This window comes from Exiguobacterium sp. s50, from assembly GCF_018618175.1.
GTDB classification, from domain to species: Bacteria; Bacillota; Bacilli; order Exiguobacteriales; family Exiguobacteriaceae; genus Exiguobacterium; species Exiguobacterium chiriqhucha.
In genome coordinates this window covers 113,553-441,247 of the sequence record NZ_JACSLP010000001.1, presented here as the reverse complement: position 1 = coordinate 441,247, position 327,695 = coordinate 113,553, and the positions used below count along the sequence as shown (strand labels likewise).

The following is a 327,695-nucleotide window of genomic DNA, read 5'->3' as shown; positions in this document are numbered from 1 at the left end:
TATTGGATGTAGGTGATGTCCGTCACCCACTTCTTATTCGGTCTACTGGCAGTGAAGTCTCGCTTGAGAAGGTCAGGGGCGATGACGATGCTCTCACCCTGAGACTTCCATTTTCGTTTGGGTTTGATCCGACACTGGAGATGGTGCTTCTTCATGATTCTCTGTACGGTGTTCCGGTTTGCTGCCAATTCATAGGTTTGCTCTAACAGGGCCTTTATCTTTCGATGTCCATATCGATAATTTGTAAGCTTACATACTGCGACGATTGTTTGCTCTAGCACCGAAGGGTGCTTCACCGGTTCTCTGGCCCAACGGTAATAGGTTGCCCGTGGCACGTCCAGGACACGTAGGATCGTCGTGATCGTATATTTCCTCTTCAGGAGCTCTACAGTCTTTAGGGCTACTTCTTTCTCAACTCTCTTTCGATCTCCATGAATTTTTTTAAGATTTCGTTCTCCGTCTTCAGGTGAGATAGTTGACGCTCTTTCTTGTCATCCTCGCTGGCGGAATCAGGACCGAGTCCGTAGGTGTATTGCTTCCCGATTGGCTGGTCGAATCGATAGATTTCATTGGACCGATACCATCTCATCCATGTGTGGATTTGGGATTCACTTTTGATTCCGTGTTTCTCCATGATTTCTCTATTCGTCAACTCACCGCTCAGTTTGTCTTTCACCACTGCCCATTTCACTTCACTTGAATATACGTTTTTGCCCACGCAAAAACACCTCCGATGCTAGCACTTTTTTAAAGTGTACCACTGCGAAGGTGTTTTTATATTGTCTCAAAAATTTAGGTTAGCCCAAAGCCAATCCATTATGGGTTGGCTTTTTTTGTATGGGTGAAACGGTTTCAGCCTACTGGCAGATGGGGAAAAGTAAGTATTCTGACAAAAGGAGGGAACCATGGTGTGGAAGAAAGTGTTTGGTGTTTTGCAGCGAATCGGGAAGGCACTCATGCTTCCGGTTGCGATTCTACCGGCAGCCGGTCTATTACTCGCATTTGGTACCGCGTTCCAAAACCCTGATCTCGTTTCGCTCTTACCTTTCTTGGCAAACGATTCACTCGTCCTCGTCTGGCAAGTTATGACAGATGCCGGGGATATCGTGTTTGCCAATCTAGGTCTTCTGTTCGCCGTCGGTGTCGCCATCGGGCTAGCCAACGGGGACGGTGTTGCCGGGTTAGCAGCTATCGTTGGTTATTTGATTATGAACAAGGTTATCAGCACGTGGAACGGTATTACCGCGGAAATAGCTCAAGGAGACCCGGCCTATGCCACGGTACTCGGGATTCCGACGCTCCAAATGGGGGTATTCGGGGGTATCATTGCCGGTTTGATTGCCGCATTCGCGTACAACAAGTACTTCAACATCAAGTTGCCGGATTTCTTAGGGTTCTTTGCAGGGAAACGATTCGTGCCAATCGCGACCGCCGCGTTCAGCTTATTGATCGGGATTGCCCTCGCCTATATTTGGCCGCCAATCGGTTCAGCGATCAACACGTTCTCGAGCACGATCATTGAAGCGAACGTCGCGGTCTCCGCCTTCGTCTTCGGTTTGGTCGAACGTTCACTAATCCCGTTCGGTCTGCATCACATCTGGTACTCTCCGTTTTGGTTCCAGTTCGGGGAATATACGAACCAAGCGGGGGATCTCGTCCAAGGGGACCAACGGATCTTCTTCGCCCAGCTTCGTGACGGGGTCGAATTTACAGCCGGTACGTATATGACCGGCAAATTCCCGTTCATGATGTTCGGATTACCTGCCGCTTGTCTCGCCATGTTCCATACTGTCCCGAAAGAACGTCGCAAAGACGTTGAAGGACTTTACTTCTCAGCAGCCCTCACTTCATTCTTGACGGGAATCACCGAGCCGGTTGAATTCTCGTTCGTCTTCGTTGCACCTCTTCTCTTTGGTATTCATGCCGTCTTCGCTGGACTTTCCTTTATGACCATGCACTTGCTCAATGTTAAAATCGGGATGACATTCTCGGGCGGACTCATCGACTATCTCTTGTTCGGGGTGTTGCCGAACCGGACAGCCTGGTGGCTCGTCATTCCAGTCGGTCTCGTTTTCGCGGTCATCTATTACTTTGGGTTCCGTTTCGCAATCACGAAGTTCGACTTGAAAGTACCGGGACGTGAAACCGTCGCCGAAGGCAAAGGCGCCCGCGCCGTCGTCGGAGATGATTTACCGTATGAGGTGCTCGTTGGACTCGGTGGACCGGATAACATCAAACACCTCGATGCTTGTATCACACGCTTGCGTGTCACTGTGAACGATGTCAAACAAGTCGATAAAGACTTGCTGAAAGATTTGGGAGCGGCCGGAGTGCTCGAGGTCGGGGATAACATTCAAGCCATCTTCGGTCCGAAATCGGATACGCTCAAATCGCAAATCGCGGCCATCATCGAAGGCGGCGAATATAAACCGAAAGAAAAAGCTGTCATCACACCGGAAGCGGCTGAACATGCCGACCATCGATTCCTTGCCCCGATGTCGGGTGTCATCTTATCGCTTGACGATGTGCCGGACCAAGTCTTCTCGGGCCGGATGATGGGTGAAGGATTTGCCATCGAGCCGAGCTCGGGACAAGTCGTTGCGCCGGTCACCGGTCAAATCACCACGTTCTTCCCGACGAAACATGCAATCGGCCTACTAGCGGACGACGGACGAGAGATTCTCATCCACGTCGGACTCGACACGGTCAACCTGAAAGGGGAGGGCTTCGTCGCCAAAGTGAAAGAAGGCGACCGGGTCGAAGCAGGGGACGTCTTGCTCGATGTCGATCTCAACTTGATTCGTGACAAAGTCCCATCGCTCATCACGCCGATCATCTGGACGAACGGAGACGGCAAAATCGTCGTCGTCCCATTCGGAGAGACGGTCGTCGCCGGGGAAGCGCTCGACTTCAGAACGGATGACAAAGGAGCCGAGTAAACAAAAAAGAAGCTCTCGCAACCGCGAGAACTTCTTTTTTTTGTGTTACTTCTTAATATCGAATTTTTCACTGAGGAAGTTCACGACTTCTTCAGCTGTATCCATGTTGAGGACGTCGTTGACGATTGCTTCTGTTTCCGACTTCGTCAAACGCTTCACGAGGCTACGTGCGCGAAGGACGCTTGAAGCCGACATCGAGAATTCGTCAAGACCGAGTCCGAGCAGGATTGGAATCGCAAGCTCTTCTCCAGCCATCTCTCCACACATACCGACCCATTTACCGGCTTTGTGTGCTTCTGTGATGACGTTGTGGAGCAAGTTCAAGATGGCCGGGTTGAACGGTTGGTACAAGTACGAGACTTTCTCGTTCATGCGGTCCGCTGCCATCGTGTATTGAATCAAGTCGTTCGTGCCGACTGAGAAGAAGTCGACTTCTTTCGCGAATTGCTTCGCCATGACGGCAGTCGATGGAATCTCGACCATCATCCCAGTTTCGTAGTTACCGACAGCAATTCCTTCTGTCTTCAACTTCGCTTCTTCTTCAAGCAAGATGGCTTTCGCAGCACGGAACTCTTCAAGCGTCGCGATCATTGGGAACATGATGGCGAGGTCACCGTGCGCTGAGGCACGGAGAAGCGCGCGAAGCTGTGTGCGGAACAAGTCCGTCTCTTCGAGGCAAAGGCGAATCGCACGATAGCCGAGGAACGGGTTCATCTCTTTTGGAAGGTCGAGGTAAGACAATTCTTTATCTCCACCGATATCGAGCGTACGGATGACGACTTGTTTGCCGTCCATACCTTCGATGACTGCTTTATAAGCTGTATACTGCTCTTCTTCCGTCGGGAACGTTTCCGAGTCCATGTAGAGGAACTCAGTCCGGTAAAGACCGATGGCGTCAGCGCCGTTTTTCAATACGCCTTCGAGGTCGTTCGGTGTACCGATGTTCGCTGCAAGTTTGACCTTGTGGCCGTCGGCTGTGATCGACTCTTCGTTGACGAGTTGTTTCAACTCTTCTTTATACGCTTCGAATGCAGCGCGTTTTTCGTTATATTCGTTGACGAGTTCTTCAGACGGGTTGACGAACACGTCGCCCTCTGTCCCGTCGATGACGACGAGATCGCCATTTTTGATTTCTTCAAGTGCTACTTTTGTACCGACGACGGCAGGGATCTCGAGTGAACGAGACATGATTGCCGAGTGAGATGTACGTCCACCGATGTTTGTCGCGAATCCTTTGACGTACTTACGGTTGAGCTGAGCTGTATCAGACGGCGTCAAATCTTCAGCGATGATGATGACTTCTTCTGAGATTGAGGCTGGCGTCATGAACGTGACACCGAGAATGTGCGCCATGACACGTTTCGTGACGTCACGAACGTCTGCTGCGCGCTCACGCATGTACTCGTTATCCATCGATTCAAAGATCATGACCATCATTTGAGCGACTTCATCGAGCGCCTTCGCAGCGTTCATGTGTTCGCTTTCAATTTTGTCGTTCACTTGTGAGACGATCTCAGGATCCTCGACGATGAGCAAGTGAGCCGAGAAAATCTCTGCCTTGTCTTCACCGAGCTCACGAAGCGTGATTTGACGGATTTCTTCGAGTTCTGTTTTTGACTGAGCGATGGCCGCTTGGAAACGGGCTTTCTCAGCTGCTACGTCCTCGATTTTGTTTGTCGGGATGTCGAATGAAGGTGTCTCCATGACGAATGCTTTCGCAACTGCGATTCCTGCAGATGCGCCAATACCTTTAATGTGTGACATAAGCGTAGTCCCTCTCTTCAAAGAAATAGTGGTTTCCAATGTTATCTCGTTAGTTCTTACCCGAAATGAAAAAGGAACTAACGAAAACCTGGAAGATTAAAGTAGCAACGGTCTACTACTAGGGGAAGCCTCGACCGAACAAAATGGCCTCGCCTCAACAGTGAGGGATGCCTGATTGCGTACTTTCTTATCCTATCATAAAATAAATCATCGTCACAACGAGGAGTTAACGCCTGAATTCGAAGAATTCATGACTCTTACGCATACTGTTTCATTATTTCGCCGAAGTTCGTTATGCTAACCATATATAAAGAAGGGAAGTGGCAAACATGTATCAAGTGAAGGATTTAGATTGGAACGGTTCATACGACACGATCGTCGTCGGAATCGGTGCGGCCGACACGATTGACGAAGGCCTCGATACGTTGTTTAACGGGCGCGTCAAGTCGCTCATCCAAGCGTCGGACATCTCGACGAAAACAGGGGAAGTGTCCATCGTCCCGACGTTCGAAGGAACGGTCAAACGCATCCTATTCGTCGGTCTCGGACAACGCAACGAGAATACGCCTGAGAACGTGCGCAATTGGTTCGGTAAAGTCGCGAAACAAATTAAAGCACGCGCCTTCACGAACGTCGCGGTCGCGCTCGACACGTTCGGACCGAACACGGCGAAACTGTTTGCCGAAGCGTATGAAATGGCGACATATGAGCACCCTACATACAAATCTGAACCGAAGCCGGCGAAGTCAGACGTGACGATCACGTTGCTCGGTGCTGGTGTAGAGGAAGAAGCGTTGACGGGTGCCGCTTACGGACGCGGTGTCAATGTCGCACGGACGCTCACGATGATGCCGGCCAATATTTTGACGTCGGAAACACTCGCGGACTATGCGGTCGAATTAGCCGAACGTCATGGATTCAGCCATCGCGTCTTGGAAAAGGAAGAGATGGAGGCGCTCGGGATGGGTGCACTGCTCGCCGTCAATCAAGGGTCGACCATCCCGCCGAAATTGATTGTCCTCGAATACCACGGTGCAGGCGATGCAGCGCCCGTCGCCGTCGTCGGAAAAGGAATCACGTTTGATACGGGTGGTTACTCAATCAAGCCGAAAGACGGCATCGTCGGTATGAAAGGCGACATGGGGGGCGCGGCGACCGTGCTCGGCCTATTCGAGACGCTTGCGACGACGAAACCGAACGTGAACGTCATCGGCGTCATCCCATCGACGGACAACATGATTTCGGGGGACGCGTTCAAACCGGATGATGTCATCACAGCGATGAGCGGGAAGACGATTGAAGTGCTCAATACCGACGCGGAAGGTCGTCTTGTCCTCGCCGACGCTGTCACCTTTGCCAAGACGTATGAACCTCAAGCCATCATCGATGTGGCGACGCTAACGGGCGGTGTGCTCGTCGCGCTCGGCACAGAAGTGACTGGTTGCCTGACGAACGATGCGTCGCTCTACGGCGCCTTAGAAGCTGCGAGCCGAGAGACGAATGAACTCGTCTGGCAAATGCCATACTTCGACGTCTTCATTAAACAAGTCCGGAAATCAGAAGTCGCAGATTTGAACAATTCGCCGGGCCGTTATGGGCATATGATCTTTGGTGGCGCGTTCGTCGGTGAGTTTGTCGGCGACACGCCTTGGCTCCACCTCGATATCGCCGGGACGAGTGAACGTTCGGCGGCAAGCGATCTCGGACCAAAAGGACCGACTGGGGTCATGGTGCGCACGCTCGCATTGATGCTCGAAGAGTGGAAACGTTGAAGTCAGGATTGTTATTGATTGGCTTAGCCGTCGTCTCCGGACTCGGATACACGGCTTGGCCGAGTCAATGGTTGTTAGGAGTCACCGTCTTATGTGCGGTGCTCGGAATATTGTTTTTGATGCAGGAGGGACGACGTGGTCGGAGTAGGAATTGATGGCGCGCGCGGGAGCTGGGTACGAATCACGTACGACAGCATCTCGCTCTGTTTGACCATCTCAGAAAAGTTGGAAGATTTATTGATTGAAGGGGCGGTTCATTTTGTCGACATGCCGAAAGACTTGGCGACGATTGATGCGCCGGACCGGTCGTGTGATGCCTGGATGCGGTCACAACTGAAGCAGCGGAAGTCGTCCATCTTCACGCCGCCGATTCAAGACGTGCTCATGGAGGCGTCCTATGCCGAGGCGAATGCGAAGAGCCGGGAACTGGTCGGAAAAGGGATCAGTAAACAGGCGTGGAACTTGGTACCGCGTATCCGTGAGTTTCAAACGATCACGGATGCGGATGTCTACGAGTCGCATCCTGAGGTGTGTTTTGCCGTCATGACGGGGAACGAGGCGGCCTTCAGCAAGAAGACCGAGGCGGGAGAGCTCGAACGGATCGAGTTGTTGCGCCGTTATTCGAACAGCTCGCCATGGAAATGGAAGATGTCGAACGTGCAAGTCGATGATATCATCGACGCCTGTATTTTGGCCGTTGCCGCCTATGAGGCGGGCACGACCGGGATGGTGACGCATCCGGACCAAACTGAAGGGGCACCGTTCGTGGCGGTACCGAAGACAAAAGAGCGATGACGTGTCATCGCTCTTTTGGTGTCGTCGGCCCGATGACGAACTTCCACATATAGTGGAACACTTGGGCGTTATAGAGGGCTTTGAGCAGGACGGCCAATACCGGCCCTAAAATGAAGCCGAGTACCCCGAACAGCTGGAGCCCGACAAAAATCGAGATGAGGGCGGCGAGCGGGTCGAGGCCGATGTGAGAGCCGACGATTTTCGGTTCGGCCAGATTGCGTTGCACGATAACGACGATATAGAGGACGACGAGCCCGATCGCGAGGAACCATTCGCCCGTGACGGCGGCATAGGCGGCCCACGGCAATAACAGCGTTCCGACACCGAGGTACGGCAACAAGTCAAAGATGGCCGCGAGCAGGGCGAACGAGAACGGATTGTCGACACGAAGGATGAACATGCCGATTAAGACGATTCCGAACGTGATCGAGATGAGCGTCAATTGCGCGCGGACGTAACCGAACAGCGCCGAGCGTAAATTCGTCATGACGAGCTCGAACTCCTTGAAGCCTTTTCGTTCATTCAAGCGAGCGATGGACTTCATATAGTCCGGCCAGTCTTTCGTGATGAAGAACCAGGCGAGCACGATGACGATGAACAAGAGCAAGACGAGCGGCAACGCGCTCAAGATGTCCTGCAACAAGCCGGCGACACCTCGGGACAAGACGCCGATCGCGGCGCCGAGTTGGACACCGATTTCGGTGATACCGCCTTCGAGCGAGTTCGCCTGTTCGGGGTTCAGCCGTTGGATGCTGTCGTACGCATCGTTGACCAACGGGGCGAGTTTTTCATTGAATAGGCGTTGTATGTATTCGGTGAACGTTTCAATCTGGGCAGGCAGTTTTTCGGCGGCAATCGTCAAGTAGCGAATGAGTTGCGTCACGACGATGGCGATGATTCCGCTGACGACGCTCATGACAATCAACAAAGAAACGAGTGTGCCGAGGGCGCGTGGTAACTTGGTCTCACGCTCGAACCAATTGACGAGCGGGACCGTCAACAAGGATAACAAGAGAGCGAACACGAATGGATACGTGTACGTGAAGAGGACACTCAGTCCCCAGATGACGAAGACGAGGCCGATAATGACGAGCAGGAAACGAAGTAATTGCCATAGTCTGGCTGGCGACAAGATGCATAGCCCCTTTCCTAACAATTTGATTGAGCATAGTATACCACGCAGGCGGTAAATAAAGAGGATGGATGGGTGATTAAATATGAAGGAATTACAACGACGAATCGATCAAATGATTATTCATTTAGGTGGCTATTGGCGGCCACTATCGGGGTTGGCCCGACTGCTAGAAGAAGTCGGTGAAGTCGGCGGAGCATTGTATGCGAACGACCAGTCGGCGCTACGGGAAGAACTGATGGACGTGTTCGTCATTTCGACGTGTCTGGCGAACCAGTACGCCATCACGCTTCAGCGTCAAGAGGCTGGAAATGGTCAGGGGGCGCAGGACAAGACGTACTATCGGCTCGTTCGTGAGGCCGGGGAAGTCGGACGGATTTTAAACGCCTATGAAGGGGACAAAAAACTGAAGGCGTCCGCGACGCCGGGTTCGTTGCAGCGACATATCGAGGCTGTCCAACGAGCGGTCCTCGACCTTGCGTCCCAAAACGACTTTGATTTATATGCAGCGATTGGCTCACTCATCGAAGACAAGTCATCCCGGGACTTCGGACGTTTCGACCATACCCCGGACCCGATCACGGAAGCGTCGGTCCGCGTCTATTCGGAACACGTCCAAGGACGGTATTGGGGTGGGGTGGCGGCTAAACCTTTCGAGGAGGCGAGCCGATATAGAGAGCGAGAAGGGCATTTGACGCGATTTTTAAAAATTGCCGAAGTGGAAGGGCTTGATGGATTCGTGATCCGTCAGCCAGAGCCTCCGCTCCAAACAAACGGCTCGTTGACTGCAGCTTTCCAGCTCCCGGACTCTTTCGTGGTCGAGACCGAGCGGCATGGTGCCGATTCGTTCTTGATTGTTCGAAAACAAGGGTAAAAACATTCCCTTTTTTTGTAAAAAGTATTCATCGTTTTTTCAAATATTTACTTTTTTAATAAAAGCAATGTGCTATTATGAAGGTGTTGTCAGTTGCGATGCGCGTAGAAGAAAGGAATATTTTGGATGAATATGAAGCTTTTTAAACTTGCCCTCATCATGATTGTCTTGTTGTTTTCAATCCAAATACCGTCAGCTGAAGCGGCTACTTTGGAAGGAGAAACAACTGTCAATCTGAATGTGCGCGCTACACCGAGCACGAACGGGAAATTGATTCAAACGCTAAAAAAGGGAACAAAAGTAAAATATGTAACTTATAACAAAGAGTGGAGCAAAATATATTTAAACAGTCGTACGTATTATGCTTCAGCACAGTATATCAAGCGAATCGCTACACCATCTTCGACCGTAACGAAGCAAGCGGCCACTTCGACAGGCGTGACCACGGTCAACTTGAATATCCGTGTGTCCGCCCATAGCAAAGCGACTGTCTATCGGACGTTCAAGAAAGGCACGACCGTCCAATATGCGGTCCACAACTCGTCTTGGGCAAAAGTGTATATCGGTGGCAAAACGTATTATGCGGCCAAAGCGTATATTGCGCCGAAAGTCGTCACATCGACGCCGACCGTGACGAAACAAGACGGTTATGCGAACCGGGCGTTGAAGCTGTTCGGTGAACGGAATCAAAAGTCGACAGTATTGAAAGTATTACCGGTCAACTCGAAAGTCGTCTCGAGCAAGTACAATGCGAGCTGGTCAATCGTTTATCTCGGCAGTGAGACGTTCTTCACGCCGACGGCCTGGATTACAGCGGGTGCACCCGCTACTCCTTCGGTGACGACAAAGCCGGCAGTGGTGAAAACGGATGGCTACGCCAACCGGGAGTTGAAATTGTTCGGGCAGCGCAATCAACGTTCGACGGTGTTGAAAGTACTGCCGATCAAGTCGAAGCTCATCTCGAGCAAATACAACACGAGCTGGTCGGTCGTCTATATCGGTAACGAGACGTACTACACGCCGACCGTCGGAATCACGACGGGTGCGCCTCCGGTGGCAAAACCGCCGGTAGCGAAGCCGCCGGTCGTTCAAAAAGCACAGGGCTATGCGAATCGGAATGCGAACCTGTACAAGAAGACGCTTCAGTCGTCACCGGTCGCTCGCGTGTTGCCAAAGTATACGACCGTGACTTACAGCAAACACAATGCGAGCTGGTCGGTCGTCTATATCGGAACGGAGACGTTCTATACACCGACGTCTTGGCTGACAGCTGGTAAGGCCCCGGCCGCTCCTGCGGCCACGCCAAAAGGGAAAGTATATACGAATACGCCGGGAGACGTCTTGAACGTCCGGGCAAGCGCCTCGGCGAGTTCGACAGTCCTCGGTCGGCTCGCACACGGGACCCAAGTCGACCATTACGGTTCAGCGAACGGTTTCTATAAAATTAAGTACAATGGCCGCGACGGCTATATCTCGACGGCTTACGCGATGACGCTCAAACCGAATGCAACGAGCGGTGCCGTCATCGTCCTCGATGCGGGACATGGTGGGCGTGACCCTGGTGCGGTCAACGGCTCGCTCTATGAGAAGACGGTCGTCCTCGACGTGTCGAAGCGGGTCGAGACATATCTTCGTTCGAAATACGGGTATCAAGTCCGGTTGACGCGCTCGACGGACGTCTATTTGACGCTCGATCAACGCGTTCAGACCGCTAAGACGCTTCGCGGCAACTTGTTCGTCAGCCTGCACACGAACGCGGCGACGACGCCAGCGGCCAAGGGTGTTGAAACGTTCTATTCATCCTATTCGGCCCACAGTACCAAGAGCCGAGTGCTCGCGACGAATATCCAGTCCAACTTAATGGGTAAAATGTCAGGGATGACGAACCGTGGCGTCAAGACGGCGAACTATTATGTCATTAGTTATAATACGATGCCATCGGCCCTCGTCGAACTTGGCTTTATCTCATCACCTCAGGACGTCGGGCACTTACGAAGTGACGCTTCACGCCAGCGGATGGCAGAAGGCGTCGCCGAAGGTATTGCCCAGTACGTACGCGCCTATCATTAAGCTTCATCCATGATAAAACTGCCCCGACTCATTGTGAGTCGGGGCAGTTTGTGTTTACAGGTCGTCGAAGCCGTTAGCGTCGGTAACTTTCGCGTATGAGCGTGATTTCTGTTCGAAGAAGTCAGATTTGGTGGCATTCAGAGAGTCGTCTGAATAGGCGCGAATCCAAGGCATGACATCCTCGTTGAACCCTTCATACAGATCGTTCAAGCCGATGACACGGAGACGTTTGTTGGCGAGGTATTTGACGTAGTCGCGCATCTCGCTGACGTCGAGTCCGTCGAGGTCGCGCAATACATACTCACACCACTCGATTTCGAGGTCGACGGCTTCCGCCATCGTATCATAGACGAACTGGCTGAAGCTGCCGTCCGCGTCAATCTCCGGGTTCTCCGTCAAGACGGCCCGGAGCAACTGGCTGACGAAATACGAGTGTTGCATCTCGTCGCGCTGGATGTAACTGATCATCGTCGACGTGCCGACCATCTTCTGATGGCGCGCCAAGTTGTAGAAGTAGGCGAACCCGGAATAGAAGTTGATGCCTTCGAGGATGATCGAGGCGACGAGCGATTTGGCGAACGTCTCGGCCGTTTGATCGGCGCGGAAGTCCTCATATAAGTCCAAGATGAATTGGTTGCGTTTCATGACCATCTCGTCGTCCTTGGCGATATCGAAAATACGATTTTGTTCGCTGAGCGGGACGAGGCTCGAGAGGACGTAGCTATACGATTGGTTATGGACGACTTCTTGCTGGGCGATAACGGCGAGCACGGCGTGGACTGACGAGTCCGATGAGAACATCGACGACTCAAGGATGTAACGCGTCTGCACCGAGTCAAGGATCGACAACAGACCGATGATGCGTTTGAAGGCGTCTTGCTCGCGCTCTGTCAACTGTGGCCATTGCTGCATGTCTTTGGACATCGAGATCTCATCTGGAATCCAGAAGTTCGAGAGCAGTTGCTTATAGATGGTGTAAAACTGTGGATAGGCAATGTCGTTCCAATTCACGATAGAACTCGTCTCGCCTCCGATAATGGCTGTCGCCCGGTTAGGATGTTTGGGCGACAGTAGTTTGATCTTTTGAATGGTCATGGACATATACTCCTTCTTCGGCGTTTCTAGCCAACCGTTCGGCCCAATGACGGACGTTGTACGGTTGATTGCGCGGCGATTGCTCGATTTTCAACGTTTCACCGGCGAGGGGAATCCCGTATTTTGAAAGATGGTACGCCATTTCATCGACCGCACGACAGAAATGGACGAACATCTTGTCGCCGGTCCCGAACACGGCGGCTTGGCGAAGCGGCACGTCGAGCTCCTTCAAGACGAGTCGGAACGTGTCTTTCATCTCGTCCGGCAAGACGCCGTCGGCCCACGTGTACGATCCGAAATAGACGAGATCGTATGTGGCGAGGGAGCGGGCTTCGCGATGGCCGATGCGGTCCGCTTCAAACAAGACGACACGGTCGCCCCGATTGACATGAGACTCTTGAATCAATTCGGCGACCTCTTCAGTATTCCCGCTCATGGAACTATAGACGATGGCGATGTGCATGGTCGTTCCCACCTTTCTGTTACGTGACGTTATGAAGCACACGATTCACATTCGTCGACTTCAACGGTCGTCGAACGTGTGTAGTAGATTGATTTCATGCCAAGCGACCATGCCTCGAGGTGCATCGAGAGAAGCTCGGTCGCTTTGACGTCGTTTTTGACGTACAGGTTGAAGCTGATCGCTTGGTCGATATGACGCTGGCGCGCTGCGTTTTGACGGATGCTCCAGAGCTGATCGACTTCGAACGCTGATTTATAGAACCAATTCGTCTCCGGATTGAGATCAGGCACCGTGACCGGAATCTTATAGTTTTTCTTCTCTTCCGAATAGACCTTCTTGTAGACCGGATCGATTGACGCGGTGCTACCGGCGATGATGGCCGTCGACGAGTTCGGAGCGACCGCCATCATGTAGGCGTTACGGACACCGTTTTGGTGGACCGCTGCGGCAAGACCGTCCCAATCGAGTTCATCGTGTGAACGGTAGTTACGACGTTTGAAGTACTCACCTGTGTGCCATTCTGATCCTTCGAAGACGCCGAACGCACCTTTTTCCTTGGCGAGTTCCATCGATGCTTGAATCGTCAAGTAGGCGATTTTCTCGTACAGCTTCTCCGCATATTGGACGGCATCGACCGATTCCCAACGGATGCCTTCCAGTGCGAGCAAGTGGTGCCAGCCGAACGTACCGAGTCCGACGGCGCGGTATTTCTGGTTCGTGATCATCGCTTGCGGTACTTCGATCGTGTTCAAGTCAATGACGTTGTCGAGCATCCGCATTTGAATCGGGATTAGGCGCTCGAGGACGTCCGCTTTGACGGCCCGGGCAAGGGCAATCGAGCTCAAGTTACAGACGACGAAGTCGCCAGGCGTCTTCGTGATGACGATTTTCCCATCTTCCGTGTACTCTTCATCGATTGTCGTCGGCGACATGTTTTGCGCAATCTCTGAGCAGAGGTTCGAACTGTAAATCATGCCGGCATGCTTGTTTGGATTGGCGCGGTTCACGGCGTCGCGGAAGAACATGTAAGGTGTTCCTGTCTCGAGCTGTGAGCGCATATACCGTTTGACGAGGTCGATGGCCGGTACCGTGACGCGAGTCAGTTCAGGCGTATTGACGCACGCCATGTACTTCTCTGTGAACGAGCCGCCGTTCTCTGTCTCATCGTAGAAGTCTTCGAGGCTGAAGCCCATGACCGTCCGAATCTCGTGCGGGTCGAACAAGTGCCAGTCGCCGCGGGCTTCGACTGTACGCATGAACAAGTCTGGCAAACAGACGCCCGTGAACAAGTCGTGGGTCCGGAGACGCTCGTCCCCGTTATTCAATTTCGCGTCGAGGAACTCGAAGATGTCCTTGTGCCAAATGTCGAGGTAGACGGCGATCGATCCTTGGCGCATGCCGAGCTGGTCGACCGAGACGGCCGTGTTGTTCAACTGCTTCATCCAAGGGAGCGCGCCGCTTGAGACGCCTTTGAATCCTTTGATGTCACTGCCGCGTGAACGGATTTTGCCGAGATAGACACCGATTCCGCCGCCGCCTTTCGAGAGCGTGGCCACGTCCGTGTTCGAGTCGTAGATGCCACGGAGCGAGTCATCGACCGTGTCGATGAAACATGAGCTGAGCTGTCCGTATGATTTCCCGGCGTTTGAGAGCGTCGGAGTGGCCACTGTCATATAGAGGTTCGAGAGGGCCCAGTACGCTTCTTCGACGAGCTTGACGCGCTGGTCGGCGTTCTCTTTTTGCATGAGCGTCATGGCGATGACCATGAACCGCTCTTGCGGTAACTCGTATAGGTTCTTGACATGGTCACGGCCGAGATAACGGTCCGACAACGTCCGGAGACCGATGTAAGTGAACATGCGGTCGCGTGACGGGTCAATCAACGTCTCCAAGTAGGCAATGTCTTCTTTTGAGTACGTATCGAGTAGGGCCGACGTGAAGATGCCTTTTGTCGTGAGCGTCTCAATCATCGGATAGAGCGCACCGTAACGCATCGAGGCGTCATAGCCACGGTTTCGTGCCGCTTCTAAATAGAGGCGGTTTAAGTACATCTCAGTGGCAACGAACGTCCAGTCCGGCTCTTCTGCCTGCAACATGTCGAGGGCGTGCATCGTCAAGAGTTCATATACTACATCTTGTGTCAGTGTCTTTCCTTCGAGCGCCCGAACGGCCCGTTCTTCATATCGTTCAACACTGAGCTGTGGGTAGCGTTGTTTAAGGGATTGGATCAATGTCGAGACGTCAGCGAGCGTTGGCGTCGCAGCCAACAGCGTCTCGTGGTGGATAGGGGATGTCAAAACGATCACTCCTTCTTCGGATGTAGATATTATAAAGGTATAACTCGAAATACCCTATATTGCGTCAATATATAGTTAAAAGCGTTTTTAGCTTTTAACTATATATTGACGTTTTTTTATCTTTTTAATCATAAATCACCTATATTTAGTTTTCAAATCTTGACATTCGGCAAACTGCAGACGCTTGAATTACTTTTACTCAAAAACGGCGCTGTCATCCGATTTGAGATGAGATTTGAGATAGAAAAAAGTTTGAGCGACGGTTAAACGACAGCACATTCATTTTTATGTAAGCGGTCAATCGAGAAGCGAACGACCTCATTCGGCAGTCGCCTTCGTTATTTTTCGAGAAAATCCTGCTTCTTTTCACTGTTGATTCATTACTATATATAGTGGTCGCTTGTTTTTGAAAACGAGGGAAATTCGAACGCTCACTAGCATCGGATTGAAAAGTGAGGTAGATTGAGGGAGTACGATTTGAAATCAAGGTAAAAAGAAGGGTTTAACAAATGAGAGCAGAAGACTTATTATTAGCATGGGACCCACTCGGTTACGGGCTTGGGTCGTATGGACCAGAGTTTGATAATATCGCCTTGGCGCTCATCCACATCGACACGATCGATGAGTTGGATGAAACGATTCGCCGGATTTTGACAGACGCGTTCGGCGACTGTCCGACCGAATCGGAAACACGGGCCATGGCGGCACACTTACTCGCGTCTTCAGAATCTTGTCACTTATAAGGGGGAACCACGATGTTACGTATCGATCCAACACCGAATCCAAATGCAATGAAAATCACACTTCCTGAGAACGTCTTCGGCGCGAAAAGCCAAAGCGTAAAAGCTGGCGAAGAGACGGACCAACCGCTTCTCGCGAAACTCGTCGCCATCGAAGGCGTGGAGAGCGTATTCGCTTATGGCGATTTCGTCACGGTATCAAAAGAGAATGGCGTGAGCTGGGAAACAATCTTGCCACACGTCGAAACTGCTTACCGCGGATGAACCCGCTCGTTTCCATCGTCATCCCGGTCTATTCACGGGAGACAGAACTGACCGAACTGCTGGAAAGCCTGGTCGTCCAGACGTTTCAACAGTTCGAAGTACTTGTAATCAATAATGACGGGCCGCCAAAACAGCATCTTTTGGCGCCTTTTTTGAATCGATTGTCGATTCGTTATATCGAACTTGGCGAGAACCATCACGTCAAAGCCCGCAATCTCGGCGTGCAAGAGGCGAACGGCGAGTATGTCTTGTTGCTCGACGATGACGATCTGCTCATGCCGACACATCTCGAGCAGGCGCTCGAGGACATCCGCGCGGCCGACCTCGTCTTCACGGATGCGGAACTGTTCCGCTTCATATGGGAAGACGGACGCCGACGCGTCACCGACTGGGAGGCGTTCGCCTACGACCTCGATTTGGAACGACTCCGTCAAGACTCGACGTTCATCCCGTCCGGCACGCTGTATCGAAAACAGCTCCACGAGACGATTGGACCGTTCGACGAGGATGTCTATAACTACTGGGACTGGGATTTCATTCTACGTGTCAGCGAAGTCGGGACGATTCGGCATCCCGCGCGCGCGACCGTGCTATACGCGTTCAACGGCACGGACAATCTGTCGGCCAAACAAGATGAGACGCGTCGTCGTTACTTTGATCGGTTCTGTCACAAGCACGGCCTCGTCAATATGGAGATGAAAAACTTCCATATCGTTCAAGCCGAGCGACGGGACTACGTGAGACAGACAGAGAGAACGTTCACAGGGGCGTTCCCCGGTAGAACGGAAGGAGAATAAATTATGTACACATCGAAAGAATTAGAACTGCTCGAGTTGCTCGAAGAGAAAGGCTACCTCGAGACGAAATTGTTGGCGAACTTGCTAGCGACAGACGAGGCGACCGTTGAGGCGATGCTCGAGAAGTTCAAGGCGGACGGAATTTTGCTCGGTTTCCGGGCGATGGTCAACTGGCAAAAAATCAATCGGCACGACGTCACGGCGTTCATCGACGTCAAAGTCACACCGAAACGTGGCCGCGGCTTCGACGAGGTCGCCGAGCGGATTTATCGCTTCCCGGAAGTGACGGCGCTCTATTTAATGTCAGGGGCTTACGATTTGCAAGTCGTCATTCGGGCGAACTCACTCCAAGACGTCGCGTCGTTCGTGTCGGATAAACTGTCACCGCTCGATTCGGTCGTCTCGACGACGACGCACTTCAAACTGAAGACGTATAAACACGATGGTATCTTGTTCACCCCACAAGTCGAAGACAAACGGTTGAACATCACGCCATGAAGTCACTATCTCAACAAGTCGTCTCGATGAAGCCGTCCGGCATCCGCCGCTTCTTCGATTTGGCGCAAACGATGGAAAACGTCGTCTCTCTCGGGGTGGGGGAGCCAGATTTCATCACGCCATGGAATGTGCGCGAGGCGAGCTATGCAGCGCTCGAGCAAGGTTATACGGCTTATAGCGCCAACGCAGGACTCCTCGAGTTGCGACAAGAAATCGCGAGTTACATGACGGACCGGTTCGGGGCGACGTATGATCCGGCGACGGAATTGATTGTCACGACGGGCGCCTCGCAAGCGCTCGATATCGCGTTCCGGGCGCTGCTCAACCCGGGTGACGAGGTCATCGTCGTCGAGCCGGCCTTCGTCTCGTACGGACCGCTCATCGAACTCGCCGGCGGGACGGTCGTTCCTGTCGCCTGTCGTCCGGAGAACGGGTTCCGTTTGAACCGGGACGATGTCGAGGCGGCCATCACCGAACGGACGAAGGCGATGCTCCTCTGTTTCCCATCGAATCCGACTGGGGCCACGATGACGGGCGAAGAGCTCACCGAAATTGCGGAACTCGCGACGAAACACGATCTTTGGGTCGTCAGCGATGAGATTTATGCCGAGCTGTCTTACGATGAGCCGTTCACGAGTTTCGCGACGCTCCACGATATGCGCGAGCGGACGATTGTCGTCAACGGGTTCTCGAAGGCGTTCGCGATGACGGGCTGGCGGCTCGGTTTCACATGCGCGCCGGAAGTCGTGACGCGAGAGATGCTCAAAGTCCATCAGTACGGCATGATGTGTGCCCCGACACTCGTCCAATTCGGCGGTCTCGAGGCGCTCCGTAGCCGCGACCAACATGTACCGAAGATGGTGAAGAGCTATCGGCAGCGCCGTAACTACTTCATCCAGGCCCTCAATGACGCCGGATTACCGACGCACGTGCCGGGAGGCGCATTCTATGCCTTCCCATCGATTCGCCATACCGGATTGACGAGCGAAGAGTTCGCCGAGCGTCTCTTGCTCGAGGAACGGGTCGCGGTCGTACCGGGCAACGCCTTCGGTGCGAGCGGTGAAGGCTTCGTCCGTGCCAGTTACGCGACGTCGGTCGAACAGTTACAAGAAGCGATTCGTCGCATCGATCGGTTTATGAAACAGTTCGAGGTGACGACAACAACAACAACAGACTCTCAGCGATGAGGGTCTGTTTACGTTTTAGCGGTATAATAGGTGGGAAAAGACGAGCGAGGTGAAGCCAATGGAACAAGTGGATTTTGTAGCAATCGGCTGTGGGCCGTACAATCTCGGATTGATGGCGCTCAGTGAAGCGACTTCATTGAAGGGTGTCTGCTTTGAGGAACAGGACGACTTCAAGTGGCACGAAGGCATGCTGCTCGAGTCGGCGACGATGCAGACGCATTACTTATATGATCTCGTGACGCTTGCCGATCCGACGAACCGTCACAGTTATTTGAACTATTTGAAACAGAACGGCCGCTTGCAGACATTCATCGTCCAGGAGAGCCCGACAATTCCCCGGACGGAGTTCAACCGGTATTTACAATCGGTCGCCGCCTCGCTCGACACGATCAAGTTCTCACACCGGGTCACCGATGTCCGTCCGGCGGCGGATAGGTTTCTCGTCACGGTCGAGACACCGGATGGGGAAACGGTGCTGTCGTCACGTCACGTCGTCATTGGTACGGGAGCAGAACCGCTTGTCCCGGACGCCTTCCAAGATGTCGTCCATACGAGTTCGTATCGGATGGAGCGGGAGCGCTTGCTTGAAACCGATCGCATCGTCATCATCGGTAGCGGTCAAAGCGCGGCTGAAGTGTATCTCGACTTATTGACCCGGTCCGATAAAATGCGCCAACGCATCGATTGGGTGACGCGCTCGGATGTGTTCGAATCACTAGAGAGCGGTAAGCTCGGCGAGGAAATTTTCAGCTTGCCGTATGTCGACTATTTCAATCAATTGCCCTATGCGGAGCGGGAGCAGCTCGGGAAAGCGTTCGAGCGGTTCCGGAACGGGGTCAATCCTGAGACGCTTCGGGCGATTTATGGATTTTTGTATCATCGGACGGCGGACGGAAGTGATCAAGCGACGAACCTGTACACTCAGATTGAAATCGAGCACATCGCACACGAAATCGTTTATACTGTCGAAGGGACGCAACAATATACGGGGCAATCGTTTACGGGTGAATATGATGCGGTCGTAGCGGCGACCGGATATCGACCGCGCATCCCGACATGGGTCGAACGGTTCGACATCGAATGGGAGGCGGAGCAGCAGTGGCGTGTCAACAATCGCTATCAGATTGCGACGAAGACGACGTTGGCGGGAAGTTTATTTACCCATACGAATTTAGAACATTCGCACGGTCCGGCAGCGACGAATTTGGGGATGGCAGTGTATCGAAACGCAATCATGTTGAATGAAATGATGGGGGAAACGGTGTTTGATGTGGCCGCGCAGCAACCGTTTACAAGTTTTTGAACAAAAAAAGGGCTAGGCGTTAGCCTAGCGGAATCAGGGGGGAATACTTGAAGTCTTGCTTGATTTGTATTTACCCGACCCGTCGACTTTGAAACACAAAAACAATCCCAAATAATCTTTTTTACTAATTTGTACACTTTATCGAAAAAAGTATGTTATAGTAAGTTGATGAATTTAGCATAGGAGTGTTTGTAATGGCAAAATACGAAAAAGATCAAGTTTTAAAAGGTAAAGTAACAGGAATCCAACCTTTCGGTGCGTTCGTCGCACTCGACGACGAGACTCAAGGTCTTGTCCACATCTCTGAAATCTCACACGACTACGTGAAAGACGTGAACGAGTACGTTCAAGTCGGTCAAGAAGTTGAAGTGAAAATTCTTGATGTTGATGAAGCATCTAAGAAAATCAAGCTTTCAATGAAAGCGACACAAGAAGCTCCAAAACGCGAGAAGTCGGCTAAGCCAGCTCGTCGTGGCGCACCACGCCGCAACGAAGCTTCAAACTTCAAGCAAGAAGAAGCACCAGGCTTCACTGTCCTCAAGGACAAGCTCGAAGACTGGATCAAAAACACGAACTTCAAAAAGTAAGTGATTGAGACGACCTGCCCTGTGCAGGTCGTCTTTTTTTTGTACAGGAAATGTCCCACACGTTCACGAACAGTACAGAAAAGGAGTGAGGACCATGAAAATCGGAATCATCGGTACGGGCGGGATTGCCAAGACCGCCCACATCCCGCAATACATCGCAGCAGGCGCAGACGTCGTCGCCGTCATGAATCGGACACGCGAACGCGGGGAGGCGGTGGCGAAGCAGTTCGGAATCGAACGGGTGTACGAGACGGTCGAGGAGATGCTCGCCGAAGAGACACTCGATGCGGTCAGCATCTGTACACCGAACGCCTTACATAAACAACAAGTCATTGCCGCACTCGAGGCCGGCTGTCACGTCCTCTGCGAGAAACCGCCGGCCATCTCGGCTTACGAGGCGAACGAGATGCTACAGGCGGCCAGACGAGCTGAGCGAACCCTTCATTATGGCTTCCATTACCGGCATCGGTCGGATACCCAACTATTGAAGAGGATGATCGAGGCGGGTGAACTCGGACACATCTATGCCGCGACCGCGCTCGCCCTTCGGCGCCGTGGCATCCCGGGATGGGGCGTGTTCACGAATAAAGAGTTGCAGGGCGGCGGCGCACTGCTCGATATCGGGGTGCATATGCTCGACCTTGCCCTCTATTTGATGGATTATCCGAAGCCGGTCGATGTGGTCGGTCACGCCGGTCAATATCTCGGAACGCGACCTGGTGTCGGGCTGATGGGCGATTGGGACGCGGACGCGTTTTCGGTCGAAGACACGGCGCGGGCGATGGTCACGTTCGATAATGGGGCATCCTTGTTCTTAGACGCGAGTTTCATGGCCAACGTCGACGCGGCGGACACGATGCGGGTCGAACTGCGTGGGACGAACGGTGGCGCGTCGCTGTTCCCACTCGTCATCCATACGGAAGAGCACGGGGCGTTGTTCGATAAGACACCGGCTCACCTCGCGCTCGAAGACCCGTATGCGAGACAGATTCACACGTTTCTCGAGGCGTGTCGTCAGGAGCCGTCGTACCAGCAAGCGGAACAGGCGGTGACGCTCCATACAATCATCGACCGCATCTACGCTCAGGCCTGATTGCTTTTCAATCACAAAAAACAGGGTATATAGTGTAGGTGTTACATATTTTCGAAGGAGGATGAATTATGCACAACTTTGAATACAGAAACCCGACGAAACTTATTTTCGGGACTCATCAAATCGAAAAACTCGCGAGCGAGTTACAGGCGCTTGACGCCAAGAAAGTGATGCTCGTCTATGGAGGCGGGAGCATCAAAAAGAACGGCACGTACGAAGAAGTCGTGGCCGAGTTAAACAATGCTGGGATCGACTACGTCGACTTCTCAGGCGTCGAGCCGAACCCGCGCATCGAGACGGTACGTCGCGCGGTCAAACAAGCACGCGAAGAGAACATCGACGCGTTGCTCGCGGTCGGCGGTGGTTCGGTCATCGATTGTACGAAACTCATCTCGGCGGCCATCCCGTATGAAGGCGACGCTTGGGATATCGTGCTTCGCGACCACATCCCGACAGAAGCGGTCCCGTTCGGTACGGTGCTCACGCTCGCAGCGACTGGCTCTGAAATGAACTCGGGCTCGGTCATCACGAACTGGGAGACGCAAGAGAAGTACGGTTGGGGCCACCCGCTTGTCTATCCGACGTTCTCGATTCTCGATCCGCGTTATACGGTATCGGTACCGAAAGATCAAACGATTTACGGTATCGTCGACATGATGAGTCATTGTTTCGAGCAATACTTCCACCCGAACCATGCGCCGGTCCAAGAGCGTATGACGGAAGGCGTGTTGAAAGCGGTCGTCGAATCGGCACCGAAACTCGTCAATGACTTGGAGAACGTCGACTTGCGCGCCATCATCTTGTTCGCCGGAACGATCGCCTTGAACGGAGTGCTCCAAATGGGCGCCTCGGGCGACTGGGCGTCACACAACATCGAGCATGCGGTCTCGGCTGTCCATGACATCCCACACGCAGGCGGACTCGCAATCTTGTTCCCGCGCTGGATGGAGCATGTGCTTGAAGAAGACAACGCCGCTCGCTTTGCACGCCTCGGGACGGAAGTATTCAACGTTGAACCGGCCGGTAACGATCTTGAGACGGCGAAACGGACGATTGCAGCTGTCCGCGCCTTCTTCGACGAGCTCGGTGCACCAAGCTCACTCCGTGACTATGACATCGATGAATCGACATTTGACGCCATCCTCGACTCGGCGATGAAACGAGGCGCATTCGGTCGCTTCCGTACGCTCGAACGTGAAGACGTCGCAGCGATTCTTGAACTGAGCAAATAAGGCGATTTCATGCCTATTTTGCAATAATGATTGAACGAATCCGACGTTTCCGTTTATGATGGGTCATGTATGGCTCTTCAATGAGCGATTTAAAGGAGGAAATGACATGTCAACAGTACGTTTCGATTATTCAAACGCCCTGTCTTTCGTCGGGGAACATGAAGTCGATCAATTGCAAGAAACCGTGAAAGCAATGCATTCGGTCATTCATGACCGCAGTGGGGCAGGTAGCGATTTCCTTGGGTGGGTCGACCTTCCAACAAACTACGATACGGATGAGTTTGCTCGCATCAAAGCGGCTGCGGAACGAATCCGTGAAAATTCGGACGTCCTCGTCGTCGTCGGAATCGGTGGATCATACCTCGGCGCACGCGCGGCGATCGAGATGCTCCAACATTCATTCTTCAACGTGTTATCTAAGGAAGAACGCAACGCACCACAAGTCTTCTTCGCCGGCCACAACATCTCGTCGACATACTTGACGGAGTTGCTCCAAGTGCTCGAAGGCAAGGACGTCTCAGTCAACGTCATCTCGAAATCGGGAACGACGACTGAACCGGCCATCGCGTTCCGTGTCCTCAAACAGTTCATGGAAGACAAGTATGGTCAAGATGGCGCACGTGAACGTATTTATGCGACGACAGACCGTGCCCGTGGCGCCTTGAAGACGCTCGCGGATGCAGAAGGCTACGAGACGTTCGTGATTCCAGATGACGTAGGAGGTCGCTTCTCGGTGCTCACACCGGTCGGACTCCTTCCAATCGCGGCAGCAGGCATCGACATCGACGCCCTCATGGAAGGTGCACGCGATGCCCAAACGGCTTACTCGTCTCCGAACTTGGCGGACAACGAAGCGTATCAGTACGCGGTCGTCCGTAACGCTTTATATGCGAAAGGCAAGTCGATCGAGTTGCTCGTCAACTACGAACCAGCCTTGCATTACGTATCGGAGTGGTGGAAACAGCTTTATGGCGAGTCAGAAGGGAAAGACAACAAAGGGATTTTCCCGGCGGCAGTCGACTTCTCGACGGATCTCCACTCGATGGGACAATACATTCAGGAAGGTCGTCGTGACTTGTTCGAGACGGTTATCCGTGTCACGAACGTCCGTCACGCGATGAACGTGCCGGAAGATTCACAAGACCTCGATGGCTTGAACTTCCTCGCTGGTGAGACGATTCAATTCGTCAACGACAAGGCAGCTGAAGGAACACTCCTCGCCCACACGGACGGAGAAGTCCCGAACCTCGTCGTCGAATTGCCAGAGATGACGCCGTACCACCTCGGTTACTTGTTCTACTTCTTCGAGAAGGCATGCGCGATGAGCGGATACATCCTCGGAGTGAATCCGTTCAACCAACCAGGCGTTGAAGCGTATAAAGCGAACATGTTCGCGTTGCTTGGAAAACCAGGTTACGAAGAGCAAAAAGCTGAGCTTGAAAAGCGCTTGAACCAATAATTTTGAGTAGGTCCGCTCCGGCGGGCCTATTTTTTTGTTTGAAACTAGTGGAAGACAAGGTAAAGTGAGAGTAGACAGGGGAAAGAAAGGGATGGACTATGTTGACATTCACGGACTACTATCACAATAAAGTCGAGTTGAGCTTTGCGCACTATCCATTTTCGGATACACCGCTCCACGTCTGGGTCGTCGCTCGCTTTGAAAATCAATGGGTGCTGACGAAGCACAAGCAGCGCGGGCTCGAGTTTCCGGGTGGGAAAGTCGAACCCGGCGAACACGAGGATGACGCCGCGATTCGGGAAGTGTATGAAGAGACGGGCGGTGTCGTGAAGACGCTCCATTATCTCGGCCAATATCGCGTGCTTGGGCGTGGCGACACGGTCATTAAAAATATTTATTTCGCCGAAATCGAACGTTTCGACGATCATCCGGCGGTCGACGAGACCGATGGGGCCGTCCTTATGAAGGAATTGCCGACGAATCTGCTCCGGAACAATCGGTACAGCTTCATGATGAAAGACCGGGTGCTCCCGGAAACGATGAAGGTGCTCTATGAAAAACAATTGGTTTGACAAGGTCGAGGTCCTGCCGCCGTACGCCGGTTATCCGGTCCATCGTGGCTGGTATGCGACGCGTGACGGTGAGGACGTCGTCGCCTATACGATCACACCGAAACGGCCGAACGGGCACGTCCTGTTCTATCTGCGCGGCGGAACAGGACGCATCGGGGATGTGCGTTTGCCCCGGTTGATGCAGTTCGCTGCCAAAGGTTTTCACGTCGTGGCGCCCGTTTACCGGGGTAACCATGGCGGGAGCGGGAAAGAGGACTTCGGCGGCGCCGATCTAGAGGACGTCCTGTCTCTCTACGATCGTGTCCGTCGAACGGATACGTTTATTCATGCCCTTGGTTTCTCGCGCGGGGGCATGATGGCGTTGTCGCTCGCCGCGGAACGACCGCTCACGTCCGTCACGTCATGGGCGGGTGTGACCAATCTCGAGTGGACATATGAAGAACAGCGTTCGATGCGGAAGATGTTGCGCCGTATGACCGGTGGCGACCCGGAAGCGGCCCGTGCCGCTTATGTCGAGCGCTCGCCGCTCTACAAGGAATGGGATGCACCGACGTTGTTGATTCACGGCACCGATGATGAACAAGTCCGCCTGCGCCATGCGACGGCGGTAGCGGAACGGATGGGGGAGCGGGCCGAACTTTGGGTCGTCCCGTTCGCCCATCAACTCCCGTTCTGGGAAAAATGGAAGACGACCGATGCGGCGATGGAATGGATGCTCGCCAACTCAAAAAAATGAGACGACTGCCGAATCGGCAATCGTCTCATTTTTCGTTATACGATGATTGGTCCGGCCGCAACGACCGCCTCACTCGCTTTCGTGAATCGTTTGAAATTGTCCTGGAACTTCCGGGCGAGCGCCGTTGCCTCGGCATCGTAGCGTGCTCCGTCTTTCCATGTGTCCCGCGGATTGAGCACGTCGCCTGGCACGCCGTCAATGTGGCGTGGAATCTCGACATTGAAAATGTCGTGGCGCGTCGTCTCGACGTCACGCAATTTGCCGTTGACCGCCGCGTTCACCATCGCCCGTGTATAGGCGAGCTTCATCCGTGATCCTTCTCCGTACGCGCCGCCGGTCCAACCCGTGTTGACGAGATAGACGTCGACGTCGTGCTTCTCAATCAGCGTACCGAGCATGTCCGCATAGCGTTCCGGTGCGAGCGGCAGGAACGGTGACCCGAAGCAGGTCGAGAACGTCGCCTGTGGTTCAGTGACGCCGCGCTCCGTGCCGGCGAGTTTTGACGTATACCCTGACAAGAAGTGGTACATCGCCTGCTCTTTCGTCAATTTGCTGATTGGAGGCAATACCCCGTATGCATCGGCCGTCAAGAAGACGATCGTGTTCGGATGACCGGCCCGTGACGGAAGCATCGCGTTATCGATGAATTGAATCGGATAGGCGGCCCGTGTGTTCTCGGTGAGCGAGATATTCTTATAATCCGGTGCCCGGTTCTCGTCTAAGACGACGTTCTCAATCAATGAGCCGAAACGGATGGCATCGTAGATTTCCGGCTCGTTCTCGCGCGACAAATTGATCGTCTTCGCGTAGCAACCGCCCTCGATATTGAAGACGCCGTCGGGTGACCAACCGTGCTCGTCATCCCCAATCAAATGGCGTTCCGGGTCGGCCGACAGTGTCGTCTTCCCAGTTCCCGATAGACCGAAGAAAAGGGCCGTCTCGCCGGCGTCCGATACGTTCGCCGAGCAGTGCATCGATAACACATGTTGTTCCGGCAACAAGAAGTTCATGACCGAGAAAATCGATTTTTTAATCTCACCGCCGTATTCTGTTCCCCCGATCAGAATGGTCCGCTTGGCGAATGAGACGAGAATGAACGTTTCGGAGTTCGTCCCGTCGATGACTGGATCGGCCTTATAACTCGGTGCATAGATGACCGTGAAGGGCTCGAAGGCACCTTTCGTCGGCCATTCACGCAAGAACAACTGTTTGGCGAACAAATTGTGCCACGCGTATTCCGTGATGGCACGGACCGGGAGCGTATAGTGCTCGTCTGCCCCCGCAGAAGCCTCGAGATAATAGAGCTTGTCTTTCGTTTCGAGGTGCGTCAACACTTTGTCGAGTAGCGCGGTGAACTTCTCTTCCGCGATCGGTTGGTTGACTGGACCCCAGTCTACTAAATGATTGCTGACTTCATCTTGCACGACGAATTTGTCTTTCGGTGACCGTCCTGTGAATTTCCCGGTACTGACCGATAAAGCCCCGTCTTTCGTCAGTACGCCCTCACCGTTGCGAATGGCTTCTTCCACCAGTTCTGGAACCGTCAAGTTCCGCATCATGTCGGCACCTTTAATTAATTCTTCGATTTTCAGGAGCGTTGTCGCCATCCTGAATCCCACCTTTCCCCTAAATAGATGTGGATGAAATCCGCATACTTCCGCGTTTAATCAGTATGACGTTTTTATTATATGTGACATACTAATCAAAAACAAGCATTTTTTACCCTTTAAAGTAAGCGCTTTCTTACATTGTCATTCTAACATATTCTGTACCAGGTCATAGTACAAAAACCAAAACGGACAAAAAAATGTTTGATATTTCACAAACATAACTATTTGACCGTTTGTGAAAAGTTTGACGAATTCGGTCGATACGCTTGACAGAACGGGGTGTCATTTATATGATGGTCTTCGTAACGGATACTCTTATTCTGAGCGGTGGAGGGAACAAGGCCCTACGAAGCCCAGCAACCGTCCGAGTTTTCATTGTTATTCGGAAAAGGTGCTATCCTGAAGCGAAGCGTAAGCTTCGAACGATAAGAGGGTAAGGAAGAACGATTCAACCTTTCCCATTTGAACATGGCGAGAGGTTTTTTTCATTACCGTCCCAAAGCAACGCGTAAGGGGAACGAGTACCGTCCACACATCACCCTTTATTATAGGAGGTTTTTCGAAATGGCAAACTTGAACCGTCGACTTTTCACTTCGGAGTCCGTCACGGAAGGACATCCGGATAAAATTTGTGACCAAATCTCAGATGCGATTTTGGATGCAATTTTAGCTGAAGATCCAAACGCCCGCGTTGCGGCTGAGACGTCTGTCACAACAGGTCTCGTGCTCGTAGCAGGTGAAATCACAACATCAACTTACGTGGATATCCCGAAAGTTGTTCGTGAAACTGTTCGTGAGATCGGCTACACACGTGCGAAATATGGTTTCGATGCAGAGACTTGTGCTGTCCTCACATCGATCGATGAGCAATCGGTAGACATCGCGCAAGGTGTTGACCAAGCGCTCGAAGCTCGTGAAGGACAAATGACTGAAGAAGAAATCGATGCGATCGGTGCTGGTGACCAAGGTCTCATGTTCGGTTACGCAACAAAAGAGACGCCGGAACTCATGCCGCTCCCGATTTCACTCGCTCACAAATTGTCACGTCGTTTGGCAGAAGTTCGTAAGAACGGCACGCTCGCTTACCTTCGCCCAGACGGTAAGACACAAGTGACAGTCGAATACGACGAAGCGAACAACCCAGTTCGCATCGACACAATCGTCATCTCGACACAACACGCGGAAGACATCACGCTCGAGCAAATCCAAGCTGATTTGAAAGAGCACGTCATCGATGCAGTCATCCCGGCTGAACTCATCGACGCGGACACGAAATACTTCATCAACCCGACTGGCCGCTTCGTAATCGGTGGACCACAAGGGGATGCAGGCCTCACAGGACGCAAAATCATCGTCGATACGTACGGTGGATACGCTCGTCACGGCGGCGGCGCGTTCTCAGGTAAAGATCCTACCAAAGTTGACCGTTCAGCAGCGTATGCAGCTCGTTACGTGGCGAAAAACCTCGTTGCAGCGGGACTTGCTGACAAAGCAGAAGTTCAACTTGCTTACGCAATCGGTGTTGCTCACCCGGTATCGATCGCGGTTGATACGTTCGGCACAGGCAAATTGAGCGAGACTGAGCTCGTCGAACTCATTCGTGAGAACTTCGACCTCCGTCCGGCCGGCATCATCAAGATGCTCGACCTTCGTCGCCCAATCTACAAGCAGACAGCAGCTTACGGCCACTTCGGTCGTACAGACGTTGAACTCCCATGGGAGCAAACGGACAAAGCGGCAGTGCTCGAAGAAGGCGCGAAACGTTTCGCATAAGCATAGAAAAACGACCTTTCACTCGAAAGGTCGTTTTTTTTAGGCTTGCGGCTTGTCTTCAGTTGTTGAGTTCTCTTTGCCAAGTGCCGTATCTTTCGCTTCGACGACTTTCTCGCCGATCGATTGTAAATCCGATTTCGCTTCTTGCGCCGTCCCGACGACTTTGTTCACGTCTTGTTTGACCGTGTCGACTTCACCGGCGACTTTTTCATAGACGTTTTGCACGTCGGTCGCGACGTCTTGAATGACCTCGCTCGCTGCTTTCACTTGACCGATGACTTGTGACGCCGTTCCGGCCGGGTCTTGCTTGACCGTATCGACGAGACCGCCGACCGATGACTTCGCGCTCGAGAACGATTGTTTTGTGTTCTCACGGTTTGACGTACTAAGTAAGGCGAGTAGGCCGCCGACGAGGGCGCCGAGGAGCATCCCAGTTACGACTGTGATTTTTGGACCTCCTGTGTTCGTTTGTTCAAACTGACGGTTCGGATGATTGGCTTGCTCGACTTGTGGATCGTGTTGTAGTTTCGGTTCCATGGTAACACTCCTTTTTGTAAGTTGGCATTGATACTCTTATACCCGACACAAGATGGAAAATAACGTTTTCCTTCATTTCGACATCAAAAAGTAATGAACGGGCAGGATATTTTTTTGCCGATGGGGAATGTTACTACTAGATTGGCCAAAAGGGGGATGCCGTTATGAAGATTCGAGAAGCCGTGCCAGAAGATGCCGCCACCATCCGCGACATTGCGCTCGCGACGGTCAGTGAACGAGACGAGGTTCGTTCGAAAGTAATGGAACGCGCCTATCAACAAGAAGAGATCGTCCGCGCCATCAGTTCAAGCGAGGAAGCGAAAGAGCAGTTGTTCATTGTCGGTGAGGCCGAAGGCGACGTCATCGGCTTCTATCACGCCATCGACCGCGGGGACACATGGGAAGTACTCCGTCTCTATCTTCATCCGGCTCATCACCGCCAAGGCCTAGGGACGGCACTGTTGTCGCATCTACGGAAACGGAAAGTCCAACCGATCGAGCTGTACGTCGAAAGCTCGAACGAGCAAGCCATCGCTTTTTTGAGTCATGAGGCGTTCATCGAACTGAATCGAATACAAGAAGAAGTATACGATCAACCGATGGAACTGATTCATTTACGGTACGACCCGCGCTAAGACCCTAGACGGATTTTCAACCAAACATCAGTCTCGGCTGATGTTTTTTGTTAGTATAAAGATATGTGATAACAAAATGAGGTGACAGCATGGCTTATGAAGAAGAATCACGAAAAGGGGTCATCGTGATCGTGTATCCGCTCCAGTTCACGTCGCGTTTGAGTGAGGCGTTTTTAGGACGGTTGCGGGACGAGTATGAAGTCCTCGTCGTGACCGGCCAGACGGTCGGTTTGACGGCGGAAGACCATAAATTGTTAATCAAGAACACGTTACGTGAGGCGAGTCAGTACAAGCTGCCGATTCACGTCATCGCGTTCAGTCTCGGGGCGTTGTTGACGAACCGCTTGCTCCAGGAATATGACGTGCCGCTCGGCAGTCTGACGTACATCTCACCGCTGTTCGACTGGCATCCGTCCCGCCAAATCGGCGGACTGAAACAAGTCGTGGCCAGTGCGGTCGACCGTTTCCGTCCTGACCTTCCGCTCGGCATGATGACGTTCATGGGTGGCGGGGAAGAGTCGTCGCGCTTCGGGGAGATCACGTACGGTCAATACCGTGAAATCGAAGAGGAAATCGTCGAGCATCAAGAAGAGAAGAAACATCTGCCGCGTCTGCCGCTCGCTTGTTTCTACGCACCGGACGATCGCTTCGCCGATGTGAAATTGACACTCAACGTCTGCCGGAAAATCGGCGGCGACCAAGTGTATATCCGCCGGCTTGAAGGGTTCCCGCACTTCGGCTATGAACGACTGAATACGAAGTTCGCGGAGACGCTCATCACGTTTTATGAATTGATTCGAGAATGAAGACAGGCGACTCGCATGAGTCGCCTGTTTTTATTCTCGTTTTTCAATCGCCACGATGAACGGGGGATGATTGATTTGATTGATAAAGCCGTAACGGAGGACGCCGGCCCGTTTTTGATCGAGTGATTCGACATATGCGAGCACCTCATCGCGCTCGACTTTGCCGCTCTCATGGCCGTGATAGATGACGACGACGATGACGCCGCCGACAGCCATGACGTCGAGCAGTTGCTCGAGGGCGTCGATGGTCGTATTGCCGGTCGTCGTGACCGACTTGTCGCTTCCCGGTAAATAGCCGAGATTGAACACGGCCGCTGTGATTGGGCGTGTCTCGTCTGCCACGATGTCCCGGACCGTGTCGTGGCTATCATGAATGACGGTGACACGGTCCGTCAATGTTGCCTCCTCGATACGAGTCCGTGTTGCCTCGACCGCCGCGGCTTGAACGTCGAACGCATAGACATGTCCCGTCGCTTCGACGAGTTCGGCTAAAAACAATGTGTCGTGCCCGTTGCCGGCCGTCATATCGATGGCGACGGCACCTGGCGTCACATGTTCACGAAGTAGGTATTTCGCGAACGGTAAAACTCTCATTAATCCCATGGCTCTCATCCTTCTTTTTTCCTTGGAAAGAATCACGACGCATTAATTCGGCATCGATGGCGTTTAGGACGGCCATCTTGTGCCGACTCCACGTCGGACCGATCAACAGATCGGGTGGACCGTCACCGGTCAGACGATGGATGACCATCTCGGGCGGTAATACTTCCAATTGATCACAGACGAGCGAGACGTAAGTCGTCTCGTCCATGAGCTCGAGCAGTCCTTTTTCGTATTGTCTGGCGAGCGGGGTCTGCTTCAAGACGTGGAGCAAATGGATCTTGATTCCTTGTACGTCCATTTTAGCAACTTCTCGCGCCGTGTCGAGCATCATCTCCGTCGTCTCGCCCGGCAGGCCGTTGATGATATGGACAACGACGCTGATTTGGCGTCGCCGGAGTTTGTCGAGTCCTTCCAAGAACGTCTTGTAGTCGTGACCACGATTGATTTTCCTCGCCGTCGCATCGTGAATCGTCTGCAGGCCGAGTTCGACCGTGAGAGATGTCCGTTCATTCAACTCGGCGAGATAGTCGACGACGTCGTCTGGCAGACAGTCCGGTCGGGTCGCAATCGATAGACCGACGACACCGTCCTCCGCGAGGGCGGGCTCAAACAATTCCCGGAGCCGGGCGACGGGGGCATACGTGTTGCTGAACGCTTGGAAGTAGGCAATGTAACGGGCGTGTTTCCATTTTCGGTGCAGCCGCGCCTTCACTTCGGCGAATTGGACCGAAATCGGATCACAGGCATTGCCTGCGAAGTCGCCACTTCCGTCATCCGAGCAGAACGTACACCCGCCCTTCGAGACGAGCCCGTCCCGGTTCGGACAAGTGAAGCCCCCGTCGAGCGGTACTTTGAACACTTTTCCGCCGAACTCGCGGCGATATGCTTCATTTAATTTGTGATATTTGGCTTCGCCAAACGGGTTTTGCATGAATATCCTCTCCTTCTTTGCTCATGCTATCACAAAGATAAGTCACCGTTATTTCATAATAAGTAATTTTTCTTGACAGTTATGAGGCGTTCCGTTAGCTTGGAGGAGGACTTATTTTTGATTCGGCCGTCGTGCCGAATTTTTATCGTTTAACGGGTAGGAAAGGAGTAACTGGTATGAACAACAAAATGCCGATTTCGGTATGGATTTTGGTCATCGCGATGGCGCTCAATACGACGGCGGCGTCTTTTTTATGGCCATTTAACACACTCTATATAAATGGATATTTAGGCGAGTCAATGACGCTCGCAGGGATGGCGTTGCTCGTTAACTCGGCCCTCGCCATTGCCGGGAACTATATCGGGGGGACGCTGTTTGACCGGATCGGCGGGAAGCGGACGCTCATCCTCTCGGTCGGCCTATTGCTCGTGAGCTCGCTCGGGTTCTTGTTGTTCCATGCCACGTTCCTCGGCTACTTGGGCTGGCTCGGCTTAATCGGGTTCTCCGGCGGTCTCGTCTTCCCGACGGTATACGCCTTTGCCGGCTTGATTTGGCCGGAAGGCGGACGCCGTTCGTTCAACGCGATTTACGTCGCTCAAAACGTCGGGGTCGCCCTCGGGACAGCGATGAGCGGACAGATTGCGCGCATCGATATCGAGTTGATTTTCTACGCCAACTTCTTCTTATCGGTCTTATTCGTCGTCGTCCTCTTATTCGGGCTCCGTTATTTGAAAGACCCGGCACGTCCGGTCGTCCAGTCGCAGCTTGAGGCTGCGGCGACGACGTTATCGAGTGCGACGATGAAATCGATGTGGTTCGTTGCCATCGGTTACGCGGCCCTTTGGTTCGTTTACGTGCAGTGGCAAGGGACAATCGCCGTCCATTCGAAAGACCTTGGCGTGACAATCAGCCAATATTCACTCCTTTGGACGGTGAACGGAGCTTTGATCGTGTTCGCTCAACCGCTCCTCAACCGGGCGCTTCGTTACTTTGAAGATGATTTGAAGAAGCAACTCATCGTCGGCGCCGTCATTTTCCTCGCTGCCTTCGCGGTCGTCCCGTTCGCGGGGGGCTTCACGATGTTCATGGTCGCGATGATCGTCATGACGATCGGGGAGATGTTCATTTGGCCGGCCGTTCCGACGATTGCCGCGAAACTCGCACCGCCGGGGAAAGCAGGTCAGTTCCAAGGACTCGTCAATATCGCAGCCTCGGTCGGTCGGATGATCGGTCCGACCGTGTCGGGTCTCGTCTATGACGTATTCGGCATCGGTGCCGTCTTTACAATGCTATTCTTGCTTACGGCCATCGCGCTCGCGTTCTTCATTTTCATGAAGGACATCCGAGTACCTGAAAAATCAAGTTGACGCTCTAAAACAGATTGGGCTAAAATGAACGAGTGAGATCATACACATGCGTAGAAGAGGAATAGTATCGTGACGTCTGTATTTGTAGAGAGCCGGTGGGTGGTGTGAACCGGTATATGGACCGCGAGAACTCGCCTTGGAGCAGTTCGCCTGAACGAACAGTAGGGTGAACCGGAGTTACGCCTCGTTACCGGCGTCTCAAGTGGCAGAAATGCAACATGGGTGGTACCGCGGAAAGCTTTCAAGCCTTTCGTCCCATTACCGGGGCGGAAGGCTTTTTATTATGCAGAGGAGGATGAATGTTGGACTATTTTAAACATCAAGACATCGAGCCGAAATGGCAAAAGCGTTGGGACGAGAAAGATGCATTCCGGACGACAGAGGACCCGGACAAGGAGTGTTTCTACGTCCTTGACATGTTCCCTTATCCGTCAGGAGCCGGACTTCACGTCGGTCACCCGGAAGGTTACACGGCGACGGACATCATCGCCCGCATGAAACGGATGCAAGGCTTCAACGTCCTCCATCCAATGGGTTGGGACGCGTTCGGTCTTCCGGCCGAGCAATATGCCCTCGACACAGGGAACGACCCGCGCGAGTTCACAGAGCGCAACATCGGCACATTCCGCCGCCAATTGAAAGAGCTCGGTTTCTCGTACGATTGGGATCGTGAAATCAGCACGACCGACCCGAAATACTACAAGTGGACGCAATGGATCTTCACACAACTTCATGACCGCGGACTCGCCTACGTCGACGAAGTCGCCGTCAACTGGTGCCCGGCCCTCGGGACGGTACTCGCCAACGAAGAAGTCATCGACGGGTTGTCGGAGCGGGGAAGCCATCCGGTTTACCGTGTGCCGATGAAACAGTGGGTGCTTCGTATCACGGAATACGCCGAGCGCTTGCTCGATGATTTAGAAGGGCTTGACTGGCCAGACAGCGTCAAAGAGATGCAACGCAACTGGATCGGCAAGTCGGTCGGGGCTGAAGTCGATTTCAAAGTCGACGGTCACGATAAAGTCGTGACGGTGTTCACAACACGTCCGGACACACTTTACGGCGCGACATACGTCACGCTCGCACCGGAGCACCCGTTTGTGAAAGCAATCGCGACACCGGAACAAGTCGTCGCCATCGAAGCGTACGTCGAAGAAGTCTCGAAAAAGACAGACCTCGAACGGACCGATCTCGCCAAAGAGAAGACGGGTGTATTTACCGGCGCTTACGCCATCAACCCGGTCAACGGGGAGAAGCTTCCGATTTGGATCGCTGACTACGTGTTGTCGACATACGGCACGGGCGCGGTCATGGCCGTACCTGGACATGATGAGCGCGACTATGAGTTCGCGAAGACGTTCGACCTTCCGATCCGTGAAGTCGTCACAGGCGGCAACTTGGATGAGGCGGCTTACGTCGAGGACGGCGTCCACGTCAACTCAGGCAGCTTGGACGGCCTCAATAAAGCCGACGCGATCGCCAAAATCATCGAAGAACTCGAACTCGCCGGCACTGGCCGTGCGAAGACGACGTATCGTCTCCGCGATTGGTTGTTCAGCCGTCAACGCTATTGGGGCGAGCCGATTCCAATCATTCATATGGAAGACGGTACGCTCAAGACCGTTGCGATTGAAGAGCTTCCGCTCGAACTCCCGATTATCGATGAAATCAAGCCGTCGGGTACGGGAGAATCACCGCTTGCGAACGCCGACGAGTGGTTGACGTACACGGATCCTGTGACAGGTGAGAAGGGGCGGCGCGAGACGAACACGATGCCACAATGGGCCGGTAGCTGCTGGTACTACATTCGCTTCATCGATCCGCACAATGAAGACATGATCGCGGATCCAGAGAAGTTGAAGCGTTGGCTTCCGGTCGACTTATATATTGGTGGTACGGAGCACGCGGTCCTACACTTGCTCTACGCTCGCTTCTGGCATAAAGTGCTCTATGATATCGGCATCGTTCCAACGAACGAGCCATTCCAAAAGCTCTATAACCAAGGGATGATTCTCGGTGAGAACAACGAGAAGATGTCGAAGTCAAAAGGGAACGTCGTCAACCCGGACGATATCATCAAATCGCACGGTGCTGACACGCTTCGCCTTTACGAGATGTTCATGGGACCGCTCGACGCAGCCATCGCTTGGTCGACGAACGGCCTTGACGGCGCTCGTCGCTTCCTTGACCGCGTCTGGCGCTTGTTCGACCAGACGGAGCTCACGGACGGCGCTCCGACGGCCGACTTCGAACGGACGTACCATCAGACGGTGAAGAAAGTGACAGAAGACTACGAGGCGCTCCGTTTCAACACGGCGATCTCGCAACTCATGGTCTTCATCAACGAGGCGTACAAACAAGACACGCTTCCAAAACAAGAGATGGTCAACTTCATCAAGATGCTCTCCCCAGTCGCGCCACACTTGGCCGAAGAGTTATGGGAACGTCTCGGCATGACAGAAGACTTGACGTACGCGGCATGGCCGACGTTCGATGAGTCGAAACTCGTCAGCGACACGATTGAAGTCGTCATCCAAGTGAACGGGAAGCTTCGTGCGAAGATGCACGTGGCCCGCGACGCTTCGAAAGAAGCGCTCGAGGCCGATGCGCTTGCGAACGAACGCGTTCAAGAGTTCACGGAAGGAAAGACGGTCCGCAAAGTGATTGTCGTTCCAGGGAAACTCGTCAATATCGTCGTAGGATAAGCAAAGGAATGTGTGACATTGTCACACGTTCCTTTCTTTTTCGTCATGTCGTTTTCTTTTCGGGTCGGGTTTGTTACACTAAAGGGCGATACTGCATATAAAGGGGACGAAACGTCCATGAAACGTTCATACGTACTATATACGACGCTATTTGCCGTCGTCGTCGGTGTGATTTTATGCTATGTGTTCGTCTTTTCGGACAAGGACATCCAAAGCCAAATCGCCTCGACGTTTGAGAAAATCGATATTCAAACGAGCCATCAATCGACTTCGGTACCTCCCGTCGAAGCCTCGCCGGACGAGGAGGACATCGATACGACCGATGCCCTTGAACAGATTCAAGAGATTGATGAAGTGTACTATAGTGACACGATCGGATCGTATCTTGTCTTGACGAAAAATAAAGAGTTCTTCGAAGTGAGCGGGAACGCCAATCGCGTGAATTCGTCGCTCATATTGGAGAACGAAGGGCAACCGTATCGGTTCGGCGAGTTCATCGGCATGCGCATGATTTCCGAGGACAAGATATATGCCGTAACGGCGAACGGGGTTCTCGTGACAATCGAGCGGGTAGAAGGCCGTTGGACGGAACAACGACGCAAATTGATTAAAGGAATCGCCTCGACAGACCGGTTGTTCGGCCTCGGTTACGATGAAGAGACGAAACGAATGATTATCATGAGCCGTTTGGAGGACACGCCGGATGTAGAACTGTTGTACGTCCAAGAGCGGACGCTCGAGGAAGAGACGGTCGACGACAGTGAGGCGGAAACGGGTACAGCGACGGAAACCGATTCAGACGACGATTCGACATCGACGACAGATGAAGCGGACTCTGAAGCAGTAGCGGAACCGAAGACGGAATGGGCTGTCGAGTCGAGAAAACCGCTCACGACCGAAGGGATGAGCGCCTCGATTCAACAGAAGTTCGAGAACTTCCGCGGTGTCGGCCTCGTCGAACGCCAAGGGCGCATTTACGTCCTCGATTCGGAAGAACTCGTCCTCTATACGGTCAACCCGGACGAAGGGACGATGAACGGGCAGATGGTGACACCTCGCGTCTACGGCTCGACCGGCATGTTCCTGCAAGACAATGAGATATTCGCCATCGTGCGACCAGATGTGTTCGACCTTGACGATTTCGTCTCGGTCGACTGATAGGAGAGAATGAGATGAGCAAACGTTACTTTTATGAAGAGGTTCGCCAGTTCCACGAGACGTTCGGACACCCGGAGGCGAGTGCACCGCAACCGCTCGGCTTAGACCGTGCTGTCAAACGTTCGGTCTGGACGGCAGAAGAAGCTGTCGTCGAATTTTTACATCAATCGGCACGGAATGAAGACGAGTTCCTTGCTGCCGTCGCCACGTTCCAACAAGGATTCGAACAGGCGGTTCAAAAATCGCTCCAAGACGCACCGCCGACGGACGACGTCGCGCGTCTCGTCGGACAAGGTGATGCGCTCACGGACGCCCTCTATTTCGTGATGGGCAGTTTCGTCGAACTCGGGCTCGACCCGGTTCCGTTGTTTGAAATCGTGCAGCGTGCCAATATGGCGAAGCTCGGACCAGACGGCAAGCCGATTCTCCGGGCGTCAGACAATAAAGTCATGAAGCCGGAAGGCTGGTTGCCACCCGAGCCAGAGCTCGAGGCGGAAGTAAGACGTCAACTTGAAGCAAAACAGTGACACTAAAAAGAGAGCCGATCGCACGTGCGATTGGCTCTCTTTTTTTATACGGTCGTCTGTTTCGCGAACTGCGCCGCGTGTGAACCGGCACAGTGTCCGGTCGTGAAGGCGGCCGTGATGTTATAACCACCCGTATAGCCGTGAATATCGAGCACTTCGCCGGCGAAGAACAAGCCGTCTGCTTTCTTCGACATCATCGTTTGTGGGGCGATTTCTTTGACGGAAACGCCGCCGCCCGTGACGAACGCTTTATCGAAATCGAGCGTCCCGGTGGCGTGCAACTCGAACGTCTTCAATCGGGTCGCGAAATCGATGACCGATTGTTTCTTCAGTTGGCTCGCGTCCTCTTCGCCGAACGCGAGGTCGGCCAACAACAAGTCGAGCATCCGTTCCGGGATGAACCCTTTCCAGACGTTCTTGACGGCCCGCTTCGGTTGGTCTTGCACTTGGTTCCAAAGCTCTTGATACAGCTCGTCACGTGCCATGTCCGGGAACAAGTCGAGCGAGAGGGCGACGACGCGCTCTTTGCTACGTTTGCGTTCTTTAATCGTATATTGACTGCACCGGAGGGCGATCGGACCCGAGATGCCGAAATGCGTGAAAATCATGTCGCCGCGGTGTGTCTTAATCGGCTTGCCTTTCTTGCCGTGTACGGTGAGGGCGACATCACGGAGTGACAGCCCTTGCAGCTGTTTCGTGCCGATGAACGCATCGTTCAACAAAATCGGTACTTCAGTCGGGAACAGCTCGGTGATCGTATGGCCGGCTTTCTCGGCCCATGGATAGCCGTCCCCGGTCGAGCCGGTGTGAGGGACAGATTGTCCACCGACGGCGATGACGCAAGCGCCGGCCTCGATCCGCTCTCCGTCCTCGAGTTCGACCGCTTCGAACTCATTTGCTTCATTAAAATGGAGCGTCTTCACTTTCGCATTTTTGCGAATCTCGACACCGAGTTGGTCGATGGCCCCGAGGAGCGTGTTGACGACGTCTTGCGCTTTATCCGTCACCGGGAACATCCGGCCGTTATCTTCCTCTTTTAACGGGATGCCGAACCCGGTGAACAAGTCGATAATCGACTGGTTGTCGAACTGGGCGAGGGCGCTATATAAGAAGCGTCCGTTCCCCGGGATGAATTGAATCAACTCGTCGACGGGCTTGCGGTTCGTCACGTTACAGCGTCCTCCGCCAGAAATGGCGAGCTTGCGTCCGAGCTTCGAACCTTTATCAATTAGGAGCGTGTTCGCTCCGGCTTTGGCGGCGGCATAGGTCGCCATCAGACCGCTTGGGCCTCCTCCGATGACGATTACATCTTTCATCATGGTATCCCTCGTTTCTCTTTCAAATCAAATTCGTAACTTTATTATCTGCAACAGTAAGAGTATAATGAGAAACGGTCGTTTTGTAAAATTAGGTACATTAGTTGTGAAACAATAGATGGAGGTATCTCATGTCATCAAGCGTCAAACAAGATTCAGGACGAGAGTCCTTCGTCAAAGGCACGCTGCTGCTGTCAGCCGGAAATTTGATTTCACGTGCACTCGGACTGCTCTATACGTTCCCGTTCCAAGCGATGGTCGGGATTGCCGGTGTCACGCTCTATCAGGCGGCGTACACCTATTATGCGCTCATGATCGCCATTTCGACGGCGGGGATTCCCGTGGCCGTATCGAAATTCATCGCCAAGTATAATGCGCTCGGCGAATATGGCACGAGTCAGCGCTTGTTCCGCCAAGGGATGAAGCTGATGCTCGTGACCGGAGTCGTCGCTTTTTTATTACTGTTCTTCTCAGCACCGTGGTTATCGGAACTCATGGTCCGCAACTCGGAGAACAATCAGCAATATATCGACTCGTTGACGCTCGTCACGCGTAGCGTCAGTTTCGCCCTCCTGCTCATCCCAGCGATGAGTATGGTGCGCGGCTATTTCCAAGGACATCAGGACATGGCCCCGACGGCCATCTCCCAGGTCATCGAACAGATTGTCCGCATCATGTTCCTGCTCAGTGGGACGATGCTCGTCTTGTTCGTCTTCTCGGACTCGGCACTCATTCGTCCGCTCGCCGACTCGCTCGGTGGCACCGCTGCCGTGGCGACGACCGAGTTGAACGGTTTGAAAGTGCTCGCCGTCACGATTGCGACGTTCAGTGCCTTTATCGGTGCGATTGGTAGTATCGTCGTGCTCGCCATGTACTGGCGCAAACGGAAAGACATCCATCGTCAAACCGATAATCCGGCCGGCACACCGGTCCGTTCGATGAAATCACTATTGCTCGAGTTGCTCAGCTATTCGATTCCAATCGTCATGGTCGGTCTGTCGACGCCGCTCTATCAGTTCGTCGACCAGTTGACGATGGTCAATACGTTGCTCAACTCTGGGAAGTCGGTCGCCGAAGCGACGTCCGCGTTCGGATTCTTGACGGGGAACGCCCATAAAATCGTGTTGATTCCGGTGTCGATTGCTGCGAGTGTGTCGATGGCGACCATCCCGCTCGTGACAAAATCGTTCACGCACGGCGATATGAACAAAGTTCGCAATCAAGTGAACCATATTTTCCAAGTATCGTTCTTTGTCACCATCCCGGCCGTCATCGGATTGGTCGCGCTCGCGGAGCCGTTGTTCGGGACGTTGTTCCCGGGTGACCGCGAAGGATGGGTCTACCTGCTCCACTACGCACCGAGTGCGTTCTTCCTCGCTTATTACTCGGTGGCGGCGGCCATCCTGCAAGGGATCAACCGTCAATATTTCACGATTTTCGCGACGGCGATGGGGCTCATCACGAAAGCTGTGCTCAACGTACCGTTCGTGTATGCACTCGGCGGGATCGGCGCTGGTTATGCGACGATTGCCGGTTATATCGTCGCGATTATCCTCATGGTTTGGAAAATCCAACGGGCGCTCCAGTTTCCGTATAAGCAACTGTTGCGTCGGACGATGCTCATGTTTGCCATGGGTGGCGCGATGTTTATCGCCGTGTATGGCTCGCTGTTCGTCACGCTCCGGAATGAACCGAGTTGGGGCAATGATATCGTTGCCACGATCGTCGGTTTCGGAATCGGTCTCGTCGTATACGGCTATCTCGGTTGGAGAAGCCACTTGGCCGGAAAACTATTAGGGAAACGATTCCAGTATCGGAGGAAAGCTTAATGCGAATTGATAAATTATTGGCGAACATGGGATACGGTTCGCGCAAAGACGTCAAGATTTTACTGAAACAAGGGGTCGTCCGTGTCGATGACCAGCCTGTCAAAGATGCGAAACGTCAAGTCAACCTTGAAACGGAACGGGTGACCGTGCAAGGCGAGGTCGTCGAGTACAAACCGTTCGTCTACTTGATGATGAACAAGCCGGTAGGTGTCATCAGTGCGACCGAGGACAAGGTCGAATCGACGGTCGTCGATTTGATCGACCCGTCCTACGCCCATTACGAGTTGTTCCCGGTCGGACGTCTCGACAAGGACACGACCGGTCTGTTGCTTCTCACAAACGATGGGGCGTTCAATCATGCGCTCATGTCACCGCGTAAACATGTCGACAAAGTGTATGTCGCCGAAGTTGACGGGGAGATGACGACAGACGATGTCCGTCACTTCGCCGAGGGTGTCGAGCTTGAGGACGGCTATACGACGAAACCGGCCCGACTTGAGCTCATCAGCAAATCCGGACGTCGTTCGACGGTCCGGCTGACGCTCTCGGAAGGGAAGTATCATCAAGTAAAACGGATGATTGCCGCGGTCGGGAAACACGTCGAGCAGCTCGAACGGGTCCAAATCGGCGAGCTCGAGCTCGACCCGACGCTCGAACCCGGGGCGTATCGGGAATTGAGCGAAGAAGAAGTCGACTTGTTCTTCACATGAAATGAAGGCACGTGTCAGCCGACACGTGCCTTTTTGGGCGCAAAAAAAGGGACCCGTTGCCGGAATCCCTCGTAACTTGTTATTTAATTTGCCGTCTTGAGCGAACGTTTTGATGATGTCCACGTTCCGCGACTCGGACTTTCAACCAGATTGTTGTATTCAAGCACGTTCAAATCACGCTGTACGGTGCGTGATGTGATCCCGAACTCCTCTACTAGTTCAGAAGTGGTGACGCATTCCCTTTCGTTAATGAACAAATAAATGGACTTGATGCGGGTTAGCATACGATCTGTTGAACCTTTCATTGGATAACCTCCCAATGCGTAGAATGATGAAAGACAAAACCTACGGACGACAAATGAAATATGAAATTGTTATTTTCTAAAATTACACCTTTAGTATACCGCTCCTGCATAGAATTGCAAGAGAAAAGAACGAACAATCGAAATGTAAAGAAACGATTATGAACGTAAATATCGAATGAAGGATATGTAAAGACGTAGACAAAAGGCTAAAAGACGAACGAAAAAATATTTTCGAAATGAATGTTCGTCTTTCTAACATTTGGATATACTAATAAGGGAGAGAACATTCGCAAAGGGGAGATCCATATGAATTGGAGACAAGAAGTCGACGCACGAAAAGACGCATTTTTAGAAGATTTAACAGGGTTATTGCAAATCCCAAGCGTGCTTGATGAGACGAAGACCGGCCCGAACGAACCGTTTGGACCTGAAGTCCGCCGAGCTCTCGATTACATGTTTGCACTCGGAGAGCGAGACGGGTTCGCTACGAAAGACGTCGCCGGATACGCGGGGCATTTAGAATACGGGTCAGGGGAAGAAATCGTTGGCATCCTCTGTCACTTAGACGTGGTGCCGGCTGGGGAGGGATGGACGTATGGGGCGTTCAATCCTACCATCGCCGACGGGAAAATATTCGCCCGTGGCAGCAATGACGATAAAGGACCGACGATGGCTGCTTATTACGGACTGCGCATCGTGAAGGAACTTGGATTGCCGCTATCGAAACGCGTCCGCCTGATTGCAGGTTGCGACGAGGAGAGCGAATGGCGTTGTGTCCGCGAATACTTCAAACAAGAGGCGATGCCGACATATGGCTTCGCACCGGACGCTGACTTTCCAATTATCAATGCTGAAAAGGGGCTATACGATGGCGTCTTGAAGCAGCTCCCAATTCAACGGGTGCCAGGCTCGAAACATCACTTGGTCTCGTTCGTGAGCGGAGAACGGCCGAACATGGTCCCGGACTTTGCGACAGCGGTACTCGAGACAGAAGACGTTCTCGAAGAAAAGTTTGAAGCGTATCTCGAAAAATATGAAGCGGACGGCACGTGCACATGGGACCAAGGGACGTATACGTTCACGATGAAAGGTGTGGCCGCCCACGCCATGGAACCAGATAACGGAGTCAACGCGGCCTACGTCCTCGCCGGCTTCTTGTTGACGCTCCCGCTCGACATTCAAGGAGAGCGCTACATCGAGTTCATTCGTCACGTGTTCGCCGATTCACGCGGGATTTCACTCGGTATCGAAGCGAGTGATGAGACGGGCGATTTGACGATTAACGGTGGTGTGTTCCGCTATCAAGGGGACGAACGGACGGCGACGGTGAATATCCGTTATCCATACACCGCGAAATTCGAGGAACGGTTGCAAAACTTGAAAGAAATCGCCTTGTCGTTCGGGTTCGAACTGTCGACGCGTCATCATATGCCGCCGCACCATGTGGCCGAAGACCATCCGCTCGTGAAAACGTTGGCAGGCGTCTATGAGCGTCAGACCGGCGAGTCAGCGCACTTGATGGCCATTGGCGGAGGGACGTATGCGCGCTCGCTCGAGGCTGGTGTCGCTTTTGGGGCGCTGTTCCCTGGAGCGAAAGACGTCGCCCACCAAGTCGATGAATACATGGAAATTGAAGATTTACTTCGCGCCGCCGCCATCTATGCGGAAGCGATTTATGAGCTCGCTAAATAATGACCCGTGAGAGCTGACTGATTCGGTCGGCTCTCTGTCTGTTAGGAAGGAAGTTTACTGTGAACCAACAAAAAATATCGTTTCAATCGATTTACGTCGCCATTTTCTTTGCCCAAGGAGCCCTCATTCCTTACATGACGCTTTTCTTCTCGCAGTCACGTTTTGATTTGTCTCCAGGTCAGGTCGGAACAATCGTCGCCATCATGCCGATCCTCTCAATCGGTGTCCAACCGCTATGGGGCATGCTCGCCGACCGAACGGGGCGGGTTCGGGCTTGGTTGATTATTGCGATGCTCGGGGCGGCTGCCTTATCGCTCACGTTCTTGTTCGCGACGTCTTACGTATGGATTATTATATTGATGATCGCCTGGTCCATCTTCCAATGTGCACACATCCCGCTCGTCGATATGATGACACTCGAGTATACGTCACGCGCCAAAATCGACTACGGGGCCATCCGGCTGTTCGGATCGGCCGGATTTGCGATTGCGGTGTTCGTCATGGGTCGCATCTCGGACACGACATGGGGCCTCGCGAGTACGTTTTTACTCAGCGCGGTCATGCTGGCAATCGGTACGCTGTTCGTGCGGAGCGTATCTGAACAGGAACCGAAGCAAGTGCACACGACGGCACCGTTCCAATGGTCGGCCGTCTGGAATGGGCCGTTCATCGCCTTTTTGATTGGGGGCATGCTCGTCTTCGGCCCGATTTACGCGAATAACTATTACTTCGGAATTTATGTGACGAGCATCGGAGGCTCGACGACGCTCGTCGGGACACTGTTCCTTGTCGCGGTATTATGCGAAATTCCATTCATGAAAGTGGCGTACCAAATCGTCTCACGTCTAGGTACGGTCAACGTGCTGGCGGGAGCCGCCTTGATTTCTGCGCTTCGCAACGGCTGGTTAGCACTTGAGCCCCCGATTTGGGTCGTTTGGATTCTTGCCATCGTTCAAGGACTGGTCGTCGGATTATTGATTCCGGTCGCACTTCAATTTGTCCGCAGCCTTGTCAGCCGCAACGTCGTCTCGACGGCGATTGGCGTCTATATGGCCATCACGTCAGGACTAGCGACGGCCGGATTCAACCTCCTCAGTGGATTTATCATTGAATATAACAGCATCATCGGTGTATTTTGGATGTACACGGTGGTCAGCATCATTGGCGCGGTCCTTTTCTTTGGACTGAGACGTTTTCGAGTGAAAGGATGATGGTCATGTCGACACATTACTTTTTGGCGCTACCGATCGAGGACGACACGTTCGAACACGTACAGCAGGACATCTTGCCGTTTTATTCGTATCGTCGGACGTATCGTCCGGAGGAATTTCATTTGACACTTCAGTTTCTCGGTTCATTGGACGATGATGAAGTCGAGGCAGTGAAAGAACTCACACGTGAAGTGACAACGTCGACGGCCCCGTTCGCGCTGACGTTCCAGCAAATCGACCACTTCGGGAGACCGGATCGTCCGCGTGTCTTGACGATCGTCCCGGAACCGTCCGTGGAGTTGACGACACTCACCGGGACGCTTCGACGCAAGTTAGCCGAAGAGATTCCGGCACTCGACCGTAAACCGTTCGTCCCACATGTCACACTCGCAAAAAAGTGGGACACGGGCACACGCATCCCATATATCGCCCCGACGTTCACCATCGAGGAATCGGTTGAAGCGGTCGTCCTTTATCAAATCAACCCGAGTCACACCCCTGCCTATGAGGCAGTCGAAGCATTTCCGTTAAAGCGGTCAGAGGAGGACACATGGCGATCCCGATTAAAATTTTTGACGTAACATCTAAATATGAACGAAACATGCTCGACCAATTCAATCGCTTTCAAGAGTATGTCGAATCCGACGTCGCGCGCATGCGTCGTCTCCACGATTCCAATCGGTTGAATCCGCCCGAAATCATGGAGTTTGTGAACCCGTGGTGGAAATTTTGGCGCCGTACGGAACGCATCGAGCTCGAACCGACGCCGCTCTCGGAGTCACAGTTCCAGACACTGCTCACAAACCGCCGTCATATCCAAAAATTGCAGTACGCCTGTGAAGGGGCGACCGAGGCGGACGTCCCGTTATTGCCATTCTTGCGAGAATACGGATATCGCAAGATGGTATCCGAATGGAACGATCAACATTTCTTCATGTATCGTCCGGTCGTCGAATGGAACGGGGCGACGGTCGAACTGAGCCACCTCATCATCGGACCATCGCATATTTACCTGGTCGAATGGCTCGACGGCGACCGCAGCATCTATCACATATCGAAGCAGAAGACGTGGATTCATCAACCGCTCAAAGGGGAAAATAAACGTGTAGTCAACCCGCTCATCGCGTTGACGCGCACCGAAGAAATCGTTCGACAGTTTCTTCCGTCCTATGACGGGGTCATCCAAAAAGTGACGGTGGCCCCACAAGGCTATTTCGATCATGTGCCTGAAATTCGGTCGACTCAGTTCATCTCACGCGCGGATTATGAACCGTGGATGAAACAAGTGAACACGAGGGCGCCGATCGTCAAAGCCCAACAAATTCGAGATGTGGCGAAACTACTAGATGCGACAGCCCAGATGCCGTTTCGACAATTTTTGGACCAGTAGGTAGGAGAGGATGGAACGTGTATGCATCACACACCAAATCAGCAAACGACGTCTCATGTGACGATTGAACGGGCTTCCTTGCTCTCATTCGAGACGATTCGACTCGAGGTCATTGCCAAATATGAATCCGTACCGGTACAAATCGAACAAAACGGTCGACCGGTCGATTATGTGGTGCTCAATGAATGGACGACAGAGGCGGGTACGATTGAACGAGATATCCAATTGACGCGCCCGGTTACGCTCGAAGCGGTCTATACCGTGTTTCACCCTGGACATAAGACGATTGTCGTCGTGCCCCGCGAAATTGTGCATACGGACGAGTTTGAACGTCGCTATGCCTATGACGGACCGCTCGGCCTTTCATTTTCCGGGCAATCGATTGAGGCATATGTCTGGTCGCCCGTCGCGTTTTCGATTTGGTTCGTCATCCATGATCCCGAAACGCATCGTGAGATTGAACGGTTTCGCATGTCTCGGAGCGGTCGAGGCGTCTGGCATGCCGATGTTCCTAGACTGTACGAAGGCTATTTTTATCGACTGTACGTCAAGACACCTGTCGAAACGAACGAGGTCGTCGATCCTTACGCCAAAGCCGTCAGCCTAAATGGCGAATTTGGCGTATTGATCGATGTTGAGACAGCCGTCGCTGAGCACGTGGAGCCGGCAGAACGCCCGCCTCTCCGCAAAGCGACAGATGCCGTCATCTATGAACTGCATATCCGTGACTTCACGAGCCACCCTGCGTCGACGAGTCGACGGCAAGGGCTGTACGCCAGCATCGTCGAGACCGGGCTTGAAACCCGGGCGGGGAACAGTGCCGGTTTCGATTATTTGAAAGAACTCGGGGTCACGCACCTGCAGTTATTGCCGGTCCATGATTTTGGAAGCGTCGACGAAGCGACCCGGATGCCTTACAACTGGGGTTATGATCCGATCCATTGGTTCGGGTTGGAAGGCAGTTACGCCTCGAAACCTGACGAGCCGCTATCACGCATTCTAGAGTATGCCGAAATGGTCGATGCCTTGCATCGCCATGACATGCGCGTCGTCGTCGATGTCGTCATGAACCATATCTTCATCCGTGAGCAATCGTCGCTCGAAGCACTCGTCCCGTACTATTATTTCCGTTACGAACATGACGGGACGGTCGCGAACGGGACCGGCGTCGGAAACGACACGGCGTCGGAGCGATATATGATGCGGCGGATGATCGTCGATTGTGTGACGTATTTTGCCGAGACGTATCACGTTGACGGCTTCCGATTCGACTTAATGGGCATTCATGACGTCGAGACGATGAATCAAATTCGGGCCTCACTCGATAAAATCGACCGCTCGATTTTGATTTACGGGGAAGGGTGGGACTTAGCAACGCCTCTCAGCCCGTCATTGAAAGCCTCGTCACATAACGCGGCCTTCATGCCCCGAATCGGTCATTTCAATGACATGATGCGAGACGCTTTGAAAGGGTCGACGTTCAACGACCGGGAGCGTGGATTCGTCTCCGGGAACGAATGGCGGGAGTGGGAGCTGCGCGAATGTATCACTGGGGCAGTTCAAATCCCGAATGTCACCGTCGGGCGCTTCCCGAGCCCGCAATACACGATTAACTACGTAGAAGCGCATGACAATTATACGACGTACGATAAATTGCTGTTATCGTGTGAGGATATGGACGAGACGATGCGGTTGCGGATGCAACGGTTCGCCACGGCCATCGTCATCACATCGCAAGGCGTCCCATTCCTCCACGCCGGTCAAGAGTTCGGCCGGACGAAACAAGGGGTCGAGAACAGCTATAATGCGCCGGACCGCATCAATCATTTCGATTGGGACTTGCGTGACGAACGCCAAAGCGAGGTCGAGTTCGTGAAGACGCTCCTTAAACTGCGGCGCCGTCACACATGTTTCCGCTACGACACCCGGCAGAAAGTCATCGAGCAGTTCAAGTTCCTTCCGTCGCCCCCGGGCGTGATTGCCTACGAGCTGACGGCGAGCCATTCTTATGACGCCTGGCAACGCGTTCGCGTCTATTTGAACGGGACATTCCACGATGTGACGTTCCAAGCGGAAGGGGACTGGAACGTGTATGTTCAAGGGGAAACGGCTAGCCTCGTCCCGATTGAACGAAATCCGAGTCAGATTCAAGTCGAGTCGTTGTCAATGACGATTATCGCGTGTTAATATGGTGATTGTATCTTTGTAATTCTTAATGAGATTTGAGCGTGATGAATATGTATTCAGATATAATCGGTGCGCTCGGTGAAGAGTGGACGGTGGCTTCCGCAGGCGGGATTACAGGCGAAGCGTACGTAGCGACGACGCGCCAACAAAAAATCTTTGTCAAACGAAACTCGTCCCCGTTTTTAGCCATTCTTTCCGCCGAAGGCATCGTCCCCAAATTGCTGTGGACGAAACGGATGTTTAACGGTGACGTCCTCAGTGCCCAACAGTTCATCGAAGGTCGTGAGCTCTCGCCAGCCGATATGAAACGGGCTGATGTGGCGGCACAGCTTGGGAAGATTCATCATTCGAAAGAACTATTATTCATGTTGCAGCAGTTGAATCATACACCGGTCACGTCCTCACTGTTGCTCCGGCAATGTGCCGCTTACGAGCAAGACGAGGCAGACGTGACGATTGATGAGGCAATTCGTTGGTTGTCGGTCCATCAGCCGATTGATGACGAACGTGAACTCGTCGTCTGCCATTCAGACTTGAACCATAACAATTGGATTGAGGATGAGACCGGTCTGTTATATTTGACCGACTGGGATGACGCTATCATCGCCGACCGTGCTTTTGATTTGGCCATGGTCGTCTACAGCTACGTCGACGAGGTGGACTGGGAGACGTGGTTCAGTCATTACGGCATCCGTTTCACCTCCGAGTTACACTATCGAATGCACTGGTATGCGATTGCCCAGACGGTTCTGACCTTATATGGTGAACAGAACGGCATCGCCCGTGCAGAAGGATTGACCGTGCTCCAGGAATTGCTCGATGAAGCAGAGGAACGGACACAATGAAAAAAGGGATGGATCACGAGTGTGAGCCATCCCTTTCCATATGCATCAGACATCATCAGGTTTCATAAAATACGCCCATACGAACGTCGCGATGACGGCGCCGAAGAACGTCAACGGAGCCGCGTAAAAAATAAGAAATTGATCTAACGTGCTCATCGATATAACCTCCTTGTGAAGGATGATTCATGTTCATTAAACAATGATTTCGTGTATAATCGCAAGGGGACTGCTCGCGCGAAGCGGCTAGTCAGCTGAAACTTGAACATTTCTTGAACGAAAGGTTGGAAAAACATGCGTTTACGTCACAAGCCTTGGGCTAAAGAATACATGGAAGCTCAAGAACACGTCTTTATCACTCATCCCGAAACGTTAAAAGGGAACTGGAAATCAGAATTTAAGAACGACAATCCGCTCTTCATCGAAGTCGGGTCGGGGAAAGGGCAATTCATTTTAGGGATGGCCCAGCAGTTCCCGGACGTCAACTTCATCGCTATCGAGTTGTTCGAGAGCGTCGCCGTGTCGATCGTGCAAAAGCTCGTCGAAACGCCGATGCCGAACGTCCGCGTCTTGACTGTGGATGCCAAGCAACTCGTCGACTATTTCGAAGCCGGCGAAGTCGACCGCGTCTATTTGAACTTCTCAGATCCATGGCCGAAGACCCGACATGCGAAACGTCGTTTGACGTATAAGACATTCCTCGCCACGTACGAGGCTGTGTTGCCACGCGGAGGCGAGATTCACTTCAAGACGGATAACCGCGCACTGTTCGAATATTCACTCGAAAGCATGAGTCAATACGGCATGTACTTCACAGATATTTCACTTGATCTTCACGCGAACGAACCGGCAGATAACGTCCGTACCGAGTACGAAGAGCGCTTCAGCGCCATGGGACAACCGATTTATCGGATGGAGGCCGCGTTCCGCCCGAAAATTTGACACGCTTTTTTCTTATTTTAATAGCATTTTCTTCACACTTTTTTCTTTCTTCTTGGTACAATAGGAATGACGCTAAACTGGAATTAGAGAAGGGGGAACATGGGGATGTTGAAAAAAGCATGGGCAAGCCTGCTTGCACTAATCTTCATTCTAACAATCGCACCACTTAATACCTCGGCAAATGAGGCGTTCTTGGACGCCCTTGAAGAGGATTTGAAGGCCACGCACTATGATTACAAAGAAGGAACGGCTGAAATCGTAAAAGAAGAGACGCTCCGTCACTCGAATGGCAACGAAGTCATCGCGGCGGTCGTTGAAATTGATACGGTCCGTGACGGCATCTTCATCACACGTAAGACGGAGTTCCATTACTATGATGCGACGGACAACAAAATCCTCGCAACAGCTGACCTTGCAGAAGTCGAAGGCGCGACTGAATTTGCAGACGCAAACATCGACATGCTCGGACAACAAATCGTCTATTGGTTGCCTGTGTTGATCTTGTTACTCTTGATCGCAATCCCGGCTGTCATCTTGTTCGTTGTCGTGCCACGTTTCTACTCGACGACTGAATACATGAACCCGATTTACGAGAAAAACGATAACCCACGTTAAAAAAAAGAGCCGCGAGGCTCTTTTTTTATGCCATTTTTAACTGTTCGACGATTTGAGCAACGTCCATGCCGTTACCGGCTGAAACGGAAGCGACGAAGGCGCTCTCGACGATTGGACCGTCATAAAACTGGATGGTCTTCTCGCCTTCATACATATCGACGGCCAGTTCGGCGTTCATCGTGGCCGAACCGATATCCGATAAGATGAGTGCCTCTTTGTCGACGGCTTCGATGGCCTCAAGGATTCGGGTCACATCAGTCCCGATGCTACCGTCTTCAAGCCCGCTCGCTAAATGAATCGGAACGGATGGGGCCATCTCTTTCATCAAGTCTTGAATCCCTTCAGCGATTTTGGCGCTATGGGATACGATGATGAGCTCTACGATATCACTCAACCTCCTTCATAATCGCTTTTAAGACGATTGAACTCGAGAGTGCCCCCGGGTCGACGGTGCCGCGAGAGTTCTCACCGAAATAAGACGCCCGTCCTTTCGTGGCGACCATATCCTCGGTCGCACCGACGAGTTGATCAAGTTTCGCGTCAAAGTCGTCGGACTCGTTCAAGTCACTCAAGAACGGGTCCCACACATCGACCATCGTCTTTTGGCCAACTTCCGATTTCCCGCGCGCCTTGATCGCTGTCGCTGCTTCGACGAGCGCTTCTTTGACGAGATTGAAATCGGCTTCGGTCGCGTCACCAAACTTAGGCGCTGCCTTGACGAAGGCGGAACCGTAAAGTGGACCGGCTGCGCCACCGACTTTCGACATGAGCGTCATCCCGACTTTTTTACTCAAGTCGCCGAGAGTTGCGTAGTCATCATCGAGGACAGCGACGACCGCTTCAAAGCCACGCGACATATTGATGCCGTGATCTCCGTCGCCGATGGCGCGGTCGAGATCGGTCAATGTATCCTTGTTCGCCTCAATCTCTGATTGGGCGTGCCGTAATGCTTGCTTGAATCCTTCAATCGTCAACATTGCATGAACACCTCATTCGTAGATTAGAGTTTGAAACCGAGTGCCGCCGATGGTGCATCGAGATAGCCCGTCAACTCTTCATCGAGCGGCAAGAGAGTGATCGAGAAGCCGTGCATCTCGAGTGACGTCATATAGTTGCCGACGTATTTTCGTTTCAATGAATAGCCGGCATCTTCCAATTTTTTCGCGACGAAGTGATACGTCACGTACAGTTCAGATAGAGGCGTTCCGCCCATACCGTTGACCATGACGGCGACTTCGCCGGGGCTGACTTCTTTTTTCAAATGATCGAGTAAATCGTCGACGATCGCATCGACGTTCGTCGTCGGTTTCCGTTCGACGCCGCGTTCGCCGTGAATCCCGATTCCAATTTCCATTTCTTCTTCGTTCAAATCGAATCCAGGTTTACCGCTCACCGGCATATAGCAAGGTTCGACGGCCATCCCCATTGAGCGGACATTGGCCGCGACTTTCTCTGCAAGCGCTTTCACTTCGTCGAGTGATTTCCCGCTCGCTGCGGCTGCACCGGCAATCTTGTGGACGAACACGGTACCGGCGACACCGCGACGGTCTTCTTTGTTCGTGATAGCGACATCGTCGGCGACGACGACGTGATCGACTTTAATCCCTTCGGCGTCCGCGAGCTCGGCGGCGAGTTCGAAGTTCATGACGTCACCTGCGTAATTTTTGACGACGAGCAATACGCCATTGCCGCCATCGGCCGCTTTGATGCCTTCGAGCACCATGTCCGGCGTCGGGGACGTGAACACTTCACCGCATACGGCGGCATCGAGCATCCCATCGCCTACATAACCGGCGTGCGCTGGTTCGTGACCGCTCCCTCCACCTGAGACGAGTCCGACTTTCCCGGACTTGGCCCCGTCGGCACGACAGATGACATTGAATCCTTCCACACGACCGTACAGTTCAGGGTGGGCGTGGACCATACCTTCGACCATTTGTGACACGAGCTCGTTTGCTTCACCGATCAGTTTCTTCACGTGGGATCACTCCTTTTTGAGTTTGAAAAGTACCATATTCAATTTTCCACTCTTTTGGGTGAATTAAACAAAAAAAGTCGGCGAAAATATTCGCCGACCTCATCTCATGCATATTCAAGTAGAGCGCCAGTCTCTGAATCGACTGTGAATTGGTACGTCTTCTCTTCGTCGTTCTCGAGAACCGAGATGCCGCCTTTGAAGACGTCGTACTCGCGTCCGTCATACGTATAAATCTCAGGTGATGCCGAGATCCATGCCCCTTGGACGTGACCTTTGGCTGAAAATGCACGCTTCGTGTACTCAAGCGCATCCTCGGCCGATAAGCTTCGTTCATCTAACACTTTTTTCGTCATAAGTGCGGCTGCGATGGCAACCCCGATTCCAACTAACCAATATCTTTTCTTCATATGACTACCTCCCCTTGAACTATGGCTATCATGTACATCGTACCAAAACCTGTACCCCATTGGAACGAAAACCATTCGCATCTGTCGAAAAGTTCTGTATATAATGATACAAGAACGGTTGAAGGGATGGATGGAAATGGAACAAAAAACGAGAGACTTATTCAAGACGTTGACAGAGCTTCCGGGCGCGCCCGGGTTTGAATCAGAGGTCCGCCGGTTTGTTCGTGACCGAATCACACCGCACGTCGATGAAGTCATGACGGATGGCATCGGCTCAATCTTTGGGAAACGGGTCGGGGACGAGGCGGGCCCACGCATCATGGTCGCTGGACATATGGACGAAGTCGCGTTCATGGTCACCCGGATCACAGAAAACGGGATGCTGTACATACAACCGCTCGGCGGATGGTGGAGCCAAGTGCTCATGGCACAACGATTTGACATCGTTACGGCCGATGGATTGATTCCAGGGGTCGTCGCATCGACGCCGCCGCACTTGCTTGGACCGGAGGCGATGAACAAGCCGATGGACATGAAGCAAATGTTTATCGATATCGGGGCCGATACGAAAGAAGAGGCCGAATCGTGGGGCGTACGTCCGGGTCTACCGGCTGTGCCGACGAGCGAGTTCACGCCGCTCAAACATCCGAAAAAAATTATGGCCAAGGCATGGGACAACCGCTACGGCGTCGGGCTCGCCGTCGAGTTGCTCGAAGAGACGACAAAAGCCGATCACCCGAACATCTTGTTCGCCGGGGCGACCGTACAAGAAGAAGTCGGTCTCCGTGGTGCCCAAACAGCAGCCGAAATGATTCGTCCGGATGTCGCGCTCGTCCTCGACGCATCACCAGCCAACGATGCATCAGGCAATAAGACAGAGTTCGGACAGCTCGGGGAAGGGGCACTCATTCGTATCCTCGATCGAGTCATGGTCATGTCTCCTGAGATGCGTGACTTCCTGCTCGATACGGCATCTGATGAAAACATTAAGACCCAGTATTTCGTCTCGCCAGGTGGCACGGATGCGGGTCGCATCCACATGAGCGGGGAAGGGGTGCCGACGGCCGTCATCGGTGTCGCGGCGCGTTATATCCACACGCATGCCTCGATTTTGCATACGGACGACTACGACGCGGCGAAAGCGCTCCTGAAGGCACTCGTCAAACGACTCGATCGCTCGACGATGGAGACGCTCCGGGCTTCACGCTAATTGAACGAAGAACGTCACTCGTGGAGTGGCGTTTTTTTCATATTGAAATTTCACGAGAAACGTTTATACTGATAAAAGTGTGAAGACAGGAACTTTACGACTGACAAGACAGAAATGAGGAATTTCCATGCTTAAGAAAAAAGGGATTACGCTCAGTCCGTCGCTCTATTTCGTGACGGCTCTCAGTTATATGGCACTCGGATTATTCAGTACGCTCATTATCGGCTTGATTATGAAGACGGCCGGAGGACAGTTGCTCGAGACGAACCTGTCTGGATTTGGTTCGACGCTCATCGAAATTGGTGACGTGGCCATCGGCTTGACCGGGCCTGCCATCGGAATCGCCATCGCCTATGCGCTCCAGGCACCACCACTCATCTTGTTCTCGGCACTCGTCGTCGGGGCGTTCGGCTATGAGTTCGGACCAGCCGGCAGTTATGTGGCGACGTTGCTCGCCGTCGAAGTCGCCAAGCTCGTCTCGAAGTCGACGAAACTCGATATTTTGGTCACGCCGTTCACGACGATCGGCATCGGTTATTTGAGTGCGACCTATATCGGTAAATACGTCGGGTTGTTCATGACACAGCTCGGCACATGGATCGAATGGGGAACGGAACAACAACCACTGTTCATGGGAGTCGTCGTCGCGACGTTGATGGGGCTCGCCCTCACGGCTCCGATCTCGAGCGCGGCCATCGCCCTCATGCTCGGTTTGAGCGGGATTGCCGCCGGCGCGGCGACGGTCGGGTGTGCTGCCCAAATGGTCGGGTTTGCCATCACGAGCTATCGGGACAATGGCATCGGAGGCGCCATCGCCCAAGGCATCGGTACATCTATGCTCCAAGTCGGCAATATTGTCAAAAACCCATGGATTCTGTTGCCGCCGACCGTGGCCGGCGCCGTGCTCGCGCCGATTGCGATTCTGTTGTTTGAACTCGAGAGCGTCGCGGCAGGCGCTGGCATGGGAACAAGTGGACTCGTCGGACCGATCGTCATGCTCGAAACGATGGGCTTCAGTTGGTATACGTTCATCGTCGTCTTCGGCTTTTTAATCGTCGGGCCAGCGGTGCTCAGCTACGCCGTCTATCAAGTGTTGGTCCGGATGAACCGGATTCGACCGAACGACATGAAAATCGAATATTGAACATACGAAAGAGAGCGTCCCGGCAAATAAGCGGGACGCTCTCTTTCGTTCACCACCCGAAAAAATTCCGGACGATTTCGACCGTTTCCCGCGGGACGCGGAAGCTCGCGAGGAATAGTACGAGCAGGACGGCATAAACGGGGAGTAAAAAACGTTTTCGAATGATGGGCAGCCTGCGCACAAGACGCTTGACGACGCGTTCAAGTATGTAAATCACGGCGAATCCGACGACGAGCCAAATGAAAATCTCGCCTCGTGATTTGTCCGTATCGATAAACAAATAACCGTAGCGCAGAATCGCCAACATGCCGATGACGCCGACGAGTTGTTCAAGTGGATGCTTCATTTCTGGATTCAACTGTTCGCGTGTCCATTTTGTCATGACTTCACCTTTTTCACGTAGTCTTCACTCCCGACTATCATAAAACACGAGAGCGGAATGTGACAACGGACTTATGCTATCATGAATGAGGAAAAAAGAACAGGAGTGGTGAAGATGAAACAACTGACAACGATGAACGAATATACAGCAGCGAAACAAGGGAAGAGCGTCCTCATGTTTTCAGCAACATGGTGCGGCGATTGCCGTTTCCTCGACCCATTCATGCCGGACGTTGAAGCGAAGTTCTCAGACTGGTCATTTTATTACGTCGATCGTGATGAATGGATGGAGCTTGCGCAAGAACTCGACATTTTCGGAATTCCAAGCTTCGTCGCTTTCAACGGCGGACAAGAAGTCGACCGCTATGTCGGACGCGAACGGAAGACGCCGGAGCAAGTCGAAGCCTTCCTTCATGGGTTAGGGTGATTTAAATGGAGCGGAATGAATTACGTCGTCATCTCGAAAGTAAGTTCACTGACGGATACCGGACCTCGTACGACCGCGAGAATGAGGTGTTGCGCATCGAACGGGCGACCGATCGTTTCGGCGTCAACATCCGTCTCGCCCCGCTCGTAGCGAAAACAAAAGTTCGAGGGGAAATCGCTGTCGATGAGGTCGTAGACTACATCAAGACAGCGCTCACCGCGGACGATGACATCACATTAGCGGGTAATGAGGCCAATCTTTATCCTGTCATCCGTTCTGCTTCGTTCTCGACCGAGACGAAACGGGGCGAGACATTGGCGATGACGCCGCATACAGCTGAGACGGCTGTCTTTTATGCACTCGATTTGGGCAACGGCTATCGCTTGATCGAAGAGCGGCATTTGGACGGGATGCCTTTGACGCGTCTTGACGAATTGGCACGAGACAACGTCAAGAAGTTGCCGACCGATTTAAAAGAAGATACCGTGGCCGGGAATACGTTCTATTTTCTGGCTGCTCGGGACGGGTATGAAGCGTCACGGATTTTAAATGATGAGTTCTTGCGGGTCATGGAGCGCCGTATCGAAGGCGATATGCTCGTCGGGGTACCGCACCAGGACGTGATGATCATCGCGGACATCCGCAACGATCAGGGTTATGATGCGATGCAGCAGCTCATGTTCGACTTTTTCACGAACGGTCGGATTCCGGTGACGGCTCTTTCTTTCCATTATGAGGCTGGCGTACTCGAGCCAATTTTCATTGTCGGAAAAAAGAACCCACCAACCGACGCATAATCTGCTAAACTATTTGTGTCTAGTTTGAAAGAAGGGGCGTTTTTACGTATGCAAATCAATGCTTTTTATAACCGTGAAGGAATCGGCGATGTCCTCATGGTCCTGTTAAGAGAAGGCGATCGCCATCATCAAGTTGTTGAACGGAAAGACGATGTCGCCATCGTTAAGTCGACGACAGGGAAAGTCAATGGCTACAACGTGTTCAACGCGAGCAACTATTTTGATGTCAGCGATTGGCATGGACCGGTCGAATTGACGGCCGAATTGATTGAGACGCTCGGTGTCATCTTGCGCAAACAAAATATCGAAGCCGAGTTGTCGGGCGTGGACTTTACCCCGAAATTCGTCGTCGGCTATGTCAAAGAAGCTGAGAAACACCCGGATGCCGATAAATTGTCGATTTGTCAGGTCGAGACTGACCAAGGTATGGTCCAAATCGTCTGTGGCGCACCGAACGTTGCGGCCGGCCAAAAAGTCGTCGTCGCGAAACCGGGTGCAGTCATGCCATCAGGTTTGATCATTCGCCCGTCTAAATTACGTGGTGAGAGCTCACACGGGATGATTTGTTCGGCGCGTGAATTGAACTTGCCTGATGCACCGCAAGAAAAAGGAATTCTCGTATTAGATGACGAATATGAAGTAGGTAAAGCATTTGAAATCGGTCGCTAAACTCGACCGATTTTTTGCTAAATAGGATTGAGTGAAAAAGCGAGGAATCAAGTATGGATGCATATGAACGTTCATTAAAACAGCAAGCAGACCGAATTCGACGCGAACTATCCCAAGAAGGGAAGAAAGGTGCGCCTGCACCGAAGCCCGAGCCGAAGGATGAATTTGTGCCGTCGGATGTACCGTCTCCGATTTATGGATACGCCCGACCGAAACCGAAAATCATCTTGCCGACTGAACATTCTCCGGAGACGCGAGACGATTCAGCGATGCGCCAAGCGAAGCGAGTGGCCGTCCCAGTTGAGGAAATGTCAGAGGCGGTGCCACCAAGCGTAACGCCTGAGCCTGAGAACGAACCGGTAATTGATTCTGTAGATGAATCGGTGGTCGAATCAGTAGATGAATCGGTGATGGAGTCAGTAGACGAATCCGTTGTTGAATCAGTAGACGAATCGGTGATCGAATCAGTAGATGAACCGGTGATGGAGTCGGTTGATGAATCGGCGCCGGACACGGACGAAGCGATGACACCACAGTCTGACTTTGATGTCACAGCGGACGAAGCGCCAGTAGCGGAGACGCTTGAGGAAATGGTGGCCGAGCAAACAGATTCACCAATCGAAGCGTCAATTATTTCCGCGGAAACATCGCAACCAATTGACGAGAGTCCGACCGTCTTGGAAGATGAGCCGGATGAATCAGATATAAAACCGCTCCTCGGGGAAGTCTCGATTGTAGAGAGCGGATTTGCCTCGGTCTTCATGGGGTCGACCGATTTGAAATCGTCAAAGATTGCCGTTCGTGAAGAAAAACAAGATGTGACCGAACCATCGTTGCCGACTGAAGCATCGGTCGAGACGGTGGCACCGATTGTTGAGGATGTTGCGAAAACATTACAGTCGGACGAACCGGTCGATGTGCCTGATGAAGAAACATTGACGCCCGCCATGGGCGTGTCATACAAAGCGGATGGCCCTCCGCTCAACGTCATGATGACGCCGCAAGACCGGATGGCGATGTACAAGAGTCGCCGATTGGCTAAAAAAAACAATAATCTGTAATAGCATGACTCCGGTAGTTTTGCTATAATGACAAAGGTTTGTCGCATTTTTGAAACAGACCGCAATGAATTAGGGGGGCTATTTACAGATGAACCGTTATCACTTCGTCGGAATTAAAGGAACGGGCATGAGTCCTTTAGCTCAAATTTTAAATGACATGAATAATGAGGTCCGAGGTTCGGACGTTGACAAAGCATTTTTTACTGAAGAAGCATTGAACCGTAAAGGAATTGAAATCCTTCCGTTTGACCCTGAAAACATTACTGAAGGGCAAATCGTCGTCCAAGGTAACGCCTTCACAGACGATCACCCTGAAGTTGTTCGGGCACGCGAACTCGGATTGACGATATACAAGTACTATGAGTTTCTAGGCGAGTTGGCTGACCACTACACGAGTGTCGCCATCACTGGATCTCACGGGAAAACATCGACGACAGGTCTGTTGGCCCACGTCATGCGTGGCATCGAGCCGACATCATTCTTGATTGGCGATGGTACGGGTGAAGGTGTCGAAGACTCGAAAAACTTCGTCTTCGAGGCTTGTGAGTATAAGCGTCACTTCTTATACTATCGTCCGGACTATGCCATCATGACGAACATCGACTTTGATCATTCTGATTACTTCTCAGGACTCGATGACGTCATCGACGCATTCCAAGAGATGGCCAAGCAAGTGAAGAAAGGCATCATCGCTTGCGGGGATGACGAAAATCTTCAACACATTCAAGCGAACGTGCCAATCGTCTATTACGGTTTTGGCGCTCATAACGACTTCCGCGCCGAGAACGTGAACTCGACGGATAACGGGACGACGTTTGACGTGTATTTGCGTGACGACTTCTATGGGACGTTCCGGATTCCAGGATACGGGAACCATAGCGTCTTGAACGCACTTGCCGTCATCGCGACATGTGACTACGAGAACTTACCGAAAGAGTTGGTTAAAGACCGCCTCGAGACGTTCAACGGCGTGAAACGTCGTTTCAGCGAATCGACGCTCGGAAGCCAAGTGTTAGTGGATGATTATGCCCACCATCCACGGGAAATCAGTGCGACAGTGGAAGCGGCGCGTAAAAAATACGTCGGCCGTGAAGTTGTAGCGATCTTCCAACCGCACACGTACACGCGTCTTAAATCATTCATGGATGATTTCGCTGCGGCATTAGCCGAAGCGGATGCCGTTTACTTGTGTGACATCTTCGGTTCGGCTCGCGAACAAGAAGGTACAGTTACGATTGAAGACCTGCAATCGCGCATCGAAGGCGCGAACGTGTTGAAGCGCGGCGGAACGCAAGTGCTCCAGGCACATGACAATGCCGTCCTCCTGTTCATGGGGGCTGGGGACATCCAGACTTATCAACGCGAATATGAGAAACACGTCCAACTTGAAGCGTGAATCGAGAGCGAACGGCTGATGCCGTTCGTTTTTTTTGTGTTTAACATCGAGCTAAGACGGTAATAATACTAGCGACTGAATTTGGAAAAGGAGATGTTAAGGATGGCAAGCCAAGGCGCATTAAACACATTGAACAAAGAGGTAGCCAACTATGGCCTCTTATTCGTCAAACTGCACAACTACCATTGGTACATTAGCGGCCCTCACTTCTTCACGTATCATGAAAAATTAGAGGAACTGTATAATCTCGTCGCCGAACTGTACGATGACGTGGCGGAACGTCTATTGATGAACGATGGCGAACCGTATGCGACGATGAAGGAGTATCTCGAACATTCGACGTTGCAAGAAGGGGACCGCCACGCGGATACCGAGCAGATGATTAAAGATGTCATCAGTGACTTCAAACAGATTCGCCAAGAGATGCAAGACGCGATGGAGAACTTCGAAGACGGGGACGAAGCCATCGAGGACACATTCGTGTCTCATATCGAACGACTCGAAAAAGAGATTTGGATGATGTCGGCTGCGCTCGGTAAAAAGACGAAGCTGTAACGAAAAAACAAGCGTGCCGTCATCGGCACGCTTGTTTTTGTTATTTCAAGTTCTCTGGGTTGAGTGGCAAGAGCGAGTCGACGACGAAACGCCCGTCCTTACGAATCAAGACATCATCGAACCAAATCTCGCCGCCGCCGTAATCAGGGCGTTGGATATTGACGAGGTCCCAATGGATTGACGAGTTGTTGCCGTTATAAGCGTCATCATACGCCTGACCCGGTGTAAAGTGGAAACTGCCGTCGATTTTCTCATCGAACAAGATATCCTTCATCGGATGTTGGATGTACGGGTTGACGCCGATGGCGAACTCGCCGACGAAACGTGCCCCTTCGTCCGTATTGAACACTTCATTGATTCGGTCTGTGTCGTTCGCTGTCGCATCGACAATCTTTCCATCTTTGAACGTCAACGACACGTTCTCGAACGTGAAGCCGTGATACGGTGACGGCGTGTTGTACGTGATGACACCGTTGATCGAATGTTTGACCGGAGCTGTGAACACTTCACCGTCCGGAATGTTCATTTGGCCAGAACACTTGATGGCCGGAATGTCTTTAATTGAGAACGTGAGGTCCGTCCCTGGTCCTTTGATTGTGACACGGTCGGTCTCATTCATGAGGCTGACGAGCGCGTCCATGGCCCGGTCCATCTTACCGTAGTCGAGTGTGCAGACGTTGAAGTAGAAGTCTTCGAACGCCTCAGTCGATTTACCAGCGAGTTGTGCCATCGACGGCGATGGATAACGGAGCACGACCCATCTCGTTCCTTTGACGCGGTCCTCGGTATGCATTTTACCGATAGTGGCCCCGACGAGTTTTTGTTGCTCGGCCGGCACGTCTGACAGTTCGTTGATGTTGTCACCGGCACGAAGGCCGATGTAAGCGTCCATCGCTTGCATCTGTTTGCGTTCGATGTCGGCCATGAGTTCGAGCTGTTCCCGGCTCGCTCCCGTATAAAGTTTGCGCAAGATGCGGCTCTCTTTCAATAAGACGAATGGATGCCCCCCAGCCTCATACGCCTTTTCGACGAGCGCTTCGACAAGCGATTCCTCGACGCCGAAATTTTCAATGAGAACGCGTTCCCCCGGTTTCAATTCGACTGAATAATTGATTAATCCATCAGCGAGTTGCGTGATTCTTGGATCTCTCATACGAACACCCCTTTTAACTTTTTTAAATTTATTTCTATTTTAGTGTAATCGAAAACATAAAAACGGGTAAAGGAATAATCAGACCGGATGGCGAAAACGGTTGTGACAAATCTTTTGAGTCATAATGGTGCTATAATGAAACCACCACATTATCGAATAGGAGGAATGGATGCATGGAAATCACATTAGGAGGCATTGCAGGGCTCGTCGCAGCACTCGCATTTGTCGTACTCGTATTTTTCTTGGCACGTGTCTTGTCGAACGTCAATCGGACACTCGGCAGCGTCGCCAACACAACTGAAAACTTAGAACGTCAATTAGACGGAATCACAATGGAAGTGACGGCGCTCTTACATAAGACGAACCGTCTCGTGGATAACGTCGAGGAGAAAACAGAATTGCTCGCACCGGTGGCACACGCCCTTGATGAGCTCGGCACGTCACTCAACGAAGTGACAGAGTCGGTACGGACGGTTTCTTCTTCTGTTCACGTAGCAGCAGACGAGAATAAAGAGCAGATTGCCCAAGCGGTACGTTGGGGATCGGTCGCTGTAGAATTATTTAAGAAAAACAAAACAGAAACGTCTTCAGACGAACGACCATCACGTCGTCGCGGCCGTCGGGACCGTAAACAAGAACCGACTACGGTTTCACCAGGGTTGATTGCGACAGACGATACAATCAAATCATAACTATCACAAGGAGGAAGTAACGATGACATATGACAAGAACAAGACATATACGAATGAACAGCAATCAAGCGGTGGGTTTTTAGCAGGTGTCGTCCTCGGCGGCGTGATTGGTGCAGCAGTAGCACTCCTCACATCACCGAAGAGCGGACGTGAAGTACGGACATACCTCGACGAGAAAACGGCGACGTCGCGTGAGCGATTGACCGTCAAGTCGAAAGAAGTTCGTGAAAAAGCAGAACCGGTCGTCGGCGAATGGATTAAAGTAGCGAGCGATAAAGCGGCTCCGGTCTTAAACCTCGTCAAAGACAAGGCCCGTGAAGCGGCTGAATTGAAACAACAAGTCGATGAAGACGAATTGTCAATCGAAGAAGCGATGGAGAAAGCTGATCAACTCGTAGCGGAGGCGGAAGCCGAAGTGAAAGAGCAACTCGATAAGGCTTCAGAAGAGCAGTCGAACGAAGCAAAAGATTCGAACGAAGCGAAAGCTTCAAATGAGTCAAACGAGTCGTCGAAGTCAGAAGCGTCGACAGACAAACCGAAACAATCAGACAGTAAGCCGAACGCGAACAAATCGAACGCGACGAAATCGGCTGCAAACAAACAAAACACAACGAGCAGCCGTGACCAGTCGGAAGACTATGAGTCAGACTTCGAGGCACCTGTGAAAGACTTGCTCGACGATGAGTCGAAACAAGAATTGAACAACTTGAAGCAAGACCTTAAAAACGGCAACAAATAAGTGATGACGCGTCCGGGACTAGCCGGGCGCTTTTTTTTGTTGATTTTGTGTCGTCAGCCCATTTCCCTATGACAAAGCGATTAAAGTTCGTTATAATTAGGAATCTGGAAAGAACGGCTTAGAAATGAGAGGGTAATTATGAGTCCACAAGATCAGTTGAATCGATTACGTCGCGAGATGGATGAGTTGAATCGTGAGATGCTCGACTTGTTCAGCCGCCGTGGCACACTCGCTGTTGAGATTGGAAAAGTAAAACGTCTGCAAGGTGTGGAGCGATACGATCCGGTACGTGAACGTGAGATGCTCGACTTCATCGCGGCAGAGAATCCGGGTCCGTTCGAGACGGCTCGCTTGCAACATCTGTTCAAAGAGATGTTTAAAGCTTCGGCCGAACTGCAAGGCGAAGACCGTGACAAGACGCTACTCGTTTCACGGAAACGCCAAGCCGAAGACACGATCGTCACGCTCGATGATGTCAAAATCGGCAATGGACGTCCGCAACTGATTGCGGGACCATGTGCGGTCGAATCGTTTGAGCAAGTGAACGCCGTCGCTGAGAAATTGGCGCTGTCCGGAGTGAAAATCTTGCGGGGCGGGGCGTACAAGCCACGTACTTCACCATACGACTTCCAAGGTCTCGGCTTCGAGGGATTGAAACTGCTGAAGCAAGCGGCAGATCGTCATGACTTACGGGTCATCTCTGAAATCATGACGCCTGGTGCGGTCGAATCGGCACTTCCATACGTGGACATCATCCAAGTCGGTGCGCGCAATATGCAAAACTTCGACTTGCTGAAAGAAGTCGGGAAGACGGATAAACCGGTGCTCTTGAAGCGTGGCTTATCGGCTACGATTGAAGAGTTCATCTATGCGGCCGAGTACATCATGGCGAGCGGCAACAGCCAAGTCATCTTGTGCGAACGCGGTATCCGGACATATGAACGGGCGACACGCAACACGCTCGACATCACCGCGGTCCCGATTTTGAAACAAGAGACGCATTTGCCGGTCATGGTCGACGTGACGCACTCGACAGGACGACGCGACTTGTTACTGCCAGCGGCCAAAGCGGCGCTTGCAGTCGGAGCGGACGGGGTCATGGTGGAAGTACACCCGAACCCGGCCATCGCCTTATCGGATGCCCAGCAACAACTCGATTTCGATCAGTTCGATCAATTCGTGGACGGGCTAACGGCCCAGTTCCCTCAACTTGATTTGGTGAAAAAGTAAGCTTTCCAATTGGAAACGTTTTATATAGCGTGAAGACAGGGTAAAATGATGACAGATACCTGTCTTCCTTTTTTGACACGTTTTTTGAAAATCGTTTGAAAATCATTGCTTGTAGGAGGAGTTTTAATGAATAGTAACAATGTAACCATCTATGATGTCGCACGAGAAGCCGGGGTGTCGATGGCAACCGTCTCACGCGTCGTCAACGGAAACCCGAACGTCAAACCGACGACCCGCAAGAAAGTCCAGGATGCGATTGACCGTCTCGGCTATCGTCCGAACGCTGTCGCACGTGGACTGGCCAGTAAGAAGACGACGACGGTCGGCGTCATCGTCCCAGATATCTCGAACATCTTCTTCGCAGACCTTGCCCGCGGAATCGAGGACGTCGCGACGATGTACAAGTACAACATCATCCTCGGGAACTCGGACTCGAACCGTGACAAAGAGATCCATTTGTTGAACACATTGCTCGGGAAACAAGTCGACGGCATCATTTTCATGGGCGGTCGTCTGCATGAAGACCTCGTCAACGAGTTTAAGAAGTCACCGGTCCCAATCGTCCTCGCGGCGACACTCAACCAAGGGTATGACCTCCCTGCGGTCAACATCGATTATGAGCAAGCGGCATACGACGCGACCGAAATGTTGATTGGCCACGGTCATAAACAAGTCGGCTTCATCACAGGTCCACTCGAGCAACAAATCAATGGCGAGAAGAAATTCTCTGGCTACCGCCGTGCCCTTGACGACGCCGGACTCCCGTTCCGTGAGAGTGACGTCGTCCTTGGGAATTACACGTACGCATCAGGCCTTGAGGCGATGCAGAAGATGCTCGAACGTGACGATTGCCCGAAAGCGATTTTCGCCGGTACGGATGAGATGGCACTCGGTGTCATTCACGCGATTCAAGACGCCGGTTTCTCGGTCCCGAACGATTTTGAAGTCGTCGGCCATGATAACACGCGTCTCGCTACGATGATTCGTCCGAAATTGACGACGGTCGTCCAACCGATGTATGACATCGGTGCCGTTGCCATGCGTCTCTTGACGAAAATCTTGAATGCGGAAGAAGTCGAAGAGAAGAACGTTGTCTTGCCGCACCGCATCGAACGTCGCGATTCGGTACGTCAAGACTGAATAAAAATCCCCTCGCCTGTCGGAGTCACTCCGCGGACGAGGGGATTTTTTTAGACATATATTGATTTGCGATCGTTCGAAATGAACGGCCAGAACGCCCGTTTCGTCACTTCCCAATTTTTCTCCTCAATTTGTTGGCGTCGGGGAATATGTTGGAACGTGTACGGATGGTCATCCCAGCGTGTCGGCAAGGCTAAATCCGCTTTGTCCTGCCACTGCTCGATCCATTCGGACGGAATGTCGCCGCTGTACGGCGCCTCGCGCGTCAGTCCGGCCCACACTTGCGCCCAAGCCCGGGGTACGGTTCGATACCAATCATAGCCGCCGCCGCCGAGGGCGACGAGTCTTCCTTCCGTATACTCGTCGGCAAGTCGAGAGGCGATTTGAGGAATCTGTTCGAACGTCCGAATCGTCGAGGCAAGGTGCGTCAACGGATCAAAGGCATGAGCGTCGGCCCCGTTCTGCGTCACGATGATATCCGGCTTGAACCATTCGCACGCTTCCCGGAACACTGTCTCGTAACAGCGCAAGAACGACTCGTCTTGGGTGAACGCATCGACCGGGACGTTCCAGCTATAGCCGTACCCATTCCCGTTGCCGCGCTCTGTGACGGCTCCTGTCCCCGGGAACAGGTAGCGGCCGGTCTCGTGGATGGATAACGTCATCACATCGTCATCGTCATAAAACAGCCATTGTACGCCGTCTCCGTGGTGGGCGTCAGTATCGACATAGAGGACCCGGCTGCCGTACGCTTTACGGACGTGGGCGATGGCAACCGCTGCGTCGTTATACACGCAAAATCCGGACGCTTTCCGCCTCATCCCGTGATGGAGGCCGCCCCCGACGTGAAAGGCGCGCTCCAGTTTACCGCTCGCGACCAAATCGAGTGCGTGAACGGTGCCCCCGACGAGCCGGGCCGCCCCTTCATGGATGGTTGGGAAAATCGGCGTGTCTTCAGTGCCGAGGCCGAACTTGTTCGCTTTCAATGTCGACAGCTCACCGGCCGCCGCCGCTTGAACCGCTTCGATATAATCAAGGTCATGGACGAGCGCGAGCGACTCGACCGAGGCGAGGGACGGGGCGATGCACTCGGAGGCCTGAAGTTTACCTGAGGCGATGAGCAGGGACGTCGTCAGCTCCAGGCGGACCGGATTGAACGGATGATCCGCATGGAAGCGGTACGAGTTCTCGTTCTCCCCGAATATGTAGGCCGGTCTCATTGGGACATCTCCGGACCGAGCACGTCATAACCTTCGCGTTTCAACCGTTCGATGATGCGGAGCGGATTCATCGTCTGGACGCGGAACGAGATGATGCGTTTATACGGGTCGGGCGTCGGGTGAACGAACACGTTGATGATGTTGACGTTCGTCTTGGCGAGGAGCCGGGTCACTTTCTCGAGCGTCCCCGTCGTGTTCTCGACCAAGAGCTCAATCTGAGAGCTCGGCTCGAGCGCGCCCGTCAATTGGACGAAGTAACGCAATAAGTCTGTCTCGGTCAAGACGCCGACGAGTTTGCCTTGTTCGACAATCGGCAGGCAGGTCAGGCGATACTCATAAAACAGAGCGGCCGCATCTTCGAAGAAGTCGTACGGATGTGCCGTCGTCACATCTTGACGCATGATGCTCGAAACGGGGTTTTTGAAGTCGGCGCTCTCGCTCTCCGGATGGAACACGCTCGTCGCTCCGCTCATCTCGAACTGGCCGACGATTCCGACGACTTGTCGGGCCGGGTTGGTGACGATGAGATGGCGCACTTTATGATCACGCATGAGCTTGGCCGCATGGGCGATCGTGTTGGTCGGTTGAATCGTCACGACATGACGGTTCATCATTTGTTCAATCAACATCCAGGTCCCTCCTTAGTCATACATGAACCGGCGCCGCAGCCGGAGCGAATCGAAATGGTCGATCGTTTCTTGCCGGACGTTCTTGCCAATCCGTGCCATGAGACAGTTGGCCGGATGCGAGGCAATCTCCGGGTCATCGGTCGGGAAGAAGACGAGTCCGCCGTGGTTCATCATCTTTTCCATCACTTTCCGATAGTCCCAGATAGAGAGCCCGCTCCCTTTCAAGTCCCAGTGCCAATAATATTCGGTCGTCAAAATCAAGAAGTCATCCATATGCGAGTCCATCATTGACACTTCGAGCAGTTGCTTGCCGATCCGTTGGCCACGGAAGCGCGGGCTCACTTCGATCGCGCCGAGCTCGAGGATATAGGGGTCGTTCCCTTCACTCCAACGTTCATATGGGTCCGGATATAAATACGTGACATAACCGATGACGAGGTCATCGACGCGGGCCACGATGATGCGGCCTTCTTTCAAGTCAGCGATTTCGACGAGCGCCTTGTGTTGGTCCTCAGGTTCACGAAATGCGGTCAATCCCTCATCGAGCCGATACGTGGCCAACACGTCGCTCTCGATCGGTCCATCGATGATTACGGCTCCGAGTGAGGTTTCCCACACCTTTGAATGATATTGTTTTTCCATGGAGTCACCACCTTTTCCACCTTCTATTATAGCGCTTTCATTTAGCTTGTTTCACACTCTTTTGGAGATTTTGGAAATTCATTGATTTGTCATAATATTAACACTATACTGAAAGTGGTTATACCATTCATTACAGGGGAGGCGAATCTTTAGCGATGGAAAAATTGAAAGCGTTATCAGGGGAACATCAATTGGCGTCGTATGAAGATGCTTGTCAGTCGTTCGAGTGGACACAAGCAGAAGCATTATTTTCTTGGAATTTGACGGGGAACGTCAACATGGCATACGAAGCAATCGACCGTCACGCAGAAGGTGAACTCGCCACGAAGCTGGCGTTGCTCTATTTCGATGGGGAACGAGAAGAGCGCTACACGTATGAGGACATGAAACGAGAAAGCAATCGGGCCGGAAACGTTCTGAAATCGGTTGGAGTGGAGAAAGGCGACCGCGTCTTCATCTTCATGCCACGGAGTCCAGAACTTTATTTTATTTTGCTCGGTACACTCAAGCTCGGGGCGATCGTCGGTCCGTTGTTTGAGGCGTTCATGGAGCAAGCCGTCCACGACCGTCTGCTCGACTCGGAAGCGAAAGTCATCGTCACGACCGAGGCGCTCCTACCGCGTATCCCGGTCGATCAACTCCCGCACTTGGAGACGATTTTAATCGTCGGTGACGAGGTAAAAGAGGCAGGGAAAATCATCGACTACCGCAAATTGGCGGGTGATGCCTCGACCGATCTCGACATCACGTGGGTCGACCGCGAAGACGGCATGATTTTGCATTATACGTCAGGGTCGACCGGGAAACCGAAAGGTGTCTTGCATGTCCATAACGCCATGGTGCAGCATTTGATGACCGGCAAATGGGTGCTCGACTTGCAACCGGACGACATTTACTGGTGCACAGCCGATCCAGGTTGGGTGACGGGTACGAGCTATGGGATTTTCGCACCGTTCTTGAACGGGGCGACGAACGTAATCGTCGGGGGACGATTCAATCCTGAGTTCTGGTATTCGGTCATCGAACGGTTCGGTGTCACGGTCTGGTACAGCGCGCCGACAGCGTTCCGGATGCTCATGGGTGCCGGAGAAGAGGCGTTTGAAAAATATGATTTGTCGTCACTCCGCCATATCCTGTCGGTCGGAGAACCGCTCAATCCGGAAGTCATTCGTTGGGGGAACGAATCGTTCGGATTACGGATTCATGACACGTGGTGGATGACAGAGACCGGCGCGATGATGATTTGTAACTATCCGACGATGGATATCAAACCGGGGTCGATGGGCAAAGCCATCCCGGGTTGTGAAGCGGCCATCTTAGACGACCGCGGTCAACCACTCCCGCCGCACCGGATGGGCAACTTGGCACTCAAGACGCCATGGCCGTCGATGATGCGGAAAATTTGGAAGAATGACGCCAAGTATGAGAGTTACTTCTGGGGAGACTGGTACGTCTCGGGTGACTCGGCGTATATGGACGAGGACGGTTACTTCTGGTTCCAAGGCCGCGTCGATGACGTCATCATGACGGCAGGGGAGCGGGTCGGTCCGTTCGAAGTCGAGAGTCGTCTCGTCGAGCACCCAGCTGTCGCCGAGGCAGGGGTCATCGGGAAACCGGACCCGGTCCGCGGGGAGATCATCAAGGCGTTCATCGCGCTCCGTAAAGGCTATGAGCCGTCGGACGAGTTGAAGGCGGAGATTCAAAAGTTCGTCAAAGAAGGACTCGCGGCTCACGCGGCTCCGCGTGAGATCGAGTTCAAAGACAAATTGCCGAAAACGCGAAGCGGGAAAATCATGCGTCGCGTCTTGAAAGCATGGGAGTTGAACCTCGAGACGGGTGACTTATCGACAATGGAAGATTGAACGACAAAAGGTCGACACGCGATGTGTCGACCTTTCTTGTCGGATTAGGCGCCGTCTGCAGCTTCGGCGTCTTCTTTCTTCTTGTCTTCCTCAGCCTTTTTCTCAGCTTCGGCTTTCTTCTTTGCTTCTTCTTCAGCTTTCTTCTTATCAGCTTCCGCTTTTTTCTTTGCGTCGGCTTCTGCTTTCGCTTTTGCGTCAGCCGCTGCCTTTTCCTTCGCAGCAGCGTCAGCTTCTTGTTTCTCTTCTTCAGCTTCCTGTTTCTGCTCTTCAGCCTCTTGTTTCTTCTCTTCGGCTTCTTGTTTCTTCTTCGCCTCTTCTTCGGCTTTCTTCTTCGCTTCCTCTTCCTTCTTCTTCTCTTCGACTTTTTTCTTCTCAGAGAATGAACCAGAGTCCTTGAAGTCAGCGGCAGAAACACTAGAAGGCTGGGTAAAGCGTGCACCCGCGTTGAAGATTTCAGGATTATCGGCGAATACGCGGTTGGCAGTCTGTGACCAGATACGTTGTGTCCGTTGATAATATTGACCGACTTCATAGCTGTTTTGCATCTCAGCTAATTGTGAGTCAAAACCAGACCACACGGCGAGCGTGACGTTCGGGTTCGAACCGACCAAGTACGAATCGCGTCGTTCGTTCGTCGTACCAGATTTACCCATCCAATCGCCAGGGACATTTAAGAGCGATTTGGCATACGTCGCTGTTCCTGACGTATAGACATCACGCAACATGTCGATGACGAGATAAGACGTACGGTCAGTATAGATGCGTGTCTTTTTCGCTTTTTTCTCGAAGATGGTCTCACCGTTATATTCGATGCGTTCGATGAAGTATGGCTCGACATGTTCGCCGTAGTTTGCGAGCATCGCGTAAGATGCGGCCAAGTTGACCGGGCTGACTTCTCCGACGCCTAGAGCCATCGATGATGCATTTCGGTTCGCTTCCGATACTTCGATGCCCATATCGACGAGTTTTTGCGTATCAGCAGTTTTCTGGTTCCGTTCTTCGTAAATCTTAACGGCAGGGACGTTGAGGGAACGCTTCAATGCCTCGCGGGCCGTCACCGGACCGTTATGCGTTCTGCTCTCATTTAAAACTTCTTTTTTAGGCTGTCCCGGACCGGTAAATTTGTAGAAATACTCTTCGTCTAAAATGACCGTCTCAGGTGTGATCATTCGAGCTTCAATCGCGTTGGCATACACCAAAATTGGCTTGGCCGTCGATCCGATTTGACGCTCCATGCGCATGGCGCGGTTTACTTCATCTGTCTTGCCGTTAATATAACGACCACCGACAAAACCAAGGATGCGCCCTGTTTTGTTTTCAATCATGATTGATGCCGTCTGTTCAGGCAATGTCCGATCTTCTTCTTTGATGTATTGATCTTTATCAAAGTTATTGGCATTTTTAGCCGGTTGTTGCATCGCCTCATGAACTTTTTTGTCAAGCGTCATATGAATCTTGAATCCACCCTGACGCAACATATTGTGTGCACGTTTGGCATATGTTGACCGGATGGTATTTTGTTCTTCCGTTTTTAAATCTGACAAGACGATGCCGTCTTGTTCAAGCAAGTAGTTCGTGACGATTTGTCGGGCTTGTAGTTCAGCTTCTTGCACAACATACGGATAGCGGTCACGCGGCTTCGATTGCGTCTTCATGAAGTCTTTTGTGATGTCGTAGTTGTATGCAGCGTCGTAGTCTTTTTTCGTGATCTTCCCGGCGACGTACATCCGGTTGAGTACCGTCTTCATCCGGTTGATGGCCGGTGCCACGTCCTCTTTAATGACACCGCCTTGGTAATACGGTGTATAAAGGAACGGGTTTTTCGGAATCCCGGCGAGGAAAGCGGCTTGTGGTAACGTCAACTTCTCAGCCGATGTGTTGAAGACACCGCGAGCGGCTGCTTCAATCCCTGAGATGTTGCGTCCCATCGAGTTTCGTCCGAATGAGACGACGTTCAAGTACGCGTTCAAGATCTCATCTTTGTTCATTGCTTTCTCGAGGCGAAGGGCGAGTAAAATCTCTTTCGCTTTTCGTTCGAACGACACTTCGTTCGTCAGCATTTGGTTCTTGATGAGCTGTTGTGTGAGCGTAGAGCCACCGGTCCGATCTTCCGAACCGGTCGCTTCTTGTAAGATGGCACGGAGCGTCGCTTTCGGGACGACACCATCGTGTTCGTAAAACTCGACGTCCTCTGTGGCGAGTAACGCGTCGACGACGAACGGAGAAACTTTGTCGACGGCGACGGGAATCCGTACTTCATCCGTCGTATAGTTTCCGATTCGTTCACCGCTTCCAAAATAAATGTCAGAAGTCGATGAGTACGTGTTGATTTGTGACGTCATCGTCTTATAAGCGGGTGCCGGCATATCCTTGACGAGTGAAGCGAAATAACCCGCTCCGATCCCGGCGCCTAAAAATCCAATGAGAACGACCGATATAATCGTTAGGAGCAGAACGTTCCAGGATACATCGTAAAATACATTGGCATAACGGCGGGCTTTCAAGGACTTTGGTTGGTTCCATGTGTCTCGAATCTTTTGCAGCATGACAGCCTCCTTAATATGGTGTAAAACTATTTTGGACAGTAATATATACGATTATAGCACAAGTCATTGCCGACCTTCCTCCCAATCAACTGTCGGCTGCAAGTTTCCATCTTCCAGTTGACAATTTGGAAATAGAACTTATAAAATGTAAAGCATAGTCCATAAACAAAGATGCTATGAAGAAAGCGAAGTAGTCGACTGACCGCTTGTCCAGAAAGCTAGTGGGTGCTGTGAACTAGCCAATGTCAATCGATGAATTACACTTTTGGAGCGTGCCGTTCGGCCGGGTCGAGACCGTTATCTCTCGCTACAAGTGGCCACAGCTGTGGCAATTAGGGTGGTACCGCGGAATCTCCGTCCCTTCTCATATGAGAAGGGACGTTTTTTTATGTCAATCGAAGGAGTGGAACAGATGGAATTATTGAAGGATTTAGAATTTCGAGGTCTCGTCAACCAAATGACGGACGAAGCAGGATTGAAAGAACAGTTGAACAAACCGACGACGCTTTACACCGGGTTCGACCCGACGGCGGACTCGCTTCATATCGGGCACTTGCTCCCGATTTTAACACTCAAACGTTTCCAAGAGGCGGGACACCACGTCATCGCCCTCGTCGGTGGCGCGACTGGGATGATCGGTGACCCATCAGGTCGTTCGGACGAGCGTTCGCTCAACACGCTCGACACGGTCAAACAGTTCTCGGATCGAATCAAAGACCAATTGAGCCGTTTCCTCCCGCTCGAAGGTGAGAATCCAATCTCTATCCGCAACAACTACGAATGGACGGAAGAGTTATCGATTATCGATTTCTTACGTGATATCGGGAAACACTTCCCGATCAGCTACATGCTCGCCAAAGACTCGGTCGACTCACGTTTGGAGAACGGAATCTCGTACACGGAATTCTCATACATGTTGTTGCAATCGTTCGACTTCTTGAAGTTGTACGAAAACGAGAACTGCCGCCTTCAAGTCGGGGGCAGCGACCAGTGGGGCAACATCACGGCTGGACTCGAACTCATCCGCCGCTTCGGTCACTCAGAGAAGGCGTTCGGGTTGACGGTGCCGCTCGTGACGAAGTCGGACGGTCAAAAATTCGGGAAGACGGCCGGTGGTGCAGTCTGGCTCGACGCCGATAAGACGACGCCGTACGAGTTTTACCAGTTCTGGATTAACGTCGACGACGCTGACGTCATCAAGTTCATCAAATACTTCACGTTCATGTCGCACGAAGACATCTTGGCGCTCGAAGCAGAAGTGGTCGCTGCACCGGAGAAGCGTGTCGCCCAACGTCGTCTCGCTGAAGAGATGACAAAACTCGTCCACGGAGAAGCGGGTCTTGATCAAGCGCAACGCATCACGACTGCCTTCTTTAGTGGCGACTTAAAAACGCTCAAACCAGAAGACATGGATGCCGCATTCAAGGGCATGCCACAGTTCGAGCTCGAAGGCGAGCGCAACCTTGTCGACCTTCTCGTCGAAGCGAAGATTGCACCATCGAAACGTCAAGCCCGTGAAGACGTTCAAAACGGGGCGATTTACTTGAACGGGGAGCGGGAGCAGTCGCTGGATAAGACGGTGACACGCGCCGATACGCTCGGTGAGTTCACCATCATCCGTCGCGGTAAGAAAAAATACTTCGTGATCCGTCACGTCTGATGCATGCGTCCATGTCCGCCAATGTTGCGAACATGGACGTTTTTTTCTGACTCAACATCGATTCGGTCTGCTACGATAGCAAGTATAGACGACAAGGAGGCTTTGTTATGGACATTGAAGAATTTTTTGGCGAGCAGTTCCATCAATGGCGGGAGCGATTCCGGTACTACGAGATGGCGATCACTGAACTCGAGAGCGATCTCGGCATCATCGACCTCGATTGGCAGACGCGGCTCGGCTATTCGCCGATTGAACACGTGAAGACGAGGATGAAGACGTTGCCGTCCATCATTCGGAAGATGAATCAAAAAGGGCTTCCCCTCGAAGTGGAAGCGCTGTGGGACAATATATCTGACGTCGCCGGAGTGCGAATCGTCACGAGTTTTCGTGATGACATCTACGCCATCCTCGATCATTTGAAAAAACGGGACGATTTAGAAATTGATGAGATTAAGGATTACATCCAACATCCGAAACCGAGCGGCTATCGGAGCTTGCATCTCATCGTCCGAACGAAAGTGTATTTGGCGGAACGCGTCATCTGGGTGCCAGCCGAGATTCAAATTCGCACGCTCGCCATGGATTTTTGGGCGGCGACGGAGCATAAACTTCATTATAAATACCAGCACGTCGTCCCGGAGACGTCGAAACTCGAGTTGATTGAAGCGGCGAAGATGGCGGATGCGCTCGATACCCAGATGGGCCGGATTCGTGAACAGATTTTAAAGAAATAAAAAAATCCCCTTTCCTGCCGAGGCAGGGAAGGGGATAAAAGCATTAACGTGAGTAGTACTCAACGATGAGTTGCTCTTTGATTTGGTCGTTCAATTCAGCGCGCTCAGGAAGACGTACGAATGTACCTTCGAGCTTCTCAGCATCGAATGTGACGTAGTCTTTTGTAGCTGGTGCTACTTCGAGAGCTTCAGCGATCGCTTTGAAGTTTTTAGACTTCTCGCGAACTGAAATGACTTGACCTGGTTTTACACGGTAAGACGCGATGTCTACACGTGAACCGTCAACTTGGATGTGACCGTGGTTGACGAGTTGGCGCGCTCCGCGACGTGTGCGAGCGAGACCCATACGGTAAACGAGGTTGTCAAGGCGTGACTCGAGCAAGAACATGAAGTTCTCACCGTGGATACCTTGCATTTTCCCAGCATCGTTGAAGATGCGACGGAATTGCTTCTCGTTGATTCCGTACATGTGACGGAGTGCTTGCTTCGCTTGAAGCTGAAGACCGTATTCAGAGATTTTACGACGACCATTTCCGTGTTGACCTGGTGCGTAAGGACGTTTTGCTAATTCTTTACCCGTTTCGCTAAGCGAGATGCCTAAGCGACGCGAGAGTTTCCAAGCTGGACCTGTGTAACGAGCCATGTTTGGACTCCTCCTTGTTGTTCATGTATTTTGCACAAAAGAACAACGGTGTCAAAGACGGGTGACGCCCCTTTCTAGGTTCAAGCACCTTCACTTGATAGCGAAGCTACGAGATGCTCCTCCGACTCAGTCGAGGCCCGAAAGGTGGATACGTCTGTCAATGACTGCTATCGTCATTTCATGCACAAAAATCAGTATACGACGAAACGATTCGCTTGTCAATCAGATGAAGCGAAGTAATGTCTGGCAAAATTGCTCGAGCCCTTGGCGATCGACATCTGAGAAGCGGTCGAACTCGGGGCTGTCGATATCGAGGACACCGATCGTCTTGCCGTCGCGAACGAGCGGGACGACGATTTCTGAGTTAGAAGCCGCGTCACAAGCGATATGGCCCGGGAATTGATGGACGTCTGCGATGAGTTGCGTCTCTTGCGTCGAGGCCGCCGTGCCGCAAACTCCTTTACCGAACGCGATATGGACACAAGCCGGAAGGCCTTGGAACGGCCCGAGGATGAGGGCGTCTTCTCCCTCTGTTAAATAGAAGCCGACCCAGTTGATGCGGTCGAGGAACTGGTTGAGCAATGCGCTCGCGTTCGATAGGTTGGCGACACGGTTCGTCTCGCCTTCTAGAAGTGCTGCCAGCTGTTTATTGAGCATGTCGTACCCGGCGGCCAAATCGCCGGTGTAAGTCGTTGTTTGAAACATTTGATTCCCTCCTATGAATGAATGCATGATGAATTAGCATTATGGTACACGCATTTTTTCGGTTTGTCTTCTCAAAAGATTCGCGTGGAAAATAACATTCTCTCCCTAAACCGTTGGAAAACCTATGCAAATCATTGGTTCTATAATATGATTAGTATTATCTATACTCATAAAATACTTCATTTATTCATTTAGATACATAAGTCCACGAAAGCGGCTTGGAGGTTGTGACAGAGATGGATTACGGAATCTACGGAATTTTAATTGGAATCATTGTCATCGTATTAGGGGCCATGCTGGGAAGCATGCTCGTGCGAAGGAATTTTTACCAGAAAATTGATGATTTAGACATGCGCAAACAAAGTGTGCTCAGCGCCAGTGTGCCGGCTGAACTGCAGAAGTTCAAACAATGGCCGATGGAAGGCGAGACGAAAGAGAAGTTCGAACGGTGGCATCAGTCGTGGGACGAACTCGTCAGCGTACATACGGGACAAATCGATGAGGCGCTCTATCATGCCGAAGAAGATTTGGACAAATATCGCTTCCTTAAAGTGAAATCCGATTTGAACGCGACGGAACAGTTGATTGAAGAGCTCGAGTCGATGGTACACGCCATGCTCGATGAGATGGATGAGTTCAATCAACACCATTCGTCGCTTCTCGATATCGTCAAAAAAGACGAGAAAGAGTTGTATCAATTCCGGAAGACGCTCGTCGCCCAAAACAGTGCGTTTGGCCCGACATACGAGCTCGTCGAGTCTGAAATCGCGGCAGCGGAAGCGAAGCGGACCGAGATGATCACGTTGAAGCAGGAAGGACAAGTGTCGGAGGCGTATATCGCCGGCCAAGTCTTGTCTGAGAAAGTGACGAAGATTCGTGAACTCGTCGGCGTCATCCCGCAGTTCGTGCGCACGGTGCAAATCGATTTGAAACAACAGCTCAACCAGTTGCGTTCGGGTCATAAAGAGATGCAAATGGACGGCTACGCGCTTGAGCCGCTCGGTTTAATGGAAGAGATCGAGCAAGCGGAAGATCGCCGGGCCGCGCTCATGGACCGGATTGAACAACTCGACTTCGATCATTTCGAGATGGACATGCAACAGCTCAGCTCGGACATCGATCAGCTGTTCGAAGCGTTCCGGACCGAAGTCGATGCACGCCAATACGTGAAAAAAGAATTCGCGACCGTGAAAGAACGTGACCGCCAGACGAGTGAAGTCATGGCTCGTCTCCATCAAGAGATGACCCGCCTCGTCAGCAATTACGAGATTAATGCCCGTGTCGGCGAAGAGTTTGAACAGCTCGAAAGGGAGCGTGCGACGCTCACAGCGAACGTACTCGACATCGAACAGGCGCTCGTCGCCCAGATGATTCCGTTCAGCATGATTAAATCAAAAGTACAAGAAGCGAAACGTTCGCTCGATCAGTTCAGTGCGATGCATGAACGGTTCATCGAGAACACGAACTCCCTTCGCAAAGAAGAACTCGAAGTCCGCAACAAACTCGAGTCATGGAAGCGCGAACTGTCTGCCCATCGCCGTTTGCTCGCGAAGAGCGCCATGCCGGTCGTTCCGACTGATTTGACGAGCGATATGCGCCAGTTGCAAAAAGGCGTGCAATCGTTGGATGAACAGTTCGAGAAAGCACCGTTTAATATGACGTATATCGTCGGCCTCAGCCACGACGTCGAAGAGACGATGGACAACTTCCGGGACCGGGTCAAAGCGCTCTTGCGCCAAGTCACGTACGCCGAACAGCTTCTGCAGTATGCGAACCGCTATCGCCGTCGCGACAACGAGGTGCATATCGCCTTGACGCTCGCCGAGAACAAGTTTTTACATGGTGAGTATGGGACGGCCGTCGAGATTGGCGAGCGTGTCCTCGGACGTTTCGATGAAGGTGCGGCCCGTGAGATTCGCCAACGTGTCGAAAAAGGATTGGAACAGCAAGAGCTATTACGAAAATAATGATGCATGAAGATTGACGTAAACGGGAATTAACGTGTACGTCAATCTTTTTTGAATCGAGGAGGAATTTTGTGATGGGAACGCTATGGGTTAACGGAAAGATTTATACGATGAACAAAGAGCATGAACAAGCTCGTGCCATGTACGTGGAGCACGGCCGGATCTTGAAGATGGGGGAAGAAGGCCACCTTCGTCGTACATACGCCGGAAGAATCAAGCAAATTGTGAATCTTGAAGGGAAGAGCGTCTATCCGGCGTTCACCGACTCACACATCCACTTGATCGGGTACGGGGAAGCGCTCGACCGGATCGATGCGACCGAGACGACGGACTTGCAAGCTCTGCTCGAATCGATGAAGCAAAAGGGTGGAAACGACGATTGGATCGTCGCGGAAGGGTTCAATGACCGTCTGCTTGGCGAAATGCCGACGCGTGAGATGATTGATGCCGTCATTCCGGACCGCCCCGTCGTCTTGAAACGGGTCTGTCGCCACGTTGCCGTCGTCAACTCGAAAGGGTTGGAACGGCTCGGCTTGATTCATCATACCGTCATCGAAGGCGGGAAGCTCGGACGCGATGCGGACGGCAAGTTGAACGGGGTACTGTACGATGCGGCGCTCGACCTGCTCCACAAAGAGCTGGGCGGGAATCGCGAGAAAAATGTCGCCTCGCTCCACCGGGCCATCGACTCTCTGTTCGCCCACGGCATCGTCAATGCCCATACGGAAGACTTGTTCTATCACGGTGACCCGCTCGAGACGATTCAAGCGTATGAAGACGTGTTGGCGGACCTCCCGTTCCACGCGCATCTGCTCGTCCATGAACAAGTCGTCGATACGTTGATTCGTCACGATGCGCTCGCCAAGCGCCCGCGTTTTGATTTCGGGGCGATGAAATTGTTCGTCGACGGATCGTTCGGGGGACGGACGGCACTCTTGTCGGAACCGTACACGGATGATCCGGCACAGCGGGGAATCGAGGTCCATCGTCCGGATCATCTCGAGGCGCTTGTCAAAAAGGCGCGGTCCTACGGGATGAACGTGGCGGCCCACGTGATTGGGGACGCCGCCGCCGAACAGTTCATCACGCTGCTTGAGAAATATCCGGCCAAGCGCGGGACGAGAGACCGAATCATTCACGCTTCACTCTTGAACGACGCGCTCTTGAAACGGATTCAAGCGTTGCCGGTGTTGATTGATGCCCAACCGATTTTCTTGTCGGACGACATGAACTTGTTGTTCGATCGGCTCGGCAACGACCGCGTCGATGACGCCTACCGCTTCAAATCGATGCTCGATACGGGAGCGCTCGTCCTTGGAGGCAGTGACGCCCCGATTTCTACCGTCGATGTACGGAAAGGTTTGTATGCGGCGGTCACCCGTCAGTCATTTGAGGAGTCAGGGGCGCTCAACCCGCCGGAACGCCTATCGATGTATGAGGCGCTCCGTAGCTTCACGTATGCACCACGTGTCGCCACAGGCACACACGGACGCGACGGCTTGTTGATTCAGAGCTATAACGCGACGTTCACAGTGTGGGAAGAGGACTTCTTCGACTTGCGTGGACGCGACATCCTCGACAACCGACTCGTCATGACGGTCGTCGACGGGGCTCCGGTATACGAGGCCGACGTCGTCAACACGTAATAAAAAAAGGCTAGCCATCCACGAGGACGGCTAGCCTTTTGTCGTTTAGAAGAATGAGCGTTGGACTTTGTGCCAGAACGAGTTGTTTTTCAGTTTGACCGTCTTGATGACCTGGTCAGACAGTTCGATATCGATGCGGTCTGTATACTTCAAGCTGAGCGCCTCGTTGTCCATGCCGATAATCGGATAGTCGTTCCCGTCCTCAACGATGCGGAGCGAGAGTTTGCGTGAGTCGTGCACGATGAACGACGAGCCGAGCGTGCGGTAACGATTATTGTTCACCGAGGCGATCTCGCTCACTTGCATACATGGGATGAGCGGGTCGACGATGGCGCCGTCGAGTGATTTGTTGTACGCTGTCGAGCCGGTCGGTGTCGAGACGACCATGCCGTCACCGCGGAACGTCTCGAAATGGAGGTCGTCGATGTACACTTCGATGGCGAGCGATTTGATGATACTCGACTTGATTGAGGCTTCGTTCAAACAAAGCATCGGAGTCGATTCATTGATGGATGCCGACAAGAGCGGGTATTTCCGCACTTCGAGACCGGCTTCGATACGGGCGCTGTTGTCCGAGAACAAGCGATCGACTTCGTCGAGTTTATGTATATCGAAGTCGCAATAAAACTCGTTCAAGCCGCGGCCAAACCCGACGTAGATAGCATCTTGACGGAATCCTGTATAGCGGACGGCCTGCAAGAACGCGCCATCTCCCCCGATGGCGACGATGATGTTGGCGTCTTCAGGACGATTGACGACGTTGAAGCCGTATTTCTCACCGATTTCGATTAATTTCTTTACTTCTTTTGTAAAGTCGTTGACGTTACGATGGTACAAAAAAACGTTGTTTCTCATCCTAGTCATCCCCTTTGTCAATTGAGTCTCTTTCATTATACAGCGTTTTAGACGCTCGATATAGGGAAAATCACAATCAGGCCGTCTGAGGCAGGATGCTTGTCATCGAGACGGCGCCATCGCTATGATGAAGAAGTATAAATCATGCAAAAGGGGATGAAACGATGCCAACATTTAAAGGCAATACCGTTACACTGCAAGGGAACCCGGTCAAAGTCGGAGATACTGCACCGGACTTTACAGCGCTCACGACGGCACTTGAAGAGGTGACGCTCGCGTCATACCCAGGCAAGAAATTGATTAGTGTCGTTCCATCGATCGACACAGGTGTCTGTGACACGCAAACACGCGCATTCAACGAGAAGGCGTCATCGCTCGGCGGTACCGTCTTGACGGTGTCAAACGACTTACCGTTTGCACAGCGTCGCTGGTGTGCGGCGTCAGGACTTGATAATGTCGTCATGTTATCGGATCACCGCGACCAATCGTTCGCGAAATCGTACGGCGTATTGATGGAAGAACTCCGTCTTCTCGCACGTTCGGTATTCGTCATCGACTCGGCCGGTACGGTCCAGTACGTCCAGTACATGGATGAGATGACTGAGGAAGTTGATTTCGATGCGGCGCTCGAGGCGTTTGACGCTGCGAACTGATTCGCTTGGCGAAACGACCACGAATCGCTTACACTAATAGAAGTGAACCGACCGGCTCTCCACAAGAGGGCCGGTTTTGTATGGAAAGGATGATCGAAGATGGAACGATTTGAACAACTGTATCGGGATTGGAAGAAAGAAGCGAAGAAGCTGACGACAGACCTTGACTTATTGCCGCTCGAGGCATTGATTGAAGTGTTTGAGCGAGTCAATGTCGAACAGGAGAAAACGGATGATGTCCGCAAAGCCGTCAGTCTGCTCGTCCTCGAGGAGACGACGACACTCCCGCCGAACCATCAACCGACGCCGGACGCCGTCAGCCTGTTCATCGGGTACTTGGCGACGAAACTCGTCAAGGACGGGGCGAACGTGCTCGAGCTCGGTAGCGGGACGGGGACACTCGTCCACGCCGTGTTGACACAATTGAAAGATGCCACCGCACAGGCGGTCGAAGTCGATGAGACGATGCTGCGTCTGTCTTACGCAATCAGCAACCTGCTCGGGAAGCCGGTATCGTACTTCCATCAAGACGCACTCGCACCGCTGTTCGTCGAGCCGAGCGACTTGGCACTCGTCGATTTGCCGATCGGCTATTATCCGAACGATGACATGGCGTCTGGCTACGCCTTGAAACGGGATGAAGGCCATTCTTACTCGCACTTCTTGTTGATCGAGCAGGCGATGCGTCACTTGAAACCAGGCGGTCACGGGATTTTTGTCATCCCGAACAATTTGTTTGAACAGGATGACGAAGGGAAATTAAAACAGTGGATGGACCGTGAGGCTGTCGTCAAAGGTGTTCTTCAATTACCGACGACGATGTTCAAAGACGAGCGATATGCGAAAAGCCTATTGATGTTACAAAAGCTTGGGGAAGGCGTCAAACGCCCGAAACAAGCACTCCTCGTCGAGTTGCCATCGTTCACGGATGTGCGTGCTGTTGCCAATATTGTGAAACAGATTGACGATTGGTTTAAAACAACATAATTTTTATTGGGCAAAAGACTTGAAAAACATATGCCATATCAAGTATCTTCATTATGATACAGTTATCGGTTTTTAAGAGAACAGATAAAGACTCGTGTTTAAATCGAAAGGTAAGAGGTGTATGACATGACAAAAATTATGGCAGTCAACGCAGGTAGTTCGTCATTAAAGTTCCAACTTCTCGAAATGCCATCTGAGAAGATGCTCGCCGTCGGGCTCGTCGAGCGTGTCGGAAAAGAAGATGCGATCTTCACGATTAAATATGGCGAAGGACAAAAGTTCCATATCGTCACACCGCTTCATTCACATAAAGAAGCGGTCGAGCTCTCGCTCGAAAAATTGATTGACCTTGATATCATTCAGTCGTTCGACGAAATCGCAGGCGTCGGTCACCGTGTCCTTCACGGAAAAGAGTTGTACGCGGATTCGGTCGTTATCGACGATGAAGTCATGAAGAACATCGAATCGTTCGTCGAACTCGGACCGCTCCACATCCCGCCAAACTTGACGGGGATTCGTGCGTTCCAAACGATTTTACCGAACGTACCGCAAGTCGCGGTCTTCGACACGGCGTTCCACCAGTCGATGCCGGAAGAGAACTTCTTGTACAGCCTTCCGTACGAGTACTACACGGAGCACGGCGTCCGGAAGTACGGTTTCCACGGAACGAGCCACAAGTACGTCACGCAACGTGCGGCAGAGCTTCTCGGTCGTCCGCTTGAAGACCTTCGTTTAATCTCATGCCACCTCGGTAGCGGTGCATCAATCGCAGCGGTTGCCGGCGGTCGTTCGATTGACACGACGATGGGCTTCACGCCACTCGAAGGAATCACGATGGGAACGCGCTCGGGATCACTTGACCCGGCCCTCATCCCGTTCTTGATGCAGAAGACTGGCAAGTCGGCTGAAGACGTATTGAACGTCATGAACAAAGAGTCAGGTGTCTACGGTCTCTCGGGTATCTCGAGTGACTTGCGTGACATCGAGCAAGCAGCGGCTGAAGGCAACCACCGTGCCGAAGTCTCGCTCAAAATCTTCTCGAACCGCATCCACGGCTATATCGGTCAATATGCGGCAGAGATGAACGGTGTCGATGCAATCATCTTCACAGCTGGTGTCGGAGAAAACTCTGACGTCATCCGTGAGCGCATCCTTCGTGGCCTTGAGTTCATGGGCGTCTACTGGGATCCATCACTCAACAACGGAGCACGCGGCAAAGAGTTGTTCATCAACTACCCGCACTCACCGGTCAAAGTCATCATCATCCCGACGAACGAAGAATTGGTCATCGCACGCGATACTGTTCGCATCGCCAACCTCGTCGAATCACACGTTTAAGCTGTTACAACGTCCGTTCCGTATTCATACGGGACGGGCTTTTTTTAGTGCTTTTGGCATACGGCATGAGATGGTTTTGTGACGATGGGCCGAATCGAAAGTGCTCGTTTGTAACATTTGACGTAAGAAAACATGGTTTCCGTAACAAAGCAGATATATTAATCCCTTTAATTGGGAATTAATATGACGAAACCTAAAGATTTTTATCAAAGCCGTCATCTTCCCTTAAAAGATGGCGGTTTTGTAATGTAATCGTAACTTAGCTGACACTCAAATGAATTTTAGTTGTAAACGCACGGTCATACGATTCGTCATATAGTTATCTGGACGAAACATTCCGTAATCGATACGACATGTTTCAACTGGAACAGCACCACAGATTCGACAACACGAACTTACAACGAACAAACCGACTAGGAGAGGACAAACCACATGCTCAAAAAAATTGGAACGGTCTTACTACTGACGGTCATGACACTCGCTATGCTCTTACCCCAACAACAAGTTGAGGCGTCTTCAAAAGTTTACGTACAAAGCCAAGTCAACGGATTGAACGTCCGCTCGGCAGGGACGCTCAGCGGTAAAGTGATTGGGAAAATCAATAAAGGACAACAACTTCAACGCACTGGCTCAAAAGGAGCTTGGATTCGCGTCAACTACAAAGGCAAGTCAGGTTGGATCGCTACAAAGTACTTACGCACCGTGAAGAAAACGGTCGCGAAGGCTAGTGTGAAAACATATACGATGAACGCATCGGCTTACACACCGTACTGCAAAGGATGTTCAGGCGTTACGGCATTAGGCTGGAACGTACGGGCACAAAAACGTAACGTCGTCGCTGTCGACCCGCGCGTCATTCCGCTCGGTAAGAAAGTACAAGTGTACGTCGGCGGGAAGTTGATGGGCACATACACAGCGGCTGACACAGGCGGCGCCATCAAAGGTAACAAAATCGACATCTTGATGTACTCACAAAGTGCGGCCCTCAACTTCGGTCGTAAGACGGTTACTGTCAAAGTGTTATAATACGTGAACGAGGGGCCATCGCATTTGCGGTGGCCCTTTTTTAACTAAATTAGGCGAGAATTCTCCCTCCTCTAAGCGTCTCGGGGCACGGCCCAGCGTAGGTAGGAGATGAATCGCCCGTCCCCGACGCCCTTGGCCACCGCTGTGACAGGACGACGAACAAAAGTTCGTGATTCCGTCAGATTTCCTCGCCCCCTCCGCGGGTATCGGAATGGGACAAGCATCATCCTGGTACCGGGCAAAGGAGGGACGGACATGCTGAAGGGCTACCGATATCGGCTCCACCCGACGGCGACGCAGGCCGAGTTCCTGATCAAGACGATCGGCTGCGCCCGCTTCATCTACAACAAGCTGCTCGAGGACCGCATCACCATCCACGAGGAGGCGAAGGCGGCAGGCGGACCGAGGCGGAAACCGCCGACACCGGCCTCTTACAAGCCGCTGTTCCCGTTCCTGTGCGAGGCGGACAGCCTCGCGCTCGCGAACGCGAAGCTGCACCTCGACGCGGCGTTCGCGAAGTTCTTCGCCGGGACGGCCGGCTTCCCGGTGTTCAAGTCGAGACGGAAATCGCGCGCGTCCTACACGACGAACAACCAGCACGGCACGATCCGCATCGAGACGGGAAAAGTCCGTCTGCCGAAGGTCGGGTTCATCCGGTTCACACAGCATCGCGGCTTCGACGGGGAGATCCGCTCGGCGACCGTGTCGATGACGAGGACGGGCACGTTCTTCGTGTCGCTCCTCGTCGAGCAGGATGACGAGCCGTGGGGCCCGGCCGAGCACAACATAGGGATCGACCTCGGGCTGGAACACTTCGCCACCATGACGAACGACGATTTCGTCACGGAGAAGATCGCGAACCCGCGCAACCTGCGACAGGCCGAAGATCGGCTCAAACAAGCGCAGCGCGCCCTCGCCCGCAAGAAGCCCGGCAGCCGGAACCGCGAGAAGGCCCGGCTCCTTTTGGCTAAAAAGCATGAAAAGGTACGGAACCGCCGGCACGACTTCCTCCACAAGCTGTCGCGACGCATCGTCGACGAGAACCAAGTCGTCGTGGTCGAGACGCTGAAGCCGAGGGAGATGATGCAAAACCGCCGCCTGGCGAAATCAATCGGGGACGCCGGGTGGGGCGAGTTCGTCCGACAACTCGAATATAAATGTAAATTCTACGGCCGGACGCTGATCAAGGCCGACCCGTGGTTCGCCTCGACCCAAGTCTGTTCGAGCTGTGGCGAGAACGGCGGCAAGAAAGACTTACAAATTCGGGAGTGGACGTGTGCCGCGTGCGGCGCGCACCACGACCGCGACGTCAACGCGAGCCTCAACCTGTTGCGCCTCGCCAACTGAAACACCTCAGGGCAGGGACTGCCCGACGAGCTTGGCCCATAATCGTGGCTGGTCAAAGCACGGTCTTCCCAAGAAGCTCCCACTTCAATTCGCGAAGCAAATAAGTGGTGAGTAGTTCACACGGTTATACGGATATGACTTCACTCACTTATTAAGAGAGCGGGTGTTTCAGCCGATGGGACTCTCGCGGACGGAATGGGCGACCGATGCGGCACCGAGTTTCGTCAAAGTCATTGACGATCCTGACGAGGAAGCGTCGTATAAGTTGTATCCTTTTGATGATGGAATGGGGTCGAACCTACATACGACTGCGCGAGAATTCGCGGAATGGGGCAATCTTCATCTGAATAACGGACGTCATCGTGGAGTTCAGATTGTGCCGAAAGAAATGATTCGTCTCGCGACATCGATTCAAAGTCCCGCATATCCCAACTCAACGTTCCCGACAAACGGGCTGTTTTGGTATGTCCAAGGCGAGCCGAAAGCGTGGAGCGAACTAGGGGAGGCTGTACCAGCTGGGTCGTATCAAATTCTTGGGAACACCGGGCCATTGCTATTGGTTATTCCTGCTTATCGAACCGTCGTCGTCAGGATGTATAACCAACTCTATAATTATGGTGGCGATCGATACCTCGATTACCTTCGCGAGTTCAGTAATTTGGCGGCTGAGACGGTTCGACCGATTGATAACCTGATGCCATAAGCGACTACACACGAAAGGGCCAACGCATGCGCGTTGGCCCTTGAAACGTTATTGGCGGACGATCAGCACGTCACACTTCGAGTAGCGGACGATGCTTTCAGAGACGCTACCGATGAAGAAGCGTTCGACGGCGTTCAACCCGGTCGCTCCACAGATGATGAGATCAATGTCGTGATTCGGTGCGATTTTTTTAGCGATTGTCACTTTCGGAGAGCCGTACTCGATGACCGTCTCTACTTCTTTGACACCTCGTTCTTTCGCGCGATTGACGTAGTCCTCGAGCAGTTCTTTCGCATACGTCTCGGCACGCTCGGTAATCGTCCGGTCGTACGCTTCAACCGTGGCGAATGTCCGTGTATCGATGACGTGTCCGATATACAGTTTGCCATCGTTTCGAAGTGCGACGTCGATTGCTGTTTCAAATGCACGTTCGGCCTCTTTCGAGCCGTCGACGGCAGATAGAATATGTTTGTAGACAATTGCCATGTAAATCCCAACCTTTCGCTTGAAATGTACGTGCGGCTTACATGTATAGTATACCACTTCTGCTTCAATTCACGCCCGGTTCTTTCAGAAATGTGTGAAATTTTCACAACTTTCTGATGGAACAGGTTGAAGTTTGGAAATGGGCAAGCGGAACGGGTAAGATGATACAGAGGAGGGATGACGATGAAACATGTAGTCATCACGGCCGGTGCGAAAGGGATCGGCCGCATTGTGACGGAACGATTATTGGAGGAAGGTTGGCACGTCAGTGTATTGCAGCGGAAGCCGATCGATTGGCAACATGAACGGTTACATATGGTCGAGGCCCCGTTGACGGACCGCGAAGCTGTCCTGAGTGGCTATGAAGAGGCGGTGGCCAAATTCGGAGAGCCGGACGCGCTCATCTTGAACGCCGGGCCTTACATCTTCGAACGGAAGTGTCTCGTCGATTTGACGGACGAGGAGTGGGACGAGGTCATCAGCGGCAATTTGTCAGCCTCGTTTTGGCTGATGCGCCGGGCTATCCCGAGTATGCGGGCAAAACGATTCGGCCGCATCATCACATATGGCTTCCCGGAGAGTGGGACGGCACCAGGCTGGGTTCATCGGTCGGCTTTCGCGGCCGCCAAAACCGGGCTCGTCAGTTTGACGAAATCGGTCGCACTCGAGGAAGCGGCACACGGCATCACAGCCAATATGATTAACCCGGGCAATATCGTCGGCGCGCAAAAAGAAATGCGAATCGAAGCGGCCGAACCGGACGACCAGACCCCGGTCGGACGACACGGGACGGGCGAAGACATCGCCCGCATGATTCTATTCCTGCTCGCCCGTGATTCCGATATGGTCACAGGTGCCATCATCGATGTGACCGGAGGTGTCAACGTCGTCCATCAATACCGAAAATAAGGAGGAAACCGCATGAAATTGGCCATGTTGACCGATATCCATGGAAACGTCCAAGCGCTCGACGCGGTGCTGGCCGAGCTCGATCGCCAGCAGGTCGACGAGATTTGGAGTTTGGGCGATATGATCGCGATGGGGCCCGACTCGAACGAAGTGATGGCACGTCTGCTCGACCGTGGTGTACACATGATCACCGGCAACCATGATGAGGCTGTCTTGTCGCTCATGGCCGGGACGGGTCACCCTGACAGTTATGCCCATACCCGTCCGCATCACGAGTGGGTGGCGCGCACGCTTAGGCCTGACTATGCGGACGCGCTCTTGAAGTTGCCGCGTACGATTGAACGCGTTGTCGAGGGTACGCGGGTATATGGGATTCATTATCATATCCCGAGCGAGAAGCGGGACGTGCCGATCACCGAGGAGCCGTTCCATGACATCGTCGAGGCGACACTTTCGAACATGCAGTCGTTGTATGGGTCTTATGAAGCGGACGTCATCTGTTTCGGGCATCATCATCCGGAGCATGTGTTCCATGACGACACGAAACATTATTTCAATCCCGGTGCGCTCGGTGTCGCCCGTGACGATTTGGCCCGTTACGGCATCCTCGAGTGGGATGAGACAGGCTTCGCCATCCATCCGCAGTCGGTCCGTTATGACAAGCAGGCATTTCTGGAAGCGATGGAACGGAATGATGTGCCGCAACGTGACGTCATGTTCCGACTCTTTTATTGACCGTGAAAAAGACCAGCCGCGTACGGCTGGTCTTTGTTGTGACTCAATTGATTTCTTGGAGCGTCTTCGGATAACTCGTCAACAAGATCGGACCACTCTCGGTCATGACGATATCGTCTTCGATGCGGACGCCGCCGACGCCAGGGAGATAAATTCCTGGTTCGACGGTGAACGTCATCCCGACTTGGGCCGTCATATCATTGTTGGCCGCCATCGACGGGAATTCGTGCACCTCGATGCCGATTCCGTGTCCGACGCGATGCGTGAAGTATTCGCCGTAGCCGGCCGACGTGATGACTTGGCGAGCCGCGATGTCGATGGATCCGAGCGTCGTCCCGACGTTCGCCATCTCGATGGCGGCTTCTTCGGCCTTAAGGACGGTCTCGTAAATCTCACGTTGCTTCGTGCTCGCTTCGCCGTAGACGACGGTGCGCGTGATATCCGAGGCGTAGCCTTGCCAAATGACACCGAGGTCGAACAAGGCGAAGTCGCCTTTCTTCAAGCGATTGTTACCAGGTACGCCGTGCGGATCGGCACTGTTCTCGCCGAACAAGACGAGCGTGTCGAACGACATCTCGCGGACACCTTGTTTCTTCATCGCATATTCGATCTCGGCGATGACCTCGAGCTCGGTCACGCCTTCACGCAAGGTGCGAATCCCTGCCTCAATCGCCATATCAGCGAGTTCGGCGGCGCGTTTCATCAGGCGGACCTCGTCCGGAGACTTAATCATGCGAAGCGCCTGAAGCTCTTCGGTCAAGTCGATGATTGAGAGACCGGCAAAGCCGGCGCGGAGCTGTTCGACGCGGTTGTAGGTCAAATGCTCGCCTTCAATCCCGATGCGCTCGGGGATAATCTGTTGGTCGAGGAACAGTTTGACGACTTTGTCCCATGGATTTTCGTGGTCCATGTACGTGACGATATCGCCATTCCAGTCGCTCGCCTCGACGATGCCTTTTTCAAGTGCCGGACAGACGAGAGCGGTCGTGCCGTTCTTCAAGACGAGGATGGCGATGAGCCGCTCATGTGCCTCGGCATATACTCCCGAAAAATAAAAGACTGATGCTTTCGACGTGACAAAAGCAGCGTCTAACCCTTTAGTGGCCAAAGATTGTGCAATATGGTTGGTTCGTTGATTCAACTCGTTTCCCTTCCTTCTCGTTCATTGGCGTTCTGTTTCATTATACCGTTTTCCAAAACGGAAAGGAAATGTCACATTTTCAGTAGTACAGTTTGAAGAAGGAAGACTGATACAGTATACTGAGGATGACAGAAAATGTATTGAGGAAAGGGACTCGTGACATGACAACAAAACATGAACAGATCATAGCACATATCGAGTCGCTCGATGTCGGATCTAAAATTTCGGTCCGCCAAATCGCGAAGGAATTGGCAGTATCAGAAGGAACGGCGTATCGGGCCATCAAGGAAGCGGAGAATTTAGGCTTCGTCTCGACGATTGAACGGGTCGGCACCATTCGCATCAAGCGTAAACATAAAGAGAACATTGAGAAGCTGACGTTCGCAGAAGTCGTCAATATCGTCGACGGGCAAGTGCTCGGTGGCCGAGACGGGCTCCATAAAACGCTCTCGAAGTTCGTCATCGGGGCGATGAAGCTTGAGGCGATGATGCGATATATCGACGTCGACTCACTCGTCATCATCGGAAACCGGGAAAAGGCGCATGAACTTGTGCTCCAGTCCGGTGGCGCCGTGTTGATCACGGGGGGATTCGACACGACCGATGAAGTGAAACGGATGGCCGATAAGTATCACATGCCGGTCATCTCGACGTCGTATGACAGTTTCACCGTCGCGACGATGATCAACCGGGCCATCTATGACCGCTTGATTAAAAAAGAGATTCTACTCGTCTCGGATATCGTCATCCCGCTGCACGACACGTTCTATTTGAAAGTGGACGATACGGTCAAACGGTGGCACGAACTGAACGAACGGACGAAACATAACCGCTATCCCGTCATCGACGAGCAGATGAAAGTCGTCGGCGTCATCACGGCGAAAGATTTGCTCGACCGGCCGCATGATACCGAGATCGAGAAAGTGATGACGAAGAGCCCGATCACGGTTGGCGTTCAGACGAGCGTCACCAATGCGGCTCACCAAATGGTTTGGGAAGGCATCGAGATGTTGCCGGTCGTTGATAACTATGGCCGTCTGCTCGGTATCATCAGCCGCCAAGACGTGTTGAAGGCGCTCCAACTCGCCAACCGCCAACCGCAAGTCGGCGAGACGTTCGACAATATGATCACGAACCAGTTGAAAGAAGATCCGGCTTCGAACGGGACGGCGTTCACCGTCGAGGTCGCTCCACAGATGACGAGCCACATGGGGACGGCATCGTCAGGGGTGTTGACGACGTTGCTCGTCGAAGGAGCGACCCGCAGTCTGCGCCATATGAAAAAAGGCGACCTCGTCGTCGAAAATATTACGGTCTACTTTATGAAACCTATTCAAATCGAGAGTCAAATTCGCGTCTCGGCCAACGTGTTCGACCTTGGCCGGAAGTTCGGGAAAGTCGATGTCGAGATGACACAAGGCACCCAACTCGTCGCCAAGGCGCTTGTCACGGCGCAATTGATTGACCGCTAACAAAAAAACGAGCTGATGCCATCATCAGCTCGTTTCTATTTCTCTTATGATTGGTTGATTGGCTCTTCGCTAGCGAGCGGATAGATTTTACGATAGCGAATGAACCCGACGATGGCGTTGCCGACACCCAAGACGAGCATAGCGATGCTGACGATCCAACCGATCGTCGAGCCGAGTCCGAGTCCGCCAACCATTTGGTTGACGGCGAAGAGTGCGAGAAACATGCTCAGCCAGATGAGCGCTTGCGTGTTGAACAGTGCTTTCCGGTACGGTGTCTTCGTCAAATAAGCGCGTCGTTTGGAAACGAAGTAGGCGCCTAGCGAAAACAGAATGAGTCCGATCATAACTAATTGACCCAAGTGAAGAAACCCCTTTCAGACGTGTAATCTGTTATCATCATACCATAGAATAGTGTTCAAGAAAGCGAGGAATGGCAATGGCACATTGGCCAGAGGCAGCAACGATATTGAAATTGATTGAAGCGGCGGACACGATTATGATTCACCGACACGTCCGTCCCGACCCTGACGCACTCGGGAGTCAGCTCGGATTAAAGCGGATTCTTGAAGTCGCCTATCCGGAAAAGCAGGTCTATGTCGTCGGCGGTATCGTCCGTGATTTAGAGTTTTTAGGTAAGATGGAGCATGTCGAACCGGAGATGTATCAAGAGGCGCTCGTCATCGTGCTCGATACGGCTAACCATGAACGAATCGATGGGCCGCACGCCTTGACCGGCAAAACGGTCGTCAAGATTGATCACCACCCTGACGAAGATGCGTATGCGACCCATCAAATCGTCGACACGACGGTCAGTTCCACCTCAGAGATGATTGCTGAACTTGCAGGGATTTGGGGGCTTGAACTTGACGAGGCATCCGCATTCTTGTTGTTCGCCGGAATCGTCGGCGACACGGGACGGTTCCAGTTCCGCAACGCGACGCCACGTACGTTCGAAGTCGCGGCCGAACTGATTAACCATGGTATCGATACGAACCGGTTGTATCGTCAAATGTATAAGACGAATTTGGCGACGTTGCAACTCCAAGGCTATGTCTTACAAAACGTCAATGTGACCGACGCGGGTGTCGGCTACGTCAAAATCGATGCAGACGTCTTGCGCACGTTCCATGCGACACCGGAAGCGGCGTCGCTGCTCGTCAACAGCTTCTCTGGCCTTGAAGGGCTGAAGTGTTGGGTCATGTTCGTCGAGAACAAGGACGAGATTCGTGTCCGGATCCGTTCGAAAGGGCCGGTCATCAATGAAGTGGCGAAACGCTATCGCGGCGGTGGTCATCCGATGGCCGCCGGTGCCACGATCTATAAATGGGAAGAGATGGACGAGGTGATCATGGCGCTCGATGAAGTCGCGGCCCCGTTCACGTTCGAAACTGAAGAGAGCTGACCCGTTGGTCAGCTCTCTTCAGCGTTTATCCTCTTCTTGTGGAATGAACCACGTACCACGGTCGGTCACATCCTCGACGACATCGAGTTGATACTCGGTGATATAACGACGGAGTCGTTCGATAATCTCCGGACTATCGGCGAAGACGGTCTGGCCGTTCTGTAAATTCTCTAGCTTGTCACGTGCGATTTTACCCCGATTAATAATCATACGGTTTATACCCCCTTTTAGGAGAAGTTTTGTCTATAATTATTGTATCAGACAAGTGCCAAAATGAGTTTGACAATTGTGAAAAAAGAAAGGGGGACTCTTGTGATCCACTTGAATGTAAGATCGGCTTATAGCTTGATGCAAAGTACGATTCGGCTCGAACAGTACGTCGCCCAAATGGCCGAGCGGGGGAGCCGAGCGGTCGCCTTGGCCGACGATGCATTATATGGCTTGCCGCAATTCGTCCGGTTATGTGAACGCTATGCGGTTAAACCCGTTATTGGATTACGGACGACGCTACGAATGGATGGATTCGACGTCTCCGTTCTCGTCTATGCGTTGACCGATGAACAAGTGCCCGAACTGTATCGCATCGTCCAGGCCGATGGCTTGACCGAAGCGACCGAACTGGCGGTGCTCATCTTACCGGAGAACTGGAAAGCGAACGACCCGGTTCACCGTCGCCGTCTCTATAACCATTTGCTCGGTTATGTGAATGAAGACAGACTGTGGCTCGGGTTGCCGGCGCCGCAGTCGACGGAACAGACGCTGATGCTCCGGCAATTACGCGAGATGCGTGACGAACTGGGGACACGACTCGTACCGGCCCCGGACACGTGTTACATGAGACCGGAGGATTTCGAGGCGTATCGCGCCATCGTCGCCATCGGTGAAGGCGAGCTCATCTCACAAGAAGATGTGCATCGGAAAGGAAAGTACGTAAGACTGCCGAGCGAAATGAACGATTGGTTCGACCCGATCGAGCTTGAGGCGTTGGACGAGTTCGAATCCCTCATCTCGGTCACACGCTTGCCGGAGGCGACCTCGTCGATTCCAGAGATTGAACATGCGATCGACCGACTGAAGCGTCTCGTCGCCGAACGATTAAAGGCGCTCGACTTGTTCCAAGAGGAATATATCGAACGAGCCCGCTATGAACTCGACGTCATTGCGCGGACCGGTTTCGCCTCGTATTTCCTCATCGTCGAGGACATCGTCCGCTACTCTAGGGAGCAAGGCATTGAAGTCGGTCCGGGGCGTGGGTCCGCGGCCGGATCACTCGTCAGTTTCGCGCTTCACATCACCGAGGTCGACCCGGTCCGGTTCGAGCTGTTATTCGAACGCTTTTTGAACCCGGAACGAATCACGATGCCGGATATCGATTTAGACTTCGAAGACGAGCGGCGCGACGAGGTCGTCCGCTATGTCCTCGATAAATACGGGGCCAACCACGCCGCCCAAATCGGGACGCTCGCGACGTTCGGCGCGAAAGCGGCGCTACGTGATGTCGCGCGGGCGCTCGGGCTGACGCTTGAAGAAGGACAGGCGGCCAGCAAACAAGTGAAAGACGACGGGTTGGCCGGGATTTTGGCCAATCCGACGAAGATGAAATGGTTCGCCGGCAGTCAGAAGCGGTCGCAACTGTTACACATCGCCGCCCAGCTCGAAGGATTGCCCCGTCAAGCCTCGGTCCACGCGGCCGGACTCGTACTCAGTCGTGACGCGCTTGATGACGTCACCCCGTTACAGCCGACAGCAGGGGAGCAAGTGACCCAATATAATATGAAGGATCTCGAAGCGCTCGGCCTGTTGAAAATCGATTTGCTCGGCCTGCGCAACTTGACGAGACTCCGTCAGATGGAGACGCTCATTCGCGAGACGGATGAACTGTTCTCGCTGAAGACGATTCCATTGAATGACGCCAAGACGTTGCGGGTGCTCGCTCGCGGTGACACGGACGGGATTTTTCAGTTCGAATCGGAAGGGATGAAACAAGCGCTCCGGCAAGTGAAGCCGACCACGTTCGAGGATATCGTCGTCACGATGTCGCTCTATCGTCCAGGTCCGATGCAGTTTATCGATACGTATGCGAAGCGAAAGCATGGCATGCCGCATCAGCCGGTCCACCCGGTCGTCGGTGAGATTATGCGTACGACGAACGGCGTGCTCGTCTATCAGGAGCAAGTCATGCGCCTCCTGCGAGAACTTGCCGGCTACTCGTATGCCGAGGCCGATTTGATTCGCCGTGCCATCGCCAAGAAAGATGTAGCGGCCATCGACGTTGAGAAGAGTCGATTCTTGGAACGTTCGTCGGAGCGGTTCGACAGCGACTCGATGCGACAAGTATTCTCGTGGATTGAGAAGTTCGCGGGCTACGGTTTCAACCGTTCGCACGCGGTGGCCTACAGTTTAATCAGTTATCGCTTGGCTTTCGTGAAGGCGCACTTCGAGCGGATTTTTTATCTCGTTACGTACGACAAGACGAACCAACTCGTTCGCATGCTGCGAAAAGGGAAAATTCCCGTCTATCCGCCGGACGTCCTTCATGGCCAAGCCGGGGCCTTTTTAGAAGGGCCAGGGGTCCGTCTCGGGTTGAAGGCGGTCCAAGGCTTGACGAAACGCGACGTCGAACGGTTGATTGAACACCATTCCGAATTCACCGACGTAAAACGTCTGCTCGAACTGATGGAGTGGGGCTCGAAAGACCAGCCGAAGTTGCGGCGCCTGCTCGGAGCCGGTGCCCTCGACCGGATGTATCACGGCGATCGCCACCGTGCGTTCGAGGCCGTTGAACGGCTTCGCGAGGAGACAGAGACGCATCTGCTCCCAGATGAGCTGTCCGCACTCGGTTTGAAGCGCTCGGCACCAATCGAGCCGAATTGGTCCGAAGAAGAACGGGAAGCACTCGGGACGTGGATCGTCCACTCGCCGTTGACGACGGTCGCCCCGCTCTCGATTGAGACGGTGACGATCGATGAAGTGTTGAACGGCGAACGGGGATTCATCGTCGTCTATGTCGATGCGATTCGTACGTTCAAGACGAAAAAGAATGAAGAGATGGGTGTTGTCATGGTCGATGACGGCGTCTCGCAAGACGAGGTCGTGATTTTTCCACGCGTGTTCACCCAATTCTCTCGTTCACTTTACGTCGGGAACGTCCTCTTGCTCGAGGTGCATCCGAATGAACGGGACGGGCGTCGCCAACTCGTCGTCGAACGCGTCCGGCCTCTCCACGGCCAAGCGTTGTTTGTCCGATTGCGTCTGGAGTCGTTCGCCGACCTTGAAGAACTATTGCGAACAGCGCCAGGGGATGTCCCCGTCATTTGCCGATTCTCTGATTCGAAAGAAGTGAAACAACTCGCCTCGACATATGCCGTCAATCCGACAGAAGCATTGTTGCAAGGATTGAGGCAACGGTTCGGCGATACGGATGTCGTGTTGAAACGGGTCGACTCGAAATTGCCCGGCACGGGAACTAGTACCAAGTCATAAAAAGTGGTATAATCTGTTTAATTGGTCTGACCACTTTAGAGATAATGCCATCCAAAAGGGAGTTGAACGGTCAGATGCATGGAAAACACGCATCCTCATTTCACGAAAACATTTCTAAAATCAGAACGTTAATCGTCCAGGCCGCACTCGAGCCGGGCGACCGTCTCCCGTCAGAACGGGAACTCGCTGAAACGCTGTCCATCAGCCGTGCGTCAGTCCGTGAAGCATTACGGGCTCTCAGCTTCCTTGGGATTGTTGAGACGAAACACGGCGGCGGCACGTTTTTGTGTGAACAGGATCGGCACCGTTACATTGAAATCTTGTCAGAGTTCATCGTCACGAAACAGACGAAGGCGTCGGACATCGTCGATATGTTGCGTTTGCTTGAGCGCTTGGCGTTGACGGAGGTCGAACCGACCCCGGAACGCATCGCGTTGCTCGAGTCGAGCGTTGAGACGGACCGCGCCTTCAGGCAAAACCTTATCTTCGGATTAAAGAATGAACTGTTCATTCGAATCTGGAGCGAAGTGAACCGGTTTTATGACGGCACGGACGCAGGCGACCTATATACGGAAGACGAACGTAGACGATTGTTTGAGATGTGGCGTGGGGCGGGGATGCCGGAATGAACGAGGGGGAAGCGATGACTGCTTTTTTCAAGAAACCTAAACGATATATGCCATTGCGTCAACGAGAACCAAAGATTGATGCACCACAAGGCTTGATGACGAAATGTCCATCTTGTAAATATATGCATTACACGAAACAGTTAAACGAGAATCATAAAGTGTGTGATTGCGGCTACCATTTCCCGCTCAGTGCAGATGAGCGGATTCACATGTTGGTCGATGGTCAATCGTTTGAAAAATTTGCGGGACCGCTCGTCAAAGAGAACCCGCTTGATTTTCCAGATTATGAAGATAAATTGAAAAAAGACAGGGAACGAACTGGGATTGAGGAAGCAATCGTTTGCGGTCGTGCCACAATCGATGGGCTCCCGGTCGTCGTCTGCGTCATGGATGCCCGTTTCCGTATGGGGTCGATGGGCGCCTACGTCGGAGAAGCAATCGCCTCGGCGGTCCGGACCGCGACGAAAGACGGATTGCCGGTCGTCTTGTTCACGGCCTCGGGCGGTGCCCGCATGCAAGAAGGCATGGTCAGCTTGATGCAGATGGCCAATACGTCAATCGCCTTGAAAGAACATGACGAGGCGGGTCTTCTGTATGTCGCCTACTTGACGCATCCGACAACAGGTGGCGTGTCGGCGAGTTTCGCGATGCTTGGTGATGTGAACGTCGCCGAACCTGGAGCGTTGATCGGCTTTGCCGGTCGTCGCATCATCGAACAGACGATTCGTGAAAAATTGCCAGACAACTTCCAAACTGCCGAGTTTCTATTAGAAGCGGGTCAATTGGACGCCGTCGTTCATCGTGAACAGATGCGTTCGTTCTTGAAGAAGATGATCGTGTTACACGGCGGGGAGGTCCATCATGTTTGATCCAATCAAAGAAGTAAATGAACAGCTCGGGAAGTTGCGTGAGACGGCGGAGACGAAAGGAATCGATTTATCCCGTGAAATCCGTCACCTTGAAGCGAAGCTTCATCGATTAGAAAAAGACATTTATGGGAATATGAAACCGTGGGATCGCGTGCAGCTGGCGCGAAATCCGAAACGCCCGACGACGCTCGATTATATCGATCGCCTGTTCCCGGATTTCATCGAGTTGCACGGTGACCGTCACGGCTATGATGACGCTGCGATTGTAGCGGGATTGGCCACACTCGACGGCGTCCCGGTGACGATTATCGGTCATCAACGTGGGCGGAACACGAAAGAGAACATGAAACGCAACTTCGGGATGCCACATCCAGAAGGCTATCGCAAAGCGCTTCGTTTCATGAAGCAAGCAGAGAAGTTCAATCGTCCGGTCATCACGTTCATCGATACAAAAGGCGCCTACCCTGGGAAAGCGGCCGAAGAGCGTGGACAAAGCGAAGCGATTGCCCGCAACTTGTTTGAAATGGCGACGTTGAAAGTTCCGATTATCTCGATTGTCATCGGGGAAGGCGGATCGGGCGGTGCGCTCGGGATTGGTGTTTGCGACCGGTTGCTCATGCTTGAAAACAGCACGTACTCGGTCATTTCACCAGAAGGCGCGGCTGCCCTGCTTTGGAAAGACGCGAAGCTTGCGGAACGCGCTGCGGAAACGATGAAGATTACGGCACAAGATTTGTTGAATTTAGGGATTGTCGATGAAGTCGTCACCGAGGTGTTTGGTGGTGCCCATATCGATGTGTCATTACAGTCATCACTCTTAAAGCCTGTATTAGCACAACACATGACTGAGTTGCGAGGACGGACTCAAAACGAGTTGTTGCAAGGGCGCGCTGCCAAATATCATGAAATTGGCACAATTGGCTCGTGAAAACGTTAACAATCGCTTTGCGTTCACGTTAAATCACTCACGAGTTGACTGCTTTTGAGCATACCCCATGCTTTTTTTTCACATACTTGTGTTGTAAAACAAAGGTCAGACATGGTATTTTATTTTCAGATTTCGTTAAAACACATAAGAGGTGAGTGACGTGAATTTAAAACGTATTGCGGTATTGACAAGTGGGGGAGACGCCCCCGGAATGAACGCTGCAGTCCGTGCCGTGACCCGAAAAGCGATTTTCGAAGGTCTAGAAGTGTACGGTGTGTATAACGGCTATCAAGGTCTAATCGAAGGAGATCTCGTTGAATTGAACCTCGGTTCTGTCGGTGACATCATCCAGCGTGGAGGAACATTCTTACGTTCTGCCCGTTGCCCTGAGTTTAGAACGGAAGAGGGCCGTGCCAAAGCGGTCGAGCAGTTGAAGAAATTCAATATCGACGCGCTTGTAGTCATCGGGGGCGACGGTTCTTACCGTGGCGCCCAGAAGTTGACGGAACTTGGATTCCCGACAATCGGGCTTCCAGGAACGATTGACAACGATATCCCAGGAACGGATGCAACAATCGGGTTCGATACGGCGCTCAATACGGCGCTTGACGCGATTGATAAAATCCGTGACACGGCGTCGTCGCATGAGCGGACGTACGTCATCGAAGTAATGGGTCGTGATGCAGGTGACATCGCACTTTATGCCGGTCTTGCCGGTGGTGCCGAGTCAATCCTCGTCCCAGAACGTCCAGAAGATTTGAGTGCCATCGTCGACCGCATCAACCATGGTGTGGCGCGCGGTAAGAAACATTCGATCGTCGTTGTCGCCGAAGGCGCAGGCAGTGCCGAAGAAATCGGAAAAATGATCGCTGAGAAGACAAACTCAGAGACGCGTGTAACGATTCTTGGACATATCCAACGCGGCGGTTCCCCGACTGCTGCTGACCGTGTGCTTGCGAGCCGCATGGGTGCGTATGCCGTTGAGATTTTACTCGAAGGCAAAGCCGGACGTGTTGTCGGTATCCGCGGCGGTAAGATGATGGATCTTGATATCGATGAAGCGCTCGACCATAACAAACATTCGATTGATATGCAGTTGATTGATCTTTCGAACCAACTTTCGATTTAACGAGTAGCAGTGAACTCCACAGAGACGGGATCAGGTCGGTTGACCCCCCGTTTTCTGTGTGTAAATGTAATACATCCCCTAGGAGGTTTTTATTTATGCGTAGAACGAAAATTGTATGTACGATTGGACCAGCTTCAGAGAAACGTCTTCCAGAAATGATTGAAGCCGGAATGAACGTCGCTCGTCTCAACTTCTCACACGGTGACTATGAAGAGCACGGCGCACGTATCCGTGACATTCGCGAAGCATCAAAAGCTGCCGGTAAAGTCGTGACGGTACTTCTTGACACGAAAGGTCCTGAAATTCGTACACATACGTTTGAAGAAGGAAAAGCACTCCTCGAAAAAGGCAAAGAAGTCATCATCGTCTCGACAGAAGAAATCGTCGGAACGAAAGATCGTTTCTCAGTCACGTACGAAGGCTTGTACGAAGACGTTGAAGTCGGTTCACGCATCATGCTCGACGACGGACTCATTGGTCTCCTTGTCGTTGAGAAACTCCCGAACCGTGACCTTCGCTGCGTCATCGAAAACGAAGGCGTCATCAAGACGAAGAAAGGTGTCAACTTGCCTAACGTCAAAGTGAACCTTCCTGCCCTTACAGACAAAGACATCGCCGACATCGAGTTCGGTATTTCTCAAGACATCGATGTCATCGCGGCATCGTTCGTACGCCGTGCGTCTGACGTCGTTGAGATTCGTCAACTTCTCGAGCGCAACAACGCGTCACACATCAAAATCTATCCAAAAATCGAAAACCAAGAAGGTGTCGACAACATCGACGAAATCTTGGCGATTTCTGACGGTTTGATGGTCGCTCGTGGTGACCTCGGAATCGAGATCCCAACAGAAGAAGTCACACCAGTTCAAAAAGAATTGATCAAGAAGTGTAACGACCTCGGGAAACCGGTCATCACGGCTACACAAATGCTTGATTCAATGCAACGCAACCCGCGTCCAACACGTGCGGAAGCATCTGACGTTGCCAACGCCATCCTCGATGGTACGGACGCAGTCATGCTTTCAGGTGAGACGGCAGCAGGGGACTACCCAATCGAGTCAGTTCAAATGCAAGCAGCAATCGCTGTTCGTACTGAGCAAATGCTCGACTACAAAAACTTGCTCAAAGATCGTCAGAAGCGCAGTGAGCACACGGTAACGGATGCGATCTCACAAGCGGTTGCCCACACGGCAATCAACTTGAACGCGAAAGCGATCTTGACACCGACACAATCAGGTTACACGGCTGCTCGTACAGCGAAGTATCGTCCAGAGGCGAACATCATCGCGGTCACAGAGTCAGAGCGTGTGGCACGTCAATTGAACCTCGTTTGGGGCGTGTACCCAATCGTGGCTGACACGATGCCGAACAACACGGATGAGATGTTGGTACAAGCTTCAGAAGCAGCTCGTCACGCTGGATTCGTTACAGACGGTGACCTCGTCGTCATCTCGGCTGGTATCCCGGCTGCGACTGCTGGTACGACAAACATGATGAAAGTTCATATCGTCGGTCACGCCCTCGCAAACGGACGTGGGATCGGTGAGCGTGGTCTCGTCGGTGAAGTCGTCGTTGCGAACAATGCAGACGAAGCGAATGCGAAAGCGAAAGAGGGCATGATCCTCGTCGCACCATTCACAGATAAAGAAATGATGCCAGCGATTGAAAAAGCGGCTGGAATCATCACAGAAGACGGTGGATTGACGAGCCATGCCGGTATCGTTGGACCATCACTCCGCAAGCCGGTTATCGTCGGTGTCGAATCAGCGACATCAACGTTCCGCGACGGACAGATGATTTCAATCGACCCACTTACTGGTAAAATCTACAACGCGTAATCGAATGCCAATCGAACCGACCTTTTCATGAGGTCGGTTCTTTTTCCATTCAGAAAGAGAGTGTGTGATGAGTGCCTATTTATTCTTGCTGTTGCTCGTATTGATTGGGGTTATCTCCCATAACCAGTCGGTCATCATCGCCAGCAGCGTCCTCTTGATTATTAAAGCGGTCGGATTCGGCGACCAATTGTTCCCGACGCTCGCCTCAAAAGGCATCCATTGGGGCGTAACGATTATTACAATTGCCGTCCTCGTGCCGATTGCGACCGGCGATATCGGATTCCGGGAATTGTGGAATAGTATTAAAGGTCCAGTCGGCATCATCGCGTTCGCCTCTGGAATCTTCGTCGCGCTCGCCGCCGGCCAAGGGGTCCAACTGATGCGGGTCGACCCCGTCGTGACGACGGCATTGCTCGCTGGGACTATCCTGGCCGTCGGTTTCATGAAAGGCGTGCCGGTCGGACCGCTCGTCGGAGCCGGCATCGCCGCCTTGATTTTAGGTGGATTTAGCCTGTTACAAAAATGGTTCTGACATTTTTTGACGGCTGGATACGCTTACATTTCTTTTTTTCAGTAAATTGTTTATACTAGATAAAGGACAGGGTGGAGCGAGCTCGAAACGGATTGGGGAGAGTCTTCGACTCCTCGCCCTTATTCCCTACACACAGACTGTATATGCGGTCGATCACTTTTAAAGACTGAGGGGGAGTTATTGATGTCAACGACAAAAGGTTTAGAAGGAATTGTGGCAGCGGCCTCAAAAGTCAGTTCGATTATCGACGGACAATTGACTTACGGAGGATACACGATTGACGATTTGGCAGACCACGCCACATTCGAAGAGGTTGTTTTCCTATTATGGAACGACCGCCTTCCGAAAGAAGATGAATTAACTGAGCTCTCAGCAGCGCTCGTGAAAGAAGCCAAATTGCCAGAAGACGTCATCGCGACGCTCAAACGGGCACCGAAATCGGCCAATGCGATGGCGACGATTCGGACTGCACTTTCACAGCTCGCGCTTTATGATGAAGAGTCTGAAGATATGAGTCCGGAAGCGAACATGCGCAAAGCGATTCGTCTCCAAGCGCAAATCGCCACGATTGTGACGGCATTCGCTCGTCTTCGTAAAGGCGAACAACCGGTTGCACCAAAACAGGGCTTGTCTTATGCGGGCAACTTCTTGTACATGTTGAATGGAGAAGAGCCGAGCGAGGTCGCCGAGAAGACGATTGACAAGGCACTCATCCTTCACGCCGACCATGAATTGAACGCTTCGACGTTCACGGCCCGCGTCTGCGTTGCCACATTGTCGGATATTTATTCTGGTGTGACGGCGGCGATGGGCGCCCTTAAAGGCCCGCTCCACGGAGGTGCGAACGAGGCGGTCATGAAGATGCTTCATGAAATCGGATCGGTCGACAAAGTCGAAGACTACGTCCGCGGCAAGTTCGAACGCCGTGAGAAGATCATGGGCTTCGGTCACCGTGTCTATAAGGACGGCGACCCACGCGCGAAACACTTGAAAGAGATGAGCCGCCAATTGACTGCTCAAATCGGCGAACCGGAATGGTACGAGATGTCTGAGAAAATCGATCATCTCGTCGAGACGGAAAAAGGCTTGAAACCGAACGTCGATTTCTATTCGGCGTCAACATATTACGCGCTCGGCCTCGACGAAGAGTTGTTCACGCCGATCTTTGCTGTCTCACGCATGTCGGGCTGGATTGCCCACATCCTCGAGCAGTACGCGGACAACCGTTTGATCCGTCCTCGCGCTGAATACATCGGCGAGACGAACCGGTCATACGTCCCGGTGAACGAGCGTTAATTGACGCCGAACGAGAAGTTCGAGTCACAATTTAGACATAAACTTTGGTAAACTAACAATTGACGTAGGTCGGCGCTCGCGTCGGCCTACATAAATGTACTTAGGGGGATTCATTATGTTGACACAAAACGAAAAGATTACAGTTGAAAACGGTGTATTAAACGTACCAAACGTACCGACGATTCCATTTATCATCGGCGACGGCACAGGACCTGATATTTGGAACGCATCAGTGCGCGTCTTTGATGCGGCTGTCGAAAAAGCATATGGCGGCGAGAAGAAAATCGAATGGATGGAAGTGTACGCTGGGGAGAAGGCCTACAACCAAAAAGGCGAATGGCTTCCAAACGAGACACTCGATCAAATCCGTGAATATTTGATTGCCATCAAAGGTCCATTGACGACACCGGTCGGCGGCGGAATCCGTTCACTCAACGTAGCACTCCGTCAAGAACTTGACTTGTACACGTGCTTGCGCCCGGTCCGTTACTTCACAGGCGTCCCTTCACCGGTCAAACGCCCAGAGGATACAGACATGGTCATCTTCCGTGAGAACACAGAAGATATCTACGCAGGAATCGAATACGCGTCAGGTAGCGACGAAGTGAAGAAGTTGATCTCATTCTTGAAAGAAGAGATGAACGTCAACAAAATCCGTTTCCCAGAAACGTCTGGAATCGGAATCAAGCCAATCTCGTCTGAAGGAACAAAACGTCTTGTTCGTGCGGCGCTCGAGTACGCCATCGCGAACAACCGTAAATCGCTCACGCTCGTTCATAAAGGAAACATCATGAAGTTCACAGAAGGCGCCTTCAAAAACTGGGGCTATGAGCTTGCAGAAGAAGAGTACGGCGACAAAGTCTTCACATGGGCGCAGTATGACCGTATCAAAGAAGAATCAGGCGAAGCGGCTGCGAATGAAGCGCAATCGAAAGCAGAAGCAGAAGGCAAAATCATCGTAAAAGATTCAATCGCTGATATCTTCTTGCAACAGATTTTGACACGTCCGCGTGAGTTCGATGTCGTGGCCACGATGAACTTGAACGGTGACTACATCTCGGATGCGCTCGCTGCCCAAGTCGGCGGAATCGGGATCGCCCCTGGAGCGAACATCAACTACGTGACGGGCCATGCTATCTTCGAAGCGACACACGGTACGGCACCGAAGTATGCCGGCCTCGACAAGGTCAACCCGTCATCGGTCATCTTGTCTGGTGAAATGATGCTTCGTCATATGAACTGGAACGAAGCGGCTGACCTCATCATCAACTCGATGGAGAAGACGATCGCCTCGAAAGTCGTCACATACGATTTCGCTCGTCTCATGGACGGCGCGACAGAAGTGAAGTGTTCAGAGTTTGCGGATGAATTAATTAAAAACATGTAAGACATCAGCTAAACCAAGGGGGAGAGCACAATGATTCGTCGCAATAAAATCTCGGTTATCGGTAGCGGATTCACGGGGGCCACGACGGCACTGTATTTGGCTCAAAAAGAACTCGGTAACGTCGTCTTGCTCGATATCAAAGAAAACGAGAACCCGACGAAAGGAAAAGCGCTCGATATGCAAGAGACGGCGCCGATTCAAGGGTTTGACTCGTGGATTACAGGGACGTCGGACTATGCCGAAACGGCGGACTCGGATATCGTCGTCATCACAGCGGGAATCGCGCGCAAGCCAGGCATGAGCCGGGACGACCTCGTCTCGACGAACGCCAAAGTGATGCGGGCGGTCACGAAAGAAGTGGCCCGTTACTCGCCGGACGCGATTATCATCGTCTTGACGAACCCGGTCGACGCGATGACGTATGCCGCCTTCAAAGAGTCGGGCTTCCCGAAAGAGCGGGTCATTGGTCAATCCGGTGTGCTTGATACGGCCCGGTTCCGGACGTTCGTCGCTGCGGAGTTGAATATATCCGTGAAGGACGTTTCTGGATTCGTGCTCGGCGGGCACGGGGATGACATGGTCCCGCTCATCCGCTACTCGTATGCGGGAGGAATCCCGCTCGAGAAATTGTTGCCGACCGACCGCATCGAAGCAATCGTCAATCGGACCCGTAAAGGCGGCGGTGAGATCGTCCAACTGCTCGGGAACGGATCGGCCTACTATGCGCCGGCCGCGGCCATCGTCGAGATGGTCGAAGCGATTCTCAAAGATCAACGGCGTATTTTACCGGCCATCGCGTATCTCGACGGCGAATACGGTTTCCACGACTTGTATCTCGGTGTTCCGACGATTCTTGGTGCGAACGGAATCGAACGTGTGCTCGAACTTGAATTGACGGAAGCCGAAACGGCGGCGCTACAGCGTTCAGCCGACTCGGTCCGCTCCGTCCTGAACGTCCTCAACTGAGGGCTTACCTCGTCTGCCATGGCAGACGAGGTTTTTTGTATGCGTGGCGCATGCTACACTGAAAGCAGAACGTGGATTTGTTTTGTTTTTGTAAAGATTTGCTTTGAGGTTGGTCGTAGGTGGCATTGATTTGTAAAATAGGTAGTGTACATGACTGAACAGATAGATTAGAGGAGGAACTAAGCGTGGCTGATAAAGTAATTGTTGTCGATGACGAGGTGTCGATTGCGACGTTATTAAAGTTTAATTTAGAACAAGCCGGATTCGAAGTCGAGACGGCGCACGATGGAAAGACCGGACTTGAACTGGCCGAGAAACAAGATGCCGTTTTGATTGTCCTCGATTTGATGTTGCCTGAGATGGACGGTCTCGAAGTTTGCAAACGGCTCCGCCAACAAAAAGTGAACACACCGATTCTCATGTTGACGGCGAAAGACGATGAGTTCGATAAAGTACTCGGCCTCGAACTCGGTGCCGATGACTATTTGACGAAGCCGTTCAGCCCACGAGAAGTCGTGGCCCGGGTCAAAGCCATCCTGCGCCGTTCGGCCCCACAAGAAGCTCCGGCGACAGACACGGACGTCATCGAGATTGGCGACGTGAAAATCATCGCGTCGAACTATGAAGTGTTCAAAAACGGCGAACGGCTCGAGTTGACACCGAAAGAGTTCGAACTGTTAGCCTACTTAGCCAAGAACAAAGGACGCGTTTTGACGCGCGACCAGCTCTTGTCGGCGATATGGAATTACGATTTCGTCGGAGATACGCGCATCGTGGACGTTCACATCAGCCACCTCCGGGAGAAGATTGAACCGGTGACAAAAAAACCGACCTATATCAAGACGATTCGCGGCCTCGGTTATAAGATGGAAGAGCCGATGCCCGAATGAAGACGTACCGCTCGCGGTTTTTGACGACGCTCATCCTGCTCGTGACGGGCGTCTTATTGACCCTCGGGATCGTGCTCGGTCAATTGTTCAAAGACTTCTATTTAGATTCTGAACGCGACCGCTTGAAAGAAGACGCTGAGTTGGCCGCGCTCTATTTAGACGGAGGCGACCTTGCGGACATCCAAGACTACGTCGGTCAAATCGATGATGAGAGCAGTTTCGATATCTTGCTCCTCAATCGTCGGATGGAAGTCATCGCCGGGACACCGTTTCGGGTCGGTTCCTTTGATTTCCGGATGGATGCCTCGTCGATTCCGGAAGGCGGGACGTTCGGCAACGAGACACGCGAGGACTTGATTCAGTTCACGAAGCCGATCGAACTGTCATCCGGTGACACGGTATATTTGAGTTTTATCCGTTATGTCTCCGATTTGGAAGGGGTGTATGACCGGATTTGGCTGACCATCGCGCTAGCCTTGATTTTCTCGTTCTTCTTAATCCTTTTCGTGTTACACAACCTGACGAACCAATTCATCCGACCGATCGACGAGGCGACCATCGTCTTGCGGGAACTGGCGGACGGGAACTATCGGGCCCGCGTCTACGAGTTGCGAAACGATGAGGAGACGGGCAGCCTGGCCGGGTCGATTAACGTGCTCGCCCGCAACTTGGAGACAATCTCACTCGGGGAATCGGTTCAACGGGCAAGGCTTGAGTCGCTCATCGAGTATATGGGGGCAGGGTTACTTTTGGTCGACGAACGTGGCATCGTGACGCTCGTCAACCGCTCGTATCGCGACATGTTCCAATATGATGAGTTGATGATCGGTCAGTTTTATCATGGAATTTTGCCGAGCCCGGACGTTGAGACGCTGATTGAAGACGTCTATTTGACAGAGGAGCCGCATCGCCGACAACTATCGATTCGGTCCGGTTTCAACCAAAAGACGTATATGGTATCGGCCGCACCGATTTTCAGTGATACAGGCATGTTGCGCGGGACGACGCTTCTCTTTAACGACATCAGCGAGTTGAAGCGACTTGAGAAGATGCGCAAGGATTTCGTCGCGAACGTCAGTCATGAACTGAAGACGCCGCTCACGTCGATTCGTGGTTTCAGCGAGACGCTGCTCGACGGGGCGAAAGAAGTGCCGGAACTACGCGATCAATTCTTGGATATCATTCAAAAGGAAGCGACGCGCATGCAGATGCTCGTCGAGGACTTGCTCGAACTGTCGCGGCTCGAACGGGAAGACTTCCATTTGGAGTTCACCCCGGTCCAACTCAATCAGCTTGTCGAGGAAGTCTGTCTCGTGCTCAGTCAAAAAGCGGAACAGAAATCGATTCACTTGGAGTCGCGTCATGATGGGGAAGTCGTCTTGCAGGCGGACATGAACCGAATCAAACAAGTCATCTTGAATCTCGTCGCCAATGCGATTAACTACTCGCCGGAAGGTAGCCAGGTCGAGATTGCGGTCGAGAAGAGACCGGACGGCTCTTATTTGATCGTCAAAGACAACGGCATCGGCATCGCGCCGAAAGAAGTGGGCCGAATCTTTGAACGGTTCTACCGGGTCGATAAGGCGCGGAGCCGAAACTCCGGCGGGACGGGTCTTGGTCTTGCTATCGTCAAGCATATCGTCGATCTCCATCACGCGACGATTCAAGTCGACAGCATCGAAGGTGAAGGAACGACATTCACCATCAAATTCCCGAGTGCTTAACAAGGAATTCATGGCGAATTCATACCGGCTTTACAAAGCGATGCTACTCTATGGATGAGACCTCTTCATCATCTCGTGTCCCGATTGGTGCTCATCTCCACTCGATCGGGAAGATCGACCCTTTTCTAGTAACTAGAAAAGGGTCTTTTTTTTCGAACGCATGTACCCGTATGATATGATGGAACCAGATAGAATGGAGGTTGTCCAATGAATAAACTACTACTCCTTGACGGAAACTCACTCACGTATCGTGCCTTTTTCGCGTTGCCTCCGATGACGGATGCGAGCGGTCGGAACACGAACGCCGTGTACGGGTTCACGATGATGTTATTGAAGCTGATGGAAGACGAACAGCCGACACATTTCGCGGTCGCGTTCGATGCGTCGAAAAAGACGTTCCGCCACGACACGTATGCCGACTATAAAGGTGGACGGCAAAAGACACCGGGTGAGCTTCGAGAGCAATTCCCGATCGTTCGTGAGATTTGCGAGGCGTTCGGTATCAAAGTGCTCGAACTCGACCAGTACGAGGCCGATGACATCATCGGGACGCTTTCAAAAAATACTGAGTTTGACCAAGTGACGGTCGTCACTGGTGATAAGGATTTACTGCAGTTGATTGACGACCGTGTCACCGTCTATTTGACGAAGCGCGGCATCACTGATGTCGAGACGATGGACGCAGCGGCGTTCAACGAGCGGTATGAGGGACTGAGTCCGCTTCAAATGATTGATTTGAAAGGTCTGATGGGCGATAAATCCGACAACATTCCGGGTATCCCCGGTGTCGGTGAAAAGACGGCCCTCAAATTACTCACAGCTTACGGTTCTGTGGAAGGCCTATATGAACATACGCATGAACTGAAAGGGAAACAAAAAGAGAAGGTCGAGGCGAACGAGCGGGAAGCGCTCATGTCGAAACAATTGGCGACGATTTATACCGACGTGCCGATTGACGTCACCATGGACGAGCTCACGTTCCATCCGTATGACGCTGGAAAAGTGAAGCCGCTGTTCATGAGCCTGCAGTTCAAGTCGCTTCTCGGGAAACTGAGTCTCGACGCGTCGAGCGAGGAAGCCGTGGAAGTGCGTGATGTGAACCATATCGGGATTGACGAGCAAGATTTGACAGAAGCGGTCCTCTTCCTCGAACAACTTCGCGACGATTATTTCGAAGAATCGGTCATTGGCGTAGCCATCGCTTCAAAAGCCGGGGTGACCGTCGGTGACGTGTCGCTCTTAGACGTGCCGGCTGTCCGCGAATGGCTGGCGGATGAAAACCGGGCCACGATTTGTCTCGATGCGAAACAGACAATCATTCAATTGAAACGCCACGGCGTGTCGCTCCGAGGCTACGAGGACTTGCTCGTCGCCGGCTATTTGCTCAACTTGTCGGGCGGGACGACGCTCGACTCGATTGCCGCCCATTTCGAATATGCGTTGCCGGAAGACGAGGCCGTATACGGAAAAGGTGCCAAACTGCACGTGCCGGATCAAAACGTCCTCGACCAGCACCTCGGGGAGAAGGCGATGGCCATCTTGACGTTGTTCGTCAACGTCAGTAACGAACTCGTCAAAAACGAGCAGACATCGCTGTATGAGGATTTGGAACGACCGCTCGCCTCGGTGCTCGCTGAGATGGAGTGGGCCGGGATTCATGTCGATGTGGCGACGTTGAAGGTGATGGAAGACGATCTTCGCGAACGCCTGCTTCAGCTCGAGACCGAAATTCACAGTCTCGCCGGTGAAGCGTTCAATATCAATTCACCGAAGCAACTCGGCGTCATCTTGTTCGAGAAGCTGGCGTTGCCGCCGGTCAAGAAGACAAAGACGGGGTACTCGACGGCGGCGGACGTGCTTGAGAAGCTTGCACCACTCCACCCGATCGTCGAACATATCATGCATTACCGCGAACTTGGGAAGTTGCAGTCGACGTACGTCGAGGGGTTACAGAAAGTCATCAAGGACGACGGGAAAATCCATACCCGTTACACGCAGACGTTGACGCAGACGGGACGATTATCGTCGGTCAACCCGAACTTGCAAAACATCCCGATTCGCTTGGAAGAAGGGCGCCGGATTCGTAAGGCGTTCACGGCGAGCGAATCCGATTGGGTGCTCTATGCGGTCGACTACTCACAAATCGAACTCCGCATCATGGCCCACATGTCGCAGGATGAAAAGATGCTCGAGGCGTTCCTGCATGACGAGGATATCCATACGTCGACGGCAGCCAACGTGTTCCGGGTCGCCAAAGAAGAAGTGACGTCGCTCATGCGACGCCAAGCGAAAGCGGTCAACTTCGGAATCATCTATGGCATTAGTGATTACGGGCTGTCGCAAAACCTCGGCATTAGCCGAAAAGAAGCGCAGACGTTCATCGATACGTACTTCGAGCAGTTCCCAGGAGTGAAACGATTCATGGATGCCGCCATCGAACGGGCCCGGGAACACGGCTACGTCGAGACGATGTTGAAACGCCGCCGCAATATCCCGGACATCCATTCCCGCAACTTCAACTTGCGCGGTTTCGCCGAACGGACGGCCATCAATACGCCGATTCAAGGGACGGCAGCCGATATTATCAAGAAAGCGATGATTGACGTCGATGTGGCGCTCCGCGAATCGGGCTTACGCTCGAAACTATTGCTTCAAGTCCACGATGAACTCATCTTCGAAGGACCGAAAGCAGAGACGGAAGCGCTCGAAAAAATCGTCAAGCAAGCGATGGAGCACACAATCACCTTGGATGTCCCGCTCCGCGCGGACGGTTCGTTTGGTGAGACGTGGTTCGACACGAAATAAGAGCGAGAAAGGAAATCAATATGCCTGAATTACCAGAAGTGGAGACGGTCTGTCGCCGATTGCGACCGTTCGTCTCCGGAAAAACGATTGCAAATGTCGAAGTGCTCGACGCGAAAATCATTCGGGGACACGAACCGGAGATTTGGAAACAACAGTTGCTCGACGAGACGATACAAGACGTCGAGCGACGGGGGAAATTTATTTTGTTCAAATTGACGAACGGATATCTCGTTTCGCATCTCCGAATGGAAGGGAAATTCTTCCCACATGACGAAATGGTCAATCCGGTCAAACATACGCACGTCGTCTTCACGTTCACGGACGGGACGACGCTTCATTACAATGATGTCAGAAAGTTCGGCACGATGGAACTGAAGACGAATGACGAGTTGTATGTGACACCGCCGCTGTCGCTACTCGCACTTGAACCGTTCGATTCGGGAGTGACGGCGGAGACGCTCCACACCCGCTTGAAGCGGATGAATGTCCGTGCCATCAAGACGGCACTCCTCGACCAGTCGATTTTCGTCGGTCTCGGCAACATTTACGTCGATGAGACGTTGTTCCGGGCCGGGGTCCATCCGACGCGCCCGGCGGCCTCGCTCTCGCTTGACGAGGTGCGCTTGGTGCATCAAGAAGCTGTGGCCGTGTTGACTGAAGCGATTGAGCGCGGCGGGAGCACAATCCGAAGCTACACGAATCCGGATGGGGCGAGCGGAACGTATCAAGAGACGCTCTACGTATATGGTCAGACCGGTGAGCCGTGTAAACGATGCGGCCGACCGATTGAAAAGATGAAATTGGGCGGACGGGGCACGCACTACTGTCCGCACTGCCAACAGTAAGAGGTGGACACGATGTTGAAGATTGGTTTGACAGGTGGAATTGCGACAGGGAAGTCGACCGTATCCCGTCTGTTTCGAAAACAAGGAATCCCGATTATCGATGCCGATAAAATGGCGCGGATCGTCATCGAGCCGGGAGGCAAGGCGTTCGCGGCCGTTCGTGAGGCGTTCCCACAATGCTTCTCGGGCGACGCATTGAACCGTCAGGCGCTCGGACGTGAGATTTTCCATGATGATGCCAAACGTCAATTGCTGAATCAACTCATGCATCCGGCCATCCGCGAGGAGATGCTCGAGGAGATGCGTGGCTATGAGGCGGCGGGCGAGAAGGTCGTCATCTTCGACATCCCGCTCTTGTTCGAAGGGACGATGCGGGACCTCGTCGATTATACGGTCGTCGTCTATTGTCGGGAGGAGATTCAGCTGATGCGCCTCATGGAGCGGAACGGCTTGACGAAAGCTGAAGCGCTCGCGCGCATCCATGCCCAAATGCCGATTGAAGAGAAGAAGCAACAGGCTGATTTTTTAATCAACAACAACGGTGCCTTAGGCGATTTGTCGGCCCAAGTGGCCCGCCTCGTCGAACAATTTGAAGACATGAAAAAAGAAGGCGACTGAGCGCCTTCTTTTTTTGTTCAGTTCAATGGGTCTGAGTCCGGTCGGCCTTTCTTCCATGTATCGAAGATGGCTCGGCCGTCACTTGGATGACCGTTCGAATAATAAATCGGATAGAGCGAGAAGAACACGTAATAAAACGAGAAGTACGCGAATTGATACGTATAGAGCGTCGGTTCAATCTCACGCATCAAAATGAAGGCGTTCACGATCAAAATGCTCGATAGGTTGAAGATGGATCCGCCCGCGTAGACGAGACTCCGGGTCAAGCGGTTACTATATTTCAAGTCGCTGAACTGACACCACGCGTCATAGAAGTAGACACGGTTGAATTGCAGGCGCCCGACTTTGAATAATTTCTTACCGGTCCCAATCTCCATATCGAGCGAACCCCCAAATAGTTTCGCGAAGAAGAAATGGCCGAATTGATGGATAATCGTCACTATCGGCAAAATGATGAAAAACGAGATGATAAATTTGTCTAAATCGGTCCAATCGAACATGCTGTCCTAGCTCCTTTCCAAGCTCTTCACCAAATTTCCCTCTTTTTCAAATCTGAAACTGTAAAAAAGTGAAAGAAATGTGACGATTCATAGTGAAAACGCTTCCATTTTTCCGTTATAATGGTGTCGTAACGCAGAAAAAAGGGGGACTTTACATGGGGACGAAAGTTGCAATCAATGGATTTGGTCGAATCGGGAGAATGGTGTTCCGAAAATTGATGCTCGAAGGGCGTCACGACGTGGTCGCCATCAATGCGAGTTATCCGGCGGAGACGCTCGCCCACTTGATTAAGCACGACACGGTCCACGGACCGTTCACACTCACGGTCCGGGCGCATGGGGATGCGCTTGAAGTTGATGGGAAGCGAATCATGCTCGTCTCCGAGCGTGATCCGGAGCGGTTGCCGTGGAATGAGCTCGGGGTTGAAATCGTCATCGAGGCGACTGGTAAATTCAATTCAGATGTCGGGGCGAAAAAACATTTGACGGCCGGTGCGAAGAAAGTTATTTTGACGGCACCAGGAAAAGGGGAGCTGCGGACGATTGTCATGGGGGTAAACGATCGTGATTATTTACCTGAGCACGATCACGTCATTTCGAACGCCTCGTGCACGACGAACTGCCTCGGTCCGGTCGTTAAAGTATTGGACTCGACGTTCGGAATCGAGACGGGGCTCGTCACGACCGTGCATGCCTATACGAATGATCAAAACAATATCGACAATCCGCATAAAGACCTACGGCGCGCTCGCGCTTGTGGTAGTTCCATTATACCGACTTCGACTGGGGCTGCCAAAGCCATCGGACTCGTCTTGCCTGAATTGCAAGGGAAGTTGAACGGGATGGCACTTCGCGTACCGACACCGAACGTCTCACTCGTCGACCTCGTCGTCGAGTTGCACCGTGACGTGACGGTAGATGAAGTGAATCAGGCGTTCGAGCGTGCCGCACATGGAGAGATGACAGGTATTCTCGGTGTCTCGAACGAACCGCTCGTCTCCATCGACTTCAACGGGGATGAACGTTCATCGATTATCGATGCCGATTCGACGATGGTGCTCGGGGGCAATCACGTCAAAGTACTCGCTTGGTACGATAACGAATGGGGCTATTCGTGCCGTGTCGTCGACTTGTTGGACATGGTCGCGAGCTACTTACAAATCGGACAACAAGAAACCCACGTCTGAAAAAATATATTTACACAAAAATATTTTTAAAGAATTGAAACAAATGTCTTGTATCGACGTCCCAAACGCGATACACTCTAACTCGTGAACTTCAATTGGTCTGACAAACGCAACTTAAAGGGTTAGGACCTCTTAGGACTAACTTGCCCCCGTGGTTGTGGGCGATTCAGGCACAAAGTGAGTGATCATCAACTACTTTGAGACCATTGATGTAAAGGGGGATCCACTAATATGGATACTATGGGACGTCACATTATTACAGAACTTTGGGAGTGCAATCCCGACAAATTGAACGATATCGACTACATCGAGCGCTTGTTCGTCGATGCAGCACTTCGTTCGGGCGCTGAAGTCCGCGAAGTCGCTTTCCACAAATTTGCGCCACACGGTGTAAGTGGAGTCGTTATCATCTCAGAATCACACTTAACGATTCACAGTTTCCCAGAGCATGGCTACGCATCAGTCGATGTGTTCACATGTGGGGACCGAATCGATCCGGCCACAGCTTCGCAGTACATCGCGGAAGGCTTGGAAGCAAAAGTTCGTGAGGACGTGAAACTTGATCGCGGAATGGGACCGATTCGTGTTCCGGAAGCGCAAGTTGCAATCAGCAAATAATCAGATTGACCTTTTGAGGCTGGCCGAATTTCGGTCAGCCCTTTTAATTGTTTTGTTAACCGCTTAATTTTGATATGCTTAACCTATATAAATAAGGTGTCGAGGTGGATAATGGGATTATTGGATAAGTTTCAAACACATGTCCAGACGGACGATTCGCATAAAAATGAGGCGCTGCGCACACGTTACGTGGCAGCATCGCCGACCGCCGTGCTCACGTGGCTCCGCGAACGAATTGAGGCACAAGGACAAACGGTTCGCCGTGTCGATACAGACCGGGGCGAAGTGGCGTTTAACGGCGACGGCTGGGACGCGCTGGCGACAGTCATTCAAGTGGATGGCGGACGTACGGCTGTCGACTTCACGTTGAACCGGGATCAGATGCTCGGGCCGGACCTTGGTCAAATCGTCACCACATATTATGAGGCGCTGCAAGTGAAATTCCCGCTCCGCGCCATCGGGAATCAATCTGTCGAACGATAAGGAGGGCTGAGCATGCGTTGTCCTAAATGCGATCATAATGGAACGAGAGTGCTCGACTCCCGACCAGTACAAGATTTCTATTCGATTCGTCGCCGTCGCGAATGCGAGGAGTGCGGCTATCGCTTCACCACGTTTGAAACGGTCGAACAGACCCCGCTCATCATCGTTAAAAAAGACGGGAATCGGGAAGAGTTCAGCCGGGAGAAAGTACTTCGCGGGATTATTCGGGCGTGCGAAAAACGACCGGTCACGCTAGAGCAACTCGAAGGCGTGGTCACGAAAGTCGAACAACAGTTACGCGCGCTCGGTCAGTCCGAGATCCCGAGTGAGCAAGTCGGTGAGCTCGTGATGAATGAATTGGCACGTGTCGATGAAGTGGCCTACGTCCGCTTCGCGTCCGTCTATCGCCAGTTCAAAGATATCTCTGTGTTCTTTAAAGAACTTGAAGATTTAATGAAGCAAGAAAAATCGACCAACTAGAGGGGCGGCCTGCTGGTCGCCTTTTTTCAGGGGAGACCTATCATGGAAAAAGAACGAATCCTGTACGGGACTGACGAACTGTTGATTATGAGCACTGGGCTCATCGATCGCGAGTCGTATCAGTCGTTGTACCACTTATATCAGCCGGTCATCGGTGTGAAGGCGCTTGCGATGTATCAGACGCTTTGGAGCGAGCTGAAGCCCGGGAAGATGAAATCGAATTATATGTCGCACAGCGCGCTCTGTGAAATGCTCGATTACTCGATTAACGAGCTGACGGACTGTCTGTTCCGGCTCGAGGCGATCGGTCTCGTCCGGACGTATAAGACGAAAGATGAGCGTTTGACCCAGTACGTATATCAACTGCGTGTCCCGCTCGCACCCCATACGTTCTTGAACGACGGACTGTTGTCGAGTTTTCTCTTCTATAAAGTCGGGGAAGTTCGCTTTAAACAGTTGCAAGGACGATTCACGATCGATCCATTGCCGGCCGGGATTATCGAGGTGACGAAAGACTTTAATGAAGTGTTCGACGTCAAAGGCGTCAATCATATGGCGTTCACCCAAAAGAACTACGAGAAACCTGACCGCGCCAAAATCGAGATCAACTATACGTTCGATATGGAAATCGTCAAAAAACTGACGAACTTCCCCGTCGGTTTCTTCACGAAGAAGCTCGATGAGACGATTACGAAACTCGCCTATGTCTCCCAAATCGATGAAGAGACGATGGCCGAGATGTTGAAGGAGTATTTCGTCCACGAGGCGTATCTCCCGCTCAGCGAGCAAGAGAAGCGCGACGGCTGCCGCCAGATGGTGCTGCAGTTGAAGAAGAAACAGACACGGCATCGGAAAGTAAAGTCAGATGAAATCGAAAAGGCGGAAATTGGTGATTTGCATGACGTGACGGTCATGGAAGAAGCGCATCCGCATCAATACGTGTCGACGTTACGGAAGACGCCACAACTGTCGAAGAGTGACGAGCAACTCATTATCGATCTCGTCGATACGCTCGGGCTCGCGCCAAGTGTCATCAATGCATTGTTCTATTACTGTATCGAAGTGAAGAAGCAGACGCGGCTCAGTGAGAACTATGTCATGCGGATCGCGACGAGTTGGAAGACGGCGGGCTATTTAAACGCCAAAGACGCGTTGGAACAAGAAGCGACACAAGATGCGCTCATCGAGAAGAAACAGCAGAAACGGGAGAATGTGCAACAGCGGACGACCGTCGGCTCGAGACGCAAAGACAAGACCGAGATGCCAAAATGGCTCGAAGACGAGGCGAAAGAGCAACGGACGTACGATCAAAAACGAAAACAAGAGCTCGAGGCATCGGTCCCAGACGACGCGGAACTCGTTAAGCTGTTGAATGAATTGAAAGAGAAAGGATGAGGGACATGGAACGCATCAATCAAACGCTCGCCCAAATGATGAACCGGAAAGAAGTGCGGGAAGCGTACGAATCGATTCGCCGGCGCACCCTCGAACATCCAGAAGTCGTCGCTTTTTTAAAGGCACATCCGGAGTTAGACGAGACGGCGGTCGAGGTCGGCTTTACGAAGCTCAGTGAATATGCGGAACAGATGGACGGTAAGAAGCTCATCGAGGAGCAAGCCGTCATCCCGGGCCATCAGCCAGTGCTCTATGTCGACCTCGGTCAAATCGCAATCCGTTATGAAGAGACGGTGAAGCATCGTCAAGCACGGCGCCAAAAAGAGATGGACCGGAAGTTCAAGAGCCTATTCTTGCCGGAAGAAGTGCGAGAGGCGAGCTTTGAATCGTTCGACTGGTCCGATGATGCCCGTAAAATCGCACTCCGTGAATCGATGCGGTTCGTCTCAGGCATGAAGACCCGCCAAAAAGTGAACGGTTTATACCTTCACGGCAGCTTCGGCGTCGGGAAGACGTACTTGCTCGCGGCGATCGCTAATGAGCTGAAAGTGGCGGACATCGAGACGATCCTTGTCCACGCCCCGGGATTCGTCTCGGAAGCGAAACGGAAAATCCGGACCGACTCGTTCGATTCGTTTTTGACGTCATTCCAACACGTGCCGGTGTTATTGATTGATGACATCGGGGCCGAGGCGATCAGTCCGTGGGTACGGGATGAACTGTTCGGCATTATTTTGCAGTATCGCATGATGCATCGCTTGCCGACGCTTTACAGCTCGAACTTCAGCGGAGAAGAGCTCGAGACCCATTTCTCGATCGACGGTTCGCCACAGAACAAAATGAAGGCGCAGCGGCTCATGCAACGCATCTCGACGACGACGACGCAAATCGAGTTAAAAGGTGAGAATCGACGGCGGTAAAGGGATTGTATTTCTGGAACGAGTTGACTATACTAATAAGCATATAACCGATGCATTGAAGAGGACATGAGACATCGTAACGGGTTTCAAAGCGAGGGAAGGCTGGTGAGAGCTTCCTAAACACGCCGATCGCCTTACTCCCTCAGAGCACCGTACGGGTCAATCGTGCGGCGATTCACACTCGTTATCGTGTGTTCGAGCCAAGCGGATCGCTTGGGAACGAGGGTGGTACCACGAGAATCAAAGCTCGTCCCTTTCATAGGGATGGGCTTTTTTTATTTTCTTTTAAATGTAGAGAGGGGAAGTTGACACATGATTCAATTGACATTTCCAGATGGGGCCGTCAAAGAGTTTGAGGCCGGCATCACAGCAGAAGAAGTAGCAGGTTCAATCAGTCCAGGACTTCGTAAAAAAGCAATCGCCGCCAAAATCGATGGTGAGATGATCGATTACCGTCGTCCGATTGAACACGACGGTAAAATCGAGCTCGTCATGCCCGACTCAGAAGACGGCATCGATTTGATGCGCCACTCGTCAGCCCACTTGATGGCCCAAGCCATCAAACGGTTGTACGGCGAAGAAGGTAGCATCTACCTCGGCATCGGACCGACAATCGAGAACGGTTTCTATTATGATATCGAGATGGATCGCCGCATCAACGAGGAAGACCTTCCAGAAATCGAGAAGATGATGAAACGAATCGTCGACGAGAACTTGGACATCACACGCGAAGTCGTCTCGCGCGACGAAGCGCTCGAGCGCTACAAACAGCTCGGGGACCCACTCAAAATCGAATTGATTGAAGATATCCCGGCGAGCGAGACGCTCACGATTTACCATCAAGGCGAATTCTTCGACTTGTGCCGCGGACCGCACGTCCCATCGACATCGAAATTGAAAGTGTTCAAGTTGATGAGTGTGGCCGGTGCTTACTGGCGCGGCGACTCGGACAACAAAATGCTTCAGCGGATTTACGGAACGGCGTTCGCGACGAAAGAACAACTCGCGGAGCACCTGCGTCTATTGGAAGAAGCGAAAGAGCGCGATCACCGCAAACTCGGGAAAGAACTCGATCTCTTCTTCGTGTCGCAAGAAGTCGGCCAAGGTTTGCCGATGTGGCTCCCGAAAGGTGCCTCGATCCGTCGTACGGTCGAACGTTATATCGTCGACAAAGAGCTCGAGCTCGGGTATCAGCACGTCTACACACCGGTCCTCGGTTCGGTCGACCTGTATAAGACATCGGGTCACTGGGATCACTATCAAGACGATATGTTCCCGAAAATGGAGATGGACAACGAAGAACTCGTCCTTCGTCCGATGAACTGTCCGCACCACATGACGATCTATAAACATGAGCCGCGCTCATACCGCGAACTCCCGCTTCGCATCGCTGAGCTCGGCGGTATGCACCGTTACGAGATGTCAGGGGCGCTCACAGGCCTCCAACGCGTCCGTTACATGGTGTTGAACGACGGGCATACGTTCGTCACACCGGAGCAGATGAAGCAAGAGTTCAAAGATATCGTCCACTTGATTCAAGAAGTGTACGCCGACTTTGGCATTAAAGATTATCGTTTCCGCTTGTCATACCGTGACCCGGCCGACAAAGAGAAGTACTTCGACAACGATGCGATTTGGGAAACGGCCCAACGTCAATTGAAAGAGACGATGGATGAGCTCGGTCTCCCTTATTTCGAAGCGGAAGGTGAAGCGGCGTTCTACGGACCGAAACTCGACGTCCAAGTCCGCACGGCGCTCGGCAAAGAAGAGACATTGTCGACAGTCCAACTCGACTTCTTGCTCCCTGAGCGGTTCGACTTGACGTACACAGGACCAGACGGCAAAGATCATCGTCCGATTGTCCTTCACCGTGGTGTCGTCTCGACGATGGAGCGTTTCGTCGCTTACTTGATTGAAGAATATAAAGGGGCGTTCCCGACATGGCTCGCACCGGTCCAAGTCAAATTGATCCCTGTCTCGCACGTCCACGACGAATATGTCGCAGAAGTGAAGGCAGAGCTCGTCAAGCGCGGCGTCCGTGTCGAAACGGACCTCCGTGACGAAAAACTCGGCTATAAGATCCGCGAAGCCCAGATGAAGAAAATCCCGATGACACTTGTCCTCGGTGATAAAGAACGAGATGAGCGTGCGGTCAACATCCGTCGCTACGGACAGCAAGAACAAGTATCGGCCACACTCGATGCCTTCTTGTCATCCCTCACAGACGAAATCGCGAACCGTTCACGTTAATCGGTCGACCATCCTTCACCGGAAGGGTGGTCGTTTTTTTCGGTCTCAAGACGGATGCGGAACAAGGGATGGAGACGTAAGGTAGAAGAAAGGAGTGATTCATTTTGAATTATATGAAACCATTAGTGGCGCTCACGATCGGTTCAGTCGTCGCGACAAGCATGATTCCAAAAGTAAACGCAGAAGCCATCGTCGATGATACAATCGTCACACTCGGCGAATCATTATCGGCCAGCCAACGAGACTGGGTGCTCGAACGAGTCGAGGCGCCGGCCGGGATTGAGCCGATTATCACAACCGTGGCCGATGAAGAAAAATATTTAGGGGATGCCGTCCCACAAGCGCAGCGCGGCGGGGGCATGTATTCATCAGCCCGCATCAAACTGACTGACGGGACAGGTCTCGATATTAAAACGGAAAACGTGACATGGGTCACCGAAGATATGTATGCGAACGCACTCGTGACCGCCGGTGTCACCGATGCCGACATTTATATCACGTCACCGATTCGCGTCACCGGGACGTCGGCGCTCACGGGCATTATGAAAGCGTACGATCAGACGGCGGCCGAGACAGGCATTCAATTGTCCGAGGAGCGGAAAGACTTGGCGCAGGAAGAACTGGCCGTCACGTCTGAAATCGGGAAGACGGTCGGTCAAGAAGACGTAGCCGGTCTCATGAACGAGATTAAAGCTGAGATTGCGAACAAGGCACCGGAGACGAACATCGAGATTCGCGATATCGTCATCCAAGTGTTGAATCAAAACAACGTCCAATTGTCCGATACGCAGTTGACGCAATTGACGACGCTGTTCGAGAACATGCAACAAGCGAATCTGGATTGGGGAGCGATTAGCAACGGGCTACAAGGGGCCGGTCAAGACGTCCAGGCGTTCCTCGAGACCGAGGAAGTCCAAGGCTTCTTCGCTCGTTTGTTCGAGGCGCTCAGCAATTTCTTCAAGTCGTTGACGAATTGATTGATGTTGACCACATGACAGATGGTATTAAAAAAGGGCGAGCGCCCTTTTTTAATACCATCGTTTATGGATATAGTCGCGAGCGGACTCATGGTCGTCGACGATCTTCAACGTGATGCGGTTCATTTCTTCTAATAAGTCCGTCAACACCGCTTCAAGCTTGGCATCACTCACCTCATGGTGGCGCATCGTCTCTTGTACGATGTGTTTGATTTGGTCGTGATAGTCATGGTCGTCTTTCACGTGCTTTCTCCAAGACACGGTCCATCCCTCCTTTTTTATTTTATTCCCTCGCAAAAGGTATTGCGAAACAGCGAAATGACTGTTATCATCATAAAAGTGTGAGCTACCAATTATTCATGCGCGAATTCTTGACATCTTAATCCTATTGGTGTTAAGATGACATAGTGATTAAATACAACAAAGCAGAAGCGCCCGCTTCTCACCTCGTCCGAACAGATTCGGTCAGGTCCATCATGTACGTGAAGCAGTCGAGCCTTGGTCTCTGCTGTCTCCGAAATGATGTGTGGGCGGGAAACTGCCGACGCTTTTTTTATTGCCATGTTGTCTTATCAATCTAAAACTCGTGCAACCGCACGATGGAGGTGCTAACCATTAGCAAAGAGCTCTTTATCAACGAAAACATTCGTGCCCGTGAAGTTCGCTTAATTGGAGCGGACGGTGCACAACTCGGTGTGCAATCGCGTAATGAAGCATTACGTTTAGCAGAAGAGGCTGAACTCGATCTCGTCTTGGTCGCCGACAAAGCTAACCCACCGGTCGCTAAAATCATGGACTATGGAAAATACCGTTTCGAACTCCAGAAAAAGGAGAAAGAAGCGCGTAAAAACCAAAAGGTCATCCAATTGAAAGAAGTGCGCCTCAGCCCGACAATCGAGGAAAACGATTTCCAAACGAAATTGCGTAACGCTCGCAAATTCCTTGAAAATGGTAACAAAGTGAAAGCGTCAATCCGTTTCCGCGGACGCGCCATCACACACTCGGAAATCGGCCGACGCGTCATGGAAAAATTGGCGGCGGAATGTGCCGACTTGGCAACAGTTGAGCAAAAGCCGAAGATGGAAGGACGCAGCATGTTCTTAGTGCTGGCTCCGAAGAAAGAAGATTAATCATCGAGTCATAGTGGGGAGGAAATACTCATGCCGAAAATGAAATCGCACCGTGGTGCTTCTAAACGTTTCAAACGTACTGCATCAGGTAAACTCAAGCGTTCACACGCTTACACAAGTCACTTGTTTGGTAACAAATCGACTAAAGCGAAACGTAAGCTCCGTAAAGGTGCTATCGTCTCAGCTGGAGACTTCAAACGCATTCGCAACATGATCGCGAAGTAATACAGAAAGAATTTAGGAGGGAAACCATATGCCACGCGTAAAAGGCGGTTATACGACTCGTCAACGTCGTAAAAAGCAAATCAAGCTTGCCAAAGGTTATTTTGGCTCGAAACACATTCTATTTAAAGTAGCAAAACAACAAGTCATGAAGTCACTCATGTACGCTTACCGTGACCGTCGTCAAAAGAAACGTGATTTCCGTCGTCTTTGGATCACACGTATCAATGCGGCAGCACGCACAAACGGTCTTTCATACAGCCGTATGATGCACGGCCTCAAGCTTGCAGGAATCGACATCAACCGTAAGATGCTTGCTGAGCTTGCTGTGACAGATGCACAGGCATTCGCGTCACTTGCTGATACAGCTAAATCAAAATTGAACGCGTAATCGTTCAATCGACAGCGCCGAGACCTTATCTCGGCGCTTTCTTTTTTCTGATTAATTCCTTAAACTTAAGATAAGGAGGGCGGACTATGAATCCATCTGTTTTGGCCATCGTCGCGTTGGCACTCATCGTCTTGAACGTCTACACCTATTTGCAGGCGAAACGGTACACGCTCGGCGAAGGTGATTTTAACGTCTTATATGCTTATGCCGGCGGTGCGATCGGTGCTCTGTTCGGGCTTCATTTGACGCGGAAAAAGGCGGTTCATGCCCCAAAAAGCGTTCAAATACAAGTATTGATTTTGGCAGTCGGCTGGTCTTTAATGATTTTAGTACTGCTTTGAATGCAGAATAGGAGGAGCAACCGGTGAACTGGACAACATTATTTGATCGGCAGCGTGAATTAGATGAGCGGATCAAAGAAGAACATCAACTATCCGGGAACCAATTTGATGAGCGGCTACTCGCTTTGCTCGTCGAACTCGGTGAACTCGCCAATGAGACCCGTAGCTTTAAATTTTGGTCAACGAAGGGCCCGTCGCCTCAAGACGTGATCTTAGAAGAGTATGTCGACGGCATTCATTTCTTATTGTCGCTCGGTCTTGCCCTCGGGTATGAACGCGATTCGTTCCCAGCAGGTAGCTCGTATCTTGATGCGACTGACGCTTTTTTAGACGTGTTCCGCAAAGTGACGAACTTTGGTTTGTCGAAGACGGAACCGATGTACGAGACGCTGATGGCGGCTTATCTCGAACTTGGCTATACGCTCGGCATCAACGAAGAGTTGATGGTGATGGCGTATATGGCAAAAAATGAAAAGAACCATGAGCGACAAAATCAAGGTTACTAATCGAAACGAAGGAGCGATGTCCCATGAACGAATCATTACATATGCTGAAACGCTTGACGGATGCCACCGGTGTCCCGGGAAATGAAGGAGAAGTCCGCTCATTGATGCGCGAATACTTGGAGCCTCACGTGGAAGCGTTCGAACAAGACGGGTTAGGCAGTCTGTTTGGACGGGTGACGGGCAACGCGGATGGACCGCGTGTCATGATTGCCGGCCATATGGATGAAGTCGGCTTCATGGTGACACGAATCGAAGAAGGGGGCTTCTTACGTTTCCAAGCGCTCGGTGGCTGGTGGAACCAAGTATTGCTCGCGCAACGCATGGACGTCGTCACACGCTCAGGCGAAAAAATCCCTGGAGTCATCGGTGCGAAACCGCCGCACGTGCTTCCGCTCGAGGCGCGCAAGAAACCTGTCGAGATTAAAGACATGTTCCTCGATATCGGTGCGACGTCGAAAGATCAAGTCGCGGAGTGGGGCATTCGCCCGGGCGATACGGTCGTCCCTCACTGTGAGTTCACGGTCATGAAAAATGAAGACTTCTTGATGGCCAAAGCGTGGGATAACCGAATCGGTTGTGCCATCGCCATCGAGGCGGCGAAACGATTGAAAGACGACGAAGTTCCGGGTGTTGTCTTTACTGGAGCGACGGTCCAAGAAGAAGTCGGGTTGCGCGGTGCCGTCACGGCTGCCAACTTGGTCAAACCGGACGTCGCCATCGCCGTCGATACGGGTATTCCTGGAGATACACCAGGGATGACACCAGCAGAAGGATTGTCGAAACTCGGGGAAGGCGTTCAAGTCATCTTCTTCGATGCGACGACCATCACGAACCCGCGCCTCATCGATTTGATCGTCGAAGTGGCGAAAGAGAACGACATCAAGTACCAATTGGATTTGACGCCGGGCGGTGGAACGGACGCAGGCCGCTTCCATTTGGCAGGTGTCGGGATGCCGACCGTCGCACTTACGGTACCGGTCCGTTATTTGCATACGAATGTCTCAATCATTCACAAAGCAGATTATGAAGCAGCCGTCGATTTGGTCGTAGCGCTCACGAAACGACTCGACCACGAAACGGTTCAATGGTTGAAAGAGGGATAATATGACGAAAATCACGTCTACGAAAAGTGAGACGATTAAGCGCTTAAAGCGTTTGATGACGAAAAAAGGCAGACAAGAGTCCGGACAATTTTTGGTCGAAGGCGAGCATTTGGTCGACGAGGCCATCCGTGCCGGACGTCTCGTCCAACTGATTATGGGGGAGTCGTATACCCCGAAAGGATCATGGCGCCTTGATGAGATGCCTGTCCTCGAACTATCCGACCATGTGGCTGACTTATTGTCAGAGACGGAGAAAACGCAAGGTGTGTTCGCTGTCGTCAAGATGGCCCCGGTCGAACGAAAGATGAAACATGTGCTCGTCCTCGATCGAATCCAAGACCCAGGTAATCTCGGAACGATGATTCGAACGGCGGACGCGGCCGGCTTCGACACGGTTTTGCTCGGAAAAGGGACGGTCGACCCGTTCAATGCCAAAGTCGTGCGCGCGACACAAGGTTCCTTGTTCCACGTCAACGTGAGCTCGGTCGATTTGCTTGAGACGTTGCCTGAATTGAAGAGCGAAGGCTTCCATATTTACGGCACGGCTCTCGCGAAAGCGACATCGTACGAGCAAGTCGATTTTAGTGAGAAGGTCGCGCTCGTCATCGGCAACGAGGCACAAGGCGTACATCAAGACGTGCTCGAATTATGTGACACCCGTGTCCATATCCCGGTTCTCGGCGATGCCGAATCGTTGAACGCGGCCGTCGCGGCCGGTATTCTCATGTATCGGATCGCGCTACAATAACCTTGTCAGCACTGACGAATCGTGATAGGTTAATTACATCGAACAAAATAATGAATAGACGTTGAAAGAGCATAGTACGCGAACTACCGAACGAGTACAGGGAGCATGGGCCGAGACTGCGAGCCGATGCCTTGGTCGGCGCTGAATTCACTCTCGAGTCGTGTTGGAGACAACACCGAAGTAGCATCCCGATACCGATGCTCTCAAGTGGGCCGATTTCGGCCAAGTAGGGTGGTACCGCGATTATTCGTCCCTTCAGTCATCGACTGAAGGGACTTTTTTTGTAGAGGAGGAAACAAGAATGAAAGAACAGTTGGAACAATTACAACAAGAGGCGTTGCAAGAGATTCAAGCGGCATCTTCGCAAAAAGAGTTGAACGAAGTCCGCATCAAATATTTAGGGAAGAAGGGGCCGATGACCGAGGTGCTCCGCGGGATGGGGAAACTCTCTCCTGAAGAGCGGCCTGCAGTGGGCGAACTCGTCAACACGGTCCGGACGACAATCCAAGACACGTTAGAGGCACGGATCGAGGAAGTGAAGGCAGTCGAGCTCGAAGCGAAACTGGCGGCGGAAACGATTGATGTCACGCTCCCAGGTCGGACGTCACTGCCAGGTCATACCCATTTGCTCCAACAAATTGTCGATGAGATGGAAGATTTGTTCGTCGGTCTTGGTTATACGATTGCCGAAGGTCCGGAAGTCGAGACGGATTTGTACAATTTCGAGATGCTCAACCTCCCGAAAGACCATCCGGCCCGCGATATGCAGGATTCGTTCTATGTGACAGACGAGACGCTCCTCCGGACGCATACGTCGCCTGTTCAAGCACGGACGATGCTCCAAGCGGAAGGAAAACCGATTCGCATTATCTGCCCGGGTAAAGTGTACCGTCGCGATGAGGATGACGCGACGCACTCGCATCAATTCATGCAAATCGAAGGGCTCGTCATCGATGAGCATATCTCGATGGCCGATTTGAAAGGCACGCTCGAAGTGTTCGTCAAACAGTTGTTCGGTGAGACGCGTGAGATTCGTCTCCGTCCGAGCTTCTTCCCGTTCACAGAGCCGTCGGTCGAAGTCGATATCTCTTGTTTCAAGTGCGGCGGCAAAGGCTGCAACGTCTGTAAGAAGACAGGCTGGATTGAGATTCTCGGAGGCGGAATGGTGCATCCACGCGTGCTTGAAATGGCAGGCTATGATTCGACGAAGATGTCCGGATTTGCATTCGGAATCGGTGTCGAACGGATGGCGATGTTAAAACATGGGGTGGACGATATTCGTCACTTCTATACAAACGACTTACGCTTCATCGAGCAATTCTAAGGGGGATCACACATGTTATTATCAAAAAAATGGTTGAATCAATATATTGACGTATCCGATTTGAGCGGACAAACGCTCGGTGACTTAATCACGAAAAACGGGATTGAAGTCGAGAGCGTCGTCAGCCGGTCGGAAGGCTTGTCGGGACTCGTCGTCGGGCATGTCCTCGCTTGCGAGAAGCATCCGGAGGCCGACAAATTGAACGTGACGGCGGTCGATATCGGTGCGGATAGCCCGGTTCAAATCGTCTGTGGCGCGCCGAACGTCGCCGCTGGTCAACACGTCATCGTGGCGACAGTCGGAGCTCGTCTCCCAGGCCTTAAAATTAAGAAAGCGAAGCTGCGCGGCGTCGAGTCGCAAGGGATGATTTGCTCGCTCGAGGAACTCGGGTTCGAGAAGAAACAAATTCGTGAAGACGAGCAGGATGGCATTCACACGTTCCGCGAACCGGTCGAAGTCGGTGCGGACGTCATCCGTCTGTTAGACCTCGACGATGAAGTAATCGAGCTCGGATTGACACCGAACCGTTCAGATTGCTTAAGCCTTTACGGGATCATTCATGAAGTCGCGGCCATCCTTGAGCGCCCATACACATTACCGACTGCTGACGTGACGACAGATGTCGCGAACACGGTCAGCGTTCGTCTCGAGACAGACAACTGTCCGTACTATGCGACACGCCGTGTCGACGGCGTCGTCATCGGTGACTCGCCACAATGGTTGAAAAATATTTTGATCGCAGAAGGCGTCCGCCCAATCAACAACGTCGTCGATGTGACGAACTACGTCATGCTCGAGCTCGGTCAACCGCTTCATGCGTTCGATACGGCGAAACTCGGAACGACGATTGCTGTTCGCCAAGCGTATGACGGGGAAGAAATCGTCACGCTCGATGACGTGACGCGCACGCTCGATGCCTCGATGATGGTCATCACGGACGGCGAGCAGCCTGTCGCCATCGCCGGCGTCATGGGTGGAGCGAACACCGAAGTCGATGCGACGACGTCGAGTATCATCCTCGAGTCGGCCAACTTCGCACCGGCATCGGTCCGTAAGACGAGCCGTACGCTCGGTTTACGCTCGGATTCGAGTGCCCGCTTTGAAAAAGGGGTCGACCCGGAACGGTTACAATTGGCCCTTGACCGTGCGGCCGAACTCATCGTCGAAGTGAGCGGTGGCACAATTAGCGACATCGTCATCGCTGGGGACAAAGACTCTGCGGCTCGGACGATTGATGTCTCGGTCGCTTATATCAACCATCGACTCGGAATGGACCTCGAGCAAGAGACGATTGTCCGCATCTTGGAACGTCTCGGTCTCGATGTGACCGGGGACGAGACGTTGACGGTCCACGTACCGTCGCGTCGCCCTGACTTGGAGTTGCCGGCTGACATCACGGAAGAAGTGGCACGCCTCTATGGCTATGACAGTCTTCCGTCGAGCCTTCCGGCGTCACACTCGAAAGGGTACCTCCCGAAAGAAAACGTGTTGCGCCGTCGCGTCCGTCGCATCCTCCAAGGCGCAGGATTGTCGCAAGCGATCACGTACTCGCTCACGAGCGTCGGGAACGCCTCACGCTTCAGTGGAGCCGACTTGACGCAAGTGAACTTGGCAATGCCGATGAGCGAAGAGCGTTCGGTACTCCGGACATCGCTCATCCCAGGTCTGTTGGAGGCGGCTCGTTACAATACGTCGCGTCAACAAGCGAACGTGCGATTGTATGAGACAGGACGCGTCTATGTTGAACAAGGCGAGACGTTGCCACGTGAAACGGAGCGCGTCGCCGGCGTATTGACGGGACTTTGGTACGATCACCGTTCACAAGGTACGCGTGTCCCGGTCGACTATTTCGTCGCCAAAGGAGCCGTTGAGACGCTCTTGTCTGCGCTACGTGTCGAAGCGACGTATGAGGCGGCCGTGATTGCCGATATGCACCCAGGTCGTACCGCAAACGTGCTCATCGACGGACGTGTCATCGGTTACGTCGGACAAGTCCATCCAGGCGTGTCGAAAGACGTGTATGGATTGAAAGAAGTGTACGTGTTCGAACTCGACTTGGACGTGTTGCAACAGTCAGCCGAGCTCATCTATGAAGACGTACCACGTTTCCCATCCATCACACGTGATTTGGCGCTCGTGTTGAAACGGGACATCCCGGCCGGTCAAGTCGAAGCGACCATCAAACAGGCGGCAGGACCGCTCTTGATTGACCTCGCCTTGTTCGATGTCTATATCGGGGAGAACGTAGGGGACGATGAGAAATCAATCGCCTTCTCGCTCAAGTATCAAGATCCGACCCGCACCCTTCAAGATGAAGAAGTGACGGCGTCGTATGAAGCGATTCTCACTGCCGTTCAAGCGGCACACGGTGCGGAAGTTCGCGCATAACCTAAAAAGGTGTCCACCACGTGTGAACTGCTCCCCGTCAAGTAGACAGGGCAAATAATGAAAATCAGCCTAGGCGGCTTGAGTCCTGTATTCGACAGGGCTCAAGCCGTTTAGTCGTTTCTGGAAACGATCATGGTTGTAGAACGATATGTAGGCCTCGATGGCTGATGTGAGTTCGCTGTAGGCCTGGAACTCACGCAAATAGTACATCTCGACTTTCAGGGTACCCCAAAAACCCTCGATCGGGGCGTTGTCGAGACAACGTCCGACCCGGGACATGCTGTGGGTCAGCCCCGCGTCTTCCACCATGCGTTTGAACCCTCTCGAGGTATATTGGAACCCTCGATCGCTATGGATCATCGGACTCGCTCCTGAACGGAGCCCCGCGATGGCTGGGATCATCGTCTGGAAGACGAGCGCGTTGTTGTTGGATTTCCCGATGCGATAGGCGACGATCGAGCCGTCATACAGGTCGATGATCGCGCTCAGATACGCCTTCTTCCCGGCACCATATTTGAACTCAGTGACGTCGGTGCACCATTTCTCGTCCGGTCGGGACGCACGGAATTCCCGGTTCATCAGGTTCTCCGCCACATGTTGCGGGGACGACTTCTTGTGCCGCTTTCGTTTCTGGCGGATGACCGAACGGATCTCATGGATGCGCATGAGACGATAGATCCGCTTCTCATTGTATGCCGGCAGGCCATGTTGACGTCGTCTGCGGTTGATTGTCATGGTGAGCCGTCGATAGCCGTAGGTCCCGTTCACCTGGTCATAGAGGAGACGGATGTCCTCCAGTAAGCCCAAGTTCTCCTCCTCGCGTACCGAGACGGTACGCTTCAACCATTTGTAGTAGGCGGCCCGTGAGACCTGCGCGATTTTACACAGGAGCACGACCGGGAACGTGTCGGTCGTCGACATTTCCTCGATCGCCATGTAACGTAATTGTAGCCGGATTTGGCTGATCAACCTCTCCTCTCGATCTCCTCTAACTTTTTTAGGAACAGGTTCTCGGCCCGCAGGCGCTCGTTCTCCCGCTCGATCTGTTGGATGCGACGTTCGAGCTTCTCTTCGTTGGTCAGTTCCTCTTCTTGCTTCGTCCGTCCGCGCCGGTCCTCGAGCCCGTGCACGCCGTCGGCGTCATATTTTTTCGTCCAGCCGTAGACCTGGTGGTACGACACGGCGAATATCTCGGCCGTCTGTTTATAGTTCCGTCCATTGTCCAGGCAATACCTGACGATCTCCATGCGTTCCTCGAATGTGGTCTTTCTCCCTTTTGTCATAGCTCGATCCATCCCTTTTCTCGAATCTGTTAACTCGCTATGACTAGTATACTTCTTGATCCACCGATATAGAACCGAACGACTACTGATTTGATGTCTGGAGAGGACTTCCACCATGGTGACCCCATCGAGATAGTCACGTACGGCCGCTATTTTCTGTTCCTTTGTGTACAGTTTCCATGTCCTCGACTCCTTCAAGGCGTCGATTCCGCCGGTCTCGAATTTCACTTTCCACACCCGGAGGGTATGCTCAGAGACGTCATGGGCCTCCTCGATTTCCTTCCACGTATATGTTTCTTCTTCCATCATCCGTAGTGCACTCAGTTTTTGTTCGATTGAATGCCGACTTCTCGCCATAAAAAACACTCCCCAATCAGATAAACAGATTTGTTATTTCATCTGTCTACCTATTGGGGAGCATATCAGTGTGGACACCTTTTTTGAGTTTACTGGACTTCAAGAGCCAAGTCGCCGAACTTTGTCCAACCGACGAGGCATGTCACTTTATACAAGACGAGCGTGATGATGGCCGGAAGGACAACTCCCGTTCCAACGAAGATGAGGAACGCGTCCATTCCTTGCGCGGCAAGGATGTTGAGCGGCGCAATCAATGAGTTGAGCCCGAGTCCCGCGATTTCATAAGGGACTTCGAGTGAGAAGACGAGCGTCGCAATCGGCGCGCTGATCATCGCCGCGATGAAAGGCGGCATGACGACGCGAGGGTTTTTGACGACGTTCGGAAACTGGACTTTCGGTGTGACGAAGAACGAGGCGACCAAACCGCCTGGATCTGTTTGACGATATGCCATGAGCGTGAAGCCGACGAACTGGGCCGTACATCCGATCAACGCGGCGGCACTGGCGACCGGGTCGAGTTGAAGCGCGATGGCGAGTGCGGCCGACGAAGCAGGTGACATGAGCATGACACTAAATACGAGCGCGATGACGAGCGATGTCGCGATTGGAGACGTATTGACCGAAGCGGTGATGCTGGCGCTGATTGAGTTGATGAGCGGTGTCGTGACGGCTGCTGCGCCGACTCCGACGATGCCGCCTCCAAGGACAGCGGTGACCGGGACGACCATCATATCAAATTTCGTTTTCCCGAGGACACGTTTGCCTAACCAGACCGCAGCTGCTGCTGCAATCAAGGCGCTGATCGGTTGACCGGGCACGAGGACGAGCCCGCTCTCGGTCGCTTGGAGCGCCGCACCACCAACGGTTGCCGCAATCATCGAGCTGAACAAAATGAGCGTATTGCCGCCGAGCTGATAAGCGACACCGGCACCGAGTGCCGGGGCGAGCAATGATTTCGCGACTTGCCCGATCAAGACGAGTGTCTCGATGCCGGCCATCTTCCCAATCGTTTCAATCAAGAGTCCAACCCCGAGCGTGACGAGGACGGCGCTTGCCATTCCTGCTGATATTTTGATCATTCGGTCCATTGCGTACTGTTTCACTTCCATCATCTCCTCTATGTGTGTCAATCCAATAAAAAAACCTATCCGGATGGGATAGGCGCGTCGGTCATACCATGAGCGCCTCGTCCGAAACCATCGAAACAAGGGCCCAAAAATTCGTCTCGGTCATCGAGTCGATTTTCAGTCCCTCAGTCGAATAATAATCAGTAGGCCGTGTTGCGCATGGGTTTTCATCATTGCCAGCTCCTCCGTTTGTTAAGATTTGTCTAAGAGTAACACGATATTTTTCAATAATCAATATTTTCTGAAAATTAATTTGAAAAAAATTGAAAACCGCTCAAAAAGAAAAACGACCCAATGAAGGATCGTCTCGTATTAAGACGTGCTGGCTGCAAGTGAGCCAACTTGTTGATCGATGAATGCCATCGAGATTGAATTGAAATGATCGGGTTGGTCGACATTGACGACATGGCCCGAGTCAGTGACGACTTGGACACGAGCCGTCGGCTGATGTTTCGCAGTCCGTTCGACGGCTTCGAGGAACATGTAGTCCTCGTCACCCATAATATAGAGAATCGGTACGTTCGTCTCGATCGAAGAGAAATGACGAAGCAACGGATTCATATTCTCGGTCATCTTGAACCAGCGGATGAACTCGCGTTGACACAGGTTGGCCGCATCGCGGACGAACATCATGCGTGATTTCTTATGACGCTTCTTCGGTAATAAAATCCACGCGAACAGCTGATATAGCCACATGTACGGCACGAAGCTCTGTACGAGACTACCGAGGCGAATCAACAACGTCGAGCGGACGTTGAACTTGACGATGGCCCCGCCGAGCACGACTGAAGCGATTCGTTCCGGATGGTGCTCGAACATCGCTTGAATGACAATCGTCCCGAGCGATAGGCCGACCATGTGGCCTTTTTCAATCTGTAAGTGGTCCATGACCTCGACGACGTCTTCGACAACGACATCGAGCGTATACGCGTTCAGCGGTTGATTCAACGACTGTTCTGCGTTGTAAGAGCCGCCATGTCCGCGTAGGTCGAGCAGGAGCACGTTATATTTCTTTTTGAACGGCCGAATTTGACGATACCAATGCGACAGACTTCCACCCGCGCCATGGATGAAGATGACCCAAGGATGGTCGTCGCTTAATGTGTACGTTTTATAATGCAACATGAACGCTATCCTCCAAAAATTTTTAAGTTCATTAAACCCTAAAAATAATATACCATATCTACAAATGTAGGACTATCGTTTCAACTCGCTCAACCGGATTGCTTTTTTCGTGTTGGCGAAGTGAACTTTCGCGACCTCGTTCAAACGGGATTGACCATAACGAAGAATCAAATCGGCCGCGACTTGGTCGACTTTGGCGCCGGCGCCTTTCGGTAACGTGACCCCGAGTGTCGCACTTAACTTGTCCATTTCTTTTAAGAACAAGGCGCGAGCGAGAATCGAGGCGGCGGCCACGGCGACATGCAATCCTTCCGCTTTCGTCGAGAAATAGACGTCATCTTTGACGACTGCTTTTTCGGAACGAAGGTGGTTATAGTAGATGTTCTTTTCAGCGAACTGATCGATTAAAATGGCGTCCGGTGTCGCATCGAGCTTCTGCAATAAGGCCGACAAGGCGGCGTTATGGGCGATGGCCGTCATTTTGCCTTGCGTCATCGTCCGTTGCATTTTATTATACGCCGGATTGTGCAACGTCGCCTTCTGATAGGTGATGGTGACGTGCAAGTCTTTGGCGATTCGGACGATTTCTGTGTCCGACAGCAGTTTGGAGTCTTTGACCCCGAGCTCTTTGACGAGAGCGATTTTCTCTTTTGGCACGTAGGCGGCGACGACGACGAGCGGTCCGAAATAATCACCTTTTCCGACTTCGTCGCTCCCGATGACAGACCAGTCCGAAAAGCCTTCCGGCAGAACATTTTTCGGAACGCTAGGTTCTTTTTTAATGCTCGTTCCCCATTTGGCGGCTTCCGTGTCGGCATCACGTCCTTGGAACATGACTTTACCCGAATTGTAGACCGTAATCACACACTGAGGTGTTTTAGCACTGAATCGTGCGTGTGGCGGAGGATTGACTGAATGGGCCCGATAACTCGCGATGAGTTCCTCCTGGGCGGTAGCTGATAATTTAATGACTTGATTGCCCAATGTGAGCACTTCCTTTCTAACGCTAGCAAATCAATCTTACATTTTTTTTAGTTATTTTGAAACCAAAGTTTCGCTCTAAACGTATAGACAAGTGAGTAAAGAAAGAAGCGAGGTGAGTCGGAGATGTGGTGGCGCGATGACACGGATGAAGATGAGGCAGAATCTCTCTATAAACATATTCTCGAGCTAGAAGCTCGGATTGCAAAACTGATCGCCCATCAAGTCAGGGTGCGTCGCTTGCTCATGCAGGAATCGTCGGAAGCGGCGACCGAGCAAATCATTGCGTTACAAGCGGAAGTCGATCACTATTTGTCACTTCTGCGACAAGAACGGATGGAGGCGGTCGACCGCTATGATCGCTTACGTCTCGAGCAGACGTTAGGACGGGTCCGACAGTCGGTCAATCAACCGACCCGACCGTTGGCAGAGTGGGACACGATTGAACAGGCGCTCGCGCTCGAAGTCGAACATTTGCGCCGCGTCCTTTCGTACGAACGACAGCGTCGCGCCGAGGAGGAGTGGTAATGGAATCGTTAGATCAGCTGTATTGGTGGGTACTCATCATCGCGGGTCTCGGTACATTCGTGTACATGATTTTTTCAGATGCGTTCGATGTATTTGATGGTTGGTTCAATCCCGCCGTCATCTTATCCTTTTTAGCGCTCGGTGCGGGAATCGGATTGATTTTAAATGCGCTTGCCCACGTGTCGCCAATGATAGGGCTTGCCGTCGCCCTCGTCGGTTCATTCGCGCTCACGACGCTCCTGTACTTATTTGTCCTCTTGCCGCTATCGAACGCGGAAGAATCGATCGGAATGACCGATGAATCCCTCGTCGGCCTGATTGGTCGATTGACGGTCCCGGTCCCAGAAGGTGGGTTTGGCGAAGTGCTCGTCGAATCGGTAACGGGATCCGTACTAAAAACGGCCAAGAGTGTCGACGGAAAAGCCATCGATACGACACAACGCGTCGTCATCATCGAAGTCGAACGAAACATTGCGGTCGTCATGGAGTATGACGAACCGACAATCCGAAAGGAGTTTTAACGTATGAACACAGCTATTTTAGCCAGTATTATCGTCGGAGTGATTTTGCTCGCCTTAATTTTCGTCTTCGTGTTGAAGTATCGCACGGTCGGACCAGATGAGGCGCTCATCGTTACCGGCAGCTACTTAGGGAAAAAGAACGTCCATAGCGACGCGTCAGGCAACCGCGTGAAGATTATCCGTGGGGGCGGAACGTTCGTCTTGCCGGTGTTCCAGCAGGCAGAACCACTCAGTCTTCTCTCGAGCAAGCTCGAGGTGACGACGCCGGAAGTGTATACCGAGCAAGGTGTACCGGTCATGGCGGACGGGACGGCCATCATCAAAATCGGCGGCTCAATCAGTGAGATTGCCACGGCGGCCGAACAATTCCTCGGCAAACCGAAAATCGAACGCGAGAACGAGGCGAAAGAAGTGCTCGAAGGTCACCTCCGTTCAATCCTCGGTTCAATGACAGTTGAAGAGATTTATAAGAACCGTGATAAGTTCTCGCAAGAAGTGCAACGCGTCGCCTCACAAGACTTGGCCAAGATGGGTCTCGTTATCGTCTCGTTCACCATCAAAGATGTTCGTGACAAGAACGGCTATCTTGAATCGCTCGGGAAGCCACGAATCGCGCAAGTGAAGCGAGATGCCGATATCGCCACGGCCGAAGCGGACAAAGAGACGCGCATCAAACAAGCAGAAGCGATGAAGGACGCGAAGAAAGCGGAACTTGAACGTGCTTCAGAAATCGCGGAAGCCGAGAAAGAGAACCAGCTTCGTATCGCGGCGTATCGCCGTGAACAAGACGTCGCCAAGGCCCGCGCCGACCAAGCGTATGAGCTCGAAGAAGCGAAAGCGAAGCAAGAAGTCACCGAGCAACAGATGCAGGTCCAAATCATCGAACGTCAAAAGCAAATCGAGCTCGAAGAGAAAGAAATCATGCGTCGTGAGAAACAGTACGATTCTGAAGTGAAGAAGAAAGCCGACGCCGACCGCTATGCGATCGAGCAGTCAGCCGAAGCCGACAAGGCACGTCAAATCGCCGCAGCCGACGCTGAGAAGTACCGCATCGAAGCGGAAGCGAAAGCCGACGCCGAACGGGTCCGCCTCGCCGGTGTGGCCGAGGCCGATTCGGAACGGGCCAAAGGGGAAGCCGAAGCTGACATTATCCGCTTGACGGGTCTCGCCGAAGCCGAAGCGAAACAAAAGATTGCCGAAGCGTTCGAGCAGTATGGTCAAGCCGCCATCCTCGACATGGTCGTCAAGATGCTTCCGGATTATGCGAAACAAATCGCAGCACCGCTTGGCAATATCGACAAGATTACGGTCGTCGATACGGGCAGCGGCAAAGACGGCGGAGCCGGCAAAGTCACGGGTTACGCCACCGACTTGATGGCATCGCTGCAACAGACGCTCAAAGCGTCGTCAGGAATCGATATGAAAGATTTACTCGACAACTTTGCTGGAAAAGGCAACGTTCAGCCGAGTGCGAATCGCGAGTTGAGCGAGTCAACGTTCGCCGCGACGGAAGAATAAGTAGGGAGCCACAGACAAGTCATCGTCTGTGGCTTTTTTGTTTTACTCAAATTCCCCTAAATTTGAAACAAAAGGCTTCAAACTCGATCGGTTTCTGACGATAAGTGAGATGTCAGACCATTAGAGAGAGGAAGTAGCGATTATGAAGAAATCACTCATCATCGGCTTGTTGGCCGCATGTGTGACTTGGTTGCCAGGTTGTCAGTCTGTGATTGACCAACCGGAAGCAACCGTTGAAACCCGTCAATCGATGGGCGTCGTCTTGTCTGATGTTGGTCTCGGGGACCAGTCATTCAGCGATGCGGCGATGCGCGGCATGGGACAACTCCGTGAGACGGGGGAATGGTTCGTCGATTACCGTGAGTTGGATGAGACGGAAACGTACAAGGCCGGGTTCGAACAGCTCGTCGCCGACGGACATGACGTCATCATCGGGCTCGGGTTCGCTTGTCAAGAGGACTTGGAAGCGGTAGCGGCCGAACATCCGGAGCAACAGTTCGCGTTGATTGATGCCGTATCGACGTTACCGAACGTCATGTCCGTGACGTTCAAAGAGACGGAAGGCAGTGCGCTAGCCGGGGCAGTCGCGGGGCTCGAGACGGAATCGAACAAAATCGGATTTATCGGGGGCGTCGACAACGAACTGATTCAAAAGTTTGGGACTGGCTTCGAACTCGGAGCGAAAAGTGTCAACGATGACGTGACGATGCTCGTCGACTATGCGAACGATTTTGCATCACCTGAAATCGGGCGCGAATTGGCAGAGAAACAGATTGAAGCCGGAGCGGACGTGTTATACGCCGCTGCAGGACTGACAGGGGTCGGAGTTCTAGAGGCGGCTGAGCGGAACGGTGTGAAGGCCATCGGGGTCGACAGTGATCAATCGATGATTGCACCGGACGCGGTCATCACATCGATGTTGAAACAAGTTGATTTGGCCATCGTTGAAATCGCGAATCGACTCGAGAACGAGGCGTTCAATACCCACGTCGAACTCGGAATCGATCAAAACGGTGTCGGTTTGGCCGCTCTTCGTCGTGTCCAGTGGGATGACGAAGAGACAAAACAGTTTGAGGCGTTTCAGAAACAGTTGATGGAGGGGACGCTGAAATGAGTTTACGGAAACGGTTTATCTTTTCGACCGTGTTCACGGTCTTGTTGATTGTGTTGATGATGAGTTACGTTTTGACGACACTCAATCGTCTGCAGACGTACAATGAACAGTATGGGACGCAAATGATCGAGCTGTCACAGCTCGAGACGTCGCTCTTGCAAGAACAGTCGCTTTGGACATCGCTCGGCGAGCAGATGAGTCAATCGACGCTGACGCAACTCGAGCGCATCCGGGCGACGAACGGAGAAACGTTTGCGATGCTCGAACAGACATATCTGATTCCAGAGTTCGCGACGCACCTTGAACGGGCGACAACGAAGTATGAACGGATTGAAGCTGAAGTGGAGACGGCCGAGGCAGGCGGAATTGCGGCCCGGATTCAAGCCGCCAAACTCGAAGGAGTATTGAACGATGTGAACACGCTCCTCTTGAAAAATGGTACGTTCTATGAAGCGCTACAGGCCGAGGCGGCGAGCGAGACGAAACGTCTCCTGCTCGTATCGGTATTGTTGACGGTCTTCGTCATCGGCGCACTCAGTGTCTATAACTTCTTCTTCGCCCGCTCGATCACCCATCCGCTCGAGCGAAACGTTGAGGCGGCGGAAGCAATCGCGGCCGGCCGGTTAATCACGTTGCCGGATTCGACGCGCCGTGATGAAATCGGACGGTTAGAGCGGGCCATGCAAGAGATGACGATGTCGCTCCAGACGGTCATCGGGTCCATTCGCGTCACGTCGATGAAAGTGAACGATATGACGGAGACAGCGGCCGCCGAGAACGAGGCCGTGGTCAGCACGACGTCGAACATCACGAATGCGGTCGATGAGATGGCGAACGGGGCGCAGTCGATTGCAACGGAACTGCAAGAGACGCTCGAATCGGTCGGCATCATGGCGACCTCGTTCGAGACGAGTTTGAACCAGACGAAGCAGACGACTGAACAGACGACCGAGATGACTCGTGAAGTCGCGGCCGGTATCGAGACGCTGACGGACCAGGAAGCGATTCTAGAGCGCTCGAGCGCGCGCAACGCATCACTCGTCAATCGGATGGATGACTTCGCCCGGAAGACCGAAGAGATTGAGAAAATGGCGAAACTCGTGGAAGACGTCGCCGCCCAGACGAACCTGCTCGCCTTGAACGCCGCCATCGAGGCTGCACGGGCTGGCGAGGCCGGACGAGGGTTTGCAGTCGTCGCCAGCGAAGTCAAGAAGCTGGCTGAAGAAAGTAACGTGGCGACACGTTCGATTTTCGGAGTCGTCCAGACGATTCGCGATGAGGTCGCCCGCTTGACGGATATGGTCGAAGAGTCGAGTCGTGAGCAGACGGCACAGCTCGAGGCGTTCGGATTGACGAAGCAGGCGTTCAGTCGAATCCATGACCGGACCGATCACGTCGCCTCGTTCGTCGGGACGATCGAGCGCGAGATGGTCGCATCGAGCACGGAAGTCACGAACGTCTTGAAACGGGTCGAGGAAGTGAGCGGCGTGACCGAGGAACTCGCGGCGGGCAATGAAGAAGTCGCGGCCTCGATGAAAGAGCAACAAGCGAGCTTCGATCAAATTTTCGCCTTGATGCAGGAGTTAGAAGGGCAGGCCGCCGCACTCGCGAGCCAAGTCCAACATTTTGAAGAGCACTGAGACAAGTTTCGGCTTGTCTCTTTTTTGTCGTCTCGAAGCGGATGCGACACACGCCTATCAGGGTCATAAGCGCATCAGAAACGTCAAAGGCGGAACGGGCGCACCGATGTCTATTTGCTCATACTAGAGGGAAGACTCACGCGAGGAGGAGACGTATGGAAAAGTGGAGACGGTATGTCGTCGTGCTGCTCGTCGGATTATTCATTGGGGTGGGCTATATGTTTTACTCGAAAGAACCGGAGACGCCGATGGTCGAACAGTTCGTGGCGACACCCGAGCCGGAAATCGAGCCGAGCGTCCCGACCGAAATCGTCGTCTATGTGACCGGGGCTGTCGAGGCGCCCGATATGTATACGATGCCGCAAGGGGCCCGTGTTGGGGATGTGTTGTCTCTCGCCGTCTTGACGGCCGAGGCTGATCCCGAACAATTGAATTTGGCCCAATTGCTCGTCGATGGGACGAAAGTGAGCGTCCCGAAAAAAGGGGAGACGGTCGTTGTGCCTGCCGCTGAAGAAGCGGGCGGGGGGACGAACGGGGTCCATGTTAACAGTGCGACGAAGGACGAATTGATGACAGTACCGGGCATCGGTCCGGCCAAAGCCGAGGCGATTCTCAATCATTTGAAACAGCATGGGCCGTTCAAGTCATATGAAGAGATCGGCAACGTCAAAGGGTTCGGGGAGAAGACGTTAGAAAGCATGGAAGGTTATCTCTTGGTTCCATGACATGCCACTATATCCATTGTTGCCAATCAGCCTATTCATTGCCGGGATACACGGATCAGTCGCCCTCTGCCTCCTGTTGTCTGTCGCCATCGCCTTCACTTGGCGTGGTCAATCCGTCTATGCGCACATTGGTGCCGTCCTGCTCGTCCTGTTCGTGTTCGTGCGTCCTGACGCCGAGCCGTTGCCTGTGGACGGACCCTATCTGTTCGCCATCGAGAGCCGGCGGGACAATGGCCAATCGGGGCGGCTGTATGGACAAATCGACGGAAGGGAAGGTGTGTTGACCGGTCGTGACCTCTCGCTCGGTCGTCCCGGAGAGACGTGCCTCGTCACGTTCAAGCAGACCCCGTTCGCACCGTTGCGCAATACGGGTGGGTTCGACGAGGCGGCTTGGGCGTACGGGGCCGGACTTGCGTTTAAAGGGAGTGACGTCGCCATCGAGGCGTGTCGTCCGAGTGACGGCATGAGTGGACGGATGCTCCGTTGGAAGGAACGACAGCTCGCAAGAATCGAGACGACGTATCGGCCGGATGTGGCGCTTTATATGGAGGCGTTATTGTTCGGGGAGAGTCGGTTGCTCGATGAGAATACCTCGTTTTCTTACCGGGTGACCGGTCTGCTCCATCTGCTCGTCATCTCCGGGTCACATATCGCGCTCCTCGTGCTCGGATTGCGTTGGACGACGCGGCCGTTGCCGCTCCGACGAGAGACGAAGACAATGTTGATTCTCGTTGTGGTCACGTTGTTCGGATGGTTGACCGGGTTTTCGCCGCCAGTGGCGCGGGCCGTGCTCGTCGCCGATGTGTTGCTTGTGTTGTCACTGTTCGGTTACCGTGTCCGCGACCCGATTCGGTTGCTCAGTTGGTGCGCGGCGTTCTTGCTCGCCTTGCAACCGTACTTGCTATGGAATTTAGGGTTTCAGTTGACGGTTGCGATGACGTTGTTCTTGCTCGTGACTCGCCCGATTTGGACAGGACCGTTCGGGCTGGCCGTATATGCTCAATGGTTCGGGCTCATCTTGTTATGGCCCGTTCAACCGATTATATCGGTGTTGGCACCCGTGTATAACGTCGTCGGCGCTTTCTTAATTTCCTGGATCGTCATTCCGCTCGCCCTGTTCGCGTATATCGTGCCGACCGCTGAAAAGCTCCTGCATCCGATCCTCGATGGCCTGAATGGGACGTTCGCCCTGCATCACGATTGGCGGCCTTGGCTTCCGCTGCATGAGTTTACGTTTTGGCACGCTCTTGGCCTCGCTGTCGTCCTGTGGGGCGGATTGATGCTCCTTGAGTGGAAACGATGGAGCGGTTGGGGGCTTGCCGTGATTGCGCTCTTGCTCATGCATGGCGTCCTTGAATGGGTCGAAGAGCCGCGCGTCACGTTTTTAGACGTCGGACAAGGCGATGCCGTCGTCGTCGAGTACGGCGAGGTCACGGGAGTCATCGATGTCGGCGGAGTGTTTCAAGACCCGAAAGAATCGAAACGGTCCACCTATGACCCGGGAGCGGACGTCGTCGCCCCGTACATATGGAAGCGAGGGGAGACGCGCCTCGACTTCTTATTGCTTACCCATGCCGATCATGATCACGTCGGCGGACTGTCAGGTTTGCTCTCGTCCATCGAAGTCGATGAGGTGTGGCTCTCGGCGGAAGTAGCGGATCAAGGCAAACGAGACGAGTTACTGGCCGAGCTGGAGACCTATCAAGTCCCGGTCAGGCTCCTGTCGAGCGGGGATAGGCCGTATCCATGGATGTGGGTCGTCGCACCGGGAGAGGCGGGCGAGGACGAGAATGCGAACTCGGTGTCGCTGTTCATGCAGGTCGGGGCGCTCACGTATTTATTGACTGGGGATTTGCCGGACACGCGGGAAGAGATGATTCCGACCGTTGACGTCGATGTGTTCAAATTAGGGCATCATGGGTCGAACACATCGTCGAGTGAGGCGCTGTTGAACCGAATCAATCCGGAATGGGTCATCATCAGTGTCGGAAGGAACAATCGTTACGGACATCCGCATCTTGACACGCTGCAACGTCTCGAGGGAAAGTGGGTATTACGGACGGACGAGGACGGGATGGTCGTCTGTGAACGAAATCGGTGTCGCGGGATTGTGACGAAGGCAGTACCGCCATGAAAAACTATGATAAACTAAAAAAGCGATTGCTCCCCCGGGGCAATCGCTTTCTGACTGACTTATAAGCTCAAGAACTTGATGAGGACACCAATCGCGAAGATGGTGAAGAAAAAGCCGAACGGGACGATGAAGCCGATTGCTGAATCGATGGCATCGTTACGTTTGCACTGTACGTCGTTCTCGAACGGGTTTTCGCTTTGTGGGCGAACAGAGTTAATATGCATAGTGAGTCCCTCCTTGAAATGGTTCCGTCCTAAGTATAGCGAATCAGTGAAGGATAATCTATGTTTAGATAAGAATAAATTGTGAAAGTGGTGTGTGTTTTGAATGAACCGTGGCTGCATAACGGAAAGTTGTCGAACGTGTACGTCCTGTTTGGGACAGAAAAATATTTGCTAGAGACGTGGGAGCGGGCCATCATCAAAGCGGCAAACCCATCTGGTGACCACTTTGATGTCATGCAGCTCGACTTGCACGAGACGTCACTCGACACGGCGCTCGATGAGGCGGAGACGGTACCGTTCTTTAGCGAGTATCGGACCGTCATCGTCAAACAAGCGCAGTTCTTGACGGGGGCAAAAGAGAAGCAAAAGCAAAACGTCGAGCGATTGACCGAATACGCGTTACAACCAGCGCCTTATTCCGTACTCGTCTTTATTATCGAAGCGGAGAAGCTCGACGAACGGAAAAAAGTCGTCAAGCGCTTAAAAGAGCGGGCCATCGTGCTCGAAGCGAAAAAACCGAGCCAGTCGGAGCTGATGCGCTACGTCGGCGACGAGCTGAACCGGCGCGGCCAAAAAATGGAGCGGGCGACCGTCGAACGGCTGTTGTTCCTCTGTCAGGATGATTGGGGCAAACTCGTCCGCGAGCTCGAGAAGTTGCAACTGTACGCGAGTGAAGGGGCAGAGATTCCGATTGATATCGTCAACGATCTCGTCCCGCGGACACTCGAAGACAACGTGTTCCAACTGTCCGAATTCTTAGTGGCCCGTCGTGCGGATGCGGCGCTTCGGCTCGTCCGTGATTTAGAGAAGCAAGGTCAAGAGCTGATCGGTTTGTTAGCACTCCTCGCGCGACAGTACCGGAATATGTATCTCGCGAAACAGCTGACGGAGAAGGGGTATGGCGAGAAGCAAATCGCCTCGAAAATCGGGGCGCATCCGTATACGGTGAAACTGGCCTCGCAAGCGAGCCGGAATTTCTCCGAGGCTCAGCTCGGACGGGCACTGACATTGATTGCCGACGCGGATGAGGCAATGAAGACGGGACGGGGTGACAAGCAGATCGTGTTTGATACGCTCGTCTGCCAATTGACATTACTGTGAGGTGAGGACATGGGGTTACAGGAAGTAGGGTTAGAAGCGGTGATTCCGCTTCGGCATGAAGTGTTGCGGCCCGGTTTGCCGGTGGAGACGTGTTATTTTGAAGGGGATGACGCGGAGACGACGCGTCACTTCGCCTGGGTCGAAGATGGACGTGTCGTGTCCATCGCGACCGTGATGGAAGTGGGGCGTGACTTCGATGGTCAGACGGTGCCGTACCAACTCAGAGGGATGGCGACTGACCCGACATCTACTGGTCAAGGGATTGGCTCGTCGTTTTTACAGGCGTTGCATGAAGCGGTCAATGAGTCGTGGTGGTGCAACGCCCGAGAAGTGGCAGTCCGTTTTTATGAGCGGAACGGGCTAGTCGTCGTGGGCGAACCGTTCGAGATTCCTGAAATCGGGACCCATTACGTCATGCGAACCCAAAAAACAGCCGGCTCCTAATGGAGGCGGCTGTTTCGTTTTAGTCTCTAATTAGAGAGCTGCGATGCGAGCTGCAAGACGTGATTTGTCACGGCCAGCTTTGTTTTGGTGGATAAGACCTTTTGCTGCAGCTTTGTCGATTTTCTTCGTAGCGAGGACGAAAGCTTCTTGAGCAGCTTCTTTGTTTCCTTCGAGTACGAGAGCGTCAACACGTTTCACTGCTGTACGCATTGCTGCTTTCTCTTGCGAGTTCGCGACGCGACGCTTTTCAGAAGTTTTTGCACGTTTGATTGCTGATTTGATGTTTGCCATTGTTTTGTCACCCCCTGAAACAAGAAAGTGTATGTTCTTATTACTTCAAGTAATCATTCAACAGAACAAGCACAATTGTAGCAAACGCTTATTCGAAAAGCAACCACTTGATGATTATTCTGAAAACTATATGTGGTATTGTTGAAGTAGGTCGTACACATTAACTTAGGATTTTGATATAATGACACGGTATGCATGAGAAGGATAGGTGAACCCATATATGAACAAACAAGAATTAGAGAATCGTCAGAAGAAGATTCGGAACTTTTCCATCATCGCTCACATCGATCATGGGAAGTCGACGCTCGCTGACCGGATTCTCGAGAGAACTGGTGCGCTCACGGCGCGTGAAATGAAAGAACAGACGCTCGATGCGATGGATCTCGAACGGGAACGTGGGATTACAATCAAGTTGAACGCCGTTAAATTGAACTATACCGCAAAAGACGGAGAAGAGTACATCCTTCACTTGATCGATACACCGGGACACGTCGACTTCACGTATGAAGTGTCACGTTCACTCGCAGCATGTGAAGGGGCTGTCCTCGTCGTCGATGCGGCGCAAGGCATCGAGGCCCAGACGCTCGCGAACGTTTATCTCGCGCTTGATAACGACCTTGAAATCATCCCGGTCATCAACAAGATCGACTTGCCGTCTGCGGACGTCGAACGCGTCCGTCAAGAGATTGAGGACGTCATCGGTTTGGATGCGAGTGATGCCGTACCGGCTTCGGCCAAAGCGGGAATCGGGATTGAAGAGATTCTCGAACAGATCGTCGAACTCGTCCCAGCACCGACGGGAGATCCGTCAGCGCCACTTCAGGCGTTGATTTTCGACTCGTATTATGACGCTTATCGCGGCGTCGTCGCTTCGATTCGAATCGTTAACGGTTCGGTCAAAGTCGGAGACAAGGTACAAATGATGTCGACGGGCAAATCGTTTGAAGTCACGGACCTCGGCGTCTCGACACCGAAACCGTTATCGGTGAAAGAATTGAATGTCGGCGACGTTGGGACGCTCTCGGCGTCGATTAAAACGGTCGGCGACGTTCGTGTCGGTGATACGATCACACTCGCCAAAAACCCTTCGACGGAACAACTCCCGGGTTACCGGAAGATGAACCCGATGGTATACTGCGGTCTCTATCCGATTGACGCGGCGAAGTACAACGATTTGCGTGAAGCACTTGAACGGCTTCAGTTGTCGGACGCGGCGCTCGAGTTCGAGCCGGAGACGTCACAGGCACTCGGATTCGGATTCCGGAGCGGATTCCTCGGCATGCTCCACATGGAAATCATTCAAGAGCGAATCGAGCGTGAATTCGGCATTGATTTGATTACGACGGCACCGTCGGTTATCTATCACGTCACGACGACAGCAGGGGACGTCATCCACGTCGACAACCCGTCGAAGATGCCAGAACAGCAAAAAGTTGAATTGATTGAAGAGCCATACGTCAAAGCGGCCATCATGACACCGAACGATTATGTCGGTGCCATCATGGAGCTCTGTCAGAAGAAACGCGGTAGCTTCATCGATATGCAGTATATCGACACGACCCGCGTCAAAATCACGTACGACATCCCGCTCAGTGAGATCGTCTACGACTTCTTCGACCAGTTGAAGTCGAGCACGAAAGGCTATGCGTCGCTCGATTACGACTTGATCGGCTATCGTCCGTCGCGACTCGTCAAGATGGATATCCTCCTCAACAACGAGCTCGTCGATGCCTTGAGCTTCATCGTGCACCGTGATTTCGCCTACGAACGTGGGAAGGTCATCGTCGAGAAGCTGAAAGCACTCATCCCGCGGATGCAGTTCGAAGTGCCGATTCAAGCAGCAGTCGGAACGAAGATTGTGGCCCGCTCGACAATCAAGGCACTCCGTAAGAACGTTCTCGCCAAATGTTACGGTGGTGACATCTCGCGGAAACGTAAATTGCTCGAGAAGCAAAAAGAAGGTAAAAAGCGCATGAAGATGGTTGGTTCCGTCGAAGTGCCACAAGAAGCATTCATGTCCGTCTTGTCGATGGACGAAGAATAATCGTTCGCCCTTATCTCCGGATAAGGGCGATTTTTGTCATTTGGCAGGATTCGGCACGTCAGGCACGGAATAGTACGTACTTACAGAGAAATAGAGGAGGAGTGGCGGTGATCTATAATTTTTCAGCCGGGCCGGGCGTCTTGCCGGAACCGGTCTTACGTGAAGTGCAAGCCGAGTTTCTTTCCTATAAACAAGGGGTGTCCATCGTCGAGATGAGTCACCGTTCCGACACGTTCGCCACAATCGTCGAGCAGCTCGAGGCGAGACTGCGGCGATTGATGCAGATTCCTGACGACTATGCCGTCCTGTTTCTACAAGGCGGTGCCAACCTACAATTCTCGATGGTGCCGATGAACCTGCGCGAGTCGGGGCGCTTCGCCTATCTCGACAGCGGGATTTGGTCGAAAAAAGCGATTGCTGATGCGAAACACTACGGTGACGTCGTCGTCGCCGGCAGTTCGGCAGCGGTCAAGTATCGAGACCTTCCCGCATGGCCAGAGACGATTTCAGACGTCGACTATCTTCATGTGACGTTGAACAACACGATTGAAGGGACGCGCTATACGAAACTGCCGGACACGGACGTCCCGATCGTCGCCGACGTCTCGTCGAACATCTTGGCGGAAACGATTGACGTCAAGCGCTATGGGCTATTATATGCCGGTGCCCAAAAAAATATCGGGCCGGCCGGATTGACGCTCGTCATCATCCGTCGCGATTTGATTGTCGACCGTGACTTGCCGTCATACCTCGCGTACAGCAAGCACGTCGATACGCTGCTCAACACTCCATCGACGTTCAGTCTATACGTCGCCGAGCGCGTGCTCGCCTGGGTCGAGGGAGAAGGCGGGGTCGAGGCGATGGAACGTCGCAACGTCGAGAAGAGTGGTCTATTTTACGACGCCTTGGATGCATCGCCAATGTTTCATGCCGTCGTCTTGGGCAAGCAGCGGTCGCTGACGAACATCCCGTTCACGACCGGGGATGCCGAGACGGACCGGGCGTTTCAACGATTCGCCGAGGCACGCGGATTAATCGAGCTCGGGGGTCACCGTTCGGTCGGCGGCCTGCGAGCCAGTCTATACAACGCGATGCCGCTCGAAGGCGTGAAGCGTCTCATCGATGTGATGCATGAGTTTGAACAGGAGGGACAAGATGTTTCATATAAAAACGTATAATCAAATCGCAGAAGACGGGTTACGGCGTTTCGAGCCGAGCGAGTATGCCGTAAATGACGCCGAACAAGCGGACGCCTGGGTCATTCGGAGCCATGACGTCCATCAGGCGGACATCCCGCCTTACTTGCTCGCCATCGCCCGGGCCGGTGCCGGCGTGAACAACATCCCGCTCGACCGGCTCGCCCGTCAAGGGGTCGTCGTGTTCCATACGCCGGGCGCGAATGCGAACGCGGTCAAAGAACTCGTGCTCGCCAGCATGCTGTTATCGGTCCGTCCGATTTTGGAAGGGGCGAACTGGGTCAACGATCACACGTTTGCCGATCAGACATCGCTCGAAGAAGCGATGGAACAACAGAAACGGCGTTTCGTCGGTTCCGAACTGCGAGGCAAGCGCGTCGGCATCGTCGGTCTCGGTGCAATCGGGGCGTCGCTCGCGAACGATTTGCTCCATCTCGGCATCGACGTCATCGGGTACGACCCGCACTTATCGGTCGACGGGGCCTGGAATATCTCACAACAAGTGAAACGGGCGAAGCAGTTGAGCGAGTTGCTCGCCGACGTCGACATCCTGACGATTCATATGCCGCTTACGGATGACACGCGCCACATGATTGATGCGACATGGTTCAAGCAGATGAAACCGGGCGCCACCGTTTTGAATTTCGCGCGGGGTGAACTCGTGAATGACGCCGATTTGTTAGAAGCGCTCGATGACAACGTGGCGACATACATCACCGACTTCCCGAAACAAGTGCTGCTCGGACATCCGCAAGTCGTCGCGTTCCCGCACCTCGGCGCCTCGACCCACGAGTCTGAGGTGAACTGTGCAATCCAAGCCGTCGATACGCTCAAACTGTATCTCGAGACCGGTAGTATCCGAAACTCGGCCAATTTCCCGAACACGGAACTCCCTTACGTCGGCAAGCGGCGTTTGGCCGTGCTCCATTTGAACGTCCCGAACATGGTCGGTCAAATCGCCAGCCGGCTCGCCGAGAACGGAATCAATATAGATAACATGGTCAACCGGAGCCGCAACGACGTGGCCTATACGTTGATCGACATCGACAACCATAAACATGAGACGCTATCTGTGCACGCCCTGTACGACATCGAGGGCGTCATGCGCGTCCGCGAATTTTAAGGAGGAATAATTATGGTCGTATTCAAACCGTTTGCCCCATACATGCCAACCCATCCCGAGAACGTCGCAGCCGACCCGTACGATATCGTCAGCGTCGAACAAGCACGTGAAGACGTCAAACTGCGTCCCGACTCGTTCCTTGCGGTCGATAAACCAGAAGTGTTCACGGCGGACATGCCGCTCGAGGCGTGGGGACAACGAGCCCGTCATGAGCTCGAACGGCTTTACGAGAGCGAGTTGACCGAACGGACCCACGGATTTTATGTTTACCGGCTCACCGATCAAGGGCGTGTCCAGACAGGGCTCGTCGCCACATTCTCGGTGACCGATTATGAGGCCGGTCGCATCAAGATTCATGAGCACACCCGTGCCGCGAAAGAACGCGAACGCGTCGAGCACGTATCGGCGACGAAAGCGCACACTGGCCCGATTTTGATGAGCCACGCGCCGGACGAAGGGTTGCGTCGCATCTTGGACGATGCGACGACAGGAGAGGCGTTGTTCGCCTTCACGGACAGTGAAGGTGTCATCCATGAAGGCTATGCCGTGCCATCCAAGCATCAAGCACGCATCATCATGCTCGGGGCCAGCATTCCGGCCATCTATATCGCCGATGGGCATCACCGGGCCAAAGCCGCAGCCGTCGTCGCACGGAGCCCGATTCATGAAGGGGAATCGAAACAAGAGCGGGACCACTTCCTCGGCGTCTTGTTCCCGAGCGATGAGCTGACGATTTTGCCATATCACCGGATTTTGAATCAAGTGGACACAGAAGAAGTGATGGTGCTGCTCGAAAGTCTGGATTTATCGTATGACCTCGAGTCGGTCCCTGCCTTGTATGTCCCGAACGAGCGGGGCACGTTCGGTTTGTCTTACCGGGGCGAGCATTTCATGCTCAAAAAATTGCAGACGACGACGTCGCTCGACGTCGCGACGCTGCAACGGGATGTGCTCGAACCGTATTTTCACGTCACGGACGTTCGCACCGATCACCGAATCGATTTCATCGGCGGCAAGGACGCACCGAAACGTCTCGCCGACTTGGCTAAACGTGATGACGTCGTCGTATTGACGTGTCATGCCACGGCGATGGAAGAGCTGATGCGCGTCGCCGACGAGAACGGTCAAATGCCGCCAAAATCGACGTGGTTCGAACCGAAACTGAAGAGCGGTCTGTTCATTCATCGGTTCGATTGAACGTGCAGAGTGGCGTCCCGGCGTGAAAAGCGTTATAAATGGAAGAGAAGAAAGGGGTGGCCGCCATGGCTAAAGCCGTATATCTTCACATTCCATTTTGTGAACATATTTGTTATTACTGTGATTTCAACAAGGTGTTCTTAAAGAACCAACCGGTTGATGACTATTTAGATGCACTTGAACGGGAAATCATCCTCTCGCTCGAACAATATCCGACCGATACGATCGAGACGATCTTTATCGGCGGTGGGACACCGACGGCGCTCAATGAGGCGCAGATGAAACGACTCATGGATATGGTCGCGCGTCATCTGCTCCCGCTCGCGTCTCCGAATTTGGAGTATTCGGTCGAGGCGAACCCGAACTTCGTCAGTGCGGAGAAACTCGACACGATGAAGCAAGGAGGGGTCAACCGCGTCAGTTTCGGCGTCCAAACGTTCGACGACGGCGGACTCGAGCGCATCGGACGGACGCATCGGGCCGATGACGTGTTTGCGACCGTGACGGAAGCTGCGAAGCGATTCGATAACATCTCGATTGACTTGATGTTCGGTTTGCCGGAACAGACGCTCGAGCAGATTGAGCGCGACCTCGACTTGGCGTTCGAGCTCCCGATTCAACACGTGTCTTCCTATTCGTTGATTCTCGAGCCGCACACCGTGTTCGCGATTCAAGAGCGAAAAGGGAAGCTGCGCCTTCCGGGCGAGGACATTGAAGTCGCGATGTATTTGAAAGTGATGGAGACGCTCGAACGGCGTGGATTGAAACAATATGAGATTTCAAACTATAGCCTCGAAGGGCGGGAGAGCCGTCATAACCAAGTGTACTGGCGCAATGAAGAGTATTACGGCTTCGGCGCCGGCGCGCATAGTTATTTGAACGGGGAACGTCGGGCGAACATCGCCCCGATTCCGCACTATATCAAAGCGGAAGGGTTACCGGTCCGCAATACGACGACGCTCGAGATATTCGAGAAGATGGAAGAAGAACTGTTCCTCGGACTCCGGATGCGCCAAGGCGTGTCGTTTGCGACGTTCGAGTCGAAGTACGGTGTATCGATGCGTTCGGTGTTCGGGCACGTCTTGACGGAGCTCGAGGCGAAGCGGTTGATTGAGACGACGGACACACACGTCCGCTTGACCGAGTCGGGACTCCCGCTCGCCAATGAGGCGTTCGCGGCCTTCATCGGTGAAGCGCGTGTGAATGACGCTCACGATCAACCTTCATTATCATAAAAATAGGGCGGACCCGACTTGGGTCCGCCCTTGATTGTTTATAAGACTAGGTCTCGATAAATCGGCATGAGCCGGCTGAACGTATCCTCGACGAGCGCCAGGAAGGCGGCTTCGTTTTGAAGGATCGACGCATCGGCCGGAAGTTGGCGGCCGATTAAGAAGTCAGCTTTCTTCACGGTCGCGAAGCGTTCCGTCATCGTCTCAATCGATTCGGTTGACATATCCTCGATTAAAAACGCGTCTTTCTTCATATGGTCCCCGGCGATATGGAAGTCAGGGAAATCCGATTTGAAGTCGAGTGCCATAAGCCGGCGGCCGATTGCTTCCTTGTTCGGCATCTCATAGATGAAGGCGAGCCAGACGAAGACGCGGTCGTCGAATAAGCCGACCTGGAAATGGGGATGTTTCTTATAGCCGCGTTTGTCATGGCAGATCGCCATCCACGTGTCCTTCGGCGGATTGACCGTCCGGCGGGCATGCTTGGCGACATGTAAATAGAGCGGGATGCCGACGTCGGCTTCGAGCTGAGGCCCGACCTCGTCATAAATCCGGTGGAACAGCGGTTGAATCTCTGAGCGGATCCCGGCCATCCGGGCGTCGAGTCCGTCTTGCGTGAATACGTCGAATTGTTGTGTTGTAAACATCTAATCACCTCATTTCGTATCATACCGAATGTTGACGAAACATGCATATCCGAACGCTTGAACGGACTGGAAAAAATGAGCCAAATGAATTGACAAATAAGGAGAACATGATAATATTTGAAGTGTGATTAGCACTCAGTAAATATGAGTGCTAATAAAGCGAGGCCAATCCTTCAGAGAGGAGTGATGTTGTGCTGACAGAGAGACAATTGCTCATTTTACGAGCGATCATCGATGATTATATTCAGACGGCTCAACCGGTCGGGTCGCGGACGTTATCGAAGCGGGATGACTTATCATTCAGTTCGGCGACGATCCGTAACGACATGGCCGATTTAGAAGACATGGGTTTGATTGAAAAGCCGCATACGTCGGCCGGACGAATCCCGTCCGAAATCGGCTATCGGTATTATGTCGACCATCTCGTCGAGACGAAAATCATCGACGAGCGCGAGACGTATCGTCTCGGTGAACGACTGCGCGCTTCGGCCCAAGAGTCGGAAGTGCTCATCCGTCAAGCCGCTGACCTGCTCTCTGATTTGACCAACTATACGACGGTGGCACTCGGTCCGAACAGCCAGATGAATCGCCTGGCCCGAATCGACTTGATGCCGCTCGACGAACGGCGCGGCGTCGTCTTGATCGTGACCGATCAAGGCCACGTCGAACATCGGACGGTCGTATTCGACTCTCCGATGGCGCCTGACTTGGTCGAACAGACGATTCGTTTCTTGAACGATCGTCTCAAAGGGACTCCACTCGGTCAGCTAAAGTTCCGAATCGGGGAAGAAGTGGCCAAACTTCGACTCGCGCACCAGGAACAATTTGAGTTCATGATGCAACTCATTCAATCGACCGTCGAAGTCCAACATCCTGCTTCGCTATATCTAGGGGGGAAGAAGAACATCTTCAACCAACCTGAGTTTCAGACGCTCGACACGTTGCGTCCGTTCCTCGAATGGATCGATGAACAGGAACGGTTGACCGACTGGCTCGAATCGTTGCCAAACCGCGAGATTTATGTGAGCATTGGTAGCGAGAATGGCATCGTCGCGCTTCAAAATTGTAGCGTCATCACGTCCGACTATACGCTCGACGGGAAGACGTTCGGGACAATCGCCATGATTGGACCGACCCGGATGGACTATCGACACGGTGTCCAAATGATGGGACAAATCATTGAGGCGTTAAGGCGAACGAAATTAGAAGAGTGATGGAAAGGAGCCTCATTATGACAACTGACAAACAAAACGGGCCTGAACCAGAAGAAGTGCTCGAAGAAAAAGATTTTGATCCGAAACAGACAGAGGCTGTCGAAGCAGAAGAGGTTTCAAATGTTGAGTTTGTGGAAGAAACTTCTGAAGGGACGGATTTACAAAAAGAAATCGATGCACTCAAAGCGAGCGAGCTCCGCATCCGTGCGGACTTTGATAACTTCCGTCGTCGGACGAACGAAGAGAACGCGAAACGCGTGAAGTTCGCGTCACAGACGGTCGTCGAGAAGTTGATTCCGCTCATCGATAACTTCGAGCGCGCGCTCCAAGTCGAGGCGACTTCGGACGACGCCAAGCAGATTCAAGCGGGCGTCGACATGATTCACCGCCAGTTACTCGACGTCTTGAACGGTGAGAACGTCGAAGTGATTGAAGCGGTTGGCCAACCGTTCGACCCGAACTATCATCAAGCGGTCATGCAAGAGCCGAGCGATGAGTTCGAATCGGGCATCGTGACGATGGAGCTTCAAAAAGGGTACACGATGCACGGACGCGTCATTCGTCCGAGCATGGTAAAAGTCTCAGAATAACATTACTTAATTAGATGGAGGAATAGACAATGGGTAAAATTATCGGAATTGACTTAGGTACAACGAACTCATGTGTGGCAGTTATGGAAGGTGGAGAAGCAGTCGTCATCTCGAACGCAGAAGGGAACCGTACGACACCATCTGTCGTCGCATTCAAAGGCGAAGAGCGTCAAGTCGGAGAAGTAGCGAAACGTCAAGCGATCACGAACCCGAACACGATTCAATCGATTAAGCGTCACATGGGAACGTCGCATACGGTCGAAGTTGACGGCAAGAAATTCACGCCGCAAGAAATCTCGGCAATCATTTTGCAGAAATTGAAAAAAGATGCAGAAGACTACCTCGGTGAAACGGTGACGGAAGCAGTCATCACTGTTCCTGCCTACTTCAACGATGCGGAGCGTCAAGCGACGAAAGATGCAGGGAAAATCGCTGGTCTCGACGTCAAACGAATCATCAACGAGCCGACGGCAGCTGCACTCGCTTACGGTCTCGATAAAGGTGAAGACCACACGATCTTGATTTATGACCTCGGTGGCGGTACGTTCGACGTCTCGATTCTCGAACTTGGCGACGGCGTCTTCGAAGTTGTCGCAACAGCAGGGGACAACCGTCTCGGTGGTGACGACTTTGACCAAAAAGTCATCGACTATCTCGTGGCAGAATTCAAAAAAGAGAACGGCATCGACCTCGCTCAAGACAAGATGGCGCTTCAACGTTTGAAAGATGCAGCCGAGAAAGCGAAGAAAGACCTTTCTGGTGTGACGAGCGCGCACATCAGCCTTCCGTTCATCACGGCCGGAGCAGCTGGTCCGCTTCACCTTGAAACGACACTCACACGTGCGAAATTCGAAGAGTTGACAGCCGACCTCGTCGAGCGCACGATGGAGCCGACACGCCGCGCGTTGAAAGACTCAGGTCTTACACCGTCTGACCTCGACAAGATCATCCTCGTCGGTGGTTCGACACGTATCCCAGCGGTTCAAAAAGCGATTCACGACTTCACGAAGAAAGAGCCGTTCAAAGGCGTGAACCCGGATGAAGTCGTCGCCCTCGGTGCCGCAATCCAAGGTGGCGTCCTTGCCGGTGACGTCAAAGACGTCGTCCTTCTCGACGTGACTCCGCTCTCGCTCGGTATCGAGACGATGGGTGGCGTGATGACGAAGTTGATCGATCGCAACACGACGATCCCGACTTCGAAATCACAAGTCTTCTCGACGGCGGCTGACAGCCAGCCAGCGGTAGACATCCACGTCCTCCAAGGGGAACGTCCGATGGCACCAGACAACAAGACACTCGGTCGCTTCCAGTTGACGGACATTCCGCCGGCACCACGTGGCGTGCCACAAATCGAAGTCAAATTCGACATCGATGCGAACGGAATCGTTCACGTATCGGCGAAAGACCTCGGTACGAACAAAGAACAGTCCATCACGATTCAATCGTCTTCAGGGATCGACGAGGCTGAAATCGAGCGTATGGTAAAAGAAGCGGAAGCGAACGCGGAAGCTGACAAACAACGTAAAGAAGAAGCTGAACTCCGCAACGAGACAGACCAACTCGTCTTCGCAACGGACAAGGCGATCAAAGACCTCGGCGACAAAGTCGACGCTACGGACAAAGAGCGCGCTGAAGCTGCGAAAGAAAAAGCGAAAACGGCACTCGAAGGCACAGACCTCGAAGCCCTCCGTACGGCGAAAGACGAATTGTCGAACGTCGTGCAAGAGTTGACGCAAAAAGTATATGCGAACATGGCTGAACAGCAAGGTGCTGAAGGTGCAGAGACGCAGACGGAAGCGAAAGACGACAACGTCGTTGACGCTGAGTTTGAAGATCTCGACGATCGCAAATAAGGCAACCGATAGAGAGGAGAGCGCCAAAGCAGGTTTCTGCTTTGGCTCTTTCCATGTTAAGGTAGATTCGGTAGAATTTTAGTTTAGACAGTGTAGAGGAGAGAGTAACGTGGCGAAACGAGATTATTATGAAGTGCTTGGCCTAGATAAATCGGCCTCGGCACAAGACATCAAACGTGCTTATCGCAAGCTGGCACGCCAGTATCACCCTGACATCAACCAAGAGCCGGATGCGGCCGACAAGTTCAAAGAGCTCGGTGAAGCATACGAAGTATTGTCAGACGAACAGAAACGGGCCCAATACGACCGTTTCGGTTTTGAAGGGGCCAGCCAATTCGGCGGCGGTGGCGACTTCCAAGGCGGCTTCGGTGACATCTTCGACATGTTCTTCGGTGGCGGTGGGGGACGTCGTCAAGACCCGAACGCTCCACGACGCGGGGAAGACTATCAATACGTCGTCGACCTCGATTTCATGGAGAGTGTGACCGGCAAGGCGGAAATCATCGATCTTGAGATTGAAGTCGAATGCGACACGTGCATGGGCAGCGGCGCCAAACCGGGAACAAAACCGGATACGTGCAGCCGTTGTGGCGGCAGCGGTGTCGAGACGGTCGAACAGAACACGATTCTCGGCCGGATGGTCAATCAACGGACGTGTAGCCAATGTCACGGAAGCGGGAAGACGATTAAAGAAAAATGTGAGACGTGTCACGGCTCTGGCCATGTGAAGAAACAGAAGCAAGTCGAAGTCAAGATTCCAGCTGGAATCGACAACGGCCAACAAATCCGTCTATCAGGCAAAGGCGGTCCTGGCTTTAACGGCGGCCCAGCCGGCGACCTGTATATTGTCGTTCGCGTCCGGGCGCATGAAATCTTTGAACGGGTCGACCAACATATCACGATGGAGATGCCGGTCACGTTCGCCCAGGCCGCACTCGGCGCGGAACTCGAAGTTCCGACCGTCCACGGCAAAGTGAGTTTGAAAGTTCCAGCCGGCACGCAGACCGGTTCGCGATTCCGGTTGCGCGGCAAAGGGATGCCGAGCGTCCGCGGCGGCGGCAATGGCGACCAGTACGTCAATATCGTCATCATGACGCCGACGAATATGACCGACCGTCAAAAAGAATTGCTCCGTGAATTCGAAGAGATTAGCGGAGAAGCAGGCGTCGAAGAACAACACGGCCTGTTCCAAAAGATGAAGAAGTTTTTTAGCCAGTAAAAGGAGCGTGTTCAAACAATGAAATGGTCTGAAATTTGTGTCCACACGACACAGCAGGCAGTCGAAGCCGTATCGAATTTACTACATGAAGTGGGGGCACAAGGGGTCGTCATCGAGGACGTCGAAGATTACGACCAGATGATGGCCGAAGACCATTTCGGCGAGATTTGGGACGTGTCGGGCCGTGAATCGTATCCGACGTCCGGTGTTTATGTGAAAGCATACGTACCGGCCTCAGGTGATTTTCAAGACACGCTCGCTGCGTTCAAAAAAGAAGTGGATGGCTTGCGTCATGTGCTCGATATCGGCACCGGTGACGTGACGGTCGTCGAGATGGACGAAGAGGACTGGGCCCATTCGTGGAAGCAGTACTACAAGCCCGTCAAAATCTCACAACATTTGACGATCGTTCCGCTTTGGGAAGATTATGAGCCACAACCGGAAGAGAACGTCATCTTACTCGATCCGGGTATGGCGTTCGGGACGGGGACGCATCCGACGACGATGCTCTGCATTCAGGCGATCGAGAACTATATCCGACCGGGTGACCGATTGATTGATGTCGGCACGGGTTCAGGTGTCCTCGCCATCGCTGCTGCGAAGCTTGGGGCCGAACGAGTCGAGGCACTCGATTTGGATGCGGTCGCCGTCGAATCGGCGCGTCAAAACGTCGAGACGAACGGTGTCGGCAACGTCATCGACGTGAAGACGGGTGACTTGTTGAAAGGGATGACGGGGGAGTATGACCTCGTCGTCGCCAATATTTTGGCCGACGTCATCATGCTGTTCATCGATGATGCATATGCGCGCGTCAAACCGGGCGGCTACTTCATCACGTCGGGTATTATAGGACAGAAGCGGGCCGAGGTGACAGAGGCGCTCAAGGCGTCCGGATTCGCGATTGAAGAGACACGGGTCATGGAAGACTGGGTCGCCATCATCGCGAAGAAAGGATGAGCCATGCAACGATACTTTTTACCGCGTGAGTCATTTGTTAATGACACGGCCACCTTACCGGCCGACGTCGTCCATCATATCGGGACAGTGCTCCGGGAGACGCCCGGTTATCGCATGGTGCTTTTAGACGGTACCGGCCTCGAATATGAGGCTGAGGTCGTGACGCTCGAGAAGAAGACGGGCACGGCCCGGGTGCTCGAACGCCGTCAAGCGACGACCGAACTTCCCGTCGACGTGACGCTCGCCTATGCGCTTCCGAAAGGCGATAAAGTCGAACTCGTCGCCCAAAAAGGGACTGAGCTCGGCATGCATCACTTCTGGGTGTTCGAATCGAAGCGCTCGGTCGCCAAATGGGACGCCAAAAAGGCACCGAAAAAAGTCGAACGGCTCCAGAAAATCATGCAGGAAGCGGCCGAACAGTCGTACCGCGCCGTCGTTCCGATGTGCCAACACATCACACCACGGGAACTGACGGACCGCATCGATTCGTTCGATGCCGTCGTCATCGCCTATGAAGAACAAGCGAAGCAAGGGGAGCAAGCAGCGTTTGCGACGGTGTTGAAAGCACTTCGACCTGGGGCGAAGCTCCTGCTCATCGTCGGGCCGGAAGGCGGCTTTGACGAAAGTGAAGTGAATGAGTGGACGGAACGCGGGGCACAGGCCTGTGCTTTCGGACCACGCATCTTGCGTTCGGAGACGGCGCCGCTCTATGCGCTCGCCGCTGTCTCTTATGCGCTCGAATTGAATTAACACATCAAACGGCTCTCGCGGATGCGGGAGCCGTTTTTGTACCTAGAAAAAACAGGCTCGCGATTTGGGCGCGAGCCTGTCGAATTATTATTTGACGAGTGTGATCGTCTTCGTCGTCACGTTGCCGGCGAGGTCGGTCGCCTCGAACGTGAACGTGTTCTCACCTGACGTCACAGGAAGCGTGACCGTCTGTGTTTTCGCGAATGAACGCATCTCATACGGTTCTTTCAGCGCTTGGCTGAATTTCAAGTCGCCGTTGACGAGAAGTTTCACTTCGTCGAAGTTGTCTTTCACCGTTACAGAGACGTTGACCGTCGATTGTTTTTTACCGATTTTTTTCGGTAGTTTTCCAAGTTCGATGCTGGCTGGTGTCGTATCCACAAAAATCGCACGTTGGAAGTTGGTCACGTTTCCAGCCGCATCCTCGGCGACGAACCGTAACTTATGGACACCGTCCGCGAACGTCCGCGTCGTGTCGAAGATGTGTTCTTTCTTCGCATCGTCCCATGTGAGCGGAACGTCAACACCGTCGACTTGGAACGACTGGATCGCAGATGCGTCTTGAATCGTTCCAGCGACCGGGACAACCGATGTCGCGTATGGCGTCAAAGCGAGCGGGGCGTTCACGAACACTCCAGGCTTATCCGCGTCTGTCGAGTAAGCGACCGTCTTCGTTGTGCTGTTGCCAGCGTGATCGACGACGCGAACGCTGACTTGATCGGCGTCACTGACGCCTGTGAACGTATAGGCCTTGCCATCAGCTTGCTTGGCGACGGATTTTCCGTTCAAGAAATATTCGACCGAATGGATGCCTGAGAACTCATCTTTCGCTTGGACCGCCAAGCTCTCCCCTTGCCATTTCGTCGTGAACGTCGGGTCCGTGTAATCGACTTTGACTGGGAAGCGAAGCGTCTGGGCTTGTTTTTTCATGTAATCGATGCTTCCTTCGATTTCATAGAAGTATTTGCCGGCCGGGGCTGGTTTGCCATTCAACTGACCATCCCATGTGTAAGCGGCCGAGTAGTAATAAGGTGTGTTGGCACCGCCGTCAAAGTAGTTCTTGCGAAGTTCTTCGTCTTGGAACAACGTCCGGACGACATTGCCGGCCTCGTCGACGATGCGATACTTGACGTCCTTGGCGTTACGGAGCAACGAGAACACCGGTACAGCGACATCTTTTGAGCCATCTTTGTCTGGTGAGAAGGCGATTGCGTCGGCAGAGACCGATTCGTCAAGGTTCGAACCGAGATAGTTCCCTGTTTGATCGACCATACCTGATACTTCGTAGAACGAGCCGTCTTCATAGATGGAGGCATCGAAGATTGGCGCCTTGCCCCAGTCTCCTTCGAAACCGACGAACGGTACGACGAGTGACGGGTTGCCCTCAGGACCGTTGACGTCCGTCAAGCGGACGAATCCATCAACGAAGTAACCGTTCTCGAAGACGTCTTTCGCCGGTACGAGGCCGTCGAGCGTTTTCGGATTGAGCACTTTCGCTTTCGAGACGTCAAGTGCGACTTTGAGTTCTACTTTCGCGTTCGGTTTTACTTTGACCGTACTGACTTTCTTCCCGTTGACGGTCACTTTTGCATTCTCGAGCGCTTGGGCTTCCATCGCGTTCTGAACGAGTCCAGACGTCTGCTCGATAGCGAGATCGGTCTGGAGTGACGAAGACACGTTATACGACACAGCCTTGTCCGACAAGTTCTCGACGACAAGCGTGAACGTCGCCTTGCTGCGGTTCAATTCCTTGAGCGCGACTTTCGCTTCTTTCGTCTTCTTCTCGTACGCGATTGCCGGTGTCGAGACGGCAGCATGCAATTGCATGAGACCAGCTCCACCACGACGCGGCGTGTAAGGGAGGTTTTGTTGTAACTGTTTGTTGAGCGGTCCGATATCCGTGACAGCTTTCGATGTGTTGATGAGCAAGTTCTTCGCCATCGTGACGCGTGCTGTTCCTGTCAAATTGAAGTCGCGGTCGACGCGTTCGAGGACGAGGGCAGCTCCGCCGGCCACGTGTGGGGCAGCCATCGATGTACCACTCATCAAGCCGTACTGGTTATCGTTCAACGTCGAGAAGATCTGTCCGCCCGGTGCTGAAATTTCTGGCTTGAAGTCGAGGTTTGGCGTCATGCCCCACGACGTGAAGTTCGAGAGCTGACCGGCCGCGCCGTTCGTGACACTGAGGCGATCGCCGGCAAAGCCGATTGTCATCTGTTCACCAGCGAGGAGACGTTGTTGCAACGTGTTCCCGTCTTTGATGCTAAGCGAGGCCATCGGGATTTTCGGGTTGGCCAATGCCATGCTCACATAATCGCCGTGACCGACAGCTCCACGGACAATGACGCCAGCTGCGCCGTTCGCTTCGGCTGTCTGTTGAATGTTTGAATAGAAGTAACTGCCGTCGCGAACCGCGAGGACGATTTTTCCTTTAACGTCTTTTCCGACGTATTGGCTCGGTTGGCCGTCGCCGACGTAAACGAGGTCGTAATTGCCTTGCGTGAAGGCAGGACCGTCTTGTTTTTTCCAACCGATTTTGTCAGTGGCGTCACCCGACTTGACTGAGAACGCGTCCAATTGAATTTGATCGTTCTCGAGCGAAGCGACGGATGTCGACGCCGAGCTGACACTCGGGGCACCGACGACGCCCGTGTCCGGATTATCGGCGTACGGAAGGTCGTAACCGTTGCCGAAGTAAGCCGAGTTTCCAGCCGAAATCGACATGAAGACACCGTTATCGACGGCACGTTGGACGGCTTGTTGTTCCGGTGAGTCGGCATCGACGAATCCGGCCGTTGAGCCGAGACTCATGTTGATGACGTCCGCACCGAGTTTGATGGCGTCATCGATGGCTTTAATGTAGATATCGCCGTATGTCGAAGCATAGTTCGGGTCGTTACTGAATACTTTGAGCCCGAGCACTTGTGCCTCAGGAGCGACACCTTTCAAGCCACCGGCCGCTTCATCCCCGTTGGCGGCGACAGTACCCGAGACGTGCATCCCGTGCATCGAGGCGCCAGGTGAATCGTCACGGATATCATCGTTCTCATCATAATAGTTATAAGCGTATGGGACTTTCTCGTTTATGTAAGCTCCAGGCATGCCGAACGTGCTGACGGCCGTCTCGACTTCTGTTTGAGACAACTCGGCTTTTGAATCATCCGTAAGACGGAAGTCACGGTGGTCGGCGTCAACGCCTGTATCGATGACAGCGACGATCGTCCCTTCGCCCGTGAACCCGTAATCGCCCCACGTCTGCTGTGATTGGACCATGCCATTACTCGTGACCATGTCCGGTTTGACTTCTGGACGTTCGTACTCGTTGACGACGTGGACGCTTGCGACTTCAGGCAACGCCTCGACCTTTTTGACGTCGGTCGCTGTGAGCATCGTACTGAAACCGTTGAAGACGGTCGTGAACTCTTCGAGCGTCACGGCCTTGACGCCTTTTTTCGAGATGGCAGCTTTCGCTTTCTTTTGTTCGGCTTTGACGAGCTTTTGAGCGCCGTCTTTCTCCGTTTTCGTCAACTCGTTAAACTTTTTACCCTTTTTCTTTGCTTGTTCGATTGCTGGGGCACCGACAAGTTCGACGACGACGCGCAATTTCTCATGTTTGTCGGTCGAGCTCACGCTTTGTTTGACAGATGGCTTGGCTAGGACAGGTTCTGCGCCGAGGCCGAGTAGGCCGGGCGTCAACGCGAGGCAAGTCGCGAGGGAGACGTTCAAATAAAATTTCGGTTGTGGCAATTTAGTATCCTCCAATCGTTTTTTGAAAAAATAAATCCATTTGTGGAAAAGGATAGCGGATTTCAAACCAAAATTCTTCCTATTTTTTAAACGATAGGGTAATGAATTTGAACAAATTAAAAGATTCTGACAATTACTTTGGACCTATCCACGTTAAAATGTGGATAGGTCTTTTCTCATTTCCTGACTCTTTCATCGGATTAACAATAAATAATTCATCTCTCTCAAACAATATGGGCAATTCGCTTGAGATTTTAATCTAAAGTTGATACAGTCTGTAGTAGATAAATCATATAAAACTTATCGATATAGTCGGAATAAAGATGATGGGGTGACAACATGGGATTACAATTCATGGACATTTTTAAGGAATGGGCGTCAGAATATGACGCGACCGTGACCGGACATGACGAACAGTATCGTGAAGTGTTCGCCGGGTACGAGACGATGCTCAACGAGGTCGTCGACCAATTAGAAGGCCGGGTCATGGAATTCGGAAGCGGGACAGGGAACTTGAGTGCAAAAATCTTGGAGCGCCACGAATTGATTTCGGTCGAACCGTCTCCGGAAATGCGGGCCGTCGCGGCCGAGAAGTTACAGCTCGATATCGTCGACGGTGACTTTCTCAACTATCCGACGGATCAACAGGTCGATACAATCGTGTCATCCTATGCGTTCCATCATTTGACGGATGATGAGAAACGGACGGCGATTCGAAGTTACGTCGAACACCTCGACGCCCCGCGCTTCGTCTTGCTCGATACGATGTTCGCCTCGCAAACAGCGAAACGGGACATCTTGGACTGGGCCGAAGCGAACGGCTATACCGATTTACTCGAGGATTTGAATCGAGAGTTTTATCCATATACCCAGACGATTCAAGCGATGCTCGAAGCAAACGGCTATACGGTTACGCTCACGCAAAAAAATAAATTCGTCTGGCTCGTCGTGGCCACGAAACAATCAGGAGGAACTCAATCATGAAAAGTTATAAAGTCGAAAGCTTTAATTTAGACCATACAAAAGTACAAGCGCCTTACGTCCGTTTAGCTGGAGTGAAGAAAGGGACGGCCGATACGATTTATAAATATGACATTCGCTTCATTCAACCGAACGAAGGGCTTATGCCGATGCGCGCCGTCCATTCGCTCGAGCACTTGATTGCCGAGAACAGCCGCAGCCACTCGAATCAAATCATCGACGTCTCGCCGATGGGTTGCCAGACAGGCTTCTATTGGACGATGTTGAACGATGGGGATTACGAAGCGATGCTCGACCTCGTCGAAGCGACACTCCGCGATGCAGCAAATGCGACAGAACTTCCAGCGCAAAACCCGATTCAATGCGGCAGCGCGAACCATCACGATTTCGAGGGCGCGAAGAAGCTCGCGGCCGACATGCTTGCTAAGCGTGACGAGTGGCACATCATCTTCAAGGACGAAGCGTAAATGATTGTCCAAAGCGTCTATGAATTGATCGGGGAGACGCCTCTTCTCGAATTGCGGACGTTACCGGTTCCTCCGGGTGTCAAAGTGTACGGCAAGCTCGAGATGATGAACCCGGGCGGTAGTGTCAAGGATCGGCTCGGTCTGCAATTGATTGAACGGGCGCTTGAACGTGGACAACTCGCACGCGGGGGAACGGTCGTCGAACCGACGGCCGGGAACACCGGGATCGGGCTCGCACTCGCCTGTCAACGTCACGGCATCAAGTTGATGACCGTCACTCCGGAGAAGTTCAGTCAAGAGAAGCAAGCGCTCATGGCGCTTCTCGGGGCGACCGTTGTCAACACGCCGACGGAGCTCGGGATGAAAGGGGCCATCGCGCGGGCGAAAGAGCTCGCCATCGAACATGACGCCTATGTGCCGGAACAGTTCTCGAATCCGGATAATCCGGACGCATACGTCGACACGCTCGCGCTCGAGCTTCAGGCCGACCTGCCGAACATCGATGTGTTCATCGCCGGGGCCGGCTCAGGGGGGACGTTTACAGGTGTCGCGAGCAAGTTGCGGCCGAACGGGACGAAGACGATCGTCGTCGAGCCGGAAGGGTCGATTTTGAACGGTGGAGCACCAGGGCCGCACAAGACAGAAGGCATCGGCGTCGAGGCGTGGCCGGCGTTCTTGCCGCGCGAGCTCGTCGACGGGATTTACACGATTACGGACGAAGAGGCGTTCTATTATGTCGCCCACCTCGCCAAACAAGAAGGTTTGCTCGTTGGAAGTTCATCCGGAGCGGCCATCGCGGCATGCGTACAAGAAGCGGCTCAGATGACAGAAGGCGTCATCGTGACGATTTTACCGGACAGCGTTGAACGTTATTTAAGTCAAGGAATAGTCAAGGAGGCAGAATATGCGTACAAAAACAGCACTCATTCACGGCGGTAAAACAACGGACCCGTTGACGGGAGCCGTCACACCACCGATTTATCAGACGAGCACGTATAAGCAAGACGGCATCGGCAATCTCCGCGAAGGGTATGAATATTCGCGGACGGCCAACCCGACACGGACGGCACTTGAGACGCTAATCGCCGATATCGAGGGCGGTGCCAGCGGGTTTGCGTTCGGTTCTGGGATGGCAGCCATCTCGACGATTTTAATGTTAATGAAATCAGGGGACCACGTCATCGTCGGTTCTGACGTATATGGGGGAACGTACCGTGTATTCAATCGAGTATTTCAATCACTTGGCTTGGAGGCAACTTTTGTCGATACGGCCGATACGCAAGCGGTCCGTGAAGCGCTCCAGCCGAACACGAAAATGATTTACGTCGAGACACCGACAAACCCGTTGTTGAACGTGACGGACATGCGCCTCATCCGCGCCATCGCCGACGAGGCGGACGTCCTGTTCGTCGTCGACAACACGTTCATGACACCGTACTTCCAAAACCCGATCGAATTGGGGGCGGACTACGTGCTTCATAGCGCCACAAAATATTTAGGCGGCCATAGCGACGTCGTCGCCGGTCTCGTCGTCGCCCGCACGGAAGAGCTTGGAGAGCGTTTGGCGTTCTTGCAAAACTCAGTCGGCGCGGTACTCGGACCACAAGACAGCTTCCTCGTTGTTCGCGGCATCAAGACGCTCGCGGTCCGCATGGAAGCGATTGAAGCGAACGCGCTCGCGCTCGTCGACTACTTGACGAAGCATGAATCCGTCAGCCGTGTCTTGCATCCGAGTGTCGGCAGTGAAGAAGCGAAGCGGGTCCACTTGTCGCAGGCACGTGGTTTCGGTGGAATGATCGCCTTCGATGTCGGTTCAGCCGAAGCGGCCGAACTCGTCGTCGCGAAGACGAAGTACTTCACACTCGCCGAAAGTCTCGGCGCGGTCGAGAGCTTGATTAGCGTCCCAGCTCGGATGACGCATGCATCAATTCCTGCGGAACGCCGTCTCGAACTCGGGATTACGGACGGACTCGTCCGCATCTCGGTCGGCCTCGAAGATGTACAAGATTTGATTGAAGATTTGGAGCAGGCGCTCGCGACCGTGGCGACGATTCCGAACTAAGTTGCATAGCGATACGAGGTGCGCTCGCGAGCGTGCCTCTTTTTGTCGTGTGCAAGGTGAAAGAATTCGCTTGAATGTCCTATTCGCATCGACTACACTGACGATAATTGATTACGAGAGCGGGTGAACAGAGTGAACAAAGGCGTCATGCCAACGGTCGGGGCCTACGTCATGTGGGGCGTCCTACCGATTTATTGGAAGTTTTTGCAGGAAATACCGAGCGGTCAAATCTTGGCCCATCGCATCGTCTGGTCGTTCCTCTTCATCTTACTCGTCTTGAAATGGACGAAACAGTGGACCGAGTTCAACTATGCGCTTCGGCACCGGGCGACAAGGAACGCCTTTATGTTGAACGGATTTATCGTCAGTGCCAACTGGTTCGTCTACATATGGGCGGTCAATCACGGCTATATCATCGAAGCGTCACTCGGCTATTACATCAATCCGCTCGTGAGCATGGTGTTAGGTGTGCTTGTTTTTCGGGAATCATTAAATCGGGTACAATGGCTGGCGGTGACCGTGGCGGCAATCGGCGTGCTCGTCTTGACGTTCGGCTATGGGTCGTTCCCGTGGATCGCGTTCATTTTGGCCAGTACGTTCGGGTTTTACGGGATGGTGAAGAAACGCCGTCCACTTGCCTCGACGGTTAGCCTCGGCATCGAGACGCTCGCGGTCGTTCCGGTCGCTATCATTTTCTTGGGTTGGCAAACGTCTCAGGGAGGATTGACGATGACGACCGAACCGGTCATTTGGGTTGCGTTGGTCGGGACAGGCGTGATGACGGCGCTACCCCTTCTTTTGTTCGGGTACGGGGCGCAACATATCCCGTTCACGCTCGTCGGGTTTCTTCAGTTCATCGCACCGACGCTCAGTCTCGCAATCGGGGTCATTCTCTATAATGAACCGTTCACGGGCTATCACGTTTTTGCGTTCACATGTATATGGATTGCCATTTTCTTCTTTAGTTGGAACAGTTGGATCCAGACGCGGAAACGCCGTCAACTCGTCTGAATTGAAAGCTGTTACATTTCAAGAAAACATGATAATATGTTAGATGTCAGACCTATATGTCAGACCGATACATCAGAGGAGGAATTTTACGATGGAATTAGCACGTTATATCGACCACACAGCCTTGAAGGCAGAAACAACGAAAGATCAAGTCACAAAACTTTGTGCCGAGGCGCTCGAATACAAATTCGCAAGCGTCTGTGTCAACCCGACATGGGTGAAGTACGCGGCGGAACAACTCAAATCAGATGACGACGTCAAAGTATGTACGGTCATCGGCTTCCCACTCGGAGCTAACACGCCAGAAGTGAAAGCGTTCGAAACTAAAGACGCGATTGCAAACGGCGCAGGCGAAATCGATATGGTCATCAACATCGGTGCCATGAAAGACGGCGATTTCGATCTCGTTGAGCGCGATATCCGCGCTGTCGTCGAAGCGGCAAACGGAACGCTCGTTAAAGTCATCTTTGAGACGTGCCTCCTTACGAAAGAAGAAATCAAAAAAGCGGCTGAGCTTTCAGTCAAAGCAGGCGCAGACTTCGTGAAAACGTCGACTGGCTTCTCGACAGGCGGTGCGACAGTAGAAGATATCCGCCTCATGCGTGAGACGGTCGGACCAGATCTCGGCGTTAAAGCTTCAGGCGGCGTACGTGATTTCGAAGGCGCACAAGCTATGATTGATGCCGGCGCGACGCGCATCGGCGCATCAGCTGGAATCGCCATCGTTACAGGCGGACGTTCAGACAGCGACTATTAATAACTAGTGGTTGACCGCACGACTTACTTTCACTATAATATGTTATGACGTGTGAAACACGTTTCCTTAGTCGTGTAATTCGGAGGGAGGGAAAACTAGTGGAAACTCGTGTCCGTAAAAACGAATCGCTTGAAGACGCTCTTCGTCGTTTCAAACGCGGTGTTTCGAAAGATGGCACTCTTGCCGAAGTTCGCAAACGTCGTCACTACGAAAAGCCAAGCGTAAAACGTAAATTGAAATCAGAAGCTGCGCGTAAGCGTAAGAAATTCTAATTTCAGTTTCATTTGTAGAGAGGGTGTTAGCTCATGAGTCTTCAAGAACGCTTGACGGACGACATGAAGCAAGCCATGCGCGCGAAACAAAAAGATCGTCTCACGACGATCCGGATGGTCAAAGCGTCGCTCCAAAATGAGGCCATCAAATTTGGTCGACAAGATCTAACTGAGGAAGAGGAACTCACGGTGCTCAACCGAGAGATGAAACAGCGCAGAGACTCCCTCCGAGAATTCGAAAGCGCTGGTCGTGAAGACCTTGCTTCTAAAGTAGCTGACGAGATTGTCGTACTAGAGGCCTATATGCCTGAACAACTTTCTGAAGATGAAGTCACGGCGATCGTGAAAGCAGCTATTGCTCAAACGAATGCTACAGGCCCGTCGGATATGGGTAAGGTGATGGGCGTCGTCATGCCTCAAGTTAAAGGCAAGGCAGACGGTGGTCTTGTGAACCGCATTGTCAAACAACAATTGACGAATTAATGAGAGAGACAGGGATTTTTGGGTCAAACCAAAAGTTTCTGTCTTTTTTTGCGTATTCCGAAACCAAAAGCGAACTTGTTTCGTATACACTAGAGATAAGAGGTAGCTTGTGAACTCGGAAGGGGGTTGCAATACGATGACATTTGGTCTCGGAGTGATTCTGACGGTGTTTTTTGTCGGGATCGTCCTTCTAGGAATTGAAGTGTTCGTTGCCGGTTTTGGATTGTTCGGCGTGCTAGGGATTGGGGCGGTCGTCGCCAGTTTGATTATGGCGGGTGCCACAATCGGACAACTGTGGTTGTCGCTTGGTTTAGCCACGGCCATCGTCGCTGGACTCGGATTTTGGGCATATCGTCGCCTACAGTCCAATCGATCGCTCATGTATAAAGGGTTGATTTTGACCGATTCGACGTCAACAGACAAAGGGTATTTGTCCCACGATGACCGCAAACGGTTGCTCGGGAAAGTCGGGGTCACGTTGACGCCGCTTCGCCCGGCGGGTACCGCTGAGATTGACGGAGAACGGATTGATGTCGTGACAGAAGGTAGCTATCTCGATTCGCAAACGAAAATTCAGGTGTATAAAGTCGATTCAGGACGCGTTGTCGTCCGCAACTTTATAGAGCCGAAGGAGGATGTAACAGAATGACACCAGAACTATTGACCACGTTACTCATCTCGGGTGGAGGATTGATTGCGCTCGCCGTATTCTTCACGTTCGTACCGGTCGGGCTGTGGATCAGCTCGTTCGCCGCTGGCGTCCACGTCTCGATCTTCACACTAATCGGGATGCGACTCCGTCGCGTCGTCCCATCGAAAATCGTCAACCCGCTCATCAAAGCGGTCAAAGCCGGCATCGGCTTGAACACGAACCAGCTCGAGAGTCACTTCTTGGCCGGGGGTAACGTCGACCGTGTCGTCAACGCCTTGATTGCGGCCCACCGTGCCGATATCGAATTATCGTTTGAACGTGCCGCAGCAATCGATCTTGCTGGCCGTAACGTGTTAGAGGCGGTTCAAATGTCCGTTAACCCGAAAGTCATCGAAACGCCGTTCATCGCTGGTGTGGCCATGGATGGGATTGAAGTGAAGGCGAAAGCCCGCATCACAGTCCGCGCCAACATCGATCGTCTTGTCGGGGGTGCCGGGGAAGAGACGATTATCGCCCGTGTCGGTGAAGGGGTCGTCTCGACGATCGGTTCACAACACAACCATAAGCACGTCTTGGAGAACCCTGATATGATTTCACGTACCGTATTGACGAAAGGTCTCGATTCAGGGACCGCATTTGAAATCCTATCAATCGATATCGCCGACATCGATATCGGTAAAAACATCGGGGCGGTCCTCCAGACCGACCAAGCCGAAGCTGATAAGAAAATCGCGCAAGCGAAAGCGGAAGAACGCCGCGCGATGGCAATCGCCCGTGAGCAAGAGATGAAATCATCGGTCGAAGAGATGCGCGCCAAAGTCGTCGCGGCCGAGGCGGAAGTTCCGCTCGCGATGGCCGACGCACTTCGAAATGGCAAACTCGGGGTCATGGATTACGTCAACTACTTGAACGTCCAAGCCGATACAGAAATGCGTAAAGCAATCGGTCATCCTGTCGAATCTGATAGAGAGTAACGGACATGGATGGACTCTGGGTACTACTCTTAGCCGCTTTCGGGATTGCCTCGGCGGTCATGAAGCGGATGGAGAAACCATCATCTACTGGAGAACGACCACCGAGTACGGATTTGAAACGTTATCTCGATACGGTCGGTGACATGATGAAAGAAGTCGAGGCGACGTTCGATGAGCCGCGCAACAAGCAAGACAAACCGGCTCCTCAGAAACTACGTCGCCGTGTCGCCGCACCGGCCGAAACGACAGACCGACATGCACCGCGTCGACGTGAAGAACTACCGCACGTGAGTACCCAGTTCGAACAGACGGTCAAAATTCCACCGATTACCGAGTCGACCGAGTCGCGGCCACAACCGCGCATCTCGATGAAGCAAGTTCGGCAAGCGGTCGTGTGGAGTGAAATTTTGCAACCGCCGGTGTCGAAACGCCGTCGTTAAACCTGAGGCAGTGACTCCGTGTCACTGCTTCTTTTTGTTGGAGGAATGGACGGTCTTTCTTTCACGAACGGCTTGATAGTGCTAAAGTAAAGAAGGAACAATCTACTGATGGGGAGGAGAAACAACCATTGATTATGACTGATAAAATTCCGTTCGTCATGGAACATGCGAACGAAGCGCAGGCGCTCCTCGGACCGAAGGACGAGGTATTTCAAGCCATCGAAGCAGAACTCGCGGTCGCACTCACTCCTCGTGGAGAAGAATTAATCATTCAGGCCGATACGGCCGATACGCTCGAATTGACGAAGGCCGTTATCAAGACGTTGCAACAACTCGTTAAAAAAGGGGCTCGCTTGAACGAAAGCGATGCCATCAGTGTGATTCAACACATCAAGGTCGGCAAGGGCGACGAGTTGCTCGAGCATTATGAGCGAGTCGTCTTCACGACGAACAAAGGGAAACCGATTCGGGCGAAGACGGTCGGACAGAGCCGATATGTCCGGGCCATCGAAAAACGTGACCTCGTGTTCGGAATCGGACCGGCGGGGACCGGGAAGACATATTTGGCCGTCGTTTTGGCAGCGCGTGCGCTGAAAGAAGGCCAAGTCAAACGAATTATTTTGACGCGTCCGGCGGTCGAAGCGGGTGAAAACTTGGGCTTCTTGCCAGGCGACTTGAAAGAGAAGGTCGACCCGTACTTACGGCCGTTGTACGACGCCTTGTTTGACGTCTATGGCGTCGAACAGACGAACCGATTGCTCGAACGCGGCACGATCGAAGTCGCGCCGCTCGCTTACATGCGCGGCCGGACGCTTGAAGATGCGTTCGTCATTTTAGACGAGGCGCAGAATACGACGAAAGAACAGATGAAGATGTTTTTGACGCGACTCGGTTTCGGCTCGAAAATGGTCGTCACCGGTGATTTGACGCAAGTCGATTTGCCGAAAGGCAAAGCGTCAGGACTGCAAGAAGCGTTACATCTGCTTGAAGGAGTCGATGGGATTCATTTTGAACATTTCACGTCGTCCGACGTCGTTCGCCATCCGCTCGTCAAGAAAATCATTAACGCCTATAGTAACGAACTCACATAACCAAAAGGGGGGGCACTGATGCAGCAAGCACGTCATTGGACGGTCGCGACAATCTCCGTCCTCTTTTTTCTCATTTTAGGCGCGATTCTATACTTTACGGTGCGCCCATCCATCATTAGTGTCGAGCCGCTCGGGATTGCCGAACAGGACATTCGCTCGCCGGTCACGATTGAAGACCGGACGGCGACGGAGCGGTTACGACAAGATGCGATCAATAGCGTCGGCAGTCAGTTCTCGTTGCGGCGTGAGTTTGCCGATCAACAGATCGCCAAAGTCGAGCAACTGTTCGCAGCGTTCGAAGAGACGGAAGATGACACCGAGCTATCAGACATCAAAAATCGCTTGAATTCGACCGAGGTGAACGGATTCCTCGGTGATGATGAACTGAACCTTCTGCTCGAGGCGAGCGAGAACACCCGTCGTACGGTCGAAGACGTCACCGTGACGGCGCTCCAAGAAGTGATGGGTAACCGCATCGACACGAGCTCACAGTCCATCTCAGAAGCGAGAGATCGGGCTGAGACACTTGTCGACCAATCACCGCTCTCACTCGAGTTCCGGGCGATCGCTAACAGCCTGAGCGATCAATTGATCGTACCGAACTACGTGTTCGACTCTGAAGCGACACGTGAGAAAGAACAGCAGGCGGTCGATGCGGTCGAACCGGTCATCATTCAAGAAGGCCAGTTGCTCGTCAACCAAGGCGAGGTCGTGACGCGCGAAATCTACCGCAAACTCGAATTGACAGGGGCTATCGATCCAAATCGTTCGTTCGCACCGCTGTTTGGGGCTTACTTACTGAGCGGACTGTTGACGATCGGTTTTCTGTTCATGTTAATCCGTTCGAAAATTCAACAACTGTTACTCCGCCCTAAAATCTTGATTACTGTCTATGGATTATTATTGTTACAGCTCGGCATCTTCTTTGGTGTCGGTTATATCGGTATCGAGTTCACGACATATGCGTACGTGCTCGCACCGACGGCATTCGTCGTCCTGTTGCTGCGTATCCTCGTCGATGAACGGGTCGCGCTCGCCTCGGCGTTGATCACGATGATTGCCGGGTCGATTGTGGCGAGTTTCGGGCAAAACACGAGCTTCATGACCGTCGTCTATTTCGCGACCGGAAGTTTCTTGGCCGTCTTCCTCGTCGAACCGAAGATTCAGCGCAAACGACTATTCTTGTCCGGTGTGTTGCTCGGCATTATCAATATCATCATGGTACTCGCGCTCTTGTTCTTGCGCAACACGCAAGTGACGTGGGAGATGGTCGCCTACTTATCCGGTTTCGCCATCACGAGCGCGCTGTTGTCCATCGTGCTCACGTTCGGCTTCTTGCCGTTCCTTGAACCGTGGTTCGGCGTCCTATCGTCGGGTCGCCTCATCGAATTGATGAGTCCGACGCATCCGCTGTTACGCAAGTTGTTGATGGAGGCCCCGGGGACGTATCATCACAGCATGATGGTCGCCAACTTGGCCGAATCGGCTTGCGAGGCGATTGGTGCCGACGGACTGCTCGCCCGGGTCGCCAGTTATTATCATGACCTCGGTAAAACCGAGCGTCCGCTCCATTTCATCGAGAATCAGCAGAACGGCGTCAACCCGCACGACCGGCTCACACCGGAGGAATCAGCCGACATCATCATGGCCCATCCATATGACGGGGCCGATCTGTTGAGTCGTTATAAGTTGCCAAAAGAGATTATCGATATCGCCGAGCAACATCACGGCACATCGCTCTTGAAGTTCTTTTATGTGAAAGCGAAAGAGACGCGTGACGTCAATGAATCACGGTTCCGCTACCCGGGACCGAAGCCGCAGACACGCGAGGCGGCGGTCGTCATGATCGTCGATTCGATCGAGGCGGCGGTCCGGTCACAGAAGCAACCGACACCAGAACGGATTCGCCAGCTCGTCAGTGCGATTATTCGTGATAAGCTACAAGACGGGCAATTCGAAGACTGCGAGTTGACGACGAAAGAAGTATGGCGCGTCGGGGAAAGCGCGTGTGAGACGCTGACCGGCCTGTTCCATGAACGAATCGAGTATCCAGAACTGAAGAAAGAAGGAGACTTACATGCAAATCATTTCGAACGATGAGCACGGCTTATTGTCGGACGCTCAAATCGAGCTCGTTGAATCCATATTGGTCCATGCGGCGATGGAAGAAGACGTCGAAGAACCGAGTGAGCTATCGGTCACGTTCTTGACGAACGATGAGATTCAAGCCATCAACCGCGAATGGCGCGGGAAAGATACGGCGACCGACGTCATCAGTTTCGCCTTCGATGAGATGGGAGAAGACGAGATGGACTTCATGCTCGATGAAGACGAGCCCCGTCTCTTAGGAGACTTGCTGATATCGGTCGAACGTTGTCGCGAACAGGCGGCCGATTATGGCCACTCGTTCGAACGGGAACTCGGGTTCTTGGCGATTCACGGATTCCTCCACTTGCTCGGGTATGACCATATGACGCCCGAGGAAGAAGCGGAGATGACGGCGCGCCAAGAACAAGTGCTCGCTCACTTCGAGCTGAAACGAGGCGAAGTGTGAAACCGTTCTGGTTCGCCTTGCACGGCATCGTGCACGCAGTGCGGACCGAACGCAACATGCTGATTCATCTCGTATCGAGCCTGCTCGTCGTCGTGTTTGCCTGGTGGCTCCCGACGACGAAACTCGAGAACTTGATTCTGTTCGGCTGGGTCGTGCTCGTCATCGCGCTCGAGCTGATGAACACGGCGGTCGAACGCACGGTCGACCTCGTCACGAAAGACATCCACCCCCTCGCGAAGCAAGCGAAAGACGTCGCGGCCGGGTCGGTCCTCGTCGCAGCGATCGGGGCCGCCATCACGGCCCTATTCATTTTTGGCCCTTATATAATCGACAAATTCGTTATATGATTGAACGTATTGGAAATTTAGAAAGCAGGTGCACTATGTATCAAGAAGATTTTAAATCAGGTTTTGTGTCCATCATCGGTCGTCCGAACGTCGGGAAATCGACGTTCTTGAATCGGGTCATCGGACAAAAGATTGCCATCATGTCAGACAAGCCGCAGACGACGCGCAATAAGGTCCAAGGTGTGTATACGACGGATGATTCGCAAATCATCTTTATCGACACGCCAGGGATTCATAAGCCGAAACACCGTCTCGGCGATTTCATGATGAAAGTCGCGACGAACGCACTACGTGAAGTCGACGCGATCCTCTTCATGGTCAACGTCACGGAACCGCGCGGCGCCGGCGATGAGTTCATCATCGAGAAGTTGAAAGGGCTCGACACGCCAATCATTCTCGTCATGAACAAAATCGACTTGATTCATCCGGACGAGATTCCGGCTGTCATCGAGCAGTATACGAATCAACTCGATTTCGCGGCGTACGTCCCGATTTCGGCACTTCAAGGCAACAACGTCGAACCGCTCCTTAAAGAAATCAAAAAGTTGCTCCCGGAAGGACCGATGTATTATCCGGCCGACCAAGTGACCGACCACCCGGAACGGTTCATCATCTCTGAATTGATTCGCGAGAAAGTGCTCCATAAGACGCGTGATGAAGTGCCGCACTCAATCGCGGTCGCCATCGAATCGATCAAGAAACGGGAAAACTCGGAAATGATTGATGTCGAGGCCGTGATCATGGTCGAGCGTGATTCTCAAAAAGGAATCGTCATCGGCAAAAAAGGTGCGATGCTCCGCGAAATCGGGACAGAAGCGCGCCACGACATCGAGGCGCTCCTCGGGACGAAAGTGTATTTGAACCTATGGGTGAAAGTGCAAAAAGATTGGCGTAACAAGATGGGCCAACTCCGCGACCTCGGTTTCCGCGACGACGAGTATTAAGCCATGTTGCAAAAGGTCACGGGAATCGTCATTCGGACCGTCAATTACGGAGAGTCGAACAAAGTCGTCACCTTGTTCACCGAAGAGCTCGGAAAAGTTGCCGTCATGGCACGAGGGGCGAAGAAGCCGGGCAGCCGTCTGCATTCATCGAGTCAGCCGTTCGTCGAAGCGGTATATATCTTTCCGGCGAGTCGCGGCCTCGGCCAATTGAAATCGTCGGATGTGATCACGTCTTATCCGGAAATCCGAAAAGACGTCGAGCGGATGGCATACGCCATGTATTGGCTCGAACTCGTCGACCGGACGGTAGAGGACCGCGTCCCGAACCGTCCGCTCTATCGCATCTTGAACGACGCCCTGCAGGCGCTCAATGCAGGGATGGATCCGGAAGTGATCACGCATCACTTCGAACTGCGCATTTTGCACTTGCTCGGGGTCGCACCGGTCTTGACCGGCTGCATCCGGTGCAACGATGTGACCGACCCGATGTACTTCTCGGTGACGGCCGGCGGCTTCCTCTGCGCCCGGCACCAAGAAGAAGGATCGATTCGCATGAGCGAGCGTCTGGCAAAGTTGCTCTATTTGATGAGCCGGCACGAACTGTCCGAATTCAGTAACGTTCCGCTCACGAAAGAGACACGGATTCTGCTCCGACAGCTGTTTGATGCGTATATGGACTCCTATAGCGGTCTGCGGCTGAAGACGAAACGGGTCCTCGACCAAATGCAGCGATTGTACTTGAACGATGATTGACTTTTTCGACAAGATTCGATACCATAATCTACGATTAGACAAATGAAATAGCGTGCGCAATGAAGGAAAACAAGTAGCTTTTTTACCGTGGGTGCAGCGAGTTCGGGAAGGTGGAAGCCGAACGCCAGGTTGAAGTGAATGGCAATTCCAGAGCGCCCACAATCCAAAGAGTGGCCTCATCTCGAGGCAAGTAGGGTGGAACCGCGGGTAATCCCGTCCCTATGTGCATGGCACATAGGGGCGTTTTTTGTCGTTTCAATACTTTTGGAGGTGTCACATATGAAGCACATGACCGTGCAAGAAATTATTTTGACGTTACAAAATTTCTGGGCGTCGAAAGGCTGTTTGACAATGCAAGCGTATGACGTTGAGAAAGGGGCCGGCACGATGAACCCGATGACGTTCCTACGGAGTCTCGGACCCGAGCCGTGGAACGTCTGTTACACAGAGCCATCACGTCGTCCGGCGGATGGACGGTACGGAGAAAACCCGAACCGCTTGTATCAGCATCACCAATTCCAAGTCATCATGAAGCCGTCGCCAAGCAACATCCAAGAGCTTTACTTAGAGAGCTTAGAGTTGATCGGGATCAATCCGCTCGAGCACGACATCCGTTTCGTCGAAGACAACTGGGAGAACCCGACGTTCGGTGCGGCCGGACTCGGTTGGGAAGTCTGGTTGAACGGGATGGAAATCACTCAGTTCACGTATTTCCAACAAGTCGGTGGCATCGAGTGCGATCCGATCGCCGTCGAGATCACGTACGGTCTTGAACGTCTTGCGTCATATATCCAAGAAGTCGAAAGCGTGTTTGACCTCGTCTGGACAGACGGATTCAAATATGGCGATATCTTCTATCAGCCGGAATTCGAACATTCAAAATATACGTTCGAGCTCTCGGACGTCGATATGTTGTTCACATTGTTCGATACGTATGAAAAAGAAGCGAAGCGTGCCTTGGACGAAAACCTCGTCTTCCCGGCTTACGACTATATCCTTAAATGTTCGCATACGTTCAACCTTCTCGATGCGAAAGGCGCCATCTCGGTGACAGAACGGACTGGTTTCATCCAACGCGTCCGTAACATGTCCCGTGCATGTGCCGCCAAATTTATCGAAGAGCGGGAACGTCTCGGTTTCCCACTTTTGAACCAACAGAAAGCAGGTGCCCTTGATGCGTGACCTTTTATTAGAAATCGGACTTGAAGAATTACCAGCCCAATACGTCCTCCGTTCAGAAAAACAATTGGCGGAACGCGTAACTACCTTCTTGACGGAAGCCCGTGTCCAATTCGGTGCCATCACCGTTTATTCGACACCGCGCCGCCTCGCCGTTCTCGTCAAAGACGTGGAAGAGAACCAACAAGATTTGACGGAGACGCTTCGCGGACCAGCGAAAAAGATTGCTCAAGATGCTGAAGGAAACTGGTCGAAAGCAGCCGCCGGCTTTGCCCGTGGCCGCGGCCTATCGGTCGACGACTTGTACTTCGCCGAAGAGAAAGGTGTCGAGTACGTCTTCGCCGACCGTCATGAATCAGGTCAACCGACGAGCACGTTGCTCCCAGCACTCGAAGACGTCGTCCGTGGCATGACGTTCCCGAAAAACATGAAGTGGGGCACGAGCAGCCTACGCTATATGCGTCCGATTCGTTGGCTCGTCGCCTTGTTCGGTACCGAACAAATCGATTTCGAAATCGAAGGCGTGAAGACGGGGAACGTGACGCGTGGTCACCGTTTCTTGAGTAAGGGTGACGTCGTCATCACGGAACCGGCTGCCTATGCTGAGACGCTTGAACGCGAGTTCGTTGTCGCTTCGTACGAAGACCGGAAAGGGCGCATCGAACGTCAAATCGAGGAGTTGGCTTCAGAACAGGGTTGGACCGTCCCGCTCGATGCCTCGTTGCTCGAAGAAGTGACGAACCTCGTCGAGTGGCCGACAGCGCTATTCGGTGAATTCGATGCACGTTATCTCGAACTTCCAGAAGAAGTCTTGATTACGACGATGAAAGAACATCAGCGCTATTTCCCGGTTTATATCGGTGAAACGCTCAAAAACTATTTCGTGACCGTCCGTAACGGAAATGCTGAACACCTTCAAAACGTTGCCAAAGGGAACGAGAAGGTCATCCGGGCCCGCTTGGCAGATGCCGTCTTCTTCTATGAGGAAGACCAAAAGACGAAGATTGACGAACAACTCGTCCGTCTCGACCGCATCGTCTTCCATGAGAAGTTGGGCACGACGGGAGATAAGGTCCGTCGCGTCGAACAGCTCGCAGGAACGCTTGCGCCATTGTTCAATGCGGATGCAGCCAAAGTGGCGCGTGCCGGTGCCATCCATAAGTTCGACCTCGTCAGCCAAATGGTGTATGAGTTCACAGAACTTCAAGGAGTGATGGGTGAGAAGTATGCGCTCCAACAAGGTGAGGACGCGGAAGTGGCCGCGGCGATCCGTGAGCACTACATGCCGCGCTTTGCTGGTGATGCCTCGCCGGCGACATCGACGGGTGCCGTACTCGCACTCGCCGATAAACTGGATTCGATTGCTGCCTTCTTCGGAATCGGCATGATCCCGAGCGGTTCACAAGATCCGTTTGCGCTCCGTCGTCAAGCCCAAGGGGTCGTTCAAATTTTGGCGGATTGGAAGATTGCTTTGCCACTCGACAAATTACTTTCACAAGTTGTCGATTCGCAACTTCAGGCAGGACTTTACGATGCCGATAAAGAACAAGTCAAGGCGCAACTCGAGGACTTCTTCATGCTTCGCTTGAAGTATCGTCTGCAAGAGCGACAAGTCCGTTATGACGTCATTGACGCCGTCTTGACGACTGGCCTTGCGATCGACCGACTCGATGCGAGAGCGGATGCGGTTCAAGCCATGCTCGCGAGCGAGGCGAAACTGCTCATCGAACAATTGACACGCGTCGTCAACATCGCTAAAAAAGGCGAGGCCGGGGACGTCGATCCGTCATTGTTTGAAAATACGGAGGAGAAAGATCTCCACGCTGCCATCGAAGCGACGTTACCGGAGACGGAACGCGCGGTCGAGGCGGGCGACTATCATCAAGCAATCACATCATTGCGCGCCCTAGAACATCCGATTAGCACTTATTTTGAAAATACAATGGTCATGAGCGATGTCGAAGCGATTCGCGAGAACCGTCTGCGCGAGATGAAACGACTCGCTGCGACAATCGAGAATGTCGCCGATTTTAGCGCGCTCGTACTCTGACCAAACTTGAGGGGGTTGGCTATGCAGCTGAATGAACGCCAACAGAAGATCGTTGAAATCGTAAGGGTCAACGGACCGATCACGGGGGAGCAGATCGCCCAAGAGCTATCGCTCACCCGGGCCACGCTCCGACCGGACCTTGCCATTTTGACGATGACTGGAATACTAGAAGCCCGACCGCGTGTCGGCTACACGTTCGTCGGCAAACGAAACTCATCCCTGCTTCGGGAAAAGCTTGACTCGTTGACGGTCGGAGACTTCATGTCGTCGGCGAAAGTCGTCAGTAACGAGATGACGGTGTATGACGCTGTCGTGACGTTGTTCTTGGAAGACGTCGGCTCGCTGTTTGTCGTCGGGAAAGACAATGAGCTCGTCGGCGTCCTATCGCGTAAAGACTTACTCCGGGCTGCCATCGGTAATCAAGATCTCGATCAGTTGCCGGTCAACGTCATCATGACCCGGATGCCGAACATCACGGTATGTGAGAAGGGTGAGACGTTGATTCGGGCCGGAATGAAGTTGATCGAGAAGCAAATCGATGCCATGCCGGTCGTTGAAGAGAAGGATGGCAAGCTGATTGTGCTCGGTCGCATGACGAAGACGAACATGACGAAAGTATTAATCGCGCTCGCTAACGATGAGTCGTTCTGAGGAGGAATCTGGTTTGACACTGACACAAAAACAACTCGTATTTGTCGTGAGCGATTCAGTCGGCGAGACGTGTGAACTCGTCGTCCGGGCCGCGAGCATCCAATTCCATGAGAATGCGATTGAGACGCTCCGCATCCCGTTCGTCGAAGATGAACAGACGATTCACGACGTCGTGACACAAGCGCGTGCCCAAGGAGCGGTCATCGCCTTCACGTTGGTCAATGAAGAACACCGGTCGTTGCTCGTCCGTCTCGGACAAGAGTACGGTGTGAAGACGGTCGATTTGCTCGGGGATTTGCTCGATGTGCTCGCTGGTCAACTCGGTGAGAGTCCGCGTGAAAAACCAGGACTCATCTATCGTTTGGACGAAGATTATTTTCGGAAAATCGAAGCGATGGAGTTCGCGGTCAAGTACGATGACGGACGTGATCCGCGCGGGTTGAAAAAGGCGGACATCGTCCTCGTCGGCGTCTCACGGACATCGAAGACACCGCTCTCGCAGTATTTGGCCCTGAAGCGCTATAAGGTCGCGAACGTGCCGCTCGTGCCGGAGTCACGCCCGCCGGAAGAACTGTTTGAATTGCCGCCTGACAAGTGTGTCGGCTTGATTATCTCCCCTGACAAATTGATTTCGATTCGGATGGAACGGTTGAAGTCGCTCGGATTAAAACCCGAGGCCGATTACGCCCAACTCGAACGGATTAACCGGGAGCTCGAATACGCCCGTGGGATTTACGAGCGGATCGGTTGCGAGGTCATCGATGTGACGAACAAGGCCGTCGAAGAGACGGCTGGCATCATTTTGCGGATGCTCGATCAATCAAAAGAGGATTGAGCACTCGGATTAGTAATCGACTGGTGATAACGGTATAATAGAGTACTGACATGACATTGAAACGGAACGTGGTGAACGTTCCGTTTCGTTGCGAGTTTGGATAGGGAGTGGTCAAGTTGCCGCGCATACCGGATGAAGTCATTGCGGAAGTAAAACAAGCCACAGATATCGTTGATTTAATTAGTGAACGCGTTGAATTGAAGAAGCAAGGACATCGTCTCGTCGGGCTTTGCCCGTTCCACTCGGAGAACAGCCCATCGTTCTCCGTGTCCCCGGAGAAAGGGATGTATCACTGTTTCGGATGCGGCGCCGGCGGGAACGTGTTCACGTTCGTTATGGAGACGGAAGGACTATCGTTTCCAGAGACGATTGAACGCCTCGCCACGCGAGCGAATATCGCAATCGAAGGTGGCGTGTCGGGCGACGAGGAATTATCGCGAGACCAAGTCCTCCGTAAACAGATGCGCGATGCGCATCGGGTCGTGGCCGACTTGTATCACGAGGTGTTGATGAAGACCGAGGCGGGCGAAGTCGGATTGACGTATTTGCAGCAGCGCGGTTTAGAGGAGTCGACGATCGGTCAGTATAAGATCGGTTACGCGCCCGACCATCGCCGATTCACCGTGGATTCATTAGAACGAAGAGGTTTCGACCTCGAGGTCATGGTAGAAGCGGGATTGATTTCTAAGTCTAGATCCGGTGAATATTTCGACCGGTTCGAAGGCAGAGTCGTCTTTCCGATTGCGGATCGAGACGGCACCATCGTCGGATTTAGCGGACGGGCGATCGATGAGCGACAGCCAAAGTACGTCAATACGGCGGATACTCCGTTATTTAATAAGAGTGAACTCTTATTCGGGTTCTCACAGGCCCGCGCCACGATGCGCAAACAAAAACGTGTCTTGCTCGTCGAAGGAAACGTCGACGTCTTACAAGTCGCGCAAGCCGGGACGAAAGAAGTCGTCGCCTCGCTCGGGACAGCGTTCTCGTCCCAACATGCCCGCGCCTTGGCCCGCATGGTCGAAGAAGTCATCATCTGTTACGACGGCGATACGGCCGGACAGGAAGCGACGATGAAAGTCGTCCGCTTGCTCGAAGGCTATCCGCTCGACGTGCAAGTGTTGATGTTACCTGAGAAGACCGACCCGGACGACTACATTCGGACGAACGGGGCGGAACAGTGGCGTAAATTGGTCGAATCGGAACGGTTGTCCGTCCTCGATTTCATGAACCGCACGCTCCGGCGTGGGAAAAACATGAATCGAGAAGGAGAACGGATACGGTTTATTGAATCTATGCTTGTGGAAATTAGTAAAACGGATAACTCGATTCGCCGTGACCTGTACGTGAAGAAGCTGGCCAACGAATTTGAGATTCCGGTCGAGACGTTATTGTCGCGGATGCCGAAGACGTCTTCGAAAGAAGCCGTCCCACAGCCCGTCCGCGAACCGGAGCCGGTCCGCCGGCGTTCGTCTAAAGCAAACGAGCCACGCTACGTCAAAGCGGAGAAGTTATTGCTGCGGGCGATGTTGAGTGGTCCGGAACGGGTTCGTTTCGTCCGGGACCGCCTCGGTCTGTCCTACCAGGACGAGGTGCACCGGATGTTGGCGACGGCATTGTATGAAATCGTCTCCGAGGACATGACACACGAGGAGTTCGAACAGGTCGCCCCTCCGTTCATGGAACGATATTGTGACCAACGTCCGGACTATGCGAATCGTTATGCCGAGATTCGACTCATGGCCGCACCGGATGAACTGACCGAAGAGGTTTTAGATGAATACATTAAGGTCATAAACAGTTATGAGGAACAGCGTCAAATCGAGCGGGCGAAAAGGGAAATCGGACAAGATGCCGAAAGTATAGTAGACCAGGCATCCAAGTTACAAGAATTGATTACCCGGAGTCGTCGGCTTCGTGAACGATGAACGTGGAGGAAGTTTGGAAGGAGTTGAACTGCTAGATGGCAGAGAAGAAAAAAGAGGATTTATTTAACGCCATAGAGGAACTTGAGAAATTAGGGAAGAAAAAAGGCGTCGTATCGATGCAGGAGATTCAAGATCGCCTCAGCCATTTCGAGGTGGACTCAGACTTTATCGATAACTTCATCGAAGATTTAGAAGGTAAAGATATCCGCGTCACAGAAGATGCGGCCGATGCCGAAGAGACGCCATCGAAAAAAGAAGACGAAGAGGTCGATTTGAACGACCTATCTGTCCCACCGGGCATTAAAATCAATGACCCGGTCCGCATGTACTTGAAAGAAATCGGACGCGTCGATCTTCTTAGCGCGAAAGATGAGACTGAACTCGCGAAGCGGATTGAACAAGGCGATGAAGAGGCGAAGAAACGCCTTGCCGAAGCCAACCTCCGTCTCGTCGTCTCGATTGCGAAACGTTATGTCGGGCGCGGCATGCTCTTCCTCGACTTGATTCAAGAAGGAAACATGGGCCTCATTAAAGCCGTCGAGAAGTTCGACTATATGAAAGGGTTCAAGTTCTCGACATATGCGACGTGGTGGATTCGTCAAGCAATCACACGTGCCATCGCGGACCAAGCCCGGACAATCCGGATTCCGGTTCACATGGTCGAGACCATTAACAAATTGATTCGTGTTCAACGTCAATTGTTGCAAGACCTCGGACGCGAACCGTCGCCTGAAGAGATTGCCAAAGAGATGGAGCTCACACCTGAGAAGGTGCGTGAAATCTTGAAAATCGCTCAAGAACCGGTGTCACTTGAGACGCCGATTGGTGAAGAAGACGATTCACACCTCGGTGATTTCATTGAAGACCAAGATGCGATGGCTCCACAAGATGCCGCCGCGTATGAATTGCTCAAAGAACAACTCGAAGACGTGCTCGACACGCTCACGGACCGTGAAGAGAACGTACTCCGTCTCCGCTTCGGACTCGATGACGGCCGCACGCGTACGCTTGAAGAAGTCGGTAAAGTGTTCGGCGTCACCCGTGAGCGGATTCGTCAAATCGAGGCGAAGGCACTTCGGAAACTTCGTCACCCGAGCCGTTCGAAACGCTTGAAAGACTTCCTCGATTAATTGTGTTTTTGAATAAAATGTGAAGTTTTAGAAGAAAGGAAGGAAAATGAGTGATTTTCCTTCCTTCTTTATTATTTTTTGAGTAAAATAGTGATGGGTAGAAATTTGGAATGAACATGAGGGGGAAATGCAATGCGTAATCCATTGTTACCGTTTGCAGCGATTGCGATCGTCGCAATCATTGCCATGGTCTCATTATCGTATTTTGGCGTAAACCAAGCACAACAAGCTGCTGAAGGTCCGTCTGTCACTGAGATGAACCCAGAAGACTTGTATGCGGCTAAAGGCTGCACAGGTTGCCACGGTGGAAATCTCGAAGGAGGCGTCGGTCCTGCCTTGACTGGTGTCGGCGAACGTTTATCGGCTGAAGAGATCACGAACATCATCGTCAACGGTAAAGGTGCGATGCCAGCTGGCCTCGCCACTGCCGAAGAGGCGGATGTGCTCGCGACTTGGTTGCTCGAACAATAAGAGGGAAACGTACTCCTAACGGGGTACGTTTTTTATTGTCCTGGCTATCAATATTCGTTACCCTAATAGTGAAGAAGTAGAAAAAGGAGTTGTCCCTATGCAAGAACAAGTGACGTTAGACCGGCGGCTGAAGCAAGTCGTCGATTTCATCCCGAAAGGTAGCGTAGTGGCGGACATTGGATCTGACCACGCTTACGTGCCGTGCTACCTCGTCCAACAAGGCATCGTCAATCGAGCCATCGCCGGCGAAGTGAACCGCGGACCGATGGAGGCGGCAAAAGCGCAAGTCGCGTTGATTGGCGCGACTGAACAGATTGACGTCCGTCTCGGGGACGGACTCGCCGTCCTCGAAGCAGATGAGGCGACCTGTATCTCAATATGCGGGATGGGAGGAAGTTTGATTCGATCGATTTTAGAGAGTGGCCGTGACAAGTTAGGCGCGGTCGAACGACTCGTCTTGCAACCGAACGTGGATGGACAACACGTCCGCGAATGGTTGCTCGACGCAGGTTTCGTGTTGATCGCCGAGTCCATCGTCGAAGAGAACGATAAAGTATATGAGATTCTCGTCGGTGAACGTGGTACGGAGACCCGCTATAGTTCGGATGAAACGGAACGGGCTTGGCAGCTCATGTTCGGACCTTACTTGCTCGAGACACGGCCTGAGGCGTTCAAGCTGAAATGGGGACGCGAAGCGGACAAACTCGATTATGTGCTCGGTCAAATGGCCGAGGGGGCACAGACCGAGGCGCTCATCCAGAAACAGGAGGAGTTCAAGACGTTACGTGACAAAATGAGAGAGGTGAGCAACTAATGGCGAACGGAAACCATGTCATCCAATTGTTTGACGAATTTGCCCCGAAACATCTTGCCGTCGAGGGCGATAAAATCGGTCTCCAAATCGGTACGTTGAATAAACCGGTACATCGGGTCATGGTGACGCTCGACGTGCTCGAATCGGTCGTCGATGAGGCCATCGAACGAGACGTCGACTTGATTATCGCCCATCATCCACCGATTTTCAGTGCTCTCGAACAAGTGAACGACCGCAGTGCGGCAGGGCGCATCGTCATGAAATGCATTCGGCATGACATCGCCGTCTATGTGGCCCACACGAACTTGGACGTCTGCGAGGGCGGGGTCAACGACTGGATGAGTGAGGCACTCGGGTTGGTCGATCCGACGGTGCTCATCCCGACGTATGAAGAACCGGTGTATAAACTGTCCGTGTTCGTCCCGACGACGCATCGACAAGCCGTGTCGGAGGCGCTCGGCCGGGCCGGAGCCGGTCGTCTCGGAGATTATGGGGACTGTCAGTTCACCGTCTCGGGAGAGGGTCAGTTCACACCACTCGAAGGGTCGGACCCCTATCTAGGCCAACACGGCAAGACGGAACATGTCGAGGAAGTGAAAATCGAGACGATTGTCACGGAGAGCCAAAAGAAACGAGTACTCAAGGCGATGACGGACGCGCATCCATATGAAGAGGTCGCCTATGATTTGATTCGGGACGACATCGAGGGGCGTGTGTTCGGTCTCGGGCGCATTGGTCGTCTATCGACCCCGCTCACACTCGCTGCGTTCGCAGAGCACGTCAAGGCGAGTTTTGGCGTCGCGGCGGTGCGTATCGTTGGCGATCCGAACCGGACAATCGAGAAAGTGGCCGTCCTCGGTGGTGATGGGAACAAATACGTGTCGGCCGCCCATTTCAAAGGCGCGGACGTGTATGTGACGGGTGACTTGTATTTCCATGTGGCGCACGACGCGATGGCTCTCGGTCTTTCGGTCGTCGACCCGGGTCATCATGTCGAGAGTGTCATGAAGCAGGGTGTCGTCGACGTCATGCGGCAAAAAGGAGAACGTGCGAAGCTCGATGTCGAATTCTTCGTGTCCGAAGCTGATACGAATCCGTTTCGTTTCTATTGATGATGTGAAAACCCCGTCCTCTCACGAGGACGGGGTTTGATGTCACTTACGGAGCGCCTTCACTTTCGGGAGGATGCTACGGAGTTCAAGATAAGGGGTCTTGTCATGTGTGCTCAAATCGAGCGGGTCATATTGGCTCAAGAAGTCGATCACTTTCTTTGTGATCGGCGTCGGTGTCGACGCGCCTGACGTGACGGCGACCGTCTCGACACCATCGAGCCAAGCCAGGTCGAGCTCGCTCAAATCACCAATGCGATAGGCATTCGTGCCGGCAATCTCTTTAGAGACTTGGGCCAGGCGGTTCGAGTTATTCGATTTCGGGTCGCCGACGACGATTAACAGTTCGCAATCGCCGGCTTGTTCGGCCACCGCTTCTTGACGGACTTGTGTCGCGTTACAGATCTCATTATGCACTTCGACGTGTGGATAACGCTCTTGAATCATTTCGATCAAGGCCGAGACGTCCCATTGACTCATCGTCGTCTGGTTCGTGACGAGGATTTTCGTCTCATAGAGATGGGCCGGCAACGCCTCGAAATCCCGTTCATATTGTACGAGATGAACTTTGCCCGGGGCGACGCCCATGGCACCTTCTGGTTCCGGGTGTCCGTGCTTCCCGATATAGATGACCTCATAGTCGAGGGCCGTCTTTTCACGAATCAAATCGTGCGTGACCAAGACGTCCGGGCACGAGGCATCGACAATCGTCAATCCTTTCTCGATGGCACGTTTACGTACGAGCGGCGAGATGCCGTGAGCGGTAAAGACGACCGTTCCGCGGTCGATGGTCTCGAGTGCTTTCATGCGATCCTCGCCGTCGACCGTCTTGACGCCGAGGTCCTCGAACGCTTGGGTGACATGTCGGTTATGGACGATCATGCCGAGTATATGGATAGGACGCGGTAAATCTGGATTGGCCACCGCTTCGTTGGCGAGCTTCATGGCATCGACGACGCCGTAGCAGTATCCGCGTGGACTGATTTTTTTAACTTTCATTTTGTAAGGAACGCTCCTTTCGCGATGCTTTCATACGTATTAGTCTAACATTGTTTCGAAAATACGAAAAGAATTGCGTGTATTCATGCTATAATCTTAAGGTTAGAAAGGAGGGACACCGTGGAACGCTTGAGAACATTGCTTGAAGTTCGAAAATCGTACTTCTTTCAGATTACATTTATTATCTTCATTATACTAGGACTTGTCATCTCTTCACTAGCGTTCTCTGCCGATCGTGTGACGGTGTCCCGGGCGGAAGAGCTAGCGAAAGAACAATTTGATTATGCGATTGACGGAAGTATCGAGAACCTAGAGACGCGACTCGGTAAACTGTATGAAGACTTGGTCTATCTCGGCGCCTACGTCGGAAACGAGACGTATATCGAAGAACGGATTCGAACCGGCTATTTGAATCAGCGCACGAGCTTTACCTCGATTTTTTATTACGATTTACGGGACGATGCCTTTAAATGGTACTCGCAACGTCAAGTGCCGGCCACGACGCTGAAAGCCGATGCAAAGTTTAACGAAGTGCTCAACGGTGGAGGCAACGACTTATTCATGAGTGAACCGATTTCCATCTCCGGTGACGTCGGGACATTTTTGTACGTACCGGTCCTTGAGGATAACCGGTTGGTCGGGATGTTCGGCGGCAGCATCAGCGTGCTCAACTCCGATTTATATCGACGCATGCTCGAATCGGCGAACGACGATATGATTCTTTACTTGTTGAACGAGCGGGGCGAGGTGTTATCGACGTCGTTCAATCTCGTCACGGACGCGGAACGTCGTCTGCCTCGCTCGATTATCGAGGCGACGGACGACTATGCGGTCCGGACGATTTTCAGCACTAAGGATGACGTCATCATGTATGAACCGGACGCCCGCGTCGCCGGCTGGAGCGTCCTCGCCAAACATAGTACTGATTCTGTGTACGAGGCGGTCTATGCGACGCGCTGGCAATATTTAATGATTACGCTCGTCACGTTCTTTTTAAGTATCATGGTCGGTTTGCTCTTGTCGAAGACGTTGACGAGCCCGCTCCTCGAGCTCGTGCAAAACATCAAGAAGCAGCAGTCGCTCGAACCGATTCAACTAGAACGGACCGGCTCCAAAGAAGTCGAGACGTTGCTTGATACGTATAACGACTATTCCCGCCGCATGGAGACGGCACGACGGGAACAGCTTAGCCAGCAACAACTGTTGCTTCAGCAAGAGAAGCTCGCCTCGCTCGGACAGCTTGCGGCCGGAATCGCTCATGAGATCCGCAACCCGCTCACACCGGTCCAAATCACGTTACAGATGGTGAAAGAGGGGCATAGCAGCCAAGAAATGCTTGACCTCGCCCTCTCAGAGCTCGACCGGGCCAACCATTTGATTACGACGATGCTCACGCTCGCCAAGCCAGATCAGGCGAAACTGCAAGAAGAATGGCTCGATATGACAGAGTTTGCGAGTCGCCTTGAATTCTTGCTCGACGCCGAGTGTTATAAACGGGTCACGAATTGGGAGTTGAACTTCCCGAACGACATGCCGCCGTTTTACTGCTCGAGCGACATGCTCATTCAAATCATTTACAACTTGTTCAAAAATGCGGTCGAAGCCGTCGACTCGAAAGGGGCCGACGGGAATGTGACGGTCACCATTCAGTTCACGGAGCGGGATTATCGCTTCTTGATTGAGGATAACGGCATCGGCATGACCGAGGCTCAAGTCAAATCGGTCGGATCGGCGTTTTACACGACGAAAGAGAACGGCAACGGCTTAGGTCTCTACATGATCCGCGAATACTTGAAAGCCGTGAACGGTGACATGAACATCGAGAGCGTTGAAGGAGAAGGTACGGCCATGATGATTAAAATCCCAAGGCGGTCGCACCCATGACGAAAGGATTCAAACATTACTGGTTATGGCTACCTGTCGTCTGGGCGTTGACGATTTTACTGATCACCTCGATTCAATTGCCGGAACGTTCGAGTGAGAACAACGAAGTCGGTTTCGTCTTCGTCAGTGAAAAGCATGAGCACGCCAATAAATTGTTGGCTGCTTTCGTCAGGACGGCGAATCAAAAAGGGTTCATCCCTGTCCCGACGACGAGCGAGGACTCACGGGTGTTAGAGAAAGAGAAGTTGGACGCCTTGATTGACCGCGGGGTCGAAGCGATTTTTGTGACGACGCTCGACGAGGCGTTCATTCGTCCGTCGCTCGAGCGTGCCGAGCGGGAAGGGATCCCAATTATCGCGATTGACCGCATGATTGACCATGAGAGCGTCTTGACGTCCGTCATGTCCGACAACGTCGAGATCGGCCGCATGGCGGCGAACCATATCGCCGCCCAACACGCGGGGCTCGACCGTCCGATTCGAGTCGTCGAAGTGCGCGGGACGGCCAAAGTCCGCTCGACGATTGACCGGAGTCTCGGATTGACGGAATATGATAAGGCGAACGACAACCTTCAAGTCGTCGCTTCCATCACCGGAAACTATGATACTTTCCAAGCGGAGATCGAGATGTCACGTTGGCTCGAGGCTGATATCCCGTTCGATGCCGTCTTCTCGCATAACGATGACAATACGTTCGGTGTCGTCCGCGCCCTTGAAAGTCATGGGCTCAGCGACAAAACGCTCGTGTCGGTTGACGGGGTGACAGAAATTTATCCGCTCATCCACAACGGCAAAGTGAATGCGACGGTCGTCCAATCTCCGAACGAGATGATCGAGGTCGGATTTAAAGCGCTCGAACTACATTTGAGCGGCAAAAAAATCGCACCACACTACTACACATCGAGCTATTTATATGAAGGGCTCGCAAAAGATTAATTGACAAATGATTAGATTCCGCTATGCTAGGAAAAGTGGAAAGAAACAGGAGGTGTATCGATTGAACAGCTTCCAACAGTTCAAATTGTTACCGTTTATCGTCGATGCCTTGACAGAAAAGCGCATCACAGTACCGACGGACATTCAGGCCCGGATTATTCCGGCTGCGATGAATGGCCGCGATATCATTGGAAAATCACAAACCGGGACGGGGAAGACGCTTGCGTTCCTCTTACCTATTTTAGAAGCAATCGATCCGAAAGAAGAATCGGTCCAAGCCATCGTCGTCGCACCGACGCGCGAACTCGCTTGGCAGATTCACGAAGAGTTGAAAACACTCCTCGTCAAACAGCCGGACTATATTAAGACAAGTCTGATTGTCGGAGGAACTGACCGGGAACGACAAATCGACAAGATGAAAAACCCACCACAACTGATCATCGGGACACCAGGTCGTTTGCTCGACTTGATGAAAGTCCAAGCGTTATTCCCGCACAAAGTCACGCACTTCGTCGTCGATGAAGCTGACCAAATGCTTGACATGGGCTTCTTGCCTGAAGTCGACCGCATCGCGCAGTCGTTGCCAGAGAAACTTCAAACGATGGTCTTCTCAGCGACAATCCCTGAGAAGTTACAGCCGTTCTTGAAGAAATACTTGCACGACCCACGCTACGCGGAAGCGAGTGAAGAGCACCGTGTCGTTCCGAAAATCAAGCATCACGTCATCCCGGTCCGTCACCGTGACCGTAAGGCGTTGACGGTCGAAATCGCAAAAACGATTAACCCGTTCGTCTGTCTCGTGTTCACAAACACGAAACAAGATGCAGATGAGTTGGAGACGTCGTTCCGCGAGGCGGGACTCAACGTCGGCACGCTTCATGGGGACATGCAAGCTCGTCGCCGGAAGCAAGCCATCAAAGACATTAACGACGCGAAATATCAGTTCGTCATCGCCACCGACTTGGCGGCGCGCGGCATCGATATTAAAGGTGTGTCGCACATCATCAACTTCGGGATTCCAAAAGACCTTGACTTCTATACGCACCGCGTCGGCCGGACGGGCCGCGCCGGTGAGACGGGTGAAGCGTACACGTTGTATGAAGATCACGAGAACGGTCCGATCAATCGACTCGAAGAGCGTGGTTTCACGTTCAAGCACGTCGATGTGAAGAACGGGTCACTTCAAGAGATTAAGACACGCAAACGCCGAACGACCGACCGGAAGATGAAAGTCTCGCAAACGGCGCACAGCCGGATGGCGGGCGAAATCAAGAAGGCGAAGAAAAAGGTCAAGCCTGGTTACAAGAAGAAGTTCAAGTATAAGTTGAAAGAGACGGCCTCACGTGAACATATGCAGAGCCAACGTCAGGAACGTCGCGAAGTTCGTAAGAAGAACCGTCGCTAACCAAAAGAAGAATCGACTTCGTGGAGTCGATTCTTCTTTTTGTGTACACTAAAGACAGATGAGAATGAAGGAGAAATGACTATGTTAAAAATTGGTTCCCACGTTTCAGTTTCCGGTAAGAAGATGTTGCTCGCAGGAAGTGAAGAGGCCGTATCTTACGGTGCCAACACGATGATGGTGTATACGGGTGCGCCCCAAAACACACGTCGCAAACCGATTGAAGACTTGAATATCGAGGCGGCGCTCGTTCATATGGCGGCGCACGACATCGAGGAAATCGTTGTCCATGCCCCTTATATCATCAACTTGGGCAATACGACGAAACCCGAGACGTTTGAACTCGCCGTGTCGTTCTTAGCAGCCGAGATTAAACGGGCCGAGGCGCTCCAAGTCGCGCGCCATGTCGTGCTCCATCCCGGGGCCCACGTCGGTGCCGGTGAAGACGTCGGACTCGCTCGCATCATCGAGGGCTTGAACGAAGTGCTCACTGGCGATGAGACGGTTAAAATCGCGCTCGAGACGATGGCTGGGAAAGGCAGCGAGCTCGGCAAGACGTTCGAGGAGCTAGCGACCATCATCGATGGAGTGACGCATAACGATCGTCTCTCGGTCTGCTTCGATACGTGTCACGTCCATGACGCAGGTTACGACCTCGTCGGTGATTTGGACGGCGTCATCGAACAGTTCGACCGAATCGTCGGATTGGATCGGCTCGGTGTCATCCACGTCAACGACTCGAAGAACGTCCGTGGCGCGAAGAAAGACCGGCACGAGAATATCGGATACGGGGAGATCGGCTTTGATACGTTGAACCGCATCATCCATCACGAGGCGTTCACCCACTTGCCGAAGATTTTAGAGACGCCATATATTCCAATCAGTGAGAAGACGAAAGTGGCACCATACAAGCAGGAAATCGAGATGTTCCGGGCGAACCGCTTTGACGCCGAGTGGCGCGAACAGTTCACGCTCGCGCACCAATAAGATGAGCGTCATCCGAATCAACCCGAACGTATATGACGTCTGGTCTGCGCTTCCGACATATTTTCAAGAAGCGAGCCCGTTTTATGTGGAAGGGCAGATTGACGAGGCGACAGCGTGGATTGAGATTCTCGGATATGGAATCGTGGCCGAAGTCGAAGTCATGCTCGTCGAGAAGACGCAGCGCCCGTTCGACCGCTATTGGCGGACGGAGGCAACGCCCGAGGTGACGGCGTATAGTCTCGTCGATGTGATCGGCCTCGACTTTCATCATCCGCTGCTGCGAACGGGCCTGTATGAAGGGGACACGGACGTCGAGATTCGTGATAAGTGGGAGCGGGGGTACCGCGTCCCTTCTGCGAAGTGGACCCGGGAGACGTTCCGCGCCCATTTGGCGGACGAGCAGGCGAGGTTACAACTCGCCCCGACGACTGTCTGTGAGGCATGCGGGGATGACTTGAGCCGTTTTGGAGCATTTGGGGTTCGTCTGATGGAGTATCATCTCGAAGCAGGAAGCGGTACATGGCTTTGCCCGACGTGTCACAAAGCAAGACATTACGATATGTAAAAAAAACGAAGCCCGCGGGCTTCGTTTTTTGAATTAAAATGGCCAGTTCGCGAGTGCGAATTGATATACTTTCATCCCAAGAAACACACCGAAGATGCCGATGACACCAGGTAAAACGGGTGGGGCAGGGAGCGGCAACTTCAAAGCGGTGAAAATCATGCCACAAATAAGACCAGCGAGCAATGACAATAGGATTTCTTGCATGAATGATTCCTCCATAATCGAAATGAAAACGCTTTATTAACAGGTAACCGAATTCATTATACAATGTTCATTCTCGTTTGAGAAGTCTAACATCAGTCATCTGTCATTTTCTCATTTTCAGCTCGTAAGCGAAGGACTTCCCGTTCGGCCCAGTTCGAAGGTTCCCGTTCAAACACGCTCGGAATGTTGTTCCAGCGGCCGCCCGTGTATTGATGGATGATGATTTGTGATTGAATTTGTTCTTGTCCGGCTTCTTGTTTCAAATACACATAACTGCCGTCAGCACGCTGGATTCTGGCTTTCACGTTATCGACGAGTTGTAGCGCGAGCATGTCTTTAATATACGACTTATGTCCCGCATCGAGGATTGGGAATAGAATCTCAATCCGTTTGCGCATGTTACGGGTCATCCAGTCGGCAGAGGAACAATATAAGTCTTCTTTCCCGTTTTGATAGAAGTAGAAGATACGCGAGTGTTCCAAATAGCGATCAATGATGGAGATGACACGGATGTTTTCCGAGATGCCTTTAATGCCCGGACGCAGACAACAGATGCCGCGGATGATTAAATCGATTTTGACGCCGGCCTGTGAGGCGTCGTATAGTTTCGTGATAATTGGCTTGTCGGTAATCGAGTTCATCTTGGCGACGATGCGGCCGTTGCCGTATTTCTCGTGCAGTTTAATTTCGTCCTCAATCTTTTGAAGGAAGAAGTCGTGCATGTCGTCCGGTGACGTCTCGAATTTATGCCACGACGGACGTTCTCCGTACCCCGAGAGCCAGTTGAAGAAGTTGGTCGCGTCTTCGGCGAGCTCTTCGTTCGTTGTCAACAAGCCGATGTCCGTGTACAGCTTGGCGGTCGAGTCGTTATAGTTGCCGGTACCGAGATGGACGAACCGTTGCAAGACGCCGCCTTCAAGAATACGGACGACGAGCGTAATTTTCGAGTGCGTCTTTAACTCTTTATAGCCATAAATGACGTGGGCGCCGGCTTTCTCGAGCTGTTTTGCCCATTGAATATTCTTCTCCTCATCGAACCTGGCCTTCAATTCGACGAGCACCGTCACTTGCTTCCCGCTCTCGGCGGCATCGGTCAGCGCCTTGATAATCGGCGAGTCACCGGACACCCGATATAACGTCTGCTTGATGGCGAGGACGTTCGGGTCTTTGGCCGCCTGGGCGATGAAGCGGACGACCGGGTCGAACGAATGGTACGGATGGTGGAGCAAGTAATCTTTTTTCAGTACCGCTTGGAACAAATCTTTCCCCGGTTCAAGTCCTTCCGGGACGAACGGAATGAGCGTCTCGTTAATCATCTCATCATACTCGATCCCGATTTTATTATAGACCCCGAACAAGAACGTCAAATCGATTGGACCATCGACGAGGAAGATGTCCCGGTCATGAAGGTCGAGCACGTCCTGGAGCATGAACAACAGCTCTTTACTGAGTGACCGTTGCTGCACCTCGAGCCGAATCGCGACCCCGTAGCGTCGTTTCTTCAACTCTTTCTCGATTTGTTTCAAGACGTCGCGGCTGCCTTCCTCATGGAACGGCATATCGGCGTTTCGGGTGATTCGGAACGGCATCGTCGACTCGACTTCGAACCCTTTGAACAACGAGTCGATGAACTGGATGATGACATCCTCGAGCAACATCAAGTCGGTATGGTCCTCATCCTCGGTCGGTAGCTCGAGATAGCGTGGCAAGACGGCCGGCACTTGGACGAGAGCGAGCCGTTTCTTGCCTTCATCGGTCGAGGCGATCTCGACGGCGATATTCAGTGATTTAGACAACAACATCGGGAACGGCCGGTAGGCGTCGACGGCAATCGGCGTCAAGACAGGGAAGACATGCGTCCGGAAATAGAGTTTGACGAACTCGAGTTGCGTCTTATTCAAATGTTTCGGCCGCAAGAAACGGACGTTCTCCGCGGCGAGCTGCTTGAGGATTTTCTTATATGTCGCGTACTGGACCTCGACGAGCTCTTGCGCCTTGATGGAGATGGCTTTGATTTGCTGCTTCGGCGTCAGACCGGCCTTGTCTTCCGGACGGTTGAAGCCGGCGAGCACCTCGTCTTTCAATCCGCCGAAACGGACCATATAAAACTCATCGAGGTTCGAGCTGAAGATGCCGAGAAACTTCAGCCGTTCCATGAGCGGATTGCGTTCGTCCATCGCTTCTTGCAAGACGCGTTCGTTGAAGCTCAGCCAGCTGAGCTCACGGTTATTGAAATGTTCGGGTAAGTAGATGGTCATGAATCTCTCTCCTCTACGCGTAACTCGATTGATTGGTCAATCGCACGTTCCAAATGTTTTTTATGGCGGATGCCGCGTTGCAGTTCAAAGCGCGGGGATGTGTGCGTATGAAGCGTGAAGACAAGTCCTTCCTCGGTCGAGGATACGTCGACGTTCTCTACGACTTGACGTTCGGTCAAATCGAGGGCGTCGACGAGCTTGACGATGGAGCCGAGCAGCTCTAAGCTCTTCAACATCTTCGAGTCGAACCATTCGGGGAAGCCTTCGATATGTTGTTCGAGCAGGCGTCGTGATTTATAGGACGTCACCAAGGCGAGGGCGAGCCTGTCCTCGTTGTTCATCCCTTTAAAATCGTTCGTCGTAATCAAGTGGAACGTGTGGTCGCTCTTGTTATTATGGTCGATATATTCCCCGACATAAGCGAGCCGGCACGCCCCTTCTAAAAGACCGGGTTCGAACGGTTTCGGCTTAATCGTCTTCGTCTCAATCAAGCCGGTGTAAATTTGGCGGGCGAGATGAATCAAGTGTTGATGACGGACCGGGTCGACGGCATACTGCTTCTCGAAATGACGGAAACTTTCTTCTTTGACGTCACCGAAACGGACCCGATTGTTTTCCTTTAAGTAGTACTCATAGAACAAGCCCTCGCGTAGTCCGTTGTTGCTCATCATGAACTCAGGAACTTTCAAATACTTCGCCAGTTCATCGATGGCGGTCACGGCCGGGGCGATGATGTCCATCCGGTCCTTCGACAAACCGTCGAGACGCCCAAGTTGTTTCGGCGACATTTGTATGAGTTCGTCGACGACATCATGCAGGCGGTCGGCCCCGAGCGTGTATTGATGAATTCCCTCGAGTGGGAACAAGGACATCGACTGTTCGACCCGAACGAGGTTTCGAGCCGTGCCTCCGACACCGACGAGCGGTATACCGTGCGGCTCGAGCCAGTCGATCTCTTTGAACGACTTTTTCAAGAACGTCGTCAATTGTTTACGCTCGTCTTTCGTGAGCGTGTCACCCTTCATGAAGTCCTCGGTCAATGTGACGGCTCCGAACGGGAAGCTGTGATAGAAGACGAGTTCACGATCTTTGAAGTAGGTCACTTCCATTGAACCACCACCGATATCGACTGAATAGCCGTCCTCGATATACGTCGAGTTGATGATGGCCGAGTAGCCGTAAAACGCCTCCTCATAGTCGCTCAACAACCGAATCTCCATGCCGGTCGCTTGCCGGACTTCTTCTAAAATGGCCTCGGAATTGCTGGCGTTGCGGATGGCGGCCGTCGCGACGGGCAACACTTCTTTCACTTCGTGATGCTCGTTCAAGCGATTAAAGTGATTCAGCGTCTCGATGAGCGCCTCGATGCCAGACTCGGACAGTTCATTGTCATCGGTGATATGGCTCGACAGCCGTGCCACTTCTTTCACGTTCAACCGTTCAAAATACTGACCGTGGCCGTTCACTTCAAAAATGACGTTACGAACCGAGTTGGACCCGATATCGATGACTGCTAGTTTTTTCTCCACGGAAAAACCCCCTCTGCGTTATCTCTAGTGTACAACGAAGATCATAAAATTACATACGGATTTCAGTTCGTGCGCCGCCAATCGGCTCGCATTGCCTCTATACTTGAAGCATAGACTGATATTCTGTATAATACAGACGCCAAGCAAGTAGAAATGATTACGATTTATCACACGAGAGAAGGGTAGCTTATGACGACATCCGTCGTAAAATTAAATCATGTTTCCTATCATTACGATGGGACCGCCGCGCTACAGGACGTGTCCATCGATATTAAACAAGGCGACTTTGTCGCTGTCGTCGGGGAGAACGGGTCCGGCAAATCGACGTTGATTCGGACGATTCTCGGATTGTTATCGCCGCAAACCGGATCAGTCGAACTGTTCGGCCGTCCCCAAGGACAGTTCAAAGACAAGTCTCGTATCAGTTACGTTTCCCAAAAAGCCGCGTCGTTTAACTCAGGATTTCCGGTGACGGTCGAGGAAGTCGTCGCTATGGGCCGTTATGGACGCCTCGGTCTGTTCAAACGGTTGAATATCGAAGACAAGGCGGCCATTCAAAATGCACTCGAGACGGTCAATATGTGGCAGTTTCGACATCGGAAAATCGGCAGCCTGTCCGGCGGCCAGCAACAGCGTGTCTTTATCGCTCGAGCAATCGTCAACCAACCGGACTTGCTCATCTTGGATGAACCGACGGTCGGGGTCGACCAAAAACATTTGCGTGATTTTTATGAGGTGCTCCATCTGTTGCGTGAGCACACGTCATGTACGTTCATTCTCGTCACCCATGACTTGAACGTCGTCACCGACCTCGTCACGAAAGTCGTCCATCTCGATCACGGGCGTATGGCCTGCAACTGTGGATTAAAAGAATATAGTGAACTCGGCGAATTGACGGCGATTAAACCGTATCCGGTCAAAGTGCTCGTCCATGAAGGTACGTCATGATCACGGATCTGTTCACGTACAGCTTTTTACGTTATGCGTTCATCGCAGCCGTCGTCATTGGTTTCACTGCGCCGCTCATCGGCTCGTTCGTCGTCGTCAGACGGATGAGTTTGATTGCCGACGCGTTATCCCACATGACGCTTGCCGGAATCTCGTTCAGTCTGTTCCTCGGACAGTATATTCTGCTGTTCAGCGACTTGAACCCGCTTTACTTGGGGACGCTCGTCTCCGTGCTCGCCGCGCTCGGCCTCAATTGGCTCCGCGGAAAATACGTCCATTTCCAAGAGTTGTCGATTCCGATCATGATGTCGGCCGGGATGGGACTCAGTGCGATCTTCATCTCATTGTCGCGCGGGTTTTCCATCGATTTGTCGACGCTCCTGTTCGGGTCAATCTCAGCGGTCAGTCTATCAGACATCTGGATGATTTTGGCGGTGGCGGGTTTCACGTTGCTCGTCATCATCGTGTTCTATAAACAGCTGTTGTTCTTGTCGTTCGATGAAGAACAGGCGAAAGTGTCGGGCCTGCCGAGTACGATGCTCCACGTGCTGTTCATGTTCGTCGTCGCGCTCGTCATCGCCGTCAGCATGCGCATCGTCGGCACACTGCTCGTCTCGAGTCTGATCACATTACCGGTCGCGGCTGCGCTCCGGTTCACGAGCAGCTTCAAGCAAACGATTCTCTGGTCAATCGTGTTCGGAGAAGTCGCGACGATTGGCGGACTCATCCTCGCCTATGAGCTCGATGTCGCCCCGGGTGGTGTCATCGTTCTGCTCGCCGTTATGATTTTAGCCGTCGTCATGCTGGCTGAACGACTCGGACTCGCTCGGAAGAAGGAGGTTCGTTATGAAGGAAACTGAACAATTGACCCGCCTGCAATCGTCGTCGCTCAAAGTGACACCGAAACGGATTGAGATGTTTGCCTTTCTCGCGGCGGAAGAGCGTTACGTCAGTGCCAAGGACGTGCTCGACTATATGCGCGCGAAACATCCGACGATGAGTTTTGACACCGTGTACCGCAACTTGAAGTCATTCGCTGAGGAAGGATTGCTCGAAGCGACCGAATTGAATGGAGAGAAGGCGTTCCGCGTCACGTGCGGGTCGAATCATCATCATCACCATTTGATTTGCCGCGGTTGCGGTAAGACGAAGCTGCTCGAGCTCTGCCCGATGCGCTATGTCGAGACGCTCGATCCTGATTTTGAGGTCGTCGATCATAAATTCGAGATTTACGGGTATTGTAAACAATGTAAGTGACAAGAAGGGATTGTGGATGCAATCCCTTTTTTGTCGAATCAAGAGAGGGGGAGTCGAGATGATTTACACCGCAGCCGAAATCAAACAAGCCGATGCGACGGCGCTCCGGCAAGGGATGCCGGCCGACGTGTTAATGGAACGGGCAGCATCAGCCGTGGCGGCCCGTCTGACCTTCCGGCCACGCTCGTCGGTGCTCGTCATCTGCGGCGCCGGCAATAACGGTGGGGACGGCTGGGTCGTGGCTCGAGAATCGGCACAGCGAGGGTGTGACGTCTTTGTCTATGCCCCATTTGGCGAACCGAAGTCTTCGGAAGGGGAACGGCATGCGGCGTATGCGCGCCGTTTCGTCACCATCGTCGAGGAGCCCCGAGACGCCGATTATGTCGTCGACGCCTTGTTTGGGGTCGGATTCCGTGGTCCGGTCACCGGAAAGGCGAGGGACGTCATCACTTGGATGCGTGAACAGTCGGCGCCGGTCATGGCGATCGATGTGCCGTCCGGTGTCCCGAGTGATGAGGCGTCAGAATTTGACGGACATGCGGTTAAGGCAGATACGACGTTTTCGCTACACGGCTATAAGCGGAGTGCCTTTTTAACTCAGACGGCTCCATATTATGGGACGGTCGAGATGGTCGATATCGGACTGTCACACAAGTCCGAATGGCGTGTGTTGACCGAGTCAGACTTTGATCGGGGGTTGCTCGAGCGCGACCCGTACGGTCATAAGAATCGATATGGTCATGGATGTTTGATTGGCGGGAGCCGTCATTTGATTGGAGCCCCGTTCTTGGCGGCCCGGGCGGCGTTACGGACTGGCATTGGCTTACTGGACTTGGCCATCCCATCGGAGGCGCACATCATGGCATCGAGTTTACCTGAGGCGATGTATTACGACATCGATGAATTGCCGGACAAGGAGTATGCAGCTACGGCGATTGGGCCAGGTCTCGTCGACGATGAACGGACGGACCGTTTATGGCAAACCGTCCGTCGTCAATCGAAACCGCTGATCGTCGATGCGGGCGCCTTGACGACGGAACATCTCGTAGCAGAAGGTCCTCTCACGTTGACGCCGCACCCGGGAGAGTTCGCTCGCTTGACGGGACGATCCGTCGCCGAGATTGAAGCGGACCGGTTCCGTATCGCGTCAGACTTCGCACGGCAACATGGGATTCATCTCATCTTGAAAGGGACGCATACGCTCATCGTCAAACCAGACGGGACGGGGGCGGTCAATACGATTCAAGCCGCGGCGCTCTCGAAAGGAGGGAGCGGCGACGTGTTGACCGGAATGTTGCTCGCGCTCTGGGCGCGGACGGACCGAATCGACACCGAGTCTTCCCCGAACGAACAAGCCGTCCTATGGCATGCCTTGGCGGCACAAGCCGCGAGTCGGCAGATGCATCCGGCGAGTGTCCTCGCAACAGACGTCATCGAAGCGATCGGACGCATATAAAAAAGCCCCGTATACAGTGGATATTCTTATCCACGTATATGGGGCTTTTTTTAAATGGTGATGGACTTGGTCGTCTCGAAGCGATTGACGATGTGGAGCGCCTCGTTCCAAGATGTGATCCGTTTCACCCCGTCCGGCAACGGTTTGCGGTTATACGGCGCATCGAACAATAGGACCGGAATGGTCGTCTGTTCATGGATCGAGATCGCGTTCTCATAACGGTCCTCCATGAATAGGTCGAGTTCGAGCTGTTTGACGACGCCGACCTTGTCATGGCTCCCTGTCATGATGAGCGAGTCGAGTGGGAGTTCATGCTGCCGAATCCACTCCTCTGTGACGGCGCGGACGGCTTCGCTGCGGGCCGTGACGTAATGGAGACGGTGTGCTTTTCGCATGTGCCAAAGGACGTCGTTCACTTCAGAGTGGGGAAGTGAGCGACGATAAATCGCTTCCTCGTGGCCTTGCTCAATCATGAAGCGCCAAAACGCTTCTTGCGTCATATCGGTATACGTATGCAACTCGTATTCGGTCGCTTGATGATAATCGATGGCGTACCCGAGTGCGTCGTTCATATAGTGAAAACAACTTTGCGGATCCGTGACGGTTCCGTCGAGGTCTATTCCAATGTGCATCTTCGTCCCTCCTTGCTCATAACCCTTATTGTACCAAAAGCCCGCTCGGTTGCAACCGAGCGGGCGAAGGATTAGTTAGATTGGTTGGCGAGTTCTTGCTCCTCGAGTTCGCGAGCGGCAAGTTTCTCGGCGACAATGGCGTCGATTTCTTTCTTCAACTCTTCGACCATCGTGGCTTCAGGCACTTTACGGATGATTTTCCCGTGACGGAAGAGCAGGCCTTCGTTGCGGGCACCGGCGATGCCGATATCGGCTTCACGTGCTTCACCCGGTCCGTTGACCGCACAGCCGAGCACAGCGACCTTGATGTTGACGTTAATGTTTTGGATATACTCTTCGACTTCTTTCGCAATCGAAATCAAGTCGATTTCGATGCGTCCACATGTCGGGCATGAGATGAGCGTCGCCGCGTTGGCCGCGAGACCGAACGATTTGAGCACTTCTTTGGCGACTTTGATTTCTTCGACCGGGTCGTCAGATAGTGAGACACGGACCGTCGAACCGATACCGAGCGAAAGGATTGCCCCGAGGCCGGCAGCAGACTTGAGTGATCCCGAGAAGAGCGGGCCTGATTCCGTGATTCCGACGTGGAGCGGGTAATCGAACGTCTTGGCTGCGAGCGTATACGCTTCGAGGGCCAAGTTTACGTCAGATGCCTTAAGCGAGATGATTGTGTTATAGAAACCGAGGTCTTCTAAGATTTTGACGTGGTGCATGGCACTCTCGACCATTCCTTGAGCCGTCGGATAACCGTACTTTTCAAGGAATTGCTTTTCGAGTGAGCCGGCGTTGACACCGATGCGAATCGGGATGCCTTTTGCTTTAGCGGCGTTGACGACCGCTTCGACTTTCTCGCGACGACCGATGTTACCCGGGTTGATTCGAATCTTATCGACACCGCTCTCGATGGCTTTGAGCGCCAATTTGTAGTCGAAGTGAATATCGACGACGAGCGGGATATTGATGCGGCTCTTAATCTCAGCGAGGGCATCGGCAGCGCGCTCATCCGGACAAGCGACGCGGACGACTTGGCAGCCTGCTTCTTCAAGACGCAAAATTTCGGCGACGGTCGCTTCGACGTCATGTGTTTTCGTTGTCGTCATCGACTGGATGACGACCTCATTCGATCCCCCAATGATGAGGTTGCCGACACGAATCGGACGGGTTAATGAACGATGCAGAATTTCTGACATATACGTAATCTCCTTCTTTTGGAAAGGTTCCAATCGATTTAAGATGAGTGGTTTCCTTATTATCATAACGAAATGTTTGTGAAAAAGCACCCGGCAAGCGCTTGCGAGATGTGCTCTTACGAAACGCTAACGTTATCTTAACAGATGCTTCATAATTTTCCACCGTCTGAAGACCGATATATTCAATGAAATGACGTGTGAAGAGGTGGAATGAAGGATGTTGAAGCGATTTAAACGATTGAAGAGGATGAAGCGTCGAAACGAGTGGACGATGGCAAGTCGGTTGACTTGGACGTTGATGCCAATCATGCTCATATCATTTTCAATTGTATTCGGTTGGTTCGCCATGAAAGCCGAACAGTTGATGACCGACGAAATCGAAAAACGGTTGCATCGAGAAGCGACTGTGATGCGGGAGACAATCAAGACGACGTATGAGGCGTATGTCGCGAACGAAAAGATGTTAACCCGTTCTTTAAAGTCGACGTACATGCAACAGGCTTCGATCCTAGCTACAGACGGACTCGAAGCGAGTCAGTATTTGGTGACCAATGATAATATCGATAAATTGAGCGGGAAAAAAGTTGAAGACCGGTTTAGCAATCGCCTAGATGAGATTTTAGTGGAAGACGTGAGTGTCAGTGATCAACATGATGAGTTTATCGTTACGACGCCGATTCCTGAACTTCAGGCTCATTACGTCATTGTTGTGACGAAACAGTCGGTACTCGGTTCGATGTGGGCACTACAAGAAATCGTCTTCGTTGGCCTGATCAGTATGCTCGTGTTCATGATTGGCTTGTTTGCCGTCATGATTCGTCGTGAGGTCAAGCCGTTGACGCAGTTTGCCGAACGATTGCGTGAGTCGGTGGCGACGCGCTCATTCACAGCAGTTACATTAGACGCCAACTCAATTGAAATGCGAAGTCTAGAGCAGGCATACAATACGTTAATTGGATTATGGACGCGCTCGCTCGTGACGATGACCGAGACGTCAACAGCATTCGAATCAAGCTTGCCGCTGTTCAGAAGACAACTGGAGGCGAATGAACAGCAAATCGTGGGCTTTAAGGAAGTAGCGGCCACGGTCGCGCTGACGAGTCAGTCTTACCAGTCGTTCACGACCGAGTCGACCCATCGGTTTACCGATATCGCTGCCCACGTTCGTTCATTCGAAAAAGATATCGCTGCAATCGATCAACGGACAGAGTTACTAAATCGAACGATTGCGTCAGAAATGGAATCGTTCTCGAGCGTCAAAGGAGCGAGTGAATCGTTTGCCATCAAAGCGGCAGCGGTCCAGCAACGATTATTAGACAGCGAGGCGACATCAGAGCGAGCGGATGATGCGCTAAAGAAAATCCTTTCTGTCGCGGCTGCGACAAAAATGTTAGCGCTCAACGCCTCGATTGAAGCAGCACGTGCCGGTGAACATGGTAAAGGATTTGCCGTTGTCGCCAGCGAGGTCGGACAGTTGGCGAAAGTGACGAACGAATCGACGTTATCCGCTGTGGCTACGATTGAAGCCATTCGGCAAGAACGAAGCGAAGTGTTCATGGAAATGGAACGCTTCGAATCCGACATTAAATCATTAGGGGCGGCATTGCGTAATATCGAAGCGGGGATCGAGAAAATTGATCATGAGGTCACAAAACAAATGAGCCAATTCCAAGCGATCACGGAACAGACATCGCTGACCGGACAGCAGTTGCTTGAAATGGCGGAAGCGAATGGTCAATTGACCGAAATCGGAATGATGCTCGAGCAAAAACTGCATGACTTACAAGACGGTGTCGAAGAATGGACGGATACACAACGAGCTTTACAAACGGCAGGAACCCATCTCGGCAATCAAAGCGAACGTCTTCACGACGTCTTGCATGATTTGGCACCACTCCAATAAACAAGGCCGGACGAGCGCATAGAAGCGTTCATCCGGCCTTGTTTTATGATGTTCGTTTAATCGGGATTAGCGATAATGGAACGACTACATAAATAAATAATAGTAGAATCCCGAACCACGACGCGGACGGCGAAACGTGATACAGGACGACGAGACTGACTGTCGGAATGAGCGACATCGCGACCGCATACGGCCAAGCTTGGCGATACGGCCACATCTTCTTCGTACGCCATTTCGTGACGAGTTGGACGAGGAGGGCACTGAGGGCGACGAGTCCCATATAGAAGAAGAAAATCGCGAACGCATGTAAGAACAACCACATCGGCCAAAAGAAATTTGGTTGTAACACGATGTAATCGAGTGCCGTGACGGTCAACGTCAACACTAAACTCGCCATCATATAGGCGTGGAGTGGGGCCAAGCGGAGACGTAACGCCTGCTTGGACGGGTAAAGGCTATGGCGGATAAACTGAATCGTTGTCTTGAACATAAATGGAACTCCAATCTGTTATAGTACAAAACTAGAAAAACAAACAAAAATCATACAGTGGTTTAATAAAACCTTAACATTAAACCTGTTTACATCGAATGGGTGATGCGGGCATAATGAGTAGGGCATTAAAAACCAAGCAAACACAACTAATTCACAATCAAAAGGAGTACAAAAATCGTGGAATACAATTTGCAAGAAATGTTATTCATGTTTTTTGGAGGATTAGGGATCTTCCTCTTCGGTATCAAATCGATGGGAGACGGCCTCCAAAAGTCAGCAGGTAACCGCCTGCGTGACATCCTTGATAAGTATACATCGAATCCGTTCCTCGGAGTACTAGCTGGTATCATTGTAACAGTCTTGATTCAGTCATCGTCAGGTACGACTGTCATCACGGTCGGTCTTGTCAGCGCCGGGTTCATGACGCTCCGTCAAGCAATCGGGGTCATCATGGGGGCGAACATCGGGACGACAGTGACCGCGTTCATCATCGGTTTCGATGTCGGCGCCTACGCGTTGCCGATTATCGCTATCGGTGCGATTCTTCTTTTCTTCTTTAAAAAAGAGAAATTGCAACATTTGGGTCAAATCTTCTTCGGTTTCGGGATGCTGTTTTACGGTCTTGAACTTATGGGAAGCGGCATGAAGCCGCTCCGTTCGAGCGAATACTTCATCGACTTGACGCAATCGATGAGTGACAACCCGTTCCTCGGTGTCGTCGTCGGTACGGTGTTTACCGTCATCGTTCAATCGTCATCAGCAACGATCGGGATTTTGCAAGAGTTGTATGCCGGTGGATCAATCGACTTGGACGCGGCACTTCCGGTCTTGTTCGGAGACAACATCGGGACAACGATTACAGCGGTACTCGCTTCAATCGGTGCTTCGGTAGCAGCCCGTCGTGCGGCAGCAGCCCACGTCATCTTTAACATTGTCGGGACGACGATCTTCATGATCTTGTTGATCCCGTTCACACAATATATTTACTGGATCACAGATATTTTAGCGATTGAAGACAAGATGCAAATCGCCTTCGCCCACGGGACGTTCAACGTCGTCAACACGTTCATCCAGTTCTGGTTCATCGGAACGATTGCTTGGATCGTGACGAAAATGGTTCCTGGTGAAGATTCAATCGTCGATACGAAAGCACAGCATTTGGATCCAATCTTCATCCAACAGTCACCATCGATCGCCGTCGAACAAGCGAAGTTTGAAGTCATCCGCATGGGCGACTTCGCAAAACTTGGACTTGATGAAGCGCGCAACTATATGACGACTGGCGATAAGAAACATGCCGAGAAGTCAGCGCACATTGAAGAGGCGCTCAACTCGCTTAACTCAAAAATCACAGATTACCTCGTGAAACTCGCTGCCGTTGATTTGACGGAGCAAGAATCACAAGAACATAAGACACTCATGCATGCCATCAACGATATCGAGCGAATCGGTGACCACGTCGAGAATATTATCGAATTGATCGATTATAAGACGGCGACACGTGTCACACTATCGACCGGTGCTCAGAAAGAGTTGACGGAAATGTACGATTTGACACGGGCCACGCTCGAGAAGTCACTTCAAACGTTGGCGAGCGGAGACATGGTCGAAGCGCGTCAAGTCATCGAGATGGAAGCGAAACTCGATATGCTGGAGCGTCAGTTCCGTAAAAATCACGTTGTCCGCTTGAATACAGGTGAGTGTGACGGCCAAGCCGGTATGTTCTTCGTCGATATGCTCTCGAACTTGGAGCGCATCGGTGATCACGCCATGAACATCACAGAAATCACGCTTGAAGATAGAAACGAAGCAACAGTCTAATCCAACGGTCCTTCCGGCTCATTTGAGACGGAGGGACTTTTTGGTTCAATGTGACTTTTGATTGACAGTGACGCGTTCATTCAGTATATTATTACTGTATAACAACGTGGCGGTGTAGCTCAGCTGGCTAGAGCGTACGGTTCATACCCGTGAGGTCGTGGGTTCGACTCCCTCCGCCGCTACCAATAAAGGACCCTTAGCTCAGCTGGTTAGAGCAGACGGCTCATAACCGTCCGGTCGTAGGTTCAAGTCCTACAGGGTCCATTTTGTGAACAGCTTTCTGATGAAAGCTGTTTTTTGTTTTCATTTTTAGTTTTCAAACTCGAAGTCCTGGGTAAATATCCGTTAGCATTTTGTTTTTTGAAAAATATGAAATGAGGCGAAGCGAGATGGAACGAAATCATACGATGATGCAATTTTTTGAATGGCACGTCCCGGCTGACCAGAAACATTGGAAGCGATTGAAAGAACGAGCTTCTGAATTGAAGGAAGTCGGAATTACCGCATTATGGTTGCCCCCTGTCACGAAAGGACAGAGCGACGAGGATACGGGATATGGCGTGTACGATTTGTATGATTTAGGGGAGTTTGACCAAAAAGGAACGGTCGCGACCAAATACGGAACAAAAGAGGAATTACTCGAGGCGACGAAGCATGCCCAAGAACTTGGAATGCAAGTCTATATGGATGTCGTCTTAAACCATAAAGCCGGGGCCGATGCGACCGAGAAGTTCGATGTGCTCGAAGTCGACCCGGAAGATCGCACGAAAGTGCTGTCAGAAGAGCCGTTCGAGATTGAAGGCTGGACCAAGTTTGATTTCGAAGGTCGAAACGACAAACATTCCTCTTTCAAATGGAACTTCCATCACTTTAACGGTACAGATTATGACGCTGCGAACGACCATAGCGGTATCTTCTTCATCCTCGGTGAAAACAAAAAATGGAACGACAACGTCGATGACGAGTTCGGTGTCTATGACTATTTGATGTTCGCCAATATCGATTATCACCACCCAGAAGTCCGTGAAGAAGTTCTTAGCTGGGGCAAGTGGTTTATCGAAGAGACGCAGTGCGACGGGTTCCGACTCGATGCCATCAAACACATCAACTATGATTTCGTTAAAGAGTTCAGCCAGAAAATGAAAGCTGAAAAAGGCGACAACTTCTACTTGGTCGGTGAGTTCTGGAAGTCAGAGCTCGATGCATGCCGTGAGTTCCTCGACAACATCGATTATCACGTCGATTTGTTCGACGTGCCGCTCCATTACAACTTGCAGCGTGCCTCGACAGAAGGAGAATCGTTCGATATGCGGACGATCTTTGACGATACGCTCGTCCAGTCCCACCCGCTCCACTCAGTGACGTTCGTCGATAACCACGATTCACAACCGGCGGAAGCACTCGAGTCATGGGTCGAAGATTGGTTCAAACAAATCGCCTACGGTTTAATCTTGCTTCGCCAAGACGGGTACCCTTGTGTGTTCTATGGGGACTACTACGGCATCAACGGACCGCACCCGGCCGATGGGAAGAAAGTGGCAATCGATCCGCTCCTTTATGCGCGCCGTGAGAAAGCGTACGGTCAACAGGACGACTACTTCGATGACGAACACGTCATCGGTTGGGTCCGTCAAGGTGTCGAGGAGATCGAGCGTTCGGGTTGTGCTGTCCTCATCTCGAACAGTGAAGCAGCCGAGAAACAGATGTTCGTCGGCGAGCACCGTGCCGGCGAGAAATGGGTCGATTTGACACAGACCGTCGATGAGGTCGTTGAGATTGATGAAGACGGACATGGAGTATTTAAAGTAGCGGCAGGTTCGATTTCGGTTTGGGCGTTACCTGAACAAGACGTCGAGTGAAGCATTACAATTGAGTCGACCGTCACAAATCTGTTACATTTAAAACGAACGTTGTTCAAACCAATTTAAGGGGGATTTTAGTTATGGCTAAATTTGAATTACCACAACTTGATTACGCATACGATGCACTTGAACCACACATTGACGCACGCACGATGGAAATCCACCACACGAAACACCACAACACTTACGTCACGAACGTAAACAATGCACTCGAAGGAAAAGACGTGAACTACTCTTCACTCGAAGAGTTGCTTCAAAACCTCGATTCACTTCCTGCTGACATTCAAACAGCGGTCCGCAACAACGGTGGCGGTCACTGGAACCACTCATTCTTCTGGAAATTGTTGAAGAAGAACGAGAACGGTGCTCCGACGGGCGAACTCGCTTCTGCAATCGACGAAGCGTTCGGCAGCTTCGACGCGTTCAAAGAGGAGTTCACGAAAGCAGCGACAACACGCTTCGGCTCTGGTTGGGCTTGGCTCGTCGTGAAAAACGGCAAACTCGAAGTCACATCGACTCCAAACCAAGATTCACCGATCATGGAAGGCGTTCAGCCAATCCTCGGTCTCGATGTTTGGGAGCATGCGTACTACTTGAACTATCAAAACCGTCGTCCGGATTATATTCAAGCGTTCTTCCATGTCATCGACTGGGATTACGTCGCGAAGCTCTACGCAGACGCAAAATAATGACACTGTCCCGGGATTCGATTGAATCTCGGGATTTTTTCTACATTACATTATTTTGTAAACAAATTATGATATAGTGAAAATCGAGTCGAAAAATAGAAATAACACTGACATATACGTTACCTATACTTATAGAAGGAATTGAATCAGAAAGGAGATAACTGAATTGGCCAGAAACCGTGTGAAAGTGCCGAAGAAACGGCGCAACCACCTTCCGTTGCGATTGAACTTATTGTTCTTTATCGTCTTCATCTTATTCGCGACACTCATTTTCCGTTTAGGCGTCGTCCAAATCGTCAACGGTGAGTTGATTGCCCGTGAAGTTCAGAAGACCGAATCAAGCAAAATCAAGTACGAGGTACCGCGCGGTAAAATCTATGACCGCAACGGCCAAGTGCTCGCCGACACCATCTCGAACTACTCGGTCATGTATCGCCGGTCGCAAGTGACGAAGACGGAAGAGCGGCTCGAAGTCGCCATCAAGCTCGCGGAAATCGTCGACGTGCCGGAGAAGGACCGTAAAGTGACGGAGCGGGACCGCAAGGATTATTGGATTGCCATCGATCCGGAGCGCTCGCAAGAACGGGTCCAAAACCTGTTGGCTGATTTATCGGAAGAAGAACGGGCCGCCTTGTCGAACCAAGACGTCGACCAGTTGTTGCTCGATTCCATCACGGACGCGGAAATCACGTTTGACGATGCGACCGAAGAAATCATCGCTATCAAACATAACATGGAGTCAGGCTATGCGCTCGACCCACAAGTCATTAAAATCGGGGCGTCTCCAAAAGAAATGGCACTGATTGAAGAAAACTTGGAACTGCTCCCTGGCGTCAGTGTCGAACCGTATTATCAGCGGGATTATCCGTTCGGTGAGACGTTCCAAAGCTTCCTCGGAAGTTATCGTCAAATCCCAGCCGAGCAGCGCGCTTCGTATCAAGCGAAGGGGTATGGCTTGAATGATCGGGTCGGAACGTCTTATCTCGAACAACAGTATGAGGACGTGCTACGCGGGACCCCGGCCTATGACGTCTTCACGACGTATAAAGGGGAACCGGTCGGAGAACCGACTCGCGTTAGCGGGAACCCAGGGAAAGATATCATCTTGTCGACGGACATCGAATTCCAAAAAGAAATCGATGAGATTTTGAAGAAAGCGATTCGAGCCGGCCGCTCGGGCAGCCCGCACTTTGACCGTGCCTTCGCCGTCGTCATGAACCCGCAAACGGGTGAATTGCTCGCCCTCTCGGGACAAGAGCTCGACTATGAAACGAACGAATTCAAAGACGTCTCGACCGGGACGGTCCTGCGGGCGAGTCAAATCGGCTCGACAATCAAGGGAGCGACGGTCGCGTTCGGACTTGAAGAAGAAGTCATCCAACCGGGTGAATATATTTATGACACGCCGATTCGTATCGGTTCGTCACTCAAGTCGTCGTACCGGAACATGGGGAACATCAACGACCTTGATGCCCTCGCGTTATCATCGAACATTTATATGTTCCAAATTGCCCTGCGGCTCGCCGATTACTACTCGACCGGCCAAATCGTCGGAGAGAACGTGACCGAGGCATTCAATACGATGGAACATTACTATAAGCAGTTCGGACTCGGAATTGAGACAGGGATCGACCTCCCATATGAATCAATCGGATTCCGTAGCGTACCGGACCGTGTTACGCTCCTCATGGATATGTCGATCGGTCAGTTCATCTCATACACGCCGATTCAATTGGCGCAGTATACGTCGACGCTTGCGAACGGCGGATACCGGATTCAACCGCATCTCTTGAAAGAAATCATCGAACCTGGCTCGCTCGACGAAGCGAACAAGCAAGTCGTCAGCACGTTCCAACCGAACGCGCTCAATAAAGTCGATATTCGTGATGAATTTCTTCAACGGGCGCGCCAAGGATTCCGGCAAGGGGTCGAGAGTGGAACGTCTCGTATCCTGCAACAGACGGGAATCACGGCGGCCGGTAAGACCGGTACCGCTCAAGCGATCGCGGAAGGGCCAGATGGTCAAGCGAAGCGAAACGCGAACGGTGAACCGATTAAGACACTCAACTCGAACCACGTCGGCTGGGCGCCATATGATGACCCGGAAATCGCTTGGGCCATCATCATGCCAGGCCTCGAGGCGGAAGGGATCAACACCCGTGTCGCGCACGACATCATGAAGGCGTATTTCGACTTAGAAGACGTCCAAGCACAGATTCAATAAAGAAGTCACTTCGGTGGCTTCTTTTTTTCGTCTTTACAATTCTTTTACGTTCCGTTTATTTCTCGTTAATAGTAGTTTATTAGGATGTTAATTGTAGGACAGAACAACGAAGCCACAACACAAATCAAAGCAAACTCAAGGAGGACGTCAGAAATGTCTTGGATGAAAAAATCAGCTTTAGTCGCTTCAATCACTTCGGTGGCCATCATCGGTGCCGCGTGTGGGAATAATGAAGAAGGTGGCGGCGCAGCCGACGGTGAAGGACTTTCAGGTAAAGTCGTCATGGACGGTTCGTCAACACTCTTCCCGATTATGGAAGCCGTAGCCGAAGAATATTCAGCTGAACAGCCAGACGTTGAAGTCACGGTCGGTGTCTCAGGTACGGGTGGCGGATTTAAACGTTTCGTAACAGGCGAGACAGACTTCTCGAACGCGTCACGTGAAATCAAAGAAGAAGAAGCGGCTGAAGCCGAGAAGAACGGTGTCGAGTATACACAACTCGCTGTCGCTCTCGACGGTCTCTCGCTCGTCGTCAACCCAGAGAACGATTGGGCTCAAGACATCACAATCGACGAACTCAACAAGATGTGGACTGACCCTAACGTGAAGACATGGAAAGACGTCCGCTCAGACTGGCCAGACGAAGAAATCTCATTCTTCTCACCAGGTAAAGACTCAGGAACGTTCGACTTCTTCAATGAAGCCGTCCTTGAAGACACGGACATTCGTGAAGACGCGCAATTGTCAGAAGATGATAACGTCCTCGTGACAGGGGTCGCCGGTACGAAAGGTGCGATCGGATTCTTCGGTTATGCGTACTACATTGAAAACCAAGATACGCTTCGTGCGATGAACGTCGAAGGCGTCGAACCGACGACAGAGACGATCAACGATCTTTCATACCCGCTCTCACGTGAGATTTACACATACGTGAACAACGCGTCATTGAAAGACAAGCCACAAGTCGCTGACTACACACGCTTCTTGAATGAAAATGCAGCAGCCCTTTCAGAAGAAGTTGGATATGTCGGAATGGAACAAGCACGATATGATGAGAACGCTGAAGTGATCGACGAGATCGCTGGCGAGTAATAGCGCAGAAGGCAGAAGGTGAGAGTCGCTCTCGCCTTCTCGCCGTGCTTTCTAGTATGAAGAGGTAGGGAGCGATACACGAGATGAATCAACCAAACAAAGGGCTGTCAATTCGAGAGATGATTGAAGCCAATAAGAAAAAGAAATATAGTACGACGAACGTGTTTGATAAAGTCATGCCGTTCTTATTATTCTTGAGCGCATTCGTTTCGGTCGTCACGACGGTCGGCATCGCGTTCACACTCGGTTTTGAACTGTTCAAGTTTTTCGAGCGCGTACCGGTCGCCGAGTTTTTAGGCTCGACCGAATGGTATCCGCTTAGTGCCGATCAACGTTTCGGCGTCTGGGCCCTTGTCATGGGGACACTCCAGATTACGGTCATTGCCATGATTGTCGCTGTACCACTCGGTTTGGCGTCGGCGATTTATTTGAGCGAGTATGCGTCTGAGCGTGCCCGCACGATTTTGAAGCCGATTCTTGAAGTGCTTGCTGGCGTTCCGACGATTGTCTTCGGATTCTTTGCCTTGTCGTTCGTCACACCGATTTTGCAAGCGTTGATTCCAGGGCTTCAAATCTATAACGCACTCAGCCCGGGAATCGTCGTCGGAATCATGATCATTCCGATGATCGCTTCGATTTCGGAAGACTCGATGAGCGCCGTCCCGAAAAAGATTCGTGATGGAGCCCTCGGCCTTGGCGCGACGCGTCTTGAAGTCGCGATTAAAGTCGTCATGCCAGCCGCGCTCTCAGGGATTATCGCCTCAATCGTCCTCGGGATGAGCCGTGCCATCGGTGAGACGATGATCGTAACAATCGCAGGTGGGTCACAACCGAACTTTGAGTTCAACCCGCTCAACGCGATTCAAACGATGACAGCTTATATCGTCCAAATCGCCAAAGGTGATGCAGGATACGGGACAATCGAATACTACAGTATCTATGCGGTCGGCGCATTGTTGTTCATCTTTACGCTCGTGATGAACTTATTCGCGAACTGGGTGACGCGCCGCTTCAGAGAGGAGTACTAATATGGCATTGCCGAACAGTGAGTTCAAGAATACGAAGAACTTGATGGACCGTGCTTCCGTTTCACAACGGATTAAGCGCCGTCTCCAATTAAATGAAATCTTTAAGTACGTCTTTTTAGCAGGGCTCGTCTTTGCCCTGCTCGTCCTATCGACATTGATTTATGATGTCGTCTCTAAAGGTGGCGGCTGGGTGAATTTGGACTTCCTCCGCAACTTCCCATCCCGTCGACCTGAACAGGCCGGGCTCTATCCAGCCTTGATTGGATCACTTTGGTTGATGATGTTGATCGTCCCGATGGTGTTTATCGTCGGTGTTGGTGCTGCGATTTATCTTGAAGAGTATGCACCAAAAAACCGTGTCACATCATTTATCGAAGTAAATATTTCAAACTTGGCCGGTGTCCCGTCAATCGTTTTCGGATTGCTCGGATTGACGATTTTTGTTCGCATTATGGAACTTGGGAACTCAATCATGGCCGGAGCTCTCACGCTCGGACTGATGAGTTTACCGATTGTTATCGTCGCGTCACAAGAAGCGCTCCGTTCCGTCAAGATGGAATTGCGCCATGCGTCGCTCGCACTCGGAGCCTCGAAGTGGCAGACGACGTTCAACGTCGTCTTGCCGTCGGCGATTCCAGGGATTATCACGGGAATCATCTTGGCCGTATCGCGAGCAATCGGGGAAACGGCCCCATTGATCATGGTCGGAGCAGCGACGTTCATTTCGACGACGCCGAGCAATGTGTTCTCTGATTTCACAGCGCTCCCGATTCAAATCTACAACTGGACGAGCCGTCCGCAAGCCGAATTCCAAAACTTGGCCGCTGCCGGAATCATTGTATTGATGACGATGTTGATCATCATGAACTCGGCTGCCATCTATATCCGTAACAAGTACACGAACCGACATTAAGTCATAGCAGTAAACGAGGAGGACTCTCGAGATGATGAAACAAAAAGAACTCAAAGGAGATCATGAAGTGAATACAACGACGACTCAACCGAACGAAACGGTGATGCAAAAAGAAAGTGCCTATGTCGTGAACAACTTGAATTTATGGTATGGCGACGATCAAGCGTTGATCGACGTCAACCTCGACATCAAGAAAAACGAAGTGACGGCCATCATCGGTCCGTCGGGTTGCGGGAAGTCGACGTTCATCAAGACGTTGAATCGGATGGTCGAGCTCGTGCCGTCTGTCCGTACGAACGGTGAAATCTTGTATCATGGTCGCAACATCTTTGACCGCGATTATAAAGTTGAAGATCTTCGCACGTCGGTCGGTATGGTGTTCCAACAGCCGAACCCGTTCCCGAAATCGGTGTATGACAACGTGGCGTACGGGCCACGTACACACGGCATCAAAAACAAAAAAGTACTCGATGAAATCGTCGAGCGCTCGCTTCGTGGCGCCGCGATTTGGGATGAAGTGAAAGATCGCTTGAACGAGAACGCCTATGGCCTCTCGGGTGGACAGCAACAACGTCTCTGCATTGCCCGCACACTCGCCATCGAACCGAACGTCATCCTCATGGATGAGCCGACGTCAGCGCTCGACCCGATCTCGACATTAAAAGTCGAAGAGCTCGTCCAAGAGTTGAAAGAGCAGTACTCGATTATCATCGTCACGCACAACATGCAGCAAGCAGCTCGTGTATCGGATAAGACGGCGTTCTTCTTGAACGGAGAAGTCGTCGAGTTCGATGCGACCGATAAAATCTTCTCGAATCCAACGGACAAACGGACTGAAGATTACATTTCTGGCCGGTTCGGTTAAGAAGGGGAGACAATCATGGCACAAAATCGCACATTTTTTGATACGAAGTTAAACGAATTAGAAGACAAGGTCGTTCGCTTGGCGAATTTGACGATGCGTCAAACGGCTACGGCCATCGAAGTGCTTGAAAAGCATGACCTCGTACTCGCTCAGACGGTCATCGACAACGACAACGAACTCGATGACCTCGAGCTCGAAATCAATGACGAGGCGATTCTGTTGATCGCGAAACAACAACCGGTCGCGACCGACCTTCGTCGCTTGATCGTGACGATGAAGTCGGCGACAGACCTTGAACGCATCGCGGACTATGCGACGAACATCGCCAAAGCCGTTGCGCGCATCGAGCACGTCCCGTACGTGTTAGACATCAAGCCGCTCAAACAGATGGCCGAGCAGTTGATTGACATGCTCGAGCTGGCGACTCGCGCTTATCATAAAGGCGAGGTCAGCCGGGTGCGTGACTTGAACGAGATGGACAAAGTCATCGATGACTTGAACTTGCAGGTCATCAAACAATACATGGGATCTGTGCCGACGATGGCTGTCGGGACGAACGATGTCTATGAGTTTTCGAACATCGCCCGCTATTTAGAACGCATGGGCGATCACGTGACGAATTTCGGGGAACATCTCATTTTCCTCGAAAAAGGGAAACATTATGATTTAAACCAGTAAGAAGAGTGGTAAAGAACAACAGACCAGTTGTTCTTTACTTTTTTTTTGTGCAGGAATTCACGGGTTGGAGGCGAATAGTAGAACACATGGATTTTTTTTTAGGAAGGGAGCCACAAATAGATGGAAGAGAAAATCGTTTCCTTGAAACAACAAGGACTAACGTTAAAACAGATTGCAGAACAATTAGACATGCCGATCGGGAAAGTCCAGTACGCTTGGCGCAAATGGCGTTCCCAACACGGTGAACCAGCCAAGCCGGTAGCCGCCGCTCCAAAACGAAAGACCGAAGGGAAGAAAGCAATGACACCGAAATCGAAGCAAGTACCCGCCTCATCTGGGACTCAGGTCGCTTCGACGCTGCAACATGAGCTGCCAGTCCAATCACCGCTTCTAGATAAAGGCCCAGATGGGTTCTGGAAGCTCCCTGACCGTTATGATCAAGATTTGATGCATGCGGTCGTTCAATCGCCGAACGCCGTCTACGTCTTTTGGGAGGTTTCTGACAGCGTCAAGGAGACGTTGTCGATGCAGTTCATGCGTCCGTGGGAAGATTTGCCGAAGGCGTTCCGTATCCTCGACATCACGTTGCTTGATTACGCGAGCGGGCATGCGAACCGTTCATATACGTTCGAATTACCGGAGATGACGAACAGTTGGTTCGTTCGGCCACTCGATCCGAACACGACGTATGTGTTCGAGTTTGGGATTCGGACGATGGAAGGGGAGTTTCTTCCGTTGCTCGCATCTTCACCGATTGATACGCCACGTGCGGAGCCAGCCGGCCATGGTCGTTTCGCTGAACCGGTACGACGTTGGCAATACGGGGAAGTCGAGTCTCCTGAACTGCTCGACACGCTACCTAAATATTCTGCATACCGATTCGTGCGCTGAGGAGGATTTATTTGATGAAACCAGGTTATTTTTCACTCGTCCTTCATGCCCACCTTCCGTACGTGCGACATGAAGAGAAACACCGCTTAGAAGAGAGATGGGTGTATGAAGCCATCTCCGAGACATATATCCCGATTCTTTGGCAAATCGACCGTCTGCAAAAGCCGCTTCATTGGACGGTCAGCATTTCACCGCCCGTCGTCGAGATGCTCGCCGACCCGCTCGTCCAGGACCGTTACGTGGAACATTTGGATGAGATGCTCGAATTGATTGAGATTGAGCTCGCCGAAGGACGGAGCGAACCGGAAGTTGAGACGCTCCATTTTTATCGCGGGCGCTACACCGATTTGAAAACAACGTTCCTGCATTGGGAAAAGAACTTGAACCATGCGTTCCGTACATATCGTGAGCAAGGGTTCATCGATATGGTCACATGTACGGCGACGCACGGCTTCAACCCGCACTTGTTCACGGAGCAGGCCGCCCGCACGGAAATCCGTACCGGTTTGAACTGTTTCGAGCGTCATTACGGGTTCCGCCCGACCGGCATTTGGTTGCCGGAGTGTGCCTATACGCCGGGTGTCGACCGCATCTTGTACGAGGAAGGCGTTCGTTATACGTTCGTCGATGAGCACGCTTTACTCGATGCCGACCCTACTCCGGACAAGGGGATTGGCGCACCGGTCTACTCGCCGCATGGCGTCGCCTTGTTCCCGCGTGACCAAATCATCTCCGGGAAGATTTGGAGCTCGATGATCGGGTATCCGGGCCATCCTGACTATCGCGAGTTTTATCGTGACCTCGCCTATGACCGCGACTGGGCGTATATTGAAAAGTTCATGCACCCAGAAGGGATTCGATTCGATACCGGTCTGAAGATGCACCGCATCACGGGCGACTCGGATGAGAAAGACTATTATGTCCGCGCCTGGGCCGAACATCAAATCGACAACCACGCCCTCGATTTTGCGCAGACGCTCGAAGGGCATCTTGAGGCCCATGGTGGACAAATGTTCCCGCCGTTCCTCGTGACGGCACCGTTCGATGCCGAGTTGTTCGGACATTGGTGGTTTGAAGGACCTGAATTCCTCGGCAAGGTCGCCGAGCGGCTCGAAGAGTTCGGAATCGAGACGATTACGCCGGCCCTGTTCCTCGAGCGCCACTTCCAAGACCTCGAGACAGTACACGTCTCGATGAACACGTGGGGGCGTAAAGGTTATGGTGATGTGTGGATCAACGAGCGCAACGAATGGATGCTCCGCCACTTGCACATGATGGAGACACAACTCGTCAAAGACGTGGCCGATTATCGTCACGCCTCACCGCTCGTCGATCGGGCGCTCATTCAACTCGTGCGACATTACGTCCTCGCCGTATCGAGTGACTGGGCCTTCATCCTCGACGGACAGACGACGGCCCAATATGCAGCCGAACGCTTCCGCGAGCACACACGTCTGTTCGCTGAGCTCGAGACCGCCCTATATCAAGACAAGTTATCGGATGAACTGCTCGCCGACCATTATCGCGCGTATCCGTTCCTTGATGATGTGGACATTGACATCGACACGTTCCTGTCTCCGCACGACTATTACGTGACTGAGGAACGTGGCAGTGAAGGCGAGGCGATTCTCGTCTTGACGCCAGAATATACAGGCAACGTCGTCGGTGATCTCGGACGCCGTGTCATCGACGAGGTCGAAGCCCGGGCGGCGGAAGGCGAGACGGTGTACGTCTTGACCCCGTTCAAGGAAGGGTTACCGGAGTATGAACGTCACAACCACGTCCACGTGTGCCGCGTTCGTCTGACGAGCCCGTTCTTGGAGCACGTGATGAACCAAGTCGCGGCCCAAAACGTGGCGTACGTCAAACTTGCGCATGAGCTCGTGGCCAAAGTTCCGTTCAAAGCGATCCATCAATTTGATTGGATGACGATTCCTGCGGCACGTTCGCTTGCGAAAGCACTACAAGTTCCGTTATACTCAACTATGTTGTCCTTTGAAACGACCCGCAATCCGCACGGACACGGCGGTCTGTTCGACGCGATTCACCGAATCGAGAACAGCGTCCTCGCTGAAGCCGACACGGTGTACATCTGCGAACAACTATCGACTGAGGAAGTCGGAATGCGCTATGCGATTGGTGATAACGTAAAAACCTGCCTGCCGCTCGATGCTTCGCCATACGGGCAAAAACGTTTGAAAAAGAACACGAAATAACCTTGCTTTTTCAAATAAAAATTGGTAGGATAATTGAGTATGCTTAGACTGTAAAGCAAAAGCACTTGATACAACATTAGTAAGATGGGAGTGAAAGAAATGCGCGTTAAAATCACACTAGCTTGCACAGAAACAGGCGATCGCACGTACATCACGAAGAAAAACAAACGTAACAACCCAGAGCGCCTCGAATTGCGCAAATACAACCCACGTCTCCGTCGTCACACGCTTTACCGCGAAGTGAAATAATGAGACTGGCCGTCACTCATGTGGCGGCCTTTTTTTTGAACAAGGGGGAATTGAAATGATTGAAAAGAAACAACTTCGGCAAGCCGTACATCGTCAAATCCGTGAACTCGACGACCGGTCGGACCGGGACCGCGTCATCATACATACATTGACCGAACTGAAGGCGTGGCAAGAGGCGGACACGGTGGCTGTTACGCTCGCCCTCGATTTAGAGATTGATACGTTGCCGCTCATCCGCTTAGCATGGAAGGCAGGAAAATCGGTGTTTGTGCCGAAAGTTACGAAACAGGGACTCACGTTCCATGAGATTCATTCGCTAGAAGACCTCGAGCCGGGCGTCATGAATATATTGGAACCGACGACTGAAGCGACGATGCGCTCGATTGACGTCTGTATCGTCCCCGGCCGCGTGTTTGACCGGTCCGGCTATCGAATCGGATGGGGAGGCGGCTACTATGATCGCTACCTCGCCACGTACAAAGGGACGACCATCGCGTTGGCCTATGACGTTCAACTGCTCGATGAGATCCCGATTGAGCCACACGACATTCCTGTCGAATTCATCGTGACGGAAAGGGAAACGATTTTATGTTCGCCATCTTCGTTGTAACTTGTCTGGTGGCCTTTGCCGGCTATCGATTGCGCTCGTTGACCCGCTCCGGTGCCGTCTTGACGGTCGTGACGGGGACGGTCATCGGCTACGGTTTCGGTTGGTTCGGGCTCTATTTACTCGGTGTCTTCTTCTCGACATCGTCGCTCGCCTCGAAATATCGTGCCCGGGACAAGGCGCCTGTCGATGAGATTGTTGAGAAATCGGGTCCCCGTGATTTCGTACAAGTGCTCGCCAATGGGGGCGTCGGCATGGTGACGGCGCTTGGAATGATTCTTGCGCCAAACGACGCCTGGTTATTCGCCTATGTCGCCTCGATTGCCGCGGCGACGAGTGATACGTGGGGATCTGAGTTCGGCGTCCTCGCCAAGCAGAAACCGCGCTCGATTCGGACGTTCCGTGAAGTCGAACCGGGAACGAGTGGTGGGGTGTCCGTGTTCGGTACGGTCATGTCGATTGTCGGGGCCACGGTCATCATCCTCGCCTCGCTTCCATTTATCGAGATCGATGTGACGTTCGCGCTCGTCTTGATTGCTCTCGGATTGAGCGGCAGCGTCGTCGACACATTGTTAGGGGCCACGGTGCAACGGAAATATCGATGCCGTGTGTGCGGCAAATTGACCGAGAAGAAAATGCATCATCGTGAGCCGACGGCTTATGTGTCGGGCTGGCGTTTTCTCGGCAATGACGCCGTCAACTTTTTGTCGATCGCCGCGGCCGCGACGATTAGTTTCCTCTTGTTACGATGAGGGTAGTACAGAAAATGTAGATGTTTCAAACGAATGTGAATTTTGTCACAATATCGCCAAAGTGAAAACGGTTTCCTTAGTAGTGAGTGTTTGTGAATGATGTTACAATCTTTATGTAACAGACATAACAAAAACATGAAACAGATTGTTCGAAGGGTGGAGAATCAATATGGAAACATTAAATCATGCAAAAGTAACACGCGTCGCGCTCGTTGGGGCCGGAGCGGTCGGTGCCAGCTTTGCGTACCAATTGACGACAGCAAGTCTTTGTGAGGAACTCGTCATTATCGACATCAACAAATCGAAGGCGGAAGGCGAAGCGATGGACTTGAACCACGGCGTCTCGTTCGCTTCTTCACCGATGCGCGTCTGGGCAGGGGACTATACGGACTGTGGTGCAGCAGATATCGTCGTCATCACTGCCGGTGCTCCGCAAAAACCGGGTGAAACTCGCCTCGACCTCGTCGAGAAGAACGCCAAAATCATGAAATCGATGATTGGGGACATCATGGCATCTGGATTCGACGGCATCATCATCATCGCCTCGAACCCGGTCGACATCATGACACATTTGGCTTGGAAATACTCAGGTTTACCGAAACACCGCGTGTTCGGATCAGGAACGGTACTCGATACGTCACGTCTCCGTTACATGCTCGGTGACTATTTCAACGTCGATCCACGCAACTGCCACGCCTACATCATGGGTGAGCACGGAGACACGGAATTCGCGGCCTGGAGCAACGCCCGCATCTACGGGAAGTCGGTCGAGCAGTTGCTTGAAGAGAACGACGAGTATACATGGGAAGACCTCGAAGACATCTACGTCAACGTTCGGGACGCGGCGTACCACATCATCGAGCGCAAAGGCGCGACGTACTACGCCATCGGTCTCGGTTTGCTCCGTCTCGTCAAGGCTGTGCTCCGTAACGAGAACACGTTGTTGACGGTCGGCGCACATTTAGATGGTGAATACGGCTTGAACGATATCCATATCGGTGTACCGGCCATCATCAACCGCCAAGGAATCCGTCAAGTCGTGGAAATCGAGTTGTCAGACGAAGAAAAACAAAAGATGCATCATTCGGCAGAAGTGTTATTGAAAACGATGCAACCTGTCTTATAAGAACGATTACTCGTTCTGTCATGACCGTAGTTGGCTCCCGCCACTACGGTTTTTTTGTGGACCGACGGAAGAGCGGGGCAGATTGGGGCGATGCTCGATTTTGTCGTCCTGCCTAAATTCCTTTAGAATGAAAGTATAGAAGGAGGTGAGCCAACATGACAGAACCAGCTTGTTTTTGGGAAGATGTATATCGTGCCGTCGAAGCAGGAGGACGCATCGAGGGCGTCTTAGAGCCGTCGCGGGCACTTTTATTGTTCGACACGAAAGCGGGGGATGTCTATCACCTCTACATACGGACAGATAAGGCGTGGGCGAACCATGTCGCCTTGGACGTCGAGGCGGTCATGAACTCGTTTCGCTTGGCCCGAATCGGCCGCGAGAAGCTCCATGTCCACATTTATGGTGACCCGCTCGTCGATGAAGAGCGTCTGTCGTCGCTCACGTTCCCGATTGCGGCAAAAGTGAAGCTCGAGATGCGGCCGTGCGCCGAAACGGAAACGTCATATCGCCCGCGTGCCGTCGCCCTCGACCAACAACGGAAAAATGAACTGAAGCAACGGTTCGCCTTTGGGAAGCCTCAGTTCGTCTATGCGCTCATGTTCGTGACGTTCCTCGTCATGTGGTTCGCCGAATCAATCGGCTCGACGCTCGATCCGAACACGCTCATCCGCTTCGGTGCGAAAGTGAATCCTCTCATCGACGAAGGAGAATGGTGGCGTCTGATCACACCGATGTTCCTTCATATCGGTTGGTTCCATTTCGCCATCAACATGTTCGCGCTCTGGTCACTCGGCCCGCTCGTGGAACGGATGTACGGGTCGACGCGTTTCGCCACCATTTATCTGTTGGCAGGTGTCATCGCCACGGTCGCCTCGTATGCGTTCAGCGAAGCCATCTCGGCCGGCGCGTCCGGGGCATTGTTTGGGCTTGTCGGCGCACTGCTCTATTTCGGACTGCGCGACCGCTCCTTATTTATGAAGACACTCGGCCCTCCACTGTTTATTATGTTAGGATTAAACGTGGGACTCGCTTTCGTCCTTGGCGCTAGTTTGGACCATTCCGCACACGCGGGTGGACTCGTCGGGGGCTTTCTGATGGCGGGAGTGGTCGGCTTACCGGATGAACATGTGAAGAAACGTCGCCTGCTATTTGCGGGGCTCGTGTTCGTGGCGTCCGGCATATTATTTTGGCTCGGCTACAATCGATGACAAAGGAGTAAGGGTATGATTGAAACGTTGAAGCAATTGGTTGAAATTCCAAGTCCGTCCGGGATGACGGACGAGGCGATCGGATTCGTCGAACAAGAACTGACGGCACTCGGGATCCCCACGAAACGCTTGAACAAAGGGGCGCTTCTGGCGACATTTGAGGGCAAATCGAATCGAGCCCGCCTGTTGACGGCCCATGTCGATACGCTCGGCGCGATGGTGAAAGAAATCTTGCCGAGCGGCCGCTTGCGCTTGACGCAAGTCGGTGGATACGCCTGGACCGCAATCGAAGGGGAGAACTGTCTGGTTCATGCCGAGACGGGTGCGCCGATTGAAGGAACGATTCTCATTCATCAATCGAGCGTCCATGTCTATAAGGATACGAATAGCGCCGAACGGACGGCGTCAACGATTGAAGTGCGCTTGGACGCGGACGTCCATACAGCCGAAGACGTAAGGGCCCTCGGTATCGAGGTCGGGGACTTCGTCTCATTCGACCCGCGCTTCCGTCAGACCGACGCCGGTTATATCAAATCACGTCATCTCGATGACAAGGCGTCCGTTGCCATCTTGCTCGATTTGGCGAAAGATCTGGTCGAGGCGGAGTTGCCACACCCGGTCCATTACTTGATCTCGAACTATGAAGAGGTCGGGTTCGGGGGCAACGCCGGAATTCCCGAAGCGGTGACTGAATATATCGCTGTCGATATGGGTGCGCTCGGGGACGGGCAACACTCGGACGAGTATACAGTTTCGATTTGTGCGAAAGATTCGTCAGGCCCGTATGATCTCGGGTTGCGCCGTCAATTCACCGCGCTATGCCGTAAACATGACATCGCCCATAAAGTCGATATCTATCCGTACTATGGATCGGACGCCTCGGCTGCAATCGGAGCCGGCTACGATGTGCGCCACGCGCTCGTCGGACCAGGCATCGAGTCAAGCCATAGCTATGAGCGGACGCATCTCAAATCGCTCGAAGCGACCCGGGAACTGCTGTACCGTTTCGTGCTCACCGCGATGGAGGACGAACGATGAAAAATTTTTATGACGTCCAGCAATTTTTGAAATCGTTCGGCACGATCATTTATATCGGTGAGCGCGATGCCGAAATCGGGCTCATGATGATGGAACTCGATGAGTTGCATGCGGGCGGAATGATTGAACAACGGGAATATGATACGGCCAAGATTATTTTGACCCATGAACTGAAAAATTCAAGAGATTGACAGAAAAACCCCTAGTGCAAAGGTTTGCACTAGGGGTTTAATAGTGTAAACTATGGGATGAAAGCGATTTAATCGAGACGAGGAGTGGAACACATGAAGTGGTTATTAGGAATCGACATTGGTGGAACGACGGTGAAGATGGCCGTCCTCGATATGAACGGGATTATTTCTGACAAGTGGGAGATTACAACGGATATTCGTGAGAACGGGGTACATATTCCGACTGATATTGCCTCTTCATTCGAAGCCTATTTAGAAACGTCGGGCAAAGCGAAGCAAGATTTCGCAGGAGCGGGCATCGGGGCACCAGGCTTTATCAACTTTTCAGAAGGTGTGGTCGAATATTCACCAAACATCGGTTGGAAAAACTTTGCGCTCGTCAGCGAGTTCGAGAAAGCGGTCGGTTTGCCGGCCGTCTTAGAGAATGACGCCAACGCTGCCGCACTCGGTGAAATGTGGAAAGGGGCAGGCGAAGGCGCATCAGAACTGCTCGCCATCACGCTCGGCACAGGCGTCGGCGGCGGTGTCATCACGAACGGCAATATCGTCCACGGGGCTGCAGGTATGGCTGGGGAAATTGGCCACATCACGGTTGAACGTGACGAGTCGAAAGCCGTCATGTGTGGCTGCGGCCGTAAAGGTTGTATCGAGACGATTGCTTCGGCCACCGGGGTCGCCCGTCTGGCGCTCCAAAAACGTAAAGGTCGGACGACATCGTTGAACGAACTGAACGAAGTGACGGCACGCGACGTGTTCGAAGCGTATAAAGCGAATGATGTCGTCGCGACAGAAGTCGTGAACGAGATGACCGAATATCTTGGATTGACGATTTCGAATATCGCCAACACGTTGAACCCGAAAATGATTGTCATCGGCGGAGGCGTCTCGAAAGCACGCGAAGCACTCCTCGAGCCGCTCGACGAGCAGTTCAAACGGTTCGCCCTCGAGCGCGTCTATGCGTCGACGGCGTTCAAAATCGCGGAACTCGAGAACGATGCGGGTGTCATCGGTTGTGCGTGGCTCGCTCGTAAACACTTTATCCCGACTCGTGTATAACGTTTGTCCATGTACGCCTGCGATTTGACGCAGGCGTGTTTTTTATTTGGAACGGGTATGGGATAATGTAAAATTTGTAATGACGGAGTTGATTTTTTGTTAAAAAAGGGGTAAGATTTGGACTTGATACCGGACTGTTATCGTACGTGAAATGGATAACAAGCCAATTGGACTTATAAAAAAATAGGGGGACGCGAATCAGTTGATCTCGTCGCCCGTTGAACAGAGGAGGAGGCCGTCAGATGAAGTCATCTCAGAGCTTCTCGAAGCTTACTATGCGACTGAATGATACGGTCCGCGCTTCGTTTCATGAATATCGGTTATTTTGGATTTTCTCGCTATTACTTTGGACGAAGACGTACGTAGTTTACCAATTTTTCTTCAATATCCCGATTGAAAACACCGCTCAGGCATTCATTCTGCTGATCAACCCGATCAGCTCCACTCTATTCCTATTCGCGTTCAGTTTCTTCTTTAAAGGAAATAAGCAGAAATGGGTCTTGTACATGCTGTATGCCGCAGCATCGTTCATCTTGTTTGCGGATGCCGTTTATTACCGCGAGTTTACCGACTACTTGACGATGCCGGTCATCTTGCAACCGTCGAACATGGAGACGTTGTCGACATCGTTCACGTCACTGTTGGAATGGAAAGATTTGATTATCCTCGGGGACGTGCTCGTCTTGCCGTTCATCCTATGGCGCATCAACGCGACAGCGACGGCTGCCTCTCATCGGAGAGCGCTCGTGACATTCGCGACGGCCGTCGTCGTGTTCTTGTTCAACTTGTCGCTCGCTGAAACAGAGCGTCCGGAACTGTTGACTCGTTCGTTCGACCGGGAACTGTTGGTCAAGAATATCGGGACGTTCAACTTCCACGTCTACGATGCGATGCTTCAAACGAAAACGTCGGCCCAGAAGGCGATGGCTGACGGGTCAGAACTCGCCAAAATCGAGAAGTACACCCGTCAACACTATGCAGCACCGAACCCGGACTACTTCGGGAAGTATAAAGGCAAGAACGTGGTCGTCGTCTCGTTCGAGTCGGCCCAAAACTTCACGCACAACATGAAAGCGTCGAACGGCGAGTACATCACACCGAACTTGAACAAACTGATCGAAGAGTCCCACTACTGGCCGAACTATTACCATACGGTCGGCCAAGGGAAGACGTCGGATGCCGAGTTCGCACTCGACAACTCGCTATACGGACTTCCGCGTGGTGCCGTCTACTTCACGAACGCCGATAATGAGTATCAGGCACTCCCTGAATTGATTAAGGAAGACAATTACTACTCGGCCGTGTTCCATGCGAACAACAAATCGTTCTGGAACCGGGACTTGATGTATAAAAACATCGGCGTCGACCAGTTCTTCGATGAGAAGAGCTATGACCTCGGCAACCCCGAGGACATGACGGAGTGGGGACTGCTCGATGACAGCTTCTTCGAACAGTCGATTCCGATGCTCGAAGAGCTGCCGGAACCGTTCTATGCGAAGTTCATCACGCTCACGAACCACTTCCCGTACACGATGCCGAGCGAGGACTACGAACTCGTGCCGAAATTCGAGACGAGTTCGACGACTCTCAACAACTTCCCACAAGCGCTCGCGTATCAAGATTATGCGCTCGGCTTGTTCATCGACGAGTTGAAGGCGAACGGCATGTGGGACGACACGATTTTCGTCGTCTACGGTGACCATTACGGAATCTCGACGAACCATAACGACGCCATGGCCGACTTGCTCGGCAAAGACGAGTTGACGCCATACGACGTCGCCAAGCTCCAGTCCGTCCCGTTCGCGGTTCATCTACCGGGACAAGACAAGGGTAAAGTGCACGAGACGATCGGCAGTCATGTCGACATGAAGCCGACGATCTTGCACTTGCTCGGGATCGACACGTCGGACACGGTAGGTTTCGGAAGTGACTTGTTATCGGAAGACCGGACGAGCCGCGCCATCTTCCGGGATGGCACCGTCATCACCGACGAATACGTCTGGACGCAATCGACATGCTATGACGCTTCGAGCGGTGAAGTCGTTGAGGACGTCTCGCTCTGTGGACCGGATAGCGCAGAAGCAGAGAAGATTCTCCAAATGAACGATGATTTGATTTACTCAGATTTGCTCCGCTTCAAAGAGCAGACCGAACAATAACAAATAGCGCCGTCCCGCTTAGCCGGGACGGCGCTATTTGTTATACAAAAAAAGACGACCAGAGTCGTCTTCGTGCTCATTAGCTTGGGATTCCACCGTAAATCAATGTCGCGACGCCGAAAAATCCGAATACGAGTACAGTGACCGCGGCGAAAGCAAGTGGAAAGAATTGGCGCTTCTTAAACGAACGGGCCATTCCCCAGATTGCAACGAGTGCAACGATGAGCGAGATCCATCCAAATGGTTCATACAAATGCATGACGAGTTCCCCCTTTATTATACGTCATGAAATTCATAAAAATTTCACTGAAATATCATTATTATTTTATCCGATAATGTAGACGCTGTCGAGAAAAGAAAGCCTCCGCTACAATTTTGCCACAATATCGATTAGAATGATGGGGGAGGTGTTCTGGATGAACATAGTAAGAATCACATCGGGCCTGGCCCAAGAGAACGGATACGTGCTCGAAAAAGAAGGCACGGTCCTCATCGTCGACCCGGGCACGGATGACCCGAAATTCTTCGAGGCAGTGGAACGATTCGGTGGCTTGAACGCCATTCTGTTGACACATGCCCACTTTGACCATATCGGGGGAATCGATGCCTTGCGTGACCGTTACAACGTCCCGGTCTACGTCCATGAAGCGGAACGGACGTGGCTGATGGACGACGAGAAGAACGGGGCGGCGAAGTTTCATCTGCCAAGTGCGGCGATGCGACCGGCCGAACGGATCTATCAAGGCAAGACGCTCGAAATCGGTGCGTTCTCCATCGAGTTGCATCACACGCCGGGTCATTCGCCGGGCAGCGTCACGCTTCACTTCCCGACCGAACGCATCGCCTTCTGTGGGGATTTGATTTTCAAACAGTCGGTCGGACGGACCGATTTGTACGGTGGTGACCAAGCGACGTTGCTTGGATCGATCGATCGCATGCGTCAGTTATTACCGGGTGAAACGGTGCTCTATTCAGGTCACGGGCCGAAGACGACGCTCGAGGCCGAGATTCGGACGAATCCGTTTTTCGACAGATAACTAAAAAAAGATTGTCTCACGAGGAGACAATCTTTTTTTACATTTGGAAGTTACTCCAATACGTGAAGACGACGAAGAAGACAGTCAAATAAGCGCCGAACACGTATACATACGTTTTTTCAGTGAGTTTCAAGTAGCCTAGTGCGACGAAGAAAATAGTTTGAGCTAAAAAGACAAGACCCATTACGACGAAGTCACCACTATGTTCGCTACTGCTTTGATCTCCACCGAGTGCGCCTACGAAAGCAAGCGCCGCGATCAACCCAGTCCAAAAGCCTAGGACACGGAACATTCTCGCCATGTTAATCCCCCCATACGTGCATTATTCCATTCTCATTCACTATTTTACCAACACATTCAGAAAAATGCTATGAAAACGTGTGAATTGAGCAAAATAATCGTGAAAAATATGTGAAATAAAAACGTTGGACAAGGTTGTACAAAAAAATAAAAAAACTTGTACAAACTATGTACAAAACGGGTATAAGGTTGTATAATCAACTTACACACATCGAACGAATCGTTCCACACATTATGAGGAGGTATTGAAATGGCAAATGAATTGATGTTCTACACGTACCCGAGCTGTACTTCATGCCGTAAGACGAAAGCGTTTTTACAGGAGCAGCACCTTGAGGTAAGCGAGCGCCATATCTTCCGCAACGCCCCGACCGTGGACGAATTGAAGACGCTATTGGCACTGAGCGAAAACGGAGTCGACTCGCTTCTCGCAACGAGAAGTCAGGCGTTCAAGCAATTAGACATTGACGTCGAAGATTTAAAGCTGAGCGAGTTGCTCAAGTTGATGAGCGAAAATCCGAAACTATTGAAACGCCCGATTTTGACGGATGGCAACGAAGTCATTGTCGGTTATGACAAGGCGACAATCGAGGCGTATGCCCGCCGTTTCGAATCGACAACTGCAAACGTTTCATGACGCAAGTCCACTTTCCAACGAGTGGGCTTTTTTTTATGCTCATGTTGAGGTGGCGGAGATGATGCGAATAATTGAGCGAGTGATTGATGCGGCACGTACGTTGCAGGCAAGTGATGTCCATTTCATGCCGTTAGGGGACGAGGTGATGATTCAAGTACGGCATGGGGCACACTTGCAACGATTGGAGATGATGACACATACAGACTATGAACGATTGACCTTGCATATGAAGTATTGGTGCTCGTTGACGGAAACAGATCATCGCGTGCCCCAGTCCGGTATGTACGCCGGGTCAGTTGAGGCAATCCGGGTCACTTTCCTACCATCGTTCGACCGAACGCTCATGTCGTGGCGGCTTCCGAACGCCTCGTTCCATTTAGCGGAGTTGTTAGATGACAAGGACGTCCATCGGTTCAACGAATGGTCGACGTTGCGGCAAGGTCTGCTCTTAATCGGGGGCGCGACCGGGGCGGGGAAGACGACCGTCCTATATGCGTTCTTACAAAGTTTGGCCGGTCGACGCATCGTCACGATTGAGAACCCTCCGGAGAAGCAAGTGCCGGGCGTGATTCAACTCGAAGTCAATCCGAAAGCGGGACTCGACCATCGCACGTTGCTGAAAGAGACGCTCCGGGCCGATCCGGATGTGATTGTCATCGGAGAAATCAGGACGAGTGAGGAGTTGAGGGTGGCGCATGATGCGGCACTCAGCGGTCATATGACGATTGCGACGTTCCATACGGCGAGTGTGACAGATGGCGAACGGCGACTCGAACAGCTCACGGGGAAGATGGAAGTCGCACGGCATTGGTGCATCCTGCACCGGGAAGACGAGGTGAGCTGTACGTGGTCCGAGACCAATTGAGCAGGGAGTTGGCCATCATTCGCCGCTTCCTCAGACTCCAGTCACGTGGAGTCGGGTTGAAGAAGACGTTCGAGACGCTCGAACTGCATGAACGTGGAAAAATGAAACTAGTCATCCGTGAGATGCGGAATCAACTTGAGCAAGGACGCTCGCTCGCCAACGTGTTCGAGGGACTCGTCACCGACCCGAGGATGCGAGAGATGCTCGTCACAGCCGAACGGGGTCATCATTTTTTGGAAGGGCTTGAGCAAGTGCTCGTCTTATCGACGATGCGCCGCAATCTACGGCAAGAACTCAGCCAGTTGGCACGGTACCCGCTCGTGATTTTGACGATGCTGCTCGGGCTCGGTGCGATTTACGCCCTGTATATCTTCCCAAAGCTGTTGACGATGGTAGAGGTCGATACGCTCGATGGGCTGAACGCGATTCTTCTGTCGCGATGGTTTTTCCCAGGTCTGTTCGTCGGATTGCTCGTGACTGGGGCCGGCCTCTATTGGAACGGCCGACGCGGCCGACTCGTGCCGCTACGTGTCGTCGAGAGAGGTAGACGCCTGTACGTGACGTACTTGTTCGTCAGTGAGTTAGCCTTGTTGAGTGAAGGACAGGGTTCGGTCCGTCACATCATCGAGCGGCTGTCACGAGGAGACGGTGAGGTGGCGAGCATCGCGAGACGGATGCATGAGCGCATGTCGGCCGGGTGCGAACTCGAGGCGGCGGCGCGGCAAGAGCGTTTGCTCGAGCATGAAGTCGTCAGTCTGTTCGGCGTCGGGACGGTGAGCGGGGAGCTCGGATCAATCATGATGATTCATCGGGATCTCGTGTTCGAAGAGATGGAGCTGTATTGGAAGCAGCTGATCGCCAAGGCCGAACCGATGTTATACGGATTTTTAACGGTGATGGTCACGATGATCTTTTATACGATTTATTTGCCGGTCAAACTAATCATGTCTCAACTATGACAAGGAGGAATCTGATTATGACACGCTTCAAATCAGAACAAGGATTCACGCTCGTCGAAATGGCCGCCGTCTTGCTAATTATCTCGGTGTTGCTCTTGCTCCTCGTCCCGTCGATGTCAGACGGGAAGTCACGAGCGGACAGCGTCAGTTGCGAGGGCAGTGTGCGCATCGTCGAGTCCGAAATCAATTTGTATTACGCGGAACATAAAGCGTACCCTGAGACGTTAGTGGCGATCGACCGTGCCACGACTGAGAGTCCGCTCGAATACAGTTGTCAGTCGTTCGTGTACACGTATGCGCCGACGACCGGTACGTTGACGAAACAGTGAGGCGAGACGGCTATACGTTAATCGAGACGGCGGCCGTCCTCGTCATTTTGGCACTCCTGCTCCTCATGGCGACCCCGGTCGTCCGGTCGATGGACCGGTTGGCATTATTCGATTTCACGGAGGCGCTCGTGAGTGACATCGCCGAAGTGGGACAAGCGCCCTACGTCGCCGCCGACGGCTCGTGTGTGCCGCGTTTACGTTGGTATCTCAAAGAACGGCGCTACCAAATCGCTTGCGGGACGACACCAATCGTGTCCCGCGTGGTGCCGGAAGGGGTCGATCTGAGTTTGCCGACCAATAGTGAAATCGTCTTTTCACGCACGGCAGCGACGTATGCGGGACAGTGGAAGTTCTATTCAGGAACGACGATGGTGACGTTGAAATTCAGGATGGGGACGTACGAGCCGGAGGTGTTGCGCGTTGAAGGGAAATGAGCAAGGAGTCACGTTTTGGGAGATTTGCCTCAGTCTGGCGCTCTTACTGGCTTGGGTCGGTGTCGTTGCCCCATTCATCGAGGCGGCGACGGAACGGGTCGAGCGCCTCGAGACGACCGTCCGTAAGTATGAACGGCTCCAAGGGGAGGTGCTGCGCGATGCCGCGAACCCGAGCGGACGCCAAACAATCTGTGACGGCGACCTTTGCCTGCCGACGCTTTGATTCGGGCTTCACCTTGCTCGAAGTGAGTCTCACGATGTTGATCATCCCGCTCTTCATCGGGCTGATGGTCCACTTCCTCGTCCTCGGACAAGCATTTTATGAACAACCTCGGGCGAAAGTTCAGACGACGCCGCAACTGATGGTGCGGAAACTGTTCGAGAGCCGCGATTGTGACGTCGTGTCGGGCCGTCTCGTCGGTACGCACGTGCGCCCGGACGGGACGACATGGACGTGGACGCTCAAACAAATCGACCGGAACTTGGTCATGGTCGGAGACGGGGGAGGGAATTTGCTATTTTTAAGAGGAATCGAGGCGTACCGGGTCGAACCGGTAGGGGAAGGTTTTCGAATTCAATGGAACGATGCGACCGGGCCGCGCGAGAAGAACGTGATGTGCATGCGCGCGGATACTTTGTGATGTCGACGTTAATCGTATTGACGTGGTTACTCGGCGGGGCGATGTTTTGGTATACTGATATCGAACGAAGCACTGAACAATTGGCGCTCGATGCCTTGGCGATTCGCTTCGAGGCTCACGTGATGGTGGCGGAGCGGACGTGCGGGTCGACCGCGGTCGCGTTGACGAGACCGACCGGCACGATCCAATGCCGTCCGCTCGGCACTGGGACGATTGAGGTCGACGTACGCCTTCAGACCGGTGAACGACATAAAGAGGTGATTTATTTCGATGACTAAACCGTTTTACATCATTGGATTTATGGGTACAGGTAAATCAAGCTTAAAACAATATCTTGCAAAATCGAATCACGTCATCGATTTGGACGAGTTGTTTGAAACACATACCGGTATGGACATCCCGGCATATTTCGATCGTTACGGCGAAGCAGCGTTTCGGCTCCAAGAGAGTCGACTGTTACAAAATGCGCGCGCTGACTATATCGTGACGGGCGGAGGGATTGTTGAACGGGAAGCGAATATGGAATGGATGCGAGAGCAAGGTGTCATCATCACGCTCGACTTGCCGTTTGAAGCTTGTTGGGAACGGATTAAAGACTCGGACCGTCCACTCGTTCGTAACGGAAAAGCGGCCGTTCATGCATTGTACGAACGTCGTCGACCGCTCTATGCGCGCGCAAATCACGTGCTTGACGCTTCGCTCTGCACAGAGGCCATCGCGCATACATTGAATCAGTTGAAGGAGGTAGAAGGATGATTTGGATTAATCTTGGGATTATCGTACTCGCACTTGTCGGGCTCGGCTTGTATGGCTTCTTATTGTACCGTAATAAAATGAAGGCAGACCTTCGTCGCGTGAAGCGCTTGACGGAACGGTTCCAAATCCGTGCCGACGTCATCCAAGGGCTCGTCAATGAGATTAAACAACACGTGGATACGGTCAATGCATCGGTGAAACAGATGAAAGCCTATTCGGTGAAAGTGAAGGACGAGACGATGGAGCTGAAACAAGCGACCGTCGGCTTGACGAAAGAAATTAAACGGACCGCTGGAATCGAACGCCCAGACGTTTCCACTGAGACTAAAATATGAAATAATGAGGATGAAAACGTTTTCGTTTTCCATCCTCTTTATTTTTGCCCATTTTGGCTAGGCAGAGCCGCAAAAAATTGATAAAGTGGAATAGAAAACGAAATATTTCACGAAATACATTATTTACGTTCGGGATTGGGGGATAATATGGAGAAAGTATCGTTAAAACGTACGCCTTTATATGATTTGATTTCCGTAAAGGCGAAGATGGTGGATTTTGCGGGGTTTGAGATGCCGATCATGTTCTCATCGATTAAAGAAGAGCATCAAGCGGTTCGCAACAACGTCGGGATGTTCGATGTGTCACACATGGGGGAGATTCGCATCGAAGGACCGGATGCGCTCGAGAACGTGCAACGTCTTGTCACGAACGATGTGTCAAAATTACAGATCGGTCAGGCGCAGTATAATCTGTTCTGTTTACCGAATGGCGGTGTCGTCGACGACCTGCTCGTCTATCGACTTGATGAAGATGCATTTTGGCTCGTCGTCAACGCCTCGAATATCGAAAAAGATGTGGCGCACGTCCGTGAATATGTCACAGGGGACGTCACAGTGACGGATGAGTCGAACGCCTATGGTCAAATCGCCATCCAAGGACCGATGGCTGAACAAGTGCTCGGCCGTTTGACGGATTTGCCGCTGGCCGACATCAAGTTTTTCCGGTTCATGACCGGCGACGTGGCCGGCGTGTCGACCATCGTTTCACGCAGTGGCTATACGGGGGAGGACGGGTTTGAATTGTATGCCCGCGCCGAAGACGTAGCCGCAATTTGGTCAGCGTTAGAAGCTGAAGGCGTCACGCCATGCGGGCTCGGCTCGCGTGACACGCTCCGATTTGAAGCGTGCCTCCCGCTCTATGGGCACGAGCTCGATGAGACGGTCACTCCGTTCGAGGCGAACTTGAACTTTGCCGTCAAACTCGATACTGAGTTCATCGGTAAGGACGCCCTCGTGAAGCAAAAAGAAGACATCCCGCGCCGATTGATCGGCTTGCGTCTGCTCGGGCGTGGTATCGCGCGTCAAGGCGCGACGGTCGAAGTTGACGGAGAGACGATTGGTGTTGTCACGACTGGTACGATGCCGCCGACGGTGAACGAATCAATTGCCTGGGCGCGCGTCGATCGCCGTTTCGCGGAGGCGACACACTTTATCGTTGAAGTTCGGGGTAAAAAAATAGAAGCCGAACGTGTACCGACACCGTTTTATAAACGTAAATGAAACAGGGGGATTCAGCATGAATAGAATGGAGTTTCGTTATTTACCGATGACAGAGCAAGATGAGCGTGACATGTTGCAGACGATTGGCGTAGAGTCGATTGAAAACCTACTCGAGGATATTCCAGCATCGCTCCGGGAGACGGCTTCTTTAGCGGCCATCGGTGCGCCGCTTCCGGAAGTTGACCTCGTTCGTCATATGACGAAGTTGGCTGAGAAAAACATGCACACGAAATCGACTCCGAGTTTCCTCGGGGCCGGGATGTACGATCACCTCTCTCCGAGCGTCATGAACCATATGCTTCTCCGTTCCGAGTTCTATACTGCTTATACGCCATATCAACCTGAAATCTCGCAAGGTGAACTCCAAGCGATGTTCGAGTTCCAAACGATGATTTGCGAATTGACGGGGATGGACGTGGCCAACTCGTCAATGTATGACGGAATCACTGCCCTCGCTGAAGCAACGTATCTGGCGAGTGCCCATACGAAGAAAAAACGTGTCGTCGTATCAGGAGCGGTCCATCCGGAAGCGAAGGATGTCATCCGAACATACGCCGGTGGGCCAGGGCTCACGGTCGAATATACGGACGTGAGTGCGGGAGTGACCGATATATCTGACATCGATTTGACGGACGCCTCGTGTCTCGTCGTCCAATATCCGAACTTCTTCGGTCGTGTCGAGGACTTGTCAGCCCTCGCGAAAGCAGCGCACGACGCCGGCGCCTTGTTCGTCGTGTCGAGCAATCCGCTCGCGCTCGGTATTCTGGAATCACCGGGTGCGCTCGGTGCCGACATCACAGTCGGTGACGCCCAACCGTTCGGAATCCCGCAAAGCTTCGGCGGTCCTTCATGTGGATACTTCGCCGTCAAACAAGCACTCATGCGCAAACTTCCAGGCCGCCTCGTCGGTCAAACGGTCGATGAGGATGGGAAGCGCGGTTTCGTCTTGACGCTTCAGGCCCGTGAACAACACATCCGTCGTGACAAAGCGACGTCAAACATCTGCTCGAACCAGGCGCTCAATGCGCTCGCGGCATCAATCACGATGTCTGCCCTCGGGAAGTACGGGATTCGTGACATGGCCGTCCGTAACATTCAAACGGCCCATTACATGAAAGAAGCACTCAAGACTGCCGGATACACGGTAATCGATGAAGGGCCGATGTTCAATGAGTTCGTCGTCGACTTCGGAGTCGATGCGGAACACGTGTCGCGTCATCTGCTCGAGGCCGGCATCATCGGCGGCTTGCCACTCGGCTCGTATGAGACAGAACGGCAGACGCAAATGTTGCTCTGCGCGACGGAGCTTCGGACGAAAGAAGAAATCGATCAATTTGTTGAAGTGGTTGGGGGGATGAAGTGATGCAACACGAACAAACATTAATTTTCGAAGTGTCACGTGCAGGACGAACGGGCTATAACTTGCCGACACCGACCGTGCCGGAAGTCGATTTGGACACGCTCTTACCGGCTTCGATGATCCGTCAAGAAGCGGCCGAGCTTCCGGAAGTATCGGAACTTGATGTCGTCCGCCATTATACGTCGCTGTCGACACGCAACCACGGTGTCGATTCCGGCTTCTATCCGCTCGGCTCGTGCACGATGAAATATAACCCGAAAGTGAATGAAGATATGGCCCGCCTCCCTGGCTTCGCCCATATCCACCCGTTGCAGCCGGTCGAGTCAATTCAAGGGGCGCTCGAGCTCATGGTCGACCTGCAAGAACAACTTGCCGAAATCACCGGCATGGACGAAGTGACGCTTCAACCGGCAGCCGGGGCCCATGGAGAATGGACCGGTCTCATGCTCATCAAGGCGTTCCACCATCACAACGGTGATATGGAACGGACAAAAGTACTCGTGCCGGATTCGGCACACGGAACGAACCCGGCCTCGGCCGTCGTCGCCGGTTTCGAGACGGTGACCGTCAAATCAGATGAGCGTGGGCTCGTCGATTTGGAAGACTTGAAGTCAAAAGTCGGGGCCGATACGGCAGCGCTCATGCTGACGAACCCGAATACACTCGGTTTGTTCGAGGCCGACATTTTGGAGATTGCCAAAGTCGTCCACGAGGCCGGCGGCAAACTTTATTACGACGGAGCCAACTCGAATGCGATTTTAGGGATCGCCCGTCCTGGGGATATGGGCTTCGACGTCGTCCACTTGAACTTGCATAAGACGTTCACGGGCCCGCACGGTGGTGGCGGTCCAGGATCTGGACCGGTCGGAGTGAAGCGCGATTTGATTCCGTACTTGCCGACGCCGATTGCGCGCCGTGCCGAAACGGGCTTCACGCTCGATTATGATCGTCCGCAATCGATTGGCCGCATCAAACCGTTCTATGGCAACTTCGGGATTAACGTCCGCGCCTACAGCTACATCAAAACGATGGGTGCGGAAGGGTTGACGCGTGTCTCACGCGAAGCGGTATTGAACGCCAACTATATGTTCGCCCGCTTGAAAGATGCGTTCGATGTGCCGTACGATACGTTCTGCAAGCATGAGTTCGTCTTGTCTGGAAAACGTCAAAAAGCGCTCGGCGTGCGTACGCTCGATATCGCCAAACGATTGCTCGATTTCGGCTACCATCCGCCGACGATTTACTTCCCGCTCAACGTCGAGGAGTGCATCATGGTCGAACCGACGGAGACGGAATCGAAAGAGACGCTCGACGCATTCTGCGACGCGATGCTCCAAATCGTCAAAGAGGCAGAAGAGAATCCGGAAATCGTTCAGACGGCCCCGCATACCACGGTCGTCAAACGACTCGACGAGACGCTCGCTGCTCGCAAGCCGGTGCTCAAATACGAACGACGCCAACCGTCGTCCATCAATTGAAACCGAACCCGTTCGCTATAAGCGAGCGGGTTTTTTGGCGCAAAAAAACGTCCATCTCCGCTAGAAGGAGTGGACGTAGTGAGCGGGTCAGTCTTTTTTGACTTTCCCTTTCCAGTTTTTGAAGCCGCCGTCGAGCATGTAGATGTCCGTATAACCATTTTTCATGAGCAGCTTGGCCGCTTGGTTCGTACGTGACTTGCCTTGGCAATACATGAGGATCGGTTGATCTTTGCGAAGTTCTTTCATGCGCAGTTTCATTTGTCCGACCGGGATGTTACGGGCGCCGACGATGTGGCCTCCCTTGTACTCGTTCGGTTCACGGACGTCGATCAATTGACCTTTACGGAGCGATGCACGGAACTCTTCTTGCTTCATTTTCTTCAAACCGCGAGCCGGCAAGAAACGCCAGACGATGTATGCGATGAGCGCAGCCCATAGGATGATGACGAGGATAGTTTCGATTCCCATTGATGTTCTCCCTTTCTCTATTAAGTTTCACCAACATCCATTATAAAGAATTTAAGGTCATGAGACAATGATTGACTGATGGATTTCCCCGTTCTGCTTTCGGTTTCTAAATGGTTGCGTTAAAATAGAGATTGCAGAACGGAACATAAGGGGAGGCTATGCCCATGCCGACACCGAGTATGGAAGATTACTTAGAACGAATTTATTTGCTGATGGTGGAGAAAGGATACGCTCGCGTATCCGATATCGCCGAACATTTAGGGGTGCATCCCTCCTCTGTCACGAAAATGGTGCAAAAGCTCGACCGGGAAGATTATTTGATTTATGAGAAATATAGAGGTCTCATGCTGACGAACAAAGGCCAGAAAATCGGGAAACGGCTTGTCGAACGGCATGCGATGCTCGAGTCATTTCTACGCTTGATTGGCGTCGACGAAGCTCACGTCTATGAGGATGTCGAAGGGATTGAGCACCACTTAAGCTCAAATACGCTCGACTGTATGACCCAATTCGTCGAATTTTTCGAAGACAAACCGGAACTGATGGCACAGTTTCGTGCGTTTCAAGAGGTGAACCGCTCTGAAGACGAGTGAATGTAAACGACCGCGACCGATGAATCGAATCGGAAACGGTCGTTTTTTACGTAAATCTAACCTAAAACCGAACGATGACTTCATATTTTTCAAGTAAAGTCTATTTTTAAGCCGTTTTTATGATAGAATGGGTGCTGGTAAGAAAGATTAGGGGGTGACGGCGAACAATCGCCGACATTATGGATATTCAAATCAAAGGGAAACTGTTTGACGAAGCGCAGATTAAACAACGTGTGGCGGAACTCGCCCAACAAATCGAACGCGATGCGGCAGGGACACCGATCGTCCTCGTGGCCGTCTTGAAAGGGTCGCTCGTCTTCGCAGCCGACTTGATGCGCGAGATGACGGGCAGTGTCCAACTCGACACGGTCGCGACGTCGTCATACGGGAAGAAATCGGTCTCGAGTGGGAACGTCCAACTCCGTAAAGATTTAGATCTCGATGTCGAAGGAAAGTACGTCGTCATCATCGAGGACATCATCGATACGGGACAGACGCTCAAATTTTTATGCCAGCACATGACGTTACATCAACCGGGAGAATTGAAGATTTGTACACTTCTCGATAAACCGGCCCGCCGGCTCGTCACGTTGGATGCGGACTATGTCGGTTTCAAGATTCCAGATGAATTCGTCATCGGGTATGGCATCGATTATGCCGAACAGTACCGCAATCTGCCGTACATCGGCTTCGTCGAGACAGAATGAAAAACGAACCAGGCCGGATATGGCCTGGTTCGTTTTCACATATTGGCTTTCTTTTTCTTCTTGCCTTTCTTGCCTTCGATGACGGTCAAGTGAGGGGCGTCACTGCGATGCGCCGAGCGGGTCGGACGCTTCGACAGTTTCGTCACGTTCGAACTGGGCTTCACTTTCTTCTTGGCCGCAGTGGACGGCTTGACTTTCGGATTCGCACCTGGGCGTTGCATCCGTTTTTTCGAGGCTTGAGCGGTCTTCCGGTAACGCATATCCTCAGCCGAAATTTTCGGCGCCATGAACACTCGATAAATCACATAGAAAATCAACCCGAAAATCCCGATGAAGAGCAACTGTCTGAACAATCGACCAGGGTCGGTCGCGAGCATATGTCCGACACCGATGAAGCCTAAGATGAACACGATCGTGGCTGCGGTCGAGCCGATTCTTTGTCTGATCATGGTGCTTTCCTCCTCTTTATCCCTCTCTTTGCACGGCCGGTTGACCTAGTTCTGAACGTTCCCATGTCTCGAACGCCTCGATGGCGACACGGATTTGTTCGTCATTCGGTTCGCGCGTCGTCAACAATTGTAAAGACAACCCAGGCTTGCCGAGAACGGACAAGAAGCGATGTTCACGGAAGCGGTTTGTGAATTGGAGCACCTCGAACGAGATGCCGATGACCACTGGCAACAAAGCGATGCGGCTGACGAGTCGGACCCAGAGGGGGTCGATCGGGACGATCATGTAAACGCCGATGCCGACGAAAACGGTGAATAGGATGAAACTCGATCCACAGCGATAGTGGAGGCGTGAGCTTGCCCGAACGTTATCGACGGTAATCGGTCGTCCGGACTCATAACAGTTGATCACCTTGTGCTCGGCCCCGTGATATTGGAACACGCGCCGGATGAGTGGCGTCAAGGAAATCAAATAAAGGTAACTGAGCAACAATACTAATTTTATTCCCCCTTCGAGGAGGTTTTGAATCACATGACCGGACAATGCGGGCACGCTTTGGAACATGGCGGCGAGAAGGGCCGGGGTGACGTTGAAAATCAGCTTCCCGAACACGTATGAGATGACGCCGACGATGGCGATCATGACGACCATCAAGATGTTCTGTTTTTTCTCTTCTGGTTTCGTTGCCTCGTCCTCACTCGGGTCGACGTCATAACGATCGCTTGCGAACGTCATATGGGCCGAACCATTTTTGAGTGATTCGTATAGCGCGACCACACCACGCAGGAATGGGATTTTTTTTAACGATTGGACCCACGGGACGAGAATGCGGGGCTGCTGGAACGTCTCGATAGACCCGTCTTTCCGTCGAATCGCCGAAGCGCTTTCGGCGCGTCCTTGAAACATGACGCCTTCCACGAGCGCCTGGCCACCGACGGGAATCATTGGTTTAGTTTTCATGTCATTTCCTCGATTCCTACAGTTATATAGTTGAATTATACCGTGATTCACGTAAAAAACGAAACCTCACGAACGTCGATTGTCGCACGAACCGTTAAATTTGTTACAATAGAGGCGACTTGACGAACAGGGGGGAAGACTTGTGCATATACTCGTCTTAAATGGACCGAATTTGAATCTGCTCGGGAAGCGGGAACCGGACGTATACGGGGACGTCTCGTTGAAGGGATTGACGGCGGAGCTATTGCTCGCCGCCCCGGAGGATGTTCAGTTGACGTTCGTCCAATCCAACCATGAAGGCGAACTGATCGACGCGCTCCATGAAGCGTACGATTATGCGGGGGTCATCTTTAATGCGGGGGCGTACACGCATACGTCGATTGCGCTCCGTGATGCCATCGCCGCCATCAAAGCCCCGGTCGTCGAAGTACATATCTCGAACGTGCATGCACGGGAGTCGTTTCGTCATGAGTCGAAACTTGCCGCCGTTTGTCTCGGTGTCATCAGCGGTTTCGGCCTGACGAGCTATACGCTCGCGTTGCAGGCATTGCTCGTACATTGGAGGAATCGACATGATTGAACGGGTCAACAAACTGCAAGGTCAGCTAGAAGCGAACGGCATCGACGGATTGCTCGTGACGAAACGGGAAAACATCCGCTACTTATCTGGTTTCACCGGGTCGAGCGGTGTCCTCGTAATCACGGCGCAGTCGGCGAGCTTCATCACGGATTTCCGCTACACGGAACAAGCCGCTAGCCAAGTAAAAGGCTTCGACATCATCGAGCATAAGACGTCGCTCATCAAGTCGGTGGCGGAAGTCGTGACAGAGCAAGCGGTGAAGCGCCTCGGCATCGAACAAGATGACATGACGGTCGGCCAGTTCCGGACGTATGAAAAAGAAGTCGCAGCCGAGCTCGTCGAGACGTCAGGTATCGTCGAAAAGCTACGCTTGATTAAGGATGAGTCAGAGATTAAGATAATGAAGGAAGCCGCGGCGATTGCGGACGCGGCGTTTGCGCACATCCAGACGTTCATCCGTCCAGGGCGGACTGAAAAAGAAGTCGCGAATGAACTGGAAATGTTCATGCGGGCCCAAGGTGCGGACTCATCTTCGTTCGATATGATCGTTGCGTCAGGGCATCGTTCGGCATTGCCGCACGGTGTGGCCAGCGACAAGGTCATCGAGGCGGGAGAACTCGTGACGCTCGATTTCGGTGCCTACTATCAAGGATACTGCTCGGATATCACACGTACGCTCGCTATCGGGGACATCTCGGACGAGTTGCGCACGATTTACGATACGGTCCTCCGGGCTCAACTCGCAGGTGTCGAGGGCACGAAAGCTGGCATCACGGGAATCGAGGCGGACGCATTGACGCGTGACGTGATTAAAGATGCGGGCTACGGTGAGTACTTCGGACATTCGACAGGCCACGGTCTCGGCATGGAAGTGCATGAGGCACCAGGCTTGTCATTCCGTTCGGAGACGGTGCTCGAGCCGGGGATGGTCGTCACGATCGAACCGGGTATCTATATCGCCGGGATCGGCGGTTGCCGCATCGAGGATGACGTGGTCGTCACGGAGACGGGCAACATCCGTCTCACGCAGTCGCCAAAAGAGTTAATTACGATTGAGGCTTGAGTCTCAGCTCATTTTAGGAGGAAATCAACATGGTATCAGTAAACGATTTAAAAACAGGCTTAACGGTCAAGACGTCTGACGGTTCGATTTGGCAAGTCATCGAATTCCAACACGTCAAGCCAGGTAAAGGCGCGGCCTTCGTCCGCACGAAAATGCGTAACTTGCGCACAGGCGCGATTCAAGAGACGACGTTCCGTGGTGGCGAGCGCATCGAACGTGCGCACATCGAACGGAAACGCATGCAGTACCTCTATCCGATGGGCGATACGTACGTGTTCATGGACACAGAGTCGTATGAACAGCTCGAATTGACGGGTGAGCAAGTGAAAGCGGCGCTCCCGTACATGCTCGAGAACATGGAAGTAAGTATCGCTGACTACGACGGTGAGATTCTCGGAATCGAGCTTCCGACGACGGTCGTCTTAACGATTGTCGAAGCCGATCCAGGCGTCAAAGGCGACACGGCATCGAACGTGAAGAAAAACGCGACGGTCGAAACGGGCCACATCATTCAAGTGCCGCTCTTCATCGAGCCAGGCGAAAAAGTAACGGTCGACACGCGCACAGGCGAGTTCACGGGCCGCTATAACGGGTAAACCAAGGGTGTCCATTCTTCGGAATGGGCCCTTTTTTTGTCGTTGCATTCACTGGTCTGACCAGTTATAGTAGAGTAGAGATTAGTACCAGGTATAAACAGGGGGTTATTTCATGCAAATCGAACACATTAAAGAGCTGATCACATTACTCGATCAGACGTCCGTTCACGAGATGGAACTCGAGACGCCGGAGTTTAAACTTTCATTGAAAAAAGAAGCGGCCCCACAATTCGCCGCTACTCATACACCGATCGTGCACGCGGCCCCGGTCACAGCACCTGCGCCAGTCGTCGAGACAGAACAAGAAGCGGCACCAACACCTGCGCCGAGCAACTTGCGCACGATCACGTCACCGATGGTCGGGACGTTCTATTCGCGTCCGGCACCGGACAAAGACGCTTACGTTCAAGTCGGCGACCGCGTCGAAGCCGGACAGGTCGTCTGTATTTTAGAAGCGATGAAACTGTTCAATGATGTCGAGACGGAAATCAGCGGGGAGATCGTCGAGATCCTCGTCGCAGATGGCGATTTAGTCGAATACGGCCAAGCGCTCTTCAGCGTGAAGTGAGGTATGTATGAAACTACTCATTGCTAACCGTGGAGAGATTGCGGTCCGCATCATCCGGGCCGCGAAAGAGTTGAATATCCCGACGGTCGCCGTCTTCTCGGAAGCGGACCGCGAGGCGTTGCACGTCCGTCTTGCCGATGAGGCATACTGCATCGGACCGAACCCGTCGAAAGACTCATATTTGAATATCCCGAACATCTTGTCGGTCGCGTGCGCGGTCGATGCGACGATGATTCATCCAGGTTATGGTTTCTTGGCCGAGAACGCCGAGTTCGCCGAAATGAGCGAGGCGTGCGGCATCCAGTTCGTCGGACCGAGTAGCTATGCGATTCGGAAGATGGGCATCAAGGACGAGGCGAAACGAACGATGATCGAATCGGGCGTTCCGGTCGTCCCGGGGTCGAGTGGTGTCGTCACCGACGAGGAAGCGATCGAACTCGCCCGCGAGATTGGATATCCGGTCATCATCAAGGCGACGGCCGGAGGCGGAGGACGTGGAATCCGTGTCGCCTTCGACGAGTCTGAGCTCGTGAAAGGGCTCACCGACACACGTAAAGAAGCGAAGCAGGCGTTCGGCAACGGCGACGTCTATTTGGAGAAATACATTGAGTCGTTCCGCCACGTCGAGGTGCAAGTGCTCGCCGATCAATACGGCAACGTCATCCACCTCGGGGAGCGGGACTGTACGATTCAGCGCCGGATGCAGAAGTTGGTCGAGGAAGCGCCGTCTCCGGCAATCGATGAGACGACCCGTCAAGCGATGGGCGACGCAGCCGTGAAAGCGGCCAAAGCGATTCAGTATTCGGGTGCGGGTACGATCGAGTTTATCTACGTCCCGGAATCGAACGAGTTTTACTTCATGGAGATGAACACGCGAATCCAAGTCGAACACCCGGTCACCGAAATGATCACCGGCTTCGACCTCGTCCAAGCACAACTCGAAGTCGCGCTTGGACATCCGCTTGCCATCAGCCAGGCGGACATCAAATTTAGTGGTCACTCGATCGAATGTCGCATCAATGCGGAAGATCCGTTTGCAGATTTCCGTCCGATGGCCGGGAAAATCGATCAGTATATCGTTCCTGGCGGCATGGGCGTCCGGGTCGACAGCGGTCTCTATGCCGGTGCCGTCATCCCGCCGTTCTATGATTCGATGGTGGCGAAGCTGATCGTCCATGCCCCGACTCGGGAAGAGGCGATCGCGAAGATGCTTCGCGCCCTCGACGAGTTCACCGTATCGGGCATCCACACGACGATCCCGTTCCATCAACAAGTCATGGCCCATGAACGTTTTCGAACAGGGGCGTTCGACACGAAATTTGTCGAAAAAGAAATGACGCTCACGAAATGACCTTGACCAGGAAGCCCGAACATTATTTGGGCTTCCTGGTTTTTTGTACTGAATTTATGGAGGCTTTATGCTAAACTATCACAATGAAAGCATGCAAAAGGAGAGTATCTGAATGAAACGTCATGAAGCACGGGAAAAAGCGATTCAAACGCTTTTTCAAATCGAAGTATCAAAACTTGAGGTAGACGAGGCCATCGAATTTGCCCTCGATGGCATGGAGTCGGATCCATTCTACGAACAACTCGTCGTTGAGACGTTAGAAAAGAAAGATGAGATTGACGAATTGCTCATCGAAAACTTGAAAAACTGGAGACTCGATCGTCTCGGAAATGTCGAGCGGACGATTCTTCGCATGGCGACGTACGAGTTGCTCTACGTCGAGACGATTCCGGACAAAGTGACGATCAACGAGGCGGTCGAACTCGCCAAATCATTCGCCGATGAAGAAGCGGCCAAGCTCGTCAACGGCGTGCTCGGTAACATCATCAAAGCGTAAGCGAAGACAAGCATTACGGTCTGTTAAACAAATAGAGAAGACACCACACCAACTACAGAGAAACCTAAGACAACGGGGGATGAGAGAGATGGCAGTAGTGATCGACGGGAAACAAATCGCAGCATCATATCGGGAGACGTTAAAGGAACGGGTCAGTGCGCTGCGCGCACGCGGCATCGTACCGAAACTGAAAGTCATTTTAATCGGGGATGATCCGGCGAGCCACAGCTACGTCCGGGGGAAAGAACGGGCAGCGGCTGACATCGGCATCGATTCGCAAGTGATTCGCTTCGATGACACGATTTCAGAACGTGAAGTGCTCGAACTGATTGATTCGATGAACGCGGACGACGAGTTGCACGGTATTCTCGTGCAGTTGCCGTTGCCGAAGCATATCGATGAGAATCGCGTCATTATGCGCATCTCACCGGACAAAGACGTGGATGGGTTCCATCCGACGAATGTCGGGAAGATGATGCTCGGTCTCGAGACGCTATTGCCATGTACACCGCACGGGATTCTGCACCTCGTCAAGACGCAGACCGACTTGGTCGGCAAGCACGTCGTCGTCGTCGGTCGCAGCCAAATCGTCGGGAAACCGGTCGGGATGCTGTTCTTGAACGAATCCGCGACCGTGACCTACTGCCATTCGAAGACGAATGATCTCGGGGCGATGACACGGCAGGCCGATATTTTGATTGTCGCCGTCGGTCGGGCCGGTCTCGTCACAGCTGACATGGTCAAACCTGGGGCGATCGTCATCGATGTCGGTGTCAACCGCGTCGACAGTCGTCTCGTCGGGGACGTCGACTTTGCAGGTGTCCGTGATGTCGCGAGCGCCATCACCCCTGTTCCGGGTGGTGTCGGCCCGATGACGATTACGATGCTCATGCACAACACGGTCGAGGTCGCCTCTCGTGGCTAATCCGATTCAAGTTTCCGAAGTCGTCCGCTACGTGAAGCGACAGCTCGACGATGACCCGATTCTGCAACAACTTGCCGTCATCGGCGAGATTTCGAACTTCAAACGGTACGCCTCCGGGCACTGTTATTTTACCCTCAAAGACGAATCGTCGCGGATGAAGGCGGTCATGTTCTCTCGTGACGCCCGGACGCTCAACTTCGAACCGAAAGACGGGATGAATGTGATCGTCGTCGCCCGCGTGACGATGTACGAGTCGACAGGCGACATCCAGCTGTACGTCGAACTGATGCGACAGGACGGCATCGGGATGTTGTTCGAACGGTATGAGGCACGAAAACGTGAACTCGAGGCGAAGGGATGGTTCGCAGCGGAACGGAAACGTCCGCTGCCGGCCTTCCCGGAGCGAATCGGGATTATCACTTCGCCGAAAGGCGCGGCCCTCCACGATATCGCCACGACACTCAGACGACGTGCGCCGCACGTGGCCATCACGTTCGCGCCCGTCGCCGTCCAAGGCGATCAATCCGCCCCGCAAGTGGCGAGCGCGATTCGGTGGATGAACGAACGCACCGATTGCGACGTGTTAATCGTCGGCCGAGGTGGCGGGTCGATTGAAGAGTTATGGGCGTTCAACGAGGACGTCGTCGTCGAAGCGATTCACGAATCTAGGATTCCTGTCATCTCGGCCGTCGGGCACGAGACCGATTTCACGTTGGCTGACTTTGTCGCCGACGTGCGGGCCGCGACACCAACGGCGGCGGCAGAGCTCGCGACAGCGACGATCGAGGCGCAACGAAAAGACGTCGAACGGTTGACGGCCCAGTTGACCCGGTCCGTCACGAATCAGATGTCCTCGATTCGGGAACGGCTCGGTCGGGCGACGAACAGTTACGGCTTAATGTCGCCCCGCTTCACGCTCACACAAAAGCGGGAGCGGTTCGAACAAGCCGAGATTCGGCTCGAACAAGGTGTCACGAAACAAGTGACACATGCCAAACATCGCCTTGCCCAGTCCCGACAACAGCTCGATGTCCGAAAGCTGGCGCAGACGCTTCGTCGCAACGAGGAGACACACCGACAATTCGACGGTCGCCTCAAGCGCATCCGCCCACTCGAACGACCGACGGACCGCTTTGCAGCCCAAGTCGGTCGCTTGAACGCGGTCAGTCCTCTCGCCGTGCTCGCTCGAGGATATACGTTGATTGAGCAGGATGGGACGTACGTGAAAGATGTCAAACAACTACATGACGGCCTGGTGACAATCCGGTTTCGGGATGGCCAAGCCGTTGCGGAAGTGAAGGAGAGACATGATGGCGAAACAACAAGCAGAACAGACGTTTGAAGCGGCACTCGCCCGCCTCGAGGAAATCGTGACGCAACTCGAGACAGGAGAAGTCGCCCTTGAAGAAGCGATGACCCTCTATGAGGAAGGTGTCCGCTTGTCGGCACTCTGTCAGGCCAAACTGACGGCCGCGGAACAGAAGATGGACGAGATTCTCGAACTCGACGGGACGCTCCGTGAAAAGGGTGGCACCGTATGAGCGCGCAAGCCTATCTTCAAGAGTGGAAACAGGAAGTCGAGACGGCGACACGCCGTCTCATTGACGCGTCGTCGATGCCGGACCGTTTGTTCCAATCGATGACGTACTCACTCGAGGCAGGGGGGAAACGGATTCGTCCGGCTCTCCTTTATGCCGTCCTCGATACATACGGACGTCCGCGGGCGCTCGGTCATGAAGCGGCTGTCGCCCTCGAGATGGTCCACACGTACTCGCTCATCCACGACGACCTTCCGGCGATGGATGATGACGACGTAAGGCGTGGGCGTCCGACGAATCACCGTCAGTTCGATGAGGCGACCGCGATTCTCGCAGGCGACGCCCTATTGACGGACGCGTTTCGGATTCTGGCCCATGCGGAGCTCGAACCAGTGAAGAGCGTCGCGCTCATCGCCCGCTTCAGTGAAGCGGCCGGCAGCGCCGGCATGGTCGGTGGTCAGCTCGATGACATGCTCGCCGAAAAACGCGCCGGCGTGTCGCTGTCGACCTTGCAATCGATTCATGAGCGAAAGACGGGGGCACTGCTCGTATACGCCCTCGAAGCAGGCGCGATTTTGGCGGACGCCCCATTGGCGGACCGACAGGCGCTCGTTCGCTTCGGGAAACATCTCGGTGTCGCCTTCCAAATCCAAGACGATATTTTAGACGTCGAAGGAGACGAGGCGCTCATCGGGAAGCGGGTCGGTTCGGACGAAGGCAACGATAAAGCGACGTATCCGAAACTGCTCGGGCTCGATGGGGCGAAGCAAGCGCTCGAACGGGAAGTCACGGAAAGTGAGGCTGCATTGGCCGAACTATCGGTCGAGGCCCCCCGTTTACGAGAGCTTCTCGACTTCGTCGTGCAGCGCAATCATTAATCTCGGTGACACGATGAGCACATCGTGTCACCTTTGTTTTTGTGAATGTATAGCATCTATGGACACATTCTTGTAAAATGTAAGGTACGAATCAGTAATAAGACAGGAGAAAGGATGGTCATCATGGACTTGACATCCATTCAAGACCCGTCATTCTTAAAAAAGATGTCGGTACCCGAGTTAGAAGCACTCGGCGCGGACATCAGACGGTTTTTGATTGAAAAATTGGCTGAAACGGGAGGGCACTTGGGACCAAACCTAGGGGTTGTCGAATTGACGCTTGCCTTGCACCGTGTATTTGACAGTCCGAAAGACCAACTCGTATGGGATGTGGGGCATCAAGCCTACGTCCACAAAATCTTGACAGGACGAACGAGTCAGTTCGACACGCTCCGTCAATACAACGGCTTATGCGGGTTCCCGAAACGTTGTGAGAGCGATCATGACGTCTGGGAGACGGGGCACAGCTCGACGTCCTTATCGGCCGCGATGGGAATCGCCATCGCGAACGAATTGAAAGGGCGCGCGAACGACCGGGCCATCGCCATCATCGGGGACGGGGCGCTCACAGGGGGAATGGCGCTCGAAGCACTCAACCATATCGGCGCCGAGAAACAAAACGTCATCGTCATCTTGAACGACAATGAGATGTCAATCGCCCCGAACGTCGGTGCCTTGCACAATATGCTCGGTCGGATGCGCTCGTCTCGTAAACTGAAACACGCCCGTGAGGAAGTCGAAACGCTCATCAAACATATCCCGATCGTCGGCAACTCGCTCGAACGGAGCGGGGAACGTGTGAAGGATATGTTGAAATCAGCGCTCATCCCGGGGACGTTCTTCGAAGAGCTCGGATTCACGTACTTCGGACCGACAGACGGTCACGATTTACGCGACCTGCTTGAGACGCTCGAATATGCCAAGAAAATCGATGGACCGGTCATCGTCCACGTCATCACGAAAAAAGGCAAGGGCTATCGCCCGGCCGAACTCGATGGTGTCGGCACGTGGCACGGCCTCGGACCGTATAAAATCGAGTCGGGAGAAGTCATCAAAGGCAAGGTCAAAGGACCGAGCTATTCGAAGGTCGTCGCTGAGACGATCACGAAAGTTGCCGAGACGGACGAGCGCGTGACACTCATCACACCCGCGATGAGCGTCGGCTCGAAACTCGATTGCTTCAACAAGCAATTCCCGGAGCGGATGTTTGACGTCGGCATCGCCGAACAGCATGCGGTCACATTGGCCGGAGGACAGGCGACACAAGGCTTGAAGCCGGTCGTCTCGATTTATTCGACGTTCTTCCAACGCGCCTATGATCAGCTCGTGCACGACATTTGCCGTCAAAACTTGAACGTCGTCTTCACAATCGATCGTTCTGGTCTCGTCGGAGCGGACGGGGAGACGCACCAAGGGGTATTCGATATCGCCTTTATGCGTCATGTCCCGAATATTCGCATCTTGATGGCGAAAGACGAGGAAGAGTTGCAACATCTTGTCTATTCAGCGCTGAAGTATGATGATGGTCCAATTGCCGTCCGCTTCCCGCGTGGTGAAGGAATCGGCACACCGATGAGCGAGACGCTCCGCGAATTGCCGCTCGACGTCTGGGAGACGGTTGCAGACGGGACGGACGTCGCCATCTTGACGTTCGGTCCACAAGTGCAAGACGCGCTCGAAGTACGCGCGCTGCTTGAAGGACAAGTGAGCGTCCGCGTCATCAACGCTCGGACGATTAAACCGCTCGACGATGTTATGCTCTCCGCTTTATATGCGGAAGGCATCCCGCTCGTCACGTTAGAGGAAGCGGCGCTCGCCGGTGGCTTCGGCAGCAGCGTGCTCGAACATGCGAGCGATGCGGGGCAGTTCCCGCGTGTGCTCCGACTCGGCATTCCGGACCGCTATATCGAACACGGCGGCGTCAATCAGCTACTCGAAGAAATCGGGCTCCGTCCGACGCAAATCGCTGACTCGGTTCAGCAGTTCGTTCAAGTGACAAATCGACAGAATGTGTGAGGAACTATGGAAAAACGAAAGAAAACTAGATTAGATGTGCTCCTCGTCGACCGCGGCTTAGCGGAGACGAGAGAGAAGGCGAAGCGATCTGTCATGGCCGGGCTCGTCTATAGCGGGACCGAACGGCTCGACAAGGCGGGCGACAAAGTGTTCGACGACATTCCGCTCGAAGTGAAAGGCCAAGTGTTGCCATACGTCGGACGGGGCGGACTGAAGCTTGAAAAAGCGCTCCAAGTCTTCCCGTTCGATGTGGCTGGTAACATCGGCATCGATATCGGCTCATCGACAGGCGGTTTCACCGATTGTGCGCTCCAAAACGGGGCCACGCAAATGTATGCCGTCGACGTCGGCTATAACCAGTTGGCGTGGAAACTTCGGAGCGATGACCGTGTCGTCGTCATGGAGCGGATGAACTTCCGCCATGCGACCGCTGACCAGTTCCCGGTGACGCCGGATTTCGCGACGATCGATGTCTCGTTCATCTCACTTCGGCTCATGATTCCGCCGTTGAAGACGATCTTGAAGCCTAACGGCATCGTCATGGCGCTCGTCAAACCGCAATTTGAGGCCGGGAAGGCCGATGTCGGCAAAAAAGGCATCGTCCGGGACCGCGCCATCCATGAACGGGTCGTCGACGACATGGTCCGTTACTTCGCCTCGGAAGGATTCGAAGTCGCGGGACTCGACTTTTCACCGATCACCGGTGGGGATGGGAATATCGAATTCTTATTGTTCGCCCGTTTCACCGGTGTCGGCAGTGTCGACCCAGCCATCGACGTGGACGCGGTCATCGACGCCGCCCACGCGCAATTGAAGAAGAACGCTTGAGCTGCAGACGAACCGTCTGCAGCTTTTTCATGTGGGAATGCGACCGACTGGGGAAATCATCCTGCGAATGCTAGACCTTTTTTCGACAATACTTTAGAATGATACTGAGTATGCGAAACAACAAATGAGGTGTCAGCGAGGATGAATAAAGGACAGCGTTTGATTAAAATTCGAGAAATCGTGACAAATCGTGAAATCGAGACGCAAGACGAGCTCGTCGACGAGTTGCATCGCTCTGGATATCCAGTGACACAGGCGACCGTGTCGCGGGACATCAAAGAGCTCCATCTCGTGAAAGTACCGCTCAACGACGGCCGCTATAAGTATAGTCTGCCGGCCGACCAGCGCTTTAACCCGTATGGGAAAATGAAACGGATTCTTGGCGACAGTTTCGTCTCGGTCGACTCGGCCCAAAACTTGGTCGTCATGAAAGTGTTGCCTGGCAACGCGGATGCGATCGGCGTGTTAATCGACCATTTGTCATGGGACGAATTGATTGGGACCGTATGTGGCGATGACACGATCTTGATGATCGCCCGGGACGAAGAGCAAGCGAAGCGAATCATCGAACGACTACTCGGAATGTTATGAGGTGAATTATCGTATGTTAGCAGAACTATCGATCAAACAATTTGCGATCATCGATGAACTGAATATCACGTTCAAGCGTGGGATGACCGTATTGACGGGTGAGACCGGGGCGGGGAAATCGATTCTGCTCGATGCGATCGGCCTGCTCGTCGGGGGCCGCGGCTCGAGCGAGTTCGTCCGCTATGGTCAAGACAAGGCGGAGATCGAAGGGCTGTTCAACGTCGAACCAGACCATCCGATCATCGAGGCGGCGACCCAATACGGCATCGAGATTGAAGAAGGGACCGTCATTTTGCGCCGCGACCTACATAGTAGCGGAAAGAGTGTTTGCCGTGTCAACGGTAAGATGATGCCGCTGTCGACGCTTCGCGAGCTCGGACGGCTGCTCGTCGATATTCATGGCCAGCATGAGCACCAGCACTTGATGGATGCCGAATACCATCTCGGCATTTTAGATAGTTTTGCCGAAACCGAGCTCGCCCCGCTCCTCGAACGTTATCGAGAGGCTTACGTCGATTGGAAGAACGTCGCCGACGAGTTGAAACGATTGAGTCAAAGCGAACAAGAACTGGCCCAGCGCATGGACCTGCTCGCGTTCCAGACGAATGAGATTGAGGCGGCCGAACTGAAGGTCGGAGAAGAACAGGCGCTCACCGAGGAACGGAACGAGCTCGCCAACTTCGAGCGGATTCATCAGCACGTCCGGTTATCGTATGAGGCCGTCGCGGATGAGGCGAAAGGTCTCGATCAAATCGGGATCGCCATGCGCGAGATGGAGGAAGCTTCCTCATTGTCGACATCGCTCGCGCCGATGGCCGAAACAATCTCGAACGCTTATTTCTTGCTCGAGGACGCCAAATTCCAGTTGCGCGATCAGCTCGATTCACTCGAATTTGATCCGATTCGGCTCGATGAAATTGAGACGAGGCTCGCCTTGTTCCAACAGTTGAAACGGAAATACGGGGCCACGATCGACGAGGTCATCACGTATGGGGAAAAAATCGCCGACGAGTTAAAATCGATGACGAATCGGGAAGAACACTTGCAAGAACTATCGGACCGGCTCGCCCAGCTCGAACAAAAAGTGCGTACGACCGGACTAGCGTTATCGGCGGCCCGCAAACAAGCGGCGACCGAGCTCGAGAAAGCGATTCAGCGTGAATTGAAGGAATTGTATATGGAGAAGACCCAGTTCGAAGTCCGGTTCAAAGAAGGGCCGTTCAAGGCAGACGGACTCGACCAAGTCGAGTTCTATATGATGACGAACGTCGGCGAACCGTTCAAGCCGCTCGCCAAAGTCGCTTCAGGCGGAGAACTATCCCGCGTCATGCTCGCGTTGAAGTCGATTTTCTCGCGTACGGTCGGTGTCGCGTCCATCATCTTCGACGAAGTCGACACAGGCGTGTCGGGACGGGTCGCCCAAGCGATGGGCGAGAAGATTTTCCGGTTGTCGGTCGGGTCACAAGTGCTCTGCATCACCCATTTGGCTCAAGTGGCCGCCATGGCGGACCAACACTTGTATATCACGAAGACGGAGACGGATGAGCGCACGAAGACGAACGTCTCGACGCTCGGGCATGCCGAACGGGTCGATGAGCTCGGACGGATGATTGCTGGGGCGCAGATGACGGAATTGACGAAACAACACGTGGAGGAACTGCTCACTATGTCTCTCCAATTAAAACGGAAGTTTATCGAAGGGGTGTCTTAATTGATTACATTATGCATCGCGGACGACAATCGAGAAATCGTCGATTTGTTGACCCGCCAACTCGAGTCCGAAGACGACTTAAAAGTCGTTGGGACCGCCTACGACGGCGAGGCATGCTTAGACGTCGTCAAGACACACCAGCCGGACGTGCTGTTGCTCGACATCATCATGCCTCACTTAGACGGCATCGGCGTCCTCGAACGGTTACAGACGGAATTGGCGCACGCTAAACCAGAAGTGATTATGCTCAGTGCGTTCGGGAAAGATGAAGTCACGAAGCAGGCCGTTCAACTCGGCGCTTCTTACTTTCTGGTCAAGCCGTTCAACATTCAACAATTGATCACGAAAATCCGCGAACTCGCTGCCGGTTCGAGCCGTGAGTTCGAAGCGATGTCGCCGGAAGAACTCGACATCTCGCTCTTGCTGCAACAACTCGGCATCTCGCCGCGCATCAAAGGGTTCAAATATATCCGCCAAGCCGTCGTCTACGTCCGAGAGCGTCAGGAGCTGCTCGGATTGATTACGAAGGAGCTCTATCCGATGATCGCGAAAGAGCATGAGACGACCTCGTCCCGCGTCGAGCGGGCGATGCGCCACGCCATCAAGACGGCGTGGGAGAACGGGATGCGGGACCACGAGATGTTCAACGGTCGCCCCGAGCGCGAGCGCAGTCCGAAAAACTCGGAATTTATCTCGTATTTCGTCACGTATCAATCGTTTAAACAGCAATGATCGATCAGGAGGCCCGCCTCCTGATTTTCTTTTACTTTGTGAAAGAAAGCGCTTGCAAATCATGCGGAACTTGTTATAATAAAGGTGTACCAAGTTACTTGGACGAGCGTCAGATGAACGCTTTCTAACGTGTTCCGGAACGTGTTAGAGCAAGAAATCATCTCGGACCGCTATCCGTCAATAGCTCAGAGGTGGGAACGACATCTCAAATCGTCATCGTCCCGACGAGAGGTCGCGACGTACGCTCATTCGCGAGGCGATTCCGGCATCGAGTTCGAAGCTAGGGACCGTGACCGGGGAAAACGAATCGTTCAGTTGACCAAAAGGAGTGTTGTCAACCGTTGAACAGTTTATTGCAAGCGTTCGACTTCACGATGGATGGTTCGACATGACCCGATGAATAATCGTTAGTAACTCGAATGGGTACGTTTCCGTTCACGCAAGACGGCAGTTACTAATTTCTTTCAAACTTCTTCATTAAGAAGACCATTGGACCCTCATGTCACAAGATTGTAGCAAGTAGGAGAGGAGATCATCCGTAGTGATCACAATTCAATACGAATAAAAAGGTTCCGCACTTGAAATGAAGTCAAGTTAGGGAACCTTTTTTTGTGTTCAAGAATCTATTCGTGGGACTTTGCCTGTTTTCTTGTCACGATTGAAGATATAACCTGCCACGAAACCGATCCCGCCCATCGCGATCAACAGTCCGAACGTTCCTTGTAACATCGAGGCGGCTGCCACCGACTCGATCCAAGAGAACGGGACGCTCGTCTTGAGGAAGAAACTGTCGCGAAGTAACTTGATGCCATAGACACCGAAGAGGCCAGGGATGATTAAGATCAACAGTGCGATGATGCGCATAGGATCTCCTCCTTAACACTCATAAGTTTACCAGAAAATACATAGCTCGACACGGCCTTTTTTGTGAGGTTGCGAAATCAGTTCAGGTTCAGTAGCATGAATGCAGAACGGTAAAATTGGGGGATTTCAGAATGAATAAACGATTGATGATTGTCGGTGCGGGAAAAGGCGGGACCGAAGTGCTGAAAATGTTGCTCGACTCGCCGCTCGTCACCGTCGTCGCCGTCATCGACCCGGAACAGACGGCCGAAGGGATGCAACTCGCGCGGAACCAGGGGATTATGACGGCGGAGGATTGGCGGGCATGTGCCGACAAGCGTCCCGATTTCGTGATCGAGACGACGGGCCGCTCCGAGACGTTCGATGAATTGAAAGGACATTTCGCCGACGCGGTCGTCTTGCCTGGCGAGTTCATCCGCATCGTCGTCGAACGGCTGAAGCAAAATCAACAGATGCTCGAGGCGATTATCGACTGTACGAGCGAGGCCATCTCGGTCGCCGACCACAACGGGAACACGATTTTAATCAACCCGTCCTATACGCGACTGACGGGATTCAAGAAAGAAGACGTCGTCGACAAGCCGGCGACGGCCGACATCGGCATGCAGGAGAGTGTCCACTTGAAAGTGCTGTCGACCGGGCAAGGAGTCCGCGATATCCGGATGCAAATCGGGGCGACGCGGCGCGACATTCTCGTCAATGCCGAACCGATTATCGTCGAAGGGAAGTTGCGCGGGTCGGTCGGTGTCATCCGGGACGTGTCTCAAATCCGAGCGCTCCGTGACGAGCTGCAAGAAGCGAAGACACGCATCCGCAACCTCGAGGCGAAATACCAGTTCGCCGACATCATCGCGTCGAGCGACGCGATGCGCTTCGTCATCGAACAGGCCCGCCTCGCCGCGGTCACGCCGGTCACCGTCCTTATTCGCGGGGAGTCGGGGACGGGCAAGGAACTGTTCGCCCACGCCATTCATGGGGAGTCACCGCGCAAATATAAAAAGTTCGTCCGCGTCAATTGTGCGGCCATCTCCCCGACGCTGCTCGAGAGTGAATTGTTCGGCTACGAGGACGGCGCCTTCAGCGGGGCGAAACGCGGGGGGAAGGTCGGTTATTTCGAAGAGGCCGATGGCGGCTCTCTCTTCCTAGACGAGATCGGCGAACTCCCGGTCGATGTCCAAGTCAAACTCCTCCGTGTCCTGCAAGAGCATGAGATCGTCCGGGTCGGGGGCACGAATGCGATCCCGGTCGACGTCCGCATCATCGCGGCGACGAACGCCGACCTTGAACAAAAAGTGGCGGACGGCACGTTCCGTGAAGACTTATATTACCGGATCAACCGGATGCCGATCCACATCCCGCCGCTCCGGGACCGGCTCGAAGAAATCGAGCCACTCTGCGAACGCATCGTCCGCAAGCTGAACCAAGAGTACGGCCGCAGCGTGCGTGGGGTGAACCGCGAGGCGACCGAGCTGTTGAAGAATCAGTATTGGAAAGGCAACGTCCGAGAGCTCGAGAATGTCCTCGGGCGGGCGATCATCTATATGGCGAGTTCCGAGCAGTGGATCGCGCCGCACCACCTACAGCTGTCACCGCGTGTCGCATCGGCCCGACCGACCGACGCGCTGTCGTTACAGGATGCCGTGTCGCGCTATGAGCGTGATTTGATTGAACGGGCCATCGAGGAGGCGGACGGCAACAAGTCAGAGGCCGCCCGGCGATTACACATTTCGATTCGGACGCTGTATAATAAACTTGAACGTATGCAATAAATTACCTGCATTTTTTTTCATACCACGCAAAAAAGTGCAGAGTATACGACCTATTAAAGCGCTTTCAAAAGTGGAAACAAAATTGCTTGTTAGTGGATGAAGACAGGCAAGGGGGGACATGCATGAATTTTGAACGGATGCTCGAAAAGGCGAAGCGGTTGGACGGGCGCACCGTCTCGATTGCCGGGGCCGCCGATGTGGAGGTCATTCGCGCCGTCAAACTCGCGACCGATCACGGTCTATCTCGATTTAAATTGATTGGAGATGCCCGGGAGATTAAACGATTATGCGACGAGCACGGCATCGAAGATCACGCGGTCGATATCATCCACATCAAAGGCGATAAAGAGATTGCCAAACGAGCGACGCTCGCGGTCAAGACAGGAGAAGCGGATGTGCTCATGAAAGGAATGGTCGCGACGTCGACGTTCATGAAAGCTGTGCTCAGCCGCGAGGCAGGACTCCGGACGAACCGGACGCTCAGCCATATCGCCTTATTTCAAATCCCGAACCGGGAACGATTAATCGGTGTGACCGACGCGGCCATCCATATCGCGCCGACGCTCGAAGAGAAAGTGGACATCATCGCCAATGCGGTCGATGCGATGACAGACATCGGGTACGAGCTACCGCGTGTCGCTGCCATCGCCGCCGTCGAAGTGGTCAATCCACAGATGGCCGCCACGACAGACGCGGCGCTGCTCGCCCAAATGAACCGTCGCGGCCAAATCAAAGGATGTGTCGTCGACGGACCGCTTGCGCTCGATAACGCCGTCGACATGGTCGCGGCCAAACAAAAAGGCATCGAGAGTGAGGTCGCCGGACAAGCCGACCTATTGCTCGTCCCATACATAGAGGTCGGCAACGTCCTTTATAAGTCGATGATGTACTTCGCCGGAGCGAGCGTGGCGGCGATCGTCGTCGGCGCAGCCGCACCGGTCGTTTTGACGAGCCGGGCCGATACGGCCGAGGCCAAACTGTACTCACTCGCATTCGCGCTCTTGCACGCTAAAAAATAAATTTTATGGAGGAATCATCAATGATGGAAACAAACATGGAACCACGCTTTCGAATTTTCGACGTCTTGCAGGCCGAGGACTATGAGCAAATCGTCTTTTGCCAAGACCAGGCGTCAGGACTGAAGGCGATTATCGCCATTCATGACACGACACTCGGGCCGGCTCTCGGGGGGCTGCGGATGTGGAACTATGCGTCGGAAGAAGAAGCGCTCACGGACGTCCTTCGTCTCGCAAAAGGGATGACGTACAAAAACGCGGCGGCGGGACTCAACCTTGGTGGCGGGAAGGCCGTCATCATCGGCAATGCGAAGACGGACAAATCAGAGGCGTTGTTCCGTGCATTCGGTCGTTACGTGCAATCGCTCAGCGGACGCTATATCACGGCCGAGGACGTCAATACGTCGGTCGCCGATATGGACTTCATCCACATGGAAACGGATTACGTGACCGGCGTCAGCCCGGCGTTCGGATCGAGCGGCAACCCATCGCCGGTGACGGCGTATGGCGTGTATCGCGGCATGAAGGCGGCAGCGAAATGGAAGTTCGGTTCGGATTCGCTCGCCGGCAAGACGGTCGCTGTCCAAGGGGTCGGCAACGTCGCCTACAACTTGTGCCGTCACTTACATGAAGAAGGGGCCCACTTGGTCGTCACCGACATTAACGAAGAGGCGCTCAAACGCGCGGAGACGGACTTCGGCGCGACGGTCGTCAAACCGGACGAGATTTATGCGGTCGATTGTGACATCTTCGCCCCGTGTGCGCTCGGTGCGATCATCAATGACAAGACGATCCCGCTACTCAAGGCTCAAATCGTCGCCGGTGCGGCCAATAACCAGCTCGCTGAGGATCGTCACGGGGACGTGCTCGAGGAGCGCGGCATTCTGTATGCGCCGGACTTCGTCATCAACGCGGGCGGTGTCATCAACGTGGCCGACGAGCTCGAAGGCTATAACCGTGAGCGGGCGATGAAGAAAGTCGAACTCATCTATGACAACATGCAGCGCGTCTTCGAGATTGCCGAGCGCGACGGGGTACCGACGCATGTCGCCGCCGAGAAGATGGCAGAGGAGCGGATTCAGATGATGTCGCGTTCGCGCAGCCAGTTCTTGAAAGTCGAAAAGAGCTTACTCGGTGGGCGCTGAGATGACACGACAGCTCATTCTCGCCATCAACCCGGGTTCGACTTCGACGAAGGTCGGCTTGTTTGACGGAGCGGACGAGATTTTATCTCGTACCGTCCGTCACGAGGCCGACGTCACAGGATTGTCACTTCCGGAGCAACTCCCGCATCGAGAACGTGAAGTGCGGGACTTATTGGCCGAAACGGGCATTGCGGGCGAGGACTTGTCCGCAATCGTCGGTCGCGGGGGATTGCTGGCCCCGATGACATCGGGGACGTACGCTGTCAACCCGCTCATGCGTGAAGATTTGGCGAGCGGTCGTTTCGGGATGCATGCCTCGAACTTGGGCGGACTACTCGCTTATAAACTCGGTGAATTATTTCAGGTACCGAATTTCATCGTCGATCCAGTCGTCGTCGATGAGCTCGGCCCGCTCGCGCGTGCGACGGGAATGCCGGAGATCAATCGTCGCAGCATCTTCCACGCCTTGAATCAAAAGGCGGTCGCAAAACGTTTCGCGGCCGAAAATGGAAGCGATTACAAACAGCTTAACTTGATTATCGCCCACCTCGGAGGAGGTATCACAGTCGGTGCCCACGCCAAAGGGGCAGTCATCGATGTGAACAACGGACTCGACGGCGACGGGCCGCTCGCACCGGAACGGGCAGGCTCGATTCCTGTTGGACAGGTAGTAGAACTATGTTATAGTACCAGGTATAAAGAGTCGGAAATGAAACAGAAAATCGTCGGACGAGGCGGGCTTTTTGCCCACCTCGGAACGTTCGACGCGATCGAGATCGAACAGCGCATGGCAGATGGCGATGAACAGGCCGCTCTTCTTTACGAGACGATGGCATACCGCGTCGCCCAGGAAATCGCCAAACATGGCGCCACCCTACGCGGCGACGTCGACGCGATTCTGTTGACGGGTGGCATCGCCTATTCGACTTGGCTGACCGAGCAAATCAGTGCGCGCGTCGGCTATTTGGCGCCGGTTCACATCTATCCGGGCGAAGATGAGCTGAAGGCACTCGCCGAAGGCGCACTCCGGGCCATCCGACATGAAGAAGCAGTTCGAGAATATGAGGGGGATACACATGGCACGAGAATATGAGATCGTCGTCATCGGCGGCGGTCCTGGCGGATATGTCGCAGCCATCAAGGCGGCCCAAGCCGGGAAAACTGTCGCAATCGTGGAGGCCGAGAAACTCGGCGGGACATGTCTACATAAAGGCTGCATCCCGACGAAGGCGTTGTTGAAAGCGGCCCACGTCTATCAGACGGCAAAACACGGGAGCACGTACGGTGTTGAGACGGGATCCGTTTCGTTCAACATGGAGCGGGCCCAGTCGTTCAAACGCGACTTGGTCGCGGGACTAGAAAAAGGTATTGAGCACTTGATGAAGCAAGGTAAAATCGAGGTGTTTCGCGGAAAGGCATCGATTTTGGGACCGAGCATCTTCTCGCCGCAGCCGGGAACGGTCGCGGTTGAAGACGAATCCGGTGAGTCCGAGCTCATCTTGCCGAACCAGCTCATCATCGCGACAGGGTCGATTCCGCGCGAACTGCCAGGGCTGCCGTTTGACCATACACGCATCTTGAACTCGGACGACCTGCTCCAGTTCGAACAGTTGCCAGAATCCATCGCCATCGTCGGCGGTGGGGTCATCGGTGTCGAATGGGCCTCGATGCTCATCGACCTTGATGTCGCGGTCACGCTGATTGAAGTCGGGGAGCGTCTGTTGCCGCTCGAAGACAAGGCGGTGTCACGGGAAGTCGAGCGACTCCTGAAAAAACGGGGCGTCCGTGTGTTGAAGAACGTCACCGTCGACCCGGAGCGTACAGAAGTAGCAACCGATGCCGTCTCGCTCGCGGTCGGCGAAGAGACGATCTCGGTCGAGTGTGTACTCGTCTCGGTCGGACGGGTCGCCAATACGGAACATCTCGGCTTACAGAACACATCGATTGTCGTCGAGAACGGTGTCATCCAAGTCGATGAACAGTATCGGACGAAAGAACGTCACATCTTCGCCATCGGAGACTGCATCGGCAAACTTCAACTCGCCCATGTCGCCTCGGCGGAAGGTGTGAAGGCGGTCGAGACGATTCTCGGTCACGAGCCGACTCCGCTCGACTACGCCTTGATCCCGCGTTGTGTCTATGGGGTCCCGGAAGTCGCATCGGTCGGCATGACCGAAGAAGGTGCCAAAGCAGCCGGGCATGAAGTCAAAACGGGCACGTATCGTTTCAACGGCCTCGGCAAGGCCCGTATCGAAGGGCAAGCGGATGGATTCGTCAAACTCGTGTCGGACAAGACGACGGACGACCTGCTCGGTGTACACATCGTCGGGCCGAAAGCGACGGAATTAATCACAGAAGGCGGACTCGCTCTCGTCTTGAACGCCACGGCATGGGAAATGGGCCAACTCGTCCATCCTCACCCGGCGCTGAGCGAAGCGTTCCAAGAAGCGGCACTGGCCGTTGACGGATTACCGATTCACGCCTAAGGAGGAAACAGAATGGAACAGATGACTGTGAATTCATATGAGGAATTAGGATTGACGAAACAAGACCTCGGTGCGATGTACGAGACGATGGTCCGTGCCCGTAAAATCGATGAGCGCATGTGGAAATTGAACCGTGCCGGAAAAATCCCGTTCGTCGTCTCGTGTCAAGGACAAGAGGCGGCCCAAGTCGGGGCGGCGTTCGCGCTCGAAAAAGGGACGGACTATATTCTTCCGTATTACCGCGATGTCGCCGTTGTCCTCCACTTCGGACAGACGGCTCGCGATTTAATGTTGTCGGCGTTCGCCAAGGCGGAAGACCCAAACTCAGGCGGCCGTCAAATGCCGGGCCATTTCGGTTCGAAACAGCATCGCATCGTGACGGGCTCGTCTCCGGTGACGACACAAGTGCCGCATGCGGTCGGTGTGGCGCTTGCCGCCAAACTGAAAAAAGAAGAGCTCGTCACGTTCGTCTCGTTCGGAGAAGGCTCGTCGAACCAAGGTGACTTCCACGAAGGTGCGAACTTCGCGGGCGTGCATAAGTTGCCTGTGATTTTGTTCTGTGAGAACAACAAATACGCCATCTCGGTACCGCTCTCGAAGCAACTCGCTTGCGAGCGCGTATCGGACCGCGCCAAAGGTTACGGGATGCCAGGCGTCACGGTCGATGGGACAGATCCGATTGCCGTTTATGTCGCCGTGAAAGAAGCCCGCGCCCGCGCCCTTCGCGGCGAAGGCCCGACGCTCATCGAAGCCGAAGTCGAACGTCTCGTACCGCACTCGTCGGATGACGATGACAAAGCGTATCGCTCGGTCGAAGAGTTGGCCGACCTTAAGAATCGTGACGGGAATCAATTGTTCCGGAAGCGTTTGATTGAAGATGGCGTCATGACCGAGGAGGAACTCGCAGAGATCGAGGCGAACGTCGATCGTGAAGTCAATGAGGCGACTGCTTACGCCGATAAGGCACCATATGCGTCTCCTGAATCGACGATGGACCATGTGTACGAGGGGGAAATGTGATGAAAACGTTTATTGAAGCGATCAATGAAGCGATCCATGAAGAAATGGAACGCGATGAGAACGTCTTCGTGCTCGGGGAAGATGTCGGCGTCCGAGGCGGTGTGTTCCGCGCGACGCAAGGCTTGATTGAGAAGTACGGCGAGGACCGCGTCATCGATGCGCCGCTCGCCGAGAGCGCGATCGCAGGTGTCGGGATCGGGGCGGCCATGTATGGCATGCGTCCAATCGCCGAAATGCAATTCGCCGACTTCATCATGCCAGCGGTCAACCAAATCGTCTCCGAAGCGGCAAAAATCCGCTACCGTTCAAATAACGATTGGACGTGCCCGATGGTCATCCGTGCACCGTTCGGCGGCGGGATTCATGGCGCACTCTATCACTCCCAATCGGTCGAGGCGATGTTCAACTCGACGCCTGGACTCAAAGTCGTCATCCCATCTGACCCGGTCGATGCGAAAGGGTTGCTCAAGGCAGCCATCCGCTCGAACGACCCGGTCCTCTTCTTCGAACATAAACGGGCGTACCGCCTCTTGAAAGCCGACCTTCCGACCGACGACTATACGGTCGAAATCGGCAAGGCCGCCGTCAAGCGGGAAGGGGACGACATCACAATCATCACGTACGGTCTGTGCGTCCACATGGCCCAGGAAGCGGCGAAAACGCTCGAAGCCGAAGGCATCAGCACGCACATCCTCGATTTGCGCACGATCTATCCGCTCGACCAAGAAGGGATCGTCGAAGCCGTCAAGAAGACCGGGAAAGTGCTCCTCCTCACCGAGGACAATAAGGAAGGCAGCATCATCGGGGAAGTCGCGGCCATCATCGCGGAGAAAGCGCTGTTCGAACTCGATGCGCCGATCGAGCGTCTGGCGGGACCGGACGTTCCGTCGATGCCGTATGCACCACCGATGGAGAAGTTCTTCATCGTATCCCCTGAAAAAATCGCGGAGCGGGCACGTCAGCTCGCCGCCTTTTAAGGAGGGGTCATATGGAACAGACAATTAAAATGCCACAGCTCGGGGAAAGTGTCACTGAGGGGACGATCACAACGTTTCTCGTCAAACCAGGTGACCGCGTCGAGGAGTATGAGCCGCTCGCCGAGGTCATGACCGATAAAGTAACCGCTGAGATTCCGGCGACGAGTGCCGGTGTCGTGAAACAGATTTTAATCAGTGAAGGCGACACGGTCGCCGTCGGCACACCGGTCCTCGTCATGGAAGTCGAAGGTGCCGATTCGGCGCCAGCGAAAGCAGAAGTGGTAGCAGAACCGGCACAAGTCGAAGCGGCCCCGGTCGAGACGAAGCAAGCGGTCACTGTAGCGTCGGCCGCGCCACGAAAACAGAATAACGGTCGTTTCTCGCCGGCCGTCATCCGACTCGCCAATGAGAACGCGATCGACTTGAACGAACTCGACGGCAGTGGCCTCGGTGGTCGCATCACGCGCAAAGATGTCCTCCGCTACTTATCGGAAGGCCGTCCGGTCAAGCCGGAAGCGGCGACGCAAGTGCCGCTTCAAGAGACGATGACAAAAACGAAGCTCGACGTACCTGAGTCGGCCGCGGCACCTTCCGTGTCACCATCTGTGCCGGCAACCGACGGGTCGTCGGACCGAGTCGAATTCATTCCGACGGCAGGTGTCCGTCAAGCGATTGCCAACAACATGGTCCGCTCGAAACATGAGGCCCCGCATGCGTGGCTCATGATCGAGGTCGATGTGACAAACCTCGTCACGGCTCGGGCCAAGTTGAAAGACGAGTTCTTCAAACGGGAAGGTGTCAAACTGACGTTTATGCCGTTCTTTATGAAAGCGGCGATCGAGGCGCTCAAAAAACATCCGATGATGAACTCGGAATGGGCGGGCGATCACATCAAAGTCCATCAAGACATCCATCTATCGGTCGCCGTCGCGGCGAACGACGCCCTCTACGTCCCGGTCATCAAGCACGCGGACGAGAAGAACATCAAAGGTCTTACCGTCGCACTTCAAGACGTCGCGGCCCGTGCCCGCGGCAACCGCTTGAAAGCGGACGAGATGCGCGGCGGCACGTTCACGATCAACAATACGGGTGCGTTCGGTTCGATTCAGTCGGCACCGATTCTGAATTACCCGCAAGCGGCGATCTTGTCGGTCGAGTCGATCGTGAAGCGCCCAGTTTGGGTGAACGGGATGTTCGCGGCGCGTGACATGGTCAACTTGTGCATGTCGGTCGACCACCGTGTCCTCGACGGTCTCGTCGCCGGTCAGTTCTTGCAGGCGATCAAACAGTCGCTCGAGTCCATCGACCCGGACACGTATACGCTCTATTGATTCACGTCCTGCCTTCGACCGAGGGCAGGATTTTTCATATGGAAAATAAAAAAGCCACGGAATTGTCCGTGGCAACATGGTTCAGATGGAACGTTCAATCAACGCTTCGATATCGCGGCGAATTCGTTCGGGCGAAGTGAGCTCGGCGTTCGTGTAGCTGAGGCGGTGTGTCGATTCGTCGGTCCCGGTCAAGTCGGCGAACAGGCTGCCGAGATTGTGGACGCTCTTGTCGACTTGAATCAATAAATCTAACGACGATTCTGTTTGGAGCATGACGACTTCGAGCTCATCGAGTTTACGTCCGTAGCTCGTCCCGTTCGGCGAGTATTCGAGCTCTTGGGCAATCGGGAGACGGCCGGAACGATGGCGGGCCGGAAGCATCTCCGTATCGGCCTTCTTCAAGCGGAAGCCGATGTCGTCGAGCACGTCGAGGACGACCTGCTGGGCCTGGTTCGGTTTGACGAGAATCGAGTCCTCGTCTTTCGGGTCGACGGCCTGGGCGATATCGAGACCGGTCTCGATCCACGATTTCGATTGGCTGACCGAAATCGGCGTGTTGAACGGCACGTCAATCGTGAACGGGATTTCCTTCACTTCTTCGGGATCGATCATGAACGGCGCTTCGTTCAACAAAATCTTCTCGATCGTGAACGTCGAATACGTCGTCTTGTCGTTCACCTCATGCTTATAGAGCGTGTTGAAGAAGATGTAAATCCGGTCGACCGATTGCTCGGTGCTGCCGCCCTTGATATGGACGACACCATTCAGTGTCCCGCCTGGCACACAGGCACTCTCTTCGAGTCGCGTATCCACCGTCGCGGCGCCGATTCCAATCGATGATAATAACTTTTTGAACATACAATGATCCTCCTTTGACGTTTGCACGTGTTCGTGTAATAGTATGTACGAATACACGTGAACAAAAGTTTCGAAACTATTGAAAAAAGGATGAACGCAGTGGAATATACAGCATTAACCGAACGGCTGGCTGATGTGATTCGCCAGAACGAGCTCGTCACAGCGACAATCAGTCAACCGCGTCAAAAGTCGAACGATTTACGCCGGGTCAAATTGAAGCCGGTCCTGTTGAAAGGCGAGTACCATATACAATTCGAATACCAATTTGAACGGGTAATGAAACATAAAAATCTCACACCGGACGAGGCGGTCATCGAACTCGATGAATTGCTCGAGACGTTCCGCCAAGGACAGTTCCAGTTGAAGGCGTCCGAGTTCCACTTTCAACTGTCTAAAAAGTTCAAAGTGACGTTCAAGGAGCGCGAGACGGCCGTCAAACAAGTGAAGCTGAGTCATAACCGCGAGAAGCAGTACCTGTTGCCGCTCGATGAGCCGGTACCGTTCCTCATCCGACTCGGCGTCCAGTCCGAGGATGGGAAAGTGAAACGCCAAAAGTATGACAAGTTCAAGCAAATCAACCGCTTCCTCGAATTTATCGAAGACTCGATCAAACATTTACCGACCGACCGGACCATCCGGATTCTCGATTTCGGCTCCGGGAAGTCGTATTTGACGTTCGCCCTCTATCACTTCTTGCATGAGATGAAAGGCTATGACGTCCATATCACCGGGCTCGATTTGAAGAAAGAAGTCATCGAGGAATGTGCCGGGATTGCGCGCGACCTTGGGTATGAACGTCTCGAGTTCCTCGTCGGTGACATCAATGAGTTCGAAGGGGAGACGGCGGTCGATATGGTCGTCACACTTCATGCGTGCGACGTCGCAACGGATATGGCGCTCGCTCGGGCCGTGCGTTGGGGGGCGAAAGTCATCTTGAGCGTGCCGTGTTGTCAAAAAGAATTGAACCGTCAACTTGAGGCACCGAGACTTGACGTCATGTTGCAGCATGGACTCATCAAAGAACGGTTCGCGGCGCTCGCCACCGATTCGATTCGGGCCGAATTACTTGGACTCGTCGGCTATGAGGCGCAACTCCTCGAGTTCATCGATATGGAGCACACGCCGAAGAACATCCTCATCCGGGCCTATTTGACGAACCGGGAAGCGACCGCTGAAGCGCGGGCCCGCTATGTGGCCTTCAAGACGCTGTTGAACGCGACACCGTTCCTCGAAGGACAATTGAGCGATAGACTTGTCCTAACCGATCCACTAGACGTAAAATAAGAAAGAACAGACGCAAGTCGAAAGGGGAAACAATATGGATTTTCAATTATACTTTCAAGATGTAGTCGAACAAGCTCGCAATGAGGTACGCTCTGCAGGGTACACAGAACTCACCACACCGGAAGAAGTCGACGCGGCGTTAACGAAAGAAGGCAAAACGCTCGTGCTCGTCAACTCGGTATGTGGCTGTGCCGGTGGCATCGCTCGTCCGGCAGCAGCGTACGTGAATAAGATGGAAGGCGTCAAACCGGACCAGTTCGTGACTGTGTTCGCGGGTCAAGACCGTGAAGCGACTGACCGCGCCCGTGAATACTTCGAAGGTTACGCCCCGTCGTCACCATCGATCGCGCTGTTAGAAGACGGCAATATCGTCACAATGGTCGAACGGAGCACAATCGAGTCATCAACGACCGAAGAGCTCGTCGAGCAGTTACAGACGTTGTTCGATATTTACTACGCCTAAGAAGTGAGCGCAGAGGCATTGCCTTTGCGCTTTTCCTTAAGAAGGGATCGATGAGATGGAACCAGTCGTCAAAATCATGAGCGAGGCCGAATATACGATTGCTTTGTCGCGCGGCGAGATCAACGAGCCGACCCTCCAAACGGAAGGGTACATTCGTTGTTGCACCCCGCAACAGATCGGGAAATTCGTGCGTCGACATTATCATGGGGAGCGAGTCGTGCTCGTCTCGTTCCATGTCGGACGTCTCGGCAGCCTGCTCCACTATGAGTTTGACGAGGACGGGGAACGCTATCCCCACGTGTATAGCGCCATTCCCATCGCTTCGGTCAAACGAGTGCAGCCCTACGGCTCTCGGGACAATGGTACGGTCACTTATTTTGCTTACGAGCGAATGTGACCGTATTTTTTTTAGATTTTATGCATGAATATACTTTACAAGTAATAATTATGTGTATATAGTGGTTGAAGAACAAGTCGGACATATGATGAGTCAGAGAACAGTTGAGCAACATTCACATATATGTCATAATTTTGTTAAAGTTCTGATAATTTCATCCTATTGAAGAAAGGGACGATGAACATGAAAAAAGGTTTTCTAGCATTATGTATCGCAAGCCTAGCCGCTTTTACTGTAGCCTGTGGGGCAGACGTGAACGAAGGAGGTTCGACATCGACCGATGAAGATGACAAAGTCATCGTCATGGGGACGAGTGCGGACTACTTCCCATATGAATTCGTCGATACGGCGAACGGGGATGAGATTGTCGGATTCGATATCGATATCGCCAAGCAAGTGGCCGAGAACATGGGCTACGAATTGAAAATTGAAGACATGGACTTCGGGAGCCTGCTCGGGGCGCTCAACGCCGGTCGTGTCGATTTCGTCATGGCGGGTATGACACCGACAGAAGAACGGAAAGAGAACGCCGATTTCTCAGACATCTACTTCACGGCGAAGAACTTGATTTTGTCAAAAGGGGATGCCATCCAGTCGCTTGAGGACTTGGACGGGAAACAAGTCGGGGTCCAACTCGGATCGATTCAAGAAGGGATTGCCAAAGAGCAAATCCCGGGTGCTGAAATCGTCGCCTTGAACAAGATTCCAGAGATTATTCAAGAAATCAAGACCGGCCGCATCGATGCGATGGTCATCGAGGACACGGTCGCGAAGAAATATCTCGATCAAGACAGCGAACTCACGACGTTTGAAATCGTCGACGAGGAAGAGGCCGGTTCAGCCGCTGCCTTCCGTAAGGACGACGAGCTCCGTGATCAGTTCAATGAAGAGTTGAACAAGATGATCGATTCAGGAGAAATCGAGAAGTTGGCTCAAAAATGGTTCGAACAAGAAGCTGCACCAGCTGAATAAAGATTGTAGAAGGCTGACTGAAAGCATCAGTCAGCCTTTTTTAGGAGGAACTCACAATGGATTTTAGTCGGATTTATGATTCTATCCCGTATATTCTCGAAGGGATTCCCGTCATGTTCCAAGTCGTGCTCGTCTCGGCCTTGTTCGGGATTACGCTTGGCGTCGTCGTCGCCACATTCAAAATCGTCCCAAACCGTCTCGTCAACTTCATCGGGCACGCCTATACGGCCGTGTTCCGCGGAACCCCGCTCATCTTGCAACTCGCGATCATCCACTTCGGATTGCCGCAGTTGACCGGATATATCACGACGCCATACCAATCGGCCGTCATCGCCTTCTCACTGAACTCGGCGGCGTATATCTCGGAAATCATTCGGGCCGGGATTCAAGCGGTCGATAAAGGCCAGTGGGAAGCGTCGGATGCCCTTGGCGTCCCGTACGTCAAACAACTGCGATCAATCATCTTGCCGCAGGCGTTCAAAAACATCTTGCCGGCCCTCGTCAACGAGATGATCACGCTCACGAAAGAATCGGCGCTCGTCTCGACGGTCGGTGTGCTCGACATCATGCGCCGGGCGCAAATCGTCGGTGGGCAAAAGGCGATCTACTTTGAACCGCTCCTGTTTGCCGGTGTGATATACTTTACAATAGTGATGGTGTTGACGTATCTTGGTCAACGTCTAGAAAAACGGCTTAGAAAGAGTGATGGCAGATGATACAAGTAAACGATTTATACAAACAATTTGGTGACCTCGAGGTCCTCAAAGGCATTACGACATCGATTGAGAAAGGGGAGGTCGTCGCCGTCATCGGTCCGTCCGGTTCGGGGAAATCGACGTTCCTCCGTTGCTTGAACATGCTCGAGGTGCCGACGTCTGGAACGGTCAGCGTCGCCGGCTATGAGCTCACGAAAAAAGGGGCGAACGTCTCGAAAGCACGCCAAAATATCGGGATGGTGTTTCAACAGTTCAACTTGTTCCCGCATATGAGCGTGCTCGACAATTTGATATACGCGCCGATCAACGTCTTGAAAGTGAGCAAGGCCGAGGCGATTGAACGGGCGAAAAAGCTCCTCGAACGGGTCGGATTGTCCGAGAAAATCGACGCCTATCCGAGTCAACTGTCGGGTGGACAAAAACAACGTGTCGCGATCGCCCGGGCGCTCGCCATGGAGCCGAACGTCATGTTGTTCGATGAGCCGACGTCAGCGCTCGACCCAGAGATGGTCAACGAAGTGCTCGATGTCATGAAAGGGCTCGCCGAGTCTGGGATGACGATGGTCGTCGTCACGCACGAGATGGGCTTTGCCCGTGAAGTGGCGGACCGTGTCCTCTTCCTCGACGAAGGCATCTTGATGGAGGAAGGCAAACCGGCCGACTTGCTTCTCAACCCGCAAACCGACCGCGCAAAACGCTTCTTAGAAAAAGTCTTATAACTGAAACGATCCATCTGACACCAGAAAGGGAGGATTTCTATGAAGATCACCTACTATGGCCACGCGACCGTGCAACTCGATATCGACGGGACATCCGTCTTAATCGACCCGTTCCTGACGAGCAATCCGCATACGGACGTCGACCCGGCGAGTGTCAAAGCAGACTATATCTTGCTCACCCACGCCCATTTTGACCATATCGAAGACGTCGAATTGATTGCGAAACAGACGGGCGCAACGATCGTCGCGACACACGAGCTGGCGACATATTATGAGAAGAAGGGTTTTTCGGTCCACGGCATGAACATCGGGGGCGGCCATTCGTTCGCGTTCGGCCGCGTCACGATGACGCAGGCGTTCCATAGCTCGAGTCTCGACATGGGCGACATCCCGGTTTATATGGGAATGCCGGGCGGGTTCATCATCGAGACGAACGCACTCACGGTGTACCATGCCGGGGACACGGCGCTATTTTCGGATATGAAACTGTACGGCGAACGCTTCGAGATTGACGTCGCCTTCCTCCCGATCGGGGATAACTTCACGATGGGACCGGTCGACGCACTCGATGCGGCGCACTGGCTCCAAGCGAAACGAGTCGTCCCAATCCATTTTGATACGTTCCCGCCCATCAAACAAGACGCACGGGCGTTCTGCGATCAATTGCACCAACGTGGTCTCTTGATTGAGCCGAACACGACGATTGAGATTTGATGATGCATCCAGCGGTGCTCGAGACCGAACGGTACGTGGCGAAGCTGCATGCCGGAGACCATACCGGCCATGATATGGCCCATCTCGACCGAGTGCGCCGTTTGACGACGCATCTCGCGGAAGGCGAAGCGGTCGACGGTCTCGCTTTGACGCTCGCGGCGCTCTTGCATGATGTCGAGGATGAGAAGCTTGGACGTGATAAAGGTCTCGTCGCACGTCACCTTGACACGTTACCGATCGACCCCGAACAACGGGCTCACGTCCTGACGATGATTGAAGAGTCGTCCTTTTCAAAAGGACGGTCCCCGTCGTCACGTGAGAGCGCGATGCTGCAAGACGCCGACCGGCTCGACGCGATTGGGGCAATCGGCATCGCCCGGACGTTCCAATTTGCCGGCGCACGTGGCAATAGCCTCCACGGCGAGGGTGACTCGAAAAGCGCGATCGCTCATTTCGAGGAGAAGTTGCTCCGGCTCGCGAATCAAATGCATACGGAACTGGCGAGACGAATCGCCCGGGACCGCCACGCGTTCATGGTTACTTTTTTGGACCGGTTCGAAGCGGAATGGACAGGGCAAGACATATGAAACGGCCGAGGAATCCCTCGGCCGTTTTTTGGTTAAAACGGATGTTTATTTAGCCAATGGCCACCGTCGAGGGAAATGCATTCCCCGTTCAAATAGCGCATCTCGTCCGACGCCATCCAATAGGCGAGGTCGGCAATCTCTTCCGGTGTCCCGAACCGTCCGAGCGGCACATTGCGGCGGATGCGCTCGACTTCTTTGACGTGGACGGCTAGTTTGTCGGCTCCACCTGTCCGCTCGATTGGACCCGGGCTAATCGCGTTCACACGCGCCCCGAACTGATATCCCCATTCGACGGCGAGCGTTCGCGTCAAATTGAGCACGCCGGCCTTGGCGGCCGCGCTCGGTGCGACACCGGCGCCCGCTTGCCAGGCATACGACGCGACCATGTTGATGATGGAGCCGTCACGCAGTTGCTCCCGTTCCCAATGCTTGCCGAGCACGTGGGTGCAGTTGAACGTCCCGTTCAAGACGATGTCGATGACGCTCGTCCATCCGTTCGGCGTCAAGTCGAGCGTCGGGCAGACGAAATTACCGGCCGCGTTGTTAACGAGCGCGTGCACTGGACCGAACCGTTCAATGATTTGATCGAGCGCAACGGCACACCCCTCATAGTCACGCACATCGTGTTGCACGGCTATCGCCGCTCCGGCCCCGATGGTCTCCAGTTCGCCCATCGCTTCTTGTAGCCGCTCCTCGTTGCGGCCGCTGATGGCGACGTTCCAGCCCTCGGTCTTGAATTTTAGCGCCATCGCCTTGCCCATCCCCGATGAGCCACCTGTGATCCAAATCGTTTTCATACAAATCCCCCTTTGGAATGAATGGTCGTTCAGTTTATGTATTCGCTCAGCGAAGAGGGGATTCCTGCAAAAAAAGTGACGGCCGTTGGGCCATCACTTCAACTGCTCTAAATAGGTCAATCCGAGTTCACGGTCGATGCGATACATCGTCCCGGCGACTTTCTCGCCCCAATACGGGTCCGAGGCGTAATTGACGTTGACGCCTTCTTGTTTATTGCCAGGGAACGGTCCTCGGTCATAGGCGCCCGTCACGTACTTTTCGGCGAATAAACGAGCCGCCGCATCGATGCTCGCCTCGACAGACGGGTAGGAGGCTGCATTTCCGCTCGGGTCGTTGTCAGTCGCTTGGAAGCCGAACAAGTTATTCTTTTCCCGGGCGATGGCTGACGTACCGAACCCGGACTCGTGTCCGGCGACGGCCATGAGGAACAAGGCGTTGATGCCGAACTCTGCCTCGGCATCTTTGAAGGCGTCGCCTTTACCGGTGAGCGGGCTGTCGTCGAGTGAGCCGAGGAAGGCGTCGAGCTCGCGAGCCGAATACGGTGCCTTCGACGCGATCGAGGCGAACTGGTATGGCGAATCGAACACGTCGCGCACGTCCTCCGTGTAATAGCGGTCGGACGACTGTTGCGGCGCCGGTCCGACGAGGAACGTCCCGGCCAAGTTGCCGTTCGCCTCGACGGTATGGAACACTTGTCCGTCCCGCATCTGATAGAAGCCGCGACGCTCGACGACGGCGTCCGGATAAAGCGTCATGTCGGCCGGCTTCACGTAGACGTCGGCGCCGGAAATGTTCACCAACAAATGCTTGTCGGCCGTCTGCACGAGACGGAGGCGGGTCCCGCCGGCGACATACGACTGCCGTTTCTTAAACTCGGCGTCTTGATACAAGTTCGTGATTCGGTCGGTCGGGGTGACGGCGATACCGGTACCTATGAAGTCGATGACGTCGCCTGACGCATCGAGCAGGGCCCGGTTGCCCCCACGTTCCATATAGGCCCGCGCCTCGTCGAGTGACTCAAATGATCGGGTCGAGACGTCCCCGCTGTCATAGGTCTGAACGGTATACGAGCCGCTCGGACGGTCTTGGAGCCAAAGGAAACCTAAAACGGCGAGGGCGAGCGTGAGCAGCGTGGGAATCACGCCACGTTTTTTTCTTTTCAATACGATCACTTCCAAACATATGGATTGCCAAACGGAACAAACTAGTGAACAATTTTGTGAGAGAGGAGGAGATATTTATGAAAATCGGATCACGCACGCTCAAGACTGCGGCGGCAGCCGGGATCGCCATGCTCATCTCCGAGACGATTCATCTCGATTACTACGTCTTCGCAGCCATCATCGCCATCCTCAGTATTCAGGAGACACGGAAAAAGTCGTTTCGGGCTTCCTATGAGCGGGTCATGGCCAGCCTGATTGCAATCGGCATGGGGGCATTGATGTTCACCTTGCTCGGTTATTCACCGGCGACGCTCACACTTTATTTTGTCATGTTCATCCCGCTCGTTCAACAGCTCAAACTGCAGGACGGCATGATCACGAGTGTCGTCATCTTGACCCATCTATATACGGAAGGGCAGTTCTCGCTCGATTTGTTCGTGAACGAGCTGTTATTGATCGCCATCGGCGTCGGGGTCGGACTCGTCGTCAACATGTATATGCCGACACTTGATAAAGAGATCGAGCGCATCAAAGACAATATCGACCGGGCCCTCGCCGTTCACTTTTATGATGTGGCCGCCTGTGTCGAGACGGGCGTCTATAACGACCATTCGATGATGCTCTTGAAGACGCGGGATTATTTGAAACAAGGGAAAGACCTCGCGCTCCGTCGCATGGGGAACTCGATTGGGAAGCGGAACGAGGACATGGATTACCTGTACTTCCGAATGCGGGAGCGGCAATATGACATCTTGAAGCGCATCGCCGAGAACTCACGGGAGATCACGATGGTCGTCAATGAGGCCAAACCGGTCGCGACGTTCCTTCGGCGCGTCGGCGACAACGTCAACCAACGGGCCGACGCTTCGACGTTCCTACGGGAGCTCGAAGAGACGATTGAGCATTATCGAAAAAACGTACCCCTCCCCACGTCGCGTGAGGAATTTGAGGTACGTTCATCGTTATTAAATATTTTGTCGGACGTGAAGAGCTACTTGATTTTAAAAGAGCGGTATATCCTGCTGTTACAGGAACATGGCCACCCCGGACAAAAACGTGCTCAATAAAAAGATGGATACGATGACGACGACACCGATTTGAATGATGCGTTGACGCTTTTTCTGTTTCTTACTCATGACGTTCCTCCAAATGTGTTTGTCCTCATTGTACAGAATGGAAAAGGTTCGTGCAAACGGCACGAGTTTGTTATAATAACCTAGAAATGTTTGGATGGAGGGATGTTTTCATGGTAAACGAGAAACGAGTGCTTGACACATTTTTACAACTGGTCGGGATCGACTCAGAGACGAAAGAAGAAGCAGTCATCTGTGAGCATTTAAAGGCGGTCTTCACAGAGCTCGGATGCGACGTCTATGAAGACGATGCGTCGACGAAAACGGCTCATTCAGGTAACAACTTGATTATTACGCTACCGGCGACGAAACAAGGCGTCGACCCGATCTATTTCACGGCGCATATGGATACGGTCACACCTGGTAAAGGGATCAAGACGAGTATTCAAGACGGTTACGTCGTGACGGATGGGACGACCATCCTCGGGGCGGATGATAAAACCGGATTGACGGCGATGATCGAACTCGTTCGCGTGTTGACGGAACAAGCGATTCCACACGGTCAAATCCAGTTCGTGATCACAGTCGGAGAAGAATCTGGGCTCGTCGGGGCAAAAGTGCTCGATCTTTCGAAAATTGATGCGAAGTTTGGATTCGCGCTCGATTCGGATGGCCCGGTCGGCGACATTATCGTCGCAGCACCGACTCAGGCGAAAGTGAACGCCAAAATCTATGGCAAGACGGCTCATGCCGGTGTAGCCCCGGAAAAAGGTGTATCGGCGATTCAAATCGCGGCGAAAGCAATCGCGAAGATGAAGTTAGGTCGCATCGATGATGAGACGACGGCAAACATCGGACGCTTCGAAGGCGGCCGTGCCACGAACATCGTCTGCGACTACGTCGAAGTCCTCGCCGAGGCGCGTTCATTGATTCATGAAAAAATGGAAGCACAAGCCGAAGCGATGAAACAAGCGTATCTTGACGCAGCTGAAGAACATGGCGGACGTGCGGAAGTCGACATCGACATCATGTACCCAGGCTTTAAGTTCGAAGAAGGGGACGAAGTCGTCGAAGTGGCGAAAGCAGCCGCGACAGCGATTGGCCGTCCAATTCGAATCTTGCATTCGGGCGGCGGTTCTGACGCCAACGTGATTGCCGGCGGTGGGATTCCGACCGTCAACCTTGCTGTCGGATATGAAGAAATTCATACGACGAACGAGCGTATGCCACTCGTCGAACTGTACAAGTTGGTTGAATATGTCGTTCAAATTGTCGAGCTCGTCGCGACACCTAAAACGAAATGAAAAAGAGCCGACGTGATGTCGGCTCTTCCTATGTGTTCGAGCTATTATGCGGCGAACTCCAACGATTCTAAAACGAGTTCGTCTGAACAGTGAAGTTCCATCGCTATGTCGTGAATGAGGATTGAGGTGCCTAATTCTTGTTGGTGTTTGCGATTCATTGAAGTCGCCCGTTCCCGGATCTGTTGATAGATCGAGTCGGAATGTTCAACTTTCTTCATCACGGATCACATCCTTTTTCAACGATTGCCTACAGTATAGCATGGAATGGACGACAAGAAAGGACAATATTATTTATGAAGTTACAATTTTTAGGAACTGGCTCCGGTATGCCGTCGAAACAACGGAACGTCTCGGGGTTGGCACTTACGCTTGCGAAACAGACGTGGCTTATCGATTGTGGCGAGGCGACCCAGCACCAAATGTTGCATACGAAAGTCAAGCCGCGCAAAGTCTCAGCCGTCTGGGTGACACACCTTCACGGGGATCACGTCTTCGGTCTGCCCGGGTTTCTGTCGACGCGCTCGGCGCTCGACGGATCGAGCCCGCTCACCTTGTATGGACCGAAAGGCATCAAGAAATGGCTCGAGTTGACGATGAAAGTAACCGGTTCTTATCTCGGCTATGATTTGACGATTGTCGAGTACGAGGACGGCGATACGTTCGAACAGGACGGGCACATCGTCACGGTCAGACGGCTTGAACATCGCTTTCCGTCTTATGGATTCCGCATCGAAGCGCCGGAACGACCGGGCGCATTGCTCGTCGAAAAAGTGAAGGCGCTCGGCATCCCGAGCGGACCGATTTATCGGACGATCAAGCAGTCTGACACGTTCGAGTTTGAAGGGAAAACGTACGCCTCTAAAGAATACGTCACTGACGCGGTTCCCGGACCGGTCGTGGCGATTCTAGGCGATACGGTCCCTTGTCCGAACGCAGCCATCCTCGCCACTGGCGTCGACGTGCTCGTTCATGAAGCGACGTTCATGCAAGCAGAGGCGAAGCTCGCCCGACAATACGGCCACTCGACGACAGTTGAGGCGGCAACGCTCGCAAAAACGGCGCAAGTTGGCCGTTTGATTGTCACGCATATCTCGGCCCGCTATCAAGGTCGAGACGAGGCGTTTGTGGATGAAGTGCGCACCGTGTTTCCAGACAGCCATGTAGCGACTGACTTCTTCGAGTTTACAGTGGGGGATTAACGTGACAGTACAACTATACGTATGGCTAGGCTTTTTCGTCATCAGTACGTTGCTAGGTTTACGCTTAAATCAACTGAAAGAACCGGAACCAAACTTTCTTATCAAATTTTTATTTTTTTCATTACTCGGGATCGTTTCATTCCCGATTGGTGGCTTTCATATTCCAATCGGATTCCTGATGTCGTTCTTATTCTTCCCGAAACGCAATAGCCGCTATAAATGGTACGGGGCGCTCGTCGGGTTCTTTTTCTTCATCGTCCTCTTGTTCGTCCCGCTGTTTGATCAATCCGAATTCCGGGCCGAGTCACAACAGATTGGAACGGTGTCGATTCAAGACGAGACGTTTGACGAGATGACAGACAACATTCTGCGCCGGATTAACAGTGAGTCCATTAAACTCGACCGAAGCAAAATGATTTTCAGCGAGGACGGTGAACTCCGTTCGCTCGAATATTTGCTCATGGTCGAACGCGCAAATTCGTATCAACAGATTCGAATCAACTACGACGAATCGGGCGAGCTGACGTATCGTCAAGTCGACGAACTGAATAAGGATTCGGGAAGTGCGTTCTTCGAGAAACTCGTCGACTTTGAACATATGCTCGACGCGATCCGGAAACCGGCCTGGTCTGAATTCACGACCCAAGTCGATGCCCCGTTCCTCCAGTTCTCATTCGATGGGCTGTACGACATGTACACGTTCGAGAATGAGTCGATGCTCATGATCAATCGGGATAATCGCCTCGTCAAGTTCTGGTTGCAACGCGAGCCGGTGCTCGCCAACAGCATTCAATTGTCGGGATTGAGCCAGCAAGGGCGGACGACGGGTGAGAAATACACGATTCTATACAACTACTCTATCCATCAACGAGAGGATTTGACTGATTTATGAAAAATTTGCTTCTGATGAGTTTACTAGTCCCGCTTTTGACCGCATGCGGAGGAGATACGACATCGACCGAGGAAGCGGCTTGTGATGTCGAGCCGACGATTTCTGTTTACAATGCGGCGACCGAAGAGACGCTGTTCAATGAGAAGAGTGTCTGCTTAGAAGAAGGGGCGACGGTACTCGATGCCCTTGAAGCGACCGAGCTTGACATTGAATCGGTCGGCGACGGAGACATGACTTATGTCACGGCCGTTGACGGGATTGAAGAGAAGTCGGCCGGACAATCCTCAGGCTGGGTTTACGCCTTCAATGGTAGCCCGGGCGATGAAGGCGCCGGAGCCAAAGAAGTCGAATCGACCGACATCATTCAATGGCGGTTCGAAGAAGATGCGATTTCTTTCTTCGAATGAGGCAGATTGGGAGCGCAGACATCCGGTCACGCTCCTTTTCTTCTTACTCGTCCATTTGTACGTGTTGACATACTTGAATGACTCGATTTGGCTCCTCCTCGGTCTGTTCGGTTTGTTACTGATGGAACGACGGTTTCCACTGGCGATGCTCGGTGTTATCCTCGCGTTCTTATTGATTTCACTTGCCCCGTTCGTTCTCGGTTGGAGGATTTCGGTCGGTGGTGTCACAAATCAATTGATTCCACTCGCGACTTTTTTGTTCGGTATGATTTGGGTCAATCGATTCATGCGCCTCGAGCGTTTATTGCCGTTCTTGAACAAATGGCCTCGTTCGACAAGGTTGCTGTACGGCGGTTGGGCGCTCGTCCCGACGATGGAACGGGCGGTCCGTTTATCGTTGGCCAGTCATCCGCGACGTGACTGGCAAGAGGCCGTCGTCGTCGGCATCGACAGCCAACGCCTCGAGCCGGTATATGTGACGAATCGGATGAGACGCTTCGAACGACATGACTGGGTCCAATGTCTCGTCCTCGCTAGTTTCGGGGCGATTGCGGGTATGGTCACACCGGTCGTTTGGCTTCTGTATCCATATTTGACGAAGGGAGGGGTGCGCGATGCGTTGGTTATCCTTGGCAGACGGACATGATGAATTCGAGGAGTGGGTAAGGGAAGAACAAGCGCGAGTCGTTCGCCTCGACACTCCGCTTGCTGGGAAAGTCGCATCGCTCATTTCTGGGAGTGACGCCCTGCGAGGAGCCGAACTGGCTGCCATTCTTCAAATCGATCATCTATTTCATAAGCGATTCGACGAGTGCTCAAGTGGGGAACGGCAACTCGTCCGAATCGCTCACGCACTGGCCAATTCATCCGAGGCGATCGTCTTGATCGAGCCGTTTCGACATTTGGATCGGTTTCGGGTCGAGCATTTGACGATGTTGCTCAGCAGGTTGACCGGGCTCGGCGTTCGGATTGCATACACAGACAGGGCGCGCGAACATACCCCATCCGACCCGTTTCACGTCAATCCGACCATGAATCAGCCCCAACTTGTCGTGACGGACGTGTCCTATCGCCATCCGCTGCAGGCTTCCTATGCGGTCGAGCATGTGTCATACGAGGCGAAGCAGGCAGGACTGACCATCTGTATCGGAACGAACGGGAGCGGGAAATCGACGTTGCTCGAATTGATTGCCAAAAGCGTGCGTCCCTTGTATGGGAAGGTCAAATGGGCCGAGCGGCCGGTTTATTTACCGGCCGAGCAAGAGTACGGCCCGTTCCCGCATGCGGCGAATCGTCGCGTCGCTCAACTGCAGGCCGTCTTCGATTCCGAAGCTTCGCTGTTCTTGTTGGATGAGCCAAGCGTGGGCTTGACCGAGCAAGAGCGCTCTCAGTTTGAACGAGCGTTAACCGAGAAAGCCATGACAGCACATGTTTTGTGTGCGACGCATGATGAGCAACTGATTCAGGCGGCAGACCGCATCCTTTGCCTGTCGAACGGTACGATTGTTTTCGATGGCGATTTAGCCGAGTATAGGAAACGGAGTGCGCTATGGTCACATACGTCTTCATCCTAATCATTGCGGCGGGGATCATGTCAAGATTTGAGCGGACGGACATCCCGATTGCCGTTCTGACACAGATTCTCGCGCTTGCCGTCATCGGGCGCTGGTTATTCGTGGCCATCCCGAACGTGCAACCGTCGACGGCGTTGCTCATGTTGACGGCCTTGTATTTCGGGTTCACGAGCGCCGCGATGCTGGCGTTGTTCGTCCCGATTTTATCGGGACTGTTGCTCGGACTCGGTCCGTTCGTCTTGTTTCAATTTTTAGGATGGCTTCTCGTCGTACTCGTCGTCATTTTACTTAAACCACTGCTTCGTCACTCGCGGTGGCTCCTAGCTTTCGTAGGTCTGGGGGCCGGTTTTCTCTTCGGCTGGACGGCCAATCTTTCGTTCGCGGAGGTCATCGGGGTCGACTTCGTCAAACTGCTCGTGCTCAGTCTACCGTTCGATGTGGCCCACGGCATCGGGAACGCCGTCTTCCTCATCTTGTTGCATGACTTGTTCGTTCGCATATTTGTGCGGGAAGACGGGTAACAAGTAGGTATCACACGAGTGAGGTGACACGTGCATGAGCGGATACGTCAATCTGGTTGAAATCGGTTGGTTTCTTTTCATCGGACTGTCGTTTATGGGGCTCAATCTGTTTTTGATGTCACGTCGGCTGCTACGGACGCGCTACGGGATGCTCAGTATCCTCGGGGCCAGCGTTTGGCCGGCACTCATGATCGTCTTGACCGTCCAAGGTGGAAGCGTCCTCGGCGGGCTGACGGAACGGGCGCTCACCCTCGAAAGCACCTTGGCTTGGTCGGTCGTGGTGGCGACGACACTGATGGTGTGTATTCCGGGCATAACACTCATCCGGCGCATGATTCAGTTGGCGCGGTCATAATCAAATCACATAAAGCAGGAGGAGGTCCCCCGGGGGACTTCCTCCTTTTTTACGTGCATACATGGGTTAAATCGTCGAGACGTCTTCCGATCCAGCATCTGATGGTTTTTGGAAGCGGCGCAAAATCTCAAGGCTGACTGCGCGTGGCATGAGCTTGGCCGCGGCGACAAGCAGTTGGTTCGACACACCCGGCACGATGACGCGTTTGTTGGTCATGACGCCTTTATAGCCGAAGAAAGCGACGAGATGAGACGGCATTTTTGACACCATCATCTCGCTGCCGGCCCGATTGAAGAATCCGGTATCGGTTGGACCTGGACAGAGGACACTCACGTGCACGCCTGTTCCTTTCACTTCGGCATGGAGCGCCTCGGTGAGCGACAACACGTAGGCCTTCGTCGCGTAGTAGACCGCCATATACGGACCAGGTTGGAAGGCGGCGACCGATGCGACGTTCAACACATAGCCATGATTCCGTTCCACCATGCCCGGCAAATAAGCTTTCGTCAATTCGGTCAAGGCGTTGACGTTCAAACGGACTTCTTCGGCCTCGGTCTCGGCATCGAGCTCGATAAACTCGCCGGCCGTTCCGAAACCGGCATTGTTGATTAAAAAGTCGACCGTCAGTCCGGCATCGGCGATTGCACTCGTCAATCGTTTTACGGCTTGGTGTTCAGACAAATCGAGGGCGAAGACGTGTACGCTGACACGGTAACGTTTCTCCAGTACTTTTTTTAATTCGTGCAACCGCGGCTCGTTGCGAGACACGAGGATACAATCAAATCCATCCCGGGCCGCTAAAACGGCAAGATCGAGTCCGATTCCTGTCGAGGCTCCAGTAATTAAGGCTGTTTTTGTCAAAATCGTCCACTCCTTCGATATAAAAAGTCATACATTGTTACTGATTTCTTCACGAGTTGTTAAATTCCTGCTCGGCCGCGACGTCAAAACGTATGCTAGAGTATAGCAAGAATATGTGATTAGACTCACAGAGTGAGGAGAAGAAACCAGATGATGATACAGCTAGTGACTACAGCACAGGGCGTCGAGCAAGCAGAAGCGCTGATTATGGCGGGCTCTGACCGCATCTATATCGGAGAAGCAACATACGGGTTACGCCATAAGGGAGACTGGTCGTTGGAGGCTGTGCGAGAAGTCACAGCGATTGCCCACCGTTATGGCAAAGAAGTGACCGTCGCCGTCAATAATTTGATGCACAATCATCAGATTGAGACGCTGCCTGACTATTTATCGGCTTTAAAAACAATCGGGGTTGACAGTGTGACGGCCGGTGACCCGGGCGCCATCCGCTTAATCCGTAATGCAAATATCCCCTATTGGTATGATGCTCAAACGCTCGTCACGTCGGCCCGACACATTCAATTTTGGGGCAAACGCGATGCAATCGGGGCAATCGCGGCCCGTGAAGTGACGTTGACTGAACTCGGGCTGATTCAACAGCAAATCGGATTGCCGGTCGAAGTCCAAGTGTACGGACCGACGTGTATCCATCATTCGAAACGTCCGCTCTTGACGAACTACTTCAATGAAATTGGCCGATCGAACACGTTGGCAGAAGCACGCGAATACTATGTGAGCGAACCATCGGATGCGGACAGCCGCTATCCGGTGTATGAAGACGAAAACGGGACGCATGTGTTCTCTGAGGATTTGACGCTTATGGGACAACTGCCCACTTTAATAACAGGCGGCCTACACACGTGGAAGCTCGAGGGTTGGCACGCGGGTGATGCATTCGTTGATATCGTCCGCTTGTTCGATAAGGCCCGCTCAGATTTATTGAACGGTCGATTCGACCGTCTCGTCATGGAACGGCGTCTCGCCGAACTGCAGCCGGAACAATTCCGGCTCGGGACGGGACTATTGTTACGAAATCCAGAAGAGATCAAGTGAGGGATTGAGATGAAAAAACGTCCAGAATTATTAGCACCGGCCGGCAACTTAGAAAAATTGAAGATGGCGATTTTGTATGGGGCCGATGCGGTCTTTATCGGGGGACAACAGTTCGGACTCCGCTCTCGGGCCGGCAATTTTGGGTATGACGAGATGGCCGAAGGCGTCGCGTTCGCCCATGCGCGCGGGGCAAAAGTGTATGTCGCCGCGAATATGGTGACCCATGAAGGCGATATCGATGGCGCGGGCGAGTTCTTTTGCAAGCTTCGCGATATCGGCATTGATGCCGTCATCGTGTCCGACCCGGCCATGATTGAGGTATGCCTCACGGATGCGCCGGGACTTCCGGTCCATTTGTCGACGCAGGCGTCAGCGACGAACTATGAGACGCTCCGCTTTTGGCAAGAGGAAGGATTGGAGCGAATCGTTCTCGCCCGCGAAGTATCGATGGAAGAAATCAAAGAGATGAAACGGCAAGTCGATGTCGAAATCGAGACGTTCGTCCATGGGGCGATGTGCATCTCGTACTCGGGACGTTGCACCTTATCGAACCATATGGCGCTCCGCGATGCGAACCGGGGTGGCTGTGCCCAGTCGTGCCGTTGGAAGTACGGATTCTTTGAGGCGGACGAACTGTTGACTGACGAGATGGCAGCACGCGACGAGGAACCGTTCTCGATGAGCTCGGTCGACTTGGCGATGGTACGTCACATTCCGGACTTGGTCGACGCTGGCGTCGACAGCTTGAAAATTGAGGGACGGATGAAATCGATTCACTATGTGGCGACCGTTTGTAACGTCTATCGTCAAGTCATCGACGCGTACTGTAATGACCCCGAGGGCTTCGAGTTTAATCCGGCGTGGGAAGAAGAAATCTGGAAAGCGGCACAACGAGAACTCGCGACCGGATTCTATTACGGCGTCCCGACCGAGAACGAGCAACTATTCGGTAAGCCGCGCGCCATCCCGCAATATGCATTCGCGGCACGCGTCATCGCGTATGAACCGACGACAAAAATAGCGACACTCGAGCAACGAAACCATTTTCGGCGCGGGGAAGAAGTCGAGTTCTTCGGTCCCGGCTTCGTCCGTTTCTCGCAGCGCATCGATGAGCTGTACGATGAGTCGGGAGAAAGCCTCGAGACGGCGAACCAGGCGATGATGACGGTACGTGTCAAGGTCGAGCAACCGGTCGCGACCGATTTCATCATGCGCAAGCGAAAAGCCGGCGTCGTGAACACACCTGTGCCGAGCCCGGTCTGACACATCCGGCAAGACAACATAGTCGACCGTTCCATCCAATCTTGCTAACCTGTTAACATAGACGACAAAGGGGATGGAAGCATGAATCAGAATACGGAGCAGCTCCGGACCGATCCAATCGGAAGCCTGCTGTTCAAACTGTCGCTACCGGCAATGATCGGGATGCTGGTGACGGCACTGTACAACATCATTGATACAATCTTCGTCGCCCGTGGCATCGGGTCGACTGCCGTGGCTGCCATCGGGATCGCCTTTCCGATTCAAATGATTCTTATGGCCGTCTCGAGCGCTGTCGGGTTGGGCGGGGCATCCATCAGTTCAAGGAAACTCGGCAAAGGCGACGATGCCGGTGCCGCCGTCACGTTTTTGAACGTGCTCGTCCTCGTCGGTGTGTTCGCCGCTTTTGCGGTCAGTTCCGCCTTTTTCATGTTGGATGACATCTTGAAAGTGTTCGGAGCGACGTCGGCCATCATGGAACTGAGCCGACAATACTTATCGGTCGTGCTCATTAGCTCTCCGTTCTTCATGTTCACACTCGCGGCGAGCGCGATGGTACGGGCTGAAGGACAGGCGCCTTATCAGATGAAAGTGATGCTCACGACCGTTGTCGTCAACTTGGTGACGACGCCGCTATTCATCTTCACGTTCGGCTGGGGCATTTACGGGGCCGCTTGGTCGACGGCGCTCGCTCAAGTCGTCGGGTCTGTGCTCATGCTCCGTTTCTTCTTCTCAAAAAATCGCCGCACCGAGCTCGATTTCCAATGGCGGAAGTTTCGATTACGGTTCGGCGAATTGAAGGAGATTATGGCGATCGGCTCATCTTCGTTCATCATGATGGTCTCCCAGTCGATTTTATTCGTCGGGGTCAACGTCATGCTCGGAACGTACGGCGGGACCGAGGAACTTGCCATCTTTGCGATTATCAATAAATTCATGGCGCTCGTCGGGATGCCGATTATGGGTATCGTCCAAGGCATGCAGCCGATTGTCGGTTACAATTTCGGCGCCAAACAATTCGACCGGATGAGGGAAACGATTTGGACGGCAATGCGGGCTGGAATTGCCATCGCCGTCATCATCTGGTTGACGCTCCAGTTGATTCCGGAACAACTGATGCGCATGTTCACGACCGACGCCAACTTGATTGCCGGCGGTGTGACGGCGATTCATGTGTTGTTCGCCGTCTCGTTCCTCCCGAGTGTGCAAATGCTCGTCAACGGCATCTACCAATCACTCGGGAAGGCTCGGGTCGCGATGTTCTTGTCGCTGTCGCGGCAGACGCTCTATACGATTCCACTCGTCTTCATCCTGCCGAACTTCTTCGGCGTATTCGGTGTCTGGCTCGCGTTCCCAATCGCTGATGCGATGACCTTCCTGACAGCGGTCGGGATGGCTGTTTGGGATCGCAAGCTCTTATTCCGCCCGTCAGAAGACGAAATCGAAGCGAAAGCAACCAATTTATGAAGCGACGTCCGTTCTTGTGGAACGGGCGTCTTCTTTTAGGAACAAGTAAATTCCGCCGAGCAGGACGGCCGCACCGACCCATTGCATCACGCCGAGACGCTCGTCGAAGAAGACGAACCCGAACAGCATGCCCCATAATGCCTCGCCAAGGATGGTGATGCTGACAACGGTCGCACTGACACGGGCGAGCGCATAGTTGAACAAGTTATGTCCTAAAATCGTCGGGAAGAAGGCGAGGGCGAGGAAATACCACCAGTTGACCGATTCGAACGCGGTGAACGTCGTCCCCCGGACGAGAAGCATGAAACAGAGGACGACCGCTGCTACGAGATAGACGCTGAACGAGTATGTATTCGTGTTCATTTCGGTCCGGACGTGTTGGCCGACGAGCCAATAGCCCGCGATGAGCAGAGCGGCGATTAAAGCGAGCAAGTCCCCGAACAGCGCTTCACGTCCGAGTTGAATGTCGCCTGCCGCGACAAGCATACCTCCGAAGACGGCGATGAGCGCGAAGGCTAACCCTTTCCGGGTCGGATTCTTTTTAAAAATCAAGGCGTTCCCGATTAAGACAAAAATCGGGCTCGAAGTGACGAACAGCGTCGAGCTGGCGACGGTTGTATAATCGAGCGATAAAAACCAGAGCCAAAAATGGAACGCGAGCAACGTCCCGCTGAGGAGCAAGGCATATCGCGTCATGAGTCGTGTCCCGAGGAGCGACTTGAAATCGACGAAGGGCAACAACATCAGGCACGTGATCAGCATACGGTAAAACGCGGCCGTCTCGGCCGGTGCGGACGTCCATTTGACGAACAAGACGCTCGTCGATAAGAAGAAAACGGCGGCGAATAAGATAAGATAAGACAAGAGACATCCCCCTTTATGTTGTACATACTCTTCTAATGATATTATAGAATAGATAAGAAAATACATTCTTTCTCGAAAGTGTCGTTCCGACGAGATTTCGGATGACTGTGAAAGTAGGGATCCTATGAGATTAATTATTGCGGAGAAACCGTCGCAGGCCCAAAAACTGGCTGCGCCGTATCCATCAAAAAAGAAAAAAGACGAGATTGAGATCGCTTCATGTGCCCGGTTCCCAGAAGGCGCCATCGTCGTCTGGGCGGTCGGTCACTTATGCGAGCTGCAAGAACCGTCCCATTATAAGCCGGAATGGAAGTCTTGGAAATATGAGTCGCTCCCAATCGTGCCGGACCGATTCGACTATCGCATCTCGAAAGGCAAGTCGAAACCGTTCCAGACGATTAAGAAATGGTTGCACGACCGGTCCATCACCGACGTCATCATCGCATCCGATGCCGAGCGGGAAGGAGAAGCCATCGTCCGTCTCATTTTACGGCTCGCCGGCAATCAAAAACCTTTGTCGCGCCTATGGATCTCGAGTTTGACCGAGCAGGCGGTCGACCGTGGTTTCGCCGCACTGCTACCAGGCGACCAGACGGTCCCGTACTATCACGAAGCAATGAGTCGCGCCTGTGCCGACTGGCTCGTCGGCATGAACGCATCAAGAGCGTATACAACGCTGTTGAAGACGATTGGCATCGAAGACGTGTTTTCGCTAGGCCGTGTCCAGACTCCGACGCTCGCTTTGATTGTCAATCGCGAACGTGAGATTAAACAGTTCGTCCCAGAGCCGTATTTTGAGGTCGAGGCGACGCTTCAAAAAGGACGCGGCACGTTCAAAGCGAAATACACGCTCGGTAAGACGACGAAACTAAAGGCTCGCGAACAAGCCGACGCGGTCGTCAACCGGGCGACCGGGACGGCGATTGTCCGTTCGATTGACAAAGAGGACAAGACGGAATACCCGCCGTTTTGGTTCAGTTTATCGGGTTTGCAGGCCGAAGCCGGCAAGCGGTTCGGCTTCGGGGCGAAGAAGACGCTCGACATCGCTCAAAAGCTATATACGAAAGGATGGATCAGTTATCCTCGGACTGACTCAAGTTTCGTCACACCTGACGAGGCGACGTTGTTCCCACAGACGAAAGCAAGGCTATTGAAGTCGGCGGCCTATGCCGAGTTGAAAGACGTGTTGACCGAGAACCCGTCCCGGAACAGCCGCTACGTCAACGCGAAAAAGGTCAGTGATCACTATGCGATCATCCCGACCGAGGCGTGTGGCGATGTGGCCCGACTTAGCGGGGATGAGGCAAAACTATACGATTTGATTAACCGTCGCTTTCTTGCGGCGTTCGCCCCTCCGGCCAAGCTTGAGAAAACGACGGTCGACCTCATGGACGGCGACGACCTGTACCGTGCAAAAGGGACGGTCGTCGTCAGTGCCGGCTATCGTCAAGTCGTCGAGATGAAGTCCAAAGACGTCGAACTCCCGGCGCTCACACTCGGGGAGCCGTTGACGGAAAAGAAAGTCGAAGTATTATCGAAACAAACGGAGCCACCGAAACGGTATACAGAAGGCGCGCTCATCATGGCGATGAAGGTGGCCGGTAAGCAGCTCGATGATGAAGAACTGATTCATATCATGAAAGAAGTCGAAGGGCTTGGAACCGAGGCGACACGAGCCAATATTATCGACGGATTGAAGAAGCGGGGCTATGTCGACCTACAAAAGAAAGAACTCGTCCCGACCGATAAAGGGCGCTTGTTGATTGACGTGCTCGGTGACAGTATCCTTGCTTCACCGGCCATGACGGCCAAATGGGAGAAACGTCTCAACGAAATCGGGCAGGCATCGGCTTCGGCCGCCGAATTTATCGACCAGGCGAAAAAGATGTCGATTCATCTCGTCGAAGAGGCGAAAGCGCGAGTCGAGACGGCGAACCCGGAAGGCTATACGATTGAAGCCCGACGTTTCGGGAAGAAGTCGGCGGCGCGGCCGAAAGCATCGTTCGGCGTCTGCCCGAGCTGTGGCAAGGGACTCGTCGAGCATGCGAAATTCATCGGTTGTAGCGGCTTTCGCGAAGGTTGCAAGTTTACGATGTCGAAACAAGTACTCGGCGTCGGAATTGCCAAAGATGAACTGAAACAGATGATTAACGGCGGGCAATCGAACGTGCACACGTTCAAAAAAGGGGACAAGACGTTCGATGCCGTGCTCTACCTTGAAAAAGGGGCACTTCGATTCGAATTTAAATAAAAAATAGAGCCATCCGCCGATGGCTCTATTTTTTCTGCTGTTCTTCTTCAGTGATGCGGCGATTGATTTCATCGTAATCGAGCACGATGTCGTCCTTGTTGTCTTTATAGGCATATCCTTTTTGAATGACAACGATTGACGCGATTAAGACGAGCAAAATAATCAAACCGCTCACAGCGAATATCCATCCCATGCGGCATTCCTCGCTTTCGTACTTCCAGTATGCCAAAAACGAACGAGATTCTCCATCTTTGAACCACTTCGAACTGTCACAGCATTGAAATACCTAATGAAGCGATTAGATATGATACAATAATATGCAGAAGAACACTGACAGAGAAAGTAGGGATGACTATGGCGATTTTGATTGTGGACGACGAACCGGTCAATACGATGGTTCTCGAACAATTATTGCATCAACATGATTATGAGACGATTTCAGTCTCGAGTGGTGAAGATGCGCTCGCGCTCCTGATGGACCCGCAAGCCCCGTCGCTATACGACCTTGTCCTGCTTGATGTCGAGATGCCAGGAATCTCTGGAATCGAGACGTGCAAACGGATTCGACAGATGAGCGGCTATGAGGAACTTCCCGTGATTATGGTCTCGGGTCGCACCGAGGAAAAGCAAATCGCGGAAGGTCTCGACGCTGAAGCGTCCGACTATACGACGAAACCGATTAAAATCACGGAACTGCTCGCGCGCATCCGCTCCGCACTCCGTTACAAAGCGGCCGTCGATGAACGCAAAAAATATGAGGCGCGGCTCCAATATGACCTCGATCTCGCGCAAAAGATTCAACAGAGCGCGTTGACCCCGCCCATCAGCAACGATGAGATTGACGTCCGGGCCCTCTATTTGCCGTCTAAAAAACTGGCCGGGGATATGTATGCCTGGTTCCAGGTCGCACCGGATCGCTATGGGGTCATCATCTTCGACGTGATGGGGCATGGTGTCTCGTCGGCGTTGATTACGATGGGGATTCGGTCGATTTTGCCCGGTCTCGTCAGCAACGTCCAATACCCGGTCGATGTGATGAGTGAGTTGAACCGTCAGATGACGTTCTTGTTCTCGGGAGAGGACATGCAGAGCTATTTCACGGCCGTCTATTGTTATATCGACACGACGAAGCGTCAAATCGAGTACGTCAACGCCGGTCATCCGCCGGTCATCGTGACGTCGGACTCGGGTGTGACCCGTCTCGAGACGACCGGTGTCCCGGTCGGCATGTTCGAGGAGCCGAATTTTGAGTCGAAGGTCATCGACATCGAACCGGGGATGACGATGCATATGTATACAGATGGATTGATGGAATGTTACAGCAAAGACATTGACGACGGCATCCGCTGGCTCGAGAAGGACGTCGCGTCATACGGGCTTGACTACGCGCGTCACGTCGCCGAACAACTCGTCCCTAAAATCGAGATTGACGATGACTTGTGTCTCGTCACGGTCAAATTGATGTAAAAAGATGGTGTCGCCGAAACGGGCAACACCATCTTTTTTTAGAAATATCGCTTGCGCCACAAAATGTAAAAGGCGAGGCTTGAGAAACCGATCATCATCGTAATGGCGAACACAAAGCCGATCGGTTGTCCTTCCCACGGCACTTGGACGTTCATCCCGAATATTCCAGAAATCATCGTCGGAATACTAAGTACGATTGTGATCGAGGCCAAGAACTTCATGACGAAGTTGACGTTGTTCGAGATGATCGAACCGAAGGCGTCCATCTTGATGCTGATGATATCGTTATAAATCGACGCCATCTCCATCGCCTGACGGTGCTCGACGAACACGTCTTCGAGCAACTCCTCGTCTTCCTCGTGCTTCTCGAGACTCGGTGTCTTGACGATGCGATCGAGGACGCTGTCGTTCGCTTTGAGCGACGTCATGAAGTAGACGAGCGACTTCTGTAAGTTCATCAATTGAAAGATTTCCTGATTTCGCATCGAACGTTGCAACTCTTGCTCGAGCTCGTCCATGCGCCGATCGATTTGGCGAAGGAAGCGCAAGTACGTCATGCTGACTCGGTGCAAAATCTGAAAGACGAACCGGCTCCGGTAGTTCGTCCGGAACAAACGGGCTTTTCCGTTGGCGAACAAATTGAGCACGTCGAGGTCACGCGAACAGACGGTGATGAAGTGTCGTCCCGTGACGATAATCCCAAGTGGAATCGTATTATAGGCGCGTCCTGTGTCGTCTTCTTCCACATATGGGACGTCAATGATCATGAGGAGGCCCTCATCATCTTTTTCAAATCGTGGTTTTTCTTCAATATCAAGCGGGTCGTAGACGAAATCTTCAGGAATGCCGGAGGCGGCGATGACTTGATCGGCCTCATCTTTCGTCGGATTGACGAGTTGAATCCAGCTCCCTTTGTCAAAGTCTTCGATTTCGTCGACACGCCCAGATGCGTCGGTACGGTAAATCGTTAGCATAATGTTCCTCCTACCTTAGCTCAACCTAATTATAGGTAGGCGAATGGGAGAGTGCAATCGGAAAAGGAGGAGTTTTTTTGTTTTTTCTCGAAAACATGCTACAGTGGTTAGGAATGTTAGTAGGATTGAAGCAAAGGAGGGATGGAGTTGTCACAAACGCCCCATAATGCTCTGTTTAACGAAGAAAAGTTGGCGGAGCTCCATCAAATCGCTAGCGGAAATAAAGATTTCTTAAAAAAGATTGCCGAGACATATATCCGCCAATTCGAGGCGAAATTCCCGGAATTGAGACGCATGGTGCTGGAACGAAACCATGAACAAATCGAACAGCTCGCCCACTTGTTGAAAGGGGCCTCCTATTCTGTCGGCCTCGACGAGACGGCTGCCCGGTTCCAACAGCTCGAAGTGGCTGGAGAGACGAACGAGACCGAAAACCTTGAACCGATTCTCGACGACATCGAAGCCGATATGCGTCGCTTCGACCAAGAATGGGAAGCGCGCTTGAATGCATTATCATAAATAAAACGGGATTTCGCCGCAAGGCGAAGTCCCGTTTTTCGGATTAGGCTAAAAATTCGTCGAGTGTGGCAATCAACATGCCAATCTCTGGCTTCGTGATTTGGGCGTTCGCCCCGACCGCGTCGCCTTTATGTTTCAAGTCGTCCGAGATGAGCGAAGAGAAGATGATGATCGGCAGGTCGGCGAAACGATCCATCTCACGGAGTCGTTTCGTCAAATGCAAGCCGTCCATTTGCGGCATCTCGATATCGGTGATCAGCAAGTCACAATGGACGTCGCTCTGTTCGAACGCATCGAGCGCTTCCTTCCCGTTATTGAAAATCGTCGTGTTGAAATAGCCGGCGTCATCGAGCGTATCGATGATGAGCGTCCGCAACATCTCCGAGTCTTCCGCGATCCAGACGTGTTTGTTCGAGCGCTCCCGGGCACCGAGTCGTTTGACCGATTCACGGGCCATGATGTCTTTACGGGACAGTTCGAGGGCGATGCGCTCGTAGTCAAGAAGGATGATCATCTGGTCGCCTGTCTTGACGACCCCGTTCGTGATTCCTTGCATGCCGCGTGCGAGATCAGACGGCGTGTCGATCTGTTCCCAAGAGATACGCTTAATCTCTGTCACTTGATCGACGCGGAGCACCGATTTCTCTCCGTTAAACTCACAGACGATCAAGCGATCGTTGTCTCCGACGTCACGCGGATGTCCGATGACCATCGGTAAATCGATGACCGTCATGACCTCACCGCGGAGCTCAATCAACCCCATGATTGCTTCCGGAGTGCCCGGGAGCGGAGTGAGGGGAAGCATCGTGATGATCTCACGTACCTTCATGACGTTAATCCCGAAAATGAACGGGCCTGACTGGAAAATGACGATCTCTAATTCGTTCGTGCCTGCCTCAAGTAAAATATTATGATCCATGCTCACTGGTGGTCCCTCCTAGTTCACGTACTCTCATCTCTTCTATCGGTCGATTTGATGAACATCTTCAGTTGAAAGTGGCAAAGTCGAGGCGGAATTGACAAAAAATTGACGAGTAACCGTTTACATTACATAAACTGAATCTTTATAGTTGTTCAACCGATTTGATTTTGCATACAATGGGGGTGGCAACGAGATATCAAAGCTTACTCAGGAGGCAGATAGAGATTATGAGTATGAACACGTATCCATATTTAATTAATGGACAATGGCAGGAATCGACAACGAACGAAACAATCGAACTCGTTTCACCTTATACAGATGAAGTCGTCGGGCACGTCCAGGCGATGTCTCGCGACGAAGTCGACGAGGCGATTCACGGCGCGAAAAGCGCACAACAGGAATGGGCGGCGCTTCCGGTCAACAAGCGTGCCGAACTGTTGTACGCTTGGGCGGACAAACTCGAAGAACGCGTTGATGAGATCGGTCAAATCATCATGCGCGAAGTCGGCAAGAACTTGAGCGACGCGAAGAAAGAAGTCGTCCGGACGGCGGAAATCATCCGCTATACGGCCGAAGAAGGTCTTCGCTTCACGGGCGGGTTCATGCAAGGGGACTCATTCCCTGGCGGTTCGAAGAACAAGATGGCAATCATCAAGAAAGAAGCTCTCGGTGTCGTCCTCGCGATTTCACCATTCAACTACCCGGTGAACTTGGCAGCAGCCAAAATCGCACCGGCGCTCATCACAGGTAACGCGGTCGTCTTCAAACCGGCGACACAAGGTGCCATCAGTGGTGTGAAGATGATCGAGGCACTCCAAGATGCAGGTCTTCCAAGCGGTCTCTTGAACCTCGTCACAGGGCGCGGGTCGGTCATCGGTGACTACTTGACGTCACACCCTGGCATCGACATGATCACGTTCACGGGCGGTACCGGGACAGGTCAACACTTGTCGCAACAAGCATCGATGGTACCTGTCGTGCTCGAACTTGGCGGGAAAGATCCGGCGCTCGTCCTCGAAGACGCAGACCTCACGCTCGCGGCTGATCAAATCGTCAGCGGGGCGTTCTCGTATTCAGGACAACGCTGTACGGCGATTAAGCGCGTATTCGTGCTCGAGCACCAAGCAGACGAACTCGTCGGCATGTTGAAAGAGCGCGTCGAGAAGCTCACGGTCGGGTCACCGGTCGATAACAGCTTCATCGTCCCACTCATTGACAAGAAGTCGGCGGATTACGTCCAAGGCTTGATTGACGATGCCGTCAACAAGCAAGCGACGGTCGTCCACGGAAACGAGCGCGACGGCAACCTCTTGCACCCGACGCTCCTCGACCACGTCACACGTGAAATGCGTGTCGCTTGGGAAGAGCCGTTCGGACCAGTCTTGCCGATCATCCGCGTCAACTCGCTCGACGAGATGATTGAACTCACGAACGAGTCTGAGTTCGGTCTTCAAGCGAGTGTGTTCACGCAAAACGTGAACAGCGCCTTCACGGTCGCCGACAAGCTCGACGTCGGTACGGTCCAAGTGAACGGCCGCACGGAACGTGGCCCAGACCACTTCCCGTTCATCGGCGTGAAACAGTCAGGCCTCGGTGTTCAAGGGATTGGACGCAGCCTCGAGACGATGACACGAGATAAAGTCACGGTCATCAACCTATAAGACATCGGAGAGGAGAAATCCTCTCCTTTTTTTGTGTGATTGAAATCCATTCTTATCGACAGGTATAATGAGTGAAGATAGGTGGAAGGGGTTGTGGGGACGTGGCGAACTGGATTTCAAGCCAACTGGCAAGACTCGATATACCGACGCCGTTCGAGGTCGGCAACGTAAACGTTTATGTCGTCGAACACATGAACCGTTTCTTTATGGTCGATTGCGGACCGGATACGGAAGAGGCGTGGACCTCATTGACGACACAACTGGCCGAGCTCGAGTTGACGCTCGCGGATATTGATTTTTTATTTTTGACGCACCATCATGCCGACCATGCGGGTCAGGCGTGGCGTCTGCGTGACGCCTCGATTCCCGTCTACGGACATGAGAAGCTCGTTCGCTATTTAGAACAGACACCGAACTTCATCAAACGGGGCAACCAGTTTTTGCACGATCTGGCGCACTGGTTCGGGACCCCGGAGACGATTGTGAACAAATTGCCCGATTATCGGGAGGCACTGCGCTGGATCGGTCCGACGACTGTGACGATGACATTCGAGGATGGACAGGACGTGACGAGCGACGGGGCGTGGAAGACGATCCATCTGCCTGGGCATGCGAGTGACCAGCTCGGACTGCTCGGTCCAGGTGGCGTGTTAATCGCGGGCGACCATTTAATCGATGCGGTCGAACCGAACCCGCTCATCGAGCAGCCGTACGAAGAGGAAGGGTTCGCTTCGCCGGTCGTCCTGTATCTCGATTCGCTGCGGAAACTGCAGTCGGTCGACTTGAAGCTCGTCGTGAGCGGGCATGGGGAACCGATTCACAAACCGCGTCCATTGATTGAGGCCCGTATCAGTCAGCGCTATGAGCGAAGTGAACTGCTCCTGAACGACTGGGTGGACGGCTTGAGCGTTTTCGATTGGTCGATGCGCCTGTATGGACGCAAGATGCGGCGGGCGATGCCGCTCGTCTTCAGTGAGGTGTTCGCCCGGTTGACGTTGCTCGAGGAACGTGGGCGCGTCGTCAAACAGTTGACGGATGGAAAATGGATTTATGTGAGAGTGGAGGACATCGTAGAATGAGACATATTGTCATCACGGGTGCGTCGAGCGGCTTTGGGGCCGCGCTGGCGCATTCTTTTTATGAGTCGGGTGCCCGATTGACGTTGATTGCACGGAACGAGGAGCGGTTGCGCGAACTCGGACAGAAGTTATCGGCCGATTGGATGGTGGCCGACGTCTGTACCGACTATGACACGCTCGTGGCCCAAGTCGAACGTACATATGGAGCAATCGACGTCTGGGTGAACAATGCCGGAATCGGCGAGTTCGACCGGGTCGTCGATCAAACGACCGACGTCATCGAGGAGATGATGCGCTTGAACGCGATCGCACCGATGTTGCTCGCGCGTGATTGTGCGCGAACGATGCGCCGTGGCAGTACGATCATCAACGTCTGCTCGCAAGCGGCAAAAGTCCCGACCCCAAAATCGGCCGTCTATGCCGGATCGAAAGCGGCGCTGCTCCAGTTCTCGAACGCGCTCCGGTTGGAACTGAAGCCGGCTGGGATTCATGTATTGACCGTCAACCCGGGACCGATTGCGACGCCGTTTTTTCTCCGGGCCGACAAGAGTGGACGTTACGAAGCGAGTGTGAAATCAATTATGCTCGATCCCAATCGTCTCGCGAAACGCGTCGTCGCAGCATGTGAGGCGTCGAAACGTGAAGTGAACGCCCCGTGGTGGATGGAACTTGGCGCGAAACTGTACGCAATGTGCCCGGTCATGTTCGAACGGCTCGCAAAACGGGGATTTGACAGAAAGTAAATGCGTCAACATAGAGAAAAAAAGGGGGAGACACGATGCGCCGATTGAAACAGTTTGGCTTGATGCTGTCACTCATCTTCCTCGCTGCCTGCGGGACGACGCGCGCCGAAATCGCACCGACGTTCGAACAGGCGGCCGAAGAAGCGAAACAGTCGACGGTCAATTTTTATATGTGGGGAGGCGATGACGGCATCAATCGCTATATCGATGAGTATGTCGCGCCCCGCCTGAAAGAGACGTATGACGTGGAGTTGAACCGCGTCCCGATGGACACGGCTGAATTCGTGCGTCAATTGTCGCTCGACAAGCGGGCGAATCGAGAAGAAGGAACGATTGACCTCGTGTGGATCAATGGAGACAATTTCCGTAACGCTGCCGAGGCGGATTTGTTGCAGGGTGACCTGCTCGACAAAATCCCGAACGCCAAGTTATTGAACGAGGAAGCGCAAGCGACCGATGCGGGAACTCCGACGAACGGGCTCGAAGTCGCTTGGGGGAACGTGCAGTTCGTCATGCACTATGATGCGGACAAAGTCAAAAATCCGCCGACGACGTTCGACGAATTACATCGTTGGACCGAAGAAAATCCTGGCCGTTTCACGTATCCTGAAGTGACAGACTTCACAGGAAACGCGTTCGTCCGCCATCTGCTCTACGCCGAGTATGGGACTGAGGCCGGTGACGGTGAGATTCCAGACGAGTTCTGGGAGAAGCTTGCGGCGTGGTCGCCGACCCTATGGAAACAAGGGACGACGTATCCGAAATCGCTGGCCCAGCTCGACCAGTTGTACGCCGCGGGTGACGTCTGGATGACGATGGGCTTCAATGAACGACGCGCCGAGGCCGAGCGTGAAAATGGCGTGTTTCCTAGTGGGACACGGGCACTCGTGCTCGAACATTCGATCGCCTCGACGCATTTTCTCGCCGTTCCATTTAACGCCAAAAATCCGAACGGTGCGCTCGTGGTCATCAATGAGTTGTTGTCGCCCGAAGCCCAGCTCGCCAAACAAGACTCGACGTACTGGGGAGACGGGACATCGCTCGATTTGACCAAACTCGATACGGCAGACCGTGACGCATTCTTAAAGCTCGATGAAGGTGTCACTTATCCTGACCCGGAACGTCTCGCCGAACGCTCAATCCCTGACTATGGTCCAGCCGTGATCGATGCGATTCGTGAGGAGTGGGACCGTGTCGCGAAGTAGTCTATGGCTTAGTCTGTTCGTTCTGGCATTACCGTTCACCGGTGTTGCCTTTCTGATTTACGAGACCATAGGGTTCGACTGGTCTGAGTTGAACGACGCGGCGTGGCGTGCCAGTCTCGCCGTGACGCTGTATGTGACAGTCGTTTCGACGATCCTCTCACTTGTCATCGGGACGTGGCTCGCCCGTTCGGTGTATCGACATCGGTCGACGTGGCTCGCGTCACTTCTCAGATGGCCGATGTTCATACCGCACGTCGCAGCCGCGTATTTATTTTATTTGTTGTTCTCAGGCGTCTTCCCATTCTATGGATTGATTGAGGCGAATGAACGCCACCATCTCGTCGTCATCTTCACGTATGTTTGGAAAGAAGTGCCATTCGTGTTTTTGATGGTGATTGGGACGTATGCCCAATTGAATCGGGGTTATTTGGATATGGCGAAAACACTTCAACTCACGCCGTTTAAACAATTTAAAGTGGCGGAATGGCCATTCCTCGTTAAACCGCTCCTCGATTCGTTTTGGGTGCTCGTCGCTTTTATCTCGTTTGCCTATGAAGTGCCGGCCTTGTTAGGGGTCACCTTCCCTGAACTGCTCGGGGTACTCGCCTACGAACGATTAACGACCGGGTTGTTTTTAAATGCGTACGAGTCGTATGCGGTCGCCCTCATCTGGACGCTATTCATCTTTATTGGTGTCATTAGCTCCTATGCGGTGACGGCGAAACGACGACGACGTATCGAACGGGGGGTGAGACGATGAGTCGGATTCTCACCGCTGGCTTGATCCTGTTCCCATTCATCGGGCTGTTTTTGGCGTTCCCGGCCGCTTTCAGTTGGGATGAGGCGTTCGGAAACACGGTCATCTATGTCATCATCCTCGGCTTCATCAACGTATGGCTCGGTATCGGTACGGCTTGGTGGCTTATGTTCACCGAGTCGAGATGGAAAACTTCAGTCGAATGGTTCACGTTCCTTCCACTGTTCATCCCGGTCATGGCCAGCATGTTCGGCATGTATATCGCTTTGGCGCAACTCGGCCTTGTCGGCACGCACATTGGAGTTGGCCTCGTCCTGCTCGTCACGACGTTGCCGTATTCCATCCGGCTGGCATATAACGCCATGTATGTGATTGGCCGAACGCTTCTTGAACAGACGTTGATGCTCGCCCCGTGGACCCGGTTCGGTCTCGTGCTATTCCCGCTCTTGAAAGAGACGATTCGAACGATCGTCTTGTTCTCGACGGTTATCGTCTTGAGTCAATTCGTGCTCGTTCAATTGATCGGAGCGGGGCTCGTTCCGACGGTCACAACGCGGCTTTATCAGTCCTATGCAGGCAATGACGTCTCGCTGGCGTTACAGAATACATGGGTGCTCATCCTCGTTCCGGTCCTCCTCTATCTTGGGCTCGGCGGACTGTTCGGCATCTGGATTAGATTGGTGAAAGGACGGTTGCAATGAGCTTAGTATTATCAGGCGTTCATAAACGCTTTAAAGACCGTGACGTGTTACGCGGCATTGATCTAGAAATTCCGAACGGCGAGATTCATGCTCTCGTCGGCGTGAGCGGGTCCGGGAAGTCGACGTTGCTCCGCATCATTGCAGGATTAGAGACACACGACTCCGGGACAGTGACGTGGGAGGAGACACCGCTTGACGGAGTGCCACCTCACTTGCGCCGGATCACGATGTTGTCGCAATCCCCGCTCTTGTTCCCACATTTGACGGTCGGGGAGAACGTGACACTCGCCACACCGAACCGATCGCGCCAAGAAGCAGAGACATGGCTCGCCCGCGTCCGGCTGCCTGGTCGCTATGACGCTGAGATTCACGAGCTTTCCGGCGGAGAACAACAACGCGTGAGCTTTTCCCGGGCACTCGCGGCTTCACCGCGGCTCATTCTGCTCGATGAGCCGTTCACGAACCTCGATCCCGAGCTCAAATATGAGTTGCAACGTTTGATTCGCGACCTCGTTCGTGAACTTGGATTGACGGCGCTCCTCGTGACGCATGACCGGGAAGAAGCGATGCTCGTCGCTGACCGGGTGACCCTGCTCGAAGCGGGGCTCGTCCGCGCGAGCGGCACCCCACAAGCGTTATCCGAGACGGAATCGACGTTCGGCGACTTTATCGAACTGGGTGGCAGTCTGTATCCCTCGCTTCATATCGAGGTGACGGACTCCCCGACGGACGAGACGGTCGTGCTGATCCGGTCGTTCACGCGATTCGGGCATCGTCTCGGCGAATATCGCCGCGGCCAGGGGGACTACGTCATCTTGCCACGGGATGAATCGTTCCGAGACGGTGAGACGTATTATTTACGTAAGAGACAAGGAGGAATATGATGTTAGACACATACGGTAGCCGGTTCGTTCGTCCCGTCATCGAACGTGGGGCCGATCGGCTCTTGAAATGGAAGTTCACCCCGAATGAGGTGACCGTCCTCGGGGGCATCATCGGCGTTTCGGTCTGTCTCTTCATTTACAACGACATGCTGTGGACGGCCGTCTTGCTATTATGGGTGTCCGGTCTGTTCGACGTCCTCGATGGGACGATGGCGCGTCGCTCGCAAAAAACTAGCTTCGGGACGGTACTCGATCTCGTGTTCGACCGCATCGTCGAGATTGCCGTCGTCATCGCGCTCGCCTTACGCCATCCGGAGCATATGCCGGTCTTTCTGCTGTTGCTCGGGTCGTTCGTCGTGGCGATGACATTGTTCCTCGCCGTTGGGGCGAGCAGCTCCCGTCGGTCGGAGAAGTCGTTTTATTACCAACCTGGTATTTTAGAACGGACGGAATGCTTCATCTTGTTCACGCTCATGATTTTATTCCCGACATGGATTGGCGTCATCGCGACGATTTTCCTCGTCCTTGAAGTGTCGACCATTTTACAGCGGTTGTTAGAAGCGCGGCGGATTTTACGATGAAGCCGCGTCTCGTCCTCGTCGGACTCGGTCACGGGCAACTTGAGATTCTCGCTCGGCTCGACGCGCTCCATGAACGGTATGACGTCCAGTATATCGGGGGACGCGAAACGATATACACGGGCGCGTTCCCGCAAGTGATCGCCGGGGAGATGGAATCGGCGACGACACGGTTGCGCCCTGATGTCACGCCGGTCGCCAATCGCCTCATCGGGCTCGATCCGGATGCCCGAATCGTCGAGACCGAACACGGGCAAGTCGGATATGATCTCCTCGTGCTCGCGACCGGTGCGAAAAGTCGTGGACTCGGGACGGGCCTCAAACCGATGACGTCATATGTGTTGGACGACATTCTCAACAGTGAGGCGGTCACCGTCGTCGGCGGTGGCAAGGCCGGGGTCGAGCTCGCCTTCGCATGCATCCGACAAAAGCGGCGCGTGACATTGTATGCGCGTCGCCTGTTGCCTGAACTCCCACGGCGCGTCGCTCAGCGTATGGCACGTCGTCTCGTCCGGAGCGGCGTGACGATCATCCTGGCCCCGTTCCAACCCGGACAAGGGGACGGACTCGTCTTGGATGCGACCGGTGTCGTCGCCGACGACTGGTGGTCAGCGGCCGGACTGGCGGAAGAAGCGGCGTTCATCGAGACCGAAGACGATTTACGGCACCCGGTCTATCGCGATATCTTTGTTACGGGCGATATGGCAGCCCGATTGAACGGCGGCGTCGATGCCGTCCGCTCGGGCCGACACGTCGCACGTCTGCTGCTGGGCACAAAGCGGCCGTTCAAATCACGGACATCGCTCAACATCTTGCTGACGACTCCGGGACAAGCACTCTTGACGTACGGGAAGTTGACGTGGCACGGGCGGTTACCGTTTTGGTTGAAACGGACAATCGACCGACGCTACGTCGAACGATTTACTTGAAAGAACGAAAAAAGACGACCATGACGGTCGTCTTTTTGTTTAGTCGTTCAACGTATCGAGGAACGAGCGGATTTGCATCTCTGTCTTGGCGTTCGCCGAGTGGAGATGCTCTTGTTTGACGCCTTCTTTATAGAAGAGAAGCGAGGGAATGCCCCGTACTTCTTGCGCGTCCGACAGTTCCGGCAATTCGTCGCGGTCGACGACGTACCAGTTGAACTGTGGGTAGTCTTTGACGAGCTCGTCGACGTACATGTCGAGTCGACGGCAGTCAGGGCACCATGACGTCGTGAAGACGACCATGCCTTTATCTTGAATGGCTTCTTGGAATTGCTGATCGGATTGAATCGGTTTCATAAAAAATCTCTCCCTTCACGTATATTGTCTGTGTAATCGCAATGGGCGTCAACCGATTGGCATTCTCGGTCGCGCTGCAATATGTGATACACTAATAAAAATAGAACCGCAAGGGATAGGTGATGGTTATGGCGTTACGTCATGCACTACTCGGGTTATTGACCCATCAACCCGCTACCGGCTATGCCTTGAACGCGACGTTCAAAGCGCAAATGATTCATTTTTGGCACGCCCATCATACACAGATTTACCGTGAACTGTTAAAAATGGAAGACGAAGCACTCGTCTCCTCTGAGCATGTGGCCCAACATGATTTACCGGACAAAAAGATTTACTCGATCACCGACACGGGACGTCAAGAGTTGATCGACTGGTTGCGGCAACCGACCTCGTACCAACCGAAAATGAAAGACGAGAACTTGCTCCGGGTCAGCCTGTTGCAGTTGCTCCCGCTCGACGAGGCGATTCGCTACGTCGAAGAGACGAAAGCGCATCACGAGCAAGTCGCCCATCAAATCCGGGCGTTTCAAGCGGCCCATCAGTCCGAGGCCGATACGCTCGGCTATTTACTGACGAGCGAGTATGCGATTCGGATGATGGAAAACTACGCCGGTTGGGCCGATTGGGCCATCGAACAAATGAAACAACGTGACACCGATGCGACCTGACGTTCAGGTCGCATGTTTTGTGTAGGGGTGAATAGGCAGCCGTGCCAACAGCTCATCAAGTTTGTCCGAATCGACGTCGGCTTGATTGGCGGCAATCAATTCGTTCAATTGATCGACCGAAGAGGCACCCGGCAGGACGACGGCACACGTTCGTTTCGCGGCGGCAAGGGCGTAAGCTTGAATCGGCGTCGGGATCGTCGGCAACACGTCGCGTAACTCTGATGCAGTCCATGCTTCGAAGCCTTTGTCCGTCAAGCGCTCGGACCACTCGGCGGTCAATAGTCCTTTGGCGAGCGGTCCGCGCCCGACAATCGGGATGTCGAGGTCGAGTGATTCGACGCGACGATCGAGCAACGAATAGGGCGTCATCAAGACGTCGAGTTCACCGTGCTCGAGCCAATAGTGAATGACGTTCGGACGAATCGAGGACAGTCCGATTTGTCGGACGACCCCGGCTTGTTTTTGCCGGCGCATGAAGGCGATTGTCTCATCGAGGTCGTCCTCGATCGTGCCGCCATGGACGTAATATAAATCCAAATAGTCAGTCTGGAGACGTTCGAGCGAATCGGCGAGCGCCTGCTCCAAATACGCGGCGCTCGGATCCCAGCGCATCCCATCCTCCGTTCGCACGTTCCCGCCCTTGCTCGTCAAGAACAGTTCGTTCCGGCGTCCGGCAAACGTCGAACCGACTAGACGTTCCACCTTGAAGTGATCGTAGACGTCGGCCGTATCGAAATGCCGAATCCCAGCGTCGTAGGCGGCCTCTAGAATCCGACGACCTTCTGCTTCCCCGTGTTTTAAAATCGACATGGTTCCTAATCCTAACTCTGCCATTGATAATTCCTCCTTGTTCCGTCTGACGATATGAATCATAATCACAGTATATAGGAAAAGTGAGGGGTACATACAAATGGAAGAGAAAACGATTGAACGGGAAGTCATTTACGAAGGAAAGATCTTTAACGTTGAGAAACACGTCGTCTCGCTCCCGAACGGAGGGACCTCGGTCCGTGAACTCGTCTACCATAACGGGGCCGTCGCCGTCCTCGTCGTCGATGAAGACGATCGCATCGTCCTCGTCGAGCAGTACCGGAAAGCGTTTGAATCGATGTCACTCGAGATTCCGGCCGGTAAATTAGAAGTCGGTGAGGAACCGCTCGCGAGCGCGAAGCGCGAACTCGAAGAAGAGACCGGTTATACGGCCGAGACGCTCGAAAAAATCTTCTCATTTTACGGGGCACCCGGTTTTTGTAGTGAACGGGTCGATGTCTATGTCGCCCATGGCTTGACGGCCGGTACGATGAACCTTGATGAGGACGAGTTTTTACAAGTCCAACGCTTCACGTTCGACGAAGCGGTCGACTTGCTGGCGAGTGGCCGCATCACTGACGCGAAGACGATTATGGCGATTCAGTGGTGGCAATTATCTAAATTGAAATGATTCTAAACTAGAGTGAGATATGTTACACTTACATAGGAATCATTTTAATTTGAAAAACCGGACGAACTTCGGTATGCTTTGAATAGTGAATTATGCTAAGAGGGGGCGCCTTATGGAAACGCGAATTGAACGGATCAAACAGCAATTGAGCGCCAAAGGATATAAATTGACACCGCAACGAGAATCAACTGTCCGGATTCTACTTGAGAATGAGACGGACCATTTGAGCGCAGAGAACGTGTTCATGCTCGTCAAAAGCATCGCACCGGAAATCGGGCTCGCGACCGTCTATCGGACGCTGGAGCTATTGACGGAGCTCGGTGTCGTCGACAAAGTCAACTTCGGTGACGGCGTCGCCCGTTTCGACCTCAGACCAGAAGGCGCGAACCATTCGCACCATCATCTCGTCTGTGTCGAGTGCGGTTCGGTCGAGGAGATCATGGAAGACTTGCTCGTCGACGTCGAGAAGAAAGTCGAAAGCAAATACGAATTTTTAATCAAAGACCATCGCTTGACGTTTCACGGCATCTGTAAAGTTTGCCAAGCCAAAGGCGTCACGCTCGAGGGTCACAAAGCAGTCATCAACGGATAAAGCAAGACAGGCAGCCCCTCAAAGGCTGCCTGTCTTTTGTATGTCGTCACGTCGTCAAGTAACGGGACAAGACGGTGGCGATCCCGTCTTCATTGTTCGATGTCGTCACTTCCGTGGCGATGGTCAAGATGTCCTCGACGGCGTTGCCCATGGCGACGCCGATGCCGGCATACTCGATGATCGACCGGTCGTTATGCCCGTCACCGAACGCGATGACACGGTCGCGGCTGATCCCGATGTTTTGGAACACATGGTCGAGCGCCCGGGCCTTGTCGATGCCGAGATCTGTGAACTCGTAGTACATGGCGGCCGTGAACATGCCGGTGACGCGGTCCGTGAACGGTCCGGCGAGAGAAGCGGCATGCGCCTGCAGATAGTCAGGTTGTCCCGCGACGAGAATCTTATAGACGGGGAAATGGATGGCGTCGGCGAGACGGGGTGCTTCCCGTAATCGGAACCGACCGCCGCGCGACTCATACTCAATAATATTGAACGGCTCACCGTTCAACTCGAGCATGCCGTTGAAGACGTCATTGACATACATATACGTCTCGTCATTGATCATCGGAATGACGTCGAAGCCGGTCAAATGATCCAAAATGGCACGAGCGTCGTTCGGATGAATCGCCTGTTCGAACAATGTTTCATTCGTCGCAGCATCCGTGACGCACGCCCCGTTCGAGGAGACGATGAGTCCCCCGTATTCATGCAGTCTGAGCTCTTCGGCGAACGGTTCGATGCCCCGTTTCGGCCGGCCGGAGGCGAGTACGACTTTTTTGCCTTCCGCCTGGAGGTCGAGCAATATCTGTTTCGTGCGCGGTGAAATCATCTTCTGGTCGGTCAATAACGTTCCGTCAAGGTCGAGTAAAATCGCCTGAATCATCGTCTCATCTCCTTAAATCGTCAATTCAAGTTTATTTTGTTCGGGGTCGAGCAGGACACTTTCATAATAACCGTCTCCCGTCGTCCGCGGTCCGTCGATGAGCGGATACCCGTCGACTTCGAGTCGTCGTGTCAACGCATCGACCGCCTCTTTGCTACCGAGCGCGAACGCGATATGCGCGTAGCCAATCGTTTCGCGTGGTGTGCCTTGGACGTCCGGGCGTCGCATCAACTCGAGCCGGCATGTCGAATCAGGGAACGTCAAAAAATAGGATTCGAACTGTTTTTGTTCGTTCGTATACTTGTCGTTCGCAGTTGCCCCGAGGTACGTCTCGTAGAAGCGGCGCATCGGTTCGAGGTCGTTCACCCATATGGCGATGTGTTCGATTTTCATGTGAGTTCCTCCTTTGATGGTTGGTGCATGATCAAGTTCAAGCGTTCCGTGTTCAAGAGCATCCCGAGCATGATCAAGACGGTCACGAGCGGGAATAGGCCGAGCGACGTCTGAGACACGATGAGTCCGAATAGCGGTGGCAGGAACGTGCTGCCCGTGTAGGCGAACGCCATCTGGAAGCCCATCAACCGTTTTGCCCGTTCCTTCCCGAACCGCTGCGGCGTCTCATGAAGCATGCTCGGGTAAATCGGGGCCAAGCCTAGCCCGATACAAATCAATCCGATCATCATCGCTCCGGTCGCCGGAATGAGAAACACGAGGCTACCGATTAAAGCGAAGGTTTGCCCGAGCCGAATCATTTGTCGATTCGTGAAGCGGAACGAGAGGAACCCGCTCAGGAAGCGACCGAGCGTGATGCTGCCGTAATAGATTGAAACCCACGTCGCGGCCGTCGCGACAGAGAACTGTTTCATCTGGACGAGATAACTGCTGGCCCACAGGCCGATGAGCGCCTCAATCCCACAATAGAGCAGGAACGTGGCCAGCGCATACGAGAGGCCTTTCGGCATCTTTCGTTCGAGCGCGGCCGCAGCCGTCTCTTGTCGTTCGAGCGTGGAGGGCTCCGTTTTGATTTCGCGCTTCCAAAGCGGGAACGACAGGAGCAGGAGGAAGGCGAGCGCGAACTGAATCAACGCGACGATTAAATAGCCGTCACGCCAACCGCTCTCCGTCAAGACACCGGCCATGACGAGCGGTCCGCCCGTCGCTCCGACGCCCCAGAAACAATGGAGCCAGTTCATATGGTGCGCCTGATAGTTTTCTGCGACGTAATGGTTGAGCGCGGCATCGACCGCCCCGGCACCAAGTCCGAGTGGAATCGATAGGACGAACAGCCAAATCAAGGACGGGGCCGCGTAAAAGCCGAGCAGGCACATTGCCGTCACGAGTCCGGAGCCGAACGTGACTTGCTTCGTATCGAAACGTTCGAGCAACCTACCGCTGAGTAGGCTCGATAAAATCGTGCCTGCAGCAATGGTCATAAAAATCCATCCGGCCATCGAGATCGGGGCGTTGAACTCGACGTGCATCAACGGCCAACTGACACCGAGCAAGGCGTCGGGCAGGCCAAGACTGATAAAGGCAATGTAAATCACGGTCAATAATAAAAATCCTGTCATAATTCACCTCTTCAAATCGATTCAAGGATCAACCCGACGCAACGTCGAGCTAAGCCTGCGAAATAATCTTCCTCCCATATGCCGATCAATAAATCTGGGGTGTGAGCCGCCGGAATATGACGCTGGCAGGCGTGCCGAATCCCCTCCAACTCGGTATCGACGAGATCGACGTCCGAAAAAATGATGGCGTGCGGATTGAGCGTCGCGGTGAAGGTCGCGACGAGCCGACCGAGCGCATCGAGCGCGGCGTCCGACAATGGGGCCGGGGCCGACCGCTCACTCGCTATCCGGTCATGAAACGTCGAGTCGTCATAGAGCGGTAGAAACGAGATCTCCCCGCTGAACCCGGTCTTTCCACGGATGAGCTGTCCGTTGATGAGTATCCCGGCACCGGGTCCGTTTTTTCCCAGATAGATGTAGACGATTGACTGGTCGCCAGTGAGTTCGTGCGTGTGTCCGTATCCATAGACAGCCGCGTTCATGTCGTTCTCGATGACGGCAGGGCGAGCGGTGCGTGACTCGACCCAATGTTTCAAGTCGAGGTGTGCGAACGTCGTATAGTCCGGGGCGAAGATGACCGTCCCGTCCGCGACGGCCGCCGCGACACCGATGGAGATCGCACTCACGTCGGAGGTCTGGTCCAACTGTCGATCGAGTACCGCACCGAGCGCACCAAGGTGGTCCCCGTCTAGAATCATTTGCGTCCCGTCGTCAATCGTTGCGCCTTTGCAATCGATGAGACGATAGCGGACTACCGTCTTCTCGACGTATAGCGTCAATCCGTGCGTGAACCTCTCATTATAGATGTAACGTTTGGCAGGGCGTCCGCCGCGTGAGTCCTCAAATCCGTGTTCGAACACTTCACCGGCTTGCATCAACTGCTCTAACTGCTTCTTGACGGTCGGAAAGCTGAGCCGGGTCGCCTCCGAGATGGCGGCGACGGTCGAGCGGCCGTTCAAGACGAGTTGCCGTCTGACGGCGACCGTCAGATTAGTAGTGGTCTGGTCCATGGACGACTCCTTCCTAACTTTTTAAATTGGTTTAATAAGTCGACTTGAGTGTACCAAATCGTGACGAGATTCGTAAGCCCCCAATCGGAAGGAAAGCGTAAAAACCTCACCAAAATCCGTCACAAAAAAGCTTTAAAAAAAATGAGGTCAGACGTCTTCACAACGGTTTACATAAGTGATATGATGTAAGCGTATTCAGGTGTAACGAGAAAGGAGGGGGATGTCATGCGTTCGCAAGTCGAGTCATTTTTGCAGTACATGACGGTAGAAAAACGAATGTCAACGAACACGAGACAAGCCTATGCGAGCGATTTGACCCAGTACTTATCGACGTTGACCCAACTCGGGGTGACCGAATGGAATGAAGTCACGCGGGCACATATCGTCAAGCATATGGAAGAGTTGTCGCAAGCCGGTCGGGCCGCCTCATCATTGCGGAGGGCCGTCAGTTCGATTCGGACGTTCCATCATCATTTAAAGATGACGGGTGGGGCAACGACTGACCCGGCGCTCTATTTAGAGACGCCGAAAGCAGAGCGCCATCTGCCGGACACGTGGTCGCAAGACGAAGTCGAGCGGTTACTCGACAGCGTTCCGACGTCAGACCCGCTTGCGCTGCGCGATCGGGCCATGCTCGAACTGCTCTACGGCACGGGCATGCGCGTCAGTGAACTTCTTGGGCTCGATTTGGATGATTTACAGTTCGAATTGGGGTATCTACAGTGTGAAGGCAAAGGCGAGAGTGCCCGGATTATCCCGGTGTCATCGGTCGCCCAGAGTTTTGTCGAACGCTATATCCAGCAGGCGCGTAACGGGCTCGGTGGTCGGGAGACCGAGGCGTTGTTCTTGAACGGACGTGGCGGCCGGCTCAGTCGTCAAGGATTCTGGAAGATGATTAAACGACGGGCCAAAGAGGCTGGCATTCAAAAAGAGATCACGCCGCACGTACTCCGGCATTCGTTCGCGACACACTTGCTTGAGAACGGCGCCGACCTTCGGGCCATTCAACAGATGCTCGGGCATGCAGACCTCTCCACGACTCAAATTTACACACATGTCAATAAGGCACGACTTCATGATGTCTATCGAAAACATCACCCGCGTGCGTAACGACACCAAAGGAGGAACTTTTTGTGAAGAAATTTAAACGTATTTTCTTGGTCGTCATGGACTCGGTCGGAATCGGGGAGTCCCCGGATGCCGATCAGTTCGGTGACGTCGGTTCGGACACGCTCGGACATATCGCCCGTGAGCACGGTGGTTTAAACATGCCGCACATGGGCCGTCTCGGCTTGTCGAATATTAAACCGATTGAAGGAATCGAATCATCGGAGACGCCTAGCGCCTACGGACGCATGGAAGAGATTTCAGCAGGTAAAGACACGATGACCGGCCATTGGGAGATCATGGGCCTTCATATCGATACGCCGTTTCGCGTCTTCGAAGAGTTCCCGGATGACTTGATCAATCGTCTCAAAGAGTTCAGCGGTCGCGACATCATCGGTAATAAGCCGGCATCAGGCACAGAGATTTTGGATGAGCTCGGTGAAGAACACGTCAACACGGGCGCCTTGATCGTCTACACGTCGGCTGATTCGGTGCTTCAAATCGCGGCGCATGAAGAAGTCGTCCCGCTCGACGAGTTGTATCGCATCTGCGAATACGCCCGTGAAATCACGCGCGAAGACCCGTACATGCTCGGTCGCATCATCGCCCGCCCGTTCCTCGGAACACCTGGCGCTTGGGTCCGTACGTCGAACCGCCACGACTATGCGCTCAAACCGTTCGGCAAGACGGTCATGAACACGCTCGAGACGGCCGGTAAAGACGTGATCGCCCTCGGGAAAATCAGCGATATTTACGACGGCGAAGGCGTCACGAAAGCGATTCGGACGAAGTCGAACATGGACGGGATGGACAAGCTTGTCGAATCGCTCGATGAAGACTTCGAAGGACTCTGCTTCTTGAACCTCGTTGACTTTGACGCACTCTTCGGTCACCGCCGTGACCCAGAAGGCTATGCGATCGCGCTTGAAGAGTATGACGCCCGTCTACCAGAAGTGATGGAGAAGTTGCGTGAAGACGACTTGCTCATCATCACGGCCGACCACGGGAACGATCCGACGGCACCAGGCACGGACCATACGCGTGAATACGTGCCGCTCATCGTTCATCATCACGGCGCGACAGCAGTCGACCTCGGGATTCGAGGAACGTTCGCCGACATCGGCGCCACAGTCGCGGATAACTTCGATGTCGATGCACCAGCACACGGAAAGAGTTTCTTAAACGAAATTTGAGGAGGCACTACTCATGGTAAATTGGAACGAAACAAAGGCATTTTTACAGGAACGCATGAACGGAACACCAGAAATCGGACTCATCCTCGGCTCAGGACTCGGCGTCCTCGCCGATGAGATCGAGAACGCGGTCAAAATCCCTTACGAGGACATCCCGCACTTCCCGGTATCGACCGTCGAAGGACACGCTGGACAACTCGTCTTCGGTGACCTCGAAGGAAAACGCGTCGTCGCGATGCAAGGACGATTCCATTTCTATGAAGGTTACTCGATGGAACAAGTCACGTTCCCGGTCCGCGTCCTCAAATTGATCGGTGTCGAGACGCTCATCGTCACGAACGCGGCTGGTGCTTGCAACGAGTCGTTCAACCCGGGCGATTTGATGATCATCACGGATCACATCAACTTCTTCGGCACGAGCCCGCTCATCGGCAAGAACGCGAGCGACTTCGGGACACGTTTCCCAGATATGTCAGAAGCGTATGATAAAGAGCTCGTCACGTTGACGGAAGGTGTCGCTGCGAAGCTCGGCCTCTCGATTCAAAAAGGCGTCTATTTCGGAAACACAGGTCCGACATACGAGACACCAGCCGAAGTGAAGATGGCACGCCTCCTCGGCGGCGACGTCGTCGGCATGTCGACGGTACCTGAAGTCATCGTGGCCCGTCATTCGGATATGCGTGTGCTTGGCATCTCGTGCGTGTCGAACATGGCAGCCGGGATTTTAGATCAACCGCTCAACCATGAAGAGGTCATCGAGACGACAGAACGCGTCCGCCAAGACTTCCTTTCACTCGTACGCGGCACGATTCAAAGCATGTAACCACTACCCAATTAGGAGGACGAAACTTATGCGCATGGTCGATTTGATTTTGAAAAAACGTAACGGTGGCGAATTAAACGAAGAGGAGATTCGCTTCATCATCGAAGGCTTCACGAACGAGACGATTCCTGATTATCAGATGTCGGCCCTTTCAATGGCGATTTACTTTAACGGCATGACAGAGAAAGAGACGGCAGCCTTGACTATGGAGATGGTCAAGTCTGGTGACGTCATCGATCTTTCGAACATCCAAGGTAAAAAAGTCGATAAACACTCGACCGGCGGTGTCGGTGACAAAATCAGCTTAATCGTCGCTCCGCTCGTCGCGTCAATCGGCATTCCGGTCGCGAAGATGAGCGGGCGCGGTCTCGGCCACACGGGCGGGACAATCGATAAGCTCGAATCGTTCCCTGGTTTCAACGTCGAGTTGACGGAAGAACAGTTCACGAAGCAAGTCAACGATATCAAGATGTCCATCATCGGTCAGACGGGTAACTTGACGCCTGCCGACAAACGTCTTTACGCACTCCGTGACGTGACGGCGACGGTCGATTCGATCCCGCTCATCGCGAGCTCGATCATGTCGAAGAAAATCGCGGCCGGTGCCGACAGCATCGTCCTCGACGTCAAGACGGGTTCAGGCGCGTTCATGAAGTCGTTCGATGATGCAAAAGCGCTCGCTGAAGAGATGGTCGCGATCGGGAAGAACGTCGGCCGTCAAACGGTTGCCGTCATCACGGACATGGACCAGCCGCTCGGTTTCGAAATCGGGAACGCGAATGAAGTGAAAGAAGCGATCGAAGTCCTCTCGGGCAAAGACGTGAACGACTTGAAGACGATTGCCCTCACGATCGCCGGCCATATGGCTGTACTTGGAGAGTTCTATCTGACGTTCGACGAGGCGTACGCTGACCTCGAGAAACGGATGGCGGATGGTCATGCCCTCGAAGTGTTCCGTCAGTTCGTAGCGGCACAAGGTGGCGACGCGTCGCTCGTCGATGACTTGTCGAAACTTCCGCAAGCGAAGTATGAGACGACGTTCGTCGCGAAACAAGCGGGTTACGTCGAGTCGATTATCGCTGACGAAGTCGGTGTGGCAGCGATGCTCCTCGGCGCAGGTCGGGCGACAAAAGATGATCAGCTCGACTTTGCGGCCGGTATCACGCTCGAGAAGAAAGTCGGTGACAAGGTCGAAGCCGGTGACGTGATCGCCGTGCTCCGTTCGAACAAAGAAGATATGACCTCTGCGCTCGAGCGGATGGACCACGCGTATACGATCGGTGCGACAGAGCCGACGGCGCGTCCACTCGTCCACGCTGTCATCCAGTAAGTAGCTAGTCAGAACGTCTGTTTCCACAAAATAGTGGAGACAGACGGTTTTTTTTGATAGAATGGGCAATGTGTGAGTGAGAAAGATAATATGAACATAAAGGGGTAACTTGATATGAAAAAAGGATCAATGAAATTAGAGAACGGCGAAATGATCGAATTCGATTTGTTCCACGATGCGGCACCGATCACGGTTGAAAACTTCGAGAAGCTCGCGAACAGCGGTTTCTATAACGGTTTGACATTCCACCGGGTCATCCCAGGCTTCGTCAGCCAAGGCGGCTGCCCAGAAGGCACAGGCATGGGCGGCGCAGGCTACACGATCCCATGTGAGACGTCGACGTCATTCCCGTACAAGCATGAAGCCGGTTCGCTCTCAATGGCGCACGCTGGACGCAACACGGGCTCGTCACAGTTCTTTATCGTCCATGAGCCACAACCGCACCTTGATGGCGTCCACACGGTCTTCGGAAAAGTGACGTCTGGCCTCGAGTACGCGGTCAAACTTCGTCAAGGCACGAAGATGGCCGAAGTCAAAGTTTGGGACGAGAATTGATTTCTGCCTGAATGTTATGACACAATGAGCCATGTCTCTCACGTGTTCACTTAGTGAAACATGAATGACTAAAGGTGGTGAAACCAGCGATGCTGGTGAAATATAAACAATCGTACGAAAAGACGGCGATGGGCTTGCTCGCGTTCTCATGTAGCGACAAATCTCCGCTCGCCTTGCTCGAACTCGTCCGGTCCTACGAAGAAGACCCTGCCAAATTCCTTTATCTCTGGAGAGTCGGGGAAGACTTCGTCGGGATTATCGGGATGGAGCAACAAGAGACGACGATGTTCATCCATCATATTGCGCTGTCTCCGTCGTTCCGTGGCGAGAAACGTTCCTATGAACTGCTCGATGAGACCCGGAACTTATTGCCGCTCGACTTGAAGCTCGTCGGTCAAGGCAAGACCGGGGACTTGCTCGATAAATGGAATCAAGTCGTCATCTAAAAAAGCTAGGCTCAGCGCCTAGCTTTTTTGCGTGCCTCGAGCGCCCGGAGCCGCTCGGTGACGACCGGTGTCCGGTCTCGATACATATGTTTATGGACGAGCTCGTCAAACGTGAGCGCGGTCGGTTCGAATGTCGGTTTCAAGCGCTCGATTTGTCGGCGCGTCGATTTGTCGAGCGGCAGCGTCTCGGGGAGCGGCCAACACTCCAAATCCTTGGCGAACGTTTCCACATCGATGCCGTGCCCCTCGAGCTCGGTCGCGGCCAGCCCAAGTTTCTGTTGTAACGCCGCGATGCTCTTTTTCGCCCCGGCCGTATTGCCGCGGCGGGCATGGTAATGGGCGACGGCGTACTGAATCAAGGCGGCGTAACCTAAATCTTGACGGCCTCCGTCTTGCCATGCTTCCTCGAGCACTTCGTGGCATTCGAAATAATCGGCATGGCATTCAAACAAGAGCGTATACTGGATTAAAGGCGTTGACATCAAATTTCTCCTTTCGTGGTCACGGTACTACAAAACATGTTATACTAAAGCGCAAAAATGTAAATGGCAGGTGTCTCTATGGAAGCGTACAACGTCAAAATCGATACGTTCGAAGGTCCGCTCGACTTGTTGCTCCACTTGATCGGCAAGATGGAGCTCGACATCGCGGACATCTCTGTCTCCGAGGTCACGGACCAGTATGTCGCCTTTATCCGGACGATGCAAAAATTTGAGCTCGATGTGGCCAGTGAGTATTTGGTCATGGCGGCGACGTTGCTCCAATTGAAGAGCAAGCAGCTGTTGCCACCGGTACCGGTCGAAGAGGATGACATTCCTGACTTCGGCGAAGAACCGACCCGCGAAGGGTTGATTCGACAGTTGATTGAATATAAGGCCTATAAAGAAGCGGTCGTGTTCATGCGCGAGCAGGAAGAGTCTCGGCTCGAACTGTACAGCCGTCCGGGCGAAGATTTGACGCGCTATATGTCCGACCTCGTCCAACCGTACGACGGACCGCTCAACTTCTCGGACTTGTTGCACGCCTATTCGAAGATGGTCGAGCGCAAGCGGTGGAAAGAACGCCGCAAGAAGACGATCAAACGCGAAGAACGGACGCTGGAGGAGCAGATGACGCGGTTGCACGAGCATGTCTCGGCAGCAGGGACGACCTCGTTCTTTTCGTTTTTTGAAGAGCGGCCCGATGTCTCCGACCTCGTCGTCACGTTCATGGCGTTGCTTGAGCTAATCAAGTTGCGTGTCGTCACGACCAAACAAGAAGAACGGGACATTCAAATCTCGTTCGTCGAATCATCAAAGGAAAGGAATGAAGCCGTTGCTGTCTTATGAAACGATTATTGAGAGTCTACTGTTCGTCGTCGGTGAAGAAGGGATGGAAGTGCGTGCCCTCGCGGATACGCTCGACATTTCGGAAGCCGCCGCCCGCGAACAGTTGAGTAAGCTAGAAGTATCGTTTAAAGACTCCGGTCGCCCGTTCCAATTGATTGAATCGGCGGGCGTGTACAAGCTCGTGACGGTCCCCGAGGTATCCGAGTATATTCAGCGTTACGTTGGCACGATGGCCGAACAAGCGTTGTCTCGGGCCGCGATGGAGACGCTCGTCATCATCGCGTACAAGCAACCGGTCACCCGGGCCGATATCGAAGAAGTTCGGGGCGTCAAAGTCGAACGCGTCATCCATACGCTGTTATCAAAAGGGTTGATTGAGTCGGCGGGCCGGGCCAAGACGATTGGACGGGCCAAGTTGTACCGCACGACCGAGCATTTCCTGGACCATTTCGGGTTTAATTCACTTGATGAATTGCCCCCATTAACGTTTGAAGACGAGCTCTCGGACGAAGGCGATTTGTTCTTCGGCCAGCCGTCTGCGATTATGCAAGATAGATTGGAGAATGAATAAATGGAACGTTTACAAAAAGTGATTGCCCAAGCAGGTGTCGCCTCACGGCGCAAAGCCGAAGAAATGATTTTAGATGGACGGGTCCGCGTCAACGGGAAAGTCGTGCGCGAACTCGGGACGAAAGTCGGACCGAAGTCTGAAGTCGAAGTCGACGGTGTGAAAATCGAACAAGAAGAGCATGTCTACTATGTCCTCTACAAGCCGAGCGGTTACGTCTCGACGGTCGAAGACGATAAAGGTCGTAAAGTCATCACCGACCTCGTCCCACCCGGATCACGTGTCTTCCCGGTCGGACGTCTCGACTATAACACGACGGGACTCATCATCTTGACGAACGATGGAGAGTTCTCGAACATGATGACCCATCCGAAGTTCAAAATCCCGAAACGCTATGTGGCGAAAGTGAAGAACATTCCTTCGTATATCGCGATGAAACAACTCGAGTCGGGCGTCGAGCTCGATGACGGATATAAGACGGGCAGTGCCCAAGTGAAGATGAAGACGGTCGACCATAAGAAAAACTCGGCCATTCTAGAAATCGTCATCTCGGAAGGCCATAACCGTCAAATCCGCCGCATGCTCGAAGCAGTCGGTTCGGAAGTCATCAAATTGAAGCGCGAACAGTTCGGTTTCTTGACGCTCGACGGTCTCACGACGGGCGAATGGCGTGAACTGTCACGTAAAGAAGTATCCAAGTTGCGTGAACTTGCCAACCCGACCGTACCCCCTGTACAACGAGGCAAGAAAAAGAAAAAATAACAACTAAAAAATCGTCCTGAGATAGGATGATTTTTTAGTTTGTGGAGATTGTGTGACAAAAAGATGAAAAAAGTCTGTTAATGTGCGTTTTTGGTGTTTTTTCAGTACAATAACAACTGAAGGATGGTGTGAACTCATGACGAAAGAAACAAAGTCGGGTGATCGCATGAATCAGGCGATGGCCCATAAGAAAAAACGGTCATTTTGGCGGCTCATGATCATGACGATGGTCCTGTTCGCAGGAGCGGTCGTCATCATGCAATTGATTGAACAAGCCGGTAACGACGGACGGGTCGAGGCCGGTGACGATGCGCCGAACTTCAAGCTCGTCAGTTTAGACGGGACGACGATGGTCGAGCGTGAAACATACGACGGCAAAGGGCTGCTCGTGAACTTCTGGGGCACGTTCTGTGAACCGTGTGAGAAAGAGATGCCGGTCGTCCAGGAAAACTATGCGGCCCTTCAAGACATGGGCGTCGATTTTTGGGCGGTCAATGTCGGTGAGACACCGCTCCGGGTCGATAACTTTGTGAACGACCTCGGCGTCAAGCTCGACTATCCGATTTTGATGGACACGCGCAGCGAAGTCGAGAAGGCGTACGGGATTTATAACTTGCCGGTCACGTTCGTCATCGATGCCGATGGCAAAGTGATTGAAAAGTACGAAGGTGAACTCACGAAAGAGAAACTGATGGAGTTGGCCGAGAAGTCATTGTAAGCGAACGGGGGGCGCACATATGCTAGATATGAAATACGACGGCGCCGATTTACGATCGAAGCGTCGTCCACGGTCATGGATTGATCGGGTGTGGAGCTTTTTTGCATCGGTCAAGGTCGGACTATGGCTTATCGGGCTCATCATCGTCGGATCGGCGGTCGGAACGATTTTTCCGCAAGAGATGTATATTCCGCAACAGTTGCCGGCGAGCCAGTATTATACGGACGAGTACGGGACACCGGGAACGATTTATTACACGTTAGGATTCCATAACCTTTATACATCGTGGTGGTACATCACGTTGATCGTCATGCTGACGTTATCGCTCATCGTCGTGTCAATCGACCGATTTTTCCCGCTATATAAAGCGTTGAAAAACCAGCCGGTCCGACGTACCGATCGCTTCATGCGCGGACAACGTCTGATTGGGGAAGGCAAAGGCTCGGACGAACAAATCGATGCGTTCGGCGACGCCTTAAAAGCGAAGCGCTATCAAGTGAAGCGTGACGGCGACGCCTTACTCGCCGAAAAATACCGTTTTGGCCGTTGGGGCCCATACGTCAACCACATCGGGCTCGTCATCTTCTTCATCGGGGCGATGCTACGCGTCTTCCCGGCATTCCATACGGACACGCTCGAATGGGTGCGCGAAGGCGATACGGTTCCGCTCGAGGCGACGGATGATGAATATTATCTCCGCAACGATCAATTCATTTTAGAGATGTATGATCCGGAAAACAACGCCGAAGATGCGAAGTTTGCCGAGGCAATCGAAAAAGCGGGTGCAGTCCCAAAAAACTATGAGACGGAATTGACGCTGTTCAAGAAGACCGGAACGAACGAGGACGGATCGCCGCAACTCGAGGAAGTCGATACCGGTTCGACGAAAGTGAACCATCCGTTCAAGTTTGAAAAATATGAAGTGTATCAAGAACAGTATTCGAGTCGGCCAGAGTTCTTGTCGATGTCATTCAATGTCGCTGATAAAGAGACAGGCGACGTGTATGGACCGTTCACGGTCGATTTGACAAACCCGGAGACGACATACGACCTCGGTGACGTCACGGTCAAACTGAACGACTTGTATCCGGACTTTGAGGTCAAGGACGGCCAGCCGAACACGAAATCGCCACGGGCGCTCAATCCGGCCTTCTTCATGGCGATTGACACGCCGGACGGCACGACCGAATCGAACTTGATCGGGATTCGCTTGAACGTCGCCGACGAGGAGAACCGCTATGCGGTCCAATTCGCCGGGACGGAGATGGCGAGCACGAGCGGTCTGCGCGTCAAGAGTGACTCGACGTATCCAGTGTTAATCGTCGGGGGAATCATCTTCATGGTCGGGATCGTGATGGGTATGTATTGGCCGCACCGTCGCATCTGGATTCGCCGTCACGGCGAGACGGACGTGCTTGTCGCCGGTTTCACGAACAAGAACCCATCTTCACTTAACCGCGAAATCACACCGCTCCTAGAGAAACATGGCCTGCCGATCTGGGAAGATCAGGCACGGTTTGAAAAAAAGACAGACGACAACTCAACCAATGAAAGAGGGGAATCATAATGGAGTGGATTCAGTGGAGCAGTCGTTTGCTCTTCATCGCGTTCATCCTGTACGCCGTCGCGACCGTGTTGTTCACGATCGCGGTCAGCGGGATGCGCAAGGACCGCAACGTCAACCGTATCGCCTATGGAAAGTATGCGTTCATTCTGGCGGTCATCGGCTTTATCGCCCAAATGGGATATTTTATTTTACGGTGGGTCGGGGTCGGCTATGCGCCGGTATCGAACCTATACGAATACACGACGTTCTTCGGAATGATGATGGTGCTTGGCTTCCTCGTCGTGTATGGCATTTATAAGAATGATGTGCTCGGGTTGTTCGCTATGCCGGTGGCGTTGCTCGTCATCGCGTTCGCCTCGATGTTCTCGAGCGAAGTGGCACCGCTCATCCCAGCCTTGAACAGTGTCTGGTTGAAGATTCACGTCACGACCGCAGCGCTCGGACAAGGGATTCTGGCCATCAGCTTTGCATCAGGCCTCATCTTCTTGCTAAACGAGACATCGATGCGCGAGCAGTCGAAGTCTCGGACGTGGCTTGAAGTCACGATGTTCGTACTCATATGTACGCTCGGCTTCATTCTCGTCTCGATGCTCTTCAAGGCGATTGGCGCCGGTGGCGTCGTTGAGTTCACGAACGATCGCGGAACGCAAGAGTCGTATGAGTACTTCATGCCGATGCTGTTCGTACCGGAAGGGGCGCAACTTGTCTCTGGTGCCAGCGGCTTGTCACTCGAGTTGCCGACGTTCATCAACACGTTGAAATTGAACACACTCATCTGGTCGGTCATCGCCGGCGTCGTGATTTATGTGTTGCTCCGTTTCGTCATCTTACGCAAGCGCGTCGCCGAGGCGTTACAGCCGCTCGCGAAAAAGGTCGACCTCGACCTCGCTGACGAGATCAGTTACCGTTCGATCGCCATCGGCTTGCCGGTGTTCATTCTCGGGGGCCTCATCTTCGCCATGATTTGGGCCCAAATCGCCTGGAACCGTTTCTGGGGCTGGGACCCGAAAGAAGTGTGGGCGCTCATCACGATGCTCATCTATATCTATTACTTGCATATGCGGATCCAGCGAGGCTGGACGGGAACGAAAGCGGCTTGGCTCTGTGTCGGTGGATTCGCCGTCATCATGTTCAACCTCGTCTTCGTCAACCTTGTCATCGCCGGTTTGCATTCATATGCGTAAACAAAGAAGTCACTCCGGTGGCTTCTTTTTTCATGGCGCTATCAACTGACCGTTGTGAAGCCAAATAATAGAGTGGTATAGTTATGAAAGAGAGCGAAATGTTCACAATTGTGCAACAATCGCTACATCTTGTAATGGTTCGATTAGGAGGTTTAATGGATGGCTAATAAAACAAAAATTTTAGTGGTCGACGACGAGGAAAGAATTCGCCGCCTATTAAAAATGTATTTGGAACGGGAACAGTACGTGATTGTCGAAGCGACGAACGGGGAAGAGGCGTTACAGCTCGCCCTCGAGCATAATTTCGATGTCATCCTGCTTGATTTGATGATGCCGAAAATGGACGGTGTCGAGGTGTGTACCGAACTTCGCAAATCGAAAGCGACGCCGGTCATCATGTTGACGGCGAAAGGGGAAGAAGTCGACCGTGTCCAAGGGTTCGAGGTCGGGGCCGACGATTATATCGTCAAACCGTTCAGCCCGCGTGAGGTCGTCCTACGCGTCAAGGCGCTCCTCCGCCGTTCAGGATCGACCAAATATTTACGTACGGCTGAAAAATCAAAAGACTTAATCGTCTTCCCGCATTTGACGATCGACAACGACGCGCACCGTGTCACGGTCGACGGGGAAGAGATTGCGCTCACGCCGAAAGAGTATGAATTGTTGTTCTTCTTGGCCAAGCAAGTTGACAAAGTGTTCTCACGGGAACAGTTGTTAAAAGAAGTATGGAACTATGAATTCTTTGGAGACCTTCGAACGGTCGACACACACGTGAAGCGACTCCGGGAAAAGTTGAACCGGGTCTCTCCAGAAGCCGCGCACATGATTACGACGGTATGGGGTGTCGGTTACAAGTTCGAAGTCGTCAGTGAGTGATGATTCGCCGCAATAGCATCGTCACAAAGCTGTGGTTGACGATTCTCGTGTTGGTCAGTCTTATCTTGTTCATCGTCTCCGTTCTGATGCTCGAGTTTTTCAACTCGTTTCATATTGATCAGGAACGAGGCCATTTGGCCAAACTCGGGGGACAAGTTCAATCCGTACTGCTCCAAGAAGGGGACGCATCGCGGACGGTTGATCAAATCATCGAAGTGTACGGCGCCAACTATATATTGGAGAACGGGACGGTCCGCTCGAATTTCGGGACCGAAGTCGATGGGCTCATGACCGAACTCGGACGTCAAGACTGGGAAGCGTATCAAGCCGTCGGAGAGACGTCGATCGGGAACTTCTCGTCGTTTGACGACCAGGCCGCGCTCGCATACCGGACGACGTTCTCACTCGAGACGGGCGAGTATACGCTTTATTTGATTGAACCGCTTGATGCGATCTCGAGTGCGAACGAAGGGGCCCGGACGATCATCTTTTGGACGGTCGCCTCGGCCATCATCGTCACGACCGTGTTCGCGTTCTTCTTATCGACGCGCATCACGGCACCGCTCCGGGAGATGCGCGACGCCGTCAACAAGACAGGGGAAGGGCAGTTCGACCTGCGCCTCGTTCAAAAGTCGAACGATGAGATCGGCGAACTGGCCGGCTCGTTCAACGCGATGAGCAGCCAGCTGTCGACGTATGTGAACGCGCTCGATCGGGAACGGCTACAATTGGCCTCGATTTTACGGTCGATGGCCGATGGGGTCATCACCCTCGACCGCCATGCGAACGTCATCGTGACGAATCCTCAAGCCCAACCGCTCCTCATTGACGAGCAACCGCACGAAGTCGTGTTGTCGCTCTATGAGGACGTCGTCGCCGGGGCTCCGGAGAAGACGATTGAAGTGAAACAGCACGACCATTATTACACGTTGACCGTGACACCGCTTCTTGGCGAGGACGATTTCGAAGGGGCCGTCGTCGTCATCCGTGACACGACAGAGAGCCATCGCCTCGACAAGATGCGGACCGATTTCGTCGCCAACGTCAGCCATGAACTCCGGACCCCGCTCGTGACGCTCCAAGGGTATTCCGAGGCGATTATCGACGGCATGACCGAGAGTGATGATGCGACGAAAGAATTCGCTTCCATCATCTATGATGAGTCACTCCGGCTCGCCCGTCTCGTCAACGATTTACTCGACTTGGCACGAATTGAATCAGGCAAAGAGACGATGCAATTCGCAACGTTCGACCTCGGTGAGTTTTTACCGCGCGTCATGCGCAAGTTCAACCAGATGGCGAACGAGAAAGGGATCACCCTCTCGACTGAGGCTCCGCGTCACACGATTGAGGCGGACGGGGACCGATTGGAACAAGTGTTCACGAATTTAATCGGCAATGCCATCGCACATACCGAGTCCGGTTCGATTCGACTCGAAGCGAGCGCAGAAGAGACCGGCTTCATGATCCGTCTGTCCGACACGGGCAGCGGCATCCCGAAAGAAGATTTACCGTTCGTGTTCGAACGGTTTTACAAAGCGGATAAAGCACGGACGAGCGGCGGCAAGGCAGGTACCGGAATCGGTCTCGCCATCGTCAAGAACGTCATCGATGCCCATCACGGCACGGTCGACGTCTCAAGCGCGCTCGACGAAGGGACGACGTTCACAATCCGTCTCCCGTACACGCAACCGCAGGCATAACGACAATGGTGACTCCTATGGGTCACCATTTGTGGCATAAAGGAGGAAATGACATGAAACTGTACACACGAGGCGGGGACAAGGGCGAGACGTCGCTCATCGGTGGACGCGTCTTGAAAGTCCATCCCCACATCCAGGCGATGGGACTGTTAGATGAGTTGAACAGTCAGATCGGTCTCGCGCTCGCCCATCAGACGGACGAGACGCTCCGGACCCAATTGACACGAATCCAGCACGACTTGTTCGATCTCGGCTCGGAGCTGATGTATAAACAAGACCCGCCGCAACAAGTCGATTTAGTGATCGTCACCGAGCTTGAGACGTGGATTGACGAGCTTGAGGCCAAATGTCCTGAGCTCGTCCGGTTCATTTTGCCGGGAGGCAGTGTCGGAGCGGCAAGCCTGCATGTGGCGCGCACCGTCTGTCGCCGTGTCGAACGAGAACTTGTCAATGTCGATGCAGCCGTCCGTCAACTCCCGTACTACAATCGATTGAGTGATTACTTATTTACTGCGGCCCGTTACGCCAACGTCGTGGCCGGTGTGCCTGATCAAGAGTACGCCCGCGGTGCCGATGTCTTTAAAACGAAAAAGAAGAAGGAGTAGATCCAGTTATGAAAGGAATCGAACAATTTCAACAGCGATTGCACTATTCGGTCTACCCGACCCAAAAATTCAAGACGACGACATGTCTCGTCTCGTTCGCGGCGCCATTGTCGCCTGAGACGATTGCAGCCCGCGCCTTGTTGCCGTATGTGATGGAGAAGGCGACGGAAGCCTATCCGTCGATCGAACTGTTCCACACGCCGCTCGAACAACTGTATGACGCAAGCCTGTACGCCGGGGCCTCAAAAGTCGGCAAAGAGCATATCATCCAGTTCCAGCTTGAAGTCGTGAACGATGAACTCGTCGGCGAACCGGTGCTCGCTCAAGCCATCAAACTGCTCGAGGAAGTGCTACTTCGTCCGAACGCCTATGACGGGGCGTTCCAACCGCTCATCGTCGAGCAAGAGGCTCGTCTACAGCGTCAACGGATCGAATCGGTATACGATGACAAGATGCGCTTTGCCCAACAACGTCTACAAGAGCTGCTCGGCGAAGAACTCGCCATCCCATCGCTTGGGACACTTGACCAGTTGGAGCACGTGACACCTCGGACGTTGTTCGAGGCGTATGAAGCGATGATCCGTCACGACCGCGTCGACGTCTATGTCGTCGGGGACGTCAGTCGTGAACAAGTGACGGACGCGTTCGCCCCGCTCGAAGGGCTCGGAGAACGTCTCGTTCGGGAGTATCCCCAGCCGGTCGACCGTGAGTTTCAACGGCTCGAGGAACATCAAGCCATCAATCAGAGCAAGTTGCACCTTGCCTATCAAGTCGACATCGACCCGAGAAGTGAGGACGCCGTCCGGATGCAAGTCGTCAACGGCTTATTCGGCGGCTTCCCGCACTCGAAACTGTTCATGAACGTCCGCGAAAAAGAGAGCTTGGCCTATTACGCGGCCTCGCAGTATAGCTCGCTCAGCCGGATGTTGTTCGTCTACTCCGGAATCGATGCCTCGAACCAGGCCAAGACCGAGGCGATTATCGCCGACCAGCTAGCCGACCTTCAAGCCGGCACGTTCGAGGATGAGACGCTCGAACAGACGAAAGCAATGTTATTCCATCAGCGTCGCCAACTCGGCGACAATCCGCGCCAACTGATCGCTTGGATGAGCGGTTCGGACATCCGTCCGTTCTCGCTCGACGAAGAGATGGCGATTATCGAACGGACGTCGCGTCAAGACGTGGCCGCGCTCGCGAACCGATTGACGCTACAGGCCGTCTATTGTTTAAAGGGGGGAACCGCATGAAACTCGATTTTCCAAACGTCGGAGAGACGCTTCATCATACCGTCCTCGAGAACGGATTGACGGTTTACTTATTGAAAAAGACCGGCTATGAGAAAACGTACGCCACGTTCACGACCAAATACGGGTCGATTGATCGTCGGTTCAAGCTAGAGGACTGGGTCGACGTACCGGACGGGATCGCCCATTTCCTCGAGCATAAGATGTTCGAGAAAGAGGACGGCGACGTGTTCCAACAATTCGGACGCCTCGGTGCGTCGGCGAACGCGTTCACGTCGTTCACCCGGACGGCATATTTGTTCGGTGCGACGTCGAACGTCAGTGAGAACTTGAAGACGTTAATCGACTTCGTCCAAGCGCCGTACTTTACAGAAGCATCGGTCGAAAAAGAGAAAGGCATCATCGGTCAAGAGATTCAGATGTATCAAGACAATCCAGGTTGGAGGCTCTACTTCGGTTTGATTGAGGCGATGTACGCCGAACACCCGGTCAAAATCGATATCGCCGGGACGATCGACTCGATCAGTGCCATCACGGCGGACGATTTGTATCGTTGCCACCAAGCGTTTTATCATCCGAGCAACATGGTGCTGTTCGTCGTCGGGAATATCGACCCGGACGCGATACTCGCTGAAATCACCGCCAACCAGGCGGCGAAGACGTTCCCGCAGCCGCTGTTGACAGCGCGCGAAGAAATCGTGGAGCCGGAGACGGTGCATCTGGCCGAACGCATCATCGAGATGGATGTCTCCGTCCCGAAAGTGATGATCGGGTATAAGGATACGCCGCTTGCCGGCAAGGATGGCATGAAGCAAGAGCTCATCGTCGAGCTCCTCATGCATGCCTTGTTCGACACGACGGCACCGCTCTATGCGGAACTGTATGCCGAAGGATTGATTGATGACGCGTTCTCGTTCGACTATACGTCAGAAGAGACGTTCGCCTTCGCCGTCCTGTCGATGGAGACGCCACACGTCGAGACGTTCGTCGATCGGATTACGTCCGCCCTCGAGCGTCCGCTCGAACTCGGCGTCGAGACACTCGATCGCAAGAAGCGCATGATGAAAGGGCAGTTTTTGAAGGCGCTCAACTCACCTGAGTTCATCGCTAACCAGTTCTCACGCTATGCGCTCAGTGGCGGTAATATGTTCGACATCCCTGATCTGCTCGATGCGATTTCACTCGACGATCTGTACGCCGCGTATGACCGTCTATTCCAAGCCGATCAACGGACCGTCTGCATCGTCAAGAAGCCGTGACGACGCTCATCACGGGAGCGAGCGGGGCAATCGGTCGTGCCGTCGCCCTGTCGTTCCGGGACGATGACCTCATCTTGCAGGCGCATACGCAGGCGGAATCGCTCCGTGCATTCGTCGCGAGCGAAGGACTGACGGCTGACGTCGTCACGTGTGACCTCGATGATGAGACCGGGCTCGAGGCTTGGCTCGACACACTCGGACCGGTCGACCGCATCATCCACGTCGCCGGCAATCATGCCTACGGGTTGCTCGTCGACCAGTCGCTCCTCGAACTCGATCGGCTGTACCGGATTCATGTCCGCTCGATGGTCCGGCTCGTGCAGCACGTCGTCGGGCAAAAAGCGTACGACCGCCCCCTAGATATCGTCGTCGTCTCGAGCGTCTGGGGTGAGGTCGGTGCGGCCGGGGAAGTCCTCTATTCGACGGTCAAGGCCGCCCAACTCGGCTTCGTCAAAGCGTTCGCGCGTGAGGCGGGACCGTTTCATGTCCGTATCAACGCGGTCACACCGGGGTGGATTGACACTCCGATGAATGATACGGTAGAAGAGACGAAACAAACGGCCCGTGAGGAGATTCCGCTCGGCCGGTTAGGCGGACCTGAGGAAGTGGCGGAGACGATTCGTTTCCTTTGCTCCCCGGCTGCAGCCTATATGACCGGTGCCGTGCTCCGTATCGATGGCGGTTGGGTGTGAAACTTTGTCGTCACGACTGAAACGAGTTCTTTTCAATTCTTCTAAAATAATTTAGAATGAACAAGGTAGCGAGCACACATCGGAAAGGGTGGACGTGATGGATCATAAGTTCGAAGAATGGTATCTCGAATATGAACTTTGCCAAAATCGGCCCGGTATCCTGGGGGATATCGCTTCCCTGATGGGGATGCTTCAAATCTCAATCGTGACGATTAACGGCGTCGATCTCCAGCGCCGCGGCATGCTGTTAAAGGCCCCGGCCGCGGATCACGTCCATCGTCTGGAACATATTTTGCGCAAGATGGAAGCCATCGTCGTCATCAAGCTCCGGCGACCGA

331 protein-coding genes, 2 tRNA genes, 1 pseudogene, 1 riboswitch and 2 other annotated features (1 of these 337 only partly in view) are annotated in these 327,695 nt (G+C 53.0%); of the genes and pseudogenes, 264 read left to right on the top strand and 70 right to left on the bottom strand.

Annotated elements, in window-relative coordinates:
- On the bottom strand, positions 1 to 281 hold a 281-nt coding region (locus tag KNP68_RS15270), incomplete at its 3' end, for an IS3 family transposase (protein ID WP_371819306.1).
- A gap of 119 nt (positions 282 to 400) precedes the next feature.
- Positions 401 to 718: a helix-turn-helix domain-containing protein gene (locus tag KNP68_RS02255; RefSeq protein ID WP_029596097.1), complete on the bottom strand. Its 318-nt coding sequence runs from the start codon at positions 716 to 718 to the stop codon at positions 401 to 403.
- A 190-nt stretch (positions 719 to 908) separates the two neighbouring features.
- On the opposite strand from KNP68_RS02255, the gene ptsG reads away from it, so the two are divergent.
- Entirely contained in the window at positions 909 to 2,939 is a 2,031-nt protein-coding gene (gene ptsG / locus KNP68_RS02250) for a glucose-specific PTS transporter subunit IIBC (protein ID WP_021065529.1), read from the top strand.
- Between the two features lie 45 nt (positions 2,940 to 2,984).
- On the opposite strand, the gene ptsP is transcribed toward ptsG, so the two are convergent.
- Positions 2,985 to 4,703: a phosphoenolpyruvate--protein phosphotransferase gene (ptsP, locus tag KNP68_RS02245; RefSeq protein ID WP_021065530.1), complete on the bottom strand. Its 1,719-nt coding sequence runs from the start codon at positions 4,701 to 4,703 to the stop codon at positions 2,985 to 2,987.
- Between the two features lie 329 nt (positions 4,704 to 5,032).
- On the opposite strand from ptsP, the gene KNP68_RS02240 reads away from it, so the two are divergent.
- Positions 5,033 to 6,475 carry a leucyl aminopeptidase gene (locus tag KNP68_RS02240; protein WP_131473016.1) on the top strand — a complete coding sequence of 481 codons (1,443 nt, stop codon included), beginning with the start codon at positions 5,033 to 5,035 and terminating at the stop codon, positions 6,473 to 6,475.
- Positions 6,476 to 6,610: 135 nt separating this feature from the next.
- A complete protein-coding gene (locus tag KNP68_RS02235) occupies positions 6,611 to 7,270 on the top strand; it encodes a DUF429 domain-containing protein (protein ID WP_058764053.1) in 660 nt (219 codons plus the stop codon).
- Positions 7,271 to 7,274: 4 nt separating this feature from the next.
- On the opposite strand, the gene ytvI is transcribed toward KNP68_RS02235, so the two are convergent.
- Positions 7,275 to 8,402: a sporulation integral membrane protein YtvI gene (gene ytvI, locus KNP68_RS02230; RefSeq protein ID WP_029595128.1), complete on the bottom strand. Its 1,128-nt coding sequence runs from the start codon at positions 8,400 to 8,402 to the stop codon at positions 7,275 to 7,277.
- Between the two features lie 85 nt (positions 8,403 to 8,487).
- Between ytvI and KNP68_RS02225 the strand changes: the two genes are divergently transcribed.
- Together KNP68_RS02225 and KNP68_RS02220 are read left to right on the top strand one after the other, a co-directional pair.
- Positions 8,488 to 9,276, top strand: coding sequence for a MazG nucleotide pyrophosphohydrolase domain-containing protein (locus KNP68_RS02225; RefSeq protein WP_131473017.1), 789 nt, complete (start codon positions 8,488 to 8,490; stop codon positions 9,274 to 9,276).
- A gap of 126 nt (positions 9,277 to 9,402) precedes the next feature.
- Positions 9,403 to 11,346, top strand: a complete 1,944-nt coding sequence (locus KNP68_RS02220) for an N-acetylmuramoyl-L-alanine amidase (protein WP_214756552.1) — start codon at positions 9,403 to 9,405, stop codon at positions 11,344 to 11,346.
- Positions 11,347 to 11,400: 54 nt separating this feature from the next.
- Here KNP68_RS02220 and KNP68_RS02215 read toward each other — a convergent pair whose 3' ends face one another.
- Genes KNP68_RS02215 through KNP68_RS02205 form a run of 3 tightly spaced genes read right to left on the bottom strand, consistent with a single transcriptional unit; the run spans position 11,401 to position 15,201 of the window.
- A complete protein-coding gene (locus KNP68_RS02215; protein ID WP_131471322.1) occupies positions 11,401 to 12,441 on the bottom strand; it encodes a ribonucleotide-diphosphate reductase subunit beta in 1,041 nt (346 codons plus the stop codon).
- On the bottom strand, positions 12,398 to 12,904 hold the full coding sequence (locus tag KNP68_RS02210) for a flavodoxin domain-containing protein (RefSeq protein ID WP_131471321.1): 507 nt from the start codon (positions 12,902 to 12,904) through the stop codon (positions 12,398 to 12,400). The genes KNP68_RS02215 and KNP68_RS02210 overlap by 44 nt, the downstream gene beginning before the upstream one ends.
- Before the next feature lie 29 nt (positions 12,905 to 12,933).
- A complete protein-coding gene (locus KNP68_RS02205; RefSeq protein ID WP_131471320.1) occupies positions 12,934 to 15,201 on the bottom strand; it encodes a ribonucleoside-diphosphate reductase subunit alpha in 2,268 nt (755 codons plus the stop codon).
- Between the two features lie 509 nt (positions 15,202 to 15,710).
- Between KNP68_RS02205 and KNP68_RS02200 the strand changes: the two genes are divergently transcribed.
- From KNP68_RS02200 to KNP68_RS02145, 12 genes are all read left to right on the top strand, one after another.
- Positions 15,711 to 15,944 (top strand): DUF1871 family protein, encoded by a 234-nt coding sequence (locus KNP68_RS02200; RefSeq protein ID WP_131471319.1) that lies wholly within the window; start codon positions 15,711 to 15,713, stop codon positions 15,942 to 15,944.
- 12 nt (positions 15,945 to 15,956) lie between these two features.
- Entirely contained in the window at positions 15,957 to 16,205 is a 249-nt protein-coding gene (locus KNP68_RS02195) for a NifU N-terminal domain-containing protein (protein WP_021065540.1), read from the top strand.
- Complete coding sequence (locus tag KNP68_RS02190; RefSeq protein ID WP_021065541.1) at positions 16,202 to 17,002, top strand: glycosyltransferase family 2 protein; 801 nt, start codon at positions 16,202 to 16,204, stop codon at positions 17,000 to 17,002. The genes KNP68_RS02195 and KNP68_RS02190 overlap by 4 nt, the downstream gene beginning before the upstream one ends.
- Before the next feature lie 3 nt (positions 17,003 to 17,005).
- Entirely contained in the window at positions 17,006 to 17,500 is a 495-nt protein-coding gene (locus KNP68_RS02185; protein ID WP_021065542.1) for an Lrp/AsnC family transcriptional regulator, read from the top strand.
- Positions 17,497 to 18,687 carry an aminotransferase gene (locus KNP68_RS02180; RefSeq protein ID WP_214714532.1) on the top strand — a complete coding sequence of 397 codons (1,191 nt, stop codon included), beginning with the start codon at positions 17,497 to 17,499 and terminating at the stop codon, positions 18,685 to 18,687. The genes KNP68_RS02185 and KNP68_RS02180 overlap by 4 nt, the downstream gene beginning before the upstream one ends.
- A gap of 58 nt (positions 18,688 to 18,745) precedes the next feature.
- Positions 18,746 to 19,990 carry a lysine N(6)-hydroxylase/L-ornithine N(5)-oxygenase family protein gene (locus KNP68_RS02175; RefSeq protein WP_131471317.1) on the top strand — a complete coding sequence of 415 codons (1,245 nt, stop codon included), beginning with the start codon at positions 18,746 to 18,748 and terminating at the stop codon, positions 19,988 to 19,990.
- A gap of 194 nt (positions 19,991 to 20,184) precedes the next feature.
- A complete protein-coding gene (gene yugI, locus KNP68_RS02170; RefSeq protein ID WP_016509788.1) occupies positions 20,185 to 20,577 on the top strand; it encodes a S1 domain-containing post-transcriptional regulator GSP13 in 393 nt (130 codons plus the stop codon).
- Positions 20,578 to 20,671: 94 nt separating this feature from the next.
- Entirely contained in the window at positions 20,672 to 21,670 is a 999-nt protein-coding gene (locus KNP68_RS02165; RefSeq protein ID WP_214756550.1) for a Gfo/Idh/MocA family protein, read from the top strand.
- A gap of 68 nt (positions 21,671 to 21,738) precedes the next feature.
- The gene (locus KNP68_RS02160; protein WP_214756549.1) at positions 21,739 to 22,902 is read left to right on the top strand and encodes an iron-containing alcohol dehydrogenase; all 1,164 of its coding nucleotides are present in this window, start codon (positions 21,739 to 21,741) and stop codon (positions 22,900 to 22,902) included.
- 106 nt (positions 22,903 to 23,008) lie between these two features.
- Positions 23,009 to 24,361, top strand: coding sequence for a glucose-6-phosphate isomerase (locus KNP68_RS02155; RefSeq protein ID WP_029595138.1), 1,353 nt, complete (start codon positions 23,009 to 23,011; stop codon positions 24,359 to 24,361).
- Between the two features lie 98 nt (positions 24,362 to 24,459).
- Positions 24,460 to 24,933 carry an RNA deprotection pyrophosphohydrolase gene (gene ytkD, locus KNP68_RS02150; protein WP_021065548.1) on the top strand — a complete coding sequence of 158 codons (474 nt, stop codon included), beginning with the start codon at positions 24,460 to 24,462 and terminating at the stop codon, positions 24,931 to 24,933.
- The gene (locus KNP68_RS02145; RefSeq protein WP_021065549.1) at positions 24,914 to 25,669 is read left to right on the top strand and encodes an alpha/beta hydrolase family protein; all 756 of its coding nucleotides are present in this window, start codon (positions 24,914 to 24,916) and stop codon (positions 25,667 to 25,669) included. Before ytkD ends, KNP68_RS02145 begins: the two co-directional genes overlap by 20 nt.
- A gap of 35 nt (positions 25,670 to 25,704) precedes the next feature.
- On the opposite strand, the gene pckA is transcribed toward KNP68_RS02145, so the two are convergent.
- Positions 25,705 to 27,276 (bottom strand): phosphoenolpyruvate carboxykinase (ATP), encoded by a 1,572-nt coding sequence (gene pckA, locus KNP68_RS02140; RefSeq protein ID WP_029595139.1) that lies wholly within the window; start codon positions 27,274 to 27,276, stop codon positions 25,705 to 25,707.
- Positions 27,277 to 27,591: 315 nt separating this feature from the next.
- A riboswitch (SAM riboswitch) is annotated at positions 27,592 to 27,711 on the top strand.
- 132 nt (positions 27,712 to 27,843) lie between these two features.
- Between pckA and metK the strand changes: the two genes are divergently transcribed.
- Positions 27,844 to 29,052 (top strand): methionine adenosyltransferase, encoded by a 1,209-nt coding sequence (metK, locus tag KNP68_RS02135; RefSeq protein WP_021065551.1) that lies wholly within the window; start codon positions 27,844 to 27,846, stop codon positions 29,050 to 29,052.
- 39 nt (positions 29,053 to 29,091) lie between these two features.
- On the opposite strand, the gene KNP68_RS02130 is transcribed toward metK, so the two are convergent.
- Positions 29,092 to 29,589, bottom strand: a complete 498-nt coding sequence (locus tag KNP68_RS02130) for a hypothetical protein (RefSeq protein WP_029595140.1) — start codon at positions 29,587 to 29,589, stop codon at positions 29,092 to 29,094.
- A gap of 164 nt (positions 29,590 to 29,753) precedes the next feature.
- Here KNP68_RS02130 and KNP68_RS02125 point away from each other — a divergent pair, with 164 nt between their 5' ends.
- Positions 29,754 to 30,224: a GNAT family N-acetyltransferase gene (locus tag KNP68_RS02125; RefSeq protein ID WP_214756548.1), complete on the top strand. Its 471-nt coding sequence runs from the start codon at positions 29,754 to 29,756 to the stop codon at positions 30,222 to 30,224.
- 89 nt (positions 30,225 to 30,313) lie between these two features.
- A complete protein-coding gene (locus KNP68_RS02120; RefSeq protein WP_021065554.1) occupies positions 30,314 to 31,030 on the top strand; it encodes an alpha/beta fold hydrolase in 717 nt (238 codons plus the stop codon).
- A gap of 30 nt (positions 31,031 to 31,060) precedes the next feature.
- Here KNP68_RS02120 and mnmM read toward each other — a convergent pair whose 3' ends face one another.
- Entirely contained in the window at positions 31,061 to 31,633 is a 573-nt protein-coding gene (gene mnmM / locus KNP68_RS02115; RefSeq protein ID WP_029595142.1) for a tRNA 5-(aminomethyl)-2-thiouridylate-methyltransferase MnmM, read from the bottom strand.
- The gene (mnmL, locus tag KNP68_RS02110) at positions 31,587 to 32,564 is read right to left on the bottom strand and encodes a tRNA modification radical SAM protein MnmL/YtqA (protein WP_029595143.1); all 978 of its coding nucleotides are present in this window, start codon (positions 32,562 to 32,564) and stop codon (positions 31,587 to 31,589) included. The genes mnmM and mnmL overlap by 47 nt, the downstream gene beginning before the upstream one ends.
- A gap of 176 nt (positions 32,565 to 32,740) precedes the next feature.
- On the opposite strand from mnmL, the gene KNP68_RS02105 reads away from it, so the two are divergent.
- The 4 genes from KNP68_RS02105 to KNP68_RS02090 all read left to right on the top strand — a co-directional run bounded on the left by KNP68_RS02105 (position 32,741) and on the right by KNP68_RS02090 (position 38,321).
- Positions 32,741 to 33,931, top strand: coding sequence for an MDR family MFS transporter (locus KNP68_RS02105; protein WP_051627705.1), 1,191 nt, complete (start codon positions 32,741 to 32,743; stop codon positions 33,929 to 33,931).
- 42 nt (positions 33,932 to 33,973) lie between these two features.
- Positions 33,974 to 34,192, top strand: a binding site (T-box leader).
- 38 nt (positions 34,193 to 34,230) lie between these two features.
- Positions 34,231 to 36,636 carry a leucine--tRNA ligase gene (leuS, locus tag KNP68_RS02100; RefSeq protein WP_029595145.1) on the top strand — a complete coding sequence of 802 codons (2,406 nt, stop codon included), beginning with the start codon at positions 34,231 to 34,233 and terminating at the stop codon, positions 36,634 to 36,636.
- 117 nt (positions 36,637 to 36,753) lie between these two features.
- A complete protein-coding gene (locus KNP68_RS02095) occupies positions 36,754 to 37,794 on the top strand; it encodes a hypothetical protein (protein WP_214756547.1) in 1,041 nt (346 codons plus the stop codon).
- 14 nt (positions 37,795 to 37,808) lie between these two features.
- Entirely contained in the window at positions 37,809 to 38,321 is a 513-nt protein-coding gene (locus KNP68_RS02090; RefSeq protein ID WP_021065560.1) for a pyrophosphohydrolase domain-containing protein, read from the top strand.
- A gap of 44 nt (positions 38,322 to 38,365) precedes the next feature.
- On the opposite strand, the gene KNP68_RS02085 is transcribed toward KNP68_RS02090, so the two are convergent.
- Positions 38,366 to 39,640: a BaiN/RdsA family NAD(P)/FAD-dependent oxidoreductase gene (locus KNP68_RS02085; protein WP_035385657.1), complete on the bottom strand. Its 1,275-nt coding sequence runs from the start codon at positions 39,638 to 39,640 to the stop codon at positions 38,366 to 38,368.
- Positions 39,641 to 39,768: 128 nt separating this feature from the next.
- On the opposite strand from KNP68_RS02085, the gene KNP68_RS02080 reads away from it, so the two are divergent.
- Both KNP68_RS02080 and KNP68_RS02075 read left to right on the top strand, forming a co-directional pair.
- The gene (locus KNP68_RS02080) at positions 39,769 to 41,466 is read left to right on the top strand and encodes a putative polysaccharide biosynthesis protein (RefSeq protein ID WP_214714552.1); all 1,698 of its coding nucleotides are present in this window, start codon (positions 39,769 to 39,771) and stop codon (positions 41,464 to 41,466) included.
- A complete protein-coding gene (locus KNP68_RS02075) occupies positions 41,466 to 42,176 on the top strand; it encodes a pseudouridine synthase (RefSeq protein WP_021065563.1) in 711 nt (236 codons plus the stop codon). The genes KNP68_RS02080 and KNP68_RS02075 overlap by 1 nt, the downstream gene beginning before the upstream one ends.
- A gap of 83 nt (positions 42,177 to 42,259) precedes the next feature.
- Here KNP68_RS02075 and KNP68_RS02070 read toward each other — a convergent pair whose 3' ends face one another.
- Positions 42,260 to 42,481, bottom strand: a complete 222-nt coding sequence (locus tag KNP68_RS02070; RefSeq protein ID WP_081637897.1) for a DeoR family transcriptional regulator — start codon at positions 42,479 to 42,481, stop codon at positions 42,260 to 42,262.
- Between the two features lie 306 nt (positions 42,482 to 42,787).
- On the opposite strand from KNP68_RS02070, the gene pepV reads away from it, so the two are divergent.
- Genes pepV through KNP68_RS02040 form a run of 6 tightly spaced genes read left to right on the top strand, consistent with a single transcriptional unit; the run spans position 42,788 to position 49,806 of the window.
- Positions 42,788 to 44,173 carry a dipeptidase PepV gene (gene pepV, locus KNP68_RS02065; RefSeq protein ID WP_021065564.1) on the top strand — a complete coding sequence of 462 codons (1,386 nt, stop codon included), beginning with the start codon at positions 42,788 to 42,790 and terminating at the stop codon, positions 44,171 to 44,173.
- A 59-nt stretch (positions 44,174 to 44,232) separates the two neighbouring features.
- Positions 44,233 to 45,384, top strand: a complete 1,152-nt coding sequence (locus tag KNP68_RS02060) for an MFS transporter (protein WP_131471311.1) — start codon at positions 44,233 to 44,235, stop codon at positions 45,382 to 45,384.
- A 5-nt stretch (positions 45,385 to 45,389) separates the two neighbouring features.
- Complete coding sequence (gene thpR / locus KNP68_RS02055; protein ID WP_131471310.1) at positions 45,390 to 45,965, top strand: RNA 2',3'-cyclic phosphodiesterase; 576 nt, start codon at positions 45,390 to 45,392, stop codon at positions 45,963 to 45,965.
- Entirely contained in the window at positions 45,935 to 46,774 is an 840-nt protein-coding gene (locus KNP68_RS02050) for an NERD domain-containing protein (RefSeq protein ID WP_131471309.1), read from the top strand. The genes thpR and KNP68_RS02050 overlap by 31 nt, the downstream gene beginning before the upstream one ends.
- A gap of 21 nt (positions 46,775 to 46,795) precedes the next feature.
- On the top strand, positions 46,796 to 48,961 hold the full coding sequence (gene pulA / locus KNP68_RS02045) for a type I pullulanase (RefSeq protein ID WP_214798534.1): 2,166 nt from the start codon (positions 46,796 to 46,798) through the stop codon (positions 48,959 to 48,961).
- 44 nt (positions 48,962 to 49,005) lie between these two features.
- On the top strand, positions 49,006 to 49,806 hold the full coding sequence (locus KNP68_RS02040) for a phosphotransferase family protein (protein WP_214798531.1): 801 nt from the start codon (positions 49,006 to 49,008) through the stop codon (positions 49,804 to 49,806).
- Positions 49,807 to 49,851: 45 nt separating this feature from the next.
- On the opposite strand, the gene cydS is transcribed toward KNP68_RS02040, so the two are convergent.
- Positions 49,852 to 49,962: a cytochrome bd oxidase small subunit CydS family protein gene (gene cydS, locus KNP68_RS15265; RefSeq protein ID WP_021065570.1), complete on the bottom strand. Its 111-nt coding sequence runs from the start codon at positions 49,960 to 49,962 to the stop codon at positions 49,852 to 49,854.
- A gap of 135 nt (positions 49,963 to 50,097) precedes the next feature.
- Here cydS and trmB point away from each other — a divergent pair, with 135 nt between their 5' ends.
- Positions 50,098 to 50,745, top strand: a complete 648-nt coding sequence (gene trmB, locus KNP68_RS02035) for a tRNA (guanosine(46)-N7)-methyltransferase TrmB (RefSeq protein WP_131471308.1) — start codon at positions 50,098 to 50,100, stop codon at positions 50,743 to 50,745.
- Positions 50,746 to 50,850: 105 nt separating this feature from the next.
- Positions 50,851 to 51,360, top strand: a complete 510-nt coding sequence (locus KNP68_RS02030; RefSeq protein WP_021065572.1) for a hypothetical protein — start codon at positions 50,851 to 50,853, stop codon at positions 51,358 to 51,360.
- A 25-nt stretch (positions 51,361 to 51,385) separates the two neighbouring features.
- Here the strand turns inward: KNP68_RS02030 and dhaM are convergent, their stop codons facing one another.
- From dhaM to KNP68_RS02010, 4 genes are all read right to left on the bottom strand, one after another.
- On the bottom strand, positions 51,386 to 51,754 hold the full coding sequence (gene dhaM / locus KNP68_RS02025) for a dihydroxyacetone kinase phosphoryl donor subunit DhaM (protein WP_256442302.1): 369 nt from the start codon (positions 51,752 to 51,754) through the stop codon (positions 51,386 to 51,388).
- The gene (gene dhaL / locus KNP68_RS02020) at positions 51,747 to 52,337 is read right to left on the bottom strand and encodes a dihydroxyacetone kinase subunit DhaL (RefSeq protein WP_021065574.1); all 591 of its coding nucleotides are present in this window, start codon (positions 52,335 to 52,337) and stop codon (positions 51,747 to 51,749) included. The genes dhaM and dhaL overlap by 8 nt, the downstream gene beginning before the upstream one ends.
- A 23-nt stretch (positions 52,338 to 52,360) precedes the next feature.
- A complete protein-coding gene (gene dhaK / locus KNP68_RS02015) occupies positions 52,361 to 53,338 on the bottom strand; it encodes a dihydroxyacetone kinase subunit DhaK (RefSeq protein WP_131471307.1) in 978 nt (325 codons plus the stop codon).
- Positions 53,339 to 53,442: 104 nt separating this feature from the next.
- A complete protein-coding gene (locus KNP68_RS02010; RefSeq protein WP_021065576.1) occupies positions 53,443 to 53,745 on the bottom strand; it encodes a PepSY domain-containing protein in 303 nt (100 codons plus the stop codon).
- 136 nt (positions 53,746 to 53,881) lie between these two features.
- Here KNP68_RS02010 and KNP68_RS02005 point away from each other — a divergent pair, with 136 nt between their 5' ends.
- Positions 53,882 to 54,955, top strand: a complete 1,074-nt coding sequence (locus KNP68_RS02005; protein ID WP_029595159.1) for a M42 family metallopeptidase — start codon at positions 53,882 to 53,884, stop codon at positions 54,953 to 54,955.
- Positions 54,956 to 55,082: 127 nt separating this feature from the next.
- Positions 55,083 to 56,099, top strand: coding sequence for a PTS sugar transporter subunit IIC (locus KNP68_RS02000; protein ID WP_214798528.1), 1,017 nt, complete (start codon positions 55,083 to 55,085; stop codon positions 56,097 to 56,099).
- Between the two features lie 49 nt (positions 56,100 to 56,148).
- Here the strand turns inward: KNP68_RS02000 and KNP68_RS01995 are convergent, their stop codons facing one another.
- Positions 56,149 to 56,481 carry a hypothetical protein gene (locus tag KNP68_RS01995; protein WP_131471305.1) on the bottom strand — a complete coding sequence of 111 codons (333 nt, stop codon included), beginning with the start codon at positions 56,479 to 56,481 and terminating at the stop codon, positions 56,149 to 56,151.
- A 114-nt stretch (positions 56,482 to 56,595) separates the two neighbouring features.
- On the opposite strand from KNP68_RS01995, the gene KNP68_RS01990 reads away from it, so the two are divergent.
- The 6 genes from KNP68_RS01990 to KNP68_RS01965 all read left to right on the top strand — a co-directional run bounded on the left by KNP68_RS01990 (position 56,596) and on the right by KNP68_RS01965 (position 61,385).
- Positions 56,596 to 56,907, top strand: a complete 312-nt coding sequence (locus tag KNP68_RS01990) for a thioredoxin family protein (protein ID WP_214798526.1) — start codon at positions 56,596 to 56,598, stop codon at positions 56,905 to 56,907.
- A gap of 5 nt (positions 56,908 to 56,912) precedes the next feature.
- Positions 56,913 to 57,704, top strand: a complete 792-nt coding sequence (locus KNP68_RS01985) for a DUF1444 family protein (RefSeq protein WP_214798523.1) — start codon at positions 56,913 to 56,915, stop codon at positions 57,702 to 57,704.
- A gap of 48 nt (positions 57,705 to 57,752) precedes the next feature.
- On the top strand, positions 57,753 to 58,373 hold the full coding sequence (gene ytpR, locus KNP68_RS01980) for a YtpR family tRNA-binding protein (protein WP_058764015.1): 621 nt from the start codon (positions 57,753 to 57,755) through the stop codon (positions 58,371 to 58,373).
- 53 nt (positions 58,374 to 58,426) lie between these two features.
- Entirely contained in the window at positions 58,427 to 59,434 is a 1,008-nt protein-coding gene (locus KNP68_RS01975; protein WP_214798520.1) for a hypothetical protein, read from the top strand.
- An 88-nt stretch (positions 59,435 to 59,522) separates the two neighbouring features.
- The gene (murC, locus tag KNP68_RS01970; protein WP_021065584.1) at positions 59,523 to 60,830 is read left to right on the top strand and encodes a UDP-N-acetylmuramate--L-alanine ligase; all 1,308 of its coding nucleotides are present in this window, start codon (positions 59,523 to 59,525) and stop codon (positions 60,828 to 60,830) included.
- A gap of 102 nt (positions 60,831 to 60,932) precedes the next feature.
- On the top strand, positions 60,933 to 61,385 hold the full coding sequence (locus tag KNP68_RS01965) for a Dps family protein (RefSeq protein WP_021065585.1): 453 nt from the start codon (positions 60,933 to 60,935) through the stop codon (positions 61,383 to 61,385).
- A gap of 40 nt (positions 61,386 to 61,425) precedes the next feature.
- On the opposite strand, the gene KNP68_RS01960 is transcribed toward KNP68_RS01965, so the two are convergent.
- Complete coding sequence (locus KNP68_RS01960; protein WP_214798517.1) at positions 61,426 to 62,538, bottom strand: aminopeptidase; 1,113 nt, start codon at positions 62,536 to 62,538, stop codon at positions 61,426 to 61,428.
- Between the two features lie 173 nt (positions 62,539 to 62,711).
- On the opposite strand from KNP68_RS01960, the gene KNP68_RS01955 reads away from it, so the two are divergent.
- The 4 genes from KNP68_RS01955 (at position 62,712) to ccpA (ending at position 66,339) form a co-directional block, all read left to right on the top strand.
- The gene (locus KNP68_RS01955; RefSeq protein WP_021065587.1) at positions 62,712 to 63,230 is read left to right on the top strand and encodes a DUF948 domain-containing protein; all 519 of its coding nucleotides are present in this window, start codon (positions 62,712 to 62,714) and stop codon (positions 63,228 to 63,230) included.
- Between the two features lie 22 nt (positions 63,231 to 63,252).
- Complete coding sequence (locus KNP68_RS01950) at positions 63,253 to 63,969, top strand: YtxH domain-containing protein (protein WP_021065588.1); 717 nt, start codon at positions 63,253 to 63,255, stop codon at positions 63,967 to 63,969.
- A 138-nt stretch (positions 63,970 to 64,107) separates the two neighbouring features.
- Positions 64,108 to 65,199: a bifunctional 3-deoxy-7-phosphoheptulonate synthase/chorismate mutase gene (locus tag KNP68_RS01945; protein ID WP_131471301.1), complete on the top strand. Its 1,092-nt coding sequence runs from the start codon at positions 64,108 to 64,110 to the stop codon at positions 65,197 to 65,199.
- Between the two features lie 126 nt (positions 65,200 to 65,325).
- Entirely contained in the window at positions 65,326 to 66,339 is a 1,014-nt protein-coding gene (ccpA, locus tag KNP68_RS01940; RefSeq protein ID WP_021065590.1) for a catabolite control protein A, read from the top strand.
- A gap of 50 nt (positions 66,340 to 66,389) precedes the next feature.
- Here ccpA and KNP68_RS01935 read toward each other — a convergent pair whose 3' ends face one another.
- Genes KNP68_RS01935 through KNP68_RS01925 form a run of 3 tightly spaced genes read right to left on the bottom strand, consistent with a single transcriptional unit; the run spans position 66,390 to position 68,830 of the window.
- Positions 66,390 to 67,559: an acetoin utilization protein AcuC gene (locus KNP68_RS01935; RefSeq protein WP_131471300.1), complete on the bottom strand. Its 1,170-nt coding sequence runs from the start codon at positions 67,557 to 67,559 to the stop codon at positions 66,390 to 66,392.
- Positions 67,556 to 68,188 (bottom strand): acetoin utilization AcuB family protein, encoded by a 633-nt coding sequence (locus tag KNP68_RS01930; protein ID WP_021065592.1) that lies wholly within the window; start codon positions 68,186 to 68,188, stop codon positions 67,556 to 67,558. Before KNP68_RS01930 ends, KNP68_RS01935 begins: the two co-directional genes overlap by 4 nt.
- 12 nt (positions 68,189 to 68,200) lie before the next feature.
- Positions 68,201 to 68,830, bottom strand: coding sequence for a GNAT family N-acetyltransferase (locus tag KNP68_RS01925; RefSeq protein ID WP_058764004.1), 630 nt, complete (start codon positions 68,828 to 68,830; stop codon positions 68,201 to 68,203).
- Between the two features lie 155 nt (positions 68,831 to 68,985).
- Between KNP68_RS01925 and acsA the strand changes: the two genes are divergently transcribed.
- Positions 68,986 to 70,692: an acetate--CoA ligase gene (gene acsA / locus KNP68_RS01920; protein WP_021065594.1), complete on the top strand. Its 1,707-nt coding sequence runs from the start codon at positions 68,986 to 68,988 to the stop codon at positions 70,690 to 70,692.
- Between the two features lie 44 nt (positions 70,693 to 70,736).
- On the opposite strand, the gene KNP68_RS01915 is transcribed toward acsA, so the two are convergent.
- On the bottom strand, positions 70,737 to 73,238 hold the full coding sequence (locus KNP68_RS01915) for a transglycosylase domain-containing protein (RefSeq protein WP_029595166.1): 2,502 nt from the start codon (positions 73,236 to 73,238) through the stop codon (positions 70,737 to 70,739).
- Between the two features lie 167 nt (positions 73,239 to 73,405).
- Positions 73,406 to 73,603: a binding site (T-box leader), on the top strand.
- A 47-nt stretch (positions 73,604 to 73,650) separates the two neighbouring features.
- On the opposite strand from KNP68_RS01915, the gene tyrS reads away from it, so the two are divergent.
- Both tyrS and KNP68_RS01905 read left to right on the top strand, forming a co-directional pair.
- Positions 73,651 to 74,898: a tyrosine--tRNA ligase gene (gene tyrS, locus KNP68_RS01910; protein ID WP_029595167.1), complete on the top strand. Its 1,248-nt coding sequence runs from the start codon at positions 73,651 to 73,653 to the stop codon at positions 74,896 to 74,898.
- Between the two features lie 107 nt (positions 74,899 to 75,005).
- The gene (locus KNP68_RS01905; RefSeq protein WP_029595168.1) at positions 75,006 to 75,632 is read left to right on the top strand and encodes a GTP pyrophosphokinase; all 627 of its coding nucleotides are present in this window, start codon (positions 75,006 to 75,008) and stop codon (positions 75,630 to 75,632) included.
- 43 nt (positions 75,633 to 75,675) lie between these two features.
- On the opposite strand, the gene rpsD is transcribed toward KNP68_RS01905, so the two are convergent.
- A complete protein-coding gene (gene rpsD, locus KNP68_RS01900) occupies positions 75,676 to 76,275 on the bottom strand; it encodes a 30S ribosomal protein S4 (RefSeq protein WP_029595169.1) in 600 nt (199 codons plus the stop codon).
- A gap of 222 nt (positions 76,276 to 76,497) precedes the next feature.
- Positions 76,498 to 76,980, bottom strand: coding sequence for a GAF domain-containing protein (locus tag KNP68_RS01895; RefSeq protein ID WP_021065599.1), 483 nt, complete (start codon positions 76,978 to 76,980; stop codon positions 76,498 to 76,500).
- Positions 76,981 to 77,216: 236 nt separating this feature from the next.
- On the opposite strand from KNP68_RS01895, the gene ezrA reads away from it, so the two are divergent.
- Together ezrA and KNP68_RS01885 are read left to right on the top strand one after the other, a co-directional pair.
- Entirely contained in the window at positions 77,217 to 78,947 is a 1,731-nt protein-coding gene (ezrA, locus tag KNP68_RS01890) for a septation ring formation regulator EzrA (protein ID WP_029595170.1), read from the top strand.
- 74 nt (positions 78,948 to 79,021) lie between these two features.
- Positions 79,022 to 80,593: an amidohydrolase gene (locus tag KNP68_RS01885; RefSeq protein ID WP_021065601.1), complete on the top strand. Its 1,572-nt coding sequence runs from the start codon at positions 79,022 to 79,024 to the stop codon at positions 80,591 to 80,593.
- Positions 80,594 to 80,638: 45 nt separating this feature from the next.
- On the opposite strand, the gene KNP68_RS01880 is transcribed toward KNP68_RS01885, so the two are convergent.
- Complete coding sequence (locus tag KNP68_RS01880; RefSeq protein ID WP_031199840.1) at positions 80,639 to 81,457, bottom strand: NAD kinase; 819 nt, start codon at positions 81,455 to 81,457, stop codon at positions 80,639 to 80,641.
- Positions 81,458 to 81,612: 155 nt separating this feature from the next.
- Here KNP68_RS01880 and tpx point away from each other — a divergent pair, with 155 nt between their 5' ends.
- The 6 genes and pseudogenes from tpx to KNP68_RS01850 form a co-directional block, all read left to right on the top strand.
- Positions 81,613 to 82,101: a thiol peroxidase gene (gene tpx / locus KNP68_RS01875; protein WP_021065603.1), complete on the top strand. Its 489-nt coding sequence runs from the start codon at positions 81,613 to 81,615 to the stop codon at positions 82,099 to 82,101.
- A gap of 99 nt (positions 82,102 to 82,200) precedes the next feature.
- Positions 82,201 to 83,088, top strand: coding sequence for a class I SAM-dependent methyltransferase (locus KNP68_RS01870; RefSeq protein ID WP_058764001.1), 888 nt, complete (start codon positions 82,201 to 82,203; stop codon positions 83,086 to 83,088).
- 126 nt (positions 83,089 to 83,214) lie between these two features.
- Positions 83,215 to 84,426 (top strand): acetate kinase, encoded by a 1,212-nt coding sequence (locus KNP68_RS01865; RefSeq protein WP_021065605.1) that lies wholly within the window; start codon positions 83,215 to 83,217, stop codon positions 84,424 to 84,426.
- 432 nt (positions 84,427 to 84,858) lie between these two features.
- Complete coding sequence (locus KNP68_RS01860; RefSeq protein ID WP_021065606.1) at positions 84,859 to 85,452, top strand: 3D domain-containing protein; 594 nt, start codon at positions 84,859 to 84,861, stop codon at positions 85,450 to 85,452.
- A gap of 255 nt (positions 85,453 to 85,707) precedes the next feature.
- Positions 85,708 to 86,799 carry an RNA-guided endonuclease TnpB family protein gene (locus tag KNP68_RS01855; RefSeq protein ID WP_029595174.1) on the top strand — a complete coding sequence of 364 codons (1,092 nt, stop codon included), beginning with the start codon at positions 85,708 to 85,710 and terminating at the stop codon, positions 86,797 to 86,799.
- Between the two features lie 136 nt (positions 86,800 to 86,935).
- Positions 86,936 to 87,502, top strand: a pseudogene (locus tag KNP68_RS01850) (serine hydrolase); the annotation flags it as partial.
- 48 nt (positions 87,503 to 87,550) lie between these two features.
- Here KNP68_RS01850 and KNP68_RS01845 read toward each other — a convergent pair.
- Complete coding sequence (locus KNP68_RS01845) at positions 87,551 to 87,988, bottom strand: universal stress protein (RefSeq protein WP_021065608.1); 438 nt, start codon at positions 87,986 to 87,988, stop codon at positions 87,551 to 87,553.
- Positions 87,989 to 88,171: 183 nt separating this feature from the next.
- Here KNP68_RS01845 and KNP68_RS01840 point away from each other — a divergent pair, with 183 nt between their 5' ends.
- Complete coding sequence (locus tag KNP68_RS01840; RefSeq protein WP_021065609.1) at positions 88,172 to 88,897, top strand: SDR family oxidoreductase; 726 nt, start codon at positions 88,172 to 88,174, stop codon at positions 88,895 to 88,897.
- A gap of 12 nt (positions 88,898 to 88,909) precedes the next feature.
- Positions 88,910 to 89,632 carry a metallophosphoesterase family protein gene (locus KNP68_RS01835; protein WP_214798515.1) on the top strand — a complete coding sequence of 241 codons (723 nt, stop codon included), beginning with the start codon at positions 88,910 to 88,912 and terminating at the stop codon, positions 89,630 to 89,632.
- A 43-nt stretch (positions 89,633 to 89,675) separates the two neighbouring features.
- Here the strand turns inward: KNP68_RS01835 and KNP68_RS01830 are convergent, their stop codons facing one another.
- Entirely contained in the window at positions 89,676 to 90,773 is a 1,098-nt protein-coding gene (locus tag KNP68_RS01830) for a M24 family metallopeptidase (RefSeq protein WP_029595176.1), read from the bottom strand.
- Positions 90,774 to 90,934: 161 nt separating this feature from the next.
- Here KNP68_RS01830 and KNP68_RS01825 point away from each other — a divergent pair, with 161 nt between their 5' ends.
- Positions 90,935 to 92,245: a DRTGG domain-containing protein gene (locus KNP68_RS01825; protein WP_021065612.1), complete on the top strand. Its 1,311-nt coding sequence runs from the start codon at positions 90,935 to 90,937 to the stop codon at positions 92,243 to 92,245.
- A gap of 44 nt (positions 92,246 to 92,289) precedes the next feature.
- Here the strand turns inward: KNP68_RS01825 and KNP68_RS01820 are convergent, their stop codons facing one another.
- The gene (locus KNP68_RS01820; RefSeq protein WP_235045157.1) at positions 92,290 to 92,604 is read right to left on the bottom strand and encodes a YtpI family protein; all 315 of its coding nucleotides are present in this window, start codon (positions 92,602 to 92,604) and stop codon (positions 92,290 to 92,292) included.
- A gap of 77 nt (positions 92,605 to 92,681) precedes the next feature.
- On the opposite strand from KNP68_RS01820, the gene KNP68_RS01815 reads away from it, so the two are divergent.
- Positions 92,682 to 93,647, top strand: coding sequence for a DHH family phosphoesterase (locus tag KNP68_RS01815; protein WP_058764551.1), 966 nt, complete (start codon positions 92,682 to 92,684; stop codon positions 93,645 to 93,647).
- Positions 93,648 to 93,665: 18 nt separating this feature from the next.
- Here the strand turns inward: KNP68_RS01815 and KNP68_RS01810 are convergent, their stop codons facing one another.
- Entirely contained in the window at positions 93,666 to 93,857 is a 192-nt protein-coding gene (locus tag KNP68_RS01810) for a YtzJ family protein (protein ID WP_021065615.1), read from the bottom strand.
- Positions 93,858 to 93,959: 102 nt separating this feature from the next.
- Here KNP68_RS01810 and dnaE point away from each other — a divergent pair, with 102 nt between their 5' ends.
- From dnaE to coaE, 15 genes are all read left to right on the top strand, one after another.
- On the top strand, positions 93,960 to 97,130 hold the full coding sequence (dnaE, locus tag KNP68_RS01805) for a DNA polymerase III subunit alpha (RefSeq protein ID WP_371819302.1): 3,171 nt from the start codon (positions 93,960 to 93,962) through the stop codon (positions 97,128 to 97,130).
- Between the two features lie 74 nt (positions 97,131 to 97,204).
- On the top strand, positions 97,205 to 97,759 hold the full coding sequence (locus tag KNP68_RS01800; protein WP_214798511.1) for a FadR/GntR family transcriptional regulator: 555 nt from the start codon (positions 97,205 to 97,207) through the stop codon (positions 97,757 to 97,759).
- A gap of 14 nt (positions 97,760 to 97,773) precedes the next feature.
- Positions 97,774 to 98,628, top strand: coding sequence for an acetyl-CoA carboxylase, carboxyltransferase subunit beta (gene accD, locus KNP68_RS01795; protein ID WP_029595180.1), 855 nt, complete (start codon positions 97,774 to 97,776; stop codon positions 98,626 to 98,628).
- Positions 98,621 to 99,556 (top strand): acetyl-CoA carboxylase carboxyltransferase subunit alpha, encoded by a 936-nt coding sequence (locus KNP68_RS01790; RefSeq protein WP_021065619.1) that lies wholly within the window; start codon positions 98,621 to 98,623, stop codon positions 99,554 to 99,556. The genes accD and KNP68_RS01790 overlap by 8 nt, the downstream gene beginning before the upstream one ends.
- A 160-nt stretch (positions 99,557 to 99,716) precedes the next feature.
- On the top strand, positions 99,717 to 100,685 hold the full coding sequence (pfkA, locus tag KNP68_RS01785) for a 6-phosphofructokinase (RefSeq protein WP_029595181.1): 969 nt from the start codon (positions 99,717 to 99,719) through the stop codon (positions 100,683 to 100,685).
- A gap of 95 nt (positions 100,686 to 100,780) precedes the next feature.
- Positions 100,781 to 102,523, top strand: coding sequence for a pyruvate kinase (gene pyk, locus KNP68_RS01780; RefSeq protein ID WP_021065621.1), 1,743 nt, complete (start codon positions 100,781 to 100,783; stop codon positions 102,521 to 102,523).
- 67 nt (positions 102,524 to 102,590) lie between these two features.
- The gene (locus KNP68_RS01775; RefSeq protein ID WP_021065622.1) at positions 102,591 to 103,055 is read left to right on the top strand and encodes a DUF441 domain-containing protein; all 465 of its coding nucleotides are present in this window, start codon (positions 102,591 to 102,593) and stop codon (positions 103,053 to 103,055) included.
- A gap of 183 nt (positions 103,056 to 103,238) precedes the next feature.
- The gene (gene citZ, locus KNP68_RS01770; protein WP_214798509.1) at positions 103,239 to 104,351 is read left to right on the top strand and encodes a citrate synthase; all 1,113 of its coding nucleotides are present in this window, start codon (positions 103,239 to 103,241) and stop codon (positions 104,349 to 104,351) included.
- 118 nt (positions 104,352 to 104,469) lie between these two features.
- On the top strand, positions 104,470 to 105,738 hold the full coding sequence (gene icd, locus KNP68_RS01765) for an NADP-dependent isocitrate dehydrogenase (RefSeq protein ID WP_029595182.1): 1,269 nt from the start codon (positions 104,470 to 104,472) through the stop codon (positions 105,736 to 105,738).
- A gap of 30 nt (positions 105,739 to 105,768) precedes the next feature.
- Positions 105,769 to 106,704, top strand: coding sequence for a malate dehydrogenase (gene mdh / locus KNP68_RS01760; RefSeq protein ID WP_021065625.1), 936 nt, complete (start codon positions 105,769 to 105,771; stop codon positions 106,702 to 106,704).
- A gap of 185 nt (positions 106,705 to 106,889) precedes the next feature.
- Complete coding sequence (locus KNP68_RS01755; protein ID WP_021065626.1) at positions 106,890 to 107,594, top strand: response regulator transcription factor; 705 nt, start codon at positions 106,890 to 106,892, stop codon at positions 107,592 to 107,594.
- Entirely contained in the window at positions 107,591 to 109,318 is a 1,728-nt protein-coding gene (pnpS, locus tag KNP68_RS01750; protein WP_214756539.1) for a two-component system histidine kinase PnpS, read from the top strand. The genes KNP68_RS01755 and pnpS overlap by 4 nt, the downstream gene beginning before the upstream one ends.
- A gap of 207 nt (positions 109,319 to 109,525) precedes the next feature.
- Complete coding sequence (polA, locus tag KNP68_RS01745; RefSeq protein ID WP_214756538.1) at positions 109,526 to 112,123, top strand: DNA polymerase I; 2,598 nt, start codon at positions 109,526 to 109,528, stop codon at positions 112,121 to 112,123.
- 20 nt (positions 112,124 to 112,143) lie between these two features.
- Positions 112,144 to 112,968 (top strand): DNA-formamidopyrimidine glycosylase, encoded by an 825-nt coding sequence (gene mutM / locus KNP68_RS01740; protein WP_029595184.1) that lies wholly within the window; start codon positions 112,144 to 112,146, stop codon positions 112,966 to 112,968.
- A 12-nt stretch (positions 112,969 to 112,980) separates the two neighbouring features.
- Complete coding sequence (gene coaE, locus KNP68_RS01735; protein ID WP_029595185.1) at positions 112,981 to 113,586, top strand: dephospho-CoA kinase; 606 nt, start codon at positions 112,981 to 112,983, stop codon at positions 113,584 to 113,586.
- A 17-nt stretch (positions 113,587 to 113,603) separates the two neighbouring features.
- Here the strand turns inward: coaE and KNP68_RS01730 are convergent, their stop codons facing one another.
- Positions 113,604 to 114,086, bottom strand: coding sequence for a site-2 protease family protein (locus tag KNP68_RS01730; RefSeq protein WP_029595186.1), 483 nt, complete (start codon positions 114,084 to 114,086; stop codon positions 113,604 to 113,606).
- Positions 114,087 to 114,241: 155 nt separating this feature from the next.
- Here KNP68_RS01730 and KNP68_RS01725 point away from each other — a divergent pair, with 155 nt between their 5' ends.
- The 8 genes from KNP68_RS01725 (at position 114,242) to KNP68_RS01690 (ending at position 122,396) form a co-directional block, all read left to right on the top strand.
- On the top strand, positions 114,242 to 115,273 hold the full coding sequence (locus tag KNP68_RS01725) for a glyceraldehyde-3-phosphate dehydrogenase (protein ID WP_058763986.1): 1,032 nt from the start codon (positions 114,242 to 114,244) through the stop codon (positions 115,271 to 115,273).
- Between the two features lie 231 nt (positions 115,274 to 115,504).
- Positions 115,505 to 115,891 carry an adenosylmethionine decarboxylase gene (speD, locus tag KNP68_RS01720; protein ID WP_029595188.1) on the top strand — a complete coding sequence of 129 codons (387 nt, stop codon included), beginning with the start codon at positions 115,505 to 115,507 and terminating at the stop codon, positions 115,889 to 115,891.
- Between the two features lie 111 nt (positions 115,892 to 116,002).
- Entirely contained in the window at positions 116,003 to 116,374 is a 372-nt protein-coding gene (locus tag KNP68_RS01715; protein WP_029595189.1) for a hypothetical protein, read from the top strand.
- Positions 116,375 to 116,386: 12 nt separating this feature from the next.
- Positions 116,387 to 116,854 (top strand): transcriptional regulator NrdR, encoded by a 468-nt coding sequence (gene nrdR, locus KNP68_RS01710; protein WP_021065634.1) that lies wholly within the window; start codon positions 116,387 to 116,389, stop codon positions 116,852 to 116,854.
- Between the two features lie 42 nt (positions 116,855 to 116,896).
- Positions 116,897 to 118,249, top strand: coding sequence for a DnaD domain protein (locus KNP68_RS01705; RefSeq protein WP_029595190.1), 1,353 nt, complete (start codon positions 116,897 to 116,899; stop codon positions 118,247 to 118,249).
- 5 nt (positions 118,250 to 118,254) lie between these two features.
- Positions 118,255 to 119,169 carry a primosomal protein DnaI gene (gene dnaI, locus KNP68_RS01700; RefSeq protein ID WP_029595191.1) on the top strand — a complete coding sequence of 305 codons (915 nt, stop codon included), beginning with the start codon at positions 118,255 to 118,257 and terminating at the stop codon, positions 119,167 to 119,169.
- Positions 119,170 to 119,481: 312 nt separating this feature from the next.
- Positions 119,482 to 121,419 carry a threonine--tRNA ligase gene (gene thrS / locus KNP68_RS01695; RefSeq protein WP_214798506.1) on the top strand — a complete coding sequence of 646 codons (1,938 nt, stop codon included), beginning with the start codon at positions 119,482 to 119,484 and terminating at the stop codon, positions 121,417 to 121,419.
- A 113-nt stretch (positions 121,420 to 121,532) separates the two neighbouring features.
- Positions 121,533 to 122,396, top strand: a complete 864-nt coding sequence (locus KNP68_RS01690; protein WP_029595193.1) for a DUF1002 domain-containing protein — start codon at positions 121,533 to 121,535, stop codon at positions 122,394 to 122,396.
- A 51-nt stretch (positions 122,397 to 122,447) separates the two neighbouring features.
- Here the strand turns inward: KNP68_RS01690 and KNP68_RS01685 are convergent, their stop codons facing one another.
- Positions 122,448 to 122,657 carry a hypothetical protein gene (locus KNP68_RS01685; protein WP_029595194.1) on the bottom strand — a complete coding sequence of 70 codons (210 nt, stop codon included), beginning with the start codon at positions 122,655 to 122,657 and terminating at the stop codon, positions 122,448 to 122,450.
- A 338-nt stretch (positions 122,658 to 122,995) separates the two neighbouring features.
- Here KNP68_RS01685 and infC point away from each other — a divergent pair, with 338 nt between their 5' ends.
- From infC to pheT, 9 genes are all read left to right on the top strand, one after another.
- Positions 122,996 to 123,526 carry a translation initiation factor IF-3 gene (gene infC, locus KNP68_RS01680; protein WP_021065640.1) on the top strand — a complete coding sequence of 177 codons (531 nt, stop codon included), beginning with the start codon at positions 122,996 to 122,998 and terminating at the stop codon, positions 123,524 to 123,526.
- A 30-nt stretch (positions 123,527 to 123,556) separates the two neighbouring features.
- Positions 123,557 to 123,751: a 50S ribosomal protein L35 gene (rpmI, locus tag KNP68_RS01675; RefSeq protein WP_021065641.1), complete on the top strand. Its 195-nt coding sequence runs from the start codon at positions 123,557 to 123,559 to the stop codon at positions 123,749 to 123,751.
- Positions 123,752 to 123,779: 28 nt separating this feature from the next.
- The gene (gene rplT, locus KNP68_RS01670) at positions 123,780 to 124,139 is read left to right on the top strand and encodes a 50S ribosomal protein L20 (RefSeq protein ID WP_021065642.1); all 360 of its coding nucleotides are present in this window, start codon (positions 123,780 to 123,782) and stop codon (positions 124,137 to 124,139) included.
- Positions 124,140 to 124,225: 86 nt separating this feature from the next.
- Positions 124,226 to 124,480 (top strand): hypothetical protein, encoded by a 255-nt coding sequence (locus tag KNP68_RS01665; RefSeq protein ID WP_021065643.1) that lies wholly within the window; start codon positions 124,226 to 124,228, stop codon positions 124,478 to 124,480.
- Between the two features lie 23 nt (positions 124,481 to 124,503).
- Positions 124,504 to 124,986, top strand: coding sequence for a dUTP diphosphatase (locus tag KNP68_RS01660; RefSeq protein ID WP_029595195.1), 483 nt, complete (start codon positions 124,504 to 124,506; stop codon positions 124,984 to 124,986).
- Between the two features lie 23 nt (positions 124,987 to 125,009).
- Positions 125,010 to 126,089: a M42 family metallopeptidase gene (locus tag KNP68_RS01655; RefSeq protein ID WP_214798503.1), complete on the top strand. Its 1,080-nt coding sequence runs from the start codon at positions 125,010 to 125,012 to the stop codon at positions 126,087 to 126,089.
- A gap of 1 nt (position 126,090) precedes the next feature.
- A complete protein-coding gene (locus KNP68_RS01650; RefSeq protein WP_214756534.1) occupies positions 126,091 to 126,837 on the top strand; it encodes a TrmH family RNA methyltransferase in 747 nt (248 codons plus the stop codon).
- A 301-nt stretch (positions 126,838 to 127,138) separates the two neighbouring features.
- A complete protein-coding gene (gene pheS, locus KNP68_RS01645; protein ID WP_214756533.1) occupies positions 127,139 to 128,161 on the top strand; it encodes a phenylalanine--tRNA ligase subunit alpha in 1,023 nt (340 codons plus the stop codon).
- A 12-nt stretch (positions 128,162 to 128,173) separates the two neighbouring features.
- On the top strand, positions 128,174 to 130,549 hold the full coding sequence (gene pheT / locus KNP68_RS01640; RefSeq protein WP_214798500.1) for a phenylalanine--tRNA ligase subunit beta: 2,376 nt from the start codon (positions 128,174 to 128,176) through the stop codon (positions 130,547 to 130,549).
- A 69-nt stretch (positions 130,550 to 130,618) separates the two neighbouring features.
- On the opposite strand, the gene KNP68_RS01635 is transcribed toward pheT, so the two are convergent.
- The 4 genes from KNP68_RS01635 to rnhC all read right to left on the bottom strand — a co-directional run bounded on the left by KNP68_RS01635 (position 130,619) and on the right by rnhC (position 135,425).
- A protein-coding gene (locus KNP68_RS01635) for an IS3 family transposase (protein WP_214798497.1) occupies positions 130,619 to 132,189 on the bottom strand; the annotation gives its coding sequence in 2 pieces (ribosomal slippage) (positions 130,619 to 131,550 and positions 131,550 to 132,189; 1,572 coding nt in all).
- Between the two features lie 89 nt (positions 132,190 to 132,278).
- On the bottom strand, positions 132,279 to 133,301 hold the full coding sequence (locus tag KNP68_RS01630) for a PTS sugar transporter subunit IIC (RefSeq protein WP_214756562.1): 1,023 nt from the start codon (positions 133,299 to 133,301) through the stop codon (positions 132,279 to 132,281).
- A 327-nt stretch (positions 133,302 to 133,628) separates the two neighbouring features.
- Complete coding sequence (locus tag KNP68_RS01625; RefSeq protein WP_021065650.1) at positions 133,629 to 134,441, bottom strand: alpha/beta fold hydrolase; 813 nt, start codon at positions 134,439 to 134,441, stop codon at positions 133,629 to 133,631.
- Between the two features lie 72 nt (positions 134,442 to 134,513).
- Positions 134,514 to 135,425, bottom strand: coding sequence for a ribonuclease HIII (rnhC, locus tag KNP68_RS01620; RefSeq protein WP_131471290.1), 912 nt, complete (start codon positions 135,423 to 135,425; stop codon positions 134,514 to 134,516).
- A gap of 123 nt (positions 135,426 to 135,548) precedes the next feature.
- On the opposite strand from rnhC, the gene KNP68_RS01615 reads away from it, so the two are divergent.
- From KNP68_RS01615 to KNP68_RS01585, 7 genes are all read left to right on the top strand, one after another.
- The gene (locus tag KNP68_RS01615; protein WP_021065652.1) at positions 135,549 to 135,950 is read left to right on the top strand and encodes a hypothetical protein; all 402 of its coding nucleotides are present in this window, start codon (positions 135,549 to 135,551) and stop codon (positions 135,948 to 135,950) included.
- Complete coding sequence (locus KNP68_RS01610) at positions 135,950 to 136,471, top strand: NfeD family membrane protein (protein ID WP_021065653.1); 522 nt, start codon at positions 135,950 to 135,952, stop codon at positions 136,469 to 136,471. Before KNP68_RS01615 ends, KNP68_RS01610 begins: the two co-directional genes overlap by 1 nt.
- Positions 136,472 to 136,474: 3 nt before the next feature.
- A complete protein-coding gene (locus KNP68_RS01605) occupies positions 136,475 to 137,989 on the top strand; it encodes a flotillin lipid rafts scaffold protein FloT (RefSeq protein WP_021065654.1) in 1,515 nt (504 codons plus the stop codon).
- A gap of 142 nt (positions 137,990 to 138,131) precedes the next feature.
- Positions 138,132 to 139,103, top strand: coding sequence for a BMP family lipoprotein (locus tag KNP68_RS01600; RefSeq protein WP_021065655.1), 972 nt, complete (start codon positions 138,132 to 138,134; stop codon positions 139,101 to 139,103).
- The gene (locus tag KNP68_RS01595) at positions 139,100 to 140,743 is read left to right on the top strand and encodes a methyl-accepting chemotaxis protein (protein ID WP_029595200.1); all 1,644 of its coding nucleotides are present in this window, start codon (positions 139,100 to 139,102) and stop codon (positions 140,741 to 140,743) included. Before KNP68_RS01600 ends, KNP68_RS01595 begins: the two co-directional genes overlap by 4 nt.
- A 155-nt stretch (positions 140,744 to 140,898) precedes the next feature.
- Complete coding sequence (locus KNP68_RS01590; protein WP_021065657.1) at positions 140,899 to 141,468, top strand: helix-hairpin-helix domain-containing protein; 570 nt, start codon at positions 140,899 to 140,901, stop codon at positions 141,466 to 141,468.
- A 1-nt stretch (position 141,469) separates the two neighbouring features.
- Complete coding sequence (locus KNP68_RS01585; RefSeq protein WP_214798494.1) at positions 141,470 to 143,602, top strand: ComEC/Rec2 family competence protein; 2,133 nt, start codon at positions 141,470 to 141,472, stop codon at positions 143,600 to 143,602.
- 59 nt (positions 143,603 to 143,661) lie between these two features.
- Here the strand turns inward: KNP68_RS01585 and KNP68_RS01580 are convergent, their stop codons facing one another.
- The gene (locus tag KNP68_RS01580) at positions 143,662 to 143,826 is read right to left on the bottom strand and encodes a YqzM family protein (RefSeq protein WP_016508105.1); all 165 of its coding nucleotides are present in this window, start codon (positions 143,824 to 143,826) and stop codon (positions 143,662 to 143,664) included.
- 90 nt (positions 143,827 to 143,916) lie between these two features.
- Between KNP68_RS01580 and holA the strand changes: the two genes are divergently transcribed.
- Together holA and KNP68_RS01570 are read left to right on the top strand one after the other, a co-directional pair.
- Positions 143,917 to 144,927 (top strand): DNA polymerase III subunit delta, encoded by a 1,011-nt coding sequence (gene holA / locus KNP68_RS01575; RefSeq protein WP_235045161.1) that lies wholly within the window; start codon positions 143,917 to 143,919, stop codon positions 144,925 to 144,927.
- A 9-nt stretch (positions 144,928 to 144,936) separates the two neighbouring features.
- A complete protein-coding gene (locus tag KNP68_RS01570; RefSeq protein ID WP_029595202.1) occupies positions 144,937 to 145,371 on the top strand; it encodes a GNAT family N-acetyltransferase in 435 nt (144 codons plus the stop codon).
- Between the two features lie 30 nt (positions 145,372 to 145,401).
- Here KNP68_RS01570 and rpsT read toward each other — a convergent pair whose 3' ends face one another.
- Positions 145,402 to 145,662: a 30S ribosomal protein S20 gene (gene rpsT, locus KNP68_RS01565; RefSeq protein ID WP_021065661.1), complete on the bottom strand. Its 261-nt coding sequence runs from the start codon at positions 145,660 to 145,662 to the stop codon at positions 145,402 to 145,404.
- Between the two features lie 220 nt (positions 145,663 to 145,882).
- On the opposite strand from rpsT, the gene lepA reads away from it, so the two are divergent.
- The 5 genes from lepA (at position 145,883) to hemW (ending at position 152,457) form a co-directional block, all read left to right on the top strand.
- Positions 145,883 to 147,706 carry a translation elongation factor 4 gene (gene lepA, locus KNP68_RS01560; RefSeq protein WP_021065662.1) on the top strand — a complete coding sequence of 608 codons (1,824 nt, stop codon included), beginning with the start codon at positions 145,883 to 145,885 and terminating at the stop codon, positions 147,704 to 147,706.
- Positions 147,707 to 147,807: 101 nt separating this feature from the next.
- Entirely contained in the window at positions 147,808 to 148,884 is a 1,077-nt protein-coding gene (serC, locus tag KNP68_RS01555) for a 3-phosphoserine/phosphohydroxythreonine transaminase (RefSeq protein WP_214798491.1), read from the top strand.
- A complete protein-coding gene (locus KNP68_RS01550; RefSeq protein WP_214798488.1) occupies positions 148,862 to 150,025 on the top strand; it encodes a phosphoglycerate dehydrogenase in 1,164 nt (387 codons plus the stop codon). Before serC ends, KNP68_RS01550 begins: the two co-directional genes overlap by 23 nt.
- 12 nt (positions 150,026 to 150,037) lie before the next feature.
- Positions 150,038 to 151,222 (top strand): DUF1015 domain-containing protein, encoded by a 1,185-nt coding sequence (locus tag KNP68_RS01545; RefSeq protein ID WP_214798484.1) that lies wholly within the window; start codon positions 150,038 to 150,040, stop codon positions 151,220 to 151,222.
- Between the two features lie 65 nt (positions 151,223 to 151,287).
- The gene (hemW, locus tag KNP68_RS01540; protein WP_131471284.1) at positions 151,288 to 152,457 is read left to right on the top strand and encodes a radical SAM family heme chaperone HemW; all 1,170 of its coding nucleotides are present in this window, start codon (positions 151,288 to 151,290) and stop codon (positions 152,455 to 152,457) included.
- Between the two features lie 38 nt (positions 152,458 to 152,495).
- Here hemW and KNP68_RS01535 read toward each other — a convergent pair whose 3' ends face one another.
- Entirely contained in the window at positions 152,496 to 153,101 is a 606-nt protein-coding gene (locus KNP68_RS01535; RefSeq protein WP_131471283.1) for a DUF1054 domain-containing protein, read from the bottom strand.
- Between the two features lie 191 nt (positions 153,102 to 153,292).
- Here KNP68_RS01535 and hrcA point away from each other — a divergent pair, with 191 nt between their 5' ends.
- The 6 genes from hrcA to KNP68_RS01505 all read left to right on the top strand — a co-directional run bounded on the left by hrcA (position 153,293) and on the right by KNP68_RS01505 (position 159,684).
- Positions 153,293 to 154,315, top strand: coding sequence for a heat-inducible transcriptional repressor HrcA (gene hrcA / locus KNP68_RS01530; RefSeq protein ID WP_029595209.1), 1,023 nt, complete (start codon positions 153,293 to 153,295; stop codon positions 154,313 to 154,315).
- Between the two features lie 17 nt (positions 154,316 to 154,332).
- Positions 154,333 to 154,905: a nucleotide exchange factor GrpE gene (gene grpE, locus KNP68_RS01525; protein ID WP_029595210.1), complete on the top strand. Its 573-nt coding sequence runs from the start codon at positions 154,333 to 154,335 to the stop codon at positions 154,903 to 154,905.
- Between the two features lie 29 nt (positions 154,906 to 154,934).
- Entirely contained in the window at positions 154,935 to 156,758 is a 1,824-nt protein-coding gene (dnaK, locus tag KNP68_RS01520; RefSeq protein ID WP_029595211.1) for a molecular chaperone DnaK, read from the top strand.
- A gap of 109 nt (positions 156,759 to 156,867) precedes the next feature.
- On the top strand, positions 156,868 to 157,977 hold the full coding sequence (gene dnaJ, locus KNP68_RS01515) for a molecular chaperone DnaJ (protein ID WP_214798481.1): 1,110 nt from the start codon (positions 156,868 to 156,870) through the stop codon (positions 157,975 to 157,977).
- Between the two features lie 18 nt (positions 157,978 to 157,995).
- Positions 157,996 to 158,934 (top strand): 50S ribosomal protein L11 methyltransferase, encoded by a 939-nt coding sequence (gene prmA / locus KNP68_RS01510; RefSeq protein ID WP_029595213.1) that lies wholly within the window; start codon positions 157,996 to 157,998, stop codon positions 158,932 to 158,934.
- A gap of 3 nt (positions 158,935 to 158,937) precedes the next feature.
- Positions 158,938 to 159,684, top strand: coding sequence for a 16S rRNA (uracil(1498)-N(3))-methyltransferase (locus KNP68_RS01505; protein ID WP_131471281.1), 747 nt, complete (start codon positions 158,938 to 158,940; stop codon positions 159,682 to 159,684).
- A gap of 87 nt (positions 159,685 to 159,771) precedes the next feature.
- On the opposite strand, the gene KNP68_RS01500 is transcribed toward KNP68_RS01505, so the two are convergent.
- Positions 159,772 to 163,431, bottom strand: a complete 3,660-nt coding sequence (locus KNP68_RS01500) for a S8 family serine peptidase (protein ID WP_214756528.1) — start codon at positions 163,429 to 163,431, stop codon at positions 159,772 to 159,774.
- A 339-nt stretch (positions 163,432 to 163,770) separates the two neighbouring features.
- Here KNP68_RS01500 and KNP68_RS01495 point away from each other — a divergent pair, with 339 nt between their 5' ends.
- The 26 genes from KNP68_RS01495 to KNP68_RS01370 all read left to right on the top strand — a co-directional run bounded on the left by KNP68_RS01495 (position 163,771) and on the right by KNP68_RS01370 (position 187,389).
- On the top strand, positions 163,771 to 164,415 hold the full coding sequence (locus tag KNP68_RS01495) for a class I SAM-dependent methyltransferase (RefSeq protein WP_131471279.1): 645 nt from the start codon (positions 163,771 to 163,773) through the stop codon (positions 164,413 to 164,415).
- A complete protein-coding gene (locus KNP68_RS01490; RefSeq protein ID WP_021065678.1) occupies positions 164,412 to 164,879 on the top strand; it encodes an S-ribosylhomocysteine lyase in 468 nt (155 codons plus the stop codon). Before KNP68_RS01495 ends, KNP68_RS01490 begins: the two co-directional genes overlap by 4 nt.
- Entirely contained in the window at positions 164,880 to 165,818 is a 939-nt protein-coding gene (locus KNP68_RS01485) for a PLP-dependent cysteine synthase family protein (RefSeq protein WP_021065679.1), read from the top strand.
- Entirely contained in the window at positions 165,784 to 166,941 is a 1,158-nt protein-coding gene (locus KNP68_RS01480; RefSeq protein ID WP_214798478.1) for a bifunctional cystathionine gamma-lyase/homocysteine desulfhydrase, read from the top strand. Before KNP68_RS01485 ends, KNP68_RS01480 begins: the two co-directional genes overlap by 35 nt.
- 132 nt (positions 166,942 to 167,073) lie before the next feature.
- Positions 167,074 to 167,952 (top strand): EamA family transporter RarD, encoded by an 879-nt coding sequence (gene rarD / locus KNP68_RS01475; protein ID WP_021065681.1) that lies wholly within the window; start codon positions 167,074 to 167,076, stop codon positions 167,950 to 167,952.
- Between the two features lie 91 nt (positions 167,953 to 168,043).
- Positions 168,044 to 168,709 (top strand): deoxyribose-phosphate aldolase, encoded by a 666-nt coding sequence (gene deoC, locus KNP68_RS01470; protein ID WP_021065682.1) that lies wholly within the window; start codon positions 168,044 to 168,046, stop codon positions 168,707 to 168,709.
- A gap of 77 nt (positions 168,710 to 168,786) precedes the next feature.
- Positions 168,787 to 168,981, top strand: coding sequence for a 30S ribosomal protein S21 (gene rpsU, locus KNP68_RS01465; RefSeq protein WP_029334745.1), 195 nt, complete (start codon positions 168,787 to 168,789; stop codon positions 168,979 to 168,981).
- Between the two features lie 33 nt (positions 168,982 to 169,014).
- The gene (locus KNP68_RS01460; protein WP_021065683.1) at positions 169,015 to 169,464 is read left to right on the top strand and encodes a GatB/YqeY domain-containing protein; all 450 of its coding nucleotides are present in this window, start codon (positions 169,015 to 169,017) and stop codon (positions 169,462 to 169,464) included.
- 136 nt (positions 169,465 to 169,600) lie between these two features.
- Positions 169,601 to 170,113: an NfeD family protein gene (locus KNP68_RS01455; RefSeq protein WP_021065684.1), complete on the top strand. Its 513-nt coding sequence runs from the start codon at positions 169,601 to 169,603 to the stop codon at positions 170,111 to 170,113.
- Positions 170,110 to 171,090: a flotillin-like protein FloA gene (floA, locus tag KNP68_RS01450; protein ID WP_021065685.1), complete on the top strand. Its 981-nt coding sequence runs from the start codon at positions 170,110 to 170,112 to the stop codon at positions 171,088 to 171,090. The genes KNP68_RS01455 and floA overlap by 4 nt, the downstream gene beginning before the upstream one ends.
- Positions 171,091 to 171,095: 5 nt before the next feature.
- The gene (locus KNP68_RS01445) at positions 171,096 to 171,530 is read left to right on the top strand and encodes a hypothetical protein (protein ID WP_214756526.1); all 435 of its coding nucleotides are present in this window, start codon (positions 171,096 to 171,098) and stop codon (positions 171,528 to 171,530) included.
- Between the two features lie 134 nt (positions 171,531 to 171,664).
- Positions 171,665 to 172,621 (top strand): PhoH family protein, encoded by a 957-nt coding sequence (locus tag KNP68_RS01440; RefSeq protein WP_029595222.1) that lies wholly within the window; start codon positions 171,665 to 171,667, stop codon positions 172,619 to 172,621.
- A gap of 18 nt (positions 172,622 to 172,639) precedes the next feature.
- The gene (locus KNP68_RS01435) at positions 172,640 to 174,721 is read left to right on the top strand and encodes an HD family phosphohydrolase (protein WP_021065688.1); all 2,082 of its coding nucleotides are present in this window, start codon (positions 172,640 to 172,642) and stop codon (positions 174,719 to 174,721) included.
- On the top strand, positions 174,699 to 175,175 hold the full coding sequence (gene ybeY, locus KNP68_RS01430) for an rRNA maturation RNase YbeY (RefSeq protein WP_029595223.1): 477 nt from the start codon (positions 174,699 to 174,701) through the stop codon (positions 175,173 to 175,175). The genes KNP68_RS01435 and ybeY overlap by 23 nt, the downstream gene beginning before the upstream one ends.
- The gene (locus KNP68_RS01425) at positions 175,172 to 175,522 is read left to right on the top strand and encodes a diacylglycerol kinase family protein (protein WP_029595224.1); all 351 of its coding nucleotides are present in this window, start codon (positions 175,172 to 175,174) and stop codon (positions 175,520 to 175,522) included. The genes ybeY and KNP68_RS01425 overlap by 4 nt, the downstream gene beginning before the upstream one ends.
- Before the next feature lie 35 nt (positions 175,523 to 175,557).
- Positions 175,558 to 176,466, top strand: a complete 909-nt coding sequence (era, locus tag KNP68_RS01420; protein WP_029595225.1) for a GTPase Era — start codon at positions 175,558 to 175,560, stop codon at positions 176,464 to 176,466.
- A 3-nt stretch (positions 176,467 to 176,469) separates the two neighbouring features.
- Positions 176,470 to 177,219: a DNA repair protein RecO gene (recO, locus tag KNP68_RS01415; RefSeq protein ID WP_021065692.1), complete on the top strand. Its 750-nt coding sequence runs from the start codon at positions 176,470 to 176,472 to the stop codon at positions 177,217 to 177,219.
- Positions 177,220 to 177,507: 288 nt separating this feature from the next.
- Positions 177,508 to 178,401 carry a glycine--tRNA ligase subunit alpha gene (glyQ, locus tag KNP68_RS01410; protein WP_370447070.1) on the top strand — a complete coding sequence of 298 codons (894 nt, stop codon included), beginning with the start codon at positions 177,508 to 177,510 and terminating at the stop codon, positions 178,399 to 178,401.
- Entirely contained in the window at positions 178,394 to 180,448 is a 2,055-nt protein-coding gene (gene glyS, locus KNP68_RS01405; RefSeq protein WP_214714604.1) for a glycine--tRNA ligase subunit beta, read from the top strand. The genes glyQ and glyS overlap by 8 nt, the downstream gene beginning before the upstream one ends.
- A 21-nt stretch (positions 180,449 to 180,469) precedes the next feature.
- Positions 180,470 to 181,099, top strand: a complete 630-nt coding sequence (gene ccpN, locus KNP68_RS01400) for a transcriptional regulator CcpN (protein ID WP_021065695.1) — start codon at positions 180,470 to 180,472, stop codon at positions 181,097 to 181,099.
- Positions 181,086 to 181,934 carry a pyruvate, water dikinase regulatory protein gene (locus tag KNP68_RS01395; protein WP_051627707.1) on the top strand — a complete coding sequence of 283 codons (849 nt, stop codon included), beginning with the start codon at positions 181,086 to 181,088 and terminating at the stop codon, positions 181,932 to 181,934. Before ccpN ends, KNP68_RS01395 begins: the two co-directional genes overlap by 14 nt.
- 107 nt (positions 181,935 to 182,041) lie before the next feature.
- Positions 182,042 to 183,862, top strand: coding sequence for a DNA primase (dnaG, locus tag KNP68_RS01390; protein ID WP_235045158.1), 1,821 nt, complete (start codon positions 182,042 to 182,044; stop codon positions 183,860 to 183,862).
- A gap of 35 nt (positions 183,863 to 183,897) precedes the next feature.
- Positions 183,898 to 184,992, top strand: coding sequence for an RNA polymerase sigma factor RpoD (gene rpoD / locus KNP68_RS01385; RefSeq protein ID WP_021065698.1), 1,095 nt, complete (start codon positions 183,898 to 183,900; stop codon positions 184,990 to 184,992).
- Positions 184,993 to 185,124: 132 nt separating this feature from the next.
- On the top strand, positions 185,125 to 185,463 hold the full coding sequence (cccA, locus tag KNP68_RS01380; RefSeq protein ID WP_021065699.1) for a cytochrome c550: 339 nt from the start codon (positions 185,125 to 185,127) through the stop codon (positions 185,461 to 185,463).
- Positions 185,464 to 185,560: 97 nt separating this feature from the next.
- Complete coding sequence (locus KNP68_RS01375; protein WP_021065700.1) at positions 185,561 to 186,277, top strand: tRNA (adenine(22)-N(1))-methyltransferase; 717 nt, start codon at positions 185,561 to 185,563, stop codon at positions 186,275 to 186,277.
- The gene (locus tag KNP68_RS01370; RefSeq protein WP_021065701.1) at positions 186,277 to 187,389 is read left to right on the top strand and encodes a Nif3-like dinuclear metal center hexameric protein; all 1,113 of its coding nucleotides are present in this window, start codon (positions 186,277 to 186,279) and stop codon (positions 187,387 to 187,389) included. Before KNP68_RS01375 ends, KNP68_RS01370 begins: the two co-directional genes overlap by 1 nt.
- A gap of 42 nt (positions 187,390 to 187,431) precedes the next feature.
- Here KNP68_RS01370 and KNP68_RS01365 read toward each other — a convergent pair whose 3' ends face one another.
- Complete coding sequence (locus KNP68_RS01365; protein WP_029595228.1) at positions 187,432 to 188,385, bottom strand: 4-hydroxy-3-methylbut-2-enyl diphosphate reductase; 954 nt, start codon at positions 188,383 to 188,385, stop codon at positions 187,432 to 187,434.
- 120 nt (positions 188,386 to 188,505) lie between these two features.
- Between KNP68_RS01365 and KNP68_RS01360 the strand changes: the two genes are divergently transcribed.
- The 5 genes from KNP68_RS01360 (at position 188,506) to KNP68_RS01340 (ending at position 194,158) form a co-directional block, all read left to right on the top strand.
- Positions 188,506 to 190,269, top strand: a complete 1,764-nt coding sequence (locus KNP68_RS01360) for an ATP-binding protein (RefSeq protein ID WP_131471275.1) — start codon at positions 188,506 to 188,508, stop codon at positions 190,267 to 190,269.
- Positions 190,266 to 191,204 carry a sugar ABC transporter substrate-binding protein gene (locus tag KNP68_RS01355; protein ID WP_021065704.1) on the top strand — a complete coding sequence of 313 codons (939 nt, stop codon included), beginning with the start codon at positions 190,266 to 190,268 and terminating at the stop codon, positions 191,202 to 191,204. Before KNP68_RS01360 ends, KNP68_RS01355 begins: the two co-directional genes overlap by 4 nt.
- 52 nt (positions 191,205 to 191,256) lie before the next feature.
- Positions 191,257 to 192,609, top strand: a complete 1,353-nt coding sequence (locus tag KNP68_RS01350; RefSeq protein ID WP_031199865.1) for a DEAD/DEAH box helicase — start codon at positions 191,257 to 191,259, stop codon at positions 192,607 to 192,609.
- 81 nt (positions 192,610 to 192,690) lie between these two features.
- Positions 192,691 to 193,593 (top strand): deoxyribonuclease IV, encoded by a 903-nt coding sequence (locus KNP68_RS01345; RefSeq protein WP_021065706.1) that lies wholly within the window; start codon positions 192,691 to 192,693, stop codon positions 193,591 to 193,593.
- Positions 193,550 to 194,158, top strand: a complete 609-nt coding sequence (locus KNP68_RS01340) for a hypothetical protein (protein ID WP_251128647.1) — start codon at positions 193,550 to 193,552, stop codon at positions 194,156 to 194,158. Before KNP68_RS01345 ends, KNP68_RS01340 begins: the two co-directional genes overlap by 44 nt.
- A gap of 33 nt (positions 194,159 to 194,191) precedes the next feature.
- Here the strand turns inward: KNP68_RS01340 and KNP68_RS01335 are convergent, their stop codons facing one another.
- From KNP68_RS01335 to KNP68_RS01325, 3 genes are all read right to left on the bottom strand, one after another.
- The gene (locus KNP68_RS01335; protein WP_021065708.1) at positions 194,192 to 194,362 is read right to left on the bottom strand and encodes a DUF1427 family protein; all 171 of its coding nucleotides are present in this window, start codon (positions 194,360 to 194,362) and stop codon (positions 194,192 to 194,194) included.
- A gap of 92 nt (positions 194,363 to 194,454) precedes the next feature.
- Complete coding sequence (locus tag KNP68_RS01330) at positions 194,455 to 196,620, bottom strand: RNA degradosome polyphosphate kinase (RefSeq protein WP_058763938.1); 2,166 nt, start codon at positions 196,618 to 196,620, stop codon at positions 194,455 to 194,457.
- Positions 196,617 to 198,149, bottom strand: coding sequence for a Ppx/GppA phosphatase family protein (locus KNP68_RS01325; protein WP_214798475.1), 1,533 nt, complete (start codon positions 198,147 to 198,149; stop codon positions 196,617 to 196,619). Before KNP68_RS01325 ends, KNP68_RS01330 begins: the two co-directional genes overlap by 4 nt.
- A gap of 189 nt (positions 198,150 to 198,338) precedes the next feature.
- Between KNP68_RS01325 and KNP68_RS01320 the strand changes: the two genes are divergently transcribed.
- Genes KNP68_RS01320 through KNP68_RS01305 form a run of 4 tightly spaced genes read left to right on the top strand, consistent with a single transcriptional unit; the run spans position 198,339 to position 201,810 of the window.
- A complete protein-coding gene (locus KNP68_RS01320) occupies positions 198,339 to 199,097 on the top strand; it encodes a metal ABC transporter ATP-binding protein (protein ID WP_021065711.1) in 759 nt (252 codons plus the stop codon).
- Complete coding sequence (locus KNP68_RS01315) at positions 199,094 to 199,957, top strand: metal ABC transporter permease (RefSeq protein ID WP_058763937.1); 864 nt, start codon at positions 199,094 to 199,096, stop codon at positions 199,955 to 199,957. The genes KNP68_RS01320 and KNP68_RS01315 overlap by 4 nt, the downstream gene beginning before the upstream one ends.
- Positions 199,944 to 200,354: a Fur family transcriptional regulator gene (locus KNP68_RS01310; RefSeq protein ID WP_021065713.1), complete on the top strand. Its 411-nt coding sequence runs from the start codon at positions 199,944 to 199,946 to the stop codon at positions 200,352 to 200,354. The genes KNP68_RS01315 and KNP68_RS01310 overlap by 14 nt, the downstream gene beginning before the upstream one ends.
- Positions 200,355 to 200,412: 58 nt before the next feature.
- Positions 200,413 to 201,810, top strand: coding sequence for an NAD(P)H-hydrate dehydratase (locus KNP68_RS01305; RefSeq protein ID WP_214798472.1), 1,398 nt, complete (start codon positions 200,413 to 200,415; stop codon positions 201,808 to 201,810).
- Positions 201,811 to 201,860: 50 nt separating this feature from the next.
- On the opposite strand, the gene KNP68_RS01300 is transcribed toward KNP68_RS01305, so the two are convergent.
- Together KNP68_RS01300 and ispG are read right to left on the bottom strand one after the other, a co-directional pair.
- Entirely contained in the window at positions 201,861 to 202,442 is a 582-nt protein-coding gene (locus tag KNP68_RS01300; RefSeq protein ID WP_236355694.1) for a hypothetical protein, read from the bottom strand.
- 71 nt (positions 202,443 to 202,513) lie between these two features.
- The gene (ispG, locus tag KNP68_RS01295; protein WP_021065716.1) at positions 202,514 to 203,635 is read right to left on the bottom strand and encodes a flavodoxin-dependent (E)-4-hydroxy-3-methylbut-2-enyl-diphosphate synthase; all 1,122 of its coding nucleotides are present in this window, start codon (positions 203,633 to 203,635) and stop codon (positions 202,514 to 202,516) included.
- A 217-nt stretch (positions 203,636 to 203,852) separates the two neighbouring features.
- Between ispG and KNP68_RS01290 the strand changes: the two genes are divergently transcribed.
- A complete protein-coding gene (locus KNP68_RS01290) occupies positions 203,853 to 205,538 on the top strand; it encodes a methyl-accepting chemotaxis protein (RefSeq protein ID WP_214798469.1) in 1,686 nt (561 codons plus the stop codon).
- Between the two features lie 43 nt (positions 205,539 to 205,581).
- On the opposite strand, the gene KNP68_RS01285 is transcribed toward KNP68_RS01290, so the two are convergent.
- A complete protein-coding gene (locus KNP68_RS01285) occupies positions 205,582 to 206,028 on the bottom strand; it encodes a hypothetical protein (RefSeq protein WP_251128648.1) in 447 nt (148 codons plus the stop codon).
- Positions 206,029 to 206,208: 180 nt separating this feature from the next.
- Between KNP68_RS01285 and KNP68_RS01280 the strand changes: the two genes are divergently transcribed.
- From KNP68_RS01280 to KNP68_RS01175, 22 genes are all read left to right on the top strand, one after another.
- Positions 206,209 to 207,852: a Na/Pi cotransporter family protein gene (locus KNP68_RS01280; RefSeq protein WP_058763927.1), complete on the top strand. Its 1,644-nt coding sequence runs from the start codon at positions 206,209 to 206,211 to the stop codon at positions 207,850 to 207,852.
- A gap of 108 nt (positions 207,853 to 207,960) precedes the next feature.
- Positions 207,961 to 208,037, top strand: a tRNA-Met gene (locus tag KNP68_RS01275).
- Positions 208,038 to 208,042: 5 nt separating this feature from the next.
- Positions 208,043 to 208,116, top strand: a tRNA-Ile gene (locus tag KNP68_RS01270).
- Positions 208,117 to 208,241: 125 nt separating this feature from the next.
- A complete protein-coding gene (locus tag KNP68_RS01265) occupies positions 208,242 to 209,711 on the top strand; it encodes an alpha-amylase (RefSeq protein ID WP_021065720.1) in 1,470 nt (489 codons plus the stop codon).
- 83 nt (positions 209,712 to 209,794) lie between these two features.
- Positions 209,795 to 210,403 (top strand): superoxide dismutase, encoded by a 609-nt coding sequence (locus KNP68_RS01260; RefSeq protein ID WP_021065721.1) that lies wholly within the window; start codon positions 209,795 to 209,797, stop codon positions 210,401 to 210,403.
- 166 nt (positions 210,404 to 210,569) lie between these two features.
- Positions 210,570 to 212,627, top strand: coding sequence for a peptidoglycan D,D-transpeptidase FtsI family protein (locus KNP68_RS01255; RefSeq protein WP_198662263.1), 2,058 nt, complete (start codon positions 210,570 to 210,572; stop codon positions 212,625 to 212,627).
- 153 nt (positions 212,628 to 212,780) lie between these two features.
- Complete coding sequence (locus KNP68_RS01250) at positions 212,781 to 213,719, top strand: PstS family phosphate ABC transporter substrate-binding protein (RefSeq protein ID WP_131471273.1); 939 nt, start codon at positions 212,781 to 212,783, stop codon at positions 213,717 to 213,719.
- Positions 213,720 to 213,802: 83 nt separating this feature from the next.
- Positions 213,803 to 214,747 carry a phosphate ABC transporter permease subunit PstC gene (gene pstC, locus KNP68_RS01245; RefSeq protein ID WP_021065724.1) on the top strand — a complete coding sequence of 315 codons (945 nt, stop codon included), beginning with the start codon at positions 213,803 to 213,805 and terminating at the stop codon, positions 214,745 to 214,747.
- Position 214,748: 1 nt separating this feature from the next.
- Positions 214,749 to 215,660, top strand: coding sequence for a phosphate ABC transporter permease PstA (gene pstA, locus KNP68_RS01240; protein WP_058763923.1), 912 nt, complete (start codon positions 214,749 to 214,751; stop codon positions 215,658 to 215,660).
- A gap of 103 nt (positions 215,661 to 215,763) precedes the next feature.
- Positions 215,764 to 216,525: a phosphate ABC transporter ATP-binding protein PstB gene (pstB, locus tag KNP68_RS01235; RefSeq protein ID WP_242678926.1), complete on the top strand. Its 762-nt coding sequence runs from the start codon at positions 215,764 to 215,766 to the stop codon at positions 216,523 to 216,525.
- A gap of 15 nt (positions 216,526 to 216,540) precedes the next feature.
- A complete protein-coding gene (phoU, locus tag KNP68_RS01230) occupies positions 216,541 to 217,203 on the top strand; it encodes a phosphate signaling complex protein PhoU (RefSeq protein ID WP_131471271.1) in 663 nt (220 codons plus the stop codon).
- A 120-nt stretch (positions 217,204 to 217,323) separates the two neighbouring features.
- Positions 217,324 to 218,094: a DUF4912 domain-containing protein gene (locus tag KNP68_RS01225; protein ID WP_021065728.1), complete on the top strand. Its 771-nt coding sequence runs from the start codon at positions 217,324 to 217,326 to the stop codon at positions 218,092 to 218,094.
- 14 nt (positions 218,095 to 218,108) lie between these two features.
- A complete protein-coding gene (locus KNP68_RS01220; protein ID WP_131471270.1) occupies positions 218,109 to 220,310 on the top strand; it encodes a 1,4-alpha-glucan branching protein domain-containing protein in 2,202 nt (733 codons plus the stop codon).
- A gap of 84 nt (positions 220,311 to 220,394) precedes the next feature.
- Positions 220,395 to 220,559: a 50S ribosomal protein L33 gene (rpmG, locus tag KNP68_RS01215; protein ID WP_255313299.1), complete on the top strand. Its 165-nt coding sequence runs from the start codon at positions 220,395 to 220,397 to the stop codon at positions 220,557 to 220,559.
- Positions 220,560 to 220,614: 55 nt separating this feature from the next.
- On the top strand, positions 220,615 to 221,169 hold the full coding sequence (locus tag KNP68_RS01210; protein WP_131471269.1) for a 5-formyltetrahydrofolate cyclo-ligase: 555 nt from the start codon (positions 220,615 to 220,617) through the stop codon (positions 221,167 to 221,169).
- Entirely contained in the window at positions 221,148 to 221,918 is a 771-nt protein-coding gene (locus KNP68_RS01205) for a DUF92 domain-containing protein (protein WP_058763916.1), read from the top strand. Before KNP68_RS01210 ends, KNP68_RS01205 begins: the two co-directional genes overlap by 22 nt.
- A 169-nt stretch (positions 221,919 to 222,087) precedes the next feature.
- Entirely contained in the window at positions 222,088 to 223,044 is a 957-nt protein-coding gene (locus tag KNP68_RS01200) for an L-lactate dehydrogenase (protein WP_131471268.1), read from the top strand.
- A 155-nt stretch (positions 223,045 to 223,199) separates the two neighbouring features.
- The gene (locus KNP68_RS01195) at positions 223,200 to 224,252 is read left to right on the top strand and encodes a rhomboid family intramembrane serine protease (RefSeq protein WP_131471267.1); all 1,053 of its coding nucleotides are present in this window, start codon (positions 223,200 to 223,202) and stop codon (positions 224,250 to 224,252) included.
- 15 nt (positions 224,253 to 224,267) lie between these two features.
- On the top strand, positions 224,268 to 225,290 hold the full coding sequence (locus tag KNP68_RS01190; RefSeq protein ID WP_131471266.1) for a M42 family metallopeptidase: 1,023 nt from the start codon (positions 224,268 to 224,270) through the stop codon (positions 225,288 to 225,290).
- Positions 225,287 to 225,481 carry a YqgQ family protein gene (locus KNP68_RS01185; protein WP_021065735.1) on the top strand — a complete coding sequence of 65 codons (195 nt, stop codon included), beginning with the start codon at positions 225,287 to 225,289 and terminating at the stop codon, positions 225,479 to 225,481. Before KNP68_RS01190 ends, KNP68_RS01185 begins: the two co-directional genes overlap by 4 nt.
- Before the next feature lie 93 nt (positions 225,482 to 225,574).
- The gene (locus tag KNP68_RS01180) at positions 225,575 to 226,537 is read left to right on the top strand and encodes an ROK family glucokinase (RefSeq protein ID WP_131471265.1); all 963 of its coding nucleotides are present in this window, start codon (positions 225,575 to 225,577) and stop codon (positions 226,535 to 226,537) included.
- A gap of 242 nt (positions 226,538 to 226,779) precedes the next feature.
- On the top strand, positions 226,780 to 228,696 hold the full coding sequence (locus KNP68_RS01175) for an LTA synthase family protein (protein WP_131471264.1): 1,917 nt from the start codon (positions 226,780 to 226,782) through the stop codon (positions 228,694 to 228,696).
- A 79-nt stretch (positions 228,697 to 228,775) separates the two neighbouring features.
- On the opposite strand, the gene KNP68_RS01170 is transcribed toward KNP68_RS01175, so the two are convergent.
- Positions 228,776 to 228,955: a DUF2759 domain-containing protein gene (locus KNP68_RS01170; RefSeq protein WP_021067729.1), complete on the bottom strand. Its 180-nt coding sequence runs from the start codon at positions 228,953 to 228,955 to the stop codon at positions 228,776 to 228,778.
- A 157-nt stretch (positions 228,956 to 229,112) separates the two neighbouring features.
- Here KNP68_RS01170 and KNP68_RS01165 point away from each other — a divergent pair, with 157 nt between their 5' ends.
- Positions 229,113 to 229,733 (top strand): MBL fold metallo-hydrolase, encoded by a 621-nt coding sequence (locus tag KNP68_RS01165; RefSeq protein WP_131471263.1) that lies wholly within the window; start codon positions 229,113 to 229,115, stop codon positions 229,731 to 229,733.
- A 37-nt stretch (positions 229,734 to 229,770) separates the two neighbouring features.
- On the opposite strand, the gene KNP68_RS01160 is transcribed toward KNP68_RS01165, so the two are convergent.
- Positions 229,771 to 230,034 (bottom strand): DUF2626 domain-containing protein, encoded by a 264-nt coding sequence (locus KNP68_RS01160; RefSeq protein ID WP_021067727.1) that lies wholly within the window; start codon positions 230,032 to 230,034, stop codon positions 229,771 to 229,773.
- Positions 230,035 to 230,283: 249 nt separating this feature from the next.
- On the opposite strand from KNP68_RS01160, the gene KNP68_RS01155 reads away from it, so the two are divergent.
- From KNP68_RS01155 to gcvPB, 13 genes are all read left to right on the top strand, one after another.
- Positions 230,284 to 230,670, top strand: coding sequence for a Spx/MgsR family RNA polymerase-binding regulatory protein (locus KNP68_RS01155; protein ID WP_021067726.1), 387 nt, complete (start codon positions 230,284 to 230,286; stop codon positions 230,668 to 230,670).
- A gap of 61 nt (positions 230,671 to 230,731) precedes the next feature.
- Positions 230,732 to 231,535, top strand: a complete 804-nt coding sequence (locus KNP68_RS01150; protein WP_242678916.1) for an ATPase, T2SS/T4P/T4SS family — start codon at positions 230,732 to 230,734, stop codon at positions 231,533 to 231,535.
- Complete coding sequence (locus KNP68_RS01145) at positions 231,517 to 232,494, top strand: type II secretion system F family protein (RefSeq protein WP_131471261.1); 978 nt, start codon at positions 231,517 to 231,519, stop codon at positions 232,492 to 232,494. The genes KNP68_RS01150 and KNP68_RS01145 overlap by 19 nt, the downstream gene beginning before the upstream one ends.
- Before the next feature lie 17 nt (positions 232,495 to 232,511).
- A complete protein-coding gene (locus tag KNP68_RS01140) occupies positions 232,512 to 232,823 on the top strand; it encodes a prepilin-type N-terminal cleavage/methylation domain-containing protein (RefSeq protein ID WP_131471260.1) in 312 nt (103 codons plus the stop codon).
- On the top strand, positions 232,820 to 233,257 hold the full coding sequence (locus KNP68_RS01135) for a prepilin-type N-terminal cleavage/methylation domain-containing protein (RefSeq protein WP_131471259.1): 438 nt from the start codon (positions 232,820 to 232,822) through the stop codon (positions 233,255 to 233,257). Before KNP68_RS01140 ends, KNP68_RS01135 begins: the two co-directional genes overlap by 4 nt.
- A complete protein-coding gene (locus KNP68_RS01130) occupies positions 233,244 to 233,480 on the top strand; it encodes a hypothetical protein (protein WP_131471258.1) in 237 nt (78 codons plus the stop codon). Before KNP68_RS01135 ends, KNP68_RS01130 begins: the two co-directional genes overlap by 14 nt.
- Positions 233,416 to 233,898, top strand: a complete 483-nt coding sequence (locus KNP68_RS01125) for a prepilin-type N-terminal cleavage/methylation domain-containing protein (RefSeq protein WP_165569415.1) — start codon at positions 233,416 to 233,418, stop codon at positions 233,896 to 233,898. The genes KNP68_RS01130 and KNP68_RS01125 overlap by 65 nt, the downstream gene beginning before the upstream one ends.
- The gene (locus KNP68_RS01120) at positions 233,898 to 234,176 is read left to right on the top strand and encodes a hypothetical protein (protein WP_021067719.1); all 279 of its coding nucleotides are present in this window, start codon (positions 233,898 to 233,900) and stop codon (positions 234,174 to 234,176) included. Before KNP68_RS01125 ends, KNP68_RS01120 begins: the two co-directional genes overlap by 1 nt.
- Complete coding sequence (locus KNP68_RS01115) at positions 234,169 to 234,654, top strand: shikimate kinase (protein ID WP_236355692.1); 486 nt, start codon at positions 234,169 to 234,171, stop codon at positions 234,652 to 234,654. Before KNP68_RS01120 ends, KNP68_RS01115 begins: the two co-directional genes overlap by 8 nt.
- A complete protein-coding gene (locus tag KNP68_RS01110) occupies positions 234,651 to 234,989 on the top strand; it encodes a hypothetical protein (RefSeq protein WP_021067717.1) in 339 nt (112 codons plus the stop codon). The genes KNP68_RS01115 and KNP68_RS01110 overlap by 4 nt, the downstream gene beginning before the upstream one ends.
- A gap of 147 nt (positions 234,990 to 235,136) precedes the next feature.
- Entirely contained in the window at positions 235,137 to 236,210 is a 1,074-nt protein-coding gene (gene gcvT / locus KNP68_RS01105; protein ID WP_058763896.1) for a glycine cleavage system aminomethyltransferase GcvT, read from the top strand.
- A gap of 25 nt (positions 236,211 to 236,235) precedes the next feature.
- A complete protein-coding gene (gcvPA, locus tag KNP68_RS01100; protein WP_214798545.1) occupies positions 236,236 to 237,573 on the top strand; it encodes an aminomethyl-transferring glycine dehydrogenase subunit GcvPA in 1,338 nt (445 codons plus the stop codon).
- Positions 237,573 to 239,048: an aminomethyl-transferring glycine dehydrogenase subunit GcvPB gene (gene gcvPB, locus KNP68_RS01095; RefSeq protein ID WP_021067714.1), complete on the top strand. Its 1,476-nt coding sequence runs from the start codon at positions 237,573 to 237,575 to the stop codon at positions 239,046 to 239,048. Before gcvPA ends, gcvPB begins: the two co-directional genes overlap by 1 nt.
- 87 nt (positions 239,049 to 239,135) lie before the next feature.
- Here the strand turns inward: gcvPB and KNP68_RS01090 are convergent, their stop codons facing one another.
- A complete protein-coding gene (locus KNP68_RS01090) occupies positions 239,136 to 239,510 on the bottom strand; it encodes a rhodanese-like domain-containing protein (RefSeq protein ID WP_081637957.1) in 375 nt (124 codons plus the stop codon).
- Between the two features lie 170 nt (positions 239,511 to 239,680).
- Between KNP68_RS01090 and mntR the strand changes: the two genes are divergently transcribed.
- On the top strand, positions 239,681 to 240,109 hold the full coding sequence (mntR, locus tag KNP68_RS01085) for a transcriptional regulator MntR (protein ID WP_021067712.1): 429 nt from the start codon (positions 239,681 to 239,683) through the stop codon (positions 240,107 to 240,109).
- Positions 240,110 to 240,288: 179 nt separating this feature from the next.
- On the top strand, positions 240,289 to 240,816 hold the full coding sequence (gene hpt / locus KNP68_RS01080) for a hypoxanthine phosphoribosyltransferase (protein ID WP_214798466.1): 528 nt from the start codon (positions 240,289 to 240,291) through the stop codon (positions 240,814 to 240,816).
- Between the two features lie 35 nt (positions 240,817 to 240,851).
- Here the strand turns inward: hpt and KNP68_RS01075 are convergent, their stop codons facing one another.
- Positions 240,852 to 241,265 carry an SA1362 family protein gene (locus tag KNP68_RS01075; RefSeq protein WP_021067710.1) on the bottom strand — a complete coding sequence of 138 codons (414 nt, stop codon included), beginning with the start codon at positions 241,263 to 241,265 and terminating at the stop codon, positions 240,852 to 240,854.
- Positions 241,266 to 241,281: 16 nt separating this feature from the next.
- A complete protein-coding gene (locus KNP68_RS01070) occupies positions 241,282 to 242,226 on the bottom strand; it encodes a DUF1385 domain-containing protein (protein WP_029595268.1) in 945 nt (314 codons plus the stop codon).
- Positions 242,227 to 242,368: 142 nt separating this feature from the next.
- Here KNP68_RS01070 and aroQ point away from each other — a divergent pair, with 142 nt between their 5' ends.
- From aroQ to spo0A, 15 genes are all read left to right on the top strand, one after another.
- Positions 242,369 to 242,806, top strand: coding sequence for a type II 3-dehydroquinate dehydratase (gene aroQ, locus KNP68_RS01065; protein WP_021067708.1), 438 nt, complete (start codon positions 242,369 to 242,371; stop codon positions 242,804 to 242,806).
- Complete coding sequence (locus tag KNP68_RS01060; protein WP_031200299.1) at positions 242,802 to 243,869, top strand: M24 family metallopeptidase; 1,068 nt, start codon at positions 242,802 to 242,804, stop codon at positions 243,867 to 243,869. Before aroQ ends, KNP68_RS01060 begins: the two co-directional genes overlap by 5 nt.
- A 29-nt stretch (positions 243,870 to 243,898) precedes the next feature.
- The gene (efp, locus tag KNP68_RS01055) at positions 243,899 to 244,465 is read left to right on the top strand and encodes an elongation factor P (protein WP_021067706.1); all 567 of its coding nucleotides are present in this window, start codon (positions 243,899 to 243,901) and stop codon (positions 244,463 to 244,465) included.
- Between the two features lie 112 nt (positions 244,466 to 244,577).
- A complete protein-coding gene (accB, locus tag KNP68_RS01050) occupies positions 244,578 to 245,033 on the top strand; it encodes an acetyl-CoA carboxylase biotin carboxyl carrier protein (RefSeq protein ID WP_029595270.1) in 456 nt (151 codons plus the stop codon).
- A gap of 7 nt (positions 245,034 to 245,040) precedes the next feature.
- Complete coding sequence (accC, locus tag KNP68_RS01045) at positions 245,041 to 246,384, top strand: acetyl-CoA carboxylase biotin carboxylase subunit (RefSeq protein WP_214798463.1); 1,344 nt, start codon at positions 245,041 to 245,043, stop codon at positions 246,382 to 246,384.
- Between the two features lie 112 nt (positions 246,385 to 246,496).
- On the top strand, positions 246,497 to 246,880 hold the full coding sequence (gene nusB, locus KNP68_RS01040) for a transcription antitermination factor NusB (protein ID WP_021067703.1): 384 nt from the start codon (positions 246,497 to 246,499) through the stop codon (positions 246,878 to 246,880).
- A gap of 88 nt (positions 246,881 to 246,968) precedes the next feature.
- Positions 246,969 to 247,805: a bifunctional methylenetetrahydrofolate dehydrogenase/methenyltetrahydrofolate cyclohydrolase FolD gene (gene folD, locus KNP68_RS01035; RefSeq protein ID WP_021067702.1), complete on the top strand. Its 837-nt coding sequence runs from the start codon at positions 246,969 to 246,971 to the stop codon at positions 247,803 to 247,805.
- Positions 247,798 to 249,147 (top strand): exodeoxyribonuclease VII large subunit, encoded by a 1,350-nt coding sequence (xseA, locus tag KNP68_RS01030; protein WP_214798460.1) that lies wholly within the window; start codon positions 247,798 to 247,800, stop codon positions 249,145 to 249,147. Before folD ends, xseA begins: the two co-directional genes overlap by 8 nt.
- Positions 249,116 to 249,346, top strand: coding sequence for an exodeoxyribonuclease VII small subunit (xseB, locus tag KNP68_RS01025; protein WP_029595272.1), 231 nt, complete (start codon positions 249,116 to 249,118; stop codon positions 249,344 to 249,346). The genes xseA and xseB overlap by 32 nt, the downstream gene beginning before the upstream one ends.
- The gene (locus KNP68_RS01020) at positions 249,343 to 250,221 is read left to right on the top strand and encodes a polyprenyl synthetase family protein (protein WP_214714651.1); all 879 of its coding nucleotides are present in this window, start codon (positions 249,343 to 249,345) and stop codon (positions 250,219 to 250,221) included. The genes xseB and KNP68_RS01020 overlap by 4 nt, the downstream gene beginning before the upstream one ends.
- Positions 250,222 to 250,344: 123 nt before the next feature.
- Positions 250,345 to 252,237 carry a 1-deoxy-D-xylulose-5-phosphate synthase gene (gene dxs, locus KNP68_RS01015; RefSeq protein WP_058764538.1) on the top strand — a complete coding sequence of 631 codons (1,893 nt, stop codon included), beginning with the start codon at positions 250,345 to 250,347 and terminating at the stop codon, positions 252,235 to 252,237.
- A gap of 6 nt (positions 252,238 to 252,243) precedes the next feature.
- Entirely contained in the window at positions 252,244 to 253,065 is an 822-nt protein-coding gene (locus KNP68_RS01010) for a TlyA family RNA methyltransferase (protein ID WP_029595275.1), read from the top strand.
- Between the two features lie 141 nt (positions 253,066 to 253,206).
- Entirely contained in the window at positions 253,207 to 253,656 is a 450-nt protein-coding gene (gene ahrC, locus KNP68_RS01005) for a transcriptional regulator AhrC/ArgR (RefSeq protein WP_131471252.1), read from the top strand.
- A 13-nt stretch (positions 253,657 to 253,669) separates the two neighbouring features.
- Positions 253,670 to 255,367, top strand: a complete 1,698-nt coding sequence (gene recN / locus KNP68_RS01000) for a DNA repair protein RecN (protein WP_021067695.1) — start codon at positions 253,670 to 253,672, stop codon at positions 255,365 to 255,367.
- Positions 255,368 to 256,099 (top strand): sporulation transcription factor Spo0A, encoded by a 732-nt coding sequence (gene spo0A / locus KNP68_RS00995; protein WP_021067694.1) that lies wholly within the window; start codon positions 255,368 to 255,370, stop codon positions 256,097 to 256,099.
- 615 nt (positions 256,100 to 256,714) lie between these two features.
- Here the strand turns inward: spo0A and KNP68_RS00990 are convergent.
- Positions 256,715 to 256,963, bottom strand: coding sequence for a DUF2627 family protein (locus tag KNP68_RS00990; protein ID WP_021067693.1), 249 nt, complete (start codon positions 256,961 to 256,963; stop codon positions 256,715 to 256,717).
- Between the two features lie 131 nt (positions 256,964 to 257,094).
- Between KNP68_RS00990 and KNP68_RS00985 the strand changes: the two genes are divergently transcribed.
- From KNP68_RS00985 to KNP68_RS00950, 8 genes are all read left to right on the top strand, one after another.
- Positions 257,095 to 258,732: a sigma-54-dependent Fis family transcriptional regulator gene (locus tag KNP68_RS00985; protein ID WP_029595276.1), complete on the top strand. Its 1,638-nt coding sequence runs from the start codon at positions 257,095 to 257,097 to the stop codon at positions 258,730 to 258,732.
- A 122-nt stretch (positions 258,733 to 258,854) separates the two neighbouring features.
- On the top strand, positions 258,855 to 259,751 hold the full coding sequence (yqiS, locus tag KNP68_RS00980) for a phosphate butyryltransferase (protein ID WP_029595277.1): 897 nt from the start codon (positions 258,855 to 258,857) through the stop codon (positions 259,749 to 259,751).
- Positions 259,752 to 259,771: 20 nt separating this feature from the next.
- The gene (locus KNP68_RS00975) at positions 259,772 to 260,893 is read left to right on the top strand and encodes a Glu/Leu/Phe/Val family dehydrogenase (protein WP_021067690.1); all 1,122 of its coding nucleotides are present in this window, start codon (positions 259,772 to 259,774) and stop codon (positions 260,891 to 260,893) included.
- 1 nt (position 260,894) lies between these two features.
- Positions 260,895 to 261,986 carry a butyrate kinase gene (gene buk / locus KNP68_RS00970; protein WP_029595278.1) on the top strand — a complete coding sequence of 364 codons (1,092 nt, stop codon included), beginning with the start codon at positions 260,895 to 260,897 and terminating at the stop codon, positions 261,984 to 261,986.
- Positions 261,970 to 263,379: a dihydrolipoyl dehydrogenase gene (gene lpdA, locus KNP68_RS00965; protein WP_029595279.1), complete on the top strand. Its 1,410-nt coding sequence runs from the start codon at positions 261,970 to 261,972 to the stop codon at positions 263,377 to 263,379. Before buk ends, lpdA begins: the two co-directional genes overlap by 17 nt.
- Positions 263,380 to 263,400: 21 nt before the next feature.
- Positions 263,401 to 264,399, top strand: a complete 999-nt coding sequence (locus KNP68_RS00960; RefSeq protein ID WP_029595280.1) for a thiamine pyrophosphate-dependent dehydrogenase E1 component subunit alpha — start codon at positions 263,401 to 263,403, stop codon at positions 264,397 to 264,399.
- A complete protein-coding gene (locus KNP68_RS00955) occupies positions 264,399 to 265,376 on the top strand; it encodes an alpha-ketoacid dehydrogenase subunit beta (RefSeq protein ID WP_214798457.1) in 978 nt (325 codons plus the stop codon). Before KNP68_RS00960 ends, KNP68_RS00955 begins: the two co-directional genes overlap by 1 nt.
- 11 nt (positions 265,377 to 265,387) lie before the next feature.
- Positions 265,388 to 266,707 (top strand): dihydrolipoamide acetyltransferase family protein, encoded by a 1,320-nt coding sequence (locus KNP68_RS00950; protein ID WP_214798454.1) that lies wholly within the window; start codon positions 265,388 to 265,390, stop codon positions 266,705 to 266,707.
- An 81-nt stretch (positions 266,708 to 266,788) separates the two neighbouring features.
- Here KNP68_RS00950 and KNP68_RS00945 read toward each other — a convergent pair whose 3' ends face one another.
- A complete protein-coding gene (locus tag KNP68_RS00945; RefSeq protein WP_029595283.1) occupies positions 266,789 to 267,565 on the bottom strand; it encodes a sporulation protein in 777 nt (258 codons plus the stop codon).
- Positions 267,566 to 267,664: 99 nt separating this feature from the next.
- On the opposite strand from KNP68_RS00945, the gene KNP68_RS00940 reads away from it, so the two are divergent.
- The 8 genes from KNP68_RS00940 (at position 267,665) to KNP68_RS00905 (ending at position 273,417) form a co-directional block, all read left to right on the top strand.
- A complete protein-coding gene (locus KNP68_RS00940; RefSeq protein WP_371819293.1) occupies positions 267,665 to 268,849 on the top strand; it encodes a class I SAM-dependent methyltransferase in 1,185 nt (394 codons plus the stop codon).
- A 34-nt stretch (positions 268,850 to 268,883) separates the two neighbouring features.
- Complete coding sequence (locus tag KNP68_RS00935) at positions 268,884 to 269,312, top strand: BrxA/BrxB family bacilliredoxin (RefSeq protein ID WP_214798447.1); 429 nt, start codon at positions 268,884 to 268,886, stop codon at positions 269,310 to 269,312.
- Positions 269,313 to 269,367: 55 nt separating this feature from the next.
- Positions 269,368 to 269,709 (top strand): DUF952 domain-containing protein, encoded by a 342-nt coding sequence (locus tag KNP68_RS00930; protein WP_021067681.1) that lies wholly within the window; start codon positions 269,368 to 269,370, stop codon positions 269,707 to 269,709.
- Between the two features lie 183 nt (positions 269,710 to 269,892).
- Positions 269,893 to 270,681 carry a transporter substrate-binding domain-containing protein gene (locus KNP68_RS00925; RefSeq protein WP_029595285.1) on the top strand — a complete coding sequence of 263 codons (789 nt, stop codon included), beginning with the start codon at positions 269,893 to 269,895 and terminating at the stop codon, positions 270,679 to 270,681.
- A 56-nt stretch (positions 270,682 to 270,737) separates the two neighbouring features.
- The gene (locus tag KNP68_RS00920) at positions 270,738 to 271,397 is read left to right on the top strand and encodes an amino acid ABC transporter permease (protein WP_021067679.1); all 660 of its coding nucleotides are present in this window, start codon (positions 270,738 to 270,740) and stop codon (positions 271,395 to 271,397) included.
- A complete protein-coding gene (locus KNP68_RS00915) occupies positions 271,394 to 272,116 on the top strand; it encodes an amino acid ABC transporter ATP-binding protein (protein ID WP_029595286.1) in 723 nt (240 codons plus the stop codon). Before KNP68_RS00920 ends, KNP68_RS00915 begins: the two co-directional genes overlap by 4 nt.
- A 39-nt stretch (positions 272,117 to 272,155) precedes the next feature.
- Positions 272,156 to 272,830 (top strand): metal-dependent hydrolase, encoded by a 675-nt coding sequence (locus KNP68_RS00910; RefSeq protein WP_021067677.1) that lies wholly within the window; start codon positions 272,156 to 272,158, stop codon positions 272,828 to 272,830.
- Positions 272,830 to 273,417, top strand: a complete 588-nt coding sequence (locus KNP68_RS00905; protein ID WP_029595287.1) for an HD domain-containing protein — start codon at positions 272,830 to 272,832, stop codon at positions 273,415 to 273,417. Before KNP68_RS00910 ends, KNP68_RS00905 begins: the two co-directional genes overlap by 1 nt.
- A 32-nt stretch (positions 273,418 to 273,449) precedes the next feature.
- On the opposite strand, the gene fadH is transcribed toward KNP68_RS00905, so the two are convergent.
- Together fadH and KNP68_RS00895 are read right to left on the bottom strand one after the other, a co-directional pair.
- Positions 273,450 to 274,214 carry a 2,4-dienoyl-CoA reductase gene (gene fadH, locus KNP68_RS00900; protein ID WP_251131432.1) on the bottom strand — a complete coding sequence of 255 codons (765 nt, stop codon included), beginning with the start codon at positions 274,212 to 274,214 and terminating at the stop codon, positions 273,450 to 273,452.
- 93 nt (positions 274,215 to 274,307) lie between these two features.
- Positions 274,308 to 275,387 (bottom strand): N-acetylglucosaminidase, encoded by a 1,080-nt coding sequence (locus KNP68_RS00895; RefSeq protein WP_353048046.1) that lies wholly within the window; start codon positions 275,385 to 275,387, stop codon positions 274,308 to 274,310.
- A 68-nt stretch (positions 275,388 to 275,455) separates the two neighbouring features.
- On the opposite strand from KNP68_RS00895, the gene KNP68_RS00890 reads away from it, so the two are divergent.
- Positions 275,456 to 276,445, top strand: a complete 990-nt coding sequence (locus KNP68_RS00890) for an aromatic acid exporter family protein (RefSeq protein WP_021067673.1) — start codon at positions 275,456 to 275,458, stop codon at positions 276,443 to 276,445.
- 179 nt (positions 276,446 to 276,624) lie between these two features.
- Positions 276,625 to 277,755, top strand: coding sequence for a M20/M25/M40 family metallo-hydrolase (locus KNP68_RS00885; RefSeq protein ID WP_029595289.1), 1,131 nt, complete (start codon positions 276,625 to 276,627; stop codon positions 277,753 to 277,755).
- A gap of 44 nt (positions 277,756 to 277,799) precedes the next feature.
- Here KNP68_RS00885 and KNP68_RS00880 read toward each other — a convergent pair whose 3' ends face one another.
- Positions 277,800 to 277,973, bottom strand: coding sequence for a hypothetical protein (locus KNP68_RS00880; protein WP_021067671.1), 174 nt, complete (start codon positions 277,971 to 277,973; stop codon positions 277,800 to 277,802).
- Between the two features lie 75 nt (positions 277,974 to 278,048).
- On the opposite strand from KNP68_RS00880, the gene rnz reads away from it, so the two are divergent.
- From rnz to KNP68_RS00845, 7 genes are read left to right on the top strand one after another with little or no spacing between them, the layout of a single operon-like run.
- Positions 278,049 to 278,954 (top strand): ribonuclease Z, encoded by a 906-nt coding sequence (gene rnz, locus KNP68_RS00875; RefSeq protein ID WP_131471245.1) that lies wholly within the window; start codon positions 278,049 to 278,051, stop codon positions 278,952 to 278,954.
- A 1-nt stretch (position 278,955) separates the two neighbouring features.
- Entirely contained in the window at positions 278,956 to 279,846 is an 891-nt protein-coding gene (locus KNP68_RS00870; RefSeq protein WP_029595291.1) for a hypothetical protein, read from the top strand.
- A 14-nt stretch (positions 279,847 to 279,860) separates the two neighbouring features.
- A complete protein-coding gene (locus KNP68_RS00865) occupies positions 279,861 to 280,253 on the top strand; it encodes a DUF4430 domain-containing protein (RefSeq protein ID WP_236355691.1) in 393 nt (130 codons plus the stop codon).
- A complete protein-coding gene (locus KNP68_RS00860; protein WP_021067667.1) occupies positions 280,231 to 280,899 on the top strand; it encodes a hypothetical protein in 669 nt (222 codons plus the stop codon). Before KNP68_RS00865 ends, KNP68_RS00860 begins: the two co-directional genes overlap by 23 nt.
- The gene (locus KNP68_RS00855) at positions 280,868 to 281,827 is read left to right on the top strand and encodes an ATP-binding cassette domain-containing protein (RefSeq protein WP_029595294.1); all 960 of its coding nucleotides are present in this window, start codon (positions 280,868 to 280,870) and stop codon (positions 281,825 to 281,827) included. Before KNP68_RS00860 ends, KNP68_RS00855 begins: the two co-directional genes overlap by 32 nt.
- A gap of 17 nt (positions 281,828 to 281,844) precedes the next feature.
- Positions 281,845 to 282,348 (top strand): hypothetical protein, encoded by a 504-nt coding sequence (locus KNP68_RS00850; protein WP_251131430.1) that lies wholly within the window; start codon positions 281,845 to 281,847, stop codon positions 282,346 to 282,348.
- A 34-nt stretch (positions 282,349 to 282,382) separates the two neighbouring features.
- Entirely contained in the window at positions 282,383 to 282,703 is a 321-nt protein-coding gene (locus tag KNP68_RS00845; protein ID WP_214798441.1) for a hypothetical protein, read from the top strand.
- Between the two features lie 66 nt (positions 282,704 to 282,769).
- On the opposite strand, the gene KNP68_RS00840 is transcribed toward KNP68_RS00845, so the two are convergent.
- Entirely contained in the window at positions 282,770 to 283,564 is a 795-nt protein-coding gene (locus KNP68_RS00840) for an SDR family NAD(P)-dependent oxidoreductase (RefSeq protein ID WP_021067663.1), read from the bottom strand.
- Positions 283,565 to 283,714: 150 nt separating this feature from the next.
- Here KNP68_RS00840 and KNP68_RS00835 point away from each other — a divergent pair, with 150 nt between their 5' ends.
- From KNP68_RS00835 to KNP68_RS00825, 3 genes are all read left to right on the top strand, one after another.
- Positions 283,715 to 284,617: a peptidase U32 family protein gene (locus tag KNP68_RS00835; protein WP_021067662.1), complete on the top strand. Its 903-nt coding sequence runs from the start codon at positions 283,715 to 283,717 to the stop codon at positions 284,615 to 284,617.
- A 9-nt stretch (positions 284,618 to 284,626) separates the two neighbouring features.
- Positions 284,627 to 285,880, top strand: coding sequence for a peptidase U32 family protein (locus tag KNP68_RS00830; RefSeq protein ID WP_021067661.1), 1,254 nt, complete (start codon positions 284,627 to 284,629; stop codon positions 285,878 to 285,880).
- A gap of 81 nt (positions 285,881 to 285,961) precedes the next feature.
- Complete coding sequence (locus tag KNP68_RS00825; RefSeq protein ID WP_029595300.1) at positions 285,962 to 287,344, top strand: MATE family efflux transporter; 1,383 nt, start codon at positions 285,962 to 285,964, stop codon at positions 287,342 to 287,344.
- Here KNP68_RS00825 and KNP68_RS00820 read toward each other — a convergent pair.
- Positions 287,339 to 288,208, bottom strand: coding sequence for a DMT family transporter (locus KNP68_RS00820; RefSeq protein WP_029595301.1), 870 nt, complete (start codon positions 288,206 to 288,208; stop codon positions 287,339 to 287,341). The two genes, KNP68_RS00825 and KNP68_RS00820, sit on opposite strands and share 6 nt — an antisense overlap.
- A gap of 124 nt (positions 288,209 to 288,332) precedes the next feature.
- On the opposite strand from KNP68_RS00820, the gene KNP68_RS00815 reads away from it, so the two are divergent.
- Positions 288,333 to 290,459 carry a DNA topoisomerase III gene (locus KNP68_RS00815; RefSeq protein WP_214798438.1) on the top strand — a complete coding sequence of 709 codons (2,127 nt, stop codon included), beginning with the start codon at positions 288,333 to 288,335 and terminating at the stop codon, positions 290,457 to 290,459.
- Between the two features lie 25 nt (positions 290,460 to 290,484).
- On the opposite strand, the gene ytzI is transcribed toward KNP68_RS00815, so the two are convergent.
- Positions 290,485 to 290,652 (bottom strand): YtzI protein, encoded by a 168-nt coding sequence (gene ytzI / locus KNP68_RS00810; RefSeq protein WP_021067657.1) that lies wholly within the window; start codon positions 290,650 to 290,652, stop codon positions 290,485 to 290,487.
- A 161-nt stretch (positions 290,653 to 290,813) separates the two neighbouring features.
- On the opposite strand from ytzI, the gene KNP68_RS00805 reads away from it, so the two are divergent.
- Complete coding sequence (locus tag KNP68_RS00805) at positions 290,814 to 291,926, top strand: PP2C family protein-serine/threonine phosphatase (RefSeq protein ID WP_021067656.1); 1,113 nt, start codon at positions 290,814 to 290,816, stop codon at positions 291,924 to 291,926.
- A 38-nt stretch (positions 291,927 to 291,964) separates the two neighbouring features.
- On the opposite strand, the gene KNP68_RS00800 is transcribed toward KNP68_RS00805, so the two are convergent.
- On the bottom strand, positions 291,965 to 292,900 hold the full coding sequence (locus KNP68_RS00800; RefSeq protein WP_021067655.1) for a magnesium transporter CorA family protein: 936 nt from the start codon (positions 292,898 to 292,900) through the stop codon (positions 291,965 to 291,967).
- Between the two features lie 141 nt (positions 292,901 to 293,041).
- Here KNP68_RS00800 and KNP68_RS00795 point away from each other — a divergent pair, with 141 nt between their 5' ends.
- On the top strand, positions 293,042 to 293,419 hold the full coding sequence (locus KNP68_RS00795) for an Hpt domain-containing protein (protein ID WP_058763867.1): 378 nt from the start codon (positions 293,042 to 293,044) through the stop codon (positions 293,417 to 293,419).
- A 43-nt stretch (positions 293,420 to 293,462) separates the two neighbouring features.
- On the opposite strand, the gene KNP68_RS00790 is transcribed toward KNP68_RS00795, so the two are convergent.
- On the bottom strand, positions 293,463 to 294,338 hold the full coding sequence (locus tag KNP68_RS00790; RefSeq protein WP_021067653.1) for a chemotaxis protein CheV: 876 nt from the start codon (positions 294,336 to 294,338) through the stop codon (positions 293,463 to 293,465).
- 227 nt (positions 294,339 to 294,565) lie between these two features.
- Between KNP68_RS00790 and KNP68_RS00785 the strand changes: the two genes are divergently transcribed.
- From KNP68_RS00785 to KNP68_RS00745, 9 genes are all read left to right on the top strand, one after another.
- Complete coding sequence (locus KNP68_RS00785) at positions 294,566 to 296,002, top strand: NADP-dependent glyceraldehyde-3-phosphate dehydrogenase (RefSeq protein WP_029595305.1); 1,437 nt, start codon at positions 294,566 to 294,568, stop codon at positions 296,000 to 296,002.
- Positions 296,003 to 296,103: 101 nt separating this feature from the next.
- Positions 296,104 to 297,081 (top strand): MBL fold metallo-hydrolase, encoded by a 978-nt coding sequence (locus KNP68_RS00780; protein WP_021067651.1) that lies wholly within the window; start codon positions 296,104 to 296,106, stop codon positions 297,079 to 297,081.
- A complete protein-coding gene (locus KNP68_RS00775) occupies positions 297,078 to 297,824 on the top strand; it encodes an SDR family NAD(P)-dependent oxidoreductase (protein ID WP_214798433.1) in 747 nt (248 codons plus the stop codon). The genes KNP68_RS00780 and KNP68_RS00775 overlap by 4 nt, the downstream gene beginning before the upstream one ends.
- A gap of 35 nt (positions 297,825 to 297,859) precedes the next feature.
- Positions 297,860 to 299,029 carry an ABC transporter substrate-binding protein gene (locus KNP68_RS00770; RefSeq protein ID WP_214798430.1) on the top strand — a complete coding sequence of 390 codons (1,170 nt, stop codon included), beginning with the start codon at positions 297,860 to 297,862 and terminating at the stop codon, positions 299,027 to 299,029.
- Positions 299,016 to 299,789 carry an ABC transporter permease subunit gene (locus KNP68_RS00765; protein WP_214798427.1) on the top strand — a complete coding sequence of 258 codons (774 nt, stop codon included), beginning with the start codon at positions 299,016 to 299,018 and terminating at the stop codon, positions 299,787 to 299,789. Before KNP68_RS00770 ends, KNP68_RS00765 begins: the two co-directional genes overlap by 14 nt.
- Entirely contained in the window at positions 299,786 to 300,487 is a 702-nt protein-coding gene (locus tag KNP68_RS00760) for an ABC transporter permease (RefSeq protein WP_021067647.1), read from the top strand. The genes KNP68_RS00765 and KNP68_RS00760 overlap by 4 nt, the downstream gene beginning before the upstream one ends.
- A complete protein-coding gene (locus tag KNP68_RS00755; protein WP_214798424.1) occupies positions 300,484 to 301,371 on the top strand; it encodes an ABC transporter ATP-binding protein in 888 nt (295 codons plus the stop codon). The genes KNP68_RS00760 and KNP68_RS00755 overlap by 4 nt, the downstream gene beginning before the upstream one ends.
- Positions 301,371 to 301,952, top strand: coding sequence for a CDP-alcohol phosphatidyltransferase family protein (locus KNP68_RS00750; RefSeq protein ID WP_214798421.1), 582 nt, complete (start codon positions 301,371 to 301,373; stop codon positions 301,950 to 301,952). Before KNP68_RS00755 ends, KNP68_RS00750 begins: the two co-directional genes overlap by 1 nt.
- Entirely contained in the window at positions 301,949 to 302,878 is a 930-nt protein-coding gene (locus KNP68_RS00745) for an NAD(P)/FAD-dependent oxidoreductase (protein ID WP_214798418.1), read from the top strand. The genes KNP68_RS00750 and KNP68_RS00745 overlap by 4 nt, the downstream gene beginning before the upstream one ends.
- A 39-nt stretch (positions 302,879 to 302,917) precedes the next feature.
- On the opposite strand, the gene KNP68_RS00740 is transcribed toward KNP68_RS00745, so the two are convergent.
- On the bottom strand, positions 302,918 to 303,232 hold the full coding sequence (locus tag KNP68_RS00740; RefSeq protein WP_029595313.1) for a thioredoxin family protein: 315 nt from the start codon (positions 303,230 to 303,232) through the stop codon (positions 302,918 to 302,920).
- 128 nt (positions 303,233 to 303,360) lie between these two features.
- On the opposite strand from KNP68_RS00740, the gene KNP68_RS00735 reads away from it, so the two are divergent.
- Positions 303,361 to 303,900: a PadR family transcriptional regulator gene (locus KNP68_RS00735; protein ID WP_021067642.1), complete on the top strand. Its 540-nt coding sequence runs from the start codon at positions 303,361 to 303,363 to the stop codon at positions 303,898 to 303,900.
- A 3-nt stretch (positions 303,901 to 303,903) separates the two neighbouring features.
- On the opposite strand, the gene KNP68_RS00730 is transcribed toward KNP68_RS00735, so the two are convergent.
- Entirely contained in the window at positions 303,904 to 304,734 is an 831-nt protein-coding gene (locus KNP68_RS00730) for an aldo/keto reductase (RefSeq protein WP_214798415.1), read from the bottom strand.
- A gap of 76 nt (positions 304,735 to 304,810) precedes the next feature.
- Here KNP68_RS00730 and KNP68_RS00725 point away from each other — a divergent pair, with 76 nt between their 5' ends.
- Together KNP68_RS00725 and fur are read left to right on the top strand one after the other, a co-directional pair.
- Positions 304,811 to 305,341 carry an NUDIX domain-containing protein gene (locus KNP68_RS00725; RefSeq protein ID WP_021067640.1) on the top strand — a complete coding sequence of 177 codons (531 nt, stop codon included), beginning with the start codon at positions 304,811 to 304,813 and terminating at the stop codon, positions 305,339 to 305,341.
- A 112-nt stretch (positions 305,342 to 305,453) separates the two neighbouring features.
- Positions 305,454 to 305,933, top strand: a complete 480-nt coding sequence (gene fur / locus KNP68_RS00720; RefSeq protein ID WP_016509373.1) for a ferric iron uptake transcriptional regulator — start codon at positions 305,454 to 305,456, stop codon at positions 305,931 to 305,933.
- A gap of 46 nt (positions 305,934 to 305,979) precedes the next feature.
- Here fur and KNP68_RS00715 read toward each other — a convergent pair whose 3' ends face one another.
- From KNP68_RS00715 to KNP68_RS00700, 4 genes are read right to left on the bottom strand one after another with little or no spacing between them, the layout of a single operon-like run.
- Positions 305,980 to 306,816: a Cof-type HAD-IIB family hydrolase gene (locus KNP68_RS00715; protein ID WP_058763860.1), complete on the bottom strand. Its 837-nt coding sequence runs from the start codon at positions 306,814 to 306,816 to the stop codon at positions 305,980 to 305,982.
- A 12-nt stretch (positions 306,817 to 306,828) separates the two neighbouring features.
- Positions 306,829 to 307,209 carry a VOC family protein gene (locus KNP68_RS00710; protein WP_021067638.1) on the bottom strand — a complete coding sequence of 127 codons (381 nt, stop codon included), beginning with the start codon at positions 307,207 to 307,209 and terminating at the stop codon, positions 306,829 to 306,831.
- Positions 307,206 to 308,387, bottom strand: a complete 1,182-nt coding sequence (locus KNP68_RS00705) for an MFS transporter (RefSeq protein ID WP_214756565.1) — start codon at positions 308,385 to 308,387, stop codon at positions 307,206 to 307,208. The genes KNP68_RS00710 and KNP68_RS00705 overlap by 4 nt, the downstream gene beginning before the upstream one ends.
- A gap of 11 nt (positions 308,388 to 308,398) precedes the next feature.
- Complete coding sequence (locus KNP68_RS00700) at positions 308,399 to 309,397, bottom strand: ROK family transcriptional regulator (RefSeq protein ID WP_021067636.1); 999 nt, start codon at positions 309,395 to 309,397, stop codon at positions 308,399 to 308,401.
- A gap of 225 nt (positions 309,398 to 309,622) precedes the next feature.
- Here KNP68_RS00700 and xerD point away from each other — a divergent pair, with 225 nt between their 5' ends.
- From xerD to KNP68_RS00670, 6 genes are all read left to right on the top strand, one after another.
- Positions 309,623 to 310,507 carry a site-specific tyrosine recombinase XerD gene (gene xerD / locus KNP68_RS00695; protein ID WP_021067635.1) on the top strand — a complete coding sequence of 295 codons (885 nt, stop codon included), beginning with the start codon at positions 309,623 to 309,625 and terminating at the stop codon, positions 310,505 to 310,507.
- A gap of 23 nt (positions 310,508 to 310,530) precedes the next feature.
- Positions 310,531 to 311,697 carry a phosphopentomutase gene (gene deoB / locus KNP68_RS00690; RefSeq protein WP_058763853.1) on the top strand — a complete coding sequence of 389 codons (1,167 nt, stop codon included), beginning with the start codon at positions 310,531 to 310,533 and terminating at the stop codon, positions 311,695 to 311,697.
- A gap of 13 nt (positions 311,698 to 311,710) precedes the next feature.
- A complete protein-coding gene (locus KNP68_RS00685; protein WP_021067633.1) occupies positions 311,711 to 312,520 on the top strand; it encodes a purine-nucleoside phosphorylase in 810 nt (269 codons plus the stop codon).
- 28 nt (positions 312,521 to 312,548) lie between these two features.
- A complete protein-coding gene (locus KNP68_RS00680) occupies positions 312,549 to 313,850 on the top strand; it encodes a pyrimidine-nucleoside phosphorylase (RefSeq protein ID WP_214798412.1) in 1,302 nt (433 codons plus the stop codon).
- Between the two features lie 114 nt (positions 313,851 to 313,964).
- Positions 313,965 to 314,405: a peptidylprolyl isomerase gene (locus KNP68_RS00675; protein ID WP_214798409.1), complete on the top strand. Its 441-nt coding sequence runs from the start codon at positions 313,965 to 313,967 to the stop codon at positions 314,403 to 314,405.
- A gap of 89 nt (positions 314,406 to 314,494) precedes the next feature.
- Positions 314,495 to 314,851: a GNAT family N-acetyltransferase gene (locus KNP68_RS00670; RefSeq protein WP_021067630.1), complete on the top strand. Its 357-nt coding sequence runs from the start codon at positions 314,495 to 314,497 to the stop codon at positions 314,849 to 314,851.
- Positions 314,852 to 314,862: 11 nt separating this feature from the next.
- Here KNP68_RS00670 and KNP68_RS00665 read toward each other — a convergent pair whose 3' ends face one another.
- Positions 314,863 to 315,333, bottom strand: a complete 471-nt coding sequence (locus KNP68_RS00665) for a DUF309 domain-containing protein (RefSeq protein WP_021067629.1) — start codon at positions 315,331 to 315,333, stop codon at positions 314,863 to 314,865.
- A 78-nt stretch (positions 315,334 to 315,411) separates the two neighbouring features.
- On the opposite strand from KNP68_RS00665, the gene KNP68_RS00660 reads away from it, so the two are divergent.
- The 13 genes from KNP68_RS00660 to KNP68_RS00600 form a co-directional block, all read left to right on the top strand.
- Entirely contained in the window at positions 315,412 to 316,179 is a 768-nt protein-coding gene (locus KNP68_RS00660) for a segregation and condensation protein A (RefSeq protein ID WP_058763846.1), read from the top strand.
- Positions 316,157 to 316,750 (top strand): SMC-Scp complex subunit ScpB, encoded by a 594-nt coding sequence (gene scpB, locus KNP68_RS00655; RefSeq protein WP_021067627.1) that lies wholly within the window; start codon positions 316,157 to 316,159, stop codon positions 316,748 to 316,750. Before KNP68_RS00660 ends, scpB begins: the two co-directional genes overlap by 23 nt.
- Positions 316,751 to 317,509: a pseudouridine synthase gene (locus KNP68_RS00650; RefSeq protein WP_021067626.1), complete on the top strand. Its 759-nt coding sequence runs from the start codon at positions 316,751 to 316,753 to the stop codon at positions 317,507 to 317,509.
- Between the two features lie 136 nt (positions 317,510 to 317,645).
- Positions 317,646 to 318,227 (top strand): redoxin domain-containing protein, encoded by a 582-nt coding sequence (locus tag KNP68_RS00645; RefSeq protein WP_214798406.1) that lies wholly within the window; start codon positions 317,646 to 317,648, stop codon positions 318,225 to 318,227.
- A 19-nt stretch (positions 318,228 to 318,246) separates the two neighbouring features.
- A complete protein-coding gene (gene resB / locus KNP68_RS00640) occupies positions 318,247 to 319,794 on the top strand; it encodes a cytochrome c biogenesis protein ResB (protein ID WP_251128652.1) in 1,548 nt (515 codons plus the stop codon).
- Positions 319,794 to 320,978, top strand: a complete 1,185-nt coding sequence (gene ccsB, locus KNP68_RS00635; RefSeq protein ID WP_214798402.1) for a c-type cytochrome biogenesis protein CcsB — start codon at positions 319,794 to 319,796, stop codon at positions 320,976 to 320,978. The genes resB and ccsB overlap by 1 nt, the downstream gene beginning before the upstream one ends.
- Before the next feature lie 159 nt (positions 320,979 to 321,137).
- A complete protein-coding gene (locus tag KNP68_RS00630) occupies positions 321,138 to 321,854 on the top strand; it encodes a response regulator transcription factor (protein ID WP_021067622.1) in 717 nt (238 codons plus the stop codon).
- Entirely contained in the window at positions 321,854 to 323,557 is a 1,704-nt protein-coding gene (locus tag KNP68_RS00625; RefSeq protein WP_058763840.1) for a sensor histidine kinase, read from the top strand. Before KNP68_RS00630 ends, KNP68_RS00625 begins: the two co-directional genes overlap by 1 nt.
- A 53-nt stretch (positions 323,558 to 323,610) precedes the next feature.
- On the top strand, positions 323,611 to 324,162 hold the full coding sequence (locus KNP68_RS00620) for a cob(I)yrinic acid a,c-diamide adenosyltransferase (protein WP_021067620.1): 552 nt from the start codon (positions 323,611 to 323,613) through the stop codon (positions 324,160 to 324,162).
- 8 nt (positions 324,163 to 324,170) lie between these two features.
- A complete protein-coding gene (yfmF, locus tag KNP68_RS00615; RefSeq protein WP_214798399.1) occupies positions 324,171 to 325,409 on the top strand; it encodes an EF-P 5-aminopentanol modification-associated protein YfmF in 1,239 nt (412 codons plus the stop codon).
- Complete coding sequence (gene yfmH / locus KNP68_RS00610) at positions 325,406 to 326,665, top strand: EF-P 5-aminopentanol modification-associated protein YfmH (protein ID WP_214798396.1); 1,260 nt, start codon at positions 325,406 to 325,408, stop codon at positions 326,663 to 326,665. Before yfmF ends, yfmH begins: the two co-directional genes overlap by 4 nt.
- Complete coding sequence (ymfI, locus tag KNP68_RS00605; RefSeq protein ID WP_214798393.1) at positions 326,662 to 327,357, top strand: elongation factor P 5-aminopentanone reductase; 696 nt, start codon at positions 326,662 to 326,664, stop codon at positions 327,355 to 327,357. The genes yfmH and ymfI overlap by 4 nt, the downstream gene beginning before the upstream one ends.
- Before the next feature lie 97 nt (positions 327,358 to 327,454).
- Positions 327,455 to 327,695, top strand: partial view of a YmfK family protein gene (locus KNP68_RS00600; protein WP_021067616.1) — the 5' portion only. 536 nt of this gene lie beyond the right edge of the window; the window shows 241 of its 777 coding nt (coding positions 1–241); its start codon is at positions 327,455 to 327,457; its stop codon lies off the right edge, out of view.

What these genes read in the sequence shown, in the direction of transcription:
- KNP68_RS01435 (WP_021065688.1), top strand. Translation starts at nt 172,640, where the DNA reads ATGCAGCAAGCACGTCATTGGACGGTCGCGACAATCTCCGTCCTCTTT.
- xseB (WP_029595272.1), top strand. Translation starts at nt 249,116, where the DNA reads ATGGCGAAACAACAAGCAGAACAGACGTTTGAAGCGGCACTCGCCCGC.
- murC (WP_021065584.1), top strand. Translation starts at nt 59,523, where the DNA reads ATGAACCGTTATCACTTCGTCGGAATTAAAGGAACGGGCATGAGTCCT.
- KNP68_RS00865 (WP_236355691.1), top strand. Translation starts at nt 279,861, where the DNA reads ATGAGTTTACTAGTCCCGCTTTTGACCGCATGCGGAGGAGATACGACA.
- ytzI (WP_021067657.1), bottom strand. Translation starts at nt 290,652, where the DNA reads ATGGGATGGATATTCGCTGTGAGCGGTTTGATTATTTTGCTCGTCTTA.
- KNP68_RS01595 (WP_029595200.1), top strand. Translation starts at nt 139,100, where the DNA reads ATGAGTTTACGGAAACGGTTTATCTTTTCGACCGTGTTCACGGTCTTG.
- KNP68_RS02215 (WP_131471322.1), bottom strand. Translation starts at nt 12,441, where the DNA reads ATGACCATTCAAAAGATCAAACTACTGTCGCCCAAACATCCTAACCGG.
- tyrS (WP_029595167.1), top strand. Translation starts at nt 73,651, where the DNA reads ATGGAATTATTGAAGGATTTAGAATTTCGAGGTCTCGTCAACCAAATG.
- pheS (WP_214756533.1), top strand. Translation starts at nt 127,139, where the DNA reads ATGAAAGAACAGTTGGAACAATTACAACAAGAGGCGTTGCAAGAGATT.
- KNP68_RS01905 (WP_029595168.1), top strand. Translation starts at nt 75,006, where the DNA reads ATGGACATTGAAGAATTTTTTGGCGAGCAGTTCCATCAATGGCGGGAG.
- KNP68_RS01915 (WP_029595166.1), bottom strand. Translation starts at nt 73,238, where the DNA reads ATGCTGCAAAAGATTCGAGACACATGGAACCAACCAAAGTCCTTGAAA.
- KNP68_RS01455 (WP_021065684.1), top strand. Translation starts at nt 169,601, where the DNA reads ATGACATTTGGTCTCGGAGTGATTCTGACGGTGTTTTTTGTCGGGATC.
- hemW (WP_131471284.1), top strand. Translation starts at nt 151,288, where the DNA reads ATGGCTAAAGCCGTATATCTTCACATTCCATTTTGTGAACATATTTGT.
- KNP68_RS02085 (WP_035385657.1), bottom strand. Translation starts at nt 39,640, where the DNA reads ATGATGAAAGATGTAATCGTCATCGGAGGAGGCCCAAGCGGTCTGATG.
- KNP68_RS02120 (WP_021065554.1), top strand. Translation starts at nt 30,314, where the DNA reads ATGGCTTATGAAGAAGAATCACGAAAAGGGGTCATCGTGATCGTGTAT.
- KNP68_RS01320 (WP_021065711.1), top strand. Translation starts at nt 198,339, where the DNA reads ATGACGACATCCGTCGTAAAATTAAATCATGTTTCCTATCATTACGAT.
- KNP68_RS01020 (WP_214714651.1), top strand. Translation starts at nt 249,343, where the DNA reads ATGAGCGCGCAAGCCTATCTTCAAGAGTGGAAACAGGAAGTCGAGACG.
- KNP68_RS00735 (WP_021067642.1), top strand. Translation starts at nt 303,361, where the DNA reads ATGGCGTTACGTCATGCACTACTCGGGTTATTGACCCATCAACCCGCT.
- KNP68_RS01205 (WP_058763916.1), top strand. Translation starts at nt 221,148, where the DNA reads ATGTTCGCCATCTTCGTTGTAACTTGTCTGGTGGCCTTTGCCGGCTAT.
- glyS (WP_214714604.1), top strand. Translation starts at nt 178,394, where the DNA reads ATGCGTGACCTTTTATTAGAAATCGGACTTGAAGAATTACCAGCCCAA.
- KNP68_RS02185 (WP_021065542.1), top strand. Translation starts at nt 17,006, where the DNA reads ATGTACACATCGAAAGAATTAGAACTGCTCGAGTTGCTCGAAGAGAAA.
- KNP68_RS01865 (WP_021065605.1), top strand. Translation starts at nt 83,215, where the DNA reads ATGACAAAAATTATGGCAGTCAACGCAGGTAGTTCGTCATTAAAGTTC.
- KNP68_RS02240 (WP_131473016.1), top strand. Translation starts at nt 5,033, where the DNA reads ATGTATCAAGTGAAGGATTTAGATTGGAACGGTTCATACGACACGATC.
- ytpR (WP_058764015.1), top strand. Translation starts at nt 57,753, where the DNA reads ATGCAAATCAATGCTTTTTATAACCGTGAAGGAATCGGCGATGTCCTC.
- KNP68_RS01155 (WP_021067726.1), top strand. Translation starts at nt 230,284, where the DNA reads ATGGCAAATGAATTGATGTTCTACACGTACCCGAGCTGTACTTCATGC.
- KNP68_RS02145 (WP_021065549.1), top strand. Translation starts at nt 24,914, where the DNA reads ATGAAAAACAATTGGTTTGACAAGGTCGAGGTCCTGCCGCCGTACGCC.
- KNP68_RS00755 (WP_214798424.1), top strand. Translation starts at nt 300,484, where the DNA reads ATGAGCTTAGTATTATCAGGCGTTCATAAACGCTTTAAAGACCGTGAC.
- deoC (WP_021065682.1), top strand. Translation starts at nt 168,044, where the DNA reads ATGGAATTAGCACGTTATATCGACCACACAGCCTTGAAGGCAGAAACA.
- rpoD (WP_021065698.1), top strand. Translation starts at nt 183,898, where the DNA reads ATGGCAGAGAAGAAAAAAGAGGATTTATTTAACGCCATAGAGGAACTT.
- coaE (WP_029595185.1), top strand. Translation starts at nt 112,981, where the DNA reads ATGTTGAAGATTGGTTTGACAGGTGGAATTGCGACAGGGAAGTCGACC.
- KNP68_RS00860 (WP_021067667.1), top strand. Translation starts at nt 280,231, where the DNA reads ATGCGATTTCTTTCTTCGAATGAGGCAGATTGGGAGCGCAGACATCCG.
- KNP68_RS02180 (WP_214714532.1), top strand. Translation starts at nt 17,497, where the DNA reads ATGAAGTCACTATCTCAACAAGTCGTCTCGATGAAGCCGTCCGGCATC.
- KNP68_RS01615 (WP_021065652.1), top strand. Translation starts at nt 135,549, where the DNA reads ATGTGGTGGCGCGATGACACGGATGAAGATGAGGCAGAATCTCTCTAT.
- KNP68_RS00885 (WP_029595289.1), top strand. Translation starts at nt 276,625, where the DNA reads ATGGTAAACGAGAAACGAGTGCTTGACACATTTTTACAACTGGTCGGG.
- yfmH (WP_214798396.1), top strand. Translation starts at nt 325,406, where the DNA reads ATGAAACTCGATTTTCCAAACGTCGGAGAGACGCTTCATCATACCGTC.
- mdh (WP_021065625.1), top strand. Translation starts at nt 105,769, where the DNA reads ATGATTCGTCGCAATAAAATCTCGGTTATCGGTAGCGGATTCACGGGG.
- prmA (WP_029595213.1), top strand. Translation starts at nt 157,996, where the DNA reads ATGAAATGGTCTGAAATTTGTGTCCACACGACACAGCAGGCAGTCGAA.
- KNP68_RS00935 (WP_214798447.1), top strand. Translation starts at nt 268,884, where the DNA reads ATGGATTTTCAATTATACTTTCAAGATGTAGTCGAACAAGCTCGCAAT.
- scpB (WP_021067627.1), top strand. Translation starts at nt 316,157, where the DNA reads ATGAAGCCGTTGCTGTCTTATGAAACGATTATTGAGAGTCTACTGTTC.
- yfmF (WP_214798399.1), top strand. Translation starts at nt 324,171, where the DNA reads ATGAAAGGAATCGAACAATTTCAACAGCGATTGCACTATTCGGTCTAC.
- KNP68_RS01975 (WP_214798520.1), top strand. Translation starts at nt 58,427, where the DNA reads ATGGATGCATATGAACGTTCATTAAAACAGCAAGCAGACCGAATTCGA.
- fur (WP_016509373.1), top strand. Translation starts at nt 305,454, where the DNA reads ATGGAAACGCGAATTGAACGGATCAAACAGCAATTGAGCGCCAAAGGA.
- pstA (WP_058763923.1), top strand. Translation starts at nt 214,749, where the DNA reads ATGGCATTGCCGAACAGTGAGTTCAAGAATACGAAGAACTTGATGGAC.
- KNP68_RS01125 (WP_165569415.1), top strand. Translation starts at nt 233,416, where the DNA reads ATGCCGCGAACCCGAGCGGACGCCAAACAATCTGTGACGGCGACCTTT.
- KNP68_RS00650 (WP_021067626.1), top strand. Translation starts at nt 316,751, where the DNA reads ATGGAACGTTTACAAAAAGTGATTGCCCAAGCAGGTGTCGCCTCACGG.
- KNP68_RS02190 (WP_021065541.1), top strand. Translation starts at nt 16,202, where the DNA reads ATGAACCCGCTCGTTTCCATCGTCATCCCGGTCTATTCACGGGAGACA.
- fadH (WP_251131432.1), bottom strand. Translation starts at nt 274,214, where the DNA reads ATGAAAACGATTTGGATCACAGGTGGCTCATCGGGGATGGGCAAGGCG.
- ahrC (WP_131471252.1), top strand. Translation starts at nt 253,207, where the DNA reads ATGAATAAAGGACAGCGTTTGATTAAAATTCGAGAAATCGTGACAAAT.
- KNP68_RS01840 (WP_021065609.1), top strand. Translation starts at nt 88,172, where the DNA reads ATGAAACATGTAGTCATCACGGCCGGTGCGAAAGGGATCGGCCGCATT.
- KNP68_RS01925 (WP_058764004.1), bottom strand. Translation starts at nt 68,830, where the DNA reads ATGGAAAAACAATATCATTCAAAGGTGTGGGAAACCTCACTCGGAGCC.
- folD (WP_021067702.1), top strand. Translation starts at nt 246,969, where the DNA reads ATGGCAGTAGTGATCGACGGGAAACAAATCGCAGCATCATATCGGGAG.
- ccsB (WP_214798402.1), top strand. Translation starts at nt 319,794, where the DNA reads ATGGAGTGGATTCAGTGGAGCAGTCGTTTGCTCTTCATCGCGTTCATC.
- KNP68_RS01665 (WP_021065643.1), top strand. Translation starts at nt 124,226, where the DNA reads ATGAATCCATCTGTTTTGGCCATCGTCGCGTTGGCACTCATCGTCTTG.
- KNP68_RS00740 (WP_029595313.1), bottom strand. Translation starts at nt 303,232, where the DNA reads ATGAAACCGATTCAATCCGATCAGCAATTCCAAGAAGCCATTCAAGAT.
- recN (WP_021067695.1), top strand. Translation starts at nt 253,670, where the DNA reads ATGTTAGCAGAACTATCGATCAAACAATTTGCGATCATCGATGAACTG.
- KNP68_RS01935 (WP_131471300.1), bottom strand. Translation starts at nt 67,559, where the DNA reads ATGAGACCGGCCTACATATTCGGGGAGAACGAGAACTCGTACCGCTTC.
- KNP68_RS00680 (WP_214798412.1), top strand. Translation starts at nt 312,549, where the DNA reads ATGCGCATGGTCGATTTGATTTTGAAAAAACGTAACGGTGGCGAATTA.
- KNP68_RS01460 (WP_021065683.1), top strand. Translation starts at nt 169,015, where the DNA reads ATGAGTCTTCAAGAACGCTTGACGGACGACATGAAGCAAGCCATGCGC.
- gcvT (WP_058763896.1), top strand. Translation starts at nt 235,137, where the DNA reads ATGGAGAAAGTATCGTTAAAACGTACGCCTTTATATGATTTGATTTCC.
- KNP68_RS00830 (WP_021067661.1), top strand. Translation starts at nt 284,627, where the DNA reads ATGAAAAAACGTCCAGAATTATTAGCACCGGCCGGCAACTTAGAAAAA.
- KNP68_RS01885 (WP_021065601.1), top strand. Translation starts at nt 79,022, where the DNA reads ATGGGAACGCTATGGGTTAACGGAAAGATTTATACGATGAACAAAGAG.
- pckA (WP_029595139.1), bottom strand. Translation starts at nt 27,276, where the DNA reads ATGGCGACAACGCTCCTGAAAATCGAAGAATTAATTAAAGGTGCCGAC.
- KNP68_RS00745 (WP_214798418.1), top strand. Translation starts at nt 301,949, where the DNA reads ATGAAGCCGCGTCTCGTCCTCGTCGGACTCGGTCACGGGCAACTTGAG.
- KNP68_RS02050 (WP_131471309.1), top strand. Translation starts at nt 45,935, where the DNA reads ATGGCGATCCCGATTAAAATTTTTGACGTAACATCTAAATATGAACGA.
- ccpA (WP_021065590.1), top strand. Translation starts at nt 65,326, where the DNA reads ATGAATAGTAACAATGTAACCATCTATGATGTCGCACGAGAAGCCGGG.
- KNP68_RS01165 (WP_131471263.1), top strand. Translation starts at nt 229,113, where the DNA reads ATGAACATAGTAAGAATCACATCGGGCCTGGCCCAAGAGAACGGATAC.
- KNP68_RS01775 (WP_021065622.1), top strand. Translation starts at nt 102,591, where the DNA reads ATGAGTGCCTATTTATTCTTGCTGTTGCTCGTATTGATTGGGGTTATC.
- xerD (WP_021067635.1), top strand. Translation starts at nt 309,623, where the DNA reads ATGCGTTCGCAAGTCGAGTCATTTTTGCAGTACATGACGGTAGAAAAA.
- KNP68_RS00715 (WP_058763860.1), bottom strand. Translation starts at nt 306,816, where the DNA reads ATGATTCAGGCGATTTTACTCGACCTTGACGGAACGTTATTGACCGAC.
- nusB (WP_021067703.1), top strand. Translation starts at nt 246,497, where the DNA reads ATGAAACGTCATGAAGCACGGGAAAAAGCGATTCAAACGCTTTTTCAA.
- infC (WP_021065640.1), top strand. Translation starts at nt 122,996, where the DNA reads ATGGAGGTGCTAACCATTAGCAAAGAGCTCTTTATCAACGAAAACATT.
- KNP68_RS01225 (WP_021065728.1), top strand. Translation starts at nt 217,324, where the DNA reads ATGGAAGAGAAAATCGTTTCCTTGAAACAACAAGGACTAACGTTAAAA.
- KNP68_RS01580 (WP_016508105.1), bottom strand. Translation starts at nt 143,826, where the DNA reads ATGCATATTAACTCTGTTCGCCCACAAAGCGAAAACCCGTTCGAGAAC.
- KNP68_RS00725 (WP_021067640.1), top strand. Translation starts at nt 304,811, where the DNA reads ATGGAAGAGAAAACGATTGAACGGGAAGTCATTTACGAAGGAAAGATC.
- gcvPB (WP_021067714.1), top strand. Translation starts at nt 237,573, where the DNA reads ATGCAACACGAACAAACATTAATTTTCGAAGTGTCACGTGCAGGACGA.
- KNP68_RS00880 (WP_021067671.1), bottom strand. Translation starts at nt 277,973, where the DNA reads ATGAAGAAAGTTGAACATTCCGACTCGATCTATCAACAGATCCGGGAA.
- KNP68_RS02030 (WP_021065572.1), top strand. Translation starts at nt 50,851, where the DNA reads ATGTTGAAAAAAGCATGGGCAAGCCTGCTTGCACTAATCTTCATTCTA.
- KNP68_RS01440 (WP_029595222.1), top strand. Translation starts at nt 171,665, where the DNA reads ATGACTGATAAAATTCCGTTCGTCATGGAACATGCGAACGAAGCGCAG.
- rpmI (WP_021065641.1), top strand. Translation starts at nt 123,557, where the DNA reads ATGCCGAAAATGAAATCGCACCGTGGTGCTTCTAAACGTTTCAAACGT.
- KNP68_RS02090 (WP_021065560.1), top strand. Translation starts at nt 37,809, where the DNA reads ATGAGCAAACGTTACTTTTATGAAGAGGTTCGCCAGTTCCACGAGACG.
- buk (WP_029595278.1), top strand. Translation starts at nt 260,895, where the DNA reads ATGACACGACAGCTCATTCTCGCCATCAACCCGGGTTCGACTTCGACG.
- KNP68_RS00950 (WP_214798454.1), top strand. Translation starts at nt 265,388, where the DNA reads ATGGAACAGACAATTAAAATGCCACAGCTCGGGGAAAGTGTCACTGAG.
- pulA (WP_214798534.1), top strand. Translation starts at nt 46,796, where the DNA reads ATGCATCACACACCAAATCAGCAAACGACGTCTCATGTGACGATTGAA.
- KNP68_RS01655 (WP_214798503.1), top strand. Translation starts at nt 125,010, where the DNA reads ATGAACGAATCATTACATATGCTGAAACGCTTGACGGATGCCACCGGT.
- KNP68_RS01300 (WP_236355694.1), bottom strand. Translation starts at nt 202,442, where the DNA reads ATGCACATTGGAATAGACCTCGACGGAACCGTCACGGATCCGCAAAGT.
- KNP68_RS01160 (WP_021067727.1), bottom strand. Translation starts at nt 230,034, where the DNA reads ATGGCGAGAATGTTCCGTGTCCTAGGCTTTTGGACTGGGTTGATCGCG.
- speD (WP_029595188.1), top strand. Translation starts at nt 115,505, where the DNA reads ATGGATACTATGGGACGTCACATTATTACAGAACTTTGGGAGTGCAAT.
- KNP68_RS01715 (WP_029595189.1), top strand. Translation starts at nt 116,003, where the DNA reads ATGGGATTATTGGATAAGTTTCAAACACATGTCCAGACGGACGATTCG.
- thpR (WP_131471310.1), top strand. Translation starts at nt 45,390, where the DNA reads ATGTCGACACATTACTTTTTGGCGCTACCGATCGAGGACGACACGTTC.
- KNP68_RS01210 (WP_131471269.1), top strand. Translation starts at nt 220,615, where the DNA reads ATGATTGAAAAGAAACAACTTCGGCAAGCCGTACATCGTCAAATCCGT.
- KNP68_RS01070 (WP_029595268.1), bottom strand. Translation starts at nt 242,226, where the DNA reads ATGAAAACTAAACCAATGATTCCCGTCGGTGGCCAGGCGCTCGTGGAA.
- recO (WP_021065692.1), top strand. Translation starts at nt 176,470, where the DNA reads ATGTTGCAAAAGGTCACGGGAATCGTCATTCGGACCGTCAATTACGGA.
- KNP68_RS00770 (WP_214798430.1), top strand. Translation starts at nt 297,860, where the DNA reads ATGCGCCGATTGAAACAGTTTGGCTTGATGCTGTCACTCATCTTCCTC.
- tpx (WP_021065603.1), top strand. Translation starts at nt 81,613, where the DNA reads ATGCCAACATTTAAAGGCAATACCGTTACACTGCAAGGGAACCCGGTC.
- KNP68_RS01305 (WP_214798472.1), top strand. Translation starts at nt 200,413, where the DNA reads ATGATTTACACCGCAGCCGAAATCAAACAAGCCGATGCGACGGCGCTC.
- KNP68_RS02195 (WP_021065540.1), top strand. Translation starts at nt 15,957, where the DNA reads ATGTTACGTATCGATCCAACACCGAATCCAAATGCAATGAAAATCACA.
- KNP68_RS02075 (WP_021065563.1), top strand. Translation starts at nt 41,466, where the DNA reads ATGCGAATTGATAAATTATTGGCGAACATGGGATACGGTTCGCGCAAA.
- KNP68_RS01730 (WP_029595186.1), bottom strand. Translation starts at nt 114,086, where the DNA reads ATGTTCGATTGGACCGATTTAGACAAATTTATCATCTCGTTTTTCATC.
- KNP68_RS01075 (WP_021067710.1), bottom strand. Translation starts at nt 241,265, where the DNA reads ATGATCAGACAAAGAATCGGCTCGACCGCAGCCACGATCGTGTTCATC.
- pstB (WP_242678926.1), top strand. Translation starts at nt 215,764, where the DNA reads ATGCAAAAAGAAAGTGCCTATGTCGTGAACAACTTGAATTTATGGTAT.
- KNP68_RS01650 (WP_214756534.1), top strand. Translation starts at nt 126,091, where the DNA reads ATGACGAAAATCACGTCTACGAAAAGTGAGACGATTAAGCGCTTAAAG.
- KNP68_RS02105 (WP_051627705.1), top strand. Translation starts at nt 32,741, where the DNA reads ATGAACAACAAAATGCCGATTTCGGTATGGATTTTGGTCATCGCGATG.
- KNP68_RS01845 (WP_021065608.1), bottom strand. Translation starts at nt 87,988, where the DNA reads ATGGCAATTGTCTACAAACATATTCTATCTGCCGTCGACGGCTCGAAA.
- KNP68_RS01995 (WP_131471305.1), bottom strand. Translation starts at nt 56,481, where the DNA reads ATGACAAAATGGACACGCGAACAGTTGAATCCAGAAATGAAGCATCCA.
- KNP68_RS00960 (WP_029595280.1), top strand. Translation starts at nt 263,401, where the DNA reads ATGACTGTGAATTCATATGAGGAATTAGGATTGACGAAACAAGACCTC.
- metK (WP_021065551.1), top strand. Translation starts at nt 27,844, where the DNA reads ATGGCAAACTTGAACCGTCGACTTTTCACTTCGGAGTCCGTCACGGAA.
- dnaK (WP_029595211.1), top strand. Translation starts at nt 154,935, where the DNA reads ATGGGTAAAATTATCGGAATTGACTTAGGTACAACGAACTCATGTGTG.
- floA (WP_021065685.1), top strand. Translation starts at nt 170,110, where the DNA reads ATGACACCAGAACTATTGACCACGTTACTCATCTCGGGTGGAGGATTG.
- KNP68_RS01630 (WP_214756562.1), bottom strand. Translation starts at nt 133,301, where the DNA reads ATGATGGAAGTGAAACAGTACGCAATGGACCGAATGATCAAAATATCA.
- gcvPA (WP_214798545.1), top strand. Translation starts at nt 236,236, where the DNA reads ATGGAGTTTCGTTATTTACCGATGACAGAGCAAGATGAGCGTGACATG.
- KNP68_RS01880 (WP_031199840.1), bottom strand. Translation starts at nt 81,457, where the DNA reads ATGACTAGGATGAGAAACAACGTTTTTTTGTACCATCGTAACGTCAAC.
- KNP68_RS02175 (WP_131471317.1), top strand. Translation starts at nt 18,746, where the DNA reads ATGGAACAAGTGGATTTTGTAGCAATCGGCTGTGGGCCGTACAATCTC.
- cccA (WP_021065699.1), top strand. Translation starts at nt 185,125, where the DNA reads ATGCGTAATCCATTGTTACCGTTTGCAGCGATTGCGATCGTCGCAATC.
- KNP68_RS01480 (WP_214798478.1), top strand. Translation starts at nt 165,784, where the DNA reads ATGCGTACAAAAACAGCACTCATTCACGGCGGTAAAACAACGGACCCG.
- polA (WP_214756538.1), top strand. Translation starts at nt 109,526, where the DNA reads ATGAATAAACTACTACTCCTTGACGGAAACTCACTCACGTATCGTGCC.
- KNP68_RS00985 (WP_029595276.1), top strand. Translation starts at nt 257,095, where the DNA reads ATGAATAAACGATTGATGATTGTCGGTGCGGGAAAAGGCGGGACCGAA.
- KNP68_RS01625 (WP_021065650.1), bottom strand. Translation starts at nt 134,441, where the DNA reads ATGTTGCATTATAAAACGTACACATTAAGCGACGACCATCCTTGGGTC.
- pyk (WP_021065621.1), top strand. Translation starts at nt 100,781, where the DNA reads ATGCGTAGAACGAAAATTGTATGTACGATTGGACCAGCTTCAGAGAAA.
- KNP68_RS01800 (WP_214798511.1), top strand. Translation starts at nt 97,205, where the DNA reads ATGCATGGAAAACACGCATCCTCATTTCACGAAAACATTTCTAAAATC.
- KNP68_RS01445 (WP_214756526.1), top strand. Translation starts at nt 171,096, where the DNA reads ATGGATGGACTCTGGGTACTACTCTTAGCCGCTTTCGGGATTGCCTCG.
- KNP68_RS01690 (WP_029595193.1), top strand. Translation starts at nt 121,533, where the DNA reads ATGAAACCATTAGTGGCGCTCACGATCGGTTCAGTCGTCGCGACAAGC.
- KNP68_RS00925 (WP_029595285.1), top strand. Translation starts at nt 269,893, where the DNA reads ATGAAAAAAGGTTTTCTAGCATTATGTATCGCAAGCCTAGCCGCTTTT.
- rpsD (WP_029595169.1), bottom strand. Translation starts at nt 76,275, where the DNA reads ATGGCTCGTTACACAGGTCCAGCTTGGAAACTCTCGCGTCGCTTAGGC.
- KNP68_RS00825 (WP_029595300.1), top strand. Translation starts at nt 285,962, where the DNA reads ATGAATCAGAATACGGAGCAGCTCCGGACCGATCCAATCGGAAGCCTG.
- KNP68_RS01570 (WP_029595202.1), top strand. Translation starts at nt 144,937, where the DNA reads ATGGGGTTACAGGAAGTAGGGTTAGAAGCGGTGATTCCGCTTCGGCAT.
- KNP68_RS02125 (WP_214756548.1), top strand. Translation starts at nt 29,754, where the DNA reads ATGAAGATTCGAGAAGCCGTGCCAGAAGATGCCGCCACCATCCGCGAC.
- ptsP (WP_021065530.1), bottom strand. Translation starts at nt 4,703, where the DNA reads ATGTCACACATTAAAGGTATTGGCGCATCTGCAGGAATCGCAGTTGCG.
- KNP68_RS01815 (WP_058764551.1), top strand. Translation starts at nt 92,682, where the DNA reads ATGGCACATTGGCCAGAGGCAGCAACGATATTGAAATTGATTGAAGCG.
- KNP68_RS00705 (WP_214756565.1), bottom strand. Translation starts at nt 308,387, where the DNA reads ATGACAGGATTTTTATTATTGACCGTGATTTACATTGCCTTTATCAGT.
- KNP68_RS01990 (WP_214798526.1), top strand. Translation starts at nt 56,596, where the DNA reads ATGAAACAACTGACAACGATGAACGAATATACAGCAGCGAAACAAGGG.
- KNP68_RS00990 (WP_021067693.1), bottom strand. Translation starts at nt 256,963, where the DNA reads ATGCGCATCATCGCACTGTTGATCTTAATCATCCCTGGCCTCTTCGGT.
- KNP68_RS01120 (WP_021067719.1), top strand. Translation starts at nt 233,898, where the DNA reads ATGTCGACGTTAATCGTATTGACGTGGTTACTCGGCGGGGCGATGTTT.
- cydS (WP_021065570.1), bottom strand. Translation starts at nt 49,962, where the DNA reads ATGAGCACGTTAGATCAATTTCTTATTTTTTACGCGGCTCCGTTGACG.
- thrS (WP_214798506.1), top strand. Translation starts at nt 119,482, where the DNA reads ATGATTCAATTGACATTTCCAGATGGGGCCGTCAAAGAGTTTGAGGCC.
- yugI (WP_016509788.1), top strand. Translation starts at nt 20,185, where the DNA reads ATGGCAAAATACGAAAAAGATCAAGTTTTAAAAGGTAAAGTAACAGGA.
- KNP68_RS00660 (WP_058763846.1), top strand. Translation starts at nt 315,412, where the DNA reads ATGGAAGCGTACAACGTCAAAATCGATACGTTCGAAGGTCCGCTCGAC.
- rpsT (WP_021065661.1), bottom strand. Translation starts at nt 145,662, where the DNA reads ATGGCAAACATCAAATCAGCAATCAAACGTGCAAAAACTTCTGAAAAG.
- KNP68_RS01790 (WP_021065619.1), top strand. Translation starts at nt 98,621, where the DNA reads ATGTTTGATCCAATCAAAGAAGTAAATGAACAGCTCGGGAAGTTGCGT.
- KNP68_RS01585 (WP_214798494.1), top strand. Translation starts at nt 141,470, where the DNA reads ATGCCACTATATCCATTGTTGCCAATCAGCCTATTCATTGCCGGGATA.
- KNP68_RS01335 (WP_021065708.1), bottom strand. Translation starts at nt 194,362, where the DNA reads ATGCAAGAAATCCTATTGTCATTGCTCGCTGGTCTTATTTGTGGCATG.
- KNP68_RS02155 (WP_029595138.1), top strand. Translation starts at nt 23,009, where the DNA reads ATGTCAACAGTACGTTTCGATTATTCAAACGCCCTGTCTTTCGTCGGG.
- KNP68_RS01490 (WP_021065678.1), top strand. Translation starts at nt 164,412, where the DNA reads ATGAAAAGTTATAAAGTCGAAAGCTTTAATTTAGACCATACAAAAGTA.
- KNP68_RS01955 (WP_021065587.1), top strand. Translation starts at nt 62,712, where the DNA reads ATGGAAATCACATTAGGAGGCATTGCAGGGCTCGTCGCAGCACTCGCA.
- KNP68_RS00915 (WP_029595286.1), top strand. Translation starts at nt 271,394, where the DNA reads ATGATACAAGTAAACGATTTATACAAACAATTTGGTGACCTCGAGGTC.
- KNP68_RS01110 (WP_021067717.1), top strand. Translation starts at nt 234,651, where the DNA reads ATGATTTGGATTAATCTTGGGATTATCGTACTCGCACTTGTCGGGCTC.
- KNP68_RS00620 (WP_021067620.1), top strand. Translation starts at nt 323,611, where the DNA reads ATGAAACTGTACACACGAGGCGGGGACAAGGGCGAGACGTCGCTCATC.
- KNP68_RS01140 (WP_131471260.1), top strand. Translation starts at nt 232,512, where the DNA reads ATGACACGCTTCAAATCAGAACAAGGATTCACGCTCGTCGAAATGGCC.
- KNP68_RS01310 (WP_021065713.1), top strand. Translation starts at nt 199,944, where the DNA reads ATGAAGGAAACTGAACAATTGACCCGCCTGCAATCGTCGTCGCTCAAA.
- KNP68_RS00700 (WP_021067636.1), bottom strand. Translation starts at nt 309,397, where the DNA reads ATGGACCAGACCACTACTAATCTGACGGTCGCCGTCAGACGGCAACTC.
- dxs (WP_058764538.1), top strand. Translation starts at nt 250,345, where the DNA reads ATGGACTTGACATCCATTCAAGACCCGTCATTCTTAAAAAAGATGTCG.
- KNP68_RS00920 (WP_021067679.1), top strand. Translation starts at nt 270,738, where the DNA reads ATGGATTTTAGTCGGATTTATGATTCTATCCCGTATATTCTCGAAGGG.
- mntR (WP_021067712.1), top strand. Translation starts at nt 239,681, where the DNA reads ATGCCGACACCGAGTATGGAAGATTACTTAGAACGAATTTATTTGCTG.
- KNP68_RS01200 (WP_131471268.1), top strand. Translation starts at nt 222,088, where the DNA reads ATGGAAACATTAAATCATGCAAAAGTAACACGCGTCGCGCTCGTTGGG.
- KNP68_RS01950 (WP_021065588.1), top strand. Translation starts at nt 63,253, where the DNA reads ATGACATATGACAAGAACAAGACATATACGAATGAACAGCAATCAAGC.
- KNP68_RS01985 (WP_214798523.1), top strand. Translation starts at nt 56,913, where the DNA reads ATGGAGCGGAATGAATTACGTCGTCATCTCGAAAGTAAGTTCACTGAC.
- KNP68_RS00790 (WP_021067653.1), bottom strand. Translation starts at nt 294,338, where the DNA reads ATGGATCATAATATTTTACTTGAGGCAGGCACGAACGAATTAGAGATC.
- KNP68_RS02210 (WP_131471321.1), bottom strand. Translation starts at nt 12,904, where the DNA reads ATGCACATCGCCATCGTCTATAGTTCCATGAGCGGGAATACTGAAGAG.
- KNP68_RS00930 (WP_021067681.1), top strand. Translation starts at nt 269,368, where the DNA reads ATGGAACCAGTCGTCAAAATCATGAGCGAGGCCGAATATACGATTGCT.
- resB (WP_251128652.1), top strand. Translation starts at nt 318,247, where the DNA reads ATGCTAGATATGAAATACGACGGCGCCGATTTACGATCGAAGCGTCGT.
- KNP68_RS01315 (WP_058763937.1), top strand. Translation starts at nt 199,094, where the DNA reads ATGATCACGGATCTGTTCACGTACAGCTTTTTACGTTATGCGTTCATC.
- KNP68_RS01375 (WP_021065700.1), top strand. Translation starts at nt 185,561, where the DNA reads ATGCAAGAACAAGTGACGTTAGACCGGCGGCTGAAGCAAGTCGTCGAT.
- KNP68_RS01290 (WP_214798469.1), top strand. Translation starts at nt 203,853, where the DNA reads ATGTTGAAGCGATTTAAACGATTGAAGAGGATGAAGCGTCGAAACGAG.
- citZ (WP_214798509.1), top strand. Translation starts at nt 103,239, where the DNA reads ATGTCAACGACAAAAGGTTTAGAAGGAATTGTGGCAGCGGCCTCAAAA.
- KNP68_RS00855 (WP_029595294.1), top strand. Translation starts at nt 280,868, where the DNA reads ATGCGTTGGTTATCCTTGGCAGACGGACATGATGAATTCGAGGAGTGG.
- mutM (WP_029595184.1), top strand. Translation starts at nt 112,144, where the DNA reads ATGCCTGAATTACCAGAAGTGGAGACGGTCTGTCGCCGATTGCGACCG.
- KNP68_RS00675 (WP_214798409.1), top strand. Translation starts at nt 313,965, where the DNA reads ATGAAAAAAGGATCAATGAAATTAGAGAACGGCGAAATGATCGAATTC.
- KNP68_RS00645 (WP_214798406.1), top strand. Translation starts at nt 317,646, where the DNA reads ATGACGAAAGAAACAAAGTCGGGTGATCGCATGAATCAGGCGATGGCC.
- KNP68_RS01150 (WP_242678916.1), top strand. Translation starts at nt 230,732, where the DNA reads ATGCGAATAATTGAGCGAGTGATTGATGCGGCACGTACGTTGCAGGCA.
- KNP68_RS00730 (WP_214798415.1), bottom strand. Translation starts at nt 304,734, where the DNA reads ATGGCAGAGTTAGGATTAGGAACCATGTCGATTTTAAAACACGGGGAA.
- KNP68_RS01545 (WP_214798484.1), top strand. Translation starts at nt 150,038, where the DNA reads ATGGTCGTATTCAAACCGTTTGCCCCATACATGCCAACCCATCCCGAG.
- KNP68_RS00850 (WP_251131430.1), top strand. Translation starts at nt 281,845, where the DNA reads ATGTCAAGATTTGAGCGGACGGACATCCCGATTGCCGTTCTGACACAG.
- KNP68_RS00795 (WP_058763867.1), top strand. Translation starts at nt 293,042, where the DNA reads ATGGAGTTGTCACAAACGCCCCATAATGCTCTGTTTAACGAAGAAAAG.
- KNP68_RS01605 (WP_021065654.1), top strand. Translation starts at nt 136,475, where the DNA reads ATGAACACAGCTATTTTAGCCAGTATTATCGTCGGAGTGATTTTGCTC.
- leuS (WP_029595145.1), top strand. Translation starts at nt 34,231, where the DNA reads ATGTTGGACTATTTTAAACATCAAGACATCGAGCCGAAATGGCAAAAG.
- ispG (WP_021065716.1), bottom strand. Translation starts at nt 203,635, where the DNA reads ATGTCAGAAATTCTGCATCGTTCATTAACCCGTCCGATTCGTGTCGGC.
- mnmM (WP_029595142.1), bottom strand. Translation starts at nt 31,633, where the DNA reads ATGGGATTAATGAGAGTTTTACCGTTCGCGAAATACCTACTTCGTGAA.
- KNP68_RS00805 (WP_021067656.1), top strand. Translation starts at nt 290,814, where the DNA reads ATGGCGATTTTGATTGTGGACGACGAACCGGTCAATACGATGGTTCTC.
- nrdR (WP_021065634.1), top strand. Translation starts at nt 116,387, where the DNA reads ATGCGTTGTCCTAAATGCGATCATAATGGAACGAGAGTGCTCGACTCC.
- KNP68_RS01485 (WP_021065679.1), top strand. Translation starts at nt 164,880, where the DNA reads ATGATTGTCCAAAGCGTCTATGAATTGATCGGGGAGACGCCTCTTCTC.
- KNP68_RS01835 (WP_214798515.1), top strand. Translation starts at nt 88,910, where the DNA reads ATGAAATTGGCCATGTTGACCGATATCCATGGAAACGTCCAAGCGCTC.
- KNP68_RS02040 (WP_214798531.1), top strand. Translation starts at nt 49,006, where the DNA reads ATGAATATGTATTCAGATATAATCGGTGCGCTCGGTGAAGAGTGGACG.
- KNP68_RS01010 (WP_029595275.1), top strand. Translation starts at nt 252,244, where the DNA reads ATGGAAAAACGAAAGAAAACTAGATTAGATGTGCTCCTCGTCGACCGC.
- KNP68_RS00625 (WP_058763840.1), top strand. Translation starts at nt 321,854, where the DNA reads ATGATTCGCCGCAATAGCATCGTCACAAAGCTGTGGTTGACGATTCTC.
- accB (WP_029595270.1), top strand. Translation starts at nt 244,578, where the DNA reads ATGCAAATCGAACACATTAAAGAGCTGATCACATTACTCGATCAGACG.
- KNP68_RS00800 (WP_021067655.1), bottom strand. Translation starts at nt 292,900, where the DNA reads ATGCTAACGATTTACCGTACCGACGCATCTGGGCGTGTCGACGAAATC.
- lepA (WP_021065662.1), top strand. Translation starts at nt 145,883, where the DNA reads ATGAACAAACAAGAATTAGAGAATCGTCAGAAGAAGATTCGGAACTTT.
- KNP68_RS00775 (WP_214798433.1), top strand. Translation starts at nt 297,078, where the DNA reads ATGAGACATATTGTCATCACGGGTGCGTCGAGCGGCTTTGGGGCCGCG.
- dhaL (WP_021065574.1), bottom strand. Translation starts at nt 52,337, where the DNA reads ATGTTGACGATTGAAGGATTCAAGCAAGCATTACGGCACGCCCAATCA.
- grpE (WP_029595210.1), top strand. Translation starts at nt 154,333, where the DNA reads ATGACAACTGACAAACAAAACGGGCCTGAACCAGAAGAAGTGCTCGAA.
- trmB (WP_131471308.1), top strand. Translation starts at nt 50,098, where the DNA reads ATGCGTTTACGTCACAAGCCTTGGGCTAAAGAATACATGGAAGCTCAA.
- lpdA (WP_029595279.1), top strand. Translation starts at nt 261,970, where the DNA reads ATGGCACGAGAATATGAGATCGTCGTCATCGGCGGCGGTCCTGGCGGA.
- KNP68_RS02010 (WP_021065576.1), bottom strand. Translation starts at nt 53,745, where the DNA reads ATGAAGAAAAGATATTGGTTAGTTGGAATCGGGGTTGCCATCGCAGCC.
- KNP68_RS00750 (WP_214798421.1), top strand. Translation starts at nt 301,371, where the DNA reads ATGTTAGACACATACGGTAGCCGGTTCGTTCGTCCCGTCATCGAACGT.
- KNP68_RS01705 (WP_029595190.1), top strand. Translation starts at nt 116,897, where the DNA reads ATGGAAAAAGAACGAATCCTGTACGGGACTGACGAACTGTTGATTATG.
- KNP68_RS01825 (WP_021065612.1), top strand. Translation starts at nt 90,935, where the DNA reads ATGACAACAAAACATGAACAGATCATAGCACATATCGAGTCGCTCGAT.
- KNP68_RS02200 (WP_131471319.1), top strand. Translation starts at nt 15,711, where the DNA reads ATGAGAGCAGAAGACTTATTATTAGCATGGGACCCACTCGGTTACGGG.
- acsA (WP_021065594.1), top strand. Translation starts at nt 68,986, where the DNA reads ATGGAAAAATTGAAAGCGTTATCAGGGGAACATCAATTGGCGTCGTAT.
- KNP68_RS01170 (WP_021067729.1), bottom strand. Translation starts at nt 228,955, where the DNA reads ATGCATTTGTATGAACCATTTGGATGGATCTCGCTCATCGTTGCACTC.
- KNP68_RS01590 (WP_021065657.1), top strand. Translation starts at nt 140,899, where the DNA reads ATGGAAAAGTGGAGACGGTATGTCGTCGTGCTGCTCGTCGGATTATTC.
- KNP68_RS00890 (WP_021067673.1), top strand. Translation starts at nt 275,456, where the DNA reads ATGAAAATCGGATCACGCACGCTCAAGACTGCGGCGGCAGCCGGGATC.
- KNP68_RS01505 (WP_131471281.1), top strand. Translation starts at nt 158,938, where the DNA reads ATGCAACGATACTTTTTACCGCGTGAGTCATTTGTTAATGACACGGCC.
- KNP68_RS01610 (WP_021065653.1), top strand. Translation starts at nt 135,950, where the DNA reads ATGGAATCGTTAGATCAGCTGTATTGGTGGGTACTCATCATCGCGGGT.
- efp (WP_021067706.1), top strand. Translation starts at nt 243,899, where the DNA reads ATGGTATCAGTAAACGATTTAAAAACAGGCTTAACGGTCAAGACGTCT.
- KNP68_RS00665 (WP_021067629.1), bottom strand. Translation starts at nt 315,333, where the DNA reads ATGTCAACGCCTTTAATCCAGTATACGCTCTTGTTTGAATGCCATGCC.
- KNP68_RS02000 (WP_214798528.1), top strand. Translation starts at nt 55,083, where the DNA reads ATGCTTAAGAAAAAAGGGATTACGCTCAGTCCGTCGCTCTATTTCGTG.
- pheT (WP_214798500.1), top strand. Translation starts at nt 128,174, where the DNA reads ATGTTATTATCAAAAAAATGGTTGAATCAATATATTGACGTATCCGAT.
- KNP68_RS00685 (WP_021067633.1), top strand. Translation starts at nt 311,711, where the DNA reads ATGGTAAATTGGAACGAAACAAAGGCATTTTTACAGGAACGCATGAAC.
- rpmG (WP_255313299.1), top strand. Translation starts at nt 220,395, where the DNA reads ATGGGAGTGAAAGAAATGCGCGTTAAAATCACACTAGCTTGCACAGAA.
- KNP68_RS01365 (WP_029595228.1), bottom strand. Translation starts at nt 188,385, where the DNA reads ATGAAAGTTAAAAAAATCAGTCCACGCGGATACTGCTACGGCGTCGTC.
- KNP68_RS00945 (WP_029595283.1), bottom strand. Translation starts at nt 267,565, where the DNA reads ATGTTCAAAAAGTTATTATCATCGATTGGAATCGGCGCCGCGACGGTG.
- accC (WP_214798463.1), top strand. Translation starts at nt 245,041, where the DNA reads ATGAAACTACTCATTGCTAACCGTGGAGAGATTGCGGTCCGCATCATC.
- KNP68_RS00760 (WP_021067647.1), top strand. Translation starts at nt 299,786, where the DNA reads ATGAGTCGGATTCTCACCGCTGGCTTGATCCTGTTCCCATTCATCGGG.
- KNP68_RS02220 (WP_214756552.1), top strand. Translation starts at nt 9,403, where the DNA reads ATGAATATGAAGCTTTTTAAACTTGCCCTCATCATGATTGTCTTGTTG.
- yqiS (WP_029595277.1), top strand. Translation starts at nt 258,855, where the DNA reads ATGAATTTTGAACGGATGCTCGAAAAGGCGAAGCGGTTGGACGGGCGC.
- KNP68_RS01115 (WP_236355692.1), top strand. Translation starts at nt 234,169, where the DNA reads ATGACTAAACCGTTTTACATCATTGGATTTATGGGTACAGGTAAATCA.
- mnmL (WP_029595143.1), bottom strand. Translation starts at nt 32,564, where the DNA reads ATGCAAAACCCGTTTGGCGAAGCCAAATATCACAAATTAAATGAAGCA.
- KNP68_RS00710 (WP_021067638.1), bottom strand. Translation starts at nt 307,209, where the DNA reads ATGAAAATCGAACACATCGCCATATGGGTGAACGACCTCGAACCGATG.
- pstC (WP_021065724.1), top strand. Translation starts at nt 213,803, where the DNA reads ATGAATCAACCAAACAAAGGGCTGTCAATTCGAGAGATGATTGAAGCC.
- KNP68_RS02005 (WP_029595159.1), top strand. Translation starts at nt 53,882, where the DNA reads ATGGAACAAAAAACGAGAGACTTATTCAAGACGTTGACAGAGCTTCCG.
- KNP68_RS02130 (WP_029595140.1), bottom strand. Translation starts at nt 29,589, where the DNA reads ATGGAACCGAAACTACAACACGATCCACAAGTCGAGCAAGCCAATCAT.
- KNP68_RS02070 (WP_081637897.1), bottom strand. Translation starts at nt 42,481, where the DNA reads ATGAAAGGTTCAACAGATCGTATGCTAACCCGCATCAAGTCCATTTAT.
- KNP68_RS01220 (WP_131471270.1), top strand. Translation starts at nt 218,109, where the DNA reads ATGAAACCAGGTTATTTTTCACTCGTCCTTCATGCCCACCTTCCGTAC.
- KNP68_RS01930 (WP_021065592.1), bottom strand. Translation starts at nt 68,188, where the DNA reads ATGTTGATTGAACAAATGATGAACCGTCATGTCGTGACGATTCAACCG.
- KNP68_RS02095 (WP_214756547.1), top strand. Translation starts at nt 36,754, where the DNA reads ATGAAACGTTCATACGTACTATATACGACGCTATTTGCCGTCGTCGTC.
- KNP68_RS01870 (WP_058764001.1), top strand. Translation starts at nt 82,201, where the DNA reads ATGGAACGATTTGAACAACTGTATCGGGATTGGAAGAAAGAAGCGAAG.
- KNP68_RS01395 (WP_051627707.1), top strand. Translation starts at nt 181,086, where the DNA reads ATGAGTCGTTCTGAGGAGGAATCTGGTTTGACACTGACACAAAAACAA.
- KNP68_RS01535 (WP_131471283.1), bottom strand. Translation starts at nt 153,101, where the DNA reads ATGTTTACAACACAACAATTCGACGTATTCACGCAAGACGGACTCGAC.
- KNP68_RS01355 (WP_021065704.1), top strand. Translation starts at nt 190,266, where the DNA reads ATGACGAAAGGATTCAAACATTACTGGTTATGGCTACCTGTCGTCTGG.
- hpt (WP_214798466.1), top strand. Translation starts at nt 240,289, where the DNA reads ATGGATATTCAAATCAAAGGGAAACTGTTTGACGAAGCGCAGATTAAA.
- KNP68_RS00815 (WP_214798438.1), top strand. Translation starts at nt 288,333, where the DNA reads ATGAGATTAATTATTGCGGAGAAACCGTCGCAGGCCCAAAAACTGGCT.
- dnaI (WP_029595191.1), top strand. Translation starts at nt 118,255, where the DNA reads ATGGAACGCATCAATCAAACGCTCGCCCAAATGATGAACCGGAAAGAA.
- KNP68_RS01495 (WP_131471279.1), top strand. Translation starts at nt 163,771, where the DNA reads ATGGGATTACAATTCATGGACATTTTTAAGGAATGGGCGTCAGAATAT.
- KNP68_RS00630 (WP_021067622.1), top strand. Translation starts at nt 321,138, where the DNA reads ATGGCTAATAAAACAAAAATTTTAGTGGTCGACGACGAGGAAAGAATT.
- KNP68_RS01810 (WP_021065615.1), bottom strand. Translation starts at nt 93,857, where the DNA reads ATGATTATTAATCGGGGTAAAATCGCACGTGACAAGCTAGAGAATTTA.
- KNP68_RS00975 (WP_021067690.1), top strand. Translation starts at nt 259,772, where the DNA reads ATGATGGAAACAAACATGGAACCACGCTTTCGAATTTTCGACGTCTTG.
- KNP68_RS02165 (WP_214756550.1), top strand. Translation starts at nt 20,672, where the DNA reads ATGAAAATCGGAATCATCGGTACGGGCGGGATTGCCAAGACCGCCCAC.
- era (WP_029595225.1), top strand. Translation starts at nt 175,558, where the DNA reads ATGTATCAAGAAGATTTTAAATCAGGTTTTGTGTCCATCATCGGTCGT.
- KNP68_RS01330 (WP_058763938.1), bottom strand. Translation starts at nt 196,620, where the DNA reads ATGACCATCTACTTACCCGAACATTTCAATAACCGTGAGCTCAGCTGG.
- KNP68_RS00845 (WP_214798441.1), top strand. Translation starts at nt 282,383, where the DNA reads ATGAGCGGATACGTCAATCTGGTTGAAATCGGTTGGTTTCTTTTCATC.
- KNP68_RS01180 (WP_131471265.1), top strand. Translation starts at nt 225,575, where the DNA reads ATGAAGTGGTTATTAGGAATCGACATTGGTGGAACGACGGTGAAGATG.
- KNP68_RS01945 (WP_131471301.1), top strand. Translation starts at nt 64,108, where the DNA reads ATGAGTCCACAAGATCAGTTGAATCGATTACGTCGCGAGATGGATGAG.
- KNP68_RS02080 (WP_214714552.1), top strand. Translation starts at nt 39,769, where the DNA reads ATGTCATCAAGCGTCAAACAAGATTCAGGACGAGAGTCCTTCGTCAAA.
- KNP68_RS01265 (WP_021065720.1), top strand. Translation starts at nt 208,242, where the DNA reads ATGGAACGAAATCATACGATGATGCAATTTTTTGAATGGCACGTCCCG.
- KNP68_RS02225 (WP_131473017.1), top strand. Translation starts at nt 8,488, where the DNA reads ATGAAGGAATTACAACGACGAATCGATCAAATGATTATTCATTTAGGT.
- KNP68_RS00955 (WP_214798457.1), top strand. Translation starts at nt 264,399, where the DNA reads ATGAAAACGTTTATTGAAGCGATCAATGAAGCGATCCATGAAGAAATG.
- KNP68_RS01860 (WP_021065606.1), top strand. Translation starts at nt 84,859, where the DNA reads ATGCTCAAAAAAATTGGAACGGTCTTACTACTGACGGTCATGACACTC.
- ccpN (WP_021065695.1), top strand. Translation starts at nt 180,470, where the DNA reads ATGCAGCTGAATGAACGCCAACAGAAGATCGTTGAAATCGTAAGGGTC.
- accD (WP_029595180.1), top strand. Translation starts at nt 97,774, where the DNA reads ATGACTGCTTTTTTCAAGAAACCTAAACGATATATGCCATTGCGTCAA.
- KNP68_RS01725 (WP_058763986.1), top strand. Translation starts at nt 114,242, where the DNA reads ATGGGGACGAAAGTTGCAATCAATGGATTTGGTCGAATCGGGAGAATG.
- pepV (WP_021065564.1), top strand. Translation starts at nt 42,788, where the DNA reads ATGAATTGGAGACAAGAAGTCGACGCACGAAAAGACGCATTTTTAGAA.
- KNP68_RS01370 (WP_021065701.1), top strand. Translation starts at nt 186,277, where the DNA reads ATGGCGAACGGAAACCATGTCATCCAATTGTTTGACGAATTTGCCCCG.
- KNP68_RS00905 (WP_029595287.1), top strand. Translation starts at nt 272,830, where the DNA reads ATGATGCATCCAGCGGTGCTCGAGACCGAACGGTACGTGGCGAAGCTG.
- KNP68_RS00910 (WP_021067677.1), top strand. Translation starts at nt 272,156, where the DNA reads ATGAAGATCACCTACTATGGCCACGCGACCGTGCAACTCGATATCGAC.
- KNP68_RS00835 (WP_021067662.1), top strand. Translation starts at nt 283,715, where the DNA reads ATGATGATACAGCTAGTGACTACAGCACAGGGCGTCGAGCAAGCAGAA.
- KNP68_RS01285 (WP_251128648.1), bottom strand. Translation starts at nt 206,028, where the DNA reads ATGTTCAAGACAACGATTCAGTTTATCCGCCATAGCCTTTACCCGTCC.
- ybeY (WP_029595223.1), top strand. Translation starts at nt 174,699, where the DNA reads ATGCAAATCATTTCGAACGATGAGCACGGCTTATTGTCGGACGCTCAA.
- phoU (WP_131471271.1), top strand. Translation starts at nt 216,541, where the DNA reads ATGGCACAAAATCGCACATTTTTTGATACGAAGTTAAACGAATTAGAA.
- KNP68_RS01600 (WP_021065655.1), top strand. Translation starts at nt 138,132, where the DNA reads ATGAAGAAATCACTCATCATCGGCTTGTTGGCCGCATGTGTGACTTGG.
- pnpS (WP_214756539.1), top strand. Translation starts at nt 107,591, where the DNA reads ATGAAGACGTACCGCTCGCGGTTTTTGACGACGCTCATCCTGCTCGTG.
- rplT (WP_021065642.1), top strand. Translation starts at nt 123,780, where the DNA reads ATGCCACGCGTAAAAGGCGGTTATACGACTCGTCAACGTCGTAAAAAG.
- KNP68_RS01960 (WP_214798517.1), bottom strand. Translation starts at nt 62,538, where the DNA reads ATGAGAGATCCAAGAATCACGCAACTCGCTGATGGATTAATCAATTAT.
- KNP68_RS01345 (WP_021065706.1), top strand. Translation starts at nt 192,691, where the DNA reads ATGTTAAAAATTGGTTCCCACGTTTCAGTTTCCGGTAAGAAGATGTTG.
- KNP68_RS01190 (WP_131471266.1), top strand. Translation starts at nt 224,268, where the DNA reads ATGATTGAAACGTTGAAGCAATTGGTTGAAATTCCAAGTCCGTCCGGG.
- KNP68_RS01550 (WP_214798488.1), top strand. Translation starts at nt 148,862, where the DNA reads ATGTTTCATATAAAAACGTATAATCAAATCGCAGAAGACGGGTTACGG.
- KNP68_RS02160 (WP_214756549.1), top strand. Translation starts at nt 21,739, where the DNA reads ATGCACAACTTTGAATACAGAAACCCGACGAAACTTATTTTCGGGACT.
- KNP68_RS01260 (WP_021065721.1), top strand. Translation starts at nt 209,795, where the DNA reads ATGGCTAAATTTGAATTACCACAACTTGATTACGCATACGATGCACTT.
- KNP68_RS01965 (WP_021065585.1), top strand. Translation starts at nt 60,933, where the DNA reads ATGGCAAGCCAAGGCGCATTAAACACATTGAACAAAGAGGTAGCCAAC.
- KNP68_RS01895 (WP_021065599.1), bottom strand. Translation starts at nt 76,980, where the DNA reads ATGTTTCAAACAACGACTTACACCGGCGATTTGGCCGCCGGGTACGAC.
- ytkD (WP_021065548.1), top strand. Translation starts at nt 24,460, where the DNA reads ATGTTGACATTCACGGACTACTATCACAATAAAGTCGAGTTGAGCTTT.
- rnz (WP_131471245.1), top strand. Translation starts at nt 278,049, where the DNA reads ATGAAGTTACAATTTTTAGGAACTGGCTCCGGTATGCCGTCGAAACAA.
- KNP68_RS01185 (WP_021065735.1), top strand. Translation starts at nt 225,287, where the DNA reads ATGAAAAATTTTTATGACGTCCAGCAATTTTTGAAATCGTTCGGCACG.
- KNP68_RS01855 (WP_029595174.1), top strand. Translation starts at nt 85,708, where the DNA reads ATGCTGAAGGGCTACCGATATCGGCTCCACCCGACGGCGACGCAGGCC.
- KNP68_RS01250 (WP_131471273.1), top strand. Translation starts at nt 212,781, where the DNA reads ATGTCTTGGATGAAAAAATCAGCTTTAGTCGCTTCAATCACTTCGGTG.
- KNP68_RS01175 (WP_131471264.1), top strand. Translation starts at nt 226,780, where the DNA reads ATGAAGTCATCTCAGAGCTTCTCGAAGCTTACTATGCGACTGAATGAT.
- KNP68_RS00670 (WP_021067630.1), top strand. Translation starts at nt 314,495, where the DNA reads ATGCTGGTGAAATATAAACAATCGTACGAAAAGACGGCGATGGGCTTG.
- ezrA (WP_029595170.1), top strand. Translation starts at nt 77,217, where the DNA reads ATGGATTACGGAATCTACGGAATTTTAATTGGAATCATTGTCATCGTA.
- glyQ (WP_370447070.1), top strand. Translation starts at nt 177,508, where the DNA reads ATGACCGTGCAAGAAATTATTTTGACGTTACAAAATTTCTGGGCGTCG.
- KNP68_RS01195 (WP_131471267.1), top strand. Translation starts at nt 223,200, where the DNA reads ATGACAGAACCAGCTTGTTTTTGGGAAGATGTATATCGTGCCGTCGAA.